332 protein-coding genes, 3 tRNA genes, 12 pseudogenes and 1 riboswitch (1 of these 348 only partly in view) are annotated in these 370,984 nt (G+C 70.3%); of the genes and pseudogenes, 156 read left to right on the top strand and 191 right to left on the bottom strand.

The window, feature by feature from the left end:
- Nucleotides 1-122: 122 nt before the first annotated feature.
- Complete coding sequence (locus OG607_RS28480; RefSeq protein WP_405729418.1) at nt 123-1,130, bottom strand: stage II sporulation protein M; 1,008 nt, start codon at nt 1,128-1,130, stop codon at nt 123-125.
- Nucleotides 1,131-1,245: 115 nt separating this feature from the next.
- Here OG607_RS28480 and OG607_RS28475 point away from each other — a divergent pair, with 115 nt between their 5' ends.
- Complete coding sequence (locus OG607_RS28475) at nt 1,246-2,199, top strand: RDD family protein (protein ID WP_405729416.1); 954 nt, start codon at nt 1,246-1,248, stop codon at nt 2,197-2,199.
- A gap of 27 nt (nt 2,200-2,226) precedes the next feature.
- On the opposite strand, the gene OG607_RS28470 is transcribed toward OG607_RS28475, so the two are convergent.
- The 8 genes from OG607_RS28470 to OG607_RS28435 all read right to left on the bottom strand — a co-directional run bounded on the left by OG607_RS28470 (nt 2,227) and on the right by OG607_RS28435 (nt 10,335).
- A complete protein-coding gene (locus tag OG607_RS28470; RefSeq protein ID WP_405729413.1) occupies nt 2,227-2,841 on the bottom strand; it encodes a hypothetical protein in 615 nt (204 codons plus the stop codon).
- 108 nt (nt 2,842-2,949) lie between these two features.
- The gene (ahcY, locus tag OG607_RS28465; protein ID WP_405729410.1) at nt 2,950-4,401 is read right to left on the bottom strand and encodes an adenosylhomocysteinase; all 1,452 of its coding nucleotides are present in this window, start codon (nt 4,399-4,401) and stop codon (nt 2,950-2,952) included.
- Nucleotides 4,402-4,612: 211 nt separating this feature from the next.
- Nucleotides 4,613-5,572 carry a cation diffusion facilitator family transporter gene (locus OG607_RS28460; RefSeq protein ID WP_405729407.1) on the bottom strand — a complete coding sequence of 320 codons (960 nt, stop codon included), beginning with the start codon at nt 5,570-5,572 and terminating at the stop codon, nt 4,613-4,615.
- Nucleotides 5,573-5,674: 102 nt separating this feature from the next.
- Nucleotides 5,675-6,877: a mannose-6-phosphate isomerase, class I gene (gene manA / locus OG607_RS28455; protein ID WP_405729404.1), complete on the bottom strand. Its 1,203-nt coding sequence runs from the start codon at nt 6,875-6,877 to the stop codon at nt 5,675-5,677.
- A 5-nt stretch (nt 6,878-6,882) separates the two neighbouring features.
- Nucleotides 6,883-8,034: an SIS domain-containing protein gene (locus OG607_RS28450; RefSeq protein ID WP_405729401.1), complete on the bottom strand. Its 1,152-nt coding sequence runs from the start codon at nt 8,032-8,034 to the stop codon at nt 6,883-6,885.
- A gap of 65 nt (nt 8,035-8,099) precedes the next feature.
- A complete protein-coding gene (locus OG607_RS28445; RefSeq protein ID WP_329317467.1) occupies nt 8,100-8,279 on the bottom strand; it encodes a Trm112 family protein in 180 nt (59 codons plus the stop codon).
- A 216-nt stretch (nt 8,280-8,495) separates the two neighbouring features.
- On the bottom strand, nt 8,496-9,857 hold the full coding sequence (locus tag OG607_RS28440; RefSeq protein ID WP_405729398.1) for a phosphomannomutase/phosphoglucomutase: 1,362 nt from the start codon (nt 9,855-9,857) through the stop codon (nt 8,496-8,498).
- A gap of 103 nt (nt 9,858-9,960) precedes the next feature.
- A complete protein-coding gene (locus tag OG607_RS28435) occupies nt 9,961-10,335 on the bottom strand; it encodes a DUF3499 domain-containing protein (protein ID WP_405729395.1) in 375 nt (124 codons plus the stop codon).
- 338 nt (nt 10,336-10,673) lie between these two features.
- Here OG607_RS28435 and OG607_RS28430 point away from each other — a divergent pair, with 338 nt between their 5' ends.
- Nucleotides 10,674-11,141 carry a metallopeptidase family protein gene (locus OG607_RS28430; protein WP_405729392.1) on the top strand — a complete coding sequence of 156 codons (468 nt, stop codon included), beginning with the start codon at nt 10,674-10,676 and terminating at the stop codon, nt 11,139-11,141.
- Between the two features lie 30 nt (nt 11,142-11,171).
- On the opposite strand, the gene OG607_RS28425 is transcribed toward OG607_RS28430, so the two are convergent.
- The 3 genes from OG607_RS28425 to OG607_RS28415 form a co-directional block, all read right to left on the bottom strand.
- Complete coding sequence (locus OG607_RS28425; RefSeq protein ID WP_405729389.1) at nt 11,172-12,644, bottom strand: DUF5719 family protein; 1,473 nt, start codon at nt 12,642-12,644, stop codon at nt 11,172-11,174.
- Nucleotides 12,641-16,417 carry a glycosyltransferase gene (locus OG607_RS28420; RefSeq protein ID WP_405729386.1) on the bottom strand — a complete coding sequence of 1,259 codons (3,777 nt, stop codon included), beginning with the start codon at nt 16,415-16,417 and terminating at the stop codon, nt 12,641-12,643. Before OG607_RS28420 ends, OG607_RS28425 begins: the two co-directional genes overlap by 4 nt.
- Before the next feature lie 99 nt (nt 16,418-16,516).
- Nucleotides 16,517-16,780 carry a WhiB family transcriptional regulator gene (locus tag OG607_RS28415; protein ID WP_329317461.1) on the bottom strand — a complete coding sequence of 88 codons (264 nt, stop codon included), beginning with the start codon at nt 16,778-16,780 and terminating at the stop codon, nt 16,517-16,519.
- A gap of 597 nt (nt 16,781-17,377) precedes the next feature.
- On the opposite strand from OG607_RS28415, the gene OG607_RS28410 reads away from it, so the two are divergent.
- The 3 genes from OG607_RS28410 to OG607_RS28400 are packed head-to-tail and all read left to right on the top strand — an operon-like array spanning nt 17,378 to nt 20,191.
- Entirely contained in the window at nt 17,378-17,908 is a 531-nt protein-coding gene (locus OG607_RS28410) for a cysteine dioxygenase (protein WP_405729382.1), read from the top strand.
- A gap of 13 nt (nt 17,909-17,921) precedes the next feature.
- The gene (gene cofD, locus OG607_RS28405) at nt 17,922-18,890 is read left to right on the top strand and encodes a 2-phospho-L-lactate transferase (RefSeq protein ID WP_405729379.1); all 969 of its coding nucleotides are present in this window, start codon (nt 17,922-17,924) and stop codon (nt 18,888-18,890) included.
- A complete protein-coding gene (locus OG607_RS28400; RefSeq protein ID WP_405729376.1) occupies nt 18,887-20,191 on the top strand; it encodes a coenzyme F420-0:L-glutamate ligase in 1,305 nt (434 codons plus the stop codon). The genes cofD and OG607_RS28400 overlap by 4 nt, the downstream gene beginning before the upstream one ends.
- A 69-nt stretch (nt 20,192-20,260) precedes the next feature.
- Here OG607_RS28400 and OG607_RS28395 read toward each other — a convergent pair whose 3' ends face one another.
- The gene (locus tag OG607_RS28395) at nt 20,261-20,626 is read right to left on the bottom strand and encodes a hypothetical protein (RefSeq protein ID WP_405729373.1); all 366 of its coding nucleotides are present in this window, start codon (nt 20,624-20,626) and stop codon (nt 20,261-20,263) included.
- Nucleotides 20,627-20,786: 160 nt separating this feature from the next.
- Entirely contained in the window at nt 20,787-21,227 is a 441-nt protein-coding gene (locus OG607_RS28390) for an ATP-binding protein (protein WP_405729370.1), read from the bottom strand.
- A 102-nt stretch (nt 21,228-21,329) separates the two neighbouring features.
- On the opposite strand from OG607_RS28390, the gene OG607_RS28385 reads away from it, so the two are divergent.
- Both OG607_RS28385 and OG607_RS28380 read left to right on the top strand, forming a co-directional pair.
- On the top strand, nt 21,330-22,196 hold the full coding sequence (locus OG607_RS28385) for a helix-turn-helix domain-containing protein (protein ID WP_405729367.1): 867 nt from the start codon (nt 21,330-21,332) through the stop codon (nt 22,194-22,196).
- A complete protein-coding gene (locus OG607_RS28380; protein WP_405729364.1) occupies nt 22,193-22,381 on the top strand; it encodes a DUF397 domain-containing protein in 189 nt (62 codons plus the stop codon). The genes OG607_RS28385 and OG607_RS28380 overlap by 4 nt, the downstream gene beginning before the upstream one ends.
- A gap of 66 nt (nt 22,382-22,447) precedes the next feature.
- Here OG607_RS28380 and OG607_RS28375 read toward each other — a convergent pair whose 3' ends face one another.
- The 6 genes from OG607_RS28375 to OG607_RS28350 form a co-directional block, all read right to left on the bottom strand.
- Nucleotides 22,448-22,858 carry a hypothetical protein gene (locus OG607_RS28375; RefSeq protein WP_405729361.1) on the bottom strand — a complete coding sequence of 137 codons (411 nt, stop codon included), beginning with the start codon at nt 22,856-22,858 and terminating at the stop codon, nt 22,448-22,450.
- Between the two features lie 129 nt (nt 22,859-22,987).
- Nucleotides 22,988-24,409, bottom strand: a complete 1,422-nt coding sequence (locus OG607_RS28370) for an ATP-binding protein (protein WP_405729358.1) — start codon at nt 24,407-24,409, stop codon at nt 22,988-22,990.
- Between the two features lie 51 nt (nt 24,410-24,460).
- A complete protein-coding gene (locus OG607_RS28365) occupies nt 24,461-24,913 on the bottom strand; it encodes a hypothetical protein (RefSeq protein WP_405729355.1) in 453 nt (150 codons plus the stop codon).
- A gap of 29 nt (nt 24,914-24,942) precedes the next feature.
- Nucleotides 24,943-25,929, bottom strand: a complete 987-nt coding sequence (locus OG607_RS28360; protein ID WP_405729352.1) for a DNA-3-methyladenine glycosylase family protein — start codon at nt 25,927-25,929, stop codon at nt 24,943-24,945.
- A gap of 154 nt (nt 25,930-26,083) precedes the next feature.
- Nucleotides 26,084-27,166, bottom strand: coding sequence for a sugar phosphate nucleotidyltransferase (locus OG607_RS28355; RefSeq protein ID WP_405729349.1), 1,083 nt, complete (start codon nt 27,164-27,166; stop codon nt 26,084-26,086).
- A 102-nt stretch (nt 27,167-27,268) separates the two neighbouring features.
- Nucleotides 27,269-28,651 carry a peptidoglycan recognition protein gene (locus OG607_RS28350; protein ID WP_405729346.1) on the bottom strand — a complete coding sequence of 461 codons (1,383 nt, stop codon included), beginning with the start codon at nt 28,649-28,651 and terminating at the stop codon, nt 27,269-27,271.
- A 123-nt stretch (nt 28,652-28,774) separates the two neighbouring features.
- On the opposite strand from OG607_RS28350, the gene OG607_RS28345 reads away from it, so the two are divergent.
- The 5 genes from OG607_RS28345 (at nt 28,775) to OG607_RS28325 (ending at nt 36,417) form a co-directional block, all read left to right on the top strand.
- A complete protein-coding gene (locus tag OG607_RS28345) occupies nt 28,775-29,533 on the top strand; it encodes a TIGR03089 family protein (protein WP_405729343.1) in 759 nt (252 codons plus the stop codon).
- A 189-nt stretch (nt 29,534-29,722) separates the two neighbouring features.
- Nucleotides 29,723-30,889 carry an LCP family protein gene (locus OG607_RS28340; RefSeq protein ID WP_405729340.1) on the top strand — a complete coding sequence of 389 codons (1,167 nt, stop codon included), beginning with the start codon at nt 29,723-29,725 and terminating at the stop codon, nt 30,887-30,889.
- A 101-nt stretch (nt 30,890-30,990) separates the two neighbouring features.
- Nucleotides 30,991-32,685, top strand: coding sequence for an LCP family protein (locus OG607_RS28335; RefSeq protein ID WP_405729337.1), 1,695 nt, complete (start codon nt 30,991-30,993; stop codon nt 32,683-32,685).
- A gap of 55 nt (nt 32,686-32,740) precedes the next feature.
- The gene (locus OG607_RS28330) at nt 32,741-34,435 is read left to right on the top strand and encodes an LCP family protein (RefSeq protein WP_405729334.1); all 1,695 of its coding nucleotides are present in this window, start codon (nt 32,741-32,743) and stop codon (nt 34,433-34,435) included.
- Nucleotides 34,436-34,650: 215 nt separating this feature from the next.
- Nucleotides 34,651-36,417 (top strand): LCP family protein, encoded by a 1,767-nt coding sequence (locus OG607_RS28325; protein WP_405729331.1) that lies wholly within the window; start codon nt 34,651-34,653, stop codon nt 36,415-36,417.
- 79 nt (nt 36,418-36,496) lie between these two features.
- Here the strand turns inward: OG607_RS28325 and OG607_RS28320 are convergent, their stop codons facing one another.
- Nucleotides 36,497-37,504, bottom strand: coding sequence for a glycosyltransferase family 2 protein (locus tag OG607_RS28320; protein ID WP_405729328.1), 1,008 nt, complete (start codon nt 37,502-37,504; stop codon nt 36,497-36,499).
- A 91-nt stretch (nt 37,505-37,595) separates the two neighbouring features.
- On the opposite strand from OG607_RS28320, the gene OG607_RS28315 reads away from it, so the two are divergent.
- Genes OG607_RS28315 through OG607_RS28305 form a run of 3 tightly spaced genes read left to right on the top strand, consistent with a single transcriptional unit; the run spans nt 37,596 to nt 41,092 of the window.
- Complete coding sequence (locus OG607_RS28315; RefSeq protein WP_405729325.1) at nt 37,596-39,068, top strand: LCP family protein; 1,473 nt, start codon at nt 37,596-37,598, stop codon at nt 39,066-39,068.
- 54 nt (nt 39,069-39,122) lie between these two features.
- Nucleotides 39,123-39,797 carry a response regulator transcription factor gene (locus OG607_RS28310; protein ID WP_405729322.1) on the top strand — a complete coding sequence of 225 codons (675 nt, stop codon included), beginning with the start codon at nt 39,123-39,125 and terminating at the stop codon, nt 39,795-39,797.
- Entirely contained in the window at nt 39,794-41,092 is a 1,299-nt protein-coding gene (locus OG607_RS28305; RefSeq protein WP_405729319.1) for a sensor histidine kinase, read from the top strand. Before OG607_RS28310 ends, OG607_RS28305 begins: the two co-directional genes overlap by 4 nt.
- Here OG607_RS28305 and OG607_RS28300 read toward each other — a convergent pair.
- Nucleotides 41,055-41,561, bottom strand: a complete 507-nt coding sequence (locus OG607_RS28300; protein ID WP_405729316.1) for an SgcJ/EcaC family oxidoreductase — start codon at nt 41,559-41,561, stop codon at nt 41,055-41,057. The two genes, OG607_RS28305 and OG607_RS28300, sit on opposite strands and share 38 nt — an antisense overlap.
- Nucleotides 41,562-41,759: 198 nt before the next feature.
- Between OG607_RS28300 and OG607_RS28295 the strand changes: the two genes are divergently transcribed.
- The 3 genes from OG607_RS28295 to OG607_RS28285 all read left to right on the top strand — a co-directional run bounded on the left by OG607_RS28295 (nt 41,760) and on the right by OG607_RS28285 (nt 43,652).
- Nucleotides 41,760-42,026: a GlsB/YeaQ/YmgE family stress response membrane protein gene (locus OG607_RS28295; RefSeq protein WP_329317433.1), complete on the top strand. Its 267-nt coding sequence runs from the start codon at nt 41,760-41,762 to the stop codon at nt 42,024-42,026.
- Nucleotides 42,027-42,080: 54 nt separating this feature from the next.
- Nucleotides 42,081-42,344: a DUF1876 domain-containing protein gene (locus OG607_RS28290; RefSeq protein ID WP_405729313.1), complete on the top strand. Its 264-nt coding sequence runs from the start codon at nt 42,081-42,083 to the stop codon at nt 42,342-42,344.
- A gap of 96 nt (nt 42,345-42,440) precedes the next feature.
- Nucleotides 42,441-43,652 (top strand): LCP family protein, encoded by a 1,212-nt coding sequence (locus OG607_RS28285; RefSeq protein WP_405729310.1) that lies wholly within the window; start codon nt 42,441-42,443, stop codon nt 43,650-43,652.
- An 11-nt stretch (nt 43,653-43,663) separates the two neighbouring features.
- On the opposite strand, the gene OG607_RS28280 is transcribed toward OG607_RS28285, so the two are convergent.
- Together OG607_RS28280 and OG607_RS28275 are read right to left on the bottom strand one after the other, a co-directional pair.
- Complete coding sequence (locus OG607_RS28280; RefSeq protein WP_405729307.1) at nt 43,664-44,029, bottom strand: hypothetical protein; 366 nt, start codon at nt 44,027-44,029, stop codon at nt 43,664-43,666.
- 42 nt (nt 44,030-44,071) lie between these two features.
- Nucleotides 44,072-44,374 (bottom strand): CbrC family protein, encoded by a 303-nt coding sequence (locus OG607_RS28275; protein ID WP_405729304.1) that lies wholly within the window; start codon nt 44,372-44,374, stop codon nt 44,072-44,074.
- A gap of 385 nt (nt 44,375-44,759) precedes the next feature.
- Here OG607_RS28275 and OG607_RS28270 point away from each other — a divergent pair, with 385 nt between their 5' ends.
- The 5 genes from OG607_RS28270 to OG607_RS28250 all read left to right on the top strand — a co-directional run bounded on the left by OG607_RS28270 (nt 44,760) and on the right by OG607_RS28250 (nt 47,538).
- Entirely contained in the window at nt 44,760-45,017 is a 258-nt protein-coding gene (locus OG607_RS28270; RefSeq protein WP_405729301.1) for a hypothetical protein, read from the top strand.
- Nucleotides 44,992-45,522: a DUF6879 family protein gene (locus tag OG607_RS28265; RefSeq protein ID WP_405729298.1), complete on the top strand. Its 531-nt coding sequence runs from the start codon at nt 44,992-44,994 to the stop codon at nt 45,520-45,522. The genes OG607_RS28270 and OG607_RS28265 overlap by 26 nt, the downstream gene beginning before the upstream one ends.
- 27 nt (nt 45,523-45,549) lie before the next feature.
- The gene (locus tag OG607_RS28260; RefSeq protein ID WP_405729295.1) at nt 45,550-46,398 is read left to right on the top strand and encodes a helix-turn-helix domain-containing protein; all 849 of its coding nucleotides are present in this window, start codon (nt 45,550-45,552) and stop codon (nt 46,396-46,398) included.
- Nucleotides 46,399-46,684: 286 nt separating this feature from the next.
- Nucleotides 46,685-46,954: a hypothetical protein gene (locus tag OG607_RS28255; RefSeq protein WP_405729292.1), complete on the top strand. Its 270-nt coding sequence runs from the start codon at nt 46,685-46,687 to the stop codon at nt 46,952-46,954.
- Entirely contained in the window at nt 46,951-47,538 is a 588-nt protein-coding gene (locus OG607_RS28250; protein ID WP_405729289.1) for a hypothetical protein, read from the top strand. Before OG607_RS28255 ends, OG607_RS28250 begins: the two co-directional genes overlap by 4 nt.
- Before the next feature lie 397 nt (nt 47,539-47,935).
- On the opposite strand, the gene OG607_RS28245 is transcribed toward OG607_RS28250, so the two are convergent.
- The 3 genes and pseudogenes from OG607_RS28245 to OG607_RS28235 all read right to left on the bottom strand — a co-directional run bounded on the left by OG607_RS28245 (nt 47,936) and on the right by OG607_RS28235 (nt 49,638).
- On the bottom strand, nt 47,936-48,736 hold the full coding sequence (locus OG607_RS28245) for an alpha/beta fold hydrolase (RefSeq protein WP_405729286.1): 801 nt from the start codon (nt 48,734-48,736) through the stop codon (nt 47,936-47,938).
- A 32-nt stretch (nt 48,737-48,768) separates the two neighbouring features.
- Nucleotides 48,769-48,933 (bottom strand): annotated as a pseudogene (locus OG607_RS28240) (IS256 family transposase); the annotation flags it as partial.
- Between the two features lie 162 nt (nt 48,934-49,095).
- Nucleotides 49,096-49,638 carry a hypothetical protein gene (locus tag OG607_RS28235; RefSeq protein WP_405729283.1) on the bottom strand — a complete coding sequence of 181 codons (543 nt, stop codon included), beginning with the start codon at nt 49,636-49,638 and terminating at the stop codon, nt 49,096-49,098.
- 130 nt (nt 49,639-49,768) lie between these two features.
- Here OG607_RS28235 and OG607_RS28230 point away from each other — a divergent pair, with 130 nt between their 5' ends.
- Nucleotides 49,769-50,944, top strand: a complete 1,176-nt coding sequence (locus OG607_RS28230) for a tyrosine-type recombinase/integrase (RefSeq protein ID WP_405729280.1) — start codon at nt 49,769-49,771, stop codon at nt 50,942-50,944.
- Nucleotides 50,945-51,145: 201 nt separating this feature from the next.
- Here the strand turns inward: OG607_RS28230 and OG607_RS28225 are convergent, their stop codons facing one another.
- Together OG607_RS28225 and OG607_RS28220 are read right to left on the bottom strand one after the other, a co-directional pair.
- Complete coding sequence (locus OG607_RS28225; RefSeq protein ID WP_405729277.1) at nt 51,146-52,303, bottom strand: acyl-CoA dehydrogenase family protein; 1,158 nt, start codon at nt 52,301-52,303, stop codon at nt 51,146-51,148.
- 85 nt (nt 52,304-52,388) lie between these two features.
- Complete coding sequence (locus OG607_RS28220) at nt 52,389-53,444, bottom strand: LCP family protein (RefSeq protein ID WP_405729274.1); 1,056 nt, start codon at nt 53,442-53,444, stop codon at nt 52,389-52,391.
- Nucleotides 53,445-53,655: 211 nt separating this feature from the next.
- Here OG607_RS28220 and OG607_RS28215 point away from each other — a divergent pair, with 211 nt between their 5' ends.
- Nucleotides 53,656-54,597, top strand: a complete 942-nt coding sequence (locus tag OG607_RS28215) for an alpha/beta hydrolase (RefSeq protein ID WP_405729271.1) — start codon at nt 53,656-53,658, stop codon at nt 54,595-54,597.
- 10 nt (nt 54,598-54,607) lie between these two features.
- Here OG607_RS28215 and OG607_RS28210 read toward each other — a convergent pair whose 3' ends face one another.
- Nucleotides 54,608-55,696: a helix-turn-helix domain-containing protein gene (locus OG607_RS28210; RefSeq protein WP_405729268.1), complete on the bottom strand. Its 1,089-nt coding sequence runs from the start codon at nt 55,694-55,696 to the stop codon at nt 54,608-54,610.
- A gap of 278 nt (nt 55,697-55,974) precedes the next feature.
- Between OG607_RS28210 and OG607_RS28205 the strand changes: the two genes are divergently transcribed.
- Entirely contained in the window at nt 55,975-57,318 is a 1,344-nt protein-coding gene (locus OG607_RS28205; RefSeq protein WP_405729265.1) for a UDP-glucose dehydrogenase family protein, read from the top strand.
- A 7-nt stretch (nt 57,319-57,325) separates the two neighbouring features.
- Here OG607_RS28205 and OG607_RS28200 read toward each other — a convergent pair whose 3' ends face one another.
- From OG607_RS28200 to OG607_RS28185, 4 genes are all read right to left on the bottom strand, one after another.
- The gene (locus tag OG607_RS28200; RefSeq protein ID WP_405729262.1) at nt 57,326-58,099 is read right to left on the bottom strand and encodes an SDR family oxidoreductase; all 774 of its coding nucleotides are present in this window, start codon (nt 58,097-58,099) and stop codon (nt 57,326-57,328) included.
- Nucleotides 58,100-58,225: 126 nt separating this feature from the next.
- Entirely contained in the window at nt 58,226-59,359 is a 1,134-nt protein-coding gene (locus OG607_RS28195) for a dipeptidase (RefSeq protein WP_405737113.1), read from the bottom strand.
- A 12-nt stretch (nt 59,360-59,371) separates the two neighbouring features.
- Nucleotides 59,372-59,899, bottom strand: coding sequence for a 5-(carboxyamino)imidazole ribonucleotide mutase (gene purE / locus OG607_RS28190; protein WP_405729259.1), 528 nt, complete (start codon nt 59,897-59,899; stop codon nt 59,372-59,374).
- The gene (locus OG607_RS28185) at nt 59,896-61,035 is read right to left on the bottom strand and encodes a 5-(carboxyamino)imidazole ribonucleotide synthase (RefSeq protein WP_405729256.1); all 1,140 of its coding nucleotides are present in this window, start codon (nt 61,033-61,035) and stop codon (nt 59,896-59,898) included. The genes purE and OG607_RS28185 overlap by 4 nt, the downstream gene beginning before the upstream one ends.
- Before the next feature lie 150 nt (nt 61,036-61,185).
- Between OG607_RS28185 and OG607_RS28180 the strand changes: the two genes are divergently transcribed.
- On the top strand, nt 61,186-61,701 hold the full coding sequence (locus OG607_RS28180; RefSeq protein WP_405729253.1) for a GtrA family protein: 516 nt from the start codon (nt 61,186-61,188) through the stop codon (nt 61,699-61,701).
- Here OG607_RS28180 and OG607_RS28175 read toward each other — a convergent pair.
- Together OG607_RS28175 and OG607_RS28170 are read right to left on the bottom strand one after the other, a co-directional pair.
- Complete coding sequence (locus tag OG607_RS28175) at nt 61,698-62,960, bottom strand: ATP-binding protein (RefSeq protein ID WP_405729250.1); 1,263 nt, start codon at nt 62,958-62,960, stop codon at nt 61,698-61,700. The two genes, OG607_RS28180 and OG607_RS28175, sit on opposite strands and share 4 nt — an antisense overlap.
- Before the next feature lie 69 nt (nt 62,961-63,029).
- Nucleotides 63,030-63,710, bottom strand: a complete 681-nt coding sequence (locus OG607_RS28170; protein ID WP_405729247.1) for a response regulator transcription factor — start codon at nt 63,708-63,710, stop codon at nt 63,030-63,032.
- Nucleotides 63,711-63,971: 261 nt separating this feature from the next.
- Here OG607_RS28170 and OG607_RS28165 point away from each other — a divergent pair, with 261 nt between their 5' ends.
- Nucleotides 63,972-65,480: a peptide MFS transporter gene (locus tag OG607_RS28165; RefSeq protein ID WP_405729244.1), complete on the top strand. Its 1,509-nt coding sequence runs from the start codon at nt 63,972-63,974 to the stop codon at nt 65,478-65,480.
- A gap of 71 nt (nt 65,481-65,551) precedes the next feature.
- On the opposite strand, the gene OG607_RS28160 is transcribed toward OG607_RS28165, so the two are convergent.
- The 8 genes from OG607_RS28160 to OG607_RS28125 all read right to left on the bottom strand — a co-directional run bounded on the left by OG607_RS28160 (nt 65,552) and on the right by OG607_RS28125 (nt 72,867).
- Entirely contained in the window at nt 65,552-66,025 is a 474-nt protein-coding gene (locus OG607_RS28160; RefSeq protein WP_405729241.1) for a DUF1203 domain-containing protein, read from the bottom strand.
- Between the two features lie 77 nt (nt 66,026-66,102).
- Nucleotides 66,103-67,404, bottom strand: coding sequence for a hypothetical protein (locus OG607_RS28155; RefSeq protein WP_405729238.1), 1,302 nt, complete (start codon nt 67,402-67,404; stop codon nt 66,103-66,105).
- Nucleotides 67,401-68,366, bottom strand: coding sequence for a hypothetical protein (locus OG607_RS28150; protein WP_405729235.1), 966 nt, complete (start codon nt 68,364-68,366; stop codon nt 67,401-67,403). Before OG607_RS28150 ends, OG607_RS28155 begins: the two co-directional genes overlap by 4 nt.
- Nucleotides 68,363-69,472, bottom strand: a complete 1,110-nt coding sequence (locus OG607_RS28145) for a DUF916 domain-containing protein (RefSeq protein ID WP_405729232.1) — start codon at nt 69,470-69,472, stop codon at nt 68,363-68,365. The genes OG607_RS28150 and OG607_RS28145 overlap by 4 nt, the downstream gene beginning before the upstream one ends.
- Nucleotides 69,473-69,574: 102 nt before the next feature.
- Entirely contained in the window at nt 69,575-70,903 is a 1,329-nt protein-coding gene (locus OG607_RS28140; RefSeq protein WP_405729229.1) for a beta-xylosidase, read from the bottom strand.
- Between the two features lie 157 nt (nt 70,904-71,060).
- On the bottom strand, nt 71,061-71,768 hold the full coding sequence (locus OG607_RS28135; RefSeq protein WP_405729226.1) for an LPXTG cell wall anchor domain-containing protein: 708 nt from the start codon (nt 71,766-71,768) through the stop codon (nt 71,061-71,063).
- 78 nt (nt 71,769-71,846) lie between these two features.
- The gene (locus OG607_RS28130) at nt 71,847-72,341 is read right to left on the bottom strand and encodes an ATP-binding protein (RefSeq protein WP_405729223.1); all 495 of its coding nucleotides are present in this window, start codon (nt 72,339-72,341) and stop codon (nt 71,847-71,849) included.
- A 157-nt stretch (nt 72,342-72,498) separates the two neighbouring features.
- Nucleotides 72,499-72,867: an STAS domain-containing protein gene (locus OG607_RS28125; RefSeq protein WP_405729220.1), complete on the bottom strand. Its 369-nt coding sequence runs from the start codon at nt 72,865-72,867 to the stop codon at nt 72,499-72,501.
- Between the two features lie 148 nt (nt 72,868-73,015).
- On the opposite strand from OG607_RS28125, the gene OG607_RS28120 reads away from it, so the two are divergent.
- Nucleotides 73,016-73,864 (top strand): RNA polymerase sigma factor SigF, encoded by an 849-nt coding sequence (locus tag OG607_RS28120; RefSeq protein WP_405729217.1) that lies wholly within the window; start codon nt 73,016-73,018, stop codon nt 73,862-73,864.
- 31 nt (nt 73,865-73,895) lie between these two features.
- Here the strand turns inward: OG607_RS28120 and OG607_RS28115 are convergent, their stop codons facing one another.
- The 5 genes from OG607_RS28115 to hutU all read right to left on the bottom strand — a co-directional run bounded on the left by OG607_RS28115 (nt 73,896) and on the right by hutU (nt 81,070).
- On the bottom strand, nt 73,896-75,485 hold the full coding sequence (locus OG607_RS28115) for a beta-N-acetylhexosaminidase (protein ID WP_405729214.1): 1,590 nt from the start codon (nt 75,483-75,485) through the stop codon (nt 73,896-73,898).
- Nucleotides 75,486-75,537: 52 nt separating this feature from the next.
- On the bottom strand, nt 75,538-76,716 hold the full coding sequence (gene hutI / locus OG607_RS28110; RefSeq protein WP_405729211.1) for an imidazolonepropionase: 1,179 nt from the start codon (nt 76,714-76,716) through the stop codon (nt 75,538-75,540).
- A gap of 102 nt (nt 76,717-76,818) precedes the next feature.
- Entirely contained in the window at nt 76,819-78,162 is a 1,344-nt protein-coding gene (locus OG607_RS28105; RefSeq protein WP_405737111.1) for a formimidoylglutamate deiminase, read from the bottom strand.
- Nucleotides 78,159-79,358 carry an allantoate amidohydrolase gene (locus tag OG607_RS28100; RefSeq protein WP_405737108.1) on the bottom strand — a complete coding sequence of 400 codons (1,200 nt, stop codon included), beginning with the start codon at nt 79,356-79,358 and terminating at the stop codon, nt 78,159-78,161. The genes OG607_RS28105 and OG607_RS28100 overlap by 4 nt, the downstream gene beginning before the upstream one ends.
- A 17-nt stretch (nt 79,359-79,375) precedes the next feature.
- The gene (hutU, locus tag OG607_RS28095) at nt 79,376-81,070 is read right to left on the bottom strand and encodes a urocanate hydratase (protein ID WP_405729208.1); all 1,695 of its coding nucleotides are present in this window, start codon (nt 81,068-81,070) and stop codon (nt 79,376-79,378) included.
- A gap of 335 nt (nt 81,071-81,405) precedes the next feature.
- Here hutU and OG607_RS28090 point away from each other — a divergent pair, with 335 nt between their 5' ends.
- Nucleotides 81,406-82,704: a diaminopimelate decarboxylase gene (locus OG607_RS28090; RefSeq protein ID WP_405729205.1), complete on the top strand. Its 1,299-nt coding sequence runs from the start codon at nt 81,406-81,408 to the stop codon at nt 82,702-82,704.
- Between the two features lie 17 nt (nt 82,705-82,721).
- Here the strand turns inward: OG607_RS28090 and OG607_RS28085 are convergent, their stop codons facing one another.
- Nucleotides 82,722-83,276, bottom strand: coding sequence for a hypothetical protein (locus tag OG607_RS28085; RefSeq protein ID WP_405737106.1), 555 nt, complete (start codon nt 83,274-83,276; stop codon nt 82,722-82,724).
- A gap of 366 nt (nt 83,277-83,642) precedes the next feature.
- Between OG607_RS28085 and OG607_RS28080 the strand changes: the two genes are divergently transcribed.
- Complete coding sequence (locus OG607_RS28080) at nt 83,643-84,590, top strand: LAETG motif-containing sortase-dependent surface protein (RefSeq protein ID WP_405729202.1); 948 nt, start codon at nt 83,643-83,645, stop codon at nt 84,588-84,590.
- 41 nt (nt 84,591-84,631) lie between these two features.
- Here OG607_RS28080 and OG607_RS28075 read toward each other — a convergent pair whose 3' ends face one another.
- Both OG607_RS28075 and OG607_RS28070 read right to left on the bottom strand, forming a co-directional pair.
- Nucleotides 84,632-85,522 carry a MurR/RpiR family transcriptional regulator gene (locus tag OG607_RS28075; protein WP_405729198.1) on the bottom strand — a complete coding sequence of 297 codons (891 nt, stop codon included), beginning with the start codon at nt 85,520-85,522 and terminating at the stop codon, nt 84,632-84,634.
- Nucleotides 85,523-85,603: 81 nt separating this feature from the next.
- On the bottom strand, nt 85,604-86,980 hold the full coding sequence (locus OG607_RS28070) for an AMP-binding protein (protein WP_405729195.1): 1,377 nt from the start codon (nt 86,978-86,980) through the stop codon (nt 85,604-85,606).
- A gap of 127 nt (nt 86,981-87,107) precedes the next feature.
- Between OG607_RS28070 and OG607_RS28065 the strand changes: the two genes are divergently transcribed.
- Nucleotides 87,108-87,557 carry a hypothetical protein gene (locus OG607_RS28065; protein ID WP_405729192.1) on the top strand — a complete coding sequence of 150 codons (450 nt, stop codon included), beginning with the start codon at nt 87,108-87,110 and terminating at the stop codon, nt 87,555-87,557.
- Nucleotides 87,558-87,657: 100 nt separating this feature from the next.
- On the opposite strand, the gene OG607_RS28060 is transcribed toward OG607_RS28065, so the two are convergent.
- Complete coding sequence (locus OG607_RS28060; RefSeq protein WP_405729189.1) at nt 87,658-88,464, bottom strand: inositol monophosphatase family protein; 807 nt, start codon at nt 88,462-88,464, stop codon at nt 87,658-87,660.
- Nucleotides 88,465-88,952: 488 nt separating this feature from the next.
- Nucleotides 88,953-90,338 (bottom strand): cystathionine beta-synthase, encoded by a 1,386-nt coding sequence (locus OG607_RS28055; RefSeq protein ID WP_405737104.1) that lies wholly within the window; start codon nt 90,336-90,338, stop codon nt 88,953-88,955.
- Nucleotides 90,339-90,505: 167 nt separating this feature from the next.
- Between OG607_RS28055 and OG607_RS28050 the strand changes: the two genes are divergently transcribed.
- From OG607_RS28050 to OG607_RS28035, 4 genes are all read left to right on the top strand, one after another.
- Nucleotides 90,506-91,291 carry a hypothetical protein gene (locus tag OG607_RS28050; RefSeq protein WP_405729186.1) on the top strand — a complete coding sequence of 262 codons (786 nt, stop codon included), beginning with the start codon at nt 90,506-90,508 and terminating at the stop codon, nt 91,289-91,291.
- A gap of 92 nt (nt 91,292-91,383) precedes the next feature.
- The gene (locus OG607_RS28045) at nt 91,384-92,409 is read left to right on the top strand and encodes an SGNH/GDSL hydrolase family protein (RefSeq protein ID WP_405729183.1); all 1,026 of its coding nucleotides are present in this window, start codon (nt 91,384-91,386) and stop codon (nt 92,407-92,409) included.
- Nucleotides 92,410-92,600: 191 nt separating this feature from the next.
- The gene (locus tag OG607_RS28040; protein ID WP_405729180.1) at nt 92,601-93,821 is read left to right on the top strand and encodes an acetyl-CoA C-acetyltransferase; all 1,221 of its coding nucleotides are present in this window, start codon (nt 92,601-92,603) and stop codon (nt 93,819-93,821) included.
- A 285-nt stretch (nt 93,822-94,106) separates the two neighbouring features.
- On the top strand, nt 94,107-94,895 hold the full coding sequence (locus OG607_RS28035; protein WP_405729177.1) for a hypothetical protein: 789 nt from the start codon (nt 94,107-94,109) through the stop codon (nt 94,893-94,895).
- Here the strand turns inward: OG607_RS28035 and OG607_RS28030 are convergent.
- The gene (locus OG607_RS28030) at nt 94,859-95,230 is read right to left on the bottom strand and encodes a hypothetical protein (protein ID WP_405729174.1); all 372 of its coding nucleotides are present in this window, start codon (nt 95,228-95,230) and stop codon (nt 94,859-94,861) included. The genes OG607_RS28035 and OG607_RS28030 overlap by 37 nt on opposite strands.
- Nucleotides 95,231-95,337: 107 nt before the next feature.
- On the opposite strand from OG607_RS28030, the gene OG607_RS28025 reads away from it, so the two are divergent.
- Entirely contained in the window at nt 95,338-95,568 is a 231-nt protein-coding gene (locus OG607_RS28025) for a DUF4287 domain-containing protein (RefSeq protein ID WP_329317392.1), read from the top strand.
- A gap of 210 nt (nt 95,569-95,778) precedes the next feature.
- On the top strand, nt 95,779-96,855 hold the full coding sequence (locus OG607_RS28020; protein WP_405729171.1) for a chitinase: 1,077 nt from the start codon (nt 95,779-95,781) through the stop codon (nt 96,853-96,855).
- 76 nt (nt 96,856-96,931) lie between these two features.
- Here the strand turns inward: OG607_RS28020 and OG607_RS28015 are convergent, their stop codons facing one another.
- Together OG607_RS28015 and OG607_RS28010 are read right to left on the bottom strand one after the other, a co-directional pair.
- Complete coding sequence (locus tag OG607_RS28015; protein ID WP_405729168.1) at nt 96,932-97,786, bottom strand: Bax inhibitor-1/YccA family protein; 855 nt, start codon at nt 97,784-97,786, stop codon at nt 96,932-96,934.
- A gap of 204 nt (nt 97,787-97,990) precedes the next feature.
- Nucleotides 97,991-98,074, bottom strand: a tRNA-Leu gene (locus OG607_RS28010).
- A gap of 566 nt (nt 98,075-98,640) precedes the next feature.
- On the opposite strand from OG607_RS28010, the gene OG607_RS28005 reads away from it, so the two are divergent.
- Both OG607_RS28005 and OG607_RS28000 read left to right on the top strand, forming a co-directional pair.
- Nucleotides 98,641-99,381 (top strand): ABC transporter ATP-binding protein, encoded by a 741-nt coding sequence (locus tag OG607_RS28005; protein WP_405737101.1) that lies wholly within the window; start codon nt 98,641-98,643, stop codon nt 99,379-99,381.
- A gap of 70 nt (nt 99,382-99,451) precedes the next feature.
- Nucleotides 99,452-101,968 (top strand): ABC transporter permease, encoded by a 2,517-nt coding sequence (locus OG607_RS28000; RefSeq protein WP_405729165.1) that lies wholly within the window; start codon nt 99,452-99,454, stop codon nt 101,966-101,968.
- Nucleotides 101,969-102,133: 165 nt separating this feature from the next.
- Here the strand turns inward: OG607_RS28000 and OG607_RS27995 are convergent, their stop codons facing one another.
- The 20 genes and pseudogenes from OG607_RS27995 to OG607_RS27900 all read right to left on the bottom strand — a co-directional run bounded on the left by OG607_RS27995 (nt 102,134) and on the right by OG607_RS27900 (nt 129,886).
- Nucleotides 102,134-103,441, bottom strand: a complete 1,308-nt coding sequence (locus OG607_RS27995; RefSeq protein ID WP_405729162.1) for a class I SAM-dependent methyltransferase — start codon at nt 103,439-103,441, stop codon at nt 102,134-102,136.
- Nucleotides 103,442-103,604: 163 nt separating this feature from the next.
- A complete protein-coding gene (locus tag OG607_RS27990; RefSeq protein WP_405729159.1) occupies nt 103,605-104,987 on the bottom strand; it encodes an NAD(P)/FAD-dependent oxidoreductase in 1,383 nt (460 codons plus the stop codon).
- Nucleotides 104,988-105,297: 310 nt separating this feature from the next.
- On the bottom strand, nt 105,298-106,248 hold the full coding sequence (locus OG607_RS27985; protein ID WP_405729156.1) for an exopolyphosphatase: 951 nt from the start codon (nt 106,246-106,248) through the stop codon (nt 105,298-105,300).
- Nucleotides 106,245-106,892 (bottom strand): DUF501 domain-containing protein, encoded by a 648-nt coding sequence (locus OG607_RS27980; protein WP_405729153.1) that lies wholly within the window; start codon nt 106,890-106,892, stop codon nt 106,245-106,247. The genes OG607_RS27985 and OG607_RS27980 overlap by 4 nt, the downstream gene beginning before the upstream one ends.
- A gap of 25 nt (nt 106,893-106,917) precedes the next feature.
- The gene (locus OG607_RS27975) at nt 106,918-107,445 is read right to left on the bottom strand and encodes a septum formation initiator family protein (protein WP_405729150.1); all 528 of its coding nucleotides are present in this window, start codon (nt 107,443-107,445) and stop codon (nt 106,918-106,920) included.
- A gap of 253 nt (nt 107,446-107,698) precedes the next feature.
- Nucleotides 107,699-108,979 (bottom strand): phosphopyruvate hydratase, encoded by a 1,281-nt coding sequence (gene eno, locus OG607_RS27970; protein ID WP_405729147.1) that lies wholly within the window; start codon nt 108,977-108,979, stop codon nt 107,699-107,701.
- A gap of 122 nt (nt 108,980-109,101) precedes the next feature.
- Nucleotides 109,102-109,452: pseudogene (locus OG607_RS27965) on the bottom strand (transglycosylase family protein); the annotation flags it as partial.
- A 3-nt stretch (nt 109,453-109,455) separates the two neighbouring features.
- Nucleotides 109,456-109,617, bottom strand: a riboswitch (cyclic di-AMP (ydaO/yuaA leader).
- A gap of 231 nt (nt 109,618-109,848) precedes the next feature.
- Entirely contained in the window at nt 109,849-110,679 is an 831-nt protein-coding gene (locus OG607_RS27960; RefSeq protein ID WP_405729144.1) for a transglycosylase family protein, read from the bottom strand.
- Nucleotides 110,680-110,915: 236 nt separating this feature from the next.
- Nucleotides 110,916-112,181 (bottom strand): cytochrome P450, encoded by a 1,266-nt coding sequence (locus tag OG607_RS27955; RefSeq protein WP_405729141.1) that lies wholly within the window; start codon nt 112,179-112,181, stop codon nt 110,916-110,918.
- 9 nt (nt 112,182-112,190) lie between these two features.
- Nucleotides 112,191-112,901, bottom strand: a complete 711-nt coding sequence (locus OG607_RS27950) for an endonuclease V (RefSeq protein ID WP_405729138.1) — start codon at nt 112,899-112,901, stop codon at nt 112,191-112,193.
- Between the two features lie 28 nt (nt 112,902-112,929).
- Entirely contained in the window at nt 112,930-113,301 is a 372-nt protein-coding gene (locus OG607_RS27945) for a DUF6479 family protein (RefSeq protein WP_405729135.1), read from the bottom strand.
- Nucleotides 113,302-113,399: 98 nt separating this feature from the next.
- The gene (locus OG607_RS27940) at nt 113,400-114,383 is read right to left on the bottom strand and encodes a nucleoside triphosphate pyrophosphohydrolase (protein WP_405729132.1); all 984 of its coding nucleotides are present in this window, start codon (nt 114,381-114,383) and stop codon (nt 113,400-113,402) included.
- A 45-nt stretch (nt 114,384-114,428) separates the two neighbouring features.
- The gene (locus OG607_RS27935) at nt 114,429-115,055 is read right to left on the bottom strand and encodes a SurA N-terminal domain-containing protein (protein WP_405729129.1); all 627 of its coding nucleotides are present in this window, start codon (nt 115,053-115,055) and stop codon (nt 114,429-114,431) included.
- 140 nt (nt 115,056-115,195) lie between these two features.
- Nucleotides 115,196-115,375: an excalibur calcium-binding domain-containing protein gene (locus OG607_RS27930; RefSeq protein ID WP_405737099.1), complete on the bottom strand. Its 180-nt coding sequence runs from the start codon at nt 115,373-115,375 to the stop codon at nt 115,196-115,198.
- Nucleotides 115,376-116,038 (bottom strand): annotated as a pseudogene (locus OG607_RS27925) (HNH endonuclease family protein); the annotation flags it as partial.
- 202 nt (nt 116,039-116,240) lie between these two features.
- Nucleotides 116,241-116,702 (bottom strand): hypothetical protein, encoded by a 462-nt coding sequence (locus tag OG607_RS27920; protein ID WP_405729126.1) that lies wholly within the window; start codon nt 116,700-116,702, stop codon nt 116,241-116,243.
- Nucleotides 116,703-116,727: 25 nt separating this feature from the next.
- Nucleotides 116,728-117,519: a hypothetical protein gene (locus OG607_RS27915; protein ID WP_405729123.1), complete on the bottom strand. Its 792-nt coding sequence runs from the start codon at nt 117,517-117,519 to the stop codon at nt 116,728-116,730.
- A gap of 56 nt (nt 117,520-117,575) precedes the next feature.
- Nucleotides 117,576-118,463, bottom strand: a complete 888-nt coding sequence (locus tag OG607_RS27910; protein WP_405729120.1) for a hypothetical protein — start codon at nt 118,461-118,463, stop codon at nt 117,576-117,578.
- Nucleotides 118,456-129,111: a LamG-like jellyroll fold domain-containing protein gene (locus OG607_RS27905; RefSeq protein WP_405729117.1), complete on the bottom strand. Its 10,656-nt coding sequence runs from the start codon at nt 129,109-129,111 to the stop codon at nt 118,456-118,458. Before OG607_RS27905 ends, OG607_RS27910 begins: the two co-directional genes overlap by 8 nt.
- 196 nt (nt 129,112-129,307) lie before the next feature.
- A complete protein-coding gene (locus OG607_RS27900; RefSeq protein WP_405729114.1) occupies nt 129,308-129,886 on the bottom strand; it encodes a BMP family ABC transporter substrate-binding protein in 579 nt (192 codons plus the stop codon).
- A gap of 473 nt (nt 129,887-130,359) precedes the next feature.
- On the opposite strand from OG607_RS27900, the gene OG607_RS27895 reads away from it, so the two are divergent.
- Nucleotides 130,360-130,689: a hypothetical protein gene (locus OG607_RS27895; RefSeq protein ID WP_405729111.1), complete on the top strand. Its 330-nt coding sequence runs from the start codon at nt 130,360-130,362 to the stop codon at nt 130,687-130,689.
- Nucleotides 130,690-130,698: 9 nt separating this feature from the next.
- Here the strand turns inward: OG607_RS27895 and OG607_RS27890 are convergent, their stop codons facing one another.
- Nucleotides 130,699-132,090, bottom strand: a complete 1,392-nt coding sequence (locus OG607_RS27890) for a polysialyltransferase family glycosyltransferase (RefSeq protein ID WP_405737096.1) — start codon at nt 132,088-132,090, stop codon at nt 130,699-130,701.
- 8 nt (nt 132,091-132,098) lie between these two features.
- Nucleotides 132,099-133,082 carry a glycosyltransferase family 2 protein gene (locus OG607_RS27885; RefSeq protein WP_405729108.1) on the bottom strand — a complete coding sequence of 328 codons (984 nt, stop codon included), beginning with the start codon at nt 133,080-133,082 and terminating at the stop codon, nt 132,099-132,101.
- Between the two features lie 462 nt (nt 133,083-133,544).
- Here OG607_RS27885 and OG607_RS27880 point away from each other — a divergent pair, with 462 nt between their 5' ends.
- Together OG607_RS27880 and OG607_RS27875 are read left to right on the top strand one after the other, a co-directional pair.
- The gene (locus tag OG607_RS27880) at nt 133,545-134,909 is read left to right on the top strand and encodes a glycosyltransferase family 29 protein (protein ID WP_405729105.1); all 1,365 of its coding nucleotides are present in this window, start codon (nt 133,545-133,547) and stop codon (nt 134,907-134,909) included.
- Nucleotides 134,906-137,236: a glycosyltransferase gene (locus OG607_RS27875; RefSeq protein ID WP_405729102.1), complete on the top strand. Its 2,331-nt coding sequence runs from the start codon at nt 134,906-134,908 to the stop codon at nt 137,234-137,236. The genes OG607_RS27880 and OG607_RS27875 overlap by 4 nt, the downstream gene beginning before the upstream one ends.
- Nucleotides 137,237-137,347: 111 nt before the next feature.
- On the opposite strand, the gene OG607_RS27870 is transcribed toward OG607_RS27875, so the two are convergent.
- From OG607_RS27870 to OG607_RS27850, 5 genes are all read right to left on the bottom strand, one after another.
- On the bottom strand, nt 137,348-138,802 hold the full coding sequence (locus tag OG607_RS27870; protein WP_405737094.1) for an alginate lyase family protein: 1,455 nt from the start codon (nt 138,800-138,802) through the stop codon (nt 137,348-137,350).
- 137 nt (nt 138,803-138,939) lie between these two features.
- Complete coding sequence (locus tag OG607_RS27865) at nt 138,940-139,584, bottom strand: HNH endonuclease family protein (RefSeq protein ID WP_405729099.1); 645 nt, start codon at nt 139,582-139,584, stop codon at nt 138,940-138,942.
- 424 nt (nt 139,585-140,008) lie between these two features.
- Nucleotides 140,009-143,554 carry a transcription-repair coupling factor gene (mfd, locus tag OG607_RS27860; protein ID WP_405729096.1) on the bottom strand — a complete coding sequence of 1,182 codons (3,546 nt, stop codon included), beginning with the start codon at nt 143,552-143,554 and terminating at the stop codon, nt 140,009-140,011.
- Nucleotides 143,555-143,731: 177 nt separating this feature from the next.
- Nucleotides 143,732-146,308 carry an ABC transporter permease gene (locus OG607_RS27855; protein ID WP_405729093.1) on the bottom strand — a complete coding sequence of 859 codons (2,577 nt, stop codon included), beginning with the start codon at nt 146,306-146,308 and terminating at the stop codon, nt 143,732-143,734.
- On the bottom strand, nt 146,305-147,093 hold the full coding sequence (locus OG607_RS27850) for an ABC transporter ATP-binding protein (RefSeq protein WP_405729090.1): 789 nt from the start codon (nt 147,091-147,093) through the stop codon (nt 146,305-146,307). Before OG607_RS27850 ends, OG607_RS27855 begins: the two co-directional genes overlap by 4 nt.
- Nucleotides 147,094-147,339: 246 nt before the next feature.
- Between OG607_RS27850 and OG607_RS27845 the strand changes: the two genes are divergently transcribed.
- Entirely contained in the window at nt 147,340-148,815 is a 1,476-nt protein-coding gene (locus OG607_RS27845; protein WP_405729087.1) for an MFS transporter, read from the top strand.
- Between the two features lie 2 nt (nt 148,816-148,817).
- Here OG607_RS27845 and OG607_RS27840 read toward each other — a convergent pair whose 3' ends face one another.
- The 4 genes from OG607_RS27840 to OG607_RS27825 all read right to left on the bottom strand — a co-directional run bounded on the left by OG607_RS27840 (nt 148,818) and on the right by OG607_RS27825 (nt 152,957).
- Nucleotides 148,818-149,747 carry a DivIVA domain-containing protein gene (locus OG607_RS27840; protein WP_405729084.1) on the bottom strand — a complete coding sequence of 310 codons (930 nt, stop codon included), beginning with the start codon at nt 149,745-149,747 and terminating at the stop codon, nt 148,818-148,820.
- Nucleotides 149,748-149,878: 131 nt separating this feature from the next.
- Entirely contained in the window at nt 149,879-151,108 is a 1,230-nt protein-coding gene (locus OG607_RS27835; protein ID WP_405729081.1) for an SUKH-4 family immunity protein, read from the bottom strand.
- Nucleotides 151,081-151,965, bottom strand: a complete 885-nt coding sequence (locus OG607_RS27830) for a hypothetical protein (RefSeq protein WP_405729078.1) — start codon at nt 151,963-151,965, stop codon at nt 151,081-151,083. The genes OG607_RS27835 and OG607_RS27830 overlap by 28 nt, the downstream gene beginning before the upstream one ends.
- Nucleotides 151,966-151,973: 8 nt before the next feature.
- Entirely contained in the window at nt 151,974-152,957 is a 984-nt protein-coding gene (locus OG607_RS27825; RefSeq protein ID WP_405729075.1) for an SMI1/KNR4 family protein, read from the bottom strand.
- A 235-nt stretch (nt 152,958-153,192) separates the two neighbouring features.
- Here OG607_RS27825 and OG607_RS27820 point away from each other — a divergent pair, with 235 nt between their 5' ends.
- Nucleotides 153,193-153,711 carry a YwqJ-related putative deaminase gene (locus tag OG607_RS27820; RefSeq protein WP_405729072.1) on the top strand — a complete coding sequence of 173 codons (519 nt, stop codon included), beginning with the start codon at nt 153,193-153,195 and terminating at the stop codon, nt 153,709-153,711.
- A gap of 5 nt (nt 153,712-153,716) precedes the next feature.
- Nucleotides 153,717-154,199 carry an SUKH-3 domain-containing protein gene (locus OG607_RS27815; RefSeq protein WP_405729069.1) on the top strand — a complete coding sequence of 161 codons (483 nt, stop codon included), beginning with the start codon at nt 153,717-153,719 and terminating at the stop codon, nt 154,197-154,199.
- Between the two features lie 111 nt (nt 154,200-154,310).
- Here OG607_RS27815 and OG607_RS27810 read toward each other — a convergent pair whose 3' ends face one another.
- Together OG607_RS27810 and OG607_RS27805 are read right to left on the bottom strand one after the other, a co-directional pair.
- A complete protein-coding gene (locus OG607_RS27810) occupies nt 154,311-155,144 on the bottom strand; it encodes a sugar phosphate isomerase/epimerase family protein (RefSeq protein WP_405729066.1) in 834 nt (277 codons plus the stop codon).
- A gap of 38 nt (nt 155,145-155,182) precedes the next feature.
- Nucleotides 155,183-156,178 carry a zinc-binding dehydrogenase gene (locus OG607_RS27805; protein WP_405729063.1) on the bottom strand — a complete coding sequence of 332 codons (996 nt, stop codon included), beginning with the start codon at nt 156,176-156,178 and terminating at the stop codon, nt 155,183-155,185.
- A 242-nt stretch (nt 156,179-156,420) separates the two neighbouring features.
- On the opposite strand from OG607_RS27805, the gene OG607_RS27800 reads away from it, so the two are divergent.
- Together OG607_RS27800 and OG607_RS27795 are read left to right on the top strand one after the other, a co-directional pair.
- Nucleotides 156,421-157,149, top strand: a complete 729-nt coding sequence (locus tag OG607_RS27800) for an IclR family transcriptional regulator (protein WP_405729060.1) — start codon at nt 156,421-156,423, stop codon at nt 157,147-157,149.
- Between the two features lie 47 nt (nt 157,150-157,196).
- A complete protein-coding gene (locus OG607_RS27795) occupies nt 157,197-157,505 on the top strand; it encodes a hypothetical protein (protein ID WP_405729057.1) in 309 nt (102 codons plus the stop codon).
- Between the two features lie 11 nt (nt 157,506-157,516).
- Here OG607_RS27795 and OG607_RS27790 read toward each other — a convergent pair whose 3' ends face one another.
- Nucleotides 157,517-158,782, bottom strand: a complete 1,266-nt coding sequence (locus OG607_RS27790; protein WP_405729054.1) for a sensor histidine kinase — start codon at nt 158,780-158,782, stop codon at nt 157,517-157,519.
- Nucleotides 158,783-158,939: 157 nt separating this feature from the next.
- Between OG607_RS27790 and ppc the strand changes: the two genes are divergently transcribed.
- A complete protein-coding gene (ppc, locus tag OG607_RS27785; protein WP_405729051.1) occupies nt 158,940-161,666 on the top strand; it encodes a phosphoenolpyruvate carboxylase in 2,727 nt (908 codons plus the stop codon).
- A gap of 66 nt (nt 161,667-161,732) precedes the next feature.
- On the opposite strand, the gene OG607_RS27780 is transcribed toward ppc, so the two are convergent.
- From OG607_RS27780 to OG607_RS27750, 7 genes are all read right to left on the bottom strand, one after another.
- Nucleotides 161,733-162,413 carry an LPXTG cell wall anchor domain-containing protein gene (locus OG607_RS27780; protein WP_405729048.1) on the bottom strand — a complete coding sequence of 227 codons (681 nt, stop codon included), beginning with the start codon at nt 162,411-162,413 and terminating at the stop codon, nt 161,733-161,735.
- 158 nt (nt 162,414-162,571) lie between these two features.
- A complete protein-coding gene (locus OG607_RS27775; protein ID WP_405729045.1) occupies nt 162,572-163,069 on the bottom strand; it encodes a hypothetical protein in 498 nt (165 codons plus the stop codon).
- Between the two features lie 64 nt (nt 163,070-163,133).
- Nucleotides 163,134-163,739 carry an aminoacyl-tRNA hydrolase gene (gene pth / locus OG607_RS27770; protein ID WP_405729042.1) on the bottom strand — a complete coding sequence of 202 codons (606 nt, stop codon included), beginning with the start codon at nt 163,737-163,739 and terminating at the stop codon, nt 163,134-163,136.
- A gap of 58 nt (nt 163,740-163,797) precedes the next feature.
- The gene (locus OG607_RS27765; protein ID WP_405729039.1) at nt 163,798-164,385 is read right to left on the bottom strand and encodes a 50S ribosomal protein L25/general stress protein Ctc; all 588 of its coding nucleotides are present in this window, start codon (nt 164,383-164,385) and stop codon (nt 163,798-163,800) included.
- 187 nt (nt 164,386-164,572) lie between these two features.
- The gene (locus OG607_RS27760) at nt 164,573-165,553 is read right to left on the bottom strand and encodes a ribose-phosphate diphosphokinase (RefSeq protein ID WP_405729036.1); all 981 of its coding nucleotides are present in this window, start codon (nt 165,551-165,553) and stop codon (nt 164,573-164,575) included.
- Between the two features lie 107 nt (nt 165,554-165,660).
- On the bottom strand, nt 165,661-167,094 hold the full coding sequence (gene glmU, locus OG607_RS27755) for a bifunctional UDP-N-acetylglucosamine diphosphorylase/glucosamine-1-phosphate N-acetyltransferase GlmU (RefSeq protein ID WP_405729033.1): 1,434 nt from the start codon (nt 167,092-167,094) through the stop codon (nt 165,661-165,663).
- 122 nt (nt 167,095-167,216) lie between these two features.
- Nucleotides 167,217-167,287 (bottom strand) — tRNA-Gln (locus OG607_RS27750).
- Nucleotides 167,288-167,509: 222 nt separating this feature from the next.
- On the opposite strand from OG607_RS27750, the gene OG607_RS27745 reads away from it, so the two are divergent.
- Both OG607_RS27745 and OG607_RS27740 read left to right on the top strand, forming a co-directional pair.
- Complete coding sequence (locus OG607_RS27745) at nt 167,510-168,496, top strand: acyl-CoA desaturase (protein ID WP_405729030.1); 987 nt, start codon at nt 167,510-167,512, stop codon at nt 168,494-168,496.
- Between the two features lie 7 nt (nt 168,497-168,503).
- A complete protein-coding gene (locus OG607_RS27740) occupies nt 168,504-169,190 on the top strand; it encodes a TetR/AcrR family transcriptional regulator (RefSeq protein ID WP_329317296.1) in 687 nt (228 codons plus the stop codon).
- A 3-nt stretch (nt 169,191-169,193) separates the two neighbouring features.
- On the opposite strand, the gene OG607_RS27735 is transcribed toward OG607_RS27740, so the two are convergent.
- Nucleotides 169,194-169,571, bottom strand: coding sequence for a VOC family protein (locus OG607_RS27735; protein WP_405729026.1), 378 nt, complete (start codon nt 169,569-169,571; stop codon nt 169,194-169,196).
- Entirely contained in the window at nt 169,568-170,401 is an 834-nt protein-coding gene (locus tag OG607_RS27730) for a trans-aconitate 2-methyltransferase (protein ID WP_405729023.1), read from the bottom strand. Before OG607_RS27730 ends, OG607_RS27735 begins: the two co-directional genes overlap by 4 nt.
- Before the next feature lie 145 nt (nt 170,402-170,546).
- On the opposite strand from OG607_RS27730, the gene OG607_RS27725 reads away from it, so the two are divergent.
- Both OG607_RS27725 and OG607_RS27720 read left to right on the top strand, forming a co-directional pair.
- Nucleotides 170,547-171,044, top strand: a complete 498-nt coding sequence (locus OG607_RS27725; protein WP_405729020.1) for a MarR family winged helix-turn-helix transcriptional regulator — start codon at nt 170,547-170,549, stop codon at nt 171,042-171,044.
- A gap of 219 nt (nt 171,045-171,263) precedes the next feature.
- The gene (locus OG607_RS27720; protein ID WP_405729017.1) at nt 171,264-172,244 is read left to right on the top strand and encodes an SH3 domain-containing protein; all 981 of its coding nucleotides are present in this window, start codon (nt 171,264-171,266) and stop codon (nt 172,242-172,244) included.
- A 77-nt stretch (nt 172,245-172,321) separates the two neighbouring features.
- Here OG607_RS27720 and OG607_RS27715 read toward each other — a convergent pair whose 3' ends face one another.
- The 4 genes from OG607_RS27715 to galT all read right to left on the bottom strand — a co-directional run bounded on the left by OG607_RS27715 (nt 172,322) and on the right by galT (nt 176,739).
- Nucleotides 172,322-173,164: a LuxR C-terminal-related transcriptional regulator gene (locus OG607_RS27715; protein ID WP_405729014.1), complete on the bottom strand. Its 843-nt coding sequence runs from the start codon at nt 173,162-173,164 to the stop codon at nt 172,322-172,324.
- A 287-nt stretch (nt 173,165-173,451) separates the two neighbouring features.
- Complete coding sequence (gene galK / locus OG607_RS27710) at nt 173,452-174,645, bottom strand: galactokinase (protein ID WP_405729011.1); 1,194 nt, start codon at nt 174,643-174,645, stop codon at nt 173,452-173,454.
- Complete coding sequence (galE, locus tag OG607_RS27705) at nt 174,609-175,598, bottom strand: UDP-glucose 4-epimerase GalE (protein WP_405729008.1); 990 nt, start codon at nt 175,596-175,598, stop codon at nt 174,609-174,611. The genes galK and galE overlap by 37 nt, the downstream gene beginning before the upstream one ends.
- Before the next feature lie 94 nt (nt 175,599-175,692).
- Nucleotides 175,693-176,739 carry a galactose-1-phosphate uridylyltransferase gene (gene galT, locus OG607_RS27700; protein ID WP_405729005.1) on the bottom strand — a complete coding sequence of 349 codons (1,047 nt, stop codon included), beginning with the start codon at nt 176,737-176,739 and terminating at the stop codon, nt 175,693-175,695.
- Nucleotides 176,740-176,848: 109 nt separating this feature from the next.
- Between galT and OG607_RS27695 the strand changes: the two genes are divergently transcribed.
- Both OG607_RS27695 and OG607_RS27690 read left to right on the top strand, forming a co-directional pair.
- Nucleotides 176,849-178,546 (top strand): sodium:solute symporter family protein, encoded by a 1,698-nt coding sequence (locus OG607_RS27695; protein ID WP_405729002.1) that lies wholly within the window; start codon nt 176,849-176,851, stop codon nt 178,544-178,546.
- Between the two features lie 11 nt (nt 178,547-178,557).
- Entirely contained in the window at nt 178,558-178,878 is a 321-nt protein-coding gene (locus OG607_RS27690) for a hypothetical protein (protein ID WP_405728999.1), read from the top strand.
- Here the strand turns inward: OG607_RS27690 and OG607_RS27685 are convergent.
- From OG607_RS27685 to OG607_RS27675, 3 genes are all read right to left on the bottom strand, one after another.
- Nucleotides 178,875-179,564 carry a response regulator transcription factor gene (locus OG607_RS27685; protein WP_405728996.1) on the bottom strand — a complete coding sequence of 230 codons (690 nt, stop codon included), beginning with the start codon at nt 179,562-179,564 and terminating at the stop codon, nt 178,875-178,877. The two genes, OG607_RS27690 and OG607_RS27685, sit on opposite strands and share 4 nt — an antisense overlap.
- Nucleotides 179,565-179,763: 199 nt before the next feature.
- A complete protein-coding gene (locus tag OG607_RS27680) occupies nt 179,764-180,885 on the bottom strand; it encodes a PQQ-binding-like beta-propeller repeat protein (protein WP_405728993.1) in 1,122 nt (373 codons plus the stop codon).
- An 85-nt stretch (nt 180,886-180,970) separates the two neighbouring features.
- Nucleotides 180,971-182,761: an ABC-F family ATP-binding cassette domain-containing protein gene (locus OG607_RS27675; RefSeq protein WP_405728990.1), complete on the bottom strand. Its 1,791-nt coding sequence runs from the start codon at nt 182,759-182,761 to the stop codon at nt 180,971-180,973.
- Nucleotides 182,762-182,882: 121 nt separating this feature from the next.
- Here OG607_RS27675 and OG607_RS27670 point away from each other — a divergent pair, with 121 nt between their 5' ends.
- A complete protein-coding gene (locus OG607_RS27670) occupies nt 182,883-183,095 on the top strand; it encodes a hypothetical protein (protein WP_405728987.1) in 213 nt (70 codons plus the stop codon).
- Here OG607_RS27670 and OG607_RS27665 read toward each other — a convergent pair.
- The 5 genes from OG607_RS27665 to OG607_RS27645 form a co-directional block, all read right to left on the bottom strand.
- The gene (locus tag OG607_RS27665; RefSeq protein ID WP_405728984.1) at nt 183,073-184,449 is read right to left on the bottom strand and encodes an acyltransferase; all 1,377 of its coding nucleotides are present in this window, start codon (nt 184,447-184,449) and stop codon (nt 183,073-183,075) included. The genes OG607_RS27670 and OG607_RS27665 overlap by 23 nt on opposite strands.
- Nucleotides 184,450-184,531: 82 nt before the next feature.
- Complete coding sequence (locus tag OG607_RS27660; RefSeq protein WP_405728981.1) at nt 184,532-185,110, bottom strand: Uma2 family endonuclease; 579 nt, start codon at nt 185,108-185,110, stop codon at nt 184,532-184,534.
- Between the two features lie 62 nt (nt 185,111-185,172).
- On the bottom strand, nt 185,173-185,976 hold the full coding sequence (locus OG607_RS27655; RefSeq protein ID WP_405728978.1) for a hypothetical protein: 804 nt from the start codon (nt 185,974-185,976) through the stop codon (nt 185,173-185,175).
- A gap of 321 nt (nt 185,977-186,297) precedes the next feature.
- Nucleotides 186,298-186,828 carry an SMI1/KNR4 family protein gene (locus OG607_RS27650; RefSeq protein ID WP_405728975.1) on the bottom strand — a complete coding sequence of 177 codons (531 nt, stop codon included), beginning with the start codon at nt 186,826-186,828 and terminating at the stop codon, nt 186,298-186,300.
- A 250-nt stretch (nt 186,829-187,078) separates the two neighbouring features.
- The gene (locus OG607_RS27645; RefSeq protein ID WP_405728972.1) at nt 187,079-187,894 is read right to left on the bottom strand and encodes a hypothetical protein; all 816 of its coding nucleotides are present in this window, start codon (nt 187,892-187,894) and stop codon (nt 187,079-187,081) included.
- A 168-nt stretch (nt 187,895-188,062) separates the two neighbouring features.
- On the opposite strand from OG607_RS27645, the gene OG607_RS27640 reads away from it, so the two are divergent.
- Nucleotides 188,063-188,524: a nuclear transport factor 2 family protein gene (locus tag OG607_RS27640; protein WP_405728969.1), complete on the top strand. Its 462-nt coding sequence runs from the start codon at nt 188,063-188,065 to the stop codon at nt 188,522-188,524.
- A 296-nt stretch (nt 188,525-188,820) separates the two neighbouring features.
- On the opposite strand, the gene OG607_RS27635 is transcribed toward OG607_RS27640, so the two are convergent.
- From OG607_RS27635 to rsmI, 7 genes are all read right to left on the bottom strand, one after another.
- Nucleotides 188,821-189,753: a 4-(cytidine 5'-diphospho)-2-C-methyl-D-erythritol kinase gene (locus tag OG607_RS27635; protein ID WP_405728966.1), complete on the bottom strand. Its 933-nt coding sequence runs from the start codon at nt 189,751-189,753 to the stop codon at nt 188,821-188,823.
- Between the two features lie 31 nt (nt 189,754-189,784).
- A complete protein-coding gene (locus tag OG607_RS27630) occupies nt 189,785-190,201 on the bottom strand; it encodes a DUF6069 family protein (protein ID WP_405728963.1) in 417 nt (138 codons plus the stop codon).
- 113 nt (nt 190,202-190,314) lie between these two features.
- Nucleotides 190,315-191,172, bottom strand: a complete 858-nt coding sequence (rsmA, locus tag OG607_RS27625; RefSeq protein WP_405728960.1) for a 16S rRNA (adenine(1518)-N(6)/adenine(1519)-N(6))-dimethyltransferase RsmA — start codon at nt 191,170-191,172, stop codon at nt 190,315-190,317.
- Entirely contained in the window at nt 191,169-192,395 is a 1,227-nt protein-coding gene (locus OG607_RS27620) for a ubiquitin-like domain-containing protein (protein WP_405728957.1), read from the bottom strand. Before OG607_RS27620 ends, rsmA begins: the two co-directional genes overlap by 4 nt.
- 80 nt (nt 192,396-192,475) lie before the next feature.
- Nucleotides 192,476-193,390 (bottom strand): TatD family hydrolase, encoded by a 915-nt coding sequence (locus OG607_RS27615; protein WP_405728954.1) that lies wholly within the window; start codon nt 193,388-193,390, stop codon nt 192,476-192,478.
- Between the two features lie 23 nt (nt 193,391-193,413).
- Nucleotides 193,414-193,794: a hypothetical protein gene (locus OG607_RS27610; protein ID WP_405728951.1), complete on the bottom strand. Its 381-nt coding sequence runs from the start codon at nt 193,792-193,794 to the stop codon at nt 193,414-193,416.
- Between the two features lie 157 nt (nt 193,795-193,951).
- The gene (rsmI, locus tag OG607_RS27605) at nt 193,952-194,809 is read right to left on the bottom strand and encodes a 16S rRNA (cytidine(1402)-2'-O)-methyltransferase (RefSeq protein ID WP_405728948.1); all 858 of its coding nucleotides are present in this window, start codon (nt 194,807-194,809) and stop codon (nt 193,952-193,954) included.
- A 494-nt stretch (nt 194,810-195,303) separates the two neighbouring features.
- On the opposite strand from rsmI, the gene OG607_RS27600 reads away from it, so the two are divergent.
- The 3 genes from OG607_RS27600 (at nt 195,304) to OG607_RS27590 (ending at nt 199,936) form a co-directional block, all read left to right on the top strand.
- Nucleotides 195,304-197,004 carry an ABC transporter ATP-binding protein gene (locus OG607_RS27600; protein WP_405728945.1) on the top strand — a complete coding sequence of 567 codons (1,701 nt, stop codon included), beginning with the start codon at nt 195,304-195,306 and terminating at the stop codon, nt 197,002-197,004.
- On the top strand, nt 197,001-198,791 hold the full coding sequence (locus OG607_RS27595) for a dolichyl-phosphate-mannose--protein mannosyltransferase (RefSeq protein WP_405728942.1): 1,791 nt from the start codon (nt 197,001-197,003) through the stop codon (nt 198,789-198,791). The genes OG607_RS27600 and OG607_RS27595 overlap by 4 nt, the downstream gene beginning before the upstream one ends.
- A gap of 554 nt (nt 198,792-199,345) precedes the next feature.
- A complete protein-coding gene (locus OG607_RS27590) occupies nt 199,346-199,936 on the top strand; it encodes a hypothetical protein (protein WP_405728939.1) in 591 nt (196 codons plus the stop codon).
- Between the two features lie 97 nt (nt 199,937-200,033).
- On the opposite strand, the gene OG607_RS27585 is transcribed toward OG607_RS27590, so the two are convergent.
- Both OG607_RS27585 and OG607_RS27580 read right to left on the bottom strand, forming a co-directional pair.
- Nucleotides 200,034-200,549, bottom strand: a complete 516-nt coding sequence (locus tag OG607_RS27585) for a hypothetical protein (protein WP_405728936.1) — start codon at nt 200,547-200,549, stop codon at nt 200,034-200,036.
- The gene (locus tag OG607_RS27580) at nt 200,549-201,199 is read right to left on the bottom strand and encodes a hypothetical protein (protein ID WP_405728933.1); all 651 of its coding nucleotides are present in this window, start codon (nt 201,197-201,199) and stop codon (nt 200,549-200,551) included. The genes OG607_RS27585 and OG607_RS27580 overlap by 1 nt, the downstream gene beginning before the upstream one ends.
- Nucleotides 201,200-201,621: 422 nt before the next feature.
- Here OG607_RS27580 and OG607_RS27575 point away from each other — a divergent pair.
- Nucleotides 201,622-202,451, top strand: a protein-coding gene (locus OG607_RS27575; protein ID WP_405737091.1) for an IS5 family transposase whose coding sequence is annotated in 2 segments (ribosomal slippage) — nt 201,622-201,960 and nt 201,963-202,451 — 828 coding nt in all. Because the reading frame shifts where the segments join, the coding sequence is not laid out codon by codon here.
- Between the two features lie 12 nt (nt 202,452-202,463).
- Here OG607_RS27575 and OG607_RS27570 read toward each other — a convergent pair.
- Nucleotides 202,464-202,850, bottom strand: a complete 387-nt coding sequence (locus tag OG607_RS27570; protein ID WP_405728930.1) for a hypothetical protein — start codon at nt 202,848-202,850, stop codon at nt 202,464-202,466.
- A 90-nt stretch (nt 202,851-202,940) separates the two neighbouring features.
- Nucleotides 202,941-204,254, bottom strand: a complete 1,314-nt coding sequence (locus OG607_RS27565) for a restriction endonuclease (RefSeq protein ID WP_405728927.1) — start codon at nt 204,252-204,254, stop codon at nt 202,941-202,943.
- A 365-nt stretch (nt 204,255-204,619) separates the two neighbouring features.
- On the opposite strand from OG607_RS27565, the gene OG607_RS27560 reads away from it, so the two are divergent.
- From OG607_RS27560 to OG607_RS27545, 4 genes are all read left to right on the top strand, one after another.
- Nucleotides 204,620-205,030, top strand: a complete 411-nt coding sequence (locus OG607_RS27560) for a hypothetical protein (RefSeq protein WP_405728924.1) — start codon at nt 204,620-204,622, stop codon at nt 205,028-205,030.
- A gap of 10 nt (nt 205,031-205,040) precedes the next feature.
- A complete protein-coding gene (locus OG607_RS27555) occupies nt 205,041-206,804 on the top strand; it encodes a caspase domain-containing protein (protein ID WP_405728921.1) in 1,764 nt (587 codons plus the stop codon).
- Between the two features lie 253 nt (nt 206,805-207,057).
- A complete protein-coding gene (locus OG607_RS27550; protein ID WP_405737089.1) occupies nt 207,058-207,444 on the top strand; it encodes a GntR family transcriptional regulator in 387 nt (128 codons plus the stop codon).
- Nucleotides 207,441-208,013 (top strand): HD domain-containing protein, encoded by a 573-nt coding sequence (locus OG607_RS27545; RefSeq protein ID WP_405728918.1) that lies wholly within the window; start codon nt 207,441-207,443, stop codon nt 208,011-208,013. Before OG607_RS27550 ends, OG607_RS27545 begins: the two co-directional genes overlap by 4 nt.
- Here the strand turns inward: OG607_RS27545 and OG607_RS27540 are convergent.
- Nucleotides 208,001-208,474, bottom strand: coding sequence for an NUDIX domain-containing protein (locus OG607_RS27540; protein ID WP_405728915.1), 474 nt, complete (start codon nt 208,472-208,474; stop codon nt 208,001-208,003). The genes OG607_RS27545 and OG607_RS27540 overlap by 13 nt on opposite strands.
- A 2-nt stretch (nt 208,475-208,476) precedes the next feature.
- A complete protein-coding gene (locus OG607_RS27535) occupies nt 208,477-209,250 on the bottom strand; it encodes a helix-turn-helix domain-containing protein (protein WP_405728912.1) in 774 nt (257 codons plus the stop codon).
- Between the two features lie 480 nt (nt 209,251-209,730).
- Between OG607_RS27535 and OG607_RS27530 the strand changes: the two genes are divergently transcribed.
- The 19 genes from OG607_RS27530 to OG607_RS27440 all read left to right on the top strand — a co-directional run bounded on the left by OG607_RS27530 (nt 209,731) and on the right by OG607_RS27440 (nt 222,085).
- Nucleotides 209,731-210,189 carry a pRL2-23 gene (locus tag OG607_RS27530; RefSeq protein WP_405728909.1) on the top strand — a complete coding sequence of 153 codons (459 nt, stop codon included), beginning with the start codon at nt 209,731-209,733 and terminating at the stop codon, nt 210,187-210,189.
- An 87-nt stretch (nt 210,190-210,276) separates the two neighbouring features.
- Nucleotides 210,277-210,540: a DUF6284 family protein gene (locus tag OG607_RS27525; protein WP_405728906.1), complete on the top strand. Its 264-nt coding sequence runs from the start codon at nt 210,277-210,279 to the stop codon at nt 210,538-210,540.
- Nucleotides 210,537-211,631 carry a DUF2637 domain-containing protein gene (locus tag OG607_RS27520; protein WP_405728904.1) on the top strand — a complete coding sequence of 365 codons (1,095 nt, stop codon included), beginning with the start codon at nt 210,537-210,539 and terminating at the stop codon, nt 211,629-211,631. Before OG607_RS27525 ends, OG607_RS27520 begins: the two co-directional genes overlap by 4 nt.
- Nucleotides 211,631-211,996 (top strand): RRQRL motif-containing zinc-binding protein, encoded by a 366-nt coding sequence (locus OG607_RS27515; protein ID WP_405728901.1) that lies wholly within the window; start codon nt 211,631-211,633, stop codon nt 211,994-211,996. The genes OG607_RS27520 and OG607_RS27515 overlap by 1 nt, the downstream gene beginning before the upstream one ends.
- 30 nt (nt 211,997-212,026) lie before the next feature.
- Nucleotides 212,027-212,284, top strand: a complete 258-nt coding sequence (locus OG607_RS27510; protein WP_405728898.1) for a hypothetical protein — start codon at nt 212,027-212,029, stop codon at nt 212,282-212,284.
- Nucleotides 212,285-212,350: 66 nt separating this feature from the next.
- Nucleotides 212,351-212,665 (top strand): hypothetical protein, encoded by a 315-nt coding sequence (locus OG607_RS27505; protein WP_405728895.1) that lies wholly within the window; start codon nt 212,351-212,353, stop codon nt 212,663-212,665.
- A 101-nt stretch (nt 212,666-212,766) separates the two neighbouring features.
- Nucleotides 212,767-214,911 (top strand): cell division protein FtsK, encoded by a 2,145-nt coding sequence (locus tag OG607_RS27500; RefSeq protein WP_405728892.1) that lies wholly within the window; start codon nt 212,767-212,769, stop codon nt 214,909-214,911.
- Between the two features lie 140 nt (nt 214,912-215,051).
- Nucleotides 215,052-215,303, top strand: coding sequence for a hypothetical protein (locus OG607_RS27495; protein ID WP_405728889.1), 252 nt, complete (start codon nt 215,052-215,054; stop codon nt 215,301-215,303).
- 37 nt (nt 215,304-215,340) lie between these two features.
- Nucleotides 215,341-215,535 (top strand): hypothetical protein, encoded by a 195-nt coding sequence (locus tag OG607_RS27490; protein WP_405728886.1) that lies wholly within the window; start codon nt 215,341-215,343, stop codon nt 215,533-215,535.
- The gene (locus OG607_RS27485; protein ID WP_405728883.1) at nt 215,532-215,741 is read left to right on the top strand and encodes a hypothetical protein; all 210 of its coding nucleotides are present in this window, start codon (nt 215,532-215,534) and stop codon (nt 215,739-215,741) included. The genes OG607_RS27490 and OG607_RS27485 overlap by 4 nt, the downstream gene beginning before the upstream one ends.
- Entirely contained in the window at nt 215,738-215,974 is a 237-nt protein-coding gene (locus OG607_RS27480; RefSeq protein WP_405728880.1) for a hypothetical protein, read from the top strand. Before OG607_RS27485 ends, OG607_RS27480 begins: the two co-directional genes overlap by 4 nt.
- 19 nt (nt 215,975-215,993) lie before the next feature.
- Nucleotides 215,994-216,449, top strand: a complete 456-nt coding sequence (locus tag OG607_RS27475) for a hypothetical protein (RefSeq protein WP_405728877.1) — start codon at nt 215,994-215,996, stop codon at nt 216,447-216,449.
- A 14-nt stretch (nt 216,450-216,463) separates the two neighbouring features.
- A complete protein-coding gene (locus OG607_RS27470) occupies nt 216,464-216,739 on the top strand; it encodes a hypothetical protein (RefSeq protein ID WP_405728874.1) in 276 nt (91 codons plus the stop codon).
- Entirely contained in the window at nt 216,736-217,467 is a 732-nt protein-coding gene (locus OG607_RS27465) for a DNA methylase (protein WP_405728871.1), read from the top strand. Before OG607_RS27470 ends, OG607_RS27465 begins: the two co-directional genes overlap by 4 nt.
- On the top strand, nt 217,464-218,333 hold the full coding sequence (locus OG607_RS27460) for a bifunctional DNA primase/polymerase (RefSeq protein ID WP_405728868.1): 870 nt from the start codon (nt 217,464-217,466) through the stop codon (nt 218,331-218,333). Before OG607_RS27465 ends, OG607_RS27460 begins: the two co-directional genes overlap by 4 nt.
- Nucleotides 218,330-218,653 carry a hypothetical protein gene (locus OG607_RS27455; protein ID WP_405728865.1) on the top strand — a complete coding sequence of 108 codons (324 nt, stop codon included), beginning with the start codon at nt 218,330-218,332 and terminating at the stop codon, nt 218,651-218,653. Before OG607_RS27460 ends, OG607_RS27455 begins: the two co-directional genes overlap by 4 nt.
- A complete protein-coding gene (locus tag OG607_RS27450; protein WP_405728862.1) occupies nt 218,650-220,197 on the top strand; it encodes a YfjI family protein in 1,548 nt (515 codons plus the stop codon). Before OG607_RS27455 ends, OG607_RS27450 begins: the two co-directional genes overlap by 4 nt.
- Nucleotides 220,198-220,508: 311 nt before the next feature.
- A complete protein-coding gene (locus OG607_RS27445; protein ID WP_405728859.1) occupies nt 220,509-220,736 on the top strand; it encodes a helix-turn-helix domain-containing protein in 228 nt (75 codons plus the stop codon).
- A gap of 83 nt (nt 220,737-220,819) precedes the next feature.
- Nucleotides 220,820-222,085 carry a tyrosine-type recombinase/integrase gene (locus OG607_RS27440; protein ID WP_405728856.1) on the top strand — a complete coding sequence of 422 codons (1,266 nt, stop codon included), beginning with the start codon at nt 220,820-220,822 and terminating at the stop codon, nt 222,083-222,085.
- 64 nt (nt 222,086-222,149) lie between these two features.
- Here the strand turns inward: OG607_RS27440 and OG607_RS27435 are convergent, their stop codons facing one another.
- Nucleotides 222,150-222,863, bottom strand: coding sequence for a hypothetical protein (locus OG607_RS27435; RefSeq protein ID WP_405728853.1), 714 nt, complete (start codon nt 222,861-222,863; stop codon nt 222,150-222,152).
- A gap of 459 nt (nt 222,864-223,322) precedes the next feature.
- On the opposite strand from OG607_RS27435, the gene OG607_RS27430 reads away from it, so the two are divergent.
- Together OG607_RS27430 and OG607_RS27425 are read left to right on the top strand one after the other, a co-directional pair.
- The gene (locus OG607_RS27430) at nt 223,323-224,048 is read left to right on the top strand and encodes a DUF2625 domain-containing protein (protein WP_405728850.1); all 726 of its coding nucleotides are present in this window, start codon (nt 223,323-223,325) and stop codon (nt 224,046-224,048) included.
- Between the two features lie 86 nt (nt 224,049-224,134).
- Nucleotides 224,135-224,506, top strand: a complete 372-nt coding sequence (locus OG607_RS27425; RefSeq protein ID WP_405728847.1) for a VOC family protein — start codon at nt 224,135-224,137, stop codon at nt 224,504-224,506.
- A 7-nt stretch (nt 224,507-224,513) separates the two neighbouring features.
- Here OG607_RS27425 and OG607_RS27420 read toward each other — a convergent pair whose 3' ends face one another.
- The 3 genes from OG607_RS27420 to OG607_RS27410 are packed head-to-tail and all read right to left on the bottom strand — an operon-like array spanning nt 224,514 to nt 226,136.
- A complete protein-coding gene (locus OG607_RS27420; protein WP_405728844.1) occupies nt 224,514-225,131 on the bottom strand; it encodes an MBL fold metallo-hydrolase in 618 nt (205 codons plus the stop codon).
- A 4-nt stretch (nt 225,132-225,135) separates the two neighbouring features.
- Entirely contained in the window at nt 225,136-225,603 is a 468-nt protein-coding gene (locus OG607_RS27415; RefSeq protein WP_405728841.1) for a DinB family protein, read from the bottom strand.
- On the bottom strand, nt 225,600-226,136 hold the full coding sequence (locus tag OG607_RS27410) for a GNAT family N-acetyltransferase (protein WP_405728838.1): 537 nt from the start codon (nt 226,134-226,136) through the stop codon (nt 225,600-225,602). Before OG607_RS27410 ends, OG607_RS27415 begins: the two co-directional genes overlap by 4 nt.
- Before the next feature lie 162 nt (nt 226,137-226,298).
- Here OG607_RS27410 and OG607_RS27405 point away from each other — a divergent pair, with 162 nt between their 5' ends.
- Nucleotides 226,299-227,921, top strand: coding sequence for a penicillin-binding transpeptidase domain-containing protein (locus OG607_RS27405; protein ID WP_405728835.1), 1,623 nt, complete (start codon nt 226,299-226,301; stop codon nt 227,919-227,921).
- A 108-nt stretch (nt 227,922-228,029) separates the two neighbouring features.
- Complete coding sequence (locus tag OG607_RS27400; protein WP_405728832.1) at nt 228,030-228,875, top strand: EamA family transporter; 846 nt, start codon at nt 228,030-228,032, stop codon at nt 228,873-228,875.
- A gap of 31 nt (nt 228,876-228,906) precedes the next feature.
- On the opposite strand, the gene OG607_RS27395 is transcribed toward OG607_RS27400, so the two are convergent.
- Nucleotides 228,907-230,007, bottom strand: coding sequence for an ATP-grasp domain-containing protein (locus OG607_RS27395; RefSeq protein ID WP_405728829.1), 1,101 nt, complete (start codon nt 230,005-230,007; stop codon nt 228,907-228,909).
- Nucleotides 230,008-230,198: 191 nt separating this feature from the next.
- Between OG607_RS27395 and OG607_RS27390 the strand changes: the two genes are divergently transcribed.
- The 4 genes from OG607_RS27390 to OG607_RS27375 all read left to right on the top strand — a co-directional run bounded on the left by OG607_RS27390 (nt 230,199) and on the right by OG607_RS27375 (nt 236,587).
- Nucleotides 230,199-231,854 (top strand): FAD-binding dehydrogenase, encoded by a 1,656-nt coding sequence (locus OG607_RS27390; protein ID WP_405728826.1) that lies wholly within the window; start codon nt 230,199-230,201, stop codon nt 231,852-231,854.
- 805 nt (nt 231,855-232,659) lie between these two features.
- A complete protein-coding gene (locus tag OG607_RS27385; RefSeq protein ID WP_405728823.1) occupies nt 232,660-234,429 on the top strand; it encodes a glycoside hydrolase family 6 protein in 1,770 nt (589 codons plus the stop codon).
- Nucleotides 234,430-234,582: 153 nt separating this feature from the next.
- Entirely contained in the window at nt 234,583-235,758 is a 1,176-nt protein-coding gene (locus tag OG607_RS27380; RefSeq protein WP_405728820.1) for a serine hydrolase domain-containing protein, read from the top strand.
- Nucleotides 235,751-236,587, top strand: a complete 837-nt coding sequence (locus OG607_RS27375; protein ID WP_405728817.1) for an SDR family NAD(P)-dependent oxidoreductase — start codon at nt 235,751-235,753, stop codon at nt 236,585-236,587. Before OG607_RS27380 ends, OG607_RS27375 begins: the two co-directional genes overlap by 8 nt.
- On the opposite strand, the gene OG607_RS27370 is transcribed toward OG607_RS27375, so the two are convergent.
- From OG607_RS27370 to OG607_RS27360, 3 genes are read right to left on the bottom strand one after another with little or no spacing between them, the layout of a single operon-like run.
- Nucleotides 236,530-237,303 carry an energy-coupling factor ABC transporter ATP-binding protein gene (locus OG607_RS27370; RefSeq protein ID WP_405728814.1) on the bottom strand — a complete coding sequence of 258 codons (774 nt, stop codon included), beginning with the start codon at nt 237,301-237,303 and terminating at the stop codon, nt 236,530-236,532. The two genes, OG607_RS27375 and OG607_RS27370, sit on opposite strands and share 58 nt — an antisense overlap.
- Nucleotides 237,300-238,070 (bottom strand): cobalt ECF transporter T component CbiQ, encoded by a 771-nt coding sequence (gene cbiQ / locus OG607_RS27365; RefSeq protein WP_405728811.1) that lies wholly within the window; start codon nt 238,068-238,070, stop codon nt 237,300-237,302. Before cbiQ ends, OG607_RS27370 begins: the two co-directional genes overlap by 4 nt.
- 1 nt (nt 238,071) lies before the next feature.
- Nucleotides 238,072-239,100 carry an energy-coupling factor ABC transporter permease gene (locus OG607_RS27360; protein WP_405728808.1) on the bottom strand — a complete coding sequence of 343 codons (1,029 nt, stop codon included), beginning with the start codon at nt 239,098-239,100 and terminating at the stop codon, nt 238,072-238,074.
- A gap of 134 nt (nt 239,101-239,234) precedes the next feature.
- Here OG607_RS27360 and OG607_RS27355 point away from each other — a divergent pair, with 134 nt between their 5' ends.
- A complete protein-coding gene (locus tag OG607_RS27355; RefSeq protein WP_405728805.1) occupies nt 239,235-242,543 on the top strand; it encodes a S41 family peptidase in 3,309 nt (1,102 codons plus the stop codon).
- A 56-nt stretch (nt 242,544-242,599) separates the two neighbouring features.
- Here the strand turns inward: OG607_RS27355 and OG607_RS27350 are convergent, their stop codons facing one another.
- The 4 genes from OG607_RS27350 to OG607_RS27335 all read right to left on the bottom strand — a co-directional run bounded on the left by OG607_RS27350 (nt 242,600) and on the right by OG607_RS27335 (nt 246,351).
- Nucleotides 242,600-242,842 carry a hypothetical protein gene (locus tag OG607_RS27350; RefSeq protein WP_405728802.1) on the bottom strand — a complete coding sequence of 81 codons (243 nt, stop codon included), beginning with the start codon at nt 242,840-242,842 and terminating at the stop codon, nt 242,600-242,602.
- Between the two features lie 196 nt (nt 242,843-243,038).
- Nucleotides 243,039-243,923, bottom strand: a complete 885-nt coding sequence (locus OG607_RS27345) for an SDR family oxidoreductase (RefSeq protein WP_405728799.1) — start codon at nt 243,921-243,923, stop codon at nt 243,039-243,041.
- The gene (locus OG607_RS27340; RefSeq protein WP_405728796.1) at nt 243,920-244,843 is read right to left on the bottom strand and encodes an alpha/beta fold hydrolase; all 924 of its coding nucleotides are present in this window, start codon (nt 244,841-244,843) and stop codon (nt 243,920-243,922) included. The genes OG607_RS27345 and OG607_RS27340 overlap by 4 nt, the downstream gene beginning before the upstream one ends.
- On the bottom strand, nt 244,840-246,351 hold the full coding sequence (locus OG607_RS27335; RefSeq protein ID WP_405728793.1) for a flavin-containing monooxygenase: 1,512 nt from the start codon (nt 246,349-246,351) through the stop codon (nt 244,840-244,842). Before OG607_RS27335 ends, OG607_RS27340 begins: the two co-directional genes overlap by 4 nt.
- A gap of 66 nt (nt 246,352-246,417) precedes the next feature.
- Here OG607_RS27335 and OG607_RS27330 point away from each other — a divergent pair, with 66 nt between their 5' ends.
- From OG607_RS27330 to OG607_RS27315, 4 genes are all read left to right on the top strand, one after another.
- Nucleotides 246,418-247,095: a MerR family transcriptional regulator gene (locus OG607_RS27330; RefSeq protein ID WP_405728790.1), complete on the top strand. Its 678-nt coding sequence runs from the start codon at nt 246,418-246,420 to the stop codon at nt 247,093-247,095.
- A gap of 54 nt (nt 247,096-247,149) precedes the next feature.
- Complete coding sequence (locus tag OG607_RS27325) at nt 247,150-248,427, top strand: hypothetical protein (protein ID WP_405728787.1); 1,278 nt, start codon at nt 247,150-247,152, stop codon at nt 248,425-248,427.
- The gene (locus OG607_RS27320; protein WP_405728784.1) at nt 248,424-250,463 is read left to right on the top strand and encodes an MDR family MFS transporter; all 2,040 of its coding nucleotides are present in this window, start codon (nt 248,424-248,426) and stop codon (nt 250,461-250,463) included. The genes OG607_RS27325 and OG607_RS27320 overlap by 4 nt, the downstream gene beginning before the upstream one ends.
- A 106-nt stretch (nt 250,464-250,569) precedes the next feature.
- Complete coding sequence (locus OG607_RS27315) at nt 250,570-251,397, top strand: SAM-dependent methyltransferase (protein WP_405728781.1); 828 nt, start codon at nt 250,570-250,572, stop codon at nt 251,395-251,397.
- A 15-nt stretch (nt 251,398-251,412) separates the two neighbouring features.
- On the opposite strand, the gene OG607_RS27310 is transcribed toward OG607_RS27315, so the two are convergent.
- Nucleotides 251,413-252,777 carry a DUF3500 domain-containing protein gene (locus tag OG607_RS27310; protein ID WP_405728778.1) on the bottom strand — a complete coding sequence of 455 codons (1,365 nt, stop codon included), beginning with the start codon at nt 252,775-252,777 and terminating at the stop codon, nt 251,413-251,415.
- A gap of 150 nt (nt 252,778-252,927) precedes the next feature.
- Between OG607_RS27310 and OG607_RS27305 the strand changes: the two genes are divergently transcribed.
- The 4 genes from OG607_RS27305 (at nt 252,928) to OG607_RS27290 (ending at nt 255,252) form a co-directional block, all read left to right on the top strand.
- Nucleotides 252,928-253,350: a hypothetical protein gene (locus OG607_RS27305; RefSeq protein WP_405728775.1), complete on the top strand. Its 423-nt coding sequence runs from the start codon at nt 252,928-252,930 to the stop codon at nt 253,348-253,350.
- A gap of 31 nt (nt 253,351-253,381) precedes the next feature.
- Nucleotides 253,382-254,113, top strand: a complete 732-nt coding sequence (locus OG607_RS27300; RefSeq protein ID WP_405728772.1) for an aminoglycoside phosphotransferase family protein — start codon at nt 253,382-253,384, stop codon at nt 254,111-254,113.
- 32 nt (nt 254,114-254,145) lie between these two features.
- A complete protein-coding gene (locus tag OG607_RS27295) occupies nt 254,146-254,589 on the top strand; it encodes a GNAT family N-acetyltransferase (RefSeq protein ID WP_405728769.1) in 444 nt (147 codons plus the stop codon).
- Between the two features lie 63 nt (nt 254,590-254,652).
- Complete coding sequence (locus tag OG607_RS27290) at nt 254,653-255,252, top strand: HAD family acid phosphatase (RefSeq protein WP_405728766.1); 600 nt, start codon at nt 254,653-254,655, stop codon at nt 255,250-255,252.
- Here OG607_RS27290 and OG607_RS27285 read toward each other — a convergent pair.
- Together OG607_RS27285 and OG607_RS27280 are read right to left on the bottom strand one after the other, a co-directional pair.
- A complete protein-coding gene (locus tag OG607_RS27285) occupies nt 255,249-256,445 on the bottom strand; it encodes a MarP family serine protease (protein WP_405728763.1) in 1,197 nt (398 codons plus the stop codon). The two genes, OG607_RS27290 and OG607_RS27285, sit on opposite strands and share 4 nt — an antisense overlap.
- 225 nt (nt 256,446-256,670) lie before the next feature.
- A complete protein-coding gene (locus OG607_RS27280; protein WP_405728760.1) occupies nt 256,671-258,179 on the bottom strand; it encodes an MFS transporter in 1,509 nt (502 codons plus the stop codon).
- Between the two features lie 118 nt (nt 258,180-258,297).
- Between OG607_RS27280 and OG607_RS27275 the strand changes: the two genes are divergently transcribed.
- A complete protein-coding gene (locus OG607_RS27275; protein WP_405728757.1) occupies nt 258,298-258,609 on the top strand; it encodes a GNAT family N-acetyltransferase in 312 nt (103 codons plus the stop codon).
- On the opposite strand, the gene OG607_RS27270 is transcribed toward OG607_RS27275, so the two are convergent.
- The gene (locus tag OG607_RS27270; RefSeq protein WP_405728754.1) at nt 258,599-259,219 is read right to left on the bottom strand and encodes a TetR/AcrR family transcriptional regulator; all 621 of its coding nucleotides are present in this window, start codon (nt 259,217-259,219) and stop codon (nt 258,599-258,601) included. The genes OG607_RS27275 and OG607_RS27270 overlap by 11 nt on opposite strands.
- 93 nt (nt 259,220-259,312) lie before the next feature.
- Nucleotides 259,313-259,738: an OsmC family protein gene (locus OG607_RS27265; protein ID WP_405728751.1), complete on the bottom strand. Its 426-nt coding sequence runs from the start codon at nt 259,736-259,738 to the stop codon at nt 259,313-259,315.
- Between the two features lie 329 nt (nt 259,739-260,067).
- On the opposite strand from OG607_RS27265, the gene OG607_RS27260 reads away from it, so the two are divergent.
- Entirely contained in the window at nt 260,068-262,560 is a 2,493-nt protein-coding gene (locus OG607_RS27260) for a SpoIIE family protein phosphatase (RefSeq protein WP_405728748.1), read from the top strand.
- Between the two features lie 122 nt (nt 262,561-262,682).
- Here OG607_RS27260 and OG607_RS27255 read toward each other — a convergent pair whose 3' ends face one another.
- On the bottom strand, nt 262,683-264,296 hold the full coding sequence (locus OG607_RS27255) for an ATP-binding protein (RefSeq protein ID WP_405728745.1): 1,614 nt from the start codon (nt 264,294-264,296) through the stop codon (nt 262,683-262,685).
- Nucleotides 264,269-264,997 (bottom strand): response regulator transcription factor, encoded by a 729-nt coding sequence (locus OG607_RS27250; RefSeq protein WP_405728742.1) that lies wholly within the window; start codon nt 264,995-264,997, stop codon nt 264,269-264,271. The genes OG607_RS27255 and OG607_RS27250 overlap by 28 nt, the downstream gene beginning before the upstream one ends.
- A 63-nt stretch (nt 264,998-265,060) precedes the next feature.
- On the opposite strand from OG607_RS27250, the gene OG607_RS27245 reads away from it, so the two are divergent.
- Nucleotides 265,061-266,497, top strand: a complete 1,437-nt coding sequence (locus OG607_RS27245) for a dihydrolipoyl dehydrogenase family protein (RefSeq protein WP_405728739.1) — start codon at nt 265,061-265,063, stop codon at nt 266,495-266,497.
- 108 nt (nt 266,498-266,605) lie between these two features.
- The gene (locus OG607_RS27240; RefSeq protein ID WP_405728736.1) at nt 266,606-269,365 is read left to right on the top strand and encodes a BTAD domain-containing putative transcriptional regulator; all 2,760 of its coding nucleotides are present in this window, start codon (nt 266,606-266,608) and stop codon (nt 269,363-269,365) included.
- Nucleotides 269,366-269,608: 243 nt separating this feature from the next.
- On the opposite strand, the gene OG607_RS27235 is transcribed toward OG607_RS27240, so the two are convergent.
- A complete protein-coding gene (locus tag OG607_RS27235; protein WP_405728733.1) occupies nt 269,609-271,771 on the bottom strand; it encodes an MMPL family transporter in 2,163 nt (720 codons plus the stop codon).
- A gap of 69 nt (nt 271,772-271,840) precedes the next feature.
- Here OG607_RS27235 and OG607_RS27230 point away from each other — a divergent pair, with 69 nt between their 5' ends.
- Nucleotides 271,841-272,761: a phytoene/squalene synthase family protein gene (locus tag OG607_RS27230; RefSeq protein WP_405728730.1), complete on the top strand. Its 921-nt coding sequence runs from the start codon at nt 271,841-271,843 to the stop codon at nt 272,759-272,761.
- Here OG607_RS27230 and OG607_RS27225 read toward each other — a convergent pair.
- Both OG607_RS27225 and OG607_RS27220 read right to left on the bottom strand, forming a co-directional pair.
- Nucleotides 272,749-274,044, bottom strand: a complete 1,296-nt coding sequence (locus OG607_RS27225) for a pectate lyase (RefSeq protein WP_405737086.1) — start codon at nt 274,042-274,044, stop codon at nt 272,749-272,751. The two genes, OG607_RS27230 and OG607_RS27225, sit on opposite strands and share 13 nt — an antisense overlap.
- A gap of 212 nt (nt 274,045-274,256) precedes the next feature.
- Nucleotides 274,257-275,126, bottom strand: coding sequence for an LLM class flavin-dependent oxidoreductase (locus OG607_RS27220; protein ID WP_405728727.1), 870 nt, complete (start codon nt 275,124-275,126; stop codon nt 274,257-274,259).
- 73 nt (nt 275,127-275,199) lie between these two features.
- On the opposite strand from OG607_RS27220, the gene OG607_RS27215 reads away from it, so the two are divergent.
- On the top strand, nt 275,200-275,976 hold the full coding sequence (locus OG607_RS27215) for a YqjF family protein (RefSeq protein ID WP_405728724.1): 777 nt from the start codon (nt 275,200-275,202) through the stop codon (nt 275,974-275,976).
- A 12-nt stretch (nt 275,977-275,988) separates the two neighbouring features.
- Entirely contained in the window at nt 275,989-276,510 is a 522-nt protein-coding gene (locus tag OG607_RS27210) for an HIT family protein (RefSeq protein ID WP_405728721.1), read from the top strand.
- Here OG607_RS27210 and OG607_RS27205 read toward each other — a convergent pair.
- From OG607_RS27205 to OG607_RS27190, 4 genes are read right to left on the bottom strand one after another with little or no spacing between them, the layout of a single operon-like run.
- A complete protein-coding gene (locus OG607_RS27205) occupies nt 276,472-277,185 on the bottom strand; it encodes an IMP cyclohydrolase (protein ID WP_405728718.1) in 714 nt (237 codons plus the stop codon). The two genes, OG607_RS27210 and OG607_RS27205, sit on opposite strands and share 39 nt — an antisense overlap.
- A gap of 2 nt (nt 277,186-277,187) precedes the next feature.
- Nucleotides 277,188-280,106, bottom strand: a complete 2,919-nt coding sequence (locus tag OG607_RS27200; protein ID WP_405728715.1) for a hypothetical protein — start codon at nt 280,104-280,106, stop codon at nt 277,188-277,190.
- Nucleotides 280,106-281,953 carry an HSP90 family protein gene (locus OG607_RS27195; protein WP_405728712.1) on the bottom strand — a complete coding sequence of 616 codons (1,848 nt, stop codon included), beginning with the start codon at nt 281,951-281,953 and terminating at the stop codon, nt 280,106-280,108. The genes OG607_RS27200 and OG607_RS27195 overlap by 1 nt, the downstream gene beginning before the upstream one ends.
- Nucleotides 281,954-281,996: 43 nt before the next feature.
- Nucleotides 281,997-282,989: a hypothetical protein gene (locus tag OG607_RS27190; RefSeq protein WP_405728709.1), complete on the bottom strand. Its 993-nt coding sequence runs from the start codon at nt 282,987-282,989 to the stop codon at nt 281,997-281,999.
- A gap of 134 nt (nt 282,990-283,123) precedes the next feature.
- On the opposite strand from OG607_RS27190, the pseudogene OG607_RS27185 reads away from it, so the two are divergent.
- A pseudogene (locus OG607_RS27185) lies at nt 283,124-283,306 on the top strand (DUF3626 domain-containing protein); the annotation flags it as partial.
- Nucleotides 283,307-283,526: 220 nt separating this feature from the next.
- Here the strand turns inward: OG607_RS27185 and OG607_RS27180 are convergent.
- Nucleotides 283,527-284,210, bottom strand: coding sequence for a hypothetical protein (locus tag OG607_RS27180; protein ID WP_405728706.1), 684 nt, complete (start codon nt 284,208-284,210; stop codon nt 283,527-283,529).
- 115 nt (nt 284,211-284,325) lie between these two features.
- On the opposite strand from OG607_RS27180, the gene OG607_RS27175 reads away from it, so the two are divergent.
- The 3 genes from OG607_RS27175 to OG607_RS27165 all read left to right on the top strand — a co-directional run bounded on the left by OG607_RS27175 (nt 284,326) and on the right by OG607_RS27165 (nt 286,969).
- Nucleotides 284,326-285,381, top strand: coding sequence for an aldo/keto reductase (locus OG607_RS27175; RefSeq protein ID WP_405728703.1), 1,056 nt, complete (start codon nt 284,326-284,328; stop codon nt 285,379-285,381).
- 66 nt (nt 285,382-285,447) lie between these two features.
- Entirely contained in the window at nt 285,448-286,233 is a 786-nt protein-coding gene (locus tag OG607_RS27170; RefSeq protein ID WP_405728700.1) for a maleylpyruvate isomerase family mycothiol-dependent enzyme, read from the top strand.
- 223 nt (nt 286,234-286,456) lie between these two features.
- Nucleotides 286,457-286,969, top strand: a complete 513-nt coding sequence (locus OG607_RS27165) for a hypothetical protein (RefSeq protein WP_405728697.1) — start codon at nt 286,457-286,459, stop codon at nt 286,967-286,969.
- A gap of 97 nt (nt 286,970-287,066) precedes the next feature.
- Here the strand turns inward: OG607_RS27165 and OG607_RS27160 are convergent, their stop codons facing one another.
- Together OG607_RS27160 and OG607_RS27155 are read right to left on the bottom strand one after the other, a co-directional pair.
- Nucleotides 287,067-288,140 (bottom strand): CU044_5270 family protein, encoded by a 1,074-nt coding sequence (locus OG607_RS27160; protein ID WP_405728694.1) that lies wholly within the window; start codon nt 288,138-288,140, stop codon nt 287,067-287,069.
- The gene (locus tag OG607_RS27155; RefSeq protein ID WP_405728691.1) at nt 288,137-288,757 is read right to left on the bottom strand and encodes an RNA polymerase sigma factor; all 621 of its coding nucleotides are present in this window, start codon (nt 288,755-288,757) and stop codon (nt 288,137-288,139) included. Before OG607_RS27155 ends, OG607_RS27160 begins: the two co-directional genes overlap by 4 nt.
- A gap of 196 nt (nt 288,758-288,953) precedes the next feature.
- Here OG607_RS27155 and OG607_RS27150 point away from each other — a divergent pair, with 196 nt between their 5' ends.
- Entirely contained in the window at nt 288,954-289,709 is a 756-nt protein-coding gene (locus OG607_RS27150; protein WP_405728688.1) for a hypothetical protein, read from the top strand.
- A gap of 968 nt (nt 289,710-290,677) precedes the next feature.
- Nucleotides 290,678-291,421, top strand: a complete 744-nt coding sequence (locus tag OG607_RS27145; protein ID WP_405728685.1) for a DUF4265 domain-containing protein — start codon at nt 290,678-290,680, stop codon at nt 291,419-291,421.
- A 31-nt stretch (nt 291,422-291,452) separates the two neighbouring features.
- On the opposite strand, the gene OG607_RS27140 is transcribed toward OG607_RS27145, so the two are convergent.
- From OG607_RS27140 to galU, 9 genes are all read right to left on the bottom strand, one after another.
- A complete protein-coding gene (locus OG607_RS27140; protein WP_405728682.1) occupies nt 291,453-291,857 on the bottom strand; it encodes a hypothetical protein in 405 nt (134 codons plus the stop codon).
- A 45-nt stretch (nt 291,858-291,902) separates the two neighbouring features.
- A complete protein-coding gene (locus tag OG607_RS27135; protein ID WP_405728679.1) occupies nt 291,903-292,328 on the bottom strand; it encodes a DUF4259 domain-containing protein in 426 nt (141 codons plus the stop codon).
- Nucleotides 292,329-292,745: 417 nt separating this feature from the next.
- Nucleotides 292,746-292,819 (bottom strand) — tRNA-Ala (locus tag OG607_RS27130).
- 43 nt (nt 292,820-292,862) lie between these two features.
- On the bottom strand, nt 292,863-293,723 hold the full coding sequence (locus tag OG607_RS27125; RefSeq protein ID WP_405728676.1) for a hypothetical protein: 861 nt from the start codon (nt 293,721-293,723) through the stop codon (nt 292,863-292,865).
- Nucleotides 293,724-293,852: 129 nt separating this feature from the next.
- Nucleotides 293,853-294,473 carry a GNAT family N-acetyltransferase gene (locus OG607_RS27120; protein ID WP_405737083.1) on the bottom strand — a complete coding sequence of 207 codons (621 nt, stop codon included), beginning with the start codon at nt 294,471-294,473 and terminating at the stop codon, nt 293,853-293,855.
- Complete coding sequence (locus OG607_RS27115; RefSeq protein WP_405737082.1) at nt 294,470-294,958, bottom strand: molybdenum cofactor biosynthesis protein B; 489 nt, start codon at nt 294,956-294,958, stop codon at nt 294,470-294,472. The genes OG607_RS27120 and OG607_RS27115 overlap by 4 nt, the downstream gene beginning before the upstream one ends.
- A 5-nt stretch (nt 294,959-294,963) precedes the next feature.
- Nucleotides 294,964-295,392, bottom strand: a complete 429-nt coding sequence (moaC, locus tag OG607_RS27110; protein WP_405737080.1) for a cyclic pyranopterin monophosphate synthase MoaC — start codon at nt 295,390-295,392, stop codon at nt 294,964-294,966.
- Nucleotides 295,393-295,463: 71 nt separating this feature from the next.
- Nucleotides 295,464-296,780 carry a gephyrin-like molybdotransferase Glp gene (gene glp / locus OG607_RS27105; RefSeq protein ID WP_405737078.1) on the bottom strand — a complete coding sequence of 439 codons (1,317 nt, stop codon included), beginning with the start codon at nt 296,778-296,780 and terminating at the stop codon, nt 295,464-295,466.
- Nucleotides 296,741-297,649 carry a UTP--glucose-1-phosphate uridylyltransferase GalU gene (gene galU / locus OG607_RS27100; protein ID WP_405728673.1) on the bottom strand — a complete coding sequence of 303 codons (909 nt, stop codon included), beginning with the start codon at nt 297,647-297,649 and terminating at the stop codon, nt 296,741-296,743. Before galU ends, glp begins: the two co-directional genes overlap by 40 nt.
- Nucleotides 297,650-297,729: 80 nt before the next feature.
- Between galU and OG607_RS27095 the strand changes: the two genes are divergently transcribed.
- Entirely contained in the window at nt 297,730-298,338 is a 609-nt protein-coding gene (locus tag OG607_RS27095) for a 5-formyltetrahydrofolate cyclo-ligase (RefSeq protein WP_405728670.1), read from the top strand.
- Nucleotides 298,339-298,401: 63 nt separating this feature from the next.
- Here OG607_RS27095 and OG607_RS27090 read toward each other — a convergent pair whose 3' ends face one another.
- A complete protein-coding gene (locus tag OG607_RS27090; RefSeq protein WP_405728667.1) occupies nt 298,402-301,125 on the bottom strand; it encodes a penicillin acylase family protein in 2,724 nt (907 codons plus the stop codon).
- A 187-nt stretch (nt 301,126-301,312) separates the two neighbouring features.
- Between OG607_RS27090 and OG607_RS27085 the strand changes: the two genes are divergently transcribed.
- The 5 genes from OG607_RS27085 (at nt 301,313) to OG607_RS27065 (ending at nt 306,768) form a co-directional block, all read left to right on the top strand.
- Nucleotides 301,313-302,857 carry a potassium/proton antiporter gene (locus tag OG607_RS27085; RefSeq protein WP_405737075.1) on the top strand — a complete coding sequence of 515 codons (1,545 nt, stop codon included), beginning with the start codon at nt 301,313-301,315 and terminating at the stop codon, nt 302,855-302,857.
- 200 nt (nt 302,858-303,057) lie between these two features.
- Complete coding sequence (locus OG607_RS27080; protein ID WP_405737073.1) at nt 303,058-304,359, top strand: MFS transporter; 1,302 nt, start codon at nt 303,058-303,060, stop codon at nt 304,357-304,359.
- Nucleotides 304,360-304,424: 65 nt separating this feature from the next.
- Entirely contained in the window at nt 304,425-304,787 is a 363-nt protein-coding gene (locus OG607_RS27075) for an FmdB family zinc ribbon protein (RefSeq protein ID WP_405728665.1), read from the top strand.
- A gap of 82 nt (nt 304,788-304,869) precedes the next feature.
- Nucleotides 304,870-305,703 (top strand): S-methyl-5'-thioadenosine phosphorylase, encoded by an 834-nt coding sequence (locus OG607_RS27070; protein WP_405728662.1) that lies wholly within the window; start codon nt 304,870-304,872, stop codon nt 305,701-305,703.
- A 51-nt stretch (nt 305,704-305,754) separates the two neighbouring features.
- On the top strand, nt 305,755-306,768 hold the full coding sequence (locus OG607_RS27065) for a zinc-dependent alcohol dehydrogenase family protein (protein WP_405728659.1): 1,014 nt from the start codon (nt 305,755-305,757) through the stop codon (nt 306,766-306,768).
- Here the strand turns inward: OG607_RS27065 and OG607_RS27060 are convergent.
- Nucleotides 306,746-307,372: a pyridoxamine 5'-phosphate oxidase family protein gene (locus OG607_RS27060; RefSeq protein WP_405728656.1), complete on the bottom strand. Its 627-nt coding sequence runs from the start codon at nt 307,370-307,372 to the stop codon at nt 306,746-306,748. The two genes, OG607_RS27065 and OG607_RS27060, sit on opposite strands and share 23 nt — an antisense overlap.
- A gap of 305 nt (nt 307,373-307,677) precedes the next feature.
- Here OG607_RS27060 and OG607_RS27055 point away from each other — a divergent pair, with 305 nt between their 5' ends.
- From OG607_RS27055 to mscL (OG607_RS27045), 3 genes are all read left to right on the top strand, one after another.
- Nucleotides 307,678-308,145 carry a hypothetical protein gene (locus OG607_RS27055; protein WP_405728653.1) on the top strand — a complete coding sequence of 156 codons (468 nt, stop codon included), beginning with the start codon at nt 307,678-307,680 and terminating at the stop codon, nt 308,143-308,145.
- A gap of 82 nt (nt 308,146-308,227) precedes the next feature.
- Nucleotides 308,228-308,629 carry a large conductance mechanosensitive channel protein MscL gene (mscL, locus tag OG607_RS27050; protein ID WP_405728650.1) on the top strand — a complete coding sequence of 134 codons (402 nt, stop codon included), beginning with the start codon at nt 308,228-308,230 and terminating at the stop codon, nt 308,627-308,629.
- A gap of 32 nt (nt 308,630-308,661) precedes the next feature.
- On the top strand, nt 308,662-309,144 hold the full coding sequence (gene mscL / locus OG607_RS27045; RefSeq protein ID WP_405728647.1) for a large conductance mechanosensitive channel protein MscL: 483 nt from the start codon (nt 308,662-308,664) through the stop codon (nt 309,142-309,144).
- A 46-nt stretch (nt 309,145-309,190) separates the two neighbouring features.
- Here mscL (OG607_RS27045) and OG607_RS27040 read toward each other — a convergent pair whose 3' ends face one another.
- From OG607_RS27040 to OG607_RS27020, 5 genes are all read right to left on the bottom strand, one after another.
- Nucleotides 309,191-309,352, bottom strand: a complete 162-nt coding sequence (locus tag OG607_RS27040; RefSeq protein ID WP_405728644.1) for a hypothetical protein — start codon at nt 309,350-309,352, stop codon at nt 309,191-309,193.
- Between the two features lie 96 nt (nt 309,353-309,448).
- A complete protein-coding gene (locus tag OG607_RS27035) occupies nt 309,449-311,470 on the bottom strand; it encodes a fructose-specific PTS transporter subunit EIIC (RefSeq protein ID WP_405728641.1) in 2,022 nt (673 codons plus the stop codon).
- Between the two features lie 37 nt (nt 311,471-311,507).
- Nucleotides 311,508-312,458, bottom strand: a complete 951-nt coding sequence (gene pfkB, locus OG607_RS27030; protein WP_405728638.1) for a 1-phosphofructokinase — start codon at nt 312,456-312,458, stop codon at nt 311,508-311,510.
- Nucleotides 312,455-313,237: a DeoR/GlpR family DNA-binding transcription regulator gene (locus tag OG607_RS27025; RefSeq protein ID WP_405728635.1), complete on the bottom strand. Its 783-nt coding sequence runs from the start codon at nt 313,235-313,237 to the stop codon at nt 312,455-312,457. Before OG607_RS27025 ends, pfkB begins: the two co-directional genes overlap by 4 nt.
- 178 nt (nt 313,238-313,415) lie before the next feature.
- Nucleotides 313,416-314,402: an RNA polymerase sigma factor RpoD/SigA gene (locus OG607_RS27020; RefSeq protein WP_405728632.1), complete on the bottom strand. Its 987-nt coding sequence runs from the start codon at nt 314,400-314,402 to the stop codon at nt 313,416-313,418.
- 176 nt (nt 314,403-314,578) lie between these two features.
- Between OG607_RS27020 and OG607_RS27015 the strand changes: the two genes are divergently transcribed.
- Nucleotides 314,579-315,106 (top strand): GNAT family N-acetyltransferase, encoded by a 528-nt coding sequence (locus OG607_RS27015; protein WP_405728629.1) that lies wholly within the window; start codon nt 314,579-314,581, stop codon nt 315,104-315,106.
- Between the two features lie 232 nt (nt 315,107-315,338).
- Nucleotides 315,339-315,965: a peptidoglycan-binding protein gene (locus OG607_RS27010; protein WP_405728626.1), complete on the top strand. Its 627-nt coding sequence runs from the start codon at nt 315,339-315,341 to the stop codon at nt 315,963-315,965.
- Nucleotides 315,966-315,979: 14 nt separating this feature from the next.
- Here the strand turns inward: OG607_RS27010 and OG607_RS27005 are convergent, their stop codons facing one another.
- Complete coding sequence (locus tag OG607_RS27005) at nt 315,980-316,501, bottom strand: MarR family winged helix-turn-helix transcriptional regulator (RefSeq protein ID WP_405728624.1); 522 nt, start codon at nt 316,499-316,501, stop codon at nt 315,980-315,982.
- Between the two features lie 100 nt (nt 316,502-316,601).
- Between OG607_RS27005 and OG607_RS27000 the strand changes: the two genes are divergently transcribed.
- A complete protein-coding gene (locus OG607_RS27000) occupies nt 316,602-317,390 on the top strand; it encodes a dioxygenase (RefSeq protein WP_405728621.1) in 789 nt (262 codons plus the stop codon).
- A 31-nt stretch (nt 317,391-317,421) separates the two neighbouring features.
- The gene (locus OG607_RS26995) at nt 317,422-318,189 is read left to right on the top strand and encodes a hypothetical protein (protein ID WP_405728618.1); all 768 of its coding nucleotides are present in this window, start codon (nt 317,422-317,424) and stop codon (nt 318,187-318,189) included.
- Between the two features lie 80 nt (nt 318,190-318,269).
- Here OG607_RS26995 and OG607_RS26990 read toward each other — a convergent pair whose 3' ends face one another.
- From OG607_RS26990 to OG607_RS26980, 3 genes are all read right to left on the bottom strand, one after another.
- Nucleotides 318,270-319,799 carry an MFS transporter gene (locus OG607_RS26990; RefSeq protein ID WP_405728615.1) on the bottom strand — a complete coding sequence of 510 codons (1,530 nt, stop codon included), beginning with the start codon at nt 319,797-319,799 and terminating at the stop codon, nt 318,270-318,272.
- 122 nt (nt 319,800-319,921) lie between these two features.
- Nucleotides 319,922-320,557, bottom strand: coding sequence for a TetR/AcrR family transcriptional regulator (locus OG607_RS26985; protein ID WP_405728612.1), 636 nt, complete (start codon nt 320,555-320,557; stop codon nt 319,922-319,924).
- Between the two features lie 220 nt (nt 320,558-320,777).
- A complete protein-coding gene (locus tag OG607_RS26980) occupies nt 320,778-321,188 on the bottom strand; it encodes an organic hydroperoxide resistance protein (RefSeq protein ID WP_405728609.1) in 411 nt (136 codons plus the stop codon).
- Between the two features lie 136 nt (nt 321,189-321,324).
- Here OG607_RS26980 and OG607_RS26975 point away from each other — a divergent pair, with 136 nt between their 5' ends.
- The 8 genes from OG607_RS26975 (at nt 321,325) to OG607_RS26940 (ending at nt 328,772) form a co-directional block, all read left to right on the top strand.
- A complete protein-coding gene (locus OG607_RS26975; RefSeq protein ID WP_405728606.1) occupies nt 321,325-321,780 on the top strand; it encodes a MarR family winged helix-turn-helix transcriptional regulator in 456 nt (151 codons plus the stop codon).
- A gap of 100 nt (nt 321,781-321,880) precedes the next feature.
- Complete coding sequence (locus tag OG607_RS26970; protein ID WP_405728604.1) at nt 321,881-323,287, top strand: cellulose binding domain-containing protein; 1,407 nt, start codon at nt 321,881-321,883, stop codon at nt 323,285-323,287.
- A 202-nt stretch (nt 323,288-323,489) separates the two neighbouring features.
- The gene (locus OG607_RS26965; RefSeq protein ID WP_405728601.1) at nt 323,490-324,833 is read left to right on the top strand and encodes an ATP-binding protein; all 1,344 of its coding nucleotides are present in this window, start codon (nt 323,490-323,492) and stop codon (nt 324,831-324,833) included.
- Nucleotides 324,830-325,282: a roadblock/LC7 domain-containing protein gene (locus OG607_RS26960; protein ID WP_405728598.1), complete on the top strand. Its 453-nt coding sequence runs from the start codon at nt 324,830-324,832 to the stop codon at nt 325,280-325,282. The genes OG607_RS26965 and OG607_RS26960 overlap by 4 nt, the downstream gene beginning before the upstream one ends.
- On the top strand, nt 325,279-325,656 hold the full coding sequence (locus OG607_RS26955) for a DUF742 domain-containing protein (protein WP_405728595.1): 378 nt from the start codon (nt 325,279-325,281) through the stop codon (nt 325,654-325,656). Before OG607_RS26960 ends, OG607_RS26955 begins: the two co-directional genes overlap by 4 nt.
- The gene (locus OG607_RS26950; protein ID WP_405728592.1) at nt 325,637-326,254 is read left to right on the top strand and encodes a GTP-binding protein; all 618 of its coding nucleotides are present in this window, start codon (nt 325,637-325,639) and stop codon (nt 326,252-326,254) included. The genes OG607_RS26955 and OG607_RS26950 overlap by 20 nt, the downstream gene beginning before the upstream one ends.
- Nucleotides 326,251-327,525, top strand: coding sequence for a cytochrome P450 (locus OG607_RS26945; protein WP_405728589.1), 1,275 nt, complete (start codon nt 326,251-326,253; stop codon nt 327,523-327,525). The genes OG607_RS26950 and OG607_RS26945 overlap by 4 nt, the downstream gene beginning before the upstream one ends.
- Nucleotides 327,522-328,772, top strand: a complete 1,251-nt coding sequence (locus OG607_RS26940) for a cytochrome P450 (RefSeq protein ID WP_405728586.1) — start codon at nt 327,522-327,524, stop codon at nt 328,770-328,772. The genes OG607_RS26945 and OG607_RS26940 overlap by 4 nt, the downstream gene beginning before the upstream one ends.
- A gap of 16 nt (nt 328,773-328,788) precedes the next feature.
- Here the strand turns inward: OG607_RS26940 and OG607_RS26935 are convergent, their stop codons facing one another.
- A complete protein-coding gene (locus OG607_RS26935; RefSeq protein ID WP_405737511.1) occupies nt 328,789-328,959 on the bottom strand; it encodes a hypothetical protein in 171 nt (56 codons plus the stop codon).
- A gap of 7 nt (nt 328,960-328,966) precedes the next feature.
- On the opposite strand from OG607_RS26935, the pseudogene OG607_RS26930 reads away from it, so the two are divergent.
- A pseudogene (locus tag OG607_RS26930) lies at nt 328,967-329,098 on the top strand (hypothetical protein); the annotation flags it as partial.
- Here OG607_RS26930 and OG607_RS26925 read toward each other — a convergent pair.
- Nucleotides 329,088-329,981 carry an alpha/beta hydrolase gene (locus OG607_RS26925; protein ID WP_405728583.1) on the bottom strand — a complete coding sequence of 298 codons (894 nt, stop codon included), beginning with the start codon at nt 329,979-329,981 and terminating at the stop codon, nt 329,088-329,090. The pseudogene OG607_RS26930 and the gene OG607_RS26925 sit on opposite strands and share 11 nt — an antisense overlap.
- A 730-nt stretch (nt 329,982-330,711) precedes the next feature.
- Between OG607_RS26925 and OG607_RS26920 the strand changes: the two genes are divergently transcribed.
- Together OG607_RS26920 and OG607_RS26915 are read left to right on the top strand one after the other, a co-directional pair.
- Nucleotides 330,712-331,209 carry a multiprotein-bridging factor 1 family protein gene (locus OG607_RS26920; protein WP_405728580.1) on the top strand — a complete coding sequence of 166 codons (498 nt, stop codon included), beginning with the start codon at nt 330,712-330,714 and terminating at the stop codon, nt 331,207-331,209.
- A gap of 346 nt (nt 331,210-331,555) precedes the next feature.
- Nucleotides 331,556-332,178, top strand: a pseudogene (locus OG607_RS26915) (IS5 family transposase); the annotation flags it as partial.
- A gap of 363 nt (nt 332,179-332,541) precedes the next feature.
- Here the strand turns inward: OG607_RS26915 and OG607_RS26910 are convergent.
- From OG607_RS26910 to OG607_RS26900, 3 genes are all read right to left on the bottom strand, one after another.
- A complete protein-coding gene (locus OG607_RS26910) occupies nt 332,542-333,042 on the bottom strand; it encodes a hypothetical protein (protein WP_405728577.1) in 501 nt (166 codons plus the stop codon).
- A 401-nt stretch (nt 333,043-333,443) separates the two neighbouring features.
- Nucleotides 333,444-333,743 (bottom strand): hypothetical protein, encoded by a 300-nt coding sequence (locus OG607_RS26905; RefSeq protein WP_405728574.1) that lies wholly within the window; start codon nt 333,741-333,743, stop codon nt 333,444-333,446.
- Between the two features lie 833 nt (nt 333,744-334,576).
- Nucleotides 334,577-335,494 carry a hypothetical protein gene (locus tag OG607_RS26900; protein WP_405728571.1) on the bottom strand — a complete coding sequence of 306 codons (918 nt, stop codon included), beginning with the start codon at nt 335,492-335,494 and terminating at the stop codon, nt 334,577-334,579.
- A gap of 436 nt (nt 335,495-335,930) precedes the next feature.
- Between OG607_RS26900 and OG607_RS26895 the strand changes: the two genes are divergently transcribed.
- The 4 genes and pseudogenes from OG607_RS26895 (at nt 335,931) to OG607_RS26880 (ending at nt 342,582) form a co-directional block, all read left to right on the top strand.
- Nucleotides 335,931-337,042, top strand: a protein-coding gene (locus OG607_RS26895; RefSeq protein WP_405728568.1) for an IS3 family transposase whose coding sequence is annotated in 2 segments (ribosomal slippage) — nt 335,931-336,228 and nt 336,228-337,042 — 1,113 coding nt in all. Because the reading frame shifts where the segments join, the coding sequence is not laid out codon by codon here.
- A gap of 31 nt (nt 337,043-337,073) precedes the next feature.
- Nucleotides 337,074-338,026, top strand: a pseudogene (locus OG607_RS26890) (IS3 family transposase); the annotation flags it as partial.
- Between the two features lie 3 nt (nt 338,027-338,029).
- Nucleotides 338,030-338,434 carry a hypothetical protein gene (locus tag OG607_RS26885; protein WP_405728565.1) on the top strand — a complete coding sequence of 135 codons (405 nt, stop codon included), beginning with the start codon at nt 338,030-338,032 and terminating at the stop codon, nt 338,432-338,434.
- A 425-nt stretch (nt 338,435-338,859) separates the two neighbouring features.
- Complete coding sequence (locus OG607_RS26880) at nt 338,860-342,582, top strand: family 78 glycoside hydrolase catalytic domain (RefSeq protein WP_405728562.1); 3,723 nt, start codon at nt 338,860-338,862, stop codon at nt 342,580-342,582.
- 83 nt (nt 342,583-342,665) lie between these two features.
- Here the strand turns inward: OG607_RS26880 and OG607_RS26875 are convergent.
- A pseudogene (locus tag OG607_RS26875) lies at nt 342,666-342,899 on the bottom strand (transposase); the annotation flags it as partial.
- A 551-nt stretch (nt 342,900-343,450) separates the two neighbouring features.
- Here OG607_RS26875 and OG607_RS26870 point away from each other — a divergent pair.
- Nucleotides 343,451-344,111 (top strand): annotated as a pseudogene (locus OG607_RS26870) (transposase); the annotation flags it as partial.
- A gap of 599 nt (nt 344,112-344,710) precedes the next feature.
- Here OG607_RS26870 and OG607_RS26865 read toward each other — a convergent pair.
- The 5 genes from OG607_RS26865 to OG607_RS26845 all read right to left on the bottom strand — a co-directional run bounded on the left by OG607_RS26865 (nt 344,711) and on the right by OG607_RS26845 (nt 349,643).
- A complete protein-coding gene (locus OG607_RS26865; protein ID WP_405728559.1) occupies nt 344,711-345,592 on the bottom strand; it encodes an LLM class F420-dependent oxidoreductase in 882 nt (293 codons plus the stop codon).
- A gap of 171 nt (nt 345,593-345,763) precedes the next feature.
- Nucleotides 345,764-346,276: a MaoC/PaaZ C-terminal domain-containing protein gene (locus OG607_RS26860; RefSeq protein WP_405728556.1), complete on the bottom strand. Its 513-nt coding sequence runs from the start codon at nt 346,274-346,276 to the stop codon at nt 345,764-345,766.
- 115 nt (nt 346,277-346,391) lie between these two features.
- Entirely contained in the window at nt 346,392-347,951 is a 1,560-nt protein-coding gene (locus OG607_RS26855) for a carotenoid oxygenase family protein (RefSeq protein ID WP_405728553.1), read from the bottom strand.
- Between the two features lie 119 nt (nt 347,952-348,070).
- The gene (locus tag OG607_RS26850; RefSeq protein ID WP_405728550.1) at nt 348,071-348,493 is read right to left on the bottom strand and encodes a MarR family winged helix-turn-helix transcriptional regulator; all 423 of its coding nucleotides are present in this window, start codon (nt 348,491-348,493) and stop codon (nt 348,071-348,073) included.
- Between the two features lie 175 nt (nt 348,494-348,668).
- Entirely contained in the window at nt 348,669-349,643 is a 975-nt protein-coding gene (locus tag OG607_RS26845; protein ID WP_405728547.1) for an amidohydrolase family protein, read from the bottom strand.
- A 77-nt stretch (nt 349,644-349,720) separates the two neighbouring features.
- Between OG607_RS26845 and OG607_RS26840 the strand changes: the two genes are divergently transcribed.
- Nucleotides 349,721-350,350, top strand: coding sequence for a TetR/AcrR family transcriptional regulator (locus OG607_RS26840; protein ID WP_405728544.1), 630 nt, complete (start codon nt 349,721-349,723; stop codon nt 350,348-350,350).
- A 1,130-nt stretch (nt 350,351-351,480) separates the two neighbouring features.
- Here the strand turns inward: OG607_RS26840 and OG607_RS26835 are convergent.
- Nucleotides 351,481-353,046 (bottom strand): APC family permease, encoded by a 1,566-nt coding sequence (locus OG607_RS26835; RefSeq protein WP_405728541.1) that lies wholly within the window; start codon nt 353,044-353,046, stop codon nt 351,481-351,483.
- A gap of 81 nt (nt 353,047-353,127) precedes the next feature.
- Nucleotides 353,128-354,342 (bottom strand): saccharopine dehydrogenase family protein, encoded by a 1,215-nt coding sequence (locus OG607_RS26830; protein ID WP_405728539.1) that lies wholly within the window; start codon nt 354,340-354,342, stop codon nt 353,128-353,130.
- Between the two features lie 107 nt (nt 354,343-354,449).
- On the opposite strand from OG607_RS26830, the gene OG607_RS26825 reads away from it, so the two are divergent.
- The 6 genes from OG607_RS26825 to OG607_RS26800 all read left to right on the top strand — a co-directional run bounded on the left by OG607_RS26825 (nt 354,450) and on the right by OG607_RS26800 (nt 363,845).
- Complete coding sequence (locus tag OG607_RS26825; protein WP_405728536.1) at nt 354,450-355,160, top strand: TetR/AcrR family transcriptional regulator; 711 nt, start codon at nt 354,450-354,452, stop codon at nt 355,158-355,160.
- Nucleotides 355,161-355,300: 140 nt separating this feature from the next.
- Nucleotides 355,301-359,209, top strand: a complete 3,909-nt coding sequence (locus OG607_RS26820) for a helix-turn-helix domain-containing protein (protein WP_405728533.1) — start codon at nt 355,301-355,303, stop codon at nt 359,207-359,209.
- A gap of 491 nt (nt 359,210-359,700) precedes the next feature.
- A complete protein-coding gene (locus OG607_RS26815) occupies nt 359,701-360,888 on the top strand; it encodes a hypothetical protein (RefSeq protein WP_405728530.1) in 1,188 nt (395 codons plus the stop codon).
- 612 nt (nt 360,889-361,500) lie between these two features.
- A complete protein-coding gene (locus tag OG607_RS26810) occupies nt 361,501-362,211 on the top strand; it encodes a PucR family transcriptional regulator (protein ID WP_405728527.1) in 711 nt (236 codons plus the stop codon).
- 453 nt (nt 362,212-362,664) lie between these two features.
- Complete coding sequence (locus tag OG607_RS26805) at nt 362,665-363,489, top strand: hypothetical protein (protein WP_405728524.1); 825 nt, start codon at nt 362,665-362,667, stop codon at nt 363,487-363,489.
- Nucleotides 363,490-363,665: 176 nt separating this feature from the next.
- Complete coding sequence (locus OG607_RS26800) at nt 363,666-363,845, top strand: hypothetical protein (protein ID WP_405728521.1); 180 nt, start codon at nt 363,666-363,668, stop codon at nt 363,843-363,845.
- A gap of 222 nt (nt 363,846-364,067) precedes the next feature.
- Here OG607_RS26800 and OG607_RS26795 read toward each other — a convergent pair.
- The 4 genes and pseudogenes from OG607_RS26795 to OG607_RS26780 all read right to left on the bottom strand — a co-directional run.
- Nucleotides 364,068-364,310, bottom strand: a pseudogene (locus tag OG607_RS26795) (DDE-type integrase/transposase/recombinase); the annotation flags it as partial.
- Between the two features lie 121 nt (nt 364,311-364,431).
- Nucleotides 364,432-364,581, bottom strand: a pseudogene (locus OG607_RS26790) (IS3 family transposase); the annotation flags it as partial.
- Complete coding sequence (locus OG607_RS26785; RefSeq protein ID WP_405728518.1) at nt 364,541-365,014, bottom strand: transposase; 474 nt, start codon at nt 365,012-365,014, stop codon at nt 364,541-364,543. The pseudogene OG607_RS26790 and the gene OG607_RS26785, both read right to left, overlap by 41 nt.
- 55 nt (nt 365,015-365,069) lie before the next feature.
- Nucleotides 365,070-365,410, bottom strand: a pseudogene (locus tag OG607_RS26780) (alpha-glucosidase); the annotation flags it as partial.
- 185 nt (nt 365,411-365,595) lie between these two features.
- Between OG607_RS26780 and OG607_RS26775 the strand changes: the two are divergent.
- The 6 genes from OG607_RS26775 to OG607_RS26750 all read left to right on the top strand — a co-directional run.
- A complete protein-coding gene (locus OG607_RS26775) occupies nt 365,596-366,270 on the top strand; it encodes a transcriptional regulator (protein ID WP_405737071.1) in 675 nt (224 codons plus the stop codon).
- Nucleotides 366,271-366,280: 10 nt separating this feature from the next.
- Complete coding sequence (locus OG607_RS26770) at nt 366,281-367,285, top strand: ornithine cyclodeaminase family protein (protein WP_405728515.1); 1,005 nt, start codon at nt 366,281-366,283, stop codon at nt 367,283-367,285.
- The gene (locus OG607_RS26765; protein WP_405728512.1) at nt 367,282-368,457 is read left to right on the top strand and encodes a DSD1 family PLP-dependent enzyme; all 1,176 of its coding nucleotides are present in this window, start codon (nt 367,282-367,284) and stop codon (nt 368,455-368,457) included. The genes OG607_RS26770 and OG607_RS26765 overlap by 4 nt, the downstream gene beginning before the upstream one ends.
- Nucleotides 368,458-368,742: 285 nt before the next feature.
- Nucleotides 368,743-369,720, top strand: a complete 978-nt coding sequence (locus tag OG607_RS26760) for a TAXI family TRAP transporter solute-binding subunit (RefSeq protein ID WP_405728509.1) — start codon at nt 368,743-368,745, stop codon at nt 369,718-369,720.
- A complete protein-coding gene (locus OG607_RS26755) occupies nt 369,717-370,424 on the top strand; it encodes a class II aldolase/adducin family protein (protein WP_405728506.1) in 708 nt (235 codons plus the stop codon). Before OG607_RS26760 ends, OG607_RS26755 begins: the two co-directional genes overlap by 4 nt.
- A 105-nt stretch (nt 370,425-370,529) precedes the next feature.
- Nucleotides 370,530-370,984: the 5' portion of a dienelactone hydrolase family protein gene (locus OG607_RS26750; protein WP_405728503.1), read on the top strand. Its footprint extends 292 nt past the window's final position; the window shows 455 of its 747 coding nt (coding positions 1-455); it begins with the start codon at nt 370,530-370,532; its stop codon lies beyond the right edge, outside the window.

Genomic DNA, 370,984 nt, shown 5'->3' with positions numbered 1-370,984 from the left:
TCCAGTTCGTGGCAACTGCTCAAATCTACCTCCCCAGTCCACCTGCGTCAACAGTTTTCTTGGGGCGAGGAGGAGATTAGCAGGTCACAGGCCCTGAATGCACATCCGTCGGATGGTGCTGGTCAGGCGGCCGTGGGGAGGGCGTCGCTGCGGTCGGCCTCTTCGAGGTCTCCGGTCTCGCCGGAGAGGGCGGCTCGGCGCCCGATGACGTAGACGTACGCAAGGAAAAGCAGCTCGACGGCGACGCCGATGCCGATGCGGGCCCAGGTGGGGAGGCCGGAGGGGGTGACGAAGGCTTCGAGGGCACCGGAGACGAAGAGGACGGCGGTGAGGCCGATGGCCATGCCGATGGCGGACCGGCCTTCTTCGGCGAGGGCGAGGCGGCGGGGGCGGGGGCCGGGGTCGATGACGGTCCACCCGAGGCGGAGGCCGGTGCCGGCGGCGATGAAGACGGCGGTGAGTTCGAGGAGGCCGTGGGGGAGGATCAGGCCGAGGAAGGTGTCGAGGCGGCCGGCGGAGGCCATGAGGCCGATGCCGGCGGCGAGGTTGAGCATGTTCGTCGCGAGGACGTAGAGGACGGGGAGCCCGAGGAAGACGCCGAAGACGAGGCAGATGCCGGTGGCCATGGCGTTGTTCGTCCAGACCTCGGCGGCGAAGGAGGCGGCGGGGTGGCTGGAGTAGTAGGTCTCGTACTCGCCGCCGGGGCGGGTGAGCTCGCGTAGGTAGGCGGGGGTACCGAGGGTCGCCTGGACGTGGGGATTGGCGGCGATCCACCAGCCGATGCCGGCGGCGACGGCGGTGGAGATCAGGGCGGTGGGTACCCACCAGTGGCGCGAGCGGTAGACGGCGGCGGGGAAGGCGCTGGTGAAGAAGCGGATGGCGTCTCGCCAGCTGGCCGTGCGGGCGCCGGTGACGGCGCTGCGGGCGCGGGCTACGAGGGTGGTGAGGCGGCCCACCAAGGCCGGGTCGGGGGTGCTGGACTGGACGCGGGAGAGGTGGGTGGCGGTGCGCTGGTAGAGGATGACGAGTTCATCGGCTTCCTCTCCGGTGAGGTGACGCCTGCGGCGCAGCAGGGCTTCCAGGCGGTCCCATTCGTAGTGGTGGGCTGCGACGAAGACATCGAGGTCCATGGACTGCCGCTCCTCGCGGAGGATGAGGACTGTGGTGCCGGAGAGCCCCCAGCTTGGCAGACGGGGCAGACTGGTCGGACGGGGGTTCGGGGGACGGCGTCGAGGAGGGGTCGCGGTGAGCGGACTGGTGACGGGCGAGGCGGTGGCGCTGGGCATACAGCCGGCGAAGCTGCCAAGCCGTGCGCTGGCGATGGTGCTGGACATCGTCGTCTATTGGGGGGTCTACATCATCCTGTCGTTCGGACTGGTGGCGGCGACTGCTTCGCTGGACGGCGCGGCTGTCGCGGCGGTGTACGTGGCGACGCTGCTGCTGGTGCTGATCGGAGTGCCGATCGCCGTAGAGACGCTGACGCGCGGGCGGTCGCTGGGGAAGCTGGCCTGCGGGCTGCGGGTGGTGCGGGACGACGGCGGGCCGATCCGTTTCCGGCATGCGCTGGTGCGGGGCGCGGTGGGGCTGGTCGAGATCCAGATGATGCTGGGGGTCGTGGCGTGCATCGCGTCGCTCGTGTCGGAGCGCGGGCGGCGGGTGGGTGATGTGTTCGCGGGGACTCTGGTCGTACGGGAGCGGATACCTGTTCAGCGGGCGCAGCTGATGCCACCGCCGCCGCCGTGGCTGGCCGCGCAGATGGCGGGGGTGGATCTGTCGGCGGTACCGGAGGGGCTGTGGCTGGCGGTGCGGCAGTACCTGGCGCGGATGCGGCAGCTTGATCCGCAGGTGAGCTGGGCGATGGCGCAGCAGCTGGCGGAGGATGTGACGGCTCGGACCGGGGCTCCTGTGCCGCAGGGGACTCCCCCAGCGGCGTTTCTGGCGGCGGTTGTGGCGGAGCGGCAGGCGAGGGACGCGCGGAAGGCTTTCGGGGCAGTGGCTCCGCACCCGCCTCAGCTGCAGTTCCCGTTCCATCCGCAGGCTCAGCCTCAGCCTCAGCAACAACCACAACCACAGGGGTGGGCTGCTGCCGCGGCGCCGGCGTCTGTGGCACCGGTGGCACCGGTGCAGCAGGCGGTTGCCCAGACGATGCCTCAGCCGCCTGCTGCCGAGCCGTCCACGGGATTCGCGCCGCCGGCCTGACCTGGCTGACCTGCCTTGTCAGGCTGGTCAGGCGAAGGCGGAGGGCGGCGATTCGAGGTCTTCGAGCTCGATGCCGGGAGCCGACAGAACGACGTCGCCGGTGATGTGGACGGTGTGCTGCTCGCCCGTGTCCAGGGCGCTGACCTGGTATTCCTCCACTGGCAGGGGGCCACTGTCAGTGGGGTGTGCTTCTCTTTTGATCAGAGCCCAGGCCTGGTCCAGGGTGCGGGGTGCGAGTACGGGGGGTTCGAATGCGACGAGGCGTACGCGGGTGGTGGGGGCGCCGGGTTCGAGGCGCAGCAGGCGGGCGGTCGCGATATAGAACGCGGGCGACAGGCCGCTGAAGGCGTGGGCGGCGGCGTTGCCCTCCTGGGCGTGTTCGCCGGAGGGGTCGGTGCGTACCCAGGTGACGCCGTCGAGGGCGGCGCCGCGGACCTGCCAGCTCGCGGCGTGGAGTTCCAGGCGGATGGGGCGGCCGAGGTCGTCGATCGTGAGGTCGACGGAGCCTGCGTGGGTGCCGTCGGGGTGGGTGGTCTGCGCGGTGTAGCGCCAGCCTGAGGGGCCGGTGGCGCAGTGGAAGTGTTCTTCACCGAGGGGGGTGTGGTCGTGTGTGTCATGGAGCGAGTAGCGGCCGCGGGGCATGGTTCGACCTTACGGGGGCTGGCGTATGGCGCAGGCCCCCGCCGGGGGCGGGGGCCTGCGTGGTGGAGCTGGTGGAACCGGTGGTGGCCGGTGCTACTGCTGCTGTGCTCAGTAGCGGTAGTGGTCCGGCTTGTACGGGCCCTCGACCGGGACGCCGATGTAGGCGGCCTGCTCGGGGCGGAGCGTGGTGAGCTTCACGCCGAGCGCGCCGAGGTGCAGGCGGGCGACCTTCTCGTCGAGGTGCTTGGGCAGCACGTAGACGCCGGTCGGGTACTCGGCCTGCTTGGTGAACAGCTCGATCTGGGCCAGGGTCTGGTCCGCGAAGGAGTTGGACATCACGAAGGACGGGTGACCGGTGGCGTTGCCGAGGTTGAGCAGGCGGCCCTCGGACAGCACGATCAGGACCTTGCCGTCGGGGAAGGTCCAGGTGTGGACCTGGGGCTTGACCTCGTCCTTGACGATGCCGGTGATCTTGGCGAGGCCGGCCATGTCGATCTCGTTGTCGAAGTGGCCGATGTTGCCGACGATCGCCTGGTGCTTCATCTTGGCCATGTCCTCGGCCATGATGATGTCCTTGTTGCCGGTCGTGGTGATGAAGATGTCGGCGATCTCAACGACGTCCTGCAGGGTGGTGACCTGGTAGCCGTCCATCGCCGCCTGGAGGGCGTTGATGGGGTCGATCTCGGTGATGATGACCCGGGCGCCCTGGCCGCGCAGGGACTCCGCGCAGCCCTTGCCGACGTCGCCGTAGCCGCAGACGACGGCGACCTTGCCGCCGATCAGGACGTCGGTGGCGCGGTTGATGCCGTCGATGAGGGAGTGGCGGCAGCCGTACTTGTTGTCGAACTTCGACTTCGTCACGGCGTCGTTGACGTTGATCGCCGGGAAGAGCAGGTTGCCGTCGCGCTGCATCTCGTACAGACGGTGGACGCCGGTGGTGGTCTCCTCGGTGACGCCGCGGATCTCGGAGGAGAGCTGGGTCCACTTCTGCGGGTTCTCGCCGAGGGTGCGGTTGAGGAGGGTGAGGATGTAGGCGTATTCCTCACTGTCCGCGGTGGAGGGGTCCGGGGCTGCGCCGGCCTTCTCGAACTCGACGCCCTTGTGGACCAGGAGGGTGGCGTCGCCGCCGTCGTCCAGGATCATGTTGGGGCCGCCGGTGGGAGAGTCCGGCCAGGTCAGGGCCTGCTCGGTGCACCACCAGTACTCCTCCAGGGTCTCGCCCTTCCAGGCGAAGACCGGGACGCCCTGCGGGCTGTCCGGGGTGCCGTTGGGGCCGACCGCGATGGCAGCGGCGGCGTGGTCCTGGGTGGAGAAGATGTTGCAGGACGCCCAGCGGACCTCGGCGCCGAGGGCGACGAGGGTCTCGATGAGGACGGCGGTCTGCACGGTCATGTGCAGGGAGCCGGTGACGCGGGCGCCGGCGAGGGGCTGGGTGGCGGCGAACTCCTTGCGGATCGCCATCAGGCCCGGCATCTCGTGCTCGGCCAGGGTGATCTCCTTGCGGCCGAAGGCGGCAAGGGAGAGGTCTGCGACCTTGAAGTCGCTGTTGACGGAGGACATGCAGTCTCCTCGTATGAGGGTGTGAGAGCTGGTCGGGTCGTCTGCTGGGCCCGTCGGGAAGCATGCGGACATGGCTGCCCAAGGACCACAGCTCAGCCCGTCGGAGGCCCTCTCTCCCTCGGACGGCACGCTGTGCGCTCCGCCCGACCGCCATCAGCAGCGACGTCTGGCCAGGTACGAATCTACACCGATCGGCTGTATGGCAGGACGGTTACCGGCCACCGGGGGTGGCGACGGGGTCGGGGCCCGCCGTGGCGGCGTCCTCGCTGTAGATGTCGGGTTCGAGGTAGATGACGCGGGCGATGGGAACGGCCTCGCGGATGCGGGCTTCGGCGGCGTCGATGGCGCGGGCGACCTCGGCGGCGGTCTCGTCGTGCCTGACGGCGATCTTGGCGGCGACGAGCAGCTCGTCGGGGCCGAGGTGGAGGGTGCGCATGTGGATGATGCCGGTGACGGTGTCGCCGTCGACGGCGGCGGCGCGGATCTTGGTCAGAGAGTCGGGGCTGGCGGCTTCGCCGAGGAGCAGGGACTTGGTCTCGGCGGCGAGCACCAGCGCGATGACGACGAGCAGGATGCCGATGCAGAGGGTGCCGATGCCGTCCCAGACACCGTCGCCGGTGGCCAGGGCGATGCCGACGCCGGCCAGGGCGAGCACCAGGCCGACAAGGGCGCCGAAGTCCTCCAGGAGGACGACGGGCAGCTCGGGGGCCTTTGCGGTGCGGATGAAGGAGGCCCAGCTCTGCTTGCCACGCAGTTCGTTCGACTCGTTGATGGCGGTACGGAAGGAGAAGCCTTCGGCGATGATCGCGAAGAGGAGGACACCGACGGGCCAGTACCAGTGGTCGATCTCGTGGGGCTCACGGATCTTCTCGTAGCCCTCGTAGAGAGCGAAGACGCCACCGATGGTGAACAGCACGATGGAGACGAGGAAGCCGAAGATGTAGCGCTCGCGGCCGTAGCCGAAGGGGTGCTCCTCGTCGGCGGCTCTGGTCGACTTCTTGCCACCGAGGAGGAGCAGCGCCTGGTTGCCGGAGTCGGCGACCGAGTGCACGCCTTCGGCGAGCATGGACGAGGACCCGCTGAACGCGAATGCCACGAACTTGGCCACCGCGATGGCGAGGTTGGCGCCCAGTGCTGCGACGATCGCCTTGGTTCCGCCTGACGCGCTCATACCTGCGGGATGTCCCTTCCTTCGGTCCGGGCCTTTGCTCGGCCTTTGCTGGGCGGCCATTCTTGCAGGCCCGGGTCGGGGCGGCTCGTCAGGGCGTGTGCGTCAGACGACGACGGTGGCGCGGAAGGCGGTGCCGTCGCCGGTGAGTTGGACCTGCTCGGCGGCGGGGACGAAGGCGGACTGGCCACGGGCGAGGAGCAGTTCGGCGCCGTCGGCGGAGGTCAGGAGGACCGAGCCCTCGGTGCAGAGCAGGATCTGCGGGGTGCGGTGGTCGAGGGCGCGGGGGGTGCCGCCGGGGGCGATGGCGTAGCGGGAGAGGCGGAATTCGTCGATGGGGGTTTCGTAGAGCTCTTCGCCCTCGGGGGACGACTCGGGGCGGAGGATGCCGGGGTCGCCCGGTTCGAAGCGGACGATGCGCAGCAGTTCGGGGACGTCGACGTGCTTGGGGGTGAGGCCGCAGCGCAGCACATTGTCGGAGTTGGCCATGATCTCGACACCGAGGCCGTCGATGTAGGCGTGCGGGACGCCGGCGCCGAGGTAGAGGGCTTCGCCGGGCTGGAGGCGGACGTGGTTGAGGAGCATGGCCGCTATGACGCCGGGGTCGCCGGGATAGTGGTGCGCGAGGGAGGCGTAGGCGGCGTAGGCGTCGGCGAAGGGGCCGGGTTCGGCGGCGAGACGGGCGGCGGCCTGGACGGCTTCGGCGACGGTGGCGGCCATGGCCTCGTGGTCGGCGGTGAGGACGGCGGCGAGGGTTTCGCGCAGGGCGGCGTCCTCGGGGTGGGCCCGGAGGAGGTCGGCGTAGGGCTTGAGGGAGTCGACGCCGAGGGCCTCGATGAGGTCGGCCGCTTCGGTGGGGTGGCGGAAGCCGCAGAGACCGTCGAAGGGCACGAGGGCGACGATCATCTCGGGCTTGTGGTTGGCATCCTTGTAGTTGCGGTGGCCCGCACTGATCGGGATGCCGCGTGACTCCTCGTCGGCGAAGCCGGCTTTGGCCTGGGCGAGGTCGGGGTGGACCTGGAGGGAGAGGGGGGAGCCGGCGGCCAGGATCTTGAGGAGGAAGGGGAGGCGGGGGCCGAAGCGGTCGACGGCGGGTGCGCCGAGGGCGGCGAGCGGGTCGGCGTCGATGAACTCGTTCAGGGGGAGTTCGGCGATGGTGTCGGTGGCTATGCGGGAGGGGGCTCCGGGGTGGGCACCCATCCACATCTCGGCCTGCGGCTCACCGGTCGGTTCGGTGCCCAGGAGCTCGGGGATGGCGTTGGTGGATCCCCAGGCGTAGGGGCGCACGGTGTTGGTCAGCCGGTACATGGGCCTCATGATCTCCCGTTGGAAGTGAGCGCCAGGTAAACAGCGGAGAAATCCGTGACGGCGAGGATTTCGGCGGCCGCCTCCAGGGGGCTGCCCTCGGCCGGGGCGAGCTCGCTGAGCGGGGTCTCGTGGCTCATCGCCAGTTCACGGGCGGCGGGCGCGGCGCTGGCCCCGTGGGCGGGCGGCTGCTGGAGGAGGACGACGCGCAGCCGCAGCCCTTCCGGGTCGTCGACGCGGTCGCGGAAGAAGTCATCGGGGTCGAGGGTGCCGGCGAAGGCGCCGGCGAGCAGTGCCTCGTGGGTCATCAGGGCTTCCGGCAGCTCGGCGGTGAGCGCGGGGCGCCCGGCCCGGGAGGCGATCAGCGCGGTGAGGCGCCGGCCCGCGAACGCGGCGATGTCGCCTTCGGTCCACAGGATGGGGAGGGAGTCGGCGAGCTCGGCGGCGAGTGTCTTGGCCGGATTGCTGTAGGTCGCGATGGCCGGGCCGCACTTCGCGGCGACCTCGTCCAGCCGGTCGGCCATGGACTGGACCGCCTCGGGCGGGGCGTGCAGCAGGCCGATCCGGTCGGTCAGCAGGAGGAGGGGGGTGAGCAGCGCCCAGAAGGCGCCCGGGTCCTCGGTGGCTGCTTCGGGCCCCTCCGGGTCCGGGCCGGAACCTTCGGGGGCGTACGGCTTCGCGTAGGGGATGGTGATGCCACGCGCCTGTTCCAGGGCCTCGGCGATCGGCGACTTCGCGGGCACGACACCGGCGGGTGTCACGCCTCGGCGGTACGCCTGCTCGATGAGGGCGGCGAGGCCCGCCTCGGTGCCGGCGGGGCTGGCGATCAGGAGCAGGTCGAGCGGGCCGGCCCAGCCCGGAAGCGTCCAGTGCAGGTCGTAGGAGGCCGGGCCGGTCGGGTGCAGCGGGATGACCGGGCAGGTGCCCGCGCCCAGGGCGGCGAGTACGTCCGCCACGGTGGCGGCGGCGGCCGGGCCGGGGCCTGCGACGAGCACGCTGCGGGGGCGGCCGTCCGGTTTCAGGGCGGGAATGCCGGCCTCGTCGGCGAGGCGGGCGGCCATCCGGACGCGGGCGCCGGCGCCGGCGACGCCGAGGAGAAGGTCGCGGGTGTCCGCGCGGGCGAGGGCGTCGGGGTCGTCCAGCAGCGACTCGTCCAGCATCGTGATCGTGACCTCCGGTCGGGGGAGCTGTTCTGTTGGGCTCGACTTGCCCTGGGGCGCGGCCGCTACGCCGGGCGGCGGGCCTCGTCGATGAGCAGAACCGGGATGTCGTCCCGCACGGGGTAGGCGAGGCCGCAGTCCTGGGCGGTGCAGGTGAGCTCGCTCGCGGCGGTGTCCTCGCGGAGCGGGGCGTGGCACGCCGGGCAGGCGAGGATCTCCAGGAGGCTGGCTTCGACGAGCGGCATGGTGTCGGGTCCTTCGGGTGGGATGCGTAGCTATTTGCGGGCGGTACCGAGCCTATCGCCGTGGGGCGGCGTGGGCCTGCTGTCCGTGCGTGGTTGCGGTTGTGCGGGCGGCCTGCGGGCCGTGGCCGGTTTGTGCCAACCCGTTCCGCCATGCGGAACGCCTTCCCACAAACCGGTGGGGAACCGGGTGGGGAACCGGCGGGGAACCGGTGAGGGTCAGGCTCGGATGATCGCCAGGGCCTGGTCGCGGATGCGGGTCATGGTGGCCGGGTCGCGGGCCTCTACGTTGAGGCGGAGGAGGGGCTCGGTGTTGGAGGCGCGGACGTTGAACCACCAGTCGGGGGCGGCGATGGTGAGGCCGTCGAGCTCGTCGACCTCGATGCCTTCGGCGTCGGCGAAGGCGGCGCGGACGGCGGCGGAGCTGGCGGCCTGGTCGTGGACGGTGCTGTTGATCTCGCCGGAGGCGGCGTAGCGGTCGTACTCGGCGACGAGGGCGGACAGGGTGCCCGGCTGGCCGCCGAGGGCGGCGAGGACGTGGAGGGCGGCGAGCATGCCGGTGTCGGCGTTCCAGAAGTCGCGGAAGTAGTAGTGGGCGGAGTGCTCGCCGCCGAAGACGGCGCCGGTGCGGGCCATTTCCTGCTTGATGAAGGAGTGGCCGACGCGGGTGCGGACGGGGGTGCCGCCGTGCTCCTTGACGACCTCGGGGACGGACCAGGAGGTGATCAGGTTGTGGATGACGACGGAGCCGGGGTGCTTGGCGAGCTCGCGGGCGGCGACCAGGGCGGTGATCGCGGAGGGCGAGACCGGCTCGCCGCGCTCGTCGACGACGAAGCAGCGGTCGGCGTCGCCGTCGAAGGCGAGGCCGAGGTCGGCGCCCGTCTCACGGACACGGGCCTGGAGGTCGACGAGGTTCTTGGGGTCGAGGGGGTTGGCCTCGTGGTTGGGGAAGGTGCCGTCGAGCTCGAAGTAGAGGGGGACGAGGTCGAGCGGCAGCCCGGCGAAGACGGTGGGGACGGTGTGCCCGCCCATGCCGTTGCCGGCGTCGACCACGACCTTGAGCGGCCGGATGGCGGTCAGGTCGACGAGGGAGAGCAGGTGGGCGGCGTAGTCGGTGAGGACGTCGCGCTGGGTGATCCTGCCGGGGGTGGCGGCTTCCTGCGGGCGGTCTCCGGACTCCTGCCACTGCTCGACGAGGGCGCGGAGGTCGGCCAGGCCGGTGTCCTGGCCGACGGGGGCTGCGCCCTTGCGGCACAGCTTGATGCCGTTGTACTGGGCCGGGTTGTGGCTGGCGGTGAACATCGCGCCGGGCAGCCCGAGGGCGCCGCTGGCGAAGTACAGCTCGTCGGTGGAGCAGAGCCCGATCTCGGTGACGTCCGCGCCGAGCGAGGCCGCGCCGCGCGCGAAGGCGCGGGACAGGCCGGGGGACGAGGGCCTCATGTCGTGGCCGATCACGATCGCGTCGGCTTCGGTGACGGTGGCGAAGGCGGCGCCGAAGAGCTCGGCGAGCGGCTCGTCCAGCTGGTCGGGGACGACTCCGCGGATGTCGTACGCCTTCACGAGCTGGGACAGGTCGGTCACGGCGTGCTCCACTCTGGTTCGCTGCTGCTGCATATCGGCTGCATGTCTGCTGCTCTCAGCGGCCAACCTACCCGGCGTCCGTGAAGGCCCGGGATGAGGATCCTCAGGACTCCGGCGAGCGCAGTACGCGCAGGTGCCCGCGGCGCGCGATCTCCCGCGGGTCGGCGTCCCGGCCGCCGGGGCCCGCCGGGTCCGGCCGGTCCTGGGGGCGGGCGGCCTCGCGGACGGCGTTGGCCAGGGCTTCGAGGTCGTCGCCGCTGGGGCGGGGCGGGCCGGAGTCCATGGCGAGGCGTACGACTTCCCAGCCGCGGGGGGCGGTGAGGCGCTCGGAGTGCTCGGAGCAGAGGTCGTAGCAGTGCGGCTCGGCGTAGGTCGCGAGGGGGCCGAGGACGGCGGTGGAGTCCGCGTAGACGTACGTCAGCGTCGCGACGGCGGGACGGCCACACGCGGTGCGCGAACAGCGACGTACAAGGCTCACGAGGTTGGACGGTACCGCACTCTTGAGCGGGCCGCGACGACTCTCCGCGAGCTCACTCCGTCGTGTCGTCCCGGTTCGCCGGGATCGTCTGACCTGCGGCGGCGCGGTCTGACCTGCGGAGGGCGGGCGGTGGGCCGGAAACCGCCGGATCGGGTGATCTCGGCAGCAGTAAGGAAAGGGATCGAATGGTGTCAATTGTGGTGCAGTAAGCGGTCAAAGATCGGTCAGAGGGCGGAATTCGGCCGTAAACCCTTGGCTACGGGCCGGGCATTCTGCGACATCACGCCGATGTCGTGGCATCGCATGGGCGGGCGTCCCGGCGGATACCCTCAGAGGTGATGGACACCCCGACCGACGCACCCACGCCCGCACCCCGCCAGCGCCGCCGCGACCGACACGGACGCGGCATGCGCGGACCGATCGCGCCCCCTCAGGTGCCGCTCTCGCTGAGCCGCGCCGACGCCTTCGACGATCTTGTACGGGATGCGGCGGACCGCCTGGAGCGGCGGTGGCCGCAGCTCGCGGATGTGGAATTCGCGGTGCAGGAGGTGCCGTGGCCGCTGGACGCGGCCGCGGAGGCCGCCCAGAGCGGCGAGATCTCCGACGACAGCGTGCCGCTGGGCAAGCTGGTGAACGCGCGGAAGGGCTCGCCCAACCGGATCGTCGTCTACCGGCGGCCGGTGGAGATCCGGGCGAAGAGCCGCGAGGAGCGGGCGCTGCTGGTTCACGACGTGGTCGTGGAGCAGGTGGCGGAGCTGCTCGGGCTGTCGCCGGAGAACGTCGACCCCCGTTACGGGGAGGACTAGGGCGTAATCACCTGTTTCAGGAGGGCCTAATCACCTGTTCAGGATCGACAGGTCCTCTTCCGTCTTCGGTACCGCGACCAGGCCCCGGTCGTCCGGGAGGGTCTGGATGGTGAACATCGGGACGCCGTCCTGCGGGAGCGCCAGCATGCGCGAGGCGTAGACCGGGCCGCCGGACACCGGCTCGACGGTGACCGCGTAGGCGCCCTTGCCGCCGGTGGGGGTGGCGGGGGTGAGGGCGGTGGTGGTGCCGGCCTTGAGGGTGACGGTCTTGGTGACGGGGGTGCCGCCGCCGGTGCCCGCCGAGCTGGTGATCCTGACCGTGGCGGCGGCGGTGGGGGCGGTGAGGGAGAGGGTGGAGCCCTTGGCCCGGTTGTCGGCGGCCGTGGCACGGTCGGTGATCTTGGAGGTGGCGGGCAGGAAGGCGGTCTCCTGGTTCGCGCCCTTGCCGCGCGTGATGCGCAGCGCGGCGACGACGGGGGCGGCGCCCTGCGTGGCCGTGGGGGTGAGGACCAGGGAGCCGGCCTCGCCCTTGGTGATGTCGGCGAGGTCGACGGCGGTGGTCATGCCGCTCTTGATGTGCACTGTCTCGTGGCCGGCGGGGGTGATCGCGCCGGTGGTGGTGAGCAGCTGGACCTTGAGGTCGGCGTCGTCGTCGCTGGTGGCGTACGCGATCAGGCGCACGTCGGTGGCGTCGGCCGGGATGCCGGGGAGGACCAGGCTGTCGGCGGGGTCGGCGGAGGGGGTGAGCCAGTCGCCGCCGGCCTTGGCGGTGGAGGCGAGGACGGAGGCGCCGACGCGGCCGGTGCGGGCGGTGACGTGGAGGGTGAGGTCCTCGGCCTTGTCCGTGGTGAGGGTGGACAGCAGGACGGGGACGCTGGACTCCGGCGGGACGGTGATCCCGTCGCCCGTCTCGGTGGTGAGGGTGCCGTTCTTGTCGTACAGCTCCAGGTCGACGACGGCCGAGGTGTCGTCGGGGTTGGTGAGGTGCACGTAGTCCTGGCGGTCGGCGGAGGTGCTGGCGCCGGGGAACCAGAACTCGCTGTCGGGCTGGGTGCAGGCGGCGCCCAGGACGCCCCTGGCGGGGCCGGCGTCGATGACGGTGGTCTGCTGCACGGTCCAGCCGGGGGCGAGCCTGCCGTCGGCGGTGCCGATGAGGGCGGGGGCGTCGCTCTTGCCGGTGGTGGCGGTGACCGGCTTGCCGGGCTCGCTCAGCGGGGCGACGGCCTTGGTCTTCGCCTTGCCGCCGACCGGCAGCAGTCCGGCGGTGCCCGCGCTGCTGCCGGACGCCGTGTCCCCCTTCGGGGTGAAGGCGGTGTACGTCGTGGTCGCGAAGTCGGAGCCGGACGGGGACGGGCAGGTCAGCGCGGACCGCTCGACCGGCAGTGACGCGGCGGTGGTCGCTCGCGCGGCCTCCGGTGCTCCGGCGCCGGTGAGCACCGCCACGCCGGTGACGGCGGCGAGGGCGGCCGTGACGCCGAAGAGGGAGATGGTGCTGCGGTTCACTGGCGGTCGCTCCCGTCACGGCGGTAGCCGTCCGCGTCGTACGCGGCCGGGTCGTAGGCCGGTTCGTAGGCCGGTTCGTAAGGCTGCTGCTGAGGCTGCTGGGCCTGTTGGGACTGCTCGGACTGCTGCGGCTGCTGGGCGTACGGGTCGTAGGCGGGGTCGTAGCCCTGCTGCTCGTAGCCCTGCGGCTGCTCGTAGCCCTGCTGGCCGTAGTCCTGGCCGGTGTAGGCGTACGGGTCGTAGCCCTGCTGCTGGTGCTGGTAGGGGTCGGCCTGCGCGTACTGCTCGTACTGCTGGCCCTCCAGGTCCTGCTGGGCCGCCGGATCCTGCTGGCCGTACGTGCCCTGGTACTCCGCGGCCCACTGCTCCTGGCCGTACGCGTCCGGCTCCCGGTCCGGGTCCGCTGCCGCCTCGGCGCCGGCGTCGGCCCTGGCCCCGGCCTCCGGCTCCGCCTCGGTCTCGGCGGCGGCGCGCAGACGGCGGGCGCGGCGGCCGTCGCCGGTGGCCTGCTCGGGGAAGTCCATGGCGACGGCTCCGGCGCCCTCGGCCTCGGGGAGGTCGTCGTCGATGTCGCGGGCGCGGCCCGGGAGGGCCATGACGACGAGGACGAGGGCGAGGAAGCCCTGGATCCAGAGCCAGACGGTGTGGGTGAAGGGGTCCTCGTAGGTGAGGTCGAGCCGGCCGCCGGTGGCGGGGAGTTCGAAGCCCTGGGCCCAGCCGTCGACGGTGGTCGCGGTGAGGGCGGTGCCGTCGAGGGTGGCGGTCCAGCCGGGGGCGGCCGAGTCGGCGATGCGCAGGACGCGGCCCGCGTCGCCGGCCGGGATGGTGGTGTGGGCCTCGACCTTGCCGGAGGCGACGGGGACGGCGGTGCCCGTGGCGCCGGACCTGGGCACGATCGTGATGCGCGAGGTGTCGTTGTCGACCCGCCACAGCGCGCTGCCGTCGGCCTGGCTGAGCCGGGACAGGCCGGGGGTGCTGTCGAGGGTGCGGCTCATGTCGCGGGTGGCGACGCCGCTGACCAGGACGTAGCGGACCGCGTAGCCGCCGAGCTGGCCGGCCTGGTCGGCGCCGGAGCCCGCGACGAGGTTGGCGACGATCTTGCTGAGCCTGGCGTCCTGACCCGCCGCGGAGGCGAGTTCGGCGTCGCCGAGGCGGGCACCGGCGCCGCGTACGAGGGCGTACGAGACATCGGCGGCGGTGCCGTCCAGGACCAGGGTGCGGGGCTGGTCCTGGGTGTCCGCCTCCTCGGCGACGAAGGCCGGGACCTGGGTGGAGTCGCGGCGCTCGACGGGGCCGTCCGCGCCGCCCACCATCCAGCCGAAGGCGGCGTAGAGCGGGGCGATCGCGGCGGCCAGCACGACCAGGGCGGCGACGGGCTGCCGCCAGCCGAAGCCGGAGGCGGCGATGCGCTCGTTGGCGCCCTCGGCGCCGACGGCGGCCGCGGCCAGCAGCGCGAGGCCGTAGACCAGGGTGCCCGGGCCCGCCCAGGCCTTGCCGTTCTCGATGACGGCGAAGAGCAGCCCGGCCAGGGCGCCCGCCCAGGCGGTGAGGATCGCGAGCCGTCGCTCGGCGCGCAGCAGGGCGGCCAGCGCGGCCAGCACCAGGCCGACGAGCAGCACCCCGCCCGCCCCCTTGGGACCTCCGGGGCTGAGCATCACCAGGTCGGTCGCGGAGGCGGCCTTGGCGCCGTACGGCAGCCCGGCCTCGTAGAGGAAGCGCGAGGGGTGCGTGAGCAGCGTCAGTGACCAGGGCGCCAGGACCAGGAGCGGGGCGCCGAGCAGAGCCAGCATGCGCAGGACGTGCGGGACGACGAGCCGGGTCTCCTTGCGCAGGACGCGCAGCACGATCACGGCGACGGACAGCACGAGAGCGATCAGCCAGGTGATCGGGGTGAAGGCGGTGGTGATGGCCAGCAGCAGCGCGAAGGTCCACGTGGCGCGCCAGCCCAGGCCCGCGCCGCGCTCGATCACGTCGGCCGAGAGGTTCAGCCCGGTGGCGGAGACGGCCGCGCGGGCCATCAGCGGCAGCAGGATCGCCAGGACCGCCGTGCCGAGCCGGCCCCCGGCGAGCGCGCCGGTGGCGGCGGGCAGGAAGGCGTACGCCACCGCCGCCCACGCGCGCAGCAGCCGGGACTCGACCAGCGGCCGGGAGGCGAAGTACGCGCTCAGCCCGGCCAGCGGCACCGAGGCGACGAGCAGCACGGTCAGCGCGACCGCGGTGCTGCCGAACAGCAGGCTCGCGAAGGCCGCGACGACCGCGATGTACGGCGGGGCGGCCTCCGTGCCGCCGGTGCCGAGGGCGTGCCAGGCGCCGATGAAGGAGCCCCACAGGTCGTTGGCCCTGTCCGGGGCGGGCAGCAGGGCGCCGCCGGACAGCGAGCCGCTGCCGAGCAGTCCGCGGCAGGCGATGAGCGAGACCAGCAGCAGTACGCCGAAGAGCACCGGGCCGGGTTTGTGGGCGATCTTCTTGAGCAGCGCGAACTGCTCGATCTCCATGTAGTCGCCGGAGCCGTCGTCGTCGCCCGGCCCGGACTCGACCGCGCCGCCGTGCCGTCCCACGGAGGAGGCGTCGGCGTCGGCCTTGGAGAAGTTGCCGACGACCTGCTCCACGGTGGCGCGCACCGTCGCGCCGGGCGGCGGGAACAGCGGCCGCAGCTCCGCGGGTTCGACCGCGCCCTTGCCGCGCCTGCGGCGCGCGCCGATCAGGCGGCCGGGGCGCAGCAGCACTGACAGCAGGCCGGTGATCTCGTCGACGGCCTGCCCCGGCACCTTGCCGACGAGATAGGCCAGCGTGCGCAGGACGGTTCCGACCAGCAGCCGCAGCATGACGTACGGAAAGACCGGGCCGCGGGTGTTGGCGAGCAGCGTGTAGACGGCGCCGGCCTTGTCGACCCGGTGCGGGTTGACCGCGGAGCGGCCCACGCAGTCGACGGGGCGGCGCTCGCGGGAGGCGGCCTCGGCGTGCCGGAGCACGGCGTCGGGGGCGATCAGGACCGTATGGCCGGCGGACTGGGCACGCCAGCAGAAGTCGACGTCGTCGCGCATGAGGGGCAGGCGGCGGTCGAAGCCGCCGAGCTCTTCCCAGACGTCGCGGCGGACCAGCATGCCCGCGGAGGAGACGGACAGCACCTGGCGGACCTGGTCGTGCTGGCCCTGGTCCTGCTCGCGGCGCTCCAGACCGGTCCAGCGGCGGCCGCTGCGGGCGATGGAGACGCCGACTTCGAGCAGCGCGCGGCGGTCGTACCAGCTGCGCAGCTTGGGCCCGATGATGGCGGCGGATCTGGCGGAGTCCGCGACGCGCAGCAGCTCGGTGAGCGCGTCCGGCTCCGGCTCGCAGTCGTCGTGCAGCAGCCACAGCCACTGCACGGGCTCGCCGTGCGGCTGGTCGGGCTGGTCGTAGGCGTCGTCGTTCCAGCTGCGGCTGACCGGGTCCCAGCCGCTCTGCCGCTGCAGGTAGGGCAGTTGCTCCGGCGGTACGGGACCGGCGGTGCGGACGGCCTCGTCCACCGCGGCGCCGAAGCCGCTGCGGCGGGCGAGGTGCAGGACCCGGTCGGGGCCGAGGGACTCGGCGAGCAGCCGGGCGGAGTCGTCGGCGCTGCCGGTGTCGGCGGCGATGACGTCCTGGACCGGGCGGTCCTGGGAGAGCAGGCCCGAGAGCGCGTTCGGCAGCCAGCGGGCGCCGTCGTGGGCGACGAGCACCGCGGTGACCACATGGCGCGGGAACTCTGGCGTCTGGGCGGGGTATTGGCCCCCCGCTGGACTGTTCACGGACATCGAGGTTCGGGCCCCGGTTCGCTGGGTGCGGTGGACGCCGGTCGGCGTCTCGGACGGGGCCCCACCCTAACGGCTTACGCCGCGCGCCTTCCGCGCGCGCTAGACGACGCCCTTCTTCAGGCGGCGTCGCTCGCGTTCTGACAGACCGCCCCAGATGCCGAAGCGCTCGTCGTTGGCAAGTGCGTACTCAAGGCAGTCGGAGCGGACTTCGCACGCGAGGCAGACCTTCTTGGCCTCTCGGGTGGATCCGCCTTTCTCGGGGAAGAACGATTCGGGATCGGTCTGCGCGCACAGCGCGCGCTCCTGCCACCCGAGCTCCTCTTCGGCCTCCTCGGCCAGCAACAGCTGGAACAGCTCGGTCATGCGCGCCCCTCGTCTGTTTTCGCGTCCCCGTGATGCCGTTGAACGACACGAGTGAAATTACAAGTGTGCCGATACGGGCCAGTCAAGCCGAGATCTGCTATTGGGCCCGTTATTCACCCTGCGGAACCAAGCGCTGACAGAAAGTGTTCAAATCAGCCCAAAGGACCACATACGTCAACCGCGCGACACCTGACCCCCGGGGCGTGAATCACGAGGTGATCACGAAAGCACAACGACGTTTCCCGAGGAGACGTTCCTGCGTGCCGTAGCGGTTGCAGCACCGCCTATCCGTACACGTCTACGCACAAACCTTTCACCACACCGAATAGCCGGATCAGGTGAACCATTCGCGACATTGCGGACAGCCGGGTGGAGCCGAGTTGACAGCCGCACCCTTGACCCGGTCTGCTAGTGCGCATGCCAGCAGTGACCCACGCGCCTTCCCGGACTCGCCTCGCCGAGTTCCGCTGCGCTGTGGAAGCCCACTGTCGCTGTTCCAGCTGTTGCCGCTGAGCCGCTGAGCTCTGAGAGCTCCGACGTTCCGCACAGCTATCTGCCTGACGACGCTCCTCTTCTACGAATCGTAGGAACGCCCGCATGAACAGCGATGTCGAGATCGCCGGCGACCCCCTCGCCGTCCCTCACCTCCTTCCGCCGGTCCCCCGGCACCCGGTCACCGTCGCCGGCTTCGTCGGCCTCGCCCGCACGATCGCCGCCGACCGCGCCCGCTGGGCCCCGCTCGTCCAGTACGACGCCACCACCCGCTGGTACGCCCGCCTGGAGACCGGCCCCGGTTACGAGGTCTGGCTGCTCAGCTGGCTCCCCGGCCAGAGCAGCGGCCTCCACGACCACGGCGACTCCTCCGGCGTCCTCACCGTGCTGCAGGGTGAGCTCAGCGAGCGCACGAGCGGGCGGACGGGCACCGCGCATCGCTCGCTGACCCCCGGTGCGCAGCGCGCCTTCGCCCCCGGCTACGTCCACGAGGTCGTCAACGACTCCCTGGAGCCCGCCGTCAGCCTGCACATCTACTTCCCGGGGCTCACCGAGATGCCGATGCACACCGGGCAGTGCGCGCCCCGTGCGGAGGCTTCCGCACAGGGTCCCGTCGAGGCTCCGCTCGCGGGCTGACAGACTGGCCCCCATGCGAATCGTGGTTCTGGCCGGCGGCATCGGGGGCGCCCGCTTCCTGCGCGGTCTCAAGGCAGCGGCACCGGAAGCGGACATCACCGTCATCGGCAACACCGGTGACGACATCCACCTGTTCGGCCTCAAGGTCTGCCCCGACCTCGACACCGTCATGTACACCCTCGGCGGCGGCATCCACGAGGACCAGGGCTGGGGCCGCGCCGACGAGACCTTCGCCGTCAAGGACGAGCTCGCGGCGTACGGCGTCGGACCGGAGTGGTTCGGCCTCGGCGACCGCGATTTCGCCACCCACATCGTCCGTACGCAGATGATCGGCGCGGGCTATCCGCTCAGCGCGGTGACGGAGGCGCTCTGCGCACGCTGGAATCCCGGCGTACGGCTCATCCCAATGACGGACGACCGCGTCGAGACGCATGTGCTCATCGATGATGTCGACGGCGAACCCGGCACGCGCAAGGCCGTTCACTTCCAGGAGTACTGGGTCCGGCTGCGGGCAGCCGTCGATGCGCATGCCGTGGTCCCGGTCGGCGCTGAGGGCTCCAAGCCGGCGCCGGGTGTGCTGGAGGCGATCGCCGCGGCCGATGTGATTGTGTTCCCGCCATCCAATCCTGTGGTGTCGGTCGGCACGATCCTGGCCGTTCCGGGGATCCGCGAGGCCATCGCCGAGGCGGGCGTCCCGGTGGTCGGGCTCTCGCCGATCGTCGGCGACGCGCCTGTGCGCGGCATGGCGGACAAGGTCCTGGCGGCGGTCGGCGTCGAGTCCACGGCCGCCGCTGTCGCCGCCCACTACGGTTCCGGGCTGCTGGACGGCTGGCTGGTCGACACGGTCGACGCGGGCGTGGTGGCTGACGTCGAAGCGGCGGGCATCCGGTGCCGGGCGGTGCCGCTGATGATGACGGATGTCGGTGCGACGGCACAGATGGCCCGCGAGGCGCTGGCCCTGGCGGAGGAGGTCCGGGCGTGAGCCTTACGTATCGCGTGTGGGCGGTGGCCGGGCTGCCCGAGGTCCAGCCGGGCGACGACCTCGCCAAGCTGATCTGCGCGGCCGCCCCGGAGCTGGCCGACGGGGATGTTCTGCTGGTGACCTCGAAGATCGTCAGCAAGGCGGAGGCCCGGCTCGTGCGGGCCGACGACCGCGAGGCCGCGATCGACGCGGAGATGGTCCGGCTCGTCGCCCGGCGCGGGCCGACCCGGATCGTCGAGACCCGCCACGGCTTCGTCATGGCGGCGGCCGGTGTCGACGCCTCCAACACGGCCCCGGGGACCGTACTCCTGCTCCCGGAGGACCCGGACGGCTCGGCTCGGGCGATCCGGGTGGGCGTGCGGGATGCGCTGGGCGTCAATGTGGGTGTCGTCGTAACCGATACCTTCGGGCGGCCGTGGCGCGAGGGCCTGACCGATGTCGCCATCGGCGCGGCCGGGATCCGGGTTGTGGACGACCTGCGCGGCGGCCTCGATTCCCACGGCAACGAGCTCTCCGTCACCGTCACGGCTCTCGGCGATGAGCTTGCCGCTGCGGGTGACCTCGTCAAGGGCAAGGCCGGCGGCCTGCCGGTCGCTGTGGCGCGGGGGCTCGGCCACCTGGTGCTGGCGGAGGAGGACGACGGCCCAGGCGCGCGGGCGCTTGTGCGGTCGTCCGTCAACGACATGTTCCGGCTTGGCACGTCGGAGGCCGTGCGCGAGGCGGTCTCGCTGCGGCGTACGGTCCGTGAATTCACCGCCGAGCCGGTCGACGGGGCCGCGGTGCGGCGGGCGGTGGCCTTGGCGGTCACGGCTCCGGCCCCACATCACACGACGCCCTGGCGGTTCGTGCTCCTGGAGACGGAGGAAGCGCGCGTACGGCTTCTCGACGCCATGCGGGACGCCTGGGCGGCCGACCTGCGCAGGGACGGCTTCAGCGAGGAGTCGGTGGCGAAGCGGCTGCGGCGCGGGGACGTCCTGCGCAACGCGCCTTATGTGATCGTGCCGTGCCTCGTGGCCGACGGTGCGCATGCGTACCCGGACGCCCGGCGCAATGCGGCCGAGCGCGAGATGTTCGTGGTCGCGGCCGGGGCCGGGGTGCAGAACCTGCTGGTCGCGCTCGCGGGCGAGCAGCTGGGGTCGGCTTGGGTGTCGTCCACGATGTTCTGCCGCGATGTGGTGCGGGAGGTGCTGGGGCTGCCCGGCGACTGGGACCCGATGGGCGCGGTGGCGGTCGGCCGCCCGGCGGTGGCGGCGCCTGCGCGTGCCGCGCGGGGCGCGGAGGCGTTCATCGCGGTGCGGTAAGTCACGAGGCAGGGCCCCACCCCGGGCGGAGTGGGGCCCTGCTTCCCCTTCCTGCGAGTGGCCTGGCCGTCAGGCACAGCGGGCGTAGGCCCGCACGTAGACGCCGGCGGTGCTCGCGTTGTAGAACTGCGCGAACCAGCCGCGGGGGTCGACCGCGTAGGTGTCGGTCAGGTATGCCCTGACGGTCCCGTAGGACTGGCCACCGCCGCCGGTCGGGGTGCGCCCCGTCGGGCAGTAGACGTAGGCGGAACCGAACCCGCCGGGGGCGACGTAGACCCACCCGCCGGTTTCGAAGGCGCTGGTTTCGTTGCCGGTGAGCTGAGCCGTGTTGTCCGGCGGTTTGGGCGGATCCGCGGCCATCGCGGTGCTGGGCAGCCCCAGGCCGATGGCCAGGACGGATGCTGCGGTCACGAGGATGAGCTTGAAGCGGTTCATGTCGGAACCTCCTCTTGAAGGCTCGGCCCGTTCGGTTGATCGAACGCGCCGGCGCTCGCCGGTCACTCTAGGAGCGGGCTTCGGCGTGCACCATCCGATGCGTCCATTGGAGTGACGCACGCCGTCCCGGAGGTGAGGTCCGCCAGCACTCCTGACCTGGTCATAGGCGGCCCGGACCGAGGTCCAGCTCTGCCCGGACCGTCTTGCCCGGCGCCGCGCCCCTGTCCAGGACGCTCCAGCGGTCGGAAAGCGCGTCGACCAGCAGCAGTCCACGGCCCGACTCGACCTCAGCGGATGGCGGCTGGGCGGCGGGCCACGGCCAGCTCTCGGTGCGGGCGTCAGCGACGTCGATGCGGAGCAGGCGCGGGGTGAGGGTCAGGCGCACCTCAAAGCTCCGCCCCGGGACGTACCCGTGGGTGACCGCGTTGGCGGCGAGCTCGGCCACGATCGCCTCCGCCCGGTCAGAGCAGTCGCTGCCGTAGGCCATGCCCCACTCGTCGAGCTGGTGCACGGTCAGGTGGCGGGCGAGGCGCGCGCCTCGGCGGGTGGCGCTGAACAGGTGCCTGAAGCAGGCGGCGGGGGTGATGACTTCGGGTTTCACATCACCGAGCGTGGCCGGGCGGGCCTACCCTGACCAGGAGCGACTGCAGTACGCAACGTGCCTGTACGGCTGCGCACAGTGGCCTGTCCGGAGGTGACGGGGATGGCGGACAACGAACGAGAAGAGCGACCCGAGCCTGCGGAGGACGCCGACTCGGCTACGGATCTTTTTCGGGCGCTGGGGCGGCAGGTCAAGCTGCTCCGGGAGCGGGCGGGGCTTACGCAGCGGGAGTTGGGCGAGCGGCTGGGCTACGGGGAAGAGCAGATCTCGTCGCTGGAGCGGGGGCGGAGGATCCCGCAGCCGGAGTATCTGGTCGCGGCGGATGAGCTGTTGGGGGCCAACGGGCTGTTGAAGGTGGCGGTGGAGGACGTTGTACGGGCGAAGGCGAAGGCCCGCGTACGGCATCCGGCGTGGTTCCGGGACTACGCGCGGATGGAGCAGGACGCGGTCGAGCTGCACGACTACAGCAATCAGATCGTCCCTGGGCTGCTCCAGACCGAGGACTACGCGCGGGCCATCTTCTCCATGCGCAGGCCGCTGCTCGACGAGGAGACGATCGAGCGCCGGGTGGCCGACCGCATGGCCCGTCAGTCGGTGTTCGACCGCTGGCCAGGGCCGACCGCCAGTTTCATCCTGGAGGAGGTGATCCTGCACCGGCCGCTGGGCGGACGGGCGACGCTGGCAGGCCAGCTCAAGCAGCTCCTTCGCATCGGCCGCCTGCGGACCGTTGAGCTTCAGGTGATGCCGACAGACCGCGAGGAACATCCGAACACCGCTGGCGCGTTCATCCTGGTGACGCCCAAGGGAGGGCGGCAGGTTGCGTACACGGAGGACCAGGGCTACAGCCGCTTGATCGTTGATTCAGAAGAGGTACGCGTCATCGCCTCTCGATATGGCATTCTGCGGGCGCAGGCTCTCACCCCGCGTGAGTCCCTGATCCTGATCGAGAAGTTGCTGGGAGAGCTATGAAGACCGAAGAACTCGCCTGGTTCAAGAGCAGCTACAGCAGTGGCGAAGGCGGCGCCTGCGTCGAGGTCGCCGCCTGCCCCGGCACCATCCACGTGCGCGACTCCAAGGACAAGCAGGGCCTCCAACTCGCCTTCTCCCCTGCCGGATGGGCGGCCTTCGTCACCTTCGCGGCCGAGCGCTCCTAAGGGCCAGAGTGCCCCGGCATGCGGCGAGAGCGTCTACCGCTTGCCGACGCATGACCGCGAGCTGTCTCAGTCGCCGGAGAAGCCCCAGAAGTAGATCTCTTGGGGCTTTCCTCCGACGTCGTGAAGAACCGCGCACCTGCCGAACCAGCGCTGGCTGGCGAGCGGATCAATGGCTCCCACATGCGCTCGTGTCAGGAGGGCGGTACCTGTGAGTCGGCGGGCTTCCGCGACCGACACGGGTTGCACAGTCCCGTAGCTGGGCTCTTCGCCGGGACCTACGATCCGATACATGTCCAGAATCGAATGAGTACCCGACTCCTGCACATCCTCGTCTTCCCACAGCTCTTCGATCGTCTCTGGTTTCTTCTGCCCGTCGGACAAATCATCGTCCTCGGCCGCCCAGTAGTAGTCGCCCTCCCGGAAGACCCGGTGCCGCAACTGATCAAGCGCGGCCCCCAAATCCTCTTGGTACGGCACGTAGTACTCCCACCCTGATGCGCCCACGACGGTTCTCGCCTCCCTGTTCGTCGGATCGGACTGTCAATGCAGCGCAAGCTAGCAGCCACCACCGACAAAACCACGGCGCCAAGGCGATCCGCCGGTTGGTCACCACCGGGCGCTGAGAAGCTCCTCCGGCCCAACCGCCTGGACGCCGTCCACCGATACGCCGCTGCGCGCGACCGCGATCAGCGGCGTATCGTCGTCCGCCCCCGGCAGTTGCGAGCGATGGGTGATCAGCTCGGCGAGGTCGTGAGCGTCGAAGGGTCGGTTCTCCAGCCACTTGATGGAGCCGACAGCGGTGATGCGCTTGGCGATGGGGGCCCGGTCCGCCGCGACGATGTCGATCTCGGGGTTGTTCGTGCGGGTCCAGTAGCCGCCGACGGCCCCGGTGCCTTCAGGCAGACCGCCCTCGGGCAGGCGGAAGAGGGCTTCCCTCACGACTGGCTCGATCGCCCGGCCCCTCCAGGCTGTCCAGGAGCGCTTGATGCGCGCCAGCGTGAGGTCGCCCCGTCCCCGCTCGATCTCGCTGAGGTAGGGGCCGAGGAAGGCCAGCCAGAAGCGCAGGTGCGGGTCGGCGACGTAGTAGCGGGTCTCCCTGGAGGGACGGACGGACAGGGGCGTGACGGCGTCCACGACGCGCTTCGCGGTGAGCAGTAGAAGGGCGCGCGCGAGGCTGGCGGGCGGCAGTCCGCCGGCCTCGCGGCCGATGAGAGTGTGGGTTCGCTCGCCTGCCCCGATGGCACCGAGAACCTGCCGGGCCTGGGCTTCGGCGGGGAATTCGGCGGCGAGGGCGCGTTCGCCGCTCACCAGCAGCGCGGAGGTGGGGTCCTCGACGACATCGCTGAGGTAGTCGAAGACCGACGCGCCTCTGGGCCATTCGTCGAGCACGAGAGGGAGACCGCCCGAGACGAGGAAGGCATCGAAGGTCTCGGCGGGCGGCAGTTGCAGAATGTCGGCGACGTCGGCCGGGGTGAGTGGCGGTACGACCATCTCGGTGGCCCGCTGGTGGAAGGGGCGGCCGTACTCGTTGAGGGCTTCCATCATCGCGAGGTCGGATCCAACGCAGAGGAGCAGCACGGGCTTGCGTGAGAGCTCCCGGTCGAAGAGCTTCTGCAGGGTTCCCTCGAAGCCGGAGTCGTTCCTGATCAGGTAGGGCATCTCGTCCAGTACGACGACGCTCGGCCGGTCGGCAGGCAGGGCCCCGGCGAGCAGGTGCAGTGCCGCGTCCCAGGTCTGGGGGGACTGCCCCTGAACGGCTGCCGCATCCGGCAGAGCGGAGGTGGCCATGGCCTCGACGAACAGGCTCAGGTCCAGTTGGTGAGTCGACTGAGCGGATGCGGTGAAGAAGACATGCGGCAGCCCCGCACGCTCGATGAACTCCTCGACCAGCCGCGACTTCCCCACCCGCCGCCTGCCCCGGATCAACATCGCCCGGCCGGGACGCCCAGCTCGGCCGCCGGATTCGATGCGGCTGAGCATCCGGTTCAGAGCGGCCAGCTCCCGCTCCCGCCCGATGAACGCGTCCATCGCACCTCTTCATCAATACTCTCAACGTTGATACTCTCATTCTTGAGACTATCAAAGTTGAGAGTGTATTGCCTCGGAGGCTTGAAGGCTCATGGGGCATGGCCGGGGCGGCGGGGGTCTCAGCTCTGGACGCGTTTGGCGATGCCTTCGCCTGCCTGATCGACTGCGGTGTGGCGCCCTCGCGATCTCGTCCGCGTGGTCGGCGACGGACCGTTCGGCGTCGACGGCGACCAGGAAACGGGCCGCGACCGCCACCTCGTCCGGCGGGAGGTAGAAGCAGGCGGTGCCGAGGTCATCGTCACCGAGGAGGTCGCCCATGGTGATGGGGAGTTCGCTGATCTCCTCAGGCCCCTGAGTCAGCAGGATCTGCTCCAGGAATTCCCATTCGCGGCCGAGAAAGCATTCGCTCTCCACGCCGCTGCGCTCACCCGAGAATCCGGATACGACATGCCGGAATCCCGTGTCCGCATCCGCAGCGGAAATCCTTCGAAGCGTCATGTCCACCGCCAACTACTCCGATCTGCCTCCGTGGATCACAACGCCGCGATGTTCCCCGGCGCCATGCGCGGTGCGCGGCGCGGGGGCATCCGGCCGCCGAGGAGGATGAGGCGGGCGGCGCGGTGGCGCTGGCCGGCGTAGGGGGTGAGGAGGTCCAGCATCTCGGCGTCGGTGGAGCGGTGGGCGCCGGTGAGGGCGTAGCCGACGATGTTGGGGAGGTGGAGGTCGCCGACGGTGACGGCGTCGGGGTCGCCGGTGGCGCGCTGCAACGTCTCGGCAGCGGTCCAGGGGCCGATGCCGGGGATGAGCTGGAGGCGGGCGAGGGCGTCGGCGGGGGGAAGGGCGGTGGCCTCTTCGAGGCGGCGGGCGTGGCGGACGGCGCGGATGGCGGTGGAGGCGCGTTTGTTGTCGACGCCGGCGCGGTGCCATTCCCAGGAGGGGATGAGGGCCCAGGTGCGGGGGTCGGGGGCGACGTACATGCGGTCGGCGAGGGGGCCGGGGGCGGGTTCGCCGTGGCGTCGGAGGAGGAGGCGCCAGGCTCGGTAGGCCTCGTCGGAGGTGACCTTCTGTTCCAGGATCGCCGGGATCAGGGATTCCAGGACGAGGCGGGTGCGGGTCAGGCGCAGGCCCGGGTTGCGGCGGTTCGCCTCGTGGACGACGCGGTGGCGGGCGGTGAAGGCGGTCGGGTCGTCGTCGGCGCCGAGGAGGGCGGGGAGGCCGTCCAGGAGCCAGTCTCCGCCGGGGCCCCAGGCTTCGGCTTCGACCGTTCCTCCGGATGCCCCCGCGATGCGGATGGTGCCGGGGCCCGACGGGGTGCGGGAGGCGCGCCAGATCGCGCCGTCGGGGGTGACGCGGAAGGCTGGGTCGGCGGGGCCCCGGCGGAGGGGGCCGAGGGTGAGGCTCAGGTTGAGGGGGCCGTCGGGGATCCACCGGCGTTTTTGGCCGCGCGTCTGCGCCGGTACGGAGGCCGCGGTTGCGGTGGCCGTGGCCGTAGAGGTCAGGCGGGGCTGCTCGGGGTGCACGTCGCCGAGCCTACGCGGGCGGTTCCGGGTGCGTGGGCGGCCTGCGGCCCGTGGCCGGTTTGTGCCAACCCTCCCCCAGCTACCGCTGGGAGGTGCCCCCATTCGCTTCGCTCGCCATGCGGGACGCCTTCCCGCAAACCGGATTGACCTCTTCTTACTGGTCCGACGAGAAGCGGACCGCGCCGTCCGCGATCACCGCGCCGCACCACACCCGTACGCCGTGCCGCAGTTCGTTGTCGGCGCCGACCCGCGCGCCGTCGCCGATGACCGCGCCGTCCAGGACCGTACGGGCGCCGATCACCGCACCCGCGCCGACCAGGGAGGAGGTGACGACGGCGCCCGGCTCGATGACGGCGCCGGCCAGGATCGTGCTGCCGTCCACCACCGCGCCGGAGCCGACCACCGCGCCGGAGGAGACGGCGGTGCCGCCGGTGAGCTTGGCGTCGTCGGCCACGTGGGCGCCGGGCAGGACGAGGGAGTCGCCGTGGCGGCCGGGGACGGCCGGGGAGGGGGCGCGGCCGAGGACGAGGTCGGCGGAGCCGCGGACGAAGGCCTGGGGGGTGCCGAGGTCGAGCCAGTAGGTGGAGTCGACCATGCCCTGGAGGTGGGCGCCGTCGGCGAGGAGACCGGGGAAGGTCTCGCGCTCCACGGAGACCGGGCGGCCGACGGGGATGGAGTCGATGACGGAGCGGTTGAAGCAGTACGCGCCGGCATTGATCTGGTCGGTGACGATGTCCTCGGGGCTCTCGGGCTTTTCGAGGAAGGCGGTGACGCGGCCGTCGTCGTCCGTGGGGACCAGGCCGAAGGCCCGGGGGTCGGCTACGCGGGTGAGGTGGAGGGAGACATCGGCGCGGGCCGAGCGGTGGGTGGCCACCAGGGCGGCGATGTCCAGGCCGGTGAGGATGTCGCCGTTGAAGATGAGCACCGGGTCGCCGGGGGCGGAGTCCAGGCGGTCCGCGACGTTGCGGATGGCGCCGCCGGTGCCGAGGGGTTCCTTCTCGGTGACGTACTCCAGGCGCAGGCCGAGGGCGGAGCCGTCGCCGAAGTGGGGCTCGAAGACCTCGGCGAGGTAGGAGGTGGCGAGGACGACGTGGTCGACGCCGGCGGCGCGGGCGCGGGCGAGCTGGTGGGTGAGGAAGGGCACGCCGGCGGCGGGGACCATCGGCTTGGGGGTGTTGACCGTGAGCGGCCGTAGCCGTGTGCCCTTGCCGCCGACCAGGAGGATCGCTTCGGTCACCTGCGTTGTCTCTCTTCCTGGGTGGTCGGCCCTGCCGCGGTGGGACAGGCGGCGCCAATCTTATGCAGATCGGATCGGCTCGGATCACATCAGACTCAGCGATCAGCGCCCTTGCAGATCCGCGGCCGAGTTGCGGGTCTTGCCGAGGTCGCCGTAGAGCTGGTCCCCCGGGCACTCGGTACGGAATCCGTCACGGTGACCGGAGATGATCTTGAACTTGACCCTCACACCCTTGCGGTATTTGTTGCTGCCTCCTGAAAGGAGGGTCGCGGTGCCCTCGGGGTTGCGTCCGAAGAGGCCGAGTTTCCAGGCACTGAGCTGGGAGACCGCGCGCAGGGCGGCCTCGGAGGGCTGATCCTTGCTGTAGTTGCCGAGGACGGCGACGCCCATGCTGCTGGTGTTGAAGCCGAGGGTGTGGGCTCCGTAGACCGCCTTGGTCACCCCGCCGGCGCGGCCCTCGTAGATGTTTCCGCATTTGTCGACGAGGAAGTTGTAACCGATGTCACGCCAGTGGCTGCTCTTCACGTGGTAGCGGTAGATGCCGCGGATGACGGCATCGGCATCGTTGCAGCTGTAGTTGTTGCCGGTGGCGCTGTGGTGGACGAAGACCACCTTCACGGTCTTGGTGTAGACGAACTTGCGCTCGCGCAGCTTCTCGTCGGCGCCCCAGCCGGAGCGGGTGATGATCCTCGGGCGGGCGCCGATGTACGGGCCCCGGCCGGTCTGGGCGGTCTCCTCCTCCTTGCTCACCGGGGGGAGGACCGGGGGCTCGGCGGGCCCGTCCGGTTCGTCGGCCTCGATGGGGCCCTCGTCGGAGGGCTGATCGGCGGCTGTCATCTCGCCCGTGAGGTCGTCCGGCAGCTCGTCCGGCAGCTCGTCGTCGTCGTAGAGGCTGCCACCGTCGTCGTAGTCGTCATGGCCAGCCCGGCTGTCATGGCTGTCAAAGCCGCCGCCGTCCGGCCCGTCGCCGGGGTCGACCATGTCCAGCCGCAGCCCGACGGGGAGACGGGCGGCCTGGCCGGCCCGGTCGGAGCCGGGGAGGACGCGGACCTGGACGCCGTCGGAGGGGCCGACCCAGAGGGGGGCGGTGGCGCCGCGGACGCCGGGGGCGGTCTGCTCGGGCGATCCGGCGTCGGGGGTGTCGTCGGTGTGGGCCTCGACGTCCTGCCAGCCCGACCAGGCGCCGGTGCGCGCGGAGCGGGTACGGACCTGGACGGTGCCGTCGAGTTCGGCAGCGGCGTTGTCCCACGTGACACCCAGCAGCGAGAAGGGCTTGACGGCCGGGGCGTCGACGGCCCGGACGACCGAGCGGGCGGACGGGGCCAGCGGGAGGGTCCAGGTGGCGCCGCCCCTCACAGGGGACCCGGGCGCGGCCGCCGGGGGCGCGGCGGACGAGGTCCCGGAGGAGAACGTGTGCGTGGTGAGCGGGACGGCGAGGGCGGTCATACAGGCGACACCGACGGCGGAGGCGAGAAGAGCGCGCATGGAAAAAACACTTACATAAGCATCAAAGATGCGCATATGCGGATCTGACGGACAGTCGCCCTGTCGCTCCCTCAGATCAGCCCCTCCCCTGCGGCTCCCACGGCCGCCGGTAGCCTGTGCCGGGTGACATCGACTGCCCGTACCCCCGCCGGTCTGCTGGATTACGCGCTCGGGGAGCCCGCCCGCCCGCTGATCACCTTCTACGACGACGCGACCGGCGAGCGCGTCGAGCTGTCCGTGGCCACCTTCGCCAACTGGGTGGCCAAGACCGCCAACCTCATCCAGGGCGACCTGGACGCCCAGCCGGGTGACCGGCTCGCCCTCCTGCTGCCCGCGCACTGGCAGACCGCCGTCTGGCTGCAGGCCTGCTTCGCCACCGGCGTGGTCGCCGTGCCCGGCGGCGACCCGGCCACCGCCGACCTCGTCGTGAGCGGCCCGGACCCGCAGACCCTGGACGCCGCACGCGCATGCCGCGGAGAGCGGGTCGCCCTCGCGCTGCGCCCACTGGGCGGCCGCTTCCCCCAGCCGCCGCAGGGCTTCGCGGACTACGCGGTCGAGGTGCCGACCCAGGGCGACCGCTTCGCGCCGTACGCCCCCGTCACCCCGGATGCGTACGCCCTCGAACTGCCCGGCGGCGAGCAGCTGACCGGCGCCGAGGTGGTGGAACGGGCCCGGGCCTCGGCAGCGGCGCTCGGCCTGGAGCCCGGCTCACGACTGCTGTCGGGCCTGCCGTTCGACGGCTGGGACGGGCTGGCCGCCGGGCTGCTGGCACCACTGGCGGCCAATGGCTCAGTGGTGCTGTGCCGTCACCTGGACCGGTTGCCGCCCGAGGGCCTGACGAAGCGACAGGAAAGCGAGCGGGTCACCCACACGGCTGAGTAGCCGTCGCACCGCACCGCGCGCCTCACCCACAAAAACGCACAGCGTCGCACAACCTGATGCCTGATCCGGTCGTCTGTTCAAGCGGGACGACCGGTTATCGCATGATCGGGACGGGGAGCGGACGTGACGATGCCAGGGGAGCAGCCCGGGGAACCACCCGGGAATCAGCCTCGGGAAGAGCCGGGGGCGGTGCCGGCGCAGCCCCGGCCCTCCGGGCGACGGCGGCGCTGGATCCGCATCGCCGCCTCGTGCCTGGCCTTCGCCGTCCTGGCCGGCGCCGGAGGCGCCTGGTATCTCTACCGGCACCTCGACGGCAACATCCACACGGACACCGCCACCACCCGCGAGCTCAACCGCGTCCAGTCGCAGCGTCCGGCTCCCGCCACCGCCTCCGCGCCGGGCTCCGGCACAGCGGAGAACGTCCTGCTGATCGGCACCGACAACCGCGGGGACGGCAACGGCAAGTACGGCCAGGACACCGGCACCCAGCGCTCGGACACCACGATCCTGCTGCACCTGTCGGCGGACCGCTCCAGCGCGACCGCCGTCAGCATCCCGCGCGACCTGATGGTCGACATCCCGGCCTGCCACCGCGCGGGCGGCGGCACCAGCCGGGCGCAGTTCGCCCAGTTCAACTGGGCCTTCGAGTTCGGCGGCGCGGCCTGCACGATCCGTACGGTCGAGGACCTGACCGGCATCCGCGTGGACCATCACCTGATAGTGGACTTCACCGGCTTCAAGCAGATGGTGGACGCGGTGGACGGCGTCGAGGTCTGCGTCCCGCACTCGGTCCACGACCAGGAAGCCCACCTCGACCTCCCGGCCGGCCGCCAGCTGCTGCACGGCGAGCAGGCGCTCGGCTACGTACGCGCCCGGCACGGCATCGGCGACGGCAGCGACACCCAGCGGATGGGCCGTCAGCAGGAGTTCCTGGCCTCCCTCGTACGGAAGGTCACCAGTTCGGGGGTGCTGCTGAACCCGGTCAAGCTCTATCCGCTGCTGGACGCGGCGACTTCCTCGCTGACCGCCGACCCGGGACTGGACTCCCTCGGCGAGCTCTACGACTTCGCGCGGAGCCTGCAGCGGACGCCCGCCGACCAGGTGCGCTTCCTGACCGTGCCGCGCGAGCCCTACGTACACGACCACAACCGCGACGAGTTGACGCAGCCGGAGGCGGACGAGCTGTTCACAACGCTGCGCCAGGACGGCAATGTCGCGATCACCACGAAAAGCGCAGAGAGCGGAAAGGGGGGCGCGAACGAGAAGAGTGGAACCCCCTCCACTGCTTCCGCATCTCCCTTGGCGACATACCCGGGCACGACCGCCGATCAGGATAGTTTGTCCCGATGTGGGTGAAAGGAATTTGTCACGAGCGGTGAGCGCACGCTGAACTGTGAGGCTAGTGTGAGCGATCGGCTGCCCTGAGGCAGCGGCCGAGACGGAGGACACAAGCGACCGTGGACACGCAAGGCCGTAAGCACGTCGACCCGGCGGACCAGTGGGTTTTCGATCCGGAGACGGGCAGCTACCAACTGCGGCTGGAGCCCGAGGAATCGCCGGCCCGCGCCGTGCCGACCCAGGGGACCCGGCGGCGCCCGGAGCAGCCCCCCAAGCCCCGTTCGGGCGAGAACCGCGACGGCAGTGGCGGCGGCAGAAGAGCCGCACAGGGGCGCGCGGCCGTACCTCCCAGCCGGCGCCGGCCGAAGCCGAAGCAGTCGCGCAAGAAGAAGGCCCTGATCTGGACGGCGGCCTCGGTCGGCTTCGTGCTCGTCACGGTGACCGTCGGCGGCTATGCCCTGTACGAGCACTTCAACAACAACATCAACACCGTCGACACCGGCACCATCGGCACCGACAGCGCCACCACCGACGGCCCGGTCAACATCCTGGTGATCGGCACCGACAGCCGGGTCGGCCTGGGCAAGAAGTACGGCGACGTGGGCAGCGTCGGCCATGCCGACACCACGATCCTCTTCCATGTGTCGAAGGACCGCAGCAACGCGACCGCGATCAGTATCCCCCGCGACATAATCACCGACATCCCGGACTGTCCGACAAAGCAGGCGGACGGCACGACGAAGATCATTCCGGGTACGGACAACGTACGCTTCAACACCAGCCTCGGCCAGGACGGCCGCGATCCCGGCTGCACGATGCGCACCGTCAAGGCGCTGACCGGCATCACCCCCGACCATTTCATGATGGCCAACTTCGACGCGGTCAAGGACCTGTCCACCGCCGTTGGCGGCGTCGAGGTGTGCCTCGCCAAGAACATCGACGACCCGGACTCGCACCTCAAGCTCAGCAAGGGCCGGCACATCGTCAAGGGCGAGCAGGCACTGGCCTTCGTACGCACCCGGCACAGCGTCGGCCTCGGCGGCGACCTGAGCCGGATCGAGCTGCAGCAGCAGTTCCTCAGCTCGATGATCCGCACGATGAAGTCCAGCGGGACGCTGACCAGTCCCGGCAAGCTCTGGGACCTGGCCAACGTGGCCACCAAGGCGCTCACCGTGGACACCGGAATAGGCAGTGTCAAGAAGCTCAGCGACCTCGCCAAGGACCTGAGCAAGGTCAACACCAAGAACATCACCTTCGCGACCGTGCCCGTCATCGACAACCCGGCCGAGAAGGTGCACGCCACCGTCGTCCTGGACCGGACGAGGGCGCCGCAGCTGTTCGCCATGGTGAACAAGGACATCTCCCTCACCGAGGTGAAGAAGAAGGCCGCCGCCTCCAAGTCCCCGGCCGCGAGCAAGCTCACGGGAACGATGGCCGACCCTGCCTATGTCCGGGTCGAGGTCTTCAACGGCAGCGGCATCCTGGGCGCCGCCCAGGACACCGTCGAGTGGCTGCAGAACACCAAGGGCGACCCGCGCTCCACCAACGGCGGCAACGCGTCGGCGGACATCGCGAACACCACGCTGGAGTACGCGCCCAACCAGGCCGACCAGGCCCGTCGCCTGGCCGACTGGATGGGGCTGCCGGAATCCGCCCTCAAGGAGGGCACCAAGAAGGCCGCCGAGCTGGCCAACATGAAGCTCACGCTCGGCAAGGACTTCACCGCGCCCGGCACACCGGTCACCACTCCGACAAAGGCGCCGGAGGGGATCCAGAAGGTCGAGGCGAACGACAAGAGCGTGTGCGCCAAGTGATCTGACGACACTCGGCACCGAGCACACTTCGCAAACGGGGACCAGGGGTGGGGAATTGAGCAACAGCAGCGACAGCAGGGTGCGTGATTCCGGCTGGGACGACAGCCTGTACGAGGAGCGGCGGCATGCCGCGACCCCGGACCGGTCGGAGCCCCCGGAAACGTCGGAACCGTCGGCGACCGAAGCCGGAGGCGGAGGCGGCGGGCACCGGCGCACCGGCAGGCGCCCGCGCCGCAGCCGCAAGGCCCGGATAATCCGCGGGACGGCGATAGCCGTCTCGCTGGCCGTGCTCGGCGCCTCGGGGGCCGTCTGGGCCTACTACGAGCACCTCAACGGCCAGATCATCAAGGGCCAGCGGGACAACGGCAACTCCGACGTCAAGCCGGCCAAGGCCAACGCGGCCGGCCAGACCCCGATGAACATCCTGCTGCTGGGCTCCGACAGCCGTAACTCGGCGGCGAACCTCAAGCTCGGCGGCGCCAAGTACACCGTGGGCGACAAGCCCCGCGCCGACGTGATCATGCTGATGCACCTGTCCGCCGACCGTAAGAACATGTCGGTGATCAGCATCCCGCGCGACACCCGGGTGCCGATCCCCGAGTGCACCGACCCGGACACGGGCCAAAAATACGCCGCGACCACCACCTCGATCATCAACGAGTCCCTGACGCGCGGCGGCGCCGGCTGCACCCTGGCGACCGTGCAGAACCTCACCAACACCTACATCGACCACTGGATGGTGATCGACTTCGCGGGTGTGGTGAAGATGGCCGACGCCATCGGCGGCGTCCAGGTCTGCGTCAGGCAGAACGTCTGGGACCACCCCACCGCCGCCCAGTCCGGCGGATCCGGCCTCAAGCTCAAGGCGGGCAGCCGGGAGATCAGCGGCAAGACGGCTCTGCAGTGGCTGCGCACCCGGCATGCCTGGGGCAGCGACATCGGCCGCGCCAAAGCGCAGCACATGTACATGACCTCGATGATGCGCAAGCTGCGCAAGCAGAACATCTTCACCGACACCGGGCATCTGATGAACCTGGCGGAAGCGGCGACCAGCTCCCTGAAGGTCTCCGAGGAGATCGGCTCGATCAAGAAGCTCTACGACCTCGGCATGCAGCTCAAGACCGTGCCGAACAACCGCATCACCATGCTCACCATGCCCACCCTCAAGGATCCCCTGAACCCGAAGGCGCACCTGGTCCCGGGCCCGGACGCCTCCCAGATCTGGGCCATGCTGCGCAACGACATCGCCTTCGACACCAACGGCAAGGCCAAGACCGGCACGGCGAGCGCGTCACCCGCGGCCTCCACCGCCGCCTCCGCCGCGCCAGCCGCCTCCATCGCCGTCAGCGTCGTCAACGGCACCGCCGGCACCGCGGCCGGCACCCCCGTCGACCACCGCGCGGCGACCCTGGTCACGGCGCTCAAGGACGCGGGCTTCACCAAGGCCGAACCCGACAGCACGGCGCAGCCCAGCCAGGTCACGACGCTGAGCTACCCGGCCGCCGACGGCGACCAGGGCAGGGCGGACGCGCTCGCTGTCGCGAAGGCGCTGGACATCCCAAAGGCCTCGGTCAAGAAATCCTCACACGTGTCCTCGATCACGCTGATCGCCGGAGCGGACTGGACGAAGGGGACGGACTACGCGAAGTCCCTGCCCAGCGCGGGTTCTTCGCTGGCCAACGCCGACTCGATCAACGGCGCGAACACCAAGGACTGCATGAGTGTTTATGCCCCATATCAGTGGTCATAAGGCCCTGCACTTTACACATCCGAAAGGAATCGCACACCAGGGGCCCCTGGCATATATGTATCGTGACCACCAGCATCCCGCCACGCGGGCGTTCCAAACGTCCCTCGCGGCATTCCACAGCACTTTGACAGTCGAGTAGCTGAGAATCACCCAGGATCAGCGGCGCTACGGCGCGGCCGGTGACCGTAGTGGACAGCGCGTCATGGGAGGGCCCAATGCGCCAGAGTGGCGTCCGGAGGGACGAGTGGAACACCCCCTCCGAGTCCGGTGATCACGGGTGGGACGACAGTCTGTACAGGACCGATAACTCAGTGGCATACGTGCCGCAGCAGTCGTCCCCGGTGGAAGGCACCGGATACGACCCGGACGCGTACGCGGCTCCGGACGCGTACGCGGCTCCGGGCGCCGGGGACCGCAGCGGCGGGGGAGGCCGCGCCGACCGGCGGCGCGGTGGCGGGAACGGTGATGGCGGTGGCGGCGGGCGCGCGGCCAACCGCAGGCGCAAGAAACCGAAGAAACGAATATGGCGCTGGGTGGCGATCGTCACCTCGGTAGCCATCCTCGGCACGGCCGCCGGTGCGTACGCGTACATCCAGCACCTCAACGCCAACATCACCAAGGACAAGCTCAGCCTCGCCAACACGGGCGCCAAGAAGACCAAGGCGAACGCGGCCGGGCAGACCCCGCTGAACATCCTGCTGCTGGGCTCCGACAGCCGCGCCGGGGCGGAGAACGCCAAGCTCGGCGGGGCGAAGGGCACGGTGGGCGCCCGGGCGGACGTACAGATGCTCATGCACGTCTCCGCCGACCGCAGCAACATGACGGTGGTCAGCATCCCCCGCGACACCCGGGTCAGCATCCCCGAGTGCACCGGCACCAACGGCAAGGTCTACCAGGCCACGACCACCGAGACGATCAACGCGAGCCTGTCGCACGGCGGCCCCGGTTGCACGGTCGCCACGTGGGAGAAGCTCACCGGTATCTCCATCGACCACTTCATGATGATCGACTTCTCCGGTGTGGTGAGCATGGCCGACGCCGTCGGCGGCGTCCCGGTCTGCGTCAAGGCCAATGTCAAGGACCCGGACTCGCACCTGAAGCTCACCAAGGGCACCCACTCGGTCAAGGGCACCCAGGCGCTGGCATGGCTTCGCACGCGGCACGCGTTCGAGGACGGCAGCGACATCGGCCGTACGCACGCCCAGCACATGTACATGAACTCGATGATCCGGCAGCTCAAGTCCGGCTCGAAGCTCACCGACCCGGGCAAGCTGCTCGACCTCGCGGAGGCCGCCACCAAGGCGCTCACCGTGGACGACGGCCTCGGCTCGGTCACCAAGCTGGTCTCGCTGGCCGACGACATCAAGAAGGTGCCGACCAAGCGGATCACCATGACGACGATGCCGTGGGGCGCCGACCCGCAGAACCCGACGGCTCACGTCGTGCCGACCAGCGCGGCCACCCAGCTGTTCACCTACCTCCGCAACGACGAGGCGGTCGACGGCAAGACGAGCGCGAAGAAGACCAGCACCGCTTCCCCCTCGGCCTCCGCCACCGCGACCGCCGACCCCAAGGCCGAGATCACCGTCTCCGTGCAGAACGGCACCGGCAACTCGACCACGGCCGCCGTCTCGGGCCGGGCCGGGACCATCGTCGACAAGCTCAACACCCTCGGCTACACCGAGGCCGCCGTCGACACGACCTCGGCGTCCGCGACCGGTACGACGATCACCTACCCGTCGGACAGCCAGAAGGCCAACGCGGTGGCGGTCGCGAAGTCGCTGAACATCGCGACCGGCATGGTGAAGAAGTCCTCCAAGGTCTCGAAGATCACCCTGGTCATCGGTTCCGACTGGACGACCGGGACGACGTACCCGAAGGCGAGCAAGAGCGACACCAAGGCGGTGCTCGACCAGTCCGCCGCGCTCAACGCCTCGGACGAGTCCGCGTGCATGGCGGTGTACGCGCCCTACACGTTCTAGCCGCCCGAGCGGGAACGACTGAGGGGCCGGAGAAATCCGGCCCCTCAGTCGTGTTACGCGTCATGCGCGCATGCGGCTTTCACAGGACCGCCGGCCGCCGGCTCGCGATCACCTTGCGGGCCAGCGAGCGCGGGCTCGTCAGGAAGCCCCAGCCCCAGCACATGTGCATCGTCGCGAGCGCGACCGGGATCCGTACCCGGGCACCCGCCGACAGCCCCTTGCCGGCCGGCAGCGAGCCCAGCGCGATCGCGGCGGCGTAACCGACGGGGACGGCGAAGCCGAGCGGGGTCACGGCCGCGCCCACCACCACGCCCGCCGCGATGGCGAGCACCGCGCCGGGCGCGGCGAGGTAGCGCAGGTTCACCGAGCCCTGGTGGTAGCGGGTGACGACGCGCCGCCAGCGGCCGTAGTCCTTGTACTGCTTGGCCAGCGTGCGCACGCTGGGCCGGGGGCGGTAGGACACCTTCAGCTCGGGCGAGAACCAGATGAGGCCGCCCGCCTCGCGGATCCGGTAGTTCAGCTCCCAGTCCTGGGCGCGGATGAACTCCTCGTTGTAGCCGCCCTGCTGCTCCAGCACCTCACGGCGGAAGACGCCGAGGTAGACGGTGTCGGCGGGGGCCGCCTGGCCGCCGGTGTGGAAGGCCGCGTTGCCGACGCCGATCTTGGAGGTCATGGCGGCGGCCACGGCCCGCTCCCAGTCGTTCTCGCCCTCGGCGTGCATGATGCCGCCGACATTGACCGCGCCGGTCTCCTCCAGGAGGCGCACGGCGGTGGCGATGTAGTTCGGCGACAGCATCCCGTGGCCGTCCACGCGGACCACGACCGGGTGCCGGGACGCCTTGATGGCGGCGTTCAGCGCGGCGGGGGTGCGGCCGGTGGGATTGGGGACGGTGTGGACACGCGGGTCCTCGGCCACGAGCTGCGCGGCGATCTCGTCCGTACGGTCCGTGGAGGGGCCCAGCGCGATCACGACCTCGAGCTCGCCGGCGTAGTCCTGCTCCAGGATGTGGCGGACCGAGTTGCGCAGATGCCGCTCCTCGTCGAGGACCGGCATGATCACGGACACTGCTGAAGGTACGGCGTTCACGATCGCACACGTTACCGCGAACGGATGACAGCGGCGCGCACGGCCGGACGGCCTCCGCCAGTACAACGGTATGATTCCTTAGCGTTACTTTATGACCACTCCCCGTCACAGGCCAGTCTCCCGGCGCAAGCCGAAGCCCGTACGCCGGGGCATGCGCATCCTCGGCGGGATCTCGCTCACCGTCCTCACGATCAGCGGCATCGGCCACGCGGTGGTCGACCGGATGGACGGCGGCATCCAGCGCGTGGACGCGTTCGGTGACATGAAGGCCCGCCCGGCCGCGACCACGGGCACCAACTTCCTGCTGGTCGGCACGGACATCCGCGAGGGCCTCACCGCCGACCAGAAGCAGCGGTTCCATCTCGGCGGCAAGGCCTGCGACTGCACGGACTCGATCATGCTCGTCCACCTGTCCCGGGACCGGAGCCGGGTGAGCGTGGTCAGCATCCCGCGCGACACGTACGCCGAGTTCCCCAAGCCCGGCAGGCTCGCCGTGGCGTACGCGAAGGGCGGCCCGAAGCTCACCGTACGGCTGGTCGAGAACCTGACCGGGGTGCATGTCGACCACTACCTCGAAGTGGACTTCACCTCCTTCATGAAGACCGTCGACCTGCTCGGCGGCGTCCAGGTCTGCACCGCACTCCCCCTCAACGACCCGTCCACCGGCCTCGCCCTGCCGATCGGCACCACCCGGCTCGGCGGCGGCCAGGCGCTCGACTACGTGCGCTCCCGCCATCTGGACGGCACCGCCGACTACACCCGCATGGAGCGCCAGCAGCGCTTCCTCGCCGAAGTGCTGCGGGGCGTGAACACCGGCGGGCTGCTCGCCAACCCCGTCAAGCTCGGCCAGGTCGCCGGGGCCGCCCTCGGATCGGTCCGCGCCGACCAGGAGCTGAAGCCGGCCGACCTGATCGCGCTGGCGGGCGGGCTGCGCAAGGGCTTCGGCCCAGGGTCGGCGGAGTTCGCGACCGTACCGGTCGCCGAGACCAACGGCTCGGCCGTGAAGTGGGACGAGGCCAGAGCCAAGCGCATCTGGGCCGCGATCCGGGCCGACCGCCCGCTGGCGCCGAAGCGTGCGGCGCCCTCGGCGTCTCCCTCCGTCCGCCCGCACACCCAGGTCAAGACCGACCCGGCCAAGATCAAGGTGCAGGTCGACAACGGCACCGCCTACGTCGGCCTGGGCGGCCAGGCCGACAAGGCCCTCAAAGCCACCGGCTTCGCCACCACCGGCAACCCCAACAACGCCGCCCGCCGCGACTACCGCTACACCGTCATCCGCTACGACCCCAACTGGGACAACTCCGTCCTCGCCCTCTACGCCGCCCTCCCCTACGCCGAGCTCGAACCCGTCCCCGGCCAGGGCGCCCAGATGAAGGTCATCATCGGCTCCGACTACCGCGGCGTCCGCCCCGTCGGCCTCGGACGCTCCGTCGCCGACGAACCCCACATCGTCACCGGCGACTCGGTGCTGTGCGCTGCGCCGGCTCCGGCGACTTCGGCAACCCCGGCCGCTCCGGCAACCCCGGCGGTAGCCCCGTCACCGGCGCCACCGACGCCCGCCTGAGCGCCCGAAGGGGCGCGGGGAACTGCGCGACCGGCCAGGCCCTAGGCTGCTCCCGTGCGCGTACTGCTGGTAGAGGACGACGAACCGGTCGCCGAGTCGCTGCGGCGTGGGCTGAGGCGGTACGGATTCGAGGTGGACTGGGTCGCCACCGGGCGCGACGCGCTCGCGGCCGGGCCGACGGATCTGGTGCTGCTCGACCTGGGGCTGCCGGACACGGACGGGCTGGATGTGTGCCGTGAGCTGCGGGCGCGCGGGGATGTGCCGATCATCGTGATCAGCGCCCGCAGCGACGAGACCGACCGGGTGGTCGGCCTGGAGCTCGGCGCGGACGACTATGTGACCAAGCCGTTCGGGGTGCGCGAGGTGATCGCCCGGATAAGGGCGGTCATGCGGCGCGTGAAGCCGCAGGAGAAGGCGGACTCAGGTCCCGAGCGGTACGGCAGGGTCGCGGTGGACCGCAAGGCGGCGCGGGCGTTCCTGGACGCGGCCGAAGTGCCGCTCACGCCCAAGGAGTACGACCTGCTGGCCTTCCTCACCGAGGAGCCGGGGGCGCTGATGAGCCGCGAGCAGATCATGGAAGCGGTCTGGGACGCCAACTGGTTCGGGCCGACCAAGACGCTCGACGTGCATGTGGCGGCGCTGCGCCGCAAGTTCGCGGGCGCGATCGCGATCGAGACGGTGCGCGGGGTCGGCTTCCGCCTGGTCGTGGTCGAGGACGCGCAGCCGTGATCCGGCAGCTGATCGTCAGCTACGTACTGCTGGTCGCCGGGGCTCTGGCCGCCTTCACCGTGCCGGTGGCCTTCACGCTGACCGCGCAGCTGCGCGGGGACACCGAGGACTCCGTACGCCGCGAAGCCACCACCATGGCCCTGCTGCTGGCCAACGACGACGCCCCCTCGCGCGCCGCCCTCGCGGCGATGACCCGGGCCTACCGGGACGAGACACCCGGCACCGCACAGGTGCTGCCGGTGGCGAGCACCCCGGCGAAGGCCACCGCGCACTGGGGCTCCTCCCTCGTCGTGACGGTGCCCGCGAAAACCGCCGACAACCGGATCGTCGGCGCCGTACAGGTCAGCTACCCGACCAGCGACCTCAAGGCCCGCCTGTGGCGGATCTGGGGCTTCCGGGCGGTGCTGGCCGTGGCCGTGCTGGCGCTGGCGGCCGCACTCGGCACGCTGACGGCCAGGCGGCTGACCCGGCCGCTGCGGTATCTCAACGCCATGGCCACCAGGTTCAGCGACGGCGACCTGACCGCCCGCTCGCCCGTCACCGGCCCGGCCGAGACCCAGACGCTCGCCCGGACCCTGAACTCCGGGGCCGAGCGGCTGGACACCCTGATCAGCGCCCAGCGGATCTTCGTCGCCGACGCCTCCCACCAGCTCCGTACGCCGCTCACCGCGCTGCGCCTGTCCCTGGACAACATCGCCGACGGCGTCGAGGAGGAATTCGTCCGCGAGGACGTCGAGCAAGCCACCGCCGAGGTGGTCCGCATGAGCCGTCTCGTCAACGGGCTCCTCGTCCTGGCGCGCGCCGAGGCCAAGGTCGGCACCGCCGAACCGCTGCCGCTGCGCGCCCTGGTCGAGGAGCGCCTGGAGGTCTGGCGCGCGGCCGGCGAGGAGCGCAACGTCGCCTTCACGCTCGACGCCCCCGACGCGGACGGCCGGCAGGTGATGGCCAGCCCCGGCCACCTGGAGCAGGTCCTGGACAACATCCTGTCCAACGCCCTGGAGGTCTCCCCGGACGGCGGCACCATCACCGTCCGCCTCGACCCGCACCCCGACAGCACCGTCCTGGACGTCCTCGACCAGGGCCCCGGCATGTCCGACCCCGACAAGGCCCGCGCCTTCGACCGCTTCTGGCGCGGCCAGGGCCTCACCGGCCGCTCCGGCTCCGGCCTGGGCCTGGCCATCGTCAAGCAGCTCATCACCGACGACGCCGGGGGCGTCACCCTGCGGGACGCCCCCGGCGGGGGGTTGTGCGTACGGATCAGCTTGCGGCCGGCAGCACCGAGGAGTGGTGGTTGACGATCAGCCACTTGCCGCCGATCTTCTCGTACAGGTAGGTGTAGCGGGCCTTGACCTCGCGCTTCACGCCGGTGTCCGGGTCGGTGAGGGTGAAGGTGTACAGGCCGGCGTCGACAGCGGTGTTCTTGTCCAGGATGTCGACGACCGAGCGGTCCTTCTTGCCGACCGGCTTGTTCTCCAGGAAGTGCTCGAAGTAGTCCTCTATCTCGGCGTGCGTCGTACGGATCTTGGGGGAGACCGTCGGCAGCAGCACCCCGTCGGGGGCGTACAGGTCCGCGACCTTGTCCGCGTCGCCGGTGGCGAGGGTGGCGTTCCACCGGTCGAAGAGGGCGAGGATCTGCTTCTTGGTGGGCTCCGCCGACCTGGTGCTGTGGTGGGCGGTCGCCGTGCCGGTGGAGGCGTAAGCGGCGGTGCCGGTGAGAAGCAGAGCGGCGGTGCCGATGGTGATCGCGAGCTTCTGACGCTTCATCAGGGTCTCTCCTGTGGTTCCCGAGTGGATGACTCCACTCTCGCGAGAACCGGGGAAGCGCCCGGACAACGGCGATCAAGCGCAGGGCCAGCGCTCTGCCAATTCGCTGCCGCCGCATCGCGACAGCCGTGCAACAGCTCGGCTACCGGCCCGTACCGGAGGCCCGGATTCCAAGATCGCGGTGGCAGCATGTCCGGCATGACGCTGATCAGCTGGATCGTACTGGGCCTGGTGGCCGGAGCCATCGCGAAGCTGCTGCTCCCCGGGAAGGACCCCGGCGGGCTCGTCGGCACCACCCTCATCGGGGTCGCCGGAGCGGTGGTCGGGGGGTGGCTGTCGGCGCGCTTCCTGGACAAGCCGATATCGACGGACTTCTACGACCTGCCGACCTGGGGCGCGGCGGTCGGCGGGGCGCTCGTGCTCCTGATCCTCTACCGGATCTTCTTCGGGGACTCGCGGCGCTGAACAGGCGCCTATCCTGAGGGTGGGATTCCTCAGCACAAATCGAGGTGAACCACCGTGGAAAAGCACTGGAAGATCGACATCACCCTCGAAGAGGACGGGAACCGCACCGCCTGCACGGCCACGCTGGCCGGCGAGGGTGCGCCACGGGTGACCGGTCACGGCTACTCGCGGCGCAGCCCGGCCGACGAGCCGGACTCGCGCATCGGGGAAGAGGTGGCGGCGTCCCGCGCCTGCTCGAACCTCGCGCACGAGCTGCTGGAGCAGGCCGCGGGGGTGATCGAGCAGCACACGAACGCTCCGGCCCACCTCACCGGATGACCCGGAAAGCCACAGGCCTGTGATTTCTGCATCAGCTCTGCTTCAGAACCGACACGACGGGCCGCGTACCCCCGCTGACCGGGCAGACTGCAAGGCATGAACGCATGGCCCGAGGGCTGGACCGAGAACACGAACCAGGCGCAGCGCACCTCTGAGCCGCCGCTGCCGCCCGAGCTGTCGCCGCGCCGTGGCGCGAGGGCCGCCGGGGGCGTTCCGCGCCAGCAGGCGTACGCGCACGGCAGCGGCAGCGGTGGCCCCGGATCCGGCGGCAACGGCTACGGAGGCGGTGGCGGCAGTGGCCCGCGCCCGTCCGTGCCCGGCAGCCGGGCCCGCAAGGTCAAGCTGGCCCTGCTGGGGCTGTCGGTCGTGGTGCTGGCCTGGTCCGTGGGCACCTACTTCTGGGCGGACGGCAAGGTGCGCCGCGAGGTGGACCTGTCCAAGGTCATAGACCGCCCCGCCGAGGGCAAGGGCACGAACTACCTGATCGTCGGCTCGGACAGCCGCGAGGGCATGACCGCCGCGCAGAAGAAGGCCCTGCACACCGGCTCCGCCGACGGCAAGCGCACCGACTCGATGATGATCCTGCACGTCGGCGACAACGGGAACTCCCTGATCTCGCTGCCCCGCGACTCCTACGTCACCATCCCCAGCTTCAAGGGCTCCGAGTCCGGCAAGACGTTCGCCGCGCGCGGCTCCGACAAGCTCAACGCCGCCTACTCGATCGACGGCGCGACCCTGCTGGTCCGCACGGTCGAGTACAACACCGGCCTGCACATCGACCACTACGCGGAGATCGGCTTCGCCGGCTTCGCGAGCCTGGTCGACGCGGTCGGCGGCGTCACGATGGACATCCCGCAGGACATCAAGGACACCAAGTCCGGCGCGAACTTCAAGAAGGGCACGCAGACCCTCAACGGCAAGCAGGCCCTGCAGTTCGTCCGTACCCGCTACGCCCTCGCCGGCAGCGACCTGGACCGTACGAAGAACCAGCAGAAGTTCCTGAACGCCCTCGCCAAGGAGGTCGCGACGCCCTCCACGGTCCTGAACCCCTTCAAGCTCTACCCGACGATGAGCGCGGGCCTCGACACCCTGATCGTCGACAAGGACATGAGCCTGTGGGACCTGACCTCGATGTTCTGGGCGATGAAGACGGTCTCCGGCGGCGACGGCACCTCGATGAACATGCCGACCTCGGGCTCGGTCACGACCTCCTCGGGCGGCAGCGCGATCAAGTGGGACGAGACGAAGGCCAAGCAGCTCATCTCCGAGCTGAAGAACGACGAGAAGGTGACCGTCTCGGCCTCCTGAGCTCCTGACGGCTACCGGAGGTCGGTGATCTCCGGGGCGTACACGATGCCCAGCGGTTCCGGGCCGATGTACTGCTGGCAGTTGCACGGCCTGGGCTCGTAGTGCAGCGGTTTGCGCTCCGCGTCCCAGGCCGTCGGCGCCTCCACGACCTCGTGGCACTTGCCTTGCCTGTCGTGCTTGGCCAGATGGTGCGTGCACCCGCACACCGGCTCCGGCGGCCGCTTCGCCGCATCCAGCGCGAGCTGCTGCCGCTCGGCCGACTTCAGCAGCTCAAGCTTCCGCTTGTGCCGGGTCCTCAGCGCGCTCCGCACGCTCTCACCGATCTTGCCCCCGCCGACGAGCACGACGGGGATCAGCCACCACATCCAGTCACCCATACGGAACCTCCCCCATCCGACCGGAACTTCCAGGCTAGCCCGTCAGGTGCAGTCGGCGTAGGCCAGGAATTCCCCGCATGTACGACACTTGAACAGATTCCCCGTCGGCTGTCCGTCCGCGTCCGGGTGCGCGGCCGGTCCCGCGGCTCCGACCCGGCCGAGGAAAGCCGCGCCGTCGCCGCAGTGGACCAGCCGGCGTTCCTGCTGCCAGCCGGAGAAGCCGGGTGTGCGGGTCTCAACAGCTCGGGCGACGCCCGGGGCAACGCCGCTGTCCACCTCGGTGAACTGCGCCTCATAACGCTCTGCCGCACTGCCGTCGGCGATGCACCCGCGTGTCCGGGCCAACCTATGCCTCACAGCACCGGGCCGCAGGCGCCCCCCAGGGTGCCTGCGGCCCGGTGGCCGGGCGGGCGGTTGCTACGGGAGGTTGCGGGCCATGACGATGCGCTGGACCTGGTTGGTGCCCTCGGGTGCTTTGCGGCCATCAGGGCGCTGACCTGGGGGAACTCTTCTTCTGGCAGGGGTTCCCCAGCATCTACCCATGATCACGGCTGCCTACCCTCGCCCCATCGGCTCTGACTCAGAGCCCTGGCGATGACTGTTTGAGGCCGTGCCATCCGGCGTATGGCAGCCACAGACTGCCCGCATAGATGTCTACCCTTGACGCTGATGAGCCACAACGGCGAAGCTCGTGCAAGTTGGCGTAAGCCACTCGACACCGGAGGCAGTCATGGCACTACGGTTCATCGGGATTGATCCAGACACGGGACAGCAGGGTTCCCCCACCGTTTGGGTGGACGAGGAGAACAGGGAACTGGTGCTCCAGGGCTGGAAGCCAGACGAGAGGCTGGAGGCTGAGTGCGCGGCGTTCGAGGTTCCCGGGCACGCGCCGGGGATTCCGCCGCATGAAGCCGTGATCCGGATTCCGGCCCGCATGGTGCCGATGCTCAGGGAGGCATGTGATGTCGCAGAACGAGCCGGGCTTTAGCGAGCTGCTGGCCGCAGCCAGGCACTCAGCCGTGCACCTGGAGATGCGCGACTCGTACGGCGTGGGCGATGAGGCCGAAGACTTCGAAAACTGGAAGCGCACAGGTCAACGCGACGTAGACCCTGAGTCTGGCTATTGGACGCCTTGGGTTGAATTGATTCGGACGACGGTGGCCCGGGGCGTCATCGTTCGTCGCGCCCGCGTCGTCTCCGAACCGGTCACCGACTACATCCGGTACGAGCACGCCGGCACTCCGGTCAACGTCCAGGCAGGAGAAGAAGTCCGCTGGCTGCCCAGGCGCCAGGCTTCTGACATCGCTCTGCCAGGCAATGACTGCTGGGTGTTCGACGGTGAGACGGTGCTCTTCAATCACTTCTCGGGGGATGGCAACTGGTCGGAACCGGGCTGGGAAGTCCGCACTGAACCGGCCGTAGCGCGCTTGGCATCAACGGCATTCGAAACCGTGTGGGAGCGCGGTATCCCACACGAGAAGTACTCGGTCTGACCCCATCGATCACTGAAGAGCCAATTCATGTCCGCATCCCCCTCGTCCAGCGCTCAGGCTGCCCGTGAAGTCCTTGCCGCCCGCCTCGGGGAGCTACGCAAAGATGCTGAGCTGACCGGACACGAGTTGGCTCTTCGGTGTGGTTGGAGTCCTGCGAAGTCGTCACGCATCGAGCGGGCCAAGACGCCCGCCTCGGATGCCGACATCCGTGCATGGTGCCAAGCATGCGGAGCTGAAGAACAAGCCGCCGACTTGGTCGCAGCAAACCGCCAAGCTGATCAAATGCACGTGCACTGGAAGAAGCTCCACCGACACGGGATGCGCCGGGCACAGGAAGAGATCGTTCCCCTGTACGAGGGCACCCGGAATTTCCGCGTCTACTGCTCTAACGTCGTTCCCGGCATGCTCCAGACCGAGGCATACGCGGCTGCCCTGCTCTCCACCATCGCCACCTTCCAATGCACCCCGGACGACTCGCCCGAGGCCGCAGCTTCACGCGTGGAGCGTTCGCGTGTCCTCCATGAAGGCGGCCACCGGTTCGCGTTGCTCCTGGAAGAGACGGTGCTTCGCTACCGCATCAGCGACGCCGAGACGATGGCGGGTCAACTCGGATATCTCCTGGCGGTGATGGCGCTCCCGAACGTCAGCCTTGGCATCATTCCGTTCACTGCCGAGCGGCGCGTGTGGCCCTTGGAGGCGTTCTATCTGTTCGATGACCGCCGTGCGAGCGTCGAACTGTTGACGGCCGCAGTGAACGTGTCGGCCCCAAGCGAGATCGCTACCTACGCCAAGGCGTTCTCTCAACTGGCAGATATCGCCGTCTACGGCCCGGATGCCCGCGTCCTCATCACAGAGGCGATCAGCTCGCTTCCGTAATCTGCGTGCAAGCTTGTGCAAGAAGGTGGATTGGCGACTTCCCGACTACCTACCGTGACTACACCGAGCGGTAGTAGCCAGGGAGGGCCACAGGCGTGAACGCACCGAAGACGACACAGAGCCCGCCCGTCTATCTGTCTCTGCCGCTTGAACCTCCGAGACCGGTCCCGGACTGCGGTGTGTGCGCTGCGCTCGACAAGCAGCGGCAGGCGGCGCGTGACCGCGGGGACTACTCGGCGGTGTCGGATTGCAACGTCGAATTGACTGCGCATCCCGGGCGGCATCAGTGAGCGGCGACCATGTGGACCAGGCGTGGCCCGATGATTCGTACATTCTGGCGAGGCGTCGCGCGGACGACGCGGCGAAGCTTCTGTGTGACGTGCTGGTCGGCCTGGGCATCGAAGTGGGCGTTCCGGAGCAGTGGCCGGACGTCAAGGGCCGGGCGACGTTCGAGGGCGATGCGCTGGTGTATCTGGGCACGGTGCCGGTGGCCACGATCGAGAAACTGACGGATGCCCTGGCGGGCAGCAGGGGCGATGAGGGACAGAATCGATGACTGAGACGGTGAGTGACAGCCTTGCTGAGGGGCTGCGGCAGATCGAAGAGCACATTGCGTTGCTGCGGTTCTGGCAGGGGCAGCCATGGTCCGAGGTGTGCGAGGCCGCCAAAGCGGTCGGGCCCATGGTGCTTGCTCAGCTCACCGGCTGCGGTCTGTGGGACGGCTTGCCCGCACACGAGCAGGCCGCCGTGTACTGGGCCATGGCCGAGGGACACAGCGTCAGTTCGATCGGACCGGATTACGTGGACCCCGACCGGGACGGTCCCCGGGTCCGGGACGTGCACGACGCAGCCGACTACTTCACCTCCATGTGCGCCACGCACCGCTATCCCCGCGATTTCGACCGCAAGCGGGCCGGGCGTACGGCGTTCCAGTTCGCGGAACGGTTCACCCGCCTGCCCGAAGGGTGGCGCGCGGAAGTGATGCGACGGATCCTGAACGGACGGGACGCGGGAAGCGCAGTCAGCCACGCACAGATATCCATCAACTTCCTGCACAGCGTCTACGGAAGCAGCCTCGCATGGAGTGCCAGGCCGGTGACTCCTGCACCTTCCCGTGACCGTGACGGCGCGGCGCGGTAGGAGCAGGGACGGTAAGGATCCAGGCCCCACCCCCTCCGGGCGAGTGGTTCGCGATCCTGCCAACCAAACGAATGCCCCGCCCAATCGGGCGGGGCATTCGTTGCTTTGCTTCGGTGCTCAGAGCAGCGCACGGAAAGGGTTGGAACTGTCGAGCGGTTCCGACTGTTTCGCGGGCTTAGGCTCCGGGGCCTGCTTGGGTGCCGGGCGGTAGGTGTCCATCTCAACGACCATGGCGCGCTTCCTGTCACGCTCCGCGCTGGCCGGCTGAGCCTTTGCGTGACGAGAATGGTCGGACTGGTTGGCCTCATTCGCGTCACTGTGAGGAATTGTCAAGATCTGTGGATCGGTGGTGGTCTGCGGTTTCTGATGTCTTCGTCGCTGGGACCGTGCAGGGTTGTCAGGCGAGCTCCTTTAGGAAGTCGGAGAGCGCAGTGTGGAGGGTTCCTGGCTGTTCCAAGTGCAGGTCGTGGCCGGTCCGGGGGAGGCTCATGGCCACGGTGGTGGGCCGCTGCCGGAGCATCTCCTCGGCTTCCTGCTGAGGGATGATGCCCGACTGGGCCAGGACGACCAGCGTCGGGCACGTGATCTGCGCCCACTCGTGCCAGAAGGAACGCTGGGCGTTCTCCGCCAGCGAGCGGGTCATCACCTCGCGGTCGAAGCGGGGCCACCATCCGCCTCCGCGTTCTTCCAGCCCGGCCGCCCACCCTTTGCCAACGGGTCCGCCGCCGAGGAACTGGGCGGCGGCCTCGCGGGAAATGAACGGTGTCGGCCACGAATCGAGCCATCCGCCGATTTCGGCGGGGACGTTCGGGTTCGGGCCGCCTGGGCCGGCCTCGACGAGTACCAGCGCGCGGATCCGCTCGGGGTGTGCGGCGGCGGTGAGCATGGCCGTGTGCCCGCCCAGCGACTGGCCGACCAGGACAGGACGCCGCAGAGCGAGTTGGTCAAGGATGGCGATGACGTCGGCGACGTAGGCGTCGCGGGAGACATCCTTCGGGTGGCGTTCGCTGGCGCCGTGTCCGCGCTGGTCGAGCGCGATGACCCGGTGCCGGGGGCTCAGCCTCTGTGCCGTCTGGTCCCATTCGCCCGCGTGACCGGCCAGTCCGTGCAGCAGCACTACGGGCTGCCCCGGCCCGCCCCAGTCCCGGCAGACAAGTCGGACGCCGTCTCGCGTCACGGTGTGCTCGGACCATGTCACGTGGGACCTCCAGGGGAATCAGCTGAGCTTGATCATGCCGCAAGACTCTCGGGGCGTTCGACGAGCTGGCCGCGTTCGAAGCGGGCTCCGGCGCGGACGAGGGCGACGAGGTGGGGCGCGTTCACGGCCCGCCAGCGGTCTTGTGCGGACTCGATCAGCTTGAAGACCATCGCGAGTCCGGCGGCGCGGGAGCCGGGATCTGTTCTCGCTTCCAATTTTCGTAAACCCAGCTACGCGGCTTGGCGAGGTAAACAGCCACGTCATCAACGGTCATCAGCTTTGTCAATCTCTACTCCGGGAAAAGGAAACCCCGAGTGACCTCGGGGGCTGTCGAAGTGTGGAACGTAGAAAAGGAAGTTTTAGCTCTCAGAGCTGACCATGGAAGCCAGTACGGACCTGGACTTATCCGTCAGCTCTCCGCCCGCCTTGCCAGCCAGCGTGCTCAGGTACCCGTCCCGACGCGCTTTCTTCAAGTGATCCTTGACGGTTTCCGGGCGCCGGTCGATCAGTCGAGCCAACCAAGGAATAGGCGCAGGCGCTCCCATATCGGCCATGCTCTTGTAGGTCGTCGCAAGCATGACCAAGTAGCGCTCAGAGACTCCCTCGTTGGCCAGCAGCAGCCCGGCCGCCTCTCCCGACTCGGTGAGCTTGTTGGCGATGTCCTCCATCTTGCGCTGAGCATCGGGAGCGCTCTTGGCGATATTCAGAGCTGCGGCGAGATCCAACCGCCGAAGCACGGTCGTTGAGATGCCGCGCGCCACCTCGGGGGGTGACGCATCGTCTTCGGCCTCAATGGAGATGCGCTGTGGACCACCCGTCACTGGACCGGCTGGCCACCACAGGCGAACTACCCACGCGCCGTACTGCTGGGCGATCTCGAATCCCGCTTCGTCATCTCGCATACCTTCACCTTACACCACGCAGGGTGGTCCACCCTGGGTTGACAACCCAGGGTGGGCCATGCGCAGACTGTTCCAGAGGGCGGTCACACGACGTGACGGCCTCTCGTGAAGCAGAAGGGGCGGCGCGGCGGTGGCAAGGGCATGGGTAGCGAGATCAACGGACGATGCCAAGAAGTGGACAACCTTCTGGTACGACCCGGACGGCAGGCAGAGACACAAGGCCTTCGAGACCACGAAGCGCGCTGACGATCACCGCAAGCGCAAGGAACAGGAACTCGACGCCGGGACCTATATGGACGACAAGCTGGGCAAGCAGCCCGTTACGGCGGTGTGGGAACAGTGGACGAATCAAAGGAAGCTGGAGAACAGCACCAAGAAGCAGTACCGATCCATCCAGGCCACGACCATTGAGCCGTTCTTCGGAGCCCGCTCCATCGTGTCGCTGAAGGTGGCGGACATTGAGCAGTGGATGTTGTGGATGGAGCAGGACCGCAAGCTCTCCGCCCGCACCCGTCGCCAACGGTTCTCGTTCTTCTCGGGAATGATGGACTGGGCTGTGATCAACGAGATCATCGGTCGCAACCCGTGCAAGAAGATCAGGCACGCAGGTAGCCGTGCCAAGGAGATACGAGAGCACAAGAGCACGGCACGGCGTCTGACGACGCGAGAGGTCCTGGCGCTGCTCGGCGGTGCGCCGACGCGGTACAGGGCGATGGTGTGGCTCATGGCTGGCTGTGGGCTGCGTCTCGGCGAAGCCATGGCCGTATCTCGCGATCAGATCGACTTCAAAGCGGAGACGCTTCGGGTCGACTTCCAGATCGCCGAGGATGGTGCCTCGCCGTCCGGCAAGAACAGCGCTCTTCAGCGACGGCACGTCAAGGCTCGTGACGAAGGGGAGGCGGGCCGGATCGTGCCCCTACCGCCCAACGTGGCATTCGAACTGCGTCGGCACATCAAGAGCTACGGCGTCTATGGATCGGAACGGCTGCTGTTCCCCAACGTGAGCCGGACCGGGTACCTGTACGCCTCTTACTTCTACCGTCAGATCTGGCTGTTAGCGCTGGACAAGGGTGGTGTGACGTACTCCAAGCCGCACGCGCTACGGCACTACTACGGATCTCGCCTGCTGTACGCCGGAGTCCCTGAGAACGACGTAGCGGACTGGATGGGGCACAGCAGCACGGACGTACTCCGGGAGCACTACCACTACATCTTTGAAGGAGCGGAGCAGCGTGGGCGCGCAGCTATCGCAACGATGCTGACGCCCGGCGCAGATGACCCCACCGAGCAAGGGGAAGTGGCCTGACGGCAGCCCATACGAACGGCCCCCGGCGCGATACCGGGGGCCGTCTTGTTTGTGCAGGTCAAAGGCTGTTTACCGCCCAGTGTCAGCCCAGGATTTCCCCAGCATGACGCCCAGGAACAGCCCGAATCGGGCCCGACTGGACCGGAAGCCAACTGGACGGCGAGTCAGGCGCTCGATGGCACCTGACCTGCGAAAACCGTCCTACGGAAGGTTCCTTGCCATCACGATCCGCTGGACTTGATTCGTACCTTCATAAATCTGGGTGATCTTGGCGTCGCGCATCATGCGCTCGACCGGGTAGTCGCGGGTGTAGCCGTAGCCGCCGAGGAGCTGGACGGCGTCGGTGGTGATGTCCATGGCGACGTCGGAGGCGTAGCACTTGGCGGCGGCACCGAAGAAGGTGAGGTCGGAGTCGACGCGCTCGGACTTGGCGGCGGCGGCGTAGGTGAGCTGGCGGGCGGCTTCGAGCTTCATGGCCATGTCGGCGAGCATGAACTGGACGCCCTGGAACTCGGCGATGGCCTTGCCGAACTGCTTGCGCTCCTTGACGTAGCCGGCGGCGTAGTCGAGGGCGCCCTGGGCGATGCCGAGGGCCTGGGCGGCGATGGTGACGCGGGTGTGGTCGAGGGTCTTCATGGCCGTGGCGAAGCCGGTGCCCTCGGCGCCGATGATGCGGTCGGCGGGGATGCGGACGTTGTCGAGGTAGACCTCGCGGGTGGGGGAACCCTTGATGCCGAGCTTCTTCTCGGGGGCGCCGAAGGAGACGCCTTCGTCGGACTTCTCGACGACGAAGGCGGAGATGCCCTTGGTGCGCTTGTCGGGGTCGGTGACGGCCATGACGGTGTAGTAGTCGGAGACCCCGGCGTTGGTGATCCAGCGCTTGACGCCGTTGAGGACGTAGAAGTCGCCGTCGCGGACGGCCTTGGTCTTCATGCCGCCGGCGTCGGAACCGGCGTCGGGCTCGGAGAGGCAGTAGGAGAACATGCCTTCGGCGCGAGCGAGGGAGCCCAGGTACTTGGCCTTCAGCTCTTCGGAGCCGGAGAGCTGGACGGGGAGGGAGCCGAGCTTGTTGACGGCGGGGATCAGGGAGGAGGAGGCGCAGACGCGGGCCACCTCCTCGATGACGATGACCGTGGAGAGCGCGTCGGCGCCGGCGCCGCCGTAGGTCTCGGGGACGTGGACGGCGTGGAGGTCGTTGGCCTCCAGGGCGTCGCGGGCCTCCTGGGGGAAGCGGCCGTGTTCGTCCACCTCGGCGGCGAAGGGCGCGATCTTCGCCTCGGCGAGCGAGCGCACGGCGTCGCGGAGCATGTCGTGCTCCTCCGAGACGCGGAAGAGGTCGAAATCGGTCGAGCCCGCCACAGCTTCACTCCCCTGAGTGCTAACTACCGTTAAGTAACTCCGTGATTTTATGCTCGCGCGGAGCGTTCGGCACACGTGATGTTGCTTACGGGGTGGTCGCGCCGAGCTTGTCCACGGAGTGGGTGGCGATGTAGTCGGCCATGGTGTCGTTGGTCATGGCCTCCCAGAGCTCTGAGGTGCCGTTCTTGTCCAGCAGGACCACCGACTGGCCCTTGATCATGTCGGTGCCGGAGACGGGGGCGTTCATGAAGGTCATGTCGCCGGAGCGCACGCCATTCATGCTCCACAGCAGGTCGCGCAGGTCGCTGTCGGACAGGCTCTCGTCGACGCTGACGGTGTTGGTGACGTCGTCCAGCAGGCTCTTGATCTTCAGCGGGTTGGAGAAGGTGCTCTTGGTCATGGTCTTGGAGAGCACGGCGCGCAGGAAGGCCTGCTGGCGGTGCGTGCGGTCGAAGTCGCCGCGCGGCAGGTTGTAGCGCTCTCGTACGTACTTCAGGGCCTGCTCGCCGTTCATGTGCTCGCCGTCGAGGTCGACGCCGCCGACCGCGTCGGTGAGGGCCTTGAAGCCGGACCAGTCGATGACGGCGAGGTGGTCGATCCTGACCTTGGACAGCCGCTGGACGGTGTCGATGAGCAGCGGGGAGCCGCCCCAGGAGAAGGCGGCGTTGAGCTTGGCCTTGCCGTGGCCGGGGATGGAGACCCAGCTGTCGCGCGGGAGCGAGACGACGTAGGCGTTCTTGTGGTCGGCGGGTATGTGGACCAGCATCATCGTGTCGCTGCGCTGGGCCCCGTACTTCCAGTCGGAGACCTTGGCGTCCTGGCCGGTGGTGGGTAGCTCGGAGCGGCGGTCGACGCCGACCAGGAGGAACGTTTCGCCGCCCTTGGTGTCCTCGGGCAGGGCGCTCGCGGGGACGTTGCTCGGGAAGGCGTTGGGGATCCGGCTGACCTTGCCGGTGTAGTGCTCGACGGCCCACCAGCCGGTCCCGGCGACACCGCCGACACCGGCCAGGAACAGGGCGAGGGCGCCGATGAGCACGCGCCGGGTGCGGCGGCGGCGCTTGGTGCTGTGCGTGGTGTCGGTGTCGGTCTCCTCGGGCTCGACCGCCACGCTGTCTCTGTCAACCGGATCCGTCGTCGTCACGCATTGCTCCCACCACCTGCACACGCTCCCCACGTGTGCGACTGGGGGCATTGTGGCCTGTGTGACACCCCGGTGACCATGCCGGAGAGGGCACGATTGGTACAAGTGTCGGGCGAGGGGCCTCGCACTCCCGACGCGCGTCTGATGACCTGCGGCGATGCGCCGTGACAGCCTTCAGATCCACGCGATGAGGCGTTCACCGGAGGCACCAATGACGTATGCGTACGATCCCGAACTGGCCGCGGCCATCCCCATGATGCCCCGCGCCGATGTCTCCGATCTCCCGGGCGCCCGGGCCGAGATGGCGGCCGGGGTCGCGGCCGCCAACGCGGACGTGGACACGACCGGCGTCGAGGTCGGCCGGATCACGGTGCCCGGGCCGGAGGGCGCGCCCGACGTGGTGCTGCACACGTACCGGCCGGAGGGCGTGGAGGGGCCGCTGCCGTTGATCTACGACATCCATGGCGGCGGCTTCATCATGGGCTCCCCGGAGCTCGAACACGGCCCGAATGTGACGTACGCCCGTGAGGTGGGCGCGCTGGTGGTCTCCGTGGACTACCGGCTGGCGCCCGAGCACCCCTTCCCGGCCGGGCTGGAGGACTGCTACGCCGGGCTGGTCTGGGTCGCCGCGAACGCCGCCGAGCTGGGCGCCGACCCCGACCGCCTCGCCGTGCACGGCTGGAGCGCGGGCGCCGGGCTCGCGGCGGCGGTGGCCCTGCTCGCCCGGGACCGGGGCGGACCGGCGATCCGCTTCCAGTTCCTGGGCATCCCGGAGCTGGACGACCGGCTGGACACGCCCAGCATGCGGGCCTTCACCGACACCCCGCTGTGGAACCGCCCCAACGCGATCATCAGCTGGGACAGCTACCTGGGCGCCGGCGTCCCCGGCACCGACGAGGTCTCCCCCTACGCGGCGCCGGTGCGGGCCAAGGACCTGACCGGGCTGCCGCCCACGTATGTGTCGGTGGCGCACTTCGACCCGCTGCGGGACGAGGGCATCGACTACGCGCGGGCGCTGCTGGAGGCCGGGGTGAGCTGTGAGCTGCACCTGTTCCCCGGGACCTTCCACGGGTCGAGCCTGGTGAGCTACGCGGAGATCTCCCAGCGGGAGGCCGCCGAGGCGGTGGCGGTGCTGCGGCGGGCTCTGCGGTAGCGGCTACCGGCTAGCCGGAGGCCAGCCGCAGCGCGTACAGCGCGAGCTGCGCGCGGAAGCGGTCCTCGGGGGCGGTGAGCGGGCGGCCGAGGGCCTTCTCGACGTGGGCGAGCCGGCCGGCCACCGAGCTGTGGTGCAGGTGCAGCTCGGCGGCGGCCTGGCGCAGCGAGCCCGTACGGCAGAAGGCGGCGAGGGCGGCGAGGGACTCCTCCGCGAGGCCGCCCAGGGCCTGGACGTCGGGCTGGGCGCGCAACCGGTCGACGGGGATGTCCGCGAGCAGGGCCACGGTGCCGAGGTCGTCGTGCCCGATGACGGCCTCGTGGGCGAGCTCGCAGGTGAAGCGCAGCGCGACCCGGGCCTGGGCCCAGGAGGTGCCCGCGTCGAGCGCGGCGACGCTGCCGCCGATGCCGATCCGCAGGCCGGGCGGCACGGCGCCGCGCAGGTCCGGTGGCGGGGACGGGATCGACGCGGCGCCGTCGTGCCGCTGGACCAGCGCGACCCCGTACTCCCCCAGCGCCGTCACCCGGACCGTCGCGATGGCGGCGAGGCCGCTGTCCCGCACCAGCGCGACGGTCACCGGACCGGCGACGCTCGCGACGAGGACCCGCAGCGGGCGGTCCGGGGCCAGTCCCAGCAGCCGCAGCGCACGGGCCCGGTCCTCCACCGCCTCCCGGGCGGACAGCGCCAGCTCGGCCAGCGCCGGATCCGCCACATGCGGCTGCGGCTGTGGCTGCGACGCGGACTGCGGGCGTCCCAGCAGCACCTGGGCCGCTATCGCCATCCACTCCAGCACCAGCTCGTCGAGGGGCCCCGGCTCCCCCGGCCGCTCCAGCCAGACCCGGCCGGCGGGCGTCAGCCGCGTACTGTCCGAGACCGCGCCGGGTACGGCGGGCAGCTCACCGCCGTCGGGCGCGAAGCGTACGGTCCGCCCGTCGGCCGTTTCCAGGCCCGCCGGGCACTCGGCCAGCCCGGCGGTGGACCGGACGAGCACGGCCGCGTCGAAGGACGTGCCGAGCAGGGCCTCGAAGTGCGCGATCACCCGCAGAGCGGTGGTCGCGTCCGCGTCGAGCGCCGACAGTCGCAGCATGAGCCCCTTCACAAGGCGAGTGTAAGAGGCCTCGCGGATGGGTGGGGCGGGGGAAGGAGCGGGGTGAGGGGCAAGTCCGGCAAGGCGGAGGAGGGAGGCGCAGCGGAGCTGCGGCGACCGACGACAACGCCGCCAGGCGCCGCCCATCGCCCCGCGACGCCGCCCCACCTATTCGCGTGGCCTCTAAGTAGGTGCGGGCCTCGGGGGCACTGCCCGGGGGCCGCCGATATGCTCACTGCGCACTCGCTGTACGTCCGACGGACGGCCACCACCTGGGAGGGACCCTCCGCATGGCACTCAAGCTCACCGTGATCGGCACCGGATATCTCGGGGCCACGCACGCCGCCGCGATGGCCGAGATGGGCTTCGAGGTGCTGGGTCTGGACATCGTCCAGGAGAAGATCGACCTGCTGTCGACGGGCCGGGCCCCGATGTACGAGCCGGGCCTTGACGAGCTGCTGGCCAAGCATGTCGCCGGGATCGAGGGGTCGACCGGGCGGCTGCGGTTCACGAGCTCGTGGGAGGAGGTGGCCGAGTTCGGCGATGTGCACTTCATGTGCCTCAACACCCCGCAGAAGCACGGTGAGTACGCGTGCGACATGAGCTACGTGGACCGTGCCTTCGACCTGCTCGCCCCGCATCTGACGCGGCCCGCGCTGGTCGTCGGCAAGTCCACCGTCCCGGTCGGCAGCGCGGACCGGCTGGCCGCCCGGCTCGCCGGGCTGGCACCGGCCGGGGAGGCGGTGGAGCTGGCGTGGAACCCGGAGTTCCTGCGCGAGGGGTTCGCGGTGCAGGACACGCTGCACCCGGACCGGATCGTGGTCGGGGTGAGGTCGGAGCGGGCGGAGAAGCTGCTGCGCGAGGTTTACGCGGTGCCCCTCGCAGAAGGCACGCCTTTCGTCGTGGCGGACTACCCGACGGCGGAGCTGGTGAAGACCGCCGCCAACGCCTTCCTGGCCACCAAGATCTCCTTCATCAACGCCATGGCCGAGGTGAGCGAGGCGGCCGGCGGCGACGTGGCCAAGCTGGCGGAGGCCCTCGGCCACGACGAGCGGATCGGCCACAAGTTCCTGCGGGCCGGGATCGGCTTCGGCGGCGGCTGCCTGCCCAAGGACATCCGCGCCTTCATGGCCCGCGCCGGCGAGCTGGGCGTCGACCAGGCGCTGACCTTCCTGCGCGAGGTCGACTCGATCAACATGCGCAGGCGCGGTCACATGGTCGAGCTGGCCCGCGAGGCCTGCGGCGGTGGCGGCTTTCTCGGCGTGCGCATCGCGGTTCTCGGCGCGGCCTTCAAGCCGGACTCCGACGACGTCCGGGACTCCCCCGCGCTCAATGTCGCCGGCCAGATCCACCTGCAGGGCGGCCAGGTCACCGTCTTCGACCCCAAGGGCATGGACAACGCCCGCAAGCTCTTCCCGACGCTGGGCTACGCCCCCACCGCCCTGGACGCGGTGCGCGGCGCGGACCTCGTCCTGCATCTGACCGAGTGGCGCGAGTTCCGCGAGCTGGACCCGGCCGAGCTGGGCGAGGTCGCGGGCAAGAAGCATGTCATCGACGGCCGGAACGCGCTGGACGCGGCGCTGTGGCGCAAGGCGGGCTGGACGTACCGGGCGATGGGCCGCCCCAACGCGTAGCGCTGCTTCACAGCCGCATGACGAACCCGCCGTCAACGCTGATCGTCTGGCCGTTGATCCAGCTGCCGGCCGGTGAGGACAGCAGAAGCAGCGCGCCCACGAGGTCGTCCGCGGGGGCCTGCTTCTTGCCGGGGATCGCGGACACGAACGCCGCGCGCACCGGGTGGTCCGCCGGAAGGCTCTTCATTCCCGGCTCGTTGTCGACGAGGCCGGGGGCGATGGCGTTGACGTTGATGCCCTGCGGCCCGAGCCGCTGGGCGAGGGTCGCGGTGACGCTGACCAGGGCCAGCTTGCTGGCCCCGTAGATTCCGCCGGGCTGGAAGGCGCCGGCGGACACTACGTTGATGATCCTGCCGCCGCCGCGCCCGGCCATCGACGCCTTGACGGCGGCCGAGCAGTGGACGGCGCCCAGGACGTTCACCCGCATCACCTTGTCGAACCACTCGGACGGCAGGTCGAGCAGGTCGATCCGCGGGATCTCGGACATGAGCGCGGCGTTGTTCACCAGGATGTCGATGCCGCCGAAGGCATCGACGGCACGCGCGGCCATCGCCTCCGTCGATTCCCGGTCGGTGATGTCGACCTGGACACCGATCGCCCGAAGACCGTCTTTGACAAGTGCGTCGGCGACGCCTTCGGCGGTGTCGCCGTTGGTGCCGGTCACCACCACAGCCGCGCCCGCTTCGGCCAGCGCCCGCGCGAACACCTGACCGATCGCGCCACAGCCGCCGGTGACGATGGCCACCTTGTCGTCGAGCCGAAACCTGTCGAGTGTGTGCACGGGCCCTCCACGGTGAGGCGTCCGAGGCATCGAAGCATCGCCGTCACCGGAAAGTCAACGGCCGTGGGCTGCAAGGTCATTGCTTCGTTCTGCGAGGCTGACGGGAAGCTGACCTGGGGTTTCGTCTCAGGCGGACGAGCCGGCCCCGTCGCGCAGGACGCGGACGGCGTTGTCCCAGGTGAGCTTCGCCAGGTCCGCCGTGGACCAGCGGCGCCGCAGAAGCTCGGCGATCAGGTTGGGGTATCCGGAGACGTCGCCGAGGCCCTCCGGGAGGAAGGCCGTGCCGTCGTAGTCGCCGCCGATGCCGATGTGGTCGATGCCGGCGACGGAGCGCATGTGGTCGAGGTGGTCGGCGACGGTGGAGACGGTGGCGGTGGGGCGGGGGTTGGCGGCCTCGAAGGCGGCGTGGACCTTCATGGCCTCGGGGGTGGTGTCGAGGTGGTGGAAGCCGTGGGCGGTCATGTTGTCGTCGGCGCGACGGGTCCAGTCGATGGCGGCGGGGAGGATGAACTTGGGGACGAAGGTGGCCATGGCGAGGCCGCCGTTGCCGGGGAGAAGCTCAAGGACGTCGTCGGGGATGTTCCGTACGTGGTCGCAGACGGCCCGGGCGGAGGAGTGGGAGAAGATGACCGGCGCCCGGGTCACCCGCAGGGCGTCGCGCATGGTGTCGGGCGAGACATGGGAGAGGTCGACGAGCATGCCGAGGCGGTTCATCTCGCGGACGACGTCCTCCCCGAAGGGGGTGAGGCCGCCGTGCCGGGGCTCGTCGGTGGCGGAGTCGGCCCAGTCGGTGTTGTCGTTGTGGGTGAGCGTCATGTAGCGGACACCGAGGGCGTACAGCATGCGCAGGACGGCCAGGGAGTTGTCGATGCTGTGGCCGCCCTCGGCGCCCATGAGGGAGGCGATGCGGCCCTCGGAACGGGCCGTCTCCATGTCGTCTGCGGTGAGGGCGAGCCGCAGATCGGCGGGGTGGCGGTCGACGAGCCGCAGAACGCAGTCGATCTGCTCCAGGACGGCGGTGACGGCGTCGCCGCCGGTGTGGTCGGTGCGGACGTACACGGACCAGAACTGCGCGCCGACACCGCCCGCGCGCAGGCGGGGGATGTCGGTGTGCAGGTGGGCGGACTGGTCGGTGGCGATGTCGCGGGCGGCGAGGTCGTAGCGGACCTGCTCGCGCAGGGCCCAGGGGAGGTCGTTGTGACCGTCCACCACGGGGTGGGCGGCGAGGATCTCGCGGGCGAGGGGCAGGTGGTCCACCACAGTCACGGGTGCCTACTTTCCGAAGCCGAAGCCGTTGCCGCCTTCCACCTTGGCACGCAGGCGCTTGCCTTTCTCCGTGGCCTGCTCGTTCAGCTCGACCTGGAAAGCCCGCATGCGCGCGAGGAGTTCGGCGTCATGCGCGGCGAGGATCCGGACCGCCAGCAGACCCGCGTTGCGCGCGCCGGCCACGGACACCGTGGCGACCGGGACGCCGGCCGGCATCTGGACGATGGAGAGCAGGGAGTCCATGCCGTCGAGGTACTTCAGGGGCACGGGGACGCCGATGACCGGCAGCGGGGTCACGGAGGCGAGCATGCCGGGCAGGTGGGCGGCGCCGCCCGCGCCCGCGATGACCGCCTTGAGGCCGCGCTCGGCGGCACTCTCCCCGTACGCGATCATTTCGTGCGGCATGCGGTGGGCGGAGACGACGTCGACCTCGTAGGGCACCTCGAACTCGTCGAGGGCCTGGGCGGCGGCCTCCATGACGGGCCAGTCGGAGTCGGAGCCCATCACGATGCCGACCAGGGGAGTGCTGCTCATTCGGTGATCGTCCCTCGCAGGTAGTCGGCGGCGTGCCGGGCACGCTCACGCACCTCACCGAGGTCGTCGCCGTAGGTGTTGACGTGGCCGACCTTGCGGCCGGGCTTCACGTCCTTGCCGTACATGTGGATCTTGAGCTGGGGGTCGCGGGCCATGCAGTGCAGGAAGGCGTGGTACATGTCCGGGAAGTCGCCGCCCAGGACATTGGCCATGACGGTCCACTTCGCGCGCGGGCGCGGGTCGCCCAGCGGGAGGTCGAGAACGGCACGCAGGTGGTTGGCGAACTGGGAGGTCACGGCCCCGTCCTGGGTCCAGTGGCCGCTGTTGTGGGGCCGCATGGCCAGCTCGTTGACCAGGATCCGGCCGTCCCGGGTCTCGAAGAGCTCGACCGCGAGGTGGCCGACGACGCCGAGTTCCTTGGCGATGGTCAGCGCGAGCTGCTGGGCCTTCATCGAGACGTCCTCGGCCAGGTCCGGCGCGGGCGCGATCACCGTGTCGCACACGCCGTTCACCTGCACCGACTCCACCACGGGGTACGCGACGGCCTGCCCGTGCGGGGACCGTACGACATTCGCCGCCAGCTCCCGTACGAAGTCCACCTTCTCCTCGGCCAGCACCGGGACGCCCGCCCGGAAGGGCTCGGCGGCGTCCGCCTCGCCGCGCACGACCCACACGCCCTTGCCGTCGTAGCCGCCGCGCACGGTCTTGAGGATGACGGGGAAGCCGTCACCCTCCTGCGCGAAGCGCGTCACGTCGGCCGGATCCGCGACGAGGCGGTGCCGGGGGCACGGCACCCCGATCGCGTCCAGCCGCGCGCGCATGACGCCCTTGTCCTGGGCGTGCACCAGGGCGTCGGGTCCGGGGCGCACGGCGATGCCGTCGGCCTCCAGGACCCGCAGGTGCTCGGTGGGGACGTGCTCGTGGTCGAAGGTGATGACGTCGCAGCCGGCCGCGAAGGCGCGGAGCGTCTCCAGGTCGCGGTAGTCGCCGACGACGACCTCACCGGCCACCAGGGCCGCCGAGTCGATCGGGGTGTCGCTGAGGAGCTTGAATCTGATGCCGAGCGGGATACCAGCCTCGTGGGTCATACGGGCGAGCTGGCCGCCGCCGATCATGCCGACTACCGGGAATGTCACAGTCACCAGGATATCGGCCCACGATTACGGTACGGACCGGCGGGTGACCGGGCCCCCGGTTAGCATGAAGTCGTCTGATGTGGCCACTGATGTGCCGCCGATGCGCTGACCGAAGCGACGACCTACGAATGATGGGGCCCAACGATCACCATGGATCGATCGACAGGACTGCAGGGCGGACTGGCCCGGATATTCCGAGAGGTCGCCAAGTTCGGCGCGGTCGGCGCGGCCGGTGTCCTCGTCAATATCGCGGCCTTCAACCTGCTCCGGCACGGCACCGGCCTGCAGGTCGTCCGGGCCAGCGTCCTCGCGACGGTCGTCGCCATCGCCTTCAACTACGTCGGTTTCCGCTATTTCACCTACCGGGACCGCGACAAGGGCGGGCGCACCAAGGAACTCGGGCTTTTTCTCTTCTTCAGCGCGATCGGGCTGGTGATCGAGAACGGCGTGCTCTACGCGGCGACGTACGGGTTCGACTGGGACAGCCCGCTGCAGAGCAATGTGTTCAAGTTCGTCGGGATCGGCGTCGCCACGCTCTTCCGCTTCTGGTCCTACCGGACCTGGGTCTTCAAGGCGCTGCCCGCCCGTGAGGCGCTGGAGCAAGCAGAATCGTTCCTCACCGAGGCCGAGGCCCAGGCCGAAGCCCCTCAGCACGTGCAGGGCTAATCGCCGGACGGGCTGAGTTCGCCGATTTCGCCCTCCCGCGCCAGGAACAGCGCGAAGACCGGCGGCCGCTGCTGGAGCAGCTCGAGCCGCCCGCCGTCGGCCTCGGCCAGGTCGCGGGCGACGGCCAGTCCGATGCCGGTGGAGTTGCGGCCGCTGACCGTGCGCTCGAAGACCCGGGAGCCCAGTTCGTTCGGCACACCATGCCCCTCGTCCGTCACCTCGACGACCGCCTGGTTGCCGGTGACGCGCGTTGACAGGCACACCGTGCCGGCGCCGTGCATCAGGCCGTTCTCCATCAGCGTGGCCAGCACCTGGGCGACCGCGCCGGGGGTGCCGACGGCCCGCAGGCCGTGCGTGCCGGCGGTGACGATGGTGCGGCCCTCGTTGCGGTAGGCAGGCCGCCATTCCTCGACCTGCTGCTTGATCACGTCGTCCAGGTCGAAGTCGACCGCCGAGCCGGTGCGCGGGTCGCGGGCGTTGGTCAGCAGCCGCTGTACGACATCCGTGAGGCGCTCGACCTGCCCCAGCGCGATGGTCGCCTCCTCCTTGACCGTCTCCTGGTCGTCGGCGGTGGCGATGATCTCCTCCAGCCGCATGCTGAGCGCCGTCAGCGGCGTACGCAGCTGGTGCGAGGCGTCAGCCGCGAGCCGCCGTTCGGCGGTGAGCATCCGGGCGATCCGCTCGGCGCTGGAGTCCAGGACATCGGCGACCCGGTCCAGCTCCGGCACCCCGTAGCGGCGGTGGCGCGGGCGCGGGTCGCCCGAGCCGAGCCGCTCGGCGGTCTCGGCGAGGTCGGTGAGGGGGCTGCCGAGCCGGCGGGCCTGGCGTACGGCCAGGGCGGCGGCGGCCAGCACCGCGAGCAGGGCGACGGCCAGGATGACCAGGAGCGTACGGCCGATCTCGTCGCTGACCTTGCGGCGCGACTCCTCGACGGTGACGGTCTCACCGTCGCCCTTCTGCGTGGAGGCGATCACCTTGCCGGTCGGGCGGGTACCGATCTCGATCGGGTCCTCGCCGTGGATCTCCACGAGCGCGTAACGATCAGGGGCGATCTGCTGCGACAGCGCCTGCTTGTTGACCTTCTCGCCGTCGTTCAGCCGGTTCTCGACGATGCTGAGGAGGCGTACCGCCTCGGAGTCCACCATCTCCGAGGCGCTGTTCTCGATCGTCCGGGTCTCGACGATGACGAGTGAGACCCCGAAGACGGCGATGACGACGAGCACCACGGCGAGCGTGGACGTGATGAGACGGCGGCGCAATTTGCCCTCCGGGCGGGGACGACACGGATTATCCGGGCACGGGCACGGGCGCCCGTGCCCGGCGTGACGTCAGTTCTTTTCGAAGCGGAAGCCGACGCCGCGCACGGTGGAGATGTAGCGGGGCGCCGCGGCGTCGTCGCCGAGCTTCTTGCGCAGCCAGGAGATGTGCATGTCGAGGGTCTTGGTGGACGACCACCACGTGGTGTCCCAGACCTCGCGCATCAGCTGCTCGCGCGTGACCACCCGGCCGGCGTCGCGGACCAGCACCCGCAGGAGGTCGAACTCCTTGGCGGTGAGCTGGAGTTCCTCGTCACCCATCCAGGCACGGTGCGACTCGACGTCGATCCGCACACCCTGGGTGGAGGGCTGCGGGGTGCCGCCCTCCGTCGCGCCGCGCCTGAGCAGCGCGCGTACGCGGGCGAGCAGTTCGGCGAGCCGGAAGGGCTTGGTGACGTAGTCGTCGGCGCCGGCATCCAGGCCGACCACGGTGTCCACCTCGTCGGCGCGGGCGGTGAGCACCAGCACGGGGAAACCGTGGCCCTCGGTGCGCAGTCGCCTGCAGACCTCCAGGCCGTCGATACCGGGCAGCCCCAGGTCCAGAACCAGCAGATCGAAGGCGCCCAGTAGGCCGGCTTCCAACGCGGTGGGACCGTCCTCACGCACCTCGACCTCGTAGCCTTCGCGGCGCAGGGCGCGTGCGAGCGGTTCCGAGATGGATGCGTCGTCCTCGGCGAGCAGTACGCGGGTCATGGGCTGATGGTAGTCCGCGCGGGAAGCGCGTGGCGCTGACGCCGGAACGTAAAGGTCCGGTGACCTGCGACACGGTCGCACGGGGGCCTGTGAGGTACGTCTCAAGTCGGGCTATACCACACCCTCTACTGCCATAAAGTGCTTAAAGCCCTTAGCAGCACTGCTGTGACTTCGGCGCACACAAACGCACCGAGGACCACCGGCACGACAAGGCGCGCGTCCCCCCATCCCCAGCGCGTCCCGAACCAGCAAGGAACGACCATGGCGTCCAGCCTGACGAAGGACGCCGCCACTGCGCAGGACACCCCTGCGAACGGCGGCCCCACCTTCCTCGGCCACCCCCGCGGTTTGGCCACTCTCTTCATGACCGAGACGTGGGAGCGATTCAGCTACTACGGCATGAAGGCCCTTCTCGTCCTCTATCTGACGGCTTCCGTCGCGGACGGCGGACTCGGCATGAAGGCCGCCGCGGCCGGTGCCGTCTACAGCGTCTACACCGCCACGGTGTATCTGCTGGCCATGCCCGGCGGCTGGCTCGCCGACCGCCTGTGGGGTCCGCGCCGCGCCGTGGCCATCGGCGGCGCGGTCATCATGACCGGCCACTTCCTGCTGGCCGTGCCGGTCAGGGCCTCCTTCTTCGTGGGCCTCGTCTTCATCGCGGTCGGCTCCGGCCTGCTGAAGTCCAACATCTCCACGATGGTCGGCCAGCTCTACCCGGACCGCAACGACCCGCGCCGGGACGGCGGCTTCACCATCTTCTACATGGGCATCAACCTCGGTGCCTTCCTCGCCCCGCTCGCCATCGGCACCGTCGGCCAGGAGGTCAACTGGCACCTCGGCTTCGCCATGGCCGGCGTCGGCATGGCCCTGGGCCTGGCCCAGTTCCTGTACGGCACCAAGCACCTGGCCCCGGTCAGCAGCGTCGTCCCGACGCCGCTGGCGGCCTCCGAGCGGGCGGTGCTGCTGAAGAAGGCGCTGCTGTGGCTGGTGGCCGCGGTGGCCTTCTACGGCGTCGTCACCTTCACCGGGCACTTCACCGTCAACTGGGTGCTGTGGCCGCTGTCGCTGATCGGCCTGGCCCTGCCGACGTACTACTTCGCGCGCATCCGCCGCGACCAGGACCTGAGCACGGACGAGAAGTCCAAGGTCACCGGCTTCATCTGGTTCTTCGTCGTCGCCGCCCTGTTCTGGATGATCTACGACCAGTCCGGCTCGACCCTGACCGTCTTCGCCGCCGACCACACCTCCTCCCGGCTCTTCGGCTTCAACTTCCCCGAGAGCTGGTTCCAGTCCCTGAACCCGCTCTTCGTGATGGCCCTGGCGCCGGTCTTCGCCGCCGTCTGGATCAAGCTCGGCCGCCGCAACCCCACCACGACCACCAAGTTCGCCTACGGCCTCATCGGCATCGGCGCCTCCTTCGTGGTCATGATGCTCGCCCAGGGCGCAGCCTCCGGCGGCACCAAGGTCTCCCCGATGTGGCTGGCCATGGTCTACCTGATCCAGACCGTCGCCGAGCTGTGCCTGTCGCCCGTCGGCCTGTCGGTCACCACCAAGCTGGCCCCGGCCAAGTACGGCAGCCAGATGATGGGCCTGTTCTTCCTCGCCGTCACTGCGGGCGACTGCGTGGCCGCCATCATCCAGCTCGTCGTAGGCGACGCGTTCCTGTCGGAGACCGCCTTCGCCATCCAGGGCGCGGTGGCGCTGCTCGCGGGCGTGGCCTTCGTGATGTACCGCCGGAACGTGATCAAGCTGATGGGCGACGTCCACTGACGTCCGCTGACGGTCAACCGGTACGTGCCTGAGGGGCCCCGGAGCACATTGCTCCGGGGCCCCTGGGCTTTCTAGGCCCGGGCGGATGTCGCCGCGAACATGAAGCAGCCGTAGTCGATGTTGCGGCTGTGGACCTCCACGACCCCGTTCTCGGCCAGCACCGCCGCGATCGCCCCCTCCGGGTCCTGCCCGTCATGCACCCGCGTCGCCTCGTGGATCCATCCCCGCTCGTCGTACGCCCGCAGCACCTGCGGACGGCCCCGCCAGTCCTGCGGGTAGGCCCCGTGCTCAGGCGGGCCCGCGCAGGGCTCGGCGTGCGCGTAGACGGCTCCGGTCTCCTGGTAGGGGCTGTCGGTCCCCGGGATCGGCGGCTCGTAGTTGAACAGAATCAGCTCTTCGCCGGGCTCGGCGTCCCGCAGACAGCACCTGACCGGCTCGCCGCCCCCGGCGACGATTCGCGTGGGCTTGCCGGTGCGCCGGGCGCGGTCCAGGGCTTCGGCCGGGACTGCGTGGATTCTGAATGCCGTGGTTGTGGTTGCGGTCATACGGCCAGCCTCGTCCTGACGCCCCGGTCTCGCTGGCGGATTTCGGACGTCACGTCGGGCGGTCCGGCGAATGCCGCTCAGCGGCGCAGGCGCCCCCAGGGGGTGAAGGTGAAGACCGCGCCGCCGAGGAGGAGGACGGTGCCGGCGACGAGGGCCAGGGCGTGGAGGGAGGGGGCGGCGGAGGAGCCGGTTTCGGCGAGGGAGCCGGAGGTCCCGGTCGACGAGGTCGAGGACGCGGACGCGGTGGAGCCGCCTTCGTCGGTGACGTCGAGGGTCAGGGAGACAGCGGTGGTAGTGGGGGTGCAGGTGGATACGACGGTGCCGCCGGAGGTCAGCTTGATGGTCAGTACGCCGGGGGCGAGGGTGACTTCGCCGGTGGAGGCGGGGACGTACGTACCGGTGAGATCGTCGAGGGTGATCAGATCGCCCGTCGCGAAGGCCTTGGTGTTGGGCGGGCCGGTGACCGGGGTGGTGCCGGTCTGCGCGCCGCCCAGGGTGATGGCCATGCTGGGCGTGATCATGCCCTTGGTGATGGCGCTGGGGCTCTTCATGATCCCGGCCCCGTAGTGGACGGTCAGGTCATAGCCACTGCTGCTCTTGACGGCGCTGATGGTGAGCTTGGCGGTCGCGGACTGATCGCCGATCAGGGTCTCGCACTTGTACGGGACCGAGACCTGCTTGCCGGGGTACTTGGTGCCCACGGGGTCGCCGCCGGTGATGGTGCTGGAGGGGGTGGCGCTCGTACTCGTACTGGCGCTCGTACTGGCGCTGGCGCTGGCCGACGCGGACGCGGACGACGACGCCGAGGCGGACGACGACGAGCCGTCTCCCGGCGTCACCGTGATCGTGGCCGCGACGGGGACGGCCGCCGTCGGGGTGCACTGTGTCTGGGTCCCGTACGCGTTGATCGTGTAGGCGCCCGGGGTGATGGTGACCTCGCCCGCGGCCGTGAGCTTGACGGTGCCCGTCATGTCGGAAACCACCATGGCCCCGCCGATCGGGATCTCGGGGTTCTGCTGGGGGCCTTCGACGTCGACGGTGGCGCTCTGGGCGCCGCCGAGGGTGATCTTGCCGGTCGGCTTGAGCTGGTTATCGCCGATGGCGATGGGGCCGGGGTTGGTGGCGGAGGCGAGCTGGGTGAACTTCCAGGTGACGGTGACCTCGTCGCCGACCTTGGCGGTGGCGGGAGCGGTGACGTCTGCCTTGGTGGTGCCGTCCACGGGGTCGACGCCGACTCCGCTGGGCGGCACGCAGTGGGTCGCGTAGGAGACTTCGGCGGCTTCGGCCGGCGCAGCAGTGGCCAACAGGGCGGCGCCGCTGAGCATGAGGATCGCGCCGATGGCTCTGGCCCTGGCGGCTCGCGTTCGGGGATTCGTCACGAGCTGGGTTCCTTTCGGTGTGCGGGTGGTGAGGCACCTGGCGCGAACCAGGGAAGGGTGTGGGTGGAGGTGGGGGTGTTGTCCGGTACGGCGGCGGCGGTGGCCGGGGCCCGGGGGCGCAGGCGGTTGACCACCGCCATGCCGATGCGGAACAGCGCGGAGGGGACCACGACGCAGAGCAGCAGCCAGAACAGCGTCACGCCCCAAGGGCGGCCCACGGACCAGGGGTTGGTGGCCAGAACCTTGCCGCCGTACCGCAGCGACACGGTGTAGTCGCCGTGCGCGCCCGCCGCCAGCTCCACCGGGATTCTGATCTGCTGCTTCGCGCCGGGCTGTACGGTGCCGTGCCAGGGCTGGTCCTCCCACAGGGGGGCGTAGACGCCGTGGGAGGTGCCGACCTGGAAGACCGGGTCCTTCGCCGGGTCGGAGCCGAGGTTGCCGACGGTGATGACCAGGGTGCGCTGCGGCGGGGCGCCGAACCAGGTGAGGAGGCCGCTGGAGCCTTCGAGGCGGGCGGAGAGGACGGCGAGGCGGCCGCCGGTGGTCCGGGTGGGCAGCGGGGCGACGGGGTGTCCGGCCACGACGAAGGGGGCGTCGACGACGACCGGGTCGCCCATGACCGTGGCCACGTGCACGACGCAGGGGCAGGGCTTGGGCGGCTCGGTGACGGGCATCTGGCGGCTGAAGGCGCCGTGCGCGTCGGTCGTCGCGGCACGGCCGCCCGCGTTGGCGCAGGAGTTGGTGCCGCCGATGGCGTTCTGGCCGCAGATGAGGAGGGTGAGCAGGGTGCCGGGCTTCCAGCCCTGGCCGGTGACGGTGATGTCGTGGCCCGCGCCGGCCTTCTTCGGGGAGACGGCGACCGTGGGATCCGTACTGTCGGCCGCGGCGGGTCCGGCTGCCGCCCCGAGGGCGAGGGCCAGGGCGAGGAGGGCGGCCGCGAGCAGGAGTCGTACGTACTTCACGCCGTGCTGCTCCCCACGGGCTCGGCGGCCGGCTCCTCCTGCGGCTCGGGCTGCGTCCGGGGGCGGCGCCTGCGGCGGCGTACGAGAAGCAGCCAGGCCAGCAGGCCGCCCAGCAGCGCCAGCACCACGCCCACGACCAGCCAGGGCACGGCCAGGAAGGTGGCGGAGGCGGTCTCGCTGAGGTCGCCGCGGGCGCTGGTGACCGTCAGATGGACGCCGACGCGGTCGAACTGGGGGGCGGAGGCCCACTTCTCGGTGAGCTCGACGCTCTGGCCGGGCAGCAGCTCAAGCGGCAGGGTACGGGCCTTGCGGTCCAGCAGCGTGCGGCCGAAGAGGCCCTTGGCGGTGAAGCCGACGCGCGGGGTGAGGGAGACGTTGCCGCGGTTGACGAGGGTGTAGCGGATGGTGGCGGTCGAGTCGTCGGTGCCGGGGATCAGGGGCTGGCCGTGGCTGACGGTGACGTGCTCGACGGAGAGGGCGGCCAGGGTCGGGCCGCTGACCTTGAGGTAGATGCGGGCGCCGACGGCCCTGCGCACGCCGACGGCGACATTGCCCGCCGAGGGGTCGGTGTGGGTGTCGAGGGCGACGATCGCGCCGGGGTGGTCACCGGGTGAGGCGCCCTCGGGGATGGTGACGGTGAAGGGGATGTCGGCGCGGGTCCGGGCCGGGATGGTGATCCTGGACTTCAGGAGGGTGACCCAGGAGCCTACGTCGGTGCTCTTCTCGTCGAGGCCGCGTACGGCGAAGCCGCCGTCGCGGGGGGTGTTGTAGGCGTCTGCGCCGTAGAGGGCGAAGGTCATCGGCGCGGAGGAGAGGTTGGAGACGGAGACCTTGTCCTTGAGCGTGGTGCCGGGGTCGCCCTCAAGGGTGAAGAAGGGGCGGTCCTGGGCGGTGGGGCTCTTGTCCTTCGCCCCGGCGGCGGGGGCGGGGAAGACGGACCAGCGGCCGTTGTCGGCGCGGGGGGCGGTCTGCGGGGCGGTCTGCGGGGCGGTCTGCAGAGCCGTCTGCGGGGCCGCGTAGGAGGCGGCGGGCGCGATGCCGAGGCCCAGCAGGGCGGCTGCCGTGAGCAGTGCGGCGTAGGTCCTCGCTCTGGCTGACGCTGACATACCGCGCTCCCTCGTCGTCCTCGTCGTCCTCGTCGTGCTCTTCGGTCCGGTCGGGTGGGCCGGTCCGCAGCGACCGGCCCACCCGAGCTATCTGACTGTGCGTCAGGTAAGGGTCAGGGTCAAGACCGAGGAGTAGGTTCCCGAGGCGGAGAAGGCCGGGACCGAGAGATCCAGGCCGGCGTCCACGGTGAACTCACCGCCGGTGAGGGTCCCGTCGGGGACCGAGGCCAGCGTCGCGCCCACGGTGCCGACGGACCCGGGGGACCCGGCGACGCAGGTGCTCGGGCTGCCGGCCTTCGTGCTGCAGGCCGGCGTCCAGGAGAGGTTGGCGGCGCTGATCGAGGCCGCACCGGGGCCGTCGAAGTCGGTCGCCTTGCCGGTCAGGGACCAGCCGGTGGCGCCGCCCCGGTAGTCCTTGACGGTGACGGTGTTGAGGTTGGCCGTGGAGTGCTCGACGGACCCGCTGACGGTGACCGGCGACATCTCGACCGTGTCACCGGGCTGGGCCATGGACAGGGTGCCGGTCAGCACGGTGCTGGTGAGCTTCTGGCTGCCGGCCGGCGGCGGAGTGTTGTCGATGACGTAGTACGCGATCGGACCGACCGCCGTCGCAGGGTCGTAGGCAGTGCCCTCGAACACGATGATGCCGGTGGTATCGAGGTCACTGACCGCGAGAGATGCCGAGAAGGCACCCGTGGCGTCGGTGGGCGCGTTCACGTACTCCCCCGTCCCGGCCGCACCCTGGACGCCCGCCACGGTGACGGCGGAGTTCGGGGTGAATCCGGCGCCGGTGACGTTGACGGTCGCACCGATCACGCCCGAGCCGGAACTGAGGGTGGCGGTACGGGTGTTGGGCGCGGTAACCGTAATGGTGGCGGCCACCGGGGCGGGCGGGGCGATGACGGTGCAGGGAGTGTCGGCGGAGATGCCGTAGTCGGAGTGGACGACGTAGTCGGACGGCGTCAGCGTGATGCTGCCGGCGGCCGTCGCGGTGAAGGTGCCGGTGATGGTGAGGTCCGGGAAGTCGGCCAGATCCGGGATGGGCGGGTTGGACTTCGGGCCGACGAAGGTCAGCAGGCCGGTCATGGAACCGCCGAGCTGGACCTTGACCGTCGGGGTGATCTGGTCGGCGGGGATGGCCAGGTGGAAGGTGCTGGTGTTGGCCATCGGGGTGTTCAGCACATAGGTCACGGTGACGGTGTCGCCGACCTGGTAGCTGGTCTTGTCCGTGGTGATGGTCGCCACGGTCGTGCCGTCGAATGCCGGAATCCCCGAGATGGACGGCGGTATGCAGTGAGTCGTGAAGGTGGAGTCCGCCGCGGCCGCCGGTGTCGCCAGGACAGCCCCGGCACCGAGAGCGAGTATGGCGGCGCCGAGTACGGCGACCGCCCTCCGTCCCCCCCTGATTGATCTTCGTGCGATTGCGATCATCTCTTACCCCTTGATCACGCTCTGGGCACAGAGTCCCATTTCTGTACCTGCGAGGGTCATTGATGGTCCGGCGATCAAGAGAAGTCAATGCGTACGAGAGACCGAATTTGACGGATCGTCAGATTTATGCGATGGAGCGTCAGCTTCCTTTTCCGCGTTACCGCTCGCGCGCGGCGGCCGACCGCCTGGTCAGCCACAGCACGCCGCCCGCCCCGAGCAGCAGCACCGTGCCGCCGAAGGTGCCCAGCGCCAGGGCGCTGTCGGCCGGGCCGGTCTGCGGCAGGGCGTCGTCACCACCCGACGACGATGACGATGACGACGAACCGGACCCCGTCACCGTGAGCGTCAGCGAGGGCGCCGGGGTCTTGGTCGGCGTACAGGTGGTGGTCGTACCGAGCGCGCTGATGGTCAGGACGCCCGCCGTGAAGGTGACCTTCCCGGACTTCGACGGGGTGTACGTGCCCGTGAGGTCGTTGATCTTGATCGGCGTATTGGCGGGCAGCGCCGCGCCGTTGGCCGGGCCCTTGACCTTGACCGATCCCGACTCGGCGCCGCCCAGCATGATCAGCGCGCTGGGCGTCATCGCACCCTTGCCCAGCTCGACCGGGCTGGACGAGACACCCTTCTTGAAGCTCATGGTGAGCTTATAGCCGGAGCCCGACTTCACGGCCTTGATGTCGATGGGGTCGACGGCGCTCTTGTCGCCGATCGGGGTCTTGCACTTGTACGGGACGTCGACAGTGGTCGCGTACGCGGCAGGGGCGCCGACCGCGACGGCCGCGAAAGCGACGGCGGCCACGGTGGCAGCCGTGACAACGGAATGCCGCACGGGAGTCTCCCTTCCCCCAGGAGTTACTGACGGCATGTCAGATTTGGCGCCCGACAGTACGCCTGTGAGGGAGAGAGAGGAAGAGAAAACCCGGACCGCGACTCAGGCCGCGGCTCAGCCAACAGGCGCCGGTGCGGCCAGTTCGGCCCAGACCATCTTGCCCGGGTGCCCGTCCGGGTGGCGTACGACGCCCCAGTCCAGGCACAGCCGCTGCACGATGAACATCCCGTGCCCGCCGGGCCGCCCCGCCCGGTGCGGGGTGCGCGGGGCCGGGGTGCCGGGGCCGCTGTCGGTCACTTCGAGGCGCAGCGACTTGGGGGTGCGGTGGACGCGCAGTTCCTGCGGGCCGCCGGCGTGCAGGCACGCGTTGGTGACCAGCTCGGAGACGACCAGGAGCACATCCTCGGCGGCGGCCCGGCGGTCCGCCGTGGCGGCCGGCAGCCAGCCCCAGTCGTAGAGGGCCTGGCGGGTGAAGTCACGGGCGAGCGGGACGACGCCGGCGGCGCCGGAGAGGGGTAGGACGCGCACCTGGCCCTGCCCTGAGGGCACGCCCGCGTCACCCGAGTCCGGGTTGCGGTCATCGGCCGCAGGGGGCCGCGTGGTGCTCATCAGCGCTTCACCTCACCGATGTCCGGCAATCCGACAAGACGTGTCCGTGGGTGCCCATGGGTGCCCGTGGTTTTCCGAGGGTCTCCTTACCCGACCATCTCCTGCCCGTAGGTCTCCGGGAGACACCTCCGGAGCCGTACGAAACACTCGCACCGACTCATTCCTTCAGCGCGTCGTCCAGGGTCGCGTGGACCGTGAAGACGGCGTCGGCGCCGGTGATCTCGAAGACCCGGGACACGGCCGGGCTCATCCCCGCCAGGTGCACCCCGCCCCCTGCGGCCTCGGCTTTCAGCCGGGCACCGAGCAGCACGTTGAGGCCGGTGGAGTCGCAGAAATCAAGGTGGGAGCAGTCCACCACCACCTTGGGGATGGCGTCCTCGGCAAGCTTGTCGAGAGGCTCGCGCAGCAGGTCGGCGGTATGGTGGTCGAGCTCGCCGACGGGCGTGACCACCGCGCTCATCGCGTAGCGGCGTACCGCGACCACAAGCCGATCACGGTCGGCCGTACCGACCACTCCGCGGTCCATGTCCCGCCCCTTCTGCGTGTCTGCTGCGCTTCCGGAAACCCTACGCGGTTCCTGAATCCGCCGGTAGCCGGGCCCTCTGGGCTTGCAATGTCACGTCGAAACGGGGTAGGCGTGTTAGAGGAGATGTCCGCCACTGAGGGAGGAAGACATGGCACCCCGGCTCGACGTGCATGACACGTCGGCGACACCCGAGGCCGTCGAGGACCTGGTAATTCCCCCCTTCGACGAGGTCAGTCCGGTTGACGCACGGGCCCTGTCCAAGACTCTGTTCCAGCGCCTGGAGACGCTGGAGGAGGGCACCCCGGAGCACGCGTACGTCCGCAACACGCTGGTTGAGCTCAATCTCGCCCTGGTGAAGTACGCCGCCTCCCGCTTCCGCTCCCGCAGTGAGCCGATGGAGGACATCATCCAGGTCGGCACCATCGGCCTGATCAAGGCGATCGACCGCTTCGAGCTGAGCCGCGGGGTCGAGTTCCCCACCTTCGCGATGCCGACCATCGTCGGTGAGATCAAGCGCTTCTTCCGCGACACGTCCTGGTCCGTACGCGTCCCGCGCAGACTGCAGGAGCTGCGGCTGGACCTGGCCAAGGCCGGCGACGAGCTGGCGCAGCAGCTGGACCGCGCCCCGACCCCCTCCGAGCTCGCCGCGAAGCTGCGGATCAGCGAGTCGGAGGTGATCGAGGGCATGGGCGCGAGCAACGCGTACACCGCCAGCTCCCTGGACGCCCAGCCCGACGAGGACGACGCCGAGGGCGCGCTCGCGGACCGGATCGGCTACGAGGACCACGGCCTGGAGGGCATCGAGAACGTCGAGTCCCTCAAGCCGCTGATCGCCGACCTGACACCGCGCGACCGGCAGATCCTGTCGCTGCGCTTCGTCGCCAACATGACGCAGTCGGAGATCGGCGACGAGCTGGGCATCTCCCAGATGCATGTCTCCCGCCTGCTGACCCGGACGCTGAGGCGGCTGCGGCGGGGTCTGCTGGTCGAGGAGTAGGTCGGTCGCCGGCCCGTCAGCCAGTCAGCCGTCAGCCCGTCGAGGTCCACGGCACTTGCGGCGACCGGTAGTAGTTGATGCCGAGCGCCGTCCAGCGCGGACCCTCGGCGGCGAGGCGCTGCCGGAAGGAGGCCCAGCTGTGGGTGCCGGCCGGTGACCAGCCGACCTCGGCGATCGCCGGGAGCCGGGGGAAGGCCAGGTACTCGATCTCCGAGCTGTCCGTCACCGTCTCCGACCACAGCGGGGCCTCCACGCCGAGCACGGAGGACGCGGGCGCGCCGCGCACGACGGTCGCGGGATTCCAGTCGTAGGCCTTCTGGACCTCGATGTAGCCCGCCCACTTCTGGCCGATCGGCGTCTCCTCGTCGTACTTCATGTCCAGGTAGGCGTGATTCGCCGGGGACATGATCAGCCGGGTGCCCGCCCGCGCGGCCGCCGCGACCGGCTCCTCGTCGCCCTTCGTGCCCCAGTACTGTGCGATCGCCCCGGGGGCCGGGTCCGCTCCGGTGATCTGGTGCCAGCCGATGACGGTCTTGCCGTACCGCCGCACGATCTGCTGGGCGCGGTCCATGAAGGCGACGTAGTCGGCGCGGCTGGTCACCCGCGCCTCGTCGCCGCCGATGTGCAGATACGGGCCCGGGGTCATCGCCGCGATCTCACGGATGACGTCGTCCACGAACTGCGTGGTCGCCGGCTTCGGTACGCACAGCGAGCTGAAGCCGACGGCGGTGCCGGTGTAGAGGGCGCGCGGGACGCCGTTGCAGTTCAGTTCCCCGTAAGAGGCCAGCGCGGCGTTGGTGTGGCCCGGCATGTCGATCTCCGGGACGACGGTCAGATAGCGGCTCGCCGCGTAACGCACGATCTCCTGGTACTCGGCCTTGGTGTAGTAGCCGCCGGTCCCGCCGCCGACCTGCGTGCTGCCGCCGTACGAGGTCAGGCGGGGGCGGGACGTGATCGCGATCCGCCAGCCCTGGTCGTCGGTGAGGTGGAGGTGCAGGCGGTTGATCTTGTAGAGCGCGAGCTGGTCGATGTACCGCTCCACCTGCTGGACGGTGTGGAAGTGCCGCGCCACATCCAGCATCGCGCCCCGGTAGGCATAGCGCGGGCGGTCGGCGATCGTGCCGCCCGCCACGGTCCAGGGGCCGGGCCCGTAGAACTCCCGTTCCACGGAGGCCGGGAGCAGCTGCCGCAGAGTCTGTACGCCGTGGAAGAGCCCGGCGGTCGTCGCCGCGCTGATCACCACCGCCCGGGGCGTGGACTGCAGCCGGTATCCCTCGGTTCCGGTGTTCCCCGTACCCGGTTCGGTGAGCGCCAGCACGATGCCCTCGCGCTGCGCGCTCGTCGTCAGCGGCAGCTCGTACCCCGTCGACGGCCGCAGGATGCCCGCCAGATACCGGCCGACCGCGGCCGCCCCCGGCGACCCCGCCGGGACGTGGATGGCCGCGTCCTCCGCCAGCGTGAAGGCCCCGCCGCCCGCCTTCACGGACGCCGGCACCGGGACGACCTGCGCGAGCGGCCGCGGGGCGTCGGCCGCCGCCGCTGCCGCTGCTTGCGGGGCCGCCGGCACCGCGGCGACGCCGAGGGACAGCAGGAGCGCGGGCACCACACTTCGTCGTCTCATGCCTGAAGCACTACCACCATATGTGTGGGTTCTTGCCCATAAATATGAAGGTCTACACCAATTCGCGCACCCCGCCCCGCCATACGGCTGACACCAGCGGCACCCCCGGGCGATACGCCAGATGTACGTGTGACGGTGCGTCAAGCAGGGCCAGGTCGGCGCGCGCACCGGGCGTGATCCGCCCGATGTCGCCACGGCGCAGCGCCTTCGCCCCGCCGAGGGTCGCCGCCCCGATCGCCTCGTCGGGCGTCATCCCCATGTCCCGTACCGCCACCGCGATACAGAACGGCATGGACGTGGTGAACGACGACCCCGGATTGCAGTCCGTCGACAGCGCGATCGTCGCTCCCGCGTCCAGGAGCCGACGGGCATCCGGGTATTGGGCCCGGGTCGAGAACTCCGCGCCGGGCAGCAGCGTCGCCACGGTCTGCCGTGCGCTCGCCGCCAGCGCGTCCACGTCCTCGTCCGTCAGATGCGTGCAGTGGTCGGCCGAGGCCGCGCCCAGCTCCACGGCCAACTGCACGCCCGGGCCATGGCCCAGCTGGTTCGCATGCACCCGCGGGATCAGCCCCCGCTTCTGACCTGCCGTCAGGATCGCCCTGGCCTGCTCCCCGTCGAACGCCCCCCGCTCGCAGAACACGTCCACCCAGCGGGCGTACGGCGCACACGCCTCCAGCATCTCGCCGGTGACCAGCTCCACGTAGCCCGCCGGGTCGTCCGCGTACTCCGGCGCCACGATGTGCGCGCCGAGGTACGTGGTCTCCGTGGTGTGCGCGGCCGCGATGCGGAGGGCGCGGGCCTCGTCGTGCGGGGTCAGGCCGTAGCCGGACTTCGTCTCGATGGTGGTCGTGCCCTGCCGCAGGGCCTCGGTGACATACCGTCGGATGTTGGCGTCGAGGTCGGTGTCGCTGGCGGCCCGTGTCGCGGCCACCGTCGTCCGGATGCCTCCGGCGGTGTACGGCCGGCCCGACATACGGGCGTTGAACTCCTGGGTGCGGTCGCCTGCGAACAGCAGGTGCGAGTGGGAATCCACGAAGCCGGGGATCGCGGCGCGGCCGTCCGCGTCGTGGGTGGTGTCCGCGGCCGGCGCCTTCGCCTTCGGGCCGACCCAGGCGACGGTCTCGCCGTCCAGCACGACGGCGGCGTTCTGGACCAGGCCGAGCGGGCCCTCGCCCAGGGCGGGGTCGTTCGTGACCAGGCTGCCGATGTTGGTGACGACGGTCGTGGTCATGGGCTCGCTGCTTTCGTGCGGGCGGGCTGAAAATTCAGCCCGTCCGGCGATTGAGGACCGGGTCCGGGCGGAGCCCGGTTTCGGGAAGGGGCGGGGTGGGGGCTAGCCGCCCAGCGCCCCTGCGACGGCGGACGCGAGCTCGACCGCCGCGTGGGGGACGAGCTGGTGGTGGCCGTCACGGACGACGTGACGGCCGCCGACGACGGTGTGCAGGACATCGGCGGACGTGGCGGCGAAGACCGCGGCCTCGGCCGCGAGGCGGGCCGGTGGCCCGGCCGTGCGGACGGAGTCGAGGGCGACCGTGGCGAAGTCGGCGAGGGAGCCGGGTTCGAGGCGGCCCGCGTCGGGCCAGCCGAGGGAGGCGTGACCGTCGGACGTGGCGGCGCGGAGCAGACGAGCAGCCGTCCAGTGGCCACGCGTGCGCGTGTGGAGGCGTTCGTCGAGTTCGAGGGCCCTGGCTTCCTCGAGGAGGTCGATGACGGCGTGGCTGTCGCTGCCGAGGGTGAGCGGGGACCCGGCCAGCTCCAGGGACTTCGCCGGGCCGATGCCGTCGGCGAGGTCGCGTTCCGTCGTCGGGCACATACAGACGGCCGTGCCGGAGGTGCCGAGGAGGGCGATGTCCTCAGGCGTCAGATGCGTCGCGTGGACGACGGAGGTGCGCGGGCCGAGAACGCCGTGCTCGGCGAGCAGGGCGGCCGGCGTGAGCCCGTACGCGGCGATGCAGGCGTCGTTCTCGGCGGTCTGCTCGGAGAGGTGGACGTGCAGCGGCGCGTCGCGCTCGGCGGCCCAGGCCGCTACCTGTCCGAGCTGATCGGCCGGTACGGCCCGTACGGAATGGATCGCGGCCCCGATCCGGGCGTGGGAGCCCGCCTTCAGCTCCGAGGCCCGCACTGCCCACGCATGGGCGTCGCCGTCGCTGAAACGCCGCTGGTGGGGGTCGGGGGCGGCGCCGAAGCCGGAGGAAAGGTAGGCGGTGTCGAGGAGGGTGATGCGGATGCCGGCCTCGGTGGCGGCGGCCATCAGCGCCTCGCCCATCGCATTGGGGTTGTCGTAAGGGGTGCCGTCGGGCTGGTGGTGGAGGTAGTGGAATTCACCCACGCAGGTGATGCCGGCCAGGGCCATCTCGGCGTACACGGCACGCGCAAGCTCGAAATACGTCTCCGGGGTGAGCCGGGCCGCGACCGAGTACATCACCTCGCGCCAGGTCCAGAAGGTGCCGGAGCCCACCTGGACCGTGCCGCGCAGGGCGCGGTGGAAGGCGTGGCTGTGCGCGTTCGCGAGCCCGGGGATCGTGAAGCCGCGCAGGGTGACCGCCCCGACGGGCGGGGCCTCGGCGCGGGGGCGGACGGCGGTGATGCGGCCGTCGGAGGCGGTCTCGATGACCACGCCGGGCTCGACGGTGTCGTTCAGCCAGGCGTGTTCCGCCCAGTAGGTCTGCGGCGTCAGCGACACGCGAGCCCCTCCAGTACGTCGGCGAGTGCGGTGACCCCGGCGAGGCAGTCGTCCTCGGCGGCGTACTCGGCCGGCGAGTGCGAGATCCCGGTGGGGTTCCGTACGAACAGCATGGCCGTCGGGACGGAAGCGGACAGGATTCCCGCGTCGTGTCCGGCGCCGGTGGGGAGGACGGGGACGCCGCCGAGCAGCTTGGACAGCTCGTCGCGCAGGCCGTGGGCGAATTCGACCACCGGAGTGAAGGACTCCCGGGTCACCCGCACCTCGACCCCGTCGCGGGCGCCGCGCTCGACCGCCGCGCGCTCGATCTCGGCGACGACCTCGGCCAGGGTCGCCTCGTCGGCGGCGCGGGAGTCCAGCCAGCCCCGGACGAGGGAGGCGATGGCGTTGACCCCGTTCGGCTCGACGGAGACCTTGCCGAAGGTGGCCAGGGCCCCGGCGAGGCGGGCCTTCTTGCGCGCGGCGAGGACGGTGTTGGCGTACGTCAGCATGGGGTCGCGGCGGTCCTCCAGGCGGGTGGTGCCCGCGTGGTTGGCCTCGCCGTGGAAGTCGAACCGCCAGCGGCCGTGCGGCCAGATGGCGGAGGCGACGCCCACGGCGTGCGGTGTGTCGGCCAGCGCCCGGCCCTGCTCGACGTGCAGCTCCACGAAGGCGCCGATGCGCGCGAGGCGCTCCGGGTCCGGGCCGATGGCCTCGGGGTCGTATCCGGCCGCCTCCATGGCCTGCGGAAGGCTCACGCCGTCCGCGTCGCGCAGTTTCGCGGCATGCGCAGGCGTGAGCTGCCCCGAGGCCAGGCGGGAGCCGACGCAGGCCAGGCCGAAGCGGGCGCCCTCCTCGTCGCCGAAGTTGACGATGGCGAGCGGCCTGCGCAGGACGGTTTCCCGCCCGCGTTCCCGCTCGCGCAGCTCGTCCAGCGCGGCGAAGGACGACACGACGCCCAGCGGGCCGTCGAAAGCCCCGCCGTCCGGGACGGAGTCCAGGTGTGAGCCGGTGACGACCGCGTCCCCGGCGGCGGGGTCGCCGAGCCAGGCCCACTGGTTGCCGTTGCGGTCGACCTCGTAGGCCAGGCCCCGGCCCTGCGCCTGGGCCCGGAACCAGGCCCGGCAGTCGGTGTCGGCGCCGGTCCAGGCGTAGCGGCGGTAGCCGCCGCTCCCGGAGTCGCGGCCGACGGGCAGCAGGTCCGCCCACATCTCGTGGAACGAGGAGGTCACGCGGCCCCGCCCTCGTCCCCGCCCTCGCGCATCGGCACGCGCACGCCGCGTTCGTCCGCGACCTCGTCCGCACGGTCGTAGCCGGCGTCCACGTGCCGGATGACACCCATGCCCGGGTCGTTGGTCAGCACCCGGCGGATCTTCTCGCCGGCGAGCTTGGTGCCGTCGGCGACCGTGACCTGGCCGGCGTGGATGGAGCGGCCCATGCCGACCCCGCCACCGTGGTGGATGGAGACCCAGGAGGCGCCGGAGGCGACGTTGACCATGGCGTTGAGCAACGGCCAGTCGGCGATCGCGTCGGAGCCGTCGAGCATGGCCTCGGTCTCGCGGTAGGGGGAGGCGACGGAGCCGGCGTCCAGGTGGTCGCGGCCGATGACCAGGGGGGCGGCCAGGGTGCCGTCGGCGACCATCTCGTTGAAGCGCTCGCCGGCCTTGTCGCGCTCGCCGTAGCCGAGCCAGCAGATGCGGGCGGGCAGGCCCTGGAAGTGGACCCGCTCCCCCGCCATCTTCATCCAGCGGGCGAGGGACTCGTTCTCCGGGAAGAGCTCCAGGATCGCCTTGTCCGTCTTCGCGATGTCCGACGCCTCGCCTGAAAGCGCCGCCCACCGGAAGGGGCCCTTGCCCTCGCAGAACAGCGGCCGGATGTACGCGGGCACGAATCCGGGGAAGGCGAAGGCGCGCTCGTAGCCGGCGAGCTGGGCCTCGCCCCGGATGGAGTTGCCGTAGTCGAAGACCTCGGCGCCGGCGTCCTGGAAGCCGACCATGGCCTCGACGTGCTTGGCCATGGCCTCCCGCGCGCGCTGCGTGAAGTCGGCGGGCTTCTCGGCGGCGTACGAGGCCATGTCGGCGAAGTCCACGCCGATCGGCAGATAGGCCAGCGGGTCGTGGGCGGAGGTCTGGTCGGTGACGATGTCGATGGGCGCGCCCTCGGCGAGCATCCGCGGCAGCAGTTCGGCGGCGTTGCCGAGCAGGCCGATGCTGAGCGGCCTGCGCGCATCGCGGGCTTCGGTGGCGAGCTGCAGCGCGTGCGCGAGGCTGTCGGCCTTGACGTCGAGGTAGCGGTGCTCGATGCGGCGCTCGATGGCGCGCGGGTCGCAGTCGATACAGATCGCTACGCCGTCGTTCATCGTCACGGCGAGCGGCTGCGCGCCGCCCATGCCGCCGAGGCCGGCGGTGAGCGTGATCGTCCCGGCCAGCGTGCCGCCGAACTTCTTCTCGGCGACGGCGGCGAAGGTCTCGTACGTGCCCTGCAGGATGCCCTGGGTGCCGATGTAGATCCACGACCCGGCGGTCATCTGCCCGTACATCGTGAGCCCGAGGGCCTCCAGACGGCGGAACTCCTCCCAGTTCGCCCAGTCGCCGACCAGGTTGGAGTTGGCGATCAGCACGCGCGGCGCCCACTCGTGCGTCTGCATCACGCCGACGGGGCGGCCGGACTGCACCAGCATCGTCTCGTCCTGCTTGAGCGTCTCGAGGGTGCGCACCATGGCGTCGAAGGAGCGCCAGTCACGGGCGGCCTTGCCCGTGCCGCCGTAGACGACCAGCTTGTCCGGGTGCTCGGCGACCTCGGGGTCGAGGTTGTTCTGCAGCATGCGCAGCGCGGCTTCCTGCTGCCAGCCCTGGGCGCTGAGCTTGGTCCCGCGCGGGGCGCGTACGGGCCGCGGTCCGGAACTGGTGCCGATGCCGGTCATGGGCGGGGCCTCCTCGTGACTGGGTGACTGGTGACTGGTGACTGCCGACTGGATTGATTAATTCAGATCATTGCAAGCTGAATACCTCTAGTCAACACTGACAGGGCCTGTCCGGCGGATCCGGGTCGGACAGGCCGCGGCTTCTGGTGCGGTGCATCGCAAGGCGCCGGAGTGCCCGCAGGGTGGTTTCCTGCGGGCACTCCGGCAACGCCGCGAGGTGCCGCCCGCCGCGCCAGCGGCTGATGTCACTGTGGCGTCGCGGACCCGGCCAGGATCCGCCGGACAGGCCCTGGGCGGTCTGGCACGCCTGATCCGGGAATGGTTGGCTGAGGCACATGACTGATCTGGTGGAACGGCGCGGACAGGCGATGCGCGCGGCGGTCGAGCAGGGGCTGATCGGCCCCGAGCAGCCCGTCGCCGGGCTGCTCGACCTGGACGGCATCCGGGAGACTGCGCGGGAGCTGCACGCCGCCTTCGCCACGCCCGGCGTCGAGGTGCAGCACACCTTCGCGGTCAAGGCCGCCGCCCTGGTGCCGGTGCTGCGCGTGCTGGGCGAGGAGGGCATCGGGGCCGAGGTCGCCAGCCCCGGCGAACTGGCCATCGCCCGCGCGGCCGGCGTCCCGGCCGCCCGCATCGTGCTCGACTCCCCCGCCAAGACGCCCGGCGAGCTCCAAGAAGCGCTCGCCCTCGGCATCGCCCTCAACGCCGACAATCCGCAGGAGCTGACCCGCCTCGACAAGCTGGTCCGCCCCGGCGCCCCGCCCGCGTCCCCGCTCGGGCTGCGGGTCAACCCCCAGGTCGGCGGCGGCTCGATCGGCGCCACCAGCACGGCGACGGCCACCTCCAAGTTCGGCTTCGCCCTACGGGACGAGGGCGCCGAGGACTGGGTCGTCCAGGCCTACCTCGACCGCCCGTGGCTCAACCGGCTGCACACCCACACCGGCTCGCAGGGCGTGCCGCTGGAGCTGATGGCGACGGGCGTACGGGCCGCGTACGAGCTGGCCGAGCGGATCAACGCCGCCGCCGGGCGGCAGCAGGTCACCGTCATCGACATCGGCGGCGGCCTCCCCGTCAACTACGACTCGGACGACTTCCGGCCCGCCTACCGCGGCTACGCGGACCTGCTGCGCGCCGCCGTCCCCGGGCTCTTCAGCGGCCGCTACGGGCTCGTCACGGAATTCGGGCGCTCGCTCCTCGCCAAGTCCGGCGTCATCCTCGCCCGCGTCGAATACGCGAAGTCCGCCGGCGGCCGCGCCATCGCCGTGACCCATGCGGGCGTCCAGGTCGCCACTCGCACGGTCCTCGTGCCCGACGCCTGGCCCCTGCGGGTGCTCGCGCTCGATCCGAAGGGCCGTGCCAAGGACGGCCCGCCCGTCATCCAGGACGTCGCCGGGCCCTGCTGCTTCGCCGGGGACCTCGTCGCGCAGGGCCGGGAGCTGCCGCTGCTGGAGGAGGGCGACTGGGTCGCCCTGCTCGACACGGGGGCGTACGCCTTCTCCACCCACTACGGGTACAACTCGCTGCCGCGGCCCGGGGTTTACGGCTTCAGCGTCGCGGAGGGCGGTGGGGTGCGCTTCGGGGTGATCCGGCGGCCGCAGACGCTGGCCGAGCTCGTGGCGGAGAGCGGCGGCTGAAGCCGGACGGGCTGAAATCAGCGCGCCGCGGCTGCCGCGCGGCGGCGGGAGCCGCCGGGGCCGGCGTCGCCCGCGACGGGGCCCGTGGTCTCGTAGGCGGCAGGGTCGTGGCCGGGCCGTAGCCACAGCAGCTGGTCACGGGAGCGCTCGACGCGGCCGAGCCAGAGCGCCTTGGCCCAGAGGCCGAAGCCGAGGCCGGCGAGGAAGAGGCCGAGGGCCGCGGGGGCGGCGGCGGAGGAGGCGATGGCGATGACGAACGCGGCGAGGAGCCACCAGCGGCGGGAGCGGGCCCAGGTGCGGGCGGTGACGCGGCGGTCCTGGAGGAAGACGGACTTGGGGGCGCGGGTGGCGGCGTCGGCAAGCCTGACGTAGCGCTTGCGGTGCACGGCGAAGGCGAGGACCGCGGCGAGGATGAAGAGCACGGCACCCGCGAGGACGCCGATCCGGCGCCCGAGCAGGCTGGGGACGAAGACACCGATCCCGGCCGAGACGATTCCGAGCCACCACAGCCACCGCGCCGCCGCGCGGACCGTCACCGCGACCCGTGCCAGCACATACGCTCCTGCGCGCACCACCGCTGTCCTCCTGCTCCCGTTCGCACAACATGTCATGTCGGTGCTGGGGAGGGTACTCAGACAATCTCAAAATCGCGTTAATAAGGACGGGGTGAAATCCAGCCCAAACCCCACGGCCCAGGGCACCGGCGGCCTCCTCGACGTGAACGCCAAGCCCGGCACCCCGCTCGGCACCACCGGCATCGTGACCCTGAGCGGTACGTCGTCCAACGGCACGTTCGCCGGCGACATCAAGGTGCGGCTCACCGTCGGAACCACCGACCTGGTGGTCAACAAGCTTTCAAGCGCACCGGCGACAAGCCCGGCAGCACCATCGACGAACCGATCACGATCAGCAACACCGGCACCCTGCCCGCGAACGGCGTGCAGCTGCGGCTGCACACCACCATCGGCCTCGCCTACGCCGAGCGGTACTCCAACTGCGTGTACGGGACGGTGTCCGAGAACGACTACGACATGGCGAACCAGGCGCTGTGCACCTTCGACACGGTCATCGAGCCCGGCAAGGCCTACAAGCTCAGCGAGCCGCTCGGCCTGGACGTGACCAAGCAGGCGCTGTTCGAACTCTTCGGCGACCAGGCCTTCCCGGTCACGGCGGCGACCACCGCCTCGACGGCCGACGGCCCCACGCTGTCCCTCGTCCCCGCCGGAACCGCCGCCACCGACGGCACGGCCGCCAACCGCCAGGTCATCGACGCCGACAACACCGCCGACATGGCCGGGGTCGGCGACACCGCCGACGGCAAGCCCGGTGACGTGGTGAAGGTGACCGTGGCCCTGCACAACGACGGCCCCGGCTGGGTCGGCATCAACGCGAGCGACGACCAGCCCGCGCTGCTGGTGACCATCCCCACCGGCACCAGCGCGGTGGAGATACCCGATCACTGCAGCGTCTGGCGGGAGGAGGCCAAGTCCGGGACCGGGGAACAGACGCCCGGCAAGCCGAAGTACGTCTGCCAATCCTCCCCGTCCGAGTACGCGGTCGGAGAGGCCCGGAAGTTCACCTTCGGTCTGAAGATCAAGGCAAACACCACGGACACCACCATCGGGGAAGTCCGCGCCACCACGGCATACGACAACGAGCTGACCTTCGACGACAACAAGGCGAACGACACCGCCGCGATCACGGTCACGGTGTCGTCCGGCACCACCGGCGGCAACCAGCCCCGCACCCAGACTGACACCGGGTCGGAGCTGGCCGAGACCGGCGGCAGCAGCGGCACGCCCTGGATCGCCGCCGCGGGCGGGCTCGCGGTCGTCGTCGGCGCGGTGCTCTTCGGCTCCGTACGGCTGCGGCGCAGGCGCACCTAAGCGCAAGTAGGCACGCGTAAAACACGCGGCGGCCCGGGGCCTCACTCCACGAAGAGGCCCCGGGCCGCCGCTCGTGCGTCGAACTCCTCAAGCCGTGCCTGCGCATCGGGCAGTCCGTCGCACATGGCCTCCAGCAGCACCCGCCCGAGCAGCATCGGGGAGCACGCGGTGTCGAAGGCGAGGCCGGTGCCGACGGCTGCCGGGAGCAGCAGGTCGGAGTGCGCGGCGACGGGGGCGAAAGTGCTGTCGGCGACGGTGATGACGGTCAGGCCGGCGGCCTTGGCATAGGCGAGGGCATCCACGACCTCGCGCGGGTGGCGCGGCAGGGCGAAGCACAGCAGGGCGGTGGCTCCGGCGCGTACGGCCGCGTCGATGCGGTCGGCGAGCATCGTGCCGCCCTCGTCGATCAGCCGGACTTCGGGGTGGACCTTGGCGGCGAAGTAGGCGAAGCCGCCCGCCTGGGCGCTCGCCGCGCGCAGGCCGAGTACGAGGAGCGGCCGGGAGCCCGCGAGCAGGGTGCCGGCGCGGGCGACGGGCCCGGGGTCGGCGAGCAGGGCGGCGAGGTGGCGGAGGTTCTCGATCTCGGCGTGGACGGCTTCCTGGTATTCGTTGTACGAGTCCGTGGGCGCCCCCTGCGCAGTGGCGGGCGGGACGACCTCGCGCAGCTGCTTGCGCAGCGCGGGGTAGCCGTCATAGCCCAGGGCCACGGCGAAGCGGGTGACCGAGGGCTGGCTCACGCCGGCCAGTTCGGCGACCTCGACGCTGGAGAGGAAGGGCGCGTCAGCGGCCCGCCGGACAAGACAGTGGGCGATGCGCCGCTGCGTGGGCGTGAGGCGGTGGGCCTCGAAGAGCTTCATCAGCCGCGCGGCACCGTCGTCCGCCGGGCCGCCGTCCGCCGGGCTGTCCGCCGCCGCCCTCTCCGCCGTGTCCATACGCAAGCCGTCCTCCCGCTCCCTCGCACCTGCCGGTATCCGATATTCACTCGACAGCGTGCTGTATGAGCGTATACGCGCTCACGGGGGCGGCAGCAGTCCCTTCTGCGGCTTGCCCATCGCATTGCGCGGGAGAGCGTCCAGGAAGATCACCCGGCGCGGCCGCTTGTGGACGGACAGGTGCCCGGCGACGAAGTCGATGAGCGCTCTCTCACTGACCCCCGCTTCTGTGTCCGTGTCCGCGACGACATACGCCACGATCTCCTGCCCCAGGTCCTCGTGCGGCGCTCCGACGACCGCCGCCTCCCGCACCCCCGGGTGGTCCAGGAGCGCGTTCTCGACCTCGCCCGCGCCGATCCGGTAGCCGCCGGACTTGATGAGATCGGTGGAGGCCCGCCCCACGATCCGGTGCATGCCGTCCGGCTCGATGACGGCCATGTCCCCGGTCCGGAACCAGCCGTCGGCCGCGTACGAGTCCGCCGTGGCCTCCGGCCGCCCGAGGTAGCCGTCGAACAGGGTCGCGGCCTTCACCTGGAGCTCGCCGATGGTCGCCCCGTCGTACGGCACGGGCTCGCCGTCCTCGCCGACGAGCCGCGTCACGACCCCGTCCACCGGCAGGCCGACGGACCCGGGACGGCGCTCGCCGGAGGCCCGGGTGCTCAGCGTGATCAGGGTCTCCGTCATGCCGTAGCGCTCGACGGGCCGCTGCCCGGTCAGCTCCTCCAGACGGCGGAACACCGGCGCTGGCAGCGGCGCGCTCCCGGACACCAGCAGCCGCGCCCCGCTCAACGCCCGCGCGGCAGCGGCGTCCTGGGCCACCCGCCCCCACACCGTCGGCACGCCGAAGTACAGCGAGCCGCCCGCCGCCGCGTACGCCTCCGGGGTCGGCCTGCCCGTGTGCACGAGCCGGCTGCCGACCCGCAGCGCCCCCAGCACGCCCAGCACGAGGCCGTGGACGTGGAACAGCGGCAACCCGTGGACCAGCGTGTCCTCGGCCGTCCAGTCCCAGGCGGCGGCCAGCGCGTCCAGGTCGGCCGCGACAGCCCGCCTCGCGACGAGTACTCCCTTGGGCGGCCCGGTGGTGCCCGAGGTATAGAGGACGAGCGCCGTGGCGTCCGCCGCCGGCTCGGCTCCCCGCCAGTCCGCCCGCTCCGCCAGATCGACCGGGGGCAGCACGTGGGCGCCCGAGTCGCGCAGGATGTGGTCGCGCTCGGCCGGCCCGGCGTCCGGCGGCACCGGCACCACCGGCACCCCGGCCAGCAGCCCGCCCACCACGGCCACGACCGTCTCCAGGGCCGGCGCCGCGTTCACCGCGACGGCCGGGGCGCCGCCGATCCGGGCGGCGACGGCGGCAGCCGCCCCGAGCAGCTCCTCACGGGAGCAGGAACGGCCGGCGACGGTGACGGCGTCGCCGGAATCGGCCGAGGCGGGGGCCGTCAGGGCGGGCAGCAGATGCATGGCTCCGACTGTACGCATCCGCCACGCGTCACCGGCTCCGCGTCCTCCCCGGGGAGGGGACCTCCCCCGGCAGGCTTAGGGGGTTTACCCCAGTGCCAACCGCCGCCGGGCTCCCTACGGTTGGCACATGGACGCCCGCGACCAAGAGCTGAAGAAGGAACTCGCCGCCACCATCCAGGCGCGCAAGGATCTCGGCGAGGAATACGAGTCGGCGCTGGTCGACTCCTTCATGGAGAAGATCGACCAGCGCCTCGACGCCCAGATCGAGCGCCGCGTACGCCGCGAACTCGCCGAGCACCAGACCTCGTTCGCCCGCGCCGGCCGCCCCGTCGCCCGCCCCGGCCCGCCCCACGCGGGCGGCGGCCGCTTCGCCGCCCGCTACGGACTGGCCGGCTTCTCCCTGATCCTCGCGATCCCGCTGTCCGCGATCGCCGCGAACTCCGGAATCCCGGGGCTGCTGATCACCTGGGTCGGCATCGTCGGCGTCAACACGGCCCAGTCCATCGGCGCGTTCGCCAGCGAGCGGGGTCTGGACCGGCGACGCCGCTCCAAGCCCGACGACGCGTGGGAGGACTGAGCGCCGCGCGCGAATTCCGGTGCGTTACCTGCGGGCCGTGGTGGGCTGATCGCGCAGTTCCTCGCGCCCCTTCGGGGCACGGCTTCACGCGGCGTACCGGTCAGGCTCCGATCAACCCCGCCACCCGCCGTGCCGTCGCCGCGTCCCGCGCCGCCGCGAACGGCCGGCCCCCGTCGGCCATCCGCCAGGGCCTCCCGGCCGTGCCCAGCACCGTCCCGCCCGCCTCGGCCACCAGCAGGATGCCGGCCGAGTGGTCCCACGGGTTGTCGTACACATACGCCGCCGCGTCCAGCTGTCCTCTGGCCACATCCAGGTAGTCACACCCGGCCGAGCCGCTCGCACACGCCTTGACGCCGTGCGCCGGCCCCAGTCCGTAGAAGCGCTCGTACTGCTCACCCGTGAGGTGTTCGGGCCTGGCCGAAGCCATCAGCACCGGCCCCTCAGGCTCCCCGGCGGCGATCCGCAGCGGCTCGCCGTCCAGCAGCGCGCCCTCGCCGCGCCGGGCGGCCGCCATCCGCCCCGACACGGGGTGGTGTATCCAGGACGCGAGCAGCTCGCCGCCCTGCGCGAGGGCGACCAAGGTCACGAATGACGGGTCCCCGCGTACGAAGTTCGACGTGCCGTCTATCGGGTCGATGATCCACACCGGGTCATCGCCGAGCAGCGCGTCCTTCAGCGTCGGATCGGCGTGCACCGCCTCCTCGCCGATCACGGCCGAGCCCGGCAGCAGGGCGGTCAGCGCCTCCGTCAGCCGCGCTTCGACCTGTCGGTCGGCGACGGTGACCAGGTCCAGGGGCCCCTTCTTCTCGCTGACGTCCCCTTCGGTGAGCTTCCCGAAGCGGGGAGTCGCCTCTTCGGCGACGACGCCACGTATTAAGGCCTCGACATCTTCGTGCATGTGGTGCATGCGGGCCATGGAACCAGACGTTCCGGGAACGACACCCCCCGGGTACGACGGCCGACGCCCACCCGGCATCTGCGGTCGACGGTCGGCGATTGAGCCAAAGCGGAGCGGCCGCTGTCGAAAAGGAGACGCGCGCAGGGAGCGAGGCACGAGCGACCGAGCACGTCGACTGTCGACAGTGGCTGAGCGAAGCGGCGGCGAAATCGCCGCCAGAAAAAGAGTTAGCGCGGGGACCGCCGCACCCCTCGGTTGCCCGAGGGGGCGGGACGACGGCGGTCCCCGCGAGGGACGCGAGCCGGGTCAGGGCCGGGCTTCACGTCCTAGGGTCACCATGGAGGTCCGGGAGCCGCTCCGGAGGTCCTTGGCGCCACATTCGTGGGTGTCAGTTGGGCTTGCGTCCTGCTGACATCCACCAATGTGCCGGACCAGTGTTAAGCGCGTGCTGCGCGGACGTGACGCCCCTGTACCACTTGGAGGAACGAGGAAGAGGGCTACTTCGCTTCCTCGGCGAGGAAGGCCAGCAGGTCCTGACGGCTCACCACGCCCGTCGGCTTGCCCTCGACCAGCACGATCGCCGCGTCCGCCGACCCCAGCACCGTCATCAGGTCGGCGACGGGCTCACCGGAGCCGACCTGGGGCAGGGGCGCGCTCATGTGGCGCTCAAGGGGGTCGTCGAGGGTCGCGCGCTTGGTGAACAGGGCGTCGAGCAGCTCGCGCTCCACGACGGAGCCGACGACCTCGGCGGCCATGACGTCGGGGTGGCCGGCGCCGGGCTTGACGATCGGCATCTGGGAGACGCCGTACTCGCGCAGGACCTCGATGGCCTGGCCGACCGTCTCCTCGGGGTGCATGTGGACGAGGTGCGGGATGCCGCCGTCCTTGCGCTGCAGGACGTCGCCGATGCGGGCCTGGCCGTCGCCCTCGTCGAGGAAGCCGTGGGAGGCCATCCACTCGTCGCTGAAGATCTTGCCGAGGTAGCCGCGGCCGGAGTCCGGCAGCAGCACGACCACGACGTCGTCCGGGCCGAGGCCCTCGGCCGTGCGCAGGGCGGCCACGACGGCCATGCCGCAGGAGCCGCCGACCAGCAGGCCCTCTTCCCGCGCGAGGCGGCGGGTCATCTGGAAGGAGTCCTTGTCGGAGACCTCGATGATGTCGTCGGCGACCGTGCGGTCGTAGGCGGTCGGCCAGAAGTCCTCGCCGACCCCCTCGACCAGGTACGGACGCCCGGAGCCGCCGCTGTACACGGACCCCTCCGGGTCGGCGCCGATGACCTTGACCCGGCCCTCGGAGACGTCCTTCAGGTACCGGCCGGTGCCGGAGATGGTGCCGCCGGTGCCGACGCCCGCGACGAAGTGGGTGATCTTCCCCTCGGTCTGGTCCCACAGCTCGGGGCCGGTGGAGGCGTAGTGGGAGGCCGGGTTGTTGGGGTTGCTGTACTGGTCCGGCTTCCAGGCGTTGGGGGTCTCGCGGACGAGGCGGTCGGAGACGTTGTAGTACGAGTCCGGGTGCGAGGGGTCCACGGCGGTCGGGCAGACCACGACCTCGGCGCCGTATGCGCGCAGCACGTTGATCTTGTCCATGGACACCTTGTCCGGGCAGACGAAGATGCACTTGTAGCCGCGCTGCTGGGCCACAATGGCCAGCCCGACGCCGGTGTTGCCGGAGGTCGGCTCGACGATCGTGCCGCCGGGCTTGAGCTCACCGCTCTTCTCGGCCGCTTCGATCATGCGCAGCGCGATGCGGTCCTTGACCGAGCCGCCGGGGTTGAAGTACTCGACCTTGGCCAGGACGGTCGCCTGTAGCCCTGCGGTCACGTTGTTGAGCCGTACCAGCGGGGTATTGCCGACGAGGCTGATCATCGAGTCGTGGAACTGCACCATTGTCTCCGGGTTCTCCGAGATTGTCAGGCCAGCGTAAGCGGTCGGGCCGGGTGTGCGGGCGAACGCTTCACGCTGCTGTTACGTACCGCGTGCATCATGCGGCGGTAGAGTCACGCAGTGGCGCGTTCACGACACGTCGCACTTACGTCACTGGGGGGTGGCACATGCCCGGTGAGCCTTTCGCCACGACACTGACCGGCCTCGCCGCCGAGCTCGCTTCCGTACGCGACCGGCTGGAGGCCCTCGCGCAGGCGCCCCCGGTGCCGGGGTCCTCCGCGCCGGACAGCCCCGCCGCTGCCCTGCCCGGCGGTGTCGGCGAGGTGATCTACGGCAAGGCCGAGCAGCGGCGCCGTGTGCAGTTACTGCAGCGCGAGGCCCGCAAGGAAGTGCTGGGCTTCGTCCGGCCGCCGTACGTGGACCAGGAGAACCCGGTGCAGGCCGAGCGGCTCGCCGCGGGGGTGGTGTACCGGTCGCTGTACGAGGCGAGCGCGCTGGCCTACCCCGGATCGGCCGATCTGCCCGGTTTCATCCCGCCGGGTGAGCAGGCCCGGGCCACGCCGCGGGTGCCCATGAAGCTGATGATCGTCGACGGTGAGCGCGCGCTGCTGCCGCTGCACGGCAAGGGCGAGCGCGGCGACCTCGCCTCCGGCGGACTGCTGCTGCTGAATCCGTCACTCCTCGTCGACGCGCTGTTGGAGCTGTTCGAGGACCGCTGGCTGCGCGCGACTCCGCTGCGCTTCACGGAGGACCCGGAAGTCCCGGCCTCGCCCACGCTCGACGCGCAGCTGCTGTCGCTGCTGATGTCCGGCCTGCCGGACAAGGCCGTCGCCACCCAGCTCGGCATCTCCCTGCGGACGCTGCAGCGGCGCATCCGGTCCCTCATGGAGTCCACCGGTACCGCCAATCGCACGCAGCTCGCCTGGTACGTGGCTCAACAACGCCTCGCGTGACGTTGCGCCGGGCACACCGCGGGGCAATTAGGTGTTGAGAGGGTGCGGGCCGCGTCGGTCCGCGCCCCCGCAACGGGAGGTGGCAGCGCAGCATGTCGAGGGCACGGGTCGCGCGGCGTATCGCGCAGGCCGCCGCATACGGCGGCGGTGGAATCAGCCTGCTGGGCGGCGCCGCGGTCGGCCTGCTACTGACCGAGGTCGCGCTCGCCAGACGGATCGTCGGCGGCTCCGACGCGGTCCCGCCGCGCGCCGACGGCCGCTACGGTTCGGTGTTCGCCCAGGTCGAGCCGCCCCTCGTCCTCGGCTTCCTCGGCGACTCCACCGCCGCCGGCCAGGGCGTCCACCGCGCCCGCGAGACCCCGGGCGCGCTGTTGGCCTCAGGCCTGGCGGCGGTCGCGGAGCGGCCGGTGCGGCTGGTGAACGTCGCGAATCCAGGGGCGCAGTCCGACGACCTGGCCCGCCAGGTGACGCAGCTGCTGGACGGTGAGGGCGTCTTGCCGGACGCCTGCGTGATCATGATCGGCGCGAATGACGTCACGCGCAGGATGCCTTTGGCCAAATCCGTACGGTTTCTCTCCGACGCCGTACGCCGCTTGCGCGAGGCGGGCAGCGAGGTCGTCGTCGGCACCTGCCCCGACCTGGGCAGCGTCGAGCCGGTGCAGCAGCCGCTGCGCTGGGTGGCCCGGCGGCTGAGCCGCCAGCTGGCCGCCGCCCAGACCATCGCCGTGGTCGGGCTCGGCGGCCGTACGGTGTCGCTGGGCGCGCTCCTGGGGCCGGAATTCGAGTCCCGGCCCCGCGAGATGTTCGGCCCCGACAACTACCACCCCTCCGCGGAGGGCTACGCCACAGCCGCGATGGCCATGCTCCCCTCCCTCTGCGCCGGCCTCGGCCTCTGGCCCGAGGACCGCCCCGACGCCCGCCGCGGCGAAGGCGTCCTCCCCGTCGCCCAGGCCGCCGCAGCCGCCGCGTCCGAGGGCGGCACGGAGGTGGCCGCCGCCGGTGCGGCCTCCGGCCCGCGCGGCCGCTGGGCCCTCCTCATGCGCCGCCGGCGCCGCCGGCTGCCCGACGCGGCGGCCTCCGGCCCCGAGCCGGCGGATTTCAGCCCGTCCGGCGCTTGAGGACACTCCCCCAGAGGGGGCGCCCCCAGAAGGGCGTTCCGGGGTCCAGGGGGCGAAGCCCAATGGCAGCTAAGCGCCCGCTCAGAAAGAGGTCGGTGTCACAGCGCGCAGCGCGTGACGCACGGCGCTACGGGCGGGTAACTTCGCAGAGAGTCCAGCAAGTCTTACGCCGCCTCGACGAGGAGCCCGCGATGCCCGAAGCCGTGATCGTCTCTGCCGCCCGTTCGCCGATCGGGCGCGCATTCAAGGGTTCGCTGAAGGACCTGCGCCCGGACGACCTCACCGCCACGATCGTGAAGGCGGCACTGGACAAGATCCCGTCGCTGGACCCGCGTGAGATCGACGACCTGATGCTGGGCTGCGGCCTCCCGGGCGGGGAGATGGGCCACAACCTGGGCCGGATCGTGGCCGTGCAGCTCGGGATGGACCACCTGCCCGGCTGTACGATCACGCGCTACTGCAGCAGCTCGCTCCAGACGACCCGGATGGCGCTGCACGCGATCAAGGCGGGCGAGGGCGACGTCTTCATCTCGGCCGGCGTCGAGACGGTGTCGCGCACCGTCAAGGGCAGCTCGGACGGCCTCCCGGACACCATGAACCCGGTCTTCGCCGACGCGCAGGCCCGCACCGCGCACCGCGCGGAGACCGGTGGCGGCGAGTGGCACGACCCGCGCGAGGACGGGCTGCTCCCGGACGCGTACATCGCGATGGGTCAGACCGCCGAGAACCTGGCCGCCCTGAAGGGCATCACCCGCGCCGAGCAGGACGAGTTCGGCGTGCGGTCGCAGAACCTGGCCGAGGAAGCCATCAAGAACGGCTTCTGGGAGCGCGAGATCACCCCGGTGACGCTCCCGGACGGGACGGTCGTGTCGAAGGACGACGGGCCGCGCGCGGGCGTGTCCCTGGAGGCCGTGCAGGGCCTCAAGCCGGTGTTCCGCCCCGACGGCACGGTCACGGCGGGCAACTGCTGCCCGCTGAACGACGGCGCGGCGGCGCTGGTGATCATGAGCGACACCAAGGCGCGTGAGCTGGGCCTGACCCCGCTGGCCCGGGTCGTGTCGACGGGCGTGTCGGGGCTGTCCCCGGAGATCATGGGCTACGGCCCGGTCGAGGCGTCGAAGCAGGCGCTGCGGCGCGCCGGGCTGTCCGTCTCCGACATCGACCTGGTCGAGATCAACGAGGCCTTCGCCGCCCAGGTCATCCCGTCCTACCGGGACCTGGGCATCGATCTGGACCGGCTGAACGTCAACGGCGGTGCGATCGCCGTCGGTCACCCCTTCGGTATGACCGGCGCGCGCATCACGGCCACGCTGATCAACTCGCTGCAGTTCCACGACAAGCAGTTCGGCCTGGAGACGATGTGCGTCGGCGGCGGCCAGGGCATGGCCATGGTCATCGAACGCCTGTCCTGATCCCCCAGATCTCCCGGATCTCACGAATCTCCCGACAAACCCCGACTTAACCTCCGTGAGCTAAGTCGCAATCTAACCGCCCCCAGGATGTGACCTTACCCTGGGGGCGGCTCGTTTGTGCAGGTCAGCGGCGTGTCACCCATTCGGAGCAGGACCGAAGACCCACCCATTTGGTGACGTTCCGCACTGCAAAGGCCAAGGATCCCGGTGCAGAGTGGTGACGTACGGGGAGCTCGGAAGCTCGGGAGTTCGGAACAGACAGTCGGGAGTACGTAGGTGAGCGTCATGATCCTCATTCCGCTTACGGTCGCGGCCGCAGCCGTGGCCGCAGGGTCCGCCGCGCTGCTGACCGCGCGTGGCCTGCGCCGTGACGTCATGGCGCTGCGCGAGGACCTGCTGGCCGCCCGCGCCGCCGCGGCCGTCGCCGTGCCCGCCGCTCGCACCACCTCGGACTCGGACGCGATACGTACCGCTGTGGCCGACGCACTCGCCGACGAGCGCGAGCGCGAGCTCGCCGAGGCCCGCGCCTTCTGGGCCGCCCAGGAGGCCCGCGAGGCCGCCGACGCCCCGCTCTTCGGCTCCGCCGGACTCGGCCCGCTGCCCGGCGCCGAGCACTCGGACTACGAGGTCCTGCCGCACACGCCGTACGGGCCCTTCCTGCCCCGCCAGGCCGACCTGGCCGGCCTCGATGTCGACGTCGACATCGAGCCGGAGCCCGGGATCCCCTTCCGGCACCCGTCCGACCCGGAGTTCAGCGTGCCGTCGCCGGTGGTCGCCAACCAGCAGCAGACCGCCGAGCGCCTCACCGACCTGGCCGACGCCCGCATACCGCTGGCCGATGTCCGCCCCGGCCCGCTCGGCACCCTGGACGTCTACGTCTTCGCCGACGGCACCACGCTGTGCATGACCCCCGGCCACCGCGAGACGGCCCTCCAGCTGTCCGACGCCCTCGACCGCGGCGAGACCCCGGTCCTGCTCGGCGGCTCGGCCATCGCGGGCGCGTACGCCCTCACGTTCACGTACGGCGAGGAGAGCGTCTACATCCTCGCCGACCGCGTGGTGGCCTCGCTCTGACCCGCTGAAAAGGTAAAACCTTCTAGATCCCGCACCGCTTCGATCCGGTCCAGCGCAGCATCCCGCACCGCCGACAGCTCCGGCCGCCGCTCCAACGCGGCGGCCAGCTCATGTCCGGCCACGGCTATCTGGTCGCCCACCGCGAAGACCCCCTCATCAGGCATCAACCTGACCTGACCACCGGGGAATTCGAGCCGCTGCGCCTGCGCCGCGAGCTCCCGTGCGAGGGCCAGCCCCTCCCCCGCGGCGCCCCGCCGCAGACGGCTCTGCGGCATTGAGCGGAAGCGCCCGGCGAGTCGTTCGGCGGCGCTACGGAGATCCTTCACGTCGAGCACGCCCGCGAGCCTACCGGTGCGTACACACAACCGACCGCTCGAGAGTGTTGCCAACACCCGACGTCTCAGGCACCGTGGGGTGACCGGAACGCATACCGGAGGCGCCGATGTCCCAGACCTTCTCCGAAGAAACCCACCGGAACCTGCTCTCCCGTATCCCACATTGCACAGGCCGCGAAATCCGTGACTGGCTCCGCGCCGTCGACGACGGCCCAGCCTTCCTCCGCTTCGACGAGAAAGTCAGCTGGCTCCGCAGCGAGCACGCCCTGTCCTACGGCCACGCCAAGGCGATCGTCCACGAATACGACCTGAGGCGCGCCGCCCGCAACCTCCTCTGAGCCCCCACGAACCCACCTGACAGACCAAAGCCCCGGGCCCGGGAAGGCATCGCCTTCCCGGGCCCTGTCATGTCTGCGGCCGCACCGCAACACACACCGCGACACGCGCGACCAACTGTTAAGACTCTTGACAGATGATTGGTCTAGTCCAATCATGGTGCTCCCCAGTAGTCCCTGCACTGCTTGTTCCACCAAGGGAGCATCAAGTCAATGAGACGATCCGGAGCCTTCCGCGCGCTGCTGACCGGCGCGGCCGTGACCGCCGTATCCACCGCCCTGGTCGCAGTCGGAGGCAGTGGCGCCAACGCCGCGGCACCGAAGCCCTCACAGGCCGGTAAGGCCATGCCCGCACACGTGGTGGCACCGTACTTCGAGGCATGGACCGGCGAGAGCCCGGCCGCACTCGCCGCCGCCTCCGGCAACAAGTACCTCACGCTGGCCTTCCTCCAGACGGACGCCCCCGGTTCCTGTACCGCGTACTGGAACGGCGACACCACCCAGCCGATCTCCAAGGCCACCTTCGGCAAGGACATAGCCGCCATCCAGGCGCGCGGCGGCAACGTCATCCCGTCCTTCGGCGGTTACGGGGCCGACACCACCGGCACCGAGCTCGCCGACAGCTGCACCAGCGTCGACGCCATCGCCCAGGTCTACGAGAGCCTCGTCAGGACCTACGGCGTGAGCCGGATCGACCTCGACATCGAGGTCGACTCCATCAACAACACCGCCGGCATCGACCGCCGCAACAAGGCCATCGCCAAGGTCCAGCGCTGGGCCCACCGCAACGGCCGTTCCGTGCAGTTCTCGTACACCCTGCCGAGCACCACCACCGGCCTCGCGGCCAGCGGCGTGGCCCTGCTCCAGAACGCTGTCGACAACGGCGCCAAGGTCGACGTCGTCAACATCATGACCTTCGACTACTGGGACGGCGCCACGCACGACATGGCCGCCGACACCAAGACGGCCGCCACCGGCCTGCACGACCAGCTGGCGGCGCTCTACCCGTCGAAGAGCGACAAGAAGCTGTGGAGCATGATCGGCGTCACCGAGATGCCCGGCATCGACGACTACGGCCCCGAGGAGACCTTCACCACGGCGGACGCCGTCACGGTGGAGAACTGGGCCGTGGCCAAGGGCATCAACACCCTCTCCTTCTGGGCCCTCCAGCGCGACAACGGCGGCTGCGTCGGCACCGCCGGCGCCAACGCCTGCTCCGGCATCGCGCAGGACACGTGGTACTTCAGCCACACGTTCCAGCCGTTCGCCCACGGGATCCGCGTCCGCTGAGCACCGCACGCGCACGCGGCGGCCCCCGGAGCGAAGGACTCGCTCCGGGGGCCGCCGTGTGCCTGTTACGCCCGCGTCAGTCGCGCAGGATCGAGATCAGCCGCAGCATCTCCAGGTAGATCCACACCAGGGAGAGCGTGAGGCCGAAGGCCGCCAGCCACGACTCGCGCTGCGGGGCGCCGTACGTGATGCCGTCCTCGATCTGCTTGAAGTCCAGCGACAGGAAGAACGCGCCGAGCAGTACGCCGACGATCCCGACGATGATGCCCAGCGGACCGCTGCGCAGGCCCAGGTCGACCCCGAAGAGCGCCAGCACCAGGTTGACGAGCAGCAACCCGACGAAGCCGATCGCGATCGCCAGGCCGATCCGCTGGTAGCGGGAGGTCACCCGGATCAGCCGGGTCCGGTACGCCACGAGCATGCCGCCGGAGACGGCCATGGTGGCCAGCACGGCCTGCAGCGGAGCGCCCGACCACTGCTGGTTGTACGCCTCGCTGATCACCCCGAGGAAGATGCCCTCGAAGGCGGCGTACCCCAGGATCAGCGCCGGCACCGGCTCACGCTTGAACGCCTGGATCATGGCGAGCACGAACGCGACGAGCGCCGCACCGATCGCGAGCCCGAGACTGCCCGCCAACGCGACCCAGCCGACCACCGCGCCGACCGCCACCGTGCCCAGCGTGATCCCGGTCCGCATGACGACGTCGTCGATCGTCATCCGCCCGGTCTGCAGCGGACCGGCCGGCGGGGCCTGGTACATCTCCTGCAGCTGCTCGGGGCTGGACTGGGTGTTGTAGGGGTTCGTACCGGCGTACGGGTTGCCACCCGCCTGTGGGCCGGGCTGTGCCTGCTGCTGGCCACCGAAGCCCGCGTAGCCGCCATCCCCGCGGGTGAACCCCCGCCGGGAGAAGACCGGGTTACTGCTCCTCATCCTTCACTCCTCTTGTGGCCTCTGTGGCCGCGCGTCACGGCGTCTCCGCAAGAGTAATGGCATGGCAAAGGGAACGGTGTAGTCCGCAGGGAGGATCTTCGGCTGAACGTGGTCGGAAGAAAGGAGGAATGCGATCCCGGCGGCCGGGTAGGCGGGCATCAAGGTGGCCTGTGCCCGCCCGCGGGATGCCGCGGGGCGAGGGAGTGCCCGGAGCCGGACTTGAACCGGCACGCCCGCAAAGGGGCAGCGAGGTTTAAGCTCGCCGTGTCTGCATTCCACCATCCGGGCGTGGCGGCGCTTGAGCGCAGTACGAGCCTATCCGGGAAGGGGGGCCCAACAGGGGCGCATCGGCGCCATGTTGTCTGATTTTATGGGTAAGTGACGAACCGTCAGGCACTGTTGTGCTAGAGGAACACACAGGCCCGGGGCGGTCTGCGGGCCGGACAGCGCCCGCAGCATATGACGTGAAATCGCTTACCCCTGAGGGGGGACCAGGTTCTGTCCGGCGGATATCCGTGGGGAAGGAGCGGGGTCTGGCGCCTGTGATCGCAAGGCGGAGGAGGGAAGCGACGCGGAGCGTCGTTGACCGACGACAACGCCGCGAGCGCGGGTGCCAGGGCACGCGACGCCACGGAGATCCGCCGGACAGGACCTAGGTTCTGTCCGGCGGACGGGGTCATACCCAAGGAGTACGGCGGGCCGCTCGCGTACCTCTGAGGCAGCCCCCCAGAACCAGGACTGCGGCGGATTCGCGGGGCGCCCGGGGCCGGGAGGATGGAAGCAGTTCGATCTCCCCCTGACCGTCCCCCGACAGGAGCACCCCTGCCGTGACCACCACCGCGTCCGCATCCACCATGACCGCCGCCGCCCGGGCCACGGATCTGAGCAAGATCTACGGCGAGGGCGAGACCAGGGTCGTCGCGCTCGACGGGGTGTCCGTCGAGTTCCGCAGCGCCGAGTTCACCGCGATCATGGGTCCCTCGGGCTCGGGCAAGTCCACGCTGATGCACTGCATGGCGGGCCTGGACACCGTCTCGGCGGGGTCGGCGACGATCGGCGGGACAGAGCTGTCCGCACTGAAGGACAAGCGGCTCACGCAGCTGCGCCGGGACAAGATCGGCTTCATCTTCCAGGCCTTCAACCTGCTGCCGACGCTGACGGCGGCGGAGAACATCACCCTGCCGATGGACATCGCGGGCCGTAAGCCCGACAAGGAGTGGCTGGACCGCATCGTGGAGACCGTCGGCCTCTCGGGACGCCTCAAGCACCGGCCGAGCCAGCTGTCCGGCGGCCAGCAGCAGCGGGTCGCGGTGGCCCGGGCGCTCGCGAGCAAGCCCGAGATCATCTTCGCCGACGAGCCGACCGGCAACCTCGACTCCCGCTCCGGCGCGGAGATCCTGGGCTTCCTGCGCAACTCCGTACGCGAGCTGGGCCAGACCGTCGTCATGGTCACCCACGACCCGGTCGCGGCCTCCTACGCCGACCGCGTCATCTTCCTCGCCGACGGCCGGATCGTCGACGAGCTGTACGGCCCCACCGCCGAGAGCGTCCTGGAGCGCATGGCGGGCTTCGACGCCAAGGGCCGCACCAGCTGACGGACGACCCGCTCACCCCCGTCGACCGTAGGCCGCCCGTACAGCCGCCCGTACAAGCGAAAGATCCCCCATGTTCCGCACCGCCCTGCGCACTGTGCTCGCGCACAAGGCCAGACTGCTGATGACCGTGCTCGCCGTGATGCTCGGCGTGTCCTTCGTCTCCGGCACCCTGGTCTTCACCGACACCATCGGCGACGCCTTCAAGAAGAGCTCGACCACCAGCTACCGGAACGTCTCCGTGGCCATCAAGGCCGGCGACTCGGGGCCCGACTCCGTCCGCCTGAGCCAGAAGCTGCTCGACGCCGTCAAGGACCTCCCCGGCACCGCGTCCGCGACCGGCACGGTGTCCGGATTCACCGCCGTCGCCGACAAGAAGGGCAAGCTGATCGGCGACGGCTGGTCCACCAGGGGCGCGAACTACGCCGGGGCCGCCAAGTACCCCGTCACGAAGGGCCGCGCGCCGGCCGCCGCCTCCGAGGTGGCCCTCGACGCCAAGACCGCCGATCGCGCCGGGTACCAGGTCGGGGACACCATACGGATGTCCGTGGACGGCCCGGTGATGACGCAGAAGCTCACCGGGATCTTCACCACCGACGACGGCAACGTGGCGGCGGGCGGCAGCCTGGCCCTCTTCGACACCGCCACCGCCCAGACCCTGTTCGCCCGGCCCGGCCAGTACGACGAGATCGACGTCAAGGCCGCCGCCGGGACCAGCCAGAGCGCGCTTCGGGCCCAGGTCGGGAAGATCCTGCCGACGTACGCGAAGGACGCCGAGGCGGTCACCGGCAAGACGCTCGCCGATGACGAGGCCCAGCAGATCTCGTCCGGCCTGAGCGGCTTCAACAAAACGCTGCTGGCCTTCGCCGGCATCGCGCTCTTCGTCGGCGTCTTCATCATCGCCAACACCTTCACCATGCTCGTCGCCCAGCGCACCAAAGAGCTGGCGCTGCTGCGCGCGGTCGGCGCCAGCCGCCGCCAGGTGACCCGCTCGGTGCTGACCGAGGCCTTCCTCGTCGGCCTGGCCGCCGCCGTCGCCGGCTTCCTCCTCGGCATCGGCATCGCCGCCGGCATGCGTTCGCTGCTCGCCTCCACCGGCGCGACGCTCCCCGACGGCGCCCTCGTCGTGCAGCCCGGCACCGTCGTCGCGGCCCTCGCCGTCGGCGTCGGCGTCACCATGCTCGCCGCCTGGCTGCCCGCCCGCCGCGCCGCGAAGATCCCGCCGGTCGCCGCCATGGGCGCCCTGTACGCCCCGGCCACCGTCAAGGGCCTGGTCGTACGCAACACCATCGGCGCCGTCCTGTCCGCTGCCGGCACCGCCCTCGTCCTCCTCGCCGCCGGCACGAAGGACGGCGCCAACCTCCCGATGGGCGCCGGCGCCGCCCTGCTGCTCATCGGCGTCTTCGTCCTCACCCCGCTGCTGTCCCGCCCCGTGATAGCCGCCGCCGGCCCGCTGCTCCGGCCCTTCGGCATCACCGGCAAGCTCGCCCGCCAGAACTCCGTACGCAACCCCCGGCGCACGGCCGCGACCGCCTCCGCCCTGATGATCGGCCTCACCCTCATCACCGGCCTGACCGTCGTCGCCACCTCGATGCAGTCCGCGATCAACAAGATGGCCACCGACTCCCTCAAGGCCGACTACCAGGTCACCATGGCCAACGGCACCTACCTCTCCCCCGATGTCGAGAAGAAGCTCGCCGGCCTCGACCGGGTCACCGCCTCCAGCGGCCTGCGCGACTCCTTTGTGGAGACCGGCGGCCCGGGCGGCGGCGAGAGCCTGCTCGGAGTCGACGCCAAGGCCATCGGCGGACTGGTCACCCTCGACTTCTCCAGCGGCTCCATCGGCGCGCTCGGCGGCAGCACGGTCGTCATCGACAGCGACACCGCGAAGCTCGAAGGCTGGAAGACCGGCCAGACCGTCCCCGTGACCTACGAGGACCACAAGACGGGCCGCCTCACGATCGGTGGCGTCTACGAGGGCAACGAGGTCATCAGCGGCGTCCTGGTCGACAACGCGGTCCTCGCCCCGCACATGAACGAGGTCGAGGACATGCGGGTCCTCGTCAAGACCTCCGGCGGCGCCACCGCCGCCACCAAGGACGCCATCGAGAAGGCGCTCGGCAACAACCCGGCCGTCAAGGTCCAGGACAAGGCCGACGTCTCCAGGGAGATCAGCTCCTTCATCGGCCTGCTCCTGAACATCCTCTACGGGCTGCTCGCCATGGCCGTGCTCGTGGCAGTGCTCGGCGTCATCAACACCCTCGCCATGTCCGTCTTCGAACGCTCCCACGAGATCGGCATGCTCCGCGCCATCGGGCTCGACCGCTCCTCCGTCAAGCGCCTCGTCCGCCTCGAATCCCTCATCATCTCCCTGTTCGGCGCCCTCCTCGGCATCGGCCTCGGCGTCTTCTTCGGCTGGGCCGCGGGCCGGCTCATCGCCGGCAGCGTCAGCACGTACGCGCTGGTCCTGCCGTGGGGCCGGATCGGCCTCTTCCTCGCGATCGCCGCGCTGGTCGGTGTCCTCGCGGCGCTCTGGCCCGCGCGGCGCGCTGCGCGGCTCAACATGCTCGCCTCCATCAAGGCGGAGTAGCCAGGGGCTCCGCCCCTGGACCCCGAACGCCCTTCGGGCGTGTCCTCAATCGCCGGACGGGCTGAATTTTCAGCCCGTCCGGCGATTGAGGACCGGGGGTCTGGGGGCGGAGCCCCCAACGGGTCCGGGCAGAGCCCGGTTTCGGGAAGGGGCGGGGTGGGGGATCTACCCCAGCCAAGCCGCACGCGTGCGCGGCATGCCCGACTCCCCGCCGGAGGCGACCCGTACGGCAAGGACCTGGTTCACCCCGATCCGGTTCCGCTCGAAAGACAACGCGCAAGCCGCCATGTACAGCCGCCAGACCCGCGCCCGGCCGGGGCTCGTGAGGCGGACGGCGTCGGCCCAGCGGGCCTCCAGGTTGGCGACCCAGTGCCGCAGGGTGAGGCCGTAGTGCTCGCGCAGGGCCTCGACGTCGCGGACCTCGAAGCCGGCCTCCTCCAGGCGGGAGACGGTAGAGCCGATGGGAGCGAGCTCGCCGTCGGGGAAGACGTAGCGGTCGATGAATTCGTCGAGCTGGTAGGCCTCCTCGTCGGCGACCGGGCGGCGGGCGATCTGGTGGTTGAGGAGCCGGCCGCCGGGCCCGAGAAGCCGGTACAGGACACCCGCGTACTCGCGGTAGCGGTCGCGGCCGACGTGCTCGGCCATGCCGATGGAGGAGATGGCGTGGAAGGGGCCGTCGGGGACGGCGCGGTAGTCCTGGACGCGGATGTCGATGCGGTCGGTGAGACCGGCGTCGGCGACCCGCTTGCGGGCGTACGCGGCCTGTTCGCGGGAGAGGGTGATGCCGGTGGCGTGGACGCCGTAGTGCTCGGCGGCGTGGAGGACGAGGGAGCCCCAGCCGCAGCCGACGTCCAGCAGCCGCTGGCCGGGCAGGAGGCCGAGCTTGCGGCAGACGAGGTCGAGCTTGGCGGTCTGGGCGTCCTCCAGGGAAGCCGCCTGGTCCTCGAAGTAGGCGCAGGAGTAGACCATGGACGGGCCGAGGACGAGCTCGTAGAAGTCGTTGCCGACGTCGTAGTGGTGGCTGATGGCCTGCCGGTCGCGGACCGGGCTGTGCAGCATGCCGCTGCGCCGCCGGACCTCCTCCGGCGGGGGCGGGGGCGGCAGCCCCGGGCCGGCGAGGGCGAGGGCCTCCCGGGCGAGGCGGTACGCGGCCGGGTCGCGTACGGCGTTGCGCAGCCGGGGCGATCCGTCGGGGGACGACTCCGCGCGCTCCCAGAAGAGCCCGGTCAGCCGGTCCAGCGCCTCGTACAGGTCGCCGTCGACGTCCAGCTCGCCGGCCACCCAGGCGCGGGCCAGGCCCAGCTCGCCCGGCTTCCAGAGCAGGCGGCGCAGCGCCCGGCGGTTGCGTACGACGAGCGCGGGCATGTCGGGCGGTCCTGCCTCGCTGCCGTCCCACGCGCGCACGCGCAGGGGGAAGGGAGTGCCCAGGGCCTGCTCGGCGAGTGCGGTCAGTCGTCCGGCCGCGTGTGTCATTGCGCGCACCTCCGTATGGACAGGTTCACGGTTCCTCTCGGTTCGTAAACATGTGCACGTTACGGCGGTAATCCCGCAAGTGCACGTATGCCGAAGGGCGCCCGCACCACGGATGGCGGGCGCCCTTCGGCATACGTACTGCGTTACTGCGGTGCCGCGCGGATCAGGCCTTGGCCTTCTCCTCGGCCTTCGCCGGGGCGGCGGCCGCCGCGGCGGGGGCGGGGGCGGGCTTGGCGGCCTCGTAGAACTCCTCGCGGGGGTTCTCCATGGCGCCGAGCGAGACGACCTCGCGCTTGAGGAACATCGCGAGGGTCCAGTCGGCGAGGACGCGGATCTTGCGGTTGAAGGTCGGTACGGCCATGCCGTGGTAGCCACGGTGGAAGTACCAGGCGAGGCGGCCCTTGAACTTCAGCTTGATCTTGCCGAAGCGGATCAGGGCGACGCCCTTGTGCAGGCCGAGACCGGCGACGGCACCGGCGTTGGCGTGCTTGTACTCGGTCTGGGGGAAGCCCCGCATGCCGGAGATGACGTTGTCGCCGAGGACCTTGGCCTGGCGCAGCGCGTGCTGGGCGTTGGGCGGGCACCAGGCGCCGGGACCGGAGGCGAGGTCGGGGACCTGGGCGTTGTCGCCGCCGGACCAGATGTATTCGGTGCCCTGGACCTGGAGGGTCGCGGCGGTGTCCACGTGGCCGCGCGGGCCGAGCGGCAGGCCGAACCTGGCCAGCGCCGGGTTGGGCTTGACGCCGGCCGTCCAGACCAGGGTGGAGGCGTCGACCTCGAGGCCGTTGTCGAGCACGACGTGCTTGTCGACGCAGGACTTCATGGAGGTCTTGAGGTAGATCTCGATGCCGCGCTCGCGCAGGTGCTCAAGGCCCCAGGCGCCGAGCTCCGGGCCGACCTCGGGGAGGATCTTGTCGGCGACGTCGACGAGGATGAAGCGCATGTCCTCGCGCTTGAGGCTCGGGTAGTACTTGACCGCGTCCCGGGCCATGTCCTCGATCTCGCCGATCGCCTCGGCACCGGCGAAGCCGCCGCCGACGAAGACGAAGGTGAGCGCCTTGCGGCGGATGTCCTCGTCGTTCGTGGACTCGGCCTTGTCGAGCTGCTCAAGGACGTGGTTGCGCAGGCCGATGGCCTCCTCGACGCCCTTCAGACCGATGCCGTTCTCGGCCAGGCCGGGGATCGGGAAGGTGCGGGAGACCGCGCCGAGCGCGATGACCAGGTAGTCGAACGGCAGTTCGTAGGACTCGCCCACGAGCGGCTCGACGACCGCGACCTTGCGGTCCTGGTCGATGGTGGTGACCCGGCCGGTGAGGACCTCCGCCTTGGGCAGTACGCGGCGCAGCGGCACCACGACGTGGCGCGGCGAGATGTTGCCGGCCGCGGCCTCGGGGAGGAAGGGCTGGTACGTCATGTACGAACGCGGGTCGACGACGGTGACGGTCGCCTCGCCGTACCGCATCTTCTTGAGGATGCGCCGGGCCGCGTACAGGCCGACGTACCCACCGCCTACTACGAGGATCCTGGGACGCTCCGTGGTGCTCATGATTCGAGTATTCACCACGCCCCCCAGGGGAGCTCGTGAGCCCCTTCACAAGCTCTCAGGACCGCTCTGCTACACTGCGCCGCTTCGTGATCAGGGCCACAGCGCCGAGGGGGAACCCGGGGCCGGGTGCGGGCGTTGAGCGACCCCTTTGAAGTGCGGAGATCCCTGCGCGAGAGCCCTGGGTACGGGGTTGCGCAATGTGGTGGAAACACGCGCTCGCAAAGGGTTTGGGGGGCCTGCGGACCCTGCGGCCTTGGAAAACCGGGCCACCGGGCCGGAACTTCATGTGAAGAGTTTCACAAACAAAATCTCAGCCCCGCGCGGCGATGCTCCAGGCGATGCCGTCGAGGATGTCGTGCTCGCTGACCACGACCTCTTCCGCCCCGGTCCGCTCCATGATCTCCAGCAGCACCAGCGCCCCCGCGCCGATGACATCCACCCGCCCCGGGTGCAGCACCGGGATCCCTGCGCGCTCCTCGTGCGTGGCCGACAGCAACTGCCCGGTGATCTCCCGGACCCTGCCGACCGGGATACGGGAGTGGTGGATCGCCGCCGAGTCGTACTCCCGCAGGCCCAGCGCGATCGCGGCCACCGTCGTGACGGATCCGGCGAGCCCGACGAGCGTACGGGCCTGCTTGAGCGGGACCGTCTCCTGCGCCAGGTCCAGCGCCGCCCCGATGTCGGCCTTTATGGCGGCGACGGCGCCGGGTGTCGGCGGGTCGACGACCCGGCCGTCGCGGACGAGGTGCCGCTCGGTCATGCGCACGCAGCCGATGTCGACCGAGCGGGCGGCGATGACCGTGTCGTCGCCGACCACGAACTCCGTGGAGCCGCCGCCGATGTCCACGACGAGGTAGGGCTTCGCCAGGTCGTCCCGGCCCGTCAGCTCCTTCGTCGCCCCGGTGAAGGAGAACTCCGCCTCCTGCGCACCCGTGATCACCTCGGGCTCCACGCCCAGGATGTCCACGACCCCGCGCACGAAGTCCTCGCGGTTCGAGGCGTCGCGCGAGGCCGAGGTCGCCACGAAGCGGACGCGCTCCGCACCCAGTTCCCCGATCACGGCGGCGTACTCACGGCAGGCGGCGAAGGTCCGCTCCAGCGCCTCCGGCGCGAGCCGGCCCGTACGGTCCACGTCCTGGCCGAGCCGGACGATGATCATCCGGCGGTCCAGGTCCTTGATCACGCCGGTGGCGGGGTCCGCGTCGGCGACGAGCAGGCGGATGGAGTTCGTACCGCAGTCGATGGCGGCGACCCGGGTCACGAGGCGTCTCCGTCGCGGTCGGAAGGCTTGTCCGCGGGCTCGTCCGCAGACGTCACGGGCTTGAACGCGAACCAGCCGGTGCCGGCCTCGTTGGTCTCGACCTCCCAGCCCTCCGCCGGGTCCGGCGGCCCGCAGGGCCGCACGCACGGGCCCTTGCGCCACCACTGCGGCAGCATCGCGATCGCCTCGTCGCCCAGCGGGTTCACCCCGGGGCCGGCCGCGAGCGAGTGGCCGACCAGCACGTGCAGGCACTTCACCCGGTCCGGCATGCCGCCCGCGCTCGGGAAGCCCTCCAGGACCTCGATGGCGTCGCGGCGGCTGATGTAGTCCTCGTGCGCCGCCTGGTACGCGGCCGCCAGCTCCGGGTCCTCGGCGAGGCGGGCCGTCATCTCCTTCATGACCCCGTCCGCCTCCAGCGTGCCGATCGCGGAGGCCGCGCGGGGGCACGTGAGGTAGTACAGGGTCGGGAACGGCGTGCCGTCCTCCAGGCGGGGCTGGGTCTCGACCACGTCCGGATTGCCGCACGGGCAGCGGTGCGCGATCGCGCGCAGACCGCGCGGCGGGCGGCCCAGCTGCTCCTTGAAGGCGGCGATGTCCGCTTCGGTGGGCAGGGTGCGCGGGGTGGGGGCGGGGGGCGTTTCCATGCGGAGTGTCTTCTCGTGCCGTTCGTTAGCGTTGGTCGGCCTGTGTGGCCTGTACGGCCTGTGCGTCGGCGCGGTCCACGCCGTCCCAGAGGTTCGCGTACCAGGCGCGCAGCGCCGCGGTGTCGTTCGCGTCATGCCGGTCCGCGCTGTCGTCGGCCGTGGCGGACTGCGACGGGCCCACCACGGTAAAGCCCGTCTCGCCCGGCAGTACGTAGTTCAGGCGCTCCCGCGCCCGGCTCCGTACATACGCCGGATCCTGCCACCGCGCCTTCTCCTCGCGCAGCTCCTCCACCCGCTTCTCCGCCTCCTGCGCCTGCTTGCGCTGGTCCGCGATCTGCGAGCGCTGTGCGATGTACTGCCGCATCGGGTACGCCAGCGCGACCACCAGCGCGCACAGGACCAGCGCCAGTACGGCGGCCCGGCCCGTCAGCCGGTTCCTGCGCGGTGGCGGCGGCGCCACCGCCGGACCCCGGCCCGTCGCCCGGTACACCCGCGCCTGCGCCTGCGCGCCGAGGGCGCGGATCCGCGTCGCGGTGGAGAAGCGGTCCGGCACGTGCACCTCCGGTGGGGTTCGCGTTGGGGTCGGCGGCTGCGCCTCCGGTCACCTTACGGGCTGGCCGGTTGGGGGTGGCCCGTTCCGAGGCGGAACGGGCTGGCCCAACCGGCCCGCACACGGCAACGGCGCGCACTCCGGCGGTGGGTGGCCGAGGCCTCATCGGCGGCCGACGGCCGGTGGCCGGGTTGGGCCGGCCCGCTCCGCCTCAGGCGAGCGGCCTACCCCCAACCCGGCGGCTGCGGCCTGGGCGTCAGCCCTTGAAGCGGGGGAAGGCCGAGCGGCCCGCGTAGACCGCCGCGTCGTCGAGGATCTCCTCGATGCGCAGGAGCTGGTTGTACTTGGCGACGCGCTCGCTGCGCGCGGGCGCGCCCGTCTTGATCTGGCCGCAGTTCGTGGCGACGGCCAGGTCGGCGATGGTGACGTCCTCCGTCTCGCCGGAGCGGTGGGACATCATGCACTTGTAGCCGCTGCGCTGGGCGAGCTCGACGGCGTCGAGGGTCTCGGTCAGGGAGCCGATCTGGTTGACCTTGACGAGCAGCGCGTTGGCCGTGCCGCTGTCGATGCCGCGCTGCAGCCGCTCGGGGTTGGTGACGAAGAGGTCGTCGCCGACGATCTGGACCTTGTCGCCGAGCTGCTCGGTGAGGGTCTTCCAGCCGTCCCAGTCGTCCTCGAAGAGCGGGTCCTCGATGGAGACCAGCGGGTACGCGGCGACGAGCTCGGCGTAGTACGCGGTGAGCTCGGCGGCCGAGAGGGCCTTGCCCTCGAACTCGTAGGAGCCGTCCTTGTAGAACTCGGAGGCGGCGACGTCGAGCGCGAGCGCGATGTCCTGGCCGGGGGTGTAGCCGGCCTTCTTGATGGCCTCGACGATGAGGTCGAGAGCGGCGCGGTTGGAGTCGAGGTTGGGGGCGAAGCCGCCCTCGTCGCCCAGGCCGGTGGACAGGCCGCGCTCCTTCAGGACCGCCTTGAGGGTGTGGTAGACCTCGGCGCCCCAGCGCAGGGCCTCGGAGAAGGACTCCGCGCCGATCGGGGCGATCATGAACTCCTGGATGTCGACGTTGGAGTCGGCGTGGGAGCCACCGTTGAGGATGTTCATCATCGGGACGGGCAGGACGTGCGCGTTCGGACCACCGAGGTAGCGGAACAGCGGCAGGTCGGAGGCCTCCGACGCGGCGTGGGCCACGGCCAGCGAGACGCCGAGGATGGCGTTGGCGCCGAGGGAGGACTTGTCGGGGGTGGCGTCCAGGTCGAACATGGCCTGGTCGATGAGGCGCTGCTCGGTGGCGTCGTAGCCGACCAGCTCCGGGCCGATCTGCTCGATGACGGCGAGGACGGCCTTCTCCACGCCCTTGCCGAGGTAACGGCTCTTGTCACCGTCGCGGAGCTCGAGGGCCTCGAAGGCGCCCGTGGAGGCGCCGGACGGAACGGCGGCACGACCGGTGCTGCCGTCGTCGAGGCCGACCTCGACCTCGACGGTGGGGTTGCCTCGCGAGTCGAGGATTTCCCGGGCTACGACGACGTCGATGGACGGCACGTGAGTCTCCTTCTGGATGTCTCTTCTTTTTCGTGCTGAGCCTAACCGACGCGAAAAGCGCGGACCGGGCACGCTCAAGGGATGAGCGCGCCCGGTCCGGGAGACCCGGGGGATCGGGATCAGAGGTTCTTGCCGCACACGGGCCAGGCGCCCTTGCCCTGGACGGCCAGGACCTTCTCGGCGATCGCTATCTGCTGGGACTTGGTGGCCAGGTCGGCGCGGGCGGCGTACTTGGTGCCGCCGAAGGCGGCCCAGGTGGACTTGGTGAACTGCAGGCCACCGTAGAAGCCGTTGCCCGTGTTGATGCTCCAGTTGCCGGTGGACTCGCACATCGCGACCCGGTTCCACGCGGAGGTGGTGGCGGCCGAGGCGGTCGTGGCGGTCATCAGCGGCACCGCGACGGCGGTGGTGGCGATGGCGCCGAGAACGGCGAGACGGACGGACTTGGAGGCGTTGGAGACACGACGAAGCATTGCTTGGTTCCTCACCGACGCCTGCGAGGTCAGCTGTCGGGTTCGGGCCGGATGAGTGCCCGGCAACGCCGCATGCGCAGCGCTGCTTAACCCCTAGCCATGCGCGTCATGCGCATGGCGGCGAACCTTTGGGTCCCCCGCTCCTGCCTACGGCGCTTTCGCGTCGACTGTTCCCGTCGGTCGGCGGCAGGATTCGGCGTACTGACCGGCGGGGCCCGCGGCGGCGAGCGATGACGACCGTAAACAGACCGGGGCCGTCGGGACAATCCCCCCAAGATCGGCACTCAACGACCTTTTCCCACCCGGGAATTTCACAGAATTCCAGGTGAGAGTGGGTGAAAGGGTGCTGAACGGACACTGTGGAACCAAAGCCCCGGGAGAGGCTTGTCACAGGGGCTAGCCCACCGTCAGATACTGTCCGGAGCGGATCACACTCGGATCGTCACCGATGACCGCCTTGTTGGCCTCGTACAGCGCGCGCCATCCGCCGGCCACGTTCTCCTCGGCGGCGATGTCGCACAGCGTGTCGCCCGCTTCGACGCGGTAGCGCTTGGCGTCCGCGGTGGAGGTCGCCGACTTGGTCGTCACGGTGGTGCGGGTGAGCTCACCCCAGGCCGCTCTCGCCTGAGCCACCTGCTGGGTCGCGCCTGTTGCGGCGGACGAAGCGGAGGTCTCCGTCCCGTCCGGCTTGGCGTGCCGGCCCTGGCTCCTGGCCGGAGCGGAGGAGGACGCCGAGGTGGAAGGCGATGCGGACTCGCTGGACTCGGTGGACGACGGGCTCGGGGAAGCGGTGTCGTCGGCGGTGGAGTCCGTGGTCCCGTCGGTCGCGTCGTCGGTGGAGGTGTCGGTGCCGGTGTCGGTTGCGGTGTCCGACGGCTCGTCGGTGACGTCATCCAGTCCGAGCGCGGCCGTCAGGCCGGAGCTGTCGGCGCAGGTCGGCCACGCGTCCGGACCGAGCTCGTCGAGCATCGTCTCGGCGACGGCTATCTGCTCGTTCTGGCTGGCGAGGTCCGGGCGCTCCGCGTAGTCGTCGCCGCCGTAGTTGTCCCAGGACTCCTGGACGATCTGCAGTCCGCCGTAGAAGCCGTTGCCGGTGTTGGAGCTCCATATGCCGCCGCTCTCGCACAGCGCGACGGCGTTCCAGACCGTCGTGCTCACCTTGGCGGTGTCGGTGGCGGTGGAATCGGCGGCCTGCGCGCCGCTCGCAGCGAAGAGTGGGAGTGCCATCCCTGCCCCGGTCGCCGCGACAGCCACCATTGCGGTGGGCGCCTGGCGCGGTCTGCGGTGACGGCCGTTCCCGGACTTCAGCATGCGATCGCCTTTCTCGGAGTTACGAAGATTGCGACGACGGCCGAACGTAGTCGCGTTGGCCATGGCATCACAAGTCGATGTATCGGAGATCACGCCGAGATCACGGTATTGACGCAGTGTCAGTTTCCGTATCACCGCTGCTCAAGCTGTGGTTACCGCTCAGGAGCAAAACCGACGGGAAGAGTTCGCAGTCCACGCATGATCAGACCGCCCCGCCAGCGCAGCTCGGACGGTTCGACGGCCAGTGCCAAATCGGGCAATCGGGTCAGTAGCGTCGCAAGCGCGGCTTGGGCCTCAAGGCGGGCCAGCGGCGCGCCGAGGCAGTAGTGGATGCCGTGTCCGTAACCGAGGTGCTGGTTGTCGCGGCGGGTGAGATCCAGGGCGTCCGGGCTCTCGAAGCGGGCCGGATCACGGTCGGCGGCGGCCAGGACGACCAGGACCGGGTCGCCGGTCGCGATCGCCCGGCCGCCGATCGTCAGCGGCTCGGTCGCGAAGCGCCAGGTCGCCAGCTCCACCGGGCCGTCGTAGCGCAGCAGTTCCTCGACGGCGGTCGCGAGCAGCGCGGTGTCCCCCTCGGCCAGGGCCAGTTGGAGGGCGGCGCGCTGCTCGGGGTGCCGGAGCAGCGTGTACATGCCGTTGCCGATGAGGTTGACGGTGGTCTCGAATCCGGCGAACAGCAGGATGAAGGCCATCGCCGCCGCCTCGTTCTCGGTGAGGTGCTCGCCATGGTCGCTGGCCTTGATCAGGCCGGAGATCAGGTCGTCGCCGGGATCCGCCCGCTTGCGGTGGATCAGCTCCAGCAGATACGCCCGCATCTTCTTCACCGCCCGGGCCACCCCGCCGCGCGGCCCGCCGCCATGCCGGATCATCATCCCGGCCCAGTCCCGGAAGTCGTCCTGGTCCTCCGCCGGGACGCCGAGCAGATCGCAGATCGCGTAGATCGGCAGCGGGAACGCGAACTCATGGATGAGATCCGCCTCACCGGTTTTGGCGAACCCGTCGATGAGGCGATCGGTCAGTTCCTGCACGCGCGGCGCGAACTCCGCGACCCGGCGCGGCGTGAACGCCTTCGACACCAGTCGGCGCAGCCGCGTGTGGTCCGGCGGGTCGATGTTCAGCAGATGCGTCATGAGGTCGGCGCTGCGCTCACCCGGGATCCCCACTTTGCCCTTCGCATGGGCGCGTTCGCTGTGGTGAACCGGGTTCTTGCTGAGCCGGGCGTCCGCGAGCGCCTGCCTCGCGTCCGCGTAGCGGGTGACCAGCCACGCCTCGACCCCGCTGGGGAGGGTGGTGCGGTGCACGGGCGAGTGCTCGCGCAGCCACCCGTACGCGGGGTAGGGGTCGGTGGCGAACTCCCAGGTGAACAGTTCCGGGGCCTGCGGGGTTTCCGGGGCGGCGGTCACAGCTTTCTCATGCACCTGATGACGTTAGCCGAGGGCGAGAGCGAGGGCGTCACGACTCAGGCGGTCGGCCAGCCTGGTCGTCTCCGGCAGCCGGTACTTCGGGGCCAGCGCGAGGACGTGGCGGCAGGCCGTGTCCAGGTTGATCCGATGGCCGGTCGATACGTACACCGGCTTCACACCGTCCTGTGTGCGCAGCGCCCGGCCGAGGGTCGTCATGCCGTCCCTGCCGCCCTTGAGGTCCGCGTACGAGCCACGGGCGCGGCCGAGGTGTCCGGCCTGGTAGGCCGCCGGGTACGGGGTCTTGGCCACCCCTGCCGTCGAGATGCCCGTGATCACCCCGAGGTGGCAGGCCAGTCCGAAGCGGCGGGTGTGGGCCAGGCCCTGACCGTCGCAGAGCAGCAGGTCAGGGGTCGTACGGAGCTTCCTCAGGGCCTCGATCAGCACCGGCAGCTCCCGGAAGGCGAACAGCCCGGACACATACGGGAACGTCGCCCGCCCGACGGCTGTCGCCTCCTCGACCGGCGCCAGCGTCCCGGCGTCCACCACCACCACGGCCGCCGCGACCTCGTCGCCCACCGCCCCATTGCCGCCCCGGTAGGCCACGTCCAGGCCCGCGACCAGACGCGGTTGCTGCGGTCCCGGACCGGCATGGTCGGCCGCGTTTCTCAGCCTGTTCTGCAGGGCCACCGCCTCGGCCTCGTCCGCCGGCCACGCGTGGGGTACCTCTATACGCATGGGGCAAGGCTAGGCCAGCGCCTAAGGGCTACGACGGGCGCGCCGAGTGCGAGCCCCAGTTGCCGAAGCCCTTCATGGAATGCGGCAGCCGTCGCGACCCGTCCGGCGTCGGCTCCCACTCGTCCACCTCCCGGGCCTCGGTGAGCCCGTGCCGCTCCCCGTCCTGATGCCCCGGTCCGTGATCCGGCGTCGTTTCCTTCCCCAGCTCTTCGCGCTTGTGCCACGCCCCTGCCCGGAGCTGCGGCTTCTGCTCCGGCGGCAGCTCCTTGTCCCGGGCCCAGAAGCCCACGGCCACGGCGCCGACCAGTATCCCGACCAGGAAAAATCCCACCACCAGTGGCACGATGCCGACGATGTAATCGTGCGGTATGGCCAGGTGAACCTGCTCCAGTGCACTCATGCCCTATTTGTACCCCCGTGCGGGCCCCAGCAACATCCCTTGCGGGCGGCCGGCTGCCCGCAGGGCGTTCGGGGGTCCAGGGGGCGGAGCCCCCTGGGTCAGCCGGAGGCTTCCGCCTCGCGGATCGCGTCCCGGTAGCGGCGGGCCGCTTCCCGGAGCGCGGACTCCGGATCCAGGCCGGCGGCCTCGGCCGCGACCGCGAGGGCGAGCAGCCGCTCGCCCACGTCATCGGCGGACGGAACCGGGACGTCGAGGCCCGCAGCCCGGGCTCGCCCGGCGAGCTTCGCGGCGAGCGCGAGCGCGGGCTGGCCGAGGGGGATCCCCTCAGTGACGGAGTCCCGCCGCTTCTCTATCGCCTTCGTACGCTGCCAGTGCGCCTGGACATCCTCGGGCGTCTCGGCGACCGCGTCGCCGAAGACATGGGGATGCCGGTGGATGAGCTTGCCGACGATGCCGCCCGCGACGTCGTCGATGGAGAAGGGCGCCTCCTCGTCATCCTCCGCGATCCGGGCGTGGAAGATCACTTGAAGCAGCACATCGCCGAGCTCTTCCCGCAGCGCGTCGCGGTCGCCCTCCTCGATCGCCTCGACGAGTTCGTAGACCTCCTCGACCCCGTACTTGGCCAGCTCCTCGCTCGTCTGCCGGCTGCTCCACGGGCACTCCACCCGGATCCGGTCCATGACCTGCACCAGGTCGAGCAGCCGCGCCCCCGGCAGGTCGTACGACCCCGGCAGCAGCTCCAGGTCCGGCATCGCGACGCGCCCGGAGCCGCCGAGGCGGGCCAGCTCGTCGGTGACGGCCGGGTCGCCCTCGCCGCCCGCCAGGTAGACCACGGTGCGGCCGCCGGCCGTGCGCTCGACCAGCTCGCGGCCGCTCGGCGAGGCCTGCTCGACCACGACACCGGCTTCCCGCAGATAGGGAAGCTGCGGGTGCCGGCCGTCGGGGCAGATGACGGCGTCCGCGCCGCGCAGGGCCTCCCAGGCCTGCCAGGAGAGCAGGCCGGGGGCCACCCGGTGGGTGGTGGTGAGCAGCAACAGCCGCCCGGGGGCCACGGGGGCGTCATTCGTCGGGTTCGCGTCCACCCGACGAAAGTACCTCGCCCCTGTGACAGCCCTGACCGGGCCGCCCTACGCGGTGGTGACCGTCTTCAGCCACGGGTCCGTGGCGGCGTCGAGGGTCAGCTTCTTGGTGTTCCAGGTCCCGTAGCGCGGGTTGACGTCGACCCCGAGCTTGTCGGAGGTCTGCTGGAGCACCTTGACCACGACGGCCTGCCCGGCCGCCGTCTGCAGGTCGGCGCCGTAGTACTTGGCGACCTTCTGCATCGTCAGGTCGGTACGGATGCTCTCGTCGATGTCCGCCGGCACCATCGCGTACGTCTGCAGCACCTGTGCCTCCAGGTTCGCCCTGCCGCCGGCCTGCTTCTCCGCCGCCGCCCTGGCCTGCTGCACCTCGCGCGGGGTCACCGACACCCCGGCGTTCTTCGCCGCCTGGTCGACGACCCTGGCCTGGACGAGGCTGTGCACCGTATTGCGCTGCAGATCGCTGCTCGCCTGGATCAGCTGGGCCGCCTGTGGCGACTTCTCCTGCGCGGCCCGCACCGCGTCGACCTTCGCCTGCACCGCCGTCACAGTGATCCGCTGCCCGCCGACCACCGCCGCCGCCCCGGCATGCGGCGTGCCGCACGAGGTCAGCAGTGGGGTCGCGGCCAGCACGGCGGCGGCGGTGAAGGAGAGCGCAGTCCTGCGGCGGAACATTCTGCCTCCCGGCAAGGGATCGAGCGACGGTGCACGAACCTGGCGATGATCGAGGATATTGATTCGCGCGCCGCGAAACCAGCACTCGTACAAACGAGAATGCAGCCGTGAGGTATCGCCTCGGCCGTCGCCTCCGCCCCTCAGCTCGCGCAGGCTACTCCGTCCCCGTCCCTGTCGAGCGCGCTGGAGTACCCGGGATCACCCTTGTGCAGCGGCGCGGCGCCCGCTTTGCGCACGGCGTCGCAGTTCGCGTAGTGCGTCGCCGACGCCGTCGCCGCCGGAGCCGACGTCTCCGCGACGGCCCCACCGGTCGAGGCCACCGGCTTGCCGGAATCCGGCAGCGCCTCCGCCGGGCAGGTGTTCAGCACCTTCACCATGGCGGCCTTCTCCGCCGCCGTCACCCACACCCCGTACTTCTTCTTCACCGCCACCTGCCGGGCCACGTACGCACACCTGAAGCCCTTGTTCGACGGCAGCCACGTCGCCGCGTCCGCGTCACCCTTGATCCGGTTCGACGAGTAGTCCACGGCGAGGAGATTCAGCGGGTCGTTCGCGAGCTGCTCCCGCTTGTCCTTCGTCCACTTCGCCGCGCCCTTCTGCCAGGCGTCCGACAGCGCGACCACATGGTCTATGTCCACCGTGCTCTTCCCGCGCGTGAACTTGATCGTCTTCCCGGTGTACGGATCCGCCAGCGTCCCCGACGTCACCACGCAGTCGCCGCCCTGGACCGCCTTGAACTTCTCGGCGGTCATGTCCCGCTTCAGTATGTCGTCGCGCGTGTCACACGAATTGTGATCCGTATCCACCCACGACTTCCCGAACTGCGCCCGCGAATACCCGGTCTTGGGCGCCCTACCCTTCACCGTCAGGTCGTTCACCGCCGCCAGCGCGCTGCCCGCACTGCCCTTGTTCGCCCCGTTGCCGTCCGTGCCCGTCGTCGTTGTCGTCGGCGTGCATCCCGCGATGCCGGCCACGCCGGTCATCGTCACAACCGCCAGCGCGGTTCCCACCCTTGATATAGCCACGAACGGTACTTTACGGCCCCGCTTCCCAGCCGATAAGGCGGCACAGGGTTGCGTGCGGCGTCTCCGGGTCCACCAACGCCCCGCCGACCGCCGGTCGCGCCCGCCGGCGCAGCGGCCACGTCCGCACTGTGACCGCATGGGTTCGCATGCGGTCACAGTGCTAAACGTGGATGAGGATCTGTCGGAGGGGATGTCCGAGCGCGTCCGTGACGGAGGCCAGTTCCTCATCGGTCAGCCATGCCCGGTTCGGATACAGGACCTCGATCCTGAACCGCGCGAACCCCATCGGCCAGTCGTACACCAGCTCGTTGAGCGACGTCTCGGCGTCACAACAGGGAACCGTGACCATGCGCGTTGCAAAGCCTTCGCTGTAGCGCTCCGAGACGGCCTCCCCCCACCAGGCTGATGCGCACTCCGCACCGCAGTGCGGGCAGGAGATCCTCTCCAGGCTGGTGCCGCAGACGACTACCTCGACGCTGTCATGCCACTTGACGTCCATGCCACGGCGGGCGTCGTCGTCCGGAAGCATCCCGGACAGCACCGCCGCAGCACGATCCGCCGCATCCTGACCGGGCTGCCAGTACGGATCAGTCGGAATCACCGTCAGGTAGTTGTCACTCACAGCCCGCCTCCGGGGTGGCGCGGGTTCAGCTCAGCTTGCCGAGCTGGGCGTCCACGATCTCGGTGGGGAAGTCGAAGTCCTTGCCGGAGATGAAGGACGCGACGTTGATCGCCGTGAAGTAGGCGACCGTCGCGCCCTTGCGGAGGACCACGACCTTCATCGGCCCGGTGGAGTCGTCCTGGACGGCGGTGGCGGTCAGCGCCACCGCCTCGTCGGCGCCCTTGGGGGCGGTGTCCGTGACGAGCTTGGTGACCTTCTCCTCCTCCCCGTCGGCCTTGGCGGTGAAGCCGCCCGCGCAGGCGGTGCCGGCGTCGGTGACCGACTTCAGGACGGCCTCGGCGGCGGCCTGGTCCGGGTAGGAGGACAACGTCACGAGGGACACCGACACGTCGTAGGCCGACTCCAGCTCGTCGGCCGACGCGGACGCCGACGACGCCTTGGACTTGCTCGTCAGCTGACGCTGCTCGGTCACCGACGGCTTGCCCAGCGGGGCCCCTGACAGGGCGTAGGCCACCGGGGCGCAGGCCGTCTTGGCGATCTTGACGGTCGCCTGGCTGTAGACGTCGCCCTTGCCCGGCGTCTTCACGGAGTACCCGTCGATGTCCGCCGTGGTCAGGGAGGCCTTCTTCAGCTCGGCCGCCGTCAGCGGCGTGGCCGCCGGCGACTCCGACGGCGCGGACGACGCCGCACTCGATGCCGAACTGCTCGCCTTGGCTTCGTCGGTGCCGCTGTCGGAGCTGTCGCAGGCCGCGACGAGGGCAAGGGACAGGACCGAGGCCGCGACTGCGGCGGTACGGCGTATGACGGTGCTTCGCATTCTTTTCAACTCCACGTTGACTTAATCACGCCCGCAGGGCGTGTTATTACGCACTACTACCAGGAACGGGTCGACTCGACCGGGTTCGCAATAAATCCCGCACCGTCGACGACCATTCCGTCCGGCCTGCGCGAATCGACAAGCACCCGCTCAGTATCGGCACTCCGGAGAAGACCTGCCACGGCTGCCCCATCGAGACCCCACACGTAGAGAAACGCCGGGTTGTCGAAGAAGTCGAGGTTGGCATCGTTCATACGCCGCGTGTAAATGGGATCGCCGAACTTCAATCGCGCCCCATGGGCCCCACGCTCTACGAGCCCGTCGAAGTTCTCCTTGACCGATTCATCGAGAATGATCACAAAATCAGCCGTCGCCTCTTCCGACAGAGCACACCGCAGGGCGTCGATGCACTCATCGCCGACCTCTGTGGAAACCCTTACGAAAGACTCGTACTCGTCATCCTCCGTGCCCGAAAGCCGAGCATGCCGAAGCCACAGCTTCTCGTCCAGCTTCTGAAACCGGTTGGACTCTTCACTCAGGATCCGACTCTTCCCAAGCTGCCAGTCGACATGGCCCATATACCGTTGTGAGTCCTCCCAGAGACGGGCGAGGAATTTCCTTCCACGCCCCTCCCCGAAACCCCAACAACAGGTTTCCAACATGCACGTCGCCTGGTACGGGTAGTACAACTCACCCGTCGGCGTTTCGTCCAAAAGGTCCAGGGACTCGTCCACGAAGCTCGCCAGTGACGCGACGTCGCGGGCAGTCGGTGCAGCCGCATCCCAGCGGCTCGCTTCCTCAAGCGCCGTACGAAAACCGGGGCTCATGGCGCTGACCCACCACTCCGAGACGTCCAGGAGTGCCAATCGAGCGAACCGCGCGGTGGCCAGACGGCCCACGAGGTCGGACTCCGATTCATTCAGCGAGTCGATGACCTTAGCCACATCCACAGTCGCTCCCAAAGGTGTAAGAACGATGCCCGTAGGGATACCGTTGGCGAACCGCCCCGTCAAGCATGTAGACCACTCTCTGCCTCCACAGCTTGGAACCGGTCAGGCTGCCGCCTGCGCCTCGGATGGCATTTTCACAGAACGGGCACACGTTCCGGCTGACTCCGCCTTCCACCTTAGTCCAACCATTGTTGTCAATGTGTTCCATGGCGTTGGTCTCGGCATGAAGGTCCGGATTGTTGTCGGCTATGACCTCCGGAGTGTCGCCATCCTGTTTCAGCATCGCCTTCTGCGCCGGCGTCAGACCGTCTCCGTTCGCTGCGACGACATCGACGTAGTCCGGCTTGTCGGCAGTGCCTCGGTTGGCCCGGATGATGGCGACCGTTCCGTTCTTTGCGGCCCGCTTCCCCGCCGGGGTCCCATCGTCGAGCGCCTTGTTGATCGCAATGGCCCGGTCGCGCAGCTCCGTGTTGCAGTTGTGGACGAGAAGAGCGGCGTCCCCGGCCACCACGTAGTAGGTGTGGAGGCCGTCGACCGTGAGGTCATAAGTGATCTTGTGGTCGCTGTAGGTACGGGAGTTGACGACCTTGGCGGTGGAACCGTCCGCAGTCTGCAGCCTGTCGCCCGCATTGAGGTCCCGGGCGCGTGTCCAGGACTTGGTCGTTGAGTCGTAGATCTGGTGGAGAGCTGTGGTGTTGAGGGTTTTCGGGCCCTGCTTCGTCGCGATGGTCACTGTCACGAAGTCACGGTCGTGTGTGGTGACGTGGACCTTGGTGACCTTGTGCTTCTCCTTCTGGTCCGTGCCCGGTTCAGCGGTCAGGACGAAATCCCCGGGCTTAACCTGGTTAATGGCCTTCGTTGAGCCGTTGGCGAGCACGACGGCGGTACCGGCGCCGAAGCTGTGACATCCACGGGCCGCGCCGAGCTTGCTTGCCCCCGCACCGAAGACGCCGCCGGTTACGGCGCCGATCGCGGTGGCCTTGGCGACTCCGCTGACGCTGCAGCCTTCGTCGCTGGTGACGCACGAGACGCCGTAACCGACCGCGCCTTCGGCCGCGCCACCGGCCGCGCCCAGAGCCGCGCCCCGCACCACGGCGTTCACGCCGGCGCCGAGCAGGCGGCTGACGGCTCCGGAGGCGGCGCCGCCGGCAGCTCCGCCGAGGGCACCGGTCAGGGCGCCGACACCGACAGCCAGGGCGAAGCCGCCGAGGGACTTGGGGCCGTCGCTCATGGCGTAGCCGACGGCGTTGGCGGCGGCTCCGGCGATCATGCCGCAGGCGACAACTCCGGCGCCGAAGCTGGCGGCGGTGCAGCCGGCGAAGACGGCGACGCCGACCGCGACGGAGGCGATGGTGGCCGCGTGCTGTTTGACGAAGTTGGCTGAGGCCTTGACCGCCTTCTTGGCGGCTCTGCCGACCTTTTTCGCGGCTTTCTTGATTTGGTGGGCGGCGTGTTTGACGGCCTTGGCGGCGGTCTTGACGGCCCGTTTGACGTGTTTGGCGACCTTGTGGGCGTAGTGCTTGACGCGTTTGTAGGTGCGTTTGACGTACCGCTTGACGCGTTTGACGCTGTCCACGACATGGTGGACCGCTCTGCGGACGGTGCGGTGGGCGCGCTGGACCGCGTGCTTGACGGCCTTCTTGATCTTCTTGGCGGCCTTCTTGACCGCCTTGGCCGCCTTCTTCACCGTCCGCCGGACCTTGTGATACGCCGACTTGACGGTCTTCTTGACCTTCTTCTTGACCTTGTTGACTGCCTTGTCGATGAAGCTGGGCCAGTGGCCGGTCGGGTCAGTGGCGGTCATCGGGTTGTCGTCGCCATAGGCGTAGCGGTTGGCCGAGACCGAGGTGCCGACGGGGTCGAGGCCGACGGTGTCGCGGCTGTTGAACTGGCCGGTGGCCGGGCTGTACCAGCGGGCGGCCATGTTGACCTTGCTGGTCTCCGGGTCGGTCCAGCCGGACTGGTAGCCCAGGTGCCCCAGCGCCCCGGTGGACTGCACGGTCTTTCCGAAGGGGGTGTAGGTGGTGGAGCCGGTGAGGGCTTCGGCGGAGGCGGTGAACTGGGCGATGACGTCGTCGTGCAGGTCGGTCAGGGCCAGCACCGACTGGGTGCCTGCCTTGATACCCAGCAGGGAGCCGTCGGCATTGCGGCTGTAGGTGGTGCCGCCGTCGGAGGCCAGGTCGTTGCCGGCGCCGCTGTAGGTGAAGGTGAAGGTGGGGGCCGCGACACCGTCGGCGGCGGTCAGGACCCGGTCCAGGCCGTCGTAGGTGTAGGTACGGGCACCTTCGTTGATGACGCGGTTGAAGGCATCGGCCTTGAGGGAGGTGAGGACGCCGCTCTCGTCGGTGAGTGAGCTCATCGTGCCGCGGGCGGTGTAGGTGTAGGTGTTGTGGCCGTCGGAGGTCAGGCGGTTGCGCGCGTCGTAGGTGTAGGTGTCGCCCCCGACGCGGGTGCGGTTGCCGGAGCCGTCGTAGCCGTAGGCCTCGGTGGTGGTGCCGTTGTTCCACGACATCAGCCGGTTGGCCCAGTCGTAGGTGTACGTGTTGGTGCCCGACCCCGCCAGCCCGGTGGTGGTCTTGGTCTTCTCGTTGTCGTTGGCGTCGTAGGTGTACGCGACCGAGGACAGCGTCTTACCACCCGCCGACGTCAGCTTGTCCGACGTGACGCGCTGGAGGGAGTCGTAGACGAAGGCGCGTTTGGCCTTGCCCGACCCGTAGTCGACACCGGTGACGTTGGAGTTGTCGTCGTAGCTGTAGGTCATCGCAGAGCCGGTGGCACCGTCATTGACCGTGGACAGCCGCCCCGCGGAGTCATAGCCGTACGTGGAGGTGCCGGAGGCGTCGGTACGGGAGGTGACCTGGCCGTCGCCGTCGTAAGCGAACGACGACGTACCCGACGCGCCCGAGGCAGACAGCAGCTGGCCGCGGTCGTCGTATTCGAAGGTGTCGTCGGTGGTGCCGTTGCCGGCGACCGTGGTGACCCGGTCCGCGTCGTCGTAGCCGTAGGTGTGGCTGACCGTGGTGGCTTCGGCGCCGGTGCCGGTCTGCTTGGTCAGGCGGCCTCGGGTGTCGTACTCGTTGGTGACCACCACCCCGCCGGGCGAGCGCTGCTCGGCGACGCGGCCGGCCTTGTCGTAGACAGTGGTGAAGGTCCGGTCGGCGGCGGCTGGGTGGGCGGTGGTGGACGGCTCGATCAGGGACTCCGGCAGGCCCCAGGAGTTGTAGGTGGTGACAAAGGCGTTGGTGCGGCCGTCGGTGAAGCGGGTCCGGTTGCCGGCCGCGTCGTAGCCGAAGGTCGTGGTGATCGACTCCGTCGCCGAGACCGGCTGGACCACCTTGGTCACCAGACCCGTCGCATCCAGCGTCAAGGTGGTGGTGTGCCGGTTGGCGTCCGTGACGGTGACCGGGTTGCCCACACGGTCGTAGCTTGAGCTACTGGTACGCAGCACGTTGCCGAGGGCGTCCAGCTCACTGGTGTCGGTGAGTTCGCCGTAGCCGTTGTAGGTGTTGCGGGTGCTGGTGCCGTCCGGGCCCTTCGCCGTGAGGAGTCGGCCGTCCATGTCGTATGTGTAGTAGGAGTTCTTGCCTGCTGGGTCGGTGACCTGGGTGACCTCGCCCAGCGCGCTGTAGGCGTAGGACGTGGTGACGCCGGTGGCGCTCACCGTCTTGGACAGCTCACCGCCGGGCGCGTCGTAATAGTTGTAGTTGGTGTAGGCCTTCTGGGTGGGCTGGCGCACGATGTCGGTACTGGTGACCTCACGGCCCAGGTAATCGAAGGTGCTCTCGGAACGGGCTCCCTTGGAGTCCGTCACAGACAGCTGATCGCCATTGGCGTCGAAGGAGTACTTGGTCAGCACATTGCCCGGTTCAGTGACCGTCGCGATGTCGCCGAGCTGGGTGTAGGCGTAGGCGGTGCGGTTGCCGAGCGCGTCGACCTCGGCGCTGACCTGGCCGAGCTTGTTGTACTCGTTGTAGATCGTGGCGGTGATCGGGGTACTGGAGCCGGGCGGGGTGTAGTTCGGCAGCGTCGTGGAGGACTCCTGGCCCTCCGCGTCGTACGCGGTGGTGACGATGTTGCCGAGCGCGTCCTTGGTCTCGGTGTCCTCACCGAAGGTGTTGTAACCGGTGTACGACACCGGCCGCGTCGCCGCAGCCGTCCCGCCGTTTGCCTCGGCGTTCACCGTCGGCTCGCTGACGACGGTCTGCTGACCGGCCTCGTCGTAGCCGTAGTCGGTGGTGTTGCCGTTGGCGTCGGTGGTCGACGTCGGCAGACCGCGCTGGTCGAGCTTCCAGGTGGTCGTACGTACCGAACTGCCCGACGCCGGGAGCGTGCCGCCCTTGACGGCCGCCGCCTGGGTGGCGGTCAGAGCCTCGCCGTAGACCTGGATATCGGCCAGGGCGCCCTTGTGGTACTCGCCGTAGGTGCCGCCGGCCTTGCGGCGGCCGATCTGCAGCGCGCCGGTGGCCTCCCAGGAGCTGGTGAAGGCGGTGGTGGCCACGAGCGAGCCGTTGACGTAGAGCTTGATCTGACCCGCAGCCGCGTCGTAGACGCCGAGGAGGTGGGTCCAGGTGGCGGCTGTGACGGCGGAGGTGCCGGAGGCGGCGCGGACGATGGCGAGGGTGGAGTCGTCGGTGGTCAGGCGGTTGAAGGTCCAGCCGTAGGCGGTGGAGTAGTAGAGCTGGAATCCGCTGCCGTAGGCGCCGTCCTGGGCCAGGAAGGTGTGGTTGGCGGTGGTGTCGTCGAGGCGGACCCAGGTGCCGACGGAGAAGCTGCCGTTGGTGTTGACCACCGGGCCGGTGGTAGCGCCGGAGGCGTTGGCGGTGCCGTCGAAGACGGCGCTGCCGCTGTGCTCGGTGGAGCGGGTGACGCCGGTGCCGAGGGTGGCGTTGCGGGTGCCGCCGGAGGAGTCGGCGGCGGCGGTGCCGCTGGTCTCGGAGAGCTTCCAGCGGCCGACCGGGGCGGTGGTGCCGTCGTGCTCGGTGGTGGCGGTGACGTTGCCCAGTGCGTCGTAGAGCGTGTCCGTGGTGCTGGTCGCACCTGTCGGGTCGGAGTCGGTTTCCGAGACGACGTTGTCGTCGGGGTCGTAGCTGACCTTGGTGGTACGGGCCAGACCCGCCGGGTCCTCGGTCGAGGAGGTGGTGCGGTCGGCGGCGTCCACCACGAAGGTGCTGGTGGTGTTGCCGTCGTTGGTGACCTGCTTGGTCAGGTTGCCGGCCGCGTCGTAGGTGTTGGCCTGCTCGGTGAAGGACTTGCCGGTGAGCGGGTCCTTGCGGACCACAGAGGCGACCAGACCGTCATCGGTGTAGGTGTAGGCGGTGACCCAGCCCATCGCGTCGGTGAGCGAGGCCAGCCGGCCCGCCGGGTCGTAGGCCCGCGACTCCTGGACCAACGTCCTCGCCGCCGACGGGCTGTTGGGGTCGCCGGTGTAGTTCAGCAGGTTCGTGGTGAGGGGGCGCCCCTCGCCGTCGAAGGTGTAGGTGTTGACGTTCCCGGCCGGGTCGGTCTCGCTGACCTTGTTGCCGTACACGTCGTACGCGAAGTTGGTGGTGTCGCCGCCCGGGTCGGTGCGGGTCTCCACCCGGCCGTACGCGTCGTACGTCATCGAGGTCGTGCGCGACGCGTCGCCGCCGGTCATGTCCGACACCGTCTGCGACAGGACGCTCCCGTCGGCGTCGTAGACCGTGCTGGAGCGGGCTGTGTGCTCCGCATTCGTGACCCGGTTGAGGACCTTCGGGCTGGTCTCGGTCAGGACCTGGTCGTTCTTGTCGTACGTGTAGGTCGTCGTCAGGCCGCTCGGCGCCGCATCGGAGATCTCGGTGCTGGTGAGCTGCCGGCCGATGTTGTCGTACGTGTACGTCACCTTGGCGCCGTTGGCGTCGGTGACCGCCGCCAGATCGCCGTTGGCGAAGTACTTGTAGGTGGTCTTCCGACCGCCCGGCGTCGTCACATCGGCGACCAGGCCGGCCGGGGCATAGCCGGTGTCGTACGCCGCCGTCGTAGCGGTGGTGTACGTCGTCGAGGCGGTACGGCCGGCGGGGAAACCGGGCACCGGCGGGGTCGTGACCGAGGTCAGGTTGCCGGCCGTGTCATAGGCGTAGCTGGTCAGGTACGTGTTGTCGGTGGCACTGGCCGAACGGCCGTCGCGCTCGGTCAGCAGCAGGTCGTTGCGCGGGTCCATGGTCGGGAAGGCCGTGGTCGCGTCCGGGTAGTACGTGTAGTACTCGGTCGCGCACAGGTTCGCGGCGGTGTTCTGGCAGGTCGTCGAGGAGACCGTGTTGCCGCGGATGTCATGGCCGGTGACCGACCGGTCGCCGTTGGCGTCGGTGACCGTGTGCAGGAAGCCCGAGGTGTCGTAGCCGTACGTGGTCCGCTTGCCGTTGGTGTCGGTCGCCGCCAGGAGACGGTCACCCATCTCCGCGTCATAGGCGTAGGTGAGGGTCTTGTCCTTCGGGTCCGTCAGCTTCACCGTCTTGACCGGCGCCACACCGGAGGACGCCTTGTACGCCTTCCAGTGCGCGTCGACCTCGTCCTCGCTCAGCGCCGAGGAGAAGACGGCCACGTCGGCGATGGAGCCGTTGAAGTGGCTGACGTCGCCCGGGTTGTTGTACCAGACCTTCGCGAAGCCCGCGCCGAGGTAGGTGTGGGAGTTGGACTGGTCCTTGGCCGCGCCGGAGAAGGTGGCCGCCTTGGTGCCGTCGAGGTACATGGTCTGGGTGGAGCCGCTGACGGACAGGACAGCGTGGTGCCAGGCGTTGTCGTTGACGAGCTTCGTGGAGCCGAAGTCGGTGCTGCCGCTGCCCGAGACGCTCCAGAAGTGGCCGCGCAGCTTGCCGTCGGAGCCGACGTACATGACCGGGGTCCAGGTGCCGGAGGCGGCGGTGGCTCCGGCGATGGTCACGGACTGGTCGGCCAGGATGACGCCGGGGCTGGCCGTCTTGAACCACAGTTCGACGCTGCGGTCGGAGCTGGAGTGCAGGGCGGCGTAAGGGATCTCCGCGTAGGAGGTGGTGCCGTTGAAGCCGGCCGCTGTGGCGTCGCCGGTGCCGAAGGGACCGGTCACGCCCTGGGTGACATTGCTGTACGTACCGAAGCCGGAGTGGACCTCGTTCGCGGCCTGGGCCGCACCCGAGGTGTCGTCCAGACGCCAGTAACCCGACGGCGCCGAACCCATCACGGCCGAGCGGTACACCTGCGAGGAACCGGTCACCGTGGCCGGGTTCAGCTTCCAGGTACCGCCGTCACCGTCGGTGGCCTGGGTCACCAGGTCATCGGTCGTGCCGTACACCACCGAGCTCTCGACCTTGCCCGAGGGCATGGTCACCTTGTTCAGCAGCCCCGCCGACCGCTTGGCCGCCGTGTACTGGCCCGCGATCACCGGCGCCGACAGCTGCTCGGAGTACAGCGCCACCTCCGACATCTGACCGGAGAAGTGACCCAGGGTGTCGGTGGTCGACATGTACGGCCAGCCGTGGGTGTTCACACCCGCGCCCAGCGTGATGTACGGGGTGTTCCAGTCCTTGATCTCACCGGACTTGCTGCCCTGCGCCGCACCGTCCAGATACAGCGTCTGCGTGTTGCCCGCACCGGTCAGCACCGCCTGGTGCCACACACCGTCGTTGACCACGGCCGCCGAGGACGTCACCGTGTCACAGGCACCCGTGGCGAAGCAGCCGTGCAGCTTGCCGTCGGTGCCGACGTACACCGCCGGGGTGTTGTACTTCGTCGACGCCACCGGATCCGACGCACTCAGCGGCTGGTCACCGTAGTAGAACAGCACCCCGCCGGCCTGCGTGGTCTTGAACCACAGCGACACCGTCGCGAACGACGGAGTCGCACCCGGCGCACTGGCCATCTCCACATACGACGTCGTCCCGTTGAACGTCGCCGCCTTCTGCGTACTGCCCGCCAGCGGACCGGTCGCACCCAGCGTCACATTGTGGAACAGGCCGTTGTACGCACCCTGGTTCTCCACGATGCTGTCCGCCGCCACCGTCGCGCCCGACGCCTCACCCAGGCGCCAGTACGCGAACGGGTCCGCGTCCAGCATCGTGGTGCGGTAGTGGTTGCCGTTGGCGTAGCCGTAGACCGTGCACTTCGACCAGTCCGCGGGCGGGCAGACCGTGCTGAGCTCGTCCCCGGTGTAGGTGTACTTCCAGGTCTCGGCGGTGCTGGGGGTGCCGGCGGTCGACGGGTCGGTGAAGACGGTGTCGACGTGCGGTGTGGTGGCGCCGGACGGGGTCGCCCAGGTCAGGCCCAGCTTGCGGTTGGCGGTGAGCGAGGTGACTGTCGTCAGCTGCTTGGAGGTGTTGTAGGTGAACGATTCTTCGCGGCCCGCGTAGTCCTTGATGGACGCGATCGCGTACACACCGGTCTTCGCGGTGGGCGCGGTGAACGTGTAGACCGTGAAGTCCTTGTCGGTCAGCGCGTAGCCGACGGGCGTGGTGGTGACCGCCGCCAGCCGGGCATAGCGGCCCAGCGGGGGCACGAAGGTGCCGTCGCTGTTGCGGCCGAACGCGACCTGCTCACCGCCCGGATAGGTGATCTCCACGCTGGTGACCGTGCCGGAGGCGTCCTTGACCTCGGCCGCCTTCATGTCCACGACCGACGACCAGCCCGCGCCGAAGGCGTTGTCGATCCGCGGGTCCAGGCTGTTGTACGCCCGCTCGATGCTCAGCGACGGCCCGACGACCGGGACATCCGCGTCGGTGTCGTCGGTGGTGTAGTTGCCGTCACTGGGGTCGAAGTCATGGCCGTCGGTGTTCTGCGCCAGCCCAGAGGTGACCGGTGGCTGCGGTACGGCGGTGGAGAAGCGGCTGCCCTGGTAGTAGTCACCGCTGTAGCCGTCGTAGACGCTCACGTACCAGGTGTAGGTCTTGCCCCAGACGAGTTTGCCCGCGGGCACCTTCCAGCTGCCGGTGGTCAGCACGCCGGAGGAGGCGACGTGGGTGTCGTCCTCGATCTCCGGGTCGTCGATGGCGAACTCGTAGGTCAGGGCCGAGGGCCAGCTGTCGGCGTCGGAGGCGTAGGCGATCAGCTCCGGGCGCAGGGTGTTGAGCTGGTAGTTCTCCGGCGGGTACTGGGCGTTGACCTGCGGCACGGTGTTCGCGGTGTAGGTCAGGTCCAGGTAGGGGCGCAGCGAGCTGGCGGCGTTGTCGGAGAGGAACTGCTTCCAGTGCAGGGCGTCGGTGGTGGGTGCGGCCAGTGCGAGGCCGTAGTTGGCGGATCCGGTGGCCACGCCGTCGAACCAGGTGGTGGTCAGCGGCACGGTCATCTTCACGCCGACGCTGCGGTCGCCGTCGGTGTTGGTGCAGGAGGCGCCGGGGGCGGCGGTCACCGAGCCGATGGACGAGCCGATGTCCGGCCCCGGGTAGGTGGTGGTGGTCGACGGCGTCCAGGACTCGGTCACCGGGTACACCGAGAAAGGCTCGGCGGTGCAGGTCGAGGACCAGGTCGCGTAGACGTTGAGCTTGGCCGCGGTGACCCGCTGGCCGGCCAGCGTCGTGGCGAGGGAGGAGAACTGGAGGAAGGACCTGGCCTTGTTGGTCCCCGAGTCGTACGAGCCGACCTTGATGACGTCCTCGGAGGAGTGGTCGACGGTGTTCCCGGAGTGCACGTAGGTGCTGTTGGTGGCGGTGAAGGTGGGGTCGACGACGACCGGGTAGACCCGGTCGGGGTCCTGCAGCCAGTCCGCGTCGGCGGTCATCCGCAGCGCGGGCCCGCCGTCCACCGTGACCAGCTGGTACGACACCGCGCGCGACATGGTCCGCTCACCGGAGACCGGGTCGACCTTGGAGTCCTCCATGAACCCGTGCGGCACGGTGGCGACCACCTTGCCCGCCGCGTCCTTGAACTCCACATCGCCGTCACCGGTGATGCCCGGGGTCAGGCCCTTCAGGTCCAGCGGGAAGACCCACGAGCTCGCCGCCTGCGGCGAGTTCAGGACGATACGTTCCTTGAAGCCCTCCGCCAGCGGGGACAGCACCAGATCGGTGTCGGCCAGCACACCCGCGTACGTGACATTGGAATCGGCGTCGACCTGCGCCTCGACCTTGCCCGCGCCGGTCAGACCGTAGGACAGGGTGCGGCCGGAGCCGAAGTCGATGCCCGCCAGCGCGTCGTCGTCGGCACGGCCTGCGAAGTCCACACCCAGGGAGTTGGCCTGCTCCTCCAGCCGGCCGTCCGCGCTCTCCTGAACATCGGTGTCGATCGGCGTCCAGGTACCGTCCGCCGCCTTGAAGTTCGACCGCGCGGAATGATGCCGCACCGTCGTCGAACCATCCGCGTTGACATAGAAGTCCGTGGTCGCCGTCGACTTCTTTGCGTTGCGCTTGCTGGTCTTGGCGTTGAAGCTCTTCGCGTTGCCCGCGGCGGCCGGACCGGTGTTCTCCGGTGTCACGGACTCCGTCTCGCGCCCGAACGCGTCCAGTTCGCCCTTGGCCTTGCCCGGCTTGTGGCCCTTGCCGCCCTTGGCGCTGGTGGCATCGGTGGAAGCGGAATGGCTCTTCCCGGCGGCCGTGCCGCCCTCCTGCTCGGGCAGGTCCAGCGGGGAGGAGTTCATCCACTCCCACAAACCGGACACCTTCGGCATCGACAGCGCCGGAAGGGTGGCCCCTTCCGCCTCGGCGGTCTCCGTCGTCAGCATCAACGCGAAGGAGACCAGAACCGTCAGGGCAACAGCCCGTATGCGACGCCGTCGAGAACGCAAAAGGATGCCTTTACTTACGCAGGGCTTATGTCAACAAGCCACAGTGCATCGTAAGTTCAAAGGATCACCACAGAGAGGGCAAAGAAGTTATCCCCTCGTTACACGGAAACCGCACAGATCGCCCCCAAAACCTCTACTTCCCGGCAGCCTCGAACGCCCCCTCAGCAACCCCCGCGACCTTCTCCGTCAGCCCGTCGCCCGAGAGGGCGTTGGTGACGTTGGCCGCGACCGCCTTGCCGTCCACCACGACGAACGGCACCTTCGGATACTTCTTCGCCACGCTCTCGACGGCGGCGACCTGCGGCGCTCCGACCGCGAGCACCACATCGCACTGCTGCTGCAGCAGGCTGTTCAGGAACGGCAGCGCATTCCCCTCGCTCTGCTCACCGGTGACCTCCAGATACGTGGCCCGCATCCCGGTCTTCTGCGACGCGTCCTGCATCCCCTTCCAGACCGGCACCGCCGCCGACCCGGCCTTGATGCCGTCGGCCCCCGTCAGCATGCACGCGTCGAAGTCCTTGTACGCCCGCGCCCGCGTCGGCGGCAGCTTCGGCTCGTCCTGCGGCCAGACCTCCACCGCGACCGACGCCACGACCACCGCGCCCGCCACCGCACCCGCCGCGATCACCCACCGCCGGTGCTCGCGAGCCCGCCCGGCCAGCACCCGGAACCCCGCCGTTATCCGGCGAAGGCTCGGGGGCGGGGACTTCACGGGCTTCCTCGAAGGCTTCCCGGCCTTTACGGGCTTGACGGGCTTGACGGGCGTCACGGCGTGCTCCACGAGGTGCGTACCAGCAGGGACGGATTGGCCCGTACCGTATCTCCCCCGCTCACAGGCCGTTCACATCCGCCCCCGGCAGTGAGATAAGGCACCCGGAAATCCTTCCGGCCGAGAGCAACTGCCCGCATTTGCCGCTTTGGCCCCCGAGCAGGGTGATCGCGGTGGGCGCATGGAATACGCAGAGTGACTTTACGATTCTCTTATCCTTCTCATAGCATTCGCCGAACCGCTCCCCCACTCGGGTGTCGCAGCGGCTCACCGTCCCGTCTGGCGCGGTTGTTCACACCCCGATCCAGAGGCCCCCCATGACCACTCCGCCGTCCCCTGCTCCCGAGTCCTCGCAGGTCCCGCCGCCCGCGGGCCCTCCGGTCGGTCCTCCGGCGGGTCTTCCCGTGGGCCCTCCCGTGGCTCCGCCCAAGGCCAAGGGGAAGTTCAACAAGGTCCTCCGCATCGTGGCCGTGGTCATTCTCGCGATAGCCGTGAAGCTCGGCATCTCCTACGCCTTCAACTCCCCGACGCACGCGGAGGCCGGCGACTGCGTCCAGGTGACGGGCAGCGACAATGACCCCGACGTCTCGGTCAAGGACTGCACCGACAAGGACGCCAACTACAAGGTCGTCAAAGTTGTCGACAACACCTTCGACACGGACGCCTGCACCGACTCCGACGCCGCCCTCGCCCAGCAGTGGGACGCGGAGAAGTTCGTCCTCTGCCTCAACAACCTCAACAACTGACTCACGGCTTCAGCGCAGCCGGCGCCTGGCCGCCCGCACCACCCTGCGCACGGTGGGGTTGGCGCGCAGCCGGTCGGCCGTGCGCAGGGCGTCGCCGCCGGGGAGGGCGAGTGAGGTGAGCCGGCGGCGCCGGAAGTAGTGCTGCGTCCGCTCTCCGAAGTTGGCCTGCAGCCAGTGCTCGGCCTCCTCGCGCAGGTCGCGGTGCATCTTCGGCTGCATGCAGAAGCCCACGGCCCGTACCAGGGGCACCAGGTCGTCCACGGTCGCCGTGCCCGCGTCGGCGCCCGCGTCGAGGTCCGGGACCAGGAAGTCGACGATGGTCAGGGGGATGCGGTTGCTGTTCTGGTACGGCGTCAGCCGGTCCAGGACCAGCCGGGTGCCGGTGCGGGCGATGGAGATCCCGTAGTACGCGGACGCGGTGAGCATCGCCGTGGAGAAGCAGCCGACGACGAGGCGGGGGCGGCAGATCTCGTACAGGGTCTCGGCCAGCAGCGGGCCGTCGATGACGGTCAGGCGGACGCCCGCCGCCTCGGCGGCCTCGTCCAGTGCCCTGGAGTAGCTGGCGGGCGCGGTGGGGTGCGGCTTGAAGACGATGGAGCGGTGCCCGGCGGCGACGGCGCCGCGCAGCATGCGCACGTGGAGGTCTTCCTCCTCCTGCGCGGTGATGATGCGCAGGGCGGCGAGGTACTGGCCGAGGAGTACGGCGGTGGGCAGGTCCTGCTCACCGGGCGGCAGGTAGGTGCGGACGGTGTCGGCCGCGTCCTCCGAGATCTCCTTCAGCACCGCCGTGAAGGCGTCGTCGGGGACGAGCTCGGGCCGGGCGCCGGTCTCGGCGAGCAGCAGCGGGCGCAGGCCCGGGACGAGGTCGAGGTGCAGGACCCGCTGGACGCGCGCGCCGATGGGGCGGGGCAGTCGTTCGCGGGTGGGGCCGTAGCTCATCAGCCCGTCGGCGTACACATGGATCGCGCTCTCGGCGAAGATCGTCACCAGCGCCCGTGCCGGGTTGACCTGGATGGACTCCACGGCCAGCTCGACGGGGACGTTCCCTATTCCCCAGGCCTGGCGGAACAGCCGCTGCCACACCGGGGTCTCGGTCTCCTCCGGGGCCCATTCGGCGGGGTGGTTGGGGTGGATGACCTCGTTCCAGGAGATGACCTCGTCGAAGCGGGCGGCTATCCGGTCGTAGCCGTGCATCTCCTTGAGCTGGATGGCTGCCTCGGGCACCTCGGCATTGCTGGAGACCAGCAGGATCCGGCGGACTCCGGCGGCGGGCCCGAACTGCCCGGCGTCCAGCGCGGCGGCCAGTGTCGCGGCCCCGTAGAGCGTGGAGACCTCGAATATCTGGGCCTTCTCCAGCTCGGGTATTCCAGGATTCCCGTGCTGCGCCTGCTTCTCGTACACGCTGTCGCTCACGCGGCCTTCCTCACGTCGCCGCGCAGCCGCCTGAGCACGTCGGCGCGTTGGGGGTCCATTTCCGCAAGGGTCCGGTCCAGCACGTGCTGGGGCATGCGCGACATCGCCGCCGACGCATTCTGCTTGAGTTTTCTGGCGATACCGGACTGGTATTTACCGGAATTGGACATGTGGAAGGCGATCAGCGCGCAATACGTACGGACGATCTTGGGGAGGAAGCGTTCGGCCTCGTGATCGCCGGTGACGTCGTCGAGTATCGCGTCATGCGCGGGTATGAAATCGAGCTGACGGCCGTCGCGTATCTGGGTGAGGGAGCTGCTGACCCCGCGCCGGTAGAAAGTGCCCACGGTCCGCGTCACCGCGAACGACCCGGCCGTCAGGTGCAGGCGCCAGATCCACTCGCGGTCCTCCGCCGTGCGCAGGCCCGTGGAGTAGCGCATACCGCCGTTCTGGAAGAGGCCTCCCCGGTAGATACCGGCCCAGACGAAGGGGTAGTCGACCATCGTCTCCTCCTGCGCGGGCACGATTGCGTCGCGCGGGCGCAGCACGGTGTCCCACAGGCTCGCGGAGGGGCGCTTGACGAGCCGCTGCCTGCCGGTGGCCTGGATGTGGGCGGTGCGTACGAAGTCGCAGTCCAGCCGCTCGATGTCGGCGACCAGTTCGGCGAGATAGCCGGGCCGGTACCAGTCGTCGCCGTCCAGGAAGGTGACGTACTCCCCGCGTGCGGCGTCCAGGCCGGTGTTGCGCGCCTGCGCGATGCCCTGGTTGCTCTCGTGCCGGATCAGCGTCGCGCTGCCCGGCCGCCGGTGCGCCTGCTGCCGCTGCCAGCCGCCGAGGACCTCCGTCGTCCCGTCCGTCGAATGGTCGTCGACGAGAATGAACTCCGTGCCCGGGGCCGCGTTGTTGGTGAGACCGCGCAGCAGGTCGGGGGCGAACGGCAGAACATTGTAAAAAGGTACAACTACTGACAGTTTGGGCACCTGGAAGTCCAGACGATCTCGAAGCAGAGCGGAAATGAGCGCACAGTAAACATAAATCCAGCAATCGAATCGAACTAGAAGCGCACGGGGTTTCGAGAGGCCGTCCCGCAGGTTAACAACGGGTACACGGCGCCCGAATTCCCGGAATCGGCTGGTCAGGAGCGCCCTCGTTCGCATCCGGGCAGAGCCTCGTTCACCTGGACTTCATATCCGGTCCCTACTGTCATCAGCTCCGCCGGGCATGTCGTTCTCGCGCTCACCGCGCACCATCGCGACTCCGGCGGCTGCCAGTCGTTCCGCTCGGGAAACACACGCAGTTGCCCCCAGCGGCCGTGTCATTTTTTTGGGAGCAGCATGGTCAAGATCCGGGCTGGATGGCTCGAGAAAAGGTGGGATACCACCACGGACGGGGATTCCTCGATCGCCTCCGTCAGCGTGGCGGAATGTGTCCGGTCATGCGCCGTGCACCAGGGGAAGCTCGCCAGGAACCTGGACCCGAAGAAGATCGCGCTGGGCGAGGAGATCAGGGAGCTGCTGGGGCTGTACGCCGCGGCGCTGACGGACCCGTCCAACGCCGGTGCCATCACGGGGTCGAAGACCACCTGGCCGAAGCAGAACCCGGAGCTCTTCGACGCGCTGCTGGCCGTCGGCAACAAGGCCATCGATGTGCGCGGCGCCGACGAACTCACCCTGGCGACGCAGATCACCGACGCCGTACTCGGCGTGCGCAGCAAGTCCCGGGCCGGATGGCGGCTGCGGGCCCGCCTCATGGAGGCCCTCGGCGACGACGAGGCGACCATCCAGGCGTGGGAGCGCTACGTCGCCGTGACCACGGCCGACGACCTCAACATCGCGGGCCGGATCGCCCGGCTCCGCGAGAGCGAGGCGCGGTTGTCGGAGACGCTGCTCCTGCTGCAGAAGGAGTCCCCCGCCTCCCGTGGCTTCCAGGACGCGCCCGACACCGAGCTGTGGGGCGCCGGACTCGCGCTGCTGGACGCCGGTGACTGGGAGCGCGCCGAGCCCCGGCTCGTGGCGGCGCTCGTCGCCATGCGGGACCAGGGCCGGCCCAGCGCACAACTGCGCCAGGGGCTCGCCGACTTCATCTCGTTCCGCCTGCGCCAGGACAGGAAGAACGGCGCTGTGGAGTCCAGGAGCCTGATCAAGCTCTACTCCGAGGACCGCCGCCTGCGCGACATGGAGAAGGTCCCGGACCCCACCCTGGGCAGCACCCAGGTGGTCGGGCTGAGCGACTTCCGCAACCTCATCGCCGGCAAGTCCATCTGCCTCGTGGCCAACTCCCAGCGGATCGGCACCAGCACCATGGGCGCCGAGATCGACTCGTACGACCTCGTGGTCCGCTTCAACTCCTTCAAGCTGGACGCGACGGCCACCGGCACCAAGACCGACATCCACACCACGATCCACCTGCACAACTTCAACTGGGACAAGAAGGTCCCGATCCGCCTGGTCTTCGGCGGCATCCACGGCCAGTGGAAGCGCTCGCTGCGCCACCGCCTCGTCCCGGGCGCGCAGGGCTACGTCAACGACCGCACCCTGCGCTGGCCGGTGCGCGACATCGGCCGCATCGACGAGAGCCAGTGGGAGCACATCCCCACCAGCGGCTTCAACATGCTCTGGCTGCTGGACTTCCTGGATGTCAGCCCGAAGCTCGACCTCTTCGGATTCGACTTCTACGACAGCGGCGCCTACCGCCTGCCGGAAGCGATGAAACTGCCCATCGCAGGGGTGCACGGCTATTCGCAGGAAAAGGAGTGGGTCATGTCCCGCGCCCAGGACGTCACTGAAATGAGGATATCGCTCCGATGACCGCCCCCCTCCTGGACTCGGCAGTCCGGAGCGAGACGCTGACCGGCAAGCGCCGCATCGCCTTCGCCTCGTACGTTGACGAGAACTACCTGCCCGGCTTCCTCAACCTGCTGCGCAGCCTGGCCCTGACCAACCCCAAGGTGTGCGAGGACTTCATCGTCCTCTACGACGACCTCCAGCCCTCGTCGATCACCGCGATCCGCCGCCTCCACCCGCGCATCGTCCTGCGCCGGGTGGACCCCTCCCGCTACGACGGCTACGTCAAGGGCGACCAGGAGAACTACCTGGTCCGCAAGGCCTACTTCATCCTCGACGTGTTCCGCTTCCGGGACTACGACACGATCATCACCCTCGACACCGACATGGTGGTCCTGGGCGATCTGAGCGAGCTGCTCGCCATGCGCACCGGCCTCGGCGCGGTGCCGCAGTTCCTCAAGGAGCAGACCAAGCTCAACAGCGGCCTGCTGGTCATCCAGAAGGAGTACCTGACCGACTCCTTCTGCGCGCAGATCGACGCCACCGGCAAGTCCGGGAAGTACGAGCTCGACAAGCACGACCAGGGCATCCTGAACGCCCTCCTGGAGCACAAGTTCATCCGGCTGGACTCCCGGTACAACTACGTCAAGCGGCGGCTGTCCGGCGACAAGCCGGTGCCCGAGGACGTGGCCATCCTGCACTTCACCGGCCGGCACAAGCCGTGGACCGGCGGCGAGCAGGGCTACTCCGAGGCCGAGGCCGCGTGGGAGCGCTTCTCCCTGACCCACTCGGAGTTCACCGCCGAGTTCCTGGCGCTGCCCAGCGACAGGCACCCCGACCTGCTGATGCACTTCGGGCGCGATGTGGTCGCCGACGGCGACGACTTCGGCCCGGTCATCGAGGTGGCGATGGCCTGTCTGGGCAAGGGCCGTTACGAGGACGCGGTCGACGTACTGACCCGGACCCCGGTCCCCGCCCAGCAGCACCGGGTGCACGAACTCCTCGGCCAGGCCCTGGCGTCCGTCTCCCGCTACGACGCGGCCGAGGCGCACCTGCTGCTCGCCAGCGCCGACGGCGGCACCGCGTCGCGCATCTTCGGCCGGCTGTCGAACATCGCCTGGGTCCGCGGCGACGACACCCTCTCGCACGAGTACGCCCGGTCCGGCCTCTTCGCGGACCTCACCGACCGCAGCTGCCGGATCGCGTACGAGAAGACGCTCCCGGAGACGCTCAGCTTCTACGACGACTCGACCGGGGTCGCGCCCGAGCAGCTCGCGCATGTCGCCTTCTACATGCCCCGGCAGGGCAACGCGGGCGACAAGGTGCTGCCGGAGACGGTGCGGATGTGCTTCGGCTCCGACACCGGCGCCAAGAGCTGGCACTCCATCCACGCCCACCGGCTGTTCGACGAGGCCGCCCTGGAGCGGGTCAACTCCCGCCGGGGCCTGGTCATCGGCGGCGGCGGCCTGTTCATCCCGGACACCTCGCCGAACGGCAACAGCGCCTGGCAGTGGAACGTGCCCGACCGGCTGCTGGAGCGCATCGACGTCCCGCTGGCGGTGTTCGCGGTCGGCTACAACGCCTTCGACGGCCAGGCCTACACGCGGCGCCGGTTCGAGGAGAGCCTGCGCCTGCTGGTCTCCAAGTCGGCGTTCTTCGGCCTGCGCAACCACGGCTCGGTGCAGAAGGTCCGCGACCTGCTGCCCTCCGAGCTCCAGGACCGGGTGATCTTCCAGCCCTGCCCGACCACCGTCTCCCGCCAGCTCGTGCCCGGCTGGCAGGATCCCGTCGAGCGCGACGACACGGTTCTGATCAACTGCGCCTACGACCGTGCGGGGCTGCGCTTCGGCCACGACTACGACCACTTCCTCAAGGAGATGGCCACCGCCGTCCGCAACCTGGGCAGCCACGCCGAGGTGCGGTACGCCGCCCACGCCCTGGACGACGAGCGCTTCGTCTTCGACCTGCGGCGCACCTACGGCATCTCGCTGCCGGTCATACCGATGTACGACTTCGACACCGACCAGCTGCGGGACGCCTACGCCCGTACCAAGCTCGTGATCGGCATGCGCGGGCACGCCGGCATGATCCCCTTCGGCTGCGGCACACCGATCATCAGCCTGATCTCGCACCCCAAGATGGCCTACTTCCTGTCGGACATCGAGCGCCCCGAGTGGGGTGTCTCGGTCCACGACCTGAACCTTGGGTCGGTGCTCACCGAGCGCGCGCTCGGGCTGCTGGACAACCACGCGGCGTCCGTCGCCGATGTGTACGGCCGCCAGGAAGCGCTCTGGGACGTCACCCAGGCGAACGCGGCACAGCTGAAGAAGATCTTCGGCGAGCCGCTCTAGCCTTCGGCGGACAGCGTGGCACGCGGGCGGCGGCGGCCGCCCGCGTGCTCACTGTGATCCTCGACGAGGCAACCGCCGAGGCCATCATGCGCATCGCACACGCGATGCGGGTTACTGGGTGTTGCTGCTCGACCGACCGCGCTTGCGCAGAAGGAGCAGCCCGCCCGCCAGCGCTGTGATGCCGGTGGCGGCGGTCCAGGCGGCGATGTCGGTCGACCCGGTGTCGGCCAGGTCCTTGCCGGTGCCACCGGCGGGGCTGGCGGCAGCGGAGGCCGAGGCCGACGCGGAAGCCGACGCCGAGCTGGAAGCGGACGCCGAAGCCGAAGCGGCCGCCGTGGGGCTGGCCGTGGCCGCCGCCTGTGCGGCCTTGTCCCGCGTGAACAGCAGCGTGCCGAAGCCGAGCTGGTCGTAACCGCCGCTGTTGGGGCCGTAGTCGCCACCGCCACCCTCGGGGGCGGCCTTGGCGGCGATCTGGGTGAGGTAGGTGGCCGACAGGCCCCGGCGCCGGGTGTAGTGGTTGGCGATCATGGCCCAGATCGGACGCGTCATGGCCGGATCCACACCGGCGGCCGCACTCGCCGTCTCGCGTCCGGACCAGATGCCGGGCGCGCCCTTCTGCCGGGTGTTCGCCGTGTAGGGCACGGTGCCGCCCATGCTCCACTTGGCCACGTACTGGGCGCCCTTGAGGAAGCGGCTGTCGTCGTATCCGTACAGGTCGATGCCCTGGTTCCAGGCCATCTCGCAGATCGTGCCCATCAGGCCGACGCCGAGCAGGGCATGGCCCTGGTCACGGCCGGCCTCGGCCCACTCGCCGAGGCCGTCGGGGTACACGACGGGGATCGCGTTCTTGACGGAGCCCATCCCCTCGCCGTTCTTGAAGTAGTCGACGGCGCGGTCGACGATGGCACTGTCGTCGCACAGGATGCCGGTGGCGAGGACGCAGGCGATGGCCGTCAGATCCCAGTTGGCCCAGTAGTTGGTGACGTAGGCGCCGTTGTGGCGGGCGAGGAAGTCCTCACTGAGCGGGTAGAAGCAGTCCTTGATCATCTTCTGGAAGCGGGCCAGCTCGAAGCCGTCGTGGTCGCGTACGAGTTCGGCGGCGTTGGCGAACTGGTAGCCGTACAGCCCGGCCGCGAGGAACCGGTCGGCCGAGCCCTGGACGCTGGTCAGCGTGGCCGACCATGCGTTGAGGATGGCCACGGCGGTGTCGGCGTGGGCGCTCTCGCCGGTGATCCGCCAGCGCACGGCGTTCTGGTAGGCGGCGTGGATGTCGTTGTAGAGCGTCACGTAGTTCTGGGGTGTGCCGCCGCCCCGGTAGACGACGGCCGACGGGCGCGCCACCCAGCCGCTCTGCGCGTGCCGGTTCGCGGTCAGCTTCGCGAAGCCCTCCGTATAGGGCTTCGCACCCGCCTTCAGCTTGGCCGCCATGCGCGCGAAGTCGGCCGGAGTGTGCAGCATGCCGGGGTGCGCGAAGGTCCGGCCGGCGGCCGTCGCCACCGTGGCGCCGCCACCCACGACGGTGGCGGCGCCCGCGGCCACGCCGGCCGCGCCGGCGATCTTCAGCATGTTCCGGCGGCTGATCTCTGCGACCACAGCTTCGCTCCTGTCGGGAATCCGGTTACGTACGAGGGCGTACGAAGCAGGAGACGCACCAGGCGCGGGGCGATAACAGAAATGGCAGCGGGAGATCCAGAAGGACCGTTTCAGCAGCCGCTGAGGACGCTGCTGATCGCCGCCTTCTCCGCCGAGTCGACCGACAGGTCGTAGTAGTACTTCACCTGCACGAAGGCCCGGACATACGTGCACTGGTAGGCCGTGCGGGTGGGCAGCCACTCGGCCGGGTCGTCATCGCCCTTCGAGCGGTTGGAGCTGGCCGACACCGCGATCAGCTGCGGCCGGGTCACGTCGTTGGCGAACGCCTGGCGCTGCGCCGTGGTCCACTCGGACGCGCCGGAGTCCCAGGCCTCGGCCAGCGGGACGACGTGGTCGATGTCGAAGGTGCTGGCGTCGGTGGTGGTGACGCCGTCGTACTGCGAGTACCAGGAGCCGCTGGTCGCGGTGCACGCGGAGTTGACGACCACGCTGGTGCCGTCGCGCTTGATCACCGTCTCCCGGGTGTTGCACGTCCCCGAGATCGTGATCCAGGTCGGGAACAGGTCCCGGTCGTACCCGGTGCGGTCCTCGGCCGCCACGGTCAGCGACGCCAGGTACGTCTTGGCCGTCGCCGCCGACACAGGGGTCGGCAGCGCGGCCGAAGCCGGCGCCGCACCCGAGGTGAGGAGGAAGGCCCCGGCCGACAGGGCGGCCGTGGCGAGAGCGGTCACGCGAGAACGCAGGGATATGCGCATGGAGGACTCCAGGGGGAACGGGCGGTGCGCGTGGGGGACTTGCGACGCGCACCATGGTGACGCGGAGAGGTATACGCGGGTAGATTGCCCGAGGTTAACTCTGAGTGAAATGACCATGTCAGCCATCTCACTCCGCGAACGCTATTGGTACCGACCAGTAGGCCCTCAACGGCCCGGCCGCTACCGCACGTTATCCCTGGCGCCCGGCGGTGCGGCATCCACCCAGGCCAACCGGAGCGGTTCCCTCCGGGCGGTTGGCGGGGGCTACGCGCCGTAACGGAGCCCCGGCATTACGGCAAGATTTCCCAACTTCCCGTCCCGGGACGAAACCGGGCTCCGCCCGGACCCGCCGGGGGCAAGCCCCCGGACGCCCTCCGGGCGTGTCCTCAATCGCCGGACGGGCTGATTTCAGCCCGACCGGCGGTCAGTTGTCGAGGATCGTCGTCAGGAACTCCGCCGTCCAGGTCAGGAGCTCGCGCCCGACGACCGGCTTGCCGCCGATGCGGGCCGTGGTGGGCCGGGGGACGAGGATCTGCTTGGCGGGGTGCTTGATGACCGTACGGGGGTAGAGCCGGGTGAGCCGGAGCTCCTGGGACTCGCGGAGTTCGACGGGCGAGAAGCGGACGTTGTTGCCGGCGAGGGTGATGTCGGAGACGCCGACCTTGCGGGCGAGGAGGCGGAGGGCGGCCACCAGGAGGAGGTTCTCGACGGGCTCGGGGAGCTTGCCGTAGCGGTCGGTGAGCTCCTCGCGGACCGCGGCGATGTCGGCCTCGGAGTTGGCGGCGGCGATGGCGCGGTACGCCTGGAGGCGGAGGCGCTCGCCGGGTGCGTAGTCGTGGGGGACGTGGGCGTCGACGGGGAGCTCGATCTTGACGTCGAGGAGGGTCTCCTCGGGCTCGCCGCCCGCTTCGAGGGCACTGCGGTAGTCGGCGACGGCCTCGCCGACCATGCGGATGTAGAGGTCGAAGCCGACGCCGGCGATGTGGCCGGACTGCTCGCCGCCGAGCAGATTGCCGGCGCCGCGGATCTCCAGGTCCTTCATGGCGACGTACATGCCGGCGCCCATCTCCGTGTGCTGGGCGATCGTGGCGAGGCGCTCGTGGGCGGTCTCGGTGAGCGGCTTCTCCGGCGGGTAGAGGAAGTACGCGTAGCCGCGTTCGCGCGAGCGGCCGACGCGGCCGCGGAGCTGGTGGAGCTGGGAGAGGCCGAAGTTGTCACCGCGCTCGACGATCAGCGTGTTCGCGTTGGAGATGTCGATGCCGGACTCGACGATCGTCGTGGAGACCAGGACGTCGAACTTCTTCTCCCAGAAGTCGACGACGACCTGCTCGAGGGAACTCTCGCCCATCTGCCCGTGCGCCGTGGCGATCCGGGCCTCGGGGACGAGGTCGCGGAGCCTGGCCGCCGCCTTGTCGATGGATTCGACGCGGTTGTGGATGTAGAAGGCCTGGCCCTCCCGCAGCAGCTCACGCCGGATGGCGGCGGCGATCTGCTTCTCCTCGTACGGGCCGACGAAGGTGAGGACGGGGTGCCGCTCCTCGGGCGGGGTGGTGATGGTGGACATCTCGCGGATGCCGGTGACGGCCATCTCCAGGGTGCGGGGAATCGGCGTGGCGGACATCGTGAGGACGTCGACGTTGGCGCGGAGCTTCTTGAGCTGCTCCTTGTGCTCGACGCCGAAGCGCTGCTCCTCGTCGACGATGACCAGGCCCAGGTCCTTGAACTTCGTCTCCGACGAGAACAGGCGGTGGGTGCCGATCACGACATCGACCGAGCCCTCCCGAAGCCCCTCCAGGACGGCTTTCGCCTCGCTGTCGGACTGGAAGCGGGACAGCGCCTTCACGATCACCGGGAACTGCGAATAGCGCTCGGAGAAGGTGGAGAAGTGCTGCTGGACGAGCAGCGTGGTCGGGACCAGGACCGCCACCTGCTTGCCGTCCTGGACGGCCTTGAAGGCTGCTCGCACGGCGATCTCGGTCTTGCCATAGCCGACGTCGCCGCAGATCAGGCGGTCCATGGGGACGGACTTCTCCATGTCCTCCTTGACCTCGGCGATGGTGGTGAGCTGGTCGGGGGTCTCGGCGTACGGGAAGGCGTCCTCCAGCTCGCGCTGCCAGGGGGTGTCCGGGCCGAAGGTGTGGCCGGGGGCGGCCATGCGGGCGGAGTAGAGCCGGATGAGGTCGGCGGCGATCTCCTTGACGGCCTTTTTCGCCCGTGCCTTGGTCTTGGTCCAGTCGGCGCCGCCGAGCCGGTGCAGGGAGGGCGCCTCGCCGCCGACGTACTTGGTGATCTGCTCCAGCTGGTCGGTGGGGACGAAGAGCCGGTCGCCGGGCTGCCCCTTCTTGGCGGCGGCGTACTCGACGAGGAGGTACTCGCGGGTGGCGCCCTGGACGGTGCGCTGGACCATCTCGACGTAGCGGCCGACGCCGTGCTGCTCGTGGACGATGTAGTCGCCGGGCTGGAGGGTGAGCGGGTCGATGGTCTTGCGGCGCCGGGACGGCATGCGGCCCATGTCCTTGGTGGAGGACTTCTGGCCGGACAGATCGGTCTCGGTGAGGACCGCGAGCTTGAGGGCCGGGTCGATGAAGCCGTTCTCGATGGAGCCGGTCGCCACGTGGACGACGGAGGGCTCGATGGCGGCGGCCGGGAGATCCACGTCGAGGCGGGCGGCGATGCCCTCGTTGCCCAGCACCTCGACGATGCGGGCGGCGGGGCCGTGGCCCTCGGTGACGTAGACCGTGCGCCAGCCCTCGGCCAGCCAGCCCTTGGTATCGGCCAGCGCGCGGGCGGTGTCGCCCCGGTAGACCTCGGGGGCGTGCATGCCGAGCTTGACGGTGTCGCCGTCGAGGTCCTCCTCCTCGCCGGCGGCGAAGGGGCTGAGGGTCCACCACTGCATGCCCAGCTCGCGGGCGTGGTTGCGGACGTCCGCGATGCCCCACAGGGAGGCCGCGCCCAGGTCGATCGGGGCCTCGCCGCCGCCCGCCGAGGCCGCCCAGGAGGCCTCCAGGAACTCGCGGCTGGTCGCGACGAGGTCGGAGGCCCGGGTGCGTACGCGTTCCGGGTCGCAGACCACCGTCATGCTGCCGGCAGGCAGCACGTCGAGCAGCAGCTCCATGTCGTCCACCAGCACCGGGGCCAGGGATTCCATGCCCTCGACCGCGATGCCCTCGGCGATCTTGTCGAGCAGTTCGTGCAGCTCGGGGTGCTCGGCGGACAGGGCCGCCGCCTTGGCGCGTACGGCGTCGGTGAGGAGCAGCTCGCGGCAGGGCGGCGCCCACAGGCCGTGCTCGGCGACCTCCAGGCTGCGCTGGTCGGCGACCTTGAAGTAGCGGATCTCCTCGACGTCGTCGCCCCAGAACTCCACCCGGAGCGGGTGCTCCTCGGTGGGCGGGAAGACGTCCAGGATGCCGCCGCGCACAGCGAACTCGCCGCGCTTCTCGACCAGCTCCACGCGGGCGTACGCGGCCGCCGCCAGCGCGTCCACGACCGCGCCGAGGTCGGCGTTCTGCCCGCTGCGCAGCGCCACCGGGACAAGGTCCCCGAGGCCCTGCACCTGCGGCTGGAGTACGGAACGGACCGGCGCGACGACCACCTTCACCGGCCCGGCCGTCGGGTCGTCCGCGCTGGGGTGCGCGAGCCGACGCAGGACGGCGAGGCGGCGGCCGACGGTGTCCGAGCGCGGGGAGAGCCGTTCGTGCGGCAGGGTCTCCCAGGCCGGGTACTCCGCCACGGCGTCCTCCGGGAGCAGGGACCGCAGCGCCGCCGCCAGGTCCTCCGCCTCGCGGCCGGTGGCCGTGACCGCCAGGACCGTACGCCCCGCGCGGGCCGCCAGCGCCCCGATGGCGAAGGCCCGCGCGGCGGGCGGGCCCACGATGTCCACGTGTGGACGGGTGCCGCCGGCGGCGGCCTTCACCGCCTCGGAGAGGGCCGGATCGCCGACAACGACATCGAGCAGACCGTTCAGGCTCATGAAGGCTTTCCGTCCCCAATTACTGGCGTACTGGCTGGCTGGTACAACCGTGAACACAACGCGAACCGCCCGACACGTCGAACGGGCCGGGGTGTCCCAGCGTACGACGCCCCACCGACACACGCGTCCGCGGCCGACGGGAAACCCCGTCGGCCGCGGACTCCACCAGTACGTGTCCTAATCCGTCGCGATGGCGTTGAGGACGTTCATCCGCCCGGCCCGGAAGGCCGGGAAGAGGGCCGCCGCCAGGCCCACGAAGGCCGATCCGATGAAGACCGTGATGATGGTCGTCCAGGGGATCTCCAGGACGTTGAGGCCGTTCAGCGCCAGCAGCTGCTGGGCCGTGGCGCCCCAGCCGAGGCCGAGGCCGAGGCCCAGGACCGCGCCGAACAGGGCGATGACGATCGATTCGAGGCGGATCATGCGGCGCAGCTGCCGACGGGACATCCCGATGGCCCGCATGAGGCCGATCTCCCGGGTCCGCTCGACCACCGACAGAGCGAGGGTGTTCACGACACCCAGGATGGCGACAATGATCGCCAGCGCCAGCAGCCCGTAGATCAGGTTCAGGAGCTGCCCGATCTGGTCCTTGAGCAGCTGCTTGTAGTCGGCCTGGTCCTTGACCTGGACCTGCGGGTAGCCGTCCAGGGACTTCTTGAGCGCGGTGTAGGCCGCGTCCTGCTGCCCGTCCTTCGCCGAGGCGAACATGATGACGTTCATCGGCATCTTGTCGGCCGGCAGGTACCGGGCGACGGTCGTGATGTTGGTGTACATCGCGCCCTGGTCGAAGACGGTGTCCTTGGAGGTGATCGCCGCGACCGTGAGCTTCGCGGTCCTCCCTCCGTCGAAGGCCACGGTGACCTGGTCGCCGACCTTGATGTGCTTGCGGTTCGCGTAGGACTCGCCGAGCGAGATCGCGTTCTTGCCGTACGCGTCCTCCAGCTTGCCCGCGACCGACTTGACCTGGAGGTCCTGCGCGTAGGTCGGATCGGCGGCGGACAGGTCGGTGGTCTCGGGCTTGCCGCCGGGGGCGGTGATGTGGACCGGGATCGACTTGTAGTCCGTCACGTACTCGAGGTCGGGTGTGGCCTTGATCGCCTTCTCGACCTCAGGGGCGATGGGCTGGCCGTTGGGCGACTGGATGATGAAGTCCGCGCCGACCGACTTGTCGAGCTGGTCGCTCGCGGAGGCGACCATGGACGACCCGACCACCGACAGGCCGGCGACCAGGGCGAGGCCGATCATGAGGGCGGCGGCCGTGGCACCCGTACGGCGGGGGTTGCGCAGCGCGTTGCGCTCGGCGAGCCGCCCGACGGGGCCGAAGATCCGCAGGACGCCCGCGCTGATGACCCGGACGACGACACCGGCCAGGAGCGGGCCGACGACGACGAATCCGACGAGGGTGAGGACCACACCGGCGGCCAGCATCAGCCCGCCGTCGCTCGCCTTGGTGGCCTGCGCGGTGGCGTACAGCGCCGCGCCGCCCGCGCCGGTGAGGAGCAGGCCGATCGCGGCCCGGATCCGGCCCGCCTTGCCGTCCGCCGGGGTGCCGGCGTCGCGTAGCGCGGCCATCGGGGAGACCTTGCCGGCCCGGCGGGCGGGCAGGTAGGCGGCCAGGACGGTGACGACGACGCCGACGGCGAGACCGACGACCGGGGTGGTGGCCTTGACGGTCAGCTCGGAGGTGTCGAGGTTCATGCCCATGCTGCTCATCAGCTTCATGAGCAGGACGGCGATCCCCACGCCGCCTCCGATGCCGAGGATCGACCCGATGACGCCGAGCACGGTCGCCTCGACCAGCACGGACCGGTTGACCTGCTTGCGGCTGGCGCCGATGGCCCGCATGAGGCCGATCTCGCGGGTGCGCTGCGCCACCAGCATCGAGAAGGTGTTGACGATCAGGAAGATGCCCACCAGGAGGGCGATCCCGGCGAAGCCGAGCATCGCGGTCTTGATGACGCCGAGGAAGGAGTCGATGCCCTGCTTGTTCTCGGCGGTGAACTCGGCCTGGGTCTGGATCTTGTAGCCGGTGCCGAGGTCCGCGGTGACGGTCTTCTTCAGCTGCTCGTCGCTGACGCCCTGGTCGGCGGTGAGCATGATGTTGGAGTACGCGTCCGCCGAGCCGAGCACCTTGGTCTGCGCGGTGGGCGTGTCGAAGTAGAAGACCGCCGCGCCGGGGTTGGTGACCTTGAAGGTGGTGATGCCGGTGATCTTCGCCCGGAACTCCCCGGGCGTCGCGATGACCCGCAGTTCGTCGCCCAGCTTCAGGTGGTGCTTGTCGGCGGTGTCCTTGTCCACCATCACCTCGGTGGGCCCGCGCGGGGCGTGGCCGGAGGTGAGGTCCACGACCTTCAGCTCACTGGAGTCCCAGTTCGTGCCGATGGTCGGGGCGCCGGAGGACGGGCTGAGGTTGTCGTTGCCGTTGCCGGTGACGACGGTGAGCGCCATGTTGCTGACGTCGCCCAGGGCGGACTTCACCCCGTCGGTCTTCCTCAGCCCGGTGAGCACCGAGGCCGGCACGGAGGCCGCCTTGGCGGTCTGCTGCTGGTCGCTGCCGCCGGGCGCGTCCTTGGCGCTGACGGTGACATCGGCGGCGGTGACCGCGAACAGCTTGTCGAAGGTCGAGGTCATGGTGTCGGTGAAGACGAGCGTGCCGCACACGAATCCCACCGACAGCAGGACGGCTATCGCGCTGAGCGCCATACGTCCCTTGTGCGCGACGAAGTTGCGCATCGAGGTCTTGACGACGGTCATGACGTCCTCCCGCGCGCGTCGAAGGCCGCCATGCGGTTCAGTACGGACTCGGAGGTCGGGTCGGTCATCTCGTCCACGATCCGGCCGTCCGCGAGGAAGATGACGCGGTCGGCGTAGGAGGCCGCCACCGGGTCGTGCGTGACCATCACGATCGTCTGGCCCAGCTCGTCGACCGACTTGCGCAGGAAGCCCAGCACCTCGGCGCCGGCCCGCGAGTCCAGGTTTCCGGTCGGCTCGTCCCCGAAGATGATGTCGGGGCGGGCGGCGAGCGCCCGCGCCACGGCGACGCGCTGCTGCTGGCCGCCGGAGAGCTGGTTGGGGCGGTGCTTGAGCCGGTCGGCGAGGCCGACGGTCTCCACGACCTGCGCCAGCCACTCACGGTCGGGCTTGCGGCCCGCGATGTCCATCGGGAGCGTGATGTTCTCGATCGCGTTGAGCGTCGGGAGCAGGTTGAACGCCTGGAAGATGAAGCCGATGTGGTCCCGGCGCAGCTGCGTGAGCTTCTTGTCCTTCAGCTTGGTGATCTCGGTGTCGCCGATCCTTATGTGCCCGCTGGTGACCGTGTCCAGCCCGGCCAGGCAGTGCATCAGGGTCGACTTGCCGGAGCCGGAAGGACCCATGATCGCGGTGAAGCGGCTGCGCTCGATGTCGACGTCGACCGCGTCCAGCGCCACGACCCGGGTCTCCCCGGAGCCGTACGCCTTGGTGACCTGACGGGCGCTTGCGGCAACGGCCGAACGTTCTCCGCTGCCCCCGGACTTGGGAATCGTCACTGCCGTTGTCACGGTAATTCTCCTGGTTTGTGTAGTGGTCTGCGTGTGCCATCAGCTTGGCTGCCGCACAGGGTTCGGGACGATGGTGCGAGTCTCCGTCTTCGCCCTGGGGCTACCCCCACCAGAAGACTATGGAGTCCAGGGGGTGCGGCTCGTCCTCCGCCGGGACGAACCGGGGGTAGGAGAAAGCCGGGTGTGTCCCCTAGGGGGCGCGTGGAATGGTGTGGCGTACAGATAAAAAAGCCAGGGAGGGCGACCATGCGCGGTCACGCCGAACGCACCGAGCGGGCCGGCGCCGAGGACGGCACGGCCGGGCCGCGCCGCCGGGGGCCGGTGGTCGTCGCGCTGATGCTCGCCATGGCGCTGGCGGCGATGGAGTCCACGATCATCTCCACCGCCGTCCCCCAGATCGTCAGCGACCTCGGCGGCTTCTCCGTCTTCTCCTGGCTCTTCTCCGGCTACCTGCTCGCCGTGACCGTGACCCTGCCGGTGTACGGCAAGCTCGCCGACACCTACGGCCGCAAGCCGGTGCTCATCGGCGGCATCGCGATCTTCCTGCTCGGCTCACTGCTGTGCGCCGGAGCCTGGAACATGGCCAGTCTCATCGCCTTCCGGGTGCTCCAGGGGCTGGGCGGCGGCGCGATACAGGGCACGGTCCAGACCGTGGCCGCCGACCTGTACGAGCTGAAGGAACGCGGCCGCATCCAGGCGGCCCTGTCCTCGGTGTGGGCCGCCTCGGCGATCGCCGGCCCGCTCGCCGGCGGTCTGCTCGCGGGCTACGCCGACTGGCGCTGGATCTTCCTGGTCAACCTGCCGGTCGGGCTCGTCGCGATGCTGCTCATCGCCCGCCATCTGCGGGAATCCGTGGTCTCCCCGGTACGCCACCGCGTCGACTGGCCCGGCGCCCTCGGGCTCTTCGTGTCCGGCGGCCTGCTGATCGTCGCCCTCGTGGACGGCGGCCCCACCCGGCCGTGGCTGCTGGGCGGCAGCGTGGCCTTCGGGGCGCTCACGGTGTGGATCGAGCGGCACGCCGCCGAGCCGGTCATCCCGGGATGGGTCTGGCGCCGGCGCGTCATCGTCGGCGCGAACCTGGGGCTCGGCATGCTGGGCGTGATGATCATCGGGCCGACCGTCTTCCTGCCGATGTACGCCCAGGCGGTGCTGGGCCTCGGCCCCGTCCAGGCCGGTTTCGTCCTGTCGGTGATGACCCTGAGCTGGCCCCTATCGGCGGCCCTGAGCAACCGCGTCTACCTGCGCATCGGCTTCCGCGACACCGCCGCCATCGGCATGGCCGCCGCCACGGCGACCCTCGTCGCCCTGGTCTGCCTGCCCTACGCGGGCCCCGCCTGGCAGCCCGCGCTGGTCATGCTGCTGCTCGGCGGTGCCCTGGGCCTCTTCCAGCTCCCGCTGATCGTCGGCGTCCAGTCCACGGTGCCGTGGCACGAGCGCGCCACCGCCACCTCGTCCATCCTCTTCTGCCGCCAGGTCGGCCAGAGCGTCGGCGCCGCCGTCTTCGGCGCCGTCGCCAACGCCACCCTCGCCGCCCGCCTGTCCGGCGACGCCCCGGACACCGTCTCCGCCGCCCTGGCCGCCCACCCCACCGAGCCCCTGCGCCGCGCCATCGCCGCCGCCGTCAACCACGTCTACCTCGGCACCGCCCTGGCCGCCGCCGTCGCCCTGGTCATCGTGCTGGCGGTCATGCCCCGGCGGTTCCCGGTCCTGACGGAGTCCTGAGGTCAGCTCTCTTCATCGACGGACTCCACCTCGGCCTCGGCCTCAACCGCAGCCTCGGCCGGATCGACGCCGGGCTCCCGCCCGGTAAGTGCCGCCAAACTGCTCCGCACATACGCGAGATGCTCGCGGATCTCCTCGCGCCGCACCTCGTGCTCGCGCAGCTCCCGCTCGGCATCGCGCCGGATCCGCTCCTCCCGTACCCGCGCCTGCGCGAGCAGCTCCGCGGCGGCGGCCTCCGCGTCGGCCTGGCGGCGCCGCGCGTCGGCCTGGGCGCCGGCGAGGGCGCGTTCGGCCTCGTGGGCGAAGCTCTCGGCGTAGGAGGTGAGTTCGCCCATGCGGCTGTCGGTGCCGGCATCGCGCTCGGCGATCTCGTGGTGGACGGCGTCGAGCTGCTCGCGTTGTTCCTTGCCGAGCTCGGAGAGGGTGCGGTCGGCGTCGTGGCGGGCCGCGTCGAGGGTGCGCTGGGCCTCGCCGACGACGAGCGCGGCCTCGCGCGCGGCCTCGGCGCGCAGCGCTCCGGCCGCGGCGCGTGCCTCGCCGAGGACGCGCTGGACGTGCTCCTCGGCGACGGCCAGCCGGGCCTGGGCGGCGGCGCGGGCCTCGTCGAGGAGGGCGAGGCGGGCCGCGTCGGCGGTGTCGTGGGCGTACTGGGCCTCGGCTTCGGCGCGGTGGCGTACGGCGGTGGCCTCGTCCTGGACGAGGTGCATCAGCTCCTGGGCGCCGGGGCCGAGGGCCTCGAAGGAGGGCGGCGGGAGGGTGGCGATGGTCTCGCGCAGCGCGGCGCACTCGGCGTCCATCTCGTTGGCGAGGACGGTGAGCCGGGCGGCGCGCTCCCAGGCCGCGTCACGGTCCTCGGAGAGTTCGTCGAGGAAGCGGTCGACCTGGTCGGGGCGGTAGCCGCGGCCGCGGGCGGTACCAAAGGCGAAGTCCATGCGATGCCCCTCGTCGTCTTTCCGTACCCCCATTTTTATCCATTTGCCCTATTTGTTCATAACGCGACACCCCAAAACCAACAAAAGGGGCGCACCTCGTCATCGACGAGGTGCGCCCCTTGCCCCAGGCGTCAGAGCAGGCCGTCCCACATCTGCTCGATCAGCACCGCCCACCAGTGGTCCGGCGAGGCGACCGCCGCCGGGTCGAGGGCGGCGAGCTGGTTCTGGAGGTCGACCGTCCAGCGGCCCGCCTGGTCCGGGGTCAGCCCGAGCCTCAGCCGCCACATCCGCCCCAGCAGGGCCAGGCAGCGGGCGAATTCCGGCAGGCTCGAATTCACGAACTGCGGCACGGCCGGCTGCCCGCCGGGCGCCGCCTCCAGCGGTACGGCGACGATGTGCGCGGTGCCGTACTGGACGCACAGCTGGCGCCCGAAGTCATTGCCCATGACCAGGTACGAGCCCGCGTCCGGCCCCGCCGGCACCCCGCGCTCGGCCGCCAGCTCGGCCAGCGTCGGCACCGGACGGCCCGGCTGCGCCTGGGCCCAGAAGAACGGGCCGAAGTCCACCGGCAGCCCGGACCAGGTCAGGGTCTGCGCCACGATCTCCGGCACGCCCTGCCGCGACACGGCCCGCTGGTCGAACCGGAACACCCCCTGCGGCCCGAAGGCCTGCGCCAGCTCGTGCCCGATCCCGTCCAGCGGGATCGGCGGCACCCGCTGCACCTGCGCGGGATGCGGCAGCGGCACGCGCTGCGGCGGCGCGATCGCGGGCGCGCCCGCCACCTGGTGCAGCTCGGCGAGATGGGTGAGCAGATGCTGTACGCCCTGCTGGCGGCCCGCGTGGTCCTTTCCGTACGGCGCGGTGTGGCTGATCCGGACCTGTGGCCAGGTCTCCCGGATCATGCGCGCGCAGTAGCCGCCGGGCAGGTCGCAGGACTCCAGCTCCGTGTGCAGCTCCAGCACCTGCTGCGGCGGAACGCCCAGCGCGCGCAGCTCGTGCAGGATCTGCCACTCCGGGTGCGGCGTGCCGGGCGCGGAGCGGCGGATGAGCTGCTGCTCCGAGCCGTCCTGCGCGCGGTAGCGCAGCACCGCCATATAGCCGGGGCCCACGATGGGCACCCCGGCGGGAGGCGGCGGATAGCCGTAACCGCCTTGCGCATGCGGCGCATACGGCGCGGGGGGCGGCGGGGGCGGCGTACCGCCGGGCACGGACATCATCGTCGCCGCGTGGTGTACGCCCCCGGGCTGGGCGGCGACGGGGGCGGGGGCAGGGGCGACGCCCGCGCCGCGCGGGATGCCGGGCGCGGGCGGCGGAGGCGGCGGGCCGTCCTGGCTCAGCGCGCGCACGGCTTGCGTCGGCACATAGCCGCCGACCGGCGGCGCGGGCGCGGCCTGCGCAGGCCGTCCGGGCGGCCCCGGGGGCGGCGGCGCAGGCACGCTCCCGCGCCCCGCCTTCGACGTCTCCGCCTCCGCGATGTCCGACGCCCCGCGAGGCGCCGGCGGCGGCACCGAGGCCCCCGGGAAACCGGGCGGCGGCAGCGGGGCGCTGGGGCCGGAGGGGGCGGCAGCGGCGCCGCGGCGGGCTCGCGGGAGACGGGCGCGGCGAAGACCGTGGCGGGCGGGGCCACGGACCCGGCGTCGTCAGCGGTGTTGGTGTTGCGCCACGGCGCGGGCGGCGGCGTGGGGGCGGGAGGCGCGGGTGTGGGCGCTGCGGCGGCGGGCGCGGGCGCAGGCGTCGGGATGGGCGCGGGCGGCGGGGTCCTGGCCGGGGGCGGTGTCGGCGTCGGCGTCGCGGCGGCGGCGGGTGCCGCGAGGGGCGCGGCGCCTTCCCGGTTGTCGGGGATGCCGATGCGGTCGGCCGCGTCCTGCAGCCACTGGGGCGGGCTCAGCAGGAAGGACGTCGCCTCCAGGTCGATGCGCTCGGGCGGCTGCGCCGCCTCCGGCACGGCGTCGCGCGGCGGGGCCCCGTACTCCTCCTCGTACCGCCGGATGACCTCGCCGACCGGCAGGGCGGGCCACAGCGTGGCCTCACCGCTGTCCCGGGCGATGACCAGGCGCACCGCGCCGTCGTCCGTCGCCGGGCCGTCCTCGCGGGGCTCGCTCCAGGCCACGAAGCCGAGTGCGAACTCGCGCACCTTCACCTCGCGGGCGTAGTACGCCGGGACGTCACCGTTGATCCACCGCTCGGCGCGCTCCTGCGCCTGCGCGAACGTGACCATCTCCCGATTCACCCTTCCACCGGGACGGCGTGAGCGAAGCCGCCGTCCACCATCAGGTTCGCCACCGTCTCCAGCTCGGGCGGATTGCCGGCCAGCCGCGCCAGGAAGACGTCGAAGGTCTCGCCGCAGGGCAGCAGCAGATCCGCGACGCGTTCCTGGACCGACGGCCAGCCGTCCCCGTCCCGTACGTCGTCGTACGCGCAGAACCACACCGACCCGGCGTCCTCGTCGCGCACCTTCACCGCGAGCACGCCGCCCTGGACGTAACCGACGGCCAGGTAATCCTTCGTCAGGTGGTCGCGCAGGCACTTGTTGACGTACACCAGGTCGTTCAGCGCCGCCTCGTCCCGGACCGTGAAGAACGGCTGGTCGATCAGCAGCCCGAGCTGCGGGTCGAGCGCGACCCCGCGCGGCGCACAGCCGCCCGCGGCCTTCAGGAAGGTCCGGTAGGCGCCGGGCAGCCGGTAGCCGAGCTCCTCCTCGGTCTCCAGCAGCTGATCCTCGGTCACCGTGACCGGGTCCTTGGGCAATCCGAAATGCGCAGGCCGGGTTTCCTGCAGCGGGCGCGTGCCGCGTTTGGCGTGGTCGGCCACGGACCCGGCGAGGCCGCCGTGGTGCCGCAGCAGCGCCTTCACCTCGACCGGGACCAGCTCAAGGCGGCGGGTGCCGGCGACGTGATGCCAGGTCCAGCCGTGCGGGGTGCCGACCGGGGACTGGACACCGCCCCACAGCTCGTGCCCCGCCGCGTGCAGCGCGGCATTGGCGGACACGTGGTCGGTGAGCCGGAGTTCGTCTATTCCGAAGCCCTCCGGGGGCTCGGCGATCTCGGCCGCGGCCCGCGCGTACGGTGTGAAGACCGGATGGCCGGCGTCGTCCACCAGCACCCCGTGCGGGTGCCGGGCGGCGCGGACCGGATCCGGGAAACGTACGACCTGTCCGGCGTAGGCCGCGTTCGGTGGCGCGGCCTGCTGCACGGGCCGACCTGTCGTCATTGCGGATGCCCCCATGCTGAATCTGGCTGTTGGGCACAGCCTAGGGGTTGCATGCACGACACCGTCAGACCAGGTCTTTGTGCGCCTCAAGTGCATCCGACCGGTGGCTATTTGACGTCATCACACTGCGACACCACACGGTGACAACCGGCACAAATGATATGTCTCATCCCACAACCGACTTCCGCATCACCCGATGTCTTTGGCAAGGTGAGCACGGGAGGGACGCACCATCATGGAAACGAAAGACCCCGCGGATACCGCAGATCCGCGGCTCGACTGGCGCACGGCCGATGCCGCCTACGCCACGCCGCCGCCTGCGCTCCGGTACCGCCGCGATGGCATCCTACCGGCCGTCGCCGCCGCGCTGTCCGTCCGGGACGAGGTCCTGACCTGCACGGGCAACAGGGCCGAGCAGCCGCCCGAGCTGCACCCGCTGGTGCAGGACCTGCTCGACACGCTCCCCATATCCGCGCGCGAGCGCTTCGCCGGCCGCTGCCCCGAGCCCGTCCTGCTCTCCCGCTACCTCGACTCCGTCGAGGCCTCGCGGAGCAAACGCGCCGCGCGCAAGCCGCTCACGGGCGGCGAGGCCCGCAAGGCTTTGAAAGGCGCGAAACTGACGGCCCGCCGTATACGCGAGGACGGCGATCCGGCACACGGTTCCTATGCCCCGCCGTGCCGTTCCTGTCTGCCGCTGCTGTCGCATTTCGGCGTGCGGCCGTTCGACCCCGGAGCGGGAGTGAAGGCCAAGTGATGAGTATGGGCACGAGTACGCGTTTCACCGCAGGCGTCGGCTCCGCGCTGCGCGCCGCCGGCTGGCAGCCCGGCCGCTGGGACATACAGCAGGCCGAGACCTGGGCCGACACGCTACGCGCGTACACCTCGCCCGCCGGGCACCGGCACTGCGTCTTCCCGGCCGCCGTCGAGGCCTGGGCCGAGTTCGGCGGCCTCACGGTGCCGCCCGCGGCGGGGCCCGGGCGGCACATCGCGCCCACCGCCGTGCGGATCGACCCGCTGTGCGGGCTCCACCTCGCCCGCACCCTCGGCGACCTCGGCCGCGCCCTCGGCACCGAGCTGTGCCCCCTCGGCGAGGAGGCCTCCGGCCACGCCCAGCTCGCCATCGCCGCCGACGGCCGCGTCTACGCCGTCGACCACACCGGCGACTGGTACCTCGGCCCGACCATCGACGTGGCCCTGGCCACCCTGGTCACCGGCCTGCGCCCGGTGCGGCTGACGCCGTAGGCGCCTAGGCGCCGTAGGCGCCTAGGCGCCGTAGGCGCCCTGACCGCGAACGTCCGCCGGGTTGCGCAGCCGTCGGCTGCGCTTTGTCCTCAATCGCCGGACGGGCTGAATTCAGCCCAGCGCAGCGTCAAGCACGCGGCACGTCGCGCCGTAGGCGCGCCGCGCCGTCTCGGCCGGATCGTGCGCGTCGAGCTCGTCGGACAGGACCTCCACCGAATACGGGGCCTGTACGCCGTTCCGGCGCAGCAGGCGCAGCAGTTCGGTGAGCTCGATCCGTCCCTCGCCGGGCAGCAGCCGGTGGTGGCGGCCCTCTTCACGGAGGTCGGCGAAGGGCACCGGACCGGCGTCGTTGAGCTGGACGTTGACGACGAGGTCGGCGGGGAGGGACTCCAGGAGGCCGGGCGGGGTGTGGGCACGGGCGATGTGCCAGGTGTCGAGGATGATGCCGGCGTTGGGCTGGGCGGCCTCCTCGATGATGCGGCGGACCCGGCCGAGGTCGCGGATGCCGGAGAAGGGCATGAACTCCAGGCCGACGGTGGCACCGGCGTCCAGGGCGCGGCGGCAGACCGCACGGAAGCCGGCGACCAGGTCGGGGAGGGTGTGCGGTTCGAAGAGCCCGGCGTGGATACGGCTGACGCCGAGGGAGGCCGCCATGCGCAGGAGGGCGTTGTCGGCCTCCAGTTCCTCGCGGGTGTGGGTCTCGGGCCGGGCCCAGTGCTTGAGAAGCTCGATCTCGTTGATGCGAAGGCCGTGTTCGGCGACCATCGCGGCCATGTCCCGGTCGGTGAGGCCCGAGGCGCGGGCCTGCAGGTAGTGGTCGACGCTCAGGCCGATACCGGTGAATCCGGCCTGCGCGGCGGCCCGTACCCGGGAGGGAAAATCCGCGGTGCGCAGGGTGAGTGCGCTGATGGTGAGGTCATGCCGGGTGACGAGGGGGGCGGCCACGGCGATCAGTCCTCTCGGCTTTCGTATCGGCTTTCGTCTCAGCTCTTGTCGCCGATACGGATCCAGGTCTTGCCGGCCCGCTCACGCGCTCCCGCGAACGCCTCCTGGGCCGCCTCCAGCGGGAAGCCCGCGTCGATGACCGCGCTGGGGCGGAAGGCGGCCTGCTCCAGGTCGGCGATGGCGGCGCCGAAGTCGCCGGGGTGGTCGTAGATGAGGGAGCCGCGCAGCACGAGCTGCCTGCGCACGACCTCTTCGATGGTGAGCGGCAGGTCGGCGGCGCTCAGGCCGATGAGGACGGCCGTGGCGCCGGGCGCGGTGCGCTGCACGGCGGAGCGCAGGGCGGGGGCATGGCCGGAGGTCTCGAAGAGGTAGGTGTAGTCGCCGTCGGAGTCGGCGGCGATCGTGGCGCCGATCTGCTCGGCCCGGGCGAGGCGCTGGGGGTGCGGCTCGGTGACGGCGGGCTTGATGCCGAGTTCGAGCAGGGCGAGGCAGACCAGCAGGCCCTGGGCGCCCGCGCCGATGACCAGGCAGCGGTCGGCGGGGGTGACCTGGCTGCGCTGGACGGCGGTGCGGGCGACGGCGTAAGGCTCCACGCAGGCCAGGTCGGCGCCGGTGAGGCCGGCGGAGGCGGCGACGGGGTGCGCGAAGGCGGCCGGGACGGCGCAGCGCTCGGCGAGGACGCCCGGGGCGTTCATACCGACGATGGCCCGGTCCGGGCAGGCGGAGGTGCGGCCGGTGCGGCAGGCGGGGCAGTCGGTGCGCAGGCAGCTGTAGTTGGGCTCGATGGCGACGAGATCACCGACGGCCCGGTCCCGGACGTCCGCGCCGAGGGCGGTGATCCGGCCGTAGCCCTCGTGGCCCATGACCCAGGGCGTGGCGGGCGGCAGCCGCTTGCCGTCGAAGACGGTGAGGTCCGACCCGCAGAGGCCGACACCGCCCATGTCGACCAGGACGTCGCCCGGGCCGACGACGGGCTCCGGCCAGTCCATGACTGTGTCGATCCGGCCGGGGCCGGTCAGTACCGCTGCTTTCACCGGGCGCTGCCTGCTCTCAGGGTCTCAAGGGGCTCAAGGGGCTCAGTGGCTCAATGTACGAACTGGTTAGTTATTCAGTCTGTCCGGTGACCATAGGTCCGGATTCCACGAGCGGGCAAGAGGGCGCGGGAAAATATCTGGCAGGTCCGGCAGGCGGACCGTGACGGCGGATAGCTTTTGGGCGTACGAGGCGAAACGGACCGATAGGGGGATTTGCTGTGGCTGCTGAGGAACCGGCCGGCATGCGGACGGTGCAGCGGGCGATCGACATCCTGGGGCTCTTCGACGAACAGCGCCCCGCCCTCTCCATCCGCGAGATCGTCACCGACACCGGCCTGCCCAAGACCACCGTCCTGCGGCTGCTCCAGACGCTGCGCCTCAACGGCCTGCTCTGGGTCGACGAGCACGGCCGCTACGCCGCCGGCCCCGCCCTCCTGCGCTGGGCCCGGCTCGCCGAGCACACCTGGCAGCTGCCGGGCGCCGCCCTGCGTGTGCTGCGGGGGCTCGCCGCCCAGCACATGGAGACCGTGCACGTCTACGTCCGGCGGGACGTCCACCGCGTCTGCATCGCCCAGGAAGAGGGCCCGCGCAGCCTCCGGCAGGTCGTGCGGGTCGGCGACGAGCTTCCGCTGTGGGCCGGCGGCGTCGCGAAGGCGCTGCTCCTCGATGCCCCGGACGCACTGCTCGTGAGGGTCGCGGAACGGTCGCCCTACGGGGCCGCGCACGTCGCCACCCTGCGCAGATGGGTGGGCGAGGCCCGCCACGACGGCTTCGCCGTCAGCCACGGCGAGCGGGAGGAAGGGCTGTCCTCGGTCGCCGTCCCGGTCCGCGGGCGGGGCGGCACGGTGGTCGCCGCGCTGTCCTTCGGCGGGCCGACCTCGCGTTTCACCGCCGAGCGGGTGCGGGGGTTCGCGGCGGCGCTCGGAACCGCAGCGAAGGAACTGGAGGGCGTACTGCCGGAGGTCCGCTGAGCGGACCTGTCGTGCCGTTTGACGGTCCGCGGCGTAGGCTTGCGCGTATGAATACGGTGACAGTGACCCCGGCCGACTGGTGGGTGACCGCCGGACAGTCCTGCGACGCGGTACGGGACGGCCTTGACCGCGCCCGCGTCGCCCCCGATCTCCTCTCCACCCTCTCCGAACTCGAACGCGCCCGCCGCGCCTCTTCGGCAGCGGTCGGATCCGCCGTTCAGGCGCTGCTCGCCTCCGGCGTCAGCTGGGAGCGGATCGCCGCCGCGATCGGCGCCTCCTCGGCCGAGGAGGCCCAGGCGCTGGCCACGCCCCTGCTCGGCGACGCGGACCGCGTACTTGAGCGCCGCCTGACCTGACCCGGTCCGATTCAGCCCGCCCGGGCCGGCACCAGCGCGGAAACACGGAAGCCGCCCTCACCCGTCGCGCCCGCCGCGAAGCCGCCGCCCAGCGCGGTGACCCGCTCCCTCATGCCGAGGAGCCCGTTGCCGCCGCTGGGCAGCCGTACGTCGGAGCCGCCGTCGGGCGGTCCGTTCAGGACGAGGACGGCGACCTCGTCCTCCCGGTAGGCGAGGCGGACCTGGGCCTTGGCACCGGGCGCGTGCTTGTGGACGTTGGTCAGAGCTTCCTGGACGACGCGGTAGACGGTGGTCTGGACGAGGGCGGCGACGGGCCGCTTCGCGCCCTCCACAGTGAAGTCGACGCTCATCCCGACAGCGCGCGACTCCTCGACGAGGACCTCCAACTCCTCCAGGCAGGGCCCGTCATCATCGCCGTCAACGCCGCCGCCGTCGCCGAGCGCTAAGAGCGGCGCCGACACCGGCACGGGCGTGGACACGGGCGGCGTGCGCAGCACGCCCAGCATCTGCCGCAGTTCGTTGAGGGCCTGACGGCCCATGTCCCCCAGCATGCCGGCGTTGACGGCCGCCTTCTGCGGGTCCTTCAGCGCCACCGCCTCGAGGGCGGCGGCGTGGACGACCATGAGGCTGACGCGGTGGGCCACCACGTCGTGCATTTCCCTCGCTATGCGCGTGCGTTCCTCCATGCGGGCCCGCTCGGCGCGCTCGGAGGCCTTCTCGGCGAGCAGCGAGAGTTCGCGCTCAAGTCCGTCGGCGCGCTCGCGCAGGCTCTCGACGAGGCGGCGCCGGGCGCCGACGTACATACCGAGGAGAACGGGCGGGGCGTTGACGCCGACCGCCGCCAGGACGGAGGTGACGACGGTGGCGGCAAGGCTGCCGTCGTAGCCCTGACCGGTCTTGAGGAAGGTCGCGATGAGAGTGCCGGCCACGGACATGCCGACGAGGACCGCGGTGATGCGGCGCGGGACATCGGACGCGGCCAGGGTGTAGAGGCCGACCATGCCGAGAAGGACGCCCATCTGGGCGGGCGTGACGGCGATCGAGAGCAGGACGACGGCGACCGGCCAGCGCCGCCGGAACAGCAGCGCGGCGCCGACGAGCAGCCCGAAGAGGCTGGTGACACCGACCGAAACGCCGGTGCGCTCGGCGAAGTAGACGCCTTCGATGAGGCACTCGACCGCGGATATCGCGGCCAGTACCGCGTCCAGAACCACACTGCGCCGCCGTGGCCACCACCACAGCCGGTTACCAGGTACGTACTCCCCCGTCGTACTCATGTACCCCAGCGTAGGCGACACGCCCGGGCGGCAGGGTGTCCGCCTGGCGGGCGACCCGGGTGGCCGGGGCGGCGCCGACCTATCCTGGTGCCGTCGGACAGCGTGGTCTGCACAAACTTGCCCGCCGCCCATTCCACTGCACTAGGAGCCGCACCTAATGAGCAGCGCCGACATCACGACCGAGAGTGCCCCGCTGCGCGCGGACATCCGCCGGCTGGGCGACCTGCTCGGCGGGACGCTCGTACGGCAGGAGGGACAGGAACTTCTCGACCTGGTCGAGAAGGTCCGCGCCCTGACCCGGACCGACGGCGAGGCCGCCGCGGAGCTGCTGGGGGCAACCGATCTGGAGACGGCCGCGAAGCTGGTCCGCGCCTTCTCCACCTACTTCAACCTGGCGAACGTCACCGAGCAGGTGCACCGCGGCCGTGAGCTGCGCGCGCGCCGCGCCGCCGACGGAGGGCTGCTCGCGCAGACCGCGGATCTGCTCAAGGACGCCGATCCGGTGCATCTCGCGGATACCGTGCGCAATCTCAACGTACGGCCGGTCTTCACCGCCCACCCCACCGAGGCCGCCCGCCGCAGCGTGCTGAACAAGCTGCGCCGCATCGCCGCCCTCCTGGAGAAGCCCGCCGACAACGGCGACCGCCGCCGCGCCGACATGCGCCTTGCGGAGAACATCGACCTGCTCTGGCAGACGGACGAGCTGCGCGTGGTGCGCCCCGAGCCCGCCGACGAGGCGCGCAACGCCATCTACTACCTGGACGAGCTGCACAGCGGCGCGGTCGGCTACGTACTCGAAGACCTGTCCGCCGAACTGGAGCGGGTCGGCGTGCCGCTGCCGCCCGAGACCCGCCCGCTGACCTTCGGCACCTGGATCGGCGGCGACCGCGACGGCAACCCGAACGTCACCCCGGCGGTGACCTGGGAGGTGCTGCTGCTCCAGCACGAGCACGGCATCAACGACGCGCTGGAGCTGATCGACGACCTGCGCGCGGCGCTGTCCAACTCCATCCGCAACGCCGGCGCGAGCCAGGAGCTCCTGGACTCCCTCGACCGGGACATCACCCTCCTCCCGGAGATCAGCCCGCGCTACAAGCGGCTCAACGCCGAGGAGCCGTACCGCCTCAAGGCCACCTGCGTCCGCCAGAAGCTGGTCAACACCCGCGCCCGCCTGGCCAAGGGCACCCCGCACGTCGACGGCCGCGACTACCTCGGCACCGCCGAGCTCCTCGCCGACCTGCGCCTGCTCCAGGACTCGCTGCGCGCCCACAAGGGCGAGCTGATCGCCGACGGCCGCCTGGACCGCGCGATCCGTACGCTCTCGGCCTTCGGCCTCCAGCTCGCCACCATGGACGTCCGCGAGCACGCCGACGCCCACCACCACGCCCTGGGCCAGCTCTTCGACCGCCTGGGCGAGGAGTCCTGGCGGTACGTGGACATGCCGCGCGACTACCGCCGCAAGCTGCTCGCCAAGGAGCTGCGCTCGCGCCGTCCGCTGGCCGGCACCCCGGCGCCGCTGGACGAGGAGGGGACGAAGACCCTCGGCGTCTTCCACACCATCCGCGAGGCCTTCGCCCGCTTCGGGCCCGAGGTCATCGAGTCGTACATCATCTCGATGTGCCTGGGCTCCGACGACGTCTTCGCCGCCGCCGTCCTGGCCCGCGAGGCCGGGCTGGTCGACCTGCACGCGGGGGTGGCCAAGATCGGCATCGTGCCGCTGCTGGAGACCACCGACGAGCTGAAGATCGCCGACCAGCTCCTCGACGAGATGCTCTCCGACCCCTCCTACCGCAAGCTCGTCTCCCTGCGCGGCGACGTGCAGGAGGTCATGCTCGGCTACTCCGACTCCTCCAAGTTCGGCGGCATCACCACCTCCCAGTGGGAAATCCACCGTGCGCAGCGACGCCTTCGCGACGTCGCCCACCGCCACGGCGTACGCCTTCGCCTCTTCCACGGCCGCGGCGGCACCGTCGGCCGTGGCGGCGGCCCCTCGCACGACGCGATCCTCGCGCAGCCGTGGGGCACGCTGGAGGGCGAGATCAAGGTGACCGAGCAGGGCGAGGTCATCTCCGACAAGTACCTGATCCCCTCCCTGGCCAGGGAGAACCTGGAACTCACCGTCGCCGCCACGCTCCAGGCCTCGGCCCTGCACACCTCGCCCCGGCAGTCCGACGAGGCGCTGGCCCGCTGGGACGCGGCCATGGACGTCGTGAGCGACGCTGCGCATGCCGCGTACCGCCGCCTGGTGGAGGACCCGGACCTGCCGGCGTACTTCTTCGCCTCGACGCCCGTCGACCAGCTCGCCGAGCTGCACCTCGGCTCGCGCCCCTCGCGCAGGCCGGATTCCGGCGCGGGCCTGGACGGACTGCGGGCGATCCCGTGGGTGTTCGGCTGGACGCAGTCCCGGCAGATCGTGCCGGGCTGGTTCGGCGTCGGCTCGGGCCTGAAGGCCGCCCGGGAGGCGGGGCTCGACCAGGAGCTCACCGAGGCTCAGGAGCAGTGGCACTTCTTCCGCAACTTCCTGTCCAACGTGGAGATGACGCTGGCCAAGACGGACCTGCGGATCGCCCAGCACTACGTCGACAGCCTGGTCCCGGACGAGCTCAAGCACGTCTTCGACGTCATCAAGGCCGAGCACGCTCTCACGGTGGCGGAAGTCCTGCGCCTCACCGGCGAGGCCCGGTTGCTGGACGCCCAGCCGGTCCTGCGGCAGACCTTCCACATCCGTGACGCCTACCTCGACCCGATCTCCTACCTCCAGGTCACCCTGCTGCACCGCCAGCGCGAAGCCGCCGCCCGCGGCGAGGACCCGGACCCGCTGCTGGCCCGCGCCCTCCTGCTGACGGTCAACGGCGTGGCGGCCGGCCTGCGCAACACGGGGTGAAACCAACGCCGATGGCGCCGTCCCCCCGCGCAGGGGACGGCGCCATCGGCGTTTCTGGGCCCTGGGTCAGGCCTTGCGGCGGCGCAGCACCACCAGTGCGCCGCCGGCGGCGAGCAGCAGCACGGCCGCGATGGCGATGCCACCGACGTCGGCGCCGGTCTCGGCGAGGTCGCTGCCGGTGGAGGCGGTGGCCGAAGCCGACGCGGAGGTAGAGGCGGAAGCGGAGGTGGAGGCGGAATCCGTGGCCGAAGCCGACGCGCTCGCGGAGGAGGAAGCCGAAGCCGACGCGGAGGAGGAACCGGAGGGCGTCGGCGTGGCCGACTCCGAGGAACCGGACTCCGCCGGGCAGGTGTGCGACAGGTTGAACCAGCTGACGTCGCCGCCCTTGACCTCGGCGACGGCCGAGACCAGCTCCGCGCCCGGCTCCGACGCCACGTAGGCGTGCTTGTCGCTCGGCGGCCCGAAGCTGGTGATGACCTGCTCGCCGCCGGGCTTGAAGGTCACCGTGAGCTTGACGAAGTCCGTCTCGTTGGTGGGCAGGACGAAGTGCCAGCCGTCCTGGTCGTCCGGGATCGTCGAGCAGGTCGCCTCATTCTCGACGCCCTCGGAAGTGGCGGTGAGCGGAAGCTCCTGATGGATGGGAACCGTGTATGTGTCGCCGTCGGCCGCGAACGCGGGAGCGGCAGCGGGAGCCAGCAGCAGGGACACCGCTGCGGCGACCGCACAGGCCGGGAAGAAGGTGCGCATGAGCAGACCAACCTGAGAGTGGAAGAACGAGAAGCGCGGGGGCAGGAGCAGATTCCAGCCATCTCAGCCGCCCGTCAAGGCCGATAACGCACCATCTATCAGCTCATATCCCAGGAGTCCCATTATCGGGGCGTAACAATCCGGCCAACCGGCTCACTTCACAGCGCCAGGAACGCCGCGAACAGCAGCCCCGCCCCGGTCAGGCCGACGCTCCACGCGACGCGGCGCAGCCCCAGGCCGCCGGCGAGAATCATCGACGCGAGCAAGAGCGCCCCGCCCAGCGGGATCCAGGTGTGCAGCACCCCCGCGAGGTCGTTGCGCACGACGGTGTCCGTTCCCGGCTCGACGGCGACGGGGATCTGCTCCCCCGTGTGATGGGTGACCGCCTTGTCGACCGTCACCTTGGCCCGTGCGGTCCCGTCGCCGTCCTCCGGCACGAAGGGCCCGGTGCAGGTCTTGGAGTCGCATGCCGTCACCGTCATCGTGCCGTGCTCCCGCCCCTTGGTGAGCATGACGTGCTGGGCGGTCTTCCACGATGTCCAGACGCCCGCGGTGAGGATCAGCAGCACCAGGGCGGACAGCAGAAGGACCTTGCCGACAAGCAGCAGACCCCAGGCGCTCTCGGCGGTGCGGCGGGTACGGCTCCGTTTGACCATGCGGGCGATCCTTGGCCAAAACATGCCGCTCGGTCAACCGTGGTTCGAGGCCGGCACTACGGCGTCAGCTGTTGTACGTGCCCTGCGCCCGCTCCAGGCCCTCCGAGATCAGCGCCTCCACCGCGTCCGCCGACCGGTCCACGAACCAGTCCAGCTCCTTGCGTTCGGCGGAGGAGAAGTCCTTGAGCACGAAGGCTGCCACGTCCATCCGCCCGGGCGGCCGTCCGATCCCGCACCGCACGCGCAGGTAGTCCGGCCCCAGCGCCTTGGTGATCGACTTCAGGCCGTTGTGGCCGTTGTCGCCGCCGCCCTTCTTCAGGCGCAGCGTGGCGTAGTCGATGTCCAGCTCGTCATGGACGGCGATGATGTTGCCGACCGGCACCTTGTAGAAGTCGCGCAGCGCGGTGACCGTGCCGCCCGACAGGTTCATGAACGTCATCGGCTTGGCCAGCACGACGCGCTGCCCGCCGATCCGGCCCTCGACGACCTGCGCGCGGCTCTTGTGCGCCTTGAACCGGCCACTGATCCGCTCCGCGAGGAGTTCGGCCACCATGAAACCGATGTTGTGCCGGTTGCCGGCGTACTCGGGCCCGGGGTTGCCGAGCCCGGCGACCAGCCAGGGTCCTTCGGGGGCCGTTTCCGATGCGACGTTCATGCTCATGCTGTCCATTCAACAGGACCGCCGCCCCGCCCCTGACGGAGCGGAGCGGCGGTGGGAGAGCTGCGGCTCAGGCCTCGGCGCCTTCGGCGGCCTCTTCGCCCTCGGCGGGGGCCTCGGCCTGGGCGGCCAGGACCTGGAGGACGACGGTGTCCTCGTCGACGGCCAGGGTGGTGCCCTTGGGGAGGGTGATGTCCTTGGCGAGGATGGAGGCGCCGGCCTCCAGGCCCTCGACGGAGACGGTGACGGACTCGGGGATGTGCGTGGCCTCGGCCTCGACCGGCAGGGCGTTGAGCACGTGCTCCAGCAGGTTGCCACCGGCGGCGAGCTCGCCCTCGGCCACGACCTGGACCTCGACGGTGACCTTCTCGCCCTGGCGGACCGCGAGGAGGTCGACGTGCTTGATGAAGCCCTTGAGGGCGTCACGCTGGACGGCCTTGGGGATCACCAGCTGGTTCTTGCCGCCGAACTCGACGTTGATGAGCACGTTCTTGGCGCGCAGCGCGAGCAGCAGCTCGTGGCCCGGCAGGTTGACGTGCTGCGGCTCGGCACCGTGACCGTAGATGACGGCCGGCACCAGAGTGGCGCGACGGGCACGGCGGGCGGCGCCCTTGCCGAACTCGGTACGGACTTCGCCGGCGATCTTGATCTCGGCCATGAGGTTCAACTCCTTGTAGCGGTGGTGGACGGTGTGCTCACGTCACCCGGCCCGCGACGGGCCGTTCCCTGTTACAAGGAGCGCGTCGATAACGGAGGCTTTCAAAAGAGAGGGCCTCCCTCGCCGAGCAACTCGATGAGTTTACCCGGCGGGGAGGCCCACAAAGAAATCGATCACCGCGAAGCGATCAGTGGTGCGAGTCCTCGAAGAGGCTCGTCACCGAACCGTCCTCGAACACCTCGCGCACCGCGTTGGCGATCGTCGGCGCGATCGACAGCACCGTGATCTTGTCCAGCTCCAGCTCGCCCGGCGTCGGCAGGGTGTCCGTGAAGATGAACTCGCTCACCTTGGAGTTCTTCAGCCGGTCGGCCGCCGGGCCGGACAGCACGCCGTGGGTGGCCGTCACGATGACGTCCTCCGCGCCGTTGGCGAACAGGGCGTCCGCCGCGGCGCAGATGGTGCCGCCGGTGTCGATCATGTCGTCGACCAGGACGCAGATACGTCCCTTCACATCGCCCACCACCTCGTGGACGGTGACCTGGTTGGCCACATCCGGGTCGCGGCGCTTGTGGACGATCGCCAGCGGCGCGCCGAGGCGGTCGCACCAGCGGTCGGCCACGCGCACCCGGCCGGCGTCCGGGGAGACGATGGTGAGCTTGCTGCGGTCCACCTTCGCGCCGACGTAGTCCGCCAGCAGCGGCAGCGCGAAGAGGTGGTCCACCGGGCCGTCGAAGAAGCCCTGGATCTGGTCGGTGTGCAGGTCGACCGTGAGGATCCGGTCCGCGCCCGCCGTCTTGAGCAGGTCGGCGATCAGCCGGGCCGAGATCGGCTCACGGCCGCGGTGCTTCTTGTCCTGGCGGGCGTAGCCGTAGAAGGGCACGACCACGGTGATGCGCTTGGCGGAGGCCCGCTTCAGCGCGTCGATCATGAGCAGCTGCTCCATGATCCACTTGTTGATGGGGGCGGTGTGGCTCTGGATCACGAAGGCGTCGGAGCCACGCGCGGACTCCTGGAAGCGGACGTAGATCTCACCGTTCGCGAAATCGAACGCCTTGGTCGGCACGAGGCTGGCACCAAGCTGGCGTGCCACCTCCTCCGCGAGCTCGGGGTGTGCGCGGCCGGAGAAGAGCATCAGCTTCTTCTCACCGGTCGTCTTGATCCCGGTCACTGCACCGTCTCCTTGGAGTTCGACTGGCGGCGGAATTGTGTGGTCCTCACACGGTACGCGCTGTTCAAGCCACCCGTACACGCGGGGGAACCGCCCCAACCCAGGCTTTACTCGGCCCCCGAGGCCTGCTCGGCGGCCTGCGCGGCGGCACTTCCCGGACGCTTTCTGGCCACCCAGCCCTCGATATTCCTTTGCTGGCCACGGGCGACGGCCAGTGAGCCGGCCGGCACATCCTTCGTGATCACGGACCCGGCGGCGGTGTAGGCACCGTCGCCGACTGTGACAGGCGCCACGAACATATTGTCCGACCCCGTACGGCAGTGTGACCCGATCGTCGTGTGGTGCTTCGCCTGTCCGTCGTAGTTCACGAACACGCTGGCCGCGCCGATGTTGCTGTACTCGCCGATCGTCGCGTCGCCCACATACGACAGATGCGGCACCTTGGTGCCCTCGCCGATCGTGGCGTTCTTCATCTCGACGTACGTGCCCGCCTTCGACTTCGCGCCCAGCCGCGTCCCGGGGCGCAGATACGCGAACGGGCCGACGGTGGCCTCCTCGCCGATCTCAGCTCCGTCCGCGACCGTGTTGCTCACCCGGGCGCCCGGGCCGACCGTGGTGTCCGTCAGCGTGCTGTTGGGGCCCACCTCGGCGCCGGTGGCGATCCGGGTGGCCCCGTACAGCTGGGTGTTGGGCAGCACGACGGTGTCCGGCTCGAACTCCACCGTCACATCGACCCAGGTCGAGGCCGGGTCGACGATCGTCGCGCCGCTCAGCATCGCCCGCTCCAGCAGCCGGTCGTTGAGGACCCGACGGGCCTCGGCGAGCTGTACGCGGTTGTTGATGCCGGCGATCTCGCGGTGGTCGGCGGCGATCGCGGCGCCGACGCGGTGGCCTTCCTTGCGGAGGACCTCCAGGGTGTCGGTGAGGTACTCCTCGCCCTGCGCGTTGTCCGTGGTGATCTTGCCGAGCGCGTCCGCGAGCAGTCGCGCGTCGAAGGCGAAGACACCGGAGTTGATCTCCCGGATCGCCCGCTGCCCGTCGGTCGCGTCCTTCTGCTCCACGATCGCCAGCACCGAGCCGTCCACGGCGTCCCGCACGATCCGCCCGTAGCCGGTCGGGTCGGGCACCTCGGCGGACAGCACGGTCACCGCGTTGCCGTAGGCGTCATGGGCGGCGACCAGGGCGCGCAGCGCGTCGGCCGTCAGCAGCGGGGTGTCCCCGGCCGTGATGACGACGGTGCCGCTCAGCCCCGGCAGCTCCTCCAGGGCCACGCGCACGGCGTGCCCGGTGCCGTTCTGCTCGTACTGGACGACGCTGCGGATCCGGTCGTCGATCTCCGCGAGGTGCGCCGTGACCCGCTCCCGGGCATGGCCCACCACGACCACCAGGTTCTCCGGGTCCAGCGCGCGGGCTGCCGCCACGACATGACCCAGGAGGGAACGACCGCTTATCGCGTGCAGGACTTTGGGCGTGGCCGACTTCATGCGGGTGCCCTCGCCTGCGGCAAGAACGACAACGGCGGCCGGGCGGTGGGCGCTCACGGAAAGGGCTCCTCGGCATGGGTTCTTGGGACACCCGAAGGATACCGGGGCGTTTCGTGGCAGATACTCGGAGCGGAAACGCGAAAGGGCCACAGCGTAAAAGCCGTGGCCCAGGGTCTGCGCTCCGCTGCCAGGATTCGAACCCGGACTTACCGGACCAAAACCGGCAGTGCTGCCATTACACCACAGCGGATCATGCGGATCATCGCGCTCGCGCGCCACCACTATGCCGTACCCGGGGGTGTGGATGCGACGACGTTCCCGGGGTACCAGTAGTCAAGAAGCCCGACGCCTGCCCGACACGCGGCATCTGTTCCGTTACGACTCAGCGCTGCCATACTTACGAAGCCGTAGGTTACGGCCGCGTAGCATAATCCGTACAAACCCCACCCCCACACCCCGGCGAGGGACCACCATGCCCACACAGACGGACGTGATCACAGAGTCCCGGGACCCCGAACCCGGCACGGAGCAGCTTCCCAAGGCCACACTCGGCGGGGACAAGAAGGGTTCGATCGAACAGATCACCCTCGGCCTCTTCATCGGCATCCCGTTCATCGCACTGCTGGCGGCGATCCCCTTCGCCTGGGGCTGGGGCATGAGCTGGCTCGATCTGGGCCTGATGGTAGGGATGTACTACCTGGGCTGCCACGGCATCACCATCGGCTTCCACCGGCACTTCACCCACGGCTCCTTCAAGGCGAACCGCCCCCTCAAGATCGCGCTCGCGGTCGCCGGCTCGATGGCCGTCGAAGGCCCGATCGTGCGCTGGGTGGCGGATCACCGCAAGCACCACAAGTACAGCGACGACGAGGGCGACCCGCACAGCCCCTGGAAGTACGGCGAGACCGTCCCGGCCCTGATGAAGGGCCTGTGGTGGGCACACATGGGGTGGATGTTCAACGAGGAGCAGACCCCGCAGCACAAGTACGCACCCGACCTGGTCAAGGACCCGGCGATCCGCCGTATCAGCCGCGACTTCTGGGCCTGGACCCTGCTCTCGCTGCTCCTGCCCCCGCTGATCGGCGGCCTGGCCACCATGTCCTGGGCCGGCGCGCTCTCCGCCTTCTTCTGGGGTTCACTCGTTCGGGTGGCTCTGCTCCATCACGTCACGTGGTCGATCAATTCCATCTGCCACGCCGTCGGCAAGCGGCCCTTCCGCTCCCGCGACAAGTCCGGAAACGTGTGGTGGCTGGCCGTCCTGTCCTGCGGCGAGTCCTGGCACAACCTCCACCACGCCGACCCCACCTCCGCCCGCCACGGGGTGCTCCGCGGGCAGATCGATTCCAGTGCCCGGATCATCCGCTGGTTCGAACAGCTGGGCTGGGCGACCGACGTCCGATGGCCGACCGCTGACCGTATCGCGGCCCGCCGTAAAGAAAGTGTCAGTGAAGCGGCATGATTGACGCGTGAGCGACGGCAGTAGTACCAGAGGCGGCAGCGGCGACGGTCCGCCCACTCCGCCCACCGCGCGGCGCGCCCGGCGCGTACGCATGACGGGCAAGGAGCGCCGCGAGCAGCTCCTGGACATCGGCCGGACGCTGTTCGCCGAGCGCGGCTTCGAGGCCACCTCGGTCGAGGAGATCGCCCACAAGGCCGGCGTCTCCAAACCGGTGGTCTACGAGCACTTCGGCGGCAAGGAAGGCCTCTACGCCGTCGTCGTCGACCGCGAGATGCGGCGCCTGCTCGACATGGTCACCGGCGCGCTCACCGGCGGACACCCGCGCGAGCTCCTGGAACAGGCGGCCTTCGCCCTCCTGGACTACATCGAGCAGTACACGGACGGCTTCCGCATCCTCGTCCGCGATTCGCCCGTGGCGCAGTCCACCGGCACCTTCGCCTCCCTGATCAGCGACATCGCCACCCAGGTCGAGGACATCCTCGGCATGGAGTTCAAGCAACGCGGCTTCGACCCCAAGCTCGCCCCGATGTACGCCCAGGCCCTCGTCGGCATGGTCGCCCTCACCGGCCAGTGGTGGCTGGAGACCCAGAAGCCGAAGAAGGCGGAGGTCGCCGCGCACCTGGTCAACCTGTCCTGGAACGGCCTGTCGGGGCTTGAGCCCAAGCCCCGACTCATCGGCCACCGCAAGAACTGACGGTCAGCTCCGCATCGGAACCGGCTCCAGGAACTCGATCCGGTTGCCGACCGGGTCCTCCGAGAAGAACCGCTCATGGCCCGGCAGGTCGTAGTCCCAGACCACCTTCGCGCCGCGCTCCTGCAGCCGCTTCGCGAAACCGTGGATGCCGGTGACCCGCAGGCCCGGGTGGGCCTTCCGGGCGGGGCGGAAGGCCTCCTCGATGCCGATGTGGAGCTGGACGGTGCCGTCCGCCGTGGCGAACCAGCAGCCGCCCCTGCCGGCGAGCACGGGCGGCTTGGCCCGCTCGGTGAGGCCGAGGACGTCCACGTAGAAGGCGCGAAGGTCGCCCTCCGTGCCGGGCGGGGCGGCGAGCTGAACATGGTCTATAGCGCTGATCACGCGGTTTCCTTTCGCTTGTGGACGACGGCGAAGATCCGCCGGAAGGGGAAGACCGTGCCGCGCGGTCCGGCCGGGTACGCCTTGCGGAGCAGGTCGCGGTATTGGGCGAGGAACTCGCCGCGCGCGGCGGGGTCGTCGGCGAGGGCGGTGAGGACGGGGCGCAGGGCGGTGCCCTTGGTCCAGTCGAGGACGGGGTCGTCGCCGTGGAGGAGCTGGACGTAGGTGGTCTCCCAGACGTCGGGCTCGGCGGCGAGGCCGGGGAGGGCGGAGAGCCGCTCCAGGTAGCCGGCGGGTTCGAGGATGTGGACGAAGCGGCGGCCGTGGCCGTCGCCGAGGCGGTCGCGCCACTGGGGGGCGTCGCAGAGCTCGCCGAGGAGGGCGTGGCTGGGGGAGGTGAAGTTGCCGGGGACCTGGAAGGCGAGGGTGCCGCCGGGGGCGAGGTGGTCGAACCAGACCGGGAGGCGGTCGGGGTGGCCCTCGACCCATTGGAGGGCGGCGTTGGACACGATGAGGTCGTAGGGCAGGTCGGGGGTCCAGTGGGCGGCGTCGGCGGGCCGGAAGTCGAGGCAGCCGCCGCCGGGGGTGGGGCCCTCGTAGGCCTGGGCGGCCCGCAGCATGTCCGGGGAGCTGTCGAAGCCGGTGATGTGGGCGTCGGGCCAGCGCTGGGCGAGCAGGACGGTGACGTTTCCGGGGCCGCAGCCGATGTCGGCGATGCGCACGGGCGTGCCGGGGAGGTCGGGGATGCGGGTGAGGAGGTCGTGGAAAGGCCGGGCGCGGTGGGCGGAGTGCCGGAGATACTGTTGCGGATCCCAGGTCGCTGCTGCTTGCATTGTTCGAAAACCCCCTGGTCAAAGAGGTGTCACAAGGCGTCAGAAGTGTAGTTGGCGCTTGTTGCGGACACTTTCCATACCGTCCCCCACTTAATATCTTGATGTCAAGAGACTTCATGTCGACAGAACCACTACACTGATCGCCATGGAGGACGAGGTCGACCGGCTGGTCGCTGCATGGCGCCGAGAGCGCCCCGACCTCGACGTTGAGCCGCTTGAGGTGCTGAGCCGGGTGAGCCGGCTCGCCCGGCATCTGGACCGCGCCCGGCGGCTGGCCTTCGCCGAGCACAGCCTGGAGCCGTGGGAGTTCGACGTACTCACCTCACTGCGCCGCGCCGGGCACCCGTACCAGCTCTCACCTGGGCAGTTGCTGACCCAGACGCTCGTCACCTCGGGCACGATGACCAACCGCATCGACCGGCTGGCGAAAAAGGGCCTCGTGGAACGACTCCCGGACCCCTCGGACCGGCGCGGCGTGCTCGTGCGGCTGACCGACGAGGGCCAGGACCGGGCCGACCAGTCCCTGGCCGGGCTACTGGCCCAGGAGCGGGCGATCCTGGCCGAGCTCTCCGACCGCCAGCGCGTCGAACTGGCCGGACTGCTGCGGCAGTTGACGGCACCCTTCGACAACGTACCGGGCTGATTCCGGATCTTGGCCGGCACGCACTCAGCCACCCACTCGGCGGACACGCACCGCTACCGGTTGCGCACTCATAGTGGCACACCTAGCTTGATGGTGTGAAGGCCGCATAAAGACCAAAACGGCACTTTTGCGGCACCCGACGTGTCATTCGGCTTTAAAAAAAGCGTCGGTTTCCATTCCGGACCCTCGCCGGGTCCCTCTCCAACATTGGAGATGCAGATGACTCTGCAGAAGAGCCTGACCAAGATAGCCACCGCGACCGTGACCGGCGTTATCGCCACCACGCTCGCACTGGGCAGCACCGGCACCGCGTTCGCCGACGACGCGCCGCAGGGCAACGCCCCTGAGGTCACCGCCCCGGAGGTCACCGCCCCGAATATCGCCGCCCCGGACGCCGCTGCCCCGGACGCCGCCGCCCCAGACGCCGCCGCCCCGGGCCTGCTCCAGGACGACGACGGCCTGGCGCCGGACTTCGACACCAGCGGACTGGACCCGGTCCAGTCCGATGAAGTCGACGGCTCCAATGCGGCCGACGCCCAACTCCCGGACCTGTCCGGCGAGATGTCGGCCATGTCGGCACCGGTGGCGAATTCCGGTTACTACCCGCACCGGTCCTTCTACAAGGGCCGGGTCACCGCCCGGATCGGCCTGCGGGTCCGCTCCGCGCCCAGCACCCACGCCCGAGTCCTCGGCACCCTGTCCCGCGGCTCGCTCGTGTGGATCCAGTGCAAGGTCAACTCACAGGTCGTCGACGGCAACCCGCGCTGGTACAAGCTGGCCAAGGGCATGTGGGCCTGGTCCGCGGCCCGCTACATCAGCAATATCGGTCCGGCGCCGCGCTTCTGCCACTTCAAGGAGCGCGACGACAATCACGGGAACCACAACAACAACGGCTGGCACCAGGACAACAACAACGGCCGGGAGAACGGCCGGGAGAACGGCCGCGAAAACGGCCGCGAAAACGGGCGTGAGAACGGCCGCGAGAACGGCCGTGAGAACGGGCGTGAGAACGGGCGTGAGAACGGGCGTGAGAACGGCCGCGAGGACGGCCGTCAGAACGGCCAGGAGAACGGCCGCGAGAACGGGCGTCAGGACGGCCGTCAGAACGGCCACGACTCCGGTTCCGAGAGCAGCCACAACCAGGACTGGAACAGCAGCGACAACAGCAACGGCTGGGACAGCGCTGAGGGTGGCAACTGACACCGGCTCCTGTCGGTGACCCGGCGGCCTGCTTTCCCCGTTCGCGGGGAGAGCAGGCCGCCGCCTCAGCGCCTGCTTCAGGCCCCGGCGTTCGCCGCCAGGTCGGCCGGTCCGACCCCGGCGCGCCGGGCCAGGGCCACGGCGGCCAGCGTCGAGTGGACGCCAAGCTTGCCGAGCACGTTCTGCATGTGCGTACGCACCGTGTGCGGGGAGAGGTAGAGCCGCTCGGCCACCGCCTTGCGGCCCAGCCCGGCGACCATGCAGCGCAGCACTTCCTGCTCGCGCGGGGTGAGCGACTCCACGAGGCGCTCGCTCTCGGTGCGGTGCCGGCGGGCGGCGGTCAACTCCCGCAGTACGCCGGTGAGCAGCGCGGGCGGCAGATGGGTCTCGTCGCGCAGCACGCCGCGCGTGACGGCCAGCAGCCGGGACAGTGAGCAGTCCTTGGCGACCCAGCCGGACGCCCCGGCCTGCAGGGCGCGGGCGGCGCGGCGGGCGTCGTCGCGCTCGGCGAGGACGATGGTGCGCATCGCCGGGTGGTCGGTGCGCACCCGCTCGACCAGGGCTATGCCGTCGGCCGGCGCGACCGGGACGTGCCCGTCGGCGGGGACCGCGTGCAACCCCGGCTCGGGCAGCCGTGGTTCGGGCACCCTCGGCTCGGGCACCCGGTTGGCGGTGCTCAGGCTGGCGGTGTTCAGGGCCGCCGCGGTGACCGGCACTCTGGCGGCGGCGCCGAGGTCGGCGTCCACGAGCAGGACGTCATAGCGGCGGCCGTCGGCCGCGGCGCGCTCCAGGCAGCGCTGAGCGGCCGGTGCGCTGCCGGCCGCCGATACATCGACATCGGGCTCGGCAGCCAGGGCTGCGGCGAGCGATTCGGCGAAAATGCGATGGTCGTCCACGACGAGAACGCGAATCCGTACCACGGGCCCCACTCCCGGCATTTGGCAGTCCCCCAAGGTGGAGGCGGTCGCCACGGAGGATCCGGCACCCGGAGCGGGGCTGTGCACCGCAGCCACCGTCCGTACGACCGCCGCCGTAGGTGGTGGACTACTACCCCGTTCCAGGTGCCGAACCCTTGTGTCTCGCCCCCTGATGCTGCGCCGGCCCCCACCGGCGCTGTGAAAAAAGCGTAGGGGCAGGGGCTGACAAAGGCGCCGGAATGGCAAAACTTGCTTGATGGAGTTGGGTTTTGTTGCAGATACTGATCGGTTCAGGCCAGTCGGCGGGCGCCTTCGGACGGAACCGCGCTGAAGACCCGCGGGGTACGGAAGCCGGCCGAGGCGAAGGCCGCCAGCACCGCCTCCTCGACCTTGTGCGCCGCCGCGTCCTCGACCAGGACGATCGCCGAGCCGCCGAAGCCGCCGCCGGTCATCCGGGAGCCGAGCGCGCCGGAGTCGTTGGCGGCGGAGACCACCAGGTCCAGCTCCGGGCAGGAGATGCGGAAGTCGTCGCGCAGTGAGGCATGACCCTCGGTCAGGACCGGCCCGAGGGCGCGGAAGTCGCCGTCCCCGGCCAGGCGGGCGACCTGCTCGACCCGGTGGTCCTCGGTGACGACATGGCGGGTGAGGCGGACGAGCTCCTCGTCGTCCAGGCGCGCGAGGGCGTCGTCGAGCCCCTCGAAGGGGACGTCCCGCAGCGCGTCGACCTCCAGGGCGTCCGCCGCCGCCTCGCAGCCGGCCCGCCGCTTGCCGTACTCGCCCTCGCTGTGGGCGTGCTTGACCTGGGTGTCGACGACCAGCAGCCGAAGCCCCTGCGCGGCGAGGTCCACCGGGATCTGGCGCTGCGACAGGTCCCGGGTGTCCAGGAACAGGGCGTGGCCGGCGGTGCAGCAGGCGGAGGCGGTCTGGTCCATGATGCCGGTGGGGGCGCCGACGTAGACGTTCTCGGCGCGCTGGCACAGCCGTGCGAGCCGCCAGCCTTCGAGCCCCAGGTCGTAGAGGTCGTTCAGCGCGAGCGCGGTGACCACTTCGAGGGCGGCGGAGGAGGACAGGCCGGCGCCGGTGGGGACGGTGGACTCGTAGTGGATGTCCGCGCCGCCCACCGCGTGGCCCGCGTCGCGCAGCGCCCAGAACACGGCGGCGGGGTACGCGGCCCAGCCCTGCGCCGGGGCGTCGGGGTGCAGTTCGCCGACATACAGCTCGACGACGGCGCCGTCCACGTCGCCGGAGGCGGAGTGCAGCCGCAGCAGCCCGTCGTCGCGGCGCGAGACGGCCGCGATCGTGGTGTGCGGCAGCGCGAAGGGCATCACGAAGCCGTCGTTGTAGTCGGTGTGCTCACCGATCAGGTTGACCCGGCCGGGTGCCGCCCAGACACCCTCCGGGTCGGTGCCGTAAACCGCGCGAAAGGCGTCGCGAAGGGCGTCTGCCGTCACTTCTCGTTCTCCAGGTTCTGCGTGAATTCCCATGCGTCGCGCACGATACCCGCGAGGTCGGCGCGGGACGGCTTCCAGCCCAGCCGCTCCTTCGCCCGCTCGGCGGAGGCCACGAGTACGGCCGGGTCGCCACCGCGCCTCGGGGCGATGACCTCGGGGATCGGGTGGCCGGTGACCTGGCGGACGGTCTCGATTACCTCGCGCACCGAGAAGCCGCTGCCGTTGCCGAGGTTGCAGATCAGGTGCTCGCCGGGGGCGGCGTGCTCCAGGGCGAGGAGGTGGGCGTCGGCGAGGTCGGCGACATGGATGTAGTCGCGGACGCAGGTGCCGTCGGGGGTCGGGTAGTCGTCGCCGAAGACGGAGATGGCCTCGCGGCGGCCCTGGGCGACCTGGAAGACCAGCGGGATGAGGTGCGACTCGGGGTCGTGGCGCTCGCCGGAGCTGCCGTACGCGCCCGCGACGTTGAAGTAGCGCAGCGAGACCGCCGCCAGGCCGTGGGCGGTGGCCTCGCTGGTGATCATGTGGTCGACCGCGAGCTTCGAGGCCCCGTACGGGTTGGTGGGCAGCGTCGGCTCGTCCTCGGTGATCGGGACGGTCTTCGGCTCGCCGTACGTGGCGGCGGTGGAGGAGAAGACCAGCTTGCGCACGCCCGCCCCGCGCATGGCGGCGAGCAGCTCCAGCGAGCCGGCGACGTTGTTGCGCCAGTACTTCTCGGGGTTGACGACGGACTCGCCGACCTGGGAGCTGGCGGCGAAATGCAGCACGCCGTCGTAGGAGGGGTCCAGGATGCGCGCGGCATCGGTCTGGATGCGGCCCTCGACGAACTCGGCGCCCTCGGGGACCCCGGCGCGGAAGCCGGTGGACAGGTCGTCCAGGACGGTGACCTCGTGGCCCGCCTCCAGCAGGTGCCGGGCGACGACGCTGCCGACGTAGCCGGCGCCGCCGGTGACCAGGTATTTCTTCGTACCCGTGGGGTCGCTGCTCACAGGGTCACTGCCTTCCTCATGTCTCCGGTGTCCGTCTCGCCGCCACCGTAGCGGCGGCTCGTGAGGGCTCGCTGAGAGCTTTCCATGAAGGCGCTCATACGCTTGCGACCGCCCGCAGCCGCTGCGCCGCGGCCTCCGGCGGCACGTCGTTGATGAAGGCGCTCATGCCGGACTCCGAGCCCGCCAGGAACTTCAGCTTGCCCGCCGTGCGGCGGATGGTGAACAGCTCCAGGTGCAGCGCGAACTCGCGGCGCAGCTCGCTGCTGAAGGGCGCCTGGTGCCAGCCCGAGATGTACGGGGTCGCGGGCTCGTTCTCGCCGAAGATGCGGTCGAAGCGGCGCAGCAGCTCCAGGTAGACCTCCGGGAACTCCGAGCGCGCCTCCTCGTCCAGGCCGAGCAGGTCCGGCACCCGGCGCTTGGGGTAGAGGTGCACCTCGTACGGCCAGTGGGCGGCGTAGGGGACGAAGGCCGTCCAGTGCGCGGTGTCCATGACGATGCGGGAGCCGTCGGCGAGCTCGGCGGCGATCGTGTCGTCGAAGAGGTTGCGGCCGCCGGTGGCCTCGCGGTGCTGCTCCAGGGAGCGCAGCATCAGCTCGGTGCGCGGGGTGACGGAGGGGTAGCCGTAGATCTGCCCGTGCGGGTGGCCCAGGGTGACGCCGATCTCCTTGCCGCGGTTCTCGAAGCAGTAGACCTGCTCGACGGAGGGCAGCTGGGACAGCTCGGCCGTGCGGTCGGTCCAGGCGTCCAGGACCAGGCGGGCCTGGTCCTCGGTGAGGTCGGCGAAGGACTTGTCGTGGTCGGAGGTGAAGCAGACCACCTCGCAGCGCCCGGTGTCACCGCTGAGGGAGGGGAAGCGGTTCTCGAAGACCGCGACGTCGTAGTCGCTGTCCGGGATCTCGCTGAGCCGGCCCTCGCGCGACGGGCACAGCGGGCACTCGTCGGCGGGCGGTAGGTAGGTGCGGCCCTGCCGGTGGGACGCGATCGCGACGGAGTCGCCGAGCAGCGGGTCGCGGCGGATCTCCGAGGCGGTGGCCACCGGGTCGAGCGGCCGGTGGTCGACGGCGTCGCGCACCGCGTCGTCCCGGCGGTCGTAGTAGATCAGCTCGCGACCGTCGGCGAGCCGGGTCGTCGTCTTCTTCACCGTGCGGGCTCCTGGCTCCTCATCCGTCCACCAAACATAAGCGAACACAATTAACCACAAGGCAACAGTTGCGTCAATGATTCCGGCATTCCGGGGAGGCATCGGCGATATGCGCTCCCTGCCCTCCCCGCACTCCCCGCTCCAACTCGCCGACGATCTCCGGCTGCCGACCAACGTGCTCGACTACTCGATCCTCGCGATCTACTTCGTCGTCGTCCTCGGCATCGGCTTCGCCGCCCGGCGCAGCGTCAAGACCAGCCTCGACTTCTTCCTGTCCGGCCGCTCCCTGCCGGCCTGGGTGACCGGCCTGGCCTTCGTCGCCGCCAACCTCGGCGCCACCGAGATCCTCGGCATGGCGGCCAACGGAGCACAGTACGGCGCGTACACCGTGCACTGGTACTGGATCGGCGCGATCCCGGCCATGGTCTTCCTCGGCCTGGTGATGATGCCGTTCTACTACGGGTCGAAGGTCCGGTCCGTACCGGAGTTCCTGCTGCACCGCTACGACCGGGGCGCGCACCTGCTCAGCTCGATCCTCTTCGCGTGCGCCGCCATCCTCATCGCGGGCGTCAATCTCTACGCGCTGGCGATCGTCGTCGAGGCGCTGCTCGGGTGGCCGCAGTGGGTGGCCATCGTCGTCGCCGGGTTCTTCGTCCTGATCTACATCACCATCGGCGGCCTGTCCTCGGCGATCTACAACGAGGTGCTGCAGTTCTTCGTCATCCTCGCCGCGCTGATCCCCCTGACGGTGGTCGGCCTCAAGCGGGTCGGCGGCATCAGCGGCCTCACCGACACGCTCGACGCCTCGCACGGCGCCGACTTCACCACCGCCTGGAACGGCACCGGCATCGGCGACCCCAACCCGCTCGGAGCGAACTGGCTGACCATCGTCCTCGGCCTCGGCTTCGTCCTCAGCTTCGGCTACTGGACCACCAACTTCGCCGAAGTCCAGCGCGCGCTGTCCGCGAAGAACCTCTCGGCCGCCCAGCGGACCCCGCTGATCGCGGCCTTCCCCAAGATCTTCATCCCGTTCATCGTGATGGTCCCCGGGCTCGTCGCGGCGGCGATCCTGCCGACGATCGGCACCGACAAGTCCGATCTGACGTACAACGACGCGATCCCGCTGCTCATGCAGGACCTGCTGCCCAACGGCGTGCTCGGCATCGCGGTCACCGGGCTGCTGGCGGCCTTCATGGCGGGCATGGCGGCGAACGTCTCGTCCTTCAACACGGTCTTCACCAACGACATCTGGGGGCCGTACGTGCGGCCGGGCCGCCCCGACGAGTACTACGTGCGCTTCGGCCGGATCATCACCGTGATCGGGGTGTGCGCCAGCATGGGCACGGCCTTCCTGGCGTCCACGTTCAGCAACATCATGGCGTACCTGCAGACGCTCTTCTCCTTCTTCAACGTGCCGATGTTCGTGGTCTTCATCATCGGCATGTTCTGGAAGCGGACGTCCGCCAAGGCGGGCTTCTGGGGGCTGCTCAGCGGCACGGTCGCCGCGATGATCAACTACTTCTGGTTCTACAAGCAGGACGTCATCGGCATCCCGAGCGACCAGGGCGCCAACTTCGTCTCCGCGATCGTCGCCTTCGTCACCGGCGCCGTCGTCATGGTCGCCGTCACCGCCTTCACCCCGCCCAAGACCGCCTCCGAGCTCGCCGGCCTGGTCTACGGCACCCGCTCCCCCGGCGTGGCCGAGCCCCCCGCCAAGGGCGACGACGCCTGGTACCGCCGGCCCGCGCTGCTGGGCTGGACCGCGCTGGTGCTGGCCGCGCTGTGCTACATCCCCTTCTCGTTCTGAGGTGACATCACATGACCGACAACGAGCCGCGCGAGCCCGAGTACCAGCACCAGGTGGAGGAGCTGGAGAAGCTCTCCACCACCGCCGCCCGCCTGTTCGACATCCGCCGCATCATCGGCGGCCTCTTCACCGTCTACGGCGTCATCGTCACGATCGCCGGCCTCGTCGCGTCCGACGCCGAGATCGACAAGGCCCAGGGCATCAACCTCAACCTCTGGACGGGGCTGGGGATGCTGCTGCTGGGCCTGTTCTTCCTGGTGTGGCTCAAGCTCAGCCCGACACCTCCGCCCCCGGCCGCGCCCAAGGCGTCGGGCGAATCCCCGCACCCCTAGGGAGCCGCTGCCGGGCGGGGCGGGGCCGAGGCGCGGTCCAGCAGACCGGTCCGGGCTGCCAGGGCCGCCGCCTCCAGGCGGGAGCCGACGCCGAGCTTCATCAGGACGCGCTGTACGTGCGTACGCGCCGTGCTGGGGGCGATGCCCATGCCGGCGGCGATGAGGCGGGTGTCCTCGCCCTCGGCGACGCGGACGAGGACCTCGATCTCGCGGGGCGTGAGGATCTGCAGGAGCCTGGTGCCCTCGTCGTCGGGCTCGGCGACGGGGTTGAGGAGTTCGGCGAAGGCGGCCTGGAGGAGGGCGGGGGCGACGGCGACCTCGCCGGCCCGGGCCTTGCTCATGGCGCGCTCGACGCCCTCGATGCGCTCGTCGTGGCGTACATAGCCCGAGGCACCGGCGGCGAAGGCGGCGGCGATCCCACGCGGGTTCGGCACCGGTCCGAGGACCAGCACAGCCACCCCCGGCCGCTCCTTCTTGATCCGTACGACCGGGTCGAAGACCCCCGGCTCGGCCGGGGACGCGGTCCCGATCAGGCAGACCTCCGGCGACCGCGACAGCACCAGGTCGGCCGCACCGGAGGCGGGTGCGGAGGCCGCGAGGACGCGGTGCCCGCGCAGTTTCAGCGCGGAGGCGAGCGCTTCCGCCAGCAGACGGTGGTCGTCGACCACCACAAGCCGTACGCCCATGGCGTCCCCCTCATCCACCGAGCCCAGCTGTGCCCCCTCTGTGGGCCCGGGTCTAGCCCCGGAAGGTACACGCTTGTTCGACTTTCCGCGCCCCTTACTGGTCAGAAGCCTCCCTCATTACCGGAATTCCCGCCCTTTGTTGGCTGGTTCACTCCCGAAAGGGTCTGTTTCGTATCTCAGTCGGACAACATGTGTCCGTTCAGCCGAAGGCCGTGATCGACTTCGCCGTCGTGGCGAAGAAGTGCTCCCTGTACAGCCACAGGTGACCGCCGGTTCCGGCGCCCTCCGGGAGCTCCATGTACGGCGCCACCTCGTGCGTCGCGGTGTCCACCGCGATCAGCCGCCCCGGCTTGCCGTACGCGGCCGCCTGATACCCGATCACCTCGTCCCCGCCCTCGTCCAGGCCGACCACCGTCACCTCGCGCTCCCAGTCGGGCCCGGCGAGCCACTTCACCTGTCCGGTCCTCAGGTCGAAGGCCGCGATCCGCCCCGGGTGGAACCCGGTGGAGGCGTAGAGCGTGTCCGAGTCCACCGCGTAGCCCTCCGCGCCCGGACTGCCCAGCGGGATACGGGACTTCTCCCTCCCGTCCTCCAGGAACACGACCTCCGAGAGCGGCGAGCCGCGCCCGGCCGACAGCCCGACCACCACCGGGTCGGTGGAGATCACAGCGCTGAGCTCGCTGTGCGAGGGCACTGCCCAGCTCCACTGCCTGTCGCCGGAGGCGCTGATCCCCTGGAGGTACGTACCGCACTGGATGACCGCGATCGGCTCCGACCCGCCCCCGGAGCCGACGTCGCCGCAGTTCGCCGCCACCTTCGCCGTCCACAACACGGCGCCCTTGGCGATGTCGATCGCCATCAGCCGGGCGCACCCGGCGCCGAACGGCACCACGATCCGGTCGTCCGGGCTCTTCCGCGCCGCGGGGCAGGGCTCGCCGGACAGCGGGACCGACCAGTTCTCGTGCCCGCTGTCGATGTCGTGGGAGACCACCGCGTCCGGCGTCGCCTCGACGATCGCGTTCCCGGTGAACCACGCGTCCTGTCCCAGCGCCCCGGACTTGGTCCACAGCAATCCGGCCGGGATCGCGTTGCCGCCGCTGCCGCTACCGCGCTGCGAGTGGGCGGCGATCGGGCCCACCTGGGGCCGCTTCGGGGTCACCACGTCGTCGGAGGCCGCGCCCAGCACGCCGCCGACGACCGCCACGAGGGCGACGGCCGAGGCCACGACGACGCCGATCAGCTTGCCGTTGCCGCCGCGCGGGGGCAGGGGGGCGTAGTGCGGCGGCTGCTCGTACGGAGGGGGAAGCGGCGGCTGCGACATGGGGCTCTTTGTATCACTGGCAACTCACAGCCCCGGGCGCCTACTTGACACCGTTACGTTGCGGCTGTAGCTCGGCTGCGGCTCGCTACACCTCGTCCGCGAGCTCCAGCCAGCGCATCTCCAGCTCGTCCCGCTCGGCGCTCAGCGAGCGCAGTTCCATGTCCAGGGTCGCGACCCGCTCGAAGTCCGTCGCGTTCTCGGCGATCTGCGCGTGCAGCTTCTTCTCCCGCTCCGCGACCTTGTCGAGCTGCCGCTCGACCTTCTGCAGCTCCTTCTTCGCCGCGCGGCTGTCGCCGCCGCCCTTGGGCTTGGCGGGCGCGGCGGCCGGGGCCGCCGCCTCCACGGCGGCGCGGCGGCGCTCCAGGTACTCGTCGACGCCGCGCGGCAGCATGCGCAGCGTGAAGTCGCCGAGCAGGGCGAGCACACGGTCCGTCGTGCGCTCCAGGAAGTACCGGTCGTGGGAGATCACGACCATCGAGCCCGGCCAGCCGTCGAGGAGGTCCTCCAGCTGGGTCAGGGTCTCGATGTCCAGGTCGTTGGTCGGCTCGTCCAGGAACAGCACATTCGGCTCGTCCATCAGCAGCCGCAGGATCTGCAGCCGCCGCCGCTCACCGCCCGACAGGTCGCCGACCGGCGTCCACTGCTTCTCCTTCGTGAACCCGAACTTCTCGCACAGCTGCCCGGCGGTCATCTCCCGCCCCTTGCCCAGGTCCACGCGCTGCCGGACCGCCTCCACGGCCTGCAGCACCCGCCACGCCGGGTCCAGCTCCGCGACCTCCTGCGACAGATACGCCAGCTTCACCGTCTTGCCCACGCTGACCCGCCCGGTCGCCGGCTGCTTGTCCCCGTCGCTGTACGCCGCCTCCGCGAGCGCCCGCAGCAGCGAGGTCTTGCCCGCGCCGTTCACCCCGACCAGGCCGATCCGGTCGCCCGGACCGAGCTGCCAGGTGAGGTGCTTCAGCAGCACCTTCGGCCCGGCCTGCACGGTCACGTCCTTGAGGTCGAAGACCGTCTTCCCGAGGCGCGAGTTGGCGAACTTCATCAGCTCGGCGGTGTCGCGCGGCGGCGGCACGTCCGCGATCAGCTCGTTCGCCGCCTCGATGCGGTACCGGGGCTTGCTCGTGCGTGCCGGGGCCCCGCGCCGCAGCCAGGCCAGCTCCTTGCGCATCAGGTTCTGCCGCTTGCTCTCCTCGGTCGCGGCGATCCGCTCCCGCTCGGCGCGCGCGAAGACGTAGTCGCTGTAGCCGCCCTCGTAGTCGTGCACGTCGCCGCTCTGCACGTCCCACATCCGGGTGCACACCTGGTCCAGGAACCACCGGTCGTGCGTCACGCAGACCAGCGCCGAGCGCCGGACCTGCAGGTGCGCCGCCAGCCACGAGATGCCCTCGACGTCCAGGTGGTTCGTCGGCTCGTCCAGCACGACCAGGTCCTGCTCGTCGATCAGCAGCTTCGCCAGCGCGATGCGGCGGCGCTCACCGCCGGAGAGGGGGCCGATCACCGTGTCCAGCCCATCCGGGAAGCCCGGCAGGTCCAGCCCCCCGAACAGCCCCGTCAGCACGTCCCGGATCTTGGCGTCCCCCGCCCACTGGTGGTCCGCCTTGTCCCCGAGCACCTCATGCCGGACCGTCGCCGCCGGGTCCAGGCTGTCGTGCTGCGTCAGCACCCCCAGCCGCAGGTCCCCGAGGTGCGTGACCCGTCCGGTGTCCGGGTCCTCCAGCTTCGCGAGCATCCGGATGAGGGTCGTCTTGCCGTCACCGTTGCGGCCGACCACCCCGATGCGGTCGCCTTCCGACACGCCGAGCGAGATGCCGTCGAGCAGCGTACGGGTCCCGTACACCTTGCCGACGGACTCGACGTTGACCAGGTTGACGGCCATTTTTCTCCATGCTCGCGATATGCGTGTGATTGCGCGTGAGGGGGCGGACAGCCCTACCAGCCTAATGCGGGCAGCACAACCGCTCGCACCCGGCGACCGGACCGGCCCGTACGGTGTCCCCATGGAGACGTATCCACTCGCGGAAGCCCGCGACCGGCTCGGTCAGCGCAAGCTTGAGGAGCTTCAGCGTCTACGAGATGCCGCTGACGCTGCCGAAGCTGCCGCCCGCGAGGCGGCTCCGACCGGCCCGTCGATGACGCACGACGACTTCATGGCCCGGCTGGAGGACGAGGATCTACGGGCCGCAGTTCTCAAAGTCGGCCGCGTGACCTGAGCCCGGCGTTCCCGGCGGCCTCGACCAGGGCCCAGCCCGCCAGGGCCATGGCCACCGCCGCCGGGGCCGTGATCCGTACGGCGATCAGTACCGCCGTGTGCCCGTCCAGCAGCCCACCGAAGCCCACGATGGACAGCCCGAGCACCCCGAAGAGGGCGAGGGTCACCCCGAGTGCCGCCCCCGGACCGCCCCAGCGCGCGGGCGGGGCCGCCGTCCGGGCGGCGGGCGGGCGCTCGGCGCGGCGGAAGACGGCCACCAGCGCCGCCGTCACCCCGGCGGCCACCGCCATGCGCGGCGGCACCTGGGCCCACCACGCCCCGCTGCCCGGCGCGGGGAGGTCGAGGCCGGCGGCCAGCATGACCGCGTAGACGCCGAGCATCGCGGTGAGGTGCCACAGGAAGGCCGTCATCGCGATCCCGTTCGCCACCACTACCGCCCGCCATGCCGCCGGGCGCTCCAGCAGCCGGGCGGCGGGCTTACGCAGCAGCTCCACGGCCCCGACCAGCCACATCCCGTGGCACAGCAGCGCGAACGTCGGCGGGGCCATGTTCGAGATCCGCTCGCCCGGCATCCCCACCATGGACAGCGGATACGGCCCGAACGCGACGAGGGAGGCGGCCCCCGCGAGCCCGGCCACCGCGAGGAGAGCGGGCCGCGTCAGCATTCCGTCCGCCCGCAGGAACCCGAGCTGGTGCACGGCCAGCCACACGAACGCGAAGTTCAGGAACGGCACATACGGCACCCCGCCCTCGAACCGCAGCACGTCCACCGCCGCCGCCCCGCCGACCAGCCCCGCGAACGCCCACCACCCCCACCGCTCGTGCAGCCGCAGCAACGGCGGCGTGAACGCCACCATCGCCAGATAGATCCCGATGAACCACAGCGGCTGCGCCACCAGCCGCGCCGCCACCCCGGCCAAGTCCCCGCCCGAGTCCGTCAGTTGCAGAGCCAGCGCCCCCGCGCCCCACACCGCGACGAACACCATCGTCGGCCGCAGCAGCCGCTGCAACCGCGCCCGCAGGAAGGCCGCGTAGACGCCCTGCCCTGCCAGCTTCCGGCTCACCGACCGGTACGACATCGCGTGCGAGAACCCGCCCACGAAGAAGAAGACCGGCATGACCTGCAACACCCACGTCAGCAGCTGCAACCCCGGCCGGATCGCCAGCAGATTCCCCACCTCGGCCGTCCCGTCCGCCCCCACCGACACCGCCGCCATCAGCCAGTGCCCCAGCACGACCGTCGCCAGCGACGCGACCCTCAGCAGGTCCATGTACCGGTCCCGCGTGGCGGGTGTCGCGGCGGCGACGGCCCCGGCGTCCATGTGCGAGCTGCGCGTGCGTATGCCTATGCCCATGCCGACACGATCGCGCGCGGGACGGCCCGGCCGTCAGGGCCGCCCTACTCAACGGGCCGTCGTGGCCGCTGAGTACGGCTACTCAGTCGGCGAAGTCCTTGAGCTGCTCCGTCTCCAGGGTGAATCCGACGGGGGCGGGAAGCTTGACCGGGTCACCGAAGACCAGCGTCGTGACGGTGCGGTACCTTCCGTCTTCCGGTCGCCGGTAGACGCTGACCGTGCTGTCGTCGCGGTCAATGAGGAGGTAGATCGGGATTCCGGCCGCGGCGTAGCCGTCGCGCTTGTCGATCCGGTCGCGCTGATTCGTGTCGGAGTCGTGCGACGTCACTGCGACGGCCATGAGTACGCCGTCCGGGTCGGACCACTCCCCGTCCCCGGCGAAGCTTCCGGTGGGCGCGAGCACCCCGTCCGCACGGGCACGGCCCTTGCGATAGGCCTCGGTTTTCAGACCGCTCTCCGGATACAGGGACAGCTCGGGGCGGTGCTGCATGCACTGCCTGAGGAGCCACATGACGATTTCGCGATGATGGCCGTCCGGCACCGGCTTGACCTCTAGCCTTCCGTTGATGAACTCCAGCGTCACGGTCTCCGGCGCTGCGTGAGCCAGCTCCTCGAACTCCTCGACGAGCATCTGGGGCCGGTCAGCGGTGGTGGGGGTCATGGCGTCGCCTCCTCCCCTCCATACTGCCCCGGCATCGGGCAATGCGTGCTGAACCTCAGCGGTCACCTGCTGCTCCTTTCCGGTACCCGGGCGGCCTGCCGCAGCCGCCCGGCCCACACATGGACCTCGGCCGGGGTCAGCGCCACCCACTGCGCCGTCCGCCCTCGGGCCTCGCTCTCGCCCTCGCTCCGGCAGCGGCGGCACAGCCCGCCCGGCAGATCCTCAGGCTCGCCCGGGGTATCGCACCCCGTGCAGAGCATGATCCGCCGGGCCCGGGGCGCCGGCCTGGGCGCGGGCTCCGGCGGCACCTTGTCCACGAGCCGTTTCCGGGCGAACTCCCGAGGGCACCGCACGCCCTCCGGCGGCAGCCGGAACGTCAGCTCCCGCACCACATGCGCCACCGACACCCCGCGCGCCAGCCACTCGCCCGCCAGCGCTTCCAACTCCTCGCAGTCGGCGTGCGACAGCATCATCCGATGGTCGGCCGCCCCCACCATCGCCAGCGCCCGGTACGCCGCCGACCGGGCGGGCCTCACCGGCTCCGACGCCGGCTGCTCGACCGCCCCACCCGCCCGAAACCACGCCCACCAGGCGGCGTCCCGCGCCGTACGGCTGAAATAGGTGTACGTCACCCACTGCGAGGACTCCCCGCGCGGCTCCGTGAACCGCCGCAGATGCCCCACCGCAGACAGGCCGTTCAGGCCCGCCCGTACCGCCGCCTGCCCGTACATCGGCTGCGCCTTGGCCAGGGACTTCACGTCGATCGCCGCGCCTTCCGGCAACCGGTCGATGTACGCCGCCAGATAGGCCTCACGCTCCGGCAGATGGCCGAAATCGCCCCGGCGGCGCGGGCCTTCATCGGTCACCGCACGCTTGCCGTAACCCAAAGGGGCCATCGGATGTGCGGGGGCGGGCAGGGCAGCACTAAAGTTTTCAGAAGCCACGAGATCGTCCCTCGATCTTGGAGGTCAGACCCCGGCAGGTGCTCTAACACCTCGCCGGGGTCGTTGCGTTGTGGCGAACGCTAGAGCGTCCCCACCCTCCGTCGCAAGCCCGTCACCGTTAGTCATACCGGCAGGCCCGCGCGCCTGCGAAGGGGGCGGGTGGGCGGGAACCCATGTCCTCTGACCAGTTCGATACAAACAGTCGCTCGACGCCCGGCGCCCGGAGCTCACCCAGTCACAGAGTCACCGGCAGAGTTCGTCGATGTCCTCGTCGAAGGTCGCGAACTCGGCCCGGGCCTCGGCGATGATCACCCGGGCGGGCCGCCGCCGGGTCGTCGCGTGCCGCTCGGCGATCTCGGCCAGAGTCGCGTTCGGGCGTGCCTTCTGGTCCGGGTACTCGACGGCTTCCTGCGGCCCGGAGCCGTCGGCCAGCACCCACAGGAAGTCGGACAGGTTTCCGGCCACCACGCCGCGCTCGCCCTCCGAGCCGAAGAACACCACGGGCTGTTCGGCGAGGGGCCGCCCCGGCCGTGCGCACCAGATGGCGGCGAGACCGCCGGTGCCGTCCTGCCCGAAGACCCGGTAGGCGCCGCCGTCCAGCTCGCGATTGCCGGTCCAGCTGCGCAGCCAGTCGGTGGTCTCCTCGGCGGAGTCGAAGGCGTCGTACGGCTCGAAGTCGACGCCCTCGCCATCCTCGCCGTACTCGAATTCGACCCGTGCCACCTCGGCCAGGGCGGGCGGAAAGCGGCGGTCCCCGCCGGTCGTCTCAGTCATGCGCGCAGACTAACCACGCCCACTGACACCGCTGTTGCCCGAGTCCGGTGTCCACTCTGTGCATAGAACCGTGGACTCATTGCTAACGACTCCCTCTTGGCGATCAAGAGAGGCTGGCGGAGCGTAAGACGCCGGAAGGAGGGGGTCCGGCGTCTTGGCCATCGCCGTACCGGCGGATGTGGGGGCATCACCGGTGCTCGGACTCGCCTGCCCGCGGCAACCAGCCGCGGGCGGACGAGTGCCCCATCCGCTACTTCACGTCGACGAAGTCAGCGCCCGAGGTGGCGGCGCCCGTGGTGGAGGTGGCGCCGGAGGTCCAGCGCCAGTAGCCGTCCACGGATGCCTTGACGGTGGTCTTCAGAGCGCCGGTGGAGCTTGAGGTGACCGTCTTGACGGTGGTGTAGGCCGAGCTGCCCTTCGCGCGGAACTGGAGCTTGGCCGACTTGCCGGCGTAGCCGACGTACTTGCGCTTCACCCAGTCCGCGCGGGTGAGCCTGCCGGTGACGGTGATCGTCTTGCCCTTCTTCACCGGCTCCGGCGAGGCGTTGACGGTGACCTTCGCCTTCCGCTGGACCTTGACCCGGCCGGAAGTCGCCGAGTATTCCTGGGCCTTGAGGCTGCCGTTGGACTTGAACAGGCGTAGAAACACACCGACCTTCCAGGTCGTGGCGTCGCTGTTGGAGTCGAGGTCGTAGAGCGGCTCGATGGTGAGCTCGCCCTCGCAGTCGGCCACCTTCGAGCTGACCTCGTAGCAGGTGTATCCCGCCGGGAAGATGCCGCCGGCTTCGGCGCCCTTCTTGGCGGTCGTGCCGCGGTAGAGATACGGATCCGCGTGGTAAGCGAACGGGTCGGCGGTGCTGTAACCGGAGGGCAGCGTGATCCGGAAGGTGAGGGACGGCTCCCAGTTGCCCGAGGTGCCCACCACGATGGGCTTGCCGTTGTTGACGACGATCCGCGACACCGTGATACCGGTGTCCGCCGCCTGTGCCGCCGGGGCGGTGAACGCCCCGAGAGCCAGCGCGCCCGCGATCGCCGCGACGGCGCCGGTTCTTATGCCTGCCTTCATGCACACCTCTTTTGCTGGTTTTGCCACGGCTTGATTGATCCGCGGCCGGCAGGCTACCAGCGGGTTTGCCGACGGCCCTCAGCGGCCGACGCCAAGCGAAGGCGGACCAGGCCGCCGCCCCGAAAACCCTTACGCCTGGCCCGGCGAGAGCTGGTAGCTGTTACCCCCATGGAGATCACGGACCCCCTCGAACAGCTCCTCGCCGAGCGCGCCTGTGAGCGCCTCCTCGTCGAATTCCTCCGCCGCCTCGACCTCGGCGACCCGAGCAGCGTCGCGGACCTCTTCACCCCCCACGCCTTCTGGCACTGGCCCGACGGCGACCGCCGTATCGAGGGCCGCGACGCGCTGCGCGCCTACTTCGGCTCCCGCCCCGCCGACCGGCTCTCCCGCCGCATGTCCACGAATGTCCTCGTCACCGTCGACTCCCCCACCACGGCCACCGCGACCTCGTACTTCGCGACGTACCGCGTCGACGGCCACGCCCCGGGCGCCGGCCTGCCGACGCCCCGCCTCCCCGCGAACATCGGCCATTACGAGGACGACTTCCGCAAGGTCGACGGAGTCTGGCTCCTCGCCGGGCGGACGCTGTTCCTCGCCTTCGGCGGGGAGACCGAGCGGTTGCGCGGCTAGCCGTCGACGGATGCCTTGACGGTTCAGCGGCCACGTGGCTGGCCGGCGAGCGCGGTTGGTGGGATCCCCAGCGCGTCCAGTCGGGACAGGAGTTCTGCCTCCTGTCCCTGTGTGACGGCAATCCACAGGGATGTTCCCGAGTCACTGGCACTGAAGACGAGCTGGTCCCCACGCCGGCCCTCGGCGTGATGTCCGCAGGGCTCAATACGTCCACGAGAACGAGTTCACGGACCGAGCCGTCATCCTGGTCGATCACATGGATGACCTTCCCACACGGGCCCGCCGGGACGGCCGCGTCACCTGACGTGGGCGCCCTCCGCCGGGCCCGAGGTGACGCGCACCGCGCGGCACGTGCCGGAGGCGGTGAGGGCGGCGGCGACCGCGCTGGCCGCGTCGGCGTCCTTGGCGAGGAAGGCGCAGGTGGGGCCGGAGCCGGAGACGAGGGCGGCGAGGGCGCCGCCTTCGGTGCCGGCGGAGAGGGTGGCGGCGAGGGAGGGGCGCAGGGATACGGCGGCGGGCTGGAGGTCGTTGACGAGGGTGGCGGCGAGGGCGCCGGGGTCGCCGGTGCGGAGGGCTTCCAGCAGGTCGGCGGAGGGCTCCGCCCCGGGGACGTCGGCGTCGCCGCGCAGGCGGTCGCACTCGCGGTAGACGGCGGGGGTGGACAGGCCGCCGTCCGCCACGGCGAAGACCCAGTGGAAGGTGCCGCCGACCTCCAGCGGGGTGAGGATCTCGCCCCGGCCCCGGCCGAGGGCCGCGCCGCCGACGAGGCTGAAGGGGACGTCGCTGCCGAGGTCGGCGCAGATGGACAGCAGTTCGTCCTGCGTCGAGCCCGTACCCCAGAGGGTGTCGCAGGCGAGCAGCGCGCCCGCCGCGTCCGCGCTGCCGCCGGCCATGCCGCCCGCGACCGGGATGTCCTTGGCGATGTGGATGTGCACGTCGGGGGCGAGGCCGTGGCGCTCGGCGAGCGCGATGGCCGCGCGGGCGGCGAGGTTCGTCGCGTCGAGCGGTACGTGCTCCGCGTCCGGGCCCTCGCAGGTGATGCGCAGGGAGTCCGCCGGGGTCACCGTGACCTCGTCGTACAGGCCTACGGCCAGGAAGACGTTGGCCAGGTCGTGGAAGCCGTCGCTTCGCAGCGGGCCGACGGCGAGCTGGACGTTGACCTTCGCGGGGACGCGGACGGTGACCACGGAACTCCTTGACGACGGACCAGAGGGGAGAGCTTCCGCCATTCTCCCAGCCCGGCGGACCCGGTCGCGCCGGTCAGGCCAGGGGCATGACCTTGCGGTACGCGGTCACCGCGATCGCCGCGACGGCCACATGCATCAGCAGCAGCGCGATCACGCCGGTCGCGCCGCCGGCGTTCCAGAGCAGGAAGTCCGGGACGAAGGAGACCACGACCACGGCCGGGACGAGCCACCGGACCAGCGCCTCGGGGGCCTTGGACGCCTTGCGCACGAGGGCCCAGCCGCCCGCGCCGATCAGGACGCCCACCGTGGTGAGGAATATGTACGAGCCCGGCTTGAGCGGCTGGAAGTCGTCCGGGGCGCCGATGGCCAGGGCGGTGACGGCGATGACGGCGTTGATCACGCTGGACACGAGGACGGCGGCGGCGATGCCGCCCGCGACGACGGCCGCACCGCGACGGGCGGGGGCGGCGGTCAGGGAGAGGTCGGACACGTCAGGCTCCAGGGGGCACAGGCAGGGCAACGGGGACGGAAGCGACTTGAGCCCTTGCATTGAAGCTTCAAGTCATCTTCGAGTCGTGAGCCTAGAGGCCAATGCTTGAACTTTCAAGCCTTGTGCTCGGCGATCGCCACGAACTCCTCCACCGACAGCGCCTCGCCGCGCGCCTGCGGCGAGACCCCCGCCGCCACCAGCGCGGCCTCGGCCGCCGCCGCGGAACCGGCCCAGCCCGCGAGCGCCGCGCGCAATGTCTTACGCCGCTGCGCGAAGGCCGCGTCGACCACCGCGAAGACCTCGGCCCGGCTCGCGGTCGTCTTCAGGGGCTCGGCCCGCCGGACCAGGGACACCAGGCCCGAGTCGACGTTCGGCGCGGGCCAGAAGACGTTCCGCCCGATGGAGCCGGCGCGCTTGACCTCGGCGTACCAGGCGGCCTTGACCGAGGGGACGCCGTAGACCTTGGAGCCCGGACCGGCGGCGAGGCGGTCGGCGACCTCGGCCTGGACCATGACGAGAGTGCGCTCGATGGAGGGGAAGGTCTCCAGCATGTGGAGGAGCACCGGGACGGCGACGTTGTAGGGGAGGTTGGCGACCAGAGCCGTGGGAGGGGGGCCGGGAAGCTCGGTCACCCGCATCGCGTCGGAGTGGACGAGGGAGAAACGGTCCGCCCGCGTGGGCATCCGCGCGGCGATCGTGGCGGGCAGGGCCGAGGCCAGCACGTCGTCGATCTCCACCGCCGTGACGCGGTCGGCGGCTTCGAGCAGGGCCAGGGTCAGCGAGCCGAGGCCCGGCCCGACCTCCACCACCACATCGTCGGGGCGGACGCCGGCCGTGCGCACGATGCGGCGGACGGTGTTGGCGTCGATGACGAAGTTCTGGCCGCGCTGCTTGGTGGGGCGTACGCCAAGCGCGGCGGCCAGTTCGCGGATGTCGGCAGGCCCGAGGAGGCTTTGATCGGCGGTGCTCACCGGTAAAGCCTACGGCCGCAGACGGGCCACGGAGTCGCCCCCCTCGTCACGTAGAGCTTCTTCGCGCGGTAGGTCTGCTCGGCGGCGGGGGCGTCCTGGGGGCGGCCGGAGCCGCCGATGGCGTGCCAGGTGCCGACGTCGAACTGGTAGAGGCCGCCGTAGGTGCCGGACGCGTCGACCGCGTTGGGGCGGCCGCCGGCCTCGCAGGCGGCGAGGCCGCCCCAGTTGAGGCCGTCGGCACCGGCGACGGAGGTGGGGAGGGCTTTGGTGCCGACCCGGACCACCTGCTTCACGGGCTCGCTGACGACCTCTTCGGCGATCCGGCGGGGCTTCTGCTTGACGCCGTTGACGGTCCGGTAGGCGTAGGTGACCCGGCGGACCCCGGCGCGGCCGGGGGTGTCGACCATTATCGTGCCCCGGAAGAGGGAGCCGTCCTCGTGGTGGTCGGTCCCGTAGGGGATGGGCTCCTCGTGGACCTCCTCGGTGCCGCTGATCCGCATCACGGAGACGGTCTGGCCGTCACGGGGGAAGGAGACGGGGTCGACGGAGGTGGCGTCCTGGCCGTGGAGGGCGATCCCGGCCTCCCGCACGGCCTCGCCGACGGTGGCGGCGTTCGTACGGATGGTGCGCTCGCGGCCGTCGACGAGGAAGGTGAGGGTGCGCTCGGTGCGTACGTCCAGGTCGAGGCCGTGGCGGCCGATGGGCTCGCTGCGGGAGGCGGAGAGATAGGCGCCGTCGGCCCGCACCCCGAACTGGCGCAGGGCCTCGTCCACGGTGCGGGCGGTGGTCCAGACGCGGCGGCTGCGGCCGTCCAGGGTCAGGGACACGGGCCGGCCGAAGCGGACGGCGACCTCGTCGCCGTTGTCGAGGTCGTCGTGCGGGCCGGGGGCGACGATGTCGTGTTCGCCGACCTCGACGCCCTGCTGGGCGAGCAGCTCGTCCACGTCGTCGGCGAAGGTGTGCAGCACGCGCGGCTCACCGTCCACGCTGAGGCGGACGGCCTTGTCGTTGACCAGGAAGGCGCTCGTCCCGCCCGCCAGGAGGGCCAGCACCAGGGCGCGCGGCAGCAGTTGGCGCAGCGCGTCCGGTTTCGGCTTCTGCTGCGCCCGTTGCCGCTGCCGCCGCGCGGCGGCGCGACCGCCCTGCCGGGGCAGCCTCGCGGCGGGCGCCGCCGGGACGAAGCCCTCCGGCCAGCCGGTGCTGCTGCGCTGCGAATTGCTCACGACGGCTCCTCGATCCGGTCGTCGATCCGGAACGAACCGGGACCCTAGCGGAGGAACCGTCACTCTCCAAAGCCAAACGCTTACGCCGTGTCGCCGCCCGCGGGATTCCCGTAACCGAACGCGCGCGCCGTGTTCTCGCCCAGCGCCGTCCCCAGCTCGTCCTCCCCGACCCCCTTGGCCGCGGCCATCGCCCGCACCGTGACCGGAATGAGGTAAGGCGCGTTAGGCCGACCGCGGTACGGCACCGGGGTGAGGAACGGCGCGTCGGTCTCGACGAGCAGCAGCTCCAGCGGGGCGACGGCGACCGCGTCGCGCAGGTCCTGGGCGTTCTTGTACGTGACGTTGCCTGCGAAGGACATGAAGTAGCCCTTGTCCGCGCAGAGCTTGGCCATCGCGGCGTCACCGGAGTAGCAGTGGAAGACCACGGCGTCGGGCGCGCCCTCCTCGTCCAGGATGCGGAGCACGTCGGCGTGGGCCTCGCGGTCGTGGATGACCAGCGCTTTGCCGTGCCGCTTGGCGATGTCGATATGGCGGCGGAAGGACAACTGCTGCGCCTCGACGCCGCCCTCGCCCGTACGGAAGTAGTCCAGCCCCGTCTCACCGACCGCCCGCACCTGCGGCAGTGCCGCCAGCGCGTCGATCTCGGCGAGCGCCGCCTCCAGGGCGGCCGGGCCGCCCGGCTGGCGCTCACCCTGGCGCGACCAGCCGTCGGGATCGCCGTGGACGATACGCGGGGCCTCGTTGGGGTGCAGGGCCACGGCGGCCCAGACGTTGTCGTACGCGGCGGCCGTGTCGGCGGCCCAGCGCGAACCGGTCACGTCGCAGCCGACCTGGATGACGGTCGTGACGCCGACCGAGGCGGCCTTGGCCAGGGCCTCCTCGACGGTGCCCTGCTCGCGCTGCATGTCGAGGTGGGTGTGTGAATCCGCCACCGGAACCGCGAGCGGCTCCGGCAGCGGCGGGGCGGCGGACCTGTCGTCCTTCTTGGCTGGCATGCCCCCGATCTTAGGAAGCCCGCTCAGGAAGCCCGCCTCCGGTGCAGCAGATGCAGGGGTGACCAGCTCCAGGTCCGAGTCCGAGTCCGCGCCCGAGTCCGCGTCCGCGCCGGGGTGCGGCGCCCGAGCTCGGTCTCCCACAGGGCCGCGACATCGGACACCTGGCCCGAGCGCATGATGCGGACCTTGTGGCCCTCGCAGTTCTCGCAGGCGGGCCGGGTCAGCGGCGAGGGCACCCGCTTGCCGTCGCATACGTAGGTGACGTAGGGGAGGTTCCGGGCGTCGGTGTGGTGCTCGATGTCGTACGCCCGTTCCCAGCCGTGGCCGCAGCTGATGCAGACGAAGGCATAGGCCTCGCGCACGGATTGGTGGTTGCCGATGTGGTTGCCGATGGTCTCGCTCATGGCAGCTCCTGTCGCGGTACTTCCTGCTACCAGCGAACTACTGACACGGCCTCAGCACAGGAGGGCTTCCACTGTTTTGGGTCATTTTTGGGCTCTATGCGGGATCTGGCCTACGTATCACCCGAATCACTTTGCCCGGGGCGGCGTTTAGCCTGCCCTAAGTCGTGCGCTTGGCCGCCACCACCGCGTCGAAGACCTCCCGCTTCGGCAGCCCAGCCGCCGCCGCGACCGCCGCGATGGCCTCCTTGCGGCTCTCCCCCGCCTCCTCGCGCGCCCGGACTCTGCTCACCAGCTCCGCCGGATCGAGCTCCGACGGACCGGGCTCCGGGGCGCCCTGGACGACGACCGTGATCTCGCCGCGTACACCTTCGGCCGCCCACGCCGCCAGCTCCTTGAGGGGGCCGCGCTTGACCTCCTCGTACGTCTTGGTCAGCTCCCGGCACACGGCGGCCGGCCGCTCCGCCCCGAAGACCTCGGCCATCGCGGCGAGCGTGTCGTCCAGGCGGTGTGGGGCCTCGAAGTACACCAGGGTGCGCCGCTCGCCGGCGACCTCCACCAGGCGCGCCCGGCGCTCGCCCGCCTTGCGGGGCAGGAAGCCCTCGAAGCAGAAGCGGTCCACCGGCAGCCCGGACAGCGCGAGCGCGGTCAGTACGGCGGAGGGCCCGGGGACGGCCGTGACCTTGATGTCGCGTTCCACCGCCGCCGCGACCAGCCGGTACCCGGGGTCGGAGACGGACGGCATCCCGGCATCGGTGACCAGCAGCACGCGAGCGCCGCCGAGGAGCGCCTCGACGAGCTCGGGGGTGCGGGCCGACTCGTTGCCCTCGAAGTACGACACGACCCGGCCGGTCGTGTGCACGCCGAGCGCCTGCGTGAGGCGGCGCAGCCGCCGGGTGTCCTCGGCCGCGATCACATCGGCCGCCGCCAGCTCGGCCGAGAGGCGCGGCGGGGCGTCCGCCACATCGCCGATGGGGGTCCCTGCCAGTACGAGTACGCCTGCGTTTTCGCTGCTCACCGGCCCAGTCTAGGGCAGCCGCCCCTTTCATGAGAAAAGCAAGAAACTTACACACCCTTTTCTCATTCTTTACATTGAGCGGAGACCCGCACCGCTCCCGTATTTCCGAACGAGTCACCAACGAACCACCGACGAACCACCGACGATAGGAGTTCTCATGGAAATGGACTTCGTACGTATGCGGGTTCCCGTTCCGCGTCCCGGCAGGCGTCGCCCGCCACCCCCGCCGCAGCCCCAGCCCGGCCGGCCTTTCCCCGATGACCAGGGCGGGCAGAACGGCCAGGGCGGCCCGTTCGGCGGCCGCTTCGGGCAGGGCCGCTAGTAGGCAGAGCAGGACCGAAAGCGGCCGGGGCGCCTGCGCCCCGGCCGCTTTCCCCTGGTAGGAGTGGCAGGAGGGAGGACCGCAGGTGGCGCAACGACAGGACCCGACCGGCGCGCTGTTCCGGCCGCACGCCAGACTCTCGGCCCTGGCGGCATTCCGCAGATTGTGGCCGATGATTCGGAAGGACCGTTTTCTGCTCGCCGGAACAATCATTCTCCAGGCGATTTCCGTGGGCTGCGACACCGCCGCGATCCAGGTTTTCTCCGTCATCACCGACAAAGTCCTCACCGCCGGAAATCCGGCCGCTTTCTGGGGACCGGCCGCAATTTGGCTCGCGGTCGCACTCATCGGCGCGGCCACCACATATCTGGCCGGGCAGTTGTCCAGTGTGGTCGCCGAGGGCTTCTCGCTGCGCTGCCGCGACCAGGTGTTCGCGCACGCCCAGCGGCTGCCCCCGCACTTCTACGACGACCACACGCACGGCGACCTGCTGACCCGGCTGACCAGCGACGTCGACCAGGCCGAACACCTGGTGGCCTCCGGGCCCGTGCAGCTGCTCAACACCGCCTTCAGCCTGGTCTTCTTCGCCGGTGCCGCCCTCTGGCTGCGCTGGGAACTGGCCCTGCTCACCTTCGCCGCCGCCCCGGTCTTCTGGCTGGCCGCCCGCCGCCTGTCGTCCCGCATCCGGGCCGTCGCCCGAACCGAGCGCGACACCAACGGCGCGCTGGTCGGCACCCTGGACGAGAACCTGGCCAACATGGCCCTGGTCCAGGCGTACAACCGCCAGGACAGCGAGTGGCGGAAGGTGCACCACGAGGGCGCCGCCTGGATGCGCACCTGCCTCGACCGGTCCCGGCTCGCCAACCTGTACGGGCCGCTGGCCAACGTCATCGAGTCCGTCGCCGTGCTCGCCGTGGTCGGCGCCGGGGCCTGGGAGATCGCCGCCGGCCGGCTGAGCGTCGGCGGGCTGCTCGCCTTCGCCGCGTACCTCGGCTACCTCTACCCCCAGGTGCAGTCGCTGGGAGGCTTGGCGGTGAGCCTGTCCTCGGCGACGGCATCCGGCGAGCGGGTGTTCGAAGTGCTCCAGGCCAAGCCCGCGGTGGCGGACCCGCTGCTGGAGCGGACCGTCGCACCCGGGCCCCGCACCACCGGCGTAGTGGTCTTCGAGAACGTCACCTTCACCTACCCCGGCACCGGCCGCCTGGTCCTGGACCGCCTGAACTTCACCGCCTTCCCCGGCCGGCTGCTCCGCATCGCCGGGCCCAGCGGCGCCGGGAAGTCCACCCTCGCCAAGCTGCTGCTCCGCTTCTACGACCCGCGCTCCGGCCGGATCCTGCTCGACGGCGAGAACATCAGGCTCATCCCCCTGCACGACCTGCGCGACCGGATCGCCCTCGTCTCCCAGGAGCCGATGGTCTTCGACGGCACCATCCGCGAGAACATCGCCTACGGCCGCCCGTCCGCCCCCGAGGAAGAGATCCGCCACGCCGCGCTCACCGCCGACGTGGACGGCCCCGGCGGCTTCGTACGCGACCTGCCCGACGGCTACGACACCCGCATCGGCCCCGGCGGCCGCCTGCTCTCCGGCGGCCAGCGCCAGCGGCTCTCCCTGGCCCGCGCGCTGCTCCGCGACACGCCGGTACTCGTCCTGGACGAGCCCACCACTGGGCTGGACGGGGAGTCCGCACGCCGGATCATGGAGCCGCTGCGGCGCCTGATGGCCAGCCGTACGACCTTCCTGATCACCCACGATCCATGGCTGGCCGGACAGGCCGACACCGTACTCGACATCACCGCTCAGGACACGAAGCACGAAGACGAAGCCCCACTCCTTACCGGATCCTCAGGCGGCTTCCCTACGATGGGCCGGTGACGAGTGACACCGCTGACACCGCGACGCAGGCGGACTGGGCCGAGCAGGCCCACGACGAAGCCCCGCCGGAGCCCCCGCAGAGCCCCTGGCAGCAGCGCCTGCGCCGCTTCGGCCATGCCGCCCGCCCCCGCGCCGACGTGCGCGAACGCCTGCTCCAGCCGTACCCGGAGCCGGGCACCCGGCTGTGGGTGTCCCTCGGCCTGAGCCCGGACCTGGCCGGCCGGCTGGCCCGCTGGTCGGGCTGGGGCGGCCCGCTGCTCGTCGCGCTCTTCGCGGGCCTGATCCGCTTCTGGAACCTGGGCAGCCCGCACGCGGTGATATTCGATGAGACGTACTACGCCAAGGACGCCTGGTCGCTCCTCCAGTACGGCTACGAGGGCACCTGGACCGACAAGGCCAACGACGCGATCCTCGCCGCCCACCAGACCATCCCGCTCTCCCCGACGGCCTCGTACGTCGTCCACCCGCCGGTCGGCAAGTGGGTCATCGCCGTCGGCGAGTGGATGTTCGGCATGAACCCCTTCGGCTGGCGGTTCAGCATGGCCGTACTCGGCACGCTGTCCGTCCTGATGCTGTGCCGCATCGGCCGCCGCCTCTTCCGCTCCACCGTGCTCGGCTGCCTCGCCGGCGGCCTGATGGCGGTCGACGGCCTGCACTACGTCATGAGCCGCGCGGCCCTGCTCGACCTCGTCGTCATGTTCTTCGTCCTCGCCGCCTTCGGCTGCCTGCTCGTCGACCGCGACAAGGCCCGCGCCAGGCTGGCGGCGGCGCTACCGGACGACTCGGACCGCCCCAACGCCCTCACCGGCGCCAAGACCTCCCTCGGCCTGCGCCCCTGGCGCATCGCCGCCGGCGTCAGCCTCGGCCTCGCCACCGGCACCAAGTGGAACGGCCTCTACGTCCTCCTGGCCTTCTTCGTCCTGACCCTCCTCTGGGACGTCTCCGCCCGCCGCCTCGCCGGCGCCCGCCAGCCCTGGCTGTCCGTCTTCATCAAGGACACCGGCTGGGCCTTCCTCTCCCTCATCCCCGTGGCCATCACCACGTATCTGCTGAGCTGGACCGGCTGGTTCTTCACCAAGGGCGGCTACGACCGCACCTGGGCCCACGGCCGCGCCGGCCTCTCCCCCGACCACTTCACCCTCCCCTTCATCGGCCTCACGCTCCACCTCCCCCAGTTCTCCATGACCTGGGTCCCCGAGGTCTTCCGCAGCCTGTGGCACTACGAGTCCCAGGTCTACGCCTTCCACGTCGGCCTCGTCTCCCCCCACACCTACCAGTCCAACCCCTGGTCCTGGCTCATCCTCGGCCGCCCCGTCTCCTACTTCTACGAGTCCCCCAAATACGGCAAGGACGGCTGCACCGCCGTCGCCGGCTGCGCCCGCGAAGTCCTCGGCATCGGCACCCCCCTCCTCTGGTGGTCCGCCTGCTTCGCCCTCCTCTACGTCCTCTACCGCTGGGCCTTCCGCCGCGACTGGCGCGCCGGCGCCATCCTCTGCGGCGTCGCCGCCGGCTACCTCCCCTGGTTCATGTACCAGCAGCGCACGATCTTCCTCTTCTACGCGGTCGTCTTCCTCCCCTTCCTCTGCCTCGCCCTCGCCATGATGCTCGGCGCGATCCTCGGCCCCCCGGGAGCCACCGAACGCCGCCGCATGTGGGGCGCCGTCGGCGCGGGCACGCTGGTGCTGCTGATCGTGTGGAACTTCATCTACTTCTTCCCGCTGTACACGGGCATGACGATCCCGTACACGTCCTGGCAGTCCCGGATGTGGCTGGACAGCTGGATCTAGCTGGGGTTTCAGCTCCCGACGGCGGGCCTTCGGGCCCGCCGCAGTGGTGGTCATTGGCCGTTGTTGGTGGTGCTCGGTTGACCTCGGACGGCCCACAGACGGCCCACGGAGACGCCGGGCCAGGCCATGCACAGCAGCGGAGAACCGAACGAGACGGGACCTGAGATGGTCCCACCCGCTCCGCGCCTTCCCTGACTTTCGAACCTCGGTACGCAGGCCAACAGATTTACAGTCCCCACAAGATCAGCTCCACGCGTAGCGGCTGACCTGGGGTTTCTTCACGCGCTAGACAGGGGCCGCCATGTCCCGTCCACGTCTCGTCCTGATCTTGAAGAGTCGACACGCGGACAACCAGAGGAGCGGTGTGCGCAGGTTCGAATCCTGCCGGGGCGCTCGCCAACTCTGACCGGCGCGGATGCCGGTCCAGAGAGGGCAGGAGTCCGTGTCGCTGACTGCCGCCCTCTCGCCGTCACTCACTGTCGCCGCCATACCTCCGCCACACACGAGTCAGGAAACCGCCGCCGTGGTCCGGTTGACGTCGCGATGATGGCCCGATGGATGAAGGGAAAGCCACGCTGATCGTTGGTGGCGTGGGGCTGCTCGGAGTCATCGTGTCAACTGTCGGCGCCTGGTTGGCCAGCCGCCATGGGGCCAATAAGGCGGTCGAGGCGGCGAAGGTTCAGCTTGATGCGGCCAGGGTTCAGGTGTCCGCACAGCGATCGGCCGATTGGGGGCACTGGGAACGAGAGCGGCGGAGCCAGACCCTCCTGGACATGCTCGACCAGGTTGCGGCCATAGACAGCACCTTGAGAACCGCAGGAGTGAAGCTGATTCTTGGCGAGACGCCGACCAACGCCCTACACGAACAGTTTATGACGGCCAGCAATGCGCTGCTGCGCGACGTTTTCCATTTGGGCGTCTGGGGACCGGATCAGGCCCGAGTAAACGGCCGAAACATCATCGCCCTCACGCATCGCATCTATGACGCGTGGGCACGGTGGGAGGGTGCAGTTATTTCAGGTAATCTCACCGGGGAGCACAGTGAAGCTTTTCAGGAGGGGCGGCGGGATCTTCAAGGGCAATGGGGACAGTTGATCGACGCAGCCAAGCAGTCTCTCCGGGCACCAGAAGAGGGCGGCTCCTAAGATTGAAATCGAGTTGTCGCGAATGTGTGTGATAGCCCGGTGAGGCATCCATCGAGACAACTATCGCCAGAAGAGCTGCGCGAAAAGGGCTGGGGCACTAACGCATCCGCACCCAGCCAAAGATCGTGATAGCCGCAGCTAGGATTGTGAAAACGGCAGCAGTTAGCGATGTCAAAGCGGCGGACGTGAGAGAAGGGAAAACATCACCCTTCTCCTTTTTCCCACCTTCCTCTTCCACGCCAACCCTTCCAACCTGCCATCGACGACCCTCGCCATCCTTGAAAGTCACGATCGGGTTACGGTCTTCTTGCGTTTGCAGAGAGGAACGGTCAGCCACTACTCGCAGTTCACCCGCAGGAGCAAGGGACACAAACGAGAATTGACGGTTGGGAACCGTCAAACTAACCTCGTAAACCTCGCGTTCACCACGGTTCTGCAGCACCCACACAGCTTCACCTGTGGGCGATTCCTCAAGATGAGCGAAGACTTGCCCAGCCTTCAAGCGCGCGTCCAACCGTCGACGCTTCCGCCCAGAAAGCGAAGCAAGGAATACGCTCGCGACACCGAGGATGCCCGTGCCGAGCGAGGCAATGACAAGAATCAGATCTTCCATTAGGACCCCGCTTTCCCTGCCGAACGCGAATTGCTGGGCTTCGGTGATTCAGTGGTTCCCTGCTTTGGCGATGGGCCATCCGGAGCACCCAGCCCTGAGGCCGAGATGCCGAGCGCAACGAGCGCAGCCACAACACACCCGGCGAACACTAGCAACCCCTGATGTCGAGCAGCGGCCATCCCTTTGGGATTACGCGGATGGATGACATATTCCCGAATAGTACGCGGATTCGAACTATTCGTCTTCACTCGTTGAAACTCGCGATGCTGATACCAGATAATGTTCCAGCGATCGGCGAAAAGCAGCTCTACCGGATAGTGACTAAATGCAGTATCAATCTGCCGCAGGTTCGGATCAATTTCGAATTCCTGACTCTGGGCATGCACTACGGGAATGAATCGAAGCTTGTCCCGACCTGGCGAAACGATGGCCACATCCGCAATGTCATTCTGCGAGTTATTGCGAACAACATATTTTAGATGGCAATATCCAGATGGGGTACCAACTGGAGCGAATTGCTCGGCCCAAGCATCAACGCCGAGGACGCGACTCTGCTCATCCTTCCATTTCGTTCCCTTCCACCACTCGACAGCGAACGGACCAATCAGAGCAACCAGCACCGAGGCGATTGCGACTAGTTGAGCCAGCACCGGTTCAGCTTAGCCGGAGCCTACGGCGATCGAAGACATTGGCCGAGACTGGACAGTTTCGAACGCATCAGTCGGGTCAACAACGACAACCTCATCCCCCTCTCATCCACCCCCGAACGGGGCCGTATTGCTGACCCGTCGTGGTTGGGAGCTGCGACTCTCAGCACACTCCGACACAGTACGTTCTCCTAGGCGACCCTCGACAGATCCCGCAAGCGCCACGGGTTGCCGCGCGTTGGGAAGCACCGCAAAGCTCAGCGAGTCTTCAAGGGCAGCGAGGCGCCCCGTCATCTGGTCGACGAGCCCGGACACGCCCGTCTGGCGGTCCATGGTGCGCAGTTTTACAGCGGGCTAGAGCGTGTCTCCTTGATGGGTTGGTCAGTTGATCGGATGTGTCTGTTCGGTTAGTGATCACTGATGCGATGTGGGACCGGATCGAGCCGTTGATGCCGGCCGATCCGGTGCGTGGACGACGGTGGGCGGATCACCGCCGGACCCTCGAAGCCATCGCGTGGAAGTACCGCACCTGCTCACCCTGGCGGGACCTGCCCGACGAGCTCGGGTCTTTCCAGACCGCCCACAAACGCCTGATCAGGTGGGCCGTGGACGGCACGTGGGAACGGATTCTCGCTGCCCTCCTTGCCGCGGCGGACGCCGGTGACGACGTGGGCTGGACCGTCTCGGTGGATTCCACCGTCTGCCGGGCTCACCAGCATGCCGCCGGAGCCAGGAAAAGGGGGCGCCCGGCCAGGCCGAACCCGGCGATCACGCACTCGGACGCTCCCGCGGCGGCCTGAGCACGAAGGTCCACCTGGCCAGTGACAGCCGGGCACGGCCCCTGGCCCTCCATGTCACCGCAGGCCAGGCTGGTGACGCGCCGGCCTCCGAGGCGGTCATGGCGAGGATCCGGGTTCCGCGAAGCGGACTCGGGAGGCCCAGAACCCGACCGGCGGTCGTTCTCGCGGATCGCGCCTACTCTTCCCGCGCGATTCGTGGGCATCTGCGCAGGCGCGGCATCCCGGCTGTCATTCCGCAACCGGCCGACCAGATCGGCCACCGCCTGCGACGCGGCCGTGCTGGAGGTCGGCCGCCCGGCTTCGACACTGAGACGTACAAGCAGCGCAACACCGTCGAGCGGTGTATCAATCGCCTCAAGCAGTGGCGCGGCCTGGCCATGCGCACCGACAAACTCGCCATCGCCTACCAGGCCGCACTCCACCTCGCCGCCATCCTCATCTGGGCCCGGCGATAACGCCGCTCGGGTTCAGCGGTCGACTGACCAGGCCGCATCAGAGGGTGGAGAGCCCTCGGTGATGATGCGACCCAAGATCCTGAACGCTTCCTCAAGAGGCACGGTGTCCTCGTTCGGATACTCGTCATGCTGCCCGTTGGCCAGGACGAAGCCAATGCTCCAACCGTCGGCTCCCGGGTCCACAGCGTGCTCGCCCGGATCACCTTCACCGTCAAGCAGCATCACCATCGCGCGCTCGGTGTTAGTCACGATGGCCAACAACCGGCCGGACGAACTGGTCAGCCATGCCTCAAGCTGCCCTCCGACGATTCTTCCCCGGAGCCTCTCCAGCACCGCCTCAGATGACATCGCCTCACTGGCGTCGCTGAACACCCAGGACTCGATCACGCGCACGACCATCTCATAGCCCAATCTGAGAGACAGTCCCTAGCTCTGCGCCTTTGACCATGCGATTCAGCCACAAGGCGCCTGTGGGGGACGCCTGGGGGACTACTCAAGCAGGATCTCCTCCGGGCGCCGGTTAGTGATGGCGGTCTCCCGCCCAGTCAGTATGTGTTCGACGCAGGCTTCCAAGTCCCCGCCATGGTCATCTCGGGCCATGCCTCTGAGCTCGTGGACCAGGGCCGAACCGTTGATGAGGACGATCGGGTACTGGTCCTCCACCATCTCTGTCTGGGCGGGCACGGAGTAGGCGCCCGTTGTCACGTAGACGCCGATCCAGCCGCGCCGCAGGCGAGCCACCACACGGGCGATCTGCTCAGCGGTGATGAGAGTATCCGGCTTGACGCACTTGGCCTGCCCGAGCACGACAAGGCTGGTGCCCGCGAGCCCGCTGCCCAGATCGAGCCGCCCGACGAAGTCAGCCCCTCCGTCGCCGGATCGCCGCGTCAGCCACCCTTCGAGATAGCTGCTTCCCGCCCCGCGCAGAACGCGTGCGGCGACAGCCGCGGCGACAGCCTCGAAGTCGTGCTTGCGCCCGTCGAAGTACTTGTAGATCAACTCAAGATCTTTGGCCTCGGTGCTGCCGGCCCGGGGGCGCTGCTCGGGAACCTTGGTGACCTTGGCTCGTGCGACACGCCGGCGGAGTCTGGGCAGCGCGGAGTTGCCGTGCTTGACCCACTCACGCCATGCCCGCGGGGCCAGTTCGAGGGCCTTGGCATCGGTGGCGGCCACATCCCTGCGGGAGTGGATCCATTCCCAGGAGACTTCGTCGTTCTCGTCCGTGAGGTCGATGAGTGCGATGTCGTAGACGTAGTTGATGAACGTGGTGTGCTCGTGACCGCCCCACTGAACCAGCCGCTCAGCCCGCTCGATGACGCCAAGTCCGCAGAACTCCACATGGCCCTTGGGCTTGCCGTTGCGTGAGACGGCGCGGAACAGGAGCAAAGGCGTGGCGGTCGCTCGCTCCTGCGGCGTGTGCCCCTGGTGCCCGGTGAACGCCCCGAGCAGGGCCGCGTTGCCCGTGGTGGTCCCAGGAACGGCCGTCATGCCGGCCTTGTGGTCACCGAAGTAGCGAACGTGCCCGTTGTCCATGTCGAACACGTCGTGCCACGGCGTCTGCTCCGTACCCGCCTTCCACGGACTCGACCGAATGAGAATCGCCGGGCGACGCGGGCCGTCCAAGGCACTGACCTTGGCCATGCCGTTGATCCCGGCCTCCAACAGCGCTCGCTTGAGGTCAGGCGAGTGCGTCACATGATGAAAGTTGGGGTACCCGTCCAGATCAGCCGGCACCGGATCCTTACCGGTCGCGTACCGGTACACCTGACCAACACGCAACTGACCAGCCACGATTACCCCCACAACAGCACTGTCTCGAACGATCTTCCGACGACAGTACTGGCCACCACTGACAGACAGGCGCGCTGACTCTCTGCACTCCGATCCAGGGAGCCAGCGTCAGTAGTGGCCGAACTAACAGGCCGGGTGGCCACCTCGTATGTTCGTTAGGGGCGAGGCTCTGACCAGCAAAGTAGCGGTAGTCATTGGGCATTGCTGGTTGTTGTCGGCTGCCCTCGGACGGCCCACAGACGGCCCCAGCATGGCGCTCCGCCCCGAGAGCTTGCCGGGCGTGTATCGGATCATCATTTAGGTGGCAAACGGACACCATCGTTCCTAACGCGCACTAAGCTGAGAGCCCTCTACAAGTCTGAAGACGGGGTACCAGAGTGAAGCACGACGGGCGGCAAGTCCTGGTAGAACTTGAGGGCGCTTCAGACAGCGATCAGGAGGAGCTTGATGCTCTCGCACTTGAACTCCGTGAGCGTCTTCTAGAGCTGGATGTAGACCGTGTTGACCTCGCCCGTCAAGACACTGCCCCTGAAGGCACCAAGGTTGGGGGCGCAGTCACTGTGGGGGCCCTGGTGGTCACCGTGGGCGTGCCGGTACTCCGTAAGGTATTTGACCTCCTGAAGACGTGGATTGAGCATCGCCCCGTTCGTACAGTTAACGTCACGATTGGTGACGATACCCTTGAGATGCAGGCAGTATCTTCGGCGAATCAGCGACGTTTGATCGAGGCCTTCATCGCCGTGCACGACTCGGTGCCAGCGAGTATTGATGCTTCCGAGGGAATCTGAGGCTACTGTCATGCTCGGAGGCCGCTACGCTCTCCTCGTAGCAACGAGTCAGTTCGATAATTCTGGTCTGCAACAATTGCGCTCACCCGCACGCGATGTTGAAGAGCTTGCTTCAGTTCTACAGGATACGCAGATCGGTAACTTTGAGGTCGCTACGATCCTGAATCAAGCGCAAAGTCAGGTGATGCGTTCAATTGAGACGTTCTTTAGCGGTCGTGACAGGGGTGACCTACTCCTGCTTCATATATCGTCGCATGGTCTCAAGGCCGACCATGGAGAGCTTTACTTCGCTGCACGGGACACCGATCGCGAACTGCTTGCGTCGAGTGCAATCCCCGCTGCGTTTCTGCAATCTCAGATGAACCGTTGCCGGGCGAAGACGATTGTTTTGCTGCTCGACTGCTGCTACAGCGGCGCCTTTCTTCCTGGAACCAAAGGTGATTCAACCGTACATATTAAGGATGAGTTGTCCGGGCACGGTCGGGTAGTGCTCACGGCTACCAGCCGTACGGAATACGCATGGGAAGGCAATGACCTCAGTGAGCTTGAACCAGAGCCTTCGTATTTCACAGGGGCGGTGATTGAAGGATTGCGCTCCGGTGATGCTGACCGTGACCGGGATGGGAAGGTGACTGTTCACGAGCTGTACGACTATGTATACGATCAGGTGCGTGCCAAGACTACAATGCAGAGCCCTCAAATTTGGGCCGAGCTGGAATATCAGGTGGTGGTGGCACGTTCGCCTTTTGCCACCGAACCGGCGACAGAGGCAACTCTTCCGGGAATGGAGAGCGCGGTAACTCTTAGCCCGGCCCCGGAGTTGAACAGCTTGGAACAAATGCCGACCGAAGCGATTGACCCCACGCGCCGTGATAACGCCGTTGCTCAACTCAAGCGCGCTTTGCCTGATCCTGTACGCCGTATTGAGGTCTTTGATCTAGTTGATCGGGCTGTCGCGGAGGTCGTTGGTTACTGCACCCTGGACAGACGGCCGGTTTCAGGTCAGGTCTTCGCGGACAACATTCGTGTCTTCGTTGATAACATCCGAGGCTATCGAGCGGATAGCGATACACTCCTGCACCTGCTGGCTACCGGTGTTTTCCACGATGATGGCTCCCATGACGCATTGTGGCTGCGGGCCGTCACAAGGCTCAGTCGACTACGTGACAAAAATATCCAATCCTTTCAGGATGATTTGGAGCGATTGCGGCTGTATCCTGCGCTGCTCGCTACTTGGGCTATGGGGATTGCTGCCATCCTCGGTCAACATGAGCAATTGATGGCACGCCTTCTCACTCGGCCGACTTGGCAACCCCCATTCGACAGTAATCGGCACCGCCAGACCCCTGCCATCTATCTAAATCCGGTACTTGTTATCTACGGTAATGCAATCCATGAGGTTTGCCGAGCCGATAACGGCAGCAAGTACATCTATCCACAGAGTCATTTTATCCGCCAAGAATTGCGAGATATCTTCCGCCTGATGGAGCCGGATGACATTGCCTATGCGGAGGCTTGCAATCGCTTCGAGTTCCTTGCTTCCATGATTTCCATGGATAGTGAGCCCGAGTTCTATGCCAACCCGTGGCCCGGCGAGTTCTTGCTTGATTCGAATTGGGGATATGAAGAAATCGGCCTAGCTAGTCAGATCGCTCAGGAAATCAGCCCATCTTGGCCCCTTGTGACTGGTGGCGCATTCGGCGGAGACCCGGTTCGCGCCGAGAAGGCATTCAAAGCGCTCGCGGAGTATCGGGCTAAACAGCCACGTTGGTAATGCACGTCAGTGGATTGGGGCCGCAACTACCGGGTACGGGCAGGAACCCTGACGTCTCCTGCCCAGGCAAAGCACAGGCGGCTCAATCCAACGTCCAGATCTCCCCGAGCGGGCCACCGCATGCGAGGCTTGAGCTTGGCGAAGGACAGATGGAGACGGAGAGGGAGAGCGAGTGTCGCAACAGGCGAGCCCTCGGGGCACCTTCCTGAAGATCGCAGATGCCGTGAAAGCTCAGATCGAGGCCGATCCTGAGATGTCGGAGCTTCCGTCCGCAGCAGACCTCATGCGGGACTTCGATGTCTCGCGAGGCGTTGCACTTCGGGTGTTCAGCGCACTTCAGAAGGACGGGGTCGGGGAACCGGTACCTGGTGGGCGGTGGCGGGTTGTCCGGGAGGGTAAGAGCGAAGATCGTCGGCCCCTGGTCGAGCGGATCGCCGACGTGATCACGGGTGACGGCCTTGAGGTGGGGGCACCATTCCCAAGTGCGTCCGCGTTGTCCGTGCGGTTCGGCGTATCTCGGCCCACGGTGAGCAAGGCACTGGACAAGCTAGAGGCGGCCGGGTGGCTGTCAGAGGGAGGGCAGGGCAAGGTGCGAACAGTGCGTGCCGTACCGGACCGAAAGGGGCGGTCCCGACTGTGAGCCGTACGGGATTGACGGAGTGGGCGTACCCCCTCGCTGAGTCCTTGCTCTCCGAGTCACTGCCGCGCCGCTGGAAGCACTCGCTGGGAGTCGCCGAGCGAGCACGGACGATCGCGCCCGTTCTCGGGTCGGACGCTGAGCTACTGGAGGCCGCCGCAGTTCTCCATGACATCGGCTATGCGCCGGACTTGGCCAAGACTGGATTTCACCCGCTGGACGGCGCCCGGTATCTCCGAGACGCGTCCCAGGCCGATGAGCGAGTCGTGCGCTTGGTCGCGCACCACTCGTGTGCATGGATGGAAGCAGAGGCCCGAGGGTTCCGCGAGGAACTGGAGTCCGAGTTCCCGCGCGAGACCCCCGAACTCACGGACGCTCTTTGCTACTGCGACATGAACACGACGCCGGACGGTATGGCGACCGGCCCCGTGGACCGCGTGAACGAGATTGCTGGTCGCTACGGGCCGGACAGCCTCATCGGTACGTTCATCCGCCGCGCCGAGCCTGAGATCCTGGCGAGCACGGCGCGCGTTCTTGAACGACTCGCAGCCACCAAGCGTCAGCCGATGTAGGGCGCCGTCCGCGTTCGGTTCATGGCGTGCTCGATCCTGAGCTTCATGGTGGGGTGAATGTCGTACTCTGGCAGGTCCGCTGGGTCAACCCAGCGGACCTGAGTCGTTTCGTTGCTCGTACGAACGTTGCCGCCCACCGGCCGCGCGCGGAAGCACATGCTGAACTGCTGCCGTACCTCGCCGTCGTCGTATTTGAGTACGTGCCCCGGATCGGTGTAGATCCCGGACAGTTCGAGGACTTCCACGTTGATTCCGGTCTCTTCCCAGACCTCACGGATCACGGTGTTGCTGATGAACTCGCCCGCGTCGTGGCCGCCACCGGGAAGCGCCCACCGGCCGTTGTCGGAGCGCTTGATCAGAAGCACCTGCTCCGCAGTGTTCTGCACGAACGCCACGACGGAGGGCACGACCGAGTTGGCCGGCGGCGCGTCGGGGTCGTGGTAGTAGTCGATACGTCCCATGCTCAGGCTCCCTTGAAGTCGTTTTCAGTTGCCCGGCGTGCGCCTCCCCAGGTCTGTTCGATGCTATTTGCGTAGGTGTCGAACAGGCCGCCGCCCGGCATTCGCCGCAGGTGAAAAACGGGAGCCATGTACGCGGCAACGCCGTAGACATGGGTGTTCACCAGGATCTCGTCATCCGCTCGGTAGAGGGAGTTGTAGAGCGTGGCCTCATGCAGCCGGAACAAGATCTCAGGGTGGCTCTCGAAAAGCGGTCGGTAGTTGATCAGGGCGTTGCGGATCTTGCCTGCCATGATGCTGTGACCCTCGTCGACACCACGCTGATTCACCGCCGGACAGTCGGGGTCCCCGAGCAGGATGCGCACTTGCGTCTGCCCCACGTTCCCCCCTGCCTCTACTTTCTCCCTGAGGAGATCAAGGAACTGGGGATCCTCGGACAGGAACAGTCCTGAGTACACGAGGACATCGAGGTACTGCTCAGCACGTCCGTACATCTCGCGCCAGAGCCCGGCCGGGACCATGTGGCGGTGCGGGTAGACGTTGACTATCTCCGCTTTGCTCAGATCCGCAGCGCTGTCCACGGCGCGGGTGTCGTCCCAAAGGGTCGTCACGTCCACTCTGAGCGCCGATGCTGTCGCGTACTGATGGCGCCGGTACGGCACCTTCCCTTGCGTGATCCAGCGCTCGACCGTCTTCGGGTTGACCTCAATCTTCTGGGCTAGGTCGTGCACCGTCATGCCGCGCGCCAACAGGGCCGACCTCAAACGCTCGTTGGACATCTGCACCTCCGATGGGACGTTTGGGGACTTCTTGAAGGTAGTGAGATCGACCGGAGCTGTCCAGGGATGGGGTGACCAACTCCCCTGACCTGGAGCGATTCTGATGATGCGCCAAGAAGTCCTAGTGCGAAGCCAAGAGATCTCGCCGGACTACTTGACGGGACCTCATGCAGTACCTGTAATACAGGTACTGCATCACGCAGAACCAGGAGCCCCGCAGTGGACGGGGGGAGGCGACCCGGCGCCTTGTCATTCACCGGAGGGCTTCTAGATCGAAAGATCACGTCTCCATACGCCTGAAACGGAAGCGCCGGCGCGCTTCCGGAGGAGACATCTGCTCGACCGCACCTCTCCACCGCCCTTGCGGGGTGTGACCGGTTGCCTCCCTCGCCTGTCCGGTTCCCCGCTACGGGGTGCCGTACGGGCAGGGCCGAGGGAAGCCGGACACCCAGCTCACCCCAGATCCAGAAGAGGAACGCCATGCTGACGACCCTCATTGCCGTTCTCGGCACGCTGGCCGGCGCTTTCGCTGCCGGTTGGATGCGGCACCTCACCACGACCCGCACCACCGAAGCCGTCCGCGCTGAGCGGCGCCGTCAGGCGCTGGTGGAGGCGTTCCCGGCCCTGCTGGGTGCGCTGGTCGACCACCGGCGCCACCAGTACCTGAAGCACGTCGCCCGGCGTGAGGGCCAGGGCGACACCGCAGCCGCCCGCGCCGCCCGGTACGAAGCGCGCTCCGGGGTCACTAAGGCCATGGCCGCCGTACAGATGGCCACCCGCGACGCCGACCTGCTGCACCTGGCCCGCGAGGCCGTCAACGCCACCTTCGCCCTGGGCGAGGCCAGCGAGGACACGCTGAGCGAGGCCGGTGACCTGGCCCGTCGCACGCACAACGCCCTTCAGGACGCGGCTGCCGCGTACGTCTACGACCACGCCTAAATGCCCGGGGCGACCGCCCCATCTCGCCAAAGACACGCGGTCGCCCCCGCTCCCCCTGCCCCTCGCAGAGAAACAGGAGTCCTCTCAATGTTGCACATCGCCCCTGATCAGGACAGTACGACCCCGGCCGTCTTCGACCGTGAACCAACTGCTGCCGAGCTTGCGGCCATCGAGCGTGAGATGCCCGTCATCGTGGCTGAGGTTGAGCTGCTGGACGCGCAGATCACCGTGCTTGACCGGCCGCTGTCCGAGGTGGGCGCCCGCCGTATCCGCCGTGCCAAGCGGCGCCTGCTGGCCGAACGCCGGACCCTGGCGAACACGCTGCAGAGCCTGACGGGGGTGTCGGCATGAGCGCCCCGGGCCTGAACCGTCCCTCCGTGCCGAAGCTGTCGGGTGCGGAACTGTGGCTGCTACGCGTCGTGGCCGTCCTCGCGGTCGCCGTCGGCGCGCTGGGCCTGGCGTCCTCGTTCGAGGCCGTCACCGTCGCCGGCGCCCGCTGGGGCTTCACCACCCCGCAGATCCTGCCCGTCGGCATCGACACCGCCATCCCGGTGTTCACTGCCGTGAACCTGCTGCTGATCCGGATGGACATGCCGTTGGCGTGGGTGCGGTTCGTGCCCTGGGGTTTGACGTTCGTCACCTGCTGGCTCAACGTCGCCGCCGGACACTCGGAGTCGGCCAAGCTCGCGCACGGCACGATGCCGCTGCTGTGGGTGGTGCTGTCCGAGGTCGCCGCCCACGTCTACGCCTCCCGCATCGGCGCCGTGACCGGCCGTCGGATGGAGAAGATCCGCCGCTCCCGCTGGCTGCTGGCCTTCCCCTCCACCTTCGCTCTGTGGCGCCGCATGACCCTGTGGGAGGTCACCTCCTACGGCGACGCGCTCAGCCGCGAGCGTGACCGGCAGTTGGCCCGTGCCGATCTGCGGCAGGAGCACGGCCGCCGGTGGCGATCGAAGACCCCGCGCCGTACCCGTGTCCTGCTCAAGCTCGGTGAACTCGCCCCCGCCGAAGCGCCCGCGATCGACCCGGACGCAAAGCAGGAGGAATCTACCGGAACACCGATAAATCAGTCGGGGTCTGACCAGCAGGAATCGGCACCGGCCGCGCTGCTGGTAGCGCCGGACCGGTCGGCGCGCGAGTCGGCCGACCGTACCCCGATCGCTGCCCCGACTGCGCCGGTTGCGGTGAAGCAGGCTGCTGCCGTGAAGGCTGCGCCGCGTCGGGCGACCGGTCGGGTACCGCAGGCCGCCCGTACCGGCCGCAGGGTCCGTACCCCGGAGCAGTTGCTTGCCGAGGCACGCGCCCTCACCGCCGGCTGGACGGACCAGGCGATCACCGGTGAGGCCATCCGGCTGGCGCTGAAGACGGCCCCGGCCAAGGCTCGCACGGTGCGCGATGCGCTGAAGGCTGAGCGCGCTGCCCTGGCCGTCGAAGCGTCGTGATGCGGTTCTACGACCCGGCTGGCGCGAAGTACGGCATCCCCACCTACCCGTACCGGCTCGCCCCGGACGGCCTGGCCACCCGCAGGCAACTCCGTATGCGCGATCTGCGGCCGGGTGGCCAGGACATCACCGCTCAGATCATGTGGCCTTCCCGGCGCCGGCGTTGCCTGCGGGTGGCCTACCTGTACCGCATCGACCTCGCCAAGCCGGTGCGGCCGATGACGCCCGCGAAGTGGGCCGCGCTCGCCCTGGCCAATGCCGCCCGCCGCCTGTGCCCGCTGTGCGACACCGACGCCGGTTACACCATCCCGACCTCGCTCGGATGCTGCGTGACCTGCGCAGACGCACCCCAGTTCGCCGCCTGAACCATCCCTTCACCCGTCAGGAGAGCCACTGTGACCAGCCCCGCCCCCGCCCCCGCCCCTGCCCCGTCCGCCGACGCGACCGTGTGGCCGGAGGGCGTGCTGTACCGCTTCCCGACCCTGTTCGGCTCCACCGTCGACGTGACCCCGGCGCGCACCGTCCACACCTGGGTCGTGGCCAACTGCCGCGCCTGCGACGCCGACTCGCCCGCCGGCTACCGCGCCAAGGTCAACGAGTGGGCACAGGAGCACTCCGCCAAGTGCCGCGCCCTGCCCCGCCCCACCCCCTGACCCGGCCACCTCCGAGGAACAGCGCGACGCCGCAAGCCGTCTCTTCACCGCGTCAGGAGAGCCACCGTGACCAGCCCGACCACCACCACACCGGCCACCAGCGGCAGGAATCAGTGGGCCGCCCGGTACTACAACGTCACCCCCGCCGTGTCCTACCAGGGCCGTTACCTGAGTGTCCGTGACGCCCGCAGTGCCCTGATCGGCGGTCGCCGGATCGAGGGCGCCGCTGTCCTGGTCTACGAGACCACCGACCGGCAGGGCACCGCGCTGCACGTCGGCTACGTCCGCATCCCCGCCGACTTCTACACCTGGGCCGGCCAGCCCGCGCACGACGACACCACCGTCTTCGAGATCCCCACCGCCGCCCTCACCGACATCTGACCTGCACGTTCCCCACCACAACGGGCCCGGCCGCCCACCTCCTACAGCGACGACCGGGCCCGGCTACTCCCACCCATCGAAGTGAAGGAGCACCACCCATCGTGTCTGACATCAATTCCACGATCCAGCCCGACGAGCCCGAGCGCCCGCAGGGTGCCGAGGTCGTCGACATCACCACCAAGCGCCCGCCCACCGCCCCGGCCGACTTCGACTCCGAGGCGGTCGTGATGGTCGATGGACCGGCCCCGGCCGGGCCGGGCTTCCTGGCCCGTCGGATGGCCGCGCGGCGTCGGGCGGTCGTGCCGGACTGGCTGAAGTCCGGCAGTGAGTTCGCCGCCGCCGCGAAGTGGGCGGCCGGATACTGCGGTCACCTGGTCGGCTACCACGCCATCCGCACCCCGTTCTACGCGGGCAAGCTCGCGCTGCGGGTGCCGTCCGGGGCCGCGAAGTTCGTCGGCGGCACCTGGCGCTGGGTCGCCGACGCCGAGGGCGCCCCGGTCCGCGCCGCCTCCGTGGTGCGTGAGGACGCGGCGGAGTACCTGAAGCTGTCCCGGCAGCGCGACGGCCGCGTTCGGCTGCGGACCCTGATCACCGTCCTGGCCGGTGTCTTCGGCCTGGGTGCCTCGCTGGCGATGCTGGTACTCGCGCCCGACTGGCTGCTGGCCCTGTCCGCCGGCGTGGTCACCCTCGCCCTGGGGTATCTGGGCACGCCGGCCGATGCGCCGGTGGCCACCCGCGCGGTAGAGGTCCCCAAGGCCCAGCGGCTCACCTCCGACATCGTGCTGCGCGCCCTGGCCGCACTGAGCATTTCGCAGATCAACCAGGCTGTTGCCAAGGGCCGGGACGGCTTCGTGTTCACCTCGCCGATCACCCGCGACGGCCCCGGCTGGCGCGCGGAGGGTGATCTGCCCTACGGCGTGACCGTCTCGGATGTGATGGACCGTCGCGACCGGCTCGCCTCCGGTCTGCGCCGCCCGCTGGGCTGCGTGTGGCCCGAGGCGGTGCCGGATGAGCACACCGGCCGGCTGGTGCTGTGGGTGGGGGATCAGGACATGTCCAAGGCCAAGCAGCCCGTATGGCCGCTGCTGAAGTCCGGCAGCGTGGACCTGTTCAAGCCCGTGCCGTTCGGCACCGACCAGCGCGGCCGGTGGGTGGAGGTCACCCTCATGTACATCGCGGGCGTGATCGGCGCCATCCCCCGCATGGGCAAGACGTTCCTGCTCCGCCTGCTCATGCTCATCGCCGCCCTGGACCCGCGTGCGGAGCTGCACACCTACGACCTGAAGGGCACCGGCGACCTGGACCCGGTCGGCGAACGCGTCTCCCACCGCCACCGCGCCGGCGACGACGAGGAAGACATCCTCTACGCCCTCAACGACCTGCGCGGCCTGCGCGAAGAGCTGCGCCGGCGGGCGAAGGTCATCCGGTCGCTGCCCCGGGACATCTGCCCGGAGTCCAAGGTGACCTCGGAGCTGGCCTCCAAGCGCAGCTTGGGGCTGCACCCGATCGTGGTCGGGGTCGATGAGTGCCAGGTGTGGTTCGAGCACCCCAAGTACGGCGGGGAGTTCGAGGAGATCTGCACCGACCTGGTCAAGCGCGGCCCCGCCACGGGGATCACGCTGCTGCTGGCCACCCAGCGCCCCGACAAGGACGCGCTGCCCACCGGCATCAGCGCGAACGCCTCCGCCCGGTGGTGCCTGAAGGTCATGGGCCAGATCGAGAACGACATGGTCCTGGGCACCGGCGCCTACAAGCGCGGCGTGCGCGCCACCATGTTCTCCTGGGCCGACAAGGGCATCCACTACTTCGTCGGTGAAGGCTCCGACGCGCGGATCGTGCGCGCGATCTACGCCGACGGCGTCGCGGTGGAGACCGTCGCCCTGCGGGCCCGCAAGCACCGCGAGGCGGCCGGACTGCTGACCGGTCACGCGCTGGGGGATGAGCCGGAGGCGGCCGAGGGCACGGGTGGGTTCGACCTGCTCGCCGACATCCTCGCCGTCGTCCCGGCCGAAGAGCCCAAGGTGTGGTCCGAGACCGTCGTGGCACGGCTGGCGGAGCTGCGACCGGAGGTCTACGGCGGGTGGGAGCCCGAGCAGCTCGCCTACGTCCTCAAGCCGCACGGCGTCCCCACGATCCAGGTGTGGGGCAAGACCGAGGACGGCAAGGGCGCCAACCGGCGCGGCATCGAACGCACCCGCATCACCTCCGCCATCACCGAACGTGACGGAAAGCGGGACGCGGGCTAGATCCGAACCGGTGCTAGGTCTAGCAGGGTGCCCCGCTAGACCTAGCACCGCGCCTAGCACCCCATCCAAGCCCTGATCAGGACGCTAGCTCCTAGCGCCCTGACCTCGGCATACCCCGAAACCGGCCCCGGAGGCCCATCGTGACCCTGCTCGCCGCCGCTATGGCCCTGATCCTGCTGTTCACCCTCGGTTACGCCGGATTGTGTGCCGTCTCGCCGTTCGGTGACTGCCGCAAGTGCGGCGGCCTCGGCTTCGCCCTCACCCACGACCGCCACGGCAAGCCCAAGCGCGGCAAGCACTGCCGCCGCTGCGACGGCATCGGCAAGCGCATACGCATCGGCCGCTGGCTGCTCAACCGCTGGCAACGCACCTACGACGCCGGCACCCGCTGACCCATCCCGCACCGACCACCCCGTCAGGAGTTCCGTCGTGCTCATCACCGTCTCGCTCGTCTTCCTGTTCGGCGTCTTCCTCGCCCTGCTCATCAAGTTCAAGGCGCTCGGCTGCGGCACCGCGTTCGTCGCAGTGATGTTCGGCTTCTTCCTCGCCTCCACCGGCGCCGCCGGACCCGTGCGCGAACTCACCGCCGCCTGCATCACGGCCCTGTCCGACCTCACCTCATGACCGGGCCCCACCCCGCCGGGCGGATCACGCTCATGGCCGCCGGCGAACTGCGCGACGCCCTCGCCGCCCACCAGCGCGGCGACACCACCGCCGCCATCTACGGCCTCATGAGCATCGACGCCGACTCCTGGCAGGCCATCGAACAGCGCCTCGCCGCCCTGGGCGGCACCCTCGCCCAACTCCTCAGCCCGGAGGCCACCCCGTGAACGCCGACCTGATCGCCGCCGCCGTCCTGGGCGCGCCCGCCGCCGTGGTCGCCCCCGCCCTGGCGGTCGCGATGTACCGCACCCGCAAGGCCACCACCGACACCCTCGCCGCCCTCGCCGCCCACCACGCCGGCACCGCCACCCCGCCCACCGACGGCGGAGAGCCCCTGCCCGCACCGGAGTCCGGCCTGGCCCCCGTCATCCCCCTGCGCTCCCGCAACCGCGCCGCCTGATCCCGACAGGAGAAGCACGTTGACCAACCCCGACACCGACACCAACGCCCCGGCCGCCGAAGCGGCGTACACCGACGCACCGCCCATCATCGGCGAGATCAGCGAAGTACTGATCCTGTCCGGGCAGCTCGCCCGCCCCGGCGGACACACCCCGCAGGCCGTCCGGGAACAGCGGCTGCGCAAGGCCGCGCTGCTGGACCGCATCGCCCTGCAGGAAGCCGCCGACTACCCGCCCGCCACCGCCGCCATCAGCCTCGCCGCCACGGCCGCCGCCGCCCTCGCCCAATACGACAGCGAGCACGGCACCGGCACCGGACCCGTCGGCCCCAGCTCCCCGCAGTGGGAGCCCTGCCACCGGCCCTACGTCCGCCAGGAATACGCCACCTGGCACCAGCACCAGAGCTCCGCCCGGGGCGACCTGCCGTCTCGCCAAAGTCCGCAGGCCGCCCCGGTCTCCAGTCCTCAACAGACCTGATGGAGGTCTCCAGCATGACCCACCCCAACCCGGCGGTCACGCACACCGACACCATGACCATGTTCTGGCTGACCGCCCAGCCCGACGGCACTGCGGGCCTCACGGTGATCAGCCGCGACAGCAACGGCCGGCTCTGGCAGAGCGACTACCGCATGGACCCGCTGATGTCGTACGCCCTTCGCCTCGCCGTTCGGCGCGAACTCAACGACGTGCCCACCCCGCCGCCGGTCACCACAGAGGGGCTGCGCGCCACCCTCGCCGCACTCGCACAAGCAGCGAGCGCGGCATGAACAAACTTCTGCCCGGCGCCTTCCGGCGACACCTTCCCCGGCCGCGTGTGCTGGATCTGTTCTGCTGCTCCGGCGGTGCCGGGGCCGGCTTCGAGTGGGCCGGGTTCGACGTGGACGGCGTCGACGTCGTCGACCGGCCCCGCTACCCCTTCCGGTTCCACCAGGGCGACGCCCTCGAATACCTCGCCAGCCTCATCGCGTCCGGCGAGATTCGCCGGTACGCGTTCGTGCACGCCTCGCCGCCGTGCCAGGCTGGGTGCGCGCTCACTGTGGGCACCAACGCCGCCAACGGCTGGGGCGGCACCCACAACGACCTTGTCGCCCCCACCCGTGAGCTGCTGGACGCGACCGGCCTGCCGTACGTCATCGAGCAGCCCAACGGGCGCGCCAAGGTCCGCAAGGACATCACCCTGTGCGGCGAGATGTTCGGGCTCGCTGTGGTGCGGCACCGCAACTTCGAGTTGGGCGGCTGGACTGCGCCCCGGCCAGTGCATCCCAAGCACCGGGGGCGGGTGCGCGGTTGGCGGCACGGCGAGTACTTCGACGGCCCTTACGTCGCCGCCTACGGGTCCGGAGGCGGCAAAGCCACCGTTCCCGAGATGCAGCAGGCCATGGGCATCACGTGGACCGACGTGCGCGAAGAACTCACCGAAGCCATCCCACCCGCCTACACCGAATGGATCGGCCGCGCCTTCCTGGCTCGCCACGATGTGGCGGTGGCGGCATGAAGGGCCACCTGCGGACCGCCTTGGAGTTGGCAACCGGGGGCGTGCCGGTGCTGCCGCTGCGCGAGGGGAAAGTGCCGTTCGGGAACTGCCGCGCCTGTGCCGGCGGCGCCTGTGGCGGGCGCCCGAACATGAAGCGCGCGGGAGCGTGCCGTTGCCCGGCTGTGTGCCACGGCTGGGCGGCTGCCACAACCGACGCCAGGACGCTCACCTCCCGCGCGTGGGCTGTGGCGTGGCGGGAGGCCCGAGCGGTCGCCTACCACCCCGCAGGAGCCGGACTGACCGTCGTGGACCTGGACGACGCACAGGCCGTTGCGTGGGCGCGTACGAGCCTGCCGCCCACCAGGACGGTGCTCACCACCCGCGGGGAGCACTGGCTTTACCTGGGGGCGATGCGGTCGGCCAACGCGGTGCGGCCTGGCGTGGACATCAAGTCGCGTATGGCCTACGCCCGTTGGCTCGGGCCCGGCGCCGGCGCCATGGCGCGTCTGCCGTCTGCCGTCCTGGCCCTGGTCGCAGGGGAAGAGACCACCCCCGCCCCGGGGAGGGTGGTCTCTTCCGTCCCCGAGCGCGCCACATGGGATGCGGCCGTGGCCACCGGGTGCCGGCACACCGAGCGGTACGTGCGCACCGGCCTGGAACGGGGTGTGGCCCTGGTGCGCTCGCGCACCGATTCCGGTGCCGGCTCGCAGGCATTCGGGGTCGCTCAATTCCTGGCCAAGCAGCACGCACAGTGCCCCGGACCTTGCGGCCTGGACGCCCTTGGGCAGCAGATCATCGCCGCCGCCGTCTTGGTCGGTGTCCCCGAGGCGTACGCGGAACGGGCTGTCGCCAACGGTCTGGGCATCGGCACGGGGAGGGCGGCATGACCCCCTCGCCGGTCCCGCAGGACGCTACACCGGCCGCACCCCGCACGGCCGTGGGCGCGAAAGACGCCGCCCGTCAGGGCGTCCTTTCAGCGGTTCGCCCTGACCCGCAGGCCGGCGACGGCCGTACGCCCGTGGCGTGGTTGCACATCGTCGCGCCGCCGTCCTGGAGCGTCACGCCGTCGGGGCGGTCGTGGTGCCGGTGCGGCTGGGACCGCACCGCGATCGGCCGCGCCGCCGTCCAGCAGCTCATCGAGCAGCACAAGCAGCACCGCGACGCCTGCCCGCTGTTGCATCCGCAGGAAGGGAGCAAGGCCGCATGACCACACCGGACAACGACCTGTGGGCCGGGTTCGACCACCTGACCGCCGAGGACATCACCGGGCCTGTGTGGGACGAGCCCGTCCCCCTCAACGCCCGCCGGGAACTCCCCACCTTCCCCGTGGACGCCCTGCCCGCATGGCTGGGTGGCATGGTGGCGGCCGTCGCCGAAGAGACACAGACCCCCGTGGACCTGGCCGGGTGCCTGGCCCTGGCGGTGGTCGCCACCGCCGCCGGCGGCCGTGCCACCGTGTGTGTGCGGGGGAGTTGGCGCGAGCCGGTCAACCTCTACACCGCCGTGGCCCTGGAACCCGGCAACCGCAAGTCCGCGGTGTTCGCCCTCATGGTCCGCCCCCTGCTCGCCGCGGAGCGCACCCTGGTGGAACTGTCCGGCCCGCTGCGGGCCGAGGCCGAGACGACGGCACGTTTGGCCAAGGCCGCCGCTGACAAGGCCGCCGCCAAGGCCGCCAACGCCGAACCCGACAAGCGCGACCAGTACACCGCCGAAGCCATCAGCCTCGCCCAGACCGCCGACGAATACACGGTCCCCGCCCGCCCCCAGCTCGTCACCGACGACGTCACCCCCGAAAGCCTGGGCACTCTGCTGTACGAGCAGCGCGGCCGGGTCGCGGTGCTGTCCGCCGAGGGTGACATCTTCGACATCATCGCCGGCCGCTACAGCGGCAAGCCCAACCTCGGGATCTTCCTCAAGGGCCACGCTGGCGACATGGTCCGCGTCAACCGCATGGGCCGCGACCCCCAGCACATCGAAGCACCCGCCGTCACCATGGGCCTAGCCATCCAACCCGACGTCCTGGACTCCATCGGCCGTGTCGACGGAGCCGACGGCCGCGGGCTCCTGGCCCGCTTCCTGTACTCCAAACCCGCCTCCCTGGTCGGCCGCCGCAACCTCACCCCCGACCTCATCCCCGAACCCGTCGCCACCGCCTACACCCACCACCTCGCCGGCCTCACCCTGGCCCTGGCCGACTGGACCGACCCCGCCGTCCTCACCCTCACCCCCGAAGCCGACGCCGTCATGCTGGCCTACCAGCGCACCACCGAAGCCCGCATCGGCAAGGGCGGAAGCCTCCACCCGATCGTGAAGTGGGCCAGCAAACGCGACGGCGCGGTGGCCCGCATCGCCGGACTGCTCCACCTGGCCACCCACCCGGACACCGGCTGGACCCTGCCCATCGCCGCCGCCACCATGGCCGCCGCCACCCAGCTCGGGGACTACTTCACCGCCCACGCCCGCACCGTCTTCGACGCCATGGGCGCTGACCCCGCGCAGGACGCCGCCCACACCCTGCTGACCCATCTGCGGGAGAACCCCACGGCGGCGTTCACCAAGCGGGAGCTGTTCCGGGTGCTGTCCCGGGGCGACTTCCCCGCCATGACCGACCTGGACCCCGCCCTGGCCCTGCTGGAAGAACACGGCTGGATCCGCCAACAGCCCCCGCCCCCGCGCAGCGGACGCGGCGGCCGGCCACCCTCCCCCCGCTACGACACCCACCCCCGCCTCACCCCGCCCCGCGCCGCCTGACGGAAACCCCCAATCCGCTGACAGAACTGACAGAACCCCCCGCTTAGCGCTCTGAGCTGCGGAAACGTTCATGATCGCGGTTGTGACAATACCTCCGGAAACTCTGACAGAACCTCCGACCCCACAACCGGCCGCCAGGACACAACCCGGCGTCCGGAGGTTCTGTCAGAGTTTTTCGAGGTTTTGTCATGATCTTCGAAACGGTCATAACCACAGGTCAGAGCGCTAGCGGCGAGGTTCTGTCAGTTCTGTCAGTGCCACAGGGGGTTTCCGCACCCCGAGCACTCCCGCCACCGCTCAAGGAGAGCCGCATGGCAACCCCTCCCGCCATAGCCACACTCCGGGCTGGACTCCCCGACCGCTACCTCACCCCCGACGACATCGCCGAACTCTTCGACGTGCCCAAAGAGACCGTCTACCAGTGGCGCAGGAAGCGCACCGGCCCGCCCGGATTCCGCATCGGCAAACACATCCGCTACGACCCCGCCGCCGTTCAGCGCTACACCGCCGAACGCATGGCCGCCGACACCGCCCGCTGACCACCACCACGCCCCGCACTACCCGAGGGAGGGCCACCCCGTGGCCCTCCCTCCGTCGTCTCTAAGAAGGGACCACCCACCACATGGCCGGCCACATCCAAGACCGCTGGTACAGGACCGAGAACGGACCCGATGGCAAGCCGCATCGGGTGAAGAGCGACCGATACGGCACCGGCATGCGCTACCGCGCCCGGTACGCAGGCCCTGACGGCACCGAGAAGAATAAGTCCTTCCCCGACCGGCAGAAGCGCCTCGCCGAACAGTGGCTGACGCAGATCGCGGCGGACATGTCGCGCGGCTCGTACATCGACCCGCGCGCCGGCCGAGTCACCTTCCGGCAGTACGCGGAAAAGTGGCTTGCCAGTCACACGACCGACATCAACGGCCACGACGCGGCAGAGCGCCGCCTGAGGTTGCACGCTTTCCCGTACATCGGGACACGGCCGGTCGCGTCCTTTCAGCCGGGCCACATCCGGACGTGGCTGAGCGAACTGGCCAGCGCGGTTCCCGCCGCTTCCTACCGCAGGATCATCTTTGGTCTCGTCTCCGCCATCTTCAGCGCCGCCGTCGATGACACGCTCATCCCTCGTAATCCCTGCCTCGCCCGGTCGGTGCGGGGCCCCCAGCCCGACCCGAACCGGGTGGTCCCTTGGACCCCGGAGCAGGTATTCGCCGTGCGGACCGCACTGCCTGAGCGGTTTCGGGCGATGGTGGACGTTGGCGGCGGATGCGGCCTGCGGCAAGGCGAGATCTTCGGGCTACCAGTCGATGAAGTCGACTTCAACAGCGGTTGGCTGGCCGTGCGGGTGCAAGTCAAGCGCGTGCGGGGCAAGTTCGTCTTCGCCCCTCCGAAGCGCGGGAAGACTCGCGACGTGCCACTGTCCGGTGCCGTGGGCGCTGCCCTGCGCAAGCACATGGAGGGCTTCCCCCCAGTCGAGGTCACGCTTCCCTGGCTCAAGCCAGACGGGCCGCCGGTCACGAGGAAACTCATCTTCACGGGGCGCACCGGAGACAGCGTGCGGGCGAGCCACTTCGACGACCACCTGTGGAAGCGCGCACTCGTCTCCGCAGCGCTCATCCCGGCGCCCGAGCCGGGCGAGCGGCACGCGTCCGCCCGTGAGCACGGGATGCACGCCCTCAGACACTTCTACGCCTCGGTGTTGCTGGATGCGGGCGAGAGCATCCGGGCTCTGAGCACATACCTTGGGCACAGCGACCCCGGGTTCACGCTACGGGTGTACACGCACCTGATGCCCAGCAGTGAGGGCCGCACCCGCAAGGCGGTAGACAGCGTCTTTTACAACATCAGCCAGGCGCAAGACAGTTCCGATAGGCCAACAACTACATGAGGCGGCCCGGCCGGGAAATCCGGCCGGACCTCTAAAATTCTGCAGAGGATACAATACGCGCTGATCAGTTGCGCTCTTCTACCAGTCCCAGATTTACAGGATGCAGGGGAAAATCCCTACCTCGCCCGGTAACGGGAACATCGTGGTCGACGATTCGAATTGCCGCGCGACTCATCCAAACGCGACCCTCACCATGCAGAAAGAATCCAAAACTCACCGTAGCACCTTGCGCGGGAACATCGAGGACAACCTTACAGACCTCCCAGTCTTGAGTTCCAGAGACGTCCCTGCCATGCATGTCGTCGAACTCTACAGATTTCCGAGAGAGATCGTCGACACGCAAGAACAATCCTGCCGCCCTAACCACACCATCCACTTTTAGGGCAGCCGAAAACTCCACCCTCTCACCCAAGTACTCACCAGCCTGGAAGCTTTGAGCTAGAGACCCGTAGCCAGGAGCATTTGGAAGCGCGTAAATCTGAGCACTCACACATCCTCGATACAACACAACAGCATCTATCTTGTAGCGATAACACTCAGAACGAGATCCGAAAACATACCATCCCCACGGCAGATTTTCGGCCTGGTCATCGGCTTGACCAGGTCCATCAACACTCGCCAATATCTGTGTGATTTCCGCACGCGTCTTATCAATATCCGCTTCAAGTTTAAGCACCTCAACACGCACCTTCTTGCGAGTCGCAAAGAACGTTGTCACCACAACAAGGAGGCCACCAAGAATTGGAGCGACAGCCGAAGCCGCAGTTTCTGAGTTCACCTAGCGTCCCCTCTTTAGCCCAGGCAGATCGCTGCGCCGTCCCACGCACCGGTACATGTACCCGCCGCGGCGGCGGGGCTAAGCAACAACCCAGGAGTTCGTATGGAAGCGCTAGGTTGCGCTGGCTGAGGCTTCGCTCCGGAGTGGCCTGGCCCCACAGCCTCGTGGCGCCAGCCGGCTCAAGGGGCCCGAAGGTGTGCGGTCCCTAGGCCCACAGACGGCCCAGGGTCGCGGCGGAGTCGAGCGCAAAGCGTGTCGTTGCAGGTCAGGAGGCTAGATCGTCAGTTATTCGGTACTTCATCTACTTCTTCCCGCTGTACACGGGCATGACGATTCCGTACACGTCATGGCAGTCCCGGATGTGGCTGGACAGCTGGATCTAGCAGGGGTTCGACCACGACTACGGCGGGCCTCCGGGCCCGCCGCAGGCGCCCGGGGAGGAGCTGCGATCATCCTCAGATGCGGGAGATCGACGAGCTGACCAATGTGGACGATCCGGCTTGGCCGGTACTACAGGAGGCGGTCGCGTCAAGCGCCGTGCCTGTGCACGTACTGCCTGCCGACCCCGAGGGGGGCCGCCGATGTCTGCTGCAGATGCAGGTCACCGCGCGATCGATGCTCGGTGGCCTGGCTCTGAACAGCGGCGGCCTGGTCCTGGACAACGGGTGGGTGCGAGTGTTCGGCGGTGGCTCAGACGCGAGTGGCGGCCTGCCGAGCCTGGCCCAGGTCAATCGGTTCCCCGCTACCTTCGATCCCGCCTGGCATCCCGCTACGGGCCTCGTCGTCGGCCAGGACGTGCTCGGCGGGGTATTCGCGTTGAACGGTCATGATCCCGCGGCGGCGGACCGTCCCGGTGTCCCAGGGCAGATGATCTACTTCGCTCCCGACACACTGACTTGGGAGGCGATGGACATGGGCCATTCTGTGTGGGTCTCCTGGCTGCTGTCCGGCCGTCTGGAGACGTTCTACGACGGGCTGCGCTGGCACGGCTGGCGTGAGGAGGCTGCGGCCCTTGCCTTCTCGCAGGGGATCTCCGTGTATCCGTTCCTGTGGTCCAAGGAGGCCCACGCTGATCTCGCGGCCACGAGCCGGCGGGCCGTGCCGATGCGCGAGGTCCTCGGGGTCGCCGCCGATTTCGCCCGGCAGATGGGCCCAGCCGATCCGGGGTTCCTCGGCGACGTGTAAGGCAGTCGTCCGGTGCCGCTGAACTGCCCCTCTGAGCCGCCGAGTCCCCCCCCCCGGTAGTCCAAATTCCGGGCACACTGGCCGACATGCCCGTCTCGCTGCACCACATCGTCATCGACGCCCACGACCTGCCCGCCCTGGCCCGGTTCTGGGCTGAGGTGCTGAGCTGGCGGATCCTGTCCGAGCGGGAGCGGGAGGTCGTGATCGGGCCGGAGGAGACCGCGCCGGTGGGCATCTGCTTCATGCCGGTGACGGACCGTAAGGTCGTCAAGAACCGTCTGCACCTCGATCTGACGTCCTCGGCGGAGGACCGGGAGGCCGAGATCGAGCGCATCCTCGCGCTTGGAGCCCGCAGGGCGGACGTCGGGCAGAGCGGCAGCGAGTCGTGGACCGTGCTGGCCGATCCGGAGGGGAACGAGTTCTGCGTGGTCCGCCCGAAGGAAACCCTCATCGGGTAGAGGCGTACTAGACCTCGACCGACTCGCCCAGGGGGATGCGGGCGTAGTCGGTGCCGCCCTTCATGTCGAGCCAGCGGTCGAAGCCGTGGAGGCCGAGGTCGCTGAGCATGGCGTCGTGGATGGGGAAGGCGCGGGCGGGTTTGACGGCACGGGTGAACTCGATGGCCTCGCCGAGCTTGAGCCAGGGGCCGGAGGCGGGGACCAGGAGGGTGTCGACGGGCTCGGCGGGGACGAAGAGGGAGTCGCCGGGGTGGTAGAGGCCGTCGACGATGAAGCCGATGTTGGGGCAGCCGGGGAGGCCGTCGATGATGTCGGCGTGGGCGCCGCCGACGGCGCGGACGGAGAAGCCGGCGGCGGTGAAGGTGTCGCCGGGGGCGACGGGGATCACGCCGTCGCCGAGGGTGGCGGCGAGGGCGGGGTGGGTGTGGACGGTGAGGGCGGGGTTGCCGGCACGGGCCGCTTTGAGGTTGTCGACGTCGATGTGGTCGGCGTGCTCGTGGGTGATGAGGACGGCGGTGGCGCCGGACAGCGATTCCGGTTCGGAGTAGGTGCCCGGGTCGATGACGAGCACCCGGTCGCCGTCTTCGAGGCGGACGCAGGCATGGCCGTACTTCGTCAGACGCATCTGATCATTTTACGAGAGCCATCTGGCCGGTGTGGGCGAAGCCCTCGCGGATGAGGGCGGTGAGGCGTTCCTCGACGGTGTGGGTGTTGCCGAGGGTGGGGCTGACTACGGGACGGGTGAGGTCGTGGTCGGAGGCCGACAGCAGGTAGTGCTCTGCCAGTTCGTGGGTGGCGGCCTGGTAGGCGAGGAGGAGATCGAGAGAGGGCGCGCGGAAGGCGGCGGCCTGGGCCGGGGTGTGGCCGTAGCCGGTGTCGGAGGGGTCGGGGGCGCGGTGGAAGCGGGCGGCCCAGCCGGCGGAGAGCCAGAGTTGGGGGCGGGCGGTCAGTTCGGAGAGGTTGCGGTCCTGGCCTCGGGCGATGTGCCAGGCGAGCCAGGCCGCGTCTGGGGTGAGGGATTCGGCCAGGTCGGCGCGGATGCGGCGGAAGAGGGCCAGGGTGAGGGTCTGCCAGCCGGAGCCGGGCCCGGAGGTCATCGCAGGCCTACGCAGTCGTGCTGCCAGAAGGTCCGGGAGTAGACGAGGGTGCCGGTCATCCAGGGTTCGTACGCGGGCAGCCTGACGACCTGGAAGGCGGCGTCGGGGATGCGCAGCGAGGGCTTGCGGAAGCCGTGATCGCCGCCCGGGGTGAAGCCGAGGCGGGGGTAGTAGCCGGGGTCGCCCTCCAGGAAGACCAGGGGGACCTGGCGCTCGGTCAGGAGCCGGAGGCCCTCGCGGACCAGGGCCTGGCCGATGCCCTGCCGCTGGTGCGCGGGGGCGACGGCCAGCGGGCTGAGGACCTGGACGTCCAGAAGACGAAGCGGGGCGTCCAGGAGGGCGGGGGTGAACATCACGCTGCCCAGGATCCGGCCGGAGTCGGGGTCCTCGGCGACGAGGGAGAGCGTGGCCTCGGCCCGGAGGTCGTCGACGAGGCGGGCGACCACGGGGCCGTGGTCGTGTTCGCCGAAGGCGCGCAGGTGGACGTCGCGTACGGCGTCGTGGTCGGCGGGCTGCTCGTGGCGAAGGCGCATGGAAGGGGACGGTACGAGGACGGGACTGATGGCTCAACCGAGATTTCGTTTTTGCGTCTTCGACACCCTGTGCGTTGCCAGTGTGTATAGAGTGCGCTTACGTCACAGAGTTTTGAACACGTTCAAATAGTGGGCGTGGATCACGGGGAGGGGATCGGTGCCATGCGCCGCGGAGTGAAGACGGGGATCGTGGGCGGGGTGTTCGCCGCGATGGTGGGGACGGCGGGATACGGGGCGTACAACCTCTACAACGGCCTGACCGGGAGCAGCACATCCGCCGCGAAGCCCATAGCGACCGGGCCTCCGACGGCGACGGAGGTACGGGACACCGCGAAGGAGTTCCTGGCGGACTGGGCCACGGGGCAGCTGACGAAGGCGGCCCAGCTGACGAACAGCGCGGTGGTGGCCACCACCGCGCTGAACGACTACCAGACCAGGACCCTCGTGTCGGCGGTGAAGCTGACGCCGGGCACGCCGGTGGGCCGCAAGGTGCCGTTCGAGGTGACGGCGACGCTGTCCTACCAGGGCAAGAAGTCCACCTGGACGTACGACTCGGCACTGACGGTGACCCGGGGGCTGACGACCGGGCGCGCGCTCGTCGACTGGAAGGCGTCGGTGGTCCACCCGGAGCTGACGGAGGGCGAATATCTGGAGACGGGGCAGGGCCAGACCCCGACCCTGAACATCCTCGACCGCGACGGGAAGAGCATGGACCCGGACGACTTCCCGTCCCTGACCGATGTTTTCAGGCAGCTGCAGACCCGTTACGGGGCCAAACTCGGCGGCACGCCGGGCATCGAGACCTGGATCAACCCCAACAACGGCAGCAGCGACGCCGGCAAGACCCTGCACTTCATGACCAAGAGCAAGGGCGCCAAGCTCCGCACCACCTTGGACTCGGGCATCCAGGCGGCGGCGGAGAAGGCGGTCAAGACACGCTCCCAGTCCTCGGCGGTGGCGCTCCAGGCCAGTACGGGCAAGATCCTGGCCATCGCCAACAACCCGCCGACCGGCTTCAACACGGCCCTGCAGGGGCAGCTCGCACCGGGCTCGACCATGAAGATCATCACGGCCTCGACGCTGCTGGAGAAAGGCCTCGCCAGTCCCAGCGAGCCACTGGCGTGCCCGGCGACGACCAACTACGACCAGGGCCAGATCTTCCACAACTCGGAGCACACCTCGAACCTGCAGGCGACCTTCGCCGGTGACTTCGCCTCGTCCTGCAACACCGCCTTCATCTCCCTCACCGGCCGGATCAGCGACTCCGCCCTCACCACCGAGGCCCGCGACGTCTTCGGCATCGGCCCCGAGTGGAACACCGGCGTCTCGACCTTCGACGGCAGCGTCCCGGGCGGCAGCGGGGACGAGAAGGCCGCGGAGATGATCGGGCAGGGGAAGATCGAGATGAACCCGCTCAACATGGCGTCCATCGCCGCGACCGCCCGGACCGGCTACTTCCACCAGCCGGTGATCGTCGACCCCGATCTGATCGAGGGCACGATCGCGAAGTCCTCGCGCCCTCTGAACGCCACCGCCGCACAGCAGTTGCGCACGATGATGCACCTCACCGCCACCAGCGGCACGGCGGCGCCCGCGATGCGCGGCGTCCACGGGACGTACGTCGGCGCCAAGACCGGCTCGGCGGAGGTCGGCGGCCAGGACAAGCCCAACGGCTGGCTCACCGCGTACCGCGACGACGTGGCGGCGGCGGGCGTCGTCCAGCAGGGCGGGCACGGCGTGGACTCGGCGGGGCCGATCGTGGCAGCGATCCTGAAGGCCTCGTAGCCGTCGGCGTACTCCGTAAGTCGTTGGCGTGGCCATGGTCCCGGTCGATAGCGTCGGGATCATGGCCGTACGCGCGTTCTCCCCGATCCCCGGACAGCGCGGCGCCGCGTGACGCCGCTCATAGCCTGCGCCGTACTGGTCGCAGCGGTCACCCATGCCGGCTGGAACGCCATCGCGCACGGCATCAAGGACCAGCTCGTCGCCTTCACGCTCGTCGAGACCGGCGGCATGCTCTGCGGGCTGCTGCTGGCCTGCTTCGCACCGCTGCCGGCGGCGGAGGCGTGGCCGTATCTGATCGGCTCGGTGGCGATCCACATCGCCTACATGTGCCTGCTGATGCAGTCGTTCCGGCTGGGCGACTTCGGCCAGGTCTACCCGATCGCGCGCGGCATCGCGCCCCTGGTGGTGACCGTCCTGGCCGCCGTCTTCGTCGGCGAGGTGCCGGGGTCGTGGCAGACGGCCGGGGTGGTCGTCGCCTCGGCGGGGCTGGGCGGCGTCGCGCTGTGGGGGATGCGCGGCAGCCAGGGACAGGGGCTCGCCGTGCTGGCCGCGGTGGGCACGGGGCTGACGATCGCGGCGTACACGGTGGTGGACGGGGTGGGCGTACGGGCGTCGGGGACGTCGCTCGGGTACACGGCCTGGCTGCTGCTGATCATGGGCGTGCTGCTCCCGGCGGGCGCGTTCGCGGTGCGAGGACGCCAACTGGGGGCACAGCTGCGGCCGGTGGCGGTACGGGGGCTGCTGGGCGGCGTGCTGTCGGTGTTCGCGTACGGGCTGGTGCTGTGGGCGCAGACGCGGGCCGAGCTGGCGCCGGTGGCGGCGCTGCGGGAGACCTCGATCATCGCGGGGGCGGTGATCGGGGCGGTGCTGTTCAAGGAGCGGTTCGGGGCACCGCGGGTCGTCGCGGCGGCGCTGGTGGTGGCGGGGATCGGGCTGATGTTGCACGGAGGATGAGCGCCTCCCGTGCAACATCAGCCCCTGCTACCTACGCCACGCTCTCCTCGATGTCCGCGACCACCGACAGCGGGGCCCGTTCCACGACCTCGAACGCGCTCTCGGTGACCGCGACCCGCCCGCCGAGCCAGGGCTCGGCCAGGGCCCCGGTGGAGCCGGAGAGCAGCAGACGCACCGCCGCCCAGGGGAGGTTGACGCCGGTGTAGGCGGTCTGGAAGATCCCGGCGGAGGGCCTGGGGTTGGCTTCCAGGAGCACCGGTCTGCCGTTCCAGTGCCGGAGTTGGACGTTGGAGAGGTAGGACAGCCCGAAGTGGCCGACGACGTCGCGGGCGATGTCGACGTACGTCGGGTCGTCCAGGACGATGCGGTAACGGCCCTGCTTGGCGCGGGCGATGCCGGTGAGGAGGGTGCCGCCGGGGGTGGAGAGGCAGTCGACGCTGACCTCGGGGCCGGTCAGATAGGGCATGACGATGAGCTTGGGGACGTGCTCGCCCTCGTCCGCCGCGCGGGTCAGCGCGTCCGCGACGGCGGCGACGGAGGCGACCGGACGGGGCGGGGCCAGCAGGTCCTTGATGTTGAGCGGGCTGTCGTCGAGGATGCGGAACCCGAACGCGGAGTACTCCCCGGCGGGCTTGATGCAGGCGGTGTCGCCATTGGCGGTGATCTCGCCGACGGCAGCACGCAGCCCGGCCGCGTCGCGGACGACCCGCCACTCGGGAACCGGGATGCCGGCCTCGCGGGCGGCTTCGTACGCACGGTTCTTGCTGGTCAGGGTGGCGATGGAGGCGGGCGGGGAGCACATCAGCTTGGTGCCGATGGCGGCGAAGTCCTCGGCGTGGGGGGCGAGGGCGTCCAGGCGCCGGGGCGGGATCAGGACGTCGATGGAATGCCGGCGGGCGAAGTCGAGGGCGAACTCGGCGTAGGCGTCGTTGCTGACGTGGCGTGGCTCGACGGCGCCGACGTCGGCGGCCATCAGCGCGGGCGCCGAGGCGTCCACGTTGGAAGCGTAGGTGCGAACGGGTGCTGCTTCCGGGTTGTTGCGCAGCATCCGCATTACCTCGGTGGTGGCCACTCCTGCGCTGCTGAGCCAAATGCGAATGGCGATCGCGAGCTCCCCTCGTCCCCAGAGCATGATCAGATGTAAAGCGGATGTTAGCCGTATCGCATTGCGGTGACGTTTCAACCGTGGGAGCGCTGGGGAAGCCCCGTTTCCTTCTCCCCCGGCTCTTGTCCCGCTCTTGTCCGCTCTCACCACTCGCCTGCTTACCGGCCGGTAGCGTAGCGTTCCCCCACACACGTCGGAGTGAGAAGGGCGGCACCCCCATGGCGCTGGACGCGGACGTCATCGTCGTCGGAGGCGGACTGGCCGGACTGGTCGCTACGGCCGAGCTGGCCGACGCGGGCCGGAAGGTGATCCTGCTCGACCAGGAGCCCGAGGCCTCCCTCGGCGGACAGGCCTTCTGGTCCTTCGGCGGCCTCTTCCTCGTCGACTCGCCGGAACAGCGCCGCATGCGCATCAAGGACAGCCGCGACCTCGCCCTCCAGGACTGGCTCGGCACCGCCGGCTTCGACCGCGACGAGGACAACTGGCCCCGCCAATGGGCCGAGGCCTACGTCGACTTCGCCGCCGGCGAGAAGCGGAGCTGGCTGCACGCGCAGGGCGTCCGCTTCTTCCCCGTCGTCGGCTGGGCCGAGCGCGGCGGCTTCCTCGCCACCGGCCCCGGCAACTCCGTCCCCCGCTTCCACGTCACCTGGGGCACCGGCCCCGGCGTCGTCGCCCCCTTCGAACGCCGCGTACGCGAGGCCGTCGCCCGGGGCCGGGTCGAACTGCGCTTCCGCCACCGGGTCACTGCGTTGACCACCACCGACGGCACGGTCACCGGGGTCTCCGGCGAGGTCCTCGTGCCCAGTTCCGCCGCGCGCGGCGAGGGCAGCTCGCGCGAGGTGGCCGGCGACTTCGCGCTCTCCGCCCAGGCCGTCGTCATCACCTCCGGCGGCATCGGCGGCAACCACGACCTCGTACGCGCCAACTGGCCCGCCCGCCTCGGCACCCCGCCGGAGAAGCTGCTCTCCGGCGTCCCGGCTCATGTGGACGGCCTGATGCTCGGCATCGCCGAGTCCGCCGGCGCGCATCACATCAACCGCGACCGCATGTGGCACTACACCGAGGGCATCGAGAACTGGAACCCCATCTGGGCCAAGCACGGCATCCGCATCCTCCCCGGGCCTTCCTCCCTCTGGCTCGACGCCACCGGCAAGCGGCTGCCCGTCCCGAACTTCCCCGGCTTCGACACGCTCGGCACGCTGGAGCACATCATGGGGACCGGGCACGAATACACATGGTTCGTGCTCACCCAGAAGATCATCGAGAAGGAGTTCGCGCTCTCCGGCTCCGAGCAGAATCCGGACCTCACGGGAAAGAGCGTGCGCGAGGTGCTCAAGCGCGCCCTGCCCGGCGCGCCCGGGCCCGTCGAGGCCTTCAAGCAGCACGGCGTCGACTTCGTCGTGGAGAAGGACCTCGCTGCCTTGGTGCGCGGCATGAACGCGCTCACCAAGGACGGGCTCATCGACGAGGCCGACCTCCGGCGCGAGATCGAGGCCCGCGACCGTGAGATCGCCAACCCCTTCACCAAGGACCTCCAGGTCACGGCCATCCGCGGCGCCCGCAACTACCTCGGCGACAAGCTGATCCGCACCGCCTCCCCGCACCGCATCCTCGACCCCAAGGCGGGGCCGCTCATCGCCGTACGGCTCAACATCCTCACCCGGAAGTCCCTGGGCGGGCTCGAGACCGACCTCGACGGCCGCGTACTGCGCGCCGACGGCGAGCCCCTCTCCGGCGTGTACGCCGCCGGCGAAGCGGCCGGCTTCGGCGGTGGGGGCGTCCACGGCTACCGGTCCCTTGAGGGCACGTTCTTGGGTGGCTGCATCTTCTCCGGCCGGACGGCCGGGCGGGCGGCGGCCCGGGCTACCGCGTAGGTGCCGTCTGCCATGGCTGGCGGTCCGTCCTCAATCGGTGCCGTTGGTCGGGGTTGCTGGTTCCGTCCTCAATCGCCGGACGGGCTGGGTTGGCCGTGGGGTCGGGGGCGCCTGCCGGGGTCTCTCTCCTCGGCGCTCGCGACTCTGGTCGACCCAGTCCCTACCCGGGATCCTCGCTCGTCGCCTGCGGGAGAACCCCTCCACCGCCCCCGCCCGGCCCAAGGGGAGGTGGGCGGTGCCCCCGGGTCGGCGGCCGGAGGCCGGCGCAGCGGTCCGAAGCCAGCGAAGCGCCCGCGAGGACCGCGCAGGAGGATAGGGGCCCTCGCTCGTCGCCTGCGGGAGAACCCCTCCACCACCCCCGCCCGACCGGAAGGGCAATCTTCAGCCCGTCCGGGCTTGAGGACCTGTACCCCCACCGGCCGGTGGCCGCGAGCAGGCCGAAGGGGACGGTGGAGGGATGCGCCCGGAAGCGACGAGCGAGGATCCCGGGCACGAATCGGGTCGACCCAAGTCGCGAGCGCTGAGGACGCAGTCCCGGCAGGCGGCCCCGACCAGACCACAACGGCAGGCGCACACCGGCCAACCCAGCCCGTCCGGCGCTTGAGGACGGAACCAGCAACCACGGCCGAGGGCAACGCAACGGCGCCCTCCAAACACGGCACCGCCCCGCGGCGCACGCACGTCGTGCGTAAGGCATTGACATGGGCGAGACACACCTTAACCATGGGAGCGCTCCCATCATTAAGGGCATGTAACTGAACGACGCACTCCGGCACAACTCCCTTCACCGCACGGAGGCAAGGACATGAGAAACGCTCCCCCACCACGCCGCCGAACAGCCGCATTAGCCGTTGGGGCGATGCTGGCCGTCGCGGCCGGCGCAGGCGCCGCGTTCACCGGGACGGCCTCGGCCGCGGATCCGGGATGCACGGTGGCGTATACGGTGCAGAACCAGTGGAACACCGGCTTCACGGCCGCGGTGACGGTGACGAACACCGGCCCCGCGGTGACGTCGTGGGAGCTGAAGTGGTCGTTCGGCAGCGGGCAGACGGTCACCAACTACTGGAGTACGGATCTGACGCAGTCCGGCGCGGCGGTGTCCGCGAAGAACCTGTCGTGGAACGGGGCGCTGGCGACCGGCGGGGCTGCGAACTTCGGGTTCAACGCGTCGTACAGCGGCACGAACACCTCGCCGACGGCGTTCACTCTCAACGGCGTGGCATGCAACGGCGGCGGAGCCACGTCGACACCGACGACGACACCCACGACGACACCGACGACAACGCCCACCGCCACCCCCACGACGACGCCGCCCACCACCACGAAGGCCGACAACCCGTACGCGGGGGCGAATGTCTACGTGAACCCGGAGTGGTCGGCGAAGGCCGCCGCCGAGCCGGGCGGGAGCGCGATATCGAACCAGCCGACAGCGGTCTGGCTGGACCGGATCGCCGCGATCAACGGTGTGAGCGGCGGGATGGGCCTGCGTGCCCACCTGGACGCCGCACTGGCGCAGAAGGTGGCGGGCAAGGACGAGGTCGTGCAGCTGGTCGTGTACGACCTGCCGGGCCGGGACTGCGCGGCGCTCGCGTCGAACGGTGAGCTGGGGCCGACGGAACTGCCGCGGTACAAGAGCGAGTTCATCGACCCGATCGCGGCGATCCTGGCGGACTCGAAGTACGCGTCGCTGCGCATCGTGACCGTCATCGAGATCGACTCGATCCCGAACCTGGTCACCAATATCGCCGGCCGGCCGACGGACGTGCCCGCCTGCGACACGATGAAGGCGAACGGCAACTACGTGAACGGCGTCGGGTACGCCCTCGCCAAGCTGGGCGCGATCTCCAACGTCTACAACTACCTGGACGTCGGCCACCACGGCTGGCTCGGCTGGGACGACAACTTCGCCCCGGCGGCGGCCCTGCTCTACCAGACCGCCAACGCCTCCGGCGCGACCGTCAACGACGTCACCGGTTTCATCTCCAACACCGCCAACTACGGCGCGCTGACCGAGCCGTACTTCACGATCAACGACACCGTGAACGGCACCTCGGTCCGGCTGTCCAAGTGGGTGGACTACAACCGCTACGTCGATGAGCAGTCCTACGCCCAGGCGTTCCGCCAGCAGCTCATCACCGCCGGATTCAACTCCAATATCGGCATGCTGATCGACACCTCCCGCAACGGCTGGGGCGGCACCGCGCGGCCCACCGCCGCCGGCCCGACCACCAGCGTGGACGCCTACGTGGACGGTGGCCGCACCGACCGCCGGATCCACCTCGGCAACTGGTGCAACCAGTCCGGGGCGGGACTCGGCGAGCGCCCGAAGGCGGCTCCGGCCGCCGGGATCGACGCGTACGTGTGGGCGAAGCCGCCGGGTGAGTCGGACGGCTCCAGCAGCGCCATCGCCAATGACGAGGGCAAGGGCTTCGACCGGATGTGCGACCCGACGTACACCGGCAACGCCCGCAACGGCAACAGCCTGTCGGGCGCGCTGCCGAACGCCCCGCTCTCCGGGCACTGGTTCTCCGCCCAGTTCCAGGAGCTGCTGAAGAACGCGTACCCGGCGCTGTAAGCGTGTAGGCGGCAGTCGGTGTACGTAGCGGGTGCGGCACCCTGGCCCGGGGTGCCGCACCTGCTTTTACGCGACTGTCACAGCCCCCGCCCCCGGCTCCCCGGGGAACCGGTGCACCATGGAGGGAGTCGGCGAGGGCGGGAGTACGGGGACATGGTGGACGTCCACGGAACGGTGGAGGGCGGCTTCGAGCCGGTCGGGGAGGCATTCGCGCGCAACTTCCAGGCGCGGGGCGAGCGGGGCGCGGCGGTGGCCCTGTACCGGGACGGCCGCAAGGTGGTGGACCTGTGGGCGGGGCTGACGGACCCGGAGGGCACAGAGGAATGGGAGCGGGACACCGCCCAGGTCGTCCGCTCCGCGACGAAGGGCGTGGCGGCGGCGTGCCTGCTGCTCCTGCACCAGCGCGGGCAGCTGGATCTGGACGCCACGGTCGGCACGTACTGGCCGGAGTTCAAGGCGCGCGGCAAGGAGCGGGTCACCGTACGGGACGCGCTCGCGCACCGCGCCGCCGTGCCGGCCCTGGACACCCCGCTGACCACCGCGCAGGCGATGGACGGGGTGAGCGGGCCCCGCGCGCTGGCCGCGCAGACCCCGTGGTGGGAGCCGGGACCGGCGGGCGGGCACGGGTACCACGCCATGACGTACAGCTGGCTGCTCGGCGAACTCGTGCTGCGGGCGACCGGGCGCAGCATCGGCCGCTACGTGGAGCAGGAGATCGCCCGTCCGCTGGGCCTGGACCTGTGGGTCGGCCTCCCGCCGGAGCAGGCGCCGCGCGTCGGCCGCCTCGCCCCGGTCGAGCCGCCGCCCGCGCCGGACGGCCACGGGCTCAAGGCCCGCCCCAAGCGCGCCGTCACCGAGGCCTACGCCGACCCCGGCACCCTCACCCGGCGCGCCTTCGGCGCCATCCAGCCCGCCCCCGACGAGAACGACCCCGCCTACCGCGCCGCCGAACTCCCCGCCTCCGCCGGCATCGCCACCGCCCGCTCCCTCGCCCGCTTCTACGCCGCCCTGATCGGTGACGTCGAGGACGGCGGACGCAAGCTCTTCGCCCCCGCCACCCTCACCGCCGCCCGCACCCTCGAATCCGACGGCCCCGACCGGGTCCTGATCGTCAACACCCGCTTCGGCCTGGGCTACATGCTCCACGGTCCCGCCTCGCCCTTCCTCGCCCCCGGCTCCTTCGGCCACCCCGGCCGCGGCGGCTCGCTGGCCTTCGCCGACCCGGAGGCAGGCATCGGCTTCGGGTACGTGACCAATGGCATGCAGCGCAATGTCACGGCGGATCCGCGGGCCCAGGCGCTGGTCCGGGCGGTGCGGGCCTGTGTCTGAGCCCCGGCCGGGCGCCCGCTTCGACGGCTACGCCGTCCTCGTCACCGGCGCCGGCCAGGGCATCGGCGCCGCCACGGCCCGCCGTTTCGCGGCCGAGGGCGCCGGGGTCCTGGTCACCGACCGGGAGGCCGGCCGCGCGCAGGCGGTGGCGGACGCGATCCGGGAGGCGGGCGGCAGCGCCGAGGCGCTGGCGTGCGACGTGACGGACCGGGCGGCGGTGGAGGCGGCGGTGGCGTACGCGGCCGGACGCTTCGGCCGGCTCGATGTGCTGGTGAACAACGCATACGCGTGCCACCTGGACACCCCACGGTTCGAGGAGCAGCCGGACGACACCTGGTACGAGGACATCGAGGTGACGCTGACCGGGGCGATGCGGTGTGCGCGGGCGGCGATGCCGCACCTGGCGGAGGCCGGCGGCCGGGGCTCGGTCGTCAACATCGGGTCGGTGAACGGGGAGATCAGCTTCGGCAATCACGCGTACAGCGCGGCGAAGGCCGGTCTGGCGAGCCTGACGCGCACCCTCGCCGCCCATGCGGCGCAGCGCGGGGTGCGGGTGAACCTGGTCGCGCCGGGCACGATCCGCACACCGGCGTGGTCAGGCCGGGAGGAGGACCTGGACCGGCTGGCGGCGGTGTATCCGATGGGGCGGGTCGGGGAGCCGGAGGATATTGCGGGGGCGGTGACCTTCCTGGCGTCGGCGGATGCCGCTTGGATCACGGGCGTCACGCTGCCGGTGGACGGCGGGATCCTGATCAGCTTCCACGGCTTCCGTCAGACGCCGGACGGCAGCGACGGCAGCGACGGCAGCGACGGCACCGCGAAGCCGTAGGGCAGCTCCAGGCGGTGCGCGCGCAGCAGGACGTCGTCGGCGAGGAGTTCGCGGGTCGGGCCGTCGGCGGCGAGGACGCCGTCGCTGAGGATGAGGGAGCGGGGGCACAGCTCCAGGGCGTACGGCAGGTCGTGGGTGACCATCAGGACGGTGATGTCCAGCGAGCGCAGGATGTCGGCGAGTTCGCGGCGCGAGGCGGGGTCGAGGTTGGAGGAGGGCTCGTCGAGGACGAGGATCTCCGGGCGCATCGCGAGGACCGTGGCGACGGCGACGCGGCGGCGCTGGCCGAAGGACAGGTGGTGCGGGGGCCGGCCGGCGAAGCCGGCCATGCCGACCTGGTCGAGGGCCTCGTGGACGCGGGACTCCAGCTCGGGGCCGCGCAGACCGGCCGCCGCCGGGCCGAAGGCCACGTCCTCGCGGACGGTGGGCATGAAAAGCTGGTCGTCGGGGTCCTGGAAGACGATGCCGACGCGGCGCCGGATCTCGGCGAGGTTGCGCTTCTCGACGGGCAGCCCGCCGACGGTGACGGAGCCGAGGCCGCCGGTGAGGATGCCGTTGAGGTGCAGGACGAGCGTGGTCTTCCCCGCGCCGTTGGGGCCGAGCAGGGCGACGCGCTCGCCGCGGGCGACGGTGAGGTCGACGCCGAACAGGGCCTGGTGGCCGTCGGGGTAGGCGTAGGCGAGACCGCGTACGTCGAGGGAGGGCGTGTCGGTCATGCCAGGGTCCATCCGGTCAGGCAGACGGCCAGGGCCGCCGCAGGGAGTGCGGCCGCGTACGACCACTGGGTGCGGGTCGCGGTCGCCTCGTCGATCACCGGCATGGAGCCGGCGTAGCCACGGCTGACCATGGCCAGGTGCACGCGCTCGCCGCGCTCGTAGGAGCGGATGAACAGGGCGCCGGCGGACTTGGCCAGAACGCCCCAGCTGCGAAGGCCGCGTGCGCGTGCGGCGTAACCGCGCGATTCGCGCGCGATGCGCATGCGGCGCATCTCGTCGGTGATGACGTCGCCGTAGCGGATCATGAAGGACGCGATCTGCACCAGCAAGGGCGGCATGCGCAGGCGTTGCAGCCCGAGCAGCAGCTCGCGCAGCTCGGTGGTGGCGGCCAGGAGTACGGAGGCGGCGACGCCGAGGGTACCCTTGGCGAGGACGTTCCAGGCGCCCCAGAGGCCGGACTGGCTGAGGGACAGGCCGAGGAAGTCGATGTGCGGGCCCTGGGCGACGAAGGGCATCAGCACCGCGAAGGCCACGAACGGCACCTCGATCAGCAGCCGCTTCAGCAGGAAACCGGCCGGGACGCGGGCCAGGGCCGCGACGGCGGCCAGGAGCAGGGCGTACGCGCCGAAGGCCCACATCGCCTCGCGCGGGGTGGAGACGACGATGACGACGAAACCGAGGACGGCGGCGAGCTTGCAGTGCGGCGGCAGCGCATGGACCGGCGAGTGGCCGTGCCGGTAGAGGCGGTGGGCGTGCCCGGCGCCCACGTCAGGCCACCCGCGACTGCGTACGGCGGCGGCGGACGGCCCAGACCACGCCCGAGCCGACGGCCAGGGTCGAACCGACGCCGATGACGCCAGCCAGACCGCCGGAGAGGCGCTCGTTGTCGACGTCCTGGGTCTCGTAGCCGGCTAGCGGGGAGTCGGCGGCGGCGTGGCCGGTCTCGGCGGAGTCGAAGCCCTGGTCGATGGCGACCTTGTTGAGGCCGTCCGGGCTGCCGGAGGCGTAGTAGCTGACCCCGCCCGCCAGCATGAGGGCGGCGGCGATGCCGGTGAGCCAGACGGCCCGCACGGACCGGGGCTTCGCGGCGGGCGCCGGGACCGCCACCTCCGCAGCAGCCCCCGCCCCCGTCCGAAGGACAAGCGGCTCGGCCGGCCCGCGGGCCCCGTACACCAGGTCCGGGCGGACTGCGGCGACCGCGCCGACCGTGGCGGCCGTGATGGCGGCCTCGCCCAGGCCGATCAGCACATGGACGCCGACCATGGCCGTGGCGACCTTGCCGATGGCGACATCGGTGGTGCCGCCGAGCGCGTAGATCCCGGTGAAGACGACGGCCGCCGCCGGGACGGACAGCACGGCAGCCGCGAAGGAGGCGATCGTGATGGACGTACGGCCGCGCGGCAGCACCTTCACCAGCAGCCGGAAGACGGCGTACGCCACGACCACCGTGACGACGGCCATGTCCGTGATGTTGACCCCGAGCGCGGTGAGCCCGCCGTCCGCGAAGAGGATGCCCTGCATCAGCAGGACGACGGACACGCACAGCACGCCCGTATAAGGCCCGACGAGTATCGCGGCCAGCGCCCCGCCCAGCAGGTGGCCGCTGGTGCCGGCGGCGACCGGGAAGTTGAGCATCTGCACGGCGAAGATGAAGGCCGCCACCAGCCCGGCCAGCGGCGCGGTCCTCTCGTCGAGCTCGCGCCGCGCACCGCGCAGGCTGACGGCGACGGCGGCGGCAGCGACGACGCCCGCGCCGGCCGACACCGGGACGTCGATGAATCCGTCTGGTACGTGCATGGAACCGGCCTTCCCGGGCGCCTGGAGAACTGTCTGATGATAATGCGTACCTGCAATTGGTTCGCAAGAGCGCTTCGGATGCCTTCCGGGGCGCAAAAGTTGCTGGCACTCCCCAGGCCCCGAACGATGGGTACGTGAGCGAAGACGGCGCATATCTCCGGTTTCCGCATGTCCACGGCGATCTGCTGTGCTTCGCCGCGGAGGACGACATCTGGGTGGCCCCGCTGGCCGCCCCCGGCGCCGCCCCCGCCCGCGCCTGGCGGGTCACCGCCGACCGCACCCGGGTCGGCCATCCGCGCTTCTCGCCGGACGGCGCGTCGATCGCGTTCACCACCTGGCGCAGCCTGGACCCGGAGATCCACCTCGCCCCGGTGGACGGCGGCCCGGCGCGGCGCCTCACCTACTGGGGCAGCTTCGACACGCGCGTACGCGGCTGGACGCCCGACGGCCAGATCCTCGCCGTCTCCTCGCACGGCCAGCCCTTCTCCTATTTCTCGTGGGCCTACAACCTCGCCGTCGACGGCAGCCCCGGCAGCCGCCTGCCCTGGGGCCCGGTCTCCGACATCGCCGTCCACGACACCGACGAGGGCGAGCACCGCACGCTGCTCCTCACCGGCACCCCGCCGCACGAGCCCGCGGCCTGGAAGCGCTACCGGGGCGGGGCGACGGGACGGCTGTGGCTGCACGGCACGCGGCTGGTGCCGGATCTGGACGGCCACCTGGAGTCCCCGATGTTCGTGGGCGGCCGGATCGCCTTCCTCTCCGACCACGAGGGCGTGGGCAATCTGTACTCGGTCCTGCCGGACGGCTCGGACCTGCGGCGCCACACCGACCACGCCGACTTCTACGCCCGCAGCGCCGCCACCGACGGCTCCCGCGTCGTCTACCAGTGCGCGGGCGGGCTCTGGCTCGTCGACGACCTCGCCGATCCCGCCGCCGTCCCCCGCCGGCTCGACGTACGCCTCGGCGGCCCCCGCGCCGGCCGCCGCCCGTACCAGGTCCCCGCCGCCTCGCACCTGGACTCGCTGGCCTGCGACCGTACGGGCCGGGCCAGCGCGGTCTGCGTACGCGGCAGCCTGTACTGGCTCACCCACCGCGACGGCCCGGCCCGCACCATCGCCGACGAGCCGGGGGCGCGGGTCCGGCTGCCCGAGATGCTCGGGGAGACCGGGCGGATCGCCTTCGTCACGGACGCGGAGGGCGAGGACGCCATCGAGATCGCCGACCTGCCGGGCCGTCCGGCGGCATCGTCGGCGCCCGCGCGGCGCTTCGCCGCCGGACGGCTCGGCCGCGTACAGGAACTGGTGTCGTCACCGGACGGGGAGACGCTCGCGGTGGCGTCGAACGACGGGCGGCTGCTGCTGGTGGACGTGGCCGTCGAGGACGGCAGCGGCACCGTCGTCGAGCTGGCCCGCTCGGAGAACGGCCCGGTGCGGGATCTGGCCTTCTCCCCCGACTCGGCGTGGCTGGCCTGGTCGCATCCCGTCATCGGGCGGAGCCTGCGCCAGATCCGGATCGCGAAGCTCACGGAGGAACAGATCGTCATCGAGGTCACCAACGGCCGCTTCGAGGACGAGCAGCCCGTCTTCACCCGCGACGGCCGCTACCTCGCCTTCCTCTCCTGGCGTGGCTTCGACCCCGTCTACGACGTCCACACCGGCGACCTCTCCTTCCCCCTCGGCTGCCGCCCCTACCTCGTCCCCCTCAACTCCGCGACCCCGTCGCCCTTCGCCCTTCCCGTCGAGGGCCGCCCGCCCACCGGCGGCCTCGACCCCGTCGAGACCGGCAGCGGCGCGGTCGCGGTGGAGGCGGAGGGCCTGCCGAGCCGGGTGACCCCGTTCCCCGTCCCCGCCTCGAAGTACAGCTCGCTCGAACCCGTACGCGGCGGCCTGGTCTGGCAGCGCTGGCCGATCTCCGGCGCGCTCGGCGAGACCTTCGTCAACCCGACCGACCCCTCCGCCCGCCCCAGCCTCGAGTACTTCGACCTCGCCAAGTCCAAGCGCACCGAGCTGATCCACCACATGGACTGGTACCGCGTCAGCGGCGACGGCTCCCGCCTGGTCGTCTACGACGAGGGCGACCTCACCGCCCTCCCCGCCACCGAGCCCGGCGACCTCGACTCCACCGTCTACATCGACATGCGCCGCATCCTCCACGACGCCGACCCGGCGGCGGAATGGCGCCAGGCCTTCGACGAGGCCGGGCGCATCATCCGCGACTACTTCTGGGCCCCCGACATGTGCGGCATCGACTGGCCCGCCGTCCTGGACCAGTACCGCCCGCTGGTCGAACACGTCGCCTCCCCGGACGAGTTCGCCGATCTGCTGCGCGAGGTGCTCGGCGAACTGGGCACCTCCCACGCGTACGTGTCCCCCGCGCGCCGGAACGAGGGCCCGCCCCACTACCAGCGCCCCATTGGCCTCCTCGGCGCCAACTTCACGCATGCGCAGGACGGTTCCTGGGTCGTCTCCCGCATCCTCCCCGGCGAGTCCTCCGACTCCAAGGCGCGCTCCCCCCTCGCCGGCACCGGCATCCGCGAAGGCTCCGCCCTCACCCACGTGGACGGCCGCCCCATCGACCCCGTCGCCGGACCGGCACCCCTCCTGGCCGCCGCCGGCGGCACGACGGTGGAGCTGACCTTCACCTCCCCGAAGTCCCCGGAGTCCCAGGAGGCCCCGGAGTCCCAGGAGGCCGGCCCGCCGCGCCGGGTCGCTGTCGTCCCCCTCGTCGACGAACGGCCCCTGCGCTACCAGGACTGGGTCGCCAAACGCCGCGACGTCGTACGCGAGTTGAGCGACGGCCAGTGCGGCTACCTCCACATCCCCGACATGGGCGGCTCGGGCTGGGCCCAGTTCAACCGCGACCTGCGGATGGAAGTCGCCCTCCCCGCCCTGATCGTGGACGTACGCGGCAACGCCGGCGGCCACATCAGCGAGCTCGTTGTCGAAAAGCTCACCCGCAGGATCCTCGGCTGGGACCACACCCGAAACGCCCAGCCCGTCTCCTACGCGAGCAGCGCACCGCGCGGGCCGATCGTCGCCCTCTGCGACGAAGCCACCTCCAGCGACGGCGACATGATCACCGCCGCCTTCCGGCTCCTCGGGGTCGGCCCCGTCGTCGGCACCCGCACCTGGGGCGGCGTCGTCGGCATGACCGGCCGCCACAAGCTCGGCGACGGCACGGTCATCACGGTGCCGATGAACGCCGCCTGGTTCGACGCCTACGGCTGGTCCGTCGAGAACTACGGTGTCGAGCCCGACATCCCCTCCCTGCGCACGCCGCTGGACTGGGCCGAAGGCCGTCACATCGAGATGGACGTCGCCGTCCGCACGGCACTCGACCTGCTCGCCAAGCACCCCGCCTCCACCCCGCCCGGCCTCTCCGGCCGCCCCGACCGCCGCCGCCCCCCGCTCCCGCCGCGCGCCCTCCCGCCACGTGCCTGAACACGGCGGAAGGGGCGCGCCCTTGGCGGGCGCGCCCCTTCCTCATGCTGCTGAGGTCACATGTCCCAGCGGTCCTCGGTCGGCTCGTCCATCGACTCCTGGCCGCGGTTCCTCCGCTGCGACTCGTCCGACGGACGCCCCGTCCGCTGCGGCCCCTTCGGCTCCTGCGGGTCCCTGGGGTCCGCCAGCATGTCGTCGTCCATGTCGATGTCGCTGAGCGGGTCCTGCACGCCGCGCTTCTGCTGCGCCTTCTTGGCGTAGTCGCCGGCGTTGCCCTTCATCGGGTCGTTCTTGCCCATGATCACTCCTCTGGGATGTGTGGGATGGGCCCGAACCAGAGTTACACGGCGTCGCGGGTTGCGCACGTTGTGCGACTTTAGCCAGCTCAGGGGCGGTTCTCGCACCCGTTGGCGTCGCCTGCCGGGCTCCGCCCGCACCCGCCGGGGGCTACGCCCCCGGACCCCCTGCGGGCGTGTCCTCAAACGCCGGACGGGCTTATTTCGCGCGGCCCCGCTCGTCCGCTTCGCCGCCGCGGCCGACGAGGCCGCGCCGCATGCCGCCCGCCGCGGCGATACGGGGTGCGAGGCGCCGCATCTCGCGCTGGCCGATCGCCCCGCCGATCAGCCCGGGCAGGTAGCCGCGTACGGACTGCATGCCGCGCAGCCACCACTGGGCGTAGACGTGGGCGGACCGGCGCTCGACGCCGACCGCGATCCGCTCCACCGCCGGGTCCAGCGGATACGTACGGTTGGCGGGCCACGGGAGCTTGGACCGGGCCTCCCGCATCACGTCGTCCTCGTCGGCGCCGCGGACCATGTCCGTGTCGGTCCAACTCAGGTATCCGACGCCCACCTTGACCCCGCGATGGCCGACCTCGGCGCGCAGGCAGTGGGCGAAGGCCTCGACGCCGGCCTTGCTCGCGCAGTACGCGGTCATCATGGGCGCCGGAGCGATCGCGGCCAGGGAGGCGATCTGCAGCAGGTATCCCCTGGATTCGAGGAGAGCCGGCAGAAAGGCCCGGGCGGTCGTCACGCTCCCGAGCAGATTCACCTGGATGACGCGCTCGAAGGCAGCAGGGTCCGAGTCCAGGAAAGGACCGCCGGTCGCCACACCCGCGTTGGCGACGACGGCGTCCACCCGGCCGAAGCGCTCGGTCACCTCGGCCGCGACCCGCGTCATCGCGTCGCGATCCGTGACGTCGGCCACCCAGAAGGCGGCCTCGGATCCGATGCCCTCGGCGACCGCCTTCAGCTCGTCGGGCTCAAGGCCTACGAGCGCCAGCCGGGCGCCGCGCGCGGCGAGTTTGCACGCGAGCAGGGCGCCGACGCCCCGGGCGGCACCGGTGACGACCACGACATGACCCTGCAGTGAAGCGCTCATGCGGTGGTCTCCTCTTCGGCGGACCGGGACTCCGCGAGGTGCTCGCGCACCAGCGACCGTACGACGCCCGCGACGGCGGCGGGATCCTCGATCGGGGTCATGTGGCCGAGCCCGGGCAGTTCGGTGAGCCCGGCGAAGTTGCTCAGGCGGGCCGCCATGCCGTGGGCGTGCACGGGCGGGGTGAGCTTGTCGGCGGTGCCGACGAGGACGGCCGTGGGGGCGCTGAGGGCGGCGATGCCGGCGTCGAGATTGAGCTCGGCGAGCACGCGGCCCCAGCCGGCTCGGGCGCGGCGGCCGCAGGCGTGGACGATGCGGGCGGTGAAGGCGACCTGCTCGGGTGTCGTACCCGCCGCCAGGACGCCGTACTTGAGCGCGGCGCGGGTGAGCGGGGTGGACGGCCCCAGGGGTGCCGTGGACACCAGCAGGAAGCGGTGGAAGGCCCGCCGCAGGCGCGCGGACCGCACTCGCGGCGGCAGGACGGCGGTCTCGGCGAGGAGCCGTCCGCTGCCGGTGCTGGCCAGCAGGACGGCGGCCGTACGGGCCTGGATTGCGGGGCGGTCGCCGGCGGCCATCGCGGTCATGCCGCCCATGGAGTGGCCCACGATGACCGCCCGTTCGTCGTCGCCCAGGAAGGCGTCGAGTACGGCCGTGAGGTCGTCGGCGAGGGCGTCCGTGCTGTAGCCGCCGGGCCCGGGGGTCTCGCTGCGGCCGTGGCCGCGCTGGTCGTAGGCCACGACGCGGAATTCTCCGCCCAGTTCGTGGATGAGCGGGGCCCAGAAGAGCGTCTTGCAGGTCCAGCCGTGGATGAGGACGACCGTGGGAGCGTCCTGCGGCCCGTACTCCTCGACGTTGATCCGCGTGCCGTCCGCCGAGCGTACGAAGTCCGTACGCCGCGCCGCCGGGAGAGTGTGGATGGTCATGAGGTCGCGGCTCCCTGCAGCACGTCGTACTCCTCCAGTTTCAGCCGTCGCGTCGCGCGCCGGAATTCGGCTGTCGTGCCCGGCCAGGCCGTGGTGTTGCGGCCCTCCGAGTCCAGGTACCAACTGTCGCAGCCGCCGGTGGTCCAGACGGTCCGGGACATCCGGCGCTGCATCTCGCCGTTCCAGGAGCGCACCGCCTCCGCTTTGGCGTCGAGCGCGACGCCGCCGGTGTCGTCCAGCGCCTTCAGGTACTCGGCGACGTAGTTGAGCGAGGACTCGATCATCAGGATCATCGAGCTGTTGCCGAGCCCGGTGTTGGGGCCGATGATCAGCAGCAGATTCGGGAAGCCGTCGACCGTGCAGCCGCGCAGCGCGGCCATGCCGTCCTTCCAGTGCTCGGCCAGCGTCAGCCCGTCCGCGCCGACGACGCGGTCGCCGATCGGCATGTCGGTGACATGGAATCCGGTCCCGAAGACGATGACGTCGACCTCGCGCTCGGTGCCGTCGGCCATGACGATCGTCGAGCCGCGCACCTCCTTGAGGGCGGAGGCGACGAGCTCGGTGTTGGGCTGGGCGAGCGCCGGATAGTAGGTGTTGGAGAGCAGGATCCGCTTGCAGCCGATGGTGTAGCCGGGCGTGAGCTTCATGCGCAGCGCGGGGTCCTTGACCGACCTGCGCATGTTGTTCTTCGCGAGCTGCTCGGCCGCCTTCATCAGGCGCGGGCGCTTGACGAACGCCCCGACCTGGAATTCCCGCAGGAGCCAGAGCAGTCCGCGCCGCGCCTTCGCCGTCGCCGGGATCTGTCCGTGCAGCCACTGCTCGGCCTTGTTGATGCCACGGTCCACGCGCGGCATCACCCACGGCGGTGTGCGCTGCACGACCGTCAGCGACTTCACCTCCGGCTGGATGGCCGGCACGATCTGGATCGCGGAGGCGCCTGTGCCGACCACCGCGACCCGCTTGCCCTTCAGGTCGAGGTCGTGGTCCCAGCGGGAGCTGTGGAACACGGCCCCGGGGAAGCCGTCCAGCCCCGGTATGTCCGGCAGCTTGGGGTCCGACAGCGGGCCGGTGGCGGAGACGACGAGGTCGGCGGTCAGCTCGCCCTGGGACGTACGCAGCCGCCACAGCCGCCGCTCGTCGTCCCAGCTCGCCTGCAGCAGCTCGGTGTCGAAGCGCAGGTGCGGGCGCAGCCCGAAGGTGTCGGTGACCTGCTCCAGGTACGCCCGGATGTGCGGCTGGCCGGAGAAGGCGCGCGGCCAGGCCGCGTTCGGCGCGAACGAGAACGAGTAGAGATGGGACGGCACATCGCACGCACAGCCCGGATAGTCGTTGTCCCGCCACGTCCCGCCGACCGAGCCGGCCCGCTCCAGCACCACGAAGTCCGTGACGCCCTCGCGGCGCAGCCGCACGGCTGCGCCGAGGCCGCCGAACCCCGATCCGATCACCGCCACCCGCACGTGTTCGGTCACTGCCGCCTCCGCTCCAACCGCGCCAGCAATCACTGGCATGGTTGGAGGGTAGGCCAAGACCGTTACCAGCGGTAGACCCCGCGCACGGACCCGTAGGCTGCATCTGTGGCAACGGAATACCGCATGGAGGAACTCGCGGCGGCGGCAGGCATCCCGCCGCGCACCGTCCGCTTCTACCGCGAGCGCAAGCTCCTCCCCCCGCCGCGCCGCGAAGGCCGCATCGCCTGGTACGACGAGCACCACCTCGCGCGGCTGCGCACCATCACCGGCCTCCTCGCCCGTGGCCACACCCTCGGCGGCATCGCCGAACTCCTCGCCGCCGCCGAGAGCGGCCGCGACGTCGCCGAGGTACTCGGCCTCGACGCCGCCCTGGCCACCCCCTGGTCCGAGGAGAGCCCCGTCCGCCTCACCCCGGAGGCGCTGGCCGACTACTACGCCGACCAGGCCACCGCCGACAACCTCGCCACCGCCCTCGACATCGGCTACCTCGCCGTCGACGGCGACGATGTCGTCCACGTCTCCCGCCGCCTCCTCGAAGCGTCCTCCGCCCTCGTCCGCGAAGGCATCCCGCTGGCCGACGTCCTCGCCGCCGGCCGCGCCATGCGCACCCGCCTCGACTCCCTCGCCGCCCTCTTCATCGACCTCGCCCGCACGCACGTCCTCCCCGACACCGACCTCGGCGAGGCCATCGCCCGCCTCCGGCCCCTGGTCCGCGACATCGTCGAGGCGGAGCTGGCACTGGCCATGGACCGCGCGCTGCGCGACGAGTTGGACCGGGCGTAGCCCGGACGGCCGCACGGACGGGCACCGCACCCCGCCCCAAGCGAAGCTGGACCCATGCCAGACCAGCGGCTCCACCGTGCGTGCGGCACCTACGGGCCTTACCTGGCCGCCGCCACCTACTGGCTGTTCGCGGTCGCGCTGATCGCCGCCGCCCCGGCGATGGCCCTCGGGCTGGGCCTGTCCGGCCAGACCACGAACACCGCCGTGGGCCTGGCGGCGCTGCTCTGCGGGATGCTGATCTGGCCGGCGAGGAAGGCCGCCGTGCAGCTCGGCCCGGCAGGGCCGTCGCATCTGGCGCAGGCGGGCATGGTGGTGTTCATCGCGGGCGCCGTGGTCGCCGCCGCCGCGCCGGACAGCGCGGCGCTGCTGATCGGGCGGGCGCTGCAGGGCGTGTCGGGCGCGATGGTGCTGCCGTACGCGATGCCGTATGCGATGCCGTATGCCGCGCCGTACGGAATCACCTACGGCATCGCGTATGCCGTGCCCGCCGCCGCGCTGCTGGGCGGGGTGCTGACCTCGGCGCTGGACTGGCAGTGGGTGTTCTGGCTGTCCCTGCCGGTCGCGGCGGCGGCGCTGGCGGCGATCACGCTGGCACCACCGGAAGAACAACCGGCAGCAGAAGACGCCGCCGAGCGCGTGGCGAACGAGCACTACACGCCCCTCGCCCTCCTCATCCCGGGTCTGCTGGCGGCGTACACCGTCGTGAACCAGGCCAGTGCCTGGGAGTGGAGTTCCGCCCGCGTCCTCATCCTGATCGCCGTCGCCTTCTTCGCGCTGACCCTGTTCCTCCGGTGGGAGCGCGAGCACGCGGACGACCCGCAGCTGGACCTCTCGCCCTCCCCCGTCGCCGCGTTCCTGCTGCACTTCGCGGTGATCGCGGCGCTCTACGTACTGCTCACCTACCTCCAGGCCCCGGCCGTCGCGCACGGCCGGGGCCTGCCCGCCGTCACAGCCGCGCTGTTCACGCTCGCCCTGGCCGCAGGCGCACTGGGCGCCCGCTTCCTCCCCTTCCCGCCGATGGCGGGCGCGGTACTGGCGGCCATCGGCCTGACGCTCACCGCCTGCACGGGGCTGGGCCCGGGCGCGTACTACCCGCTGACGCTGATCGGCCTGGCGCTCGCCGGCGCCGGGCTGGCCCCGGTGAAGGACGCGCATCCGGCGGCCGGTCAGCTGGGGGCGGCGGCCGGTGTCGCGGTCACCGGGGCGATCACCAGCGGAATCCTCGACCCGAACCCGACCACGCTGGGCCGGGCCACGGCCACGGCGCTGCTGGTGAGCGCTGCGGTGGCGGCGGTGGCGGTATTCGCGGCAGCGTGGAGCCGGGCCGAATGACGACGACAACCGCCGCATCAGCCCCCGCCGCGCCGCCCTCCCTCACCCGCCGCCAGACCAACGTCGTCTTCGTCACGATCGTCCTGGGTATGCTGCTCGCCGCCCTCGACCAGACGATCGTCTCCACCGCCCTCCCGACGATCGTCGCGGACCTCGGCGGCGCCGGGCACATGGCGTGGGTGGTGACGGCCTACCTCCTCGCCGAGACGGTCTCGACCGTCCTGGTCGGCAAGTTCGGCGACCTCTTCGGCCGCAAGGTGGTCTTCCAGGTCAGCGCGGTGGTCTTCGTCGGCGGCTCGGTCATCGCGGGCGCCGCGAACAGCATGCTCCTGCTGATCGTCGCCCGCGCGATCCAGGGCCTCGGCGGCGGCGGTCTGATGGTCACGGCGATGGCGCTGATCGCCGATGTGATCCCGCTGCGCGAACGCGGAAAGTACCAGGGCGCGCTGGGCGCGGTCTTCGGCGTCACGACGGTCGTCGGCCCGACGCTGGGCGGGCTGTTCACCGACCACGCGTCCTGGCGCTGGTGCTTCTACGTCAACGTCCCCATCGCCATCGTCATGGTCGCCATGGCGGCCCGTACGATCCCCTCCGTCAAGGCCGCCGTCCGCCCGCTGATCGACTACGCGGGCATCGTCCTGGTCGCCCTCGGCGCCTGCGGCCTGGTGCTGGCCCTGGAGTGGGGCGGCAACGAGTACGCGTGGGGCTCGGCCGTCATCATCGGCCTGTTCATCGGCTCCGTCGCGCTGCTCACCGCCTTCGTGTTCGTGGAACTGCACGCCGCCGAGCCGATGCTGCCGATGCATCTCTTCCGCAACCCGGTCTTCAGCGTCTGCTCGGCCCTGTCCTTCATCGTCGGCTTCGCGATGCTGGGCGCGATGACCTACCTCCCCACCTACCTCCAGTACGTGGACGGGGTCTCCGCGACCGTCTCGGGCATCCGCACGCTCCCCATGGTGGTTGGCCTCCTCGGCATGTCCATGCTCTCGGGCACGGTGGTCAGCCGCACCGGCCGCTACAAGATCTTCCCGATCATGGGAACGGCGGTGATGGCCCTGGGCCTGTACCTGATGTCAACCATGAACAGGTCGTCCGGCGCCTGGCTGGAATCCCTCTACATGTTCGTCCTCGGCCTCGGCATCGGCCTGGCCATGCAGGTCCTCACCATCGCCGTCCAGAACACCGTCTCCTACGCCGAACTCGGCTCCGCCACCTCCGGCGTCACCTTCTTCCGCACCCTCGGCAGCTCCTTCGGCACCGCCATCTTCGGCACCCTCTACCAGAACCAGCTCGGCCCCAACCTCGCCGCCGCCCTCGCCGAGGTCCCCGGCGTCGACGCCGCCGCCGTCCAGTCCCCGGCCGCGCTCAAGCAGCTCCCCGCCGCCCAGGCGGCGCCCATCATCGACGCGTACGCCGACACCATCAACTACGTCTTCCAGTGGGTGGTCCCGGTGGCGCTCGGCGGCTTCGTCATCTCCTGGTTCCTCCGCGAAGTCCCCCTGCGCGACTCCGCCCGCGCCGGCGCCTCCGACATGGGCGAGGGCTTCTCCGCCCCCGACTCCCCCGACGCCGTCAAACAGCTCGAGCGCGCCATCGCCGGCGTCATGCGCCGCGCCAAGGCCGAGGCCCCCGTCTCCCGCCAGATCCTCACCGACTCCGGCTCCGCCCTCACCCCCGCCCAGGCCTGGGCGCTGGGCCAGATCCACTGGCGCACCCGCCTCCAGGGCGACGCCTCCCTCCCCGCCATCGCCCTCGCCCACCGCATGCCCCCCGAAGTCCTCCAGCCCGTCTTCTCCGACGCCGTCGCCTCCGGCTATGCCACCACCCTCAACACCGACCACCTCGACCTCACCCCCGCCGGCCAGGCCGAGCTCAACCGCCTCCACGCCGCCTGGCGCCGCTGGCTCGACACCCGCCTCGACGACTGGACGGTCACCGACCCCTCCGACCGCGCCCTGCTGGACCGGGCCATCAACAACATCGCGGCCAAACTGCTGGAGGAGGAACAGACCAACCGGGAGCGGACAGCGGTCTGACGCGCGGTGTGCGGGTCCGTCAACTTCCCTGATCACAGCGGTCCTTGCGTACGTCATCGCATAGAGTGACCTCAGCCGTACACCAGGACCCGGAAGGACAGCCGCGATGGCCGAAGGCAGCGACGCGCGCACCGACAGCCCCACCGACATCCCCGGCGTCGACCAGACGAAGCCGAGCATCGCCCGCACGTACGACTACCTGCTGGGCGGCAAGGACAACTACGCCGCGGACCGGGCGCTCGCGGACCACTTCATCAAGGACCTGCCCGGCTCGCAGACGATCGCGTTCGACAACCGCGCCGTCCTGGGCCGCGCCATCCGTGAGATCGTCGTCAACACCCCCGTGCGGCAGTTCCTGGACATGGGCAGCGGCCTCCCCACCTCGGACAACGTCCACCAGGTCGCGCAGCGGCACGCACCGGAGTCCCGCGTCGTCTACGTCGACCACGACCCCGTCGTCCTCGCCCACGGCCGCGCGCTGCTGGAGGAGAACGAGAACACGACCGTCGTCCAGGCCGACCTGCGCGAGCCGAAGGCCATCTACGAGAACCCGGCCGTCCGGGACCTGATCGACTTCGAGCAGCCGGTCGCCATCATCCTCAGCGCGGTCCTGCACCACCTCAACGACGACGAGGACCCGGCCGGCGTCGTCCGCTTCTGGTACGACCGGGTCCCCTCCGGCAGCTACGTCTTCATCAGCCACTTCCGCAGCGAGAACGACCCCCGCAGCGCCCACATGCAGCAGGTCCTGCAGGCCTCCCTCGGCCGGGGCCGCTGGCGCACCGACGACGAACTCCTCGCCCTCTTCGGCGACGGCCTCACCGTCCTACCCCCGGGCATCGTCCCGGCGGCGGAGTGGCGCCCGGCCACCCCGCCGCTCGAACTCACCGTCTGGGAGCGCCTGATCGCCGCCGGGCTGGCCGTCAAGCCCTGACAGCGACAGCGGCCCTCAGTGGTCGTTCTCCAGGTGGAGCTTGAGCAGGTCCACGCCGTAGTCCCCGGCGTTCGGGGTGCGGATGATGGTGTGGATGTGCTGCTGCGTCGGCGTCCCGCCCGGGCCACCCATGCCGCCGCCCATGCCCCCGGAGGGCTGGCCGGTCGGCTGGCCCCCGGACGGCTGGCCACTGGGCTGGGCCCCGCCGCCGGCGCCCGCCGTGGTGCCGTACGCGAGCGGGGACTGGGCGTCGTACTCGATGAGCACCACCGGGCTGTGGACGCGGTAGTAGAAGGCGGAGGTGTCCTTGGTCGCGCCGAGCCAGTAGAAGTAGGTCTTGTCCAGGTGCTCCTCCACCTCCTTCATCTTCACCCCGGCGTGTCCGTCGTCCATGTAGCCGACGTACACGCGCACCAGGTCCAGGAGCTTCTCCTTCTGCGCGGCGGTGAGTTCGGATCCGGCCAGACCCTCGAAGGCGAGTTTGGCGTTGTCCTGGCCCGCGCCGGCCTTCATGTCGTCGCCGCTCTTCTGCACGGTCGAGGAAATGACCTTGGCGCGCTGCGCGTCGGTCAGTGACCGCAGCAGCGTCAGACCGGCCGTGGTCTCCGGCTTGAAGAGGGTGATCTTCTCGCCCTTGTACGTGGCCGAGGTCGGCTCGGAGCCCATGAAGGTCGGCGTCATGACGACCTGGTCGCCCAGCACGAAGTAGTTGATGGCCACATGGTGGCCCTCGTACTGGAAGCCCCAGGGCTTCGTCGTCGACGGGGTGCCCATGAAGGTGAAGAAGTAGGCGCCCTCCGTGAGCGTCTCCCTGCCCCCGCCGCTGTAGTCGCCCAAGAACGCGTTGAGCTTCATGATGTTGCGGGTCTGGGTCACCCCGTCGGCCGACAGGGCCGCGCCGAGCAGCGCGTAGCCCAGGGCGCGCTGCTTGGCCGTGATGTCGCCCATCCGGGCGCCCTTGCGCTCGTACCCGTCGACATTGCTCCAGGCCAGCCACTCGTCGTCGTCCACGTCGAAGGTGCACGACCGGCGCTCCTTGGCGGAGAGCCCGTCCAGGAAGGCCTGCGCGGCCTTGACCACCGCGTCCGTGGACACTCCCGTGGAGTGAATGGAGTACAGGTCATCGACGATCTTGCCGTCGGTGGTCAAGCCCTTGAAGTCGGCGTACTTGACCTCGCTCTGCCCGGGTCCCATCCCCCCGGGGCCGCCGGACGGCATCCCCCCGCTGGGCGCGGCGGAGGAGCTCGTCGAACCGGAGGAGCTCTTGGAGCAGCCGGTCATGGTCGCCACTGCGGCGACACCGCCGACGAGCAGCGACTTGTTCATGAACCAGCGGCGGCTGCGCTCGGTTTCAGGGGTGCGGGGGGAGTGTCCATGCATGCAGCCCAAATTCCACGACGGATGTAAATGACCCCTGAAGAGAGCCTGTCAGCGGGCTGTGAGAGTTCGTGCGCGGAGTAGCTGCCCGCGCGCAGCGGCACCCCCCGTGTGAAACTCCCAGTAGTGATCCGACTACCAGGAGGTACCACCGTGCTCCGCAAGCTCGCCCCGGCCGCCGCCGTGACCGCTGCCGTCATAGTCGGCGGCCTGTGCGCCGCCGCGCCCGCCCAGGCCGCCGACACCGGCGACACCAGGGCCTACGCGCTGAACGGCCGCGTGCTGTGCCCCGGCGGCGTGAAGCCGACCGCCGCCGTGGCGCTGGAGCTGAAGGTCGACGAGACCGTCGCCGACTCCTTCGACACCAAGGGCGACGGCACCTTCACCCGTGCCACGACCGCTCCGAGCAGCCTCGGGCTGGCGGCCGTGACCCTGACCGCCACCGCGCCGAAAGCGGCCTGCGGCGGGGCGGCCACGAAGCCGATGACGGTTCCGCTGGGCGTGCGCGTGCTGGGCCTGGACCTGCTGCCCGCAATGCTCGGGTCGGACGTGACGATCGCGCTCACGACTGCGTAACGTCCCGCCGCGCACGGCATAACGTGGAGCGATGGAAGCTGAGGTGCCGCTGTCCGGGGGCCGCATCACCCAGGGCGTCGTTCGGGTCGGCGACACGGTGCGGCGCCCCGCCGGCGCCACGTCGTCCTTTGTCGCCGACCTGCTCGGACACTTGAGTGCGCAGGGCTTCACCGGCGCACCGCGCCATCTCGGCCGTGACCCGGCGGGTCGCGACACTCTCACCTTCCTTCCCGGGTGGGTCCCGGCCAGGTTCCAGCCTTGGACCGACCAGCAAGTGGCTGGAGCCGGGGCCCTGCTACGGGCGCTGCACGACGCCACCCGGGGCAGCACACTCGCCGGGTCGCACCCGGTCGTCTGCCACCACGACCCCGGACCCAACAACACCGTCTTCCGTGACAACCGACCCGTCGCCTTCATCGACTTCGACACCGCCGCCCCGGGAGACCCGCTCGAAGACCTCGGCTACATGGCCTGGACCTGGTGCATCGCCTCCAAGTCCGAGGCTCCACCCGTCGCCGAGCAAGCCGCCCAGGTGCGGGTTCTGGCCGACGCCTATGGACTCCCCGGCCGGGCCCGCGCCCGCCTCCTCGACGCGATCCTCGACCGCCAGGCCCGCAACGCCGACTGGTGGCACGCACACCTCATCGCCTCCGCACCCCGCATCGCCACCGACGCTCAGGTCGCAGAGCGAATCGCCTGGTCCCATCGCGAGCACGCCTTCACGACAACCCACCGCAATGTGTTCATGACAGTGCTGCGCTGACGACGATCTAGGCTCGGCGGAGGAGCAACGACGTGGAAGTGGAAGCCGTACGGGAGATCACGGGCGAGATCGCCGAGGCGTTCGCGCGACTGGTCCCGCAGTTGTCGTCGTCGGGGCGGGCGCCGGGCGCGGCGGAGCTGGCGGAGATCGTGGCGGTGCCGTCAACGGTCCTGCTGGTGGCGCGGGTTGACGGCGCGATCGCGGGGACGGCGACGCTGGTGACGTACCGGACGCCGACGGGGGTTCGGGGGCGGATCGAGGATGTGGTGGTGGACGCGGGGGCCCGGGGGCGGGGCGTCGGGGAGGCGCTGACGGAGGGGGCGTTGGCGGAGGCGGGGCAGCGCGGGGTGCGGAGTGTGGATCTGACGTCACGGCCGTCGAGGGAGGCGGCGAACAGGCTGTACCGGCGGATGGGGCTCGTGGCACGGGACTCGGTGGTCTACCGGCACACCACCAGCACCGGCCATAACACCTAAGTGTTACCGCCAAGTAAGCTACTGGCCGGTTTCAAGTCACCCGTTCAGGCGAACGTACGTCCCATGAAGACAACGAGCTGGAGACGACGCATAGCGGCAGCCGCCATCGTCGGCGCTGCGGTGACCGGACTGGCACTGCCGGGCACGCCCGCCATGGCGGCCACGACCACACCCACGTACGACACCTGGGTGGCGGATGTCGCCGCCGTCACGAACACCGCGCAGACGTATGTCACGCAGCGGACGGCGAGCGCGACGAGCGGCGAGAAGCTGGCGATCGTGCTGGACATCGACAACACCTCGCTGGCCTCGTACTACAAGGGCGGTTATCCGACCCCCGCGACGCCGGGGACGCTGGCGCTCGCAAAGTACGCGCACAGCAAGGGCGTCAGCGTCTTCTTCGTGACGGCGCGGACGGACCTCATCCACCTCATCACCAAGTACAACCTGACGAATGTCGGGTACACGGTGGACGGGCTGTACGACCGGTCGGTGCCCGACCTGTTCGCGGACGTCGCCGACTTCAAGACCGCGCAGCGCGAGGAGATCGAGGACGACGGCTACACGATCATCGAGAACATCGGCAACAACACGACGGACCTGACCGGCGGTTACGCGGAGAAGACGTACAAGCTGCCGGACTACGACGGTCTGCTGGACTAGAGCGCGGCTCTGGTCCCCGTATCAACCGCCCGGGTCGCCGTCGCGCCCCGGGCGGCGTCGTCGGCGACCTCGTCGGCCGTGAGGACGTAGCCCGTCGTGGCGTCGGTGGTCGAGCGGGCGAAGACCACGCCGTAGACGGCGCCGGTCGTGGTGAGGAGCGGGCCGCCGGAGTTGCCGGGGCGGATGTTGGAACGGACCTGGTAGATGTCGCGGGTGACGGTGCCGTCGCCGTAGATGTCCTGGCCGTTGGCGCGGATGCGGCCGGCGACGGTGGCGGCGCGCAGGTCGAGGCCGCCGTTCTCGGGGTAGCCGGCGACGACGGCGCCGTCGCCGCGGGCGGCCTCGCCGGCGAAGCGGAGCAGGGGGGCGGACAGGCCGGGGACGTCGAGGACGGCGACATCGCGCTTGGGGTCGAACAGGACGACCTTGGCGGAGTAGAAGCGGCCCGAGCCGCCGATCTGGACGGTCGGGGAGTCGACGCCGGCGACCACGTGGGCGTTGGTCATCACATGCTCGGCGGCGAAGACGAAGCCGCTGCCCTCCTGGCCCTGGCGGTGGCCGTCCACTTTGGCGACGCCCTCGATCTTCACGGTGCTGTCGGCGGCGGCGGCCGTGGCAGTGGAGGTGACGTTGTCGCCGGAGGGCTCGGGCACGCCGTTGACGGGCTCGGACTCGAAGGGGTTGAAGACCTGGGGGAAGCCGGCCGCGGCCAGGGCCCCGGTGGCCCGGCTGAACCAGCTCGGGGCCTGGGAGGGCATGGTGTCCTGCACGGCGCCGAGGATCGCGGAGCCGCGGATGGTCTGGGAGAGGGTGATCGAGGCCGAGGACACCAGGACGCTCGCGGCCACCCAGGAGACCAGGAGCACGGCGACCGTGTTCGCCGCCGCCCCGCCCACCCCGTCGACCCAGCGGGCCGGGCCCCAGTGCAGCCCGGCCCGGAGCTTCCAGGCGAGCCCGGCGGCCAGCGCGTGCCCGACGGCGGCCGGGAGGAGGACGGTGAGGAGGGCGACCAGGGTGGCCGCCGGCGTACCGGCGGCCACATGCTCCAGGACATACGGCAGGAGCCATACGCCCATGATCGCGCCGCCGACGAAGCCCGCGAGCGAGACAAAGCCCGCGACGAGGCCGCGCCGGTAGCCGGAGGCTGCGTAGGCGGCGACGGCGAGGATGAGCAACAGGTCGAGCAGATTCACGGAGCACGCACCCTTTCCGTCACGGAAAACGCACATTAACCGACAATCGGTTCCGTTTTGTGGCGTAAGGCACACGACACGACACGGCACAGGCCCGGTGGTCGGTCCCCGCGAGAGGGGATCGGCCACCGGGCCTGTCTTCCGCACCGATCCCCGTCCCCACGGGTCGGCGCGCTGTGGGGCCTCCGCTCTCCGCTCACCGGATACGGCCCCAGCTCGGGGTTGTTACATGTGGACCGCGGCGGCCGCTTCCGGGTCGGTCTCCGGGACCCCGGGACGGAACAGGATGGCCGTGAGCACCGCACCCGCGGCGAAGAACCCGGCGGCCCACCAGTACGCGGTGGAGTACGCCTCCAGCTGGGCCTGGGCCTGGACGAGCTTGCTGGTGGCGTCCTTGCCGACCAGGTAGCTCGTGGCGGCGGAGGCGGCCAGCGTGTTGAACAGCGGGGTGCCGATCGAGCCGCCGATCTGCTGCATGGTGTTGACCAGGGCGGAGGCGACTCCGGCGTCCTCGGCGGCCACACCGGCCGTGGCCAGGCTCATCGAGGGGGCGAAGACCAGGCCGATGCCGAGGCCGATGACGAGCAGCGGGGGCAGGACGTTGGCGGCGTAGGTGCTGCCCATGTCGAGCGGGGTGAGCCAGACCATGCCGGCGGCGGCGAGAAGGCTGCCGATCGGGACGACGATCTTGGGGCTGACGCGCGGGAGCAGCAGGTTCGTGCCGCCGATCGCGCCGGTCATCAGGGCGGCGACCATGGGCAGGAAGGCCGAGCCGGTCTGGATGGCGGAGAAGCCCAGGCTCAGCTGCAGGTAGTAGGTGAGGAAGAGGAAGACGCCGAACATTCCGGCACCGGCGATGAGCATTGCGGTGAACGACGCGCCGCGGTTGCGGTCGAGCAGCACGCGCAGCGGCAGCAGCGGGTGCGAGGCCTTGGTCTGCCACCAGGCGAAGCCGGCCAGGAGGATGGCGCCGCCGGCGAGGAAGCCCACGGTCAGCGGGGAGCTCCAGTCGTGCGACTCGGCGTTGGAGAAGCCGTAGACGATGCCGAAGAGGCCGAGGGTGACCAGGAGCGTGCCCGGGATGTCGAGCTTGGAGTCGGGGTCACGGTCGGCGCGCTTGAGCAGGGTCCACCCGCCGAAGAGGGCGACGGCGGCGAAGAGCAGGTTGACGTACAGGGTCGAGCGCCAGTTCAGGTACTCGGTGAGGACACCGCCGAGCAGCAGGCCCATGGCCGCGCCGGAGCCGCCGATCGCACCGAAGACACCGAAGGCCTTGGCCCGCTCCTTGGCGTCGGTGAAGGTCGTGGTGAGCAGCGACAGCGCGGCGGGCGCGAGCAGTGCGCCGAAGGCGCCCTGCAGGGCGCGGCCCGCGACCAGCGTCTCGAAGTTCTGAGCGGCACCGGCCAGCGCGGAGGCGGCGGCGAAGCCGCCGACACCCACCAGGAAGGCGATCTTGCGGCCGAAGAGGTCGGCTATGCGGCCGCCGAGCAGCAGCAGACTGCCGAAGGCCAGCGAGTAGGCGGTGACGATCCAGGTACGGTTGCCGTCGGAGAAGCCGAGGTCGGCCTGGGCGGACGGCAGGGCGATGCTGACGATGGTCGCGTCGAGCACCACCATCAGCTGGGCGACACCGATGATCGCGAGGATCCACCAGCGATGATTCCCGGCGGGATCGTGCGTGGCGCTGGCACCGGCCTCCTTGGCGGGGGCCTGCGCGGCGGCTGTCTGGGCCATGGGGACGCGCTCCTTCTCAATACGAAACGGTTTCGTACTCACATGAGACTAAGGCACCCGCCAGCGAAACGCAAACGTTTCGATCGCGTTAACCCACCCGCCTCCCTAAGGTGGGCGCATGAGTTCCGAATCACCCCAGGTAACCGACGCGTCCGGCGCGAAGCGCTACGAGGCCCGCGTCGGCGGCAAGCTCGCGGGCATCTCCACCTACATCCGTACGCCCGAGCTGATCGCCTTCCTGCACACCGAGGTGGAACCGGCGTACGAGGGCCGCGGGGTCGGCTCGGCGCTCGCGCGCGCCGCGCTGGACGAGGCGCGGGCGCGGGGGCAGAAGGTGCTGGCGGCGTGCCCGTTCATCGCGGGGTGGATCGCCCACCACCCGGACTACGCGGACCTGGAGTACCAGCCGAGGAGCAAGGTCAGCGACTGACCGGCGGGACGGTGACCCCCAGGGCGGGCAGCACGACCGCGTCGATGTAGCGGGTGAGGAACTCGGCGTCGACGGCCCGGTCCTCGATCAGCGGGCGGCCGAAGAACGCGCCGGTCATCATGAAGATCATGTAGTCGACCGCGGGCCGGCCCTGCGGGATCTCGCCCCGGTCCACGGCCCGGTCCAGCATCCCGCGCAGCGCGGCGACCTCGGGCTCGATGAGCGCCTCGCGCAGCGCGTTGCCCAGATCGGGGTTGTGCGCGGCGGCGTGGGCCAGCGCGCGCATCACGCCGGTGGCGTCCTGGTCCTGGTGCTTGGGGATGTCCTTGGCCAGCTCGTACAGGTCCGTGACGATGGATCCGGTGTCCACCTCCTCGGCACGCACCGGCTTGCACGCGCGCAGCGCGGTCGCGACCAGCTCCGGCTTGCCCTTCCACTGACGGTAGAGGGTGGCCTTGCTGGAGCGCGTACGGGTGGCGACGGCGTCCATCGTCAGAGCCTCGTAGCCGACCTCGCGGAGCAGGTCCACGACGGCGGTGTAGAGCTCCATCTCACGCTCGGGGGTCAGGCGCGTGTTGCGGCGCGCCGTGGCCGTGGCCTCCGTGGTCATGATCACCCCTGCATCGAAACGGTTTCGTACACTACGAGGATAGACCGCCGCCTGCCGGAACCCAAGTCCTCCGGCAGGCGGCGTATCCAGAGCTCAGACGAGCCCTGCGGTCAGGGTGATCGTCGTGCCCGTGAGGGCCTGGCTGACCGGGCAGTTGGCCTTGGCGTCCTCGGCGGCCTTGATGAAGTCCGCCTCGTCCAGACCGGGCACCTGGCCCTGCACGGTCAGGTGGATGCCGGTGATGCCCTCGCCGGGCTGGAAGGTGACCTCGGCCTCGGTGCGCAGGCTGGTCGGCGGGTTGCCGGCCTGGGCGAGGCCGTGCGACAGGGCCATCGAGAAGCAGCTGGAGTGCGCGGCGGCGATCAGTTCCTCGGGGCTGGTCTTGCCGTTGGCCTCCTGGGACCGGGCGGCCCAGGTCACCGGGTACTCGCCGACGCCGGACGAGTCCAGGGTGACCACACCCTTGCCTTCGAGCAGGCTGCCTTCCCAGGCGGTGTGCGCAATACGCTTGGTAGCCATGATGGATTGACTCCTTCTGATAACGGTATTGACGGTCCCGCGTCAGGCCCAGTCTCCATCAGGAACCCCTGCCACGCGATCGATACGCGCCCGCGCTCGTCCACAACTCACAGGCCGTTTACCGCCATGGCTACTTCTGTGTCACTCACAAGGGTGGCCGTGGACGAGGATCGCCACAGCGGGCCGCCGCCCCGCCTACGTTCGGCTGCAGGGCACGTCGAATATGCGTCGTCGCCCAGGGCCTGTCCGGCGGATCTCCGTGGACGCCACGGAGATCCGCCGGACAGGCCCTGGGCGCCAAGGCGCCAAGGGTCAAGGATCCCGAGGATGTGAGCAAGGTGGCAGAGGCAGCGGCCGAGCCCCAAGCCGGGCGGACCACCGTCCGCGCTTCATGGGAACGATGTCTGGCCCATGGCCTCACCCCCGACCGCCTCGAACTCCCCTACACCGCCGACCTGGACCTCACCGGCGCGCTCGCGCGCGCCGCCCGCCCGCTCGTCGACCGGCTGGAGACGGCCCTGTCCGGCACCCGGATCCACATCGCGCTCACCGACGACGCGGGCGTCATCCTCGACCGCCGCGCCGCCGAACCGGCCCTGCTCCCCGCCCTCGACGCGGTCGGCCTCGCCCCCGGCTTCAGCTACCACGAACTCGACGCGGGCACCAACGGCATGGGCACCGCGCTGGCGGAGAACCGCCCGGTCCGGATCACCGGCCGCGAGCACTTCTGCGACCCGCTGAGCCACCTGACCTGCGTGGGCGTGCCCGTACGCCACCCGGTCAGCGGCCGCGTCCAGGGCGTACTGGACCTCACCAGCCACGCCGCCGACGCCCACCCCCTGATGACCGGGCTGGTCCACGAGGCGGCCCTCGCCATCGAGCAGCGCCTCCTCGACCAGTGCTCGGACCACGAACGCGCTCTGCTGCACGCCTTCCTGCGCGCCGACCGCCGCTTCCGCACCCCCGCCCTTCTGCTGGACGGCGGGGGCGGCGTCCAGCACGTCGGCGTCCCCGCTGCCGTCAGCGGCCGCGACGAAGCCCTGCTCACCGACGCCGCCGCCGGCTTGATCTCCGCCGGCCGGCGCGCCGCCATCGAGGTGCCGATGTCCTACGGGCGCACCGCGATGCTGCTCTGCCGCCCGGCGACCAGCGCCTACGGCGGCTGCGGCGCCGTCGTCGAGGTGAGCCTGCCCTTCGACTCGGGGCCGCACAGCATCGCGGTGGGCGCCATCGCCCCTCAGTGCCCGGAGAGCCCGAAGTCCCCGGAGGAGGACTCGGCCGCGCTGCCGGTGGGCGAACCGGGGGTCAGCAGGCTCGCCCTGACCGCCCGCCGCCGCCTGGAACTGCTCTGCGAGGCGGGCGCCCTGATCGGCGCCACGCCCGACGCGACGTGCACCGCCGGGGAGTTGGCGCAGGCCTGCGTGCCGCGCTTCGCCGACGAGGTGACCGTGCACCTGGACCTGGACCTGGACCTGGACCTGGACGCCCATCCGCCGGCGGTGACGCCCACCGACCGGCGGATCACCGTACCGCTGCGCGCCCGCGGCACCGTGCTGGGCTTCGCCGTCTTCCAACGCGGCGCCGGGACCGTCCCGTTCGAGGACGACGACCTCGTCCTGGCCCGGGAGCTGGCCGCCCGCACCGCCGTCGCCATCGACAACGCCCGGCTCCTCACCCGCGAGCACCAGCTCGCCCTGGAGCTGCAGCACAGCCTGCTCCCCCAGGACCTGCCCGAGCAGCACGCCGTCGAGGCCGCCTACCGCTATCTGCCCGCCCGGGACGCACAGGGCCGGGTCGGCGTCGCCGGGGACTGGTTCGACATCATCCCGCTCTCCGGCGCCCGGGTCGCCCTCGTCGTCGGCGACGTCGCCGGACGCGGCATGCACGCCGCCGCCGCGATGGGCCGGCTGCGCACCGCCGTCCACAACTTCTCCGCCCTCGACCTGCCGCCCGACGAACTCCTCGGCCACCTGGACGACCTGACCGACCGCCTCACCGGCCTCACGGGCGCCACCTGCCTCTACGCGGTCTACGACCCCGTCTCACGGCTGTGCACCATGGCCCGCGCCGGCCACTCGCCGCCCGCTCTCGTACTGCCCGACGGCCATGTGGAGTTCCCCGAACTGCCCGCCGGGCCGCCGCTGGGGGCGGGCGGACTGCCCTTCGAGAGCGTCGAGCTGGAGATTCCCGAAGGCAGCGACATCGTCCTGTTCACCGACGGCCTGATCGGCGGGCACGGCCGCGACCTCGATCCCGAGACCGGAATGCGGCTCCTGGAGCATGTGCTCGGCGAACGGCCCGCCACCGTGGAGCAGGTCTGCGAGGCCGTCCAGGAGACCCTGCTGCCCGAGTCCGCCGCCGGCACGGCCCGCGTCAGCGACGACGTGGTGCTGCTCGTCGCCCGTACCCGTACGCTCGATTCCTCCCGGGTCGCCTCCTGGGACGTACCCGACGACCCCGCCGCCGTCTCCGACCTTCGCGCCGCCATCCTGCGCCGGCTCACCGACTGGGGCCTGGCCGACCTGGCCTTCGCCACCGAGCTCATCGCCAGCGAACTCATCACCAACGCCATCCGGCACGCCGACGGCCCCGTCCAGGCCCGTCTGCTCCGCGACCGCGCCCTCGTCTTCGAGGTCTCCGACGGCAGCGGCACCTCCCCCCGGCTGCACAGAGCCGCGACCACCGACGAGGGCGGCCGCGGCATCTTCCTCGTCGCCCAGCTCAGCGCGCGCTGGGGCACCCGGCACACGGCCCGGGGCAAGGTGATCTGGACGGAGCAGGAGGTTCTTCCGACTCATCGGGTACCGGGCGGCGCGGCCTGACAGATGGAGCCGCGCCGCCCGGCCAACCAGCGTTGATGCTGGTGGTGCTTTGGCGCTGCGCTTCATGACTCTGTCGCCCCAAGCTGAGCCGCACCTGAAGCGCACCCCAGGCTTGGCTGTAGCTAATTACCGGGCTCCGCCCGGACCCGCTGAGGGCTACGCCCCCAGACCCCCGAACGCCCTACGGGCGTGTCCTCAAACGCCGGACGGGCTGCATTCGGCATCCGGACCGTGAAGACGGTGCGGCCGGGGACGCTGTCGACGGCGATGCTCCCGCCGTGCGCCTCGACGATGGCCGCGACGATGGCGAGCCCGAGCCCGGAACCGCCGCCGGTGCCGCCGGCGCCGCGGGAGCGGGACGCGTCGCCGCGGCTGAAGCGTTCGAAGACGGCCGGGAGGAGGGCGGCGGGGATACCGGGCCCGTCGTCGGCGACGCGTACGACGCAGTCGCCGCCGGCCGCCGCGACCTCGGCGACGACGGCCGTGCCGGGCGGGGTGTGCGTACGGGCGTTGGCCAGCAGGTTGGCGACGACCTGGTGGATGCGCTCCTCGTCGCCCATGACGAGCACGGGCCCGTCGGGGAGCCGTACCTGCCAGTGCCGGGCGTCGCCGTCGCCGGCGGCGGCGCGGGCGTCCCAGACGGCCTCGGCAACGAGGGAGGTGAGGTCGACCTCGGCGCTGCGCAGGGGACGTCCTTCGTCGAGGCGGGCGAGCAGGAGCAGGTCCTCCACCAGCCCCGTCATGCGGGAGGCCTCGGAGGCGACGCGCTGCCAGGCCCGGGTCAGGTCGATGGCGGTGGCGGGCCCGCCACGGCCGCCGCGGTTGGCGAGTTCGGCGTAGCCGGCGATCGAGGCGAGCGGCGTACGCAGTTCGTGGCTGGCGTCGGCGAGGAAGCGCCGCATCCGGGCCTCGCTCTGCTGGCGTACGGCCATCGAGGACTCGACATGGTCGATCATGCGGTTGAGCGCGGCGCCGACCTGGCCGGCCTCGGTGCCGGGGTCGGTGTCGGGCTGCGGCACCCGCGTGAGGCCGCCGACCTCGCCGTGGCCGAGGGGCGAGCGGGAGACCTCGACGGCGGTGGCGGCGACGCGTCCCAGCGGCCGGAGCTGGCGGCGGATGACGACGGCGCAGGCGCAGCCGGCGGCGACCAGGCCCAGCAGGGCGACGACGGCCTCGGCGGCGATCAGCTTGTCGATGAGCTCGAACTCGCCGTCGGCGGGCAGCCCGGCGAGCACCGGGAGTCCGCCGTCGGCTAGCCGGGTCACCCGGTAGGTGCCCAGCGCCGGGATGGAGCGGGTGTGCACGGCGCCGTCGGCCGGGACGTCGGCGAGTACGGCGATCTGCTCGGCGCTGAGCGTCATGAGCCCGCCGTCCGCCGTGACGGCCCCGGCCGCGCTGATCGTGCCGTCGGAGTGGTAGCGGGCGGCCAGGGTGCCGACGGCCTGCCCGCGCTCGTTGAGGAAGTTCAGGTTGGTGTCGGCGGCGGTTTCGTCGTTGAGCCCCATGCCGCCCTGGCTGCGGGAGGCGGCGTTGTGGACGCGGGTGTCGAGGCCCTGCATGAGGAAGAGCCGCTCGGCCAGGACCGTGGTGAGCGCCATCGCGCAGCAGACCACGATCAGCGTCGTACTGATCAGGACCAGCAGCCGGACGCGCAAGGACCTGCCGTGCAGCCGCACTCGCAGCCACGGTCGCGGTCGCGGTCGCAGCTTCACGACCGCTCCTCCGGCTCCGGGCATCTGATCGCGTAGCCCACCCCGCGCACTGTGTGAATCATCGGGTCCCGCCCCTTGTCGATCTTCCGGCGGAGGCTGGAGATGTACACCTCGACCAGATTGCCCCCGGCGTCGAACGTGTCTCCCCCGCCGCTCCACACCGTGCTCAGGATCTGCGCCTTGCTCAGCACCTGCCGCGGGTGATGCATCAGATACCCCAGCAGGTCGAACTCCTTCGCCGTCAGGTTCACCGGCTCCCCGTCCCGGTGCACCTCCCGCGTGTGCTCGTCCAGCAGCAGCCCGCCCAGCGCCAGCACCGGTCCCCCGGCCGGCTGCGGGGCCGCGCCCGTACGCCGCAGCAGCCCGCGCAGCCGCAGGACGACCTCCTCCAGGCTGAAGGGCTTCGTCACATAGTCGTCGGCGCCCGCCGCGAGCCCGTCGATGCGGTGCTCCAGCGCGTCGCGCGCGGTGAGGAACAGCACCGGCAGCTCGGGGTGCTCGGCGCGCAGGCCGCGCAGCACGCGCAGGCCGTCCATGTCGGGCAGCATCCAGTCCAGCACGACGACATGCGGCGCGCAGCGGCGCGCGGCACGCAGCGCGGCAGCCCCGTCAGCCGCGCGGAACGGCTGCCAGCCCGCCTCGGTGACGGCCAGCGACAGCAACTCCGTGATGCCGTCCTCGTCATCGACGACGAGAACACGCACGGACTCAGGGGGCACGGCCATTTCACCATCGTGGATGAGGAGTTTTGGAGTGCGCTTCGCGTCCGCTGTGTGTTTGCTGAGTACGTGACTAAAACTTCGGCGTACGACGTCATCGTGATCGGCGGCGGTCCCACCGGCGAGAACCTCGCCGACCGGACCCGGGCCGCCGGGCTCACCACGGCGCTGGTGGAGAGCGAGCTGGTCGGCGGCGAGTGCTCGTACTGGGCGTGCATGCCCAGCAAGGCGCTGCTGCGCCCGGCCGCCGCACTGGCCGGGGCGAAGGAGGTGGCCGGCTCACGGGAAGCGGTGGGCGACGGCAGGCTCGAGGCCGCCGCCGTGCTCGCCCGGCGGGACTACTTCGCGTCCAACTGGAAGGACGACGGCCAGGTCGCCTGGCTGGACTCCGTCGGCATCGACCTCGTACGCGGCCAGGGCCGCCTCGACGGCCCCCGCCGGGTCGCCGTCGAAACCCCCGAGGGCGGCCGCCGCCTCCTCACCGCCCGCCACGCCGTCGCCGTCTGCACCGGCACCCGCGCCCTCGTCCCCGACCTCCCCGGCATCGCCGACGCCCACCCCTGGACCAGCCGCGACGCCACCAGCTCCCCGGAGGTCCCGGGGCGGCTGATCGTCGTCGGCGGCGGCGTGGTCGGCGTCGAGATGGCCACGGCGTGGCGGTCACTGGGGTCGGAGGTCACCGTTCTCGTACGCGGTGACGGGCTGCTGCCGCGCTGGGAGCCGTTCGCGGGCGAGCTGGTCGCGGAAGGGCTGCGGTCGGCGGGCGTCGAGGTGCGTACGGAGGTGTCGGTCACCGCCGTCCGCCGCGAATCGGAGTTCTCCCCGGTCACCGCCACCCTCTCCGACGGTTCCGAGCTCACCGCCGACGAGATCCTCTTCGCCACCGGCCGCACCCCCCGCACCGACGACCTCGGCCTCGACACGGTGGGCCTGCGGCCCGGCGACTGGCTCACCGTCGACGACAGTTGCCGGGTCACGGACGTGCCCGGCGGCTGGCTCTACTCCGCCGGCGACTCCAACCACCGCGCCCTCCTCACCCACCAGGGCAAATACCAGGGCCGCATCGCCGGCGCCGCCATCGCGGCCCTCGCCGCCGGCCACCCCCTCGACACCGCCCCCTGGAGCCCGCACTCCGCCACCGCCGACCTCCTCGCCGTCCCCCAGGTCGTCTTCACCCATCCCGAAGCCGCCTCCGTAGGCCTCACCGAAGCCGACGCGACCCGCTCCGGCCGCTCCGTCCGCGTCATCGACTACGACCTCGGCAACGTCTCCGGCGCGTCCCTGTACGCCGACTCCTACCGTGGCCGCGCCCGCGCCGTCATCGACACCGACCGCGGCGTCCTCCTCGGCGTCACCTTCGTCGGCCCGGGGGTGGGTGAACTGCTGCACGCCGCGACCATCGCCATCACCGGCGAGGTCCCCATCGACCGCCTCTGGCACGCGGTGCCGGCCTACCCGACGATGAGCGAGATCTGGCTACGGCTGCTGGAGGCGTATCGCGGCTGACCCAGCCCGTCCGGCGTTTGAGGACACTCCCCCAAAGGGGGCACCCCCAGAAAGGCGTTCGGGATCACCCTTCGGAGCCCAGCCGGACGCACTAGCCTGTCGCACATCATGCGCGTACGGCTATTGGGCCCGGTCGAACTGGCGGACGCCACCGGCACGCCGGTCGAGATCGCCGCGCCCAAGCGCAGGGCGGTGCTGGCCGTGCTCGCGCTGGAGCTGAATCACATCGTCCCCGTGGACCGCCTGCTGGACCTGGTCTGGGACGGCGAGCCGCCGCCCCGGGCGCGCACCGCGCTGCAGGGCCACATATCGGCGCTGCGCCGCTTCGGGCTGGAAGTGGCGACCCGGGACCCGGGATACGTACTGCTGAGCAGCACCGACGATGACCAGGACGTGGACCTGCACCACTTCCGGGGCCTCGTCGCCAGGGCCCGCGCGGCGGACGACCGCGCAGCGGCGGATCTGCTCGGCCGGGCGCTGGCACTGTGGCGGGGGACGCCGCTCGCGGATGTGCCGAGCGCCGCGCTGCGCGAGGAGGTCGCGTCGCGCATCGTGCAGGACCGGCTGGCAGCGCTGGAGGGCTGGGCGGAGCGGAAGGTACGGCTGGCGGAGGGCGGTGACGTGGTGGCGGCGCTGAGCGAGGCCGTCCGGACGGAGCCCTTCCGGGAGCCGTTGATACGGCTGCTCGTGCTGGCCCTGCATCAGGCGGACCGGCAGCGGGACGCGCTGGACCTGTTCCACCGCACCCGGGAGCTGCTCGCGGGCGAGTTGGGGGTGTCGCCGGGGCCGCCGCTGCAGGCGGCGTACGAGACGGTGCTGCGCGGCACCGGGCCGCAGCCGAAGCCGGAATCCCAGCCCATGGCAGCGACTTCCCCCGCCCAGCTCCCCCGTGAGAGCACCGGCTTTGTCGGGCGCGGCTCCGAACTGGCCGCCCTGGACAACGCCGCGGACGGCTCCGGAATCGCCCTGATCGTGGGCCCCGCCGGGGTCGGCAAGACGGCGCTGGCGCTGCGCTGGGCGCACCACAACGCCGCCGCCTTCCCGGACGGCCAGCTCTTCGCGGACCTGCGCGGGTTCTCGGCCGGGGCGCCGGTGTCGACGGCGTCCGTGCTGGCCGGTTTCCTGCGGGCACTGGGCCCGCCCGACCGTACGATCCCGGCGGATCCCGACGAGCGGATCGCGCTCTACCGGTCGCTGCTCGCGGACCGCCGGATGCTGGTCGTCCTGGACAACGTCCGGGCGGTCGGGGACGTGCTGCCGCTGCTGCCGTCCGGGCCCGGGTGCGCGACCGTCGTCACGACCCGCAATCTGCTCGGCGGCCTGGTGGCGCGGGAGGGGGCGGCCGTGCTGCGCGTGGAGGCGCTGCCCGCGCAGGAGTCGCACGCGCTGCTGGCCCGCACGGTCGGCCGGGACCGGATCGCCGCCGAGACCGAGGCGGCGGCCGAACTCGTACGACTGTGCGAGGGGTTGCCGCTGGCGCTGCGGGTCGCGGGGGCGCGGCTCGCGATGCGGCCGGGCCGGCCGGTGTCGGAGCTGGTGGCCGACCTGTCCGACGAGCAGGCCCGGCTGTCGGTGCTGACCACGGACGACGCCGACTCGGGCGTGGAGGCGGCGCTGCGGCTGTCGTACCGCGTGCTGCCCGGCCCGGCGGCGGCCCTGTTCCGGTTCCTGGGCCTGCACCAGGGCGCGGACATCGACGCCTGGACGGCGGCCGCGCTGTCCGGCCAGTCGCTCGCGGAGGCGGGCCGCTCGCTGGCCGACCTGGCCTCGGCGCATCTGCTGCAGGAGGCGTCGACAGGCCCGGGCCGCTTCGCCCGCCACGATCTCGTACGCCTGTACACCGTGCGCCTGGCCGGGCAGGATCTGCCGGCCGAGGACCGCGCCGAGGCGTACGACCGGCTGCTGGACCACTACCTCGCGGTGACCGCGACCGCCGCCGAGTCCGTCGTCTCGCGCCGGGAGCTGCTCTACTGGCCCGCCGCCCACCCGGCCGCCGGCATCCCGGCCGTCGCCGACAACACCGGCTGGTTCCGGACCGAAGTCCCCGCCATCCAGGCCCTGGTCACCGCGTGCGCCGAGGGCCGGGCGGCGGGCCGCGCCTGGCGGCTGGCCTCCAACACCATGCCCATGTACTTCCGTACCGAGCATGTGGACGACTGGGTGACGGCCAGCCTGACCGGGCTTCGGGCGGCCGAGTCCTCGGGGGAGGCGGCCGGACGGTCCCGGCTGCACACGGATGTGGGGATGGCGCTGTGCGAGCGCAGCGACTTCGCGGAGGCGATGCCGTATCTGCGGCGCGCGGTCGGGCTCGCGGAGGAGTCCGGCAGCGACGAGATCCGCTACCTGGCCGTCAGCCGGCTCGCCATCGGGCAGCTGGAGACCGGGGAGGAGGGCCGGGAGCAGTCCATCGACACCCTGAAGGACGCCCTGGGCATCGCCCGCGACCTGAACGACCTGCCCTCGCAGGCCTCGGTGCTCAACAACCTCGGCCATGTCCTCAACCTGCTCGGCAGGCATGCCGAGGCCCTGGAATTCGGCCAGGAGGCCCGCCGGCTGACGGCCGCCATGCCCTCGTCCCACACCCACCTCGCCTCCCTCGCCACCACCGCCGAGTGCCTGCACGCCCTCGGCCGCCCGACCGAGGCGATCGGCTACGCCCGCCAGGCGGTCGAACTCTCCCGCCGCTACGGCAATCCCGCGTACGAGGCGCTGGCGCTGCGCCTCATCGGCCAGATCCAGCGCGGCCTGGGCCAGGACGCGGAGTCCGCGGCCTCGCTGCGCCAGTCCCTCGGCGTCCTCGCCCCGCTCGGCGACCGTACGGAGGCGGACGCGGTCGCGGCGCTGCTCGAAGAGGGCCCGGAGAGGTAAGGGGTGCGACCGGGCACCGTGGGGGGAAGAGATGCCCGGCCGCGTGAACTCCCTGGACACACCCTTCCCGGTGCCGCTAACGCGCCGCCGACGCCGCGCTAACGCCCCCTGGGGTGACCGGCATGGTCCGCCAGGTCCGTCCGCTTGCCGGTTCCGTCCTCAATCGCCGGACGGGCTGAATTCAGCCCGTCCGGCGATTGAGGACACAGCGCAGCCGGCGGGCTGCGCAACTCGACGAACGGCCTAGCCCTCGCTCTTCGTGCCCTCCGCATCGAGGTGGGGCAGGATCCGGTCCAGCCAGCGCGGGATCCACCACGCCGCCGGCCCCAGCAGCGTCATCACCGCCGGGACCAGCAGCAGCCGCACGATGGTCGCGTCGATGAGCACGCTCACAGCCAGGCCGAGGCCGAGCATCTTCACCACGATGTTGTCGCTGACGATGAACGCGGCGAAGACGCTGACCATGATGAGCGCGGCGCAGCTGATGACCCGGGCGGTGATCTCCAGCGCGTGCGCGACGCTCGCCTTGCTGTCGCGGGTCCGCAGCCAGGCCTCGTGGACCCGGGTGAGCAGGAAGATCTCGTAGTCCATGCTCAGCCCGAAGACGATGGCGAACATCATCATCGGCACGTAGCTCTCGATCGGCACCTTCCCGTTGACGCCGAGCGCGGGCCCGCCCCAGCCCCACTGGAAGATGGCGACCACGACACCGTAGGACGCGCCGATGGAGAGCAGGTTGAGGACGGCGGCCTTCAGCGCGATGAGCAGGCCCCGGAAGACGATCAGGATGATGATGAAGGCCAGTCCGACCACGACCGCGATGATCGCGAACAGCCGGGACGACACAATGTCCAGGAAGTCGACCTGCGCGGCGGTCGTCCCGGTCACATAGCCCTTTGCCGCCGTGCCCTTGACCGCCTCGGGCAGCACGTCGTCCTTGAGGTGGTTGACCAGGCTCGTCGTGCTCGCGTCCTGCGGCGCGCCGACCGGGATCGCGGTCGCGACGAGCACGTCGCCGTCACTGGTCGGCTGCAGGGGGCTGACGCTGGCGGCGTCGGGCAGCCCGGTCAGGGCCTTGGTGACGCTGCTGGAGAGCGCGGACCGGTCGGCGGAGGGCACGCTGGTCTGGTCGACGACGATGGTCAGCGGGCCGTTCGAGCCCGGCCCGAAGGCGTCCGACATCAGGTCGAAGGCCCGCCGGTCGGTGAAGCTCGTCGGGTCGGCCCCGTCGTCGATGTGGCCGAGCCGGATGGAGAACAGCGGGATCGCCAGCACGCCGACCACGATCAGCCCGCCCGCCAGGAACCACCACGGCCGCCGCTCCACCCGCATCGCGTACCGGTGCCAGGTGCCCGTCGAGACGTCCGACCCCGGGTCGGTCTCCGCGACCGGCGTACGGACGTGCCAGCGGTCGATCTTCCCGCCGACCAGGCCGAGCAGCGCGGGTACGAGGGTCAGCGCGCCCAGCACCGCCGTGACCACCGTGACGCCCGCCGCGAGACCCAGCTTGCTGATGAACGACACTCCGGACACCGACAGCCCGGCCAGCGCGATGATCACCGTGCAGCCCGACACCAGCACCGCCCGGCCGCTGGTCGCCACCGCCCGGCCCGCGCTGACCGCCGGGTCCACGCCCTCCATCACCAGCTGACGGTGCCGGGTGATCAGGAACAGCGCGTAGTCGATCCCGACGCCGAGCCCGATCATCGTCGCCAGCGTCGGCGACACGCTCGCGAAGTCCAGCACCGCCGCCAGCAGGCCCAGACAGCCCAGCCCGACGACGACGCCGACCAGCGCCGTCACCAGCGGCATGCCCGCCGCGATCACGCTCCCGAAGCCCACCAGCAGCACCACGATCGCGACCGCGAACCCGATCGCCTCACTGGTCCTGTCGTCCGCCTTCGGCCGCGCCAGCTCCCCCAGCGGCCCGCCGTACTCCACCTCCACGCCCGCCTTGCGCAACGGCTCGACCGCGTCGTCCACCTGGTCGAGGTAGCTGTCGCTGAACGTCGTCGGATTGGCGTTGAACTGGACGGTGATGTAGCCGGTCTTCCCGTCCTTCGACAGCGCCCCCGACGACGCGTCCAGCGGATTCTTCACGCTCAGCACATGCGGAAGCTTCGCCAGCGAGCCGACCACCTCGCCGACCTGCTGGCTCTCCTGGGTCAGCGGCACCTTGGCGTCGTGCAGCACGACCGTGGAGCTGGTCCCGCCCGCGGCGGGCGAATGCGCCTTGAGGACGGCCGCCCCCTGGTTCGACTGCGTACCGGGCAGGGAGAAGTCGTCCGAATACGTCCCGCCGAACGCGTGCTGGGCCGCCTGCACCCCGCCCAGCGCCACCAGCCACAGCACGACGACCACGACACCGTGCCGAGCACACCACGTTCCCAACCGCCGAAGCCACATATTTCTGACGATATGTTACGAATCGAGCCCGCGCTTGGGGCATACCGCCGGACCGGTATGGTCCGCACCATGGCAACCTGGCAGCGCGTACTGGACCGAGCGGGCATCACCGCCCCCGCCCTCCGCGAGGACTACACCCTCCAGCGCCGCCTCATCGCCGAATTCGAACGCGCGCCCTACCTCGCCGTACGGCTGCTCCTGCCGGACTCCGTCGTCCCGCACGTCGTCGCCGCCACCGCCTTCATGCACCACAGCGACAACATCCTCGACCAGGGCTCACCCGCGGACCGCGCCGCCGCCTTCACGGACTGGGAGAAGGCCGTCCGTACCGCGCTGGAGACCGGCACCTCTGATTCGCCCGTCCTGCGCGCCCTGCTCAACACGGCGCAGGCGTATCCGCAGTTGCCGGGGGACATCGAGGGCTACCTCACCGGGGCCGCGCCCCACGAGCTGAACTTCCACGGCTTCGCCACCGAGGACGACTTCCAGACCTACGTCGACGGCTACTCACTGCCCGCCTTCATGCTGGTGGCGGGCCTGCTGGCGCCCGCCGAGCCGCAGTACCGCTCCCTGGCCCGGACCTTCATCGAAGCCTGGCAGCGCCTCGACTTCCTCGACGACCTCGCCGAGGACCTCCACCGCGACTCCCGCCTGGGCCTGCCCGCCGACGCCCTCGCCCGGCACGGCGTCACGCGCTCCGACCTGGAGGCCGCCCGCCCGAGCGACGGGGTCCGCGAGCTCATCCGTGAAACCGCCGCCCTCGTCGGCGACGGCCTGCGGGCCTCCCGCTCGCTCCCCGGCCTCGTCCCCGCCCCGAACCGGCCGCTCATCCGGGCCCTGATCGCCCTGCAGGAGATACGACTGAGAGCCGTGGAGAAGAGCGGCCTCGCTCTTCTCCACGGCTCCGCCCGGCTGCCCGTCGTCCGGGCCCTGCGCGTGCTGGCGCGGGAGTACGCCGGTCGACGTCGGGGTCGGCGTCAGCTGGTGTAGCTGACCGCCGACGTGCTGAAGATGCAGTTCGTACCGTCCGACCCGCTGCCCAGGGCGGGCGGCTCGGCGCCGGTGTTGTTGCCCTTGAAGCGCTCGCAGATCACGATCTTCTTGCTGGTGTCGCCGACCACCGTCACGCCCGAGATCTTCGCGGTGTCACCGTAGTTGGAGTTGATCCCCACCAGCACCTTGCCGGGGCTGGTGGCCCTGACATTGCTCACCACGATGTGACGGGCGAACTGCGTCTTGCAGTTGCCGCACGACCGGACGAGCTTCCCGAAGTCCTCGACCTGGAAGTTCCTGACGGTCAGCGTGCCGGCTCCGTTGAACTGGAGGACCTTGTCGTCCGCCTTCTTCGCCCCGCCGCCGTCGACCAGGTACGTCGCCGAGGTCGACTTGCCCTTGAACGACGCGGCGTCCTCGCCGACGTCCTCCCACCACACGTTCTGGATCGTGCAGCTGCCCACGCAGTGCACGCCGTCGGCGGCCGGGTCGCCGATGATCACGTTCTTCAGCGTCGCACCGTCGGCAAGCTCGAAGATCGGGTCCTGGTCCTCGCTCTGCCCGTCGCTGCCGAGGGCACCGGAGCCGTAGAAGCGCTTCAGCGCGCCGTCATAGGTGCCGGTCACCTCGATGGTGGCGGTGACGGCCCTCGAGCCGGTGGCGGTCGGCCACGCGGCGAAGGCGGAGGAGCTGGTGCCGGTGGTGGCGGAAGCGGCGGCCGTGGCGGTCTTCGTCGCGGTGGCCGAGGCAGAGGCCGTCGCGCTCTTGCTGGCCGACGCGGAGGCCGAGGCGGAGGCGGTGGCGCTCTTGGACGCCGAAGCGGAGGCCGAGGCCGACGGGCTCGCCGTCTTGCCCGCCACCGTCAGGGTCCAGCTCTTGGTGCTCGCCGAGTCGCACGAATTCTGCTGGGCCAGCCCGTTCTTCACGTTCAGGCACTTGCCGCTCTTGGCGTTGACCAGGTGGTACTTCTCCCCCACCGCGCTCAGCTTCCACACCTGCGACGTGCTCGCGCTGCCGCACGTCTGCTGCTGCACCGCCTTGCCGCTCGACGTCGCCGCGTCCTTCACCCCCGCACACAGCCCGCTGTGCGCGGCCTTCACCGTGAAGCCGGCCCCGGAGGCGGTCAGCTTCCACGTCTCATTGGCAGTGCTCGCACAAGCCGCCCCGTCCAGCTGCACGCCGCTCGACTTGCTCGCCGCCGGCACGTCCAGGCACTTTCCGTCGGCCGCGTTCACCAGCAGGTACGAACCCGCACCCGGCCACGAGGCGGATGCCGTCATGAGCACCCCGCCGGCGATCGCACCTCCCGTGAGGGCGGTGGCCAGCGCGCTGATCAGCACGGTTCTGCGACGGTTGGATTTCCTGCGCCGTGTCTTGCGCAAGCCTGCTCGTGTGCTCACGTGATGACTTTCGTTCGGGTGTTCGGGGACTGTCTCACCCCGTCAGTCGCCGCCATCCCCCGAAAGGTTGCCGCCGCGTGCCTTGTTGTCTTCTACGCCAGCCCGGCCAGCACCTGCCGCACCTGGCCGCCGGGATCCTCGCCCACCGGCCGGAGGACCACCGTGTCCGCCCCCGCGTCCCACAGGCTCCGGATCCGCTCCGCCGCGGTGGCGACCGGCCCCGCCGCGAGGAAGACATCCTCGGCCGGGACCTTCAGCCAGCCCATGTACTCCTCGACGACCGGCGCCGTCAGCTCCGCGACCCGCTCGGCGTCATCCCCCACGCACAGATGAGTGAAGACCACGACTTCATGCGTTCCAGGCCGTCCTTCCCGGCCTTTGCCGATGTACCCCAGCGCTGCGGCGATCGCCTTGGGCCCCTGCCCCTCCGCGATGACGGTGCCGTCCGCCACCCGCCCGGAAAGCTCCAGGGACCTGGGCCGTACGACCCCCGCCACGACCGGCGGAGCGTCAGCCGGCGGATGGACGAGCCGGACGCCGTCGATCTTCACGACCCGCCCGTCCAGGGACACGGTCTCGCCGCGCAGCAGCGCACGTACCGCGGTGATGGTCTCCCCCAGCAGCGCCAGCTTCTCCCGCACGCCCGCTCCTGCCTGCGCCATCCACTCCGGCACACCGTGCCCGACGCCCGCGATCAGCCGCCCGGGGAACACCCGCTCCACCATGGCCAGCTCCATCGCCAGCAGCGCCGGATTCCGCAGCGGCGCCGGCGCGATCCCGATCCCCACCCGCAACCGCTCCGTGGCCCCGAGCGCGAGCGTCGCCGAGGACACCCCGCCGGCCCACCCGAGGTCCTCGACCACCCACAGGTCGTCCGCTCCAAGACTCTCGATCTCCCGCGCGAACGCGATGAGTTCCTCGGGCCGGCGAGCCCTGTCGAACATGACTCCGATACGGCGCATGCCCACAACACTAACGTCGCGGCCGGGCCGGCACTCCCTGTTGAACGCGTTCAGTTTCTGCCATGCTAGCCCCGTGTCCCTTACTCACCTTGCCCCCCGCGTCCCGGAAGCCATCACGGCCGACCCTCCCCGCCCGACACCCAACCCCCTGCTCACCCAGTCCTGGCTGGACCTCGCCTTCCTGCACTGGGCCGCCGACCCGGCGGACGTTGCCCCCCTATTGCCGCCCGGGACCGTCCCCGACACCCTCGACGGCGTCACCTACATCGGGCTCGTCGCCTTCCGCATGCACCGCGTCGGCTGGTTCCGCCTCCCCGGCATCCCCTACCTCGGCACCTTCCCCGAGACCAACGTCCGCCTCTACTCCGTGGACGCCCACGGACGGCGCGGCGTGGTCTTCCGCTCCCTCGACGCCTCGCGCCTGGTCCCGGTGGCCGTCGCCCGGACCGCCTTCCGGCTGCCGTACGTCTGGTCGCGGATGTCCATCCGCGACGACGGCGACACCATCACGTACACCAGCAGGCGCCGGCGCCTGCCCGCAGGCCGTGGCGCGCACAGCCGGATCACCATACGCATCGGCGAGCGCGTCTCGGATCCCAACGACCTCGAGCACTTCCTCACCGCCCGCTGGGGCATGCACAGCACATTCTTCGGACGCCAGATGTACCTCCCCAACACCCACCCCCGCTGGCCCCTGCACCGCGCCGGCCTCATCGAATGCGACGAGAACCTGACCTCCGCCGCCGGCCTCCCCCGCCCCCTCGCCGAACCCGTCAGTGTCCTCTACTCCCCCGGCGTCCCCGTCCGCTTCGGCCGCCCCGCCCGCCCGGGCGGCATCCCGACCCCCTGACCAGGAGTTCGCGTGACCGATGACACGCCGATGACCCGCCACCCCATGGACCTTGAGGCCTACGAGGCCCGCGCTCGTAGCGGCCCCTGCTTCGTCTGCGCCTTCCTCTCCGGACACCCGGACTTCCGCCACGAGACCGTCTACGAGGACGAGCACCACATCGCCTTCCTCGACCGCTGGCCCACCCTCCCCGGCAAAGTCCTCGTCGCCCCCAAGGCTCACCTCGAACACGTCGTCCGCGACCTCGACGAGGCCGCCTACACCCGGACGATGCTGGTCGTGCGCACAGTGGCTCTCGCCGTGGAAGCCGTCCTGGAACCCGAGCGCACCTATCTGCTCTCCCTCGGCAGCCAGCAAGGCAATGCCCACCTGCACTGGCACATCGCCGGCCTTCCGCCCGGCGTCCCGTACGGGCAGCAGCAGTACCACGCGCTGATGACCGAGAACGGGTACCTGCAACCGACCACCCAGGAAGCCGCCGCCATGGCGGCCCGGCTACGCGAGGCGATCGCCGCCCTCGCCCGCGCCCGCTAGCCGGATCGCCGCGTCCGCGAGCACGCCCGCGTCGAACGCCGTTGCCGCGACCCGCAGTTGCGGCGTGAGCGAGTCCCATACCTCCGCCAGCAGCCCCTGCCGGTCCGTGGCCTCCGTACGGGCCTCGGTGAAGGGTTCGCCGGTGGCGACCTGCTTGCCGTTGGAGCGGTACGTGGTCATCAGCACGACATCGCCGGGTGCGAGGTCCCGTACGGCGAGCGTCATCACGTCGGCCGCGGCCCGGCCGCCCGCGCTGCGGCGGGCGGCGCCGAGCCAGGCCGCGCCCGTGCGCAGATCAACGGCCACGGTGATGCGGGGCGTGAAGATCGGCGGATCGGGCTCGTACTCCAGCCCGTCCAGCGCAGCCGCCGGAGCCCGCCCGTCCTCCAGGCGGTCCGCCACGGTCGCCACCTGCTCGCCGTTGCCGTAAACGAGCCAGCCGCCCCGCTCGCGCGCGGCGACGTAGTGCCGCAAGGGATCATGCGCGGTCTCATCGGTCGGCGACACGACGATCTCCCCCGCCCCACGCCGCAGCGTCAGCGTCCGCCCGCGGGACGCCGCGCTGCGCCCCGTCAGGAAGTACGCCCCGCACAGCGTGCCACCGAGCGTCCTTGCCCACAGGACGCCGCGCCCCGGATAGGGGTTGCCGGAAAGGACGTCGGCCACCGTCTCCACGGTCATTCCTCGCGGCGGGAGAGCAGATCGCCGCGCAGGTTCGCGAGGATCTTCGCCGCGTGAGCGAGGCCCGCATCCTCGCAGCGGGTGACGGCGGGGGTGAGCCTGGCGATGGCCGCGTCCGGGGAGTCGAGGCCGTTGGCCTCGATGAGGGCGGCGACGCGGACGGCTTCGGCGCGGGGGGACTCCCCGTCGGGGCCGCCGGTGTCGTGGGTGGAGATCGCGCGTTCCATTTCGGCGAGGGCTTCGGGGAAGCGCTCGGCGGAGGCGAGGGCGCGGGCGCGCTGGTAGTGGATGGAGCCGGCTTCGTACCAGTGGGCGAAGCCGTCGAGGTCGGAGGGGACGGCGGCGAGGAGGGCGTCGGCGTCGGCGAGGTGGGTGAGGGCGGTGTCGAGGCCCTCGGGGCCTTCGGCGGCCATGGTGAGCGCCGCGAACTGACGCATCATCTCGCCGACGGGGCCGGGGTTGGGGCCCTTGGCGTGGGAGGCGACCGCGCGGTCGTAGGCGGCGCGGGCGGTGTCCCAGCGGTCGCTGCGGGCGAGGGCGACCGCGGCTTCGGCGGCGGCGAGGGTGTGAACGACCTGCTCGTCCCAGTCGGCGACGGCGTCGGCGAGGAGCAGGAACTGCTCCGCAGAGGCGCGGTGTTCGTCCAGTTCACGCAGGCCTCGGGCCAGGCTGAGCCGGGCCTGGGCGAGGATCCGGTCGTCCAGGGCGGCCGAGGCCTCCTCCGTGACCAGGGATTCCAGGACGGCGACGGAGTCGGCCTGCTGCCCGGAGCGGGCGAGGATGTCCGCGAGTTCGAGGCGGGTCTCGGCAGCGCCGTTGTCGTTGCCGTCCCGGTCGAAGCGGGCGGCGGCCTCGGACAGGTGCCGGATGGCGCCGGCCAGGTCGCCGGTGTGGGAGGAGGCATGGGCGAGGAGCGCGTGGGTGCGCGCGACCGGGAAGTGGGGGTCGCCGAACCGGGCCGCGTGGGCCATCGCCCGGCGCAGCAGCTCCATCGCCTCCTCGTGGTGGCCCTGCTGGAGCAGGACCTGGCCGAGCAGTGCCTCCGCGCGCTGGGCCCGCCAAGGCGTGTCCAGCGTCTCGAAGATGCCGAGGACGGTGCGCAGTTCCGCCGCCGCCTCGTCGAGCCGTCCGCTGCGGGCGGCGAGATCCGCGGCGTACGTACGCGTGGTGGCGACCTGCTGGGGGACGTCCAGCCGGGCCGCCTCGGCCATGGAGACCGCAGTGAGGGACTCGAACCGCTCGCGCACCGGCGCCGAGACCTCCGGCAGTTCCTCCATCTCCGTGATGACCTCGGCGCGCGCGGCGAAGGTCCGGCACTGGAGCACCGTGAGGTAGTGGCGGCGGCTGTCGGCGTCGGTCTCGTCCAGCAGCTCTTCGGCCTCGGCCAGAACCGCGTCCAGCTCCGCCCAGGCGCCAGGGTCCAGCGCGCCCCCGGCGGAGGGGAGCGAGGCGATACGGGCCCGGGCCACGAGCACGCCCCAGGGCAGGCCGGCCCGTTCGAACAGCTCGGCGGCTTCGGCCATGGCGGCCCTGCCGTCCGCCCAGCGCTCGTCCTCGTACGCGGTGAAGGCACGTTCCCTGGCGAGCTCGGCCAGCAGCTCGTCCTCCGGGCCGAGTTCGGGATCGTGCACATGGTCCTCGGCGGCGATGCGCTCGGCGATCCGCGCCCACAGCACGGCGTCACCGGGGTGGCCGTCGGCGTCCAGCTGCCGGGCCCGGGCCACCAGGGCCGAGAAGTCCCCGGGTATGTCCTGGGTGCCCGCGGTGTCCTGCGGGACGGGGGCCGGGGCGACCGCGGGGGCGACCGCCGGCGCCGTGCGCAGGCCGAGCTGCAGCGGCTCGGCCAGCAACGGGGACCGCGACAGCCGTGCGCGGCGGCGGTCGCCGACGGCGGTGGTGCCGTTGCGCGCGTCGAAGGCCGCCGCCAGGGTGTCCGCCTCGCCGCTGACCTGGGCCAGCAGGGTTTCGGCGGTCCAGCCGCGCCCCAGCGGTCCGGCGACGGCGGCCGTGGCGTAACCGTCCTCGACAAGGCGGCCCAGCAGCACCTGGACCCCGGTGAGGAATTCCAGCAGCGCGAGCGGGGCGCCTGCGACGCCGAAGAGCGCGCGGTTCTCCGCGAGGATCTCCAGCCCCCGGCCCTCGTTGCGGGACAGAGCGCAGAACTCGATGTGCAGGCCGACCTCTTCGGCCATGCCGGTCTTGCCCCGGGCGAAGCGGTAGCCCACCAGGTGGTGCGAGCGGGCCTCGTCGGTGCGGCCGAGGCGCAGCAGTGGCAGCAGCGCCTGTGCCTGGCTGACGTACGGCTCCTCCGAACAGCTCTGGCCGCCGCCGAGGACCGGTGCCCAGACGTCGAGGGCGCGCTTGTCGTCGCCCGCGCGGACGTGGTGCACGGCCCGGTGCCGGGTCTCGCAGGCCTCGCAGTCGCTCATGCGCTCCCGGGGCCGGGTGACCCACAGGTCGTACGCCGGCAGCTGACCGGACCCGGTGTGCGCGGCGATGCGGTGGCGCATGGCGGCCACCGGCTGCATGCCGTATCCGGCTTCGCGGTACCGCTCGCTCATCTGGCCGGCCCAACCCTGGATCGCGGCCAGCGGGACCTCGGGCACCTGCAGCAGGGAGGTGGTCACCCACTTGAAGCGCCAGAAGACCTGCCCGGCCTCCCATTCGCTGAAGGCGCCGGGCTTGTCGTCCCACACCTTCAGCAGCCGGGCGAAGACGACCGGTGACTTGCGGTGCTCGCCGGTGTACTCGTACGCCTCCATCAGCTCCAGCAGAGCTGTCACGAGGGCGTCCGGCTCCTCGAACTGCTCCGCCGCCTCGGCCAGTTCCTCGGCGGTCACGGTGCGCTGCAGTCCGTAGGGACGCTGGTGGTTCTCGCGCAGGGCCTCGAACACCTCGTCCGGGGTCTCCAGCATCACGCCTCCTCGGCGGACTCGTGGGACTCGTGCATGGCGTGGGTGAGCAGGCCGATGAAGGCCCGGTTGAGCAGCGCGCTCTCCGCCGCCCGCAGCGGGCGGCGGGACATCAGCAGCGCCTGCCCGTACAGCGCCTCGGCGGTGGTGACGGCCAGCCCGCGCTCGGTGATCGTGGTGGCGCGGCGCACCAGCGGGTTGAGGTGGTTGAGGACCAGCTGCGCGCGGGGTGTCTCGGCCCGCAGGGAGCCGAGGATGTCCGCCCACAGCCCGTCGCTGCTGCCGGCCAGGTCGGCGCGGGTCCGCTCGTGGCGGGCCTCGCGGTTGTCCAGCAGCAGCGCGGGGGCGGTGACGGGCTGGAAGGTGCGCAGGACGACATCGCAGTCGTACCCGCCGATGACCTCGCGCGCGACGGCGAGGAAGCCGGCGGCGGCCAGCTCGGCGGACGGGTCGACCGAGTCCAGGTGCGCGGTGACCGTGGCCGGGTCCAGGTCGGTGACGGTGGTGCCGGGGCGGATCTCGGGCAGCCGGTGCACCAGGTCCCGGTCGTAGGTGTAGCCGCCGTTGACGACGCCGAGTCCGGCGGCCGCCGCGATCGGCGCGACCTGCCGGAACTCCTCGACGCTGCGGGTGACCAGGACCGTGCGGTGGGTGCGGGCGAACTCCTCCAGCGTGACATTGCCGTCGGTGGTCTCGAACGGCAGCCACGGCAGCAGCATCCGCAGCAGCTCGTCGTCGTAGCGGGCCAGCGCCTTGACCGCGAGGTGGTGGCTGTCGATGAACCGGTGCAGCAGGTCCGGGTCGCTGGCGGCCAGGCCGGTGAGCCAGTCCCGGATGCGCGCGCCGAGGGCGTCACGGATGCCGGCCAGCGTCTCGTCCTCGTACAGCGCCTCGCGCGAGGCGGTCGGGCGCAGACTCGTGGAGTCCACGACGCACCGTACGAAGAAGGCCCACTCGGGCAGCAGCTCCGTCGCCTTGTCGGACAGCAGCATGCCCTTGAGGTGCACGCGGTGCCCGGCCCGCTCCGACGGGCTGACGGCGGTGGGCAGCACGTACGCCACTCCGCGCAGCCCCGCCACCGGCAGGTCGAGGTCGATCGTGTCCAGCGGTGTGAAGCCGAACGTCGTACGGCAGTGCTCGGCCAGCGCCTCCCGGCGGGCCAGCGGCGAGCCGTGCTTGCGCTCCCACGGCGGGGCGTCGTTGACCCGGTTCTCGTCGCCCCTCGGGCCGACCACGGTGACCTCGTGGCGCAGCAGGCCGCCGTAGTGCCGGGCCAGCTCGGTGACCTGGTCGGGGGCGGTCCACTGGGCCGCGTCCGGGCGGGGGGTCAGCGTCACGGTGGTGCCCGGCTCGGGCTTGGCGTCGGCCGGCAGCGTACGGATGGTGTAGCTGCCGTCGGAGCGGCCCCGCCATTCCACGGCGGGCGCGCCGGAGGTGGCCGCGTGCCGGCTGAGGACGGTGATCTCGTCGGCCACGACGAAGCAGGCGAGCAGCCCGATGCCGAACTGGCCGATGAAGTCTCCGCGCGCCGCCTCCAGTTCGCCCTCGGCGGCCCGCTTGGAGCTGCGGCCGATGGTGGCGAGGAAGCTGTGCACGTCGGCCTCGCTGAGGCCGATACCGGTGTCGGTGATGGTGAGCGCGCCGCCGGTGCGCACGGTGATCCGGGCCGGGGCACCGGGCTGTACGGCCTGCCTCGCGGTGATCGCGTCCACGGCGTTCTGCAGCAGCTCGCGCAGGTAGACGCGCGGGCTGGAGTAGAGGTGGTGGGAGAGCAGGTCGACCAGTCCGCGCAGGTCGACCTGGAACGTGTGAGCCGTGCCGGGCTGGGTTTGCTGGGCTTGCTGGGTCACGAAAATGCCTCTGGAGTCAGGTCAGGTCACGTCAGGTCGGCGGTCAGCGCGCGTACTTGGATCGGAATTGGCGGAAGGGCACAGTCGGATCGCTGCCGTTCAGGTAGCTCCACGGGAACTCGGTGACCGTTCCGCCGATCTCGGCGAACATCTCCGCCGCCGCCTGCTTCTCCTGCGCGAGGGAGAACGCCATCGCGAAGGTGTTGTACGTGTGGACCCAGCCCGGCGGCCTGCCGTCGCGGGCGTAGTCCGGATGCCGCACCGAGCGGTCCGCCGCCTCGTGCAGCTGCTCCGCCACATGGTCCTGGATCACATACCGGGCATCCTCCCCCGACTCCAGGTCCAGCCAGTGCTCCAGGTGCGCCAGCGCCACCAGCTCACCCAGCGAACTGCCCTCCGGCGCCGCCAGCATGCTCTCCCGCGCGAACGCGTGCATCTGCTCGTGGGAGCCGCTCCACTTGGCGCAGACCTGCTGCAACTGCTGCTTGTGCGCCCCCAGATGCCACGGATCCCGGCGTACGGACGCCTCGAAGCGCAACCGCGCGATCTCCTGCCCCACCTGCAACCCGCGCCCGCTGATCTGAAGGTAGTACCAGGGCGCCACCCACTCCGGCTCCCGCTCCGCCACCTCGTACAGCCAGTCCTCCGCGACCCTCAGCCGTTCGTGGAACACCTTGAACTGCTCCCGCGACACATGCTGGGCCCGCGCCGAGGTCCGTGCCTCCCACGCCCACGACACCTGCCGCGCCCCCGCCACCAGCAACGCCAGTGCCGACTCCGGTTCCGCCTTGACGACGTCCTGGATCCACACCTCGACGCCGGCCACATCGTCGAACCCGGCCAGCAGCCGCGTCCGCCCCTGCCCGTCCGGCACCGCCTCCAGCCGCTCCCGGATGACCGGCCACCCCCCGCCCGGCGCCGACCCCCCGGCCTTCGCCGCCTCGCGCAACTCCCCGATCACCGGATCCCCGAACGTCGGATCCAGCCGCACCGCCGGCTTCGGCGCCAGCCGCTTCAGCAAGCCACCCAATGCCATGACATCCCCCCTCCAGGCCCACACAGCCCACGCCCAACCCCGGTTTGATGAATATCATGCCGCCCCCCACTGACAAGCACCGCCCAGCCACCCGGCCTCACCCGGTAGCGACCTTCCCCTCCGTGAACAGCCCCGAGGACGGCGTCCACCACTCCCAGTTCGTCACCGGCACGAGCAACGGCGGCCTGACCGCTCACCCCGGCGGCGACCGGTGGCGCTGGGAGAGCCGCGTCTTCGGTGGTGCGTACGACAGCGCTCCCGCCCGCCAACGGCCCGTCTACGGCGCGCTGAACTTCCGGCGCGCGGCGGCCGGTGCGATTTGGAGGCGCTGGTGCTGGACCTGAGCTTCCGGGGTACAGAGGCGGAGCCACGGCTCGTCGGCTACTGCGCCCGGGCGCTATGACCGGTCGCCGGACCGGGGCGCCTCCCAGCGGTGGCTGGGGGCGCTGAATTCAGCCCGTCCGGCGATTGAGGACAAGCGCAGCCGGCGGGCTGCGCAACCCGGCCAACGTTCGCGGCCACCGCACCGGCGACCGTTCAGCGCAGGATGTTGACCGCGCGGGCGACGACGAGACCGACCGTGACCAGTGAGATCGCGGACTGCATGAGCATCAGCAGCTTGGCCCAGCGCGACATCGGCATGGTGTCGGTGGGGCTGAAGGCGGTGGCGTTGGTGTAGGAGACGTACAGGTAGTCGAAGAAGGCGGGCTCCCACTCGCCGCTGACCAGGTCGGGTGTCTGCATCTGGGGGAAGAGGAAGTCGGGGTTGGGCTGGTGAGCGTGGGCCCGCGCGACGGGGCCGCCGCGGTCGAACTCCCAGTACCAGAGGGCGAAGACAACGATATTGGCGCCCCAGATCGCCGCCCCGGCGAAGAGCAGCGGACCGGCTGTCCGGCCTTCGGTGCCGGTGACCAGGCCGTGGATGAGCAGCACCAGCGACCACGCGTTGGCCAGGCTGATCACCCCGGCCAGACCGAGGGAAACGGCCCGCAGCGGTGCGGATTCCCGGTTGATCCTCGTCGGGTTGATCAGGAGCAGGAACGCCAGCATGGCCAGCTCCAGCGCGGGCAGCAGCCAGTGGGGGCGCAGGGCGAGCCGTTCGGGCTCCGCGAGCTGTACGCCGGTGATGAGGGCGATCGCGAGTGCCCCCTGCCAGCGATTCTCCCCCTCGGTGGGCCGCTGCCACGCCGGGACCGCGGGCTCACGCACAACGACGTTCATGTCGACCGATCTCCCTGTCCTGCCCTCTTGTCCACTTGCCTTATAGCGGACTCCAACTCCTACAGTGCGGTGGGCAGTCAGCCAGACCCACGACAACCCAGCAGGGGAGCCCGCCATGCGTTACCGCACCCTCGGTGGCACCGGTATCGAAGTGAGTGTGCACTGCCTCGGGACCATGATGTTCGGCGCGGTCGGCAACCCGGACCACGCCGACTGCGTACGCATCATCCACGCCGCCCTCGACCAGGGGATCAACTTCGTCGACACGGCGGACATGTACTCCGCCGGTGAGTCCGAGGAGATCGTGGGCAAGGCGCTGCGCGGCGGCCGCCGCGACGACGTCGTGCTCGCCACCAAGGTCCACTTCCAGATGGGCGAGGGCCGTAACCGCAGCGGCAACTCCCGCCGCTGGATACTCACCGCGGTCGAGGAGAGCCTCAAGCGCCTCGGCACCGACTGGATCGACCTCTACCAGGTGCACCGCCCCGACCACACCACCGACGTCGAGGAGACCCTCTCCGTACTGGGCGACCTGGTCCGCGAGGGGAAGATCCGCGCCTTCGGCTGCTCGACCTTCCCCCCTGAGGAGATCGTCGAGGCGCACCACGTGGCCGAGCGCCGCGGCCTGCAGCGCTTCCGGACCGAGCAGTCCCCCTACTCGCTCCTGGCGCGCGGCATCGAGACCTCCGTCCTCCCGGTTGCCCGCCGCTACGGCATGGGCGTGCTCACCTGGAGCCCGCTCGCCTCGGGCTTTCTCACCGGCAGGTACCGCAAGGACCGGCCCGTCGACCTCTCCACCGGCCGCGCCGCCCTCACCCCCGCCCGTTTCGATCCCGCGATCCCCGTGAACGCCGCCAAGCTCGACACCGTCGAACAGCTCACCGAGCTCGCCGCCGACCTCGGCTGCTCGCTCCCCGAACTGGCCGTCGCGTTCCCCGTGGCGCATCCCGCCGTCACCTCGGTGATCACCGGCCCCCGGACCATGGACCAGCTCGAAGGGCTGCTGAAAGCCGCCCCTCTCGTCCTCGACGACGCGGCCCTGGACCGGATCGACGAGATCGTGCCGCCCGGCACCAACCTCTACCAGCCGGACGGGGCCTGGCGCCCGCCCGCGCTCGCCGACACCGCCCAGCGCCGCCGCCCGCTCGCGGACCGGGCCGCCGCCGGCTGAAAGGTCACGGGACCGCGGGCCCTGGACCCTGGACATAAGCGCCCGCTTGGTCCAGGCTCCTCACTCATGGCCCCGACCCTCCCCGAATCCATCGGCACCGTCGCCGAGCGGATAGCCGCCCTGCTCCGCACCTGCACGGACGCCTCCGTGTGCATCCCCGGCGCCGAGTGGACCGTCGGAGAGGCCGCAGCCCACCTCGTCCTGGCCAACGAGCTGATGGCCGCCCTCGCCGCCGGCCAGGACCGGCCCTACGGCGACGGCACCCCGGACAGTCTCGCCGCCGCCAACGCGGCCTCCCTGGCCGCTTTCACCGAGCGCGACCCGTCCGTCCTCGCCGACGGCATCGTCCGCCACGCCCGGGCCTTCACCGACGTCGCCGCCCCGCGCCCTGCCGGCGAGCCGACGCTGACCCCGCTCGGCCCCATGGACCTGGAGACCCTCGGCTCCTACCTCCTGACCCACATGCTCGGCCACGGCTACGACATCGCCGTCGCCCTGAAGCAGCCGCACATGATCGACCGCCACAGCGTCGACCTGACCCTGCCCTTCCTCACCACCGCGATGCCCCGCGTCGTCAACCCCCGCACCGCCGCCGGCCACGGCGCCTGCTACGACCTCCGGGTCCGCGGCGGCTCCCGCTTCGCCGTCACCTTCACCGACGGCGCAGTCTCCGTGACCCCCGGGCTCCCGCGCCGCCCCGACTGCACGATCGTCGCCGAGCCCGTCACCTTCTTCCTCCTCGCCCTGGGCCGCTGCACCACCACCCGTGCCGTCGCCCGCGGCAAGATCCTCACCTGGGGCCGTAAACCCTGGCTCGCGGCCGGCTTCCCCACCCTGTTCACCGCGCCGTAGACACCTATGGGCGCCCGCCAAGGCAAAAAACCCGGCCACGAACACCGAGGCCAGCCCGCCCGCCGAAACCCCACGAAAGCACCCGGTCACCGACCGTAACAGCTCCCGGTTGCAGTACTCATCCGGCTGAACCGACACTGAATTGCCGCCACATCACTCCCCCACAAACGGCGGCCTGCCCCCGCTCCTCCCGAGCCGCAGGCCACCCGTGATTGGAGAGGTCATGGCAAAATCCCGCCTCGTTCTCAAAGCCGCGCTCGCCGCGGTCATCGCCTTCCTCTTCGCGCTGACGCTGAATCAGCCGGCCTACGCCTGGACCTGGAACACCCGCGCCACCGTCTACAACGGCGCCGCCCTGTGCGTCCAGGGAACCGCGGGCATCGACCACGCCCGGCCCGGTGCCTTCTCCGGCAACCTCGCGTACGCCGACACCTACGCGCTGCGCGCCGGATGCGGCACCGGCCTGACCACCACCAGGGCCGCCGTCCGCCTCGACGTCTTCAAGTGGAACGGCACCGCCTGGACCGTCTGCCGCAGCACCGACTGGAAGTACGGCCCCACCGGGATCAGCGGCGGCGACACCGGCGGCCCCTACGGCCCCAGCCAGGCCCTCAACTACGGCGGATCCGCCTCCTGCGGCGCCGGCTGGTACGGAACCATGGCCCGCTCCTTCGTCTGGGACGGCGCCGCCTGGCGCGGCGGCAGCGTCTGGTCCGGACAGGAGTTCGTGCCGTAGCCCGCATCCCGGCCCAGGTCGCTCGTGAGCGCGAAACGAGCGGATCCCGCCCGATCGAAGACCGGGCGGGATCCGCTGCTTTCCCCGGCCCGAGGCCTCAACTCGCCGACGACTCCGCGGCGGTGGGCCGCTCGCCGGCCTTGTCCACCACCGCCCGCCGAAGCACGGCATCGCTGGAGAGCAGAGTGCCGGCCTTGCCGAGGGAGGTGTCCTCGGTCAGGTAGGTACGAGAGCCCAGGTAGCTGAGATCGGTGGCATCGAACACCCACTCCGAGCGCTCCGGGTACGTGGTGTCATCGCGGGCGATGCCGATGCCGCGTCGGCCGATCGCATCCACCGCGTCCGGGGCCTCGGTGACTCCGGGGATCCTGGCAGCTGCCTTGTAGAGGGCGGCGGCGTTCTCGGGCGGCATGATCTGCTCCGCGATCAGGGCACCGATCTGGTCGAACACCACTTGGTCGCGCTCCTGGCCGTCCGTCTTCGGAGTCCTGGCGTAAAGGTACGTCAGCAGCGCGTCGGGGTCGGTCGGCAGCGAGGCGAGCCAGCGGTAGGTGGGCCGGTTGATACCCGCCGGAGTGCCGCGTCCCCGCACACTGTCCGACAGATCGGCGTTGATGGGCAGTGTCTCGCCGTCCTCCCGGATGAGTCCGAGGCGCTTGACCGGGCCCTGCCGCTGTGAGCGCCAGATCTCCCGCTCCGTGAGAGGGCCGGTCACGGCCTTGCCACTTGTCTCGTCTGCGCCCCGGCCCTTGCTCATGACATAGACGAACTGGTCGTCCTTCACCGCTTCGGTGTCGGTCGCCAGAGCCGCGTTGGCGATCCGGTCGAGCAACACGACGCTCTGCCGGGCCTGTTGTGTCGTTCCCCGGCGGGAGCCGGCATCCCCCGCGCCCCGGACGGCCAGGCCCGCGGCCAGCGCCCCGGCCAGCGCCAGCGCCGTGACCGGCACCAGGAAGGCCGGGCGCAGAAGGCGCGGCCGAGGCGGCCTGGCGATGGCGGCCACGTCGGTCTCGTCGGACACGTCGGTCTCGTTGTCGATCAGGTTCATCAGGACTTCCCGGTGGTGGAGGTGGCGGCTCAGCGGGAAGTCCCTGTCGGCCAGATGCGGCAGCAGCCGAACAAGATCGTGGTCCGCACTCTCGTCGCGGCCGTCATTGCCTGTGGCGGTCATCGGGCTTCCTTCTCGATGGGCCGGGCAGCGAATGCCGCCCTGCCAGTTACCTCTCCGCGGGCCCCCGGCAGTTCCCGCCGCTGTTCCGCGAGCTGCTCCTGGGTCAGATCACGCAGCCGGGTACGGGCTCTGGACAGCCGGGAGCGCACCGTACCCACCGGCACGCCGAGCGCGGCCGCCGCCTGCGCGTAGTCGAGTCCGCTCCACACCCGGAGCGCGAGCACCTCCCGCTCCTTGTGCCGCAAGCGGCCCCATGCCCTGCGTACGGCGTCGAGTTCCCGCGCATCATCCATCCGCGCCGCCGACGCCTCGGCGAAGTCCTCGACTTCCTCCGGCCCCCGCTGTCCGGCCAGGTGCGCGAGGAGGCGGCCGACCCCACGCCGGTGGTTGCGCGCCTTGTTGGTGGCGATCCCGAGCAACCACGGCCGCAGCGAACCGGTCCCCTCCCCCACCCTCTCGCGGGTACGCCACGCCACAAGAAAGGTCTCCGACAGCACCTCCTCCGCCGCCGACCGGTCTCCGGTGAGCCGGTACGCATGGTTGTAGACCGCCTTCGCATACCGGTCGAACAACCACCCGAAGGCATCCCGATCCCCCGCCCGCACCCGCTCCCGCATTCCATCCGGCCCAGCCTCCCCATCCCCCTCCGCCTGGCCCGCCCACCCGGGCCTTCCCGGTTGCCCTGACTGTCCTCCCATGTGCTTCACACCATCTGTCTCTCCGCAGCTGACGCGGGGTTCCTGTGGGCTGAGTCACAGCGCGGCCCATGCTGCTGCCTGGCACTCCGGCTAGAGTCGCTGGTGTCCGCCCTACGTGGAGATCCGCATGGCCTTCGAAGAACCGTGCCACCTGCTCGTACAGGCCCGGCACGAGCCGTCACCCTTGTACACGCTGTACGAGGGTTGGCCGTACGAGGGCATCGATTCCTTCACCCTCAGCATTCCGCTGGAGGACTCCTGGCTGGACTTGCCGGAAGACCTGGCCGCCGCGCTGCGCTCTTGGTCGCTGTCCCGGCCGCCAGGCGGTTTCGCCTCCCGCCCGGACCTGCGTAAGCACGTCAAACAGGGCCTTGCGGCTGCCCAGCGACTGGCCAGGCATCTCGGGCCGTCATGGGCCGTGCGCTACTGGGACGAACGCCACAGGACATCGAAGTGGGTGTGCTGGGGCTGCGACCGGCTGCACTGGGAACGCGACAGCCACGGCACACCGCCGCACCCGGTACACATCACTGTCGAAGGTGAATACAAGTTCGGTCCGCTGCGCTCCGACGGATTCGGGGACTTCTTCCCCGATGATCCGGCCGCTGCCCTGCACCTGCCCGACGGCCTAGTCGCCGGCCTGTACGCGTGGGCAGACGGGATCGACACCACATTGAACCTGGACATCCGGGACCGGGAGGACGGCAAGTACGACTCCGAGTGGCAGCGGCTGTTCCAGGAGGGAATGGACCTGGCGAGACAAGTCGCACACGATCTCGGCCCCGCCCGGACAGTGACCTACAAAGGCCTGGCAAACGGCGGCCTGGCCGCTCTGACGTCAGTCATCTGGCAAGGAGACCGGGAGTTGTAGGCCTGAACGCGGCTGGTGGAGCGGAGAAAAGCGCCCTGCTGTACGGCACCAAATAGCCCCCGGCGGGTTTCCCCGCCAGGGGCTCTGAGCTGCTGTGGACCTGAGGGGATTCGAACCCCTGACCCCCTCGATGCGAACTACGGGCGGGACGGTCGCTGAGGTCTCCTCGGCTGGTCAGTCGGCTGCTGACAGTTGGTGACGGTCGGCTGCGGTCATCGTGGTTGCTGTACTTCGCTGCTGTACTGCACCGGCTCCGGAGTCACGAGAGTCTGTGGGCAAGACAGGTCAGTACCCCGCCCGTGGTCCATGGTCGGGTCTGTTCGCCTCGCGCCTGAGCCGGATGCCTCGACCGATCAGGACGATCGGTATACGGACGAGCATGATCATGCTGGCCAATGCCAGGCCGGCCATCGCCATGGCGACGAACACCCCGATCAGCTCCGGGAGAGGGAGGGGGTCACCGAGTGAACCTTTCGCGGTGAGCGCTGTCCCCAAGAGGAGTGGCGGCCACTCCGCACGGGTCCGGGGGCGCGATTCTGCGACCGGTCTGCGGCGTCTCCACCACCAGCGCGCCAGACTGACTGCTCCGCCCAGCGAGAGCAGCACGGCCCCGATCGCGAGGATGGTCGAGCCTATGATCCACGTTTCCTCATCCACGGCGTGCCCCCGGTTGAACGTGCGGATCTTGTGATGGTCCTCAGAGTGGGAGGAGCGTACATGAGGGTGGCGGAGCGGGCTTCTACCGCCTGGCCGGGCAGCGCCCGGCCATCCTCGGCGGCCATAACCGGATCGAGCCGATCAGTGAGGTGCGCCCAGACAGCAACGCGGAGTTCCTTGTCTTTGGCGTCGAGTGCCAGGGCGGCTGGACCTGGCCGATCCCCTGGGAGCCTTGTGCCCGAACAGGAGCCGCTGAGCAGGTTCCTCTTGCAGTTCTCGCTGTACGAAGCCGCAATGACCGTCTCCAGAGCGTGCCCCTGCGGGCGTTCCTGTCGCCTGTCGCACCGACGGAGTTCCTGATCGCCCCTGGCCTGGTCGTCTGTGTCACACCCGGCTGGGACGAGGCCAAAGTCCAGGTCTGGATCGGCGCGCAATGCCGCAGCGCACTGCGCCCGCTCGGCCCGCTCGGCATCCCCTGGCGAAGCTTCGACGGTAACGGCGAGCACCAGAGCAATGGGCCACGTGGGTCCGGCTTGCGCGGTGTGGATGATGGTTCGGTGACGAGCATCAGCGACGGCAGCGACGGCCACGTGAAGGTCCACTTCCGGATGGAAACAGACGAGGACGGCTGGCCGCCGGCGAGCGTCGAGAGCCTGTGGTCGGTGGATCTTGGCGATGGAACGGTGCGGTTGGACAACACTCCCTGGTTCGTCCGCGGAGTCGCCAGCGGCGACATCATCCGCGTGGAGATCGACGATGAAGGCGTCCGTTGGGCAGGAGAGACAGTCCAAGCGTCGGAGAACTGCACGATCCGGCTGATCGTGTTGAAGGACGACGGCTCAGCCGCTGCCCGACAGAGCGTGCTGAAAATCTTCCATGCCCTCGGCACGACCGGTGAGGGTATCGAGCAGTATCGGATGGTGGCTTTGGATGTCCCGCCGGAGGCGGACCTGCCTCGGATCCACAAGCTCCTGGAACATGGTGAGGCAGAGGGATGGTGGCACTGGGAGGAAGGCTGTGTCACTGCCGCCTGGCAAGCCGCCGCTCAAGCTTGATGGGCAGCCGTGTCCCCTCGCGCCCCAGCCCTCAGTGATGAGGCCGGAGCACGCGGTCGCGGTACTGCTGGAAGGCGTGCCAGCCCGACGGCTGCCGTGAAGTGATCAGGTCGCCTTCGGAACAATCGAGGACCTTGCAGCTCAGAGCTTCGGCGAGGCGGAAGACGGTCGTGAGTACGTCGTCGCCGGATCCCCGGATGTGGAGCATGATCGAGTCCACGGGGTCCTTTGAGCCGATGTTGAGTTCCATGGACCAGGTGGAGCCGAGCAGTTCGCCCCAGGTGGGGTCCGAGAGATCGGCTTCGGGGGCGGCCTGGCTCACGGCCGCGAGTACGTCTTGCCGGCGGCCGAGTGGGGGCGGGGTGTAGTCGTCGGCCATCTCCTGCACGGATGAGACGTCGTCGGGCAGACGAAGAAGAAGAACATCCCAGCTCATGCGGACCTTCCAGGTAGGGAACTAGCGACGGTGCCGTGGGTGAGGTCAGCTCAACTGGAGCTGCTCTCCCGGAGGCTGCGGCCGTAGCGAGTTCTGCAGCCGGTTGATCGTTGCGTGCCAGGGGCCGCCATCCGATTCGGCCCAGAGGTCCATCAGCTCGGACGGCTCGGTCATGACTCGGTCGAGTGCCTGGAGAGCGAGGTCGCGCAGGCCGGTGACGTCGGGGAGGGGCTCTTCCGGCCCGTAGACAGTATCGACAGAGTCACCCCCGGCACACTGCGCGGCGACGAGGGCGGCTGCGGCAACGGCTTCTTCGGATTCGGGCGTTTCGAGGTAGCCCGCCATGCCGATCACGCGAGTGAGGGTGTCATGGATGATGCTCTCGCGTTCGCCTGTCTCTGCCTCATCGAGGTCGCCGCAGAAGTCCGCTGCGGTGTCGTTGTCGAAGGGGCCAACGTCCCAGGTGCCCATACGTCTCTCCTGCATCGTGGTGTGACTGGGGCATCCTGACAGGAGCCACTGACAGCGGTCGCGCCTACGGCACGGACGGGGTGGTCCTCCATCGAAGGATGATGAGCGCAAGGCGAACGCGTGCGGTCGATTGGGGGTATCTGCGGTCGCCCCCGGGATCCCACGACACCCCACCGGCCACGGCAGACCGGTGAACGTGTCAGCCGACATCCGCAGCTCGCTCTCGGCCTCGTCTGGGACACCCCGGGCAAACGCGTCGGCCCGAACGCGGTCCACTCCCTCGCCCAGCTCGTCCCGTTCGGCTTCCCGGCAGGGCTGCCGGCGGCCGACCGCGCCTACACCGACACCACCTCGAACAGACCCCGGAAACGCCGAGATCCCGCCCGATCAATCAGATCGGACGGGATCCTGATGTTGTGGACCTGAGGGGATTCGAACCCCTGACCCCCTCGATGCGAACGAGGTGCGCTACCGGACTGCGCCACAGGCCCTTGCAACGAGGAAAACTTTAGCATCCCGAGCAGGGTGCCATGGTCACTCGTTGGCGGCGCGGGGGCGGTCGGGGTCGGAGTACTGGTCGAAGAGGGGGGTGCCGCGGGGGGCGGAGCGGTCGCGGGGGCGGCGGGGGGTTACGGGGGCGGTGGCGAAGGTGGGGCGGGGGGCGGGGACTTCCCAGGTGTCCTCGGAGGGGGAGCGCTGCTGGTCGACCCATTCGGCGTGGTCGGTCTGCTCGACGAGGGCGCGGCGGTCGGCGGCGGCGGGCTGCTCCGGGACGGGGGCGGGTGCCGGGGCGGGTTCCGGGGTGCGGGCGGGGCGGTCGCGGAGGCGCTGGGCGGCTTCGGCGGCGCGGCGCTGGTCGAGCTTGACCTCGTAGCGGTGGCGCTCCTGGGCGCGGAGGTGGGCGATGTAGAGGGTGAGGAGGAGCGCGGGGACGGCGGGGGCCCAGAGCAGGGCGAGGCCGCCGACGGCGGCGACGATGGTGCCGGCGGTGAAGGCGAGGAAGAGCAGGATCGTGGTGCGGCGGCGGCGGGCCAGGACCTTCGCCCGGGGGTTGGCCGGCTTGAGAGCCGACTTGGGGGCGGGCTTGGGGGCTGGCTTGGGCTTCGCCTGGGGTTTGATCTCGGTTGCGGGCACGGCGAGGCCGCGGACGTCGACCGGTTCTGCTTCCGCTGCCGGTTCGGGTTCCGCCGGTACTTCGTCGTCTTCGTCGTCGTCGCGCGCCTTGGCGTACTTCCGCTCCAGCGCCGCGCGTCCGGACAGGAGCCGGATGGCGGTGCTGAAGCGTTCCGTCGGACGGGCCTCGTTGAGCTCGTCCTGCCTACGGAGCCACATCGGCACCAAGTAGGCAGCCCAGGCCCCGACGATGACTGCGTAGATGAGGCCGCTGCCGTTCACGCTTCACACGGTAGGGGGACAGGCGCTGGGCCATACGCAATTTGGCGCGGTGTGTCGCACGATCTGGCTGATACGCCGAAATTTTTTTGTGATTGCGGTCGGGGATGCATAGTTATTCGAACGCGCATTTCATTTCTGCGGGGTGTCGCGTCTGGCCTGGTGCCAGCGGGTGAGGAGACCCTCGGGCACTTCCTCCGCCGTGAGGGCGAAGACCAGGTGGTCGCGCCAGCCACCGTCGATATGGAGATAGCGGGGGCGCAGGCCCTCTTCGCGGAATCCGAGTTTCTCGACGACGCGGCGGCTGGGGCCGTTCTCGGGGCGGATGCAGACCTCGATGCGGTGCAGGCCGACGTGGCGGAAACAGTGGTCGGTGGCGAGAGCGACGGCGGTGGGCATGACACCGCGCCCGGCGACGGCCTCGTCGACCCAGTAGCCGATGTGGGCGGAGCACATGGAGCCCCAGGTGATGCCGGCGACGGTGAGCTGGCCGGCGAGGCGGCCCTGGTACTCGATGACGAACGGCAACATGCGGCCTGCGTGGGCCTCGGAGCGCAGGTGGCGGACCATCTGGCGGTAGGTGGGGCGCTGGGCGAGATGGCCCGGCGGGGCGGGGGGCACGGTGGCCTCCCAGGGGCGCAGCCATTCGCGGTTGCGGCGGTTGACCTCGCGCCAGGCGCGCTGGTCGCGCAGCTTTATGGGGCGGAGGAGGATGTCGCCGTCCGCCAGCTCGGCCGGCCAGGACCCGTTCAGCTTGGTCTCCCAGACATAGGGTGGTCGCCGCCCCGGATCTGGTCGACGGCGTGGGTGAGGATGGGGGCCAGGACGGCCAGGCCGTCCTTGACGCCACCGGTGGATCCGGGAAGGTTCACCACCAGCGTGCGCCCGGCGACCCCCGCGACGCCACGCGAGAGGGCCGCCGTCGGGACCTTGTCGCGCCCGTACGCGCGGATCGCCTCGGGAATGCCGGGGATCTCGTAGTCCAGGACGGCCCGGGTGGCCTCGGGGGTGCGGTCGGTGGGCGAGATGCCGGTACCTCCGGTGGTGATGACGAGGTCGTACGAGTCCGATACCGCTTGCCGCAGCGTCTCCGCGACCGGTTCGCCGTCGGGGACCACCTTCGGGCCGTCCACCGCGAAGCCCAGCTCCGCGAGGGCGGCCACGACCAGGGGGCCGCCACGGTCCTCGTAGACGCCGGCGGACGCGCGGTTGGAGGCGGTGATCGCGAGGGCCTTCATCGCTCTCACGCGCGGCTCCAGTCGCCGGATTTGCCGCCGGTCTTCTCCTCGACCCGTACGTCGGTGATGACGGCGGCCTTGTCGACGGCCTTGACCATGTCGATGACGGTGAGGGCGGCGACGGTGACGGCGGTCAGGGCTTCCATCTCCACGCCCGTGCGGTCGGTCGTTTTGACGGTCGCCGCGATCTCGACCGCGTCGTCGGCCACGGAGAGGTCCAGCTTCACGCCCGACACGGCCAGCGGGTGGCAGAGGGGGATCAGGTCGGACGTGCGCTTGGCGCCCATGATGCCGGCGATACGGGCGGTGGCGAGGGCGTCGCCCTTGGGGACCCCCTCGCCGCGCAGCAGGTCGATGACGCGCGGCGAGACGAGGACCCGGCCGGTGGCGCGGGCGGTGCGGGCGGTGACGTCCTTGGCGGAGACGTCGACCATGCGGGCGGCACCGGCCTCGTCGATGTGCGTGAGGTGTGACTGCTGCTCGTTCACCGGGCCACCGTACCGGCTCAGTCCAGCAGCACCACGTCGACCTCGGCGCCGTCGGCGACCTCGGTGGTGTCCTCGGGGACGACGATCAGGGCGTTCGCGTGGGCCAGGGCCTTGACCAGGTGCGATCCGGATCCGCCCACAGGGGTGACGGTGGAGGCGGCCGGGTCGTGGCGGCCGCGCAGGAACTGCCGCTTGCCCTTGGGGGACGAGGCGACGCCGCCCACGCACACGGCGCGCACGGCTGGGCGGTGGACCGGCTCGATGCCCATGAGGGTGCGGATGGCGGGGCGTACGAAGAGCTCGAAGGAGACATAGGAGCTGACCGGGTTGCCGGGGAGGGCGAGCAGCGGGGTGCGGGCGCCCTCGTCCTCGCCGCCGCCTACGAAGCCGAAGCCCTGGGGCTTGCCGGGCTGCATGGCGAGCGTACGGAAGTCGATCTGGTCGCCGAGGGCCTCCTTGACGACGTCGTACGCGCCGACGCTGACGCCGCCGGTGGTGACGAGGAGGTCGGCGCGGATCAGCTGGTCCGCGATGGTGACGCGCAGCGTCTCGGCCTCGTCGACGACGGCCCCGACGCGGTAGGCGATGGCCCCGGCGTCGCGGGCGGCGGCGGTGAGCATGTAGCTGTTGGAGTCGTGGATGGTGCCCGGGGCCAGCTCCTCGCCGGGCGGGACGAGTTCGCTGCCGGTGGACATGACGACGACGCGGGGGCGCGGCCGCACCCTCACATTGGCCCGGCCGATGGCGGCGAGCAGGGCGATCTGCGGCGCCCCGAGGACCGTGCCGGCCGCCAGTGCCAGCTCGCCGGCGCCGACATCGCTGCCCCGGGCGCGTACGTACTGGCCGGGGGCGACCGGGCGGTGGACCCGGACCTCGGCGCCGGCCAGGATCGGGGCGGTGCTGGCGGCGCGCATCGCGTCGGCCGGGCCGGGGGCGCCGGTGCCGCCGTCGGTCCATTCGACCGGGACGACGGCCTCGGCGCCGGGCGGCAGCGGGGCGCCGGTCATGATGCGGGCGGCCTCGCCGGGGCCGACGGTGGGGAGCTCGCCGGCGCCGGCCGCCACGTCACCGATGACGGTGAGGACGGCCGGGTGCTCGTCGGTGGCGCCCTCGGTGTCGGTGGTACGGACCGCGTAGCCGTCCATCGAGCTGTTCTCGAAGGGCGGCAGCGCGGTGGGGACGGTCACATCCTCGACAAGGACACACCCCTGGGCGTCGAGGAGTTGCAACTCGATCGGATCGAGCGGGCTCAGCTGCCGCAGGATGTTGTCGAGGTGCTCGGACACTGACCAGATCAAGCTTGCATCTCCTCGGTGACATACGCGCGCAGCCAGGTCCGGAAGTCCGGTCCCAGGTCATCACGTTCGCATGCCAGTCGGACAATCGCACGCAGGTAGTCGCCCCGGTCACCGGTGTCATAGCGGCGGCCCTTGAACACCACCCCGTGCACCGGCCCGTCCGGGCCGCCCTCCTGCGCCAGTTCGCGCAGCCCGTCGGTCAGCTGGATCTCGCCGCCGCGGCCGGGCTGGGTCTTGCTCAGCACCCCGAAGATGGCCGGGTCCAGTACGTAGCGGCCGATCACCGCGTACGAGGACGGGGCCTCGCCGGCGGCCGGCTTCTCGACCAGGTCGGTGATCCGCACCACATCCTGGTCGGCGGTGGGCACTATGGCCGCGGAGCCGTAGAGGTGGATCTGGCTCGGGTCGACCTCCATGAGGGCGATCACACTGCCGCCGTGCTCCTCCTGGACCTCGACCATGCGGGCGAGGAGCGGGTCACGGGGGTCGATCAGGTCGTCGCCGAGCAGCACCGCGAAGGGCTGGTCCCCGACATGCGGCTCCGCGCAGAGCACGGCGTGGCCGAGACCGCGCGGGTCGCCCTGGCGTACGTAGTGCATGGTCGCGAGGTCGCTGGACTCCTGGACCTTGGCGAGGCGGGACTCGTCGCCCTTGCGGGTGAGGGCCTGCTCCAGCTCGTAATTGCGGTCGAAGTGGTCTTCCAGCGGGCGCTTGTTGCGGCCGGTGATCATGAGCACATCGGAGAGCCCGGCCGACACGGCCTCCTCCACCACGTACTGGATGGCCGGCTTGTCGACGACCGGCAGCATTTCCTTCGGCGTCGCCTTCGTGGCGGGCAGGAAGCGGGTGCCGAGGCCCGCGGCGGGGATGACAGCCTTGCTGATCCGGGTACGCGCGTGAGTCATGCACTGACCTTAACGCCTGCGTATGAGGGGAAGATGAAGTTCCCGTTGATTAATGGCGATAGGCGGCGATTGTGCGCCAAATGAGTGGTAACCACGATAGCAAGGCAACATTGCGGGCAGATCTCCTCCGGGTGAGGCGGAGGTTGACGGCCGATGAGCGGCAGGCGGCCGAGCAGGGCATCGCGCGTTCCGCCATGGAGATGGCGGAACTGGCCGGTGCCGGGACGGTGGCGGCCTATGTGTCCTTCGGGAGCGAGCCGGGGACGCGGGCGCTGCTGGACGCACTGCACGGGCGAGGGGTGCGGGTGCTGCTTCCGGTCCTTTTGTCCGACAATGATCTGGACTGGGGGGCGTACGCGGGGGCCTCGGACCTGACCCGGACCGAGCGGGGGCTCTACGAGCCGGGTGGCGAACGCCTGGGGGTCGATGCGGTGACCTCGGCGGACGTGGTGCTGCTGCCCGGGCTGGCCGTGGACGCGCGCGGGATGCGGCTCGGGCGCGGCGGGGGATCGTACGACCGGGTTCTCGGGCGGCTGGAGGGCGCGGGGGCGGCGGCTGCCCGGGTCGTACTGCTGTACGCGAACGAGGTCGTCGACGCGGTGCCGGCGGAGGCGCACGACCGGGCGGTGGACGCGGTCGTGACACCGGAGGGGGTGCGGCGCTTCCCCCGTGCGGCGGGGCGGGGGTGAGGGGGCGAGGGGTGAGGGGGTCCGTCCCGGAAGCCCCTCACCCCTTCCCGCCCCGCCCCGCCCCTATGGCGTCAGCGCGAGCGTGTCGGACGTCGACGCCGTGACCGCCTTCGCGGAAAACGCCCAGGGCAGCAGCTCGCCCTTGGCCCATCTCGTCGTCTGGTCGGAATAGTGCGCGTTGTAGGCGTGCCCGGACGCACCTGTGAGGTTGATCCAGCGGGACTTGTCGAAGTCGGCCAGGGAGACGACCATCCGCATGGACGGCACCCAGACCACGTCGTAGCCGCCGGCCGCGTTCCAGCCGGTGGCGTTGACGGCCGCCTCGCCGCCGCCGACATTCCAGGGGCCGCGGTTGAGGAGCCATCTGACGAGGGTGGGGCCGGAGGTGCCGAGCGTCTGGTTCTTGAGGTTGAGCTTGTGGAGGCGGCCCCAGCTCCAGGAGTCGATGTCCTTGCCGAGCTTGGAGGTGAGCTCGTAGCGGGCGTCCTTCATGGCCTCGGCGAGGAGCTGGTCGCGGGTGGTGCGGGGCTTGTCGCTGTTCTTGTCGTAGAAGGCGGTGGGGGAGGTGACCCACCAGTCGCTGGTCTTGTCGTTGAGGATGTCGCGGACGACCTCGAACCAGCGGTCACCGCCGTCCGGCTGGGCCTGGTCGGCGGCTCGCTCGCCGCATTCGCGTACGAGCTTCGACTTGCCGTCGAGGTCGTCCACGGGGCCGGACTGGTCGGTGGCGGGGACGGTGAGGCACTGGCCCTCGGGGCGTAGCTCCTTGGGGAGTTTGTTGCCGAAGGCTAGCTTGAGGGTGTTGCGCCAGACGGCGTTGAAGTAGGCGGCCGCGGCGGAGTCGGAGTCCTGGTTGTAGTCCCAGGTCTCCAGGAGCTTCTGGGCGTCGCGGATGTAGTCGCCCTTGTCGTTCTTGATGTCGATCTTGGTGAGGATGGGCACGAGCAGCTTGGCGATCTCGCTGCTGCTGTCGTTCTGCATCTCCTGCATGTCGTCCATGGAGATGAGACCGCCATCGTTGATCTTGGACTTGATGAGATTGGTGATCCGCTGGCTGCGCGTGCCGTACCCCCAGTCCTCGGTGATGAGGTACGGGTACTTGCTCGCGTTCACGACGGCCTGGTTGGCGGTGACGATGTAGCCGCGCGGCGGGTTGTACTCGGTGGGCATCTCGTCGTACGGGATGTACTTCGTCCAGCGGTAGCTGGAGTCCCAGCCGGGGGCGGGGTAGCGGCCGTCGCCGTTGGCACGGATGGGGACCTGGCCGGGGGCCTGGTAGCCGATGTTGCCGGCGGTGTCCGCGTAGATGAGGTTCTGGGAAGGGACGGCGAAGTCCTTGGCGGCGGCGCGGAAGCTGGTCCAGTCGGTGGCCGTGTCGATCTCGAAGACGGCGTCCATGGTCTTGGAGGCGGTGAGCGCGGTCCACCTGAGCGAGACCGCGTAGCCGTCGCCGCGGTCGGGTGCGGAGGAGGTGACGGGGGCCTCGTCGCCGACCTTGAGCAGCTCGTCGTCGCGGTCGGAGATCACCGGGCCGTTGTTGGTGCTGCGTACGGTGATGGTGCGGTCGGCGCCGCCGGCGACCTTGATCGTCTCCTTGTGAGAGCTGAACTTCCTCTGCTTGCCGTCGTAGAGGTAGGTGTCGCTGGTGACCTTCTCCAGGTAGAGGTCGGTCACGTCGGCGCCCATGTTGGTCATGCCCCAGGCGATGTCGGCGTTGTGGCCGATGACGACGCCGGGCAGGCCGGAGAAGGTGTAGCCGCTGACGTCGAAGGGGCAGGCGCTGCTGACGGTGGTGCAGTGCAGGCCCATCTGGTACCAGAGCGAGGGCATCTGGGGAGCCAGGTGCGGGTCGTTGGCCAGGAGTGGCTTGCCGGTGGTCGTGTACCTGCCCTTGATGACCCAGGAGTTGGAGCCGATGCCGTTGCCGGAGGGGCCGAGGAGGGCCGGGATCTCGTCGAGGGTGTCGGACAGCGAGGAGAGCTGGGACTCGACGTTGGACGCGGCGGTGGCGGCGGAGGTGGTTGCCGTGCTCGCGGTGCTCGTGGTCGTGGCGCTCGTGGTCTGCGTGGTGATGGCGCTGTCGTCGACGATCGGCTGGTTCCGGCTGTACGGGTAGGGCGGGTACAGCTGGTCGATCTGCTGGGTGCTCAGCCGGCTGGTGAGCAGCGAACGGTCGATCTCGTCCTGCATGTTGCCGCGCAGGTCCCAGGCCATGGCCTTGAGCCAGGCGACGGAGTCGACGGGGGTCCACTTCTCGGGCTTGTAGTCGTTGACGAACCCCAGGGCGGCATACTCGACGGAGATCGAGGAGCCGCTGTGGTCGGCCAAGTAGGCGTTGACTCCGTCGGAGTAGGCCTGCAGGTATTTCTTCGTACTGGCCGACAGCTGGGTGTCGTACTCCTGCTGCGCGATCTTGCGCCAGCCCAGCGTGCGCAGGAAGGCGTCGGTCTCGACCTGGCCGCTGCCGAACATCTCGGAGAGGCGACCGGACGTCAGGTGGCGGCGTACGTCCATCTCGTAGAAGCGGTCCTGCGCCTGGACGAAGCCCTGGGCGCGGAAGAGGTCCTCGGAGGTGGCGGCGTAGATCTGCGGGACGCCGCTGCTGTCGCGCTTGACCTGGACGGGGCTGGTGAGGCCCTTGAGCTTGAGCGAGCCGGTGGTCTGCGGGAAGGACGAGCGGACGGTGTCGACGCTCCACCACGACCCGAAGCCGATGCCCGCCACGAGCAGGATCACGAACCCGATGACGATGAGGCGCGTGCGGCGGGACTTCTTCTTGACGGGCATCGATGTCCTTCGAGGGGCAGGGTGGACCGATTGCTGGCTCACACCTTAGGCGTAGCGCCTGGGCCACCCCTACGCGGAGTCACCGAGATCGTTCCAAGTCCCAAGTACAGGTAAAATATTAGGTAAGGCAATGAAGCAATGGCCTTCCTGCCGATAGCCAGACCCTAGCCAGAGGAAGGATCCTCCCCTGACTGTCGACCGGCTCAATGAACTCCTGTTGGTGTGCGCGGCGGTGCTGCTGATCGCGGTGGTGGCGGTGCGGCTTTCGTCGCGCAGCGGGCTGCCCGGTCTGCTGATCTATCTGGGCATCGGCGTGGCCATAGGACAGGACGGACTGGGCGTCCACTTCAACAACGCGGAACTGACCCAAGTGCTGGGATATGCGGCACTTGTGGTGATTCTGGCGGAGGGCGGGCTCGGCACTCACTGGCGGCAGATCAAACCCGCGGTCGGCGCGGCGGCCGTGCTGGCCACGGCCGGAGTCGCGGTGAGCGTCGGCATAACCGCGGCCGCGGCGCACTATCTGGTGGACCTTGACTGGCGGCAGGCGCTGATCGTCGGCGCGGTCGTGTCCTCCACGGATGCCGCGGCCGTCTTCTCCGTGCTGCGAAGGGTGCCGCTGCCGTCCCGGCTGACCGGTGTGCTGGAGGCGGAGTCGGGCTTCAACGACGCCCCGGTCGTCATCCTCGTCGTCGCCTTCTCCACGGCCGGGCCGATAGAGCACTGGTACGTGCTGCTCGGCGAGATATCCCTGGAGCTGGCGATCGGCGCGGCGGTCGGCCTGGCGCTCGGCTTCCTCGGCGCGTACGCGATGCGGCACCTGGCGCTGCCCGCCTCCGGTCTGTACCCGATCGCGGTGATGGCGATCACCGTGCTCGCCTACGCGGGCGGGGCACTGGCGCACGGCTCGGGCTTCCTGGCGGTGTACGTGGCCTCGATGATCCTGGGCAACGCCAAGCTGCCGCACGGGCCGGCGACCCGCGGTTTCGCGGAGGGGCTGGCGTGGATCGCCCAGATCGGCCTGTTCGTGCTGCTGGGCCTGCTGGTGACCCCGCATGAGCTGGGCGACGACATCTGGCCGGCGGTGGTGGTCGGGCTGGTGCTGACGGTGGTGGCGCGGCCGGTCTCGGTGCTGACCAGCCTGCTGCCGTTCCGTACACCGTGGCGGGATCAGGCGCTGCTGTCGTGGGCGGGGCTGCGCGGGGCGGTGCCGATCGTGCTGGCGACGATCCCGATGGTGTCGGGGATCGCGGACAGCAAGCGGATCTTCAACATCGTCTTTGTGCTGGTGATCGTATACACCCTGGTGCAGGGCCCGACCCTGCCGTGGCTGGCGCGCGCGCTGCGGCTCAGCGACTCGGAGGCGGCCGCGGACCTGGGCATAGAGTCGGCGCCGCTGGAGCGGCTGCGGGGGCATCTGCTGTCGGTCAGCATCCCGAAGGAGTCGCGCATGCACGGCGTCGAGGTGGGCGAGCTGCGGCTGCCCGCCGGGGCCGGGGTGACCCTGGTCGTACGTGACGGGCGGAGCTTCGTGCCGCTGCCGACGACGGTGCTGCGGCGCGGGGACGAACTGCTCGTGGTGGCGACCGACCCGGTGCGCGACCAGACGGAGGCGCGGCTGCGGGCGATCGGCCGCGGCGGAAAGCTCGCGGGCTGGCTGGGCACGGGCGGCAACGGCGGCAGCGGCGGCAACGGCGGCAACGGCGGCAACGGCGGCAACGGGACAGGCTAGGATGCATGCCTGTTGTAACTTGTTCGAAACGCGACTCTGTCTGATGAAGAGCTGGCGCGACCGCTTGGCGGCCGGGGTGTTGATGAATCGACCCGGTATCTACCCCGGTACGGCGCGAGAGGACAGCTCTCGGCGGACCCTGTGACCTGACCGGGCTCGCTACCAGGCGGCAGAAAGGCCCGGCCGTGGCATCCACGGTCATTCGTTCGTCTTCGTCTTCATCTTCGGCTTCTTCTTCGGCTTCTCGTGTGTCGTCGTCCAGGCCTGGCTACGGGCCGCTGCTCCGCACGCCCGGCGCACTGACCTTCCTGCTGCCCGGCTTCGCGGCCCGGCAGCCCTTCGCGATGCTGACCATCGGCATCGTGCTGCTCGTGGAGCACACGTCAGGCTCCTACGGCACGGCAGGCGTGATCGCCGCGGCCACCGGCGCCTCCATGGCGCTGTTCGCCCCGCAGAGCGGCAGGCTCGCCGACCGCTACGGCCAGGGTGCCGTGCTGCTGCCCGGCGTGCTGGTGCACACCGCCTCCGTGGCGCTGCTGACCGCGCTGGCGCTGGCGCACGCCCCGCTGTGGGCGCTGCTGGCGGCCGCGGTGCCGGCGGGCGCGTCGGTGCCGCAGGTCGGGCCGATGGTGCGGGCCCGGTGGGCGGCGAAGCTGGACGGCTCGCCGCTGATGACCACGGCGGCCGCCTTCGAGTCGGTGACGGACGAGTTCACGTTCGTCATCGGCCCGGTGCTGGCCACCGCGCTGTGCACCAGCGTCCACCCGGCGGCCGGCCTGATCGCCGAGTCCGTGCTGACGCTGGCCGGCGGGCTGCTCTTCGCCGCCCAGCGCCGCACCCAGCCCGCCGTCGGCCGCAGGGCTGAGAGCGCCCCCAGGGGCGCCTCGGCGCTGTCCGTGCCCGGCGTACGGGTGCTGGCCGTCGCCTTCCTCGGGATCGGCGCGGTCTTCGGCGGCATGCAGGTCTCGCTGACTGCCTTCGCCGCGGAGGTCGGGCAGCCGGGCATCAACGGCGTGCTCTACGGGGTCTTCGCGGCCGGCAACATGCTCGCCGGCATCGTCTGCGGTGCCATCGCCTGGAAGTCCGCCCCGCGCCGCCGCCTGCTCATCGGCTACGCGGCCCTGACCCTGACCGCCTCCTCCCTGTGGGCCGTGCACTCGGTGCCGCTGATGGCCGCCGCCGGTCTGATGGTGGGGCTCTGCATCGCCCCGGCCCTGATCAACGGCTACACCCTCGTCGAGAGCCTGGTGCCCGCCACCGCCCGCACCGAGGCCTTCACCTGGCTGACCGGCGCGGTCGCCCTGGGACAGGCCGCCGCTGTCACCGTCGCCGGCCGGCTGGCCGACGGATACGGTGCCGGCGCCGGATTTGTCGTACCGCTGGTCGGCACCGCTCTGGCCCTGGCCACGGTGGTCGCCCTGCGCGGCCGGCTGGCCGGGCGACCCGCGAGCCGGGTCGTGGCCCGTGGGATGAGTCACCAAGTGCCGGTCACAGTGGACTGACGCCGCGGAATGCTGCACTATTGACCGTCGTTAGCACTCATTGAGTGAGAGTGCCAGGAGGACAAGTGCCGACCTACCAGTACCAGTGCACCGCGTGTGGCGAGGGCCTCGAGGTGGTGCAGAAGTTCAGCGACGACGCGCTCACCGAGTGCCCGGCGTGTGACGGACGCCTGCGCAAGGTCTTTTCCGCGGTCGGCGTCGTGTTCAAGGGCTCCGGCTTCTACCGGACCGACAGCCGCAGCTCGTCGTCCAGTAGCACCCCCGCAGCGGCGAAGAGCGGCTCGAACGGCGGCGACTCGAAGTCGTCGAGCTCCTCGTCCACGTCCTCGTCGGGCTCGTCTTCGTCGGGCTCGTCCTCGTCGAGCACGACCGGCTCCTCCGGCTCCGGCTCGGGTTCCAGCTCGTCGAGCAGCAGCTCGGCCGCCTGAGTTCGGCCTGATCTTTCCTTCGGGCCCCGCCGATTCGCTCGGCGGGGCCCGAACGCGTGTCCTCAGCGGCTAAGTTGCCCCCATGACGGAGGCAGAGATAGGCGTGATCGGCGGGTCCGGTTTCTACTCGTTTCTCGACGACGTGACGGAAATCACGGTCGAGACTCCCTATGGCCCACCGAGCGACTCGCTCTTCCTCGGCAAGGTCGCCGGGCGGGAAGTCGCCTTCCTCCCCCGGCACGGCCGCAAGCATCACATTCCTCCTCATCGGATCAACTACCGCGCCAATCTGTGGGCGCTGCGCTCCCTCGGCGTGCGCCAGGTCCTCGGCCCCTGCGCCGTCGGCGGGCTCCGCCCCGAGTTCGGGCCCGGCACCCTCCTGGTCCCGGACCAGCTCATGGACCGTACGAAGGGCCGCACCCAGACCTACTTCGACGGCGAGGCCCTGCCCGACGGCCGTCAGCCCGGCGTCGTCCACGTCTCCTTCGCCGACCCCTACTGCCCGGCGGGCCGCCAGGCCGCTGTCCGGACCGCCCGGGAGGGCGGCTGGGAGGCGGTCGACGGCGGCACGCTGGTGGTCGTCGAGGGCCCGCGCTTCTCGACCCGCGCCGAGTCGCGCTGGCACGCGTCGCAGGGCTGGTCGGTGATCGGGATGACCGGGCACCCCGAGGCGATACTCGCCCGTGAGCTGGCTCTCTGCTACACCTCCCTGACGCTGGTGACCGACCTCGACGCGGGCGCCGAGACCGGGGAGGGCGTCTCGCATCACGAGGTCCTCCAGGTTTTCGCCGCCAATGTCGGCCGGCTCCGCAAGGTCCTCTTCGACGTGGTGGCCGCCCTCCCCACGACGGCCGACCGCGACTGCCTGTGCGCCCGCGCCCTGGACGGCCTCGACCTCGGTATCGATCTGCCTTGAGGCCGCTGCCCTGAGGCTGCCCCGGGACGTCTGCGGGCGCAGACTGGAAGCATGCTGAGCGGGTGGGTCGTGGACCGGCCCGGGCCGATGGTGACAGAGCCGCTGGTGAAGGTGCGGCGGCCGGTGCCGGAGCCCGGGCCGGGTGAGCTGTTGCTGCGGGTCGAGGCGTGCGGGGTCTGCCGGACGGATCTGCATCTGGCCGAGGGCGATCTGCCGCCCCGGCGGCGCGAGACGGTGCCGGGACACGAGGTCGTCGGCCGGGTGGTCGCCTCCGGGCCCGGGGTCGCCCGGTTCCGGGACGGCGACCGGGCCGGGGTGGCCTGGCTGCGCGGCACCTGCGGGACCTGCCGCTACTGCGCGGCCGGCCACGAGAACCTCTGCCCCCGCTCCACGTACACCGGCTGGGACGCCGACGGCGGCTTCGCCGACTTCACGCTGGTGCCCGAGGAGTACGCCTACGGGCTGCCCGGCGACCAGGACCCCGCCCAGCTGGCGCCCCTGCTCTGCGCGGGCATCATCGGCTACCGCGCCCTGCGCCGCAGCGCTCTGCCGCCCGGCGGACGGCTCGGCATCTACGGCTTCGGGGCGTCGGCGCACCTGGCCGCGCAGGTCGCCCTGGCCGAGGGGGCCACCGTCCATGTGCTGACCCGGTCGGCGGTCGCCCGCGAGCTGGCCCTGTCCCTGGGCGCGGCCTCGGTTGGCGGGGCATACGACCCGCCGCCGGAGCCGCTGGACGCGGCGGTGCTGTTCGCGCCGGTGGGCGATCTGGTGCCGGTGGCGCTGGAGGCCCTGGACCGCGGTGGGACCCTCGCGGTCGCGGGCATCCACCTCACCGACATCCCTGTGCTGAACTACCAGCGCCACCTCTTCCAGGAGCGCGAGCTGCGCAGCGTCACCTCCAACACGCGCCAGGACGGCCGGGAGTTCCTCGCCCTGGCCGCACGGATCGGGATCCGTGCCACCGTCACGCCCTATCCGCTGGACCGCGCCGACCAGGCCCTCACCGACCTGGCCGCCGACCGGGTCAACGGTGCCGCCGTCCTCATTCCCCCGCCTCACGTATGAGGCAGCCGCTGACCCGGTCGGGGACGATGCGTATCCACAACTCCCGTTTGCCCGCGGCCTCCTCCTCCGGTGGTGTGACGCGCTCGGCGGTGCCGACGGCGAGCACACTCCATCCGGCGGCGATCGCGTCGTCGACCTGGTCGATCTCGAAGGCGACCTCGGAGCCCGCCGCGGCCGCCGGGGCCTCGCCGGTCTCGGTCCGGTAGACGATCGCGCCGTCGATGACGGCGTAGCTCACCGGCAGGAACGCCGGGCCCTCATCCGTGGTCAGCGCGAGACAGCCGACGCCGTGTTCGCCCAGGCGGTTCCAGCACTCGTCGGTGCCCAGTTCCTGCAGGACGGTCTGCGGCGGGGGCGCGAGGGCCTCGGCCGGATGTTCGGGGCCCACGCCGAGCAGCTGTCTACCGGTGGTGCGGAGCGCTGCGGCGAGCCTCAGCAGCGCGCTGGACCCGATCGTGTCCGACTGTTCCTCGACGTACTGCACATAGCTCGGAGCCATGCCGGCCCGCTCCGCCACCTCGTCCAGCGAGAGCCCGAGCTGTTCGCGCCTCAGCGCGACCCGGCGGCCCACGTCCCCCGGGTGGTGCGCTGTCTTGTGGGGCACGGTCATCACCTCCACCGCCTTCGCATTCTTCGCGTTTCGAACGAATATCTGTTACCAGCAGAGCACCCCCGGGGCCGCTTGGCCAGAGTTGCCCTGAGATGTCCATCGAACGAGTGATCGAGTTATCCACAGCTGGCGCGTTATCCACAGGCTGGGGAGAGGGCCCTGCCCAATGTCGGCGACCTGCGGCATGGTGGAGACGGTCAGCGGAATATCTGGTGGTGGCAGGGGTGGTCGCGTTGTCGGAAGACTCGGAGAACAGTGCGGTTCAAGTTCACGCGGGGCGGACTCCGCCGCCCTTCGGGGTGCCGGCCTTCGGACCGATCCGGGCCGGTGGCGGGCGGCACCGGATCCGCCAGGCGGTCCGGGCCCGGCGCAGGGCGATGGCCGCGGGCCTGGCGGTGACCGCGGCGGCCCTCGCGGCCGCCGCCCCGCGCGGCGACACCCGGGTGGTGCGCGCGGTCCCACGGGCCGCCACCGCGCCCGTCGCGGCCCGGGAGGTGGTGCGGGCGCCCGTCAGGATCGCCGACGCGGCGGCGGTCCGGCTGCTCAGGCCCGGCGACCGGGTGGACGTGCTCGCCGGAGCCCGGGTCGTGGCCAGGTCCGCGCCCGTGGTGGGCGTGCCGGACGCCGCGGCGGCCGGCGAGGGGGCCGGCGGCGGACCGGCCGACGGCGGTGGCGGCGCGCTCATCGTGCTGGCGGTGCCGCGCCCCACGGCCGCCGCACTCTCGGGAGCAGCCGTGAGCTCACCGCTGGGGGTGGCGCTGTGCTGAAGGCACTCGAAAGCGTGCAATCAACGCTCATACAGGTGCGGCGTAGTGGCCGCTTCGGGAGAGAAGCGAAGAATCAGCCAGTATGAAGGGTTTCAAGGAATTCCTGTTGCGCGGCAATGTCGTCGAGCTTGCTGTCGCATTCGTCATCGGCGCTGCCTTCAGCAAGGTGATCGACGCCTTTGTCAACGGCGTGCTCAATCCGTTGATCGGAGCCTTCGGTTCGAAGAACCTCGACTCGTACTACTCCTGCCTGAAGGGCCCGTGCGTAGTGGTCGGCGGCGAGGTCACGAAGGGGGTCTCCATCCTGTGGGGCTCCGTGATCGGGGCTTTGATCACCTTCACCCTGACCGCCGCCGCGGTGTACTTCGCGGTCGTGCTTCCGCTCAATGCGTACAGCCGACGCAAGGAGGCGGAGGGCGAGCCCGTACTCTCTGAGGCCGAACTGCTCACCGACATCCGTGACCTGCTGGCCGAGCGCCGCTAGGCGGGACACGGGTTGCTCGAAAGGAACATCTCTTGAAGGGCTTCAAGGCCTTCCTGCTGCGTGGCAACGTCGTGGAACTCGCTGTCGCCGTTGTCATCGGCGCTGCGTTCAGCAAGATCGTCGACGCATTCGTGAAGGGCATCATCAACCCTGTCGTCGGACTCATCGGCACGAAGAACCTCGACGGCTACGCGTGGTGCCTGAAGGACAACTGCGTTGTCAGCGCGACCGGTGGGGTCAAGTCGGGTGTCGCCATCGCATACGGCTCCGTGCTCACCTCGATGCTGACGTTCACGATCACCGCGGCGGTCGTCTACTTCGGGCTCATTCTGCCCATGAACACGTTCAACGAGCGGCGCAAGAGCGGCCAACTGAAGGACGGCGACGGCACGCCGGCTCCTCCGACCGAGGTGGATCTGCTCGTGGAGATCCGCGATCTGCTCGCGCGCGAGGCCGCCGGCCGCGGCCCGGCCGTGCCGGGGCAGGACCACGGCGGGACGTGGGTGAAGCGCTAGACCTTGACGGGGTTCCGGGGCTCCGGCCCCGGGCCCCCGGAAGAGGTCAGACGTGGTGCGGGGGCTTCTCGTCGAGGAAGCGGGCGAGGTCGGCCGCGCTGCCGGCGGGGGTGGGACGGTCGCCCCAGGCGGTGTCGGTGTCGTCCGAGGACGGCTGGTCCAGCGGGTCGTCGAAGATCAACGCGGCCGGGACTGGTTCGGTGCTCATGGGTCAAGGGTACGGGCGGGCTGCCGTACGGCAGGCGGCCCGGCCGGGCGTCGGGGGGCGACGTCCGGCCGGGCCGGTACAGGGGCGGTGCGGGCTCTACGCGGCGACCGGGACCTTTGCCTCGGCCGGGGCGGGGGAAGCCTCGGCGAGGGCGGGCTCGGGGGCCTTGCGAAGGCCCTTGAGGAGAACGACGAGGGCGGTGGTGACCAGGGTGCCCGCCGCGATGGCGATCAGGTAGAGCCAGGGCTTTCCGATCAGCGGCACCACGAAGATGCCGCCGTGCGGGGCCCGCAGGGTGCTGCCGAAGGCCATGCTCAGGGCGCCGGTGACGGCGCCGCCTGCCATCGCCGAGGGGATGACGCGCAGCGGGTCGGCGGCGGCGAAGGGGATCGCGCCCTCGGAGATGAAAGAGGCTCCGAGGACCCAGGCGGCCTTGCCGTTCTCGCGCTCGGTCTCGGTGAAGAGGTGGCCCCGGACCGTGGTCGCCAGGGCCATGGCCAGCGGCGGGACCATGCCGGCGGCCATCACGGCAGCCATGATCTTCATGGCGGAGTCGCTGGGGCTGGCGACGGCGATGCCAGCGGTGGCGAAGGTGTAGGCGACCTTGTTGACCGGGCCGCCGAGGTCGAAGCACATCATCAGGCCGAGGATGATGCCGAGGAAGATGGCGTTCGTGCCCGAGAGGCCGTTGAGCCAGTCGGTCATGCCCTTCTGGGCCGAGGCGATCGGCTTGCCGATCACCAGGAACATCAGGAAGCCGACAACGATCGAGGACAGCAGCGGGATCACCACGACCGGCATGATGCCGCGCATCACCGGCGGAATGTTGATCTTCTGGATCGCGATGACGACGCCGCCCGCGATCAGACCGGCGGCCAGGCCGCCCAGGAAGCCCGCGTTGATGGTGAGGGCGATCGCGCCACCGACGAAGCCGGGGACGAGGCCCGGCCGGTCGGCCATGCCGTAGGCGATGTATCCGGCGAGGACCGGGACGAGGAAGCCGAAGGCGGCGACGCCGATCTGGAAGCTCAGGGCGCCCCAGCTGTCGATCTGGCCCCAGTCGAAGTGCTCGGTGACGGAGGGCATCTTGGCGACCAGGTAACCGTCGCTGCCGCCCAGCGCGAAGCCGAGCGCGATCAGCAGACCGCCCGCCGCGACGAACGGGACCATGTAACTGACGCCGGTCATCAGCCACTTGCGGAGCTTGATGCCGAAGTGGTCGTTGGCTCCGGCACCCACGGACATCGGGGCGCCACCCGCGGCGGCCGGGGCGGTGGACTCGCCGCGCGCCGCCTTGCCGCGCGCCTCATCGATGAGCTCGCCGGGGCGGTTGATGCCCGCCTTCACGCCGACATCGACGGTCGGCTTGCCAGCGAAACGTTCCTTCTCCCGCACCTCGACGTCGTGGGCGAAGATCACGGCGTCGGCGGAGGCGATGACGGCCGGGTCGATCCGGGTGAACCCGGCGGAGCCCTGGGTCTCCACCGTCAGCTCGACGCCCTTGTCGGCCGCGGCCTGCTCGAGGGACTCGGCAGCCATGTAGGTGTGGGCGATGCCGGTCGGGCAGGAGGTCACCGCGACGATCCGGAAGGGCTTCTCCGGCTCGGAGGTGGTAGCCGTCGCGCCCTCATAGGAGGCCACTCCCGAAGTCGGGGGCGCGACGGCGGTCTGGGGTTCCGCGTCACCGCGGATGAGGGCGGCCGCGTAGGACGCGTCGTCCGTGGCGCGCAGCGCGCCCGTGAAGTCGCCGTCCATCAGGCGGCGGGCCAGGGCGGACAGGATCGTGAGGTGGTCGCTGTCGGCGCCGGCCGGGGCGGCGATGAGGAAGATCAGGTCGGCCGGGCCGTCGGGGGCGCCGAAGTCGACCCTGGCGGCGCTGCGGCCGAAGGCCAGCGAGGGCTCGGTGACGTGCTCGCTGCGGCAGTGCGGGATGCCGATGCCGCCGTCGAGGCCGGTGGGCATCTGCTCCTCACGGGCGGCAACGTCGGCGAGGAAGCCGTCCAGGTCGGTGACCCGGCCCGCACTGACCAGGCGTTCCGCGAGGGAACGCGTCGCCGCTTCCTTGGTTTCGGCGGTCAGGTCGAGATCGACCAGATCCGCGGTGATCATGTCGCTCATCGCGCGGCTCCATTACGGGAGGTGGGGACGTAATTCCTCACGCCGGCTCCCGCAGGAGACGGTCGGTCGGCACATCGGCGGTCGTGATGACCGCCGAGGGTTCGAGGTCCTCGGGCGTCGGCATGACGCTGCCGGGGAGCTGGACGGCGGCCGCGCCGTGCGCGACGGCCGAGGCGAGGGCGGCGGCGCCGGTGCCGCCCGCGGCGAGAAAGCCGGCGAGCGAGGCGTCTCCCGCGCCGACGTTGCTGCGCACCGCGCCGGCGGGGACATCCGCGTGGCCGTAGTACGCGCCCGTCTCGTCGACCAGCAGCTGGCCGTCCGCGCCGAGGCTGGCGAGCACCGCGCCGGCGCCCATCGTGCGCAGCTCCTCCGCCGCCTTGACCGCGTCGCCGATGGTGAGCAGCGGGCGGCCGACGGCCTGGGCGAGCTCCTCGGCGTTGGGCTTGACGACGTCGGGGCGCTCGCGCAGGGCTGCGAGCAGGGAGGGGCCGGAGGTGTCCAGGGCGATCCGGGCGCCGGCGCGGTGGGCGCGGGCGACCAGTTCGGCGTACCAGGCGGGGGCGAGGCCGCGCGGGAGGCTGCCGCAGCAGGCGATCCAGTCGGCGCCTTCGGAGCGGGTGCGCACGGCGTCGAGCAGCGCCTCGGACTCGGCCGGGGTGAGGTATGGCCCGGCCGCGTTGATCTTGGTGAGGGTGCCGTCGGGCTCGGCCACGGAGATGTTGATCCGGGTCCGGCCCTCGATCTCCATCCCGGCCGCCTCGATGCCCTGCTCGATGAGCAGGCGGCTGAGCAGCGCGCCCTCCGGCCCGCCCAGGGGCAGCACGGCGATCGTTCGGTGACCGGCTGCGGCCACCGCGCGGGAGACGTTGACGCCCTTGCCGCCGGGGTCGACCCGGTCGCCGGTCGCGCGCAGCACCTCGCCGCGGGCCAGCGACGGCACCTCGTACGTACGGTCCAGGCTGGGGTTGGGAGTTACAGTCACGATCATGCGCGCACCACCCGGGTCCCGGCCCGCTCGATCGCGCGGGCGTCCTCGGGGCTCAGCCCCTCGTCGGTGATCAGTACGTCCACGTCCGCCAGCTCGCCGAAGCGGGCGAAGTGGGCCTGGCCGAACTTCGCGGAGTCCGCGAGCAGCACGACCCGGCGCGCGGCGCGGATCATGGCCCGCTTGACGGCCGCCTCGGCGAGGTCGGGGGTGGTCAGCCCGCCCTTGCCGTCCGCGTCGGCGTCGGCGAGGGAGAAGCCGTTGGCGGCGATGAAGGTCACGTCCGCGTTGATGTCCTCGTACGCGCGCAGCGCCCACTCGCCGACGGCGGCGCGGGTGCGGTGGCGCAGGCGTCCGCCGACGAGGTGGAGGGTCAGGTCCGGGTACTCCGCGAGGCGGGCGGCGATCGGCAGCGCGTGGGTGACCACGGTGAGGCGGGAGTCCAGGGGCAGGGCGGTCACGAGGCGGGCGGTGGTGGTGCCGGCGTCGATGATGACGCTGCCCTCGGCGGGCAGCTCCGCGAGTGCCGCTTTCGCGATGCGGTCCTTCTGGGTGGCGGCGGTCGCCTCGCGCTCGCTCAGGTCCGGCTCGAAGTCCAGTCGGCCGGTGGGGATCGCACCGCCGTGCACGCGCCGGATCAGGCCGGCCCGGTCCAGCGCCTTCAGGTCCCGGCGGACGGTCTCCGGCGTTACGTCGAACTCCTCGGCGAGAGCCGGGACTTCGACGCGGCCGCGTTCGCGGGCGAGGCGCAGGATCTCCTGCTGGCGCTCGGGTGCGTACATGTCTGAGTGAGTCCGTTTCGTGTCCGAACCTGTTGTTTCGGCTCACCGTACGCCCGCGTTGCGGGTATGTAAACAAGTTCGGGCAACATTTCGGGCACGACCGGGCACGCGCAGCAGTGAGCCCCCAGTGCCGGGGGGAAGGCACTGGGGGCTCGGCTCTGCGGGGATGGTGCGGCGGTCAGGCCGCCTCGTACGCGAGACCCGATGCCCGGGCCATGCGCTTGAGGTCGGCAAGAGCGTGCTTCTCGATCTGGCGGATGCGCTCGCGGGTGAGGCCGTGCTGCTTGCCGACCTCGGTGAGGGTGCGCTCGCGGCCGTCGATGATGCCGTAACGGGAACGGATGATGGAGGCGGTGCGGTCGTCGAGGCGGCCGATGAGGTCTTCGAGCTCCTCACGGCGGAGCATGACGAGGACGGAGTCCTCCGGGGAGGCGGCGGACGTGTCCTCGACCAGATCGCCGAACTGGGTCTCGCCCTCGTCGTCCACGGACATGTTGAGGCTCACCGGGTCACGTGCCCAGTCCAGCACATCGGCGACGCGCTCCGGGGTGGAGTCCAGCTCCGCGGCGATCTCGGCGGGCTCGGGGTCTCGCCCGTGCTCGCGGTTGAACTCGCGCTGGACGCGCCGGACACGGCCCAGCTCCTCGACGAGGTGGACGGGCAGCCGGATGGTCCGGGACTGGTCGGCGATCGACCGGGTGATGGCCTGACGGATCCACCAGGTCGCGTAGGTGGAGAACTTGAAGCCCTTGGCGTAGTCGAACTTCTCCACCGCGCGGACCAGGCCTGCGTTGCCCTCCTGGATGAGATCGAGCAGCGGGAGGCCGCTGCGCGGGTAGCGCCGGGCCACGGCGACGACGAGGCGCAGGTTGGACCGTATGAAGACGTCCTTGGCCTGTCGGCCCTCGGCGGCTATCGCCTCGAGCTCCTCGCGGCTCGCGTCCGCGCCCGGACCATGCTCCTCTCCCGCGAGGAGCTGCTCGGCGTAGACGCCTGCCTCTATCGCCCTGGAAAGCTCGACCTCCTGCGCGGCGTCGAGCAGCGGCGTACGCGCGATCTCGTCCAGGTACATTCCGACGAGGTCGCGATCCGCGATCTCGCCATGCCCTGCGCGAGCGCTGCTGCTCCCGCCTGCGGTACGACGGGCGACGGCACGGGTTGCCATGCGTGCTCCCTTGCGAAAGTTCGGTCGGGTGTCGGTTGGGTGGTGCGGTTCGCACTTACCTTGCGACTGCCCACTCGAAAAGAGATAACGACTGGAATCCGGACACAATTCCCACCCAGCCCGCCGATTTTTACGATCTTGCAGTACCCTGTGCCGCCACGCAGAGAGGTCACATCTTGCCAGAGCGTACGGAAGTCCAGGTCAGGCCCGGTCGAGAGGCCGATCTGCAGGCCCTCACCGATCTCTACAACCACTACGTCCGTGAGACCCCGATCACGTTCGACGTGGAGCCGCTGACCCTGGAGCAGCGGCGCCCGTGGCTGCTCTCCCACCCGGAAGACGGTCCCTACCGGCTTTTGGTTGCCTCGCAGGCCGGTCGTGTCCTCGGCTACGCCACCAGCAGCCCTTTCCGGCCGAAGGCCGCGTACGCCACCTCTGTCGAGGTCACCGTCTACTGCGCCCCCGACGCGGGCCGGCGGGGCATCGGCACGCTCCTGTACGCCTCGCTCTTCGAGGCCCTGGCGGGCGAGGACGTCCACCGCGCGTACGCCGGCATCGCCCAGCCCAACGAGGCTTCCGGGCGGTTGCACGCGCGCTTCGGCTTCCGGCCGATCGGGGTGTACCGGGAGGTGGGGCGGAAGTTCGGGCGCTACTGGGATGTGGCCTGGTTCGAGAAGGAACTCGGTTCGGAGCGATCGCGCTAGCGGCGCGGTGGGTGAGGGGGTTTCCCCACCCCGCCCCTTCCCGAAACCGGGGGCAAGCCCCCGGGGCCCCCGAACGCCCTGCGGGCGTGTCCTCAAACGCCGGACGGGCTGAAAGTTGCCGCTAGCGCATACGCCGCCTCCGGCGCCGGACAACGGGAAATGTCACCCGAATCAGTGACCGCCGCTTCTAACCTCCCAACAAGGGGAGGCACTTGAGGCCAAGGAGGCTGACGTGGCAACCGAATCCAGGCGCACGGTCATCGAGCCGACGCGGGTCATCGGGCCGCTCAGAACGGCCCGGCGGCTGGACGACGATGAGCTGTTCCGGCCGGCCGAGGTCGCGACAACGGCGGCGGAGCAGCCCGCGTCCGCGGCCGGCGAAGAGGACGACACGCAGGTGCTGAGCAGCGTCCCGGCGTCGGAGGCGCCGGCGGCGCCCACGGCGCCGAGGTGGCGGGGCAGGCGGGCGCGGCTGACGTTGATCGTCGGGGTGAGCGTGGGGGCGGGATTCCTGCTGGCGACGGTGCTGACGGCGCGGGTGATCGTGCCGGGCACCGATGACGCGGCGGCTGCGGGGGGAAGCACGCCGCGGCCTTCGGCGAGCGCATCGGCGCAGTACCAGGCGCAGGCGGGCGTGCTGCGGCAGGGGGACAGCGGATCGGCGGTGTCCGACCTGCAGTCGCGGCTGCTGCGCATCCCGGATGTCTATCCGGACGGGAAGGTGGACGGAAAGTACGACTCCGTCCTCGCCGAGGCGGTGGCCCGTTTCCAGCTCTGGTACGGGATCCGGGGTGACGAGGACGGCGAGTACGGCGACGCGACCCGCCGCGATCTCGAAGCCCGCACAAGCAGCAGCTAGCGCAGCCGGCGCACCTAGCGCAGCCAGGGCAGATCGGCAGCCGTACCCTCACCGCCCGCGCCCGTCTTCGGCTGCAGGCCCGCCGCGATCACGCGGTGGATCTCGCCGAGCTGCTGGATCTGCTCGGGGCTGAGCCGGTCGAAGATGGCGTTGCGGACCGCCTCGACGTGGCCGGGGGCGGCTGCGGCGAGGGCGGCGAAGCCCTCGTCGGTGAGGACGGCGAGCTGGCCGCGGCGGTCGCTGGGGCAGTTCTCGCGGCGGACCCAGCCGTTCTGCTCCAGCCGGGAGATGGCGTGGGAGAGCCTGCTGCGCGTAATCTTCGAGCGTTCGGCCAATTCCGTCATGCGCATGCGGCGCTCAGGGGTCTCCGAGAGCCACACCAGCAGGCTGTAGTAGGCGTGGGGCATGCCGGCATCACGCTGGAGCTGGCGGTCGAGGGCGTCAGAGACCAGTTGGGCCGAGGCCATGTAGGCGCGCCAGGCGCGCTGTTCCTCCTCGCTGAGCCAACGGGGTTCGGCGGTCACGGTCGTCGTCATGATGCCAGTTTATGACATTAACTTGAATTTTCAATCACCCGGGCATATGTTTGTTTCTGCTAGCTTGAATCTTCAAGGAGTCACCGAGGAGCGGACGGCCATGACCACCCCCACCAGCGAAGAGCGCATGCCCGCGCTCTACCTCTCGCACGGCGCCCCACCCCTCGCCGACGACCCCGTCTGGCCGGGCGAGCTGGCCGCCTGGTCCGCCGGGCTTCCCAGGCCGAAGGCCATCCTCATGGTCTCCGCCCACTGGGAGGAGGCCCCGCTGGCCCTGGGCGCGACCACGACCGTGCCGCTCGTCTACGACTTCTGGGGCTTCCCCCGGCACTACTACGAGGTCCAATACGCGGCCCCCGGCGCCCCCGCCCTCGCCGAATCCGTACGCAAGCTGCTGCGCGGCGCCGGCACCCCCGTGCAGGACGTCCCGGACCGCGGCCTCGACCACGGGGCGTACGTCCCGCTGGTGGAGATGTTCCCGGCGGCCGACATCCCGGTGCTGCAGGTGTCGATGCCGACCCTCGACCCGGCCGGGCTGTACGAGATCGGGCGGAAGCTGGCGCCGCTGCGCGACGAGGGCGTACTGATCGTCGGGAGCGGCTTCTTCACCCACAACCTGGCCGCCCTGCGGCACGCCGGCGGCGGGGTTCCGGGCTGGTCCTCGGAGTTCGACGACTGGGGTCACCGCGCGCTGGAGGCGCAGGACATCGACGCACTGCTGGACTTCGAGCGCAAGTCCCCCGCCGGGCGCCTGGCGCACCCCCGAACGGAACATTTCGCACCCCTGTTCGTTACCCTCGGTGCGGCCGACGGTGAGCTCGGGGAGCAGCGCAGCGTCATCGACGGCTTCTGGATGGGCATGGCCAAGCGCTCCGTCCAGATCGGCTGACCGAAGAACACGAACGGGGCCCGACCACCACATGAGCAAGAACGCCAAGAGCACCAAGAGCACCAAGGCCACCACCGCCGAGCGCCGGGCCCGGGTCGCGGCGCAGCGCGAGGCGGCCAGGCGCGCGGAGGCGCGGCGCACCCTCATACGCCGGATATCGGTCACCGCCGGTGTGCTGGTGCTGGCCGGCGGGGTCGTCGGCGGCGCGATCCTGGTCCACAACGCGGGCGGGGACAGCACCACCTCCGCCAAGGGCCAGGGCAACGGCATCAAGTCCGTCCCCGCCACCCCGCTGACCGCCGTCAAGGGCGCCGCCACCAGCCCGCCGTGGGCCGCCCCCAAGGCCGCGTCGGCCCGTGCCAAGGCCGCCGGGCTGCCCATGCTCGGCACCGAGGGCCAGGTGCTGCACATCCACGCCCACCTGGACGTCTTCGTCAACGGCAAGGCGGTCACCGTACCGGCGGACATCGGCATCGACGAGGAGCAGCAGCAGCTCAGCCCGCTGCACACGCACGACACCACCGGCGTCATCCACATCGAGTCGCCGACGAAGGCCGACTTCACCCTCGGCCAGGTCATGACCGAGTGGGATGTGGCCCTCAGCGAGAAGGCCATCGGCGGCCTGAAGACCGGTGGCGGCGACGAGCTGCACGTGTACGTCAACGGCAAGGAGCGGACCGGCAACCCCGGCGCCATCAAGCTCGCCGCGCACCAGGAGATCGCCATCGTCTACGGCAAGGCCGCGGACACGGCCAAGGTGAAGGTGCCGAGCTCGTACACCTTCCCCGAGGGCGAATAGCCGCCCGGAGAACGGAAGGGCCCCGCCTCCTTGCACGAGGCGGGGCCCTTCTGCGTTCCGCGTACGCCTAGGCGTACGGATCAGTGCGCGATGACCGGCACCGAGACCGCGTCCTCGACGCCCTCGGTGTCGCCGGACGAGGCGGCCGGGCCGCTGTCGCCCTGACCGGTGTTGATCAGGACGGCCGCGATGGTCGCCGAGACCGCCAGGATGCCGACAGCCCACCAGATCGCGGTGGCGTAGCCGTGGACGGCGGCCGCGTTGATGAAGCCCTGCTTGCCGAGCGTGGCCGCCTCGGAGCCGTGCGCGGCGACCCAGGCGGTGGTGGCGCTGGCCGCGATGGTGTTGAGCAGAGCCGTACCGATGGCGCCGCCGACCTGCTGCGAGGTGTTGACCATCGCGGAGGCGACCCCGGCGTCGCGCGGCTGGACGCCGTGCGTGGCCAGGCTCATGGCGGGCATGAAGGCGGTGCCCATGCCGAGGCCGAGCAGCAGCTCCGCCGGGAGGATCAGACCGGCGTACGAGCTGCCGACGTCCAGCTGGGTCAGCAGCAGCATGCCGACGGCCGCGGTCAGGAAGCCGGGGGCCATGAGCAGCCGCGGCGGGACCCGGGTCATCAGGCGGGCGCCGATCTGGGTGGAGCCGGTGATCATGCCCGCGATCATCGGGAGGAACGCGAAGCCGGTCTTGAGCGCCGAGTAGCCCTCGACGATCTGGAGGTAGTACGTGAGGAACAGGAACAGACCGAACATCGCGATGATGGCCAGGCCCAGCGAGGCGTAGACCCCGCCCCGGTTGCGGTCCAGGACGACGCGCAGTGGCAGCAGCGGCGCCTTGACCTTGGACTCCACGAACACGAAGGTCGCCAGCAGCACCGCGCTCGCGACGAACAGACCGATGGTCACGCCGGAGGCCCAGCCGTCGGACTCGGCGCGCGTGAAGCCGTAGACCAGCGAGACCAGGCCGGACGTGGCCAGGATGACGCCGGGGATGTCCAGGCTGGAGCTGTTGCGGGCGCCTTCCGGCTCGCGGATGACGAGGATCGCGCCGACGGTCGCGACGGCGGCGAAGGGGATGTTGACGAAGAAGGTCCAGCGCCAGTCGAGGTACTCGGTGAGCACGCCACCGAGGATCAGGCCGACGGCGCCGCCGCCACCCGCGATGGCACCGTAGATGCCGAACGCCTTGGCGCGCTCCTTGGCCTCGGTGAACATCACCGCGAGAAGGGAGAGGGCGGCGGGCGCGAGCAGCGCGCCGAAGGCGCCCTGGAGCGCACGGGCGCCGAAGAGCATGCCCTCGTTGACGGCGGCTCCGCCGAGCGCGGAGGCACCCGCGAAGCCGGCGAGACCGGCGACGAAGGTACGCCGGCGGCCCCACAGGTCGGCGATGCGCCCGCCGAAGAGCAGCAGGCCGCCGAAGGCGAGGGCGTAGGCGGTGATGACCCACTGGCGGTTGCCCTCGGAGATGCCGAGGTCGGCCTGGGCGGAGGGAAGGGCGATGTTCACGATGGTCGCGTCGAGGACGACCATCAGCTGGGCAATGGCGATGAAGGCCAGCGCTTTCCAGCGCCGGGGGTCCGGCAGGAGTGCTTGAGCAGCCGTTTCTGGCATGGGTTGACCCACTAACTGGTGCGGAGAACTGAAAACGGACGTTTCGTCAGTGAATTCGTCAGTGAATTCGTCAGTGAATGCGGCAGGTGACGGGTGCCGAAGTGTGCGGTGACGCCATCAGGTCAGACGCGCTGGAGCTCCTCGAAGGTGATTGCGGTTCCGGGCAGTTCTGAGCGCGCCGGTGCGCGCAGGCCGTCGAGGAACAGATGCAGGTGCCGCTGGACGAATCGGTCCATGCCGACGCACGCTGTTCCCGGCAGCGGCCGGGTGAGCTGGGCGATCGCCACCATGAGGTCACCGATGGCGATGTCCGTACGGAGCTGGCCAGAGCTTCGCGCCCTGTCCATCAGGTCCGTGACCGCACGCTCCAAGCGATCGCGGGACGCGTGGATTTCCGGGTGACGCCGCTCGAAGGAGTCCGACAGCATCGAGCACAACGCCCCCATCCGCTCCTCCGCCGCCCCCAGCACGAAACGCCGCAGCGCCTCGAAGGCGTCCGCCTCCTCGGCGTGCGCGGTCTCGGCCAGCTCCACCACGCGGTCCACGACCGAGAGCGTCACCTGGAACATCAGTTCCTGACGGTCCGCGAAATGCCGGTAGACCGTGGCGTTTCCGACCCCCGCCCGCCGCGCGATCTCGTCGAGCGGCACCTCCGCGCCGTACTCGACCATCAGCTCGCGCGCCGCCGCGACGATCCGGTCCCGGTTGCGCGACGCGTCCGCCCGCAGTCGGGGGACGACACGGCATGTGCGGTCCACGATGGCACTCCTCGGTTCCGGCTCGTATACGGGGAGCGATTCCCCGGTTCGTTGCGACGTCAGTGCAAACGGGGAGTGGGTCCCCGGATATTTCGGGGACCTGATGTGACCTGCATCACATCAGGCATCACATCGCGAAAACGGCAGCAGGCCATGCCGCTCATGCGGCATGGCCTGCGCCAGAGGGGGTTGCGGTGTCGGCTACTCGTTGCGGTGCCGACTACTCGACGATGAGCTCGACCGGGATGTTGCCACGGGTCGCCTTGGAGTAGGGGCAGACCTGGTGGGCCTGCTTGACCAGCAGTTCGCCGGTCTCACCCTCAAGCTCCGCCGGGAGCTCGACACGTATGACGACGGAGAGCGCGAAGCTGGTCTCGTCCGGGCCGATGCCGACCTCGGCGGTCACGGAGATGTCCTTGGTGTCGACCTTGGCCTGACGGCCGACGAGGCCGAGCGCACTGGCGAAGCAGGCCGCGTAGCCGGCGGCGAAGAGCTGCTCGGGGTTGGTGCCCTGACCGTTGCCACCGAGCGCCGGGGGCATCGCCAGGGCGAGGTCCAGCTGACCGTCGGAGCTGACGGCGCGGCCCTCGCGGCCGTTGGCGGTGGCGACAGCGGTGTACAGAGCACTCATGGGACCCATCCCTCTCGGAGGCGTTTCACTTCTGGTCTCTTCCGGACTTGACCGCTTCCGGACTCGATGACGTAAGTACAGCACACAATTCAGTTGTGCACAACTAAACGGTACGCAGTAGAGCTACCCTTGAGCCATGACGACGAACACGGAGGACTACCTCCGCCTCGACAGCATGATCTGCTTCTCCCTGCACGCCACGTCCAGGGCGTTCGACAGCGTGTACCGCGTCGTCCTGAAGGATCTCGGCCTCACCTACCCCCAGTACCTGGCGATGCTCGTCCTGTGGGAGCACCGCGAGCTGTCCGTCAAGCAACTGGGCACCCACCTGCGGCTGGACTCCGGCACCCTCTCCCCGCTCCTCAAGCGCCTGGAGGCCGCCGGCCTGGTACGCCGCGAGCGCAGCACCGCCGACGAGCGCTCGGTCACCGTCCGCCTCACCGACGAGGGCGCCGCGCTGCGCGAGCGCGCGCTGGCCGTCCCGCACCGCATCTACGACGCCACGGGCATCGGCCTGGAGGAGCTGCAGGACCTGCACGCACGCCTCACCCGGCTCACAACAGCCCTGGACTCCGCCGTACTGGACGAATAGCCCCGCTGTAAAGGGCACTTGTCATACTTGTGGAGGACGTGCAAAGATCCGGCCGACCCGACGCTTGACCACCGTTGAACGTGAGCCGAAAGTGCCGCCTATGGCTGCTGACTCGGGCGACCCCGCAGGCCTGCTGTCCAAGTACTGGGACGCGGTCCGCTGCTACGCCGACTTGTGCACGACAACCCCAGAGGATGGCACCCAACTAGCCACCGATGCGTTCGCCCGTACCTTCCGCGAGGCCCCGCCGTGGACCGCGCCGCACTTCGCCTGGCTCCCCCGACTGCTCACCGCCGTACGGAACACAGCGGCCGAGTGGTACGCGGAGGGGCGGGGCGGCATGCTCGACCCCGGCCTGCGCACCTGGCTCGACACCGAGGACCCCACCTGGATCCCGGTGGCCCTGCACGGTTTCCAGGACATGCCGGAGCCCGACAGGTCGCTGCTGTGGCACTCCCAGATCGAGTTAAGGCCACTCGTCGAGAGCGCCGGCCTGATGGGCGTCAGCCCGGCCCGCGCCGAGGCGGAGATCCAGCGCACCCGGGAGCTGTTCCGGGAATCCTGCCTGCGCGTGCGCCTGCACACGCTGGTGGACAAGGACTGCCGCGGATACGCCAAGCTCCTCGACGTCGCGACCCGGGATCCTGACGGCGGCGCGCTGCCCGAGGATCTGCGCCGCCATCTCGCCCGGTGCTTCGACTGCTCCACCGCCGCCACCGACTTCGCCCTGCACGGCAACCGCCTCGCCACCACCCTCGCCAGGGGTGTCCTCGGCTGGGGCAGCACGGGGTATCTGCGCCAGCGGCACGCCGCGGCCGCCGGTTCCCGCCCGCCGGCCTCGCGGGCACGCGCCCGTACGGGGATCCCCCGTCAGCACGTCGCCCTCACGCTGGCCGCGCTCACCGTCCCGGCCCTCGTGCTGCTCGGCATTCTGCTTCCCTCCTCCGACCCCGGCAGCCCCGCCTCGGTCGCCGCACCCTCCTACTCGGCGGTGTCCCTGCCGGCCTACCCGGTGGACTCCCCGTCCGGTGTGCCGACCTCCCCGTCGGCGTCGCCGACGCCCACGCCGACACCGCCCACGCCCTCGTCCCAGCCCAGTTCGGTCGGGCTCTCCGACGGCACCACCGAACTCCCCGGCGAGGACTCACCCGACCCCAGCCCCTCCAAGACGTCCCCGGCACCCTCCCACCCCGCCGCGAGCTGCAGCGCCAGCTACAAGCTCGTCAACCAGTGGGACGGCGGCTTCCAGGCCGAGGTCGACCTCACCTCCAGCACCGCTCTCAACGGCTGGCACATCGAGTGGCGCTTCCCCGACGGCCAGCGCATCACCCAGATGTGGAACGGCACCTTCACGCAGTCCGGTGCCCGGGTCAGCGTCACCCCGGCCGACTACAACATCTCCGTCCCCGCCCACCAGACCCTCGACATCGGCTTCCTCGGCACCTGGTCCTACGCCAACGAGGCCCCGCCGTCCGTCAGCCTGAACGGTGCCGTCTGCTCCGGCTGACGGCCCGTCGGGACGGATCACGGTCGAAACGAACGTGCACAGAAATCTCTTCCGTAACACCCCAGTGCGATCGTCAACTCTCATATAGTGACCGGGAATTGGGATCGCAGGCGCTCCCGGACCGCCCTCGGATCGCACTCTCGCGCCGGCGACATGGCCCTTTCGAACAGTCCTGTCCGTCCGGCCCCGAGGTCCCCGACCGATGACAGCGCACACCGCGTTCGCACGCTCGCAGGCGCAGCGCCCGCCCCTGAGCCACACCGCGCGGGCCCTGCTCGTCCCGGTCACCGTCACCGCGCCGCTCGCCGCCTGGCTCGTCGCGGCCGCGCCCGGATCACTCCGGGTACCGGCCGCCGCGGGCGCGGGCGCGGGGGTCGTGCTGCTGTGCGCGGCAGTGGCGACCGCCGCCCGCGCCACGTGGCGGTCGCACCGGTTACGTGACCGGGTCACCGCCCTGGAGGCCGACGCCGACCGGTTCGCCGACGACGCACTGCCCCTCCTGGTCCAGCGGCTGAAGGCGGGCGACTCCGCCGGCACCGCGCTCGCCGCGACGCCGGGCAGCCTGTCCGGGGCCCACGGGCGCGCCCTGGCCACCGTCGCCGGGCAGCTGAGCGGCAGCGAGTCGGGCCGGGCAGCCGCCATGTCCGCGTGCGCGAACGCCGCCGGGCGGATGCAGGCGCTGGCCACCAGCATGCTGGCCGACCTGCGCACGATGGAGCACCGGCACACCGACCCCGACGTCCTGGGCGACCTGCTGCACCTGGACCACCGCACCGCGCAGGCCGGACGGCTCTCGGACAGCATCGCCGTGCTGACCGGGGCCCGTTCGGGGCGCCGGTGGGCCAAGCCGATCAAGATGGAGTCGATCCTGCGCGGCGCGATGGGCCGTATCAGCGGCTACCAGCGGGTGCGTACGCACTCCACCAGCGAGGCCGCCATCGCCGGGCACGCGGCGGAGGGCGTGATGCACGCGCTCGCCGAACTCCTGGACAACGCCGCGAACTTCTCGCCGCCGACCGCCGAGGTCCATGTCTACGTCGAGGAGGTGCCGGCCGGACTCGTCATCACGGTGGAGGACAGCGGCCTGGTCATGGGCGAGGTCGCGCTGCGCCGCGCCCGGCACGCGGTCGCCGCGACCTCGACGGACCTCGCGGGCCTGTCCGGCACCCGGCTCGGCCTCGCGGTCGTGGGGCGCCTGGCCCGTAAGCACGGGCTGACGGTGTCCTTCCGGCCGTCGGCGCGCGGCGGCACGGGCGCGCTGATGATGATCCCGCAGGATCTGATCACCCGCCCGCTGCCGCAGCCCGTCCCGCAGCATGCGGAGCCCGACGCCGAGTCCGCCCGCCCCGGGCCCGAGTACACCGAAAGCGGCCTCCCGCAGCGCCGCCGCGGCCGGACGCTGGCCACCTCCGTGCACCCCCGGCAGCCCGCCCCCCGTGACCGGTCCCCCCACGGCACCCCGGCTGAACGGGCGGCCAGATTCAGCGCGTTCCGGGACGCAGTCCGAGGCAAGACCACCCCCACACCAGAAGGCGACCCCCGATGACCACACCAGCCACCGCGCCCACGTCGGACACCGGCACGGACGAAAAGCTCGACTGGCTGCTGGAAGGCCTGCTGCGGCGCACCCCGGGCGCCCGGCACGCTCTGGTGCTGTCCCGCGACGGCCTCAAGCTGTGCCGTACGCCGGAGCTGTCCGTGGACCAGGCCGACCAGCTGGCCGCCATCTCCGCCGGCATCCAGAGCCTGTCGCAGGGCGCGTCCATGGAGTTCGGGGACGGCACCGGGGGCGTACGCCAGGCAATGGCCGAGTTCTACGGCGGGATCCTGTTCATCGTGGAGGCCGGGGACGGCGCTCATCTCGCGGTGGTCGCCCGCGAGGACTCCGACGTCGGCCTGGTCGGCCACAACATGAACGAGCTGGTCGAGCAGCTGGGCGAGCACCTCAGCGCCCCACCCCGGGCTCAGGGGAGCGAGGACGGCGGACCGGAATGACCCCCCGTCCGGGCCGCGAGGGACTGGAGGGCCGGGACGAGGATCCGGACCGGCTGTACACCCTGACCGGTGGGCGCAGCCGGCCCGCCTCCGACGCCTTCGACCTGGTGACGCTGGTGGTCGCCGAGTGCGACCCGGCGCCGGGGATGTCGTCGGAGCACGCCCTGGTCCTGCGGATCTGCCAGCGGCCCACGGCCGTCGTGGAGCTGGCCGCCGACCTCGGCCTTCCGGTCGGCATCATGCGGATCCTGCTCTGCGATCTGCTGGACACCGGCCGGATCACCGCCCGCCATCCCCGTACCGCCCGCACGGCGGCTCAACTTCCGGACCCCGCAATCCTGGAGCAGGTGCTCGTTGGACTACGCAACCTCTGACCCCGGCCCACGCCGCCGGCGGCCGCTGATCAGCACCGCCGACAACGGGCTGAAGATCGTCATCACCGGCGGCTTCGGGGTCGGCAAAACCACCATGGTCCGCTCGGTCAGCGAGATACGCCCGCTGAACACCGAGGAGACGATGAGCCAGGCCGGCGAGTCGGTCGACGACCTGGACGGCGTCCGGGCCAAGACCTCGACCACCGTCGCCTTCGACTTCGGCCGGATCAGCCTCGACGACCGCAACATCCTCTACCTCTTCGGCGCCCCCGGCCAGGAGCGCTTCTGGTTCCTGTGGGACCGGCTCTTCGCGGGCACCCTCGGGGCCGTCGTACTGGTCGACACCCGGCGCCTGGCCGACTCCTGGTACGCCATCGACCGGCTGGAGCACCACGGGACGCCCTTCGTCGTCGCCTGCAACGACTTCGGCGGCCCCAAGCACACCGAGGAGCAGGTGCGCAAAGCCCTGGACCTGTCGGCCGGCGTCCCGCTCATCGACTGCGACGCCCGCTCCCGCAACTCCTGCAAGGCCGTGCTGATCGCCCTCGTACAGCACCTCAGTGACCTGTCCGCCGCCCAGGAGACGACCGCACCGTGACAACTCAGCCACCCGCAACGCAGCCACCCGCGACGCAGTCGCGCTTCGCCGGGGCCGTGCCCTTCAGCGGGCCCCGCTTCCACGTCGAACCCGCCGCCCTCTACCGGGAGATGCGGCACGAGCACGGCGCGGTCGCGCCCATCGTGCTCGACGGCGACGTGCCCGCCTGGCTGGTGCTCGGCTACCGCGAACTGCTGCACGTCACCAGCGACCCGGTGCTGTTCAGCCGCGACTCCGAGCTGTGGAACCAGTGGGACCGCGTCCCGGACGACTGGCCGCTGCTGCCGATGATCGGCCGCAAGCAGCCGTCCATCCTCTACACGGTCGGCGAACGCCACCGGCGGCGCGCCGCGATGATGAGCAACGCCATGGAGGCCGTCGACCCCTTCGAGCTGAGGCGCTGCGCCGAGCGGTACGCCGACGAGCTGATCGACGGCTTCTGCGGGCGCGGCCGGGCCGACCTGATCGCGGAGTTCGCCACGCTGCTGCCGGTGCGCGTGCTGGCCCGGATCTACGGCTTCTCCGAGGAGCAGGGCCCGAAGCTGGTGACGGCCATCAACGACCTGGTCAACAGCACCGAGAACGCCATCGCGGGCCAGGTCTTCGTATTCACCTCCATGACCGCGCTGGTCGCGGCGAAGCGGCACCGCCCCGGCCCGGACGTCGTGTCGCGGATGCTCGCGGACCGCCACGACTTCACGGACGAGGAGATCGTCCAGGACGTGATGGTCATGACGGTCGCCGGCCACCAGCCCACCGCCGACTGGATGGGCAACTCGCTGCGCCTGATGCTCACCGACGACCGCTTCTCCGCCTCCTTCTCCGGTGGCCGGCACAGCGTCGGCGAGGCCATGAACGAGGTGCTCTGGGAGGACACCCCCAGCCAGAACATCGCCGGCCGCTGGGCCTCCCGCGACACCCGGCTCGGCGGCCGCCACATCCACGCCGGCGACCTGCTCGTCCTCGGCTTCGCCGCCGCCAACGCCGACCCCCGGGTCCACATCGAGGGCGGCGGACCGACCCGCGGCAACAGCTCCTTCTTCTCCTTCGGCCACGGCGAGCACCGCTGCCCGTTCCCCGCCCAGGAGATCGCCGAGGTCATCGCCCGCACCGGCATCGAGGTGCTGCTCGACCGCCTGCCCGACATCGACCTCACGGTGGCCCCCGGCTCCCTCGTACGCCGCCCCTCCCCCTGGCTGCGCGGCATGACCGAGCTGCCCGTGAGCTTCACCCCCGCCCCCGCTCTCGGAGACCTTGGAGACAACCGATGACCTGCCCCGTGACCGGCGCGAACCCGCCCGACGGCACCCGTATCGTCCTCGACCCCCTGGTCCGGGACCTCGCGGGTGAGAGCGCGGCGTTACGCGCCTCCGGCCCGCTGGTGGAGGTCGAACTGCCCGGCGGCGTACCCGTATGGGCGGTCACCCGTCACGCCGAGGCCCGCGCCCTGCTCACCGACCCCCGCCTGGTGAAGGACATCGCCCACTGGGACGCCTTCACCCGGGGCGGGATACCCGCGGACTGGCCGCTGATCGGCCTCGCCAACCCCGGCCGCTCCATGCTCACCGTCGACGGCGAGGATCACCGGCGGCTGCGCGCCCTGGTCGCCCAGGCCCTCACTCCGCGCCGGGTGGAGCATCTGCGGGAGCGGATCGAGGAGCTGACCGCCGGGCTGCTGGACCGGGTCGCGGAGGCGGCCGGGAAGTCCGAAGTGATCGACCTGAAGGCCGAGTTCGCGTATCTGCTGCCCATGTACGTGGTCCAGGAGCTGATGGGTATCGACGAGGCGGACCTGCCGCGCCTGAAGGTGCTGTTCGAGAAGTTCTTCTCCACCCAGACCCCGCCGGAGGAGGTCCTCGCCACCCTCGGCGAGCTCGGCGCCATGATGGCCAGGACCGTCGCCGCCAAGCGCGCCGACCCCGGCGACGACCTGACCAGCGCCCTCATCCTCGCCTCCGAGAGCGGCGACCACCTCACCGACGAAGAGATCACCGGCACCATGCAGCTGATGATGGCCGCCGGTCACGAGACCACGATCTCGCTCATCGTCAACGCCGTGGTCAACGTCTGCTCCCACCCCGAACAGCTCGCGCTCGTCCGCGACGGCAAAGTCACCTGGGACGCGGTCGTGGAGGAGACCCTGCGCTACTCCACCCCCACCTCGCACGTCCTCATCCGCTTCGCCACCGAGGACGTCCCCGTCGGCGACCGCGTCATCGCCAAGGGCGAGGCCCTGATCACCTCGTACGCCGCCATCGGCCACGACGAGGCCCAGCACGGCCCGGACGCGGGCGACTTCGACGTCACCCGCGACCCGATCCGCCACATCTCCTTCGGCCACGGCCCCCACGTCTGCCCCGGCGCCGCCCTCTCCCGCCTCGAAGCGGGCATCGCCCTTCCGGCGCTCTTCGAGCGGTTCCCGGATCTGACGCTGGCGGTCCCGGCCGGGGAGCTGCGCAACAAGCCGGTCGTGACGCAGAACGACCTGTACGAGCTCCCGGTCCGGGTCGGCGGCTGACTGCTCGTCCGGCGGTTCAGGTCGCGGTGGCCGCCGCCGCGGCCCGTCCCGCCGCGCGGCCGGAGAACAGGCAGCCGCCCAGGAAGGTGCCCTCCAGCGACCGGTAGCCATGCACCCCGCCGCCGCAGGGCGCGGCCGGCCTCGACCACGGCCGCCGCCCCGACCAGACCGCCGCCGCCCTCTTCACCCACCCCAACACCGTGCGCTACCGCCTGGCCCGCCTCCACCAGATCACCGGCCAGTCCCTCACCGACCCCCTCCCCGAACCCCTCACCTCTCTCCACTGGTGGTGGGGGTACGCGGCTGACGACGAGGTCAGGCGCTGAGCGCGGTGCGCAGGCTGGAGGCCATCAGCTCGATGGCCTCCTTTCCGGCCGGCACCGGGCCGGTGTGCGTGAAGTAGTGGTCGACGCCCTCGAAGACCCGGTGGGTGACCGGGACGCCCGCGGCGTCCAGAGCCTTGGCGTAGGCCTCGCCCTCGTCGCGCAGCCGGTCGTTCTCTGCGGTGATCACCAGGGCGGGCGGCAGCCCGGCCAGGTCGTCGGCCAGCCCCGGTGAGACCAGCGGGTCGGTCCGCCGGGCCGGATCCGGGACGTAGGCGGCCGTGAAGACCCGCATGAGGCGGGGGGTGAGCAGCGGTCTGGCGATGGGGGAATGCTTGGTGGCGGGATCGGCGAGCTGGTCGAGCGGCGCGGAGTCGAGGATCTGCAGCCGGGGTGAGAAGGTGCCGCGGTCGCGGGCCGTACGGCACACCGCGGCCGTCAGGTTGGCCCCGGCGCTGTGCCCGCCCACTGCGAGCCGGGAACCGTCCCAGTTGTTGGCGTGGCCGTTCCCGGCGACCCACTCGGTGACGTCGTAGGCCTGGGTGGTGGCGGCGGGGAAGGGGCGCTGCGGGGCGACGGCGTAGTCCACGTTGACCACGACGCAGCCGGCCGTGGCGGCTATGTAGCGGCAGATGTGGTCGTCCTGCTCGGGCCGGCCGACGACAAAGCCACCACCGTGGAAGTTGACGTAAACGGGGGCGGGAGTGCCGGTGGCGGCGGAGGGGCGATAGACGGTGCAGGTCACCGGCCCGGCACCGGTGTCCACCTGGAGGGATTCGGTGTGCTTGGGGATGTCGGTGAAGCGCAGGTCCTTGTGTACGCGCGACATCACGCCGCTGAGCAGCAGCTGGATCCCTCTGGCCTGAATGCCGGGTCCGATTGCCATGGGTCTGTCCCGTCCCGTCGTCACAACGTGAATAACATCAGGTTTCCTGATAGTGGACGCTCATCCTGCGCCACGCCACGGCCGGCCCGCAACCCCCGAGCAGGCGTACGCATGCCCTCCTCAGACGAGGCCCTTCGTGCGCGAGCTCTGCGGCTCATGGATGGGATAGCGGTCGAGGTCGATGACGGCCCGCGGCGGCGGACAGGCCTGGCCCGGCAACCGCCCCCTCAGCGACCCCGCTTCCGGGTTCGTACGAGCCCCGGAACAGGTCGCCGACGGCTACCGCCCCTCCCCCTGACCGCCCAGCACCCACGCCCCATACGGACGACCCTCCCCTGCGCGCATCCGCTACGCTGTCCCTGGTCGCTGCCCCAGTGGGATCTGTCAAAAATTCCGTCTGCGCAGGTCAGTGACGATGCACTGCGGCGCCTTTGAACGCCAATCCCCGAAATCATGAACGCTCCTGCAGCGTTTCAGCAGGTCAGCACACGTGTGGGCCGAGGGCACACATGGCTGCGAAGTGTGCGCCACATGGTGCTCGACCGGGAGGCCGAGGCGAGGTTGTGCCCCCGCCTCATTTACGTGGCCGCGCCACACTCGGGTCATTCGATGCCGGGTCCACCAGATGGAGCAAATGCGCCTTGCTATAAATATAGCAAGGCGCACAGTGTGGATCCCATGACGATCCCTGCGTTCCGACCCGACCGCCGAACCGATCTGCCGATCTTGGATGCTCGAAGCCGGCTACTTCCGCGCGATTCGCGTCACCGCAGTTGGATGCCGCCAGAAAACCCGGCTGCTTCCGGAGCCGATCCTTCGATCACTACCCACCAATTCGCGCATACCGCGATCGACACTTGGCGGGGGCAGCGACCATTGTCATGCCGGGGCGTCCAGATGGGCGACACTCTTCGACGTGCCACAAGGAGACAAGCGCAAGCGCAGCCCGGTCGAGTACGGGCTGCACGGGGTCTGGCCACACGCCGTGCTCGATGACCACCACGGGGCGAGGGTCGCCCAGGAATTGGCTGCGCGCCTGCGTGCGGCGATCGACAAGCACGGCTGGTCGATCGCAGAATTGTCACGACGTAGCAATGTCGCCCGTCTGACGATTATGAAAGTTCTCGGCGGCGAGGTGTGGTGTGACCTGCTGACGATCGCTAATTTGGAGAGGGCACTGAACGTGGACCTCTGGCCAGGGCGCGGACCCGACAATCCACCGCAGTGATCACGAAATACTCGAATAATACCGCCGGTGCCATTTCCTTAATCCTACTGGCAATGAACAGGCCCATTGGGCCATCTACTGGAAGATCGCCCTGAATGTCTTCGCCGGCGGCGTCTCCTCGCCCCGGGTTATCTGGTGATCCCGTGAGCGTGCATCTCGGTTCCCGACCCGACGGCGATATTTGGTCACCGTGAACCTGGCGAAGATGGACTCACCATGGCGGCTGGAGGTTCACATGATGGCGCGCGGCATGCACGCCGCAGACCGACCGCTGCACGCAGCACCGCTAGGTTCTGTTTCTCGGACCTTGTGACAGGGGCTTGCGTGCAGGTCCAGGCTCTGATGTGTGACTGGCCGAGGAGCTTTGACGAATGCGGAGTGGGAGCGGCTTGAGCCGCTCCTGCCTCGCGGTGGGACGCGTGGTGGTCGCTGGAGTGATCACCGCAGGGTGATCGATGGTGTCCTGTTCCGGATTCGGACGGGGAAGCAGTGGCGTGATCTGCCGGAGCGTTTCGGGCCGTGGGAGACGGTGTACAAGCGGCATCGCCGCTGGTCGGCCGACGGTACCTGGGAGCGGCTGCTGGGGCGGGTCCAGTCGGAGCAGGACGCCGTCGGCGGGGTCGACTGGGATGTGTCGGTGGACTCCACCACCGCGCGGGCACACCAGCACGCCGCCGGGGCGCCCCGCGCCGCTCCGCCGGAGTTTCCTTCGCTAAAGGGGGCCCACAGCGGAGCAAACCGGGGCGATCTGGCGTGGCGGAGCCTGTCCGCCCGGCTGGCGGAGGTGGTCAGGCAGGCGAGTGCTTAGGCCGCTCCCGGGGTGGCTTCAGCACCAAGATCCACCTGTCCGCCGAGGGCCGGTGTCGCCCGCTGTCGATGCTGCTGACGCCCGGGCAGTACGGCGACAGCCCGCAGTTCGAGGCGGTACTGCCGCATCGGCACGCGACTGATGCGCCCCGGACCCGTCCAACCGGATCCAGACACCGGCCAGTCGACCACCACGCCTCACGGGCGACGGGCTGACAGGACCAGTGGACCGGTGGGGCTCGTGATCATGCGCTGGGCCCTGTCTCCCCGGACCAGCTGGCGAGCCCTTCAGCTCATGAGAGAACCAGGTAGCGGTGGTCTGTCGTTCGACGCAGCGTGGAGGCGTGCCAGAGTCCAGGACCGCCCCGATGAAATCCCCTACCGCGATGCCGGACACCGCCCGCCTGAGCGCCGACGCGACCGATGACAACGGATCCGGCCGTCGACATCAACAACGGGCGCCAACCACTGAGTTCAGCATGGTCCGTCAGTTCCTGCGCTCCTGCGGCAGGCGGTCCTACGCGCTCAGTGTGCGTGGCTGCCGGGGCCCTGCTGCGGTCCGGTCCGCGCGATCCCCCGCAAGGCGGACGCCGCGAGTTCCGCGGGGGTCGCCGCGGCCAGCAGTCCGGTGACCTCGGCATCGAGCCGGGCGGCCCTGGCCGCCTCGTCCCTGGACAGGCCCCGCAGCACGGCTTCCCGGACGTACGCCTCCGTGCTCATACCGCAGTCGGCGGCCGCCCTACGGAACCGCTCGGCGACGGGATCGTCGAACCGTACGCTGAGCAACACCTCACCCTTGCGGTTCGCGAGCGCGGTCGTGATGACGTCGACAGGCAGCAGGTCTCCCACGGCGTCCCAGACCCTGCCAATCGCCTTGCGCCGCCCGCCGGCGTACGTCACTGCAAGCAGCCGGGTACGCTCCACCGACGCCGCGAGCGGGAAATCGGCCGCCCGGCGCGCGGCCGCCAGTTCAGTCCCGGTGGCGGGCCGGGTCAGCCTTACCTCGATCGCATGAGATTCCATCATCCGACTCCTCGACTGTCTCATTGCAGTGCTGACTGACCGCCCCTCCGAGGGCATCGGGCAGTGCCTCCGCAACTGCCCGGTCCCCGCTTTCGCCTCGCAGCAGAGAGGACGGTCCGCACCACCACTCTGCATCCCTGCTATTCGAATGCCATGCGAGGCAGGCCGTCCGGGTGACCTCGCCCGTCCAGCGCCCCCTCGCTGACGCCGTAGTCACGGCGCAGGGCCTACTGGGCGTCCAGGGCAGGGAACGACCGCGGGGCGGCCTGTCCTGCTTCGTCGATGAACAGCCAAGACCGCTCGGCACGGCAGCACCCGTTCCAATCGGCATGCAGCCCCGTCTTCCGGGCCATCCGGCCGCCGTCGGGCCCTGACGGCACGCTGTACCCCGCGGGCTCTACGGCTCATGACCAGTCCAAGGTGAGCGGCCCGTCCGGCAGCCACCCGTCCCAGTAGCCGTCCACCACATCCGGCAGCTCCGGCGGAGCGACCCGCACCCCGGACTCCCGCAGTTCGACCGGTGTCCACCACCGCGCGGGCAGCGGCCCGTTCTCGGCGAGGTTCCGCACGGCGTCCGTATCCAGGGGGCTGGCCGGGATGACCAGCAGCAGTCGGCGCTCGATCCGAATACCCGAAGGTGACTGCGGCTCCGATGCCCACACATGCCCGACCACCGCCCCGTAACGCACCCCGGCGGAGCCCACCCTCCTCTGAACGACCGACGCAGCGGCCTCCTCGTACGACGTCCCGCACCCGGCCCGGCCGGCCAGAGGTGACCACGTTCCCGCCCACTCCACCAGAAGAACCGTCCTGCGACAGCGGTCAAGAATTGCAACGAGCGCGACTCTCCGCAGACGCGGAGCGGGAACGGACATAGCCCCACCCTCACCAGATGCCATTCCAATGTCATCCGGTGAGGTGCGGAAGAGTGATGTGGTCCACCAGCCAGGAAAGGGCGCACGGCACCTACCGCCCGACGGTGACGAGGACAGCATTCGACCCCGCCGACGCCCGTGGCGAATCGGTCCGGGTGCGTTGGAGTCCATGAAGGCCCAAGAAGAGCTCAGGGGCCGAGGCCGTGATACCTGTGGCCAGGGCCCGCTGGGTGCCGTCACGGACGCTTCCCGGAGCGCCGATGTTGGCGAGGGCGTCCCGCTGGTCGGGGGTGACGGTGGCGCTGACCGCGGTGGCCTCCAACAGACGTAAGCGGTGTCTCCAACCCAGATCGGAGGCGTCCGAGCGCGGCTCGGATTCCGAGGTCCCCGACGCCGCCTGCCCACAGCACGGGCTGGAGACAACACCGGAAGAGCCACGGACACGCTTCTGCTCATTCCAGACTTCAGGCCGTCGCTCCATGAAGAGGAAGTGGGTCTACGACCATCCGCGTGCCGGCCTCCGCGTCCCCGTACGAACCCAGCCTGCCCAGCACGAGTCGGGCCCGGCAATGTGGATGCTGGACCCCTGGCTGCCCACGCCATTGATGGCGGGACGCGGGTCACCGGGCGTCGTCGGCCCGGTGACCCGCGGAAGGCCGTTGTCAGCAGCTGCCGGCCTTGTCGCGCAGGACGAAGTCCATGGCGGGGGTGCCGTCAGTGTTGAGGACGTCCGCGTAGGTGTCGACGTAGTAGCCGTAGGACCAGATGCGGTCGTAGCCGCGTCCGCGCCAGCTGTGGACTGTGGTGCCGTCCTCGGACTGGCCGTCGCTCCACGTGTAGAACTGGACGTGGAACACCGGGTTGATCCGGACGGTTCGCTTCAGTGGGCGGGCGTCGATATAGCCCTGCCGGCCGCGCGGGGGATTGACGGTGACCGTGCGGCCCAGCGTGTGGGTCTTGGACCAGGACCAGGAGTAGCTGGCGCTGAACCCGATCTCGGCGGAGAGCTGGTCCGTGAGTTTGTAGGAGAGCTTCGTGTTGACGCCGATCGACACGGAGGCGCCGCGGGTGGTCGCGTAGGACTCGTTGACCGACAGACCGCCCCCGCCGCCCCCGCAGTTGGTCACCGAGTCGTTGGAGATCCTGCGCTCCTTGTCGTACCAGGTCCAGGTGGAGGACTGCGGGAACTCACAGTTGCCGCTCACCATCTCCCAGCCGTTCGTGAGCGCCCAGTGGGAGCCGTGCGGTGCGGTGCTGGTCGGGTAGCGGGACTCGCCAGCGGCGAGATGGTAGTACGGCGCCTTCCCGTACGCCGTCTTGGTGTTGACGATCTGACCGGTGTTGATGTTGAACACGAAGGACTTGTCAGCGCCGCTCATGTCGCCGCACATCTTGGACATGAAGGTGTCGGTGTTGAAGGGCTCCTTACCACGGATGTTGACACCGGACGACGGGTTGGCGCTGGCCGCGGGGGCGGTGGCGACCACGCCGGCGGCCAGCGTGGTGGCGCTGAGCGCGACGAGCAAGGCTTTGCCAAGGCGGCCGCGGGGCTTCCTGCTGCGCATGACTGCGTGGGACATGTGCTGCGTCTCCAGTTGTTCGGTCGGCCCGGAATTCGACGTGGTCCATGCCGGGAAAACCGGCGGGGCCAGACCGAGACTGCAGAGCGGGACATTGTTCAGCAGCCGATTCATCGGGGTGAAAAATCCCCCAGCCGAGGATTGGCGAGTCGTTTCCCATGCCGTCATGTGCCGCACACTCTGGGGCCGCCCAATCCGGTCCGCCGGACCCAGGGGCCTGTCCGGCGGATCAGGCAGGTTCCAGACCACAATGCCTCGTCAGTGCAGACGGGCGCGCCTGGCACCGCGCGCCAGCATGATCCGCCGGACAGCCCTGGGGCGGCGAGGGCGGCCAGCGAGAGGGCCACCAGCACCCAGGTGCCATGCCGGGCCCTGACCCCGGAGTTTGGACACCGGAGAGACTTGGATCTTGATGGTCCAGGAGAACGGAGTCCCTGTGGGGATGAAGCACTACCCCGCCGAGTTCAAGGCGGACGCGGTCGCGTTGTACCGGTCGAGGCCGGGAGCGACGATCAAGTCGGTCGCTGCTGATCTGGGCGTGAACACCGAGACGCTGCGGAACTGGATCAGGGCCGCCGACGGACGCCGGTCCGGCGCGCACTCCGCACCGCCGGCGGCGCCGCGGCCTGGTGATGACGCGGTTCAAGCGGAGCTGGCCGCCGCGCGGAGGAGGATCCGCGAGCTGGAGGAGGAACGCGACATCCTCCGCAAGGCAGCCCGGTATTTCGCAGGGGAGACGCGCTGGTGAACCGCTGCCAGTTCGTTGAGGACCACCAGCGCCGTTTCGGCGTCAAGCGGCTCTGCGACATCCTGGGCATCGCCCGCTCGAGCTTCTACTACTGGCGCCGCACCGCGGCCGCACGGGCCGCTCGGCAAGCCGCCGATGAGCGGCTCGCGGCCCGGATACGCAAGGTCCACCGGGACTCCGACGGCACCTACGGCGTCCCGAGGGTCACCGCCGAACTCCGCGACGACGGCGGCCAGGCCGCGAAGGCCCCGGACCTGATCGGTCGCGACTTCACCGCGACTGAGGTGAACACGAAGTACGTCGGCGATATCACCTACCTCGGCATCGGCGGTGGGAAGTTCTGCTACCTCGCGACCGTCATCGATCTCTGTTCACGACGTCTGGCCGGGTGGGCGATCGCCGACCACATGCGCGCCGAACTCGTCACCGACGCCCTCGCCGCCGCAATCCGGACCCGCGGAAGCCTGGCCGGAGCGGTGATGCACACCGATCACGGATCGCAATACACGAGCCGGACATTCGCGGAAGCCTGCAGGTCAGCAGGGGTGCGACAGAGTATGGGCGCGGTCGGGTCCAGCACGGACAACGCCGCCGCGGAGAGCTTCGACGTGTCCTTCAAAAGGGAGACGCTGAAGGGCCGGAAAGGCTGGTCGAACGAGCGTGAGGCCCGACTCGACGCCTTCCGGTGGCTGTCCCGCTACAACACCCGGCGCCGCCATTCCCGGCTCGGCCAGCGATCTCCGATCACCTTCGAGAACGCCTTCCATTCAACATCAACTACCCTGACCCGAGCCGCATAGACGTGTTCAAACTCCAGGGTCAAGGCCCGAGGAGCGCGAGATCCTGCGCAAGGCGGCGAAGTATTTCGCCGGGGAGACGCGCTGGTGAACCGCTTCCAGTTCGTCGCCGACCACCAGCGCCGCTACGGCGTGAAGCGGCTGTGCGCCATCCTCGGCATCGCCCGCTCCAGCTTCTACTACTGGCGCAACACCGCCGCCGCCCGGGCGGCCCGCCAAGCGGCCGACACCAGGCTCGCCGCCCGGATACGCAAGGTTCACCAGGACACGGACGGCACCTACGGCGTCCCCAGGATCACCGCCGAACTGCGTGAGACGGGCGAGCTGGTCAACCACAAGAGGGTCGCCCGCATCATGCGCCAGGCCGGTCTGGCCGGACTGCGACTGCGCAGGAAACACCGCACCACCATCGCGGACCCGGCCGCCGCGAGGGCAGCCGACCTCATCGGCCGCGACTTCACCGCCGCTGCGGTCAACACGAAGTACGTCGGCGACATCACCTATCTCCCGCTGGCCGGCGGGAAGTTCCTGTATCTGGCCACGGTCATCGACCTCGCCTCCCGGCGCCTGGCAGGGGGGGCGATCGCCGACCACATGCGCGCCGAACTGGTCACCGAGGCCTTGGCCGCCGCCGAGCGGTGCCGCGGCAGCCTCGCCGGCGCCGTCATGCACACCGATCACGGGGCCCAGTACACGAGCCGGGCCTTCGCCGACGCCTGCCGCCAGGCGGGCGTGATCCAGAGCATGAGCGCCGTCGGCAGCTCGGCGGACAACGCGCTCGCCGAGTCCTTCAACGCCACATGCAAACGGGAGACCCTCCAGGGCCGCGGGGCCTGGGCCGACGAGCGCGAAGCCCGCCTCGACCTGTTCCGCTGGCTGCACCGCTACAACACCCGACGACGCCACTCCAGCCTCGGACAACGCAGTCCCATCGCCTACGAGACCGCACTCGAAACAACATCAACTACCCTGGCCCAAGCCGCATAACCCGTGTCCAAGATTCCGGGTCAAGACCCGTCGGTGGCCGAGGCCGTGGGCGGTCTGCTCACTGACGTCGCGGTGCCCAATGCCGTCATCGACCTCGACTGGCTGAGCCAGTCTTGGCCAGCGCCTCCGTCAGACCGCTTCAACTTCGGCATGACTGGCCTTGCACCCGTTGTCCGGTGGCCGGCGGTGGCGCCGCACGAACCCGACGACGCGCCGGCAAGCGAGAGGAGTGCACATGACCGTGAGCAACGCAGCCGTCACCGGCAAGGCGGCCTTCGTGACCGGAGCCGGCTCCGGCATCGGCCGCGCCACACGGACGCGGGCCAGCAGGTCCTCGCCCTCACCCACGACGTCAGTTTCGTCGTCGGCGTCGCCCTCCCCGTCGACGGCGGCTACGTCGCCCGCTAGGGACAACCCACGCACGAAGGAGAGCTGAGAGACACCATGGAATTCATCAAGCAGCAGCCCAGCAGCAAGGCCCCGGCGGACTGGTTCACCGGCGACGTCGTTGATGCCGGGCTTGGCGCACACGTGAGCACGGGCTGATCGTCACGGTCCGCAACAGCCGCCTCGACGTCGGCAAGAGGCCGACCACCCCGGCTCGTCGTCCCCGCATCCGCCGCCGGGCGCCTGTGCCTGTCTACCGGCCAGTGCAGATGACGGCCACGTTAAGAAAGTGTTGACAGCGTCGGCTTTCACGTTTCAGTATGTCGCCACCTCACACCTCTTTGGCCGGGTAGGTCCGGCTTCGGTGATTGAAACGTATCAAGGACCGCGCCATGATGCTCATTGCACCATCCCACCGAAGATCCGCAGGCCGGCGATTTCTGCTCATGGCCCTGTTCACCACGGTGCTCGCCCTCGTCGGCGGAGTGACCGTACTGCTGCCCTCGGCGCAGGCCTCCACCGCCGCGCCCACGGCCCTGACCGTCGGCGGGCTGGCTGCCCCCGCCGACGTCGCCCCCGGGTCCGCGCCGCTGCTCGGCTGGCATGTGGGCGGTGACCGGCAGAGCGCGTACCAGATACAGGTCGCCACCACGTCCTCGGCCCTGACCGGGACGCCGGACGTGTGGGACTCGGGCCAGGTCACCTCCACCAGCGACGGCAACGTGACGTATGCCGGCGCGACCCTGACCGCGTCCTCCGGCTACTACTGGCGGGTCCGTACCTGGGACTCCTCGGGTGCCGTCTCCGCCTGGTCGGCCGCCGCAGCCTTCGGTACGGGGCCCGGCACCACGTGGTCCGCGGCGACCCCCATCTGGAGCGGCGCTCCCACCGCCTGGACGGACTACACCTTCCAGGGCAGCTTCGTCATCAACGCCAAGTACGCCAGCGTCACCTTCCGTGCGCAGGACACCAGCAACTACTACCTGTGGCAGTTCAAGGGCAACGGTGTGAACACCCTCGCCCCGCAGGTCCAGAAGAGCGGAACGTTCACGGCCCTCAAGACCGCCGTCGCGCTGCCGATCACTTTGACCACCGGCTCGACCTACAACTTCCGGATCGTGGCCTCCGGCTCGACCTTCACCACGTATCTGAAGGCCGCCGCCGACACCACCTGGACCCTGGTCGACACCACCACCGACGCCACCTTCAACTCAGGCGGCATCGGCTTCCGCACGGGCCTGACCGAGCAGGCCACCTTCGACGACATCACCGTCACCGACTCCAGCGCCAACTCCCTCTACAGCAATGACTTCAGCGACTCCGACAACGCCGACTTCAGTTGCGGCACCATCACCGGCGGCGCCCTGTTCGTCGACAAGGCCAAGAACTGCGTCACCGGGCTGCCCACCGCCTGGACGGACTACACCTTCCAGGGCAGCTTCGTCATCAACGCCAACATCGCCAGCGTCACCTTCCGTGAGAAAGACACCAGCAACTACTACCTGTGGCAGTTCAAGGGCAACGGTGTGAACACCCTCGCCCCGCAGGTCCAGAAGAGCGGAACGTTCACGGCTCTCAAGACCGCCGTGGCGCTGCCGTTCTCCCTGACCACGGGTTCCACGTACAACTTCCGGATCGTGGCCTCCGGCTCGACCTTCACCACGTATCTGAAGGCCGCCGCCGACACCACCTGGACCCTGGTCGACACCACCACCGACGCCACCTACTCCTCCGGCGGAATCGGCTTCCGTACCGGCAGCACCGAGCAGGCCACCTTCGACGACATCACCGTCACCGACCCCAACGGCAGCTCCCTGTACAGCAACGACTTCAGCGACTCATCCAACGCCGACTTCAGCTGCGGCACCATCACCAGCGCCGCCCTGGTCATCGGCACCAGCAAGAACTGCGGCACCGGACTGCTGACCGTACCCAGCTGGACGTTCCTGCGCGGCACCACGAACCTGGCCTCCGGCAAGACCGTCGCCTGGGCCCACCTGTACGCCACCGGAGCCTCCACCACCCCGGCACGCCAGTTCGTCTACAAGCTGTGGGTCAACGGCAGCTACGTCGGCGTCGGCCCGACCCGGCCGGTCGGCTCCGAGACCCGCTACGACGGTTACGACGTGACCTCCCTGCTGAACGCGGGCGCCGCCAACACCATCGGCGCACTCGCCTACACCACCAGTGACCAGCGATTCCTGGCGCAGCTGGTGGTCCGGTACACCGACGGCACCAGCAAGACCTTCGGCACCGGAGCCGGCTGGAAGGCCCTGGACGGCACGCGGATCCTGCCGAACGTCGGCTCCATAGGCACCAGCTACTACACGGCGCCCAAGGAGAACTTCGACGCCCGCCGCTACCCGTTCGGCTTCGCCACGGCTGCCTTCAGTGCCGCCGCCTGGCCGTCGGCGGTCACCAAGAGCTCCTTCAGTAACCTGCAGCCCACGCCGACCGCCAAGGTCAGGCAGACGTCCCAGACCCCCGCCTCGGTCACCGAGTACTCCAGCGGCAACTACTTCATCGACTACGGCCGCACCTGGATCGGCGGCCTGTCCCTGACCCTGAGCGGCACCGCCGGACAGGTGGTGGACATCCGCTACGGCCAGGTCACCTCCGGCACCAACACCGTCAAGTACCAGACCTCGGCCGGCAACACCTACCAGGACAAGTGGGTCCTGAAGGCCGGCAGCCAGCAACTGGAGACCTGGGGCCTGCGCGTCTTCCGGTACGTCCAGGTCATCGGCGCCCCCACCGGCCTGACCGCCGCCGACTTCACGGCGGAGGCGTACCTGTACCCGTTCGACGAGTCGGCCGGCGTCTTCAACTCCTCCGACAGCACCCTCAACAAGGTCTGGGCGCTGTCCCGCAACACCATCGAGACCGGCAACCAGAACCTCTACGTCGACTCCTGGGAGCGTGAGCGCGGCTACTACGAGGCCGACTCCTACCTCCAGCTCCTGGGCAACCTCTACACCGGCGGCGACTCGGCGCTGGGCGACTACTCGCTGAGCCTCCTGCTCTCCAACCGGACCTGGCCCACCGAGTGGCCGATGTACACGATCCTGGCCCTGCACGACAGCTACGAGGCCACCGGCAGCACCGTGCCGCTGTCCGCCGCCTACACCACCCTTCAGGGCAAGCTCCCCGACGCGTGGTACGACTCCTCGACCGGCCTGATCCACAAGACCACCGGCAGCAGCGGCGCGAGCAGCTGCACCGACTGCGACATCGTCGACTGGCCCTCCTCGCAGCGCGACGGCTACGTCTTCACCTCCTACAACACCGTCATCAACGCCATCGCCTACCGCTCCTACGCGGACATGGCAGACATCGCCACCGCGCTGGGCAAGACCTCGGACGCCGCTACGTACACGGCCAAGGCCGCCGCCATCAAGACCGCGGTCAACGCGAACATGTGGGACTCATCCACGGGCGCCTACCGTGACGGACTGAACAACGACGGCACCGTGATCAACCACTACGCCGTCCAGGCCAGCGCCTTCGCCACCGCGTTCGGCCTCGCCAGCTCCTCGCAGGCCGCGCAGGTGGCCACCTACCTGGGCACCCGCGGTATGGCGTGCAGCGTCTACTGCGCCGGGTTCCTCATCCAGGCCCTGTACGAGGGCAACCGGCCGGACCTCGCGTACACCCTGCTGACCTCGACCGGGACCAACAGCTGGATGAACATGATCAACGCGGGGGCGGGCGCCACCATGGAGGCCTGGGACCTCTCACAGAAGTCCAACACCACCTACTCACACCCCTGGGCGGCGGCCCCCGCCTTCAACATCCCCCAGGACATGTTCGGCATCCGGTCCACCACCCCCGGCTATACGACCTTCCAGGTCAAGCCCCAGCCCACCTCGGTCACCTGGGCCAACGTCACGGTGCCCACCGGCCACGGCACCATCGGTGCGGCCTTCGACACCACCAGCGGCGGTCGCGTCGACATCAGCGCGAACGTGCCGGCCAACACGACCGCCTCGGTGTACCTGCCCGGCGGCACGGCGGGCGCCACCAGCGTCTTCATGGACGGCAGCAGCGTCGCCGCCACCTACGACAACGGCTACATGCGCGTCGACAACGTCCAGCCCGGCTGCCACATCGTCACCACTTCATCCGACAGCACCCCATACAGCGACACCAAGCTCACCGGCATCTGCTAGGCCGCACGTCGTCAGGCGAAGATCCGGCGGCCCTGCCCCGCCCCCCTGTGGGGCGAATTCCAGGGGTCGTTGCAACACAGTGATCAACTGGCTCTGGCCAGGAGCTTGGCGAGACGCTCGGCTGGGGTTTCCCAGCCGAGCGTCTCGCGTGGCCGGCTGTTCGGCTCAACGGCCACGGCGTCCAGCTCTGCACGGCTGCAGCGGGACAGGCCGGTGCCCTTCGGGAAGTACTGCCGCAGCGGGCCGTTGGTGTTCTCGTGCGAACCGCGTTGCCAAGGGCTACCGGGGTTGCAGAAGCAGACCGGCATGTCAGTGGCGGTACCGAGCTCCTCGCGCGGTACGCGGCCCGGGGCGGCGGGGCGCTGCAGATTCGTTGCGGACGTTTCGGCGCCGGAGCGGTGAGCAGGACGGCGTCGTTCGCCGGGACGGTGGTGGTGTAGCCCGTGGTGAACGTGTCTGCGTCGCTGCCGCTCCACACGTTGCGTACGGAGGCGGTGGCCGAGGTGAGGCCTGGCACGCCGGGGCTGGGCATACTCGTGGCATGGCGGCGTGACGGCACGGTGACATCCGGCTCAAGGCGGGGCTCTGCCTCCTCGACCGCAACAGACGCCTGGTTGCTGCCGGACACCGTCCGGCTGCTTCTGCCGGAGGCGGCCTGTCCTGCCTGGACGGGCCGCCTGGCGGACGCGCGGACGGGCGCGGGCTGGACGGCGCCGTTCCCCGCGACGCCGCTCCTGGCAAGGCGAGCAATGCTCAGGACTTGTGGGTCGGTTTCGGGAGGGCGCGCGGAGGGCGTACCTTCCCGAATGATCCTGTGATGGTCACCGAGTAGGCCCGCGTTCGCAGCGCGGGTTGGGAAGGCACGCCCGTGCTCAGCGTAGTCACCGACGACGGCTCCACGCAGTCCGGCTCCTTGATCGATGAGATCGTGCGGGAGGGCGCCCGGCGGATGCTGGCCGCCGCGCTGGAGACGGAAGTCAACCAGTACATAGCCGAGTTGGCCGCCGAGACCGACGAGCGCGGTCGGCGACTGGTGATCCGCAACGGGCACCACCGTCCCCGCACAGTCGTCACGGCCGCCGGGCCGGTCGAGGTCAAGGCTCCGCGGGTGAACGACCGGCGCGTGGACGAGGCCACGGGCGAACGCAAGCCGGTTCTCATCGAAGATCCTTCCGCCGTGGTGCCGCAAGTCGCCGAAGATCTCCGAGGTACTGCCGCTGCTCTACCTGCACGGCCTGTCGTCCGGGGACTTCGTGCCCGCGCTGGAGCAGTTCCTAGGCGGCGCGGCCGGCCTGTCTCCGGCGACGGTGACCCGGCTGACCAGGCAGTGGCAGGACGACCACGCCGCCTTCCAGGACCGGGATCTGTCGGACCGGGACTTCGTCTACGTGTGGGCGGACGGGGTGCACCCCAAGGTCCGCCTCGGGCAGGCGCACTCCTGCGTGCTGGTCCTGCTCGGCGTCCGGCTGGACGGCACCAAGGAGCTGATCGCGCTGGCCTGTCCGGCGGATCATTCCAGGCCACAATGGCTCGTCAGTGCAGATGGGCGTGCCAGGCACCGCGCGCCGGCATGATCCCGCGAGACAACCATAGTCGTCGAGGAGGGCGTTCGAACGCTCCTCCTCTCCGTCGTGCGCGGCGAGCCGGGCTGAACCCGGGATGCGCAGGCGACTCGATGGGCGACAGGGCGCGGACGGTGGCTTTCTCCGGGACCGAGCGGCTGGCGCGGCGTCTATGCGGGTGCTGGATGGATGAGGCGCCGCGGTAGATGAGTGAGGCGGCTTGATCCAGCGAGGCGGTGACCAGTGCCGTGGCTGTCGTGGCGTTCACAGAGCATCCTTTCGCGACCGCGCCACACGCGTGGTGCGGCGCGGTCCCGGACTGGCCCTGCCAATGTCCGCCCCGAAGCGCGCTGGCACCGAGGATCCGCTGGCCATCAGTGATAACCGCCATTTGCTCCACGCATGCGCGGAACTTGTGTCAGCGCCAGCGGTGCTGTGTGCCAGGTACCTCGTCCGCCCCCGCCCACCGGCCGCCGCACGGTCAGCGGGGCAGCCGGTCCTGCCAGCGCCCGGTCGCGGGGCCGACGACCTCGGTGCGTGGCGAACTCCCGGTTTCACGGGCCGGTTCAGCCCAGTTCGGCCAGTCGTCGTACGGCCGGGGCGGCGAAGGTCTCCATCCACCGCGACGTGGCGCCCAGGTGCGGCGAGATGATTACCGTGTCGATGCCGAGCTTGCTGTACGGCTCGATGTCACGGGTGAAGGCGTCCAGGTCCTCGTCGGTGGCGGCCGCTCCCGAGTACGTGATGGTCCGTCGGATGGCGTCGCAGGCGCGGTCTGCCTCGTCGCAGTGCCTGCACAGCACGGCCAGCTTGTGCGCGACGTCCTCGGGGGAGGTGGCGAACAGGTTGCATGCGTCGGCGTACCGGGCGACGAGCCGCAGGGTCTTCTTCTCACCGCCGCCGCCGATCACGATCTCGGGGTGCGGGCTGCTGACCGGCGGCGGGACGCACAGGGTTTCGGCGAGTTGGTAGTAGCGGCCCTCGAAGGGCCCGTTGTTGCCGGGGTCCCACATCTGCAGGCAGATCCGCAGGGTCTCCTCCAACCGCTCGAAGCGCTCCGCGAGCGGCGGGTAGGGCACGCCCAGGCCGTGGTGTTCGCGGTCGTACCAGGCCGCCCCGATGCCGAGGGTGGCGCGGCCGCCGGACAGCACGTCGAGCGTGGTGGCGATCTTGGCGAGAAGCCCGGGGTGGCGGTACGTCACTCCGGTGACCAGCGCGCCCAGTCGCACCGTGGAGGTGCGGGCGGCCAGGTAGGCCAGGGTCGTGTAGGCCTCCAGCATGGGCGCCTCGGCTCCGCCGTTGAATTCCATCTGGAAGTAGTGGTCCATGACCGACAGCAGGCTCACACCTGCCGCCTCCGCCGCCGCTCCAGCGGCGGCCAGCTCGGCACGCAGGGCGCCACCGCCCTGCGGGTGGTCGAACCGGTTGATGTGTACACCCACGTGCATGTCCGTCTCCGTTCGATTCATTGACGGGCCGTGACCGACCCCGCGAAGCTCGCTTACGACGTCGTGGCGCGCCGGCCCTCGCCCTGTCGTGCGCAAGTGGCCGTGACCGACGCCGCCCGCCGGTCGCGGCAGGTCGATGAGGAGCGCGCATGGGTGGCCGGCCCGTCCCGCTCACCGGTGGCGTACCGGTCTGTCAAGCCGCCCCGCTTCGGTCCCGCCCGTCGGCCGGTGCTCCCAGAGCGTCTCGCCCTGGACCTCCAGGACGACGGTGCCGGAATCGTTGGTGAGGGTGCCCCGGCTGCGGACGACGGCGGTGCTGTCGTCGCGAGGGCGGACCTCCACGATTTCCATCGTGCCGTGCAGCACGTCCCCGGGCCGGACCGGCGCCCGCATGCGCAGGGAGTCGATCTCCCGGCCGGCGATGAGGGCGGCACGTGAGAACACCGCGTCCACCGAGAGGCGCTGCAGGACCGCCGCGGTGTGGAAACCGCTGGCGATGAGGCCCCCGAAGCGGCTCGCGGCCGCCGCGCCCTCGTCCGTGTGCAGAGGCAACGGGTCGAAGCGACGGCCGAAATCGAGGATGTCCTCCTTGGAGACCTTGGTGCTGCCCAGGTCGAACACGGCCCCGGCGTGAAGGTCCTCGGCGTACAGCCGCACGGCACTCACCGCCGATCCGACGTCCACGCGAGCCCTCCCAGACCTTGGCGCGGGCTGCACCGGTGGTTGTGCGTGCCGAGTCGCATGCGGGTCTCCGTTCGTCCTGTGTTGGCGGTCGTTGATGATCTCTGACGCTCGCCGGCTACGAGGCGAGGGTGGCGATCTCCGCGGTGTCCATCCATGTGGCGTGGACACCGAACGGCACGCGCTGTGGCAGATGCAGCCGGGCCAGCTCGGTCATGGTCCGGGCGTCGATGACGATGAGTTCGGCGCGGTGGGCGTCCATGAGCAGGTCGAGGAGGTAGCCGTCGTCCTCGCTGCTCGCCGTGGGCTTGGGAACGAACAGGGCCCCGCCGCCGTACATGTCGCCGTAGTCGAGGTAGCCGAGTTCCTTCTCCTCGATGAGGTCGTACTTCAGGACCCCCTTGCCCATGTAGCCGTCGCCGTGCTCGTCGAGCAGGTAGCAGTAACGGCTGGTCCTTCCGACATGGTTCAGATTGAGCCTGGGCCGCTCGTAGCCGTGGTCGATCAGCAGCCGGTCGTCGGTGACCTCCCCACTGTCCAGGTCCAGTACCCAGGTCTTGACCTGGGCAGGCGGTTCCTCGGGAGTGTGGATCGGAACGCTCGACGGATAGGACGGGAAGACGGGGGAGTAGAGCACGATCTCCCGCGAACCGCGCGGGCCTTGGCGCTCCCAGGCGTTGATGACGTGCCAGATGGTGCCGGCTTGGCCGGTGGTGAACCAGCGCACCTCGGTGTCCGGTCCGAAGTCGCGGGGGAGAACACCCCACCGCAGCCGGTGGCCGGCATCGTGGCGGAAGGCGCTGCCTTGGGGGCCGAGCAGACCGTTCGGGTCCCGGCGGACGGAGATGTCGGGGAATTCGAGGTGGTTCTCGGTCAGGAAGAAGTCGTGGAGCCAGCCCATGTGGCCCGTGTGTGGCGTCTGCCGGTGCACGACCTGCTGTGCCGCGAGTTCTCCCTCGTGGAGCAGCCCGGCGATGATCTGTCCGGACGGCTCGACGCTGAGGTTGTACACGTCGCCGTTGTCCGGGTTGATGCGCGGATGCGCGGAAAACGGGCCTTCCCATTCCCCCGCCCACGTCTCCAGCCGGCCGCGGCCGTCCACGATCAGCCGGCCGTCCTCGACGCGCGTGTCGAGAACGAACGCGTAACCCGTTTCCTGAAGGCAGTACAGGCGCCCGTGGTGGTACCGGATCGAGGTGGACCCCGGGGTCCGTTCGAAGGGGCCGAGGGCGGGGATCAGCCCCTGGCGGATCTTCTGCTCCACCAGGGAGATCCGGTCCGCGCCCGGTCTGTCGGAGACCAGGTCGGAGAACTCCGGGTACGACTCCCGGCCGGCGGCACGCTCGGCCTCGAACCGAGGGGTGCGGACGTAGGAGTTGCAGTACGTGGCGCTCCCCGACGAGATCTGGATCTGGTGGACCATCCCGGCGCCCGAGAAGGCGTGGAGCCGGATATGGCCGCCGTCGAACTGGGAGTTGGTGCCGTTACGCAGGTACGCGCCTTCCAGGTCGGCGGGCAGCTCACCGCTCACCCGGACCGGAGCGTGGGTCAGTTCCCTGCGCACCGGCTGGTAGCCCGGAACGTTGTACACGCTGTCCCGGTTGTGATTCTCCAGATCCAGCGCAGCGTCGATGCGCCGTTCCTCTTCCTCGATCGCGGAGACGGACGAGACGGTCATGAGGTCACTCCTTGTCGCCGGGCGGCCATGAGGGATTGGCCTTGCTGAGATCAGGCTGTGGAGGGCGGCGACTGAACCGGTCCGGCGCCGCGAGTGACGTCCAGGGCATGGCCCGGAAGTCAGTCGAGTTCGGTGACGAACCGCCGGAGCAGGCGGCCGAACGTCTCGACGTCCTCGTCCGGCCACTGGCCGAGCCGCTCCTGGAGTCCCTTGCGCTGGTGCTGCCTCACACGGGCCAGGCAGGCGTGGCCGGCGTTGGTGAGTTCCAGCAGCTTGGTCCTGGGCCGAGAAGGATGGGCCACTCGGCGTAGCAGGCCGTCTTCTTCCAACTGAGACAGCTGACGGCTGACGGTGGACTTCTCCAAGCCGTACCGCTCCGCCAGGTCGGAGGCGGTGGGGAGGGGGAAGGTGCCCACATACGACAGCATCGTGTAAGCGACGAAGGACAAGTCGTCGTACATGCTGTTCGCCCGCACCCGGGAATTGCGGGAGAACAGGATGATCGCCTCATGGATCACATCAAGGGGGTCCTGTGCTGTCATAGCACCATCATTGAGTTGTACGAAGCAACTGTCAAGGTTGTATCGCACAACTCTGCTCTGGTCGCTCTGCGCCGGCCACGCGCGGTGTCGCCGGACTGGATGAACTGGTCGAAAGCCCGTGGCTCCTCGCCGGCCTCGACCACGGGGGCGAGGCCGGTCGCGGGTGTGGTTCAAGTCAGGCTGCTGTGATGGCGCCGCGGTGGCGCTGTGCGGCTGCGGGAAAGAATTCGAAGGCGCGGTGGCCGAGTGCATCGACTTCTTGCGGCGTGAGGACGTGGGAGTTCTGGAGCGCGTCGATGTTGCGTTTCATGTTGTTCTCGTTCGAGCAGGGGACTCCGGCGTCGGCGCCGTAGACGAGGTGGTCGCGGGGCACCATCGTGACCGCTGCGGCGAGGTTGGCGTCCGTGCCGGCCGCGGCGGTGTCGAGGTGGAGCTTCGCCAGGTCGGTGCGGATGTCATCGGCGGTCAGGCCCAGCGGGTTGAATACGTACGCCTCCGCCCCCAGCAGCCCGAGGCGGCCGGAAAGCGCGGGCAGGGCGCCGCCGCAGTGGGCGAGGACGACCGTGAGACGGGGGTACCGGCGGAAGAATCCTGTGTAGAGGAGGTCCACGACGGTCCGGGTGGTCTCGAACGGCAATTCGACCAGGACGGCGGTCTGCCGGAACACCGGTGGCACGGCGCTCGGATGGATGAACAGCACAGCCGAGCGCCGGTCGAGCTCCTCCCACATCGGCGCCAGACGCGGGTCTCCGAGCGGGACGCCCGACCGACGGGTGGTCAGCAGGTAGCCGTCAGGGTGTGTTTCCGTGTCGCCGCGCGCGATCTCGGCCAGAGCCGCGTCCGGGTCGTCGGTGGGCAGGCCGGCGAGCAAGCCGAAGCGGCCGGGGTGGTCGGCGACGAGCTGGGCGCCGTAGTCGTTCCAGGCGCGCAGTTGCGGCAGTGGGGAATCCACGGGTACCGGGCTGAGCATCTGCATGGCGATGCCCAGGCGATCCATGGTGGCGAGCATCGTCTCGGGCTGCCAGTGGTAGGGCTCGGGCGCCAGGAGATGCGCGTCCCTCAGCTGACGCCACTGGGCCTCACGCGCCTGCGCCGTGGTCGGCGGGGTGAAGTGCGCGTGGATGTCCACCCAGCCGTTGACCTTGTCCATGATGCGTTCTCCCTCACATTAAATTGCACTCAGGTGCAACAAGCTCGATGGTTGCACGGGAGTGCAACAATGTCCACATGAAGCAGACGGAGGGCGAGAAGCAGGACGGGAGGACGCGCAATGCCCAGGCCAACCGGGAGCGCGTCTATGCGGCAGCGATCAAGGTGTTCGCTGCGCGCGGCTACGACGCCGCCACGATGGACGAGATCGCGGCAGAAGCCGGCGTGGCACGGCGGACCGCGTTCAATCACTTCCCCGCCAAGGCGGACATCGCCACCGAGTGGGCGGTACGAGGCGGGGAGTCGGCCTTCGCCCTGGCCCGCGACGTCGACCGCATCACCTCTGCCGCGGACCGGGTGCGGGCCTACTTCCACGAGCTGGCCCTGACGGCGGAGCGGGACTGGGACGAGACCCGGCAGATGACCACCGGACTACTGCGCGGATACGGCGTATCACCCCACCGCTCGCAGCTTTCCGTGGGACTGCGTGACTGGCTGCGTGACTGCCTACGGGAGCGGCCGGGCAACGCACCGACGCCCTCTGCCGATCCCGCCCTGGCCGTGGACGTGCTCTACGACGTCTTCCAGGGCGCACTCATGCGATGGCTGCCCCAAGGGACTGCGCCGCACGGGGCGTTCACGGCCGAGGTGGACGCCGCGATCGCGCTCGTGCTGGCCGGATTCGCGAGTGATGCCGGACACGCATAGACAAATGAGTGTGAGAGGTTGCCACCGCCCATGCATCAGCTGGGTGGAACGCCCGAACCACCGCCCCTGACCAGGCCGGTCTCGCGCTCGCTACCACCTGCGGCACCTCGGCAACGCGTATCCAGTACGCACCGGAGGCCACCTGGAGGAATAAGCCGTGCCGGAGCAGCAGGGCGTAGGCCACGTCCGAGTGACTGGTGTCGGCGAGTACGCGCAGGAGGTGCCCGCTGGTGAGGAACGAGGGCGACCAGCCGGTCGGCGGCCCTGTCCTTCGGACTCCGGGAGGAGTCCGAAGGACAGGGTCGGTACGTAACCGGCCTGTGAGCCGCCGAATCGGGTGCGGATGTCCCAGGCGCCGCAGTCGACCGGGGTGATGCCGGACCGGGGCTCCTGCGGGGAGACCCAGCGGCTTCCCAGTCCTCCTCGTGCCGGAGCGCCGTACGCGCCGACAGGGGCTCGGACCAGGGGGACCGCTCCTCGCCCGCTGCAACCCGGACCCGGAGGGTGATGTCCGCGCGGTCGGGGAGCGGCTCCCACGGCCAGGTGGCCCTGGAGCCGGGTCCCGTGCCACATGGCGATGCGGGGACCTGCCGCCCACCCGAGCCGCGATCTCGTACGCGGTCTGTCCCGGATGGCTTGCCGGTGGCAGCCAGCTGATGGTGGGGGCTCCGGTAGGCGAGGACTCCGGCGAGGACAGTCTGATGAGCAGGATGGGCACGTAGAGGGGGATGGTGCCGGTGGTCATCGGGAAAGGGTGATCGATGAACTTCGGACCGATGACGCTCGCGACGAGCGCGGCCAGGACGCCCACCACCGCCGCGACCCGACCACCCGCCCCGGGCACAGTCCGGGAGCTGTCCGGCGTCACCGAGTGTGCTGCGGTGAAGGCGGCCTGCCCCAGGGGGACGATGCCCATGTCGGCGTAGACAGTGACTAGGTTGTCAGACCACCCCGCCATTATCGGCGTCTCTGCCGGGACTTGGCCATCCGAAGTTCACCAACAGCATTCCCACTACGAGACAGAAATCTTCAGGACAGTCCCCATCCGGGGCGAGCGGTCTGGAGGCGTCCCCGACGCAAGAGGCGTGGTCCGGCCAGCTGTTACAGCCGGCCGGCGCGCCGCCGGGCCGTCAGCTGCCCGCGGTGGCGGCCTCCCGTGCGATGTCGGGGGTGCGGAACCAGCTGCCCTGGACGCGCTGCTGGATGAGCATGAGGACGGCGCCGAGGAGGAGGGACCCGATGCCGATGACGGTGACGCCGCCGGTGGCCCCGATGAGCGGGAGGTGGATGACGGTGTCGCCGTAGCCGGGGTCTGCGTAGACGTCGAAGGCCGCGTAACAGAAGAAGTACAGCAGCATGGCCCCGCCGAGGGCGGGCAGGATGACGGCCTGCCAGGCGAGCCGGCGGTTGTGGCGGACGGTCTTGCGGAAGTACCAGGCGCTGGCGAATCCGGTGAGGCCGTAGTAGAACGCGATGCTGAGGCCGACCGAGGCGATGGAGTCGGCGAGGACGTTTCCGCTGATCAGGGTGAGGCTCACGTAGAAGGCGATGGACGCCAGGCCCATGGCCACGGTGGACCAGGTGGGACTCAGGAAACGGGGGTGGATGCGGGCGAAGGCCGCCGGGATGGCCCGGTGGGCGGCCATCGACAGCGTGGTGCGGGCGGTGGGCAGGATGGTGGTCTGGGTCGAGGCCGCGGCGGAGGTGAGCACCATGAAAACCAGCAGTTTGCTGAGGACGCCGCCGATGCCGTGCGTGCCGAAGACAGCGTCGCCGAGGACGGACAGGACGTCGCCCGAGTTGTCGGGGTTGGCCAGGCCGATGCCCTTGCTTCCGATGCCGGCGTAGGTCTGCGCGGCCGTGGTGACCAGTGCGTAGATGGCCAGCAGCAGCACGGTGGAGATGACGGCCGCACGGCCGGGTGTGCGGGTGGCGTCCTCGGTCTCCTCGTTGACCGAGACCGCGGTGTCCCAGCCCCAGTAGATGAACACCGCCATCAGGATTCCGTTGGTGAACGTGGCGGGGGACGCGACGTCGAAGGGGTTGAACCAGGAGGCCGAGACGTGCAGGGCGCCGGCGGGCGGATGAGCGCTGTAGGCGTGCCAGAGCGCACCGCCTGACAGCAGCACCAGCATCACGACTTCGATGCCGAGCAACCAGCGCTGCAGGGCGGCCGACACCTCGATCCCGATGTAACAGATCGCTGTCATCACGGCGATCCAGATCACCCCGGCCACGGTGGTCCACACGGTGCTGTTCGCCAGACCGTCCAGGCCGAACAGCCCGAAGCCGTACGACCCGGAGATCTGGGCCAGGTTGGCCATGACGATGATGTCCGCCACCACGATGCCCCAGCCGCCCATCCACCCGGTTCTCGGGCCGAAGGCGCGCGCGGCCCACGCGAACGTGGTGCCGCAGTCGGGGTCGACGGCGTTCATCGACTTGTAGGCGTAGGCGATCAGCAGCATCGGAATGAACGCCAGGACGGTGACGACCGGCGCCTGCAGGCCCACCCCGGCGACGATCAGGCCCAGGGTGGCGGCCAGGCTGTAGGCGGGAGCCGTCGAGGCCAGCGCCATCGCCACCGATGAGACGAGGTTCAGGCTCGCGCCCTTGAGCCCCTTGGCGCCCGGCGTGGAACCGTGCGCTGCGGGCTGTGTGCCGAGGACGGGGGCGGGGACGGATGTGAGGTCCATGCGTGGATGACCTTTCACTTGACCGCGGTGCGGACAACACATACGCCTGGGAACGGTGCGGGCGCCCCCAGGGCTTTCGGACTACTGGTCGCGCTGACCCCAGGGAGAGCCGTACGCGGTCAGCAGGTCGAGGAACGGGACGGGCGGAAGCGCTTCCGGGCCGAGGACCCCGCTGCCCTTCCAGGCGCCGGTGGCGATCAGTTCGAGGGCGACGACGGGGTTGATCGCGGTCTGCCAGACCACCGCCTGGGAGCCGTACTCGCGCATCGACCACTGGTTGTCCACCACGTGGTAGAGGTAGACCTCGCGCGGTTCGCCGTCCTTGACGCCCTTGACCCAGGTCCCGGCGCAGGTCTTGCCGTGCATGCGATCGCCGAGCGTCGCCGGGTCGGGCAGGCAGGCCGCGACCACGTCCCGCGGGGAGACTTTCACCCGCCCGTCCGGCCCGGGAACCTCGACGGGGGCGGTGCGGTCCAGCCCGGTCTGGTGGAGCACCTTGAGGGTGTTGATGAACGCGTCCCCCAGCCCGTACTTGAAGGTGACCCGCCCGGCGCGCACCCAGCGCGGGATCAGCAGCACCTCTTCGTGCTCGACGTTCACGCACTCCACCGGGCCGATGCCGTCAGGGAAGTCGAACACCTCGGGCTCGCTGAACGGGGGAGTGGTGAACCAGCCGCGGCCCGCCTCGTAGACCACGGGCGGGTTCAGGCACTCCTCGATGGTGGTCCAGATGCTGAACGAGGGGGCGAAGTCGTAGCCGTCGACGGTCAGATTGGCGCCGTCGCGGACGCCGATCTCCTCGATCTCGTCGAAGAGCTCCTGCGCCGCGTACGCGGCGAACACGTCGGACAGGCCCGGCTCCACACCCATGCCCACCAACGCCAGCCGCCCGGACGCGCGCCAGGCCTCGCCGCGGGCGAACTGCTCATCCCCGAGCCGCAGCCCGCACTCCTCGTAGGGACGCTCCGGGTGGGGCCGCGACAGCGACATCGCCATGTCCAGATAGTGTGCCCGCGCCGCCAGCGCCGCCTCGAACAACGGCATCACGAACCGCGGATCAGTCGCGTTCAGCAGTACGTCGCAACCGTGCTCGGCCAGCAGCGCGGCCACTGCCGACGGGTCCGAGGCATCCACCCGCGCCGCCGTGAAGCGCGGGTCCCCGACAGCGGCCACGGCCGCCTCCGCGCGACCGAAGTCCCAGTCGGCGACCACCATCCGAACGAAGAACTCCCGCCTTGCCGCGATCTTGGTGATCGCGGTTCCCACGCCACCCGCACCTACCAGCAGAACACGCATCGTCGACTTCCTCGCTTGCCGAGCTTGTGATGTGCCGGTGACCGTAGCTGTGAGACCCTCCATAAGGTCAATACTGTTGGCATAAAGGAAGGACTGGAGGCCGGGACATGGCCAAGCAGATGATCGGGGACGCGCCACGCCGTCGTCGCAGCACCCGCGGCGGCACCGTCCTGTCCGCGGAACTCATCATCGAGACCGCGCTGCGGATGCTCGAACAGCACGGCCGCGAAGGCCTCAGCGCCCGTCGGCTGGCCGCGGCGCTCGGCGCCGACGCCAGCACGCTGTACCGCTACTTCCGCGGCATGGACGACCTCGCCCTCGCGATCGGAGACGCCCTCATCGCGGGCGCGCTGCGCGACTGGCGCCGCAGCGGCGACTGGAAGAGCGACCTGCGCGCATTCGGCCTGCGCATCTACTCCTCGTACCTGGCCCACCCCCAGGCGGCCGTGCTCACCGCCAGCCGCGTCAGTGGCCTCCCGAACGAGATCGCCGGTGACGAGATCATCCTCTCCATGCTGCTCGACGCGGGATTCCCCCGCCGCGACGCCGCCAGGATCTACCACGTATTCATCGACCAGTGCCTGGCGTTCGCCTGCCTCGACGCCGCGGGCCTGGCCCTGCCGGAGCCCGCGCTGCGCGCCGACGAAGCCATGTGGCAGACCACCTACGCCACCCTTCCCGCCAGCACGCACCCCGGCATCGCCGCCACCGCCCGCCATCTCGCCGCCCGCATGACCCGCAGCGCCTACCCGGACGCCCTCGACACGCTCCTGTACTGCGCGGCGACCGAACTCACCCGCCACAAAAGCCGCAGGTGAACTGCAGGTGAACCCCCAGTAAATGATCCGCATCCTCGGGGTCCGGCATTTGCCCGCTGCCGGTGGATCCGTCATAGTCCGAGGTCAACGTCCCCCTTGTCGCCATCAGGGAGCTCCGGTTGGGTCGTCCTGAACGCCCGTTGGATCCTGACGCGGGTCCGGTGCAGCGGTTCGCCCACGAATTGCGTCTGCTGCGCCGAGAGGCCGGCAATCTGTCGTACCGCGAGATGTCCCAGCGCACCGGCGTATCGGTGGCCACGCTGTCGCGGGCCGCAGCGGGAGACCGGCTGCCATCGGCTGAGGTGGTGCTGGCCTACGCTCGGGCATGCGACGCATGCCCGGACGAGTGGGAGCTGCGCTGGAAGGCAGCCGCCGAGGAGGCCGCCGGTGAGCAGGCGGCAGCCCGCGATGCCGCGTGCACCGCCGACGAGGACGCGAAGTCGCCCTACCGGGGGCTGGCGCGGTTCGAGCCGGACGACAGGGAGCTGTTCTTCGGGCGCGACCGCCCGGTGGCCGAGCTGCTTGACCTGGTGCGCGAGCACCGGTTCGCGGCCGTGTTCGGGGCCTCCGGCAGCGGCAAGTCCTCACTGCTGCGCGCCGGGCTGATCCCGGCCGTCCGGGAGACCGCGCGGGGCCTGGGACGTCCGGCCGCGCTGCGGATCCTCACTCCGGGAGAGCGCCCGGCGGCCACGTACGGCCATCTGCTGACGCCGCAGGATGGTGACCCGGACAGCTGGCTGATCATCGACCAGTTCGAGGAGGTCTTCACCCTCTGCCGCGACCGCGCCGAGCGCACCCGCTTCATCGACCTGCTGCTCACGGCCAAGGCCCCGGCGTCCCGGCTGCACGTGGTGATCGCGATGCGCGCCGACTTCTTCGGGCAGTGCGCCGAGCACCCGGAACTCGCCGACGCCCTGCGGCACTGCGGCCTTCTGGTGGGGCCGATGAGCCCGTCCGAGCTGCGCGAGGCGGTCACGGGGCCGGCCGCCGCAGCCGGGTTCGTGGTCGAACGTGAACTGACCGCACGCATCGTCGACGATGTCGTCGATGAGCCCGGCGGGCTGCCCATGCTCTCGCACGCGCTGCTGGAGACCTGGCGCCGCCGCCGCGGCCGCATCCTCACCCTCGCCGCGTACGAGGCGGCGGGCGGCGTCCACGGTGCGATCGCCGCCACTGCGGAACGGGCGTACGGCGCCCTGCCGCCCGCTCGGGTGCGCACCGCGCGCCGGCTGCTGCTGCGGCTGATAGCACCCGGCGAGGGGACACCGGACACCCGCCGCTCCGCCACCCGCGCGGAGCTGGACGAGTGGTCCGACCCCGAACTCCCGGTGGTCATCGAGCAGTTGGCTGCCGCCCGGCTGCTCGCGCTCGACGGCGACACCGTGGAACTCGCCCATGAGGCGCTCATCAGCTGCTGGCCGCGGCTGAGTCGCTGGATCGCGGAGGACCGCGTCAGGCTGTGCGAGCACCGCAGGCTGGGCGAGGCGGCCCGCGCCTGGCTGGAACTGGACCGCGATCCTGGAGCCCTGTACCGGGGCACCCGGCTGGACCGCGCCGCGGCACTCTTCGCACCGGGTGCGGAGCGCGGCGCGGAACACGGCGGGGGCCGCGGTGCGGGGCACGACGATCTCACCGCGACCGAGCGGGCCTTCCTCTCCGCCGCACTGCACACCCGTGACGACGAGCGACGCGCGGCCGCCCGTACCAGGCAGCGGATCCGGCGCCTGGCCGCCACGCTCTCCGCCCTGCTCACCGTCGCGCTGATGATTAGCCTGGTCGCCTGGCAGCAGCACCGGACCGAGCTGCGGGACAACCGCGACACCGCCGCCCGGCGGGTCGCCCAAGTGGCCGCCACGATGCGGACCACGGACCCGCGGACCGCCATGCTGCTGAGCCTGGCTGCCTGGCGGATCGCGCACCTGCCGGAGACGCGCGCGGCCCTGCTGGGCGCCCTGAACGAGACCGAGCAGGACGCCTTCACCGATCCCGGGCAGGGCAGCGAAGCCAATCGCTTCCTGATCGGCTCCGGCCGCGTCCTGCTGAGCGTCAATGGGCGGACGTGGCGCACCTGGAGCACCGTCACCCACCGGGCGATCGCCTCCGGGCGGCTCCCGGCGGGGACCTCGCTGGCCGTCGCGGCCAGCGCCGACGGCGGGGTCCTCGCGCTCGACGGCACCTGGGGCGTGCGGCTGTGGGACGTCTCCTCGGGGCGCTGGACCGGAGCCCCGCATGCGCTGTCGGATGCGTACACCGTCAGCTTCGACGCAGACCCGCGCAGCTACGTGGTGCGCAGCGCCGATGAGCCGCTGGTGCGGTTGCGCGCGGTCTCGGACGGCCGGCCGCTGTTCCGGGCTCGCGTGGACAGCCCGATGAACGTGGCCCGCACGGCGGACGGCCGCCTGGTGGTGGTCTGCCCCGTCAGCGGCCCGATCGAGGTCCGGGACACTGTCCACCACCGCGATCTGGCGGGCGGCTGGGCGAGCGCCGGTCAGAACCACTGCGCCGACGACAACTCGGAACTGGAACTGGACGCCGGCGGGCACTTGCTCGCTGCGGTCTCCATGACGGGCGTGCGTGTCTGGAACATCGCCTCGGGACGGCGGATCGCCGACATCCTCTTTCCGGGCACCACCTTCACAAGCTTCAGCAAGGACGGAAAATTCCTCGCCACCGCCGGATCCGGCATGGTCACGGTGTGGCGCCTGTCCGCGCCGGATGCTCCCGTCTTCGGCCACTCCCTCAACGACCAGCGGCTGTACGGCGGCCTCGCCTGGGACCCCGACGGCCAGGTGCTGCGGTACCTCGAAGGGGGCACGGTGCACGCCCTCGACCTGGGGGCGGCAGTCACCTCCGCGTGGCGTGGCAGGCCGCTGACTAATGTGCTGCTGAGCCCGGACGGTCGTACGCTCGCCACCGCGGAGCAGTCCGGCGGCGGCTACGTATTCCGGCTGCTGGACCCGGCGAGCGGCCGCCTGCTCCGCACGCTGCCCGCCGCGCCGCTCCCCGACCCCGCCGACGGCGGCGGGCCGATAAGGGTGGGATACGCCCTGCCGCTGATGGCCTTCGGCCCGGACGGCAAGGCCTTCGTGTACGGCGTCTCCGCCCCGGGCCGGGTCGCCTCGGCGCAGTCGCTGGCTCTCTGGGACGTCGGCCGGGGCCGCGTACGGACCACACTGGCCCTGGCACCGTCGTCGCCCGCCGCGGCGGTGGAGCGCATCGCCCTCGGCCCCGGCGGGCGGACGCTGGTGGCCGTCCGGCAGCAGACCGAGGGCTGGAACAGCGAGGTGCGGGACACCGCGAGCGGCCGCAGGACCGCCGTACTCGGCGACGTGAGCCCCACCGTGCTGGCCCTCCGGCCGGACGGCCGGCTGCTGGTCGGCGGCGACCGCCTCGCCCGCCTGCCCTCCGGGCCGGTCACGGCGCGGCAGTTGAGCCTGGGCGAGGCGATCGAGGCGGTCGCCTTCAGCGCCGACGGCTCCCGGGTCGCGGTCGGCGACGCGTCGGGGCGCGTCGCCCTGTGGGACGGCAGCTTCAGCCACCGGCTCGGCGTCCTGCCCAGCCTCTTCCCGGTCACCTCGCTGATCGGCCCCCCGCAAGCAGCCAGTGCCCTGGCCTTCAGCCCCGACGGCAGCACCCTCGCGGTCGCCGGCGACGGCGGTACGCTCCAACTCTGGGACACCGCCAGCCAGCAGCCCCTCGGCAGCGGTCTCACCACCCCCGGCGAGGCCATCGCGTCCCTCGCCTTCACCCCGAACGGCGCCGCCCTCGACGCCACCAGCCCGCATGTTCCACTCCAGCGCTACCCCGTCAACCCCGCATACGCGGCCACCCAGATCTGCGCCCGCACGGGAACGACGCTGTCCCCTGACCAGTGGCACACCTACATCCCCGAGGCCGCCTACCGCAGCGTGTGCCCAATGAACGGTGCGGCGCCACCCCCGCGGTGTGCGGCCGAACGCTGTGTCACAGGTCCGGGAAGCGGCAGAGGACGGCCGTTCAACCGCTCGGCCGGCGCGGGTTCGGAGGGGGTTCCGGGCCGGTCACGGTGACCATCGCCCGCCGCGAGGCGGCCGGGAACACCGGGCCCGAGCCGTACCCGTGTCCCACCGGTCAGCTTTTGACATCCCTGAGGAGGAGCCGCTGCCCGCCGGTCATGACCTCCTGACAGATCGCCGTCCCCGGGCTGCCGACGTCCCAGCGCGCACTCGCTGAAGTACCCCGCCCGGATGCCCGGCGAGGCGATGTCGATGCGGCCATGGCCGGGGCCGGTCGGGGAGTCCCAGGGGCCGGCTGCGAGCCTCGCGGCTCGACCCGGACCGCATGGGCCCGCAACGGACACAGCCGGGAGGCGATCCGGCGGCGCCGACATCGGTAACCCCGGGACCGTACCCGGGAAACAATTCCGACATTGAGCCAGAGTTCTTCGGATAATTGCCGCGTAAGGTTCCGTCGGGCAAACGACGGTTGCACAATCCCTCACAGGTAAGAAATAGACTCCGCCGGGGTCGACCAGAATTCAAGGAAGCACGGAGGCTGATCCGTGAAGAGGTTCGCGAGGATACGGCTGCGCGCCGTTATAATCCTCAGTAGTGCCGCCGCTCTGACGTCGACAACGCTCGGCGCGGGGCTGATCCAGGCGCCCCAGGCCCATGCTGACTCCTGGGGGTGCGGCGGGCTGATAAACAACAATTTCGCCTATTGCATCAACAGTGAGTCGCAGTACGGGCAGAAGATCGAGGACCCGTGGATCCCCACGGCCGCCAACCAGAAGTACATGGACCAGTCGAAGATCGTCCGGCGCTGCCTGACCAGCAGTGACGCGCATTGCAGCTCGGACTACAGCTCCAGCGGCGATGTCATGAAGTGGGAGATCGACAAGATCACCTGGGTCAACCCGCAGATGCACGACTACATCGACACGAACCAGGTGTCCACCTCGTCCAGCGCCTACGGCTGTACCGGCGGCACCAAGGGAGTCAACACCACCTTCGTTCCCGGTCACGGGACGACGTTCGAGTCCTTCGGCTTCCTGCCCGACATCGGCACCGACAGGGAGTACCACTCGAACTGGCTGAGCAAGGCCTTCAGCCTGAGTGCCGGCATCCTGGGTGACCTCACCTTCGGGTCCTCGACGCCGAGCAGCTGGACGCTCGGCGAATCGCAGTCCGTGACCGTCAAGCCGGGCTACAGGGGATGGCTGAACCTCAGCCCTGGCTTCGTCCAGATGAAGGGAGAAGCCATCCTCCACATGCAGTACCGCTGGAACGGCGGGAGCCGCACCTGGCACCACAAGGACCTGAGGGTCCGGGACACGACGCTCGTGGTGCCCCACACACTGTCCTTCAACGGCGCGAAGATCCAGTCGGCGACGGTTGCCTTCCGGTCCGCCTTGATCAACAGGACGGACTGGACGAAGTTGTGCTCCGGGCAGTCCCCGAGCCCCTGGCACCACGTGCAGGTCAAGGTCTACTCCAACACCAAGGGCATAAAGATCACGGACCACGCCACCGGCTACTCCCACTGCTTCAGCCTGCCCGCCACGAAGCGGCCGACCTGGCTCGACGCTTATGCGTCCGACTACAAATCCTCCGTGTTCCAGGGCGAAAACGTCGAGGTGGGCTGGTACGGCAGCTCCCTCTGCAGCTACCCCAATCAGAAGCCGAACCGCACCAGCTACAAGCACACGGCGCCGCTGATCGACGGGCTGACCAACTGGTGGATCAAGTGACGCCGGCCAATGAATCCACGGACAGGTGACTGTCCGGAATTCTGATCCCCAAAGTCGCAAAAGCCCGGAGAGTTGAAGCGGCAAAGGCACGCCCCCTGATGATGGAGGCGTGCCTTTGCCCGCTCACCGGCCCCAGCGGTCCCTGGACGCTTGAAGCAGGCATGGCACGTCACCTGGTGAAGGTGCCGTGCCATGCCGTGTCTGCAGCCGGAGGGCCGCAAGCCACGGCGAGCACCAGGCTTGGGTCCTGGTCGCGCACGGGGCGTCACGCCGATCGCGACGACGTGCCACAAGACCGCGCACCTCGGCCCGCACGGGGTTGGCCGCAGCCCGAGCCGCCTCCACTGCCTCCCGGCGGTACGGCTCCGTGTCGGCCGCGGGCCGGCGGTAGCGCTCGGGGGACCCCAGGATCGGACTCCACCCACGATGCCGGGTTGTTTCACCCCTTGAGCTGGGATTGTGCAACAACCTCACCCCCGCGAAAGTCCGCTGTGTGCCCGGCCACATCCCCCCACGGGTGATGCAGGCGGACGGACGCCGGAAGCTCGGCAGCCGCCCGCAACCGACCAGCCGACGTTCATCCGGCGTGCACCCGCCGAGGTTAGGAACGACATGACCACTCAAACCCTGCGACAGCCCACACCGGTCCCCGCCCGCACAGGCGGTAGGCCGGGGCAGGAAGCCGCTGCGCCGGCGCAGGCCTGGGCCGCTCTCGGGATCAGGGCGAGGGACTGCGCCGGCTCCGCGCTGGCCGCGGTGCTCGGGCGGCGCTTCGGATCGGCCACGCAGCTGCGGCTGAGCGGCGGCGGCGGTCAGCTGCTGGCGCCCGCCCCGGACCGGCAGCAGGCCCTGCAGCTGGCCGGTCAGGTCCGGGAGGACCTCGGCGACGGAGTGTGGATCTCGGTGGCCTGGCGGCCGTACGAGGAGCTGGGGAGCGGCGTATACGAGGCGGCGAACGTCCTTGCGGTGGTGTGTGCGCTGAACCGCCGGCCCGGGGTCTACCAGCTCGGCGACGTGGCTGTGGAGTGCGCGGTGGCGAGCAGCCCGGCGGTGTCCCGGTGCCTTGCGGTGCTGATCGAGCCGGTCGTCACCAGGCCGGAGCTGCTGGCGACGCTGAAGGCGCTCATCTCGGCGGACGGCAACCGGGCCCGGGCCGCGTCGGAACTCCTCATCCACCGCAGCACCATCGACTACCGGCTGCAGCGGATCGAGCAGCTGACCGGCCACTCGCCGACCTCGGTAAGCGGGATGCGGACGCTGTGTACGGCGCTCGCGGCCCGTGCTCTGCTGCGGCTTCAGGGAACCTCGCCTCAGCAGAGCTGACCGGCCCGGCGCGCCCGGGGCGGACCGGAGCGGGAAGCCGTCGCGTTCCTCCTCCCAGGTGCCCACGGGACCACCCCACCCACCACTCCGCCGCGCGTCTAGGGATACCGCACCTTCGGAACCCACTCGGGCTACGTCGGCCGCCCACGGCACACCACCCAGGTCTCGGTCGCCGTCTGCGCTCGCTTCCCCGCCATGGACTCCCCAACTGCAGACAGACAGAAAGTGCGCCCCCCATGAGATACACGGGTGGGTTGGAGCCTCACCCAGGGGCATTCACGGCACGGATGCACTCGTGCCGTTCTCTGGTGCCGAGCGGCAGGGCCGACCCACACATCCCGTGATCGGCATCCACCGTCCACGACCCCCAAGGCAAAGAAGCGAGAGACGAGTGACCAACACAATCAAGCGCTATGTGACGGCCTGCTCAGCGCCACCACGCTGGCCGCCGGCGTGGTCGCCACCGCCCCCGCGGCCAGCGCCAACCCGTCGTCCGGTGTCAACATCCGCGGCAAGGAGCCCTTCAACACCGACACCTTCATGTCCAAGATGTGCGGCGACATGAGCGGCGCCGACAAGTCCTTCGTGTTCAACATCAACACCGGTCAGATCGTCAACACCAAGACGGCGTACGGGAAGGCGCCGTACTACCATCTCGCCGCTGGCGAGTCCCGCTACCCGACCAGCACCGCACCGCACGGCTCCCACTGGGCGCTCACGAACGGCTGGGAGATGGTGAGCGGCAACTGTGAGTTCCCGCAGTCCTCCACCTGGACCTGGTACGACAAGGAGCGCAGGATCTCCAACGACTCGGTGACCAACTGCGGGGGCGGCGGGGGCGGTCTGTCGGTCAACGAGTCCTACGCGACCACCCGCGGCGCCTCCGTGTCGATCGGCGTCAACACGAAGCTCTCCTACAAACTCACGGACCAGCTCTCCGCCGAGATCGGGTTCAGCGCCAGCTACTCCTGGTCCTGGTCCAAGACCCACACGCTGGGCCGCACGGTCACCGTCAATCCCCCGCGCGGCCGGCAGGGCTATATCGACGCCCGCCCACTGAAGCGAACCGTCCGGATCAACCCGGTGTTCCACGTCCAGTTCTACACGTGGAGCGACGGCCAGTCCGAGGACGGCACCACAGTCCACAGCTGGCGCGGACGCGGCTACGACCGCATCTGGTCCTACGGCTACTACGTCGACACCTACGCGGACGTCCTCAACACTGACGGCACCCCCGCCATGGACTTCGTCCTGCGCGACAAGGCCGGCAGCTGCTGACAACGGCCTTCCGCGGGTCACCGGGCCGACGACGCCCGGTGACCCGCGTCCCGCCATCAATGGCGTGGGCAGCCAGGGGTCCAGCATCCACAGGAGAAGGCGGCTTCGGCACCGCTACGTCAGACTGGCTTTCATGCCCGCGCTGTGGGCTGGGGGCGACGGCGAGGACGGCGAGTATGGCGTGGCACGAGCCCGCGGTCATGACGGCGCGTGGCCCGTGCCGGTCCGAGATCCGCCCGACGGGGATACCCACGGCGGCGGAGACCAGCAGCGCGGCGGAGAAGTCGGCGGCGGTGGCCGGCATGGAGAAGCCGGTGTCGGCGGCGATGCGAGGGGCAAGCACCGGGAAGACGTAGTAGAGGATCCCCCCAGCTGGTGATTCCACCGTGGACGGCCATGCGCTCGCGCATTCCGGCCGGCCCGTGATGCCGCCCGTGGGCCAGCTGATCGCGCTCCCGTTCCGCCCGCGGCTCGGGTCTGTACGGTCTTCCGGTGTAACTCCCGTCTCCCGTTTGCATGTGGCGTTGAAGGACTCGGCGAGCGCGTTGACAGTCATACGAGTCCGCGACGGAGCCGACCGAGGCAGCGGCGCCTACGTCGGTCAGCCGTTCGTTGTAGCGGATCGACAGATATCGACTGCCCCTGTCGCTGTGATGAATCAGGCCGGAGCCCTTCTTGATGCCACGCCGCCACAGCGCCATCTCCAGGGCGTCCAGCGGGAGATCGGTGCGCATATGGGTGGCAGGCTGCCAGCCGACGATCATCCGTGAGTACACGGCGAGGACGAAGGCGACATAGACCCAGCCGGACCAGGTCCGTATAGCAGGTCAGGTCGGCGGCCCACAGCTGGTTGGGCCGGCTCGCGGTGAAGCGCCGATTGACCAGGTCCGGCGGGCGCGGGGCCGTCGGCTCGGGAACCGTGGTGCGGCGTCGCTGCCCGCGGATCACGCCCTCCAAGCGGTCCTCTCGCATCAGCCGCTCGACCGTGCAGCGGGCCGTGACCACGCCCTCGCGCCGCAACTGGCGGTGGATCCGGCGGGCCCCGTAGGTCTCACCGGAGGTCACATGGATGGCGCGGATCTGCTCGATCAGCTGCTCGTCCCGCAGGCGCCGGGCGGACTTCGGCCGCCCGCGGCGGGCGTAGTGCGCCGAGATCGACAGGTTCAGTTCCCGGCAGACGGGCTCGACCCCGAAGTCGTCGCGGAGGTGGTTGATCACCGCGTCGGCCTCGTGCGGGGCTGGTCGAGCTCCTTGGCGAAAACGCCGACGCGGCCTTGAGGATCTCATTGGCTCGCCGCAACTCGGCGTTCTCTTTGCGGAGTTGAGCGATTTCACTCTTCTCTGCGGTGGTCAGCAGATCGGGCCGCTCACCCTGGTCGGACTCGGCCTGGCGGACCCATTGCCGCAGGGCTTCCTTGTGGATGCCCAGGTCCCGGGCGACATGCGAGACCGGGCGACCCGAGGCCCTCACCTCGCGGACGGCTCGCTCGCGCAACTCGTCGGGATACTTCCGTGGTGCAGGCATCGGACCTGTGTTCTCCCATCTGCCGAGGCGATCATGCCTGGCTTCAGGGCCTCCACAAAATCCAGTTCAGCTCAGGGCGCGTCGCGTCGAGGGAACTGTCGATGACCTCGCGAAGCTCCTCCACGTCCCAGTAAGCGCTCAGACAGTGGAAGTTGAAGGCCTGAGGAGTTCGTCAGGTCGTACGTACAAGGCGGTGCGCTCCACGGTCGGCGTCCACGCTTCGGCCACGAAGACCCGGTCGTTCCCATAGGCGTCGAGGACCTTCCGCCAGCCTCGGGAGATCTTGTGCACTCCGTCCTGGTCGAAGAACGGCATGGTGTCGTTGCCAAGCAGCTTCAGCTGGTACTCCGGCGCCGGGATGCCGCCGCACACGAGCACGCCGCGGTACAGGTCGATGGACCCCTCCCAGGGAGCGATCGCCGCGAGCTGAGGGCCGCAGGACGGCTACGCGCCACTCAAAGAGGATGCCGACCAGCACTGCGCACCAGTTAGACATGGGACCGGAGACCCTTTAGACTATTCGTCCATAACTAGAGACTTAATCTAACTCACTGACGGGAAGGGGTTGCGTGGACGGCGTCATGGACAGTGCGGACAAGAACGGGCACGTGGGACTGGCTGCAACCGCCTCTGCCGAGGCGGACGAGCATCTCGTCGGGGAGGCCGAGAAGATCGCTGTCGCGCTGGGGCGCATGTTCCCGGGCCTGTGCGAGGTGGTTCTGCATGACCTGCGGGATCCGCAGCATGCGATCCGGGCGATCGAGAACAATCTCTCCGGCCGCAAGGTCGGGGACTCCGTCACGGAGCTGGGCCTGGCCCGCGTCGAGGATCCCGACTATCCGAGCGTCATCCAGAACTACCCCAACCAGTTTCCCGATGGCCGCCCGGTCAAGAGCACGTCCATCGGCATCAAGAACGCCGCAGGCGAATACGTCGCGGCCCTCTGTCTGAACCTTGATCTGTCCGTCATGTCACCCATGACACTCGTGTTGTCGAACCTGGTGGCCACGGACACCGAACACCACGACCAGCCGCTGGAGACGCTCCGGGACCGCAACGCGCGCGAGCTGCGTCAGGTGGTGGAGGCACTGGCCGCGGAGCGCGCAGCCACCCCCCGCTCACTGAGCCGGAAGGACAAGAAGGCGCTGGTGCGGCAGCTCCACCAAGACGGCTACTTCGCCTCACGCGACGCCGCGCAGACCATCGCGGATCTACTCGGCGTGTCCCGGGCGACCGTCTACAACTACAGCAAGTGAAGGGCCCCTGATGACCGCCACCGGATCGACCGCAGACACAGTGTCCGCTGCCTCCTCCGGCTCGGCCCGCCCACCGACGCAACGCGGCCTGCTGCACATCACCGAGGAGCAGACCGCCGCGCTCGTGGACGAAGAACTTGCCCTGGAGGCGGCCCGGGCCGCCTTCGCCGCCACGGTGGGCGGCACGGTCCTTCCCAGCCTGGCCGTGCACGGATCCGATCCGCGCAACCGGTTCACCCTCAAGCCGTCCGCATCCGCGACGCACGCCGGGGTGAAGATCGGCACCTACTGGCCGGGCAACACGGAGCACGGTCTGCCGCGTCACCACTCCACCCTGCTGCTGTTGGACCAGACGATCGGCCGTATCGCTGCGATACTGGAAGTGGGCACGGCCAACGCCTACCGGACCGCCGCGGCCGACGCCCTCGCCGTCGGACTGCTGGCCCGGCCGGAAGCCACCACCCTGGCCGTCTTCGGCACCGGTCACCAGGCCGCCTATGAGGTGCGGGCCGTCAGCCGCGTCCGGCCCGTCGAGGAGGTCCTGGTCGTGGGACGCACTGCGGAGCGTGCCGAGCGGATGGCCGCGGCACTGACTTCACAAGGTCACGCTGCCCGTGCTTGCGGCGCGGAGGAAGCGTGCGACCGGGCCGATGTGATCGTCACCGCCACCACCGCCCGGGCCGACACCCCGCCCCTGTTCGAGGCCGGCTGGGTCCGCCCCGGCACGCACATCTCCTGCATGGGCTCCGACGCCCCCGGCAAACGGGAACTCCCACCCGAACTGTTCGGCCGCGGCCGCGTCTTCTGCGACCTGCCCGAGCAGGCTCGGCGCATGGGCGAGAGCCAGCACGCCCCCGCAGCCACCGTCCTCACTCCGCTCGGCGAGGTCCTCACCCACCGCGCCGCGGGACGCACCGACGACAGTGACATCACCCTCTTCGACAGCTCCGGTATCGGACTGCAGGACCTCTACCTGGGCCTGGCCCTTCTGCAGAGAATGGACATCTCCCTGTGAACACCACCGCACGCGACAGCGCCGCCACCGGCCCGACCCTGTCCGACCCGGACACCCCGTTCGCCGTCGTCGACGTCCACCGGAGCAGGCGCAACATCGAACGGCTTGCGGCCAGGGCCGACCGGCTCGGCGTCACCCTGCGCCCCCATGTGAAGACGGCCAAGAGCCTGGACGTCGCCGCCCTCATGCACAGCGGCACGCCCTGCCCGGTCACCGTCTCCACGCTCGCCGAGGCCGAGGCGTTCGCCGACGGCGGCTACACCGACATCACCTACGCCGTCGGCATCGACCCCCATAAACTCCCGCGCGTCATCGCCCTGCTCAACCGCGGCGTGCGCCTGCGCCTGCTGCTGGACAGCACCGAGCAGGCCCTGTCCGTCGCCGAAGCCTCGCGCCGGGCCGGACTGCCCCTCCCCACCCAGATCGAGATCGACTGCGACGGCCACCGCGGCGGCCTCAGGCCCGAGGACCCCACGCTGACCGAGATCGGCCGCATCCTGCACGAGGCCGGCTGCCTGGACGGCGTACTGACCCACGCGGGCGAGTCCTACTTCGCCTACACCCCGGACGAGCAGCGCCTGGCCGCGAAGAACGAACGCGACACCGCCGTCGCCGCCGCCGAGCTGCTGCGCGCGGCCGGACTGCCGCTCGACACCGTCAGCGTCGGCTCCACCCCCACCGCCCATGCCGCCGAGGACCTCACCGGCGTCACCGAACTGCGCGCGGGCAACTACGTCTTCTTCGACCTGGTCATGGCCGGCATCGGGGTCTGCCGCATCGAGGACATCGCCCTGTCGGTCGTCGTCACCGTCATCGGGCACCGCCCCGAACATGGATGGATCATCACCGACGGCGGCTGGATGGCCATGTCCCGCGACCGCGGCACCGCCGCCCAGGCACAGGACCAAGGCTACGGCCTGGTCACCGACCTGCACGGCGCCCTCATTCCTGACCTGGTCATGACCGCGGCAAGCCAGGAACACGGCACCCTCACCGCCCGCGACGGCGCCGAACTCCCCGACCTGCCTGTCGGCACCCGTCTGCGTGTCCTGCCCAACCACGCCTGCGCCACCGCCGCCCAGCACCACGGCTACCACGTCATCGACAGCGCCCGCACCGCGAACACCGCACCAGCGATCCACGCCTTCTGGGAACGCGTCACCGGCTGGTGACCAACCCGCGCAACGGACAGACCAGCCGCACCGGTCAGCGGATGCCTGCAGGGGGGTGACCCCATCGGCCCCCCGCGCGGACTGCACGGCATGACCACCCGACGGACACCGGCTTTCGCACGCGCCTGTTGCGGCACCACCCGGAGGCGAGTGGTGACCAATGGCTCTACTACTAGAGGTATAGGCTTAGATTCATAGCCCTCCCTCTCTCGCCATAGCGGGCATCGCCTTCTATGCTGGTCACTAAATAGGACGTCAGTCCTTATATACAGGACAGGAGTCGTCATGAGTTCACCCTCCGCTCAAGCCGGCCGCCCGGCGGAGCCGAAGATCGAGCGTTCGCTCGTGCTGCACCTGCGGGGCGACTGGGGCGCCGCCAACCTGCACCGGGTGTGCGGATGGATCGCGCAGGAACTGGCCGATCGGTGCGGCCCGCACACGAGGATCGCCACCTGGAACAGCCGGGGGTTCAGCGACGCCGTACGGGCGGTCGGCCGGGGTGAGGTGCAGGTGGCACTGACCACGCCCACCGCCTTCACGGTCGCCGCGCTGGAGGGGGGCGGTGTCTACGCGGACGAGTTCTACCCGGATCTGCGCGCCCTCGGTGTCGTACCGCAACGCGACCGTCTCGTGGTGGGCGTGCACAAGGATCTCGGTGTGACGACGTTCGCCGAACTCAGGGAGCGGAAGCCCGTTCTGCGGCTCGCCACGTCGGTCCACGACGGCGTCAACCATGTGGGGCTGGCGGCGCATCACCTGCTGACCCGGTCGGGCGTCGACGTCACCGGGTGGGGCGGCGAACTGCTGGAGGACGAGCGGCCGTTCGAGTCCCTGGACCATGTGAAGGAGGGCCGGGCGAACGCGATCGCGCACGAGGCGGTGATGCTGCCGCACTGGCAGGAGATCGGCAAGTACCTGAACTTCCTGGAGGTCGAGAAGGACGTCCTCGACAGCCTCTACGACGACTTCTCCTGGCCGGCGGCCATGGTCGAGGACGGCTACTTCCCCGACCGGGCCTCCTTCAGGACGCTCGACTTCTCCGACTTCCTGGTGCTCACCCGTGCCGACCTCCCGGACGACGTGGCGTATGCCATCGCCTGGGTGCTGGGAGAGACGCGGCACATCCTGGAGGGGCAGTACCGTCATCTGTCCCCCGAACGCAGCCCGGTCACCTACCCCCTGGATCCCGTCACGATGGGCCAGGCGCCCATTCCCCTCCACGCTGGTGCCGCCCGGTACTACAACGCCCTGCCCGTCTCATGACACCCGCCGAGGCACGCGGGTGCGTGGTCGAGGCCTCGCACGCGCTGGCCGCGGCGGGGCAGGGCGACATGGTCTGGGGGCACGTCGCGGTGCGGGACCCGCAAGGGCGCGGCATCTGGATCAAGGCGCCGGGCTGGGGACTCGAAGAGGTGGATGACGACCGCCTGCAACTTGTGTCGTGGGACGCCGAGGTGCTGCACGGGGAAGGTGCTCCGCACAAGGAGTGCCACATCCACCTGGAGATCCTGGCGGCCTCACCGGAGCTGACCTGCACGGTGCACACGCATGCGGTGTCGGCCGTCGCCTTCGCGGCCCTGGGGACGAAGCTGCGTGCGATCTCCCACGAAGGAGCCCTCTTCGAGGGACAGGACGTACCGCGGTTCCAGGCCACCGGTGGGCTGGTCAGCACCCCGGATCTGGGCGGGGCACTCGTCGCCGACCTGGGCGGGGCGCCGGCCGCGCTCATGCCCAGACACGGCCTGGTCGCCGCGGGCCGCACGGTGCCGGCCGGCGTCATGCACGCCGTACTGCTCGAACGGGCCTGTGCCGTCCAGCTCACGGCGACCGCGGCCGGCGGTGTGCGTGTCGAGTCCAGCGTCGAGGAAGCCCGTGCCAAACGCGCGGAGTGCTGGCCCGACAGCCAGCTGGAAGCCGGATACCGCTATCTCGTCCGGCGTGCGACCGGCGCTCCCACCGCCTCCTGACACGGCAACCGAGCCGTTCGACACCCGCACCCCGTCTCATCGTCTCGGGCCGGGGCGACGACCGCCCGGCACCTCATCCCTCCCCACAGTCAAGGACCCAGCATCATGAGCGACCAGCACACCACCCCCGGCGCGACGACCGCGTGGATCACGACCGCCACGGCCGACGGGCCGATGCGCGTGTTCGTGGCGCGTCCCGACCGGCCCGCGGACCGGGCCGTGATCGTTCTGCAGGAGGCCTTCGGGGTCAACGACCACGTCCAGGACATCGCCCGCCGCTACGCCGCGCGCGGCTTCCTCGCCCTCGCTCCGGACCTGTTCCACCGCAACGGTGTCGGGACGCTCGCCTATGAACAGCACGCCGAGGCCATGCCGCTGATCGGTGCCATCGGGCCGGACGCGATCGTCACCGACGTCGAGGCGGTCCTCGCCCACCTCACGGAGCGGGAGGATGTTCCCGCCGCGCGCACCGCGGTCAACGGGTTCTGCTTCGGTGGCCGGGCCGCCTTCACTGCGGCCACCGGCATCGGCGGTCTCGGCGCCGTCGTCGTCTTCTACGG

The organism is Streptomyces sp. NBC_01537, assembly GCF_045040445.1.
Taxonomy (GTDB): domain Bacteria; phylum Actinomycetota; class Actinomycetes; order Streptomycetales; family Streptomycetaceae; genus Actinacidiphila.
This window is presented reverse-complemented; position numbering and strand designations above follow the sequence as displayed.

What these genes read in the sequence shown, in the direction of transcription:
- moaC (WP_405737080.1), bottom strand. Translation starts at nt 295,392, where the DNA reads ATGGTCGACGTCTCCGCCAAGGACGTCACCGCCCGCACCGCCCGCGCC.
- OG607_RS27570 (WP_405728930.1), bottom strand. Translation starts at nt 202,850, where the DNA reads ATGGTCGTGCGCGTGATCGAGTCCTGGGTGTTCAGCGACGCCAGTGAG.
- OG607_RS27515 (WP_405728901.1), top strand. Translation starts at nt 211,631, where the DNA reads ATGCGGTTCTACGACCCGGCTGGCGCGAAGTACGGCATCCCCACCTAC.
- OG607_RS27035 (WP_405728641.1), bottom strand. Translation starts at nt 311,470, where the DNA reads ATGAGCGACATGATCACCGCGGATCTGGTCGATCTCGACCTGACCGCC.
- purE (WP_405729259.1), bottom strand. Translation starts at nt 59,899, where the DNA reads ATGAGCAGCACTCCCCTGGTCGGCATCGTGATGGGCTCCGACTCCGAC.
- OG607_RS26785 (WP_405728518.1), bottom strand. Translation starts at nt 365,014, where the DNA reads ATGCCTGCACCACGGAAGTATCCCGACGAGTTGCGCGAGCGAGCCGTC.
- OG607_RS27280 (WP_405728760.1), bottom strand. Translation starts at nt 258,179, where the DNA reads ATGGCCCAGACAGCCGCCGCGCAGGCCCCCGCCAAGGAGGCCGGTGCC.
- OG607_RS27460 (WP_405728868.1), top strand. Translation starts at nt 217,464, where the DNA reads ATGAAGGGCCACCTGCGGACCGCCTTGGAGTTGGCAACCGGGGGCGTG.
- OG607_RS27670 (WP_405728987.1), top strand. Translation starts at nt 182,883, where the DNA reads ATGGAGACGTATCCACTCGCGGAAGCCCGCGACCGGCTCGGTCAGCGC.
- OG607_RS28410 (WP_405729382.1), top strand. Translation starts at nt 17,378, where the DNA reads ATGAACAGCGATGTCGAGATCGCCGGCGACCCCCTCGCCGTCCCTCAC.
- OG607_RS27935 (WP_405729129.1), bottom strand. Translation starts at nt 115,055, where the DNA reads ATGTTCCGCCGCAGGACTGCGCTCTCCTTCACCGCCGCCGCCGTGCTG.
- OG607_RS27485 (WP_405728883.1), top strand. Translation starts at nt 215,532, where the DNA reads ATGACCGGGCCCCACCCCGCCGGGCGGATCACGCTCATGGCCGCCGGC.
- OG607_RS27590 (WP_405728939.1), top strand. Translation starts at nt 199,346, where the DNA reads ATGGATGAAGGGAAAGCCACGCTGATCGTTGGTGGCGTGGGGCTGCTC.
- OG607_RS27115 (WP_405737082.1), bottom strand. Translation starts at nt 294,958, where the DNA reads ATGAAGGCCCTCGCGATCACCGCCTCCAACCGCGCGTCCGCCGGCGTC.
- OG607_RS26810 (WP_405728527.1), top strand. Translation starts at nt 361,501, where the DNA reads ATGACCACTCAAACCCTGCGACAGCCCACACCGGTCCCCGCCCGCACA.
- OG607_RS27550 (WP_405737089.1), top strand. Translation starts at nt 207,058, where the DNA reads ATGTCGGAGCTTCCGTCCGCAGCAGACCTCATGCGGGACTTCGATGTC.
- OG607_RS27960 (WP_405729144.1), bottom strand. Translation starts at nt 110,679, where the DNA reads ATGGCACTCCCACTCTTCGCTGCGAGCGGCGCGCAGGCCGCCGATTCC.
- OG607_RS27020 (WP_405728632.1), bottom strand. Translation starts at nt 314,402, where the DNA reads ATGGCAACCCGTGCCGTCGCCCGTCGTACCGCAGGCGGGAGCAGCAGC.
- OG607_RS28470 (WP_405729413.1), bottom strand. Translation starts at nt 2,841, where the DNA reads ATGCCCCGCGGCCGCTACTCGCTCCATGACACACACGACCACACCCCC.
- OG607_RS27685 (WP_405728996.1), bottom strand. Translation starts at nt 179,564, where the DNA reads ATGGGCGTACGGCTTGTGGTGGTCGACGACCACCGTCTGCTGGCGGAA.
- OG607_RS26920 (WP_405728580.1), top strand. Translation starts at nt 330,712, where the DNA reads ATGCTCGAAGCCGGCTACTTCCGCGCGATTCGCGTCACCGCAGTTGGA.
- OG607_RS27390 (WP_405728826.1), top strand. Translation starts at nt 230,199, where the DNA reads ATGGCGCTGGACGCGGACGTCATCGTCGTCGGAGGCGGACTGGCCGGA.
- OG607_RS27870 (WP_405737094.1), bottom strand. Translation starts at nt 138,802, where the DNA reads ATGCTGAAGATCGCCGGCGCGGCCGGCGTGGCCGCGGGCGCCGCCACC.
- OG607_RS26755 (WP_405728506.1), top strand. Translation starts at nt 369,717, where the DNA reads ATGACACCCGCCGAGGCACGCGGGTGCGTGGTCGAGGCCTCGCACGCG.
- OG607_RS28180 (WP_405729253.1), top strand. Translation starts at nt 61,186, where the DNA reads ATGGATCGATCGACAGGACTGCAGGGCGGACTGGCCCGGATATTCCGA.
- OG607_RS26825 (WP_405728536.1), top strand. Translation starts at nt 354,450, where the DNA reads ATGGCCAAGCAGATGATCGGGGACGCGCCACGCCGTCGTCGCAGCACC.
- OG607_RS27875 (WP_405729102.1), top strand. Translation starts at nt 134,906, where the DNA reads ATGACCGCCCCCCTCCTGGACTCGGCAGTCCGGAGCGAGACGCTGACC.
- OG607_RS28145 (WP_405729232.1), bottom strand. Translation starts at nt 69,472, where the DNA reads ATGTCAGCGTCAGCCAGAGCGAGGACCTACGCCGCACTGCTCACGGCA.
- OG607_RS27275 (WP_405728757.1), top strand. Translation starts at nt 258,298, where the DNA reads ATGAGTTCCGAATCACCCCAGGTAACCGACGCGTCCGGCGCGAAGCGC.
- OG607_RS26900 (WP_405728571.1), bottom strand. Translation starts at nt 335,494, where the DNA reads ATGTCCCACGCAGTCATGCGCAGCAGGAAGCCCCGCGGCCGCCTTGGC.
- OG607_RS27540 (WP_405728915.1), bottom strand. Translation starts at nt 208,474, where the DNA reads ATGGGACGTATCGACTACTACCACGACCCCGACGCGCCGCCGGCCAAC.
- OG607_RS28170 (WP_405729247.1), bottom strand. Translation starts at nt 63,710, where the DNA reads ATGACCCGCGTACTGCTCGCCGAGGACGACGCATCCATCTCGGAACCG.
- OG607_RS27140 (WP_405728682.1), bottom strand. Translation starts at nt 291,857, where the DNA reads ATGAGCTGGGATGTTCTTCTTCTTCGTCTGCCCGACGACGTCTCATCC.
- OG607_RS27190 (WP_405728709.1), bottom strand. Translation starts at nt 282,989, where the DNA reads ATGGCATTGGGTGGCTTGCTGAAGCGGCTGGCGCCGAAGCCGGCGGTG.
- OG607_RS27230 (WP_405728730.1), top strand. Translation starts at nt 271,841, where the DNA reads ATGGCAACCTGGCAGCGCGTACTGGACCGAGCGGGCATCACCGCCCCC.
- OG607_RS27470 (WP_405728874.1), top strand. Translation starts at nt 216,464, where the DNA reads ATGACCCACCCCAACCCGGCGGTCACGCACACCGACACCATGACCATG.
- OG607_RS27790 (WP_405729054.1), bottom strand. Translation starts at nt 158,782, where the DNA reads ATGAGTACGACGGGGGAGTACGTACCTGGTAACCGGCTGTGGTGGTGG.
- OG607_RS27095 (WP_405728670.1), top strand. Translation starts at nt 297,730, where the DNA reads ATGAGTGGTAACCACGATAGCAAGGCAACATTGCGGGCAGATCTCCTC.
- OG607_RS27220 (WP_405728727.1), bottom strand. Translation starts at nt 275,126, where the DNA reads ATGCGCCGTATCGGAGTCATGTTCGACAGGGCTCGCCGGCCCGAGGAA.
- OG607_RS28140 (WP_405729229.1), bottom strand. Translation starts at nt 70,903, where the DNA reads ATGATCGCAATCGCACGAAGATCAATCAGGGGGGGACGGAGGGCGGTC.
- OG607_RS26980 (WP_405728609.1), bottom strand. Translation starts at nt 321,188, where the DNA reads ATGAGTGCTCTGTACACCGCTGTCGCCACCGCCAACGGCCGCGAGGGC.
- ppc (WP_405729051.1), top strand. Translation starts at nt 158,940, where the DNA reads ATGAGCAGCGCCGACATCACGACCGAGAGTGCCCCGCTGCGCGCGGAC.
- OG607_RS27445 (WP_405728859.1), top strand. Translation starts at nt 220,509, where the DNA reads ATGGCAACCCCTCCCGCCATAGCCACACTCCGGGCTGGACTCCCCGAC.
- OG607_RS27865 (WP_405729099.1), bottom strand. Translation starts at nt 139,584, where the DNA reads ATGCGCATATCCCTGCGTTCTCGCGTGACCGCTCTCGCCACGGCCGCC.
- hutI (WP_405729211.1), bottom strand. Translation starts at nt 76,716, where the DNA reads ATGACCACGACCGTCGTCACCAACATCGGCAGCCTGGTCACGAACGAC.
- OG607_RS28120 (WP_405729217.1), top strand. Translation starts at nt 73,016, where the DNA reads ATGGCACCCCGGCTCGACGTGCATGACACGTCGGCGACACCCGAGGCC.
- OG607_RS28415 (WP_329317461.1), bottom strand. Translation starts at nt 16,780, where the DNA reads ATGACCGAGCTGTTCCAGCTGTTGCTGGCCGAGGAGGCCGAAGAGGAG.
- OG607_RS27005 (WP_405728624.1), bottom strand. Translation starts at nt 316,501, where the DNA reads ATGACGACGACCGTGACCGCCGAACCCCGTTGGCTCAGCGAGGAGGAA.
- OG607_RS27905 (WP_405729117.1), bottom strand. Translation starts at nt 129,111, where the DNA reads ATGCTGACGACGGAGACCGCCGAGGCGGAAGGGGCCACCCTTCCGGCG.
- OG607_RS28100 (WP_405737108.1), bottom strand. Translation starts at nt 79,358, where the DNA reads ATGTGGGCGGACCTGCTGCCCGTCGGCCGCGACTCCGGGAGCGGCGGC.
- OG607_RS27135 (WP_405728679.1), bottom strand. Translation starts at nt 292,328, where the DNA reads ATGGGCACCTGGGACGTTGGCCCCTTCGACAACGACACCGCAGCGGAC.
- OG607_RS28265 (WP_405729298.1), top strand. Translation starts at nt 44,992, where the DNA reads ATGTCGCAGAACGAGCCGGGCTTTAGCGAGCTGCTGGCCGCAGCCAGG.
- OG607_RS27780 (WP_405729048.1), bottom strand. Translation starts at nt 162,413, where the DNA reads ATGCGCACCTTCTTCCCGGCCTGTGCGGTCGCCGCAGCGGTGTCCCTG.
- OG607_RS27615 (WP_405728954.1), bottom strand. Translation starts at nt 193,390, where the DNA reads ATGCCAGCCAAGAAGGACGACAGGTCCGCCGCCCCGCCGCTGCCGGAG.
- OG607_RS26835 (WP_405728541.1), bottom strand. Translation starts at nt 353,046, where the DNA reads ATGGACCTCACATCCGTCCCCGCCCCCGTCCTCGGCACACAGCCCGCA.
- OG607_RS28000 (WP_405729165.1), top strand. Translation starts at nt 99,452, where the DNA reads ATGTTCCGCACCGCCCTGCGCACTGTGCTCGCGCACAAGGCCAGACTG.
- mscL (WP_405728650.1), top strand. Translation starts at nt 308,228, where the DNA reads ATGAAGGGTTTCAAGGAATTCCTGTTGCGCGGCAATGTCGTCGAGCTT.
- OG607_RS27585 (WP_405728936.1), bottom strand. Translation starts at nt 200,549, where the DNA reads ATGGAAGATCTGATTCTTGTCATTGCCTCGCTCGGCACGGGCATCCTC.
- OG607_RS27265 (WP_405728751.1), bottom strand. Translation starts at nt 259,738, where the DNA reads ATGGCTACCAAGCGTATTGCGCACACCGCCTGGGAAGGCAGCCTGCTC.
- OG607_RS28115 (WP_405729214.1), bottom strand. Translation starts at nt 75,485, where the DNA reads ATGAGACGACGAAGTGTGGTGCCCGCGCTCCTGCTGTCCCTCGGCGTC.
- OG607_RS27385 (WP_405728823.1), top strand. Translation starts at nt 232,660, where the DNA reads ATGAGAAACGCTCCCCCACCACGCCGCCGAACAGCCGCATTAGCCGTT.
- OG607_RS27025 (WP_405728635.1), bottom strand. Translation starts at nt 313,237, where the DNA reads ATGTACGCACCCGAGCGCCAGCAGGAGATCCTGCGCCTCGCCCGCGAA.
- OG607_RS27725 (WP_405729020.1), top strand. Translation starts at nt 170,547, where the DNA reads ATGGAGGACGAGGTCGACCGGCTGGTCGCTGCATGGCGCCGAGAGCGC.
- OG607_RS28445 (WP_329317467.1), bottom strand. Translation starts at nt 8,279, where the DNA reads ATGCCGCTCGTCGAAGCCAGCCTCCTGGAGATCCTCGCCTGCCCGGCG.
- OG607_RS28395 (WP_405729373.1), bottom strand. Translation starts at nt 20,626, where the DNA reads ATGAACCGCTTCAAGCTCATCCTCGTGACCGCAGCATCCGTCCTGGCC.
- OG607_RS26960 (WP_405728598.1), top strand. Translation starts at nt 324,830, where the DNA reads ATGACCACACCAGCCACCGCGCCCACGTCGGACACCGGCACGGACGAA.
- OG607_RS27425 (WP_405728847.1), top strand. Translation starts at nt 224,135, where the DNA reads ATGCCCGTCTCGCTGCACCACATCGTCATCGACGCCCACGACCTGCCC.
- pfkB (WP_405728638.1), bottom strand. Translation starts at nt 312,458, where the DNA reads ATGATCGTGACTGTAACTCCCAACCCCAGCCTGGACCGTACGTACGAG.
- OG607_RS27650 (WP_405728975.1), bottom strand. Translation starts at nt 186,828, where the DNA reads ATGACTGAGACGACCGGCGGGGACCGCCGCTTTCCGCCCGCCCTGGCC.
- OG607_RS28035 (WP_405729177.1), top strand. Translation starts at nt 94,107, where the DNA reads ATGATCCTCATTCCGCTTACGGTCGCGGCCGCAGCCGTGGCCGCAGGG.
- OG607_RS27310 (WP_405728778.1), bottom strand. Translation starts at nt 252,777, where the DNA reads ATGCATGGACACTCCCCCCGCACCCCTGAAACCGAGCGCAGCCGCCGC.
- OG607_RS27000 (WP_405728621.1), top strand. Translation starts at nt 316,602, where the DNA reads ATGACCACCCCCACCAGCGAAGAGCGCATGCCCGCGCTCTACCTCTCG.
- OG607_RS27795 (WP_405729057.1), top strand. Translation starts at nt 157,197, where the DNA reads ATGAATACGGTGACAGTGACCCCGGCCGACTGGTGGGTGACCGCCGGA.
- OG607_RS27040 (WP_405728644.1), bottom strand. Translation starts at nt 309,352, where the DNA reads ATGAGCACCGAACCAGTCCCGGCCGCGTTGATCTTCGACGACCCGCTG.
- OG607_RS27250 (WP_405728742.1), bottom strand. Translation starts at nt 264,997, where the DNA reads ATGGCCGTGCCCCCTGAGTCCGTGCGTGTTCTCGTCGTCGATGACGAG.
- OG607_RS27830 (WP_405729078.1), bottom strand. Translation starts at nt 151,965, where the DNA reads ATGGTCACGTTCGCGCAGGCGCAGGAGCGCGCCGAGCGGTGGATCAAC.
- OG607_RS27675 (WP_405728990.1), bottom strand. Translation starts at nt 182,761, where the DNA reads ATGGCCGTCAACCTGGTCAACGTCGAGTCCGTCGGCAAGGTGTACGGG.
- OG607_RS28135 (WP_405729226.1), bottom strand. Translation starts at nt 71,768, where the DNA reads ATGCCGTCAGTAACTCCTGGGGGAAGGGAGACTCCCGTGCGGCATTCC.
- OG607_RS27335 (WP_405728793.1), bottom strand. Translation starts at nt 246,351, where the DNA reads ATGCCAGTGATTGCTGGCGCGGTTGGAGCGGAGGCGGCAGTGACCGAA.
- OG607_RS26865 (WP_405728559.1), bottom strand. Translation starts at nt 345,592, where the DNA reads ATGCACGTGGGTGTACACATCAACCGGTTCGACCACCCGCAGGGCGGT.
- OG607_RS28460 (WP_405729407.1), bottom strand. Translation starts at nt 5,572, where the DNA reads ATGAGCGCGTCAGGCGGAACCAAGGCGATCGTCGCAGCACTGGGCGCC.
- OG607_RS27405 (WP_405728835.1), top strand. Translation starts at nt 226,299, where the DNA reads ATGCGCCGCGGAGTGAAGACGGGGATCGTGGGCGGGGTGTTCGCCGCG.
- OG607_RS27680 (WP_405728993.1), bottom strand. Translation starts at nt 180,885, where the DNA reads ATGTCGCAGCCGCCGCTTCCCCCTCCGTACGAGCAGCCGCCGCACTAC.
- OG607_RS27645 (WP_405728972.1), bottom strand. Translation starts at nt 187,894, where the DNA reads ATGAAGGCAGGCATAAGAACCGGCGCCGTCGCGGCGATCGCGGGCGCG.
- OG607_RS26990 (WP_405728615.1), bottom strand. Translation starts at nt 319,799, where the DNA reads ATGCCAGAAACGGCTGCTCAAGCACTCCTGCCGGACCCCCGGCGCTGG.
- OG607_RS27600 (WP_405728945.1), top strand. Translation starts at nt 195,304, where the DNA reads ATGATTCGGAAGGACCGTTTTCTGCTCGCCGGAACAATCATTCTCCAG.
- OG607_RS27945 (WP_405729135.1), bottom strand. Translation starts at nt 113,301, where the DNA reads ATGAGTGCACTGGAGCAGGTTCACCTGGCCATACCGCACGATTACATC.
- OG607_RS27720 (WP_405729017.1), top strand. Translation starts at nt 171,264, where the DNA reads ATGACTCTGCAGAAGAGCCTGACCAAGATAGCCACCGCGACCGTGACC.
- OG607_RS28045 (WP_405729183.1), top strand. Translation starts at nt 91,384, where the DNA reads ATGTCGAGGGCACGGGTCGCGCGGCGTATCGCGCAGGCCGCCGCATAC.
- OG607_RS27175 (WP_405728703.1), top strand. Translation starts at nt 284,326, where the DNA reads ATGCGTTACCGCACCCTCGGTGGCACCGGTATCGAAGTGAGTGTGCAC.
- OG607_RS27745 (WP_405729030.1), top strand. Translation starts at nt 167,510, where the DNA reads ATGCCCACACAGACGGACGTGATCACAGAGTCCCGGGACCCCGAACCC.
- OG607_RS27610 (WP_405728951.1), bottom strand. Translation starts at nt 193,794, where the DNA reads ATGAGCGAGACCATCGGCAACCACATCGGCAACCACCAATCCGTGCGC.
- OG607_RS28065 (WP_405729192.1), top strand. Translation starts at nt 87,108, where the DNA reads ATGGACGCCCGCGACCAAGAGCTGAAGAAGGAACTCGCCGCCACCATC.
- OG607_RS26995 (WP_405728618.1), top strand. Translation starts at nt 317,422, where the DNA reads ATGAGCAAGAACGCCAAGAGCACCAAGAGCACCAAGGCCACCACCGCC.
- OG607_RS27430 (WP_405728850.1), top strand. Translation starts at nt 223,323, where the DNA reads ATGCGGGAGATCGACGAGCTGACCAATGTGGACGATCCGGCTTGGCCG.
- OG607_RS27235 (WP_405728733.1), bottom strand. Translation starts at nt 271,771, where the DNA reads ATGTGGCTTCGGCGGTTGGGAACGTGGTGTGCTCGGCACGGTGTCGTG.
- OG607_RS26975 (WP_405728606.1), top strand. Translation starts at nt 321,325, where the DNA reads ATGACGACGAACACGGAGGACTACCTCCGCCTCGACAGCATGATCTGC.
- OG607_RS27800 (WP_405729060.1), top strand. Translation starts at nt 156,421, where the DNA reads ATGCGGACGGTGCAGCGGGCGATCGACATCCTGGGGCTCTTCGACGAA.
- OG607_RS27315 (WP_405728781.1), top strand. Translation starts at nt 250,570, where the DNA reads ATGGCCGAAGGCAGCGACGCGCGCACCGACAGCCCCACCGACATCCCC.
- OG607_RS27535 (WP_405728912.1), bottom strand. Translation starts at nt 209,250, where the DNA reads ATGTCCAACGAGCGTTTGAGGTCGGCCCTGTTGGCGCGCGGCATGACG.
- OG607_RS27635 (WP_405728966.1), bottom strand. Translation starts at nt 189,753, where the DNA reads ATGGCGGAAGCTCTCCCCTCTGGTCCGTCGTCAAGGAGTTCCGTGGTC.
- OG607_RS27980 (WP_405729153.1), bottom strand. Translation starts at nt 106,892, where the DNA reads ATGGAAACGCCCCCCGCCCCCACCCCGCGCACCCTGCCCACCGAAGCG.
- OG607_RS27160 (WP_405728694.1), bottom strand. Translation starts at nt 288,140, where the DNA reads ATGACCGCCACAGGCAATGACGGCCGCGACGAGAGTGCGGACCACGAT.
- OG607_RS27765 (WP_405729039.1), bottom strand. Translation starts at nt 164,385, where the DNA reads ATGGCCGAGATCAAGATCGCCGGCGAAGTCCGTACCGAGTTCGGCAAG.
- OG607_RS27340 (WP_405728796.1), bottom strand. Translation starts at nt 244,843, where the DNA reads ATGACCATCCACACTCTCCCGGCGGCGCGGCGTACGGACTTCGTACGC.
- OG607_RS28005 (WP_405737101.1), top strand. Translation starts at nt 98,641, where the DNA reads ATGACCGCCGCCGCCCGGGCCACGGATCTGAGCAAGATCTACGGCGAG.
- OG607_RS27990 (WP_405729159.1), bottom strand. Translation starts at nt 104,987, where the DNA reads ATGAGCACCACGGAGCGTCCCAGGATCCTCGTAGTAGGCGGTGGGTAC.
- OG607_RS28070 (WP_405729195.1), bottom strand. Translation starts at nt 86,980, where the DNA reads ATGCATCTGCTGCCCGCCCTGACGGCCCCCGCCTCGGCCGATTCCGGC.
- OG607_RS28280 (WP_405729307.1), bottom strand. Translation starts at nt 44,029, where the DNA reads ATGGGTGACTGGATGTGGTGGCTGATCCCCGTCGTGCTCGTCGGCGGG.
- OG607_RS26955 (WP_405728595.1), top strand. Translation starts at nt 325,279, where the DNA reads ATGACCCCCCGTCCGGGCCGCGAGGGACTGGAGGGCCGGGACGAGGAT.
- OG607_RS27225 (WP_405737086.1), bottom strand. Translation starts at nt 274,044, where the DNA reads ATGACGGCATCCGCCTCGTGGCCGGGTGCGGGTTCGTACCTGCTGGTG.
- OG607_RS27840 (WP_405729084.1), bottom strand. Translation starts at nt 149,747, where the DNA reads ATGGACTTCGCCTTTGGTACCGCCCGCGGCCGCGGCTACCGCCCCGAC.
- OG607_RS27370 (WP_405728814.1), bottom strand. Translation starts at nt 237,303, where the DNA reads ATGACCGACACGCCCTCCCTCGACGTACGCGGTCTCGCCTACGCCTAC.
- OG607_RS28125 (WP_405729220.1), bottom strand. Translation starts at nt 72,867, where the DNA reads ATGGACCGCGGAGTGGTCGGTACGGCCGACCGTGATCGGCTTGTGGTC.
- OG607_RS27775 (WP_405729045.1), bottom strand. Translation starts at nt 163,069, where the DNA reads ATGGTCAAACGGAGCCGTACCCGCCGCACCGCCGAGAGCGCCTGGGGT.
- OG607_RS27530 (WP_405728909.1), top strand. Translation starts at nt 209,731, where the DNA reads ATGCTGACGACCCTCATTGCCGTTCTCGGCACGCTGGCCGGCGCTTTC.
- OG607_RS28300 (WP_405729316.1), bottom strand. Translation starts at nt 41,561, where the DNA reads ATGAAGCGTCAGAAGCTCGCGATCACCATCGGCACCGCCGCTCTGCTT.
- OG607_RS28205 (WP_405729265.1), top strand. Translation starts at nt 55,975, where the DNA reads ATGGCACTCAAGCTCACCGTGATCGGCACCGGATATCTCGGGGCCACG.
- OG607_RS27170 (WP_405728700.1), top strand. Translation starts at nt 285,448, where the DNA reads ATGGCCCCGACCCTCCCCGAATCCATCGGCACCGTCGCCGAGCGGATA.
- OG607_RS26845 (WP_405728547.1), bottom strand. Translation starts at nt 349,643, where the DNA reads ATGGACAAGGTCAACGGCTGGGTGGACATCCACGCGCACTTCACCCCG.
- OG607_RS27410 (WP_405728838.1), bottom strand. Translation starts at nt 226,136, where the DNA reads ATGCGCCTTCGCCACGAGCAGCCCGCCGACCACGACGCCGTACGCGAC.
- hutU (WP_405729208.1), bottom strand. Translation starts at nt 81,070, where the DNA reads ATGACCGGCATCGGCACCAGTTCCGGACCGCGGCCCGTACGCGCCCCG.
- OG607_RS26850 (WP_405728550.1), bottom strand. Translation starts at nt 348,493, where the DNA reads ATGACAGCACAGGACCCCCTTGATGTGATCCATGAGGCGATCATCCTG.
- OG607_RS28090 (WP_405729205.1), top strand. Translation starts at nt 81,406, where the DNA reads ATGACTGATCTGGTGGAACGGCGCGGACAGGCGATGCGCGCGGCGGTC.
- OG607_RS28130 (WP_405729223.1), bottom strand. Translation starts at nt 72,341, where the DNA reads ATGAGCACCACGCGGCCCCCTGCGGCCGATGACCGCAACCCGGACTCG.
- OG607_RS26830 (WP_405728539.1), bottom strand. Translation starts at nt 354,342, where the DNA reads ATGCGTGTTCTGCTGGTAGGTGCGGGTGGCGTGGGAACCGCGATCACC.
- OG607_RS27465 (WP_405728871.1), top strand. Translation starts at nt 216,736, where the DNA reads ATGAACAAACTTCTGCCCGGCGCCTTCCGGCGACACCTTCCCCGGCCG.
- OG607_RS27690 (WP_405728999.1), top strand. Translation starts at nt 178,558, where the DNA reads ATGACCGACAACGAGCCGCGCGAGCCCGAGTACCAGCACCAGGTGGAG.
- OG607_RS27180 (WP_405728706.1), bottom strand. Translation starts at nt 284,210, where the DNA reads ATGAACGTCGTTGTGCGTGAGCCCGCGGTCCCGGCGTGGCAGCGGCCC.
- pth (WP_405729042.1), bottom strand. Translation starts at nt 163,739, where the DNA reads ATGGACAGCATGAGCATGAACGTCGCATCGGAAACGGCCCCCGAAGGA.
- OG607_RS27455 (WP_405728865.1), top strand. Translation starts at nt 218,330, where the DNA reads ATGACCCCCTCGCCGGTCCCGCAGGACGCTACACCGGCCGCACCCCGC.
- OG607_RS27165 (WP_405728697.1), top strand. Translation starts at nt 286,457, where the DNA reads ATGGCAAAATCCCGCCTCGTTCTCAAAGCCGCGCTCGCCGCGGTCATC.
- OG607_RS27345 (WP_405728799.1), bottom strand. Translation starts at nt 243,923, where the DNA reads ATGAGCGCTTCACTGCAGGGTCATGTCGTGGTCGTCACCGGTGCCGCC.
- OG607_RS27440 (WP_405728856.1), top strand. Translation starts at nt 220,820, where the DNA reads ATGGCCGGCCACATCCAAGACCGCTGGTACAGGACCGAGAACGGACCC.
- OG607_RS27450 (WP_405728862.1), top strand. Translation starts at nt 218,650, where the DNA reads ATGACCACACCGGACAACGACCTGTGGGCCGGGTTCGACCACCTGACC.
- OG607_RS27665 (WP_405728984.1), bottom strand. Translation starts at nt 184,449, where the DNA reads ATGGGCATAGGCATACGCACGCGCAGCTCGCACATGGACGCCGGGGCC.
- OG607_RS28160 (WP_405729241.1), bottom strand. Translation starts at nt 66,025, where the DNA reads ATGACCGCAACCACAACCACGGCATTCAGAATCCACGCAGTCCCGGCC.
- OG607_RS27155 (WP_405728691.1), bottom strand. Translation starts at nt 288,757, where the DNA reads ATGCGGGAGCGGGTGCGGGCGGGGGATCGGGATGCCTTCGGGTGGTTG.
- OG607_RS27070 (WP_405728662.1), top strand. Translation starts at nt 304,870, where the DNA reads ATGACGGAGGCAGAGATAGGCGTGATCGGCGGGTCCGGTTTCTACTCG.
- OG607_RS28075 (WP_405729198.1), bottom strand. Translation starts at nt 85,522, where the DNA reads ATGGACACGGCGGAGAGGGCGGCGGCGGACAGCCCGGCGGACGGCGGC.
- OG607_RS26775 (WP_405737071.1), top strand. Translation starts at nt 365,596, where the DNA reads ATGGACAGTGCGGACAAGAACGGGCACGTGGGACTGGCTGCAACCGCC.
- OG607_RS27555 (WP_405728921.1), top strand. Translation starts at nt 205,041, where the DNA reads ATGCTCGGAGGCCGCTACGCTCTCCTCGTAGCAACGAGTCAGTTCGAT.
- OG607_RS27065 (WP_405728659.1), top strand. Translation starts at nt 305,755, where the DNA reads ATGCTGAGCGGGTGGGTCGTGGACCGGCCCGGGCCGATGGTGACAGAG.
- OG607_RS26925 (WP_405728583.1), bottom strand. Translation starts at nt 329,981, where the DNA reads ATGGCAATCGGACCCGGCATTCAGGCCAGAGGGATCCAGCTGCTGCTC.
- cofD (WP_405729379.1), top strand. Translation starts at nt 17,922, where the DNA reads ATGCGAATCGTGGTTCTGGCCGGCGGCATCGGGGGCGCCCGCTTCCTG.
- OG607_RS28430 (WP_405729392.1), top strand. Translation starts at nt 10,674, where the DNA reads ATGGACACCCCGACCGACGCACCCACGCCCGCACCCCGCCAGCGCCGC.
- OG607_RS27950 (WP_405729138.1), bottom strand. Translation starts at nt 112,901, where the DNA reads ATGCGTATAGAGGTACCCCACGCGTGGCCGGCGGACGAGGCCGAGGCG.
- OG607_RS26910 (WP_405728577.1), bottom strand. Translation starts at nt 333,042, where the DNA reads ATGATGGAATCTCATGCGATCGAGGTAAGGCTGACCCGGCCCGCCACC.
- OG607_RS28295 (WP_329317433.1), top strand. Translation starts at nt 41,760, where the DNA reads ATGACGCTGATCAGCTGGATCGTACTGGGCCTGGTGGCCGGAGCCATC.
- OG607_RS28350 (WP_405729346.1), bottom strand. Translation starts at nt 28,651, where the DNA reads ATGCGCGCTCTTCTCGCCTCCGCCGTCGGTGTCGCCTGTATGACCGCC.
- OG607_RS28215 (WP_405729271.1), top strand. Translation starts at nt 53,656, where the DNA reads ATGACGTATGCGTACGATCCCGAACTGGCCGCGGCCATCCCCATGATG.
- OG607_RS28380 (WP_405729364.1), top strand. Translation starts at nt 22,193, where the DNA reads ATGAAGACCGAAGAACTCGCCTGGTTCAAGAGCAGCTACAGCAGTGGC.
- OG607_RS28165 (WP_405729244.1), top strand. Translation starts at nt 63,972, where the DNA reads ATGGCGTCCAGCCTGACGAAGGACGCCGCCACTGCGCAGGACACCCCT.
- OG607_RS26800 (WP_405728521.1), top strand. Translation starts at nt 363,666, where the DNA reads ATGGCGTGGCACGAGCCCGCGGTCATGACGGCGCGTGGCCCGTGCCGG.
- OG607_RS27290 (WP_405728766.1), top strand. Translation starts at nt 254,653, where the DNA reads ATGAAGACAACGAGCTGGAGACGACGCATAGCGGCAGCCGCCATCGTC.
- ahcY (WP_405729410.1), bottom strand. Translation starts at nt 4,401, where the DNA reads ATGTCCTCCGTCAACAGCGACTTCAAGGTCGCAGACCTCTCCCTTGCC.
- OG607_RS28385 (WP_405729367.1), top strand. Translation starts at nt 21,330, where the DNA reads ATGGCGGACAACGAACGAGAAGAGCGACCCGAGCCTGCGGAGGACGCC.
- OG607_RS27395 (WP_405728829.1), bottom strand. Translation starts at nt 230,007, where the DNA reads ATGCTCTGGGGACGAGGGGAGCTCGCGATCGCCATTCGCATTTGGCTC.
- OG607_RS27415 (WP_405728841.1), bottom strand. Translation starts at nt 225,603, where the DNA reads ATGACCTCCGGGCCCGGCTCCGGCTGGCAGACCCTCACCCTGGCCCTC.
- OG607_RS28325 (WP_405729331.1), top strand. Translation starts at nt 34,651, where the DNA reads ATGCGCCAGAGTGGCGTCCGGAGGGACGAGTGGAACACCCCCTCCGAG.
- OG607_RS26760 (WP_405728509.1), top strand. Translation starts at nt 368,743, where the DNA reads ATGAGTTCACCCTCCGCTCAAGCCGGCCGCCCGGCGGAGCCGAAGATC.
- OG607_RS27420 (WP_405728844.1), bottom strand. Translation starts at nt 225,131, where the DNA reads ATGCGTCTGACGAAGTACGGCCATGCCTGCGTCCGCCTCGAAGACGGC.
- OG607_RS28060 (WP_405729189.1), bottom strand. Translation starts at nt 88,464, where the DNA reads ATGCACCACATGCACGAAGATGTCGAGGCCTTAATACGTGGCGTCGTC.
- OG607_RS28025 (WP_329317392.1), top strand. Translation starts at nt 95,338, where the DNA reads ATGTCCCAGACCTTCTCCGAAGAAACCCACCGGAACCTGCTCTCCCGT.
- OG607_RS27360 (WP_405728808.1), bottom strand. Translation starts at nt 239,100, where the DNA reads ATGCACGTACCAGACGGATTCATCGACGTCCCGGTGTCGGCCGGCGCG.
- OG607_RS27240 (WP_405728736.1), top strand. Translation starts at nt 266,606, where the DNA reads ATGCGCGTACGGCTATTGGGCCCGGTCGAACTGGCGGACGCCACCGGC.
- OG607_RS27520 (WP_405728904.1), top strand. Translation starts at nt 210,537, where the DNA reads ATGAGCGCCCCGGGCCTGAACCGTCCCTCCGTGCCGAAGCTGTCGGGT.
- OG607_RS28015 (WP_405729168.1), bottom strand. Translation starts at nt 97,786, where the DNA reads ATGAGGAGCAGTAACCCGGTCTTCTCCCGGCGGGGGTTCACCCGCGGG.
- OG607_RS28270 (WP_405729301.1), top strand. Translation starts at nt 44,760, where the DNA reads ATGGCACTACGGTTCATCGGGATTGATCCAGACACGGGACAGCAGGGT.
- OG607_RS27200 (WP_405728715.1), bottom strand. Translation starts at nt 280,106, where the DNA reads ATGCTGGAGACCCCGGACGAGGTGTTCGAGGCCCTGCGCGAGAACCAC.
- OG607_RS27350 (WP_405728802.1), bottom strand. Translation starts at nt 242,842, where the DNA reads ATGGGCAAGAACGACCCGATGAAGGGCAACGCCGGCGACTACGCCAAG.
- OG607_RS27525 (WP_405728906.1), top strand. Translation starts at nt 210,277, where the DNA reads ATGTTGCACATCGCCCCTGATCAGGACAGTACGACCCCGGCCGTCTTC.
- OG607_RS28420 (WP_405729386.1), bottom strand. Translation starts at nt 16,417, where the DNA reads ATGTCCGTGAACAGTCCAGCGGGGGGCCAATACCCCGCCCAGACGCCA.
- OG607_RS27825 (WP_405729075.1), bottom strand. Translation starts at nt 152,957, where the DNA reads ATGACGACAGGTCGGCCCGTGCAGCAGGCCGCGCCACCGAACGCGGCC.
- OG607_RS27815 (WP_405729069.1), top strand. Translation starts at nt 153,717, where the DNA reads ATGGGCACGAGTACGCGTTTCACCGCAGGCGTCGGCTCCGCGCTGCGC.
- OG607_RS27855 (WP_405729093.1), bottom strand. Translation starts at nt 146,308, where the DNA reads ATGACCGTCGTCAAGACCTCGATGCGCAACTTCGTCGCGCACAAGGGA.
- mfd (WP_405729096.1), bottom strand. Translation starts at nt 143,554, where the DNA reads ATGAGCCTGAACGGTCTGCTCGATGTCGTTGTCGGCGATCCGGCCCTC.
- OG607_RS27820 (WP_405729072.1), top strand. Translation starts at nt 153,193, where the DNA reads ATGGAAACGAAAGACCCCGCGGATACCGCAGATCCGCGGCTCGACTGG.
- OG607_RS26965 (WP_405728601.1), top strand. Translation starts at nt 323,490, where the DNA reads ATGACAGCGCACACCGCGTTCGCACGCTCGCAGGCGCAGCGCCCGCCC.
- OG607_RS28260 (WP_405729295.1), top strand. Translation starts at nt 45,550, where the DNA reads ATGTCCGCATCCCCCTCGTCCAGCGCTCAGGCTGCCCGTGAAGTCCTT.
- OG607_RS26855 (WP_405728553.1), bottom strand. Translation starts at nt 347,951, where the DNA reads ATGACCGTCTCGTCCGTCTCCGCGATCGAGGAAGAGGAACGGCGCATC.
- OG607_RS28285 (WP_405729310.1), top strand. Translation starts at nt 42,441, where the DNA reads ATGAACGCATGGCCCGAGGGCTGGACCGAGAACACGAACCAGGCGCAG.
- OG607_RS27995 (WP_405729162.1), bottom strand. Translation starts at nt 103,441, where the DNA reads ATGACACACGCGGCCGGACGACTGACCGCACTCGCCGAGCAGGCCCTG.
- OG607_RS27090 (WP_405728667.1), bottom strand. Translation starts at nt 301,125, where the DNA reads ATGCCCGTCAAGAAGAAGTCCCGCCGCACGCGCCTCATCGTCATCGGG.
- OG607_RS28050 (WP_405729186.1), top strand. Translation starts at nt 90,506, where the DNA reads ATGCCCGGTGAGCCTTTCGCCACGACACTGACCGGCCTCGCCGCCGAG.
- OG607_RS27915 (WP_405729123.1), bottom strand. Translation starts at nt 117,519, where the DNA reads ATGCGAAGCACCGTCATACGCCGTACCGCCGCAGTCGCGGCCTCGGTC.
- OG607_RS28235 (WP_405729283.1), bottom strand. Translation starts at nt 49,638, where the DNA reads ATGCGAGATGACGAAGCGGGATTCGAGATCGCCCAGCAGTACGGCGCG.
- OG607_RS27325 (WP_405728787.1), top strand. Translation starts at nt 247,150, where the DNA reads ATGCCAGACCAGCGGCTCCACCGTGCGTGCGGCACCTACGGGCCTTAC.
- OG607_RS27845 (WP_405729087.1), top strand. Translation starts at nt 147,340, where the DNA reads ATGCGCGGTCACGCCGAACGCACCGAGCGGGCCGGCGCCGAGGACGGC.
- OG607_RS27380 (WP_405728820.1), top strand. Translation starts at nt 234,583, where the DNA reads ATGGTGGACGTCCACGGAACGGTGGAGGGCGGCTTCGAGCCGGTCGGG.
- galU (WP_405728673.1), bottom strand. Translation starts at nt 297,649, where the DNA reads ATGACTCACGCGCGTACCCGGATCAGCAAGGCTGTCATCCCCGCCGCG.
- OG607_RS27695 (WP_405729002.1), top strand. Translation starts at nt 176,849, where the DNA reads ATGCGCTCCCTGCCCTCCCCGCACTCCCCGCTCCAACTCGCCGACGAT.
- OG607_RS28315 (WP_405729325.1), top strand. Translation starts at nt 37,596, where the DNA reads ATGACCACTCCCCGTCACAGGCCAGTCTCCCGGCGCAAGCCGAAGCCC.
- OG607_RS27660 (WP_405728981.1), bottom strand. Translation starts at nt 185,110, where the DNA reads ATGACCCCCACCACCGCTGACCGGCCCCAGATGCTCGTCGAGGAGTTC.
- OG607_RS26880 (WP_405728562.1), top strand. Translation starts at nt 338,860, where the DNA reads ATGGCCCTGTTCACCACGGTGCTCGCCCTCGTCGGCGGAGTGACCGTA.
- OG607_RS27320 (WP_405728784.1), top strand. Translation starts at nt 248,424, where the DNA reads ATGACGACGACAACCGCCGCATCAGCCCCCGCCGCGCCGCCCTCCCTC.
- OG607_RS28480 (WP_405729418.1), bottom strand. Translation starts at nt 1,130, where the DNA reads ATGGACCTCGATGTCTTCGTCGCAGCCCACCACTACGAATGGGACCGC.
- OG607_RS27270 (WP_405728754.1), bottom strand. Translation starts at nt 259,219, where the DNA reads ATGACCACGGAGGCCACGGCCACGGCGCGCCGCAACACGCGCCTGACC.
- OG607_RS28370 (WP_405729358.1), bottom strand. Translation starts at nt 24,409, where the DNA reads ATGGACGCGTTCATCGGGCGGGAGCGGGAGCTGGCCGCTCTGAACCGG.
- OG607_RS27640 (WP_405728969.1), top strand. Translation starts at nt 188,063, where the DNA reads ATGGAGATCACGGACCCCCTCGAACAGCTCCTCGCCGAGCGCGCCTGT.
- OG607_RS26940 (WP_405728586.1), top strand. Translation starts at nt 327,522, where the DNA reads ATGACCTGCCCCGTGACCGGCGCGAACCCGCCCGACGGCACCCGTATC.
- OG607_RS26970 (WP_405728604.1), top strand. Translation starts at nt 321,881, where the DNA reads ATGGCTGCTGACTCGGGCGACCCCGCAGGCCTGCTGTCCAAGTACTGG.
- OG607_RS27255 (WP_405728745.1), bottom strand. Translation starts at nt 264,296, where the DNA reads ATGCCCGGAGCCGGAGGAGCGGTCGTGAAGCTGCGACCGCGACCGCGA.
- OG607_RS28250 (WP_405729289.1), top strand. Translation starts at nt 46,951, where the DNA reads ATGACTGAGACGGTGAGTGACAGCCTTGCTGAGGGGCTGCGGCAGATC.
- OG607_RS26840 (WP_405728544.1), top strand. Translation starts at nt 349,721, where the DNA reads ATGAAGCAGACGGAGGGCGAGAAGCAGGACGGGAGGACGCGCAATGCC.
- OG607_RS27300 (WP_405728772.1), top strand. Translation starts at nt 253,382, where the DNA reads ATGGAAGCTGAGGTGCCGCTGTCCGGGGGCCGCATCACCCAGGGCGTC.
- OG607_RS27730 (WP_405729023.1), bottom strand. Translation starts at nt 170,401, where the DNA reads ATGCAAGCAGCAGCGACCTGGGATCCGCAACAGTATCTCCGGCACTCC.
- OG607_RS28020 (WP_405729171.1), top strand. Translation starts at nt 95,779, where the DNA reads ATGAGACGATCCGGAGCCTTCCGCGCGCTGCTGACCGGCGCGGCCGTG.
- OG607_RS26770 (WP_405728515.1), top strand. Translation starts at nt 366,281, where the DNA reads ATGACCGCCACCGGATCGACCGCAGACACAGTGTCCGCTGCCTCCTCC.
- manA (WP_405729404.1), bottom strand. Translation starts at nt 6,877, where the DNA reads ATGTACCGGCTGACCAACACCGTGCGCCCCTACGCCTGGGGATCCACC.
- galK (WP_405729011.1), bottom strand. Translation starts at nt 174,645, where the DNA reads ATGGGAATTCACGCAGAACCTGGAGAACGAGAAGTGACGGCAGACGCC.
- OG607_RS28040 (WP_405729180.1), top strand. Translation starts at nt 92,601, where the DNA reads ATGCCCGAAGCCGTGATCGTCTCTGCCGCCCGTTCGCCGATCGGGCGC.
- OG607_RS28450 (WP_405729401.1), bottom strand. Translation starts at nt 8,034, where the DNA reads ATGCTGGACGAGTCGCTGCTGGACGACCCCGACGCCCTCGCCCGCGCG.